360 protein-coding genes, 7 pseudogenes and 4 riboswitches (1 of these 371 only partly in view) are annotated in these 461,373 nt (G+C 70.7%); of the genes and pseudogenes, 173 read left to right on the top strand and 194 right to left on the bottom strand.

Annotation, left to right across the window (positions count from 1 at the left end; all coding sequences use genetic code 11):
* The 3 genes from ACN269_RS01835 to ACN269_RS01825 form a co-directional block, all read left to right on the top strand.
* On the top strand, positions 1-857 hold the end of the coding sequence (locus tag ACN269_RS01835; RefSeq protein ID WP_421470681.1) for a tetratricopeptide repeat protein. The gene continues 1,543 nt to the left of window position 1, outside the view; 857 of the gene's 2,400 nt are visible here — the last part of the coding sequence; the start codon falls outside the window, past its left edge; its stop codon occupies positions 855-857.
* 72 nt (positions 858-929) lie between these two features.
* Positions 930-1,553, top strand: a complete 624-nt coding sequence (locus tag ACN269_RS01830; RefSeq protein ID WP_421470680.1) for an ABC transporter ATP-binding protein — start codon at positions 930-932, stop codon at positions 1,551-1,553.
* Entirely contained in the window at positions 1,550-2,980 is a 1,431-nt protein-coding gene (locus ACN269_RS01825; RefSeq protein WP_421470679.1) for a DUF6297 family protein, read from the top strand. Before ACN269_RS01830 ends, ACN269_RS01825 begins: the two co-directional genes overlap by 4 nt.
* Before the next feature lie 12 nt (positions 2,981-2,992).
* Here the strand turns inward: ACN269_RS01825 and ACN269_RS01820 are convergent, their stop codons facing one another.
* From ACN269_RS01820 to ACN269_RS01810, 3 genes are all read right to left on the bottom strand, one after another.
* Complete coding sequence (locus ACN269_RS01820; protein ID WP_421470678.1) at positions 2,993-4,024, bottom strand: poly(3-hydroxybutyrate) depolymerase; 1,032 nt, start codon at positions 4,022-4,024, stop codon at positions 2,993-2,995.
* A gap of 140 nt (positions 4,025-4,164) precedes the next feature.
* Positions 4,165-4,767: an MBL fold metallo-hydrolase gene (locus tag ACN269_RS01815; protein ID WP_421470677.1), complete on the bottom strand. Its 603-nt coding sequence runs from the start codon at positions 4,765-4,767 to the stop codon at positions 4,165-4,167.
* Positions 4,768-4,786: 19 nt separating this feature from the next.
* Positions 4,787-5,419 (bottom strand): hypothetical protein, encoded by a 633-nt coding sequence (locus tag ACN269_RS01810; RefSeq protein ID WP_421470676.1) that lies wholly within the window; start codon positions 5,417-5,419, stop codon positions 4,787-4,789.
* A 158-nt stretch (positions 5,420-5,577) separates the two neighbouring features.
* Between ACN269_RS01810 and ACN269_RS01805 the strand changes: the two genes are divergently transcribed.
* The 3 genes from ACN269_RS01805 (at position 5,578) to ACN269_RS01795 (ending at position 8,023) form a co-directional block, all read left to right on the top strand.
* A complete protein-coding gene (locus ACN269_RS01805) occupies positions 5,578-6,681 on the top strand; it encodes a hypothetical protein (RefSeq protein WP_421470675.1) in 1,104 nt (367 codons plus the stop codon).
* 76 nt (positions 6,682-6,757) lie between these two features.
* Positions 6,758-7,621, top strand: coding sequence for a pentapeptide repeat-containing protein (locus tag ACN269_RS01800; protein ID WP_421470674.1), 864 nt, complete (start codon positions 6,758-6,760; stop codon positions 7,619-7,621).
* A 159-nt stretch (positions 7,622-7,780) separates the two neighbouring features.
* A complete protein-coding gene (locus ACN269_RS01795) occupies positions 7,781-8,023 on the top strand; it encodes a preprotein translocase YidC (RefSeq protein ID WP_421470673.1) in 243 nt (80 codons plus the stop codon).
* Here ACN269_RS01795 and rnhA read toward each other — a convergent pair.
* Complete coding sequence (gene rnhA, locus ACN269_RS01790) at positions 8,020-8,484, bottom strand: ribonuclease HI (RefSeq protein ID WP_421470672.1); 465 nt, start codon at positions 8,482-8,484, stop codon at positions 8,020-8,022. The two genes, ACN269_RS01795 and rnhA, sit on opposite strands and share 4 nt — an antisense overlap.
* Before the next feature lie 83 nt (positions 8,485-8,567).
* On the opposite strand from rnhA, the gene ACN269_RS01785 reads away from it, so the two are divergent.
* Together ACN269_RS01785 and ACN269_RS01780 are read left to right on the top strand one after the other, a co-directional pair.
* Positions 8,568-9,296, top strand: coding sequence for a tyrosine-protein phosphatase (locus ACN269_RS01785; protein WP_421470671.1), 729 nt, complete (start codon positions 8,568-8,570; stop codon positions 9,294-9,296).
* Positions 9,297-9,343: 47 nt separating this feature from the next.
* The gene (locus ACN269_RS01780) at positions 9,344-10,453 is read left to right on the top strand and encodes a serine hydrolase domain-containing protein (RefSeq protein ID WP_421470670.1); all 1,110 of its coding nucleotides are present in this window, start codon (positions 9,344-9,346) and stop codon (positions 10,451-10,453) included.
* A 13-nt stretch (positions 10,454-10,466) separates the two neighbouring features.
* Here ACN269_RS01780 and ACN269_RS01775 read toward each other — a convergent pair.
* Positions 10,467-11,730: pseudogene (locus ACN269_RS01775) on the bottom strand (lycopene cyclase family protein).
* A gap of 284 nt (positions 11,731-12,014) precedes the next feature.
* On the opposite strand from ACN269_RS01775, the gene ACN269_RS01770 reads away from it, so the two are divergent.
* Together ACN269_RS01770 and ACN269_RS01765 are read left to right on the top strand one after the other, a co-directional pair.
* A complete protein-coding gene (locus ACN269_RS01770; protein WP_421470669.1) occupies positions 12,015-12,509 on the top strand; it encodes a hypothetical protein in 495 nt (164 codons plus the stop codon).
* A gap of 88 nt (positions 12,510-12,597) precedes the next feature.
* Positions 12,598-13,212 carry a class F sortase gene (locus ACN269_RS01765; RefSeq protein WP_421470668.1) on the top strand — a complete coding sequence of 205 codons (615 nt, stop codon included), beginning with the start codon at positions 12,598-12,600 and terminating at the stop codon, positions 13,210-13,212.
* Between the two features lie 28 nt (positions 13,213-13,240).
* On the opposite strand, the gene ACN269_RS01760 is transcribed toward ACN269_RS01765, so the two are convergent.
* Positions 13,241-13,948: an MBL fold metallo-hydrolase gene (locus ACN269_RS01760; RefSeq protein WP_421470667.1), complete on the bottom strand. Its 708-nt coding sequence runs from the start codon at positions 13,946-13,948 to the stop codon at positions 13,241-13,243.
* A 96-nt stretch (positions 13,949-14,044) separates the two neighbouring features.
* On the opposite strand from ACN269_RS01760, the gene ACN269_RS01755 reads away from it, so the two are divergent.
* The 3 genes from ACN269_RS01755 to ACN269_RS01745 all read left to right on the top strand — a co-directional run bounded on the left by ACN269_RS01755 (position 14,045) and on the right by ACN269_RS01745 (position 15,786).
* On the top strand, positions 14,045-14,464 hold the full coding sequence (locus ACN269_RS01755; RefSeq protein WP_421470666.1) for a YchJ family protein: 420 nt from the start codon (positions 14,045-14,047) through the stop codon (positions 14,462-14,464).
* 201 nt (positions 14,465-14,665) lie between these two features.
* Positions 14,666-15,403 carry a hypothetical protein gene (locus ACN269_RS01750; RefSeq protein WP_421470665.1) on the top strand — a complete coding sequence of 246 codons (738 nt, stop codon included), beginning with the start codon at positions 14,666-14,668 and terminating at the stop codon, positions 15,401-15,403.
* Positions 15,400-15,786, top strand: a complete 387-nt coding sequence (locus ACN269_RS01745) for a VOC family protein (RefSeq protein ID WP_421470664.1) — start codon at positions 15,400-15,402, stop codon at positions 15,784-15,786. The genes ACN269_RS01750 and ACN269_RS01745 overlap by 4 nt, the downstream gene beginning before the upstream one ends.
* Before the next feature lie 50 nt (positions 15,787-15,836).
* Here ACN269_RS01745 and ACN269_RS01740 read toward each other — a convergent pair whose 3' ends face one another.
* Together ACN269_RS01740 and ACN269_RS01735 are read right to left on the bottom strand one after the other, a co-directional pair.
* Positions 15,837-17,168 (bottom strand): MFS transporter, encoded by a 1,332-nt coding sequence (locus tag ACN269_RS01740; protein ID WP_421470663.1) that lies wholly within the window; start codon positions 17,166-17,168, stop codon positions 15,837-15,839.
* A 239-nt stretch (positions 17,169-17,407) separates the two neighbouring features.
* The gene (locus ACN269_RS01735) at positions 17,408-18,535 is read right to left on the bottom strand and encodes a mechanosensitive ion channel family protein (RefSeq protein WP_421470662.1); all 1,128 of its coding nucleotides are present in this window, start codon (positions 18,533-18,535) and stop codon (positions 17,408-17,410) included.
* Between the two features lie 172 nt (positions 18,536-18,707).
* Here ACN269_RS01735 and ACN269_RS01730 point away from each other — a divergent pair, with 172 nt between their 5' ends.
* The 6 genes from ACN269_RS01730 (at position 18,708) to ACN269_RS01705 (ending at position 24,521) form a co-directional block, all read left to right on the top strand.
* The gene (locus tag ACN269_RS01730) at positions 18,708-19,838 is read left to right on the top strand and encodes a peptidoglycan-binding protein (protein ID WP_421470661.1); all 1,131 of its coding nucleotides are present in this window, start codon (positions 18,708-18,710) and stop codon (positions 19,836-19,838) included.
* A 78-nt stretch (positions 19,839-19,916) separates the two neighbouring features.
* A complete protein-coding gene (locus ACN269_RS01725) occupies positions 19,917-21,491 on the top strand; it encodes a glutamate synthase-related protein (protein WP_421470660.1) in 1,575 nt (524 codons plus the stop codon).
* A 395-nt stretch (positions 21,492-21,886) separates the two neighbouring features.
* On the top strand, positions 21,887-22,597 hold the full coding sequence (locus ACN269_RS01720; protein ID WP_421470659.1) for a GNAT family N-acetyltransferase: 711 nt from the start codon (positions 21,887-21,889) through the stop codon (positions 22,595-22,597).
* A gap of 69 nt (positions 22,598-22,666) precedes the next feature.
* Positions 22,667-23,104, top strand: a complete 438-nt coding sequence (locus ACN269_RS01715) for a VOC family protein (RefSeq protein WP_421476162.1) — start codon at positions 22,667-22,669, stop codon at positions 23,102-23,104.
* A 57-nt stretch (positions 23,105-23,161) separates the two neighbouring features.
* Positions 23,162-24,061: a DNA polymerase IV gene (locus ACN269_RS01710; RefSeq protein WP_421470658.1), complete on the top strand. Its 900-nt coding sequence runs from the start codon at positions 23,162-23,164 to the stop codon at positions 24,059-24,061.
* A 103-nt stretch (positions 24,062-24,164) separates the two neighbouring features.
* Positions 24,165-24,521 (top strand): hypothetical protein, encoded by a 357-nt coding sequence (locus ACN269_RS01705; protein WP_421470657.1) that lies wholly within the window; start codon positions 24,165-24,167, stop codon positions 24,519-24,521.
* Between the two features lie 75 nt (positions 24,522-24,596).
* Here ACN269_RS01705 and ACN269_RS01700 read toward each other — a convergent pair whose 3' ends face one another.
* Positions 24,597-25,262 carry a transglycosylase family protein gene (locus ACN269_RS01700; protein ID WP_421470656.1) on the bottom strand — a complete coding sequence of 222 codons (666 nt, stop codon included), beginning with the start codon at positions 25,260-25,262 and terminating at the stop codon, positions 24,597-24,599.
* Positions 25,262-25,429, bottom strand: a riboswitch (cyclic di-AMP (ydaO/yuaA leader). It overlaps the preceding gene by 1 nt.
* 270 nt (positions 25,430-25,699) lie before the next feature.
* Between ACN269_RS01700 and ACN269_RS01695 the strand changes: the two genes are divergently transcribed.
* Positions 25,700-26,188, top strand: coding sequence for a peptidoglycan-binding domain-containing protein (locus tag ACN269_RS01695; RefSeq protein WP_421470655.1), 489 nt, complete (start codon positions 25,700-25,702; stop codon positions 26,186-26,188).
* A 105-nt stretch (positions 26,189-26,293) separates the two neighbouring features.
* Here ACN269_RS01695 and ACN269_RS01690 read toward each other — a convergent pair whose 3' ends face one another.
* On the bottom strand, positions 26,294-26,695 hold the full coding sequence (locus ACN269_RS01690; protein ID WP_421470654.1) for a peptidase inhibitor family I36 protein: 402 nt from the start codon (positions 26,693-26,695) through the stop codon (positions 26,294-26,296).
* 185 nt (positions 26,696-26,880) lie between these two features.
* Here ACN269_RS01690 and ACN269_RS01685 point away from each other — a divergent pair, with 185 nt between their 5' ends.
* Positions 26,881-29,718, top strand: coding sequence for an AfsR/SARP family transcriptional regulator (locus ACN269_RS01685; RefSeq protein WP_421470653.1), 2,838 nt, complete (start codon positions 26,881-26,883; stop codon positions 29,716-29,718).
* A gap of 33 nt (positions 29,719-29,751) precedes the next feature.
* On the opposite strand, the gene htpG is transcribed toward ACN269_RS01685, so the two are convergent.
* Entirely contained in the window at positions 29,752-31,668 is a 1,917-nt protein-coding gene (gene htpG, locus ACN269_RS01680) for a molecular chaperone HtpG (RefSeq protein WP_421470652.1), read from the bottom strand.
* A gap of 190 nt (positions 31,669-31,858) precedes the next feature.
* Here htpG and ACN269_RS01675 point away from each other — a divergent pair, with 190 nt between their 5' ends.
* Positions 31,859-32,557, top strand: coding sequence for an SDR family oxidoreductase (locus ACN269_RS01675; protein WP_421470651.1), 699 nt, complete (start codon positions 31,859-31,861; stop codon positions 32,555-32,557).
* A gap of 72 nt (positions 32,558-32,629) precedes the next feature.
* Here the strand turns inward: ACN269_RS01675 and ACN269_RS01670 are convergent, their stop codons facing one another.
* Positions 32,630-34,387 (bottom strand): M28 family peptidase, encoded by a 1,758-nt coding sequence (locus tag ACN269_RS01670; RefSeq protein ID WP_421470650.1) that lies wholly within the window; start codon positions 34,385-34,387, stop codon positions 32,630-32,632.
* 205 nt (positions 34,388-34,592) lie between these two features.
* On the opposite strand from ACN269_RS01670, the gene ACN269_RS01665 reads away from it, so the two are divergent.
* Positions 34,593-37,373, top strand: coding sequence for an ATP-binding protein (locus ACN269_RS01665; protein WP_421470649.1), 2,781 nt, complete (start codon positions 34,593-34,595; stop codon positions 37,371-37,373).
* 311 nt (positions 37,374-37,684) lie between these two features.
* A complete protein-coding gene (locus tag ACN269_RS01660) occupies positions 37,685-37,828 on the top strand; it encodes a hypothetical protein (protein WP_421470648.1) in 144 nt (47 codons plus the stop codon).
* A 329-nt stretch (positions 37,829-38,157) separates the two neighbouring features.
* On the opposite strand, the gene ACN269_RS01655 is transcribed toward ACN269_RS01660, so the two are convergent.
* Positions 38,158-38,358 carry a hypothetical protein gene (locus ACN269_RS01655; protein WP_421470647.1) on the bottom strand — a complete coding sequence of 67 codons (201 nt, stop codon included), beginning with the start codon at positions 38,356-38,358 and terminating at the stop codon, positions 38,158-38,160.
* Positions 38,359-39,283: 925 nt separating this feature from the next.
* On the opposite strand from ACN269_RS01655, the gene ACN269_RS01650 reads away from it, so the two are divergent.
* The 3 genes from ACN269_RS01650 to ACN269_RS01640 all read left to right on the top strand — a co-directional run bounded on the left by ACN269_RS01650 (position 39,284) and on the right by ACN269_RS01640 (position 41,675).
* Entirely contained in the window at positions 39,284-39,589 is a 306-nt protein-coding gene (locus tag ACN269_RS01650; protein ID WP_421470646.1) for a hypothetical protein, read from the top strand.
* A gap of 1,567 nt (positions 39,590-41,156) precedes the next feature.
* Positions 41,157-41,282, top strand: a complete 126-nt coding sequence (locus ACN269_RS01645) for a hypothetical protein (RefSeq protein WP_421470645.1) — start codon at positions 41,157-41,159, stop codon at positions 41,280-41,282.
* Between the two features lie 132 nt (positions 41,283-41,414).
* Entirely contained in the window at positions 41,415-41,675 is a 261-nt protein-coding gene (locus ACN269_RS01640; RefSeq protein ID WP_421470644.1) for a hypothetical protein, read from the top strand.
* A 64-nt stretch (positions 41,676-41,739) separates the two neighbouring features.
* Here the strand turns inward: ACN269_RS01640 and ACN269_RS01635 are convergent, their stop codons facing one another.
* Together ACN269_RS01635 and ACN269_RS01630 are read right to left on the bottom strand one after the other, a co-directional pair.
* Entirely contained in the window at positions 41,740-41,964 is a 225-nt protein-coding gene (locus ACN269_RS01635; RefSeq protein WP_421470643.1) for a helix-turn-helix transcriptional regulator, read from the bottom strand.
* A 635-nt stretch (positions 41,965-42,599) separates the two neighbouring features.
* A complete protein-coding gene (locus tag ACN269_RS01630; protein ID WP_421470642.1) occupies positions 42,600-42,737 on the bottom strand; it encodes a hypothetical protein in 138 nt (45 codons plus the stop codon).
* Between the two features lie 139 nt (positions 42,738-42,876).
* Here ACN269_RS01630 and ACN269_RS01625 point away from each other — a divergent pair, with 139 nt between their 5' ends.
* A complete protein-coding gene (locus ACN269_RS01625) occupies positions 42,877-43,200 on the top strand; it encodes a hypothetical protein (RefSeq protein WP_421470641.1) in 324 nt (107 codons plus the stop codon).
* 1 nt (position 43,201) lies between these two features.
* Here the strand turns inward: ACN269_RS01625 and ACN269_RS01620 are convergent.
* From ACN269_RS01620 to ACN269_RS01610, 3 genes and pseudogenes are all read right to left on the bottom strand, one after another.
* Positions 43,202-43,608: pseudogene (locus tag ACN269_RS01620) on the bottom strand (transposase); the annotation flags it as partial.
* Between the two features lie 105 nt (positions 43,609-43,713).
* The gene (locus ACN269_RS01615; RefSeq protein WP_421470640.1) at positions 43,714-44,475 is read right to left on the bottom strand and encodes a hypothetical protein; all 762 of its coding nucleotides are present in this window, start codon (positions 44,473-44,475) and stop codon (positions 43,714-43,716) included.
* Positions 44,472-44,972: a SigE family RNA polymerase sigma factor gene (locus tag ACN269_RS01610; RefSeq protein WP_421470639.1), complete on the bottom strand. Its 501-nt coding sequence runs from the start codon at positions 44,970-44,972 to the stop codon at positions 44,472-44,474. Before ACN269_RS01610 ends, ACN269_RS01615 begins: the two co-directional genes overlap by 4 nt.
* A 140-nt stretch (positions 44,973-45,112) precedes the next feature.
* On the opposite strand from ACN269_RS01610, the gene ACN269_RS01605 reads away from it, so the two are divergent.
* Positions 45,113-45,931, top strand: coding sequence for a DUF3152 domain-containing protein (locus ACN269_RS01605; protein WP_421470638.1), 819 nt, complete (start codon positions 45,113-45,115; stop codon positions 45,929-45,931).
* Positions 45,932-45,940: 9 nt separating this feature from the next.
* Here ACN269_RS01605 and ACN269_RS01600 read toward each other — a convergent pair whose 3' ends face one another.
* Positions 45,941-46,594 (bottom strand): hypothetical protein, encoded by a 654-nt coding sequence (locus ACN269_RS01600; RefSeq protein WP_421470637.1) that lies wholly within the window; start codon positions 46,592-46,594, stop codon positions 45,941-45,943.
* A 229-nt stretch (positions 46,595-46,823) separates the two neighbouring features.
* Here ACN269_RS01600 and ACN269_RS01595 point away from each other — a divergent pair, with 229 nt between their 5' ends.
* Positions 46,824-47,417: an AMIN-like domain-containing (lipo)protein gene (locus tag ACN269_RS01595; protein ID WP_421470636.1), complete on the top strand. Its 594-nt coding sequence runs from the start codon at positions 46,824-46,826 to the stop codon at positions 47,415-47,417.
* A 27-nt stretch (positions 47,418-47,444) separates the two neighbouring features.
* Here the strand turns inward: ACN269_RS01595 and ACN269_RS01590 are convergent, their stop codons facing one another.
* Positions 47,445-48,467, bottom strand: coding sequence for a GlxA family transcriptional regulator (locus ACN269_RS01590; RefSeq protein ID WP_421470635.1), 1,023 nt, complete (start codon positions 48,465-48,467; stop codon positions 47,445-47,447).
* A 178-nt stretch (positions 48,468-48,645) separates the two neighbouring features.
* On the opposite strand from ACN269_RS01590, the gene ACN269_RS01585 reads away from it, so the two are divergent.
* Together ACN269_RS01585 and ACN269_RS01580 are read left to right on the top strand one after the other, a co-directional pair.
* Positions 48,646-49,284: an HD domain-containing protein gene (locus ACN269_RS01585; RefSeq protein WP_421470634.1), complete on the top strand. Its 639-nt coding sequence runs from the start codon at positions 48,646-48,648 to the stop codon at positions 49,282-49,284.
* Positions 49,285-49,296: 12 nt separating this feature from the next.
* Entirely contained in the window at positions 49,297-50,214 is a 918-nt protein-coding gene (locus ACN269_RS01580) for an NADP-dependent oxidoreductase (RefSeq protein WP_421470633.1), read from the top strand.
* Between the two features lie 45 nt (positions 50,215-50,259).
* Here ACN269_RS01580 and ACN269_RS01575 read toward each other — a convergent pair whose 3' ends face one another.
* Positions 50,260-50,592 (bottom strand): L-rhamnose mutarotase, encoded by a 333-nt coding sequence (locus ACN269_RS01575; RefSeq protein WP_421470632.1) that lies wholly within the window; start codon positions 50,590-50,592, stop codon positions 50,260-50,262.
* Positions 50,593-50,753: 161 nt separating this feature from the next.
* Here ACN269_RS01575 and ACN269_RS01570 point away from each other — a divergent pair, with 161 nt between their 5' ends.
* From ACN269_RS01570 to ACN269_RS01545, 6 genes are all read left to right on the top strand, one after another.
* Positions 50,754-51,434 carry a response regulator gene (locus ACN269_RS01570; protein ID WP_421470631.1) on the top strand — a complete coding sequence of 227 codons (681 nt, stop codon included), beginning with the start codon at positions 50,754-50,756 and terminating at the stop codon, positions 51,432-51,434.
* A 13-nt stretch (positions 51,435-51,447) separates the two neighbouring features.
* Positions 51,448-52,866, top strand: coding sequence for a sensor histidine kinase (locus tag ACN269_RS01565; RefSeq protein ID WP_421470630.1), 1,419 nt, complete (start codon positions 51,448-51,450; stop codon positions 52,864-52,866).
* Positions 52,853-53,767: a Gmad2 immunoglobulin-like domain-containing protein gene (locus ACN269_RS01560; RefSeq protein WP_421470629.1), complete on the top strand. Its 915-nt coding sequence runs from the start codon at positions 52,853-52,855 to the stop codon at positions 53,765-53,767. The genes ACN269_RS01565 and ACN269_RS01560 overlap by 14 nt, the downstream gene beginning before the upstream one ends.
* Before the next feature lie 129 nt (positions 53,768-53,896).
* Positions 53,897-54,508: a TetR/AcrR family transcriptional regulator gene (locus tag ACN269_RS01555; RefSeq protein WP_421470628.1), complete on the top strand. Its 612-nt coding sequence runs from the start codon at positions 53,897-53,899 to the stop codon at positions 54,506-54,508.
* 33 nt (positions 54,509-54,541) lie between these two features.
* The gene (locus ACN269_RS01550; protein ID WP_421470627.1) at positions 54,542-56,035 is read left to right on the top strand and encodes an MFS transporter; all 1,494 of its coding nucleotides are present in this window, start codon (positions 54,542-54,544) and stop codon (positions 56,033-56,035) included.
* Positions 56,036-56,082: 47 nt separating this feature from the next.
* The gene (locus ACN269_RS01545) at positions 56,083-56,874 is read left to right on the top strand and encodes a maleylpyruvate isomerase family mycothiol-dependent enzyme (RefSeq protein WP_421470626.1); all 792 of its coding nucleotides are present in this window, start codon (positions 56,083-56,085) and stop codon (positions 56,872-56,874) included.
* Between the two features lie 43 nt (positions 56,875-56,917).
* Here the strand turns inward: ACN269_RS01545 and ACN269_RS01540 are convergent, their stop codons facing one another.
* A complete protein-coding gene (locus ACN269_RS01540) occupies positions 56,918-58,117 on the bottom strand; it encodes an RtcB family protein (RefSeq protein ID WP_421470625.1) in 1,200 nt (399 codons plus the stop codon).
* 760 nt (positions 58,118-58,877) lie between these two features.
* Positions 58,878-60,152, bottom strand: a complete 1,275-nt coding sequence (locus ACN269_RS01535; RefSeq protein ID WP_421470624.1) for an RICIN domain-containing protein — start codon at positions 60,150-60,152, stop codon at positions 58,878-58,880.
* A 199-nt stretch (positions 60,153-60,351) separates the two neighbouring features.
* Between ACN269_RS01535 and ACN269_RS01530 the strand changes: the two genes are divergently transcribed.
* Positions 60,352-61,539 (top strand): spore photoproduct lyase family protein, encoded by a 1,188-nt coding sequence (locus ACN269_RS01530; RefSeq protein WP_421470623.1) that lies wholly within the window; start codon positions 60,352-60,354, stop codon positions 61,537-61,539.
* Between the two features lie 10 nt (positions 61,540-61,549).
* Here the strand turns inward: ACN269_RS01530 and ACN269_RS01525 are convergent, their stop codons facing one another.
* Both ACN269_RS01525 and ACN269_RS01520 read right to left on the bottom strand, forming a co-directional pair.
* Complete coding sequence (locus ACN269_RS01525) at positions 61,550-62,398, bottom strand: M15 family metallopeptidase (RefSeq protein WP_421470622.1); 849 nt, start codon at positions 62,396-62,398, stop codon at positions 61,550-61,552.
* Between the two features lie 72 nt (positions 62,399-62,470).
* Positions 62,471-63,490 (bottom strand): acetylxylan esterase, encoded by a 1,020-nt coding sequence (locus ACN269_RS01520; RefSeq protein ID WP_421470621.1) that lies wholly within the window; start codon positions 63,488-63,490, stop codon positions 62,471-62,473.
* Between the two features lie 214 nt (positions 63,491-63,704).
* Between ACN269_RS01520 and ACN269_RS01515 the strand changes: the two genes are divergently transcribed.
* Positions 63,705-64,727 carry a LacI family DNA-binding transcriptional regulator gene (locus ACN269_RS01515; RefSeq protein WP_421470620.1) on the top strand — a complete coding sequence of 341 codons (1,023 nt, stop codon included), beginning with the start codon at positions 63,705-63,707 and terminating at the stop codon, positions 64,725-64,727.
* A 125-nt stretch (positions 64,728-64,852) separates the two neighbouring features.
* On the opposite strand, the gene ACN269_RS01510 is transcribed toward ACN269_RS01515, so the two are convergent.
* The 7 genes from ACN269_RS01510 to ACN269_RS01480 all read right to left on the bottom strand — a co-directional run bounded on the left by ACN269_RS01510 (position 64,853) and on the right by ACN269_RS01480 (position 71,543).
* Complete coding sequence (locus ACN269_RS01510) at positions 64,853-65,632, bottom strand: peptidylprolyl isomerase (RefSeq protein WP_421476160.1); 780 nt, start codon at positions 65,630-65,632, stop codon at positions 64,853-64,855.
* 151 nt (positions 65,633-65,783) lie between these two features.
* On the bottom strand, positions 65,784-67,064 hold the full coding sequence (locus ACN269_RS01505; RefSeq protein WP_421470619.1) for a D-alanyl-D-alanine carboxypeptidase family protein: 1,281 nt from the start codon (positions 67,062-67,064) through the stop codon (positions 65,784-65,786).
* A gap of 105 nt (positions 67,065-67,169) precedes the next feature.
* Complete coding sequence (locus ACN269_RS01500) at positions 67,170-67,589, bottom strand: protein-tyrosine phosphatase family protein (protein WP_421470618.1); 420 nt, start codon at positions 67,587-67,589, stop codon at positions 67,170-67,172.
* A gap of 303 nt (positions 67,590-67,892) precedes the next feature.
* Positions 67,893-68,477, bottom strand: coding sequence for a hypothetical protein (locus ACN269_RS01495; RefSeq protein WP_421470617.1), 585 nt, complete (start codon positions 68,475-68,477; stop codon positions 67,893-67,895).
* A gap of 429 nt (positions 68,478-68,906) precedes the next feature.
* A complete protein-coding gene (locus ACN269_RS01490) occupies positions 68,907-69,554 on the bottom strand; it encodes a response regulator transcription factor (RefSeq protein WP_421470616.1) in 648 nt (215 codons plus the stop codon).
* A complete protein-coding gene (locus ACN269_RS01485; RefSeq protein ID WP_421470615.1) occupies positions 69,545-70,699 on the bottom strand; it encodes a sensor histidine kinase in 1,155 nt (384 codons plus the stop codon). The genes ACN269_RS01490 and ACN269_RS01485 overlap by 10 nt, the downstream gene beginning before the upstream one ends.
* Positions 70,700-70,751: 52 nt before the next feature.
* Positions 70,752-71,543 (bottom strand): DedA family protein, encoded by a 792-nt coding sequence (locus tag ACN269_RS01480; protein WP_421470614.1) that lies wholly within the window; start codon positions 71,541-71,543, stop codon positions 70,752-70,754.
* Here ACN269_RS01480 and ACN269_RS01475 point away from each other — a divergent pair.
* The 3 genes from ACN269_RS01475 to ACN269_RS01465 are packed head-to-tail and all read left to right on the top strand — an operon-like array spanning position 71,542 to position 73,372.
* Positions 71,542-72,324, top strand: a complete 783-nt coding sequence (locus tag ACN269_RS01475; RefSeq protein WP_421470613.1) for a carbon-nitrogen hydrolase family protein — start codon at positions 71,542-71,544, stop codon at positions 72,322-72,324. The genes ACN269_RS01480 and ACN269_RS01475 overlap by 2 nt on opposite strands.
* A 44-nt stretch (positions 72,325-72,368) precedes the next feature.
* Positions 72,369-72,812 (top strand): VOC family protein, encoded by a 444-nt coding sequence (locus ACN269_RS01470; protein WP_421470612.1) that lies wholly within the window; start codon positions 72,369-72,371, stop codon positions 72,810-72,812.
* 44 nt (positions 72,813-72,856) lie between these two features.
* The gene (locus ACN269_RS01465; protein WP_421470611.1) at positions 72,857-73,372 is read left to right on the top strand and encodes a DinB family protein; all 516 of its coding nucleotides are present in this window, start codon (positions 72,857-72,859) and stop codon (positions 73,370-73,372) included.
* Here the strand turns inward: ACN269_RS01465 and ACN269_RS01460 are convergent.
* From ACN269_RS01460 to ACN269_RS01430, 7 genes are all read right to left on the bottom strand, one after another.
* On the bottom strand, positions 73,369-74,004 hold the full coding sequence (locus ACN269_RS01460; RefSeq protein ID WP_421470610.1) for a histidine phosphatase family protein: 636 nt from the start codon (positions 74,002-74,004) through the stop codon (positions 73,369-73,371). The genes ACN269_RS01465 and ACN269_RS01460 overlap by 4 nt on opposite strands.
* Positions 74,005-74,062: 58 nt before the next feature.
* The gene (locus ACN269_RS01455; RefSeq protein WP_421470609.1) at positions 74,063-74,938 is read right to left on the bottom strand and encodes an alpha/beta fold hydrolase; all 876 of its coding nucleotides are present in this window, start codon (positions 74,936-74,938) and stop codon (positions 74,063-74,065) included.
* A 14-nt stretch (positions 74,939-74,952) separates the two neighbouring features.
* Entirely contained in the window at positions 74,953-76,413 is a 1,461-nt protein-coding gene (locus ACN269_RS01450; RefSeq protein WP_421470608.1) for a serine/threonine-protein kinase, read from the bottom strand.
* A gap of 93 nt (positions 76,414-76,506) precedes the next feature.
* Complete coding sequence (locus ACN269_RS01445; RefSeq protein WP_421470607.1) at positions 76,507-76,701, bottom strand: hypothetical protein; 195 nt, start codon at positions 76,699-76,701, stop codon at positions 76,507-76,509.
* 2 nt (positions 76,702-76,703) lie between these two features.
* Positions 76,704-77,747, bottom strand: a complete 1,044-nt coding sequence (locus ACN269_RS01440; RefSeq protein ID WP_421470606.1) for a substrate-binding domain-containing protein — start codon at positions 77,745-77,747, stop codon at positions 76,704-76,706.
* Positions 77,748-77,870: 123 nt separating this feature from the next.
* On the bottom strand, positions 77,871-78,758 hold the full coding sequence (locus ACN269_RS01435; protein WP_421470605.1) for a helix-turn-helix domain-containing protein: 888 nt from the start codon (positions 78,756-78,758) through the stop codon (positions 77,871-77,873).
* 138 nt (positions 78,759-78,896) lie between these two features.
* The gene (locus ACN269_RS01430; protein WP_421470604.1) at positions 78,897-79,136 is read right to left on the bottom strand and encodes a DUF397 domain-containing protein; all 240 of its coding nucleotides are present in this window, start codon (positions 79,134-79,136) and stop codon (positions 78,897-78,899) included.
* 269 nt (positions 79,137-79,405) lie between these two features.
* Between ACN269_RS01430 and ACN269_RS01425 the strand changes: the two genes are divergently transcribed.
* Positions 79,406-80,053, top strand: a complete 648-nt coding sequence (locus ACN269_RS01425) for a GGDEF domain-containing protein (protein ID WP_421476158.1) — start codon at positions 79,406-79,408, stop codon at positions 80,051-80,053.
* On the opposite strand, the gene rox is transcribed toward ACN269_RS01425, so the two are convergent.
* Positions 80,050-81,471 carry a rifampin monooxygenase gene (gene rox, locus ACN269_RS01420; RefSeq protein ID WP_421470603.1) on the bottom strand — a complete coding sequence of 474 codons (1,422 nt, stop codon included), beginning with the start codon at positions 81,469-81,471 and terminating at the stop codon, positions 80,050-80,052. The two genes, ACN269_RS01425 and rox, sit on opposite strands and share 4 nt — an antisense overlap.
* 142 nt (positions 81,472-81,613) lie before the next feature.
* A complete protein-coding gene (locus ACN269_RS01415; RefSeq protein WP_421470602.1) occupies positions 81,614-82,603 on the bottom strand; it encodes a phosphotransferase enzyme family protein in 990 nt (329 codons plus the stop codon).
* Between the two features lie 167 nt (positions 82,604-82,770).
* Between ACN269_RS01415 and ACN269_RS01410 the strand changes: the two genes are divergently transcribed.
* Positions 82,771-83,421: a flavodoxin family protein gene (locus ACN269_RS01410; protein ID WP_421470601.1), complete on the top strand. Its 651-nt coding sequence runs from the start codon at positions 82,771-82,773 to the stop codon at positions 83,419-83,421.
* 36 nt (positions 83,422-83,457) lie between these two features.
* On the opposite strand, the gene ACN269_RS01405 is transcribed toward ACN269_RS01410, so the two are convergent.
* Positions 83,458-83,949 carry a type II toxin-antitoxin system PemK/MazF family toxin gene (locus tag ACN269_RS01405; protein ID WP_421470600.1) on the bottom strand — a complete coding sequence of 164 codons (492 nt, stop codon included), beginning with the start codon at positions 83,947-83,949 and terminating at the stop codon, positions 83,458-83,460.
* 64 nt (positions 83,950-84,013) lie between these two features.
* Between ACN269_RS01405 and ACN269_RS01400 the strand changes: the two genes are divergently transcribed.
* Positions 84,014-84,529, top strand: a complete 516-nt coding sequence (locus ACN269_RS01400; RefSeq protein ID WP_421470599.1) for an NUDIX hydrolase — start codon at positions 84,014-84,016, stop codon at positions 84,527-84,529.
* A 49-nt stretch (positions 84,530-84,578) separates the two neighbouring features.
* A complete protein-coding gene (locus tag ACN269_RS01395; RefSeq protein WP_421470598.1) occupies positions 84,579-85,865 on the top strand; it encodes a hypothetical protein in 1,287 nt (428 codons plus the stop codon).
* Positions 85,866-85,912: 47 nt separating this feature from the next.
* Here the strand turns inward: ACN269_RS01395 and ACN269_RS01390 are convergent, their stop codons facing one another.
* From ACN269_RS01390 to ACN269_RS01365, 6 genes are all read right to left on the bottom strand, one after another.
* The gene (locus ACN269_RS01390) at positions 85,913-90,373 is read right to left on the bottom strand and encodes a fibronectin type III domain-containing protein (RefSeq protein ID WP_421470597.1); all 4,461 of its coding nucleotides are present in this window, start codon (positions 90,371-90,373) and stop codon (positions 85,913-85,915) included.
* 266 nt (positions 90,374-90,639) lie between these two features.
* Positions 90,640-91,137 (bottom strand): DUF2267 domain-containing protein, encoded by a 498-nt coding sequence (locus tag ACN269_RS01385; RefSeq protein WP_421470596.1) that lies wholly within the window; start codon positions 91,135-91,137, stop codon positions 90,640-90,642.
* Positions 91,138-91,186: 49 nt separating this feature from the next.
* Positions 91,187-91,585, bottom strand: coding sequence for an NUDIX hydrolase (locus ACN269_RS01380; RefSeq protein WP_421470595.1), 399 nt, complete (start codon positions 91,583-91,585; stop codon positions 91,187-91,189).
* Between the two features lie 53 nt (positions 91,586-91,638).
* Positions 91,639-92,982 (bottom strand): MGH1-like glycoside hydrolase domain-containing protein, encoded by a 1,344-nt coding sequence (locus ACN269_RS01375; protein WP_421470594.1) that lies wholly within the window; start codon positions 92,980-92,982, stop codon positions 91,639-91,641.
* Positions 92,979-93,800 (bottom strand): TIM barrel protein, encoded by an 822-nt coding sequence (locus tag ACN269_RS01370; protein WP_421470593.1) that lies wholly within the window; start codon positions 93,798-93,800, stop codon positions 92,979-92,981. The genes ACN269_RS01375 and ACN269_RS01370 overlap by 4 nt, the downstream gene beginning before the upstream one ends.
* Complete coding sequence (locus tag ACN269_RS01365) at positions 93,801-94,838, bottom strand: zinc-dependent alcohol dehydrogenase (RefSeq protein ID WP_421470592.1); 1,038 nt, start codon at positions 94,836-94,838, stop codon at positions 93,801-93,803.
* A gap of 116 nt (positions 94,839-94,954) precedes the next feature.
* Between ACN269_RS01365 and ACN269_RS01360 the strand changes: the two genes are divergently transcribed.
* From ACN269_RS01360 to ACN269_RS01345, 4 genes are all read left to right on the top strand, one after another.
* Positions 94,955-96,349 carry an ABC transporter substrate-binding protein gene (locus ACN269_RS01360; RefSeq protein ID WP_421470591.1) on the top strand — a complete coding sequence of 465 codons (1,395 nt, stop codon included), beginning with the start codon at positions 94,955-94,957 and terminating at the stop codon, positions 96,347-96,349.
* Entirely contained in the window at positions 96,346-97,296 is a 951-nt protein-coding gene (locus tag ACN269_RS01355) for a carbohydrate ABC transporter permease (protein WP_421470590.1), read from the top strand. Before ACN269_RS01360 ends, ACN269_RS01355 begins: the two co-directional genes overlap by 4 nt.
* The gene (locus ACN269_RS01350) at positions 97,296-98,162 is read left to right on the top strand and encodes a carbohydrate ABC transporter permease (RefSeq protein ID WP_421470589.1); all 867 of its coding nucleotides are present in this window, start codon (positions 97,296-97,298) and stop codon (positions 98,160-98,162) included. The genes ACN269_RS01355 and ACN269_RS01350 overlap by 1 nt, the downstream gene beginning before the upstream one ends.
* Before the next feature lie 120 nt (positions 98,163-98,282).
* Positions 98,283-98,888, top strand: coding sequence for a class I SAM-dependent methyltransferase (locus ACN269_RS01345; RefSeq protein WP_421470588.1), 606 nt, complete (start codon positions 98,283-98,285; stop codon positions 98,886-98,888).
* Positions 98,889-98,948: 60 nt separating this feature from the next.
* Here ACN269_RS01345 and eccB read toward each other — a convergent pair whose 3' ends face one another.
* On the bottom strand, positions 98,949-100,319 hold the full coding sequence (gene eccB, locus ACN269_RS01340) for a type VII secretion protein EccB (protein ID WP_421470587.1): 1,371 nt from the start codon (positions 100,317-100,319) through the stop codon (positions 98,949-98,951).
* Between the two features lie 126 nt (positions 100,320-100,445).
* Here eccB and ACN269_RS01335 point away from each other — a divergent pair, with 126 nt between their 5' ends.
* Together ACN269_RS01335 and ACN269_RS01330 are read left to right on the top strand one after the other, a co-directional pair.
* Positions 100,446-101,159, top strand: coding sequence for a spermidine synthase (locus tag ACN269_RS01335; protein WP_421470586.1), 714 nt, complete (start codon positions 100,446-100,448; stop codon positions 101,157-101,159).
* A 206-nt stretch (positions 101,160-101,365) separates the two neighbouring features.
* Positions 101,366-101,542, top strand: a complete 177-nt coding sequence (locus ACN269_RS01330; protein WP_421470585.1) for a hypothetical protein — start codon at positions 101,366-101,368, stop codon at positions 101,540-101,542.
* A gap of 3 nt (positions 101,543-101,545) precedes the next feature.
* Here the strand turns inward: ACN269_RS01330 and ACN269_RS01325 are convergent, their stop codons facing one another.
* Positions 101,546-103,348 (bottom strand): acyl-CoA dehydrogenase, encoded by a 1,803-nt coding sequence (locus ACN269_RS01325; protein ID WP_421470584.1) that lies wholly within the window; start codon positions 103,346-103,348, stop codon positions 101,546-101,548.
* 148 nt (positions 103,349-103,496) lie between these two features.
* Between ACN269_RS01325 and ACN269_RS01320 the strand changes: the two genes are divergently transcribed.
* From ACN269_RS01320 to ACN269_RS01285, 8 genes are all read left to right on the top strand, one after another.
* Complete coding sequence (locus tag ACN269_RS01320) at positions 103,497-103,907, top strand: MmcQ/YjbR family DNA-binding protein (RefSeq protein WP_421470583.1); 411 nt, start codon at positions 103,497-103,499, stop codon at positions 103,905-103,907.
* A gap of 100 nt (positions 103,908-104,007) precedes the next feature.
* The gene (locus tag ACN269_RS01315; protein ID WP_421470582.1) at positions 104,008-104,574 is read left to right on the top strand and encodes a hypothetical protein; all 567 of its coding nucleotides are present in this window, start codon (positions 104,008-104,010) and stop codon (positions 104,572-104,574) included.
* A 216-nt stretch (positions 104,575-104,790) separates the two neighbouring features.
* The gene (locus ACN269_RS01310; RefSeq protein ID WP_421470581.1) at positions 104,791-105,426 is read left to right on the top strand and encodes a SipW-dependent-type signal peptide-containing protein; all 636 of its coding nucleotides are present in this window, start codon (positions 104,791-104,793) and stop codon (positions 105,424-105,426) included.
* A gap of 9 nt (positions 105,427-105,435) precedes the next feature.
* Entirely contained in the window at positions 105,436-106,068 is a 633-nt protein-coding gene (locus tag ACN269_RS01305; RefSeq protein WP_421470580.1) for a SipW-dependent-type signal peptide-containing protein, read from the top strand.
* A gap of 11 nt (positions 106,069-106,079) precedes the next feature.
* The gene (locus ACN269_RS01300) at positions 106,080-107,357 is read left to right on the top strand and encodes a signal peptidase I (protein WP_421470579.1); all 1,278 of its coding nucleotides are present in this window, start codon (positions 106,080-106,082) and stop codon (positions 107,355-107,357) included.
* On the top strand, positions 107,354-107,842 hold the full coding sequence (locus ACN269_RS01295) for a hypothetical protein (RefSeq protein ID WP_421470578.1): 489 nt from the start codon (positions 107,354-107,356) through the stop codon (positions 107,840-107,842). The genes ACN269_RS01300 and ACN269_RS01295 overlap by 4 nt, the downstream gene beginning before the upstream one ends.
* 102 nt (positions 107,843-107,944) lie before the next feature.
* Positions 107,945-108,325 carry a VOC family protein gene (locus ACN269_RS01290; protein WP_421470577.1) on the top strand — a complete coding sequence of 127 codons (381 nt, stop codon included), beginning with the start codon at positions 107,945-107,947 and terminating at the stop codon, positions 108,323-108,325.
* Positions 108,326-108,363: 38 nt separating this feature from the next.
* A complete protein-coding gene (locus ACN269_RS01285; RefSeq protein WP_421470576.1) occupies positions 108,364-109,059 on the top strand; it encodes an alpha/beta fold hydrolase in 696 nt (231 codons plus the stop codon).
* A gap of 189 nt (positions 109,060-109,248) precedes the next feature.
* Here ACN269_RS01285 and ACN269_RS01280 read toward each other — a convergent pair whose 3' ends face one another.
* Genes ACN269_RS01280 through ACN269_RS01270 form a run of 3 tightly spaced genes read right to left on the bottom strand, consistent with a single transcriptional unit; the run spans position 109,249 to position 112,730 of the window.
* A complete protein-coding gene (locus ACN269_RS01280; RefSeq protein ID WP_421470575.1) occupies positions 109,249-110,505 on the bottom strand; it encodes an MFS transporter in 1,257 nt (418 codons plus the stop codon).
* Complete coding sequence (locus ACN269_RS01275) at positions 110,502-111,098, bottom strand: helix-turn-helix domain-containing protein (RefSeq protein WP_421470574.1); 597 nt, start codon at positions 111,096-111,098, stop codon at positions 110,502-110,504. Before ACN269_RS01275 ends, ACN269_RS01280 begins: the two co-directional genes overlap by 4 nt.
* A 39-nt stretch (positions 111,099-111,137) precedes the next feature.
* A complete protein-coding gene (locus tag ACN269_RS01270) occupies positions 111,138-112,730 on the bottom strand; it encodes an LLM class flavin-dependent oxidoreductase (protein WP_421470573.1) in 1,593 nt (530 codons plus the stop codon).
* A 113-nt stretch (positions 112,731-112,843) separates the two neighbouring features.
* Between ACN269_RS01270 and ACN269_RS01265 the strand changes: the two genes are divergently transcribed.
* Positions 112,844-113,368 (top strand): MarR family winged helix-turn-helix transcriptional regulator, encoded by a 525-nt coding sequence (locus ACN269_RS01265; RefSeq protein WP_421470572.1) that lies wholly within the window; start codon positions 112,844-112,846, stop codon positions 113,366-113,368.
* Between the two features lie 73 nt (positions 113,369-113,441).
* Here ACN269_RS01265 and ACN269_RS01260 read toward each other — a convergent pair whose 3' ends face one another.
* The 3 genes from ACN269_RS01260 to ACN269_RS01250 all read right to left on the bottom strand — a co-directional run bounded on the left by ACN269_RS01260 (position 113,442) and on the right by ACN269_RS01250 (position 117,821).
* Positions 113,442-114,950, bottom strand: coding sequence for a phosphoesterase (locus tag ACN269_RS01260; RefSeq protein WP_421470571.1), 1,509 nt, complete (start codon positions 114,948-114,950; stop codon positions 113,442-113,444).
* A 171-nt stretch (positions 114,951-115,121) separates the two neighbouring features.
* Positions 115,122-117,074, bottom strand: coding sequence for a Xaa-Pro dipeptidyl-peptidase (locus ACN269_RS01255; RefSeq protein WP_421470570.1), 1,953 nt, complete (start codon positions 117,072-117,074; stop codon positions 115,122-115,124).
* An 84-nt stretch (positions 117,075-117,158) separates the two neighbouring features.
* Positions 117,159-117,821 (bottom strand): hypothetical protein, encoded by a 663-nt coding sequence (locus tag ACN269_RS01250; RefSeq protein ID WP_421470569.1) that lies wholly within the window; start codon positions 117,819-117,821, stop codon positions 117,159-117,161.
* A 398-nt stretch (positions 117,822-118,219) separates the two neighbouring features.
* Here ACN269_RS01250 and ACN269_RS01245 point away from each other — a divergent pair, with 398 nt between their 5' ends.
* On the top strand, positions 118,220-119,182 hold the full coding sequence (locus ACN269_RS01245; protein ID WP_421470568.1) for an AraC family transcriptional regulator: 963 nt from the start codon (positions 118,220-118,222) through the stop codon (positions 119,180-119,182).
* Between the two features lie 31 nt (positions 119,183-119,213).
* On the opposite strand, the gene ACN269_RS01240 is transcribed toward ACN269_RS01245, so the two are convergent.
* The gene (locus ACN269_RS01240) at positions 119,214-119,594 is read right to left on the bottom strand and encodes a winged helix-turn-helix transcriptional regulator (protein ID WP_421476156.1); all 381 of its coding nucleotides are present in this window, start codon (positions 119,592-119,594) and stop codon (positions 119,214-119,216) included.
* A 96-nt stretch (positions 119,595-119,690) separates the two neighbouring features.
* On the opposite strand from ACN269_RS01240, the gene ACN269_RS01235 reads away from it, so the two are divergent.
* Entirely contained in the window at positions 119,691-120,548 is an 858-nt protein-coding gene (locus ACN269_RS01235) for an SDR family oxidoreductase (protein ID WP_421470567.1), read from the top strand.
* 61 nt (positions 120,549-120,609) lie between these two features.
* Here the strand turns inward: ACN269_RS01235 and ACN269_RS01230 are convergent, their stop codons facing one another.
* Positions 120,610-121,302 carry a TetR/AcrR family transcriptional regulator gene (locus ACN269_RS01230; protein WP_421470566.1) on the bottom strand — a complete coding sequence of 231 codons (693 nt, stop codon included), beginning with the start codon at positions 121,300-121,302 and terminating at the stop codon, positions 120,610-120,612.
* A 230-nt stretch (positions 121,303-121,532) separates the two neighbouring features.
* Here ACN269_RS01230 and ACN269_RS01225 point away from each other — a divergent pair, with 230 nt between their 5' ends.
* Both ACN269_RS01225 and ACN269_RS01220 read left to right on the top strand, forming a co-directional pair.
* On the top strand, positions 121,533-122,414 hold the full coding sequence (locus ACN269_RS01225) for an ion transporter (RefSeq protein WP_421470565.1): 882 nt from the start codon (positions 121,533-121,535) through the stop codon (positions 122,412-122,414).
* Between the two features lie 37 nt (positions 122,415-122,451).
* Positions 122,452-122,805: a TraR/DksA family transcriptional regulator gene (locus ACN269_RS01220; protein ID WP_421470564.1), complete on the top strand. Its 354-nt coding sequence runs from the start codon at positions 122,452-122,454 to the stop codon at positions 122,803-122,805.
* 70 nt (positions 122,806-122,875) lie between these two features.
* Here ACN269_RS01220 and ACN269_RS01215 read toward each other — a convergent pair whose 3' ends face one another.
* Positions 122,876-123,370 (bottom strand): GNAT family N-acetyltransferase, encoded by a 495-nt coding sequence (locus ACN269_RS01215; protein WP_355050043.1) that lies wholly within the window; start codon positions 123,368-123,370, stop codon positions 122,876-122,878.
* Between the two features lie 422 nt (positions 123,371-123,792).
* Here ACN269_RS01215 and ACN269_RS01210 point away from each other — a divergent pair, with 422 nt between their 5' ends.
* Both ACN269_RS01210 and ACN269_RS01205 read left to right on the top strand, forming a co-directional pair.
* On the top strand, positions 123,793-125,187 hold the full coding sequence (locus ACN269_RS01210; protein ID WP_421470563.1) for an enolase C-terminal domain-like protein: 1,395 nt from the start codon (positions 123,793-123,795) through the stop codon (positions 125,185-125,187).
* A gap of 8 nt (positions 125,188-125,195) precedes the next feature.
* Positions 125,196-125,891, top strand: a complete 696-nt coding sequence (locus tag ACN269_RS01205; protein WP_421470562.1) for a FadR/GntR family transcriptional regulator — start codon at positions 125,196-125,198, stop codon at positions 125,889-125,891.
* An 87-nt stretch (positions 125,892-125,978) separates the two neighbouring features.
* Here the strand turns inward: ACN269_RS01205 and ACN269_RS01200 are convergent, their stop codons facing one another.
* The 4 genes from ACN269_RS01200 to ACN269_RS01185 all read right to left on the bottom strand — a co-directional run bounded on the left by ACN269_RS01200 (position 125,979) and on the right by ACN269_RS01185 (position 129,228).
* Positions 125,979-126,797: an ATP-binding cassette domain-containing protein gene (locus ACN269_RS01200; protein WP_421470561.1), complete on the bottom strand. Its 819-nt coding sequence runs from the start codon at positions 126,795-126,797 to the stop codon at positions 125,979-125,981.
* Positions 126,797-127,849: an ABC transporter substrate-binding protein gene (locus ACN269_RS01195; protein ID WP_421470560.1), complete on the bottom strand. Its 1,053-nt coding sequence runs from the start codon at positions 127,847-127,849 to the stop codon at positions 126,797-126,799. Before ACN269_RS01195 ends, ACN269_RS01200 begins: the two co-directional genes overlap by 1 nt.
* A gap of 40 nt (positions 127,850-127,889) precedes the next feature.
* Entirely contained in the window at positions 127,890-128,897 is a 1,008-nt protein-coding gene (locus ACN269_RS01190) for an ABC transporter permease (protein ID WP_421470559.1), read from the bottom strand.
* Positions 128,898-129,072: 175 nt separating this feature from the next.
* Complete coding sequence (locus tag ACN269_RS01185; RefSeq protein WP_421470558.1) at positions 129,073-129,228, bottom strand: hypothetical protein; 156 nt, start codon at positions 129,226-129,228, stop codon at positions 129,073-129,075.
* Positions 129,229-129,553: 325 nt separating this feature from the next.
* On the opposite strand from ACN269_RS01185, the gene ACN269_RS01180 reads away from it, so the two are divergent.
* Positions 129,554-130,981, top strand: a complete 1,428-nt coding sequence (locus ACN269_RS01180) for an endo-1,4-beta-xylanase (RefSeq protein WP_421470557.1) — start codon at positions 129,554-129,556, stop codon at positions 130,979-130,981.
* Between the two features lie 98 nt (positions 130,982-131,079).
* Here ACN269_RS01180 and ACN269_RS01175 read toward each other — a convergent pair whose 3' ends face one another.
* From ACN269_RS01175 to ACN269_RS01160, 4 genes are read right to left on the bottom strand one after another with little or no spacing between them, the layout of a single operon-like run.
* Complete coding sequence (locus tag ACN269_RS01175) at positions 131,080-132,234, bottom strand: serine hydrolase domain-containing protein (protein WP_421470556.1); 1,155 nt, start codon at positions 132,232-132,234, stop codon at positions 131,080-131,082.
* 3 nt (positions 132,235-132,237) lie between these two features.
* On the bottom strand, positions 132,238-133,062 hold the full coding sequence (locus tag ACN269_RS01170; protein ID WP_421470555.1) for a carbohydrate ABC transporter permease: 825 nt from the start codon (positions 133,060-133,062) through the stop codon (positions 132,238-132,240).
* Complete coding sequence (locus ACN269_RS01165) at positions 133,059-134,030, bottom strand: carbohydrate ABC transporter permease (protein WP_421470554.1); 972 nt, start codon at positions 134,028-134,030, stop codon at positions 133,059-133,061. The genes ACN269_RS01170 and ACN269_RS01165 overlap by 4 nt, the downstream gene beginning before the upstream one ends.
* Positions 134,027-135,382: an ABC transporter substrate-binding protein gene (locus tag ACN269_RS01160; protein WP_421470553.1), complete on the bottom strand. Its 1,356-nt coding sequence runs from the start codon at positions 135,380-135,382 to the stop codon at positions 134,027-134,029. The genes ACN269_RS01165 and ACN269_RS01160 overlap by 4 nt, the downstream gene beginning before the upstream one ends.
* 361 nt (positions 135,383-135,743) lie before the next feature.
* On the opposite strand from ACN269_RS01160, the gene ACN269_RS01155 reads away from it, so the two are divergent.
* Positions 135,744-136,769 (top strand): LacI family DNA-binding transcriptional regulator, encoded by a 1,026-nt coding sequence (locus ACN269_RS01155; protein ID WP_421470552.1) that lies wholly within the window; start codon positions 135,744-135,746, stop codon positions 136,767-136,769.
* A gap of 56 nt (positions 136,770-136,825) precedes the next feature.
* Positions 136,826-137,779: a family 43 glycosylhydrolase gene (locus ACN269_RS01150; RefSeq protein ID WP_421470551.1), complete on the top strand. Its 954-nt coding sequence runs from the start codon at positions 136,826-136,828 to the stop codon at positions 137,777-137,779.
* Positions 137,780-137,885: 106 nt separating this feature from the next.
* Here the strand turns inward: ACN269_RS01150 and ACN269_RS01145 are convergent, their stop codons facing one another.
* The 7 genes from ACN269_RS01145 to ACN269_RS01115 all read right to left on the bottom strand — a co-directional run bounded on the left by ACN269_RS01145 (position 137,886) and on the right by ACN269_RS01115 (position 147,938).
* On the bottom strand, positions 137,886-139,562 hold the full coding sequence (locus ACN269_RS01145; RefSeq protein WP_421470550.1) for a glycoside hydrolase family 27 protein: 1,677 nt from the start codon (positions 139,560-139,562) through the stop codon (positions 137,886-137,888).
* Between the two features lie 389 nt (positions 139,563-139,951).
* Entirely contained in the window at positions 139,952-142,348 is a 2,397-nt protein-coding gene (locus ACN269_RS01140) for a ricin-type beta-trefoil lectin domain protein (protein WP_421470549.1), read from the bottom strand.
* 65 nt (positions 142,349-142,413) lie between these two features.
* Positions 142,414-143,265 carry a sugar phosphate isomerase/epimerase family protein gene (locus tag ACN269_RS01135; RefSeq protein WP_421470548.1) on the bottom strand — a complete coding sequence of 284 codons (852 nt, stop codon included), beginning with the start codon at positions 143,263-143,265 and terminating at the stop codon, positions 142,414-142,416.
* Between the two features lie 6 nt (positions 143,266-143,271).
* Positions 143,272-144,462 (bottom strand): substrate-binding domain-containing protein, encoded by a 1,191-nt coding sequence (locus tag ACN269_RS01130; protein ID WP_421470547.1) that lies wholly within the window; start codon positions 144,460-144,462, stop codon positions 143,272-143,274.
* Between the two features lie 10 nt (positions 144,463-144,472).
* A complete protein-coding gene (locus ACN269_RS01125) occupies positions 144,473-145,450 on the bottom strand; it encodes an ABC transporter permease (protein ID WP_421470546.1) in 978 nt (325 codons plus the stop codon).
* Positions 145,451-145,452: 2 nt separating this feature from the next.
* Positions 145,453-146,427, bottom strand: a complete 975-nt coding sequence (locus ACN269_RS01120) for an ABC transporter permease (RefSeq protein ID WP_421470545.1) — start codon at positions 146,425-146,427, stop codon at positions 145,453-145,455.
* The gene (locus tag ACN269_RS01115; RefSeq protein ID WP_421470544.1) at positions 146,424-147,938 is read right to left on the bottom strand and encodes a sugar ABC transporter ATP-binding protein; all 1,515 of its coding nucleotides are present in this window, start codon (positions 147,936-147,938) and stop codon (positions 146,424-146,426) included. The genes ACN269_RS01120 and ACN269_RS01115 overlap by 4 nt, the downstream gene beginning before the upstream one ends.
* A 523-nt stretch (positions 147,939-148,461) precedes the next feature.
* Here ACN269_RS01115 and ACN269_RS01110 point away from each other — a divergent pair.
* On the top strand, positions 148,462-152,022 hold the full coding sequence (locus tag ACN269_RS01110; protein ID WP_421470543.1) for a ThuA domain-containing protein: 3,561 nt from the start codon (positions 148,462-148,464) through the stop codon (positions 152,020-152,022).
* A gap of 72 nt (positions 152,023-152,094) precedes the next feature.
* On the opposite strand, the gene ACN269_RS01105 is transcribed toward ACN269_RS01110, so the two are convergent.
* From ACN269_RS01105 to ACN269_RS01070, 8 genes are all read right to left on the bottom strand, one after another.
* Complete coding sequence (locus ACN269_RS01105) at positions 152,095-153,066, bottom strand: aldo/keto reductase (RefSeq protein WP_421470542.1); 972 nt, start codon at positions 153,064-153,066, stop codon at positions 152,095-152,097.
* A complete protein-coding gene (locus ACN269_RS01100; RefSeq protein ID WP_421470541.1) occupies positions 153,063-153,941 on the bottom strand; it encodes an amidohydrolase family protein in 879 nt (292 codons plus the stop codon). The genes ACN269_RS01105 and ACN269_RS01100 overlap by 4 nt, the downstream gene beginning before the upstream one ends.
* Positions 153,938-154,699, bottom strand: coding sequence for an SDR family NAD(P)-dependent oxidoreductase (locus ACN269_RS01095; RefSeq protein WP_421470540.1), 762 nt, complete (start codon positions 154,697-154,699; stop codon positions 153,938-153,940). Before ACN269_RS01095 ends, ACN269_RS01100 begins: the two co-directional genes overlap by 4 nt.
* Positions 154,696-155,724 (bottom strand): zinc-dependent alcohol dehydrogenase, encoded by a 1,029-nt coding sequence (locus ACN269_RS01090; protein ID WP_421470539.1) that lies wholly within the window; start codon positions 155,722-155,724, stop codon positions 154,696-154,698. Before ACN269_RS01090 ends, ACN269_RS01095 begins: the two co-directional genes overlap by 4 nt.
* A gap of 137 nt (positions 155,725-155,861) precedes the next feature.
* Positions 155,862-157,097: a mandelate racemase/muconate lactonizing enzyme family protein gene (locus ACN269_RS01085; RefSeq protein ID WP_421470538.1), complete on the bottom strand. Its 1,236-nt coding sequence runs from the start codon at positions 157,095-157,097 to the stop codon at positions 155,862-155,864.
* Position 157,098: 1 nt separating this feature from the next.
* A complete protein-coding gene (locus ACN269_RS01080; protein ID WP_421470537.1) occupies positions 157,099-157,926 on the bottom strand; it encodes a carbohydrate ABC transporter permease in 828 nt (275 codons plus the stop codon).
* On the bottom strand, positions 157,926-158,906 hold the full coding sequence (locus ACN269_RS01075) for a carbohydrate ABC transporter permease (protein ID WP_421470536.1): 981 nt from the start codon (positions 158,904-158,906) through the stop codon (positions 157,926-157,928). The genes ACN269_RS01080 and ACN269_RS01075 overlap by 1 nt, the downstream gene beginning before the upstream one ends.
* A 4-nt stretch (positions 158,907-158,910) precedes the next feature.
* Complete coding sequence (locus ACN269_RS01070; protein ID WP_421470535.1) at positions 158,911-160,179, bottom strand: ABC transporter substrate-binding protein; 1,269 nt, start codon at positions 160,177-160,179, stop codon at positions 158,911-158,913.
* A 72-nt stretch (positions 160,180-160,251) separates the two neighbouring features.
* Between ACN269_RS01070 and ACN269_RS01065 the strand changes: the two genes are divergently transcribed.
* A complete protein-coding gene (locus tag ACN269_RS01065; protein WP_421470534.1) occupies positions 160,252-161,100 on the top strand; it encodes a FadR/GntR family transcriptional regulator in 849 nt (282 codons plus the stop codon).
* A 408-nt stretch (positions 161,101-161,508) separates the two neighbouring features.
* On the top strand, positions 161,509-163,317 hold the full coding sequence (locus tag ACN269_RS01060) for a family 43 glycosylhydrolase (protein WP_421470533.1): 1,809 nt from the start codon (positions 161,509-161,511) through the stop codon (positions 163,315-163,317).
* A 152-nt stretch (positions 163,318-163,469) separates the two neighbouring features.
* Here ACN269_RS01060 and ACN269_RS01055 read toward each other — a convergent pair whose 3' ends face one another.
* Positions 163,470-164,465, bottom strand: a complete 996-nt coding sequence (locus tag ACN269_RS01055) for a ribonucleotide-diphosphate reductase subunit beta (protein WP_421476155.1) — start codon at positions 164,463-164,465, stop codon at positions 163,470-163,472.
* A gap of 38 nt (positions 164,466-164,503) precedes the next feature.
* The gene (locus ACN269_RS01050; protein ID WP_421476153.1) at positions 164,504-166,831 is read right to left on the bottom strand and encodes a ribonucleoside-diphosphate reductase subunit alpha; all 2,328 of its coding nucleotides are present in this window, start codon (positions 166,829-166,831) and stop codon (positions 164,504-164,506) included.
* 195 nt (positions 166,832-167,026) lie between these two features.
* Positions 167,027-167,240, bottom strand: a riboswitch (cobalamin riboswitch).
* A gap of 141 nt (positions 167,241-167,381) precedes the next feature.
* Positions 167,382-167,521, top strand: a riboswitch (cobalamin riboswitch).
* Positions 167,522-167,556: 35 nt separating this feature from the next.
* Here ACN269_RS01050 and ACN269_RS01045 point away from each other — a divergent pair.
* From ACN269_RS01045 to ACN269_RS01035, 3 genes are read left to right on the top strand one after another with little or no spacing between them, the layout of a single operon-like run.
* Positions 167,557-167,760 carry a CbtB domain-containing protein gene (locus tag ACN269_RS01045; RefSeq protein WP_421470532.1) on the top strand — a complete coding sequence of 68 codons (204 nt, stop codon included), beginning with the start codon at positions 167,557-167,559 and terminating at the stop codon, positions 167,758-167,760.
* Complete coding sequence (locus tag ACN269_RS01040) at positions 167,751-168,521, top strand: CbtA family protein (RefSeq protein ID WP_421470531.1); 771 nt, start codon at positions 167,751-167,753, stop codon at positions 168,519-168,521. Before ACN269_RS01045 ends, ACN269_RS01040 begins: the two co-directional genes overlap by 10 nt.
* Entirely contained in the window at positions 168,518-169,108 is a 591-nt protein-coding gene (locus tag ACN269_RS01035) for a histidine phosphatase family protein (RefSeq protein WP_421470530.1), read from the top strand. The genes ACN269_RS01040 and ACN269_RS01035 overlap by 4 nt, the downstream gene beginning before the upstream one ends.
* A gap of 189 nt (positions 169,109-169,297) precedes the next feature.
* On the opposite strand, the gene ACN269_RS01030 is transcribed toward ACN269_RS01035, so the two are convergent.
* From ACN269_RS01030 to ACN269_RS01015, 4 genes are all read right to left on the bottom strand, one after another.
* Complete coding sequence (locus tag ACN269_RS01030) at positions 169,298-174,922, bottom strand: GH92 family glycosyl hydrolase (RefSeq protein ID WP_421470529.1); 5,625 nt, start codon at positions 174,920-174,922, stop codon at positions 169,298-169,300.
* Positions 174,923-175,153: 231 nt separating this feature from the next.
* Entirely contained in the window at positions 175,154-176,614 is a 1,461-nt protein-coding gene (locus tag ACN269_RS01025; protein WP_421470528.1) for a GTP-binding protein, read from the bottom strand.
* Positions 176,611-178,467 carry a dynamin family protein gene (locus ACN269_RS01020; protein WP_421470527.1) on the bottom strand — a complete coding sequence of 619 codons (1,857 nt, stop codon included), beginning with the start codon at positions 178,465-178,467 and terminating at the stop codon, positions 176,611-176,613. The genes ACN269_RS01025 and ACN269_RS01020 overlap by 4 nt, the downstream gene beginning before the upstream one ends.
* 116 nt (positions 178,468-178,583) lie before the next feature.
* Complete coding sequence (locus ACN269_RS01015) at positions 178,584-179,471, bottom strand: IniB N-terminal domain-containing protein (RefSeq protein ID WP_421470526.1); 888 nt, start codon at positions 179,469-179,471, stop codon at positions 178,584-178,586.
* A gap of 296 nt (positions 179,472-179,767) precedes the next feature.
* On the opposite strand from ACN269_RS01015, the gene ACN269_RS01010 reads away from it, so the two are divergent.
* From ACN269_RS01010 to ACN269_RS00975, 8 genes are all read left to right on the top strand, one after another.
* Positions 179,768-181,039: an Hsp70 family protein gene (locus ACN269_RS01010; RefSeq protein WP_421470525.1), complete on the top strand. Its 1,272-nt coding sequence runs from the start codon at positions 179,768-179,770 to the stop codon at positions 181,037-181,039.
* A 5-nt stretch (positions 181,040-181,044) separates the two neighbouring features.
* Positions 181,045-183,612, top strand: a complete 2,568-nt coding sequence (locus ACN269_RS01005; RefSeq protein ID WP_421470524.1) for a LuxR C-terminal-related transcriptional regulator — start codon at positions 181,045-181,047, stop codon at positions 183,610-183,612.
* A 25-nt stretch (positions 183,613-183,637) separates the two neighbouring features.
* A complete protein-coding gene (locus tag ACN269_RS01000; RefSeq protein WP_421470523.1) occupies positions 183,638-185,602 on the top strand; it encodes a nitrate- and nitrite sensing domain-containing protein in 1,965 nt (654 codons plus the stop codon).
* On the top strand, positions 185,599-186,048 hold the full coding sequence (locus tag ACN269_RS00995; protein WP_421470522.1) for a roadblock/LC7 domain-containing protein: 450 nt from the start codon (positions 185,599-185,601) through the stop codon (positions 186,046-186,048). The genes ACN269_RS01000 and ACN269_RS00995 overlap by 4 nt, the downstream gene beginning before the upstream one ends.
* A complete protein-coding gene (locus tag ACN269_RS00990; protein WP_421470521.1) occupies positions 186,026-186,406 on the top strand; it encodes a DUF742 domain-containing protein in 381 nt (126 codons plus the stop codon). Before ACN269_RS00995 ends, ACN269_RS00990 begins: the two co-directional genes overlap by 23 nt.
* Positions 186,407-186,504: 98 nt before the next feature.
* Positions 186,505-187,206: a cellulose binding domain-containing protein gene (locus ACN269_RS00985; RefSeq protein WP_421470520.1), complete on the top strand. Its 702-nt coding sequence runs from the start codon at positions 186,505-186,507 to the stop codon at positions 187,204-187,206.
* A 41-nt stretch (positions 187,207-187,247) separates the two neighbouring features.
* Positions 187,248-187,628, top strand: a complete 381-nt coding sequence (locus ACN269_RS00980; RefSeq protein ID WP_421470519.1) for a YccF domain-containing protein — start codon at positions 187,248-187,250, stop codon at positions 187,626-187,628.
* A 107-nt stretch (positions 187,629-187,735) separates the two neighbouring features.
* Positions 187,736-188,533: an SAM-dependent methyltransferase gene (locus ACN269_RS00975; protein ID WP_421470518.1), complete on the top strand. Its 798-nt coding sequence runs from the start codon at positions 187,736-187,738 to the stop codon at positions 188,531-188,533.
* Between the two features lie 32 nt (positions 188,534-188,565).
* Here ACN269_RS00975 and ACN269_RS00970 read toward each other — a convergent pair whose 3' ends face one another.
* The gene (locus ACN269_RS00970) at positions 188,566-189,330 is read right to left on the bottom strand and encodes a cellulose binding domain-containing protein (protein WP_421470517.1); all 765 of its coding nucleotides are present in this window, start codon (positions 189,328-189,330) and stop codon (positions 188,566-188,568) included.
* Between the two features lie 340 nt (positions 189,331-189,670).
* On the opposite strand from ACN269_RS00970, the gene ACN269_RS00965 reads away from it, so the two are divergent.
* Positions 189,671-190,597 carry an acetamidase/formamidase family protein gene (locus ACN269_RS00965; protein ID WP_421470516.1) on the top strand — a complete coding sequence of 309 codons (927 nt, stop codon included), beginning with the start codon at positions 189,671-189,673 and terminating at the stop codon, positions 190,595-190,597.
* Between the two features lie 24 nt (positions 190,598-190,621).
* Here the strand turns inward: ACN269_RS00965 and pdxY are convergent, their stop codons facing one another.
* The 3 genes from pdxY to ACN269_RS00950 all read right to left on the bottom strand — a co-directional run bounded on the left by pdxY (position 190,622) and on the right by ACN269_RS00950 (position 193,516).
* Positions 190,622-191,473, bottom strand: coding sequence for a pyridoxal kinase PdxY (pdxY, locus tag ACN269_RS00960; RefSeq protein WP_421470515.1), 852 nt, complete (start codon positions 191,471-191,473; stop codon positions 190,622-190,624).
* A gap of 158 nt (positions 191,474-191,631) precedes the next feature.
* Positions 191,632-192,417 carry a S1 family peptidase gene (locus ACN269_RS00955; protein ID WP_421470514.1) on the bottom strand — a complete coding sequence of 262 codons (786 nt, stop codon included), beginning with the start codon at positions 192,415-192,417 and terminating at the stop codon, positions 191,632-191,634.
* 157 nt (positions 192,418-192,574) lie between these two features.
* On the bottom strand, positions 192,575-193,516 hold the full coding sequence (locus tag ACN269_RS00950; protein WP_421470513.1) for a hypothetical protein: 942 nt from the start codon (positions 193,514-193,516) through the stop codon (positions 192,575-192,577).
* A 279-nt stretch (positions 193,517-193,795) separates the two neighbouring features.
* On the opposite strand from ACN269_RS00950, the gene ACN269_RS00945 reads away from it, so the two are divergent.
* Both ACN269_RS00945 and ACN269_RS00940 read left to right on the top strand, forming a co-directional pair.
* Positions 193,796-194,776 carry an ATP-binding cassette domain-containing protein gene (locus ACN269_RS00945; RefSeq protein WP_421470512.1) on the top strand — a complete coding sequence of 327 codons (981 nt, stop codon included), beginning with the start codon at positions 193,796-193,798 and terminating at the stop codon, positions 194,774-194,776.
* Complete coding sequence (locus ACN269_RS00940; RefSeq protein WP_421470511.1) at positions 194,773-195,600, top strand: ABC transporter permease; 828 nt, start codon at positions 194,773-194,775, stop codon at positions 195,598-195,600. Before ACN269_RS00945 ends, ACN269_RS00940 begins: the two co-directional genes overlap by 4 nt.
* Here ACN269_RS00940 and ACN269_RS00935 read toward each other — a convergent pair whose 3' ends face one another.
* Positions 195,601-198,777: a BTAD domain-containing putative transcriptional regulator gene (locus tag ACN269_RS00935; RefSeq protein WP_421470510.1), complete on the bottom strand. Its 3,177-nt coding sequence runs from the start codon at positions 198,775-198,777 to the stop codon at positions 195,601-195,603.
* 150 nt (positions 198,778-198,927) lie between these two features.
* Here ACN269_RS00935 and ACN269_RS00930 point away from each other — a divergent pair, with 150 nt between their 5' ends.
* Positions 198,928-200,379: an SDR family NAD(P)-dependent oxidoreductase gene (locus ACN269_RS00930; RefSeq protein WP_421470509.1), complete on the top strand. Its 1,452-nt coding sequence runs from the start codon at positions 198,928-198,930 to the stop codon at positions 200,377-200,379.
* Positions 200,380-200,396: 17 nt separating this feature from the next.
* Complete coding sequence (locus ACN269_RS00925; protein ID WP_421470508.1) at positions 200,397-200,873, top strand: heme-degrading domain-containing protein; 477 nt, start codon at positions 200,397-200,399, stop codon at positions 200,871-200,873.
* Between the two features lie 53 nt (positions 200,874-200,926).
* On the opposite strand, the gene ACN269_RS00920 is transcribed toward ACN269_RS00925, so the two are convergent.
* Positions 200,927-202,303 (bottom strand): FAD-dependent oxidoreductase, encoded by a 1,377-nt coding sequence (locus ACN269_RS00920; protein ID WP_421470507.1) that lies wholly within the window; start codon positions 202,301-202,303, stop codon positions 200,927-200,929.
* Between the two features lie 228 nt (positions 202,304-202,531).
* On the opposite strand from ACN269_RS00920, the gene ACN269_RS00915 reads away from it, so the two are divergent.
* Complete coding sequence (locus tag ACN269_RS00915) at positions 202,532-203,263, top strand: serine hydrolase domain-containing protein (protein WP_421470506.1); 732 nt, start codon at positions 202,532-202,534, stop codon at positions 203,261-203,263.
* Between the two features lie 16 nt (positions 203,264-203,279).
* Here the strand turns inward: ACN269_RS00915 and ACN269_RS00910 are convergent, their stop codons facing one another.
* Positions 203,280-204,500, bottom strand: coding sequence for an MFS transporter (locus tag ACN269_RS00910; RefSeq protein WP_421470505.1), 1,221 nt, complete (start codon positions 204,498-204,500; stop codon positions 203,280-203,282).
* A 41-nt stretch (positions 204,501-204,541) separates the two neighbouring features.
* On the opposite strand from ACN269_RS00910, the gene ACN269_RS00905 reads away from it, so the two are divergent.
* A complete protein-coding gene (locus ACN269_RS00905) occupies positions 204,542-205,699 on the top strand; it encodes an ROK family protein (protein WP_421470504.1) in 1,158 nt (385 codons plus the stop codon).
* Here ACN269_RS00905 and ACN269_RS00900 read toward each other — a convergent pair.
* Entirely contained in the window at positions 205,675-206,052 is a 378-nt protein-coding gene (locus ACN269_RS00900; protein ID WP_421470503.1) for a MerR family transcriptional regulator, read from the bottom strand. The two genes, ACN269_RS00905 and ACN269_RS00900, sit on opposite strands and share 25 nt — an antisense overlap.
* Positions 206,053-206,170: 118 nt before the next feature.
* On the opposite strand from ACN269_RS00900, the gene ACN269_RS00895 reads away from it, so the two are divergent.
* Complete coding sequence (locus tag ACN269_RS00895) at positions 206,171-206,875, top strand: SDR family oxidoreductase (protein ID WP_421470502.1); 705 nt, start codon at positions 206,171-206,173, stop codon at positions 206,873-206,875.
* A 22-nt stretch (positions 206,876-206,897) separates the two neighbouring features.
* Here ACN269_RS00895 and ACN269_RS00890 read toward each other — a convergent pair whose 3' ends face one another.
* Complete coding sequence (locus ACN269_RS00890) at positions 206,898-207,269, bottom strand: hypothetical protein (RefSeq protein ID WP_421470501.1); 372 nt, start codon at positions 207,267-207,269, stop codon at positions 206,898-206,900.
* 394 nt (positions 207,270-207,663) lie between these two features.
* On the opposite strand from ACN269_RS00890, the gene ACN269_RS00885 reads away from it, so the two are divergent.
* Entirely contained in the window at positions 207,664-208,791 is a 1,128-nt protein-coding gene (locus ACN269_RS00885; RefSeq protein ID WP_421470500.1) for a DUF1996 domain-containing protein, read from the top strand.
* Between the two features lie 79 nt (positions 208,792-208,870).
* On the opposite strand, the gene ACN269_RS00880 is transcribed toward ACN269_RS00885, so the two are convergent.
* Together ACN269_RS00880 and ACN269_RS00875 are read right to left on the bottom strand one after the other, a co-directional pair.
* Positions 208,871-209,743, bottom strand: coding sequence for a hypothetical protein (locus ACN269_RS00880; protein ID WP_421470499.1), 873 nt, complete (start codon positions 209,741-209,743; stop codon positions 208,871-208,873).
* A gap of 53 nt (positions 209,744-209,796) precedes the next feature.
* A complete protein-coding gene (locus ACN269_RS00875) occupies positions 209,797-211,008 on the bottom strand; it encodes a helix-turn-helix domain-containing protein (protein WP_421470498.1) in 1,212 nt (403 codons plus the stop codon).
* Positions 211,009-211,233: 225 nt separating this feature from the next.
* Here ACN269_RS00875 and ACN269_RS00870 point away from each other — a divergent pair, with 225 nt between their 5' ends.
* Positions 211,234-211,848 (top strand): HD domain-containing protein, encoded by a 615-nt coding sequence (locus ACN269_RS00870; RefSeq protein WP_421470497.1) that lies wholly within the window; start codon positions 211,234-211,236, stop codon positions 211,846-211,848.
* Positions 211,849-212,082: 234 nt separating this feature from the next.
* Here the strand turns inward: ACN269_RS00870 and ACN269_RS00865 are convergent, their stop codons facing one another.
* From ACN269_RS00865 to ACN269_RS00835, 7 genes are all read right to left on the bottom strand, one after another.
* Positions 212,083-213,060: a hypothetical protein gene (locus ACN269_RS00865; RefSeq protein WP_421470496.1), complete on the bottom strand. Its 978-nt coding sequence runs from the start codon at positions 213,058-213,060 to the stop codon at positions 212,083-212,085.
* A 32-nt stretch (positions 213,061-213,092) separates the two neighbouring features.
* Entirely contained in the window at positions 213,093-214,622 is a 1,530-nt protein-coding gene (locus tag ACN269_RS00860; RefSeq protein ID WP_421470495.1) for an OmpL47-type beta-barrel domain-containing protein, read from the bottom strand.
* A gap of 8 nt (positions 214,623-214,630) precedes the next feature.
* Positions 214,631-218,575: a ThuA domain-containing protein gene (locus tag ACN269_RS00855; RefSeq protein WP_421470494.1), complete on the bottom strand. Its 3,945-nt coding sequence runs from the start codon at positions 218,573-218,575 to the stop codon at positions 214,631-214,633.
* A 19-nt stretch (positions 218,576-218,594) separates the two neighbouring features.
* On the bottom strand, positions 218,595-219,599 hold the full coding sequence (locus ACN269_RS00850) for a multicopper oxidase domain-containing protein (RefSeq protein WP_421470493.1): 1,005 nt from the start codon (positions 219,597-219,599) through the stop codon (positions 218,595-218,597).
* Between the two features lie 233 nt (positions 219,600-219,832).
* Positions 219,833-220,669 carry an amino acid ABC transporter ATP-binding protein gene (locus tag ACN269_RS00845; RefSeq protein ID WP_421470492.1) on the bottom strand — a complete coding sequence of 279 codons (837 nt, stop codon included), beginning with the start codon at positions 220,667-220,669 and terminating at the stop codon, positions 219,833-219,835.
* A gap of 5 nt (positions 220,670-220,674) precedes the next feature.
* The gene (locus tag ACN269_RS00840; protein WP_396799691.1) at positions 220,675-221,469 is read right to left on the bottom strand and encodes an amino acid ABC transporter permease; all 795 of its coding nucleotides are present in this window, start codon (positions 221,467-221,469) and stop codon (positions 220,675-220,677) included.
* 79 nt (positions 221,470-221,548) lie between these two features.
* Positions 221,549-222,367: a basic amino acid ABC transporter substrate-binding protein gene (locus ACN269_RS00835; protein WP_421470491.1), complete on the bottom strand. Its 819-nt coding sequence runs from the start codon at positions 222,365-222,367 to the stop codon at positions 221,549-221,551.
* Between the two features lie 392 nt (positions 222,368-222,759).
* Between ACN269_RS00835 and ACN269_RS00830 the strand changes: the two are divergent.
* A pseudogene (locus ACN269_RS00830) lies at positions 222,760-223,152 on the top strand (helix-turn-helix domain-containing protein); the annotation flags it as partial.
* A 112-nt stretch (positions 223,153-223,264) separates the two neighbouring features.
* On the opposite strand, the gene ACN269_RS00825 reads toward ACN269_RS00830, so the two are convergent.
* The 3 genes from ACN269_RS00825 to ACN269_RS00815 form a co-directional block, all read right to left on the bottom strand.
* A complete protein-coding gene (locus ACN269_RS00825) occupies positions 223,265-224,173 on the bottom strand; it encodes a hypothetical protein (RefSeq protein ID WP_421470490.1) in 909 nt (302 codons plus the stop codon).
* 72 nt (positions 224,174-224,245) lie between these two features.
* The gene (locus ACN269_RS00820) at positions 224,246-224,908 is read right to left on the bottom strand and encodes a response regulator (RefSeq protein WP_421470489.1); all 663 of its coding nucleotides are present in this window, start codon (positions 224,906-224,908) and stop codon (positions 224,246-224,248) included.
* Positions 224,905-226,023: a sensor histidine kinase gene (locus tag ACN269_RS00815; protein WP_421470488.1), complete on the bottom strand. Its 1,119-nt coding sequence runs from the start codon at positions 226,021-226,023 to the stop codon at positions 224,905-224,907. Before ACN269_RS00815 ends, ACN269_RS00820 begins: the two co-directional genes overlap by 4 nt.
* A 215-nt stretch (positions 226,024-226,238) precedes the next feature.
* On the opposite strand from ACN269_RS00815, the gene ACN269_RS00810 reads away from it, so the two are divergent.
* Entirely contained in the window at positions 226,239-226,622 is a 384-nt protein-coding gene (locus tag ACN269_RS00810; RefSeq protein ID WP_421470487.1) for a DUF6223 family protein, read from the top strand.
* A 57-nt stretch (positions 226,623-226,679) separates the two neighbouring features.
* Here the strand turns inward: ACN269_RS00810 and ACN269_RS00805 are convergent, their stop codons facing one another.
* Positions 226,680-227,102, bottom strand: coding sequence for a DUF6069 family protein (locus tag ACN269_RS00805; protein WP_421470486.1), 423 nt, complete (start codon positions 227,100-227,102; stop codon positions 226,680-226,682).
* Positions 227,103-227,255: 153 nt separating this feature from the next.
* Between ACN269_RS00805 and ACN269_RS00800 the strand changes: the two genes are divergently transcribed.
* Both ACN269_RS00800 and ACN269_RS00795 read left to right on the top strand, forming a co-directional pair.
* The gene (locus ACN269_RS00800; protein ID WP_421470485.1) at positions 227,256-227,750 is read left to right on the top strand and encodes a MarR family winged helix-turn-helix transcriptional regulator; all 495 of its coding nucleotides are present in this window, start codon (positions 227,256-227,258) and stop codon (positions 227,748-227,750) included.
* Positions 227,751-227,773: 23 nt separating this feature from the next.
* A complete protein-coding gene (locus ACN269_RS00795) occupies positions 227,774-229,285 on the top strand; it encodes a PLP-dependent aminotransferase family protein (RefSeq protein WP_421470484.1) in 1,512 nt (503 codons plus the stop codon).
* Here the strand turns inward: ACN269_RS00795 and ACN269_RS00790 are convergent.
* From ACN269_RS00790 to ACN269_RS00745, 10 genes are all read right to left on the bottom strand, one after another.
* Entirely contained in the window at positions 229,230-230,690 is a 1,461-nt protein-coding gene (locus tag ACN269_RS00790) for a UbiD family decarboxylase (protein WP_421470483.1), read from the bottom strand. The two genes, ACN269_RS00795 and ACN269_RS00790, sit on opposite strands and share 56 nt — an antisense overlap.
* Positions 230,687-231,052 (bottom strand): chorismate mutase, encoded by a 366-nt coding sequence (locus ACN269_RS00785; protein ID WP_421470482.1) that lies wholly within the window; start codon positions 231,050-231,052, stop codon positions 230,687-230,689. The genes ACN269_RS00790 and ACN269_RS00785 overlap by 4 nt, the downstream gene beginning before the upstream one ends.
* The gene (locus ACN269_RS00780) at positions 231,049-231,396 is read right to left on the bottom strand and encodes a cupin domain-containing protein (RefSeq protein ID WP_357121097.1); all 348 of its coding nucleotides are present in this window, start codon (positions 231,394-231,396) and stop codon (positions 231,049-231,051) included. Before ACN269_RS00780 ends, ACN269_RS00785 begins: the two co-directional genes overlap by 4 nt.
* Positions 231,386-232,069, bottom strand: a complete 684-nt coding sequence (locus ACN269_RS00775) for a flavodoxin family protein (protein WP_421470481.1) — start codon at positions 232,067-232,069, stop codon at positions 231,386-231,388. The genes ACN269_RS00780 and ACN269_RS00775 overlap by 11 nt, the downstream gene beginning before the upstream one ends.
* Before the next feature lie 72 nt (positions 232,070-232,141).
* The gene (locus ACN269_RS00770) at positions 232,142-233,446 is read right to left on the bottom strand and encodes a TrpB-like pyridoxal phosphate-dependent enzyme (protein WP_421470480.1); all 1,305 of its coding nucleotides are present in this window, start codon (positions 233,444-233,446) and stop codon (positions 232,142-232,144) included.
* A 29-nt stretch (positions 233,447-233,475) separates the two neighbouring features.
* Complete coding sequence (locus tag ACN269_RS00765; protein ID WP_421470479.1) at positions 233,476-234,696, bottom strand: MFS transporter; 1,221 nt, start codon at positions 234,694-234,696, stop codon at positions 233,476-233,478.
* Positions 234,696-235,922 carry an ATP-grasp domain-containing protein gene (locus tag ACN269_RS00760; protein ID WP_421470478.1) on the bottom strand — a complete coding sequence of 409 codons (1,227 nt, stop codon included), beginning with the start codon at positions 235,920-235,922 and terminating at the stop codon, positions 234,696-234,698. Before ACN269_RS00760 ends, ACN269_RS00765 begins: the two co-directional genes overlap by 1 nt.
* Positions 235,919-236,707 carry a B3/4 domain-containing protein gene (locus tag ACN269_RS00755; RefSeq protein ID WP_421470477.1) on the bottom strand — a complete coding sequence of 263 codons (789 nt, stop codon included), beginning with the start codon at positions 236,705-236,707 and terminating at the stop codon, positions 235,919-235,921. Before ACN269_RS00755 ends, ACN269_RS00760 begins: the two co-directional genes overlap by 4 nt.
* Entirely contained in the window at positions 236,704-237,396 is a 693-nt protein-coding gene (locus ACN269_RS00750; RefSeq protein WP_421470476.1) for an anthranilate synthase component II, read from the bottom strand. Before ACN269_RS00750 ends, ACN269_RS00755 begins: the two co-directional genes overlap by 4 nt.
* Positions 237,393-238,853, bottom strand: a complete 1,461-nt coding sequence (locus ACN269_RS00745; protein WP_421470475.1) for an anthranilate synthase component I family protein — start codon at positions 238,851-238,853, stop codon at positions 237,393-237,395. The genes ACN269_RS00750 and ACN269_RS00745 overlap by 4 nt, the downstream gene beginning before the upstream one ends.
* 406 nt (positions 238,854-239,259) lie before the next feature.
* Between ACN269_RS00745 and ACN269_RS00740 the strand changes: the two genes are divergently transcribed.
* Positions 239,260-240,606: a PLP-dependent aminotransferase family protein gene (locus ACN269_RS00740; protein ID WP_421470474.1), complete on the top strand. Its 1,347-nt coding sequence runs from the start codon at positions 239,260-239,262 to the stop codon at positions 240,604-240,606.
* Positions 240,607-240,748: 142 nt separating this feature from the next.
* Here ACN269_RS00740 and ACN269_RS00735 read toward each other — a convergent pair whose 3' ends face one another.
* Positions 240,749-241,465, bottom strand: a complete 717-nt coding sequence (locus ACN269_RS00735) for an alpha/beta fold hydrolase (RefSeq protein ID WP_421470473.1) — start codon at positions 241,463-241,465, stop codon at positions 240,749-240,751.
* Positions 241,466-241,771: 306 nt separating this feature from the next.
* On the opposite strand from ACN269_RS00735, the gene ACN269_RS00730 reads away from it, so the two are divergent.
* The 7 genes from ACN269_RS00730 (at position 241,772) to ACN269_RS00700 (ending at position 248,493) form a co-directional block, all read left to right on the top strand.
* A complete protein-coding gene (locus tag ACN269_RS00730) occupies positions 241,772-243,253 on the top strand; it encodes a family 43 glycosylhydrolase (RefSeq protein WP_421470472.1) in 1,482 nt (493 codons plus the stop codon).
* 89 nt (positions 243,254-243,342) lie between these two features.
* Positions 243,343-244,392 (top strand): SMP-30/gluconolactonase/LRE family protein, encoded by a 1,050-nt coding sequence (locus ACN269_RS00725; protein WP_421470471.1) that lies wholly within the window; start codon positions 243,343-243,345, stop codon positions 244,390-244,392.
* 296 nt (positions 244,393-244,688) lie between these two features.
* Positions 244,689-245,198 carry a hypothetical protein gene (locus ACN269_RS00720; protein WP_421470470.1) on the top strand — a complete coding sequence of 170 codons (510 nt, stop codon included), beginning with the start codon at positions 244,689-244,691 and terminating at the stop codon, positions 245,196-245,198.
* 3 nt (positions 245,199-245,201) lie between these two features.
* Positions 245,202-245,780: a hypothetical protein gene (locus tag ACN269_RS00715; RefSeq protein WP_421470469.1), complete on the top strand. Its 579-nt coding sequence runs from the start codon at positions 245,202-245,204 to the stop codon at positions 245,778-245,780.
* Positions 245,781-245,787: 7 nt separating this feature from the next.
* Positions 245,788-247,005, top strand: coding sequence for an MAB_1171c family putative transporter (locus tag ACN269_RS00710; RefSeq protein ID WP_421470468.1), 1,218 nt, complete (start codon positions 245,788-245,790; stop codon positions 247,003-247,005).
* Entirely contained in the window at positions 247,002-247,844 is an 843-nt protein-coding gene (locus ACN269_RS00705; protein WP_421470467.1) for an oxygenase MpaB family protein, read from the top strand. Before ACN269_RS00710 ends, ACN269_RS00705 begins: the two co-directional genes overlap by 4 nt.
* Before the next feature lie 100 nt (positions 247,845-247,944).
* A complete protein-coding gene (locus tag ACN269_RS00700; protein ID WP_421470466.1) occupies positions 247,945-248,493 on the top strand; it encodes a hypothetical protein in 549 nt (182 codons plus the stop codon).
* A gap of 94 nt (positions 248,494-248,587) precedes the next feature.
* Here ACN269_RS00700 and ACN269_RS00695 read toward each other — a convergent pair whose 3' ends face one another.
* Positions 248,588-249,823: a low temperature requirement protein A gene (locus ACN269_RS00695; RefSeq protein ID WP_421470465.1), complete on the bottom strand. Its 1,236-nt coding sequence runs from the start codon at positions 249,821-249,823 to the stop codon at positions 248,588-248,590.
* A gap of 158 nt (positions 249,824-249,981) precedes the next feature.
* Between ACN269_RS00695 and ACN269_RS00690 the strand changes: the two genes are divergently transcribed.
* Complete coding sequence (locus ACN269_RS00690) at positions 249,982-251,829, top strand: glycoside hydrolase family 15 protein (protein WP_421470464.1); 1,848 nt, start codon at positions 249,982-249,984, stop codon at positions 251,827-251,829.
* 15 nt (positions 251,830-251,844) lie between these two features.
* Here ACN269_RS00690 and ACN269_RS00685 read toward each other — a convergent pair whose 3' ends face one another.
* Positions 251,845-252,732: a LysR family transcriptional regulator gene (locus tag ACN269_RS00685; protein ID WP_421470463.1), complete on the bottom strand. Its 888-nt coding sequence runs from the start codon at positions 252,730-252,732 to the stop codon at positions 251,845-251,847.
* Between the two features lie 69 nt (positions 252,733-252,801).
* Here ACN269_RS00685 and ACN269_RS00680 point away from each other — a divergent pair, with 69 nt between their 5' ends.
* The 4 genes from ACN269_RS00680 to ACN269_RS00665 all read left to right on the top strand — a co-directional run bounded on the left by ACN269_RS00680 (position 252,802) and on the right by ACN269_RS00665 (position 256,070).
* Complete coding sequence (locus ACN269_RS00680) at positions 252,802-253,692, top strand: NAD(P)H-binding protein (RefSeq protein ID WP_421470462.1); 891 nt, start codon at positions 252,802-252,804, stop codon at positions 253,690-253,692.
* A 118-nt stretch (positions 253,693-253,810) separates the two neighbouring features.
* A complete protein-coding gene (locus ACN269_RS00675) occupies positions 253,811-254,206 on the top strand; it encodes a GntR family transcriptional regulator (protein ID WP_421470461.1) in 396 nt (131 codons plus the stop codon).
* Complete coding sequence (locus tag ACN269_RS00670) at positions 254,203-255,102, top strand: ABC transporter ATP-binding protein (RefSeq protein WP_421470460.1); 900 nt, start codon at positions 254,203-254,205, stop codon at positions 255,100-255,102. The genes ACN269_RS00675 and ACN269_RS00670 overlap by 4 nt, the downstream gene beginning before the upstream one ends.
* Positions 255,099-256,070 (top strand): ABC transporter permease subunit, encoded by a 972-nt coding sequence (locus ACN269_RS00665; protein ID WP_421470459.1) that lies wholly within the window; start codon positions 255,099-255,101, stop codon positions 256,068-256,070. Before ACN269_RS00670 ends, ACN269_RS00665 begins: the two co-directional genes overlap by 4 nt.
* 29 nt (positions 256,071-256,099) lie before the next feature.
* Here ACN269_RS00665 and ACN269_RS00660 read toward each other — a convergent pair whose 3' ends face one another.
* The 3 genes from ACN269_RS00660 to ACN269_RS00650 form a co-directional block, all read right to left on the bottom strand.
* Positions 256,100-256,531, bottom strand: coding sequence for a DUF2000 family protein (locus ACN269_RS00660; protein ID WP_421470458.1), 432 nt, complete (start codon positions 256,529-256,531; stop codon positions 256,100-256,102).
* Positions 256,532-256,606: 75 nt separating this feature from the next.
* Positions 256,607-257,371 carry a helix-turn-helix domain-containing protein gene (locus ACN269_RS00655; RefSeq protein WP_421476151.1) on the bottom strand — a complete coding sequence of 255 codons (765 nt, stop codon included), beginning with the start codon at positions 257,369-257,371 and terminating at the stop codon, positions 256,607-256,609.
* 234 nt (positions 257,372-257,605) lie between these two features.
* A complete protein-coding gene (locus tag ACN269_RS00650; RefSeq protein WP_421470457.1) occupies positions 257,606-259,249 on the bottom strand; it encodes a lectin in 1,644 nt (547 codons plus the stop codon).
* 518 nt (positions 259,250-259,767) lie between these two features.
* Here ACN269_RS00650 and ACN269_RS00645 point away from each other — a divergent pair.
* From ACN269_RS00645 to ACN269_RS00615, 7 genes are all read left to right on the top strand, one after another.
* Complete coding sequence (locus tag ACN269_RS00645; protein ID WP_421470456.1) at positions 259,768-260,832, top strand: ABC transporter substrate-binding protein; 1,065 nt, start codon at positions 259,768-259,770, stop codon at positions 260,830-260,832.
* Positions 260,829-261,665 carry an ABC transporter permease gene (locus tag ACN269_RS00640; RefSeq protein ID WP_421470455.1) on the top strand — a complete coding sequence of 279 codons (837 nt, stop codon included), beginning with the start codon at positions 260,829-260,831 and terminating at the stop codon, positions 261,663-261,665. The genes ACN269_RS00645 and ACN269_RS00640 overlap by 4 nt, the downstream gene beginning before the upstream one ends.
* Positions 261,641-262,378, top strand: coding sequence for an ABC transporter ATP-binding protein (locus tag ACN269_RS00635; protein WP_421470454.1), 738 nt, complete (start codon positions 261,641-261,643; stop codon positions 262,376-262,378). Before ACN269_RS00640 ends, ACN269_RS00635 begins: the two co-directional genes overlap by 25 nt.
* A gap of 2 nt (positions 262,379-262,380) precedes the next feature.
* Complete coding sequence (locus tag ACN269_RS00630; protein WP_421470453.1) at positions 262,381-263,712, top strand: LLM class flavin-dependent oxidoreductase; 1,332 nt, start codon at positions 262,381-262,383, stop codon at positions 263,710-263,712.
* Positions 263,713-263,731: 19 nt separating this feature from the next.
* A complete protein-coding gene (locus ACN269_RS00625) occupies positions 263,732-264,796 on the top strand; it encodes an aldo/keto reductase (protein WP_421470452.1) in 1,065 nt (354 codons plus the stop codon).
* A 61-nt stretch (positions 264,797-264,857) separates the two neighbouring features.
* On the top strand, positions 264,858-266,093 hold the full coding sequence (locus ACN269_RS00620; protein WP_421470451.1) for a vanadium-dependent haloperoxidase: 1,236 nt from the start codon (positions 264,858-264,860) through the stop codon (positions 266,091-266,093).
* 66 nt (positions 266,094-266,159) lie between these two features.
* Positions 266,160-267,221 carry an LLM class flavin-dependent oxidoreductase gene (locus ACN269_RS00615; protein WP_421470450.1) on the top strand — a complete coding sequence of 354 codons (1,062 nt, stop codon included), beginning with the start codon at positions 266,160-266,162 and terminating at the stop codon, positions 267,219-267,221.
* A 132-nt stretch (positions 267,222-267,353) separates the two neighbouring features.
* On the opposite strand, the gene ACN269_RS00610 is transcribed toward ACN269_RS00615, so the two are convergent.
* Entirely contained in the window at positions 267,354-267,731 is a 378-nt protein-coding gene (locus ACN269_RS00610; RefSeq protein WP_421470449.1) for a hypothetical protein, read from the bottom strand.
* A 370-nt stretch (positions 267,732-268,101) separates the two neighbouring features.
* Here ACN269_RS00610 and ACN269_RS00605 point away from each other — a divergent pair, with 370 nt between their 5' ends.
* Positions 268,102-269,367, top strand: coding sequence for an alpha/beta fold hydrolase (locus ACN269_RS00605; RefSeq protein WP_421470448.1), 1,266 nt, complete (start codon positions 268,102-268,104; stop codon positions 269,365-269,367).
* Positions 269,368-269,413: 46 nt separating this feature from the next.
* On the opposite strand, the gene ACN269_RS00600 is transcribed toward ACN269_RS00605, so the two are convergent.
* Entirely contained in the window at positions 269,414-269,971 is a 558-nt protein-coding gene (locus ACN269_RS00600) for a hypothetical protein (protein WP_421470447.1), read from the bottom strand.
* Between the two features lie 416 nt (positions 269,972-270,387).
* On the opposite strand from ACN269_RS00600, the gene ACN269_RS00595 reads away from it, so the two are divergent.
* The 5 genes from ACN269_RS00595 (at position 270,388) to ACN269_RS00575 (ending at position 277,327) form a co-directional block, all read left to right on the top strand.
* Positions 270,388-270,927, top strand: coding sequence for a hypothetical protein (locus ACN269_RS00595; RefSeq protein WP_421470446.1), 540 nt, complete (start codon positions 270,388-270,390; stop codon positions 270,925-270,927).
* Between the two features lie 481 nt (positions 270,928-271,408).
* Positions 271,409-271,846: a hypothetical protein gene (locus tag ACN269_RS00590; protein WP_421470445.1), complete on the top strand. Its 438-nt coding sequence runs from the start codon at positions 271,409-271,411 to the stop codon at positions 271,844-271,846.
* Complete coding sequence (locus ACN269_RS00585) at positions 271,843-275,199, top strand: tetratricopeptide repeat protein (protein ID WP_421470444.1); 3,357 nt, start codon at positions 271,843-271,845, stop codon at positions 275,197-275,199. Before ACN269_RS00590 ends, ACN269_RS00585 begins: the two co-directional genes overlap by 4 nt.
* Positions 275,196-275,993: a hypothetical protein gene (locus ACN269_RS00580; RefSeq protein ID WP_421470443.1), complete on the top strand. Its 798-nt coding sequence runs from the start codon at positions 275,196-275,198 to the stop codon at positions 275,991-275,993. The genes ACN269_RS00585 and ACN269_RS00580 overlap by 4 nt, the downstream gene beginning before the upstream one ends.
* Positions 275,990-277,327: a DUF6585 family protein gene (locus ACN269_RS00575; RefSeq protein ID WP_421470442.1), complete on the top strand. Its 1,338-nt coding sequence runs from the start codon at positions 275,990-275,992 to the stop codon at positions 277,325-277,327. The genes ACN269_RS00580 and ACN269_RS00575 overlap by 4 nt, the downstream gene beginning before the upstream one ends.
* 90 nt (positions 277,328-277,417) lie before the next feature.
* On the opposite strand, the gene ACN269_RS00570 is transcribed toward ACN269_RS00575, so the two are convergent.
* The 4 genes and pseudogenes from ACN269_RS00570 to ACN269_RS00555 all read right to left on the bottom strand — a co-directional run bounded on the left by ACN269_RS00570 (position 277,418) and on the right by ACN269_RS00555 (position 294,268).
* On the bottom strand, positions 277,418-278,419 hold the full coding sequence (locus tag ACN269_RS00570; protein WP_421470441.1) for a 3-oxoacyl-ACP synthase III family protein: 1,002 nt from the start codon (positions 278,417-278,419) through the stop codon (positions 277,418-277,420).
* Complete coding sequence (gene ccrA / locus ACN269_RS00565) at positions 278,416-279,762, bottom strand: crotonyl-CoA carboxylase/reductase (protein WP_421470440.1); 1,347 nt, start codon at positions 279,760-279,762, stop codon at positions 278,416-278,418. Before ccrA ends, ACN269_RS00570 begins: the two co-directional genes overlap by 4 nt.
* A gap of 94 nt (positions 279,763-279,856) precedes the next feature.
* Positions 279,857-288,652 (bottom strand): annotated as a pseudogene (locus ACN269_RS00560) (amino acid adenylation domain-containing protein); the annotation flags it as partial.
* 51 nt (positions 288,653-288,703) lie between these two features.
* Positions 288,704-294,268 carry an SDR family NAD(P)-dependent oxidoreductase gene (locus ACN269_RS00555; protein ID WP_421470439.1) on the bottom strand — a complete coding sequence of 1,855 codons (5,565 nt, stop codon included), beginning with the start codon at positions 294,266-294,268 and terminating at the stop codon, positions 288,704-288,706.
* 479 nt (positions 294,269-294,747) lie between these two features.
* Here ACN269_RS00555 and ACN269_RS00550 point away from each other — a divergent pair, with 479 nt between their 5' ends.
* Both ACN269_RS00550 and ACN269_RS00545 read left to right on the top strand, forming a co-directional pair.
* Positions 294,748-295,953, top strand: a complete 1,206-nt coding sequence (locus tag ACN269_RS00550) for an aromatic ring-hydroxylating oxygenase subunit alpha (protein ID WP_421470438.1) — start codon at positions 294,748-294,750, stop codon at positions 295,951-295,953.
* Between the two features lie 51 nt (positions 295,954-296,004).
* On the top strand, positions 296,005-296,211 hold the full coding sequence (locus tag ACN269_RS00545) for a hypothetical protein (RefSeq protein WP_421470437.1): 207 nt from the start codon (positions 296,005-296,007) through the stop codon (positions 296,209-296,211).
* Between the two features lie 15 nt (positions 296,212-296,226).
* Here the strand turns inward: ACN269_RS00545 and ACN269_RS00540 are convergent, their stop codons facing one another.
* The 13 genes and pseudogenes from ACN269_RS00540 to ACN269_RS00480 form a co-directional block, all read right to left on the bottom strand.
* Entirely contained in the window at positions 296,227-296,898 is a 672-nt protein-coding gene (locus tag ACN269_RS00540) for a 4'-phosphopantetheinyl transferase family protein (RefSeq protein ID WP_421470436.1), read from the bottom strand.
* Positions 296,895-297,650: a thioesterase II family protein gene (locus tag ACN269_RS00535; RefSeq protein ID WP_421470435.1), complete on the bottom strand. Its 756-nt coding sequence runs from the start codon at positions 297,648-297,650 to the stop codon at positions 296,895-296,897. Before ACN269_RS00535 ends, ACN269_RS00540 begins: the two co-directional genes overlap by 4 nt.
* A gap of 46 nt (positions 297,651-297,696) precedes the next feature.
* Positions 297,697-298,542, bottom strand: a complete 846-nt coding sequence (locus ACN269_RS00530) for a metallophosphoesterase family protein (RefSeq protein WP_421470434.1) — start codon at positions 298,540-298,542, stop codon at positions 297,697-297,699.
* A 22-nt stretch (positions 298,543-298,564) separates the two neighbouring features.
* On the bottom strand, positions 298,565-299,791 hold the full coding sequence (locus ACN269_RS00525) for a cysteine desulfurase-like protein (protein WP_421470433.1): 1,227 nt from the start codon (positions 299,789-299,791) through the stop codon (positions 298,565-298,567).
* Positions 299,792-299,827: 36 nt separating this feature from the next.
* Positions 299,828-300,676 (bottom strand): glycosyltransferase family 8 protein, encoded by an 849-nt coding sequence (locus ACN269_RS00520; RefSeq protein WP_421470432.1) that lies wholly within the window; start codon positions 300,674-300,676, stop codon positions 299,828-299,830.
* A 298-nt stretch (positions 300,677-300,974) separates the two neighbouring features.
* Entirely contained in the window at positions 300,975-302,195 is a 1,221-nt protein-coding gene (locus ACN269_RS00515; protein ID WP_421470431.1) for an FAD-dependent oxidoreductase, read from the bottom strand.
* Between the two features lie 25 nt (positions 302,196-302,220).
* Positions 302,221-303,081, bottom strand: coding sequence for a 3-hydroxybutyryl-CoA dehydrogenase (locus ACN269_RS00510; protein ID WP_421470430.1), 861 nt, complete (start codon positions 303,079-303,081; stop codon positions 302,221-302,223).
* Between the two features lie 24 nt (positions 303,082-303,105).
* The gene (locus ACN269_RS00505; protein WP_421470429.1) at positions 303,106-304,326 is read right to left on the bottom strand and encodes a glycosyltransferase; all 1,221 of its coding nucleotides are present in this window, start codon (positions 304,324-304,326) and stop codon (positions 303,106-303,108) included.
* Between the two features lie 31 nt (positions 304,327-304,357).
* The gene (locus ACN269_RS00500) at positions 304,358-305,629 is read right to left on the bottom strand and encodes an activator-dependent family glycosyltransferase (RefSeq protein WP_421470428.1); all 1,272 of its coding nucleotides are present in this window, start codon (positions 305,627-305,629) and stop codon (positions 304,358-304,360) included.
* Between the two features lie 41 nt (positions 305,630-305,670).
* Positions 305,671-310,956, bottom strand: a pseudogene (locus ACN269_RS00495) (SDR family NAD(P)-dependent oxidoreductase); the annotation flags it as partial.
* 113 nt (positions 310,957-311,069) lie between these two features.
* Positions 311,070-337,202: an SDR family NAD(P)-dependent oxidoreductase gene (locus ACN269_RS00490; protein WP_421470427.1), complete on the bottom strand. Its 26,133-nt coding sequence runs from the start codon at positions 337,200-337,202 to the stop codon at positions 311,070-311,072.
* A 74-nt stretch (positions 337,203-337,276) separates the two neighbouring features.
* The gene (locus tag ACN269_RS00485) at positions 337,277-342,841 is read right to left on the bottom strand and encodes a type I polyketide synthase (protein ID WP_421470426.1); all 5,565 of its coding nucleotides are present in this window, start codon (positions 342,839-342,841) and stop codon (positions 337,277-337,279) included.
* A gap of 88 nt (positions 342,842-342,929) precedes the next feature.
* Positions 342,930-343,799, bottom strand: a complete 870-nt coding sequence (locus ACN269_RS00480) for a helix-turn-helix domain-containing protein (RefSeq protein WP_421470425.1) — start codon at positions 343,797-343,799, stop codon at positions 342,930-342,932.
* 1,097 nt (positions 343,800-344,896) lie between these two features.
* Here ACN269_RS00480 and ACN269_RS00475 point away from each other — a divergent pair.
* From ACN269_RS00475 to ACN269_RS00460, 4 genes are all read left to right on the top strand, one after another.
* Entirely contained in the window at positions 344,897-346,030 is a 1,134-nt protein-coding gene (locus ACN269_RS00475; protein WP_421470424.1) for a glycosyltransferase family 4 protein, read from the top strand.
* Between the two features lie 67 nt (positions 346,031-346,097).
* A complete protein-coding gene (locus ACN269_RS00470) occupies positions 346,098-347,825 on the top strand; it encodes an ABC transporter ATP-binding protein (protein ID WP_421470423.1) in 1,728 nt (575 codons plus the stop codon).
* Positions 347,822-349,837 carry an ABC transporter ATP-binding protein gene (locus ACN269_RS00465; RefSeq protein ID WP_421470422.1) on the top strand — a complete coding sequence of 672 codons (2,016 nt, stop codon included), beginning with the start codon at positions 347,822-347,824 and terminating at the stop codon, positions 349,835-349,837. The genes ACN269_RS00470 and ACN269_RS00465 overlap by 4 nt, the downstream gene beginning before the upstream one ends.
* Positions 349,838-349,946: 109 nt before the next feature.
* Complete coding sequence (locus ACN269_RS00460) at positions 349,947-351,404, top strand: FAD-dependent oxidoreductase (protein ID WP_421470421.1); 1,458 nt, start codon at positions 349,947-349,949, stop codon at positions 351,402-351,404.
* Between the two features lie 485 nt (positions 351,405-351,889).
* Here the strand turns inward: ACN269_RS00460 and ACN269_RS00455 are convergent, their stop codons facing one another.
* On the bottom strand, positions 351,890-352,132 hold the full coding sequence (locus ACN269_RS00455; RefSeq protein WP_421470420.1) for a hypothetical protein: 243 nt from the start codon (positions 352,130-352,132) through the stop codon (positions 351,890-351,892).
* A 325-nt stretch (positions 352,133-352,457) separates the two neighbouring features.
* Here ACN269_RS00455 and ACN269_RS00450 point away from each other — a divergent pair, with 325 nt between their 5' ends.
* From ACN269_RS00450 to ACN269_RS00420, 7 genes are all read left to right on the top strand, one after another.
* Positions 352,458-352,721, top strand: coding sequence for a hypothetical protein (locus ACN269_RS00450; RefSeq protein WP_421470419.1), 264 nt, complete (start codon positions 352,458-352,460; stop codon positions 352,719-352,721).
* Positions 352,722-352,786: 65 nt separating this feature from the next.
* Positions 352,787-352,981 carry a hypothetical protein gene (locus tag ACN269_RS00445; protein WP_421470418.1) on the top strand — a complete coding sequence of 65 codons (195 nt, stop codon included), beginning with the start codon at positions 352,787-352,789 and terminating at the stop codon, positions 352,979-352,981.
* Entirely contained in the window at positions 352,978-354,003 is a 1,026-nt protein-coding gene (locus tag ACN269_RS00440) for an HNH endonuclease (protein ID WP_421470417.1), read from the top strand. The genes ACN269_RS00445 and ACN269_RS00440 overlap by 4 nt, the downstream gene beginning before the upstream one ends.
* Positions 353,910-356,474, top strand: coding sequence for an argonaute/piwi family protein (locus tag ACN269_RS00435; RefSeq protein WP_421470416.1), 2,565 nt, complete (start codon positions 353,910-353,912; stop codon positions 356,472-356,474). Before ACN269_RS00440 ends, ACN269_RS00435 begins: the two co-directional genes overlap by 94 nt.
* On the top strand, positions 356,471-357,760 hold the full coding sequence (locus tag ACN269_RS00430; RefSeq protein WP_421470415.1) for a hypothetical protein: 1,290 nt from the start codon (positions 356,471-356,473) through the stop codon (positions 357,758-357,760). Before ACN269_RS00435 ends, ACN269_RS00430 begins: the two co-directional genes overlap by 4 nt.
* Positions 357,761-358,031: 271 nt before the next feature.
* Positions 358,032-358,757 carry a Hachiman antiphage defense system protein HamA gene (locus tag ACN269_RS00425; RefSeq protein WP_421470414.1) on the top strand — a complete coding sequence of 242 codons (726 nt, stop codon included), beginning with the start codon at positions 358,032-358,034 and terminating at the stop codon, positions 358,755-358,757.
* A 112-nt stretch (positions 358,758-358,869) separates the two neighbouring features.
* Entirely contained in the window at positions 358,870-362,280 is a 3,411-nt protein-coding gene (locus tag ACN269_RS00420) for a DEAD/DEAH box helicase (protein WP_421470413.1), read from the top strand.
* A 645-nt stretch (positions 362,281-362,925) separates the two neighbouring features.
* Here the strand turns inward: ACN269_RS00420 and ACN269_RS00415 are convergent.
* A complete protein-coding gene (locus tag ACN269_RS00415; protein ID WP_421470412.1) occupies positions 362,926-363,249 on the bottom strand; it encodes a hypothetical protein in 324 nt (107 codons plus the stop codon).
* A gap of 202 nt (positions 363,250-363,451) precedes the next feature.
* Here ACN269_RS00415 and ACN269_RS00410 point away from each other — a divergent pair, with 202 nt between their 5' ends.
* From ACN269_RS00410 to ACN269_RS00400, 3 genes are all read left to right on the top strand, one after another.
* Positions 363,452-363,904 (top strand): hypothetical protein, encoded by a 453-nt coding sequence (locus ACN269_RS00410; protein ID WP_421470411.1) that lies wholly within the window; start codon positions 363,452-363,454, stop codon positions 363,902-363,904.
* A 116-nt stretch (positions 363,905-364,020) separates the two neighbouring features.
* A complete protein-coding gene (locus ACN269_RS00405) occupies positions 364,021-365,694 on the top strand; it encodes a DUF262 domain-containing protein (RefSeq protein ID WP_421470410.1) in 1,674 nt (557 codons plus the stop codon).
* Positions 365,694-367,946, top strand: coding sequence for a DUF262 domain-containing protein (locus tag ACN269_RS00400; RefSeq protein WP_421470409.1), 2,253 nt, complete (start codon positions 365,694-365,696; stop codon positions 367,944-367,946). Before ACN269_RS00405 ends, ACN269_RS00400 begins: the two co-directional genes overlap by 1 nt.
* Positions 367,947-368,260: 314 nt before the next feature.
* Here the strand turns inward: ACN269_RS00400 and ACN269_RS00395 are convergent, their stop codons facing one another.
* Positions 368,261-368,743 carry a hypothetical protein gene (locus tag ACN269_RS00395; RefSeq protein WP_421470408.1) on the bottom strand — a complete coding sequence of 161 codons (483 nt, stop codon included), beginning with the start codon at positions 368,741-368,743 and terminating at the stop codon, positions 368,261-368,263.
* A 708-nt stretch (positions 368,744-369,451) separates the two neighbouring features.
* Here ACN269_RS00395 and ACN269_RS00390 point away from each other — a divergent pair.
* Positions 369,452-373,651, top strand: a complete 4,200-nt coding sequence (locus ACN269_RS00390) for a response regulator (RefSeq protein ID WP_421470407.1) — start codon at positions 369,452-369,454, stop codon at positions 373,649-373,651.
* 275 nt (positions 373,652-373,926) lie between these two features.
* Here the strand turns inward: ACN269_RS00390 and ACN269_RS00385 are convergent, their stop codons facing one another.
* The 4 genes from ACN269_RS00385 to ACN269_RS00370 all read right to left on the bottom strand — a co-directional run bounded on the left by ACN269_RS00385 (position 373,927) and on the right by ACN269_RS00370 (position 385,286).
* A complete protein-coding gene (locus ACN269_RS00385; protein ID WP_421470406.1) occupies positions 373,927-378,855 on the bottom strand; it encodes a DEAD/DEAH box helicase in 4,929 nt (1,642 codons plus the stop codon).
* On the bottom strand, positions 378,852-382,163 hold the full coding sequence (locus tag ACN269_RS00380) for a hypothetical protein (RefSeq protein ID WP_421470405.1): 3,312 nt from the start codon (positions 382,161-382,163) through the stop codon (positions 378,852-378,854). Before ACN269_RS00380 ends, ACN269_RS00385 begins: the two co-directional genes overlap by 4 nt.
* Positions 382,164-382,419: 256 nt before the next feature.
* Positions 382,420-382,824, bottom strand: coding sequence for a hypothetical protein (locus tag ACN269_RS00375; RefSeq protein ID WP_421470404.1), 405 nt, complete (start codon positions 382,822-382,824; stop codon positions 382,420-382,422).
* On the bottom strand, positions 382,821-385,286 hold the full coding sequence (locus ACN269_RS00370) for an AAA family ATPase (RefSeq protein ID WP_421470403.1): 2,466 nt from the start codon (positions 385,284-385,286) through the stop codon (positions 382,821-382,823). Before ACN269_RS00370 ends, ACN269_RS00375 begins: the two co-directional genes overlap by 4 nt.
* A 298-nt stretch (positions 385,287-385,584) precedes the next feature.
* Here ACN269_RS00370 and ACN269_RS00365 point away from each other — a divergent pair, with 298 nt between their 5' ends.
* The 8 genes from ACN269_RS00365 (at position 385,585) to ACN269_RS00330 (ending at position 400,310) form a co-directional block, all read left to right on the top strand.
* Positions 385,585-387,714, top strand: coding sequence for an N-6 DNA methylase (locus tag ACN269_RS00365; RefSeq protein WP_421470402.1), 2,130 nt, complete (start codon positions 385,585-385,587; stop codon positions 387,712-387,714).
* Between the two features lie 53 nt (positions 387,715-387,767).
* Positions 387,768-389,813 carry a type I restriction-modification system subunit M gene (locus ACN269_RS00360; protein WP_421470401.1) on the top strand — a complete coding sequence of 682 codons (2,046 nt, stop codon included), beginning with the start codon at positions 387,768-387,770 and terminating at the stop codon, positions 389,811-389,813.
* Positions 389,810-391,114: a hypothetical protein gene (locus ACN269_RS00355; RefSeq protein ID WP_421470400.1), complete on the top strand. Its 1,305-nt coding sequence runs from the start codon at positions 389,810-389,812 to the stop codon at positions 391,112-391,114. Before ACN269_RS00360 ends, ACN269_RS00355 begins: the two co-directional genes overlap by 4 nt.
* Positions 391,115-391,164: 50 nt before the next feature.
* The gene (locus ACN269_RS00350; RefSeq protein ID WP_421470399.1) at positions 391,165-393,384 is read left to right on the top strand and encodes an AIPR family protein; all 2,220 of its coding nucleotides are present in this window, start codon (positions 391,165-391,167) and stop codon (positions 393,382-393,384) included.
* 75 nt (positions 393,385-393,459) lie between these two features.
* Positions 393,460-396,639 carry a type I restriction endonuclease subunit R gene (locus tag ACN269_RS00345; RefSeq protein WP_421470398.1) on the top strand — a complete coding sequence of 1,060 codons (3,180 nt, stop codon included), beginning with the start codon at positions 393,460-393,462 and terminating at the stop codon, positions 396,637-396,639.
* A 116-nt stretch (positions 396,640-396,755) separates the two neighbouring features.
* Positions 396,756-398,333: a protein kinase domain-containing protein gene (locus tag ACN269_RS00340; RefSeq protein ID WP_421470397.1), complete on the top strand. Its 1,578-nt coding sequence runs from the start codon at positions 396,756-396,758 to the stop codon at positions 398,331-398,333.
* A 74-nt stretch (positions 398,334-398,407) separates the two neighbouring features.
* Positions 398,408-398,528, top strand: a riboswitch (SAM riboswitch).
* 4 nt (positions 398,529-398,532) lie between these two features.
* Positions 398,533-399,159, top strand: coding sequence for a hypothetical protein (locus ACN269_RS00335; protein WP_421470396.1), 627 nt, complete (start codon positions 398,533-398,535; stop codon positions 399,157-399,159).
* Between the two features lie 173 nt (positions 399,160-399,332).
* Entirely contained in the window at positions 399,333-400,310 is a 978-nt protein-coding gene (locus ACN269_RS00330; RefSeq protein ID WP_421470395.1) for a hypothetical protein, read from the top strand.
* On the opposite strand, the gene ACN269_RS00325 is transcribed toward ACN269_RS00330, so the two are convergent.
* Positions 400,270-401,016 (bottom strand): GIY-YIG nuclease family protein, encoded by a 747-nt coding sequence (locus ACN269_RS00325; RefSeq protein WP_421470394.1) that lies wholly within the window; start codon positions 401,014-401,016, stop codon positions 400,270-400,272. The two genes, ACN269_RS00330 and ACN269_RS00325, sit on opposite strands and share 41 nt — an antisense overlap.
* Positions 401,017-401,298: 282 nt before the next feature.
* On the opposite strand from ACN269_RS00325, the gene ACN269_RS00320 reads away from it, so the two are divergent.
* Positions 401,299-403,146 (top strand): S9 family peptidase, encoded by a 1,848-nt coding sequence (locus tag ACN269_RS00320; protein ID WP_421470393.1) that lies wholly within the window; start codon positions 401,299-401,301, stop codon positions 403,144-403,146.
* Between the two features lie 3 nt (positions 403,147-403,149).
* Here the strand turns inward: ACN269_RS00320 and ACN269_RS00315 are convergent.
* From ACN269_RS00315 to ACN269_RS00230, 18 genes and pseudogenes are all read right to left on the bottom strand, one after another.
* Positions 403,150-404,187: pseudogene (locus tag ACN269_RS00315) on the bottom strand (XRE family transcriptional regulator); the annotation flags it as partial.
* A gap of 93 nt (positions 404,188-404,280) precedes the next feature.
* A pseudogene (locus ACN269_RS00310) lies at positions 404,281-404,524 on the bottom strand (helix-turn-helix domain-containing protein); the annotation flags it as partial.
* A gap of 155 nt (positions 404,525-404,679) precedes the next feature.
* Positions 404,680-405,300, bottom strand: a complete 621-nt coding sequence (locus tag ACN269_RS00305; RefSeq protein WP_421470392.1) for a PIG-L deacetylase family protein — start codon at positions 405,298-405,300, stop codon at positions 404,680-404,682.
* On the bottom strand, positions 405,294-406,166 hold the full coding sequence (locus ACN269_RS00300) for a 5'-3' exonuclease (protein WP_421470391.1): 873 nt from the start codon (positions 406,164-406,166) through the stop codon (positions 405,294-405,296). The genes ACN269_RS00305 and ACN269_RS00300 overlap by 7 nt, the downstream gene beginning before the upstream one ends.
* The gene (locus ACN269_RS00295; protein ID WP_421470390.1) at positions 406,166-407,263 is read right to left on the bottom strand and encodes a glycosyltransferase family 4 protein; all 1,098 of its coding nucleotides are present in this window, start codon (positions 407,261-407,263) and stop codon (positions 406,166-406,168) included. The genes ACN269_RS00300 and ACN269_RS00295 overlap by 1 nt, the downstream gene beginning before the upstream one ends.
* Entirely contained in the window at positions 407,260-407,847 is a 588-nt protein-coding gene (locus tag ACN269_RS00290; protein ID WP_421470389.1) for a phosphoribosyltransferase, read from the bottom strand. The genes ACN269_RS00295 and ACN269_RS00290 overlap by 4 nt, the downstream gene beginning before the upstream one ends.
* Positions 407,844-408,722, bottom strand: a complete 879-nt coding sequence (locus tag ACN269_RS00285; RefSeq protein ID WP_421476149.1) for a radical SAM protein — start codon at positions 408,720-408,722, stop codon at positions 407,844-407,846. The genes ACN269_RS00290 and ACN269_RS00285 overlap by 4 nt, the downstream gene beginning before the upstream one ends.
* 50 nt (positions 408,723-408,772) lie before the next feature.
* Positions 408,773-409,807 (bottom strand): glycosyltransferase family 2 protein, encoded by a 1,035-nt coding sequence (locus tag ACN269_RS00280; RefSeq protein WP_421470388.1) that lies wholly within the window; start codon positions 409,805-409,807, stop codon positions 408,773-408,775.
* 2 nt (positions 409,808-409,809) lie between these two features.
* The gene (locus tag ACN269_RS00275; RefSeq protein ID WP_421470387.1) at positions 409,810-410,295 is read right to left on the bottom strand and encodes a DUF6884 domain-containing protein; all 486 of its coding nucleotides are present in this window, start codon (positions 410,293-410,295) and stop codon (positions 409,810-409,812) included.
* A complete protein-coding gene (locus ACN269_RS00270) occupies positions 410,292-410,774 on the bottom strand; it encodes a formylglycine-generating enzyme family protein (RefSeq protein WP_421470386.1) in 483 nt (160 codons plus the stop codon). Before ACN269_RS00270 ends, ACN269_RS00275 begins: the two co-directional genes overlap by 4 nt.
* Before the next feature lie 115 nt (positions 410,775-410,889).
* Entirely contained in the window at positions 410,890-411,678 is a 789-nt protein-coding gene (locus tag ACN269_RS00265; protein ID WP_421470385.1) for an RNA-directed DNA polymerase (Reverse transcriptase), read from the bottom strand.
* Positions 411,679-411,856: 178 nt separating this feature from the next.
* Positions 411,857-412,597: a 7-carboxy-7-deazaguanine synthase QueE gene (locus tag ACN269_RS00260; protein WP_421476147.1), complete on the bottom strand. Its 741-nt coding sequence runs from the start codon at positions 412,595-412,597 to the stop codon at positions 411,857-411,859.
* An 11-nt stretch (positions 412,598-412,608) separates the two neighbouring features.
* On the bottom strand, positions 412,609-412,989 hold the full coding sequence (locus ACN269_RS00255; protein WP_421470384.1) for a 6-pyruvoyl trahydropterin synthase family protein: 381 nt from the start codon (positions 412,987-412,989) through the stop codon (positions 412,609-412,611).
* Positions 412,990-413,712, bottom strand: a complete 723-nt coding sequence (gene queC, locus ACN269_RS00250) for a 7-cyano-7-deazaguanine synthase QueC (RefSeq protein ID WP_421470383.1) — start codon at positions 413,710-413,712, stop codon at positions 412,990-412,992.
* Positions 413,709-414,317: a GTP cyclohydrolase I gene (gene folE, locus ACN269_RS00245; RefSeq protein ID WP_421470382.1), complete on the bottom strand. Its 609-nt coding sequence runs from the start codon at positions 414,315-414,317 to the stop codon at positions 413,709-413,711. The genes queC and folE overlap by 4 nt, the downstream gene beginning before the upstream one ends.
* A gap of 225 nt (positions 414,318-414,542) precedes the next feature.
* Positions 414,543-414,920 carry an NUDIX hydrolase gene (locus tag ACN269_RS00240; RefSeq protein ID WP_421470381.1) on the bottom strand — a complete coding sequence of 126 codons (378 nt, stop codon included), beginning with the start codon at positions 414,918-414,920 and terminating at the stop codon, positions 414,543-414,545.
* Between the two features lie 269 nt (positions 414,921-415,189).
* Complete coding sequence (locus ACN269_RS00235) at positions 415,190-415,906, bottom strand: creatininase family protein (RefSeq protein WP_421470380.1); 717 nt, start codon at positions 415,904-415,906, stop codon at positions 415,190-415,192.
* A gap of 3 nt (positions 415,907-415,909) precedes the next feature.
* A complete protein-coding gene (locus ACN269_RS00230) occupies positions 415,910-417,142 on the bottom strand; it encodes a helix-turn-helix domain-containing protein (RefSeq protein ID WP_421470379.1) in 1,233 nt (410 codons plus the stop codon).
* Positions 417,143-417,410: 268 nt separating this feature from the next.
* Here ACN269_RS00230 and ACN269_RS00225 point away from each other — a divergent pair, with 268 nt between their 5' ends.
* The 4 genes from ACN269_RS00225 to ACN269_RS00210 all read left to right on the top strand — a co-directional run bounded on the left by ACN269_RS00225 (position 417,411) and on the right by ACN269_RS00210 (position 421,515).
* On the top strand, positions 417,411-418,817 hold the full coding sequence (locus ACN269_RS00225; protein WP_421470378.1) for an APC family permease: 1,407 nt from the start codon (positions 417,411-417,413) through the stop codon (positions 418,815-418,817).
* Entirely contained in the window at positions 418,814-419,827 is a 1,014-nt protein-coding gene (locus ACN269_RS00220) for an acetamidase/formamidase family protein (RefSeq protein WP_421470377.1), read from the top strand. The genes ACN269_RS00225 and ACN269_RS00220 overlap by 4 nt, the downstream gene beginning before the upstream one ends.
* Positions 419,828-419,838: 11 nt before the next feature.
* Positions 419,839-420,516: a GOLPH3/VPS74 family protein gene (locus ACN269_RS00215; RefSeq protein ID WP_421470376.1), complete on the top strand. Its 678-nt coding sequence runs from the start codon at positions 419,839-419,841 to the stop codon at positions 420,514-420,516.
* Between the two features lie 225 nt (positions 420,517-420,741).
* Positions 420,742-421,515: a hypothetical protein gene (locus ACN269_RS00210; RefSeq protein WP_421470375.1), complete on the top strand. Its 774-nt coding sequence runs from the start codon at positions 420,742-420,744 to the stop codon at positions 421,513-421,515.
* Positions 421,516-421,900: 385 nt separating this feature from the next.
* Here the strand turns inward: ACN269_RS00210 and ACN269_RS00205 are convergent, their stop codons facing one another.
* Positions 421,901-422,200: a hypothetical protein gene (locus ACN269_RS00205; RefSeq protein ID WP_421470374.1), complete on the bottom strand. Its 300-nt coding sequence runs from the start codon at positions 422,198-422,200 to the stop codon at positions 421,901-421,903.
* Positions 422,201-422,647: 447 nt separating this feature from the next.
* On the opposite strand from ACN269_RS00205, the gene ACN269_RS00200 reads away from it, so the two are divergent.
* The 7 genes from ACN269_RS00200 (at position 422,648) to ACN269_RS00170 (ending at position 428,630) form a co-directional block, all read left to right on the top strand.
* Complete coding sequence (locus ACN269_RS00200) at positions 422,648-423,178, top strand: hypothetical protein (protein ID WP_421470373.1); 531 nt, start codon at positions 422,648-422,650, stop codon at positions 423,176-423,178.
* Between the two features lie 359 nt (positions 423,179-423,537).
* Positions 423,538-424,044 (top strand): hypothetical protein, encoded by a 507-nt coding sequence (locus ACN269_RS00195; protein WP_421470372.1) that lies wholly within the window; start codon positions 423,538-423,540, stop codon positions 424,042-424,044.
* 102 nt (positions 424,045-424,146) lie between these two features.
* Positions 424,147-424,707, top strand: coding sequence for an SAF domain-containing protein (locus ACN269_RS00190; protein ID WP_421470371.1), 561 nt, complete (start codon positions 424,147-424,149; stop codon positions 424,705-424,707).
* A gap of 5 nt (positions 424,708-424,712) precedes the next feature.
* The gene (locus ACN269_RS00185; RefSeq protein ID WP_421470370.1) at positions 424,713-425,573 is read left to right on the top strand and encodes a hypothetical protein; all 861 of its coding nucleotides are present in this window, start codon (positions 424,713-424,715) and stop codon (positions 425,571-425,573) included.
* A gap of 29 nt (positions 425,574-425,602) precedes the next feature.
* The gene (locus ACN269_RS00180) at positions 425,603-426,898 is read left to right on the top strand and encodes a CpaF family protein (protein WP_421470369.1); all 1,296 of its coding nucleotides are present in this window, start codon (positions 425,603-425,605) and stop codon (positions 426,896-426,898) included.
* A gap of 164 nt (positions 426,899-427,062) precedes the next feature.
* Positions 427,063-427,773, top strand: a complete 711-nt coding sequence (locus ACN269_RS00175; RefSeq protein ID WP_421470368.1) for a type II secretion system F family protein — start codon at positions 427,063-427,065, stop codon at positions 427,771-427,773.
* Entirely contained in the window at positions 427,770-428,630 is an 861-nt protein-coding gene (locus ACN269_RS00170; RefSeq protein WP_421470367.1) for a type II secretion system F family protein, read from the top strand. The genes ACN269_RS00175 and ACN269_RS00170 overlap by 4 nt, the downstream gene beginning before the upstream one ends.
* Before the next feature lie 163 nt (positions 428,631-428,793).
* On the opposite strand, the gene ACN269_RS00165 is transcribed toward ACN269_RS00170, so the two are convergent.
* The gene (locus ACN269_RS00165; protein WP_421470366.1) at positions 428,794-429,315 is read right to left on the bottom strand and encodes a DUF6985 domain-containing protein; all 522 of its coding nucleotides are present in this window, start codon (positions 429,313-429,315) and stop codon (positions 428,794-428,796) included.
* 9 nt (positions 429,316-429,324) lie between these two features.
* Complete coding sequence (locus ACN269_RS00160; protein WP_421470365.1) at positions 429,325-429,681, bottom strand: hypothetical protein; 357 nt, start codon at positions 429,679-429,681, stop codon at positions 429,325-429,327.
* Between the two features lie 287 nt (positions 429,682-429,968).
* Between ACN269_RS00160 and ACN269_RS00155 the strand changes: the two genes are divergently transcribed.
* From ACN269_RS00155 to ACN269_RS00130, 6 genes are all read left to right on the top strand, one after another.
* Positions 429,969-430,163, top strand: coding sequence for a hypothetical protein (locus ACN269_RS00155; protein ID WP_167944775.1), 195 nt, complete (start codon positions 429,969-429,971; stop codon positions 430,161-430,163).
* A gap of 11 nt (positions 430,164-430,174) precedes the next feature.
* On the top strand, positions 430,175-430,597 hold the full coding sequence (locus tag ACN269_RS00150) for a TadE/TadG family type IV pilus assembly protein (protein ID WP_421470364.1): 423 nt from the start codon (positions 430,175-430,177) through the stop codon (positions 430,595-430,597).
* An 86-nt stretch (positions 430,598-430,683) separates the two neighbouring features.
* Positions 430,684-431,076 (top strand): TadE family protein, encoded by a 393-nt coding sequence (locus ACN269_RS00145; RefSeq protein WP_358126958.1) that lies wholly within the window; start codon positions 430,684-430,686, stop codon positions 431,074-431,076.
* Complete coding sequence (locus tag ACN269_RS00140) at positions 431,073-431,501, top strand: pilus assembly protein TadG-related protein (RefSeq protein ID WP_421470363.1); 429 nt, start codon at positions 431,073-431,075, stop codon at positions 431,499-431,501. The genes ACN269_RS00145 and ACN269_RS00140 overlap by 4 nt, the downstream gene beginning before the upstream one ends.
* A 20-nt stretch (positions 431,502-431,521) precedes the next feature.
* Positions 431,522-434,347 carry a BTAD domain-containing putative transcriptional regulator gene (locus tag ACN269_RS00135; RefSeq protein WP_421470362.1) on the top strand — a complete coding sequence of 942 codons (2,826 nt, stop codon included), beginning with the start codon at positions 431,522-431,524 and terminating at the stop codon, positions 434,345-434,347.
* Between the two features lie 263 nt (positions 434,348-434,610).
* On the top strand, positions 434,611-436,662 hold the full coding sequence (locus tag ACN269_RS00130; protein WP_421470361.1) for a hypothetical protein: 2,052 nt from the start codon (positions 434,611-434,613) through the stop codon (positions 436,660-436,662).
* A gap of 264 nt (positions 436,663-436,926) precedes the next feature.
* On the opposite strand, the gene ACN269_RS00125 is transcribed toward ACN269_RS00130, so the two are convergent.
* Complete coding sequence (locus ACN269_RS00125; RefSeq protein ID WP_421470360.1) at positions 436,927-437,559, bottom strand: DUF7002 family protein; 633 nt, start codon at positions 437,557-437,559, stop codon at positions 436,927-436,929.
* A 277-nt stretch (positions 437,560-437,836) separates the two neighbouring features.
* Between ACN269_RS00125 and ACN269_RS00120 the strand changes: the two genes are divergently transcribed.
* Both ACN269_RS00120 and ACN269_RS00115 read left to right on the top strand, forming a co-directional pair.
* Entirely contained in the window at positions 437,837-438,424 is a 588-nt protein-coding gene (locus ACN269_RS00120) for a hypothetical protein (RefSeq protein WP_421476145.1), read from the top strand.
* A gap of 273 nt (positions 438,425-438,697) precedes the next feature.
* A complete protein-coding gene (locus ACN269_RS00115; RefSeq protein ID WP_421470359.1) occupies positions 438,698-439,324 on the top strand; it encodes a hypothetical protein in 627 nt (208 codons plus the stop codon).
* Positions 439,325-439,328: 4 nt separating this feature from the next.
* Here ACN269_RS00115 and ACN269_RS00110 read toward each other — a convergent pair whose 3' ends face one another.
* Both ACN269_RS00110 and ACN269_RS00105 read right to left on the bottom strand, forming a co-directional pair.
* On the bottom strand, positions 439,329-440,072 hold the full coding sequence (locus ACN269_RS00110; RefSeq protein WP_421470358.1) for a hypothetical protein: 744 nt from the start codon (positions 440,070-440,072) through the stop codon (positions 439,329-439,331).
* Positions 440,069-440,890, bottom strand: a complete 822-nt coding sequence (locus ACN269_RS00105; protein ID WP_421470357.1) for a glycosyltransferase family 2 protein — start codon at positions 440,888-440,890, stop codon at positions 440,069-440,071. The genes ACN269_RS00110 and ACN269_RS00105 overlap by 4 nt, the downstream gene beginning before the upstream one ends.
* Positions 440,891-441,058: 168 nt before the next feature.
* On the opposite strand from ACN269_RS00105, the gene ACN269_RS00100 reads away from it, so the two are divergent.
* Entirely contained in the window at positions 441,059-441,970 is a 912-nt protein-coding gene (locus ACN269_RS00100; RefSeq protein WP_421470356.1) for a phosphatase PAP2 family protein, read from the top strand.
* Complete coding sequence (locus tag ACN269_RS00095) at positions 441,967-443,379, top strand: cytochrome P450 (RefSeq protein ID WP_421470355.1); 1,413 nt, start codon at positions 441,967-441,969, stop codon at positions 443,377-443,379. Before ACN269_RS00100 ends, ACN269_RS00095 begins: the two co-directional genes overlap by 4 nt.
* Before the next feature lie 24 nt (positions 443,380-443,403).
* Here ACN269_RS00095 and ACN269_RS00090 read toward each other — a convergent pair whose 3' ends face one another.
* Both ACN269_RS00090 and ACN269_RS00085 read right to left on the bottom strand, forming a co-directional pair.
* The gene (locus ACN269_RS00090) at positions 443,404-445,656 is read right to left on the bottom strand and encodes a hypothetical protein (protein ID WP_421470354.1); all 2,253 of its coding nucleotides are present in this window, start codon (positions 445,654-445,656) and stop codon (positions 443,404-443,406) included.
* 450 nt (positions 445,657-446,106) lie between these two features.
* Positions 446,107-446,262 (bottom strand): hypothetical protein, encoded by a 156-nt coding sequence (locus ACN269_RS00085; protein ID WP_421470353.1) that lies wholly within the window; start codon positions 446,260-446,262, stop codon positions 446,107-446,109.
* 4 nt (positions 446,263-446,266) lie between these two features.
* Here ACN269_RS00085 and ACN269_RS00080 point away from each other — a divergent pair, with 4 nt between their 5' ends.
* Positions 446,267-447,412, top strand: coding sequence for an IS110 family transposase (locus ACN269_RS00080; RefSeq protein WP_421470352.1), 1,146 nt, complete (start codon positions 446,267-446,269; stop codon positions 447,410-447,412).
* 261 nt (positions 447,413-447,673) lie between these two features.
* Here ACN269_RS00080 and ACN269_RS00075 read toward each other — a convergent pair whose 3' ends face one another.
* The 15 genes from ACN269_RS00075 to ACN269_RS00005 form a co-directional block, all read right to left on the bottom strand.
* A complete protein-coding gene (locus tag ACN269_RS00075) occupies positions 447,674-448,738 on the bottom strand; it encodes a M23 family metallopeptidase (protein WP_421470351.1) in 1,065 nt (354 codons plus the stop codon).
* Positions 448,739-449,208: 470 nt separating this feature from the next.
* Positions 449,209-450,165 (bottom strand): DUF2637 domain-containing protein, encoded by a 957-nt coding sequence (locus ACN269_RS00070; protein ID WP_421470350.1) that lies wholly within the window; start codon positions 450,163-450,165, stop codon positions 449,209-449,211.
* A gap of 403 nt (positions 450,166-450,568) precedes the next feature.
* On the bottom strand, positions 450,569-451,405 hold the full coding sequence (locus tag ACN269_RS00065; protein ID WP_421470349.1) for a hypothetical protein: 837 nt from the start codon (positions 451,403-451,405) through the stop codon (positions 450,569-450,571).
* Positions 451,402-452,385 (bottom strand): DUF4192 domain-containing protein, encoded by a 984-nt coding sequence (locus tag ACN269_RS00060; protein WP_421470348.1) that lies wholly within the window; start codon positions 452,383-452,385, stop codon positions 451,402-451,404. Before ACN269_RS00060 ends, ACN269_RS00065 begins: the two co-directional genes overlap by 4 nt.
* A 254-nt stretch (positions 452,386-452,639) precedes the next feature.
* Entirely contained in the window at positions 452,640-453,053 is a 414-nt protein-coding gene (locus ACN269_RS00055) for a hypothetical protein (RefSeq protein WP_421470347.1), read from the bottom strand.
* Between the two features lie 231 nt (positions 453,054-453,284).
* Positions 453,285-453,788 carry a hypothetical protein gene (locus ACN269_RS00050; protein WP_421470346.1) on the bottom strand — a complete coding sequence of 168 codons (504 nt, stop codon included), beginning with the start codon at positions 453,786-453,788 and terminating at the stop codon, positions 453,285-453,287.
* On the bottom strand, positions 453,781-454,323 hold the full coding sequence (locus ACN269_RS00045; RefSeq protein WP_421470345.1) for an MBL fold metallo-hydrolase: 543 nt from the start codon (positions 454,321-454,323) through the stop codon (positions 453,781-453,783). Before ACN269_RS00045 ends, ACN269_RS00050 begins: the two co-directional genes overlap by 8 nt.
* Positions 454,320-455,264, bottom strand: coding sequence for a DNA-processing protein DprA (locus ACN269_RS00040; protein ID WP_421470344.1), 945 nt, complete (start codon positions 455,262-455,264; stop codon positions 454,320-454,322). Before ACN269_RS00040 ends, ACN269_RS00045 begins: the two co-directional genes overlap by 4 nt.
* Positions 455,265-455,586: 322 nt before the next feature.
* Entirely contained in the window at positions 455,587-455,748 is a 162-nt protein-coding gene (locus ACN269_RS00035; protein ID WP_421470343.1) for a hypothetical protein, read from the bottom strand.
* 187 nt (positions 455,749-455,935) lie between these two features.
* Positions 455,936-457,075, bottom strand: coding sequence for a GGDEF domain-containing protein (locus ACN269_RS00030; protein WP_421470342.1), 1,140 nt, complete (start codon positions 457,073-457,075; stop codon positions 455,936-455,938).
* A gap of 225 nt (positions 457,076-457,300) precedes the next feature.
* Positions 457,301-457,942 (bottom strand): hypothetical protein, encoded by a 642-nt coding sequence (locus ACN269_RS00025; RefSeq protein ID WP_421470341.1) that lies wholly within the window; start codon positions 457,940-457,942, stop codon positions 457,301-457,303.
* A gap of 90 nt (positions 457,943-458,032) precedes the next feature.
* On the bottom strand, positions 458,033-458,602 hold the full coding sequence (locus ACN269_RS00020; protein ID WP_421470340.1) for a hypothetical protein: 570 nt from the start codon (positions 458,600-458,602) through the stop codon (positions 458,033-458,035).
* Positions 458,599-459,489, bottom strand: coding sequence for a hypothetical protein (locus tag ACN269_RS00015; RefSeq protein ID WP_421470339.1), 891 nt, complete (start codon positions 459,487-459,489; stop codon positions 458,599-458,601). Before ACN269_RS00015 ends, ACN269_RS00020 begins: the two co-directional genes overlap by 4 nt.
* 274 nt (positions 459,490-459,763) lie before the next feature.
* Positions 459,764-460,189, bottom strand: coding sequence for a hypothetical protein (locus tag ACN269_RS00010; protein ID WP_421470338.1), 426 nt, complete (start codon positions 460,187-460,189; stop codon positions 459,764-459,766).
* A 224-nt stretch (positions 460,190-460,413) separates the two neighbouring features.
* On the bottom strand, positions 460,414-461,088 hold the full coding sequence (locus ACN269_RS00005) for a hypothetical protein (RefSeq protein WP_421470337.1): 675 nt from the start codon (positions 461,086-461,088) through the stop codon (positions 460,414-460,416).
* Between the last annotated feature and the right edge of the window lie 285 nt (positions 461,089-461,373).

The raw sequence follows: 461,373 nt of genomic DNA, 5'->3' as shown, positions 1-461,373 counted from the left end.
TCGCGCACGTCGAGCGGCTCGACGAGTGGGAGCAGGTGTGCCGCACGGTCCTGGCCACCCCGACGGCCGACGACCGACCGGAGATCGCCGGCTGGGCGCACAACGAGCTGGGCGTGCTGCGCCGACGCCGGCACGACCCGCAGGGCGCGGCGGCGGCGCTCACCCTCGCGGTGGCCGAACGCGGCCGGCGGGGCACCGCCCAGGCGCGGATGAACCTCGGCCTCGCCCTGCTCGACCTGGGGCAGCTCGACGACGCGGTGGAGCACCTGGAGCTGTCCCGCCGGCACCGCTCGTCCGCGGACCGGGCCGGGCACGCCCTCACCCACCTGGGCCTCGGCGCGGCGCAGCTGGCCCGGGGCGAGCTGGACGCCGCACACCACCATCTGGTGCGGGCGGCGAACACGTTCCGGTCGGTGGGCGACGCGCGCGGTTACGCCGCCGCGCTCACCAACCTGGTGCTGCTGCACGCCAGCCTCGGCGAGCACCTGGACGCGGCGCAGGCCTGGCGGGCGGCACTGCGCGAGTACGAGTCGGTCAACGACCCGACCAGCCGTGCCGCGGCGCTGCTCAACGCGGGCGCGACGCTGCTGACCAGCGCGCCGGGGCAGGCGCGGACGGCGTACGAGCTGCTGGCCGAGAGTCGACGGCTGCGCGCGGACGTCCGGCCCACAGCGGGACTGGGGCGTACCCTGCTCTACCTGGGCGACGCCGCCGCCGCGCTGGGCGACCAGGCCGACGCGCACCGGCTGTGGGCGGACGCGGCGACGGTGGCCGAGGAGGTCGGCGACGACCGGGCGCTGGCCGCCGCCGACGAACGCCTGGTACGCGACGTCGAAGCGCCACCGGCCACCCCCTGAGCGGTGTGTCCCCCGAGGTCGGCGTGATGTCGATCGCTCGTCGTGGTCGGTGGCGCGGGTCTGGGAGAGTGTGTGACCGTGGACGCTCTCTCGGTGCGGGGACTCAGCCGCAACTTCGGCAACCTGGTCGTGCTCGACGACGTGACCTTCACGCTGCCGCCCGGCCGGATCGCGGTGGTGCTGGGCCCCAACGGCAGCGGCAAGACCACCCTGCTGCGCTGCGTGGTGGGCGCCGACCGGCCGGACGCGGGTGAGGTCCGGGTGCACGGGTACCGGGCCGACGAGACCGACCCGCAGGTGCGTTCGCTGGTGGCCGCCGCCCTGGACGACATCGACTTCTTCCCCGACCTGTCCGTGGTCGAGCACCTGGAGCTGGTCGCGTACGCCCACGGGGGCAGCGCCGAGCCGGTCGAGGAGGTGCTCACCGAGCTGGGCCTGGAAGCGGCCCGTGACCAACTCCCGGTCACCCTGTCCAGCGGGCAACGCCGCCGGCTCGCGCTGGCGTCCTGCTTCGTCCGGCCGCGCCGGGTGCTGATCCTCGACGAGCCGGAGCAGCGCCTCGACGTCGCCGGACGGCAGTGGCTCGCCGACCGGCTGCGACGCGAACGCGACGCCGGCACCACCGTGCTGATGGCCTCGCACGACCCGGAGCTGATCGATGCCGTCGTCGACGAGCGGATCGAGATCGGGCGGTGACGGCCGCGCCGACCACGATCGCCGAAGCGCCCCCTGGGCTGCCCACGGCCCGCCAGGTCCGTACGCACCTGCGCCGCGCCCGTCGCCGGCACCACGACCATTCCCTGGGCGACGTGTTGGGCAGCGCGTACGTCGTGGTGCTGTTCGTGGGCATGTACGGCTGGTTCGCGATCAGCGCCAGCCGCGACCTGCTGGACTCCCCCTCCGTGGGGCAGGCCGAGCCGGGCGTGCGGTGGTGGCTGGCCCTCGCCGCGCTGCTCGCCGGCGCCGGGCTGGTCTGGCGCGGCCTGCGTGCGTTCGGCCCGCTGCTGGTCACCCCGGCCACGCAGAGCTGGGTGACCAGCGCGCCGATCGACCGGCGGGCCTGGTTGGCGCCGCGCCTCGCGGTCCTGCTGACCGGCGCCGCGGTGGGCACGGCCGCGCTCGGGGTGGCCGTGGCGGCACTCGGCGGGGTCACCGATGCGGCGGCCCTGGGCTGGGCGGCCGCCGCCGGCGCGGGATGGGGTGTCGCCGCGTTGGCGCTCAGCGTCGTCGCCCAGGGCAGCCAGGCGGGACGGCGGTGGCCGACGCTGGCCGGCGCGGTCCCGATGGTGGCCGCGGCCGTCGTCACCGCCGTCGTGGTGCTCACCGGCCGCCTCGGCGACGGATTGCCCCGACCGTCGGCGACGCCGACGATCGCGCTGGTCGCCGTCGCCGTGCCGCTCGCGCTCGTCGCGACGGTGCTGGCGGTACGCGCGCTGCCCCGGGTGGACCGGGCCACCCTGACCACCGGCGCGCAGTTCGCCAACGCCGCCGCCACGGCCACCGTCCTGCTCGACCCGAGCCTGCTGGCCGGCCTGGTGGAGAGCCGTCGTTGGCGGCGCGTCGGTCGGGTCCGCAGCAGCCGGTTCCTGCCCGGTGCGGGCTGGTGGGCGCTGCTCCAGGCGGACGTGCGACGGCTGCGCCGCCACCCCAGCGCCGTGCTGATCTGGGCGGGGCTCGTCGGCGTCCAGTACGCGGCCGCGCTCGCGCTGCCCGGTCTGGCCGGGGTCGCACAGGTGGTGTTCGCGTACCTGGCCGTCAGCCGGCTCACCGGTGGGCTGCGCGCGGTCAGCCGGTCGGCCGGGCTACGCCGGACGCTCGGTGGCAGCGACGCCCTGCTGCGCGGCGTGCACGTGGTGGTGCCGGCGGTCGGCGCGGGCCTGTGGTGGCTGCTGACCCTGCCGAGCCTGCCCGGCGTCGACACCGGCCCGACCTGGCTCGCGCCGACGCTGGCACTCGGGGTGGTGGCCGCCGCCTTCCGGGCCGGCACCCGCCCACCGCTCGACTACGGCGGCGCGACGGTCAACACGCCGTTCGGAATGGTCCCGGTCGACCTGCTGCGGCAGGGTGCCCGGGGGCCGGCGCTGCTCGCCGTGGTCGTCCTGCTCCAGCTGTTCCTGGGCTGAGGACCGGCGTGGTCAGCCGCCCAGGCGCCGGACCATGTTCATGATCGTTTCGAGCTGGGCGCCGCCCTTGATCGGGAAGTTGGTCGCGCCCAGGTAGCCCCACCAGTCCCAGCAGCCGTTGGGGTTGGTCAGCGCCGTCCCGGCCTGCGGATAGAGCACGACCAGGTTGTTGGTGTCCGCGTACTGGTTGAGGTTGGCCCGGTCGACGAACGCCGTGCCCACCGACCCGGCCCCCTGCACACAGCCGTGCAGCGCGACGAGCAGCCGGCACGACTGGCCGGCCGCGCACGCCGACGGGACGTAGGCGTAGCCGTTGGCGTCCATGCTCAGTCCGTTGGCCCACCCGTTGACGGCGAACGTGTTCTGGTCGAAGCGCACCAGCGTGCCGCCCAACGCACCCGTGTTGCGCGCGTTGACCCCGCCGAGCAGTTTGCGCAGCAGGGCGTTCTGCGGGTCGGTGCCGCAGTCGTTCAGGTAGGGCGACGCGGTCGCCGTACATCCCAGCGTGCCGTACGGGGTGACCCACGCGTGGCCGGCGGCCGAGCCGCTGTCGTACTGCACGCTGGCACCGAAGCGCTGGTAGTAGCGGACCAGGTCGTCGGTGACGGACTTCTTGACGGCGGTGTCGTTGGTGCCGTGGAACACGTACACCGGATCACCGGAGAGGTTGCCGACCGGGTCGACCCAGCCGTACGACGCCCAGGTGCGGGTGTACGTCTCCAGCGTCGACACGTTCGTCGGGTAGATGTTGTCACCGCAGCCGTACAGCGCCTGGGCGACGGTGTTCTGGGAGCAGTAGTACGGGCCGGCGGCGAAGACGGCCGCGCCCCGGATCCGGGACGAGTAGGCGACGTGCAGCTGGGTGGCCATGTAGCCACCGGAGGACACTCCGGCGACGTACACCCCGGAGATGTTGTAGGTGCCCAGCGCCCCGGCCACCGGCGGTCTGGTGGCGGGGGTGGCGGCCCGGGCGGGGGCCGCGACGGTCAGGATCAGCAGCAGGACGGCGGTCAGGGCGGTGGTGGCTCTACGCGGTGTGGTCATGGACGCTCTCCTCGGCAGCGCCGGTGGGGGCGTCGGCGCGCGCCGAAGCTACCGTGACGTGGACCACACCCGACATGAGCGCGATCGACACGCTTGTCGATGCCGTTGTGTGCCCCGACCACCCACGACCGCAGCGTCGCTCAGGCGGTGTCGCCCGGGGCGAGGTGGCGGTAGCCGGGGATGGTCTCGGCGAACCAGCCGGCCACACTGGCCAGACCACGATCATTGAGCTGCGCGTCGTGGATGGGGTACGTGGCCTCGGCGCCCACCGCGCGGGCGAAGCGGATCGCCTCGTCGAGGCGGAGCCACGACCCGTGGGCGGGCACGAGCAGGGTGCGCACCGGCTCGTCCGGCACGTGCACCGAGTCGCCCGGGTGGTAGAGCCCGTTACCGATCAGGTAACCGAGGTTGGCACAGTCGGGCTGACCCTCGTGGATCACGGCGTGCCGGCCACCGTGGGCGCTGACCGGAATGCCGGCGGCGGTGAAGCGCTGCCCTGGGCGTACCCGGGTGACCGGCAGCGGGGCGAGGTCGGGCAGCAGGGCGTCCTCGGGGGCGTACACCGGCACGCCGAGCCCGGCGAGGCGCAGCACGTCGACGTGGTCGGTGTGCTCGTGGGTGACCAGGACGGCGTCCGCGCCGGCCAGCGCGCGCGGTTCGCTCCAGGTGCCCGGGTCGATCACCAGCACCGCGCCGTCGTGCTCGAGTCGGACGCAGGAGTGCGTGAACCGGGTGATCCGCATCCGGTGACGGTACCCTCGCTCACCGGCGACGACCGGCGCCGGATCTGGTGTTACGGCCCCTCGACATGCCGACGATGTAGAGGAACTGCGCTCCGAACGCCGCGAGCGCGACCGCCACCCCGGCGACGACCATCAGCCAGTGCCAGCCGCCGACCATGCCGAGCACCAGAGCGACGGCCGACCCGACCAGCGCCGCGTTGACCGCGCCCACGAGCGCGGCCGTGGTGAGCAGGAACTCCCAGCGCCCCGACCGGATGCCCACCAGCATCCGGGCCGCCTCCGCGCTGTCCTCGGACGCCACCGCGTCGGCGAAGAAGTCGTGCTCGCTGGCGAGACGGTGGTGGTAGTAGGCACGGATGCGCTGGATCCGCTTCATGTCCAGCGAGTTCTCCACGGTGGTCTCCACCAGCCGCAGGAAGGTCAGCAACCCGATGATCACCAGGATCGGCAGCACCGCGCCCAGATAGGGCCGGACCACCCGGTCGTTGCCGGCGGCGAAGCCGAGACCGATCAGGGCCGCCGACAGCACGGACAGGAAGATGGTGGCGCGGCCGGTGGCCTCGTCGATCGTGCCGGCTCGGGACGTCTGCAGCGCGTAGTGCTCGGTGTTCAGGACACTCAACAGCGCCTTCTCGCGTTCCGCGTCGTCCACCCCGTCACCTTCCGCGCTCGCCTGACTCCGATACCGTCACCCTACGAGTGGCACGACGGCCCCGACCGACGAAACCGGACGGTCACGAACGGGACAGCGAGCGGCAAAGCCGGCCCGTATCCTCCGCATCTCGGTGGGCCATGACGGAAGGGGACCGGATGCCCGAGTGGGCGGGGCGGAGCGGAGGTCGCGGCCGACAGCGACGCGCCGTCGTGGTCGGTGGGCCGTTGCTCGGTATCGCGCTCGTGATGCTGCTGGCCGCCTGGCGCAGCACCGGCTTCCTCAGCGACCTGCTGCTCAACCTCGGCTCCAGCGTCGTGCTCGCGGCGATCTCGTACGTCATTTTCGACCCGCTGTTCGAAGAGGCCCGCAGGGCCCGGGTGCAGGAACACCTGAGCTTCGACCAGGCGGCGTTCGTGACCCGGCTGCGCCGCTGCACGCGGCGGGTCCGCATTCTCGACACCTGGACGATCCTGCTGGAGCAGCGGCACCGCGAGGAGACCTTCGACGCCGTACGCGCGGCGCTCGGCAACGGCGCCCACGTCCAGCTGCTCCTGCTCGACCCCGACTGCACCGCCGCGCAGCAACGCTCCGAGGAGTTGGAACGGCAGCGGGTGGACGTGCCGCGCCAGATCCGTACCAACCTGCGGCACCTGGCCGCGTTCGCCGACACCCTCGATCCGGCGGTGCGGCACCGGTTGCAGGTACGGCTCTACGACGCGTCCCCGTCGATCCAGCTCTACCAGTGGGACAGCCGGGCGCTGATCTCGTTCTTCCCGATCGGGAAGCTGTCGTTCAACGTGCCCCAGCTGGAGGTGGACATGGACAGCCCGTGGGGCGGTTTCGTACACGCCCGGTTCGAGGAGTTGTGGGAGCACCAGCGGGAGACCTCGAACCTGGACCAGTACTGGTCGGTGACCGTGACGCTGCGCCACGAGGACTCCGACGTGGTCGAGGTGCAGGTGCCCTACGTGACGGTCCAGGGGCAGCACTACGTCGACTGCCGGGCGTTCCGGGTGACCGGCCCGCTGACCGTACGCGCCGTACTGCCGCCCCGCCCGGGCGCGACGCCCGCGGTGTTCGCGCTGGCCGAGCCGGCCGAAGGGGACCCCACGCCGGCTACCGTCGTGGCCCGGCACTTCGACCAGAAGTACGGGCACGGCGACGGGCAGCGGGCGGTACGCCGGCTGGTGCCCGCGCCGGACGGTCCGCGTACCCCCGTTCCGCGCGCCGCGGCGGCCGGCGACCCGCACGGAGGGTGACCCCGCGTCGGCCCCTCGGGGTGCCGCGCGGGACACTGGTGACCACCGCGTACCACGACCAGAGGGAGTACCGGCCGTGCCGCCCAGCCCCGGGCCGACGCCGCTGCGCGCCGACTGTGCGCGCTGCTTCGGGTTGTGCTGCGTGGTTCCGGCCTTCGCCGCGTCGGCGGACTTCGCCATCGACAAGCCCGCCGGCCGCGCCTGCCCGAACCTGCGCCCGGACCACCGCTGCGGCATCCACACCGAGCTGCGGGAGCGCGGGTTCGCGGGCTGCACCGTCTTCGACTGCTTCGGCGCCGGCCAGCAGGTCGCGCAGGTCACCTTCGGTGGGCGGGACTGGCGGGACGCCCCGGAGACCCTGCCGGCGATGGCCGAGGCGTTCCGGGTGCTGCGCCCGTTGCACGAACTGCTCTGGTACCTCACCGAGGCGCTGTCGCTGGGCCCGTCGGCCGAGCTGCGCGCCGAGCTGGACCGCGCCCGCGACGAGGTCACCGGGCTCACCGAGGGAGAGCTGACGCGTCTGCGGACCGTGGACGTCGACGCGCACCGGGCCCGGGTCAACCCGCTGCTGTCGCGCGCCAGCGACGCGGCGCGCGCTCCCGGAGGCCTCGACCGGCGGGGCGTTCACCTCCTCGGCGTCGACATGCGCCGGACGGACCTGCGCCGGGCCAACCTGCGCGGCGCGCTGCTGATCGGCGCCGACCTGCGCGGCGTGGACCTCGCCCTGGCCGACGTCACGGGTGCGGACCTGCGCGGCGCCGACCTGCGTGGGGCCGACCTACGCGAGACGCTGTTCCTGCACCAGGCGCAGCTCGACGCCGCGCGCGGCGACGCTCGCACGGTCCTGCCGGCGACGCTGACCAGGCCGGCGCACTGGACGACGCTCGCGCTCACACCGGTGCGCGCCCCCGCCGCGGGCCGCCGGGGTCGGCGACGCTGACGACGGTACGGGTCCGGCGTCGACCGGCGGACCACGCGGCTGCCGAACGCCACGGTCGGCCCGGTCGCCCGACCGGCGGCTGCCGCCGGACGAGGTTTCGCAGGTGACGACGCCGGGTAGCCACCGCCGACGCGGACCGGCAGCGACGGGAGGCACGGCGTGGGCTACCGAAAGCGCGACGGTGAGCTGCCGGGCGACCCGCAGCACAGCGAGGACGAGGCCGGCCAGGTGCCGTTGGTACAGGTCGAGGCGGACACCGAGGTTCCCGCGCCGGCCGACACCGACGAACGGCCGGACATCGTGACCGAGGGCGACAACTCGGGTGTCGCCGGCGGGTCGTCCGGCAGCAGTGGCGGCGGGTCGAGCCTGCCGGGGCACCCCGACGCGACCCGCCGGGGCTAGCGGGTCGTCAGCGCCGCGCGGGCCTCGGTCATGCCCTTGTTGGCCAGACCGTCCGCGCGCTCGTTCTCGGGGTGACCGTTGTGCCCCTTGACCCACAGCCAGGTGACCTCGTGGCGCTCGCAGGCGGCCTCCAACCGCTGCCACAGGTCGGCGTTCTTCACCGGCTGCTTGGCGGCGGTACGCCAGCCGTTGCGCTTCCACGACGCCAGCCAGCTCGTGATGCCGTTGCGCACGTACGTGCTGTCGGTGTGCAACTCGACGGTGACCGGCCGGTTCAGGCTCTCCAACGCCTGGATGGCCGCCATCAGCTCCATCCGGTTGTTGGTCGTCGGCGTGGCCTCCCCGCCGCACAACTCGCGCTCGTGGTCGCCGTAACGCAGCAACGCCCCCCAGCCGCCCGGCCCGGGGTTGCCGCTGCACGCCCCGTCGGTCCAGATCTGCACGCCCCTGCCCTCCGCCATGGCAGGCAACCTACCGGGCGACGACCACGCGACGAGCTGTCGGGGGCCGCCACGCCGGGACCGGAGGCGCTAGGGTCTGCCGGATGGACCGGCACGTCGCGTTCGACCGTCTGCACAACTTCCGCGACCTCGGTGGTTACCGCGCCGACGACGGGCGTACGGTCCGCTGGCGGCTGCTCTACCGCTCGGACTCGCTCGGCAAGCTGGCGGGCGCCGACCTGGACCGGTTCCACACCCTCGGTGTCGGCACCGTGATCGACCTGCGGTATCCGTGGGAGATCGCCGCACGGGGGCGAGCGCCCCAGATCGACGGCCTGGCCTGGCACAACCTGAGCATCGAGCACCGCCCCTACGACCAGGCGACGATCGACCCGGAGCTCGATCCGTGGCGCTACCTCGCCGACCGGTACGCCGAGGTGGCCGAGGACGGGGTCGTCGAGCTGCGGCAGGCGTTGGAGGTGATCGCCGCCGCCGACGCTCCGCTGCTCTTCCACTGCGCGTCCGGCAAGGACCGCACCGGCCTGCTGGCCGCGCTGTTGCTGGCCCTGCTGGGCGTCGACGAGGACCAGATCGCCGCCGACTTCGCACGCACCGAGCTGGCCACCGAGCGTCTCATCGCCGACTGGCGGGCCCTCAATCCGGACCGTGAGCTGCTCTGGCCCGGGTACGGTCGCGCGCCCGAGGCCGTCATCCGGCACGTCCTGGCCGACCTGAGCGCCGCGTACGGGTCGGTGGTCGGCTACGCCACCGACCGGCTCGGGGTGGACGAGGCGTTGACCGACCGGCTGCGTGAGCGCCTCCTCACCCACTGAGGAAAATCGCGCGCCCTGCGCGGTCCGATCTGTCAGAGTCGTTCGCCGTGAACGGCAACTGGGAGGGCCTGCGGGCCGACGTACGGCGCACGACCGAAGGCCTGATCGCCAGCGGGCGGGAATCCGGGGTGCAGGTCGCCGCGTACCTGCACGGGTCGCCGATCCTGGACGTGCACGTGGGGAGCGCCGACCGGGCCACCGGCCGGGCACTCGGCGGTGACACGCCGATCTGGAGCGTCTCCACCGGCAAGGCCCTCACCGCGACCGTGGTGCACGTGCTGGCCGAGCGGGGCGAGCTGACCTACGACCTGCGGATCGCCGAGGTGTGGCCGGAGTTCGGCGCGCACGGCAAGGAGCGGATCACCCTGCGGCACGCGCTCACCCACACCGCCGGTGTCCCCGTCCTACCGGCGGACGTGACACCGGAGGACTTCGCCGACTGGGACCGGATGTGCGCGATCGTGGCCGACGCCGAGCCGATCGCTCCGCCCGGCGCGGTGAAGGCGTACCACGCGTGGACCTTCGGTTGGCTCGTGGGTGAGGTGGTCCGTCGGGTGACCGGCCGGCACGTTTCGCAGGTGCTCGCCGAGGACGTGGCCGGGCCCCTCGGGGTGGCCGACGAGCTGTACCTCGCCGTGCCGGCCGCCGACCTGGACCGGCTGGCCCGGGTCGAGGACCGCAACCTGGCGGCGCTGTTCGACTACGCGAGCGCCAACCTGCCGCACTTCGACCGGGTCGCCCCGCCCGGGGTCCGGCCGGGCGCGCAGGTCGGCAGCCGGGCCGACGTCCTCACCGCCGAGGTGCCGGCGACCGGCACCATGACCGCCCGCGCGGCGGCGCGGATGCTCGCCGCGCTGATCGGCGAGGTGGACGGCGTACGGCTCATCTCGCCGGCACGGGTGCGGGAGGCGACGACGCCGGACGGGCCGCCGGGGCCGGAGTGGGTGTTCGGGCAGGAGACGACGTGGGGCCTCGGGTACTCGCTGGACGACGACGGCTCGTTCGGCGCGGCCGGCAGCGGCGGCAGCCTCGCCTACGCGTACCCGGAGCTGGGACTGACGGTCGCGGCGACGAAGACCCTGCTGGGGGCCGGTGACGGCGACCCGATGGAGGACCTGCGGGTGCTGATCCGCGACACGGTGTCGGCCCGGCGCTGACCGGGGGCCCGGCTCAGGTTTCGGGGTCGGCACAGGGCCGGGGCGGGCCGCCCACCACGGCCGCCGGGATGGTCGGCGCGGGTCGGGCGGGTCGCAGGCGGTCGCGGACGCGGTGCGCCGCGTCGCCGACGGTGGCCGCCATCATCGGCCCGAGCCGGGTCGAGTTCATGATCGCGATCTCCTCGGCCGGGGTGGTGACGCCGTCGAGGAACCGCAGCACCCGCTCGGCGGCGTTGCGGTCGAAGAGGCGGTCGAAGAAGTCGGGACCGCCGACGCCGCCGCTGTCCAGCGCCCGCAGCGCCACCGCGTCCATCCAGCGGTGCCGGGCCGGGTAGGCGGGCGCCGGAACGGGAGGACGGCCGGCGGCGAGCGCGCGGGCGACCTGGTCGGCCTGTCGGTGCATCGCCGAGAAGGTGAAGCCGGTCGAGGGTCGGGTCGCCCCGCCGGCCGTGCCGAGGCGGACGACGCGGGACGAGGGCCGGGCCGGGAACGGCGCGTCGGTCATCGGGATCACCCCGTTCTCGACCTCGCGGACGCGCAGCCCGTCCGGGTCGAGCCCGAGCAGGTCGCGGTAGCCGGCCAGTGCCGTGTCGTACCCGGCGTCGGTGAGCAGGTCGGGCGAGAACTCGGTGTACTCGACCAGGGCGTACCGGTCGCTCACCGGGAGCACGTAGCCGAAGGAGACGCCCCGGGCCGGCTGCCGGGTACGGAAGTCCATGAGGACCGCCCGGCGCGGGTCGAACACCGGCCGGTCGGCCTCCAGCCACCAGCCACGGAAGTGCTGCAACCAGGTCGTCCGCCCCGCGCGGGCCGGTGGCCGGGGGCGGGAGTCGAGCGCCCAGCCGGCCCGGATCTCGCGCCCGTCGCCGGTGCGCACGATCACCCCGGTCCCGTCGTCGCGGACCACGTGGGCGGGTGCCGCGATCCGCGTCGCGTCCAGCCGGCGCTCGGCCTCGGCAGCCCGGTCGTAGACCGGGCCGGAGCGGAGCATGGCGTACCGCAGGGGGGTCAGGTCCAGGACGCGACGCCGCGCGGGCGTGACCACCTCGACCTGGTGCCAGCTCGCGCTGAGCAGCGGGTCGAGGTCGCTGTCGGGGTGGCCCCAGAACGCCCAGGTGCGGTCCTGGCCGCGCCGACGAACCGGGTCGACGACGGCGATCCGCAGATCGCGGACGTCGTGCCGGTCGAGCGCGGCGAGCACCAACGAAGCAGCGCCCCCGCCCCCCACCAGCACAAGATCAACCTCGAGGTGGCTCACCCGCACCACGCTGCCACACCTCCCCGCCACGGCATCCCTCGCACCGCGATCTTGCAGTTGCTGCGGCGACATACAGGGCATGGCACACGTCTCGGCGACCGAAAGTGCAAGATCGGCGCAATCTTGTCGGCCCGCACCAGGACCCGCCTTCGGGTGGACACGTGACGGCAACGAAGGTTTCTCATTTTCACCTGATCGGGGTGCCAACCCACCTAGTGTTGGGCACACCGGTGCTAGTCACGGAGTTGGCCACCCGAACGACGTCCCACGCAGTCAGCGGACGAAAAGTGAGGGAAGACGCGTATGAAGGTCTCAACAGCACTCTGCTCGGCGGCGCTTGGCGTGGGTCTCGGCACGCTTCTGCTGCCGGGTGCCGCACTGGCCGACACCGTCGTGTCGCCGGCCACCACCCCGGTCGGAGGAACCGTCGTGCTCACCGCGACGACCTGCAACCCGAAGTCGGGTGACGTCATCTTCCGGGTCACCGGACCCAACCGCGACCAGAACGTCCGATCCACCACGGCCGCCGCGGGCGGCGGGCTCAGCGCCGAACTGTTCACCGCCGGGTTCACCCTGGGCACGTACACGGTGGCCGCGACCTGCGGCGACGGCAGCTCGGCGGGCAGCGCCACCTTCACCGTCACCCCGATCGGAGGTGCCCCGGCCGGCTCCGGCGGCGACAGCCGGAACGGACGCGACACGGGGGCGCTCGCCGCCGGGGGCACCCTGCTCGGCACGGCCGCTGCGGGCGCCGCGCTGCTGGTACGCCGACGCCGCCCGGTGTCGACCGTCGCCTGACCGGCGACCGCTCCATCCCTTGAGGACGGGTGCCCGTACCGGCGACACCGGCACGGGCACCCGACCATCGGCGTACGGAGGTGAACACGTGTGGTGGCGGCGGCGAACCCTGGTGGCGGTGGTCGCCCTGCTCGGCGTGTCCGGTCTCGGTCTGATCACCGTCGGCCTCACCGCCGACCCGGCACGGCCACCCGGGCCATCGGCTGACGCGCCGACCCGCACCCGGCCCGCGCCGGACCTGGCGCCGCTGCCCCGCGCCGCGCCCGTCCGGGTGCAGATACCCGCCATCGACGTACGCGCCGAGATCGTCCCCGTCGGCGCGGACACCGCCGGGGTGCTGGAGGTTCCCCCGCTGGACAAGCCCACCCTCGCCGGCTGGTACCGGCACGGGGTGAGCCCCGGCGAGACCGGCAACGCGGTCCTGGTGGGACACGTCGACTCCCCGGCCGGCCCGGCGGTCTTCTTCGACCTCGGACGCCTGCGCGCCGGCCAGGAGATCCGGGTCACCCGGGCCGACGCGCGGGTCGCCACGTTCACCGTGGACGGTGTCCACGCGTACCCCAAGGACCGCTTCCCCAGCGGCCTGGTCTACGGTCCGGCGAACGTCGCCGGGCTACGCCTGATCACCTGCGGCGGACGCTTCGACGACGCGACCGGCAACTACGTGGACAACATCGTCGTCTTCGCCACCCGCACCGCCTGAGGTGAGCCGACTGGAGAGGGGCAGCGGATCAACGGCGGGCCAGGAAGGCGCGGATCCGTTCGCGGGGACGTTCGGTCAGCTCCGGGCCGTGGGTGAACGCCGCGATGTCGTACTCCAGCTCCCCGAACACGTGGGCGGTCTGCCGCGTCATGCGGTAGTCGCTGCACAACAGCTTCGGGGCCCAGCGCACGCCGAGCACGTTGAACAGCGCGTCGCCGGTGATCAGCAGTCGGGTCGGCTCGTGCAGCAGCGACACGTGACCGGGCGAGTGCCCGGGGGTGTGCACCACCCGCAGGCCACCGCCGACGTCGAGCACGTCCCCGTCGGCGAGCGGTTGCGCCACCCGTACGGCCGGAAACTTACCGCCGGCCACCCGGGTGAAGAACCGGCCGCCGGTCACCGCCGGGTCGACGGGCGGGTTGTGGCCGCCCTCGGCGTACGGGACGTCGGCGGCGTGCGCGGCGACCGGCGCGCCGGTACGGCGGGACATCTCGGCCGCCCCGCCCGCGTGGTCGGGGTGCGCGTGGGTGAGCACGATGCGGGTGACGTCCGCCGGCGTCTTGCCCATCGCGGCCAGCCCGGCCACGATCCGGGCCGGGGCCTTGGCCAGCCCGCAGTCGACGAGCGTCACGCTGCCGTCGTCGTCCACGAAGGCGTACGAGTTGACGGCCGAGCGTCCCACGGTGGGGATGCGCCAGACGTTCGGGGCGAGCGACACCGCCGGGGAACGCGTCATGCCGGGGAGTCTAGGGACGGTCGTCAACCGTCACTACCCGTCGACGACCGGGCGGCCGCTCGCCGGGGCCGCCGGGTGGTGCGCAAGGATGACCTGATGGGCAAAGCGGGACGAGGCCGGCGGGCGAACGCGACGAGCGGCGGGCTCTGCCCGTGCGGCACCGGTCGGGCGTACGCCGACTGCTGCGCCCCGGTGCACGGCGGCACGACCGAGGCGTCGACCGCCGAGGCGTTGATGCGCTCCCGGTTCAGCGCCTTCGCGCGGGGCGACACCGCGTACCTGCTGCACAGTTGGCACTCGTCGACCCGGCCGGAGCGGCTGGAGCTGGACCCGACCCAACGGTGGACGCGGCTGGAGATCGTCGAGACCGAACGAGGCGGCCTGCTCGACGCCGCCGGCACCGTGACGTTCCACGCCCACTACCGGTCGGCCGGTCGACCGGGCACGCTGACCGAACGCAGCCGCTTCGTCCGCGAGGACGGCCGCTGGGTGTACGTCGACGGCGACCAGCTCTGACGACTGCGCGGACGGTCGATGGGGGCGTACGATGACGGTGGCGTAGTCCTACGCCGCACCTCCCTCCCGGCGCTCACGCCGCCGGCCAAGCGGAGGCAAAGGGGGCCCGGCGCCCTCGGGACGTGGTGCCACATGCCCCACTCCGGCGGGGTCGGCGGGAGCGTGAGTCCCGGTGACCGTGCCGTTGACCGGGAGCATGTGATGACCGAGCAGAAATCGTTCAAGACCCGGGTCCGCGCCCGGATGGCGAAGACCGGCGAGAGCTACACCACCGCCCGCCGGCACCTGATCGATCGGGCCGCCGCACCGGCCCCCTCTCCGGCGTCCGCCGCGGCACCGACCGAACGGGCTTCCGACGCACCTGCGTCGCCCGCCGCCACACAGACCGAGCGGATCGCCGACGATCTCCTTCGCGACCGGACCGGCCAGGGCTGGGCGGACTGGTTCGCCGTGCTCGACACCGCGTCCGCCGCCGAGCGGACCCACACCGAGATCGCCCGCCTGCTGGTAGCCGAGTACGAGGTGCCGGGATGGTGGGCGCAGACCATCACCGTCGGGTACGAGCAGGCCCGCGGCCTGCGTTCGCCAGGCCAACGGCGCGGCGGCGGCTTCGAGGCCAGCGCCAGCCGGACGGTGGCGGTGCCGGCGGCGCGGTTGTTCGAGGCTGTCGCCGACGAGACGGTACGCGCCCGTTGGCTACCCGACGTCGAGGTGCGCGTCCGCACCGCCACCGCGCCGCGCAGCTTCCGGGCCGACTGGGCCGGCGGACCCACCCGGATCGTCGTCGGCTTCGACGCGGTCGGCGAGTCGAAGACCCGGATCAACGTCGTGCACGAGAAATTGACCGGAGCCGAGCAGGCCGCCGAGTTCAAGGCGTACTGGCGCGAACGGCTCACCGCGTTGAAGGTGCTGCTCGAGTCGAACGGAGACGCCCGATGACCATCACGTTCGTCAACCTGCCGGTGCGCGACCTGAGCAGCGCCGCCGAGTTCTACCGGGCGCTCGGTTTCGGCACCGACCCGGCCGGGTCGGCCGGGGACAGCAGGACGCTCAGCGTCTCCGACGGCACCCGGCTCGTGCTGCACGCACGCGCGGCCTTCGAGGCGTACACCGGGGTCGCCGCAACGGACACGACGGCCAGCCGGGAGGTCATCGTGGGGTTGTCGGCGCAGAGCCGGGAGCAGGTCGACGACCTGGTCGACCGGGCGGTGGCCGCCGGGGGCGAGTCGCTGGGCCCGGGGTTCGCGAACGGCCCGATGTACATGCGCGGTTTCCGGGACCCGGACGGCCACCAGTGGTCGTTCCTGCACTTCGCGGATTGAGCGGACGCCTCGACGGCGGGAGCGCACCCACCCGCCGTCGGGCCGCGCCCTCAGCCCGGGCCGCGGGCGGCCGCCGCGGCGACACCACCACGCACGGCCGCGGCGCGCCGACGGCGGATCAGCAGCAGCGCCATGACGAGGTACGCCCCGCCGGCCACCGCGAACGCGACCGCGTTGCCGGCCACCGTGGCGACCAGCCCGTACCCGGCGTACGTCCCGATGATCAGCACGTCGGTGAGCATCCCGGCCAGCGAGGTGACGGTGGCCCGGCTGCCGCCGGTGATCCGGGCCTGTAGGCGCGCGTCGGCGAGCACGGTGGCCAGTTGCGCGGCGGCGAACGCCACCGCGAGCAGCACGAAACCGGCCGGATGCCGGACGAGTGCGCCCCCGGCCAGGGCTACCGCGACCAGCGCCAGCAGCGCGGCGTAGCCGCGACGGCCGAGCCGTTCGCCCACCGGGGCGAGCAGCCCACCCACGGTCACGCCGGCCCACAGCAGCAGGAGCAGCAGTGGCACCGCCCGCGCGCCGACGCCGGTGTCCAGGGCCAGCAGCGGCGTGTACTCGTCCAGCGCCCCCCAGTCGGCGGCCACCACGGCGACCAGCAGCACGGCGGCTCGCACCGGTGGCCGGGTGCGAACCTGCCGCACACCGGCCCGCAGTGTCTCTGACCAGGTCAGCTCGTCGTCGTGGTCGTGCTGATCGTCCTGGTCGTCCGGGCTGGACGGCGCGACAGGCGACGCGGCGTCGTCCGGCGACGCGGCGGACGGCGTGACGAGCGGTGGCGTGACGGGCGGCCGGCGGTGCTCGGGGAACCGGGTGGCGACGGTCGCGGCGAGCAGGCAGGCGAGTACGCTGCCCGCACCGACCGCCGGGTACCCACCCACGGCGAACACCGGGCCGGCGAGGACCCCGGTGACCACCACGCCGAGCACACCCGCCGTACGCGCGCGGCCGAGCACGCGGGCGTACCGGTCGCTGGCGTCGAGGCGGGCCAGCTCGGTCCAGACCAGCGCCTCCAGCGCGCCGGAGACCAACGCCCCACCCGCGCCCCAGAGCAGGAACCCGACCGCGAAGGCCGGGTATGACGGGAGCAGCACCCAGAGCGCGAAGCCGGCGGCGGTCACCAGTGGGGCGAGGCACAGCAGCAGCCGTCGGGACACCACGTCGGCCCACGCGCCGGACGGCACCTCGAACAGGATGCCGGCGGCCGACCAGAGAACGAACAGCGACGAGATCTGCCCCACCGACAGGCCGGTGTCGGCGAAGAGCACCACGTACAGCGGATAGAGCAGCACGAGGTCACTGAGGAACGCGTACCCGTAGAGGGTCGCCGAGAGGCGGCGCACCGCCGGGTCGGGCACGCGCGAGGCGAGATGGATCATGAGGCCTTCCCGTGGGAGTGGAGACGGACACCGGACGTGCGGTGCCCGTGGCGGCCCACGGATGCGGCCTACGGGGCGGGATCAATGTCGCCAGGTCATGTCGGCGATGCTAGACCGGCTGCGCCGATACCGGCCAGGCTTTTCGACGGCCGGGCCTCGCGACGGCCGGGCCTAATGCGGCGCGGGGCGGGATCCCGATCGATCCCGCCCCGCTGACCCGTCGCTCGGCCCGACCCGGCTCAGCGCCGCTCGGGGTCCACCGGCGGGATGACCGTCGTGGCCGCACTGTCGTCGCTGGTGCGCTGGCCGGGCACCGCGCCACCGCTGATCACCTGGGTCGTGTCGGCGTCCCGGTGGGGACCCACCACCTGCGTCGTGTCCGCGTCGGACGGCCGGGTGACCACCTGCGTCACCTCGGGGTCGGACTGGCGGGGGGTCACCTGCGTGACGTCCGCGTCGGACGGGCGGGTCACGACCTGCGTGGCGTCGGGGTCGGACTGGCGGGGGGTCACCTGCGTGGTGTCCGCATCCGACGAAAGGGTCGTCACCGACGTGTTACCCGACTCGAAGGGGTGGCCCACGGCCGACGTGCGGTCCGCGTCGGCGCGGGCGGCGGCCGACCGGGCCGCTTTGGCCTCAGCTCGGGCGGCTTCGGCTTCGGCCTCGGCGCGGGAGGCGCGGTAGGCACGGGCGTGGGTGGCGATCAGGTGCGACTCCTGCTCGGCGCGGGTCAGCCACGACTCCCAGCGGCTCTGCATCGGACGGATGAGGCCACCACCGACTCCGACCACGAGGATGCCGCCGACGGTGGCCAGCACGGCGATCAGCACCGGGGTGGTGACCGCGGTGGCCACGCCGATCTGGTTCAGCGCGGCGATGACGCCCAGGGCGAGGATGAACACCGAGGTGATACCGGCCAGCGCCCGACCGTACGACAGTCCACCGAGCGCGCCGCCGATGATGTCCTTGACGGCGTTGGCGATGGCGGCGGCGACCACGACGATGACGATCGCGACGAAGGCGCGGGGCAACCAGGCGACCACGGCGGTGATGAGGTCGGAGATCGGGTTGGGCCCCCAGATGCCGAAGGCGAGCTGGAGGGTGAGTAGCAGCACCGCGTAGTACACGAGCTTCGCGACGATGTCGCTGGCGTCGTACCGGGAGCGGTTGAGGGCCCGGCGGATGCCGCCGCGCTCGACGGCCCGGTCGAAGCCGACCCGTTCGAGGACCTTCTCCACGATCTTCAACACGGCCTTGGCGATGAGCCATCCGGCCACCAGGATCGCCACGAAGGCGACGGCCTTGGGCAGGAAGAGCATCACCGAGCGGAGGGCGTCACCCACCGCGTCGCTGACGTTGTCACTCATATGGTCATTCCTTATGGGGCAGCGGGATGTTCCGCCCCGACCTACCCCCACCAGCGGACACGGAAACGCGTCCGGCTCTGGCGCACGAGCAGTTCTGGCAATATTCTCCGTGATGCGTGCGGCCATTGGAGCTACTTTTCACCCCCCGCCGTCGGCCGCAGAGGGAGTTGTCATGCACGTCGAGCATTCCGAAGTGGACCGCCGGACACTGCTGCGCGCCGGTCTCGGCGCGGCCACGGTCGCCGTCGTCGGAAGCGAACTCGCCTTCTCGGGCGCGGCACAGGCCGCCCCCGGCACGGACCTGGACTGGATCATCAGCTGTGACGAGTGGGGTGCCCGCCCACCGGCGGACCCGCTGTCGGTCAGCGCCATCGCCACCAACAAGATCATCGTGCACCACATGGCGTTCCCGAACGTCACCGACTACTCCCGGGAGCAGGCGGTCAAGCTGGCCCACGACTGCCAGGACCTGCACATGGACGGCAACGGCTGGTCCGACACCGGCCAGCACTTCACGGTGAGCCGGGGCGGCTACGTGCTGGAGGGCCGCCGGGGCAGCCTGGACCGCCTCGAGGCCGGCGACCGGCAGATGACCGCGGCCCACTGCCCGGGTGAGAACGGTCGGGCCATCGGCATCGAGAACGAGGGCACCTACGTCACCGAGACCCCGCCGCAGGCGCTGACCGACTCGCTGGTCAAGCTCTGCGTGGCGATCTGCCGACAGTACGGCCTGCACGCGTACGACATCTTCGGCCACTGGGACTTCCGCACGACCGACTGCCCGGGCGCGGCCTTCTACCGGCAGTTCCCGGAGCTGCGGCGGCGCGTGCACGCCACCCTCGGCACCCCGCTCGGTGACGTGCCGGCCCGCCGCTGGCCCGACCTGTGGCGGTTCGTCAACTCGCCGTCGGTCCGGGTGGTGCAGCACCTGTTGGCCTTCCGCGGCTACGCCGTGACGGTCAGCGGCACGTTCGACGCCGCGACGGTGGCCGCCGTGCAGGACTGGCAGGCCCGCAACGGCATCGCCGTGGACGTGGACGCCACACTGACGACGCCCACCTGGGAGACCCTGGCGCCGGAGTTGGACCAGCACGCCGTCGGCGCGCCCGTCACGGCCGTCCAGGAGATCCTCGCGACCAAGGGGTACGCCGTCACCGCCACCGGGGCGTACGACCACGCCACCCGCCGGGCGGTGCAGGACGTACAGGCGCTGCACGGGCTGCCCCGCGACGGCAAGCTCAGCACGAGCACCTGGTGCGTGCTCGTCGGCGGCATGGTCCGCCAGTCGTTCAAACGCCACTGATGTGCGGCCCGGAGGCGGCCCGGGTCAGCCCGCGCCGCCTCCGGTTTGGCCGACCGTCCGTGCGGAAAGATTGCGGGCATGACCTGGGCCCGTCGAGCCGTACCCACCGTTGCCGCCGCTGTCGCGGCCCTCGCCGCGCGCGACCTGATCCAGCGCGACCACGCGCTGCTGCGCAACTTCCCGGTGCTGGGCCGCGCCCGGTACCTGCTGGAGGCGATCGGGCCGGAGTTGCGGCAGTACATCGTGGCGGGCAACAACGAGGAGCGCCCGTTCACCCGGGACCAGCGCCGCTGGGTGTACGCGTCCGCCAAGCAGGAGAACAATTACTTCGGCTTCGGTACGGACAACGACATCGAGTTCACGCCCGGGTACCCGATCATCAAGCACCGCACGTTCGGCCGGGCCGTGCCTCCGTCGTCGCCGACGGCCGGGCACGACGTCCGACTGCCGTGCGCGAAGGTGCTCGGCGCGGCCCGGGGTCGGGCACGCGCGTTCCGGCCGGGTTCGGTGGTCAACATCTCCGGGATGAGCTTCGGCTCGCTCTCCGGCAATGCCATCACCGCGTTGAACAAGGGCGCCGCCCTCGCCGGATGCCTGCAGAACACCGGCGAGGGAGGCCTGTCGCCGTACCACCGCAACGGCGGTGAGCTGGTCTTCCAGCTCGGTACGGCGTACTTCGGCTGCCGCGACGAACACGGCCGGTTCAGCCTCGACCGGCTCAAGGACCTCGTGGCCGGCGCTCCCGTGCGCGCCTTGGAGATCAAGCTGAGCCAGGGGGCGAAGCCGAGCCTCGGCGGCCTGCTCCCCGGAGCGAAGGTGTCCGCCGAGATCGCGGCGACCAGGGGCATCCCGGCCGGGCGGGACTGCGTGAGCCCTTCGCGGCATGCCGAGTTCTCCGACTGCGACAGCCTGCTGGACTGGGTGGAGCTGCTGGCCGCGGAGACGGGCCTGCCGGTGGGCATCAAGTCGGCGGTCGGCGACCTGGGCTTCTGGCAGGAGCTGGCCGGCCTGATGCGCGACACGGGCCGGGGCGTCGACTTCGTGACGGTCGACGGCGGCGAAGGCGGCACCGGCGCCGCGCCGCTGATCTTCACCGATTCGGTGTCGCTCCCCTTCCAACAGGGCTTCTCCCGGGTCTACAAGGTCTTCGCGGAGCACGACCTGCACGAGCGGGTGGTGTTCGTCGGCAGCGGCAAGCTCGGGCTGCCGGACAACGCCGTGGTGGCGTTCGCCCTCGGCTGCGACATGGTCAACGTGGGCCGGGAGGCGATGCTGTCGATCGGCTGCATCCAGGCGCAGAAGTGCCACACCGACACCTGTCCCACCGGTGTGGCGACACAGAACGCGTGGCTGGCCCGGGGCCTCGACCCGACGCTCAAGTCCGTCCGGGCGGCCAACTACCTGGCGACCCTGCGTCGCGACCTGACCAAGGTCGCCGAGGCCTGCGGCGTGGAACACCCCGGCCTGATCGGCACGGACGCCGTGGAGATCCTGGACGGCCGCACCGGCTCCACCCCACTGCACGAGGTGTACGGGTACCAGCCACACTGGGGCCTGCCCTCCCCCGCCGACCAGCAGGAGATCATCCGGCTGATGACCCCGGAGGCGCCCCAGGGCGGCAGCGCCCCGCCGTCACCCACCGCCGTCGGCTGATCCCGCCCACGACCCACCGCCCGCCGCCACGACCCACCGACGCGCGGCCCCACCGCCGCGCGGCCCCACCGCCGCGCGGCCCCACCGCCGCGCGGCCCCACCGCCCGCAGCCCGCAGCCCACCGCCACCGTCCAGGACCCACGGCCCGCCGCCAGCGCCACGGCCCACCCCCAAAGGGCCCACCGCCCCGCCGCCCGCCCGCACACAGCTCAAAGAGCTTGATGCCTGTGAGTCATCAAGATGACTCACAGGCATCAAGCTCTTCGTGGTGGGTCCGTCCCGAGCCCGCTGCGGTGCCGTCCGACGCCGCCCGGAGGAGCGGGTCCCCGCCCGGTCGTCCGCTGGCGTGCGAATAACTCGTGGAGCCACGCGCCCGACGTGCCTATGGTGTCGCGATGCTGATCAGACGCGAGACGTCCGCCGATGTCGACGCCATCCGTGCCGTGCACGCCGCGGCCTTCGCCGCCGCCGACCACGGCCCTGCCGACGAACCGGACCACGATCCGGGCCGCGATCCGGGCCGCGATCCGGGCCGCGATCCGGGCCGCGATCCGGACCACGAGACGGACCACGGGTCGGACCACGACCCCGGCGCCGAGACGGGCCACCGTTCGGAGCACGGGCCCCGCACCGACTCCGCCGAGAGCAGCGACGGCGGTCGCGACGGTCGCTTGCCGGTCGAGGCCACGCTGGTCGACGCGCTGCGTGCGGACGACGGGTGGCTGCCCGCGTACTCCCTGGTGGCGACCGATGCCGACGGCCTGGTGGTGGGTCATGTGGTGGCCACCCGCGCCCGCGTGGCGGGTGCGCCGGTGGCGTTGGGACTTGGGCCGCTCGGCGTGCTGCCCGGCTGGCAGCGGCGCGGCGTCGGCAGCGCCCTGATGCACGCGGTCCTCGGTGCCGCCGACGCCCGCGACGAACCGCTCGTGGTGTTGCTCGGGCATCCCGGGTACTACCCGCGTTTCGGGTTCCGGCCGGCGGTCGAACTGGGGGTCACCCCGCCGCAGCCGTGGGGCCCGCAGTACTTCATGGCCCGCCCGCTGACCGCGTGGCACGAGTCCATCCGGGGCGAGTTCCGCTACGCCCGCCCCTTCGACGACCTGTGACCCGATCCTGTCGGTCCATCGCGAGAGGATGGCGACATGACCGACCAGACCGGAAACGAGGAGACGGCCATGGCCCGTGAGGTGCAGATAACGTTCGACGCCGCCGACCCGGCCGCCCTGTCGGCGTTCTGGGCCGACACCCTCGGCTACGAGTTGCAGGGACCGCCGGGCGGCTTCGACTCGTGGGAGGCCGCGTTGGACGCGATGGGTGTGCCGCCGGAGCGCCGCAACGACGCGTCGGCGGTGGTCGACCCTGCCGGGGAGGGGCCACGTCTGTTCTTCCAGCGCGTGCCGGAGGGCAAGCAGGCGAAGAATCGCGTCCACCTCGACGTGCGGGCCGCGCCCGGGCTGACCGGCGACGACCGGATGGCGGCCCTGGAGGCGGAGGCCGACCGACTCGTCGCCCGGGGTGCCACGCGGCTCGCCCGACACGAGCCCGCTCCCCCGCTCGGCGCCGGCCACCTCGTGATGGCAGACCCGGAGGGCAACGAGTTCTGCCTCGACTGAGCGGGCGTTCTCCCAGCTCACTGCCGTTACGATCGGCCGCCATGCGAACATGTGTACGTGTCGTACGGCGCCCACATCCTGCACGCCGACCTGGACGCCTTCTACGCGTCGGTCGAGCAGCGTGACGACCCGCGCCTGCGCGGGCGGCCGGTGATCGTCGGCGGTGGCGTGGTGCTGGCCGCCAGCTACGAGGCGAAGGCGCGGGGTGTGCGCAGCGCCATGGGCGGTCAGCAGGCCCGACGGCTCTGCCCGGACGCCATCGTGGTGCCGCCCCGGATGTCGGCGTACACGCAGGCCAGCCGGCTCTGGGGGGTCGGTCCGGTCACCGCCGCGAAGCTGCGGGAACGCCGGATCCGTACCGTCGCGGACGTGGCCCGGCTCGGCGAGGCCGCGCTGGTGTCCCTGCTCGGAGCGGGCGCCGGCCGGCACCTGCACGCTCTCGCCCACAACCGCGATCCCCGGGCGGTGCAGGTGGGCCGTCGCCGGGGCTCGATGGGCGCGCAGCACGCGTTGGGGCGTACCCCCCATGCACCGGAGGAGTTGGACGCCATCCTGGCCAGCCTGGTCGACCGGGTCACCCGACGGATGCGGGCGGCCGGACGATCCGGACGCACCGTGGTGCTGCGGCTACGCTTCGGCGACTACACCCGCGTCACCCGCTCGCACACCGTACGCAAGGCGACCGCGGACACCACCGGGCTGCTCGCCGCCGCCCGGACGCTGCTGCGGGCCGCCCTGCCGGAGATCGAACGACGTGGTGTCACCCTGCTCGGCGTCTCGGTGGGCAACCTGGACGACAACCCGGTGCAGCCGGAGCTGCCGTTCCAGGCCGACACCGGGGCCGACCTGGACGCCGCCGTGGACGCGGTCCGCGACCGCTTCGGCTCGACGGCGCTGACCCGGGCGGTGCTGCTCGGCCGCGCTCCCGGGGTCGAGATGCCACTATTGCCGGACTAGAGCGTCCCGGTTGCTGCGACCGGAGACACATCACAGCAGGTCGGCGGTTTAGCCGACCGCACGCAGGTGAAGTCTTGAGGGGAAAGCCTGACGAGGGGGGCCCATGTCCGACGAGACCAGCAACCGACCGAGCCGTCGCGCCGAACGCCCGGACGACGTGACCGACCCGCTGCTCTGGCAGCTCGCGGTCGACGTGCTCGACGCCCACGAGGCCGACGACGAGGGTCGCTGCCGCAACCTCCAGTGTGCCGGCCAGTCCTGGCCGTGTGCGGCGCGTACGACCGCCGAGCAGTCGGTGCGACTGGCCCGCAGCACCCCCGACTCGGTCGAGATGACCATCGACGGTGGCGGGGCCGGCACCGGTTGGCCGGCCGAGGCGGCCGCGCCGGCGCAGCGCTGGGGCTGGAACAGCGACCCGATGGCCCGCCGCGAGGGGCGGACGGCCGCCTCGGCGGCGTGACCCGTCAGACGAGCACAGCGCCAGACGAACGAACGCTCGGCCGGTGACCCGGCCGAGCGTTCGTCTGTGCATCTGTCAGAGAGCGAGCCGCTGCCCCGGGAAGATCAGGCCCGGGTCCGCGCCAATCAGCTGACGGTTGCGCTCGTACAGGGCCTGCCAGCCGCCGCTGCGGGGGTGCCGCTCGGCGATCTCCGACAGGGTGTCCCCCGGCGCGACCACGTACGTGTCGCCGCTGGCTGCCGGGGTGGTCCGCTCATGACTGCGGGTAGCCGGCTGGTCGCCGTGCGACGACCGGTCCTTGCTGGAGGTGGACGTCGACTTGGAGCTCGACGTGGTCGACGACTTCCCGGTGGACTTCGTCGAGGAACCGCCCGACGACCCGCCCTTGCGGCCGCAGGTCGGCCATGCGCCGATGCCCTGCCCGTCGAGCACCTTCTCGGCGATCGCGATCTGCTCGCCACGGCTGGCCAGATCCGCGCGGGCGGCGTACTTCGTGCCGCCGTAGCCGGCCCAGGTGCCCTGGGAGAACTGCAACCCGCCGTAGTAGCCGTTCCCGGTGTTGATCTTCCAGTTGCCGCCGGACTCGCACTGGGCGATCGCGTCCCAGTTAACACCGGCCTGGGCCGGGGCAGCCGGGCCGAAGAGGGCGACGGCGCCGGTGACCGCGCCGACCGCCAGGGTGCCGACGGCGACGCGGCGGGTGGTGACCCGTCGATGACGGGGGGTGTACGCAGACGTCATGGATCGTTCCTCCACGCCGACGAGGTGAGCTGTCGGGTTCGGGCCGAGGAGCCCGGCCGCGCGTTGGCGGCTTCACCCCGAGGTGACATGCACCGAGGAACCTGGGTCCCCCGCTCCTGCCCGGGTTCTGTTTCCGACGACCGGGGGCAGGATTTGGCGTTGCCGGTCGCGGCGTCCACGGTGGCGGACCCGACCGACGGTAGGCACGGTCACGGACGGTCGCCCACCGCTTGTGAAGTTGTTCACCGGCTCACGCGGGGCGCTCCGACCAGCGGTTGCGGACGACGCCAACCTGTGCACCGACCATGATGGACCGTTTCCGATCAGGTCGGCCGCCACGGGTGGAATTGACGTTCGGGCAGGAAACCGTAGACAGCCGGTCGCGATGCTCTAGAGCGCATCGGGTCCATCCCGGACCCCGCACCCAGGAGGAACCCATGGCACTCCAGCAGAGTCGCACCGGCCGCCGCCGCGCCGCGGCCACCCTCGTCGCCGTACTGGCCGGCGTGGGCCTGACCCTGTCCACGCCGGCCGCCGCACAGGCGGCCAGCCCGTGCACCAGCCTGACCTTCTACCGGGTCGGCGGCTACCCGGGCGGGGCGGATATGCACGTGCCGACCGTCGGCTGGCAGACCGGGAACAAGAGCTGCTACCTCAGCTACGGCCACTCGAACTCGGCAGTGCTGGTGTTGCAGGAGGCGCTGAACAACTGCTACTCGCGGTCGCTCACCCTCGACGGCAACTACGGGTCGAAGACCCGCGAGGCCGTCCGGTACGCCCAGCACAAGATCAACGAAGACATCGTGTACGCGAACATCGCCGAGGACGGCGAGTACGGCCCGCAGACCCGCGCGTACATGGGCTTCGCGATCTTCGGGGTCAACGGCGGCCCGGTCATCCCCAACGTCTGCTACTACCCGGGCTGAACGCCAGCCACGGCGCCGGCCGGAGTCCCCGTGACTCCGGCCGGCGCCGCGGTGCCCCCACGGGTGCGGCTGCGCTGGTGAGCCCCGTCCAGCGCAGCCGACGGATCAGCAGACCCGGACCGCCTCGATCCGCTTGTTCCAGGTCCCCCCGATCGCGGCCGAGTCGTACGCCAGGTTCGCCCGGTAGCCGTAGGCGTGCTGGTAGCCGAGCAGGCCGGTGGCGTTGGCGTTGTCCCAGAAGGTGGAGACGGTGCCGGACGGCCGGTTGTTGATGATCGACTGAGTCTGGTTGCGGAAGTACGAGGGCAGCGTGACGTCCTTACACCAGTTGTACGGCCCGTCGAGCAGGAAGATGTCGCCGCTGAAGTTGGCCCCGGAGTACAGGCAGAGCAGACCCGACGGGCAGGCGTAGTTGGCTTGGGCCGGGCTCGGGGCGACGCCGAGTGTGGCGCCGACGGCGACCACGCCGAGCAGCGCCGACGTGAGCCTTCGCAGAGCAGTTCGCACGATGATGACCTCCGGTGTCGTCACGACCGGAACCGGCCGTGAGTCGAGTTGCTGACATCACGTTGATCGATGTCCTTGTGCCAACGATGATCTGCGCGGAAGGTCGACGAATTCCTGCCGGAACCTCAATCCGGCTGTCGCGGGGGTGCCGGTGGGGCGACCGGCGGTACAGCGGATGGCGGATCATGGAGATTCGGATCCTCGGGCCGGTCGAGGTCTGGGCGGACGGCCGTCCGGTCGAGGCCGGGGCGGCCCGCCAGCGCGCCGTCCTGGCCGCGCTGGCGGTCGACGTGGGCCGACCGGTGCACCTGGACGCTCTCGTGGACCGGGTCTGGGGCGACGCGTCGCCGCCGAGGGTTCGCCACAACCTGCACGTCTACCTCGCCCGGCTGCGCCGCGTGCTGGCCGATGCGGGCGCACCGGACGTGCTGGCGCGACGGTCGGGCGGCTACCTGCTGGACGTGCCACCGGAGACAGTGGACGGCCCGCACTTCGACGCGCTGCGGCAGCGTGCCGACGGGCTGCCCGATGGGAACCCGGAACGGGTGGAACTGCTACGCCGGGCGCTTGAGCTGTGGCGCGGCGAGCCGCTGGCCGGGCTGCCCGGCGAGTGGGCGGCCCGGGTCCGGCAGGACTGGCGCCGCCGGCACGTCGACACCACGGTGCAGTGGGCCCGTGGACTGTTGCGAGGGGGCGGGCCGGATGCGGCGATCGATCCGCTGACCCGGCTCGCCGAGGACCACCCGCTGGACGAACCGGTCGCCGCCGTGCTGCTGCACGCGCTGGCCGCGGCCGGTCGGGGCGCGCAGGCACTGACGTACTACGCCCAGCTGCGGGACCGGCTCGCCGACGCGCTCGGCGTGGACCCGGGCGTCGAGCTTCGCCAGCTGCACCAGGCCATCCTGCGCGGGGAGATCACCGTACCGAAGCCGGAGGTGTCCCCCGTCCCGGCCGTCGTGGGCATCGTCGCCCCGTCGCGGCCGGACCGCCCGATCCCCGCGCAGTTGCCGTCGGATGTCCGCGGCTTCGCCGGGCGACGTGTGGAGCTGGCCCGCCTGGACGCGTTGCGGGCGTCCGCCGAGGATCGGCCCGGGGCCGTCCCGCTGGCCGTGCTCTCCGGAGCGGGCGGGGTCGGCAAGACGGCCCTCGCCGTGCACTGGGCGCACCGGGTCGCCGGGCACTTCCCGGACGGGCAGCTCTACGCCAACCTGGAGGGCTACGGCCACAGCGGCGTCGTCCGAAGCGCCGAACAGGTCGTCCGGGGTTTCCTGGCCGCGCTCGGCGTGCCGCCGCGCGAGGTGCCGGCGGACGAGCAGGCGCAGACCGCGTTGTACCGCAGTCTGCTCGCCGGTCGGCGGGTGCTGGTGCTGCTCGACAACGCCCGGGACGCCGCGCAGGTACGGCCGCTGCTGCCGGGCACGGCGAGCTGCCTGGTGCTGGTGACCAGCCGGGACCGGCTCACCGGTCTGGTGGCCACCGAGGGCGCCGAAGCGGTCGTACTGGACCTGCTCAGCGCCGAGGACGCCCAGGCCCTGCTGTACGCGCGGATCGGGGCGCGGGCGAGGGCGGAGCTGGCCGCCGTCGACGAGCTGGTCCGACTCTGTGACCGGCTACCGCTGGCGCTGGTCGTGGTGGCGGCCCGGGCGGTGGTCCGGCCGCAGCTGCCGTTGGCCGAGTTGGGCGCGCAGCTCCGGGCCGGCGGTCGGCTGGACGGGCTCGACACGGGCGATCACGACAGCAGCGTGCGGGCGGCGCTGTCCTGGTCGTACCGGCTGCTGTCGGCGCCCACCGCGCGGCTGTTCCGGCTGGTCGGGGGCAGCACGGACGTGACGGTGAGTACGGCGGCCGGCGTCAGTCTCGTCGGTGCCGGCCGGCGGGCCGTCCAGGCGGCGTTCGCCGAGCTGGCGGACGCGCACCTGATGCTGGAGCGCGCCCCGGACCGGTACGCCATGCACGACCTGTTGCGGGCATTCGCGGCCGAGCTGTCCGCCGAACACGATCCGGCCGGCGACCGGGCCGAGGCGCGCGGCCGGCTCTTCGACCACTACCTGCACAGCGCGCACGCGGCGGCCGTGCTGCTGCATCCGCACTGGGATCCGATCACCCTCGCACCGGCCGTGGCGGGCGTACGGCCGGAGAAGTTCGGCGACCATGACGAGGCGGTGGCGTGGTTCACCCGCGAGCGCGACGTGCTGATCGCGCTCGTGGAACGGTGCGCCGCCAGCGGGGCCGACCGGCACGCCTGGCAGCTCGCCTGGAGCCTGACGAGTTTCCTGGACCGTCAGGGTGGCTGGCACGACCAGCTGGCGGTGCAGCGTACGGCGTTGGCGGCGGCGCGACGCGGCGGGGCGGTGGTCGGGCAGGCGCACGCCCACCGCAGCCTGGCGCGGGCGCAGGCCCGCCTGGGCCGGCTCGACGAGGCGCCCGGTCAGCTGGAGCGGGCGCTGGAGCTCTTCCGCGAGCTGGGCGACCTGGCCAACCAGGCGCACACCTGCCTCGACCTGGCCGAGGTGGCCGACCGGGAGGGCCGGCGTGCCGAGGTGGTCCAGCAGGCCGAGGCGGCGTTGGCGCTGTACCGCGAGGCGGGCCACCGCTACGGGCAGGCGATGGCGTTGAACGCGGTCGGCTGGTACCGGGCCCAACTCGGCGCGCACGACACCGCGGTCGAGGCGTGCCAGCAGGCGTTGGAGCTGCTGCGTGAGTTCGACGACCGGCAGGGCCAGGCGCCCACCTGGGACACCCTCGGCTACGCGCAGCACCGCGCCGGACGTCCCGCGGAGGCGGTCGTCGCCTACCGGCACGCGCTGGCGCTGTACCGGGAGTTCCAGGACCGCTACTACGAGGCCGACACGTTGGGGCATCTGGCCGAGGCGCAGGTCGACGCGGGCGAGCCGGCGGAAGCGGCGCGGAGTTGGCGGACCGCGCTGGGCATCCTGGAGGAGCTCGGCCACCCGGACGCCGCGGCGGTCCGCCGACGGCTGGCGGACGTCGACACACCCGGCCCGGCCGGCGGGGCCCGCTGAGCGGGCGGCCCGCCGGCCGGGAGGGTCGAGCGGTTACAGGGTGCGCGCCAGCCGGTCGGCCAGCGTACGGGTGAACTTGGCCGGGTCGGCCAGCTCGCCGCCCTCGGCGAGGACCGCCAGGCCGTACAGCAGCTCGGCGGTCTCGGTCAGGGCCGGACCGGAGTCGCCCTGCTCGTGGGCCTTGCGCAGCCCGGCGACCAGCGGGTGACCTGGATTGATCTCCAGGATCCGCTTGGTCGAGGGGACCTCGTGCCCCATCGCCCGGTACATCTTCTCCAGCGTCGGCGTGAGGTCGTGCGCGTCACCGACCACACAGGCCGGTGAGGTGGTCAGCCGCGACGACAGGCGGACCTCCCGGACGCTGTCGGCCAGGGTCGTGCCCAGCCAGTCGACAAGCGCGGCGAACTCCTGCCGCTGCTGCTCACGCTCGGCCTCGGCCTGCTGCTTCTCCTCGTCGGTGTCCAGGTCGACCTGACCCTTGGCGATCGAGCGCAACGGTCGGCCGTCGTACTCGCCGACGCGCTCGACCCACACCTCGTCGACCGGGTCGGTGAGCAGCAGCACCTCGTGCCCCTTGGCCCGGAACGCCTCCAGGTGCGGGGAGTTCTCGATGGTGGCCCGGGACTCGCCGGTGGCGTACCAGATGTCGCTCTGGCCGTCCTTCATCCGCGAGACGTAGCCGGCCAGGTCGGTGGGTTCCGCCGCGTCGTGGGTGGACGCGACCGACAGGATCTCCAGCAGGGTGTCGCGGTTGTCGGTGTCGTCGATCAGCCCTTCCTTGACCACCGCGCCGAACTCGGTCCAGAAGGTGCGGTAACGCTCGGCGTGGTTGGCCTTGAGGTCCTTGACGGTGGCGAGGATCTTCTTGACCAGGCGGCGGCGGACGATCTGGATCTGCCGGTCCTGCTGGAGGATCTCGCGGGAGATGTTCAGCGACAGGTCGTGGGCGTCGACGACGCCCTTGACGAAGCGCAGGTAGGTGGGGACCAGCGCCTCGCAGTCGTCCATGATGAACACGCGCTTGACGTAGAGCTGTACGCCGCGGCGGCCCTGCGGGGAGAACATGTCCAGCGGCGCGTGGCTGGGCAGGAAGAGCAGCGCCTCGTACTCGAAGGTGCCCTCGCCCTTCATGTGCACGACCTCGAGCGGGTCGGCCCAGTCGTGGCTGACGTGCTTGTAGAACTCGTTGTACTCGGCGGCGTCGACCTCGTCGCGGGGACGTGCCCAGAGCGCCTTCATCGAGTTGAGGGTCTGCACCTCGCTGGTGGGCGGCTCGCCCTCGGCACCCGAGCGCTCGACGGTCATCCGGATCGGCCACGCGATGAAGTCGGAGTAGCGCTTGACGATCTCGCGGATCGTCCACTCGGCGGTGTAGTCGTGCAGGTTGTCCTCGGTGTCGGCCGGCTTGAGGTGCAGGGTCACCGAGGTGCCCGCCGGTGCCTCCTCGACGGACTCGATCGAGTAGGTGCCCTCGCCGGTGGACTCCCAGCGGGTGCCGCCGGTCTCGCCGGCCTTGCGGGTCAGCAGGGTGACCCGGTCGGCGACCATGAACGCGGCGTAGAAGCCGACGCCGAACTGCCCGATCAGCTCCTGCGAGGCGCGGGCGTCGGCGGATTCGCGCAGCTGACGCAGCAGCTCGGCGGTGCCGGACTTGGCGATCGTGCCGATCAGCCGGACCACCTCGTCGCGGGTCATCCCGATGCCGTTGTCCCGGACGGTCAGCGTGCGGGCGTCCCGGTCGACCTCGATGGCGACGTGCAGGTCGTCGGTGTCGGCGACGAGATCCTTGTCGACGAGCGTCGCCAGCCGCAGCTTGTCCAGGGCGTCGGACGCGTTCGAGATCAGTTCCCGCAGGAAGACGTCCTTGTTCGAGTAGATCGAGTGGACGACCAGCTGCAGGAGCTGACGCGCCTCGGCCTGGAACTCCAACGTCTCGGCCTGGTTGCTCACACCGTCTCCCTTCTCGGCTCGTGGGGGTTCGCGCAAAGGATACGAGTCGTCACCGGTGGGGGTGTGTGCGCCTCCGGGTCGTATTCCCGATTCCCCTCCGCCCGTCGCGTGAGTTACCTGACTTTGCTTGACAGAAGTCAGCCGGATAGCGTTTCCGTCGACACGTCGCCACGACCCCTGGAGCAGTCCCATGAAGATCGCTGGAAGCACCGCCCTCGTCACCGGCGCCAACCGGGGCTTCGGCCGACACCTGGCCGCCGAGCTCGTCGCGCGTGGGGCGACGGTCTACGCCGGCGCGCGCAACCCGGACAGCGTCGACCTGCCCGGCGTGACGCCGGTCCGGCTGGACATCACCGACCCCGCCTCGGTGGCCGCCGCCGCGACGCTGGCCGGCGACGTGAACCTGCTGGTCAACAACGCCGGCATCGACAGCCGGGTGGACCTGCTGGAGGGTGATCTCGACCTGATCCGGCTGGAACTGGAGACCCACTACGTCGGCAACCTGTCGATGATCCGGTCCTTCGCGCCGGTCATCGCCGGCAACGGCGGCGGAACCATCCTCAACGTGCTCTCCGTGCTGTCCTGGGTGAATTTCCCCCTGCACGGCGCGTACGGCGCGGCGAAGTCGGCCGAGTGGGCGATGACCAACGCGCTGCGCCTCCAGCTCGCCGAGCGGGGCGTCCGGGTCGCCGGCCTGCACGTCGGCTACATGGACACCGACATGGCCGCGCAGGTCACCGGCCCGAAGTCCGACCCGGCGGAGATCGCCCGGATCGGCGTCGACGGCATCGAGGCCGACGCGTACGAGATCGTCACCGACGACATCAGCCGGAAGGTGCAGGCCGGGTTCGCGGGCGGCGTCGCCGCGCTCTACCCGCAGCTTCCCTGACCGCTCCCCCACCGCCGAACGCGACGGGCCGCCGCCGGAAACACCGGCGGCGGCCCCTGATCGGGTACGGTGTCAGCTGGCCTGCAACGTCACGTCGTCGATCACGAAGCTGGTCTGCAACGACGAGTCCTCGGTGCCGGTGAACTTCAGGGTCACCGTCTGCCCGGCGAACCCGGCCACGTTGAACGTGCGCTGGGTGTAGCCCGAGGCGGCGTTCAGGTTCGAGTACGTCGCCAGGGTGGTCGAGCCCACCTGCACGGTGAGCTTGTCGTACGCCGTGGAGCTGGTCGTCTCGGCGGTGTCGATGTGCAGCCAGAACGACAGCGTGTAGCTGGCGCAACCGGCCGGCACGGTCACCGACTGGGACAGGGTGTCGGTGTGGGTGCTGCCGTACCCGTCGAGCCACGCCTTGTACGACCCGGTCCGGGCCGGCTGTCCGCTGGAGTTGGTGATCACGCCGGAGGAGGCGGTCCACGGCGTAGTGCCGCTCTCGAAGCCGCCGTTGCCGACCACCTGCCCGCCGGCACAGCCCCCGGTACCGGTCACCGTCAGGGTGAGGCTGGCGGTCCGGGTGACCGAACCGGTGCCGGTCACCGTGACGGTGACGGTGCCGGTGGCGGCGCTGGACGAGGCGGTCAGCGTCACCGTGGCCGACCCGCCGGAGGTCACCGACGACGGGCTGAACGCCACGCTCACCCCGCTGGGCGCCCCGGACGCGCTGAGGCTGACCGTCTGCGCTGAGCCGGAGGTGGTCGCGGTGCTGACCGTGGCGCTGGCGCTGGCGCCGCGGGCCACGGTGATCGCGGTGGGGCTGACCGCGAGCGAGAAGTCGTTGGTCGGGGTGCCACCGCCCACGGCGAGCTGCCACAGCGCGTACGCGACGCCGTCCGCGGCCCGGTTCAGCACGGTGGCGCTGACGTTGGCGGTGGTGTCGCAGGACCGGTGGTAGCACGGGTCGTACGCCGCGTTGGCGGTGCCGCCCCACTTGGCCGCCTGGCTGCTGGTCTTGCGGGCGCTCGCGCCCGCCGCGTACCCGGAGGTGGGGATGCCGGCCTGCTGGAAGTAGTAGTCGTCGGAGCGGCCCTGACCCTCGACGTTCTCCTCCGGTTGCAGCCCCAGCGAGTCCCAGTACGCCTTCAGCGGCGCCGCCGTGGTGGAGCTGACCCGGTTGATGAAGTAGCCGCCGTTGGTGGAGCCGACCATGTCGAAGTTGTAGTAGCCCTTGATGTAGCCACGCTGGGTGGAGTTGAGCGAGTTGACGTAGAAGCGGGAGCCGTTGAGCCCCTGCTCCTCGTCGGTCCACCAGGCGAACCGGACCTTCTTCGTCATGGTCGGGTTCTGCGCGGCGAGGACCAGGGCGTTCTCCAACAGGGTGGCCGAGCCGGAGCCGTTGTCGTTGATGCCCGGACCGGCCGAGACGCCGTCCAGGTGGGCGCCGAACATGACCACCTGGTCGGTCGGACCGCCGGGCCACTCGGCGATCAGGTTGTTCGAGGGGTACGTGCAGCTGGAGCAGTACTGCTCGGTGACCGTGTAGCCGGCCGCCTGGAGCTTGCCCTTGACGTAGCTGAGCGAGGCGGTGTAGCCGGCCGATCCGGCCCGCCGGTTACCGCCGTTGCTGCTGGCGATGGAGTTGAACTGGGTCAGGTGCGCCTGGACGTTGCTGACGGAGATGTCCGGCGCCGCCAGGACGGCGGCGGACGCGGCGATCGGCCGGGCCGCTGTCGTCGCGGCGGACGGTGACGCGGTCGCCGGCTGGGCGGCCAGCGTCACCGTCATCCCGGTGAACACGGCGAGCGCGATTCCCGCGCTCAGCGTTCTGCCTCTCATGGGGGCTCCTCGGGGGTTGGAGAGATAACCGAGACACTTACAGAGATCTATGTCTGTGACATCGGTCGTTCGTCCCGAACCCCCGCCCGTTAGACGGTGGGTACCGGCGTCAGCACAGGTGAGTAGAGGTGCCAGGATGGGTAGGTAACGCCAGCAGGGGTCGTCGGGCCCGGAACGGGGGGCTAGCGATGAGGCCGGGTCGAGCGTGACACGACCCCGCACCGACCTGTTCGACAACGGCGGGGCCACCGGGCGGCTGATGGCGGAGCTGGACTGGGCCGACACACCGCTCGGCGCGGTGACCGACTGGCCACAGAGCCTGCGCTCCGCCGTACGGGTGGTGCTCTCCTCCCGCTACCCGATGCTGCTGCTCTGGGGCGACCGGTTCTCGCAGCTCTACAACGACGCGTACTCGGCGCTGATCGGCGACAAGCACCCCGGTGCGCTGGGCGACGACGTGCGGGTGACCCTGGCCGAGGGCTGGGACGTCCTCGCCCCCCTGATCGAGCAGGCCATGGCGACCGGGGTGGCCAGTTGGGTACCCGCCCTCCAGCTTCTGCTGGAGCGCGCCGGCTACCGCGAGGAGGCCTACTTCAGCGTCTCGCACGCCCCGGCCCGCGACGACGACGGCCGCACGGTCGGCGTACTGACGGTGTGCAGCGAGGTCACCGAACAGGTCGTCGGCGAACGGCGACTGCGGCTGCTGCGGGACCTGTCGCTGCGCGGCGACGGACGCACCGTCGACGTGGACGCGACCTGCGCGCGGCTGATCGACGCGATCGGCGGCCACTCGCTGGACGTGCCGTTCGCCGCGATCTACCTGCGCGACGGCGCGACCCTGCGGCGGATCGCCAGCGCGGGCGGCGACCCGGGCCAGACCACCGTCGCCGGGGCGCTGCCGGCCGTCGTCGACCTGGCCGACCCGGCCCCGACGGCCCGCGCGTGGGCGCTACCGGACGCGGCGTCGGGTCGACCCACCGACGTGACCGGCCTCGACGAGCGGCTGTCGCTGCCCGCCGGCCCGTGGGGTGACCCCGCCCGCGCCGCGCTGGCCCTGCCGTTGCCCTCGGTCGCCGAGGACCAGCCGCTCGGCGTCCTGCTGGTCGGCGTCAGCCCCAGCCGGGCGTTGGACGAGGCGTACCGCTCCTTCTACCAACTGCTGACGCAGCAGGTCTCGGCGGCGGTGCGCAACGCCCAGGAGTACGAGCGCGAGCGCCGCCGGGCCGAGACCCTGGCCGAGCTGGACCGGGTGAAGACCGCCTTCTTCACCAACGTCAGCCACGAGTTCCGTACGCCATTGACCCTGATGCTCGGACCGCTCGCCGACGCCCTCGCCGACACCGCCGCGCCGCTGGCGTCCCCGCAGCGGGAGCGGGTCGAGACTGCCTGGCGCAGCGCGACCCGCCTGTTGACGCTTGTCAACAGCCTGCTCACCTTCTCCAGCCTGGAGGCCGGCCGGGCTCGCAGCGACGCCCACGAGGTCGACCTGCCCGCGCTCACCGCCGAGCTGACCAGCGTCTTCCGGGCCGCCGTCGAGCGGGCCGGGCTGACCCTGGAGGTCGGCTGCCCGGCGCTGGCCCTCCCGGTCACCGTCGACCCGGTCAACTGGGAACGCATCGTCACCAACCTGCTGTCGAACGCCCTGAAGTACACGTTCATCGGTGGCATCCGTGTCGCCGTGGACGCCGACCACGACGAGGTACGCCTGACCGTCGCCGACACCGGCATCGGGATCGCAGAGGCGGACCTGCCGAAGCTCTTCGAGCGCTTCCACCGGGTGCAGGGCGCACGCTCGCGCAGCCACGAGGGCACCGGGATCGGCCTGGCCCTGGTGAACGAACTGGCCCGGCTGGAGGGCGGCGAGGTCCGGGTGGCGAGCCGGGTGGGCGTCGGCACCACCTTCACCGTGGCCCTGCCCTGGTCGGCGGCACGGCGCACGGCGACGACCGGTCCGTCCCCCGAGGGGCTGGGCGATTCGGCACGCGCCGCCGTCCAGGAGGCGGCGGGCTGGTTGACCGACCCGGGCGAGGGCGTCGCCGAGCCCGCCCCGGCGCCCGGCCCGGCCGCCGACGAGCTGGCCGGGGCACGGATCCTGCTGGCCGACGACAACAGCGACATGCGCGCGTACCTGAGCCGGCTGCTCGCCGCGCAGGGCTGGCGGGTGCGGTCGGTCACCGACGGCCGCCAGGCCCTCGACGCGATCCACCGGGAGCCGCCGGACCTGGTGCTCACCGACGTGATGATGCCCGGGCTGGACGGCTTCGACCTGGTCCGCCGTTTGCGCGCCGACCCCGCGACCCGGTCGCTTCCGGTGCTCGTGCTCTCCGCGCGGGCGGGCGAGGAGGCCAGCGTCGCCGGTCTGAGCCTGGGGGCCGACGACTACCTGGTGAAGCCGTTCGCCGCCGCCGAGCTGATCGCCCGGATCCGGACCGCCATCCGCCGCGCGCGCACCGAGGTCCCCGGCGACGACGGGCCCGCCCCTGCCCGGCCCACGGCGATCGAGGTCCAGCCCGGTCCGAGCGTGCCTCTCGTGGATCGCGTCGCCGAGCCCGTGACCGGCGATCCGGCCGGCACGTCGGCGGCCGACACGTCCGATGACGCCAGGCTCGGCGAACGGCTGGACGAGCAGTGGACGTACCCGTCGGTGCCCACCTCGGCGGCCGCCATGCGCAAGGACGTCCGGGTGGCGTTGGACGACCTGGACGTCGACGGGGAGGTGGCGGAGGATCTGCTGCTCGCCGCCTCCGAGGCGATGAACAACGCCGTCGAGCACGCGCAACGACCCAGCCGCCCCGAGGTGCGGGTCCGGCTCCAGGTGGGCGACGCGCTGGTCCGGATCTCGGTACGCGACTTCGGCACCTGGCGGGACCGTCGACCGGCCATGGACCGGGGGCGCGGCGCGCTGCTGATGAACGCCTACGGCGACGTACGACTCGTCTCCACCGGCGAGGGAACGACCGTGACCATCGAACGCCGACTGAGCTGAAACCGGGCGACCGGTTCGGCGTGTGTCACCACGCAACTAAGGCGGGTATAAATCTTCCGGCGCTGACCTGGGAAGACTGTCCAATCAGTCCATATGAGGACTGGATATGGGGCCTGAGCTGGGGAAACATAGATCATCAGACTAGCGGCTAGACCCAGAAGCGGCTAGGGTGAGACACGCGAGCGATGCTCGCCGGTCCCACGCAGAAAACCGGATGGCACCCGGGGGCCGGAGGCACTTTTGGCCCCATCCCGCGCGCCGGTTAGCCAGCCGGAGGCACGCGCAACACTCCAAGATCCTGGAGCGTTGTCGTGTCCACTGAGACCGCAGCCAAGCGCGCCGCGCGCACCCTCACCCAGCGCACCACGCCGGAATGGCGCAAGGAGCGCGCCCGCAAGGCCCACCTGGCGTCCTGCGTGGCCGCCGTGGTGGAGCAGGCCCCGGAGCTGACCTGAGCAGGCCGCAAAGCTGCGCGCCATCTTCGCTACCGCCGCCGGCTCCGCCGGCCAGCGGACCGCTGCCCTCCCTGGCCGCCATAGCTGAGCCAGCAGGAAGGAGCCCCCGCCGTAGCGGGGGCTCCTCGGTGTCAGACCTGGTTACCCCTGGTTGCCCCACGGGGCAACGGAATCCCCAGACCATGGGGCATCTTCGCCTGGTTGCCCCGGTTGCCCCCGGAGATAAGGCCAACGGACCCGGAGGAAGGATCTACAGGAAGTGGTGGTGTTGCAGGATGAAGTTGTGGGTGAAGCCGGGGCCGGAGATGAACTCCGGCCCCGGCTCCGTGCTAGCTGCGGCGCCGGGCGGGCCGCTTGCGGAGCACCACCGCGATGGCACTGATGGCCGCCAGGGCAACCCCGCCGATCGTGGTGATGGCCACCTGGGCAATGCCGCCCAAGTCCGGCCCGCTGAGCTGGACGATGTAAACCAGCGCGCCGATGGACAGCGCCGCGATCAGCACAAGCGCGCCGATCAGGACGTGTTCCACGCCGCCGCCGGTCTCCCCGGTCTGGCGCTGCCGGGACCCTCTCGTTACCGTGGTCACCTGGTGTCGTTCTCCTTCATGTAAGTCCCTGCCAGGACGTGGTGGATGCGACCGTTCAAGGCGGCCCCTGGGTTGCAGCCCAGGGGACCCGCCGCCTTGACCTGGGGCCCAGGCTGGTTGCTTTCGCAGGACTGTATATGTGCGACAGGACAATTCGGGACTGTGCGGCTCGTGCACTGTGGGCCCACGGACCTGCCCACAGCCATCCACAACCCCAGGCTGCCCAACTTGCTCAGTCCGGCTGTTCTCGGAGGACTGTATCGGCGGTAAATCGGCGGCTCCACCGTCCGCGCCGACCGTCGTTCCGCCTGGGCCGCCTCGATCGGTGCAGTTGGGCACCCGCCACAAGACATCCACCCTGCTCAACGGCGTGCGTTCTGGCTGCTCAGGCCGCTTGAAGTGCTTGCCGAGGATGTCGCGGTAGCTGGCGGACCCGCCTTCCCGGCGACCGGAACCGTGCCTCAGATCCACCGCTTCCGTGAGGGTGCCGAAGGTTGGTTTTTGTCGGAGACCTCCTTCTGCGCATACGCGTACGCGTTGTGTAGGCCGGGCCGCGCGAGTCCTCACAGAAGAGGTTGAACACGCTGGTCGGGCAGGAAGGCCACCCTGTGGCCCCGCCCGAAGACCTTCTTTTTCAGGTTCAGGTAGGTGCTCCGGTACGGGGCGACCCGCGACCAGGCGGCATCCATGCGGAGACGTCGTCGCCGTGCAGTGGCGCTACGCCCGAAGTTGCTGCCGGTCTGCACGGAGGGCAGCACTGACTCTCCCCGGCGGTCGTGTTGCGCGCCACATCGGTTCTTCAGTACCTGCCCGTTGTTCGCCAACGGTCTGCACAAAGTGCGTCTTGCCGGTGCCGTAGTCACCGACGATGACCACCCCCAGCCCGGCCGCACATAAGAGTCTCCAGCGCATCCCCGCCCAGGAGGCGGACACACTCCGCCGCCAGTCGGAAGCGCGCTTCAACGGCTGGATGCGCCGGGCCGATGTCCTCCTGTCGGCGGAGGACCTGTCCATCCAGGACACGGTGAAGGTCCTGGGTCTTCTCCTGTCCCTGGAGCGGGAGAGGGTCCAGCTTTACGGCCTCCGACTCCCCTCCGCCGTGGTGGTCCAGCATGAGCTGGGTCCTGGGACCCAGGACCTGATGGGTCCGGGTAGACCGGGGGTCCAGCGATGAGCCCTCTGAAGCTGGGACCTGGGTCCGGGGCCTCCCGCCTCCTGGGTCCGGGCCACGCCTAGGACCGCTGTAGGACCCGCCGGGTCCCGCTGGGTCCCGCTGGGTCCCTCCCGGGTCCAGGAGGTCCCCGGTGAGCGCGCGGCGGTCCTCCGTCTGGTCGAAGATGCCGCCGCCCGACTGGCTGAAGACCCACGGGGTCCTCAGGTCCTTTCCCGGGTCCGCCCGGTGACCGACCGGCAGGCCCGCTGTCCGGAGTGCGTCCAAGGGGCCGCCCTGGCCGCCATGGCCCGCCTCCGTGGAGAGGATGAGGCCTGGTGACCCGCAACGAAGAGGCCGCGAAGGCTGCCGCCGGCTGATGCTGACCGGCGGCCAGGAGGAGCCCACCCAGGAGCCGGAGGGCTTCGGCGCTGGCACCACTCAGGAGACCGGCCAGGAGGGGGCGGCATCCCTCCGCTCAATGAGGCACTGAGGGCCCTTGGTAACGATCTGTTCCCAACGCCCAGCGCACGCCGTCGGGCCATGCTCGGACTGAAGGAGAGCAACTGATGATCAAGGATGGGCGGGTCCGATACTCCCCGGAGCTGGGCGTCTGGACTGTGAACATGAGGGGATGACCGCCGTGTCCCCCGCTCAGGCGGAGAAAATCCTGGGCTGGTCCCTGTTCCAGGCCAGGGAGACAGGAAGCGGCCTGGAGGGTTGCACGTGGGACCCCGGGGACCAGTACTGGGACGGCCCTGAGCGCAGGGTCCCCACGTCGCCGCACGCCCACCCCGTGGCCCAGACCCGGGGCGCGGACATCCGGCTCATGGTCATTGGCACGGCGGGCAAGTGGCGGTGGCCCCCGGGACCGGCCAGGAGCACCAGGGCCGGACGTGTCCGCTCCGCAACGTGGACGGTAAGCACCGGGCGAAGGAGCTGGTGGAGCGCGGCGGCCTCACAGAGTTGTGGAATCTCACCGCGGCCTTCCCCGCCGGAGCCGGCCCGCTTCAGCCGCTGGCGGACGGTGAGAAGGCCCCGGAGGTCTGGGAGCCGGAGCCGGTCCGCTTCAGCGCGGCGGGCCTGCACGTCAGCGTCCCCGGTCGCCACGTTCACCCCGCCGTCCAGTCCGCCCTGGCCGCATACCGGGACCTGTCGCTAAAAGCGGTGGAGCTGGACCGGGAGGCCAGGGAGTCCCAGGACCGGGCCGCCAACGTTCCGCGTGATCTCCGCCGGGAAGCCGCTCAGGCCGCCATCTCTGGCCGCGCCACGGACGCCGCGAAGGCCGCCCAGTCCATCCGAGACCTGGAGCTTGAGGCGGAGGCCGCGAAGGCGGTACCCCAGGGCACGGAGGACTCCCTGGAGGCGACCCAGGCCGCGCTGATCCAGGCGGTGACCGCCAACCGGGCGGAGTGGCTGGCGTACCTGGGCGGCCAGGGGCGGGCCGCGCTGGGCCGGCTGGACGCCGCCCTGGCCGCACTGGACGCCGCACTGAGTGATCTGGTGGCCTTGGACACGATGCGGGCCAACGTGGAGCAGCCCTTCCACGCCCGACAGGTTCTTCGCCCAGGGCTCCACGCTCTCCGGTCAGGTGAACGCCTCGCGGGCCGCCACGCGGGCGGTCCGGGAAAAGGTGGCGGAGACGCTGGCTCCGCTGTCCCGCTACGCCACGGAGCCGGTGGCGAAGGCGGCCAGGAGGGTGAAGGCCGCCGCCTGAGCCCTGTACGGACTACGGCCCGCCCTCTGGTCTACAGGGTGGGCCGTTCCGCGTCGTCCACCCGACACTCCTCATGCGGCCCGCTCCTGGCCGGACAGGATCGCGTAACGGTCGCACTACGGAGGGACAGACATGCCGAAGGACTACACCAAGCTTGCTTCGGACTACCTAGACGCGGCAGTCCGGATGACTGAGAAGATCCGGGATCCCGATGCGGACTACTACCTCCGGTACGGGCAGGCTCTCGCCAACCTGGCCGTGGCATGGGAGCTGAGGAAGCTTCGGGAGGCCATCGGTGGGATCGAAGACGCGCTGGAGGACCAGGACGGGCACGGAGTCGGGACCCACGTAAGGCACGCGGCCGAGTACCTGGAGAAGATCGCCAAGCAGTGACCCCGTACGGACTACGGCCCGGACCAGGCGGTCCGGGCCGTTCCGTGTCTGCTTTCCTGGCCGCTCAGCTCTCCGGCGGCGGTGGTTCGTCCGCTCCCCTGGCTTTCCACGGCTGGTGATCGCTGATCCAGCGCTCCACGTCCTCCACCAGCCAGACGGTCCCGCCGGCTAGGTGATCGAAGGGCTCCGGGAAGTCGGGTCGGGTGGTGAGCTGGACTACGCGGACGCGCGAGACGCCCAGGCGCTCCTGAAGCTCCGCGCTCCCGTACAACCGCCGCTGCCAGGCCATCTCCTGAGCATCACCACGACACCCCCTTCCGAATGTGAAAGCCCCCGTTAGGTCACCTGTAAGCGCTGCTCAGTGCAGTCTTTAATACATAGACAGGCCACTTACATACTTGACAGGGGCAGCGGTATCGGGTCCCCTGGACGGGCAACACACCGGGTAGCGGTCCGGGTACGTGAGCGGGGCTCCGTGCCCGGACCTGCCATTTCAGGAGGTGGAGCCGTGCCGATGGACGAAGGCCCCGTGACCCCCGCGCTGGTCCTCTGGACCGCCAAACGGGTGATCACCCAGCACGCAGAGACGGCCAACCCTTACCGCGCCACCGGGACGTGCGCCCAGTGCTGGGACGCTGGTTGCGACATGCTGAGTTGGGCCATTGGTGTGGTGAAGGCCCACCGCCTGGCCGCCACCCCCAGACCGTGATGGAGCGGGAGGTCCCCCGGGAGGTCTGGGTTCCCCGGCTGGCCGCGTGGACCGTCGCTGAGCACCAGGAGGCCCGCTGTCCCCGGTGTCGGCCGAGCGGGTGCCGGTCGCTGGACTGGGCCCGGGACCGCCTGGAGCGGTACGCGACACCTACGCCCGGCCAGTCCTGATTACGGCTTGGAGCGTTGACAGACCTCACTGCGCGCCGGGAAAACTCACCCCTTGCCGGGCGTGAGCTTGAACGCCAACATGACCCGGCGTAGGACCACCTCTAGCTCTCTCCGGTCCTCAGCGGAAAGCTGGGAGGTGGTCTCCGTCAGCATCCGGTTGAGCTGGCTGGCGAGAGGATGCATCGGCGAGGGTGCCGCAGGTAAGGGCTTCCCGGAGTCAGGGAGCAGGCCCACCACCACGTAGAGCGCGGCTAGTGCCCTGACCACTAACGTTCACCGGCTGGGGACCGGTGGCTCGCTTGGGCTCGAGTAGCCTCGGCGCGTGGAGGATCGCGAACAGTACCTGCAATATCAGCAGGACCGAACCGTGCTTGCGGCGATCGGTGCTCGTCTCGATCCCGAAGTCAGTCGGCTCAGTGTGCGGTTGCCTCGGTCGCTGGCCGAGTCAGCCGTCGCCGCCTGGAATCGCGAAGAGCTGGGCGGGATCGGCGAGGAGAGCCGCGAAGAGTACGAACTGCGTGACGATGCCGCCGAACTGGCCTTGATCGGTCTGGCGATCGGTGAGCGCGGCGTACGCGATGGTGAGGACGTCGTCGTCGACCTGGATGTCGTCCAGGTCGCGGCCGCGTTGCGGGCCGCGCGATAGGTCAGGCCGCGGCAGCGAGGGGTCGTCCACCCCAGCGAATGCCCTTCTCACTCCGGATGCGGGCACGTTCACGCCGTTTCGCGGCCAGGACGTCGGGGTGGCGGGCGATGGCGTGCGCCACCGCAGGCAGGCCTGCAACCGTCGGGGCAGCGCCGGGTGGTTGGGGTGGTTCGAGCCGGCGATGACGAAGGTACGCAGCGGCCCGAACTGGGCCTCGATCGGGTTGGCCCAAGAGGCGTAGGTCGGGGTGAAGCACAGTTCGACCTTGTTCCGGGCCGCCCATGCTCGGATCTTGCGGCCTTTATGGGCGGACAGGTTGTCCAGGATGACGTAGATCGGCGCCCCGTCCGGGCGCGCAGCGCGGATCGACTTGAGCGCGGCGAGGCTATTCGCGGCGCTCTTACGCCGTCAGGAGGAGGCGGACTACCGTACGGCGCGCGTCGGGGCTCAAGGCATCCCACGCCTTCTCCACGTCAGCCGCGCTCACCAGCTCGTGTCACCGCTGTCCCGGGATTAGAGCCGGCGACCCGCGCCGTCGCGGGCGACGATGCCGTCCAACCGCTCCCCCGGCGCGAGGGTGGCCGGATCGAACCAGAAGATCACGACCTGCTTGTCGAGACTCCAGCGCGCCAGCGTGGCGTCGACCTGCCGACCGTCGACCGTGCCGGTGATCCGGGCCGCCGGGCCGACGAAGTAGCCGAAGGTGGGCACCGGGAAGACCGACTCGCTCTCGTCGTACCCGATCTGGTGGAAGCCGGGGCTACGGTCGGCGCCGTCGATGTCGTTGACCAGGATGTCCGTGCGCACCGTTCCGTCCGCGGCACGGCGACCGGCGGCCAACCCGATGGTCACCTTGGGCGCACCCGGGACCGTCACCGCGACCACGAAGTAGACCCGCCGGTCGGTGCCGCTCCCTGTTCCGGAGTCGATCACCTGACCCAGGGGCTTCGGATCCGGAACGCCACGAGCCTTCGTGGGCGGTGGCGTCGACTCGTCCGACATCACCGCCGTCGTCGGCGCGACACCGGCCGGGGGCGAGGCCACGGTGACCGGAGACGCGGGCTCGGCCGGCGCGGGATCGCGCGACCCGCTCGGGTCCACCGTCACCGCGGTGACGGCGACCAGCCCGGCCGCGAGCGTCGCCGCCGCGGCCCCGGTCACCCGCCGACGGGTCCGCAGCCGCCGGCCGTCCCGCATCACCCGGGCCAGGTCGATCACTGCGTCGGGGCGTTCGGTCGCCCGCATGGCGTCCCGGAGCCGATCCAGCTCGCTCATCGGCGCGCCCCCTCGTCGGTGGTACGCGGCGCGGCGGTGCGCAACTTCTCCAGAGCCCGTGAGCTTGTGCTCTTGACGGTGCCCACGGAAACGGCGAGTTCTCGGGCCACCTGCGCCTCCGGCAGGTCGAAGTAGTAACGCAGCACGACGATGGCCCGCTCCCGAGGGCTCAGCGCGCCGAGGATGGCGACCAACCAGCGCCGGGTGGCCACGTCGTCGGCCACGTCACCGTGTCGCTGCTCCGGCACCTCGTCGGTCGGGTACTCCCGCAGCGGCCGTCGCCACCGGTCCACCAGGTGGTTGACCAACGTGCGCCGCGCGTACCCGTAGGCGTCGTCGTCGTGGATCCGTGACCATGACGCGTACGTGCGGACCAGCGCGGTCTGCGCGGCATCCTCGGCCTGGTGGTGGTCGCCGGTCATCAGGAACGCGGCGTGCACCAGCCGCGCGGACGCCGCCCGCGCGAACTCGACGAACTCCGCGTCACCCCGCGCCACCGCGCACCCTCCCCCGTGTCACATCACCTCAGACGGGTACGACCGCCGAAAGGTTGAGATCCGGATCACTTCAACTTTTCGTCGCCAGGACCCGTCTTCTCCTGTGCGCGCGCCTCCAGGCGGTGCGCGAGGGGAGAGACATGTCGACGAAGGGTACCCGCCGGTGGCATCTGGCCTCGGCGGCGTCACTGTTGGCGGTGGCGCTGCTCACCGGGTGCACGGGACCAGCGGCCGGGCAGCCCGGCGGTGACCCCGCCACCGCGCGACCCGGTGGCCAGGCCTCGAGCCGGCCGACCGGCGTCGGCATCCTCGGCACCCGCAGCACGCCCGACCGCCCGGTCAGCTATCCCGCCACCGGCGGCAACAGTTGGACGACCGCCGCGGCCGAGACGACGCGTGGCGGCGCGGAAGGCGGCACGCTGCTGCGCTACCGGGTCGCCGTGGAACGCGACATCAGGGGTCTCGCGGCGGGTGACATCGCCACCGCGATCACCGCGACGTTGAACGACCCGCGCGGATGGACGGCGGGCGGGAACTGGCGGCTGCGGCGGGTGGGCGCCGACGATGCGGCGGATTTCACCATCTACCTGGCGACCCCCGGCACCCGCGACACCCTCTGCCAGGACGTGCCGGACGGCTACACGTCCTGCCGCAACGGCAACAAGGTGGTGCTGAACGTGGCGCGCTGGGTGTCGGGCGTGCCGAACTTCGGCGCGAGCCTGACCGTCTACCGGCAGTACATGGTCAACCACGAGGTGGGGCACCGGCTCGGGTTCGGCCACGAACGCTGCCCGGGAGCGGGCCGGCCGGCGCCGGTCATGCAGCAGCAGACGTTGGGCCTGCACGGCTGCCGTGCCAACGCGTGGCCGTACCCGAACGGCGGGACCCGCTACCACGGCCCGTCCGGGGCGTACGACGACGCGATCCCCCGGCGCGAGGGCGCGTACCCGAAGCACTGAGACCGCCGGTCAGGGTTGGCGACGGCGCTCCTGCTCGAGTCGCTCGTCCAGCCGACCCAGCTCGTAGATGGCGTTGAGGCTGGTCGGCAGGCGGCGGACGTTGTCCGGCCCAGGGTCGGGATCGGGAGTTGGCGTCGGGTCGGGAGTAGGTGCGGGAACGGCCGGAGGACCGGCACTGCCACGGCGGCGCAGCAGCAGCACCGCCAGCCCGACCAGGACCGCCGCCACCAGGAGGTAGGACACGGGCGGCCAGCCATCGCGGACGGGGTCGGCGATGGCTGGCGCGACGATCGGCGCCGGGGTGTCGCCGCCGCGCGGGGGCACGGCCGTGTCGCGTCCGTTGGTGCCGGCGCTCCCGTCGGGACGGTCGGGCTTGACCGTCGCCCGGTCACCGGCCGACGAGCCGGCGGGCGCGGATGTCGCGCCGGGCTTCGCCGGGCCGGACGGCACGGTCGCTGGTGGCCGGCTCGGCCCGGCGGTCGGGGCGCGGGTGCCGCTCGGCGTCGGGGTCGGTGTGGGCGTACCGCCGCCGCCCAGCAGGTCGCCCACGATCCGGCCGACACCGCCCACCAGTTCGCCGATCGGGCCCGGCGTAGGGGACACCGTGGGCGTGGGCGTGGGCGCGAGGGCGAGGGTCAGCGCGAGGACGACGACGGCAGGCATCCATCCACCTCCGATGTGCCGATGCGAGGCACCGTACCGCAATGTGGGACGCCGTGGGGTGCCACGCCACGCCACGGCGCAGCTGACGCCCATAGCGACGCGTCGACCGCTGTTACCCAGCGGTTACGCCACGGCGAGGTGCCCGTGTCGATGCGGGACGACGGTGGCGGCGAGGGTCACCGGCAGGGCCGCCGCGACGTGACCCCGGGACACCGAACGGAGAACCACGATGAGGATCAGGAGCGCGTCGACCGCGACGGCGGTCGTCCTCGCCGGAGTGCTCGCCACGGCGGGCAGCAGCGCGGCGGGCACCAGCAGCGCGACGGGCAACGGCCCGGCACGTGCCGCGACCGAGGCGGCGTACTGCGGGATCACCTGGGGCAGCGGGGAGAAGTCGGCCGGCGCGCTGAGCGACGCGCCCCTGGTCGACGTCCGGACGGGCCGGCACGACTGCTACGACCGGGTGGTGTTCGAGTTCGGCGGTCCGGTCGACGGGTACACGATCGGCTACGGCGAGACCTGGACCGAGGGCGAAGGGCTGGCGCTGTCGCCGTACACCGCCGGAGGCGCGCTGCTGCGGGTCTCCCTGCGGGCCCCGGCGTACGACGCCGACCACCTCGGTACGGTCCCGTACCCGGTCGGTGGCCACGTCACGAACCTGCTGCGCTACCCGACGCTGCGCGACGTGGTCTTCGGCGGCAGCTTCGAGGGCTACAGCACCTTCGCCGTCGGCGTGCGGGCCCGGTTGCCGTTCCGCGCCGTCGTGCTGGCCGGTCCGGGCACCCACAGCCGGATCGTGCTCGACGTCGCCCACCAGTGGTGACCAGCGCCGTACCCGGGCGGCCGGGCCTCAGGGTCGTGTCGGAGCCTCGTCCGCCTGGGCGCGACGGGTCGTCCGGAACCGCCGTTGGTAGGCGGCGGGGCTGATCGACAGCTTGCGGGCGAAGACCCGTCGCATGCTCTCGTAGCTGGGAAATCCGGCGAGCGTCGCGGCCTGCGTCGCGCTGTGGTTCTGGTCCAGCAGCGCCCGGGCCAGGTCGAATCGAATGTTCTCCACGTAGCGGGCGGGTGTCGTGGACAGCTCGTCGTGGAACAGCCGGGTCAGCTGTCGGGTGCTCACGTTGAGGTGTTTCGCGAGTTCGGTGAGCGAGTGGTCGGCGCCGGGGTTCGCCGCCACCAGGTCGGCGATCCGGCGCAGGGCCGGCGACCGGGGCGGGGGCCCCTGCAACGGCGCGGAGAACTGGGACTGACCGCCGGCGCGCTGCATGTACACCACCAGGGCGCGGGCCACCTCGCGCGCCAGGTCGGGCCCGTGGTCCTCCTCGATGAGGGCGAGCGCCAGGTCGATGCCGGCGGTCACGCCCGCCGAGGTGTAGGTCGTACCGTCGCGCACGTAGATCGCGTCGGGTTCGACGTGGCAGGTGGGACACCTGGTGGTCAGCTCGTGCGCGACCTGCCAGTGGGTGGTGGCGCGCTTGCCGTCGAGGAGGCCGGCGGCGGCGAGGACGAACGCTCCGGTGCAGATCGACGCGACCCGTGCGGCCGTGCCGGCCGGCGCGCGTACGGCGTCCGCCAGGTCGGCGGGGACGAGTGCGCGCGGATACCGGTCGGACCCGGCCACCAGCAGCGTGTCGACGTCGGGTGCGGCGGTGACGGCGCCGTCGACCGCCAGCCGGACGCCGAGGCTCGACGTGACGTCCGCACCGGTCGGCGAGAGCAGCACGATCCGGTAGTCCGCGCCGAAGCGGTTCGCCTCCTTGAACACCTCGGCCGGACCCGCGACGTCCAGCAGGGTCACCCCGTCGTACACGAGGACCGCGACGCGGTGCGGGGGTCGATGATCATCGGGGTGCTGGACGGGCGGCGTGGACACGATGCATTGGTAGCACGTCGCCAGCGGGAACGAACGAGGTCTCCATCACTCAGCGTAGCGGCCAGTCTCTGTCCGGATATGAGGGGTTCCTGGCTCGACGAGGGCGGCGGGCCACGACGGCCGGTGGGCACGATGGGGTCGTCGGCAGTCGGCTCACCTCGTCGGAAAGGCAATGGAAATGGCAGAGGTCATCGCGGGATTCGAGATTCCGCGAACAACGGCGGTCGCCGAGGCGACCCGGCACATTCAGGAGACGACCGGACCGCTCATCTACCACCATTCGCGGCGGGTCTTCCTCTTCGGCCTGATCCACGCCCGGCGGCTGGGCGTCGAGCCGGACCCGGAACTGCTCTACCTGGCGGCCATGTTCCACGACGCCGGGCTCGTGACGCCGTACTCGGACCTCCAGCAGCGCTTCGAGGTCGACGGCGCCGACCACGCCCGCAGGTTCCTGCTGGACCGGGGGTTTCCCGCGGCCGCCGCGGAGACCGTCTGGACGGCGATCGCCCTGCACACCACGCCGGGTATTCCCGATCGGATGGGCCCGGAGATCGCGACCACCTACCTCGGGGTGTTGACCGACGTCCTCGGCCTCGGCCTGGACGGGCTCGACACCGACCAGTTGGCGGAAATCCTCGCCGTCCATCCGCGCGGGGATTTCAAGAACGAATTCCTGCGCACCACCGTCGACGGGCTGAAGAATCGACCCGAGACCACGATCGGCACCGTCAACTCCGACTATCTCGAACACTTCGTTCCCGGCTTCCAGCGTGTGACGACGGTCGAGCGCATCGTCGGCTCACCCTGGCCGAGCTGAAAGGCCACGAACATGAGAGCCATCACCGTACGCGACCGGAACGCCGGGGTGCCGGGGCTCACCCTGACCGACATGCCGTACCCGCACGCCGCGGAGAACGACGTCATCGTGCGCGTCCACGCGGCCGGCTTCACGCCCGGGGAACTCGACTGGCCGACGACGTGGACCGACCGCGCGGGCCGGGACCGGACGCCCACCATCCCCGGCCACGAACTCTCGGGCGTGGTGGCCGAACTCGGCTACGGCACCACCGGCCTGACGGTGGGTCAGCGGGTGTTCGGCCTGACCGACTGGGCCCGCGACGGTTCCCTCGCCGAGTACACGGCGGTGGAGGCGCGGAACCTCGCCCCGCTGGCGGCCGACGTCGAGCACACCGTGGCTGCGGCGCTGCCGATCTCCGGACTGACGGCCTGGCAGGGGCTGTTCGACCACGCCCACCTCACGAGCGGCCAGACCGTCCTCGTGCACGGCGCGGCCGGCGGTGTCGGCTCGATCGCCGTCCAACTCGCGCGGGAGGTGGGCGCCCAGGTGATCGGCACCGGTCGCGCCGCCGACCGCGACCTCGCGCTCTCGCTCGGCGCGCAGACCTTCGTCGATCTGGACGCCGACGACCTGCGGCAGGTCGGCGAGGTGGACGTGGTGTTCGACGTCATCGGCGGCGACATCCTGCGCCGGTCGACCGAGCTGGTCCGCCCGGGCGGCACCGCGGTGACGATCACCGCGCCGCCCGACGTCCAGCCCAGGAACGGGCGAGCCGTCTTCTTCGTGGTCGAACCCGACCGGGCCCGGCTGGTCGACCTCGCCGAGCGCCTCCGCACCGGACGCCTCAGGCCCGTGGTGGGCGACGTGCGGCCGCTCGACGAGACGGCCTCGGCGTTCGCCCGTCACCGTCGTACGCCGGGAAAGACGATCATCAAGATCGCGGAGTGACCCGGAGCGTCGGCCGGCTCCCGGCGGGAGCCGGCCGACGTCGACCTAACCTCGGGAGTCCTGCGGGGCCTCGTCGGCCAGGTGCCAGACCTCGCGCATCGGCGCCCACCAGTCGCCCGAGCCGGGCTCGGCCAGCGACTCCTGGCACGGGTCGGTCAACTTCCACCACTCCTGGGTCTGCGGGTCCGCGGCGATCAACCGCAGGTCGGCCTCGTAGTCGTCGCCGACGTACTCGTAGTAGCCGAAGAGCAGGTCGTCGTGGAGGAAGATCGTGTAGTTGCGGAAGTTCGCCTCGCGCAGCGTCTGCTCGACGCTCGGCCAGACGGCGGCGTGTAACCGCAGGTAGGTCTCCCGCTGCTCGGGGCGGAGTCGGATCACGCAGCCATGACGTTGCACGTCGTGCCCTTTCGTGTGAGGGGGATGCCCGGAGGCACCTGACCGTAGCGGGTGGACGGTGCTCAGATGAGGACCCGACCGGCCGCCGATGACGGCCGTTCCGCCAGGGTTACGCACAGTGGTCACAGGTCTACCCTCGACTGATGGACGGCCGCGTACTGGTGGTCGAGGACGACGTCTTCATCCGGGAGGTCACCGCCCTCGGTCTGCGCCGTGCCGGCTTCCGGGTCGACACCGCCGCCGACGGACGAGCGGCACTGGTGACCTGGCGAGCGCACCCGGTCGACCTGATCGTGCTCGACGTCATGCTGCCCGAGCTGGACGGACTGGAGGTGTGCCGGGAGATCCGGCGGACGAGCCAGGTGCCGATCCTCATGCTGACCGCGCGCACCGACACCCTCGACGTGGTGGTCGGTCTGGAGTGCGGCGCGGACGACTACCTGCGCAAGCCCTTCGACCTGCCGGAGCTGGTGGCCCGGGTCCGCTCGGTGCTGCGGCGGGTGAGCGCGCCGACGCCGTCGCGCACCATCGCCGTCGGCGACCTGGAGATCGACCCGGGCGCCTTCGTGGTACGCCGCGACGGCCGGGAGGTGGAGCTGACCGCGACCGAGTTCCGGCTCCTGCTGGAGCTGGCCCGACGTCCCGGCCAGGTCTTCACCCGGGAACTGTTGCTGGACCTGGTCTGGAACCACCGCTTCCTGGGTGACTCACGGCTCGTCGACGTGGCGGTGCAGAGGCTGCGCGCGAAGGTCGAGGACGATCCGGCGCACCCCCGGCGCATCCGCACCGTACGCGGCGCGGGCTACAAACTCTCCGGCGGCTGACGGGAGGTCGGCGATGGCCGTACGCGCGGTGCCGCCCGGCCGGCTGCGTCGCCGACTGACGATCGCGTTCGTGCTGGTCGCCGGGGTGTCCGCCGGTCTGCTCGCCGGCGGGACCGGGCTGTTGCTGCGGCAGTCCTGGTGGGACGCGTCGCTGCGCCAGGCCGCCGCCGACGCCCGTTACCAGCTCGTGCTCGCCGGACAGTTCGTGCCGTTGACCGAGCAGCGCGACGCCGAGCTGCTCACCAGCTTCGAGGGCAGCGGCCGGCACGTCGTCCTCGTCGACGGCGTCACCCGCCCCTCTCACCCCGGGTACGCCCCCGCCCTGGGCGCGGCCCTGCGGGCGTCGGTCGCGGACGGGCAGCTCGCCTTCCAACGGTCGACGGCGGCGCAGCGACCCCGTCTGCTGGTGGTGGGTGGGCGGATTCCAGGTTCGACCGCGGAGCTGTACGTGATCACCGTGGAGGACGACGTCGCGGCCGGCCTGAACCAGGTGTACGCCGCGCTGCTGGCCGGCTGGGTGGTCGTCGTCCTCGTCGCCGCCGGGGTGGGCAACCTCCTGGCCCGCCGCACCCTGGAGCCGGTGGGCCGGGCCAGTCGCGCCGCCCGTGCGCTCACCGAAGGGCTGCTCGCCACCCGTCTGCCGGTACGCGGGCGGGACGAGTTCAGCGCGTGGGCGGCGTCGTTCAACGAGATGGCCGAGGCGCTGGAGGCGAAGATCGCCGCCCTGTCGGCCGCGCAGGCCCGGGAGCGGCGGTTCACCGCCGACGTCGCGCACGAGCTGCGTACCCCGGTGACCGCCCTGGTGGCGGCGGCCTCGCTGCTGCGCGAGCAGCTGGACCGGATGCCCGACGACGCCCGGCCGGCCGCACGGCTGCTGGTCGGGGACGTGGTCCGGCTGCGCCGCCTGGTCGAGGACCTGATGGAGATCTCGCGGCTGGACGCCGGGCAGGACCGCCCGAGCGCCGAACCGGTGGACGCGCTGGCGCTGTTACGCGCGATCGTCGCGGCGCGGGGCTGGTCGGACCGGGTGCTGGTCGCCGGCGATCCCGTCACGCTGCGCACGGACCCTCGCCACCTGGAACGTGTCCTGGCCAACCTGGTCGCCAACGCGGTCGAGCACGGCGGCGGCGAGATCTCCGCGAGCGTGCGCGAGGCGGGTGGCGGCGTCGTGTTCGAGGTGGCCGACCAGGGGCCGGGGATCCCGGTCGCGCACCTGCCGCTGGTGTTCGACCGGTTCCACAAGGTCGACGCCACGCGCTCGACCTCGGGCAGCGGCCTCGGTCTGGCGATTGCCCGGGAACACGCGGCGGTGGTGGGCGGTGTGATGACCGTGCGTAGCGCGCCGGGCGTCGGCACGCTGTTTCGTCTGGAGCTGCCCGCGCGGGGTCCCGACGGTGGCGCGCGGGAGGGGGTGCGGGATGAGCTGCCGTGACCTGGGGCGCGCGGCCGGCGTCGCGGCGCTCGTCGCCGCGCTCGCCGTCGGCGGCTGCGGCACCCCGCGCTCCGGCGACCTGGGCGCGGTGCCGACCGCACCTTCGCCCACCCCTGCCCCGTCGGCCGTCGCGCCGGCCACGACCCCACCGGCCGCTGCGGTGCCGCCGACGCCGCCGGCCACCGGCACCCCGCCGCGTCCGCCGACACCGACGGTCACCGGGACCCGCCGGCCGGACCTGGTGACGATCGAGCTGTGGTACGTCCGCTCCGGTCGGCTCGTGCCCACCCGGCGCACCCGACCGGCCACCGTCGCCACGTCCCGGCTCGCCCTCAGTGAGCTGACCGCCGGACCGACGCCGGCCGAGGCCGCCACGGGGATGGTGACCCTGCTGCCGGCCGGCGTCGAGGTCACCCGGATCGCCGACGGGTTGGCGACCCTCGGTCCGGTTCCGTCCGCCGACGACCCGGCGGACCGTCGGCTGCGCGAGGCGCAGGTGGTCTGGACGCTCACCCAGTTCCCCACCGTCCGGCGGGTCCGCTTTTCCGGTGGCGCACCGGTCGGTCGGGCCGACTATCCGGGCCTGCTCGCGCCGATCGTGGTCACCGGGCCGAGCGTCGGCGAGAGGGTCACCGCCCCGCGCGCCGTCACCGGCACGGCAGACGTGTTCGAGGCCACGGTGAGCGTCCGGGTGCTCGACGACGCCGGCCGCCAGGTGGCCACCGCCTTCGGCACGGCGAGCTGCGGCAGTGGCTGCCGGGGCGACTACCGGGTGGTGGTGACCTGGCGGACGACCAGGCAGCAGCACGGCACGATCGAGGTGTACGAGGTGTCGGCCCGGGACGGCACACGCCTCAACACCGTGGCCGTGCCGGTGCTCCTCGCGCCACCCGACGGCTGAGTGCGAAACGTGACCGTTTCGCTCGCTGGATGCGACGCACCTCATAAAAACCTGCACGAAGGCCCCCGAGCGAACTAGGGTCAGTACGACATCGTTTCACGGGGGGTGCGGGTGCGGGAGGGTCAGCAGGTGAGCACGGGCGTCGGCGTGCCGGCCGCGCGGTCGGCCCGGTGCACGGGCACCGACCTGTTCAGCGTCGTGATCGACCTGCTGCGCGAGGTCGGCTACGACCGGATGACCATCGACGCCGTGGCCGCGCGCGCCCACGTCAGCAAGGCCACCATCTACCGGCGGTGGGACGGTAAGGCCGAGCTGGTCGTCGCCGCCCTGAGCGACCGCCAGGTCGGCGTGCTCAACCCACCCGACACCGGCTCGTTGCGGGGTGACCTGCTCGAGCTGCTCCGCGCCACCGCCGCCATCTGCGTCGCCGACTGCGACCTGATGCAGGCGCTGACCTTCGCCATGCGCACCAGTCCAGAGCTGGAACGTCTGGTGCGCCACCAGGTGCTGCCCGCCGGCCGGGTGGCCAGCACCGCCGTCCTCGTCCGGGCCGCCGCCCGTGGGGAGATCCCCCCGGAGGCCGGCGAACGGGACCTGTTCCACGACCTGGCGCCCGCGCTCCTCATGTCCCGCCTGGTCGCGCACGGCCTGCCCGCCGACGACGCGTTCCTCACCCAGGTCGTCGACCAGGTGCTGATCCCGGTCCTGACCTACCGCCACGACCGCCCGTCCCAGGCCTGATCCATCAACATCCGCACCACGGAAGGCTTCACCATGCCCGGAACCACCTCGACCGCCCCCGGCGCACCTGGCGCCGGGACGTCGACAGGCGCCCCGCACCCGCGGCGCTGGATCGCCCTGGCGGTCATCGCGGTCTCGCAGCTGATGGTCGTCCTCGACGCCACCATCGTGAACATCGCGCTCCCGCAGGCCCAGGCCGACCTGGGCATCACCGACGCGAACCGGCAGTGGGTGATCACCGCCTACACGCTGGCCTTCGGCGGTCTGCTCCTGCTCGGCGGCCGGATCGCCGACTACTGGGGGCGCAAGCGCACCTTCCTGGTCGGCATGACCGGCTTCGCGCTGGCCTCCGCGCTGGGTGGTCTCGCCACCACCGGTGGGATGCTCTTCGCCGCCCGCGCGTTGCAGGGCGCGTTCGGCGCGCTCCTCGCGCCGGCCGCCCTGGCACTGCTCACGGTGCTGTTCACCGAGGCCACCGAGCGGGCCAAGGCGTTCGCCGTGTACGGCGCGATCGCCGGTGGCGGCTCCGCGGTCGGGCTGCTGCTCGGCGGGGTGCTGACCGAATACGCCGACTGGCGCTGGTGCCTACTGGTCAACATCCCGGTCGCCGCCGTGGCGATCGCCTTCGCCCTCCCGCTCGTGCCGGAGAGCCGGGCGCACGGCAATACCCGCTACGACGTGCCCGGCGCGGTCGTCGTCACCGCCGGTCTGGTCTCCCTCGTCTACGGCTTCACCAAGGCGGCCGAGGACGGCTGGGACGCGACCGCCACGCTCGGCTTCATCGCCGCCGGTGTGGTGCTGCTGGCCGCCTTCGTGGTGATCGAGCTGCGCACCAACCACCCGCTGCTGCCGCTGCGGATCATCCTGGACCGCAACCGGGGCGGGGCGTACCTCACCTCGACGCTGATCGGCGCGGGCCTGTTCGGGGCGTTCCTCTTCCTGACCTTCTACTTCCAGGTGGTTCTGCAGTACAAGCCGCTGGAGGCCGGCCTGGCGTCGCTGCCGGTCACCGCCGGTGTGCTGATCGCCGCGGGTGGCGCCAGCCAGCTCATGCCGCGACTGGGCGCCAAGCCGCTGATGGTCGCCGGTGCGGTGCTCGCCGCCGTGGGCATGCTGGTGCTGACCCAGATCGACGTCGACACCCCGTTCCTCACCCACCTGCTGCCCGCCCAGGTCATCCTGGGCCTGGGGCTCGGCTTCACCTTCGTCCCGCTGTCCAGCCTCGCGCTGGTCGGGGTGCCGGAGCACGACGCCGGCGCGGCCAGCGCGACGCTCAACGCCACCCAGCAGGTCGGCGGCTCGCTCGGCACGGCGCTGCTGAACACCTTCTACACCAGCGCGGTCACCGCGTACCTGGTCGGCAGGGCGCCGAACCCGGCGACGCAGGTGGAGGCGCTGGTGCACGGGTACCGCGTCGCGTTCGCCTGGGGCGCGGTGCTGATCGTGCTCGCCGGGCTGGTCACGCTGGTCCTGATAAAGGTGCGCAAGGAGGACATCCCGGCCGGCAATGCCGTGCACATGGGCTGAAACCGGGTAGCGTCCCGACCATCGTCGAAGATCCGTTGAGGAGACACATGTCCACGGCTGCCGACCAGATCATCCACGCGTTACGGGCGGGCCACGAGGAGCTCGCCGCGCTCGTGCGCGACCTGAAGGACGACGACCTGCGCCAGCCCTCCGGGGCCAGCGAATGGCAGGTCTCCCAGGTGCTCAGCCACCTGGGCAGCGGCGCCGAGATCGGCCTCGCGGGCCTGAACGCCTCCATCGAGGGCACACCCGCCCCGGACGGCGACTTCAACCGTGGCGTGTGGCAGCGCTGGGACGCCATGTCCCCCGAGGAGCACGCCGCCGGCTTCCTGGCGTCCAACGAGCGTCTGGTCGAGGCGTACGAGGCGCTGGACGCCGAGACCCGCCAGTCGCTGCGGATCAACCTCGGCTTCCTGCCCGAGCCGGTCGACGTGGCCACCGCCGCCCGGTTCCGGCTCAGCGAGTTCGCTCTGCACCAGTGGGACGCCGAGGTGGCGTTCAACCCGTTCGCGGCGGTGACGCCGGAGGCGGTGCCGCTGCTCCTCGACCAGATCGGCGGCATGCTGAGCTGGACCAGCCGGCCCACGGAGCTGGCCGGCCGCGAGGCGACCCTGCTGGTGCGGCTGCGGGACCCCGAGCGGACGTTCGGGCTGCGGCTGGGCGAGCCGATCATGCTCACCGACGCGCCGGAGCAGCCGGACGGCGAGCTGTCCCTGCCGGCCGAGGCGTGGCTGCGGCTGGTGGTCGGCCGGCTCGGGACCCGCTACACGCCGGACGGTGTGCAGGTGAACGGCCCGGTGACCCTGGAGGACCTGCGTCGGGTCTTCGTCGGCTTCTGAGGGCATCGCGCGGGCCGGTGCTCCCGGCCCGCGCGTACCCTCGTCAGCCCTTGACGCAGACGACCTGCTTGAGGTGCGCGACCACCTCCACCAGGTCGTCCTGCTGGGCCATCACGGCGGTGATGTCCTTGTACGCGCCGGGGATCTCGTCGACCACCCCGGCGTCCTTGCGGCACTCCACGCCCGCGGTCTGCGCCGCCAGGTCGGCGGTGCTGAACGTCCGCTTCGCCTGCGCCCGCGACATCCGCCGCCCGGCACCGTGCGACGCGGAGCAGTACGCGTCCGGGTTGCCCCGACCCCGCACGATGTACGACCCGGTGCCCATCGACCCCGGGATGATGCCCAGGTCACCCCGGCCGGCCCGGATCGCGCCCTTGCGGGTGACCAGCACCTCGACGCCGTCGTAGCTCTCCTCGGAGACGTAGTTGTGGTGGCAGGAGATGGGCTCGTCGTAGCCGACCTGCGGAAACTGCTCGCGCACCACGTTGCAGAGCAGTGCCAGCATGACGGCCCGGTTGCGCCGCGCGTACTCCTGCGCCCACCACAGGTCCCGCCGGTACGCGTCCATCTCCGGCGTGCCGGCGAGGAACACGGCCAGGTCCCGGTCGGGCAGGTCGGCGTTGTGCGGCAGCCGCCGGGCCACCCCGATGTGCCGCTCGGCCAGTTCCTTGCCGATGTTGCGGGACCCCGAGTGCAGCATCAGCCAGACCCGGCCCTCGTCGTCGCCGCCCTGCTCCAGGCAGACCTCGATGAAGTGGTTGCCGCCGCCGAGCGTCCCGAGCTGCCGCTGCGCCCGCGTCTCGAGCTGCGCCACCCGCCGGTCCAGCCCGGCGAAGCGAGCCCAGAAGTCGCCCCAGCCGCCCTGCTCCAGCCCGCGGACCCGACGCGGGTTGACCGCTTCGGTCCGCTGGGCGAAGCCGACCGGGATGGTGGCCTCGATCGCGGACCGCAGCCCGCCCAGGTCGTCCGGCAGGTCGGCGGCGGTCAGCGAGGTGCGCACCGCCGACATGCCGCAGCCGATGTCGACGCCGACCGCGGCCGGCGAGACGGCCTGCCGCATGGCGATCACCGAGCCGACCGTCGCGCCCTTGCCGAAGTGCACGTCGGGCATGACGGCGACACCCTGCACCCAGGGCAGCGCGCCGATGTTGCGCAGCTGCTTCGCGGCCTGCGGCTCGATGGCGTACGGGTCGGTCCAGACCCGGACCGGCGCCCGGGTGCCGGCGAGCGGAGTGAATCCCATGATGGTCTCCTTACGCGGATACGAAATGGCCGCCCGATCCCGGTGGGGAGGGCGGCCGGCGGACGCGTCAGCGTCAGTCGCGCCACCTCGGCCCGGTGCCCCGCAAAGGGTTACAGGTGATGGTCGTGGAAGGGCTGAGCAGATAACCGCCGGCAGGAGGCAGCCGCCGGGCGGCGTCGGTGCGGACGCGTCGCGACACGGCGTACTCCCCTCGTGGTTGCTCTCGACCTTGCACCGGTGACAGTAGGAGGGCTGCGGCGCGTCCGCAATGGATATCTCCGTCGGCGCGGCGCTGCCGGACCCGGAGGACCTGTCACCCACACGTCCTGTCGAGCTGCCCCAGATGTGGGGCGGCAGCGGGCGACCGGCCCCGCCACGCAGCGACCGGCGCGCACACGGAACAGGGTCCGCCACCCAGCGACCGGCGCGGACACCCAGAACAGGGCCTGCCACCGAGAGCGAGGCCCGCCCTCCAGGCCAGCGCCGGCCACCGAGGCGGGCGCCGCTCGACCGCGCCGAGCGCGCCCCATTCATGGGGCAGCTCGACAGGGGCACCGCACCGCTCGACCAGGTCGTCCAGACGCGCTCGCTGGTGCCGGCGAACCAGATGTCCGAGTCGGTGCGCGCGCCGTCGGCGTCGAACCGGTGCAGCACCGCGTACCACCGCTTGTGCCGGTACCAGTCGTCTTCGGCTCCGGCACCGTCGGTGAGGGTGGCGGTGACGGAGCCGAATCGCCATGACCGGCAGGCTAGAGCCGCCCTACGACACGGCCACCAGCCGGAACGACTGCGCCGCGGTGCCGTTGCAGGTGTACTGGATGAGCTGGACGCTGTCCGCCGTGGACGCTCCGGGCACGTCCAGGCACTTGCCACTGCTGCGGTTGACGATGCGGTAGTAGCCGCCGCCCTCGGACTCCGCGCGCCACTGCTGGTTGGTGCCGCCGCTGTAGGACCAGAGCTGGATGGGGGCCGAGTCGGCGGTCGACCGGTCGGTCACGTCGAGCACCTGGGCGCTGTTGTTGCGGTTGTTGACCCGCAGGTAGCCGTCGCTGGTCGGGGCGAACTGGTACTGCTGGGCGGTGCTGTTGTTGCAGGCGTACTGCTGGATGGCGGTGCCGTTCGCGCTGGCGGCGGCCCGCGCGTCCACGCACTTGCCGCTGCCCCGGTTGACCACGGTGTGCCAGGCGGTGGGCGAGATCGGGCCGGCGCTGCCGGTCGGCGTCGGCGTCGGGGTGGGTGCCGTGCCGATGCCCGCGAGCCAGTGCAGCCCGTCGATCAGCAGCTTGTTCTGCTGGGCGCTGTCGAAGGTGGACGACAGGCCGGTCTTGGTGCCGTAGTCCATCCGGTTGTGCCCGAAGTTGGCGTAGATCATCTTGTACTGGCGGTTGCTCCAGACCAGCGGGTAGTAGCCGCTGTACCAGGACTGGTTGGGGTCGGTGCCGACCGGGAAGCTCGACGGGTCGACCGAGGCCAGGATGTCGATGTTGGAGTTCTGCCGCAGGTCGTTGCTCCACGAGTACCACTCGCTGAACGACGACGAGAACGTCGCCGGGAGGTTCCGGGTGGCCGCGTGGGTGCGGTTGTCGACGCGCATGGTGACCCGGGTCGGCGACCAGGTGTTGGTCCGGAACGCGCCGGAGCCGAGGAACGTGTTGTAGTACCAGCTCCAGCTCGACGGGTTGTCGGTCCAGGCGCTCACGTGGAAGCCCATCCACGCCCCGCCGTTCTGCATGTACTGCTGGAACGCTGCCCGCTGGGCGGTCGGCGGGGCGTCGTCCAGGAACATGACGACCTTGTACTGGGCCAGGTTGGCGGTGTTCAGCAGGCTCCAGTTGTTGGTGGCCTCCCAGGAGAAGCCGTACTGGGCGGCCGCCTGCGGGAACCAGGCACGCGCGTCCTTGACGAAGTCGATGTGCGCGTCGTCCCAGGTGCCGTTGTAGAAGGCCAGGACCTTGAACGTGGGCGCGGCCTGCGCGCTGCGCGTGACGCCGAGGCCGACGCCGGCGCTCACGGCCACGACGAGGGCGACGAACACGGACAGGATCCTTCTGGTACGAGAGGAGAGTTCTGCGATCACCTGATCGTCCCTTCGGTCGGGACGCGCGCCGCCGCGTCGACGTAAATCTGTTCACAAGGTTTACAGATAGACGAAAGGTTATGCGTTTCCGACCTACGGCGTCAATCGCACAGCGGCAATCGGGTGGGATTCCTACGGCAGCGGGTAGTCCGACCCGATGACCAGCCCGGACGCCGTCGACGTCGACACGCCGCTGGCCGTGGACGTGCCCGCCGCGCCGCACGACGCCAGCGGCGAGTGGGTGCCGACCCGTGACCTTGCCGGCCTCGCCCCGGCGGCGCGACCCGCGCGTCGCTGGACCCCGAACCGGGTGGTGGTCACCCCCGCCGCCCTGGACCACCCGCACGGACAGCGGATCGTCGACCGGGTCCAGGCGCTCGGCATCGAGGTGGAACGGCTCCGGGCCAACCGGCTCACCGGGGTACGCGGGCAGACCGACCGCGAGACGTACGCGCGCGCCAAGGCGACCATGGCGATCGTGGTCAGCCCGCCATCCCGGCGCGACCTGCAACCCATCGCGCCGAGCGCCGACTGGCGCGTCGACCTCGCCGAGGGCTGCCCCGCGCACTGCCAGTACTGCTACCTGGCCGGCTCGCTCTCCGGACCGCCGGTGACCCGGGTGTACGCCGATCTCGACGACATCCTGGCCGGGCTGACTCCGTACGCCGGACGCGGCACGGTGACCAGCCGCGACGCGCGTCGCGCCGATGAGGGCACCACGTTCGAGGCGTCCTGCTACACCGACCCCCTGGCGCTGGAGCACCTGACCGGCAGTTGGCAACGGGCGGTGCGGCACTTCGCCGACTGGGACGCCCCCGTGCAGTTGCGCTGGACCACCAAGTACGCCGACGTGGACAGCTTCGTCGGCCTGCCCCACCACGGCCGCACCCGGGTCCGGTTCAGCGTCAACTGCGCACCGGTCAGCCAACGGTTCGAGGGCGGCACCGCCCGCGTACCGGACCGGCTCGCCGCCCTGCGCCGGCTCGCGCTCGACGGCTATCCCGTCGGGCTGACCATCGCGCCAATCATCGCGCTGCCCGACTGGCGCGAGGCGTACGGCGACCTGCTGGAGCAGGTCCGCGCGGCGGTCGACGGGGTACCGGAGCTGGACCTGACCGCCGAGCTGATCACGCACCGGTTCACGCCCGGCAGCCGGGAGGTGCTGCTCGGCTGGTACCCGCGCACCCGACTGGAGATGGACGTGTCGGCGCGCAGCCGCAAGCACGGCAAATTCGGCGCGGTGAAGTACGTCTACCCCCGGGACACGATGGCCGAGCTGCGACGGTGGTTCACCGACGAGTTGGCCGCGCGGATACCCGCCTGCCGCGTCCTCTACTGGACCTGAGCGCCGGTTCTCAGCCGACCGACGAACGGGCGACCGGCGCGGAGAAGAACGTGTCCGGGTACGGCTCGTCGCGTAGGCGGTAGTGCCACCACTCCCGGTCGTAGTTCACGAATCCGGCGTCGGTCATCAGCCGGCGCAGCAACCGCCGGTTGTCCCGGGCGGCCCCGGTGATCCGGGGGTCGTCGGTGTGCGCTCGGGCGTCGAAGCAGTCGAAGCCCGTACCCATGTCGATGCTGTTGTCCGGGAAGCGTTGCGCCCGGGGCGCGGTGCAGGCCACCAGCGACTGGCCGGGCCGGTACGGAGGTTGGCTGGCGGCGGGCTCGTCGACGAGGGTCAGGTCCATCGTGCTGCCCCGGCTGTGCGCGGTCGGCGCGCCGATGTAGCCGTCGGCGAAGAGCCGGTCCTTCGGCACGTCCGGGTAGAACTCGGCCTTGGTCTGCTGCTCACCGGGACGCTTCGACCAGGCGACGAAGTCGTCCACCGCCGGCTGCGGGCGGTAGCAGTCGTACACCTTGAGGCGGTGCCCCCCGGCGAGCGCGGCGTCCTGGACCCGGCGTAGCGCCTCGGCCGCCTGCCGGGTGAGCAGGCACAGCGGTTCGCGGTAGCCGGTGATCGGCCGGCCCACGAAGTTGTGTGCCGTGGCGTAGCGGATGTCGGCGTGGATGCGGGGGTCGACGTCGGTCAGCACCACGAAGCCCGGCAACCCGCCCGCGCCCGGCGGGGTCGCGCCCGGCCGTGCGGTGGGGCCGTCAGGCGTCGGTCGTGGGCTCGTCGAGGCCGGGGTGGCGACCGTCGGCGTGGGGCGTGGCGGCGAGGAGCAGCCGCCGAGCGCCACGGCGAGCGCGGTGATGGCAGCCAACCGTCCTGACCTGCGCACAGGTCCTGTCTACCAAAGGCCGTCGGCGGTGCGCGGCGGATCGGTCGGGCCCGCTCACGCGCCGGGCGTCAGCGGAACCGGCTGGGCGGCGGCCTTCGTCGCCCCGGGCTCCTCGGCCAGTTGCGCGCCGAGGAAGCGCAGGGCCGCCTCGTCGTCGTCGATCCCGCCGGCCTCGTGGCCGTTGTAGCGCCACACCGACAGCTCCGTCGGCCCGGCGTGGGAGTTGTGGGCGGCGTAGACACCCGAGGGCGGCACGATGTCGTCCATCAGCGCCACCGAGTACCGGGTGGGCCGGCGGCAGCGCCGCGCGAAGTTGACGCCGTCGACGTACGACAGGGTGGTCAGCGTCCGCTCCTCGGCGTCCCGGTGGATCGCCAGGTAGTCGCGGATTTCCCGGTACGGGTGGGCGTCGGTGACCACCACCGCGCGCGGAATGTCGCACAGGAACGGCACCAGGGCCACCACCGCCCGCACACCGGGCGCCAACGCGCCGGCCGCGAGCGCCATCGCCCCGCCCTGGCTGTGCCCCAGCACCGCCAGTCGGGTCGGGTCGACCATGGGCAGGGTACGGGCGGCGTCCACGGCCCGTACGGCGTCGGTGATCAGCCGTCGGTAGTAGTACGTGCGCGGATCGGCGATGCCCCGCGTCGCCACGCCGGGCGCCTGCGCGCCGGTCGCGCCCAGGTCCGCGGTGTCGCCCCGGCTCCAGCCCGAGCCCTGCCCCCGGGTGTCCATTTGCAGGTGGGTGAACCCGGCGGTGGCCCAGAGCAGGTTCTCCAGCGGGTGCCCGCGCCCGCCGCCGTAGCCCACGTACTGCACGACGGTCGGCAGCGCGGTGCCGGTGCCGTGCGGAACCCGGAGCCAGGCCCGTACGGGCTGTCCGGCGAAGCCGGGGAACGTCACGTCGTACACGTCGATGGCGGTCAGACCGGTCACCACGGGTTCGAGCCGGACCGGCCACGCGGCCTCGCGCGCCTGGGCCAGGGTGTGCGCCCAGAAGTCGTCGAAGTCGGCGGGCTCGCTCACCACGCCGCGGTACGCGCGCAGCTGTTCCTCGGGCAGGTCCGTGTACATGGCGTCCTTGTCTGGTGCGCGGGACGGTACGCCGAGCCGCATCCGACAAATTACCGGAACATTTCCGCAACTCTGCCGAACGCTATGACCGACCTGGCGTGTCGTCAACCCCCCTCGGTGAGGCAAGATGACCCGAGGAGCGGGCGCGCCGTTCCGGGACACGGGACGGGCGACGCATGCGGCGGCCCCTCCCGGAGCGGTGAAGGAGACACGGGTGGACGCGGACGACGGACGCAGGGTGACCATCACCGCGATCGCACGGGAGGCCGGCGTCTCGGTGCCGACCGTGTCACGGGTGCTCAACGGCCGGTCCGATGTGGCCCCCGACACCCGGGAACGCGTCGAGGAGCTGTTGCGCCACCACGGCTACCGACGCCGCAGCAGCCGCAGCGTCCGCCGCGCGGGCCTCGTCGACCTGGTCTTCAACGACCTGGACAGCCCCTGGGCCGTGGAGATCATCCGAGGCGTCGAGGACGTCGGGCACGGCGCGGGTGTCGGCACCGTCGTCTCCGCGATCCACCGGCAGCCCACCGCGGCCCGACAGTGGTTGCAGAACCTGCGCACCCGGGCCACCGACGGGGTCATCTTCGTGACGTCGCACCTGAGCCCGCCGCTGCACGCACAGCTACGCCGCCTCAACGTGCCGGTGGTGGTCGTCGACCCGGCCGGCGTGCCGGCCATGGACGTGCCGACCATCGGCGCCACCAACTGGGCGGGCGGGCTCGCCGCCACCGAGCACCTGCTGGCGGTCGGCCACCGCCGGATCGGCTTCGTGGCCGGCCCGACACATCTGCTGTGCAGTCGGGCCCGACTCGACGGCTACCGGGCCGGTTTGGAGGCCGCCGGGGTGCCGGTGGACGACGCGCTGATCTACCCGGGCGACTTCTACCACGCCTCCGGTTTCGCGGGCGGCACGGCGCTGCTCGACCTGGCCGATCCGCCGACCGGCATCTTCGCGGCCAGCGACCAGATGGCGTTCGGCGTCTACGAGGCCATCCGCCGCCGGGGGCTGCGGGTCCCCGACGACGTCAGCGTGGTGGGATTCGACGACCTGCCGGAGGCCCGCTGGGCGTCCCCGCCGCTGACCACCGTCCGCCAGCCCCTGGTCGAGATGGGCCGCCTCGCGGCGCGGACGGTACTGCGACTGGCCCAGGGTGAGGGCATCGACTCCCCCCGGGTGGAGCTGGCCACCGAACTGGTCGTCCGGGACAGCACCGCCGCGCGGTCGACCGGCTGACCCCCGTCGTTCCGACGGCCTGAACCGGGTCGGACACCTGGTCCCGTCAGTACCGGTCGGGCTCCCGGAAATTCCGGCGACCGGCGCGCGGTGAGCGGCCTCCGCCGCCCACCGCGCCCAGCGGATCAGTGGTGTGCGCGTACGGCCCGACAGATGGTCACCGGCAGGGCGGGCGTGCCGTCGACCGGCGCGGGGTCCTCGGCCGTCGGCGCGACGCCCCCGGCGGCGATCCGGTCCAGCGTGTCCAGCCCGGCAGCGTCGACCGTCCCGAAGATCGTGTAGTTGGGCCGCAGCGCCGAGTCGGCGTACACCAGGAAGAACTGGCTGCCGTTGGTGTCCGGCCCGGCGTTCGCCATCGCCAGCACGCCCCGCGCGTATAGCCGGCGTACGCCGGTCGGATCGGTGGGCGCGGGCGGCAGGTTGGTGGGCAGCTCGTCGCGGTACCGGTAGCCCGGTCCGCCCTCGCCGGTGCCGGACGGGTCGCCGCACTGCAACACGCTCAGCGTGGGGTACGCGGTGAGCCGGTGACACGGGGTGCGGTCGTAGAACCGCTTGCCGACCAGGTGCAGGAAGCTCTGCACCGTGCACGGCGCGGCCGCCCGGTCCAGCGTCAGCCCGATCGGGCCCTGGTTGGTGGAGAGCGTCACCCGGACGCTGCCCCGGTCCGGGGTCCGTCGTGGGTCGGGTGGCAGCGGGACCGGCCGAGCAGCCGGCTCGTCGGGCGTCTCGGTGTACGCGCACGGACCGTGCGTGGTGCGCGGCGGGCGGGGATCGGCGGGCGGGGCGGCCACCGCCCGGGCTCCGCCGGACGCGTCGACGGTCGTGCCCGGGGCGGCCACCGCGGTAGCCGACGCGCCGACGACCAGCGCCGCGGCGATCGCCGTCACGCCCGCGAGGCGGGTCAGCGCACGCACCGACGGGCGGGGTGCCGCCGCGCCGGAGGGCGTTTCGCGTTCACTCGACACAGGGATCCTCCTGGGACTCGCGCTGCCAGAAAGACCGGAGTCTATGGACGCCAAAGCCGGTTGTCGATCGCCGCGACCGGTTGCCGACCCGTCAGGACAACCGGCGGCGGCGGTGCCACAGCAGCCCGCCCAGCAGCACCAGCACCCCCGCGCCACTGAGCGCGACCACCGACCAGAGCCAGCCGGAACCGGTGTGCGCCGGACCGCTGGCCGCCGCCGGGCGGGCCGGGCCGGGCGCGGCCAGCACGGACGGGGTCGCCGACGGTGTGGCGGTCAGCTCGCCGGGCTCGACCAGGCGACCGACGCCGACGTCGCGGGGCAGCGAGAAACCCCAGTCCAACAGGGCCGCCCCCTGCTCCCAACCCCGCTTCGGCGTCGGCTCGGCACCCAGCAGCGTCACCACCAGCCGGCGACCGTCGCGCTGGGCCGCGCCGACGTACGTGTGCCGTGCCAGGTCGGTGAATCCCGTCTTGCCGCCCAGCGCGCCCGGGTACCGGTAGATGAGCTGGTTCTCGTTCTGGATCTGGAAACCCTTCGTCCGCTGCGCCGGCTGCGCGGGGATCGTCGCCAGATCGGTGCGCGCGTACCGGCGGAACGTCGGCTGCGCGAAGCAGGCCCGGGCGATCAGCGCCAGGTCGTACGCGCTGGTGAACTGGCCCTTGCCGTCTAGGCCGGACGGGGTGACGGCGTGCGTCTGGAGCGCGCCGAGGTGGTGCGCCTGCTCGTTCATGGCGCGCACTCCCCCAGCCGCCCCGTCCGGGCCGCCACCGAGGCGGGCAAGGGCGTTCGCCGCCTCGTTGCCGGAGTTCAGCAGCAGCCCCAGCCAGATCGTCTCGATCGTGTAGCGGCCACCCTCGACCAGGCCGACGGCGGACGAGCCGGGTTCGATGTTCATGTCCGCCGCAGTGACGGTCACCGTCTGGGCGGGGTCGAGTCGGGGCATCATCGTGGCCGCCAGCAACAGCTTCTGGACGCTGGCCGGGGTGCCGTACTCGTGCGGGCCGCAGCCGCCGAGCACCCGGCCGGAGTCGAGGTCCGCGACCAGCCACGACGTGGCCGTGATCGCCGGTGGCGCGTCCACGCCGGCCGGCACGACCAGGCCGCTGGTGGCCAGTTCGACGCCGCCGACCACCCGCTCCTGCGGCACGGCGGGCGGGGGCGACGGGCGCGGCGGCCGGGACACCGTCGGTGCCGACGCCCGCGGGCACCGCACGACCGGCGGGGCGGCGGTACCGGTGGCGACGGTCGGCGCGCTCGCCGCCGCCGCTGTGGCGGCGGTCAGCCTGCCGGTGGTCGCTCCCGGCGCGGCCATGACGGGCGCGGGTGCGAGCAGGACGGCGGACGCCGTGACCGCCAGCAGCGCAGCTCTCATGAGCCCGACCCTAGTCAACAAGATCGCCCTGCGCGGGCGGTTGACGCTCTGCCGCCGCCCGGCGCGGTAGGCGAGGTGCCGTCCGGGCGGCTCGCGGCGCCGTGGTCAGGCGACGCGGCGCAGCCAGCGCCGCTGCCAGGGCGTCTCGACCGCCTTCGGGTGGTAGCCCGCCCGAACCCAGGGCACCGCCCGCTCGGCCGGCAGGCCGTCGAGGATCGCCAGCGCGGCCAGGGCGGTGCCGGTGCGGCCGATCCCGCCCCGGCAGGCCACCTCGACGCGTTCGCCGTCGTGCGCCCGTCGCAGCGCCGCACGCAGCGCGTCGAGCGCGTCCGCGCGGTCGACCGGCACCCAGAAGTCGGGCCAGCGGATCCGGCGGTACGGCCAGGCCGGCTCCGGACCGGGTGCCAGCAGCAGCGCGAAGTCGGCCGGCGACGCGGTCGCGGCGAGGCGACGTCCGCGTACCCGCGCCCCGCTGGGCAGTACGAGCACACCGGGTTGCTCCGACCAGGTCTGCGCGGCGTCCACCGGCACATTGTGCCGGAAGAAAGCGCCGCCCCCGACCAGATGGTCGGGGGCGGCACCGGTGTCGGTGTGCAGGTCGCCTCTCGGCGAGTGGCGCGACGCGGCTCCAGCCAAACGGTATTCCGCGAGGGCTATGTAGGTGAGGCCCGGGGACACTGAGTCACACCGACACTGGTTCACAACCAGCCGACGCCGCCCGATGTTCCCGCTCCGGCGAGGTCGTCAGGGAGCGATGATCCGCCGGGCGGAGACACCGATGGCCGGCACCCCGGGGGGTGCCGGCCATCGATCGGGTCGTGCGGTGGGTCAGCTGTTCCAGTACTGGCCGACCAGGTCGGCGGCCTGCTGCTCCCACTGGGCGTACGCGTCCGGGTACGCCGAGACCTGCACGGTCTGCGCGGCCACGGTCAGCGGCATGTCCTGCCAACCGTCGACCTGACGCAGGCCCTTGAGGAACGCCGTCGTGGAGTACTCCGGATCGGTGATCTGCTCCGGCGTGCCCCAACCACTGGACGGGCGCTGCTGGAACAGACCCAGCGAGTCGTGGTCGTTCATGTCACCCAGGTGGCCCAGGTTCTCCAGCTTTGACTCCTGCAGGCTCGTCGCGATCGAGATGACCGCAGCGCGCTCCGGCAGGCCGGCCTTCTTCGTGGCCGCGATGATGGCCTTGGCGTTGCCGATCTGCTCGTCGTTCAGGTCGATGTGCGACTGCTCGCCCTGGGTGCCGTGCGGGATCAGCTTGCTGGTGTCGGGATTGTCGGCCTGCACCACGGCGACCGGCCGCGAGTCGGTGCTCGGGGCGGCGACATGGGCGATCGGGCCGGCGAAGACGCCACCGGCGAAGGCGAGACCCGCAACGGACAGCATGCTCTTACGGAAGATCGTGTTCATGAGGGTTGCTCCTTCGGGGGTAGGAAACACCCACACGCCACCATTTCGGGGGATCGGTGATGCGGGGTGTCAGCACCTCGTCCGGCGCTTGCAAAGTCTGGGGGGCGGCGGCCTACGAGCCGGGGGGCTCGGGCGCCGCGGACCGGGTACAACGACCCGGGGGCCGGGGCCATTCCCGCCAGCGGGCGGCACGTAGGGGTGTCTGACCCGTGCTCCTGCGATCGTCAGGGTGTGTAACGACCCCCGGCCCGCCACGATTCCAGCCCACGAGTGCAGCCGGTCATCACACGGGCCCCACAACCGGACATCGCGCCCACCCGAGCCGATCCGACCCGGTGATCGACTCGAGATCGCCGAACTCGGGGTATCCGGGACCGGTCGACACCCCCATATCGGTGAAGTCGTGTCGATCAAGCCCGAGCGACAGGCCTAGGGCGTACCCAGGTACCGCAGCACCGCGAGGATTCGGCGGCTGTAACCCGTCGTGTGGGCGAGGCCGAGCTTGTCGAAGATGGCGTTCACGTGCTTCTCCACCGCGCTCTGCGACACGTGCAGCCGCTGGGCGACCGCGGCGTTGGTGTGCCCCTGGGCCATCTCGTGCAGGACGTCCCGTTCGCGTGGGGTGAGTCGCCCGAACGGATCGGGTCGTTCCGATCCGGCCACCACCTGGCGAACCACCTCCGGGTCGAGCGCCGTGCCCCGGGCAGCGACCCGGTCGAGGGCGTCGAGGAAGTCGTCCACCTGGGCGACCCGGTCCTTGAGCAGGTAACCGACTCCCTCGGGACGGTCCGCGAGCAGCCGGGCGGCGTAGCGCCGCTCGACGTACTGCGAGAGCACGAGGACGCCGGTGTCGGGCCAGCGTTCGCGGATCTCCAACGCGGCACGCAACCCGTCGTCGGTGTGGGTGGGCGGCATCCGGACGTCCGTGACGACCACGTCGGGACGGCACCGGCCGACTGCCTCGACAAGCTCCTCGGCGGTGCCGACGGCAGCCGCCACCTCGTGGTCCTCCTCGGCGAGCAGCCGGGTGAGGCCCTCCCGGAGCAGGGTCGAGTCTTCGGCGAGAACTAGGCGCACGGCAGTTCCGCGAGCACGGTGGTCGGACCGCCAGCCGGGCTCGTCACGCCCAGGCGGCCGTCCAGCGCGGCGACCCGTCGGGCCAACCCGGACAGCCCGCGCCCGGTGAGATCCGCGCCGCCGACGCCGTCGTCGTGCACCCGCATGCGGATCCACCCTTCCCGTACCCCGATCTCGACCGTGACCAGGGTAGCGGCGGCGTGTTTCGCGGCGTTGGTGAGCGACTCGCAGGCCACGAAGTAGAGCACCGTCTCGATCTGTCGTGCGGGCCGCAGCGGCAGGTCGCAGCGGATCCGCACCGGCACCTCGGAGCCACGGGCGACCATGGCCAGCACCTCACCCAGATCGCTGGCGTCCAGCGCCGACGGATAGACCCGCCACGCCACCTCCCGCAACTCCGCGACGGCCCGCTGCACGTCCTCGTGCGCCTGGGCGACCAGAGCGCGGGCACGGTCGGCGTCCCGGGCGCGGCGGGCCCTGCCGAGCAGCATGCCGAGGGCGACCAGCCGCTGCTGGAGGCCGTCGTGCAGGTCGCGTTCGATGCGCTGCCGTTCGGCGTCGACCGCCGCGATGACCGCTGCCCGGCTGCTGGTCAGCTCCTGCACCCGCCGGCTCAGCTCCGCCCGACGCCCGGGGCGCAGCAGCCGCCGGGCCAGCCGGACGTCCAGCGCGGCGATGCTGGCGAGGGCCTGGACGTTGAGCAGGAGCAGCACCGCCCCCACGGCGACCTGGGACAGCGCGTCGAGCACGCTCAGCTCGCCGCGTACCGCCGCCCGCAGCACGATCGCCGCCAGCACCAGGCCGATGCCCAGCACGGCGTACGCCAGCAGGCCGAGCGCGCCGGGCAGGAGCCGGGCGGCCAGGTAGCCGACCTGCCGCCGGGTGGACACTCCAGGCGCCGCGGGCGGCTCGTCCGCGGCGAGCAGGCCGGCGAGGCGCCGACGTTCCAGGCGTACGAGCTGTCCGGCGTACCGTCTGGTCAGCTCCACGGTCCGGCGGCCGGGCACGAGCGCGGACGCGGCGAGCGCGACCGCCGCGACGGCCAGGAAGCCGAGCTCGACGACGGCGGTGGCGCTCCCGGCGGCGACGCCCACCGGCAACCGCAGGCGAGCCCACCACCGGCTGGTCCGCCGTTCCCCTCTCACCTGGCATCCCCTTCGTTCCGCTGCACCGGACACATGTCGCGGAGGCGACGGGCTAGCGCTCGTCCGAGGCCCAGGAGGCGCCCCGATAGAGGGTGCCCCGACCGTCGGGATCCGGCGTTCCCGACGAGGGTTCACCACGGCGAGAGAGAGCCGGGTCCGATTCGGGGTCTCGGGCGGCGCGGCGGGCCTTCAGCACCCGCGACCCGACGAACCAGGCGACAGCCGCGACGCAGGCGACGATCACCACATTCTGGAGCGTGCCGACGTAGCCCTCGACGAGGTGCCAGTTGTCCCCGAGCAGATAGCCGGCGAGCACGAAGGCGCTGTTCCAGATCAGGCTGCCCAGCGTGGTGTAGAGCAGGAAGGTCCGCACGGGCATCCGCTCGACCCCGGCCGGGATGGAGATCAGGCTCCGGAAGATCGGGATCATCCGGCCGAAGAACACCGCCTTCACGCCGTGCCGCAGGAACCACGCCTCGGTCCGGTCGACGTCGCTGAGCTTCACCAGCGGCAGTCGGGCCACGATGGCACGCATCCGGTCGCGGCCCAGGGAGGCGCCGATCAGGTAGAGCGCCAGTGCGCCGACCACCGAACCCAGGGTGGTCCAGAAGATCGCGCCGACCAGGCTGATCCGACCCTGCGCGGCCACGAAGCCGGCCAGCGGCAGGATGACCTCACTGGGGATCGGCGGGAACAGGTTCTCCAGCGCCACCGCCAGACCGGCGCCCGGCCCGCCGAGCCGTTCCACCAGATCGCTGACGTACCCGACGATCCCGCCCTGCGGCGGTTCGGCCGCGGCGGCGGGGGTTCCGGTGGCGAGGACGGCGTGCGACGTTCGAATCATGTCCCCACGCTACGAACCGATCCTGAGAATCGACCATGAGGCGGACCATCCGACGCCGCGGGTCACCCGCACCGGTGGGGGTGCGGAAAACCGCACCCCGCTGCGGCTCGCGGTGGCGCAGCCGCCGTGCGTACCCCTGGATGTCGCGGAGAACGCGCGGGCGCACGCCGACGCGGTCCGCGCGGCGCGCGCCCGGGTGGTGGTCTTTCCGGAGCTGTCCCTGACGGGGTACGAGTTGTCGGGGCCGACCGTGCCGATGGGCGACCGGCGGTTGACGCCACTTGTCGACGCCTGCGCCGAGGTGGACACGCTGGCGCTGGCCGGCGCGCCGATCGCCGGTGACCACATCGCCGTGCTGGCGGTGACCGGCGACGGGGTGAGCGTGGCGTACCGGAAGATGTGGCTGGGCGGCGCGGAGGCGCAGCGGTTCCGGCCGGGCGAGGCACCGGCCGTGCTCGACGTGGACGGATGGCGGATCGGGCTGGCCGTCTGCAAGGACACCGGCGTCGTCGCGCACGCGCAGGCGACGGCGGCGCTGGGGATCGACGTGTACGCGGCGGGCGTGCTGGAGTCGGTCCGGGACGCCGCCGTGCCGGACGAGCGGGCAGAACGGATCGTTGCGGCACACCGGGTCTGGGTGGCGATGGCGAGCTTCGCCGGGTCGACCGGCGGCGGTTACACCGAGGCCGCCGGCCGTTCGGCCATCTGGACGCCGCAGGGCGACGTGGCTGCCCGCGCCGGCACGACGCCGGGTGAGTGGGCGGGGGCCTCCATCCACTGAGGACGCCGAGGTGTCCTGTCGTACCGATGCGGCACGATCGGGCGATGAGCGCGATCCCCGCCCGACTGTCCGTGATCACCCTCGGCGCCCGTGACCTGGGCCGGCTGCGCTCCTTCTACCGGTCCCTGGGTTGGCCGGAACTGCCGGCCAGTGACGACGGCTGGTCGGCGTTCCTGCTCGGTGGCGTACTGCTCGCCCTCTACCCGCTGCCCGACCTGGCGGCCGAGGCGGCACCGGGTCTCGCCGATCCGGCCGGTGGCTGGTCCGGCGTGACGCTGGCCTGCAACGTCGACGACCGCGCCGAGGTCGACGCGGCCTTCGCGGCGGCTGCCGCGGCGGGGGCGACGGTTGTGGCAGCGCCGACCGACCGTTCGTGGGGTGGCCGCTCGGCGTACGTCGCCGACCCGGAGGGCAACCGGTGGGAGATCGCCTGGGCGGGTTCGGCGGTCTTCGACGAACGCGGCGCACTCGTCTCGTTCGGCGGGTGAGCCGTGGTTGATCCCGGGCCACGGCCTTTGACATGCTGCGGTCCATGACCATCTTCCCGCCCACCTTCGCCGACGACGTCATCGACCAGCCCGCGCAGACGCAGATCGAGACCTTCATCGACGAGCACCGCCGCGCGCTCAACGAGGCCCTGGACGGGCTGACCGAGGAGCAGGCACGACGCTCGCTGGTGCCGTCGCGGACGACCCTGCTGGGCCTGGTGAAGCACGCGGCCTTCGTGGAGAAGGTCTGGTTCGACGAGGCGGTCACCTGCCGGTCGCGGGCCGAGATCGGCATCCCGGCGACGCCTGACGAGTCGTTCATCCTCGACGAGGGCGACACCATCGCCAGCGTCCAGCAGGCCCACCGCGAGGCGTGCGAGGCGTCCCGCCGCGCGACGGCGTCGCTGGGTCTGGACGACGTGCTGCGCGGCAACCGGCGCGGTCCGCTGCCACTGCGCTGGGTGTACCTGCACGTCCTGCGGGAGCTGGCGCAGCACTGCGGGCACGCGGAGATCCTGCGCGAGCAGATCCGCAGCGAGGAGAGCGCCGCAGCGCGCTAGCCGACCTGGACGGTGTCCCCGAAGCGGCGCAGGGTCCAGCGGGCCGGCGGCCAGCCGCCGGTGTCGTGGTCGGTGACCCACTCGCTGATCGACGCCGGGGGCACGTCCAGGTCGAACGCCCGGAAGATCGGCTGCGCGGCGAGCGCGTGGAAGGCGCCCTCCACGGTCTCACTGTGGCCGGCCAGGACGACGGTGCCGCCCCGGTGCCGGTGGGCGATCTCCATGACGGCGCGGCTGACGCGGACCACCAACTCGGCCCAGCTCTCGTTACCGTCCTCGAACGGCCGGAACACTCCCCCGCCGGGCACCGCGTGCTCGGTACGGAAACGGGTGACCGGCAGCCCGTCGGCGTACGGCGGGGTGTGCCAGGTGCAGAGGCCGCAGTCGGCCAGCGGTCGGACGCCGAACGCCGCGGCGATGGGCTGCGCGGTCTCGACGGCGCGACGCAGCACCGACGAGTACACCGACACCGGCCCCTCGACGGCGTAGTCGTCGACGAGTCGCTGGGCCAGCCGGTGGGCCTGGTCGTGGCCGAGCGACGTCAGCCCGCGGCACCCGTGCGGGCCGCCCACGATCCCGTCGACCTGGTGGACCGACTCACCGTGACGCACGAAGATCAGCCGTGTTCGCATCGGCCCATCATGCCAGCGACGCCGGCGGATGGATCAGCCGTCCGGACCGACGACGGCGTCACTCGCCGTCCAGCACCTCGCGCAGCCGCGCGGCGAACTCCTCGGGCTTGCCCGCGTACCCGAACTCGCCGCCGAGGAAGCCGCCGTGGTGGCTCGGGAACACCGTCGCTTCCTGGCCGAGCAGCGCCGCCGTGCCGAGGGCGGTACGCGCGGTGTACGTGCCCGCCGACTCATCGCCGACCGCGATCACGATCCGGGTCGAGGCCGCCGTGAGGACGCTCGCGTCGGGGCGGTAGTCGGTGATCGCCCACGAGTCCTTCGACAGCAGCGGGTTGTCGCGGCCGCCGTCGTCCTCGGTGGGCATGCCGACCATCGCGGGGTCGGGCGCGGGCTGGGCGAAGTAGGCGTCGGTGAACTCGCCCTGCCACGACGTCATCGCGATGAACGCGGCCATGCCGGCGCCGAACCCCTTCGCCTGGTACGCCTCGTAGAAGGCGTTCCGGGCGCGCTCGGCCGCTGCGGCGTCGGGGAGCACCGCGTTGATCGGCGGCTCGTGCGCCACCAGCGTGCCGACGTCGCCGGAATGGGTCGCGACGAGTTCGAGCGCGGTCACCGCGCCGCCGCTGCTGGCGAAGACGTCCACCGGGCCGGCACCGAGCGCCGCGACGAGCAGGTGCAGGTCGGCCGCCTGCTGCTGGGGCGTGTTGTCGCGGCGACCGTCGCTGCGGGTGCTGCGACCGAGGCCGCGCGGGTCGTAGGTGACGACGGTCCGGTCGGTGAAGTGCGGGGCGAGGGCGTCGAAACCCTCCGCCGTCATCGGCTGGCCGATCATGAGCAACGGACGACGCCCGCCGGTCGGCGGCAGTGGTCCTCGGACGTCGTACACCAGGTCGGCGCCGGGCACGGCGAGGCGGTGCGTCTGCTTCGTCGGCATGCCGGTGAGACTACTCAGTCGGCGCGGCCGGCGGGCAGCTCACGGGTCTGGGCCAGCAGCGTGTCGAGCTGGACGGCGGTCTGCCGGGGCAGCCGGCCCCGGTCCACCAACTCGGCGATGGTGTCCCGCAGGTCGGCGATGCGCCGCTCGCGGTCCCGGGTCCGTCGGTTCACGTCGGCGAGGTCGTCGCGCAGCTCCTCGGCGGTCTTGCGGTCGACGTCGCCACGGGCCACGGCCACGGCGAGCACCTGCGCGAACTCGTCGCTGAGCTGGCGGAAGCTGACCGGTAGCTGCTGCCCGACGGTCGACGGCACGGCGCTGCTGGCCCGGGGCGACGGGGAGGCCGACGTCGTCGGCTTCGGCGACTGGGTCCGGGGCGAGGGTGCCGTGGTGACGGGCGACGACGGGGCGGCCACCGGTCCGGGGCCGGGCGTGCCGGACGTGCCGGGCGCGCCGAAACCCTGGGTGAGCAGCGCGCCGAGGCCGACCAGCACGGCGAGACCGGCCGCGACGGCGAGCGCCAGGGGCCGGCGCGACCGGCGTCGGACCGGCCGGGGTACGACCGGCGTGGGCCGGGCGGCCGAGCGGTCGATCAGGGTGGGCGGGTGCGCCGCCGGGACGATCCGGAGCAGCTCGGTGGGAGGCTCGACCGGCTGGCCGGCGCCGAACCGGCGGGCGAGCTGTGCGGCGCTGGGCCGACGGGCCGGGTCGGCGGCGAGGCAGGCCAGGGTCAGTGCGGCGATGTCGGCGGGTAGGCCGGGCACGCGCAGCGGCGGCACCGGTGTGCCGCGCCGGTGCACCTCGATGGCGTCCTCCCAGCTCTGCACGGGCAGGGGCGCCTCCCCGGTGAGCATGCGGTAGAGCAGCGCCCCGAGGGCATACACGTCACTGGCCGGGTCGGGAGGGCCGGCGGCGAGGCGTTCCGGGGCGAAGTACGCGGGTGTGCCCATCACCGGCTCGCCGGACTGGCTGTCGAGCCCACCGAGCGCGGCGATGCCGAAGTCGAGCACCTTGGCCCCGGTGTCGGTGAGCATGACGTTGCCCGGCTTCACGTCGCGGTGCACCACGCCGATGCGGTGCGCGGCGGCCAGCGCGGCGGCGATGTGCCCGGCCACCCGCACCGCCTCCGGCCAGGGCAGCGGGCCGGAGCGCAGCCGGTCGGCCAGGTTGTGGCCCTCGACCAGCTCCATCACCAGGTACGGGACGACGACGCCATCGGTCAGGGTCGCCTCGGCGTAGTCGTACACCTGGGTGACGTGCGGGTGGGTCAGCCGGGCGGCCGCGCGGGCCTCGCGCTGGATGGTGGCCCGCAGGTGCGGGTCGGCGGCGAGCTGGCCGGCGAGCACCTTGATCGCCACCGGCCGGCCGAGCACCTCGTCGTCGGCCCGCCACACCTCGGACATGCCGCCGAGCCCGATCCGCTCGTGCAGGACGTAGCGGTCGTGGAGGCGGAGGGTGGGCGTGAAGGGTGACATGGCCAGACCAGTCTGCCCGGCGAGTGCGCGATCGACCACCCTACGTGTCCGGACCGGCACTGTTCGTCCCCGGAGTGCCGCAATGGGCGGCGATCAGGAGCAGCGGGGCACCGGTCGGGGCTGGATCCGGTCGGCGAGCCGGCGCAGGGCGACGGCGGTCACCCGCCGGGTCGGGGCGAAGAGCGGCTGGCGGGCCCGCTCGACGACGACCGGCGCGTCCGGTCGGGCCGAGGTGACGTGGCGGTTCATCGCGTCGAGGGCGGTGACGTACCCGGTCGGGAATTCCATGGTCAACTCCTCAGGTGAGGTCCGGTGGAGGTCCGGACGACGAGTTCGGTGGGTAGCAGCACGTGGCCGGCGGCGGCGTCCGCGGGCGGGTCGAGCAGCAGTTCGGCGGCGATCCGGCCCTTCTCCTGCGCCGGCTGCCGGACGGTGGTGAGGCCGGCCGCCGCCGCCTCGGGGACGTCGTCGAACCCCGTCACCGAGACGGGCGGGTGGGTGCCGCCCGGCCGCCGGGTAAGGGCGTCGAGCACGCCGAGGGCGAGTACGTCGGAGCCGGCCAGCACTGCGGTGGGCGGCTCGGGCCGGTCGAACAGCCCGGCGACGGCGGCCGCCGCGGCGTGGCCGCTGTTGCCGGGGGCGTTGAGCAGTGTCAGCTCCGGCCAGGCGACGCCGACCTCGGCGAACGCGTCGGCGAAGCCGGCAAGCCGGCCACGGGTCGTGGGGTGCGGGGCCCGGTCGAACCCGGACAGGGTCACCGGGCCGGCGGGGGCGTCGGGCAGGACGGAGTCCACGAGCAGGGCGACCCGCCGGTGGCCGAGACCGGCCACGTGCGCGGCGACGCTGCGCGCGGCAGCCCGCTCGTCGATGCCGACGAACCGCTCGTCAGCGGCGGCGTCGTCGCGGACCGCCGTGCTGACGTACGGCAGGCCGCGTGCCCGGATGACGTCCAGCGCCCACTCCTCGTCGGCGACGCAGTACACGCAGAAGCCGTCGACGGCGGCGTTCTCCACGGCCCGCCGGGCGTCGGCCTGCGCCGGTGGCAGGGGCACGAGCAGCATGCTGGTGCCGTGTCGCTCGGTCGCGGCGCCCACCCCGGCGAGGAAGCGGACGGCGAAGGGGTCGGTGAAGGCGTACGACAGCTGGGAGGTGAACAGCACCCCGATCGAGCCGACGAAGCCACGGCGCAGGGAGCGGGCGGTCGGGTTGGGTCCCGGGTAGCCGAGCTGGCGCGCGGCGTCGAGGATCCGCTCGCGCAGGGCCGAGGAGAGCTGGTCGGGGCGACTGTAGGCATTGGACACGGTGCTGCGGGAGACACCGACGGCGTCCGCCACGGCTTGCAGTGTCGGCTTCACTCGACGCCCTTCTGTATCGATTCAGACTGGATCGATACAGAGACTAGCTCGACATGTTGGCAACGGTCAATGCGAGCGAACCCGCGCGCCCTCAGGGCACCGTCACTGCGGGTAGGTCTCCTCCAACAACCGGCCCAGGATCTCCGGCGTACGCTCCGGCGGCTCCGCCTCGACGCAGAGCCGCTCCATGGCCACGGCGTAGTAGTCGAGGTCGTCGCGCTTGTCCAGGTAGAGGGCGCTGGTCAACTGTTCGATGTAGACGATGTCGGGCAGCTCCTGGTCACCGAAGCGCAGGATGGTGAAGGCGCCACCGGCCGCCGCGTGACCACCCGCGGCGAAGGGGATGACCTGAAGTCGGACGGTGGGCGACTTGGTCGCCTCGATGAGCGCGGTGAGCTGGCCCCGCATCACCTCGGGACCGCCGATCGGGCGGCGCAGCGCCGCCTCGTCCACCACGGCCCAGAGCAGCGGCGGCTTGTCCCGGTGCAGCAGTTGCTGACGCTGCATCCGCAGATCGACCCGGCGGTCGATCTCGGCGACACCGGCGCCGCCGTGCCCGAGCAGCACGACCGCCCGGGCGTACTCCCGGGTCTGTAGCAGGCCGGGGACGAACTGCACCTCGTAGCTGCGGATCAGCGCCGCCGCCGCCTCCAGGCCCAGGTAGGACTGGAACCAACTCGGCAGCACGTCGCCGTAACGGTGCCACCAACCCGGGCTGTTGGCGTCCCGCGCGAGCTTGAGCAGCGCCTCGCGCTCCCCCTCGTCGCTGACGCCGTACAGGGTGAGCAGGTCGGAGACGTCACGTTCCTTGAAGCCGACCCGGCCCAGCTCCATCCGGCTGATCTTCGACTCGGAGGAGCGGATCTCCCACCCGGCACCCTCCCGGGTCACCCCGCTGGACTCCCGCAGCCGACGGAGCTGGGCGCCGAGCAGCATGCGCAGCACGGTTGGCCCGGTTGTCGGGCCACCCTCGGCGGGAACCATCGTCACGTGCGGACCTCCGGATACCGACCACGTGATCGGGCACCGAGCCCGACCGACGTGTAAGCATGCCATGGACCGACAGTGAGGTGAACTCCTCCGGACCGGCGATTCAGTCCCATCGCTGGGACCGCCCTGCGCGGCCGGTCAGTTGATCAGATGGTCGAAGTCCCCGTCGCGGGCACCGAGCACGAAGGCGGCGATCTCGTCCACTGTGTAGATCAGCGCCGGCCCCTCCGGATGACGCGAGTTGCGGACGGCGATGCCGGCCCCGCCGGGCAGTTCGGCGAGTTCGACGCAGTTGCCGCTCGGGTTGCTACGGCGGCTCTTCTGCCAGCTCAAAGGGGGCAACTGAGGGATCGGAACACCATTGGGTGGCTGCTGCATGAAAGGCGTCTTTCTGCTCACGAGCCCGCCGGTGCCCGTGGGAGGAGCGGTGACGCGGCGAGGTGCGGTATCGGGGTCGGGCCGTTATGCACGTGCATCTGCTATTGCATCTGCACCGGATGGCGAGCATGATAACGCACGTGATCGGTGCTTATCCGTTCACTTTGCGTTACCCCGAGCGGGGTGACGACCAGGCAAAACTGGCCCCGACGCGGCAGGTGCGCCGCGCAGACCGAAGGCGGGAGGCGGTCGCGGCGATGGGAGGTCTCCTGCCGGATCCGATGAGCGTTGCCTCCGGCGTCTGTGCGGCGGGTGCCCTGCTCTCCTCCTGGCAACTGCGCCGCCGCGCCGTACGCGCCGAGGCCGAGATCGAGCACCTCCAGGCCGAGCTGGCCGCCGAACGCCACGCCGCCAGCCACGACCCGCTGACCGGGCTGCCCAACCGCCGCGCCTTCTACCGTCTCGCGGCCGCCCTGCTCACCAACGCCGACGGCCAGCCACTGATCGCCATCGTCCTCGACCTCGACGACTTCAAGCAGATCAACGACCGGTTCGGACACGCCGCCGGCGACCAGGTGCTGATCAGCGTCGCGGAACGGCTGGCCGGGTTCGCGGGCGACAACCTCGTGGCGCGCCTCGGCGGCGACGAGTTCGCGGGGCTGCTCGCCAGCCCGACCGTCGACCGACGCTGGATCGAGCACGCCACCCGACGCCTCAGCGAGACCGTCGCCGCGCCGATCCGGCTGACCGGGTGCAGCGTCCGGGTCACCGCCTCGGTGGGGCTCGCCCCGGTGACCTGCCCGACCCAGCTCACCGACGCGCTCAGCCGCGCCGACGCGGCCATGTACCAGGCGAAGAGCCTCTCCGGCCCGCGGGCGCCGCGACAGCTCGTCGACAGCGCCCGCTTTCTGGACTAGCTCGCGCCGAACCAGCGACGCAACTCCCACACCAGGCTGGCCTGGTCGTCGCCGACCCACGCCACATGGCCGTCCGGACGCAACAGCACACCGGGTACGTCGAGCCCGTCTCCGACGTCGACGACGTGGTCGACCCGGTCCGCCCACCCGACGGCCGAGAGGCGACCCGTCGCGTCGAGCAGCAGCCCACGTCCGGCGCGCATCAGTTCGTAGAGACGCCCCCGGGTCAACCGGACGTCCCGCAGGTGTCGACCGAGCAACTCGTGACCCGCGCCGAAGTCGTAGCGGACCCCGATCGCGGTGACCTTCTCGATCAGGTACCGGTTCACCTCCTCGAAGTCCATCAGCTCCGCCAACAGGTGACGTACCGCCTGCGGCCCCGGGTCCGGTGACAGCAGGAACATCTGCGCACGGGTGTTGACGAGGACGTCGGCGGCCACCGGGTGCCGCTCGGCGTGGTAGCTGTCCAGCAGCCCGTCGGGCGCCCAGCCGGCGACCTCGGCGGCCAGTTTCCAACCGAGGTTGACCGCGTCCTGGATGCCGAGGTTGAGGCCCTGCCCGCCGGTCGGTGGGTGGATGTGCGCGGCGTCGCCGGCCAGCAGCACCCGGCCGATCCGGTAACGGTCGGCCAACCGGGTGGCGTCGCCGAAGCGGGACAGCCAGCGCGGCGAGTGCACGCCGAAGTCGGTGCCCGCGTACGCCCGCAGTTGTTGTTGGAACTCCTCGATGGTCGGCGGGACGTCGCGGTCCTCGGCCACTCCCTCGGCGGGCACGAGGACCCGGTACACGCCGTCGCCGAGTGGCCCGAGGCCGAAGCGGAGGTGGGTCCGGCGCACCTCGGCGACCACGTCCGCCACCGTCTGCGGGGGTACGCCCACCTCCATCTCGCCGAGCAGCGAGTCGACCCGGCTGGGTTCACCGGGGAAGCCGACGCCGAGCAGCCGACGGACGGTGCTCCGACCGCCGTCGCAGCCGACGACGAAGCGCGACCGCAATCGCGTCCCGTCGGCCAGCTCCACCGTCACCCCGTCGTCGTCCTGGTGCAACCCGACCACCGCGCTGCCGCGCCGGACCTCGACGCCGACCTCGACGGCGTGCTCTTCGAGCAGCCGGTCCGTGGTGGTCTGCGGGATGCCCAGGACGTACGCGTGGGCACTGTCGAGGCCGCTCGGCGGCGGCTTGGGGATCGCCGCGAAGTAGCCGCCGAGCGGATGCCGCGTGCCCACGGCGAGGAAACGCTCCAGCAGGCCGCGCTGGTCCATGATCTCGATACTGCGCGCGTGCAGACCGAGTGAACGGACGAAGCGGGTCGGCTCGGCATCCCTCTCCAGCACCACGACGCGTACGTCGTGCAGCCGCAACTCACTGGCGAGCATCAGACCGGTCGGTCCGCCGCCGGCAATGATGACATCGATCACGATTCCCCCGATTTTCCCAGGTTTGGGCTTCGGGTGACGATTCTGCGGCACGACGGGGGTCTTGCCGCAAGACCCCGGGTGCGATATACGTTAGAGGTGGCAGGGAGACGGATCTCCCTGCCGTTTCGCGTTTCCGGGCCGCTCAGCGACGCCCGTCGAGGTCACGCAGTGCGATGTCGGCGAGGGTGATCAGGCCGACCGGCGACACGAGCCCACGAACGATGCGGGCGGCCCGCGCGCGATCGTCGGGGCTGCCGGAGGGGTCCAACGCCTGGCGGGTCCAGTCGCTGAGGTCGTCGAGCGCGCGTACCGCGAGGAACCAGGCCAGCCGCACGGCGTCGATGTCGACCGTGCCGTACCCGGCGAGCGCGGCCTTCTCCTGTTCGGCAGTGATCGGCGCGAACGCGAGCACCCCGCCCACCACGAACATCAGGTCACACTCGCGCGGGGCGAGCACGGCGTCGTCCCAGTCGATCAACCAGACCTGGCCGTCCGGGCCGAGCAGCAGGTTGCCCAGGTGGGGATCACCGTGGCAGACCACCGCCGGCCCCGACCGGTCGGCGGCGAGTCGCTCGACCCCACCGAGCAGCGTGGACACCCGGTCGCCGTGCGCCGCCCAGGTCGCGACCAGTTCGGCGACCAGCGGATCGCCGTGGTCGGCCCGGTCGCGCAGCCGTCCGGCCACGTCGCGGGTGGCGGCCACGATCGAGGGGTACGCGTCACCGCCGCCCGGTAGCAGCCGTTCCAGCTCGTCGGTCACCGGCACCGCGTGCACGGCGGCCAGCAGTTCCCCGTAGGCACGCCAGTGCGCCTCGGTCATCGGGCCGTCCAGCGCCCGCCAGTCGGAGGCCCACGGCACGACGGAGAGGCGGTAGCCGTCCCGCTCGGCGAACAGCAGTCCGTCGCGGGTGCGCACCGGCGCCGCGATACCGGGCACGCCCCGCTCGGCCAGGTACGCGCTAACGATCAGGCCGGCCGGCGTACCGCCTCCGCTGAGCTTGACGGCATACCGAGCGCCGTCGCCCGTCGCACCCCGCCACAGCCGAGCCCGCAGATCAGCCCCGTACGGAACCTCGTCCACCTCGGACAACTCCAGCGCGAACTCGTCCCGAACCCACCCCACCACGTCCACCAACCCCACCCCACCCCCGCCAACTGGCGGTGATCAAGAAGTTCGCGTCACTGTCGGCCCGGATTCTGACGCAAACCTCTTGATCACGCGTGCCGGGTGGGGGCGTGGGCGGGGATGATTCGGGTACGCGCAGGGGTGGCCCAGTTCGTCGACGAGAGGAACCCCTCGTGCCGAGTATTCGTGCGCTCGTGCTCAACTGCACCCTCAAGCCGTCGCCCGCCCCCTCCAGCTCCGAGCAGCTGGGCCGGGAGGTGCTGGCCGAACTGGCCCGGCAGGGCGTGGACGGCGACATCGTCCGGGTGGTCGACCACAACGTGCGCTTCGGGGTGTCGACCGACGAGGGCGACGGCGACGGTTGGCCCGCCATCCGCGCCAAGCTGCTCGCCGCCCAGATCCTGATCATCGCCACCCCGATCTGGCTCGGCCAGCCCGCGAGCGTCACCAAGATGGTCCTCGAACGCCTCGACGCCGAGCTGTCCGAGACCGACGACGAGGGACGACTGCTCACCTACGGCAAGGTGGCCGGCGTCGCGGTCGTCGGCAACGAGGACGGCGCGCACCACACCATCGCCGAGGTGCAGGGGGCGCTCAACGAGGTGGGCTTCACCGTCGCCGCCGCCGGCGCGACCTACTGGGTCGGCGAGGCGCTGCACACGGTGGACTACCGCGACGCCGGCCCCAAGCCGGACACCACCGGCCGCACCACCAAGGCCCTCGCGCTCAACAGCGCCCACCTGGCGCGGCTGCTCGCCGAGCAGCCGTACCCGCCGCCGGAGGCGCAGGGCGCCGCGGTCGGTCCGAGCCGCGAGCCGGCCTGACGGTCCGTCCGGCCGTCGGCTGCCGAGGGGGTACGGTCAGCGCCAGCCGTAGCCGGCGCGCAGCGCCTGCCCGACCCGGTCGAACCGGGACCGATCCAGCACGGCGCCCTCACGGCGAATGCTGTCCTCGCGCATGGTGAGCACCCGGTCCAGCCGGACCCAGCTCGGCCGCTTGTCCCGGTCCCACTCGCCGGGGCCGAGCGCGAACCAGTGCCGTTGCCCGTCGCGCTCGCTCTGGCTGGACAGCATCAGCCCGAACAGCGTCCGGCTGTGTCGCCCGACCACCAGCACGGGCCGGTCCTTGCCCTGGCGGGGGTCGTCCTCGTACGGCACCCAGGTCCACACGATCTCACCCGGGTCGGCCTGGCCGTCGACCTCCGGCGCATAGCTCAGCTCGCGCCGCTGCAACGCGTTCACCTGGCGAGGGCGGGCCACCCGCGCCGGAGCGGGCCCGGTGCGTCGGGGCGACGGAATGACCGCGCCCACCCGGGAGATGCGTTGCGCCACGTTCCTCAACAGACCAGCCACGGCGGGCAGCCTACCGGCCCCCGGGCGGACCCCCCGAGCCGGAGCGCTGCGGCAGACTGGGCCGATGGACGAGGTGCCGGACGACCTGCCGATCCTCCAACGACGCGCGGTGCGTGTGGTCGTCACCGACGACTCCGACCGGGTGCTGCTGTTCCACACCCGCGACCCGGACCACCCCCGGCTGGGCACCTGGTGGGAGCTGCCCGGCGGCGGCATGGACCCGGGCGAGACGTACCGCGAGACCGCCGTGCGGGAGCTGCGCGAGGAGACCGGCATCATCGTCACCGCCGACCAGATGGGCGCGCCGACCTGGCGGCGACGGGCCAGCTTCCTGCACCGCCAGCTGCGGCACGTCCAGGACGAGGTGGTCGTCGCCGTACGACTGGCCGGTCCCGGCCCGGACGTGGACGAGACGGACCGGCTCGACTACGAGCGGGAGGACTACTTCGGCTTCCGCTGGTGGCCGCTGGCCGACGTGGTGGCCAGCGGCGAACGCTTCTACCCCGGTCAGCTGCCCCGGCTGATCGTGCCCTTCCTGGCCGGCGAGCGGATCGACGAGCCGTTCGAGCTGTGGTCGTGACCGGGCCGGTGCGGATGCCGTAGCGGGCCGCGCCGGGCAGAGTGGAGGCATGACGACCGACCTGCACGGCCCGCTGTCCGCGTACGCCGAAAGGCTGCACGCCACCATCGGCGATCGGCACCACGTCGCCTCCCCGCTCGGCGCCTGGCTGCTGCTGGCCCTCAGCGCCGCCACGACCGAAGCCGACCGGGCGACCGGCTCGGACACCGCCGCCCCCGACGCGACGGCCGGTCCGGACGCGACGGCTGCGGCCCTGGTGGCGGCGCTCGGCACCGACCTGGTGAGCGCGGCGGAGGTGGCCCGCACGCTGCTGGACGCGCCGCATCCGCTGGTCGCGTCCGCCACGGCGTTGTGGCTCCGAGCGGGTCGAGGAGTCGACGAGCCGGCCGGATGGCGGGCCACGTTGCCCGCGACGACCGAGGTCGGCGCGCTCCCCGACCAGGCCGGCCTGGACGCCTGGGCGCGCGAGCACACCGACGGCCTGATCGAGACGTTCCCCCTGAAGGTCAGCCAGGACGTGGTGTTCGCGCTGGCCAGCGCGCTGGCCACCCGGATCTCCTGGGCCGAGCCGTTCGACGTCACCGATGCCCGCGCGCTCGGCCCCGACAGCGCGTGGAGGGACGACCTGCGACAGGTGCTGCGCAGCCCGAGCCACGGGCACCGGGGCGCCATCGTCGCGACCGAGCGGGCCGGGGACGTGATCGTGCACGCCGCCCGCGCCCAGCCGAGCGAGGGCGCGGGGCTGGTGGTCCTCTCGGTGGCCGCCGCGCCGCACGTCCCGGCCGCCGACGTGCTCGCCGCAGCGTACCGGCTCAGCGTCGGCGCTGCCGACGGCGCGCAACCGGCGGGTCGGCGCTCACTGTTCGACCTGCCGCTCGGCGAGACGCCCCTCTGGACGCTGCGCGAGGAGCGGGTACGCACCCACGCCCGCGACGGCCGCGAGGAGCGGCACCAGGCGGTGCTCCCCTGCTGGTCGGCGCGGAACGAGCACGATCTCACCGCCGAGACGCTGGGCTTCGAGGCCGCCACCGTGACACTGGCCCGGGCACTCGACCAACCGGTCCAGGGTTTCGAGGCGCGACAGGTGGCGATGGCCCGGTACGGCCGGTACGGGTTCGAGGCGGCGGCGGTGACCGGGATGTTCGGCACGGTCAGCCTGCCCCCGGAGGGGGTCGCCCGGACCGCCGAGCTGCGCTTCGGCCACCCGTACGCCGTGGTGGCCGTCGCCACCGACAGCAGGGCCGACGGGACCACCGGGCCGTGGCACGGGGTGCCGGTCTGCTCCGCGTGGGTCGCCGAGCCGACGGACGTGGACGGGATCGACACCGGGCGCTGACGGATGCCGGCAGTCCAGCCGGCCGACACCCGTCAGCGCCCGGTCACTCAGTTGTTGGGGTCGAAGTCGCAACTATCGTCGTAGGGATCCCCATATCCGCCGTTGCGCAAATTGGCGGTTATCTCGAAGTAGTTGCCCTCCCACGGATTGTGGTAGTGCAGTTTGGAGTACCCTACCGCCGCGCCGTAATCCTTGAGGAAGAAGGCGGGCGCCCCGATCTTGTAGGTGGTCCACTGCTGAGCGTGGAACGCCTCGTGGCGCATGAGGTCCGGTCCACTGCTCTCGGCCACCGCCCGACCGTACTTGTCCTGGAGGCATACGCGACTCCTGGCTTCGTATCGAAGCCGCTCCTTGAACCTGTCGCGCCCCTTGAAGAAGAAATAGTCGCCGGTCGTCTGCGGCTGGTCGCCTATCGGCGGCGTTTCGCCGAAGCAGACCTTCTGCCACAGATCCTTGAAGCATGACGATCCATGAGCCGCCGCCCACGTCAATGCCGCAGCGTTACTCTGGTTCCAGGTATTCGCGGAGCGGACCACCGTCGAGGCCGACGGGACCCAGAACGGCACCTCGCTGGCCACCGCGCTGTACGACGAGGCGGACTCGTTGATCGCGACCACCCGGAACTCGTAGACGTCACGGCTGTTGTCGGTGTACCAGGTGAACGCCGTGTCCGTGGTGTTGTAGACGGCCGTCCAGTCCCGCCGCTCCCACTTGTTACGGAGCTGGACCTGGTAGTAGGGCACGCCACAATCGGTCGTGGTGGACCGTGACCACTTCAGGTCCACCCGAGCATCACCAGGGGTGGCATAGAACGACCGCGCCGGCCCTGGGGTCGGAGCCACCGGCTTGGCGCTGACGGTGTTGCTGAGCGGGCTCTCCCCGCTGATGTTGTCGGCCAACATCCGGAACTGGTAGGTGTGCGTGTTGATGAGGATGTCCATCTTGATGGCCGACACGCCGACGATGGGATAGATCCCGCGCGTCCAGTTCTGGCCGGACGTCGCGTCCCGGTACTCGATCCAGTGATAGACGTTCTTCGTGGCACTCGGCGTCCAGCTCAGCGTGACGCTGCCGCAGCCGACCGATGTCACCTTGAGGCCGGAGGGCGCCTGCGGTATGGGCGGCATCGGTCGTACGCTCACCACATTGGACGGGCTGCTCTCACCCGCGACGTTGCTGGCGCGGACGCGGTATTCGTAGACATGCCCGTTGCTCAGGAAGCCCATGGTGATGCTGGTGCCACCCGGGACGGGATACTCGGCCCGTCGCCAACTCTGTCCCGCGGTGACGTCCCGATACTCGATGAGGTAGTAGGCGTTGGGGAACGTGCTCGCGGTCCAACTGAGGGTGGCCTCGCCGTCACCCGCCCTCGCGGTCAGATTCGACGGGGGCGCGGGAAGCGGGGGTAGGGGCTTGGCCGAGACGGTGTTGGACGCCGGGCTTTGTCCGCCCGCATTCGTCGCCGTGACCCTGAAGTCGTACCAGTGCCCGTTCTCCAGGAACTGCATCGTGATCGAGTTGCCGTCGATCGGCAACGGGGTCCGCTGCCACGACTGCCCAGCGGTGGTGTCCCGGGAGTAGACGAAGTACTGGGCGTTGGGGGTCGCGGACCGGGACCAGGACAGGGTGACCTTGCCATCGCCCGCCTGGGCCGAGAGGTTCGACGGCGGCGACGGCAGACTGTAGTAGGCGGTGGCCTGGACCGACGACGACTTCGGCCCCTCGCCGGCAACGTTCATCGCGGCGACCCGGTACTCGTAGACGTGCGCGTGGAGGAGATACTCCATCGTGATCGAGGTCTCGCTGCTGAGGTACTCAAGCCGGGTGAAGGTGCTCTGACCAGCGGTGACGTCTCGCCAGTAGATGGCGGAGTACGCGCCGGCCACCGGCGTGTCCCAGTTCAGTTCGATCTTTCCTTCGCCCATCGCCGCGGCGCGAAGGTTGGTCGGAGCGCCCGGGAGCGCGTACGACGAGGTGGCGCTCGCGGCCGTACTGCTCGGTCCCTCGCCGGCCGCGTTCGTGGCCGCGACCTTGAACTCGTAGCGATGCCCGTGGGTCAGGTACTGGGCGGTCGCCGCGGTGCCCTCGGTGACCGGGTAGGGCCACGCCTTGAACGCGGACTCGCCCGCCGTCACGTCGCGTTGGTAGACGCGGTACCAGACGTTGGTGCTGACCGCCTGCCAGGAGAGCTGGATGGTCCCGTCGGACTTCGCCACGGCGGACAGGCTCGCTGGCGCGGCCGGCAGTGCCGGCGCGGGAGTCACCGCCGCGACGTTGCTCGCCGGTCCCTCACCGGCGCCGTTCGTCGCGGAGACCTTGAACTCGTACTGGTGTCCATTGGCGAGATAGAGCGCCTTCGCGGTGGTGCCTTCGGTCACCGGGTAGGGCCACGGCGTGAAAGCCGCCTCGTCGGCGGTCACGTCGCGTTGGTAGACGCGGTACCACACGTTCGGGCCGGGAGCCTGCCAGCTGAGAGTCGCCTGCCCGTCGCCGCGAGTGGCCGTCAGGGACGTCGGCGCACCGGGTAGGGGGAAAGTGGCGGTCGCGCGGGCGGTGTTGGAATGGGCCGACTCCCCGCCCTGGTTGGTGGCGGCCACCTTGAATTCGTACTCGTGACCGTGCAGCAGGTAGGTGGCTGTCGCGGTGGTCATGTCCACGACCGGCAGCGGCCAGGCCGTGAAGGTGGTCTCCCCCGCGGTGACGTCCCGTTGGTAGACCCGATGCCACACCCTGCCCGGCGGCGCGGTCCAGGAGAGTGCCACGTCCCCGTTCGATCGCGCTGTCGCCACGAGGCCGCTGGGCGCTGCCGGCACCGCGTAGCTGGCGGTGGCCCGAGCCGTCGACGACCACGGCCCCTCCCCGCCGCCGCCGACGGATCGTACGCGGAACTCGTATTCGGCTTGGTGGTCGAGCAGGCTGACGGTGAGGGTGGTGGCGGATCCGTCCGGGTGCGCGAGTGGCAGCCACTCGGTCTTGCCCGCAGTGATGTCCAGGCGTTCGACCTGGTAGTACCAGGCCCGTTCCGCCGGCTGCCAGTTCAGCACGATGTCCCCCGTTGTCTTCGGGGTGGCGGTCAGGCCGGTGGGTGCGGGAGGAGGCTCCACCCGAACCGTCGCCGACGCCGTATTCGAGGCCTGCCCTTCGCCGACCTCGTTCTCGGCGGTGACCTTGTACTCGTAGAGATGCTCGTCTCGCAGCAGGGTGAGGTCGATGCTGGTCGCACCCGTCGAGGCAGGAAGTCGGACCCACTGGATCTGTTCGGCGGTCGTGTCCCGCTGGTAGATCCAGTACTTGAGCCCCTGCCCGGTCGGCCCCTGCCAGGCGACATGGACGCCACCGACCGCGTCCGCGGTCGCGCTGAGGTTGGTGGGCGCCGCCGGCAGCCGCGTCGGGTCCGGCACCGCTCGGGGCCAATCGATTTCGATGAAGCGCGGCCGGTAGATGGAAACGTCGGCGATGGAGTCTTCCGTGTTGAGGGCGTTGACGTTATACGACAGAAGTAGCTTGCCGGGTCGCGCCAGAGCCTGGTGTACGGACGTGTCGTAGACGATGGTGGGAGGGGCATTTCCCGCCTCCGGCGCCCGCGCCAACTCCGTCGGCCCACTGAACGGCCCGGTGGGCGAGTCCGCGAAATAGGCGACAATCACGTTGTTGAAGACCAGATGGGTGTCCACCGTCGTCATGACGTAACGCCCGTCCAGCTTGCTCACCGTGAACGCCGTACCCACTCCACTGACGATTCGCGCCGAGGCGTTTTCGTCCGTGGACCAGGCAGCACCATTCCAAAACTGCCATTGCCCGGCCAATCCGCCGATCGGGACCCGGGCCACGTGAGCGAACTTGAAATCCGCGGTGTGTTCCGATCCGTACACGTAGGTGTATCCGTTGTCGTTCACCACCGACTGCCCCCAGGTGATCCGGGGGCTGTACGGCAGCTCTCGTACCTGGGTGACCGTGAGCGCCGGCAGGCTCAGTGTGACGAGCGCGTTTCCGGTCGGCGCGACGTCCAGGTTCCCCGGGCCGGTGGCCTCGTACCTGTTGACGAGAACCTCGAGGTTGTTGCCGGTGACGACGGCACCCGCGACCCAGCAACCGAGGCCGACGCTGTCGTCGCACATGAGAGACTTGGGAGCGCTCGACGTCCCGCCGTGCAGGGTCGCGGTGAGCGCGGATCCCTCCTGCACCACGAGCGTGTTGTGCACCATCGGAGAATTGACCGGGCGTGACCCGTCAGAATTCACCGAGCCGAGAAACGTGTCGGAGAAGAGCCACGCCAGTCTGCCGTCCGGCAGGAGGACGGAAAATGTCCGGTCACCGCCGGTCCAGTGACTCCCGGCGTTCCCGTACTGGGTGAACATGGCGTTCAACGCTGCGGCCGACATGCCCCCTGTGGGCAAAGCCGCCACTGCTTCCGCACGCGTTGGCATGGCAATTAGTGCGCCAACCGCCAGGGACAGGGCAATGGCGCCATTGACGGTGCGTCGAAGTCCTTGTTGGAACAGGGACAACGCAACCTCCTTTGCTGATGAGGCGTCGTCCCCTTCGGAAGGAGATCGAGGTGGCGCTGAAGCTAGCAGGTCTCGAACCCTTCAGCGACCCCGCTTTATTTAATGATCACGATTGCCCCGAAAGCAGCCATTATTGGCCAGATCGGCGAGGTGACGGACTCCGCACGCGCCGGTACGCCGGTGATGACGTCCTGAAGTCGGTCAGCAGGAAAAGCCCGCCACGCGGTGCCGACGCGGCGGGGCGGGAGGTCACGGACGGCTGTCGGTCACGCCGGATCGGGCGGGCTCGGGTCACGGGACAGTCGGGCCACCATCTCGTGGAACTCCCGGACGGTCACCGCCTCGCGCAGGGTGGCGAAGACGGCGCCCGTGCCGACCCGTGCGGTCGCCGCGTCCACTCCGGCACGCTGGCTCACCCGGCGCAGGAAGTCCACCGGTCCGGCGTCCATCGGCGGCGGCGTGGACGGCCCGACGTCGAGGCCCACACCGGTGTCGAGCCCGTCACCGCCGGTCGTCACGGCCGGGGCCGGGTCGATCGGGGCCGGGTCGGTCGGGTGGGCGTCCGGGGCGAAGTCGTACAGGTAGCCGTCGACCTGGTCGGGGAGGTGCCCGGCGGGGTCGGGCGCGGCACCGGTGACGCGTTCCGCCATCGTGGTGAGCACCGCCCGGGCGACAGCGGCAGCCTGCCCGGTCGGTAGGCCGGAGCGCCGGGACACCGCGTCGATGAACAGCGGAAACCCGTCGCCGCCCGCGCTGTCGGTCACGCCGGGGCGGTTACCCGCGCCCGACCGGGGCAAACAGCCCCGGCGACCGTCAGCGCAGCAGGTCGGCGGCCAGCAGGTGGTCGAAGATGAGCTGGTCGACCGGGGAGGTGCGGTGCCGGTCGACGTACCCGAGCCAGGCCATCTCGGCGATCTCGCTGGCCGGCCGCAACCGTCCCCGGTATCCGGCCTGGTAGCAGGTCATGCGCACGGCGACGCCGGCCGCGTGCCCGTGCGCCTGCGCGGTGAACGTGCCCAGGTGCCGCGCCCCGCGCAGGTCCACCTCGACGCTCAACTCCTCACCGATCTCCCGGCGCAGGGTCTCCAGGTCGCTCTCCCCGGGCTCGCGCTTGCCGCCGGGCAGATACCACACGTCCTTGCCCTGCGACCGGGTGCTCAGCACCCGCCCGTCCTCGATGAGGATCCACGCCACCTTGTCGATCTCGCGCACGCCGCCTCCCGCCCCGGTGAGAGCGGGCACGTTACCAGGCGGAGCCCGCGAGATCAGTCACGTGCGAGCAGGTCGAGCAGGAGCGCGGCGGTCCAACTGAACGCCGGTGAGCCCAACCCGGCGCCGGTGTCGGGGTGGAAGTACTCGTGGCAGCCCGCGCCGGCCACCAGATCGATCATCGAACGGCGTAGACCGGCGGCCAGCTCCAGGCGTCCGTGGGTGGTCAGGCCGCGCCGTACCAGCCAGCCGATGTTCAGCCAGCTCGGGCCGCGCCAGTAGCGCAGCGGTTCGAAGTCCGGCGCGGTGCGGTCGTAGCTGGGCAGCGGCCGATCCATCCGCCGGGCCACCCCGAAGCGCGGCGACGTCGCCTCGGCGACGAGCGCGTCGACCTGCCGGGCAGGCAGTTCGGGCAGGAGCAACGGCGCGAGCCCGAGCACGGTACGCGCGCCGACGAGCCGGCCGGTGCGCAGGTCGCGGGGCTGGAACGTGCCGGTGTGCGGGTCGTACAGCCGTCGTACCAACGCCTCGGTGACACGGTCCGCGCGGACCCGGTGTGGGCCCGGGTCCACGCCGATCAGCCTGGCGATGTCGGCCAGCGCGTGCTCGGCCGAGCCGAACGCGGCGTTGAACAGCGGGCACTCCACCAGGAACGGATGATCGTCGGCCAGGTCGCGGTCGGCGTAGCCGTGGTCGCGGTAGGCCGCGACGATCGCCAGGTAGCGCGCGTAGTCCAGGTCCGTGGGGCGGTGCGCGGCGTCGGCGTGCGTGGTGTCGTGCCGACGGTACGCGCGCATGACGGCCGCCTCGGCGTCGACCGCGGCCATCGGCTCGTCCCAGGCGGGGCTGTTGTCCAGACCGGACTCCCACGGGTGGACGACGCACACCAGCCCGTCGCCGGCCACATCGCGCCGCTCGGCCAGATAGCGCTGCTGGGCGACCAGCGCCGGGTAGAGCCGGCGCAGCGCGGCCAGGCCGCTCTGGTCGGGCGCGCGCCGATAGGCCAACAGCGCGGCGAGCGCGTGCACCGGCGGCTGGACCAGGCCGGAGGTGTCCACGCCGGGGGTACCCGGCACATCGGCCGAGCGCCACAGCTCCGGGCCGGGGAAGTACGCGCCGACCCGCAGCGCCGGGTTGAACACGATGTGCGGCACCCGTCCGTCGGCCCACTGCGCCCGGAACAGACTCGCCAGCTCCCGCCAGGCCCGCCCGGGCCGGACGTGGGCCAGCCCGATCGCGATGAACGCCGAGTCCCAGCTCCACTGGTGCGGGTACAGCGTGCGCGAGGGCACCGTGTGGTCGTGCTCCCAGTTCGCGTCGAGGGTGGCGATGGCCAGCCGGCTCAGCCCGGCCGGCTCGGCCGTACCACCGATGCGGGCCGGTACGGCGTCGGCGGTCATGCGGCGGCCCGGCGGGGCAGCGCGTGCCGCAGCACGGTGACGGCCGCACCGAGGGCGCGGACGGGATCGCCGCGTAGCCGGCACTCCAGGGCCAGCCAGCCCCGGTAGTCCAGCTCCAGCAGGGTCCGTACGAGCCCGGTCCAGTCGAGGTGCCCGGCGCCGGGCTGGTACCGGTTGGAGTCGCTGACCTGCACGTGTCCGAGGTAGGGCGCGGCGGCGCGCAGCGCCCGGTGCAGGTCGTCCTCCTCGATGTTCATGTGGAAGGTGTCGGCGACCACCCGGACCGAGGGCAGCCCGAGCGCGGCGCAGAGGGCGACCGCCTCGTCGAGGCGGTTGACCATGTGATCCTCGTACCGGTTGAGGGGTTCGAGGAACAGGGCGACCCCCTCGGCCCGGGCGTGTTCGCCCAACTCGCCGAGGGTGTCCAGGAGCACCTGCCGGTCGCCGGCCGGCGGGCGTGGCGGCTCGAACGGCGGCAGGCGCCGGGAGAACATCCCCCACGCGGCGGGGGTCAGCACCCCGATGCCGCCCAGTTCGGCGATGACCGAGAGTTGGGAGCGCAGGTTGGCCACGGCGTCGGCGGACCGGTCGGGGTCGAAGTCGCCGATAAAGTGGGTCATCTCGACGCAGACGGTGGGCATCACCACGCCGGCGGCGCGGGCCCGGCGCAGCTCGGGCAGGCGGCGGGCGAACGCGAGGTCACCGCGACCGCGCAGCTCGATGCCCTGGTAGCCGAGCGCGGTGGCGAGGGCGTACTTCTGGATCAGGTCGGTGCCCGGCAGGAGTTGTTCCTGGCAGGCGAGCGCGATGGTGGTCATCTAGAACCTCAGCACCACTTGGAGGACGTCACCGGCGCCGCGGTCGAGCAGCGCGAGGGCGTCGGCGACCGCGCTGGCGTCGACGATGTGGCTGACCAGCGGCAGCGGGTCGACGCTGCGGTCGGCCACCAGCTCCATGAAGGTCTGCGCCACCCGGTCACCGGTCCACCGGCCGGCCATGCCGGGCGCGGGGGTGGGCCCGGAGACCTGGGCGGCCACCAACTGGATGCGGTTGTGGTGGAACTCCTCGCCGAGGCCGAGCCCGTCGGCCTGGCCCTGGTAGAAGCCGGCGGCCACGACCCGGCCGGCGTGTGCGGTGGAGCGGATCGCCTCGTGCAGCGCCGGGTACGCCCCGGACAGCTCCAGGCAGACGTCCGCGCCCCGACCGCCGGTGGCCTCGCGCAGCACGCGGGCGGCGGACTGGACCTCGGCGTCCACCGTGGACCGCGCGCCGTAGCTGGTGGCGTGGGACAGCCGGCCGGGCACCCGGTCGACGGCCACCACGCGGGCGCCGGAGAGGGCCGCGAGGCGGGTGGCGAGCAGCCCGATGACGCCCTGCCCGAAGACACCGACCCAGTCCCCCAGGTGCAGGTCGCCGGCGAGCACGGCGGTCAGCGCGATGGCGCCGGGCCGGGCGAAGACCGCGGCGAGCGGGTCCAGCCCGACGGGCAGGGGACGGACGGCGTCGGCGGGGAGCACGGCCTCGGCGCGGTGCCCCCAGATGCCCCACACGAGCTGGCCCGGATGCCGGTCGGTGACCTCCGCGGCCACCTCGACGACCTCGCCGACCTCCTCGTAACCGAAGCCGACCAACGGGTACGGCACGGGGGCCTGGCGGGGGACGAACATCCGGGCGGTGTCGTCCCAGTCCTTGCGGAGCCGGGGATTGCTGCCCCGGTAGAGCGTCAGCTCGGTGCCGGCGGAGATGCCCGAGTAGCAGGTGCGGACCCGGACCTGGCCGGGACCGAGCGGATCTGGCGGGCAGGGCTCGAGACTGATCTGTCGAGGCCCGGCGAGGGAGACCACCCAGTTGCCCATGTGTCACATCCCGGTAGCACTGGGCTCCAGGATAGCCAAAAAATAGCCATATGTCTTGCTATTGATCAATCGAAGGTGTTGGATCCGTCTTGTACCCTTCGAGAGGAGTGCCACCGATGTCAGCACCTCCGAGGCGGATACTCGCCACCACCCTGGTCCTGGCCATGACCGCGTCGACCCTGCTGGCCTGCGGAGACGACGGGTCCGACAGCAACAGCAAGAAGATCACCGTGTGGAGCCTGGAGGACGTCGCCGACCGCGTCACCGCTACCAAGGCGATCATCGCGGACTTCACCGCCACGACCGGGATCCAGGTCGACCTCGTGACCGTCAACGAGGACCAGTTCCCCTCGCTGATCGCCGCAAACGCCGCCGCCGGCGAGCTGCCCGACGTGGTCGGGTCGGTCTCCCTGGCCGGCGTCCGTACGCTCGCGGGCAACGAACTGCTGCACGCCTCGGCGAACGCGGAGGTCGTCGACGAGCTGGGCCGGCAGACCTTCTCCCCCCGGGCGTTGGAACTCACCTCGGACGACGGCAAGCAGCTCTCCGTGCCCAGCGACGGGTGGGGGCAACTGCTCGTCTACCGCAAGGACCTGTTCGACGCCGCCGGCCTGCCCGCCCCCGACACGTACGAGCGGATCGCCACCGCCGCGGCGAAGCTGAACACCGGCGGGGTCGCCGGCATCACCGCCGCCACCTCGGCGAGCGACGTCTTCACCCAACAGACCTTCGAGCACCTGGCACTGGCCAACGGCTGCCAGCTCACCGACGACTCCGGCGCCGTCACCCTCGACTCGCCGCAGTGCGTCGAGGCGTTCCGCTTCTACGGCGACCTGATCCGCACCAGCTCCGTCAAGGGCGCGCAGGACGTCGACACCACCCGGGCCACCTACTTCGCGGGTAAGGCGGCCATGGTGATCTGGTCACCGTTCATCCTCGACGAGTTGGCCGGGCTGCGGGACGACGCCAAGCCCACCTGCCCGCAGTGCCAGGCCGACCCGGCGTTCCTCGCCAAGAACAGCGGCTTCGTCACCGCGATCAAGGGCCCCAACGGCACCGAGCCCGCCCAGTACGGCGAGATCAGCTCGTGGGCCGTGCTGGACGGCGCGGTGACCGAACCGGCCAAGTCCTTCGTGAAGTACCTGCTCGGCGACGGCTACCCGCGCTGGTTCGGCATGTCCCCCGAGGGCCGCTTCCCGGTGCGCACGGGCACCCCGACCGAGCCGGAGGCGTTCCTGACCGCCTGGACCACCAGCCCGGCCGGCGTGGACACCAAGAAGCCCCTCACCGACGTGTACGGCGACGACGTGCTCGCCACCCTGCGGCGCAGCCCGGACACGTTCGGCCGCTGGGGGCTCGGCCAGGGCCAGGGAAAGCTGGTCGGCGCGATGCTCGGTGAGCTTCCGGTACCCAAGGTGCTGGGCGACCTCACCACCGGCAAGTCCGACGCGGCGGGGGCCGCCGGCCGGGCCCGCAAGGACGTCGAGGCGATCAAGGCAGGCGTCAATTGACCACCACCGCGCCCGGCCGCTCCCCCACCGAAGGGCGGCCGGAGCGGGCGCGTCGTCGACCGCTGACGCTGCGCCGCCGAGAGTCCCGCGCCGGCCTGGCGTTGGTCGCGCCGACCCTGCTCGTCACCATCGTCATCATCGGCGTCCCGATCGTCTGGACCGTGGTGCTCGCCTTCCAGCGGGTCCGGCTCGCCACCCTGCGCAAGACCGGCCTCTTCGGCGAGTTCACCCTGGACAACATCGACCGGGTGCTGCACACCCCCGGCTTCGCCGACACCCTGTGGGTCACCCTGCTCTACAGCGTGGGTGGCACCGTCGGGTCGATCGTGCTCGGCCTGGTCGCCGCGCTCGTCGTCCGCCGGCCGTTCCGCGGTCGCACCCTGGTACGGGCCTCCATGCTGCTGCCGTACGTGGCGCCGGTGGTCGCGGTGACCTTCGTCTGGCAGGTGATGCTCGACCCGCAGCTCGGCATCGTGAACCACTGGGGGCAGCGCCTGTTGGGCTGGGACGCGCCGGTGCCGTTCCTCACCCAGGAGTCGACCGCGCTGGCCACGGTCGTCACCTTCGAGGCGTGGCGGTACTTCCCGTTCGCGTTCCTGTTCCTGCTGGCCCGTCTCCAGGCGGTGCCCGGCGAGTTGGAGGAGGCCGCCCGCGTCGACGGGGCCACTCCCACCCAGCGGTTCCGGCACATCCTGCTACCGCAACTCCTGCCGGTGATCGCCCTGCTGGGCGTGCTGCGCTTCATCATGACGTTCAACAAGTTCGACGACGTCTACCTGCTCACCGGCGGTGCCGCCGGCACGGAGGTGGTCAGCGTCCGGGTCTACGAGTTCCTCACCGCCCGTACCGACGTCGGGGCGGCCGCCGCGCAGGCCGTCGTGCTGGCCGTGGTGCTCATCGTGTTCGTGCTGATCTACCTGCGCTTCTTCGGACGGAGGGTCGGCTGATGGACCGGGACATGGTCGAGACGGTGAGCCTGCGCTGGCTGCGCCGCCTGGTGATCGCCGCGTTCCTGGTGGTCACCGTCTTCCCCTTCTACTACATGCTGGTGCTCTCGGTACGCCCCATCGAGCGGCTGCTGCTCGACCCGGGCTCGCTGGTGGTCGGCTTCGGTGAGCTGACCGTGGCCACGTACGCCGAGGTCCTCAAGGCCACCGACGACGGCGGCCAGGGATTCCTCACCTTCATCGGCAACAGTGCCCTGGTGGCGGTCGCGGCGACCGTCCTCACGCTGCTCGTCGCGATCCCCGGCGCGTACGCGGTGGCCCGGCTGCGGTTCTTCGGCCGGCGGCAGGTCGACTTCCTGTTCCTGGCGGTCTACCTGTTCCCCTCGATCGTCATCGCGATCCCGCTGTTCGTGGTGTTCAGCCTCGCCGGGCTGCGCGGTTCGCTGTTCGGGCTGGTGCTGGTCTACGTCTCGCAGACCCTGCCGGTGTCGGTCTACATGCTGAAGAACTACTTCGAGACCATCCCGGTCAGTCTGGAGGAGTCCGCCGCCATCGACGGCGCCGGTCGGCTCGGCATCATCCGCCGGGTCAGCCTGCCCCTCGCGATGCCGTCGATCATGGCGGTCGCGCTCTACGACTTCATGATCGCCTGGAACGAGTTCCTGTTCGCCCTGTTGTTCCTGGTCGACAAGCCCGACCGCTGGACGGTGTCGCTGGGGTTGTCCCTGCTCGCCGACGGCGTGGAGGTGCCCAAGACGGTGCTGATGGCCGGGTCGGTCGTCCTCACGCTGCCCATCGTGATCCTCTTCTTCGCCAGCGAACGGCTGCTGACCGAGGGTCTGACCAGCGGCGCGGAGAAGGGCTGAGCGAGCCGCGCGATCGGTGGCAGCCCAGCGGTACGACACGCCGACCCCGGCACCGCTGAACCGCCACCGATCGGCGCACCCGCCGGCCCGGCCCCGGCCGGCCCGGTTACCGTGAGGCGTATGGCCAACCCGACCCGCTGGGCAACCGACACCGGCCCGGAGCACTCGCAGTGGTACGTCGACCGGTTCCGCAAACTCGCCGCCGAGGGCGCCGACCTGGCCGGCGAGGCCCGGCTGGTGGACACCCTCGTCGAGCCCGGGTCACGGATCCTCGACGCCGGCAGTGGCACCGGTCGGGTCGGCGCGGCCCTGGCCGAGCGCGGGCACACCGTCGTCGGGGTGGACGCCGACCCCGTCCTCGTGGAGGCCGCCCGCGCCGATCATCCCGGTCCGCGCTGGCTGGTCGCCGACCTGGCCGACCTGGACCTGCCGGCGATGGGCGAGAGCGAGCCGTTCGACGCCGCCGTGCTCGCCGGCAACGTGCTCGCGTTCGTCGCCATCGGCACCGAGCCGGAGGTGCTGCGCCGGCTCGCCGGGCACCTGCGTCCGGACGGCGTCCTGGCAGTGGGTTTCGGCACCGAACGCGGTTACCCGCTGACCGCGTTCGACGCCGACGCGGTCGCCGCCGGGCTGCGCCTGGAACACCGCTTCGCCACCTGGGACCTGCGCCCGTGGCGTGACGACGCGCCCTTCGCGGTCAGCATCCTGCGCCGTCCGGCAACCTGACGCCCGGACGGCGTCGGAACGACGGCCGGGGAAGGACGACGCCGCGCCGGGCCGGGCGCGTCAGGACGGTGCCGCGACGGCCCGGGCCGCGGCCGGGTCGAGGGTCGCCCCCGCCGGCACGAGACTGACCAGACCGGCGGGCAGCCGCACCGGTCGCACGTCCCGGTAACCGAGCATCGGCAGCACCTCCCGGTCGGCCAGCACGTACCGCCGGCCCAGGTCGGTGACCACGGACACCGCCCCTCCGGACGCGCCGGGCGCCGCGGCGGCCTCGACAACCGCGCCGCCACCCGGCTGCACCACCACGTGGTCGGCCAGCGCCGTGCCACCGGACGGCGCGGTCCGCGGCACGGCCGCCAGGTCGGGCAGGCGTACGCCCCAGCGCACCTCCCCCGCGTCGTCGTCGCCGACCCGGGTGCAGATCGCCGCCTCGTCGGTGGCGGCGAGCCGGGGCGGGGCGGGCGGCGGAGCGGTCGGGCCGCTCGGGGCAAGATCGGGCATCGTGGGCAGCGCCGCGAACCGACCCAACGTCATCGGCTCCGACTCCCCCTGCCCGGTACGGGCCAACAGCAGTCCGGCCTGCAACTCGGTGATCCCGGCCAGCCCGTCGTCGAGCGCCACCGCGTACTGCCGACCGCCGCCGGAGTTGCGTATCAGGTAGACCTGCCCGATGGTGGCCCCCGGCACCCGGGCGGAGGGTCGACCTTCGCCGGGCAGCGTCGGCGGGGCCAGGTCGACACCGGCGGGGAGGGCGTTGAGCAGGGCTGGCGCGACGGGCACCGCCCGCGTCCGGGTGGTCGCCAGCGCGGCCAGCACCCGGTTGGGATCGCGGATCAGGTACCGACGCTGGTGCCACACGAGGTGCAGGTCGCCGTCCGGGTGGCGGAGCAGCAGCGCGTCGTCGCCGAGTGGTCGGCCGCCGTCGGGGTCGACGCCGATGAGCAGCGCCGAACGGGAGTCCACGCCGGCCGTCGTCGAGCAGACCGTCCAGGGCGACGTCGCGAGCCGACCCGGCGCGGGCAACGAATCCGGCGCGTCGGCGATGCCCAGTGGCAGCCCGCGCGGCACGCCATCGATCGAGCGTCGGGAGACCAGTACGGTCTTCGACCGGTCCGCGCCGACGATCAGCAACGCCGAGGCGTAGTTGAGCACCGGGTGCAGCTTCTGCTCGCGGTACACGAAACGGGCGCCGGACTCCTTCTCCACGATGACCGCGCCCGGGTCCCGCCAGCCCTTGCCACCACCGGCGAACAGGCCGTACAGCGCCGCACCCCCGAGCCCGATCACCGCGACCAGAACGCTGGCCAGGCCCGCGCCCGCCAGCCGCCGGAACGGCGACTGGGCCGGGTCGGTCTCCCGCATCACCAGCGCGGCGACCGCCCGCTGGACGCTGAACTGGTAGGAGTGCAGCTGATCCTGCCGCGACGGCATGGGGTCCCTTCCGCTGGTTCGACCGGGCACAGGATATGCGCTGCGTCGATGTCCCGTGGACCCTGCGTGGCGGGGCGGGACCCGGTCGGTACCATTCGGGGACGAATCCGGCGGCGAGAGGGCACCGTGGGCGCGCGTTTCGAGGAACTGGCCTGGCGGGAGACACCGATCGGCGCGATCAGCCTGCGGCGGCGTCGCGACCCGGCGCTCCAGGTCGAGGTGTACGAGGTCAAGCTCGACGACGAGTACCTGATGTCCAGCCTCTTCCCCGTCGCCGAGATCGAGCTGGCCCGTCTCGGCCTCGCCGAACTGGCCGGTGACACACTCGACGTGGTGGTCGGCGGCCTCGGACTGGGCTATACGGCGTGCACCGCGCTGGCCGATCCACGGGTACGGGCGCTGCTGGTGGTGGAGGCCATCGAGGACGTCATCGACTGGCACCGGCGAGGGCTGCTGCCCTTCGCGACCGGGCTGGCCGAGGACCCGCGGACCCGGTTCGTGCGGGCCGACTTCTTCGCCGCCGTGGCGGGCGACGACGGGTTCGACGTCGAAGCGCCCGGGCGGCTCTTCGACGCGGTCCTCCTCGACGTCGACCACTCGCCGCGCAACGTCCTGCACCCGAGCCACGCGCCGTTCTACACGCCGGACGGGCTCCGTCGGCTCGCCGCGCTGCTGCGTCCGGAGGGCGTCTTCGCGCTCTGGTCGGACGACCCACCGGACGACGGCTTCACCGCGACACTGGCGGAGGTCTTCACCACCGCCCGGGCGCACGTCGTGCCGTTCGCCAACCCGCTGACCGGCGCCCAGTCCGCCAACACCGTCTACGTAGCCCGCCGCTAACTCCCCCCACCCCCACCCCGCCCCCGCCCCGCCTCCACCCCGCCGATCTTGCAGATTCTGTTGGCGAATTCGGGGCTCAGGTCCCTTTTGCCCGGCACAGAAAGTGCAAGATCGTGCGGGGGTAGGCGTGTTTGGGTGTGGTGGGGGTGGGAAGGCGCGGCCCCGGGGTCGCCGCATCTCGCGTTGCGGCCGGTCGGGAGGTTGTGATGCGTGCCCTGCTCTGGGTCGTCGGCGTGGTCGCTGGCGTGCTGATTCTGCTCGGGCTGATCCTCGAGGCGGTCCGCTGGCTGATCATCATCGGTCTGATCGCGCTGGTGATCGTGATCGTCCTGGGCGTGGTCAAGGGCCGGCAGGCCATGCACCACCAGAGAAGTCGACGGTGACGGTCAGAACCAGTCGGCGCGCATGTCGAGCGCAGTGCGGTCGAGGCTGTCCAGCAGGTCGAACTGGGGTCCCGTGCGGGGCAGTTCGACGCTGAAGAAGTAGCGGGCCGCCTGTCGCTTACCGGCGTGGAAGGAATCGCCGCTCTCGGCGGGCGGCAGCGCCAGCACCTGTTCGAGCCACATCCAGGCGATCACCACGTGCCCGACCGCCTCGAGGTACGCGCTGGCGTTGGCCAGGGCGAGCACCGGATCGCCGCCGGCCCACAGCCGCCGGGTGACGGTGGTGATCCGTCGCACCGCCGGGTCCAGCCGGTCGGCCAGCTCGGCGGCCTCGCCGCCGGTCTCTCGCGCCCGCGTGACGGTGCCCCCCATCGTCTCGGTCAGCAGGAGCAGCCCCGCGCCGTCGTGCATGGTCATCTTGCGACCCAGCAGGTCCAACGCCTGGATCCCGTGAGTGCCCTCGTGGATCGGGTTGAGCCGGTTGTCGCGGTAGTGCTGCTCCACGTCGTGGTCGCGCGTGTAGCCGGCACCGCCGAGGACCTGGATGGCCAGGTCGTTCGCCGCCAGGCACCACTGCGACGGCCAGCTCTTGGCGATCGGGGTGAGCACGTCCAACAGCAGGTGCGCCCGTTCCCGGTCGGCATCGACCGGCGCGGTCTTCTCCTCGTCGAGCAGCCGGGCGCAGTAGAGCACCAGGGCGAGCGCCCCCTCCACGTAGCTCTTCTGCGCCAGCAGCATGCGTCGTACGTCGGGGTGGTCGATGATCGGCACCTGCGGCGTGGCCGGGTCCTTCGCGCCGACCGGGCGGCCCTGCGGCCGTTCCCGGGCGTACGCCAGGCTCTTGAGGTAGCCGGTGTAGCCCAGCGCGGTTGCGCCGGCTCCGACGCCGATCCGAGCCTCGTTCATCATGTGGAACATCTGGGCCAGCCCCTGGTGGGGCGCGCCGACCAGGTGGCCCACCGCGCCAGGTCGACCGTCCGGGGTGTGGCCGCCGTCGCCGAAGCTGAGCAGCGCGTTGGTGGTGCCTCGGAAGCCCATCTTGTGGTTGAGCCCGACCAGCGCCACGTCGTTGCGCTCGCCGAGCGTGCCGTCCGGGCCGACCAGCACCTTGGGTACGACGAACAGCGAGATGCCCTTCACTCCAGGCGGGCCGCCGGGGATCCGCGCCAGCACCAGGTGGACGATGTTCTCCGCCAGCTCGTGGTCACCCCCGGAGATCCACATCTTGGTGCCGAACAGCCGGTACGTGCCGTCCGGCTGCGGCTCGGCCCGGGTGACGATGTCGGCCAGTGAGCTGCCGGCGTGCGGCTCGGACAGGCACATGGTGCCGAAGAACCGCCCCTGGAGCATCGGCATCACGTAGGTGTCGACCTGCTCGGCGCTGCCGTGCGCCAGCAGCAGGTTGGCGTTGCCCAGGGTCAGCAGCGGGTACGCGGAGGTCGCCACGTTGGCCGCCTGGAACCAGGCGAAGCAGGCGGCGGCGACGGCGTGCGGCAGTTGCAGCCCGCCGACGGCGTCGTCCATCGCGGCGGTGAGCAGACCCGTGTCGGCGAAACTCCGCAACGCCGTCGCGATCTGCGGGATCGTCCGCACCCGGTCCCCGTCGACGGTGGGCTCGGCGAGGTCGGCGGCCCGGTTGTGCGGGGCGAACTGGTCGGTTGCCACCCGTTCGGCGAGGTCCAGGGCGTCGCCGAAGGTCTCCCGGGAGTGCTCGGCGTAGCGGGGACGCTCGACGAGGTGCGCCACCCGCAGCCAGTCGTGCAGCAGGAAGTCCAGGTCACGGCGGGAGAGCAGGGTGGAGGGCACGAAACTCCTCGGCGGGGCTCGGATGTGTCGGGTCTGATCGGGGCGGCCGGCGTCGGTCCCGCCCCATCCTGACCGATGTGCCGGGAGCGCACCACCGCCGCCCCTCGGCGGGCGTCGTTGTCGTACCCGCCGACTAGCGTCCCTGCCTGTGACCGCACCCGGCGACGTCGAGCCCGAGATCCTCGACAGGCTGCGCCCGATCTGCCGTGGATTGCCGGAGGCCTACGAGGAGCCGGCCTGGGTGGGCACCCGGTGGCGGATCCGCACGCGCACCTTCGCCCATGTGCTCACCGTCGATCCCGACCGTCAGGCGGTGCACGCGCGCGCCGCCGCGCTCGACCGTCCGGCCTGCCTGTTGGTGTTCCGCGCCCCGCTCGACGAGATCGCCGGTCTGCTGAGCGTCGGGCCTCCCTTCTACAAGCCGGACTGGAGCCCGACCGTTATGGGCATGGTGCTGGACGCGGACACCGACTGGGACGAGGTGGGTGAGCTGCTCACCGAGAGCTACTGCGTGCAGGCGCCCAAGCGGCTCGCCGCCCGGGTCGACCGGTCCGGCTGAGGCGGCCGGCGTTTCGCCGGGGCCGACACGGGGATACCGCGCCAGCGGTGGCGGACCATCGACGGGCACGGCGACGTCGGGCGCGCCCGGCCTGATCGTGGTGGACCTGGATTCGGGTCGGTGCCGGCGGGTGTTGGACGGCCACCCGAGCACGGTGGGCGGCCCGGTGATCGCCGACGGTCGGGCGCTGCGCGATCCCGGCGGGGCGCGGGTATGCCTGCACGCCGACCAGTTGGAGGTGTCACCGGACGGGCGGTGGCTGTACTACCAGCCGGCCTCGGGTGGGATGTCCCGGATCGGCACCCGGTGGCTGGACGACCCGACGCTGTCCGCCGAGGAGTTGGCCCGGCGGGTCGAGCCCTGGGCGGACACGCCGAGCACCGGTGGTACGGCCATCGACGCACTGGGCACCATCTACGTCAGCGACATCGAGCGCCGCCGCATCCTCGCGGTCGGACCGGACCGCAGCGTGCGTACGCTCGTCGCCGACCCCCGCTTGAACTGGGTGGACGCGATGTGTCTCGACACCGAGGGGCACCTCTGGCTGCCGGCGGCCCAGCTGCACCTGACGGCCGGGTTCAACGGCGGGCACCCGGCCGTCGCCTACCCGGTGCACGTCTACCGGATGCCGGTCGACGCCGGCCCGCCCTCGCCCGACCACGCCTGAACCACCGCCCGTGCACCCGGCTCACTGACCCACACTGCGGCGGCAATTCTCGCTTTTGCGCTTACTTGCCTGATTTCTTCCTTTACCGTCTCCTTGCGCGACAACCACCGTTTTGTCGCTTTTGTTCGGTTCGAGGATGGCGCAGCTGGTCTGATCACCGCTGCGCCCCTCCCGCCGGTCAAGACAACCAACCCGCGTTGTACCGAGGAGGACGAGTTGAGTGGACCGACAGGGATGGCGATGAGTGCGGTGCGCAGTCGAGGAGGCCGTCGCAAACTCAAGGCCATCCTGGCTGGAGGCATCGCCCTGGGCCTCGGGGCGACGATCACCCTCGCGGCCTGGAACGACTCCGAGTACGCCACGGGCACGTTCACGGCCGGTACGTTCAGCATGGAGGGCAGCACGAACGGCACCACCTACGCTGAGCACCCCACCGCCGGCACCGCGGCCGCGTTGACCTTCAGCACCGGCTTCGACAGCATGAGCCCGGGTTCCGTGGTCGCAGCGCCGTTCGCCGTACGCCTGACCGCCGCCACGACGTACGGCGCGACGGTCTCGGTGGCGTCGGCCACCCCCGCCCCGCCGGGCTTCGTCGGCCTCACCTACGGAATCGCGACCGTGCCAGCCTTCGCAAACTGCAGCGCGACGCCCACGAGCCCGACCTGGATCGTCCCGCAGGGCACGGCGCTCAACTCGGTGACCGGCGCGGTCTCGTTCAACCTGACGCAGGGCACCCCTCCCACGACACCCGGCGCTCCGGCCTTCCTGTGCTTCGTCGTGACGGCAGGGGGCACCCTGGTGCAGGGCACGTCGGTGACGCAGACCTGGCAACTCCTGGCGACGTCCGTATAGGTGGCGGCCGTGGTCAGCCGTCGGAACTCGACCGGACGACCACGGCTCCGTCGCACCCGTGCCGTACTCGCCGGCGCCCTCGTTCTCGGTCTGGGAGCGACGTCCACGCTCGCCGCGTGGACCGATGGCGAGTACGGCACCGGGTCGTTCGCCGCGAGCGTCTTCGGCACCGAATCGCAGACCGCGTCGAGCGCCTGGGCGAGTCACACTCCGGCGGCGAATGCCGCGACGCTGGTGTTCAACGCGACAGCGATGTCCCCGACGGTCTCCGTCTACGCCTTCGTCGACATCCGTACGACATCGACGACGACCGTCGGCGGTGCCGTCGCGCTGACGAGTTCGTCGAACGACGCGGGCGCCCTCCTGCCCGCGCTCGAGTACCGCGCTGTGCGGACCGCCACCACCAGCACCACCTGCGCTGCCGCCGCCTTCACCGGTACGCCGACGTGGATCGTCGGGCCCGGCTACCTGGCAGTCACCTCCGTGCCCGGCACGCCGGTCCCGTCCAGCATCACCGTCCCGAGCGGCGCAACCCCGCAGTTGCGGTTCTGCTTCGAGGTACGGATCCAGTCCGGTGCCAGCAACGCGTACCAGGGCACGAGCGGCGCCGTCACCTGGCTGTTCACTGCCACATCTACGTAAGGGGTCTGCACATGATGGGACGAGCGGGCCGACAGCAGAGTCTCCTCGCCCGGGTCGGTGACCTGGCGCTGACCGTGCTCGCCGCCGGCGGCACGGTGTGCGTCGTCCTCGTCCCGCTGGCGTTCTTCTTCGACATCTCCCTCATCCTGTTCAAGACCGGGTCGATGAGCCCGACCATTCCCGCGGGATCGCTGGCGGTGGTGCGGGAGATCCCCGCGTCGCAGGTACGGGTGGGCGACGTCGTCACCGTCGACCGCACGCCGCTGCCACCGATCACCCACCGGGTCGTCGACGTCGGCGACGGCGAGGGCGCGTCGCGGCTGCTCACCCTGCGCGGCGACGCGAACGAGTCGAACGACGCCGCGCCCTACCCGGTGACCAGAGTCCGGCTGGTCGAGTGGTCGGCGCCCCGGCTCGGGTACGCGGTGCGCGCGGTGTCGAACGTGTACGCGATGAGCGCGATCACGATCGGGACAGCCGTGATCGTGACCTGGGCGTTCTGGCCCCGTGATCCCGAACGGCGGACCCGCCGTCGGCGACCCGGACCGTCAGGTTCGGACCAGCCCGGGCCGGGCCCCGAGCTGCGCCTCCCGCCGAGTGGCGTGCCGCGCCGCGGTGAGGCGACCGCGCGGCGCCTGTTCCTCGTGCTGGCACTGCTGCCGGGCGTCGCTGCCGGCGCGGTGCTGGCGACTCCGGATCCGGCACGGGCGACCACCGCCGAGGACGTCACGCGTAGCCGGCATCTCACCCTGATCTCGATCGGCGACCGCGATCGCATGTCGAACATGACGCCGGAGGAGCCGGTGCCGTGGCAGGTGGGGGTCCTGGCGCAGACCAGGCAGCCCGGCACGGTGAGCATCTCGCTGTCGGCGCGGGGACCCCTCGCGGCCCGTCCGGACGGACTGCGGGTGATGGCCGCCATCTGCGCCATGCGGTGGGTCCGGGGCGCCTGCCCCGACGGCCGGCAGGAACAGGTTCTCGCCGACGGTCCCGCCACCAGGCTGTCCGCGCGCCCGATCACCCTCGGCTCGATGTCCGCCGACCAGCAGCGTTGGGTGCTCGTCACCGCGAGCCTGCTGGCCAACACCACCGCCTCGGGGTCGGCGGACCTGATCGTCACGGCAACCGGTTTCGGCGACCGGGCCTCGGCGGACGGCAGGGTCGGGCCGCTTCCACGGACCGGAACGAACCTGCGGACCCCGCTGCTCGCCGGCACCGGCGCGCTCCTGCTCGGCCTGCTGCTGATGCTCGTCGCGCGCAGACGCCGGATCAGGGTCTCGCGGCCGTGAGGGGCTCGTGGAGTCCAGCTCCGGCTCAGCGGAAGCGGACCGGCGTCGCCCGCAGGCGTTGGGTCGCGAGCCTCCTCGCCCTGCTGCTCGCCGGCACGGTCGTCGCGCTGGGACCGCCGTCGTCGACGTTGGCCTCATGGACCGACACCGAGTACGGCAGAGGCTCGCTCCAGGCCGGCACGGTCAACCCTCCGACCAATCTGCAATGCAGCGCGGGCGCGCTCACTCCGCCGACCTTCACGTGGACCCTGCCGGTCGGGGGTCTGACCCGCAACGGCTTCACGTGGTCGCTGACGGGCGGCTTCTCCGGCGGCGGAACCCTCGGCCCCACGGCCACGTCGGTCACCATCCCCGGTGCTCTGTTGGGCATCGGAAGCGGCACCTTCCGTCTGGTGGCGAACGGCCCCGGTGGCTGGACGTCGACACAGGTCAGCGGTTCGGTCGGCATGCTGACGGCGGTGCTCTACTTCTGCAGCGTGCCGTAGACGTCGACATCTCGCCGCGACGCCCTATCCGCTAGCGGACCGGATCGCCACTCGCCTTGGCGCGGCGGGCAGATAGCGGGAGCCCTCGATATCCTGCCTCGCATGCATCGAAGCCGTGTGTACGCGTTGCTCATCGACGCGCCCGAGGCGGAGGCCGCGCGGGCGGCGGAGTTCTGGTCGGCGGCCCTCGGCGTCGACACCCGGGCGCACCCGGACGAGCCGCAGTTCGTGGGTCTGCACCAGGCGCTGCCCGGCCTGGTCACCGCCGTCCAGGCCGTCGACGACGCGCCGCGCTACCACCTCGACATCGAGACCGACGACGTGGCGGCCGAGACCGCGCGGCTGGTCGGCCTGGGCGCGACCGAGGTGACGCGGTGGTTGGAGTGCCGCGTCCTGCGGGCGCCCGGTGGGCACCTGCTCTGCGTCCTGCCGGTCGAGAGCCCACCCGAGGTGTTCGACGCCCAGGCTCGGACCTGGCCGTGACGGCCGGGCCTGTCGCAGGGCCGCAGTAGGGTCCGGCCATGGCTGATCTGGTGTTGGTGGCAGGTGCGTGGCTGGGATCCTGGGCGTGGGACGAGGTGGTGCCGCACCTGCGGACGGCCGGGCACCGGCCCCTTCCGCTGACCCTCTCCGGTCTCGCCGAGCGCCACGGCGTGCCGGCCGGCCAGCAGACCCACGTACAGGACATCGTCGACGAGATCGAACGCCGCGACCTGCGCGAGGTGGTGCTGGTCGGGCACAGCTACTCGGGCATCCCGGTGGGGCAGGCCGCCGAGCGGATCGGCGACCGGTTGACCCGGGTGGTCTACCTCGACGCGGAGGTGCCGGTCGACGGCGGGTCGTTCGCCTCCGGTTGGTGGCAGGGTCAGGCGGCGTTCGAGTCCGTGCTCGCCGACAACGGCGGTGACTGGTCGCCGCTCGCCCCAACCGAGTTCGACGGTCAGGGCCTCACCGACGAGCAGATCGCGCGGCTGGTCAAGGGCGCTACGACGCATCCGGGGCGCACGCTGACCGAGCCGGCCGTACTGACCGGTTCCCTGGGCGAGTTGCCGACGACGTACGTCAAGTGCCTGCTCGACGGGCCCGAGCCCAACGACGTCGTGGCGACGCTGCTCGACAGCGAACGGTGGCGGCTCGTCACGATGGCCACCGGCCACTGGCCGATGTTCTCCCAGCCCGCCGAGCTGGCCGCGTTGCTCGCGACGGAGGCGGGCTGACCCGCGCCCGAGCCGACGGCACGAGATGTAGAGGGGCGGATGGTGCGACGAGCGTGGTGCCGGTGGGTCATCTTGATGACTCACCGGCATCACGCTTCACGGGGCAGGTGCCTCCGGCCGGGAGCGGCACGAGCGGCACGAGAGGCCAGGCCCAGCCAGGCCAGGCCAGGCCAGGCCAGGCCCAGCCGGTCACGGTGTGACGGTGTCGAGGTTCCTGATGTGGCGTACGGGGGACGCGAGCAGCCACAGCACGGCGAGGACACCGCCCAGTCCGGCGACGACCAGGGTCGGCCGTAGCCCGAGGGTGGTGCCGAGCGCGCCGCCGACCAGCGCGCCGAGCGGCCGGATGCCGTAGTTGACGGCGCTGTACGCGCCGGCTCGACGACCCCGTGCGTCGTCCGGGGTGACGGCGGTCAGCAGGGCGTTGAGGTTGACGTCCATCAGCATCACGCCGACGCTGGACACCAACTCGATGGCCGCCAGCATGGCGATCTTCGCCCAGGTCGGGCCGTCGATCAGCGCCGTCAGCGCCAGCGGGGCGGGGAACACCACCGCGCCGATCATCGCCGTCCGGCCGAGCCCGATGGCGCGCGAGATGCGGGGGGCCAGGGCCGCGCCGGCCAGGCCGCCGAGCGCGCCCACGCCGAACGCGAGGCCGATCGCGCCGGCCGACAGGCCAAGTTCACGGTTGGCGTAGAGCACCAGCAGCGCGGAGGCGATGAAGGTGAAGAAGTTGACGGTGCTGGTGCAGCCGAGCGCGGCGCGCAGCACCGGGTGGCGCAGCACCAGCGTCATGCCCTCGCGGACCATGCCGAGGGTGGACGTCCGCCGTGGCGGTGGCGGGGGTTCGGTAACCGGGATTCGACGCAGCAGCAGCGCGGAGAGAAGGAAGGACACCGCGTCGACGAGGATCGCCACCGGCGCGCTGAGCGCCTGGACGAGCCCGCCGCCGACGGCCGGACCGATGATGAACGACAGAGACCGGCTGACACTGAGCTTGCTGTTCGCGTCCACGTAGGCCGTGCGCGGCACCAGGGCGACGAAGAACGCCTGCTGCCCCAGGGCGAACAACACCGCCCCGGCGCCGGTGAGCAGCGCCACCAAGTAGAGCTGGGTCAGGGTGACGGCGTCGAACAGGTACGCCACCGGGAGGCTGAGCAGCACGACGGCGCGGACCAGGTCCGCGATGATCAGGAGGCGGCGTTTGTGGGTGCGTTGGTCCACCCACGCGCCGAGGAACAGGCCCAGCAGGTTGGGCAGCCAGATCAGTGCGGTGAGGACGCTGACCTGCCCGGGCGTGGCGGCCAGCAGGGCGACGGCGATCAGGGGCAGGGCCAGCTCGCTGATCCGGTCGCCGAACGCCGTGATCGTCTGACCGATCCAGAAGGTACGGAAGCGCCGGTCGCGGTGCGGGGCCGGTGCGGCCGGCGCGTCGACGGCGGTCATGACGCGGACGGATCGTCGGCGGCCTCGGGCAGCAGGTAACGCAGCATCCGTACGACCTGCGCGCCGGCCGGGGGTGTCTCGTCGACCTTGCGCCGCACGTACGGGGCGAGCAGTTCCTCGATCGCCTCTTCGAGCTGGCGCAGCTCGTCCGGGGTGGCGACGAACCGGGTATCGGACACCCCGGCGAGCCCGCGCCACGTGTCGTCCAGCCGGGACTCCGCCTGCAACAGCCACTGCTGGGGCGCGTCGGCGTACCGGGCGAACATCTCACCGCGGAGCTGCCGCGCCGCGGCCTGCCCCTCGGCGTCGTCCGACGGACTGAAGCGGAATCCCCGGGCGGTCGCCTGCCACCAGCGCTCCCGCTTGCTGGTGCTCCCGTCGGCGTCGGCGACCAGGCCGAACGTCGCGAGGTGGCGCAGGTGCCAGCTCACCACCGACGGCGTGGCCCCGACGTGCGGCGACAGGCCGGTGGCGGTGGACGGGCCGTGTCGTTGAAGCCGGTCGAGGATGGCCAGGCGGACGGGGTGCGCCAGCGCCCGCAGGGCCTGCGGCTCGGTGATCTCGAAATCCCCGTACGGGTTCTTGAGAGACATGTTTCGAAAGTAGTCTCTCAGGTCTCGTCGGGCAACCGGTCAGAGCACCCCCAGGCGAGCCAGCGGCTCGACCAGCTCGCGTTCCTCGTAGCTCAGGTGCGACAGCAGCGCGTCGGTCAGCAGGTTCACCGCGGCGCGCAGCTCGGCCAGCCCGTCCGGCGCGCCCACGTACGCCACCAGCGCCTTGTCGACGCCCTCCAACACCTCGTGGATCACGTGGTGCTCCTGCTCCAGCCGGTCGACCACCGGGCGCAGCCGGGGGTCGGCCTGCCGCAGACGCGGAAAGAGCGCCTGGTCCTCGATCGTGTGGTGGGTGGTGACGATGCGGCAGTAGGACTCGCAGTACGCGCCCAACGTCCACCGGTTCTGCCGCATGGTCATCGTGTTGATCTGCGACCGCGCCGCGCCGGCGTCGATCTCGCCGGCCGCCACCTGTTCGATCAGGTCGTGGATCTGCGCCAACTCGGCGCGCAGCCCGTCGTGCACCTGCACCAGGTGCTGGCCGGTGGCCTGCTCGTGCGCGGTGTAGGTGCGGCTGGGATCGGGCGTCGGCCCGGTGGGACGGGCCGCCTCGTCCCAGACCTGCCGGTCGCTGAGTCGGCGGCCGTCGTCGGGTGTCGGCACCACCGCGAAGGCGCCGGCGCTCACCCGCGCCCGAGCCGGCGGCGCGGTGGGCGCCACGACCGCCGCCGGCTGCGTGTCCGCAAGAACCTCGGCGGGGGTACGCACCGCCGCGGCACCCCGGTCACGCTCGGCCGCGACGAGTTCGCGGACGGCGGGTGCCACCTCACCGGCGAACCGGCGCAGGTCGTCGGGGTCGTCGCTGGCCAGGATGAACGTGCCGATCCCGTCCCCCAGCGCCAACTCGGTCAGCTCCCGTACCCACTGCTCGACGGGCCCGTGCAGCGGGCCACGGCCCACCGTGGAGAAGGTGCCGGAGATGTTGAGCAGCCGGCGGACGTCGGCGGGTGAGCGGCCGGCCTCCTGGGCGGCGTCGTCGATGATCGCGTTGCCCCGGGCCAGGTCACCGGGTTCGAGGTAGTCGAGCGACGGCAGCCAACCGTCGGCCCGACGACCGGTGAGCGCGAGCATGCGCGGCTTGTACGCCCCGAGCCAGATCGGTACCGGGTGGGCGGGGGCGGGGCCGCGTTTCGCGCCGACCACCCGGTGGAACTCGCCGTCGACGCGTACACCGCCGCGCGCCTCGGCGTCCCACATCTGCCGGAGGACGTCGATGCCCTCCGCCAACGCCCGGACGCCCTGCCCGGGGGTCAGCCGCCGCCCGCCCATGGCCTCGATGGCGTCCCAGAACGCGCCCGCGCCGAGGCCCAGCGCGACCCGGCCCCCGGTGAGCAGGTCCAGGCTGGCGACGCTGCGGGCGAGCACCGCGGGTGGGCGCAGCGGCAGGTTGGTGACGTTCGCGGACAGGTGCACCCGGTCGGTCCGGGCGGCGACGAAGCTCAGCAGCGTCCAGGTGTCCAGGAACCGTGGTTGGTAGGGGTGGTCCTGGAAGGTGACCAGGTCCAGGCCGACCTGCTCGGCCAGGACGGCGAGCCCGACGGCGCGGTCCGGATCGTCGTTGCCGGGCGTGGTGAACGAGCCGAAGACCAGGTCGTGGCCGTAGTCGCTCATGTGCGAGCCTCCTGTCGTACGCACCGCGTCGCGCGATGCGCGCAGACCTAGACCTTATGTCAGACAGAACATCTGCTGCCAACAAGATCTGTGACTTCGGCTATCGTCGGGGTATGACGGGTGCCACCGACCGGCCGGAACGGCCCGATCCACTCGACGACGATCTGGGCTGGATGCTGGGGATCGTCTTCCGGGGCTACGTCCGGGCGGCCGAGCACGTGCTGACCGATTTTCCCGGCGGCCCGCGCGGTTACCAGGTGCTCGCCGCCTCGCTCACCGGACCGGGTCGCAATCAGGGCGCGATCGCCGAGGAGTTGGGGATCGACCGCACGGTGCTGACGTACCTGATCGACGACCTCGAACGACCCGGGTTCGTGGCCCGGCGGGCCGACCCGTCCGACCGGCGCAGCCGACTGGTGGACGTCACCGACGCCGGACGGGCGGCCTGGGAGCAGCGGCGCGAGGCACTCCGACGGGTGGAGGCGCACCTACTGGGCTCGCTCACGCCACAGGAGTCGGCGACCCTACGGACCCTGCTGCAGAAGGCGGCCTGCTCCACCCAGGCCACCGACCCCCTGCGCAACCTCTGCGAGGCGGTGACCGAGGCACGACCCGATCCGCCCCGGGAACAGCGTTGATCAAGAGGTTCGCGTCACCGCAGGCCGGGATCCTGACGCGAACCTCTTGATCAACAGCGCGGGGCGGGCGGGGTCAGCGGACGTGGACGAAGACCGGGTTCGAGTAGAACCACAGGTCGTCCCACGGGCTCTCCAGCCCGTCCGCGAGGGGCTCGGCCTCGTCGGTGCTGGTGCCGCGAACCCGGGCGTACGTGTCGGCCTCGACGTTGCGCAGGGTGTGCCGGATGACGTAGTCGTGACCCTGGCGACGCCAGTCGCGCGGGCCGAACCGGGCCACCACCTTGGTACTGGGGTTGGTGTCGGCGTCCAGGTTGGCGCTCGGTCCGGTGATCTGGCCGACGATCAGGTCGACGCGCCGGACCTCGGGACGGTCACCGTTGGCGTTCACGCCGTCCAGCGGGCGGAACCGGATCTCGATCTCGACGTCGGTGCGGCTGCGACGGTTGACCGTGATGGTCTCGCCGACCTCGGCCGTGCGCCCCTGGGAGGTGGCGGTGACGTCGAGGCTGCGGATCAGGTCGCCGGTGGTCACCCAGATCCGGCCGTTGCGCAGACCGTCCATGATGTCGCCGTAGTCCTGGCGGGCGTACACGTAGGTCTTGCTGTACTCCCCCGGCCAGAAGTCCGAGCCGCCGCGCGTCCAGTGCACGTGCGAGTCGGACGTCGCGGTGATCCACCAGCGCCGCCCCTCGCCGAGGAGGGAGTCCCAGAGTCCGCCGACCCGCGCGGTCATCTGGTCGAAGCCGCCGTAGGTGGGGTGGTTGCCGTACCCGCCGCGCTTGCCGCCGTTGAGCGGACCGGCCTGGTGGCCGGGCGCGCCCTCGAACCCGATGTAGACGTCGGGCGCGGCGTTGTTGCCGTTGCGGAACTCGCGCGGGGTGTCCTGGCCGTAGACGCCGAGGCCGGGCGCCGAACGGGAGGCGTGGTGGGCGATCACCAGCGGCTTGTGCGGCATACCGCGGGCGACCTTGAGGAACTCCACCATCTTGGCCTCGGTGTCGCGGGCCGGGTCGGTGGGGAACGCGTCGTACTTGGCGAAGCGACTCTCCAGCTCGAAGAGCTGCTTAGCCTCGTCGTCGTGGCGCGGGATCATCAGCGTGTGGTGGTCCAGCGAGGGCGCGTCGAACTCCATGCCCCAGAACTGGAGCACCTCGGGGACGAGCTTGCGGGAGCGCAGCAGGTCGGGGTACGCCTGCTCGATGTTGACCTTCGAATGCGTCGGTCCACCGTGGTCGGTGCACATCGCCCAGGTCAGGCCGAAGTTCTTGGCCATGATGGCGTTGGTGACGATCGGGTAGACCGCGTCCGCGCCCTTGTGGAAGACGATCGGGCTCCGGGTGGTGTCGAACTCGCCGCTGTACTCGGAGTGGACGTGGTGGTCGCCCGCACGCCACGACCGGTTCTTGACGCCGCCCCGGTCGCCCTCGTCGTCGCCGGGCCGGCGCTCCTCGTCGGCCCACGCCGCGCCGCCGCCCACCAGGGGGCTCGCGGCGGCCAGCGTCGCGCCGACACCCGCGTACTTGACCAGCTTGCGTCGCGACAACTGCGCGCGCTCGACCTCTTCGGCTTGCTTGTCTCTCACGTCAGAGCCTCTCCTCGATCACGCGAATGCTCTTTGATCAAGGAGCCTCGGAGAGGTCGGTGAACGTCCGCCGTACGCCGGACGGGTACCCGGTGAACTCCCTGGCCGAGCCCGTTGAAGGGCGCGGCGGCGGGCGGCGGTGGGTGACGACCCGACAGCGGGGCGGCAGGATCAGGGTCGTTGGCGCCCCCGCTCGACGCGCGCCGGCCCGGCCGTCGACGGCGCGAGGGGCGCGGTGACCACCGTCGGCGCGACGTCGACGGCGGGCAACCCGACCCGACCGGCGATCGGCAGGACCAGTTCGCTGCGTCCGAGGTCGACGTGGACGGTCGCGTCCCGGTCGTCGGTCATCGTGAACTCCGGGTCGCTTTGACCGAGCACCAGGCCGAGGACGTGCCCGGCCGGCACCACCGCGTCGTACGCGTTCAGCGGCACGGTCACCGTGTACCACCGGTCCGCGCGCAGCGGCGTGGTGAACCGCAGCGAGCGATGGTGCGCGGCGTCGAGCCAGCCCCGGGCCAGCACGGCGTGGTCGGTGACCTCGGTGATCTCCTCGGTGTCGCGGTAGCAGGCGTCGTCGACCTCGATGGACTGTCCCCAGCACGACTCGGTGTCCAGCGTCCGCACCGCACCGAACCAGCTCCGCTCGGCGGTGCCGTAGTCGACCAGGCGGGCGCTCAGCTCGGTGGTCGGCCGGTCCACCTGGACGCGCAGTCGTACCGACGCACTGCCCGAGATCCGCAGCGCGGCGTCCAGCGGGCCGGAGAGGAAGACCAGCCGGCCGGCGGTCGCGCTGGTCGGCTCGGCCACCACCTCGTCCTCGGTCAGCGACCCGTCGACGTACGCCCGTTCCTGGCCCGGACGCGCACCGCGGCCGCCGAGGGTGCCGGTCACACCGTCGCCGAGCCCGAGGGGAACCCGCACGTCCCGGGTGCCGGGCGCGGGCCAGTCGCGCTGCGTCGTCCACCTGCCGGGCGCGGTCTCCAGGTCGACAGGTGGTTCGTCCATCACCCCGTTCGGCAGTCCCTGCAACCAGTGGTCGAACCAGCGGTGCAGGGCCGCCACCCACTCGGCGCGTCGCACGTCGAACGGATCCTGGTGGCCGGCCTGGGAGAGCCACAGCTTGCGGGGTACGCCCCGCTCGGCCAACTCCTGCCACCAGCGGGCGAACTGGTTCGTGGTGACGTTCAGGTCGTTGAGGCCGTGCACCATGAAGACGCTGGCCCGCACCCGGTCGGCTGACGGTCGGTAGTCGCGCTGCGCCCAGAACCCGTTGTAGTCGCCGGTCTGCTCCGCGCTGTCGGTCCGCAACCGGGCGAGCATCGTCGAGCAGGCGGCCTCGGGGCGGCTGCTGACGTCCGTGTGCAGCCAGCCGGGATAGTCGGTCGACACCAGCGTCCCCTGGTAGCGCATGTAGTCGTACCAGCTGGAGATGGCCGAGATGGGCACGATGGTGGCCAGGCCCGGGACGCCCGTGGCGGCGACCCCGTTCGCGACCGACCCGTCCCAGGACTTGCCGATCATGCCGACCCGGCCGGTGCTCCAGCCGGCGTCGACCGGCCGCCCGTCGGCCGTGTACGCCCGCGCCCGGCCGTTGAGCCAGTCCACTACCGCCCTGGCGCTGCCCACCTCCACCGGGCCTCCGACGTCCCCACACCCGGTCGAGCGGGCGGTGCCGGCGAGGTCCACGGCGAGGAAGGCGTACCCGCGCGGGACGAAGTAGTTGTCGTAGAAGAGGGGCACCGAGGCGATGACGCCGGACGCGTCGTACGCCTTGAACTCGCTCTCGTTGCCCCGGCCACAGCAGAGGTAGTACGGCGACGCCTCCATGATGACCGGTACCCGGATCCCCGCGGCGGCGGCCTCGCGGGGTCGGACGACGTCCACCGCGACCCGGTCGGGTGCGCCGTCGCCGTCGCTGTCGGTACGGGTCTCGACCCAGACGCTCTCCCGGATCGCCCTGGCGTAGGAGTAGGCGGGAACCGTACCGGTGCCGACGACGTGGGGTGGGGTCGGACGGTGCCGGTCGGTCGGAGCGGCGGTCGCGGGCGCGGCGGCGAGCGCCGCGACCAGCAGGCCGGCCAGGGCGGCGGCGATCCGTGCGCGGGTTCGGGCGGTCGGCATCGGTGTCCCTCCGGGTGCGACGCGTCCAGGACATTCCATCGCATCGATGTCTGTTTGCCCAGCGCCCACGGCGGCGCGTCGTCGTCAGATCCGGGCGCGCGGTAGCCAGCCCAGGAAACGGTGTCGTGCGTTGGGCAGGGGCAGCGTCGGCAGGTCCTGGGCGGCGGCGACGAGGCACGAGCCGAGGTAGACGGCCAGGGAGGCGCGCGCCCCGCCGAACTCGGCGAGCAGTTGGCTCTGTTTGGTCGCGCAGGGCCACTCCCGGCCGCACCCGGTGCACGTCCAGCTCGGTGGATTGGGCAGGTGCTCGGGCAGCTTGGCGCGTCGGTAACGGCCCACGACGCTGTTGTCCGCGCGGACGTCGCGTCGCCGGCGCTCGGGCCCCTCGTTGCGTGGCGCGGGCGGTCGGGCGGCGGGCAGGTAGCGCCGGACGGTGCCCAGCAGCGCCCCGACGCGGACCAGGGCGTCCGGCCCCACCTGGTGGGCCAGCAACGCCGTGAGCAGGTAGTGCCCCAGCAGGTCGAACGAGTCGCGATTCAGCCGCAGGTCGCGGCAGAGGTCGACGAATTCGGGCGTGGTCAGCGGGACGCGGTTGTCGAGCGCGCGGCGCAGCACCTCCCGCAGCGCGACGCCGAGGCTCATCAGCGCGTCACCCTCGCCCAGTCCCAGGCTGTCCTCGTCCGCCACCCGCGCCAACGCCTCGGCCACCGCCAGTCGTACGACGCGGTCCGGATCGGTACCGTCCAACGACTCACCCCCGCCTGTCGGCCGGATCTCCGGCTGTGGCCCGGACGCCGGGGACGCCCGGGAGATCATGAACAAGATTTCGCTGCCGCGCCGGGGGGCGACTAGGACAGCGGGCGCAGGATCGCCCCGGGCGATAGCCGGAAAGCGAAGTCGACGGGACAATGTCGCCGATCGACAGCGATGCGTGGCCGACTGCCGTATGGTGGAATTCCCATTAATGGATATCTGAGTTCACGGGAATTCTTCGCACCGCGCTTCACCAACGCTCCTGGATGCCATCACCGCAGAACCCGGTCGGCATCGCGCCGCGATCACCGGCGCGTGCGCCCAGCCACGTCCCGACACACCGCCGGCACTGGTCCCCACCCGGCGGTCTCCTTCCCGGACGGAGTCAGCGGATGACGTCACCAGTGCAGACCCGGAGATTCGACAGTCACGACCCCGAAGCCATCCACCGCTTCCTGGCCAGCACGTACACCGCCGGCCTGCGCATCCGCGCGGGCGAGAGCGGCTACCACCTCGTCCACCGACGCGTCGATGCCGGGCCGTTCGCCCTCGCCACGACCGGCCAGAGCGCCCATCTCGACATCGAGGTGGACGACATCGACGGGCTGGTCGTCTGTCGTACCCGCAGCGCCCGGATCAACCGCACCTCCCAGGGAGCGGCCCACCGACTGAGACCCGGTGACGTCTTTCTCACCAACCGACCGGGTGAGCCGTTCGCCCTGCGCTGGGAGCCCGGCGAGGTGGAGCTCTGCGTCCTGGACCTCGGGGTGCTCACCCAGGTGGCGACCGCCGCGCCGGCCCGGCGGCCCGGCCCGATCCGGTTCACCGACCTCGGCCCCGTCGACGCGGCCCTCGCCCGGCAGTGGCGGCGGACCACCAGGTACGTGAACGACGTCGTCCTGAACAATCCGACCACCAGCGTCCAGCCGCTGGTGATCGGCAGTGCCGCCCGCATGCTCGCCGCGGCGGCGCTCGCCACCTTTCCCAACACGGCGTTCACCGACGAGACCGCCGGGGACCGCCACGACGCCACCACCGCGACCGTGCGTCGCGCCGTCGCCTTCATGGAGGAGAACGCCGACCGGGACATCGGCGCCGCCGACATCGCCAACGCGGCGGCCGTCTCCCTGCGCGCGGTGCAGCTCGCGTTCCGCCGTCACCTCGGCACCACCCCGATGGCGTACCTGCGCCGGATCCGCCTCGACCGGGCGCACCACGACCTGATCCGGGCCGACCCGCGACGGGAGACCGTGTCGGCCATCGCCAGTCGCTGGGGGTTCGTCAGCCACAGCCGGTTCACCGCCCGGTACCACGCCAGTTACGGGGTGCCACCCCGCGAGACGCTCAACGCCTGAGTCCCTCAGCTGCGCCCGGACACCAACGGGCTCAGGCCCGCTCGCGGGCGGCCCGCACCTCGGGTACCGAGGCTTCCAGCAGGTCGGCGAGGCCACGGAGCTGCTCGGCGACCCGGGCACCGAGCGGGGTGAGCGTGTATTCGACGCGCGGTGGGATCGCGGTGAGCACCTCGCGGGTGAGCATCCCGTCGCGCTCCAGGGTCTGCAGGGTCTGGGAGAGCATCCGCTCGCTGACCCCCTCGATGCGCCGCCGCAGCGCGTTGAACCGGTAGCTGCCCTCGCCGAGCGCGAGCAGGGCGAGCGAGGCCCACTTCGAGGTGACGTCCTCGAAGGCGGCACGGGAGGTGCAGTCGCGCGCGAAGACATCGCTGACGAATTCCTGGGTAGGCCCCGCCGGGTCCTGGGCCGGCATGTCGGTCACGTCACCAGCCTACCCGACGCTTACTCAACGACTTGTGCTGTAGATTCGTAAGCGCTTACCAAAAGTAACCGCTCATCGGAGGTCGCCATGCCCACCTATGCCGTCACCGGCGCCACCGGCCGTCTCGGCCGGCTGGTGATCGGACACCTGCTCGACAGCGGCGTGCCCGCCGCCGAGATCGCCGCCGTCGTCCGTAGCCCACAGAAGGCCGCCGACCTGGCCGCGCGGGGCGTCGAGATCCGCCAGGCCGACTACGACGACCCGTCGACGCTGCCCGGCGCCGTGGCCGGCGTACGCCGCCTCCTGCTCATCTCCGGGGACACCCCGGGTCAGCGGGTGCCCCAGCACACCGCGGTCATCGACGCCGCCCGGCTCGCCGGAGTAGAGCGCCTGGTCTACACCAGCATCCTGAAGGCCGACACGACCACGAACCCGCTCGCCCCCGAGCACAAGGCCACCGAGGAGGTGCTGGCCGCGTCCGGCCTGTCGTACACGGTGCTGCGCAACGGCTGGTACACCGAGAACTACACCGACCAGCTCCCGCAGTACCTGTCGAGCGGCACCATCCTCGGCGCCACCGGCGGCAGCAAGGTCTCGGCCGCTCCCCGAACCGACTACGCGGCCGCCGCGGCGGCGGCGCTGACCCGGGACGAGGACGGCAACGCCGTCTACGAGCTGGGCGGCACCGCGTTCACCTTCGACGAGCTGGCCGACGCCGTCACCGAGGTCACCGGCACCACCGTCGTGCACCGGGACATGTCGACCGCCGACCTGGCCTCCGCGCTGCAGAACGTCGGGCTCGACGCCGGCACCGCCGGGTTCGTGGCCGCCCTCGACCACTCGATCGCCATCGGCGAGTTGGCCACCGACAGCGACGACCTCAGCCGGTTGATCGGTCGACCCACGACCGGGCTCCGCGACGCCATCCGCGCCGCCCGCGCCTGACTCGGGCCCGGGTTCGTGGTGCTGGCGGGCGACGGGGGCACCCCCTCCGCCGCCCGCCCGCTCAACCCGCGGACGGCGGTGTCAGCAGACCGGCCAGCAGGCTGCGCAGCGTCCGGTCGAAGAGGTCCGTCGGGGGCGTCGGCGGCCCGACCCGGCCGAGGGCCGCGACGAGATGGGGGTACGCCCCGAGGTCGATGCCCGCGAAGCTGGGTGACCCGGCCGCGGCCTCGCTGCGGGCGAACAGGATCACCACACCGGTCAGCACGGCGATCGCCTCGAACTTGGCGGTGACGGCACAGGGCACGGGTTCCAGGATCCGGATGCAGTTGTCGAACCAGGCCAGGCTCTCCGGGCCGACGCCCGACGGCCGTTGGATCACGTCCACCAGCCACGGATGGGCGCGGAACAGGGCCAACTGCTGGCGGGCCACCAGCAGCATCTCGTCCCGCCAGTCGTCCCGCTCCGGCGGGTACGGCCGCAGCTCTCCCACGACGCGGTCGGTCATCAGGTCGAGCAGGTCGTCGCGGGACGACAGGTACCGGTAGAGCGATCCGGCGCCGGTGCCGAGCGCGCCCGCGACGGCGCGCATCGACACCGCGGCGAGCCCTTCGGTGTCGGCAAGGGTGATCGCCGCCGCGACGATCGCCTCCCGGCTGTGCGTCGGCGCGGGGCCACGGGTGCCCCGTTCGGGTCGGGCCCAGATCGGCTGCCGGCCGGCCTCGCGGTCGCCGGACCTCCCCGCTGCGTCGGTCACCACGTCACTCTAGAGCCGGTGACGGGGTTGGCCGCTCAGGTGCCGCACGGCCGGTCGCTCCTTACCCGAGGCACTAGGGTGGTCGCCATGCTTGCGCGCCGCCACGACGACCGGAGGTGGGCCCGCGCGGCGACCTCGGCACACATCGACGGATCGATCGCCCGGTGAGCGGGACGTCCGCTCCCGCTCAGCGAGGGGGCCGGTCACGTCCCGAGGGTCGTCGACCCGGGGTGGCCGACGCGTGCGCACGGCTCGCCCGCTCGCGGCCCTTCGAGATCGGTATGGTCGTCGTCATCCTCGCCAACGGGATCGTCCTCGGTCTGGAGACGTACGAGGGGTCGTTCCCCGCGACCGGCGCGCTGCACGGGCTGGAGCTGTTCTTCCGCACCGTCTTCACCGTCGAGATCGGCATTCGGTTGGCCGCGTACGGCCGGCGTCCGCAGGACTTCTTCCGGCACGGCTGGAACGTCTTCGACTTCCTCGTGATCGCCGCCATCTTCGTCCCGGGCCTGCACGGCGACGCGGCGCTGCTGCGCGTGGTGCGGGTCGCCCGGATGGTCCGGCTGGTGCGGTTCTCGCCGGGCCTGCGGACCATCGTCTCCGCGCTGTGGCGCAGTCTGCCCGGCGTCACCGGATTCCTCGCGCTGGCCGTGGTGACGCTCTACGTGTACGGGATGGCCGGCTGGCTGATCTTCGGCGACCGGTATCCCGACGAGTACGGCGACATCGGCAGGTCGTTGCTGACGCTGTTCGTGCTGTTGTCGCTGGAGACGCTGCCGGACCTGATCGAGCAGGGGCTGGCCATCTCGCCGTGGACGCTGCTCTACTACGTCAGCTACGTGGTGATCACCGTCAACCTGCTGCTCAACATCCTCATCGCGGTCATCGTGAACTCCATGGAGGAGGCCCGTCGTCTGGAGATGACCGAGCGGTTGGCCCCCGGCTACGACGAGGACGGTGACGGCGTACCCGACGAGGTGGACCGCATCGCGCTCACCCAGCGGCTGGACGACCTGCGCGCGGTCATCGGCGAGTTGGAGCGGGAGCTGCGGATCGACCGGGATGACACGCACGGCCGGCCGCATCGCGCCCAGGTCCGCTCCGAACGCTGACCCCGCGATCGTTCCCCGCGCGTAGCGTGGAACCGCCATGGACACCGAACACACCGCGATCCGTGCGGATCTGCTACGGCGGCGCGACGAGACCACCGCCGAGATCACCGCGCTCGAAGCCGACCTGCGGAGCCTGTTCGAGGCGTCGCGGTCCTCGAACGCCGACGACGAACACGACCCCGAGGGCAGCACCATCGCGTTCGAGCGCGCACAGCTCAGCGCTGTCCTCGACGCCGCACGTCGCCGCCTCGCCGACCTGGACGAGGCGCTGAGCCGCGTCGCGGCGGGCACCTACGGCACCTGCGAACGGTGCTCCCGGCCGATCCCCGCCGAACGGCTCGCCGCCCGCCCGTCGGCGCGTACCTGCGTCGCCTGCGCCAGCCGACGGTGACGGTGGCGGCGCGCGCGGACCCGGTGCCCGGCGGACGCCGCGGGGGTGTCCGCACGCGGACGGGCTCGGGTCAGACGACGGTGGAACTGCGGCGTTCCAGCAGGACGACGTCACGCCAGCGGTCGTGGTGACGGCCGATCCGCTCGCGCACGCCGATGACCCGGAAGCCGGCCCGGCGGTGCAGGGCCAGGCTGGCGGTGTTCTCGGGGAAGATGCCGGACTGGATCGTCCAGATGCCGGCACCCTCGGTCGAGGTGATCAGCGCGTCGAGCAACAGCCGGCCGACTCCGCGCCCCTGAGCCGCCGGGTCGACGTAGACGGAGTGCTCGACGACGCCGGCGTAGACCGGTCGGCTCGACGTCGGCGTGACGGCGACCCAGCCGAGGACGAGGCCGTCGGCCACGGCCACGAACCGGTGCGCGGCGATCCGGCTGGCGTCGAACGCCGCCCAGGTGGGTGCGGTGACCTCGAAGCTGGCGTCCCCGCCGTCGAGGCCGAGCTGGTAGATCGCCAGGACGCGGTCCGCGTCGCCGGGGCTCATCGGTCGCAGGGTCGTCTCGGCCACGGTCAGGCTCCGATCTGTGTGTCGGGCACGTGCGCTCGACGGTGTCGCGGTTCTGTCGTCCCCGACAGTTGTACCGTGCGGGGGAACCGGCTCCACGCCGCGCTCACGGACATTCCGCACGTCCGGCGTCCGCTGCCTGAAAGATGTGATGTATCGATTCGACGGCGCTGACACGCCGGGTCGGCTCGACTGGCCGCGAATGGGAACGTCGAACCTTCCCCGCGACTCGCAGGTCTCCTTACCACAACCGGGCCGCAACGGCGTGAGCCGTCGTGAGTGACCATCGTCGTCCACTGCGGAGAGCGCGACGAAACGTTAGACGTCTATGCGTATCGGCGCCCTGGCGTCGTTGACGCAGCCAAAGCGCCCTCCGTATACTCCGAATGATCATCTGATCTTTAGCCGAGCCGGGCGAGGAGCGCATGCCGCAGATCACTGGCGTCACCGTCGAGGACGTCCGCTTTCCCACCTCGCTGACCGCTGACGGGTCCGACGCCATGAACAAGGACGGCGACTACTCGGCGGCCTACGTCATCCTGCACACCGACGGCGTCGACAGCGCCGGCGTACCGCTGGCCGGGCACGGCCTCACCTTCACCATCGGTCGGGGCAACGACATCGTGGTGGCGGCGGCGGCCCATCAGGCCCACCGCCTGGTGGGTCTGGACGTCGCCACGATGGCCGCCGACATGGGCGCGGTCTACCGCCTGCTCACCTCCGACACCCAGCTGCGCTGGCTCGGTCCGGAGAAGGGCGTCGTCCACCTGTCCCTGGCGGCCGTGCTGAACGCGGCCTGGGATCTGGTCGCGCGACTGGCCGACAAGCCGCTGTGGCGGCTGCTCACCGACATGTCTCCCGAAGAACTCGTCGACATCGCGGACCTGCGTTACCTGTCCGACGCGCTGACCCGGGACGAGGCGCTGGCCATCCTGCGGGCACAGCAGAGCACGAAGGCCGACCGCCTCGCCGAGCTGGCCCGCACCGGTTACCCGGCCTACACCACCTCGGCGGGCTGGCTCGGGTACGGCGACGACAAGCTGCGCCGACTGTGCCAGGAGGCCGTCGACTCCGGCTACGGGTACGTCAAGCTCAAGGTGGGCGCCGACCTCGACGACGACATCCGTCGGTGCACCATCGCCCGGGAGATCCTCGGTCCGGACCGCAACCTGATGCTCGACGCCAACCAGGTGTGGGACGTCGACCAGGCCATCGAGTGGGTCAACGCGCTGGCCCGTTTCGCGCCACTGTGGATCGAGGAGCCGACCAGCCCGGACGACATCCTGGGGCACGCGGCCGTGCGTCGCGCCGTGGCGCCCGTCGGCGTCGCGACCGGCGAGCACTGCCACAACCGGGTGATGTTCAAGCAGTTGTTCCAGGCCGAGGCCATCGACTTCTGCCAGTTGGACACCGGCCGGCTGGCCAGCATCAACGAGATCGTCGCGGTGCTGCTGCTCGCCGCGAAGTTCGGCGTCCCGGTATGCCCGCACGCCGGCGGCGTCGGGCTCTGCGAGATGGTCCAACACGTGTCGGTGCTCGACTACGTCGCGGTCTCGGGGGACCTCACCGGCCGCGTCACCGAGTTCGTCGACCACCTGCACGAGCACTTCACCGATCCGTGCGTCATCCGGGACACCGGTTGGGGCAGCGGATACGTGCTGCCCGACACGCCCGGCTACTCCACCCGCATGCACCCCGAGTCGATCGAACGGTACCGGTTCCCGGACGGCCGCTACTGGGCCTCGACCGAGACGGCTACCGTGTCATCTCCGGAGCCGTACGTGATCGCGGGTGGAACGGCCACCCCCGCCGGCCGCTAGGAGGTGTCATGTCCCGCACCGACGAGGTGGTGAACGGCATCAAGCGGATGATCCTGGAAGGGACGTTCAAGCCCGGGGACCGGCTGCCCATCGAGAAGGACCTCGCCGAATCCCTCGGCGTCTCACGGGGTTCGCTGCGCGAGGGCATGTCGGCGCTGTCGATCCTCGGCATCGTGAACATCCGCCAGGGTGACGGCACCTACGTCACCAACCTCGACGCGCCGCAACTGCTGGCCCCGATGGGCTTCGTGGTCGACTTCCAGGGGCAGGGCGACGGACGACACATCCACACCGTCCGCCGCCTGCTCGAGTGCGAGGCCGCCCGGTTGGCGGCGACCAGGATCACCGACGAGGCCCTCGCCCAGGCCGACGAACTGCTCGACGAGGCGGCCCGGATCGCCGGCCGGTCGCCGCAGGACCACGAACGCATCATGGAAATCGACATCGCGTTCCACCGGATCATCGCCGCGCACGCCGACAATCCGGTGCTCATCGGCTTGATCGAGGCGTTCGCCGGGCGCACCCTGCGCGGGCGGCTCTGGCGGAGCCTGCACGAGGAGGGCGCGGACCGGCGTACCCACGACGAGCACGTGGCGATCCTGAAGGCCCTGCGGGCGCGCGACCCCGAGCGGGCTCGCACCCGGATGGCCAACCATCTGATCGGTGTGGAGGAGTCGCTCCAAGGGCTGCCCGACGAGGGGTGACAGGCGTCGGCGTGTGATCGCCCGCCCGTGCGCGCCTCGGTGGCACCGTCGCCGGTCCACCGCGCGCTCACGGGCGGGCGATCGCCGTCACCGCTCGTCCCGCTCCGAGGCCTTGCTACCGGTCATCGCCGCGACCAGGTCGTCCGTGCTGACCTCGTCGGCGCGCAGCCGGGCGGCCCGCCGGCCGAGCCGCAGCACCTCGACCCGGTCCGCGATCTCCAACACCTGCGGCATGTTGTGGCTCACCAGCACCACCGACATGCCCGCCTCGCGGGCCCGCCGGACGACGTCGAGCACCCGCTCGGTCTGCACCACGCCCAGTGCCGCGGTGGGCTCGTCGAGGATGACCACGTTCGTCGCCCAGATGATCGCCCGCGCCACCGCGACGCACTGCCGCTGCCCGCCGGACAGCATCGCGATCGGCGTGGTGACCCGTGGGATCCGTACGCCCAATTCATCGAGGGCCGCGGCGGCGCCCTGGCGCATGGCCCGCTTGTCGAGCAGCCCCAGCCGACCGAGCGGCCCGGACCGCAGGATCTCGCGCCCGAGGTAGAGGTTGGCGGCGACGCTGAGATCGTCGGCCACCGCGAGATCCTGGTAGACGGTCTCCACCCCCGCGCGCCGGGCGTCCACCGGAGTCGCGAAGTGGACCAGGCGGCCACCGACCCGGATCTCGCCCTCGTCCGGCGCGTGCACGCCGGAGAGCGTCTTGACCAGCGTGCTCTTGCCGGCGCCGTTGTCACCGATGAGGGCGACGACCTCGCCCCGGTGGACCGTGAAGTCGGCGCCGCGCAGCGCCTCGACGTGGCCGAACCGCTTGACGATCCCCCGGGCTTCGAGCACCGGCGGCTCCTCGGGGGAGCGCCGCTGGTCGTTGTCGGTCGTCGGCGCGGAGGTGGTGGCCATCACTGCACCGGGGGGTTGGCGCAGCTGGGCTCGAGCACCGCCTTGATCTCCGGCGAGTCGATGTTCTTCTTGGTGACGAAGGTGACCCCGGTGTCCGCCGACGCCAACGGCGCCTTGTCCCGGAGGTGCTTGACCATCTTGTCGACGCCGAAGTAGCCCATCTTGAAGGGGTTCTGCACGACCAGCGCCGAGATCTGACCGTTGCGCAGTCCGGCGATCTCGTCCGGTGCGGCGTCCCAACCGATGATGACCACCTTGCCGGACTTGCCCGCCGCCTGGATGGCCTGCGCGGCGCCGAGCACGCTCGGCTCGTTGGCGGCGAAGATGCCCGCGAGGTTGGGGTTCGCGGTGAGGATGTTCTCGGTGACCCGCCGCGCCTCGTTGACGTCGCTGCGGCTGGGCTGCTGGCCGACGAGCTTGAGGTTCGGGAACTGCTTCAGGCCTTCCTTGAAGCCGTCGACCCGCTCGGTGTTGGTCTGCGAGCCGGGCTGGAACTCCACCAGCGCCACGTCGTGGTCGCCGGGGCCCAGCTCGGTGGCGAGCAGCTTCGCCGCCTCGACGGCCGACGCCTTGTTGTCGGTGGCGAAGAGCGGCACGCTCGACGGCTGTGGGCTGGTGCCCGAGTCGATCATCGCGACCGGGATGTTCGCGCCGATCGCCTGGTCGGTGGCCGGCGCCAACGCGCGGGAGTCGGTGGCCGCGTAGACGATGCCGTCGACCTTCTTGGTGACGAAGTTCTGGATCAGGTTGACCTGACCCTCGACGTCGGTCTCGGTGGTCACCCCGTCCCACTGGACCGTGACGTTGCCGGCGCGCTGCGCGGCGCACTCGGCACCCGCCTTCACCGTGTTCCAGTAGTCGGCCCCGACGGCCTTGGGCACGACGGCGAGCTTCAGCGGCCCGGACGCGTCCTTGGTCGCGCCGTCGCCCCCGTCCCGGACCTCGACTCCGCCGCAGGCGCTGAGCAGCGCGGTCGCCGCGGCGGCGGCGAGGATGGCCTGCGCGCGCAGGAGGCGACCTCGTGGACGTCGGCTGGTGGTGGTGTGTGCCATGGTGTTCGTCCTTCCTCTGGTGAGCTCAGGGAACGGCAGGTCAGCCCCGTGACTCCAGCCGCCGGCGGCGGTACTGGTCGAAGTAGACGGCAGCCCAGATGATCAGGCCGACGATCACCTGCTGGTAGTGGATGCTGATGTCGAGCAGGACGGCGCCGTTGCGGACCAGGGCGATGAGGAAGGCGCCGATGATGGTCCCGACGATGCGGCCCTGCCCGCCGAACAGGCTGGCGCCGCCGATGACCGCGGCGGCGATGACGTCGAGTTCCAGCGAGATGCCGTAGTTCGGCTGCCCCGAGTTGACCCGGGAGGCGGCGATCATGCCGCCGAGGCCGACCAGGACGCCCGCCAGGACGTACACGTAGGTCAGGTGACGGCCCACCGCGATGCCGGAGCGGCGGGCCGCCTCCAGGTTGGAGCCCATCGCGTAGGTGTACTGCCCGAAGCGGGTCTGCGAGAGCAGGAAGGCGACCCCGACGGCGACCACGGCGGTGATCACGACGGCGAACGGAATGCCGACGATCTCCCCGTTGCCGAGCAACTGGAACGACCGGGGCAGCCCGTAGACGCCGACCGCGCCGGTGATGATGAAGACCAGGCCCCGGCCGACCGACATCGTGCCCAGCGTCGCGATGAACGGGGGGATCCGGGCGACGGTGATCAGCAACCCGTTGAGGAGTCCCGCCAGCGCGCCGACGCCGATCGCGACCGCCGTCGCCGCCAGGAGCGGAAAGCCCAGGTCCCGAACGACCATCGCGCCCGCCACGCCGGCGAGAGCGGCGACCGAGCCGACCGACAGGTCGATGCCCTTGGTGATGATGACCATCGTCTGCGCGGTGGCGATGATGGCGATCACCGCGGTCTGCGCGCCGATGTTGAAGAGGTTGTCCGCCGTCAGGAAGTAGGGACTGGCGAAGCTCAGCGCGACGAACAGGACGATGAGCGCGGTCGCGGCGGTGAACTCGGACAGCGCGTGGGAGATCCGCTCGCGCAGCCAGTCGTTGAGCGCGCCGCCGTGGGCCTGATCGGTCGCCTCGACGGTACTCATCGCCGGACCCGACCGTCGTCCACTGTGTCTTTCCCGGCTCGGCACGCGCCGCCGTCGGTGATTGACGCTCTCGCTCGCAACCGGACCTCCCCAGGAAGTCACGCACGGGGAACCCCCCGCAGCGCCCGCACGATAGATCAGATGTTTGCAATGATCAGGCGTTACCTTGCCATGGTCACACTCGTGTTGCCAAGGTCTTACCGCCATGTTGTGGCATCGTTATTCGCGCTTCAGGCGCGATACGTCCGACCAAAAAACCGTTGATCCGCACGGCCGCCGACGTGGTCAGCGCGGCGGGGTCTGCCGCCCGGCCAGCGGTCACCTTGAGCATGTTATCGATAACATGCTATGTTCCGCCAAGGAGTCGAGGGCACGTCCCTCCCGTTCGGAACCACCGGCACCTCGAAGGGCATCGGGTCCCACGACCCGGTCGACGGCTGGTGAGTTGTCCGAGCCACACCTGTCTGGCGTACGTCATTCCCGCGTCCCCGTACGCGGCTGTCCACCGTGACGTTTGCCCCGCAGGCAGCACCGTTGTCGACCCGTCGGACCGTCCCGGGCACCGCCGAATCCCGCCCGTACGGCCCCCGGCACCCCTCGCCGGTCGGGCAGCCCGACCTCGACTCCGCCGCCACCATTTGTCGAAAGGCAGGACCATGGACAAGATCCCCGACGAACGCGCACGGCGACCCCGGTTCCGGGGCCGTCGGGTGCTGGTGCCGCTCGCGGCCACCCTCGCGGCGGTCGCCGCGACGGTGGCGGTGACCTCCACCGCCAACGCCGGCACCACGCTGGGCGCCTCGGCGGCCGAGAAGGGCCGCTACTACGGTGCCGCGGTACCCGCCTTCAAGCTGTCCGACAGCCAGTTCGCTGGCATCGTGAACCGGGAGTTCAACCAGCTCACTCCCGAGAACGAGATGAAGTGGGACGCCACCGAGCCGCAGCAGGGTCGGTTCAACTACAGCGGCGGCGACCAGATCGTCGCCCACGCCCAGTCGCACGGCATGATCGTCCGCGGCCACACGCTGCTCTGGTACCAGCAGCAGCCGGGTTGGGCGCAGGGCATGTCCGGCACCGCGCTGCGCAACGCCGCGATCAACCACGTCACCCAGGTCGCCACCCACTACCGGGGCAAGATCTACGCCTGGGACGTGGTGAACGAGGCGTTCGCCGACGGCGGCAGCGGCGGCCGGCGCGACTCGAACCTGCAGCGCACCGGCAACGACTGGATCGAAGCGGCGTTCCGCGCCGCCCGCGCCGCGGACCCGGGCGCCAAGCTCTGCTACAACGACTACAACACCGACGGCATCAACGCGAAGTCCACCGGCATCTACAACATGGTGCGCGACTTCAAGTCCCGCGGCGTACCCATCGACTGCGTCGGCTTCCAGTCCCACCTCGGCACCACGGTGCCGGGTGACTACCAGGCCAACCTGCAGCGCTTCGCCGACCTCGGCGTCGACGTCCAGATCACCGAACTGGACATCGCCCAGGGCTCCAACCAGGCCAACGCGTACGCCCAGGTCACCCGGGCCTGCATGGCCATCCCGCGCTGCACCGGCATCACGGTGTGGGGCGTACGGGACAGCGACTCGTGGCGCAGTAACGACAACCCGTTGCTGTTCGACCGGTCGGGCAACAAGAAGGCGGCGTACACCTCCGTGCTCAACGCCCTCAACGCGGGCACCGGCACGCCGACCACGCCGCCGCCCACCACGCCGCCGCCGACCACTCCCCCGCCCACGACGCCGCCGCCGACCACCCCTCCGCCGACCACCCCTCCGCCCACCGGTAGCGGTTGCACCGCCTCGGTGTCGCTGAACTCCTGGAACGGTGGCTTCGTCGCGACGGTCAAGGTCAACGCCGGCTCGACCGCCCTGCGCGGCTGGACGGTCCGGATCACCCTGCCCTCGGGCGCCGCCGTCACCAACACGTGGAGCGCGCAGGCCAGCGGCTCCTCGGGCGCGGTGGACTTCCGCAACGTCGACTACAACGGCCAGGTCGGCGCGGGCGGCAGCACCGAGTTCGGTTTCCAGGGCACCGGCAGCGGTCCCTCCGGCACCCCCACCTGCACCGCGAGCTGATCCGTCCCCGCTCAGCTCACCCCCTGGGCACCCCCGGGGCGTCGCGGACCACCGCGCTGCCCCGGGGGTGTTCGCCGTATCCGGGCTCGGGACCCGCGTCAGGCGTCGAGGCAGGCGCGGACGGCGGCGGTGAGCCGGTTGGCGCGCTCGTCGCCCGCGCCGTACATCTGGTTGACCACGTAGCCGAACCCCACCTCGTGGTCCGCGTCGGCGAAGGCGAGGTTGCCGCCGGCCCCGTCGTGACCGAAGCTGCGCTCCCCCAGCAACGGCCGGGCCGGCTCGGAGTGCAGCAGGAAACCGGTACCCCAGCGCTGGCCGGTGTCGGGCGGGCCGTGCCGTTGCTGGCCCCGCGAGCGGACGACCACCGCGTCGTCGACCGATGCCGCGGTGAGCAGGGGGCCACCGCCCACGTCGGACACGCAGGCCGCGTAGAGGCGCGCGAGGCCGTCCGCGGTGCTCACCGCGCCCGCGCCCGGGACACCGGCGGCCTGGATGGCCGGGTCGTTGAAGCTGACCAGACCGTCGCCGTCGGCGGGGAAGGCGAACGCGCCACCCATCGTGATCCCCCGCTCGGCGACCCGGTCGACGAACGGATCGGCGTCCGGCGGTGGGGCCAGGTCCCAGGCGACGGTGTCCCGCTCGGCGGCGGGCAGCCCGAGCCAGGTACGCAGCCCCAGCGGGCGGGCCAGGGTGTCGTGGAGGTACGCGCCGGGGAGCTGACCGGTGACGCGGTGGATGACCTCACCGACGAGCCACCCGTACGTCATCGAGTGGTAGCTGTGCGCCGTACCCGGCTCCCACAGTGGGGTCTGCGCCTCGATCGCCGCGACGACCGGGTCCCACGCGAGCACCTCGTCGAGGGTCAGCGGCCGGTCCAGCGCCGGTAGGCCGGACTGGTGCGTGAACAGCCATCGCACCGGGATGTCGGCCTTGCCGTGCTGACCGAACTCCGGCCAGTAGCGCGTCACGGGCGCGTCGAGGTCGAGGCGACCCTGCTGCACCAGCAGGTACGCGCAGATCGCCAGGATCCCCTTGGTGCACGAGAAGACGACGGCCGGCGTGTGCGCCGTCCAGGGCCGCCCGGTGCGGGTGTCGGCCAGGCCGCCGTACAGGTCGACGACCCTGCGGCCCCGGACGTAGAGGGTGACCGCGGCGCCGACCTCACCGCGGGAGGTGAAGTTGTCGCGGAACGCGTCGGCGACGCGCCCGTAGCGCTCGTCGACGTCGCCGTGGATCTGCGGCTGCGTGGCCACTGCCTATCCCTTCAGTGAGCCCTGGATCAGGGCCTTGATGAACTGTCGCTGGAAAATCAGGAACACGATGAGGGTAGGGGTGAGGATCAGCAGCGAGCCGGCGCACAGCAGCACCAGGTCGGTGCCCCACTGGCCCTGGAACGCGCCGAGCGCTCCGGCCATCGTGCGTTTGGTGGCGTCGTCGACGAGCACGATCGCGAGCAGGAACTGGTTCCACGTCCAGAGGAACATCAGGATCGTCAGCGAGGCGATGGCCGGACGGGCCAGCGGCACCTGGACCCGCCAGAACAGCTGCCAGGTGCTGCTGCCGTCCACCCGGGCGGCCTCGGAGAGCTCGACCGGCACGTTGGTGAAGTGGGCGCGCATCCAGAACACGGCGAACGGCATGTAGAGGCCGATCAGCGGCAGGATGATCGCCCACCGGGTGTTGAGCAGGCCGAGGTCCTGCATCTGGTAGTAGAGCGGGGTGACGACGGCCTCGAAGGGCAGCGTGAGGCCGAGCAGCAGCAGACCGAAGACGAGTCGCCCGCCGGGCACCCGCAACTGGCCCAGCCCGAAGCCGGCCATGGTGGCGATGAGTACGGACACCGGTACGACGCCGGCCACGATGAGCAGGCTGGAGCGCAGCAGGGCGCCCATGTTGGCGGCGGTGAAGGCGTCGGCGAAGTTCCCCCACTGCGGGTCCGACGGCCAGGCGAGACCGTCTGGCACGGTGCCGCGCGGTTGCAGGGCGGCCGAGAGCATGCTCACGAACGGCAGCAGGGTCACCAGGATCAGGGCGACCAGGAAGACCCGTCCGGTCAGTTGCTCACGTCGGCTCAGGTTCACGGCTTCTCCCCCCGGGTCAGTCGCTGGATCGGCAGCACGAACGCCAACACCAGGAGCATCAGCACGACGGCGAGCGCCGAGGCCAACCCCACCTGACGCTGCGAGAAGGCGAGCCGGTAGATCTCCAGGCCGGGGACGGTGGTCTGCAGGCCCGGACCACCACTGGTGGAGATGTAGACGATGTCGAAGCTGGCCAGCGCCGCGATGATGGTCACCGTGAGGCAGACCCCGATCTCCTGGCGCAGGCTGGGCAGGGTCACCGCGAGGAACTCGCGGACCGGTCCCGCGCCGTCCAGCCGGGCCGCCTCGTAGAGCGCGGGATCGATCTTGCTCATGCCGGTCACCAGCAGGATCGTGCAGAGGCCGAGCAGGACCCATGCCCCGATCACCCCGACGGCGGGCAGCGCGGTGTCGAAGTCGCCCAGCCACGCGCGGGCCAGGCCACCCAGCCCGATGGCGCGCAGCACCTGGTTGACCAGCCCGTTGGTGGACAGCAGCCAACTCCACGCGATGCCGGCCGCCACCAGGGGGATGACCTGGGGCAGGAACAGGACCGTCCGGACCACGGTGCCGAACGCACCGGTGGTGATCCGGCGGACCATGCTCGCCACCAGCAGCCCGAGCGCGACCGGGATGAGGCTGAAGAAGACGATCAGGATGATCGCGTTGGCGATGATCTTCAGTAGGTCGCTGTCGGTGAACACCGTGACGTAGTTGTCCAGACCCGCCCAGCGGGCGACCCCGATCCCGTTCCAGTCGTAGAGCGAGTACTGGACGGTCAGGGCGAGGGGGCGCAGGACGAAGACCGCGTACATCACGAAGGCGGGCAGGACGAACAACCAGCCGGTCCCGGCCGCGCGGGCCCACCGGCGTCGGTGGGCCCGCGCGGACGCGGGACGGGCGGGACGACCCACGGACGACGCCTGGCCGTCCCGCCCGGGTGGTGCGCTGCCGAGGGCAGACGTCATCGGGACAGTTCCTTCTCGTACTCGGCCTGGACCGCCTTGACGTACCCCTCGGGCGTCTGCTGGCCGGCGATCAGCTTCTGCATCTCGGGCGTGATCGCGGCGGCGAAGATGCCACCCGTCGCGTTCGCGGTGAAGTCGACCGCGCCGTTCTCGGCCCCGAGCTGCTGCGCCGCCTTGAGGGTCTCGGCCAGCACGGTGTTCGGGGCGGCGGCCGGCACCGGAAGGTCGCTCGGGCCGCCCGGGCTGGAGCCGCCGACCGTCACGGCGATCTCCCGCGCCTTGGCGTTGGTGTGGACCCAGTTCAGGAAGAACGCGGCGGCGTCCGGGTTCTTGGCCTTGGCGGAGACGCCGAAGGTGTTGGGCGCGGACATCGCGACGTGCTTGGCGTCGGCGGCCTCGCCGGGGAACAGGAAGAAGCCCACGTTGCCCGGCATCGACTTGTCGAGGTTCGCCGACTCCCAGTCGCCGTTGAACATGAACAGGCCGTTGCCCTTCTGGAACTGCCCGACCATGCCCGCGTAGTCCAGGGCGTTGGCGTCCTTGGTGAAGTAGCCGGCCTGGGCCCACTTCTGGATTGTCTGGGTGGCCTTGAGCGCGGCCGGCGTGTCGAAGGTGGCCCCCGGCTTCTGGAAGATCCAGTCGGCCACCTGGGCCGGGTCGCCGAACTGGTTCTGCAGCGCCTGGTGCGGGAAGTTGATGCCCGCGGTGTTCTTGTTGAACTGCATGATCGGCTGGATGCCGCTGCTCTTCGCCTTCGCCAGCAACTGCTCGAACTCCGCGACCGTGGCCGGCGGCTGGGTCATGCCGACCTGGCTGGCCAGCTTCTTGTTGTAGAAGACTCCGGTGACGCTGTAGCCGAGCCCCATGCCGTAGAGCGAACCGGCGCCCCGGGTGCCCTCGCCCACGCGCAACTGCACGAGCTGCGAGGCGGGGAACTTGTCCCAGCCGTACGCGGTGACGTACGGGTCGAGGTTCTTGAGCAGGTCGTCCTTCACGAGGTCGACCATCGTGGGGAGCCGGATGATGTCGGGTGCGTTGTCCGAGGCCATCACCCGCGGCGCGTTCTCCACGATGACCGTGAACTGGTCCTCGCGGATGTTGAACGTGACGTTCGGGTGCTGCTTGGAGAACTCGTCGGCCAGCGCCTTGGCCAGCGGGAAGCCGGTCTCCGCGTACATCTGGAGGGTGACCGGCTCGGTGCCCAGCTCGGTCTTGACGGCGGCGTCCGAGCCGCCGGTCGACGACCGGTCGGCGCCCGGCGCGCTGCACGCCGTGGCGGCGAGCCCGAGCGCCAGTAGCGGCGCGAGGACCAGCGCGCCGCGTCGCGGGAATGTCATCAGCGTTTGTGCCATGTCATGACTCCTATGTTCCTCCGCGCGTCCCACGACCCATGGCCGCGCGACGGCTCCACCGGGACCTTCGCCACGGGCGAGCGGCCACGACACGTACGCCGTGACCGCCGCGCGCCGTCGCGCTCGCGTACCGACTCAGCAGCGCGACCGGCGGCGTCTCCCGACGCGCCAAAAGTGGTCGCTAAACTGATTTAGCAGAGCATGCGCGTGACACGGAAAGCTGTCAAGGAGAAGCCGGCAACGGTCTGGAAACATCGGGTTCACACCGCGCCCGACCCCGACCGGGGGCGGACTCCGGGCACCGACGCATCATGATGGGCAGGAGTGGAGCCCGTAACGCCGCGCCTGATTCGGAGGACTGATGGGCCGCAACAGAGCAACCCTGGCCGACGTCGCGCGGCGAGCCGGGCTGTCCAAGACCGCCGCGTCGATGGTGCTCAACGGCAGGGAGGGCACCCGACTCTCGGCCGAGGCGCACCAGCGCGTGTTCGCCGCCGCCGAGGAACTGGGCTACCGACCCAACCTCGCGGCGCGCAGCCTGCGTACCCGCAAGACCGGGACCATCGCGTTCGTCTCCGACATCGTCGCCACCACCCGCTTCGCCGGCGGCCTCATCCGCGGCGCGCTCGACGCGGCCCGGGAACGCGACCACGTGCTGCTCATCACCGAGACGCAGGGCGACGCCACCTTCGAGCAGTACGCCATCGAGGCGATGCTCGATCGGCAGGTCGACGGGGTGATCTACGCGGCGATGGCCACCCGCCGACTGACGGTGCCCCCGGCCATCCTCGGTGGCCCGGTGGTGCTGCTCAACGCCACCAGCTCGGACAGCCTGCCCTGCGTGCTGCCCGACGACGACCGGGCCGGTCGCGCCGTCGCCACCGCCCTGCTGGAGTACGGCCACCGCGACGCCATCGCGCTCATCGGCCGCAACCGGCTCAAGGAGGGCGACCCGGAGATCTCCCTCGCCGCCCGGGCCCGGCTGCACGGGATCCGGCAGACGCTGGGCGACGCGGGCGTCTCCCTCCTCGCGGAGTCCTTCTGCACCGAGTGGCTGCCCGAGCACGGCTACGCCGCCACCCGCGCTCTGCTGAACCGGCCCCAACGGCCCAGCGCCATCATCTGCATGAACGACCGGCTGGCGTTCGGCGCCTACCAGGCACTCGGCGAGGCGGGCCTGACCGTGCCGGACGACATCTCGGTGATCTCGTTCGACGACGACCCGATCGCCGCCTGGCTCCGCCCCAGTCTCGCGACCACCGCGCTCCCGCACGAGCAGATGGGGCGGCGCGCGGTCGAACTGCTCCTCGACGGCGGGGCCGCCGAACCGTCGCTCGTCGCGATGCCGCTGCGCCGCCGACGGTCCCTCGCGCCGCCCGCCCACTGATCCGGTCGCGCCCCTGCCGGGGAACGCTAAACCGGTTTAGTGCTAGGTTCCCCCTCATGCTTCAGCTCGCCGACCACTGGGTGTGGGACAGCTGGTACGCCCGCGACGACGACGAGCGCTGGCACGCGTACTTCCTGCGCGCGTCCCGCGCCCTGCACGACCCGCACCGCCGGCACCGCCGCGCCAGCATCGGTCACGCCGTCTCGACCGACCTGCGCACCTGGCAACTGGTCGCCGACGCCGTCGTCCCCGCGGACGGACCGGCGTGGGACGACCTGGCGACCTGGACCGGGTGCACGGTGCGCGGCCCGGACGGGCGGTGGTACCTCTACTACACCGGGGTCTCCCGGGCCGAGGACGGGCTCGTCCAACGGATCGGCCTGGCCGTCTCCGACGACCTGACCACCTGGCACCGACACGGCGACCAGCCGGTGGTGCAGGCCGACCCGACGTGGTACGAGCTGCTCGACACCGACCTGTGGTACGAGCAGGCGTGGCGCGACCCGTGGGTGTTCCCGGACCCGGACGGCGACGGCTGGCACATGCTCGTCACCGCACGCGCCGCCACCGGTCCGGCGGGCACGCGGGGCGTGGTCGGCCATGCCACCTCCCCCGACCTGCTCACCTGGACCGTCCGGCCGCCGCTGTCGACGCCGGTCGACTTCGGCCACCTGGAGGTGCCCCAGGTCGCGGTCGTGGACGGGCAGCCGCTGCTGCTGTTCTGCACCGACGCGACCACCGGTGCCCGGCGCGGCGACCACCGCATCTGGGTGGCGACCGGGCCGGGCGTACGCGGCCCGTGGGACGTCGCCGACGCCCGACCGGTCAGCCACCCACACCTGTACGCGCCGCGGCTCGTCCCGGGACCGGCGGACGGCTGGTCCCTCATCGGCTTCCTCGACCATGTCGACGGGGTGTTCGTCGGCGCGCTCAGCGACCCGATTCCGGTGCGCTACCACCCGTCGACCGGGCTGACCCTGCACCCGACGGAGACGGACGCGGTGAGCTGACCGCCGGTACCCGTATGCGACCGGCTCGACGGGCCGGACGACGACAGGTCCGGTCCGGGGCCGTGCCGCCCCGGACCGGACCTGCCGAGCTGTCAGCGCGATGTGGTCAGCGCCGGGTCCAGCGTTGGTTGGAGGCACCGGTGCAGTTCCAGAGGATCACCGTGGTGCCGTTGGCGGTCGCGTTGTTGTTGACGTCGAGACAGAGGCCCGACGACGCGACGCTGATCGTGCCGTTCGAGTTGAACGTCCACCGTTGGTTGGCGCCGCCGTTGCAGTCCCAGATCTGGACCTTGCTGCCGGCGCTGGCGTTGGTGGGCGCGTCCAGGCACTTGCCGAGCGCCTGGAGGGTCTGCCCGTTGACCGTCCACCGCTGGTTGGCGGCCCCGTTGCAGTCCCAGATCACCGGCTGGGTGCCGTTGGTGGTGTTGCTCTGCGGGACGTCGAGGCAGCGGCCGGAGGCGACGCTCGCCAGCGCGAAGGAGGAGGTCGGCGGCGGCGTGGTGGTCGGCGGCGGCGTGGTCGGCGGCGGGGTGCTGGTGTCGCCGCCACTGACCCGGTACACCACCGTGCCGTGCGCCGGCACGCTGGCGGAGATGGTGCCGGTGCTCGTGCTGGTGGTGTTGTTCCACGCGTCCAGCAGGGTGAAGGAGCTGCCGGACTTGCCGACCGCGGCGGCCGTGGTGGAGATCGTCGTGGTCGAGCCGCCCTGGTTGAACAGCGCGACGGCGACGTCACCGTTGGCCAGCCGCTTGGCGAGCACGCGACGGGTGCCGTCGAACGACACCTGGCTCCCCTGCAACCCGAGGGCGTCCTGGTTGATGGCGATCAGATTGGCGTTCTTGAGGATCGTCTGCGTGGCCGCGTTCATGTTGCGGACGTCGTTGCCGGCGATCAACGGCGACGCCATGATGGCCCACATCGCGAAGTGGCTGCGCATCTCGGTGTCGTTCATACCGCCCCGGCCGACCTCCATCATGTCCGGGTCGTTGAAGCCACCGGGACGGGCGTACGAGGCCAGCGGCACGGTCACGTTGATGATGTTCTGGATGCCCATCGGGTAGCCGTTGGTCTGCCCGGTGTCCCACGCGTTGGTGATGTCCTCGGTGGTGCGCCACATGTTGGCCACGTCGCCCCAGTTGCGCTGCGGGCCGGTCTTGGCGTGGATGCTGTTCGAGTTGATGCTGTAGACGATCGGCCGGCCGGTGGCGGCCAGCGCGTCCCGCATCTTGGCGAACGTGGTGACCTGGTCGTTGATGCTGCCCTCCGGCGAGCACCAGTCGTACTTGAGGAAATCGACGCCCCAGGCGGCGAACTGCCGGGCGTCCTGCGCCTCGTGTCCCCGGCTGCCGGTCGCACCGGGGTAGCTGTTGAAGTACTGGGCGCAGGTCTTGTCCACCGGCACCTGGTAGAGACCGAACTTCAGCCCACGGTCGTGCAGGTAGTCACCGAGCGCCTTCATCCCGCTCGGGAAGCGGGTCGGGTCACCCTGGAGGTTCCCGGAGCTGTCGCGGTTCGGGTTGAACCAGCAGTCGTCGACGACGACGTACTGGTAGCCGAGATCGCGCATTCCGCTGCTGACGATCGCGTCCGCCGTCTGCCGGATCAGCCCTTCGTTGATGTTGCAACCGAAGGAGTTCCAACTGTTCCACCCCATCGGGGGTGTCCGGGCGACGCCGTTCTCCAGCGCCTGCGCCCCGGGGGCCCGCAGGCCCACGAGGGCGGCGGCGACGAGGAGCCCAGCCGCCGCTGCCCGCCCCCAGTTGCGGGCTCGGATTCGCTTCATTCGGGAGCGTCCTTTCGATAGTGCCATCCACGGGGGACGGCAACCCGGATGAGGCGGGCACCGTCGTGTGCGCGACCACTGTTAGCGTTAACAGCAGACGCCGGTCATATTACGGAGCCGTTTCAACGAATTCAACTACTTCCATGTCTTGGCGCAATCGCCGACCGTCGGGGAGCGGCCACGGGGCAGCCCCGCCGGTCACGGTCGACCGACGGGAGCGCCCGCCTGGAACTGCCCGATGAACCGCCGCACCTCGCCACGTCTACCGGCGAACGGCGGGCTGCTGCTCGACGGGCGGACGACCTGGCGCTGGTCGGAGCGCACCCCGATGGCGCGGTCGCCCGCTGGGAGCCCCGGCCGGCGTGCGGCCGGCCGGGGCGAGCCCAGGGTCAGCCGCGCAACTGCCACTGCTGGTTCGTGCCGCCGTTGCATGACCATAGGATGAGCTTCGTGCCGTTCGCCGTGGCGGCGCCGTTCGCGTCCAGGCAGAGGCCCGACTGCACGCCGGTGATGGTGCCGTTGGCGTTGATGTTCCACTGCTGGTTGGCCTGGCCGTTGCAGTCCCAGATCACCACCTTGGTGCCGTTGGCGGTGCCCGCGCCGGAAGCGTCCAGGCACTTGTTGCCGTAGACCATCAGCTGCCGGCTGGCGGTGACCGTCCACCGCTGGTTGGCGGCCCCGCTGATGCAGTCCCAGAGCTGGGCCTGGGTGCCGTTGGTCGTGACCGATCCGCCGATCTCCGCGCAGCGGCCCGACTGGACGCCCACGAGCTGCCCGCTCTGCGGGTTGGTACTGCCGCCGCTCTCCACGCCGGCCGTCGCGATCACGGACTGCGCGCCCGACGGCCAGTTCCCGTTGGAGACCGTGACGTTGCTGTTGACCACGTTGCCCCGGTCGCCGTTCGTCACGTTGGTGCTGCCATTGGTGGACCAGTTGTTGGTGACGGTGAAGTTGCCCATGTTCTCCGCGTAGTAGTAGTTCGCGGTGGCCCAGGTGCCGGTGGAGGAGAACACGTTGTTGCGGGCGGTGTAGTAGCGCGAGCCCTCGTCGAAGTAGAGCCCGAACCAGCCGTTGGTCCGCAGGCAGTAGTTCTGGTTGATGGTCCCGCCCGGGTTCGCCGAGAGCGTGTAGATGCACCCACCGTCGGTCATCTGCTGCATCACGTCGTGCACGTAGTTGCCGATGACCTGGTTGTTCGACGCGGTGGTGGCCGTGGAGTAGCGCGGCTGGTAGTTGTAGAGGCCCCGGTTGGCGTAGTGCTGGCTGCCACCGGCGTCGTTGGCGCCCCAGCCGTAGCCGACCGACAGTCCGGTGTACGGCATGTTGTAGACCTCGTTGTGCGAGACCAGCGAGGTGCTCACGTAGGTGGTCAGGATCGACACCACACCCCGGTACTCCATGCCCAGGTCGTGCACGCGGTTGTTGCTGATGGTGACGTTCCGGTTGACCATCCGCTGGTCAGCGGGGTGGTGGGCGTCGGCGCGTACGCCGCCGACCACGATGCCGCCGGCCGAGTTGCGGGCGATCTCGGAGCGGGTGACCGTGATGTTGCTGGTGCCCAGGCCGACGCCGCTGGCGTGGGCGTTGGCGTCGTTGCCGATGCCGATGGCCGTCTGACCCAGGTTGACGAACTGGGAGTCGCTGAACGAGATGGTGTTGGCGGCCGAGACCTGCACGGCCGCGGGCATCTGGGCCCAGCTCGGCCGGGTGGCCTCGAACAGCGGGCAGCCCTCCTGGCAGGAGGTCAAGGCGTCGGACGGGCGGGCCCAGGTGCCGACGATGTGCGCGCCGGTCTGCTGGTCGGCGAAGCCGTTGCTGCTGCTCGGGCCGAGCCAGCTCGTGCCGGTGAAGGTGATGCCGCTGAACGAGATGTGATGCGCGGGCGCGTCGTACGTGCCGCCCACGTTGACCAGGGACTGGAGCTGCGGCAGCTCCACGCTCACACTGTTCATGTTCTGCCCCGCGAGCGGGATGTAGTTGAGCTGCCCGCTGCCCGGGTTGAGATACCACTCCCCCGCCGAGTCGAGGAACTCGTACGCGTTGGCCAGGTAGAACGGGCCGGCCCGGTGCGGACGGGACAGGGTGTCGAAGCCGAACGTGTTGTTGTTCCAGGCCGGCTGCTGCATCGTCAGGAAGTTTCCGCTGATGCTCTGCACGGGCGAGTACCGGTCGGTGAACGAACCGACGCTCTCCACCTCGACCCGGTTCTGGTTACCGACGTTGTTCAGGTAGCTCAACGCGCTGTTGCTGAACCGCATGCCGCTGGTGGTGAAGGTGAAGTCGGCGCGATTGACGGCGGTACGCGCCCGGGTGGCGATGGCGCCGTTGACGTAGAGCTGCCGGCTGTCCAACCCGGCGGGCACGCTGGCCCGCCAGATGTTCTTCGCCGAGTCGACGAGCGACCAGCCGGTGACCGCCCGCGCACCGCTGATCGTCGGACGGGCCGAGGGGGCCGCCCGCCAGATCACCTGGTAGCCGCCTGAGCCGGAGTCGGCCGCGGTCAGCCGCAGCGGCGAGGTGAGCCGGTACACGCCGTCGGCCAACTCCACGACGATGTCCCCGGACATCGAGCTGTTGAGCGTGCGTACCGCCGCCTGGGCGCCGGCCAGGGAGCACGGCTGGCTGGCGGAGCAGGTGCTGCCGCCGCCGGACGGGGACGCGTAGAGGGTGGTGGTCGCCGCGGCGGCCGGGGTGGCCGAGGCGGTGACGGCGACCAGTGCGGTCAGTGCCGCCGTGGCGGCGCCGGCGAGGAGCCGACGCGCCACGGCGATGGATGAGACGGACACGGGACGGTCTCCTGGGGTGTGGGGGTGGTGGTTAGCGCTAACACGGTGGACCTGCCGACGCCCGGTCAGGCGACGACCTTGCGGAGGTGGTGCAGGCCGTCGACGGCGAGGCGGTCCTGTGAGGGGGCCAGGGGCCGCCAGATCGACGCCGCGGTGGCGATGGTCTCGTTCTCGGCAGTGAAGGACTCGATGCAGACCGCGCCCCGGTAGCCGGTACCCCGCAGGACGGCGAAGAAGCGGGGCCAGTCGAAGTGGTCAGCGCCGGGCGCACCCCGGTCGGTGCCGCTGACCTGGACGTGCTTGATGTGCGGGCCGGCCAGCGCGAGGGCCCCGTAGGGGTCGGCCTCCTCGATGTTCATGTGGTACGTATCGATCATGATGCCGACGCTCGGGGGCAGACCGTCGATCGCCGCTATCGTCTGCTCGATGGTGTTGACCACGCTCGTCTCGTAGCGGTTCAACGCCTCGACACCGATGCTCACGCCACACTCCCCGGCCCGGTCGGCGACCGGCGCGAGCGCCCGCCGGAAGTCGGCGTAGCAGGCCGCGCGGGCCGCCGCCGACATCCGCCAGGTGCGCCCGACGGACGCGTACACCGGTCCGCCGACGCAGGGCGCGCCGACCGCCGCCGCGCTCGCCACACACCCCATGAGGTACGCGACGGTCGCGTCGACGACGGCCGGCGTGGCATCCACCAGGTCCCGCCCGGGCGGGGTGACCGCGCAGACCCCGGCAGCGACGAGGCCGTGCTCGGCGAGCAGGTCCCGCGTGCGGACCGGATCCCAGTCGCCCGGCTGCTCGATCGGCAGTTCGACCGCGTCGAACCCGAACGCGGCGATCCGCGGGATCAACCGGGCGAGGGCCTCGTCGTCGACCGGCGAGGCCCACACCCAGGGGTTGACGCCAATGGCGTACACCGCAACCTACTTCCAGCGCTGGGGATAGCCGGGCAGGTCACGGCAGCCGCACATCGCGTAGTGCAGCGGCGGCATGCTCGCGTCGAGGTACTGGTCCAGGTTGTCCTGGGTGATCGTGGGCTGCGGCAGCTTCCACGGGTTGGAGACCTGGGTGCCGTCGAGAATGCTCAGCGCCGCGATGATCGGCGTCCGCCACTGGTACGTCGGGTAGGTCGGCGCGATGGCGGTGAGCTTCTTGTCCTTCCAGAGCTTGAGGAAGTCGAGCTGGTCCTCGCCGTTCATCGGCGGTACGGGCTTGCCGGCGTCCTGGAACGCCTCGACCGCCGCCACGGCGACCGCCCCGGCGTCCATCCAGACCCCGTCGATCGTGCCGTACCGCTGGATGTAGTCGTTCACGATCTTCTTGGTCTTGGCGGGGTCGCCGTCGGTGAACTCGACGCCGACGACGTCGACCTTCGCCTTGTCCAGCGCGATCTTCGCGGCCGACCAGCGGGTTTCCAGGACGTCGACGCCGGGCAGGATGCGCAGCGCCAGCAGCTTGCCGCCGGGCTTCATCTTCTGGCTGACGAACTCCGCGCCGACGTGGCCGAAACCGTAGCCACCCACCGGGTTGATGAACGTCACCGGGCACGTGGTGTTGACGCCCCGGTCGAAGACGACCACCGGCAGACCGGCCTTGCAGGCCGCCTCGACGGCCGGGGTGAGCGTGGCGGTGGTGTTCGGCGACACGATGAGCGCGTCGCAGCTCTTGCCGAGCAGATCGTTGATGTCGGCGATCTGCTTCTGGTCCTTGCCCTCGGCGTCGACGTGCACGAACTCGCTGATGCGGGACTTCTGCGCCTCGACCTCGGCCTGCATGGTCTTGAACCCGACCTGCCGCCACGGGTTGTTCAGCGCCGCGTTGGAGAAGCAGATCTTGTGCGGACCGGCCTTCTTGAACTTCGCGGTGTCCACCATCTTCGGGTTGAGCACCTGCTCCCACGGCTTGTCGGCCGGGCCCGTCGGGGCGGCGTCCAGCAGCGCGAGTTCATTGTCGTAATCGGCCTGCACGAAGAACTTGGACTGCTCGCCGGTGCCGGACCCGGCGGCGGCGGACGCGCTGCCGGACGGGGACGCGGTCGGCTCGTCCGTGGCGCACCCGGCGACTGCCAGCGTCAGCACACCGGCCGCGGCCAGGGCGGTCATGGATCTTCTCATCGAATCACCTTTATCTTGAGGAGGAGGAACGCGAAGCCGAGACCGCCACGGCGAGCAGGATGATCACGCCTTGGACGGTCGATCTGAGGGCACCGGAGACGCCGGTGAAGTTCATCAGCGCGAAGAGCGTCTCGAGGGTCAGCGCGCCGAGCATCGCCCCGACGACCGAACCGCGACCGCCGCCGAGGGCGACCCCGCCGAGCACGACCGCGGTGATCGCGGCGAACTCCAGGCCGACGCCGGCCTGGAAGGACACCCCGCTGTACCCGCCGAGCAGGATCGCCGCGACCGCCGCCGCGACACCGCTGAGCACGAACGCGAGCGTCTTGGTGAGACCGACGCGTACGCCGCTCAACTCGGCGGTGCGCGGATTGTCCCCGACGGCGACGAGCGTGCGGCCGAAGTCCGAGCGCGTCAGCACGACGGCGATCGCGGCGACGACCACCAGCACGAGCAGCGCGTACGGGATCCGGCCGAGCAGCGGCACGTCCTCGATGGCCCGTCGGCCGAACCGGCGGAACTCCTCCGAGAGGCCGCCCTTCGGCGCACCGTCGGACCACAGGTAGACGGCGCCGACGAGGATCAGGAACATGCCGAGGGTGGTGATGAAGGACGGCACCCGCAGCACGGTGGTGACCAGACCGTTGACCAGCCCGACGAACGCGCCGCCGACGAGCAGCAACGCGACCACCGGCCAGGTGCGCGACGGGTCACTGTCGATGAGGCGGGCGGCGACGACGACCTGCGCCGTGACCAGGGAGCCCACCGAGAGGTCGAACTCCCCGCTGACGATCACGAAGTACTGACCCGCGGCGAGCAGGATGATCGGCGCGGAGCGACCCAGGAACGACATCAGCGACCCGGGGGCCAGGAAGTCGGGTTGGACGAACGCGATGATGATCAGCAGCACCGCCAGGAGCGCGGCGATCGGCGCGATCCCGTCGGGGCGGATCCGGAGGGTGAGCGGACGGCGCTCGGCGACCCGCATGGTCAGGATCCCGCCTTTCGCATGGCCCGTCGGGCGTAGACGGCGACCGCGGCGATGATGATCACGCCACGGATCACCTGCTTGAAGAACGCGTCGACCTCGAGCTGGTTGAAGACCGCGTCGATGCTGGCGAGCAGCAGCACGCCGCCGATCGTGCCGAGCACGCCCCCGCGCCCGCCCGCGAGGGCGGTGCCGCCGAGGACCACCGCGGCGATGGACTCCAGGTCGTAGAGCCCCTCGGTGCCGACCCGTGGGGCGCCGGAGCCGAGTCGGCTGGCCAGGTAGACGCCGGCCAGCCCGGCACCGAGGGAGCACAGCACGTGGGCGGTGACGAGGACCCGGTCGTTGCGGACGCCGGAGAGCCGGGCGACCTCCGGATCACCGCCGACGGCGACCAGGTGGTGGCCGAACCGGGTACGCGAGAGCGCGAACCAGGCCGCCGCGGTCACGGCGAGCAGCAGCAGGAACGACACCGGCACCGGACCGACCCGCTGGTAGCCGAGGGTCTGGACGAGGGCGGGGGCGCTCTCGCCGGCCGGGCCGTCGTAGCCGTTGTCGAGGTATCCCTTGAGCAGCAGTCCGACACCGAGGGTCGCGATGAACGCGTTGATCCGCAGCTTGGTGACCAGCAGCCCGTTGAGCAGTCCCACGCCGGCGCTGACCGCGAGCGCCAGCCCGATCGCCGGAAGCAGGGCGCCGTCGCTGCCGTTCATCGCCTCGGCCGCCACCAGGGTGCTGAGGCTGATCACGTACGCCACGGAGAGGTCGAGGGACCCACCGAGGATGACCAGCGTCTGCCCGACGGCGACGAGCCCGAGGCCGGCGGCGACGTGCAGCAGACTGACCGTCGTCGACTGGTTGAAGAGCTGACCGCCGTCGAGCGTGACGATCAGCCAGCCGACGACGAGGGTGAGGGCGAGGGCCACGTACACGCCCGGCACGGCACGGCGGGCCGGACGCAGCGACAGGGCGGTCATGAGACGACCTCCGGGACGGCGGTGCCGACGGCCAGGGCGACGACGTCCTCTTCGCTCGCGGCGGCGGGCAGCTCGCCAGCGATCCGGCCGTCGCGCAGGACGACGATCCGGTCGCTCATGCCGAGCAGCTCGGGCAGCTCCGACGAGATCATCAGGACTGCCGCGCCGTCGCTGGCGAGGCGGCGGACGAGGTCGTGGATGGCGGACTTCGCCCCCACGTCGATGCCCCGGGTCGGCTCGTCGAAGATCAGGATCCGTGGTTTCAGCGCGAGCCACCGGGCCAGCACGACCTTCTGCTGGTTGCCGCCGGACAGGAAGCGGATCTCCTGATCGTCGCCGGCCGCGCGGACCTCCACGGCGGCGAGCAGCTCGCGTACCCGTGCGGTGCGGGCGGCCCGGCCGGACCGCGTCGCGAAGGCGGCCCGACTGGCCAGCAGCGCGTTGTCGAGCACCGACTGCCGTGCCACGATGCCCTCGCCCTTGCGGTCCTCGGTGACGTACGCGATGCCGGCCCGCATGGCGGCGCGCGGTGAGCGCAGCCGCACCGGTTCGCCGTCCAGCTCGACGACGCCGGTCGTGAACGGCGCCACGCCGAAGAGCGCCCGGGCGAGCGCGGATCGTCCGGAGCCCTGTAGGCCGCCGACGCCGAGCACCTCGCCGGCACGCAGCTCGAGGTCCACTCCCCGCAGCTTGCGGTTGCCCCCGCCGCGGACGGTGAGTCGTACCGGCCCACGGTCGTCGGGGCCGGCCCGGTCGGGGTAGTAGCTGGACAGTTCGCGGCCGACCATGTGCCGGACCAGCTCGTCGGCGGTCGTGCCCGCCGTGTCCACGGTGGTCACCCGGCGACCGTCCTTGAGGACCGTGATCCGGCTGGACAGGTCGAAGACCTCGGTGAGCCGGTGCGAGACGTACAGCAGTCCGATACCGCGTTCCTGGAGCCGACGTACCAGCCCGTAGAGCAGCTCGACCTCCTGGTCGGCCAGCGCCGCCGTCGGTTCGTCCATGATGAGCAGTCGCGCGTCCAGGGCGAGCGCCTTGGCGATCTCGACGACCTGCTGCTGGGCGACGCCGAGCCGCCCGACCCGGGCGTCGGCCGGCAGGGCGGTCTCGCCGATCGAGGTGAGGAGTTCGCGGGTGCGGTCGAGCATCGCGCGGCGGTCGACCAACCCACGCCGGAGGGGTTCGTGGCCCAGGTAGACGTTCTCCGCGACGGTGCGCTCGGGCAGGAGGTTGAACTCCTGGTGGATGATGCCGACGCCGGCGCGCTGCGCGTCGCGCGGGCCGTGGAACGTGCGCGGTTGACCGGCGAACTCGACGGTGCCCTCGTCCGGGGCGTACCCGCCCGAGACGATCTTCATGAGCGTCGACTTCCCGGCGCCGTTCTCGCCGACGACGGCGTGCACCTCACCCGGTGCGACGTCGAGGTCGACATCGCCGAGAACGCGCACGCCGAGGAAGGACTTACCGATGCCCCGCAGCGCCAGCAGCGGTGCCGGTGGTGGATCTGACATCCCGATAGCCCTTACAGATAGTAGTCAACGACGGGGTCGACACAACGGCTGGTAGGCCGGCCGACGCGCTGAGCGACGCACTTTCGCAGGCTGCTGCAGAACTTGCGTTTTTATGGTGCAAACATTTCCTTGACATCGAGGAAACATCACACGTATGAAGATAGATGTTTGGATGCGGGTCCGCAATCCTCGATCTGCGGCGACTGCCAGGCCCGGCACTCGATCGGCACGAGTGTCGTCCCGGACGAGTCAGACCCGACCGCCCCTACCGAGGGGTAACATCAGACGCTCGATGTTGCATTGACAGTCTTCGATTGATCCCCCATCCTGACCTCGCAGACCATGGACGAGATCACAGCCCACATCACGCTGTGTGACATCCAGCGGGGCTGACTGCCGTTTCGGCGGACGGCACGACGACCGCGACCAGCACACCCGTGGCTCTCGCGCGCCCAGGCACGACCTGGCGCGCTGTCGGCCCGTGCGCGCAATCGGAGTTGCCCGCCCAGACCAAGGAGACGGCATGCGTCGCCCCACAATGATCATCGGATTGATCGTCGGACTGTTGGTGGCCCTCGGCCTGGCCCCGCCAGCGTCGGCCGCCCCGGCGTTCCGCGCCCTGTTGTTCACCAAGACCGCCGGCTACCGGCACGACTCGATCCCCGCCGGCATCTCGATGTTCCAGCAGCAGGCCGCCGCGAACAACTTCGAGCTGGTGGCGACCGAGGACTCGAGCGTCTTCACGGCCGCCAACCTCGCCACCTTCGACGTCGTCATCATGTTCCAGACCTCCGGCATGGTCTGGACCTCGGCCGCCCAGCGCCAGGCCATCGAGGGCTACCTCGCCAGCGGCAAGGGCATCGTCGGCGTGCACAACGCCACCGACATGGGTATCGAAGCCGAGTACCCGTGGTGGGACCAGATGATGAACGGCGGCGCCCACATGCCCGAGCACTCCCCCGGAGTGCTCCCCGGCACCGCCATCGTCGCCGACAAGCAGCACCCGTCGACGGTCGGCCTGCCGGACCGCTGGAACCGCAGCGAGGAGTGGTACAACTTCGACTCCAACCCGCGCGGCAACGTGCACGTCCTGGTGACGGCCGACGAGCGCACGTACAACCCGGGTTCACGGGCGATGGGCCCGGACCACCCGATCTCGTGGTGCCGCAACACCGGCGGCGGCCGGGTGTGGGCCACCGCGATGGGCCACGCCATCGAGTCGTACAGCGAGACGAACTTCCGCAACCACGTCCTCGGCGGCGTCAAGTGGGCCGCCGGCAACGTGCCCGGCGACTGCGGCGGCACCGTCTGGGGCAACTTCGAGAAGCGCACCCTGGACGACAACACCGCCGACCCGATGGCGCTGGCCGTACTGCCCGACAAGCGGGTGCTCTACGTCCAGCGCGGCGGCCAGGTGAAGATCTTCAAGCCGAGCACCAACAGCACCGTCACCGCCGCCACGCTGAGCGTCTACACCGGCGGTGAGGACGGCCTCACCGGCGTCGCGATCGACCCGGCGTTCGCCAGCAACGGGTACGTCTACCTGTACCACTCACCGGCGAGCAGCTCGACCGACGTCAACCGGGTGTCCCGCTACACGCTCTCCGGTGACACCCTCAACCTGTCCACCGAGGCCCGGATCATCGACATCCCCGCGTACCGGGACCGGACCTTCGCCGAGCCCGGGCACACCGGCGGCTACATCGAGTTCGGCCCGGACGGCAACCTCTACATCGGAACCGGCGACGACACCCCGCCCAACCTCGACCCCAACTGGCAGGGTTACGCACCGCTGGACTGGCGGTCCGGCAAGTCCAACCTGGACGCCGCCCGCTCCGCCGGCAACACCAACGACCTGCGCGGCAAGCTGCTGCGCATCAAGCCCTCGGCCAGCGGCGGGTACACCATCCCGTCCGGCAACCTCTACCCCCAGGGCACCGCGCAGACCAAGCCCGAGGTGTACGCCATGGGCTTCCGCAACCCGTTCCGCTTCTCGATCGACCCGGCCACCGGCTGGGTCTACCTGGCGGACTACGGGCCGGACCGCAACCCGCCGACGACCAACCGCGGTCCGGAGGGTCTCGTCGAGCTGAACGTGATCAAGGCGGCCGGTAACTACGGCTGGCCGTTCTGCCACGGCAACAACCAGCCGTACGCGCCGTTCAACCCGGACACCGGCGTCGTCGGGGCGAAGTTCAACTGCAGCGCGCCGGTCAACAACTCGCCGAACAACACCGGCCTGGTCAACCTCAAGCCGGTCGTCTCGCCGAACATCTGGTACGGCTACCCGGCTTCGACGACCTTCCCCGAGCTGGGCTCCGGCGGGTCGGCCCCGATGGGCGGCCCGGTGTACCGGTACGACGCGAACAACCCGTCGGCGACGAAGTTCCCGCCGTACTACGACGGCGTGCACTTCTTCTACGAGTGGGCGCGCAACTACGTCAAGGAGGTCCACTTCGACTCCTCGACGGCGGTCACCCGGACGAACCCGTTCCTGCCCGGCGGCAACTTCAACAAGCCCATGGACATGGAGTTCGGCCCGGACGGTTCGCTGTACCTGCTGGAGTGGGGCTCGAACTTCGGCGGCGGCAACAACGACTCCGGGCTCTACCGGATCGACTACATCCAGGGCGGCCGGTCACCGATCGCGAAGGCCGTCGGCACGCCGACCAGTGGCACCGCCCCGCTGACCGTCCAGTTCAGCAGCGCCGGCACCATGGACCCCGACCCCGGCAACACGCTGAGCTACCAGTGGACGTTCGGTGACGGTGGCACGTCGACGTCCGCGAACCCGACGTACACCTACACGACCAACGGCAACTACACCGCGCAGCTGAAGGTCACCGACAACACCGGCAAGACCGGCTTCGCCAACGTGCAGATCACGGTCGGCAACACCGCCCCGGTGGTCACCATCACCGTGCCGCCCAACGGTGGCATGCTGAACTTCGGCGACAAGGTCTCGTACACGGTCAGTGTCTCCGACCCGGGCGGCGCGGCCATCGACTGCACCAAGGTGTTCGTCAACCCGGCCCTCGGCCACGACGACCACGCCCACGAGACCACCGAGTACCCGGGCTGTTCGGGCACCATCTCCACGGACCTGCTCGGTGGACACCCCGAGGGCGCGAACCTGTACTACGTGCTCAACGCCCGCTACACCGACAACGGTGGCTCGGGTGGCGCGGCGCCGCTGACCGGCTACGCGACGGCGATCCTGCAACCGAAGCACAAGCAGGCCGAGTACTTCAGCAGCCAGTCGGGCATCCGGGTCGTCGACCAGAGTGCCGCGGAGAGCGGTAAGCGCGTCGGCGACATCTCCAACAACGACTGGGTGGCGTTCAACCCGATGAGCCTGTCGGGCATCAGCACCGTCAGCTACCGGCTGTCGTCGCCCAGCGGCGGCGGAAGCATCGAGCTGCGGGCCGACTCGCCGACCGGCACCCTGCTGGCCACCACGGCCGTACCGAGCACCGGCGGCTGGGACAACTACCAGTCCACGGCGGCGACGAACGTCGCGGCCCTGTCCGGGACGCACACCCTCTACATGGTGTTCAAGGGCAGCTCGTCCAACTGGTTCGACCTCGACGCGTTCACTTTCGGCGGCAACGGCGTGGGGGTCCCCGGCAGCGATCCCGGCACCGGTACCGGCGTGGCCGGGAAGACCTGGACGCTCACGGCCCAGCACAGCGGCAAGCTGATGGACGTCAGCGGTGTCTCCACGGCCGACGGCGCCCAGGTGGTGCAGTGGGCGGCCACCGGCGGCAACAACCAGAAGTGGCAGGCGGTGGACGCCGGCAACGGCGCCGTCTACCTCAAGGCGGTGCACAGCGGTAAGTGCCTCGACGTCGTCGGAGGCTCGACCGCGCAGGGCGCCTTCCTGCAGCACACCACCTGCAACAACTCCAACCAACAGAAGTTCACCGTGACGGCGACCAGCACCACCGGTGTCTACACGGTCAAGAGCGCGCTGAGCGGGCTCTGCGTGGACGTCAACGGTGCCTCGACCGCCGACGGGGCCCGGCTGCTGCAGTGGGGCTGCCACAGCGCCGCCAACCAGCAGTGGCGGTTCACCCAGGTGTAGCGCAGAACGAAGCGCCGGCCACCCGCTCCTGACGACGGGTGGCCGGCGCTCCGGCTTTTCGGCGGCGTGCCGTCAGCGGAGCAGTCCGGCGTCGCGCAGCGCCACCCAGAGCTGCTCCGGGACGTCCGCGTCGACGCGACGCAGGGTCTCGGTCACCTGTGCCTCGTCCCGCAGGCCCACCACCGTCGAGACCACCACCGGGTGCCGGCGGACGAACGCCAGCGCCGCCTGGGGCAGCGTGACGCCGTACTCCTGGCAGACCGCCGCGATCCGCCGGGCCCGATCGATCAGCTCGGACGGCGCCTGCTGGTAGTTGTAGGTGGCGTCGGCGGGTGGCTGGTCGCGGGCCAGCAGTCCCGAGTTGTAGACCCCGGCGATCACCACGCCCACCCCGGCGGCCTGTGCCGCCGGCAACAGGTCGTCGAGCGCGCCCTGTTCGAGAAGGGTGTAGCGGCCGGCGCACATCACCACGTCGATGTCGGTCTCCCGCACGAACCGGGCCAGCATCGCCGACTGGTTCATGCCGGCGCCGATCGCCCCGACGACCCCCTGGTCACGCAGCTCGACCAGGGCCGGTACCGCCTCGGTCGCGGCCTGCTCCCAGTGCTCGTCCGGATCGTGCAGGTAGACGACGTCGACGCGGTCCAGGCCGGTGCGGTCCAGGCTGGCCTCCAACGACCGCAGGACACCGTCGCGGCTGAAGTCCCAGACCCGCCGGTGGTCGGCCGGCACGTCGAACCCCTCCGGGTCGCGGTCCCGCACGCCCTCGGGCGAGGGTACGAGCAGCCGCCCGACCTTCGTCGACACCACGTACTCGTCGCGGGGTCGGGACCGCAGCGCCGCCCCCAGCCGCCGCTCGGACAGGCCGAGGCCGTAGTGCGGCGCGGTGTCGAAGTACCGGATGCCGGCGTCCCAGGCGGCAGCGACGGCCGCGTCGAACTCCTCGTCCGACGTCGCCCGGTACAGGTTGCCACCCTGCGCCGCGCCGAAGCCCAGCGCGGTGAGGCGTACCCCTGGCCGCCGGGGCAGTTCCCGGCCGGTCACGACGTCCCCAACCCGTACGCGCGGGAGGCGGTCTCCCGCCAGATCGACGCCTGCTCCTCGTCGGCCAGCGGCTCCAGCAGGTCGGCGAGGACGGCGACCCACCGGGTGTAGGAGCTGGCGAGCAGGCACACCGGCCAGTCGGAGCCGAACATGAGCCGGTGCGGTCCGAACGCGTCGAGGGCGTGGTCGACGGCGGGGCGCAGGTCGGCCGCGGACCAGGACGAGCCGTCCACCTCGGTCACCAGGCCGGAGAGCTTCGCGGTGACGTTCGACTCGGCGGCGAGGGCCCGCAGGTTGGCGGGCCAGTCGCCCAGGTCTGCACTGCCGAGCGACGGCTTGGCGAGGTGGTCCAGGACGAACGACACCTCGGACAGGTCCCGGACGAGCCGGGTCGCCGCCGGCAGTTGGTGGTCGCGGACCAGCAGGTCGTAGGCGAGGCCGGCGGCGCCGACGGCCGCGATGCCCCGCCGGACGTCGGGCCGATCCAGGTACGCCGGGTCGGGCTCGGACTGGACCAGGTGGCGGATGGCGACCAGCCGCGACCCGCCGCGGGCGGTGCGCAACCGGTCGAGGCGCTCGTCGATGTCGTCGGCGGTGAGGTCGACCCAGCCGACGACACCGCCGATGAGGGGGTCGTCGGCCGCGATGCCCAGCAGGTGTTCGGTCTCCGCCACGGAGGCGATGGACTGCACGACGACGGTCTCGGTGACCCCGGCGGCCCGCGCCACCGGAGCGAGATCCGCCGGGGTGAAGTCGTTGTCGATCGCCGCCATCGTGTCCGGGTCGATCCACGGCTGCGGATGCCGGGCACGGACCCAGAGGTGGTGGTGCGCGTCGACGATGCCGGGACGCCCGGTCGGCGTGGGCCCGGTCATCGGCCCAACCATCCGCCGTCGACGGGCAGGACGGTGCCGTGCACGTAGTCCGACGCGCTGGCGGCCAGGAACACGGTGGCACCGGCCAGGTCGTCGGCGCGTCCCCACCGGCCGGCCGGGATCCGGCCCAGGATGGCGTCGTTGCGTACCGGATCGTCGCGCAGCGCCTGGGTGTTGTCGGTGGCGATGTACCCGGGCGCGATGGCGTTGACGTTCACCCTGTGGCCGGCCCACTCGTTGGACAGGGCCTTGGTCAGCCCGGCCAGGCCCGACTTGGCCGCCGTGTAGCTCGCCACGTTGATGCCGCCCTGGAAGCTCAGCAGCGAGGCGGTGAAGATGACCTTGCCGCGGCCCCGGTCGACCATCCGTCGTCCAATCTCCCGGGTCAGCACGAACTGGCTGGACAGGTTCACCTGCACCACCCGGTCCCACATCTCGTCGGGGTGCTCCGCGGCCGGTGCCCGGGCGATCGTGCCGCCGTTGTTCACCAGGATGTCCACCGGCGCCACCGCCTCGGCCTCGTCGGCCAGCCGGTACACCGCGGCCCGGTCGCCCAGGTCGGTCCGGATGCCGGTGAAGCGGCGACCGGCGGCCTCGACGCGCCGTTGGACCTCGCTGCCCTCCAGCTCCAACTGCGCCGACACCCCGATGATGTCCGCGCCGGCCAATGCCAGGGCCTCGGCCATCGCCAGGCCGATCCCCCGCCGGGCCCCGGTCACCAGGGCGGTCCGTCCGGTCAGGTCGAACAGGACGCTCATCGCTCCTCCTCCCGCCAGTCGAGCAGCACCTTCATGACACCGCCGCCGGACTCCAGGGCCTCGAACGCGTCCGTGACGCCGGCCACCGGGAGCACCCGGGAGATCAGCTCCTGGGCCGGGATGACGCCCGCCGCCACCAGCCGGATCGCCTCGACGACGTCCTCGCGCCGGTACAGCCGCGCGCCCAGCAACTCCAGCTCCCGCCAGAAGAAGCGGTGCAGGTTCACCGGACGCGGCTGCGGGTGGATGGCCACCATCACCAGCCGGCCCCGGGTGGTCAGCACGTCCACCGCCGTACCGACGCCGGCGGCCGAACCGGACACCTCGAACGCGACGTCCGCGCCCGCACCGTCGGTCCGTTCGTTGACCAGCCCCACCACGTCCGTCGGCCCCGGGTCGACGGCCTCGATGCCGATGCCCGCCGCGACTCCGCGCCGGAAACCGTCCGGTTCGACGAGCAGGACCTGGGCGCCCCGCTCACGGGCGACGGCAGCGATGAGGACGCCCACCGGACCCCCGCCGACGACGACCACGTGCTCACCGGACGCCACCTGCGCCCGGCCGACGTCGTGCACCGCCACGGCGACGGGCTCGACGAGCGCGGCCCGGTCCAACGGCAGGTCATCGGGGAGTGGCAGCACCAGATCGGCCGGCACCGTCCAGGACGACTGCATCGCGCCGGGTGAGTCGATGCCGAGGAAGTCCATCGCGTGACAGATGTGCGAGTGGCCACGACGGCACGCCGGGCACCGCCCGCAGGCGCGGGTCGGCATCACGGTGACGGGCTGTCCGACCCGCAGGTCGGTCACGCCGTCGCCGACCGCGGCGACGTGCCCCGACATCTCGTGCCCCAGGACCGCCGACGCGCCGACCCGGGCGTCCATGTCGCCGTGGAAGATGTGCAGGTCCGTACCGCAGATCCCGGTGTACGCCACCGCGATCCGTACCTGGCCTGGGCCCGGCGGTTCCGGCGCGCGGTCCTCGACCCCGAGGTGCCGTGCTCCCTTGTAGACAACTGCCTTCACTGCTGCTCCGTCTCGACGTGGTTGGTACGTACGGTGCGTGGGACAGGGCGGCCGCAGCCGCGTCCGCGGTGTCGGCGCCACGGACACGGTAATCATCCGACCAATTGTGGTCCAGTGCGGATACGGTGCGTACCGGCTCAGTGCCGCAGCGGCGCCACGTCGTTCGGGGCGGTGACCGCGTCGACGAGCAGGGCCTCGACCCCGGCCGGCACGGCGGCGACCGGGCGCTCGGCCACCGCCAGCAGACGCTTGCCCGCCCGTTCCGGACGGACGTTCGGGCTGTCGGCGGCCGGAGTGCCCGGACGGTGTCCGGCGGTCGCGATCGCCGCCTCGTCCACCCGGACGCCGAGGCCCGGTGCCTCGCCCAGGACGAACGCGCCGTCCTCGACGTGCAGGTCGAGGTCGATACCCGTCGGTGGCCGCAGATCCTGCAACTCGCTGACCAGGTGGTTGGGCACCGAGGTCGCGGCGTGCAGGAGCCCGACGGGGATGTTGCCGATGGGGCTGACCGGCAGGTCGTGGGCGTGCGCCAGGGCGGCCACCCGCAGGAAGTGGGTCACCCCCCAGACGGCGGCCGTCTGCACGATGTCGACCGCGCCCGCCGCGATCAGCGGCCGGTACTGCTCCAGTCCGGTGAGGTTCTCACCGGTGGCGATCGCTGCCCGTACGCCCCGACCCACGGCGGCCAGGCCCTCGGCGTCCCAGCGGCGGACCGGCTCCTCGATCCAGATCAGATCGAGGGTGCGTTCCAGCTCGGCCACGTGTCGGACGGCCTGCTTGCGCGACCACGCCTCGTTGACGTCGAGCATCAGGCCCGGCCGTCGGCCGTGCCCGGCCTCGGTCAGCACCTCCCGGACCAGGCCGAGCCGGTGCCGGTCGCGCTCGATGTCGAGGCCGCCCTTGAGCTTGGCGGCCCGCAGACCGTACCCGGCGTAGACCTCGTACTCGGCGACCAACTCGTCGTCGGTCAACCCGATGTCGAGACCGGACGCGTACGCGGGTACGCGCCGGTCCCGCCCGCCGAGCAGCCGCCACAGCGGCTCACCGGCCATCTTCGCCTTGATGTCCCACAGGGCGGTGTCCAGCGCGCCGATCGTCCCGAACACCAGGCCGGCGTGCCCGGCCTTGAACGTCTGCCGCAGCATCCGGTCGTACAGGGTGGACACCGCGCGGGGATCTTCCCCTTCGATGGCCGGGAAGATCTTGTCGATCTCCACGTGCGGCCCGAGGCCGATGCCGTCGATCCCCTCGTCCGTCTCGACGATGGTGATCGGCAACGTCGTGACGCCGTCGGGGAACACGCCGTTGGCGTCGCCGACGGGTCGGCCCCACTCCTGGACCGTCGTCAGGGTTCGATACCCGGTGATGCGCATGTCAGCCTTTCGTGGAACCAGCGGCGACGCCGTCGGCGATCTGGCGCTGAAGGAACAGGTAGATCGCCAGGACCGGGATCGCCGCGATGAGCACCCCGGAGGCGAAGGTGGGAATGTCCTCGGAGTACTGCCCCCGCAGCGAGGTCACCCCGACCATGAGGGTCCGGTGATCGGCCGAGGGCATCAGCAGCAGCGAGATGAGCACGTCGTTCCAGCAGAACAGCGTGTTGAGGATGCCCACGGACAGCAGCGCCGGAGCGCCCAGCGGCAGCATGATCCGGCGGTAGACGCCGTACACGGTGTTGCCGTCGATCCGGGCCGCGTCGACGATCTCCGCCGGGATGGTCCGGTAGTAGCTGGTCATGAGGAAGACCGTGAAGGGCAGGAACTGCGCGACGTACGCCAGGATCAGCCCCGGGTACGTGTCGACCAGACCGCTGTCGGCCATCACCCGGGCCAGCGGCACCATGATCACCTGGAAGGGGATGAAGAGTGCCGCGAGACAACCGATGAACAGCGCCGTCGAACCCCGGAAGCGCAGTTGGCTCAGCGCGAAGCCGGCCATCGACCCGAACAGCAGCAGCAGGAACACCGAGCAGCCGACGATGATGATCGAGTTGACGGTGTACCGGCCCATGCCGACGCTGGTCCACGCCGTGGTGATGTTCTCGAAGCGCAGCGAGTCGGCCAGCGTGAAGCGGTCGAGGATGTACTCCCGTCGGGTCTTCATGGCCACGTTGGCCGTGAACAGCAGCGGGTAGATCGTCGCGAGCGCCAGCAGCCCCATCGGGATGACGAGCAACCATCTACCGAGCCGGACGCGGGACATCAGTCCTCCCTTCCCGCGCGTCGCAGCAGCTTGAGCTGCACGAGCCCGACGACGAGCATGATGACGAACAGGACGGTGGAGGCGGCCGACGCGAGCGCCGGGCGGTTCATCCGCCCCTGCTGGATCCAGATGTAGTACTCGGGCAGGTAGGTCGAGCCCTCCGGACCACCACTGGTCATGACGTAGAGCAGGCCGAACATGGAGGTCAGCATCCCGATCATCGTGGTCACGAAGACGAACTGGATGGTGCGGGACAGGCTGGGAATGATCACGTGCCAGATCACCTGGGCCAGGGACGCGCCGTCCACCCGCGCGGCGTCCAGCAGGGCGGCGTCCAGGGTCGCGAAGCCGGCGAGGAACACGACCAGAGCCATCCCGAAGGTCGCCCACACGTGGACGCCGACGACCGCGAACATGGCGACGTCCGGATCACCGAGCCAGTCCACCGGCCCGATGCCGACCGTGGACAGGACAACGTTGACAGGACCGTCGAACGACAGCAGCAGGTTGAAGATCGCGCCGACGATGACCGGGGACAGCACGGCCGGGAAGAAGTAGACGCTGCGATAGAACCGGTGCCCGGGCACGCGCAGGTAGATGAACGTGGCCAGCAGACCCGGGATGGCCACCGCCACCGGCAGGAGCAGGACCAGCAGGCCCACGTTACGCAGCGCCTGCTGGAACAGCGGGTCGTGGAGCAGCTCGGTGTAGTTGTCGAAGCCGACCATCGCCCCGTCACGGTCGCCGTCGCCGGTGAACGAGAAGTTGACGCCCAGCGCCAACGGGTACAGCCGCAGCAGCACGAGGATCAGGACGGCCGGTGCGACCAGCACGAAGGGCGCCAGTTGTTCGGCACGACGGCCGCCGGCGGCGCGCCGGGAAGCGGCGCGGTCGCGCGGCGGCGGAGCGGAGGGCGGCACCCCGCCGGCCCGCCCGGCCGAGGCCGAGCGGACCGACGGGAGCGAGTTGCCGATCGTCACGAGATCAGCCCGCCGTGTCCGAGGCGGCCATCTGCTTCACGACCTCGTCCACGCTGATCGAGCCGCTGAGCAGCTGCTGCGAGAGGCGGCCCATCAGGTCGAGCGACTTCGAGGAGAGCGCCACGTGCGCCGCCGGCTTGCCGGTCTTGAGCGCGCCGACGATCGTGGTGACGGCCGGACCAGCCGCGGACACGTCGATGGTGGTGTCGGCGGTGATCGCGCCCGCGTTGGCGTAGAACGCCTTCAGCGCTTCGGTGGAGGTCAGCGAGCGCACCAGGTCGGCGGCCACCTTCGGGTCCTTGGTCCACTTGGCGACCGCGTAACCGATGCCACCGTCGTACGGCAGGCTGGGGGTCACGCCGCTGGTCACCGTCGGGGCCATCATCACGCCCAGCTTCTCCGGCGTGATGAACTCGTTGAAGTCCTTCCAGTGCCCGATGTCCGACATGAGGCCGATCATGTGGGCGGCCTTGCCGGACTGGAAGACGGCGAACGCGTCGTTGAACAGGGCGGTGGAGTTGGCGCCGTCGTTGTTCAGCTTGGTGGCGCCGGTCTCCTTCCACAGCTCGAAGAGGCGCTTGACGTTCGGCGAGTTCCAGTCACGCTTACCGGCGATCCAGTTGTCGTACTCCTGCGGCGTCAGGACGCCCGACGCCATGGCCGACATGAAGAACTGGATGCCGTAGCCCTCCTTGTTGCCGACGGAGAAGCACTTGGCGCCGGTCTGCTTGGTGATGACACCGCAGTTGGCGACGAACTCCTGCCACGTCGTCGCGGGCTTGGCCGGGTCGAGGCCGGCCTTCTCGTAGAGCGTCTTGTTGTAGTAGATCGGATGACCCTGGAGCGTCACCGGAGCGGCGTAGGTCTTGCCGTCCTTGGCGAACGCCTCCCAGCCGGCCAGCCGCTGCCGGTCCTCACCCACGTACTCGTCCAACGGCTGGAGCGAGGCCACCCGGTCGCGGATCTGGCCGCCACCGTTGAACAGGATGACGTCCGGCCCCTTGCCCGCCTGGATGGCCGCGCCGAGCAGCGTGTAGTACTCCTCGAATGGCTGGGCGACGAACTCGACCTCGACGTCCTTGTGCTTCTTGGCGAAGTCGGCCTTGGCCTTCTCCACGTACTGGGCGGAGCTGGCCTCGCCCGACTTCCAGTCCCAGACGACCAGCTTCTTGTCCGAGCCTCCGGACGACGAACCCGAACCTGTCGCGCTTCCACAGCCTGTCAGGGCCAGTCCCGCAACGAGGACCGCGGACCACACTGCTCGTTGCTTCATCGTTGCTCACCTTCATATGGGGAGTGGCCAGGGAACGGCCGTCGATGCAAGATTGACGAGAACGTAACTCGTATGACGTCTGACGTCAACGGTTGCCCGTACACTGGGGCGGACTCGTGGGCCCGCTCCCGCGGCTACGCGGAGGTGAACGTGACAACATCGAACCAGTCGGCCGTCAATGGCGCGGCGACACCGAACTGGACGCGTCGCCCGACGAATCTGGCTCAGGCGATCACGGCAGAGTTGGTGACCCGTATCGTCCAGGGAGCACATCCCTCGGGCACGCCACTACCCCCCGAGCCGGTGCTCTGCGAGGCCTTCTCGGTGAGCCGCACCGTCATCCGGGAAGCGGTGAAGATCCTTCAGGAGAAGGGGCTCGTGCAGGTCCGCCAGGGCAGCGGGACGCTCGTCACCCCGCCCTCGTCGTGGGACATGCTCGACGAACTCGTCCTCGCGGCGACCATCGCCGAGGACGACACCCTGGCGATCCTGGACGACCTGGTGGTCACCCGCCGGGTGCTGGAGTCCGACATGGCGAACGTGGCCGCCCGCCTCGCCGACGAGGCGACGATCGACCGGCTGCGCGCCCTGGTGGACCGCATGGACGAGCTGGTCGACGACCACGTCACCTACCAGGAGCACGACCGCGCCTTCCACGACACGATCATGCAGGCGTCCGGCAACCGCATCGCCCGGGGCGTCGTCCGGTCCCTGGAGAGTCAGGTCGTCAACACCGCCCGGTACATGGGCCAGCCCGAGCGGGCCATGTGCGTGGCGTCGAACCAGGGGCACCGGCGCATCTACGAGCGCATCGCCGCCCACGACCCCGACGGTGCCGCACAGGCGATGTTCACGCACATCACGGAGGCGTGGCTCGTGCGCCGCAGCGGGCCGGGAAACCCGACCCGACTACAGCGCTGAGCAGCTCGTCGACCGCTGCGTACGACCCTGCGCCGACCCGCCCGTGCCATCGCCGGTAAATCCATTTCCGTCCATCGCTTGAGAATGTTAGCGATAACAGACTACCCTCGGGCCGCAGAGGCGAAGGGCACGCTTCACCGCTCCACTCGATCCATCAAGATCGATGGAGCCGTGCATGACCAACGCCCACTGGCGGGTGACCGGGCCTCCCCTCAGGGACGTTGACCACCGCCGTCGACGTACGGCGGGCCGCCGCACGCGGGAGCCACGGGTGGACACCCGATCTCCTCCTGCCGTGCTCGCGGCACCGCCGCAGCCCCACCCGAGCGACCCGCGACGACACCCGCGACACGCCGCCAGCGCACGCGGCGGGCCGCCCGCCCGTCGTGACCCACCCTGGAGGTACCGATGCGCCACACACCGCCACCGCGGACCAAGACCCGGCTCCGGCGCGGCCTCGCCTGGCTCGCGAGCCTGCTACTCGTCTCGACGCTGATGCCGGCCACGGCCGCCCGCGCGGACAACCCCATCGTCCAGCACATCTACACGGCCGACCCGGCGCCCCTGGTCCACAACGGACGGGTCTACCTCTACACCGGCCACGACGAGGACGGCTCCACGTACTTCACCATGAAGGACTGGCGGGTGTGGTCGTCGGCCGACATGGTCAACTGGACCGACCACGGCTCACCGTTGAGCGTGGCCACCTTCAGTTGGGCCAGCGCCAACGCGTGGGCCGGTCAGGTCGTGGCCCGTAACGGCAAGTTCTACTGGTACGTGCCGGTCACCGCCCGGGCCACCAACTCGATGGCCATCGGCGTCGCGGTCTCCGACAGCCCCACCGGGCCGTTCCGGGACGCCATCGGCCGCCCCCTGGTGGGCAACGGCGAGATCGATCCCACGGTCTTCGTCGACGACGACGGTCAGGCGTACCTGTACTGGGGCAACCCGAACCTGTGGTACGTCCGGCTGAACGCCGACATGATCTCCTACAGCGGCAGCGCCACCAAGATCCCGCTCACCACCGCCGGTTTCGGCGCCCGCAGCGGCAACGCGAGCCGACCCACCCTCTACGAGGAAGGCCCCTGGGTCTACAAGCGCAACGGCATCTACTACAACGTGTTCGCGGCGGAGTGCTGCTCCGAGTTCATCGGATACTCGACCGCCACCGGGCCGACCGGCCCGTGGACCTACCGCGGCACGGTCATGCCCCGCCAGGGCGCGAGCTTCACCAACCACCCGGGAGTCATCGACTTCAACGGCGGCTCGTACTTCTTCTACCACAACGGGGCGCTGCCGGGCGGTGGCGGTTACACCCGTTCGGTGGCCGTGGAGAAGTTCACGTACAACACCAACGGCACCATCCCGACGATCAACATGACCACGACGGGCGCGCCACAGATCGGCACGCTGAACCCGTACGTGCGGCAGGAGGCCGAGACCATCGCCTGGGGCTCCGGCATCGAGACCGAGCCGGCCAGCGAGGGCGGGATGAACGTCGGGTGGATCGAGAACGGGGACTACATCAAGGTCAAGGGCGTCGGCTTCGGTACGGGCGCGACCTCCTTCTCCGCGCGGGTAGCCTCGGCGACGTCCGGCGGCACCGTCGAACTGCGCCTCGGCAGTCCCACCGGCACCCGGGTGGGCAGCTGCGCGGTACCCGGCACCGGTGGGTGGCAGACCTGGCAGACCGTCTCCTGCCCGGTCTCCGGCGCCACCGGTACCCAGGATCTGTACCTGCGGTTCACCGGCGGCAGCGGCACGCTGTTCAACCTCAACTGGTGGCAGTTCCAAGCCAACGGCACGACGCCCACCCCGACCCCGACGCCGAGCCCGCCCGTGGACGCGACGCCCACGCCCGTTCCGACGCCCACGACCACCCCCACGCCGACGCCGACAGGCCCGGCGGGGACGTCCTGCGCGGTCACCAACACCGTGGTGAACACCTGGCAGGGCGGGTTCGAGGGGCGGCTCACGGTCACCAACTCCGGATCGTCGGCGCTCAACGGCTGGCGGGTCACCTGGACGCTCGCCAGCGGGCAGACGGTGTCCCAGGTCTGGAACGGCACCCTCACCCAGTCGGGTAGTCAGGTCACCGTCGCGAACGCCGCGTACAACGGCCAACTCGCGCCGGGCGCGACGACCACCGCCGGCTACCTCAGCTCCATCACCTCGTCGAGTCCGCCCACCACCACCCCCACCTGCACCCCCGCCTGACTCCCCCGTCCCCCACCCCCAAGAACACCCCCACCCCATCCCCACACCCGTCCGCCGCCGACGTCGATCATGGAGTCAATGCCCCCGACACGCCGATAGGGGCGCAACGACTTCATGATCGACGGGGCGGGGCCGGGGGTGGGGTGGGGGTTCTAGAAGTCGTCGTCGAAGGCGACCGTGCCGGTCACCCCGACCTGGTACGCCGACACCCGCCGCTCGAAGAAGTTGGACAGCTCCTGCACGTCCTGCAGCTCCATGAAGGCGAACGGGTTGGCCGACCCGTAGTGCGGCGCGATCCCGAGCTGGGCGAGCCGGCGATCGGCGACGTGCTGGAGGTACTGGCGCATGTCGGTCAACGTGAGACCGGGCACCCCCTGGCCCACCAGGTCCTCGGCGAACTGGACCTCGCACTCGACCGCCTCGGTGAGCATCCGGCGGACCTGGTCGGCCAGGTCGTCGTCGAACAGATCGGGCTCCTCGGCGCGGACGGTGTCGACGACGTCGAACGCGAACGCCATGTGCATGGACTCGTCGCGGAACACCCAGTTGGTGCCGGAGGCGAGGCCGTGCAGCAGGCCACGGGAGCGCAGGAAGTAGACGTACGCGAACGCGCCGTAGAAGAACAACCCCTCGATGCAGGCGGCGAAGCAGATCAGGTTGAGCAGGAAGGCCCGCCGGTCCTCGCGGGTACGCAACTCCCGCAGGTCGCCCAGCGAGTCGATCCAGCGGAAGCAGAACTCGGCCTTGCGACGGATCGACGGAATGTTCTCGATGGCGGCGAAGGCCTCGAACCGCTCGGTCTCGTCGGGCACGTACGTGTCGAGCAGGTTCAGGTAGAACTGGACGTGCACGGCCTCCTCGAACAGTTGCCGCGACAGGTAGAGCCGGCCTTCGGGGCTGTTGACGTGCTGGTACAGGTTGAGCACGAGGTTGTTGGCGACGATCGTGTCGCCGGTGGCGAAGAACGCGACGAGGCGGCTGACCAGATGCCGCTCGGCCGGCGACAGCCGGTCCAGGTCGGCGAGGTCGGCGTGCAGGTCGACCTCCTCGACCGTCCACGTGTTGCGGATGGCGTCCCGGAAGCGGTCGAAGAAGTGCGGGTAGCGCATCGGGCGGAGAGTCAGGTCCATCCCGGGGTCGAGCAGCATGTGTGTGGTCCTCGCGTCGGTGGTGGTGTCGGCGGTGGTCACTGGCACGCCTCGCAGGACTCCGGGTTCTCCAGCGAGCAGGCCAGCGCGTCGGCGTCGACAGCGACGGGGACGACGGGCGTCACCGCGCTGACGGTGGCCTGCTGGATCCGGGTGGCCGGCCGGGACCGCAGGTAGTAGGTGGTCTTCAGACCGGTCTTCCAGGCGTACAGGTACATCGAGGAGAGCTTGCCGATGGTGGGCGAGGCCAGGAACAGGTTCAGCGACTGGGACTGGTCGATGAACGGCGCGCGGGCGGCGGCCAGGTCGATCAGCGCGCGCTGCGGCAGCTCCCACGCGGTGCGGAACAGCTCCCGCACGTCGGCCGGCAGCTCCGCGACGGACTGCACCGAGCCCTCGGCCCGCTTGATCGCCGACCGGATCTGCTCGGTCCACAGGCCGCGGGCCTTCAACTCGCGTACCAGAGCGGTGTTGACCTGGAGGAACTCCCCCGACAGCGTCTCGCGCTTGAACAGGTTGGACACCTGCGGCTCGACGCACTCGTAACAGCCGGCGATCGAGGCGATCGTCGCGGTGGGCGCGACCGCCACCAGCAGCGAGTTGCGCAGCCCGTGCGCGGCGACCCGCTCCCGCAGCGCGTCCCAGCGGGCGGTCTGCGTACCCTCGACGCCCCAGAGGTCGGGTTGAAGCTGGCCCCGGGCGGCCCGGGTCTGCGGGTACGTCGGGTGGGCGCCGAACTCCCGCGCCAGGTCGGCGGAGGTCTCCAGGGCGGTCAGGTACAGCTCCTCGCTGATCCGGGTGGACAGCTCCCGCGCGGCCGGCGCGTCGAACGGCAGCCGCAGCGCGAAGAACACGTCCTGCAACCCCATCAGCCCGAGCCCGACCGGCCGCCAACGAGGGTTGCTCGCCGCCGCCTGCGGGGTCGGGTAGTAGTTGATGTCGATGACCCGGTCGAGGAAGGTCACCGCCGTCCGGACCGTGGCGCGCAGTCGTTCCCAGTCGATGCCGTCGTCGGTCAGGTGGGCGGCGACGTTCACCGAGCCGAGGTTGCACACGGCGGTCTCGTCGTCGCTGGACACCTCGATGATCTCGGTGCAGAGGTTGGAGAGGTGGACCACGTTGCCCGGCTCGGCCGTCTGGTTGCAGAGCCGGTTGGCCGCGTCCTTGAAGGTCATCCAGCCGTTGCCGGTCTGGGCCAGGGCCCGCATCATCTTCCCGTACAGCTCGCGGGCGGGCAGCTGCCGCACGTAGCGGCCCTGCTCCTCGGCGGCCCGGTACGCGGCGTCGAACCGCTCCCCCCACAGGTCCGGCAGTTCGGGCACCTCGTCGGGGTCGAACAGCGACCACATCTCGTCGGCCTCGACCCGGCGCATGAACTCGTCCGGGATCCAGTTGGCCAGGTTGAGGTTGTGGGTACGCCGGGCGTCCTCGCCCGTGTTGTCCCGGAGCTGGAGGAACTCCTCGATGTCCGGGTGCCACGGCTCCAGGTAGACGCAGGCCGCACCCTTGCGCCGGCCGCCCTGGTTGACCGCCGCGACGCTCGCGTCCAACGTGCGCAGCCACGGCACGATCCCGTTGGACTGCCCGTTCGTACCCCGGATCAGCGCGCCGCGGGACCGGACCCGGGAGAACGCGATGCCGATGCCACCGGCGAACTTGGACAGGTTGGCGACCTGGGCGTAGCGCGCGTAGATCGAGTCCAGTTCGTCGCGCGGCGAGTCCACGAGATAGCACGAGGACATCTGGGTGTGTCGGGTGCCGGAGTTGAACAGGGTCGGTGAGCTGGGCAGATAGGCGAGGCTGGACATCAGCCGGTAGAAGTCGACCGCCTCGTCCGGCGTACGGGACAGGCCGCAGGCCACCCGCAGCAGCCAGTACTGCGGGGTCTCCAGCACCAGCCGGGTGGTGGGGTGACGCAGCAGGTACCGGTCGTAGACGGTGCGCAGGCCGAAGTACTCGAAGCGGCGGTCGCCGTCGGCGTCGACGGCGTTGTCGAACGTCTCCGCGTGCGCGGCGACGAACGCGGCGGTCTCGTCGCCGATCAGACCCTCGGCGTGGCCGGCCCGGATCGCCGCGCTGAACGAGGTGATGCCCTGACGCCGCACCTCCTTGTCGACGTAGCCGGCCAACAGCCGCGCGGCCAGGCGCGAGTACTGCGGCTCCGTGCCGATCATCTCGGCCGCCGTCTGGATGGACAGCCGGTCCAGCTCGGCCGTCGTCGCGCCGTCGTAGAGGCCGCTGATCGTACGGGTGGCCACCCGCATCGGGTCGACGTCGGTCAGGTCGTCGGCCCACCGCTCGACCGCCCGGACGATCTTGTTCACGTCCACGGCCTCGGTGCCGCCGTCGCGCTTGCGCACCTGCATCGGGGTCCGCCGCACGGCCTCACCGCTGACCGGGACCACCTCGGTGACTGTCACCACTCACTCCTCGGGAGTTCGAGACCTCAAGGGCCCTCGGACGCGAGGAGGCGGAGACCATCGGACGCCAAGCCCGCGCGGGCATGGGTCAGGTGGCGTCAGCCGTACCACGCGGCCTCGGACCGCCGCGCACCCGAGGTTCGGGTACGCGGCGCGCTGGCAGGTCTTCGGACTCGCGGGCGCGACCGGGCCTGCCCGGTCACCTACTGGCCGTCGCTTCCCAGGCCGATGGCCCAGTGCTGATGACGGCGGTCGTTCCCACTCACCGCTGCGGGACAGTCCCGGATTTCCACCGGGTTCCCTCTTGCCTCGACCAGTCACCAGGATTGGCCGAACCAGCTGCGGTCGACACCATATATAGGGGCGGGCACGTTTGTCACACCCCACATGTCGGTCTCGGGCGTGTCGCGGTCGACGTGACGGTCCTCGTCGATCGACCCGGGCCGGGTGGCGGGCGGCGGCACCCCGACAGTCGTCGTCGGCTTGACCGAGCGGAACCGGCACCGATACGGTCGACCCACTATCTGCGGCGACGCGAGGGAAGCCGGTGAGAATCCGGCGCGGTCGCGCCACTGTGAGCGGCCCCCAGCCCGGGGGTCGCGAGCCAGGACGCTCGGTCGTCCGCAGCCTTGCGATGGGGACGCGTCATCCCCGAGGAGGTTCGTTCACGCATGTCCAGCTCCACGTCCAGCCAGCCGCTGGCGCACCCCGCTGTCCCGATCCGTCTCCTGTGGACGGTCCTGGCCACCGTCGCCGTGCTCGCCCTGCTGGCCTACCTCGTCGCCTTCGACCAGGGGGCGGTCTCGCGCAGCGGGATGTACCTGCACGAGCTGATGCACGACGGCCGGCACCTGCTCGGTGTCCCGTGCCACTGAGCGGCACCGGAACCGCACCCACGTTCGTCACGGTCCTGCTGCGCGGGCTGCTCGCCGGCCTGGTGGCCGGCCTGCTCGCCGGGACGTTCGCCTACGTCGTCGGCGAACCACACGTCGAGGCGGCCATCGCCATCGAGGAGGCGGCCACGCACGCCGGGCCTACCGCCGACGGGCACCAGCACGGCGAGGAGGCCCTGATCGGCCGGGACGGCCAGCGCGGCGGCCTCTTCCTGGCCACCGGCCTGTTCGGTGTCGCCATGGGCGGCCTGTTGGCCAGCGCGTACGTCCTGCTGGCCCGTAGGCGGCAGACCGCCGACGACGGACGGTCCGGGCTGTTGCTCGCCGGCGGCGCGCTGCTCGGCGCGGTGCTCGTGCCGTTCCTCAAGTACCCGCCGAATCCGCCGGCCGTCGGCGACCCCGCCACCATCGACCAGCGCACGGTCACCTACCTGCTGATGGTGGTGCTCGGCCTGGTCGCGGTCTGGTCCGGTTCGCTGGGCTACCGGTCGGTGAGTGAACACGCGCCCGTGTGGCTGCGGGCCAGCGCCGCGGTCGGCGGCTTCCTGCTGGTCACCGTCGTGTCCTATGTGGTGCTGCCGTCGTTCCAGGAGGTCCCCGCCGACTTCCCCGCGACACTGCTGTGGAACTTCCGACTCGCCTCACTCGGCACCCAGACGGTGCTGTGGACCGGGATCGGCCTGCTCTTCGCCGCCCTGATGCACCGCCAGCGCGCGGCCGCCGACGCACCACTGGCCGGGTGAGCGCCACCAGCCTGCGGCTGGTCGCCCACGGTCACACCGCCGCCCTGCGGCAGGCCCGGTTCGGCGGAGACGACGGTCTGGACGAGGGCGGCCGACGTGCCGCCCTCGCCCTGTCCCCCGCCCTGCCTTGCCGGCGTCCGCCCGACGCCTGCCTGTCCAGCCCGGAGACGGCGGCCGTCGAGACCGCCGAGGTTCTCGGCCTCGCGCCCAGCGTCGAGGCAGGCCTGGCCGACTGCGATTACGGCGACTGGTCCGGCCGGGCCCTGGCCGAGATCGCGGCGGAACGGCCCGACGCGCTGCGCGAGTGGCTGTCCGATCCGGACGCCGCGCCGCACGGTGGTGAGTCGATCGTCGCCGTGCGCCGGCGCGTCGGTCGGTGGCTGGACGCGCAGCGCGGCGGCGGCCGACGGGTCACCGCCGTCACCCACCCGCTCGTGATCCGGGTCGCGCTCGTGCACGCCCTGGATCTGCCGTTGGCGACGTACCGGCTGTTCGACGTCGCGCCGCTGGCGGTCGTCCGGCTCACTGGCCACGGCCCACACTGGCAGCTCCGCCTGGACGCGGCACCAGCACCGGCGGAGGGGTGACGAGGGTCTACCACGACCCCTGTCGAGCTGCCCCAGATTCGGGGCAGCGAGGTCGGCTGGCAGGAGCGGCGATCGGTCGGGCGAGGCGAGCGGTCCCGCGACCCGCCGTTCGGGGCCGGGATCGGCGGACCCGCAACGGATGTCGGGCGGGCCGTGGAGTACGGCCCGCCCGACTGATGTGCTTCCGGCCTACTTCGTAGCGGTGATCGTGAACGGTCGGGACACCGTCGCCTTCGACCGGGACCCGGCCAGCGTCACGCTGGTGACTCCGGGCTCCATCGAATCCGGGACGCCGACGGTCCCACCGGCGACGATGCCGTCACCGTTCGCGCGCACCGTGCCGACCCGACGGCCGTCGCCGAGGCTGACCGTGATCGTCTCGTTCGGCGCGAAGCCGGTGCCGTCGACGGTGATCGCCGTGCCGCGCGGCGCGGTCGGCGTGGGCAACGACAGGCGCGGCTGGTAGGCCGGCTCCGCCGAACCCACGATCACCTGCACGGTCGCCGTCGCCGGGTTCGCCGAGGACGCGCCGGTGGCGCGGACGGCGTACCGACCCGGTGGCGTGTCCCCGGGGGTCGCGACGGTCGCACGGACCGTGCCCGTCGCGGACGCCGGGACCGTCACCTCGCGGGTCGTGCCGGCCGCGAGGCCCACCGTCACCCGCTCGCCGGCGGCGAACCCACTGCCGACGACCGTGACCGCGTCGCCAGCGGCGACCGACTGCGCGCCGGACACCGCGAGGGTGGTGGCCGCCCCAGCCGGCCGGACCGTCACGGTGAAGGTAGCGGTGCTGCTGGACACCGTGTCCCACACGGTGACGCGCACCGGGTAGGTGCCCACAGCGGCGTAGGTGTGCCGACCACTGAGCGCGCCGTCCGCGCCGACCGTGGCGTCGTCCGGAACCGTGCCGTCGCCCCACTGCACGCGGGCCCGGTAGCCGGTGGTGTCGGGGACACCGCCGGTCACCGACCCGAGGTCCGCCGTGAGAACCTGCCCGACGTCGACGCTCTGGTCGCCCGGGGCGGTGGTCACCAGGGCAGCAGCCGGAGTGCCGTCGTCGGCCACGGCGAACACGTGGATCCGGCCCGCCGAGCGCGGGTCGCCGGTCTGCGTCGGCAGGGTCACCGACACCAGCGTCTTGCCCGCCGGGATCTGGTACGGCGTGGTGGCGAACAGGAACGGCTGGGCACCGTCGCGGCTCGTGCCACTGAGCCGGTACGCGGACTTCGCGACCACGACGTTGCCGTACGACGGCGTGCCGTTGGCGTTGCCGCCCAGCGTCCAGTCACTGAACCGGATCGGAACGCTGTCGGTGCTGCCGTCGCTGAAGGTCACCGTTCCGGTGGTGTCCTGGTTGCCCTGCGTACCGGCGCCGATGAACGAGATGTTCCGGGCGTCGTCCGGCAGGCGCAGGGCGATCGTCGCGCCGTTACCGGTGGCGTTGTCCGGCTGCCCGGCCGGGACCTGCGGCAGGGTGAAGCCCAGCGCGGTGCCCGGCACCTGGTGCCGCTGCCCCTGGGTCACACCGGCCGCCGCCAGCGCGGCCCGCGAGTAGGCCCACGACTTCGCGTCACAGTCCGCCGCCAGGGTGCCCTCGTCGCCGACGCAGACCGTGTCGAACGCCGCGGTGAGGCTGGACTTCGCCGCGTACGCGACGTCGACGCCGACCGTCACCGAGCCCTGACCGGCGCCGTCGGTCACCGTGACGCTCGCCTGGTGGTAACCGGGCGTGGCGTAGGTGTGCTCGCCGCTGACCCGGTAGACCTCCCGGGAACTCAGCGTCAGGGTGCCCTCGGTGGCCGGTGAACCGTCGCCCCAGTCGATCGTGGCGCGGTAGTCGTCGGCGACGCCACCGGTGACCGTGGCCAGGGCCAGCGTGGCGGGCGCGCCGGAGCGGGCGTGCACGTCGTCGGTGGCGGTCACCGTGATGTCGCCGCCGCCCAGGTCGAGGTCGCCGCCGGCGAGCAGTTCGATCTCGGCCAGGTTCGGCTGCGCCGCGCCGACGGTCTTCGTCACGACCAGGCGGAACTGGGAGTACCGCCCGGGCTTGTCGATCCGGAACGGCCGGGTCTGGTTGCGCCAGCGGAACACCTCACCCGTCCGCGAGTCCAGGGTGTTCCAGGTGAGGCCGTCGGTGGAACCCTGCAACCGCCAGTCGGCCGGGTCACCCGCGGCCGCGCCGGAGGTGATGGTGTAGTACGTCGGCTGCTGCCGGCCGCCACGGGTCGTCCAGCCGATCTGCGGGGTACCCGACGACGCGGTCAACTGGGTGGTGGACGAGTCGTCGAAGAGCGTCGACGCGTCCTGACCCGTACCGATGGTGGCGGTGCCCAGGCCCGGCCCCGTGACGTCCTGCAACGGCTGCGGTACCGCGTTGCCCTTGGTCAGCGACGGGGGCGCGGCGTCCGGACCGGTGCCCCACGAGGACGGGTTCGGTCCCATCTGGAAGTCGATCGTGCCGCCCTTGGCGAGCGCGGACACGTCGACGGAGACGGTGCGTTGCTTCTTGCCGTTGACCTTCACGCTCTGCACGTACACGTTGCGGTTGTCGTTGTTCGCGGCGTTGACCACGATGTCGCCGGTCGGGCGGTGCACGGTCATCCGGGTGAACTGCGGCGAGCCGATCGCCCAGTGGGTCGAGCCCGCCTGCAACGGGTAGATGCCCAGCGAGCTGAGCACGTACCAGGCCGACATCTCGCCGTTGTCCTCGTCGCCCAGGTAGCCCTGGCCGATCTCGCTGCCCACGTAGAGACGCCGCAGGATCTCGCGCACCGCCGCCTGCGTCTTGGCGGGAGCACCGGCGACGTCGTACAGGTACGGGATGTGGTGCGACGGCTGGTTGCTCATGCCGAGCTGGCCCATCCGCACCGCGCGGGCCTCGACCATCTCGTGGATGATGCCGCCGTAGCCGCCGGGACGGTCGGCGTTCTCGGGCGTGGCGAAGAAGGTGTCGAGCTTGTCGCGCAACGCCTGCTGCCCGCCGTACAGGTTGATCAGGCCCCGGGGGTCCTGCTGCGCGGTGAACGCGAAGTTCCAGCCGTTGGTCTCGGTGTACACGCCACCCCAGTCCAGCGGGTCACCGGCGAGGAACGTGCCGGACGCGTCGCGGCCCTGGAAGAGCTTCGTCGTGGGGTCGAAGAGGTGGACGTAGTTGCGGGCCCGCTCCAGGAAGTACCGGGACTCCTCCTTGAGCTGGTCGCGCCGGGACTTCGGCGTCGCCGGGTCCTTGCCCAGCGCGGCGGCCATGTTGCCGATGCCGTAGTCGTTGATGTAGCCCTCCAGCGCCCACGACACCGACTCGCCGGTCGAGGTCGGCGTGTAGCCGAGGAACAGCGACGTCTCGATGCCCTTGCGGCCGACCGCGCCGCGCCCGGAGGCGACCGTCGCGTCCTTGACGGCCGCGTCGTACGCCGCCAGCGGATCGGGCAGCTTGACCCCGGTGAGGTACGCCTGCGCCAGGGCCACGTTCGCGCTGGTGCCGGTCATCAGGTCGGCATAGCCGGGCGACGACCAGCGGGCGATCCAGCCGCCGTCACGGTAGTGCTGGACGAACCCGTCCGAGATCTTCGCGGCGACGTCCGGGTAGAGCAGCGAGTACGCGGGCCACACCGTGCGGTAGGTGTCCCAGAACCCGTTGTTGACGTAGATCTGCCCGTCGACGACCTTCGCGCCGGTGCGGGTGGCGGTCGACGTGCCGGTCGGCGCGGACACCGGGCTGGCGTACTGCCAGTGGGGGGCGGCGGCGGTGCCGGTGTTCTCCGACTGCGAGTTCGGGTAGAGGTTCAGCCGGTACAGGTTGGAGTACATGGTGACCAGCTGCGTCTCGGTCGCGCCCCGCAGCTCGACCCGGCCGAGGCGGTCCTTCCAGGCGGCGGTGGCGGCGTCGCGGATCGCGTCGAAGCTGCGGCCGGTCACCTCCAGGTCGAGGTTGCGCCGGGCCTGGTCGACGGAGAGGAACGAGGTCGCGATCCGCATCGTGACCTGCCGGTTCGCGGCGACGTCGAAGGTCGCGGACGTCGCGGTCACCGCCGTCGGCGCCCGGTCGAACGTGCCGGACACGAACATCCGGCTACGCCCGGCCGAGAGACCGCTTCCGTTGTCGACCCAGCCGGTGAACGTGCCGTCGGTCCCGATGGTGAAGGTGCCCTTGGCGAAGACGAGACTTCCGGTGGACGGTCCCGGCCCGAAGGTGAACCGCATGATGCCGGCGTGGTCGGTCGGCGTCATCTCGGCGACCAGGCCGTTCTGCAGCGCGACCCGGTAGAGGTCCGGCCGTGCCGTCTCGTCCTCGTGGCGGAAGGCCAGCGCCCGGCTGGCGGGTGACCCGGTGAGCGGTCCGTCGCCGGCCACCGGCATCACCGACATCTGGTTACGGTCGCCCATCCACGGGCTGGGCTCGTGGGAGATCGCGAGGCCCTGCAGGGTGGGCAGGTTGGCGGCGTTGTTGGCGCGGTGGTAGTCGTACTCCCAGGAGTCCGAGGTCGCGTCGGTCACCGGGGTGAAAAAGTTGAACCCGTTGGGTACGGCGGTGATCGGCAGGTTGTTGCCGCGCGAGAACCCGCTGGTGGAGTTGGTGCCACGGCGGGTGTCGACGTAGTTCGTCAGCCGGGAGCCGTCGATCGTGGCCGGGCTACCGGTCAGCTCCACGTCGTCGAGCCACCCCTGGAACAGGGAATCCTCGGTGGCCTGCGGGTCGTCGTACGCGAGCAGGATGCGGTCGATCGTCTTGCCGCGCGCGACGGTGCCGATGTCGGCGCTGACCGCGTTCCACTGGTCGGCGAAGAGCACCTTGGACGCGCCCTGACCGGCCGGCGTCAGCGGGTTGCCGTGCTGGTCGACGGCCGAGCGTCCACTGAGGTAGCTGCCGTCGGTGAAGCGCAGGTCGACCGACGCGTAGGTGGACGGGTAGCGGGCGTCCTGGCCGGTGAACTCGGGGAAGATCCGGTACGACAGGCGGGTGTTCGGCCCGACCGGGATGTCGACGTCGAACAGCTTGTTCGTCGCGTACGAGCGGCCGCCGGCCTGGGCACCACCGCGGTAGCGCAGCGCGGCCAGCCCGGTGAAGCCGACGCCCGGCTTCGTGGTGTAGCCGCCGACCGGCCCGGGGCCGAGCTCGGTGACCATGGGGGTGGCCGGCGGTCGGACGTCCGAGCCGTCGCTGATGTCCCAGCCCGCGAGCTGGGTGAGGGATTCGCCGGAGTTCGCGGAGATCGCCAGCCGGTACCAGCCGTATGCCGTCGTGTTGGCGACGCCGTACCTGTTGGTGGCGAAGCGCTTGGCGAACCGCTGCTTCGTCTGGCGGTCCAGGTCGACCCAGGTGCTGCCGTCGGTGGACCCCTGCAGGGTGAAGTCGCGGGGGTCGCGGCCCGGCTCGTCGTCGGCCGAGGTGAGCGCGTACCGCTTGACGACCGCGGGCTTCGCCAGCTGGTACGTCAGCCAGGCGGTCGGTTCGAACGCCAGCCACTTGGTCGACGGGTTCCCGTCGGTGAGGTTCGCCGCAGTCTCGTTCGGCGGGTTCTGGGCGCTCGCGGTGGCGGCCTCGACCTGGCCGAGCAGGCTGCCGGGCAGGTTCGCGTCGCTCGACCCGCTGAGGTTGCCCTGGACGGGCCGACCCGAGCGGTCGACCTCGACGGTGCTGGCGGCGGGCTGCGGGTCGGCCGATTCGAACGAGGAACGGAATGCGCCCGGCGGCGGCGCGCTGGGTGCGGCGTTGGCCAGCGGCGCGGCGACGACCATCCCCAGGGGAAGCAGGGCGGCGGTTGTCGCGACGGCTATCCGCAGGGAGACGGTGCGCGCACGGGGGAGATACGGCATGGGGGTGGGACCTTTCGCCTCGATCCGGTCGAGTACGTCGAGCGTCTGAGCAAGGGGACGTGGGGGGGGTGGACGGTGGGCCGGGTCTGACATCGTTGTCATGGGGCGTGCCTGACAAGCGAGGGCAGATCCGGTGGATGTTGGGCAGATGCTGCCGGGCAACCACGGCCGTGTCAATGGGTTGATCGCCAGGAAACACCCTCGTAGCGTCCCAGGTGGACTCGCGGCCGCTCAGCGACCGCCCGCGGCCAGCTCGGCCAGCATCCCCTCGCAGCTGCGCACGACCACCTCCGCACCACGCCGCTGGGTCAGTGGGAGCAGTGGATCCTCCGCCCGGTCCCGCCACCGCCACTGGGCGTCCGCGGCGGTCTCCCAGAGCCGTTGGGCGGTCGCCCCGTGCTCGACGCCGAGCCGGGCGGCCAGGGAGACGCCGTCGCCGCCGACCAGCCGTTGCGCCTCGGCGGCCAACTCGGCGTCGAAACCGAGACGGGCGTTGCGCAGGGCCACCAGCAGGCGTAACTCACGGAACTCGTGCGCGCCCGCCAGGATCTGCTCGATGGCGCCGACCAACTCTTCGCTGCCCCGGACCGGCTCGGCCCGCACCAGGGACTCCACCGCGACCAGCGCCGAGCGGGCCTTGAGCGCGTCGCGCCGATCGACGAAACAGCGGGTCATCGACTCGCGCAGCTCGGTGAGTCCACTGCGCCGGATCAGCTCCGCCGACATCGCCACCCGGGTGTCGAAGCCACCGCGTACCAGGGTCGTCGCCAGCCGGATACCGAAGAGGCCGAGTCGGTCCAGCAGGCCCGCGCGCACCTCGGGATCGAGGCGTACCGGCAGGTCGCCACGGACGAAGCGGTCGGCGGAGAGCAGGTGGGGCTCCAACTCGCCGCGCGGAACCCCGGCCAGCGTCGCCAACGCGGCGAAGTCGGACTCGCTGAGCAGCCGACCCGCGAGGCCGACAGCTCCACTGCACGCCACCACGGTGACGGCCAACGCACCCACCCGGGGATCCCGGTGCTGCCGGCGGGCCAACTGTCGGGCCGTGAGCAGCCCGTCGATCCGGCCACCGCCGACCTCGTCCGCCCGGGACAACACCATGATCACGTTGACCGGGGCGGCCTGCCCGACGGCACTGTCCCGACCGGACTCCAGCACCCGCAGATCGCTGTCGCGACCGTCCCGGGTCAGGAACAACACCGCGTCCGCGTCGGCCAGCACGCGATCCAGCACCGGCGCGTGCCCCTGCTCGTCGACCGGGCCGAGCGCCGGGGTGTCGACGAGCGTCACCTGCCGCAGCGCCCGAGTCGGCCACCGCACCACGATGTCGCGTACCACCCCGGCCCGCCAGCCGAGATCCACCCGCATGCCCGTCGCCGACTTGACCACCGCCAACTCCTGCGCGGGTTGCCCCACCGGATAGGCGGTGGCCCCCGGGGACGCGCCGTCCTCGTACCAGGTGAACGCGCCGTCGGCGCCCTCGACCGGCGCGACCTCCTCCCCCATCAGCGCGTTGAGCACCGTCGACTTGCCCGCACGCCACGGCCCGACGACCGCGATCCGCAACGGCTCCTCCAACCGCGCGATCTGCCGGCGCAACCGTCCGACCGCCCGCGCGTCGTGCTGGTAGACCTCCAACGCCTGGTGCAGGAGCCCCCAGGCCGCCTCGTCCAGCCGCACCCCGACCGTCATGCCCCGGGCTCCAGCAGCACCGGCGTCGCCCGGGTGGCGGTGAGCTGCTGGGACTGCTCGTAGAGCGCGGCGAGGCGGGTCATCTTCGACCGGATCTCCCGCTGCCGTTGCTCGCGCAGGGCGACATCGGTGTCGGCCTCCTGCTTCGCGCTGCGGAACGACTGCACGATGGCCTCCTGCAACTCCTCGGTCAGGCCCGTGAAGTGGTCGCGCAGCATGCGTTGCACCTGTCGGGCGGCGTCCCGGCAGTCCCGGACCATCCGGACGAAGAACTCGTCGACGTGCCGCTGGATGGCCGTCTTCACGGTCGCCTGCCGGCGGCGCAGCATCTGCTTGCTCTCGTCGCGGATGCTCTTGCCGCCGAAGAGCGCGCCGATGCCGACCGAGACCGGGTTGATCATCGGCATCCCGGCCAGGGTGGTCGCGAGACCGAACATCAGCATCCCGCCGTACGAGCCCTTCATGCCGGTGAACAGCTTCTGCCCCGTCGTGAACCGGTCGACCCGCGGCCGTTCCAGGTCCGGCAGCCGGTCGCCGAGATCCTCCGGCATCGTCATCGACCAGGGCGGCAGCACGTCGTAGCCGTACCTGTTGAAGTGCGCGGCCACCCGACGGGCGATCCAGTCACAGCGCTGGACCAGCCACTCGTGGTTGGCCTCCGCGGCCTCGGTGAGACTGCGCGACAACCACTGTTCGAACGTGTCCCAGGCGACGAGCGGGTCGGCCTCGTCGAACGCCTCGTCCACCGCCCGCAGGATCTGACGGGTGCGGTCCCGCAGGTCGTACTCGATGTCGGAGAGCAGGTCGGCCATCTCGTCGGTGAGGGTGTTCTGCCAACGGGTCGAGCAGCGGCGCAGCTCGTCGACCTCCCGCTGGGCCGCGTGCAGCCGGGAGATCGGTCCGGACTGCTCCTCGGCCTCCTGCGTCGCCAACTCGGCGCGCAGCGGCGCGGCCAGTTGCTCCACCACCGTACGGGCCACCGCCTGCACCGACGCGCGCGCCAGGTGATCGGCCTTGCCGGTCAGATCCCGTTGTAGGCGGGCGATCAGCGCCGGAAAGCCCGACTCGGCGTTGAGACCACGATCGTCGGCCGCCGCCGCACGCAGCCGCAGCGTCGCCGACACCGGAATCAACGGCGCCGCGACGCCGGCCTCGGCGAGGTGTTGCCGGTTGCGCTCGGCGACCGTCCGCCACTGCGCCACCAGGTCGGTCTTGCTCTGCACCACGACCACGTTGGGTTGCGAGCGCATGACGTGCAGCAGCATGTTCAGCTCCGCCACCGACAGTTCCCGGGTGGAGTCGGAGACCAGCAGCACGGCGTCCGCGCGGGCGGATGCGGCCACCTCCGCGACCGCGCCGAGCGCGGCGACCTGGTCGGTGCCCGGGGTGTCCACCAGCACCAGTCCGGCGGCGAGCAGCGCGCGGGGCACGCCGACCTCGACGTACGCCGGACCGCCGCCCGGCCGACGCCCGACAGCGCCGGACACCCCGGCCGCGACCTGGTCGAGCGCCAACGGGGTGCGCTCGGCGAGCGTCGCCGCCGAGGCCGTCGCGGGCCGTCCGGCCGGTGGCGCCGGCGCCTGGACCATCGCGGCGCAGGCCGCGTCGGCGTGCTGCACCACGGTCGGCAGCACGGTGGTACGACCGTCACCGACCGGGCAGGCCGGCGCGTTGATGATCGCGTTGATGAGCTGGCTCTTGCCCTGGTTCGGCTCGCCGACGACCAGCACCCGCAACGTCGGGTCGAGCAGTTGGGCACGCTTCTGCCGGACCGTGTGCAGCAGATCGCCGCGGCCGTGTGTGGTGCACGTCCGGGCGATCTCGTCCAGTACGTCCAGCCAGATCCCCGCCATCACCGCACCAAGTGTGCTGATTTCGGTTCAATTAGCAAGAGGCACCGGACGGAAACCGGCAAAGGGCCGGGCCGCTCGACGCGACCCGACCCCCCCGCTCCCGACGGACGATCCCGTCAGAGCAGACCGCCGGTGATGCCCAGCAACCCGTGGTCCGACGAGGCGGGCCCCCCGTCGTGCGAGTCGCCGGTCACCCCGTCGGTGAGCCCACCCGTCACGTCACCGACCGTGCCGGTGACCCCGGGAAGGAGACTGTCCACGTGGTGCGTGACACCGCCCACCACGGAGGGCACGTCCACCGGCGGCACCACGCCGCCGACGTGGCCCCCACCGAGGCCCAGGCCACCCAGGGTGTCGTGGACACCGAGGCCGCCGACGATGCCGTCGACCTGACCGTGCACACCGGAGAGGACACCACCGGTCACGTCCCCGCCGAGCACCGGGTCGGTGACGCCGAGCACTCCGGTCGGGTCCCCGACCGTGCCGGTCGCGCCGCCGAGCACCGGGTCGGCGATGCCGTCGACCGGCTGCACCACGTCCGCGTCGAGCGTGTGCGCCACGTCGGCCACACCGGTCAGGTCGGTGTCGAGGCCGCTCGGGCCCACGCCCAGACCGACGCCCGGCAGCACGCTGACCCCGGCGGCGACGGTGGACGGGTCGACGGCGATGGCACCGAGCACACCGGCCTTGACGTCCACACCGGAGGGTGAACTGGCGACGCTGATCTGCTGCGCCACGCTCTGCAACTGGCCGACCACGTCGGTGGCATCGGTGACCAGCGGGTCGAACCCGAGCTGCCCGACCACCGGGGCCAGCGGCGCGAGGCCCTGCCCCGGCGCGTAGTCGACCACGAGCGGCACCACGTCCTGCACGTCGGCGGCGGTGATGTCACTGAGCCCCGCGGCGTGCAGCGCGCCCTCCGGATCGAGGTCGAACGCCGACCGCGCGTCGGGGTTGGTCAGCAGGTCGAGCACGAAGTCGTGGAGGGTCTGTTGCGAGTCCATGTGCCGGTTCTCCTCGGATTGGCAGCGGCGACCGTCGTTCGTCGAGAGGAACGCTAGGGCAGGGGTCGGCCCCGGACATCGGGGCTGCGCCCGCAATCGATCACGCCGCGTTAGGGCCTTCGCCGGCTCCTCCGTTAGGGGGACTGGGGGAAACCGTCCCGGTCAGATTAGGGTGCCGACCACGCAGTGATCTCTGGTACGAACGTAGGGGCCCGCGGGTTTCGCCGGGGGTGGGTCGCCGGACAGCGCCGACGCCATCGCCATCAGCCGGCCAGTCGCGGAAAGAGAAGAGACGGATGCCGTACGTCCTGGGGATAGACATCGGAAGCACCAACACCGCCGCCGCCGTCGCTCGGCGGGACGGCCGCACCTGGACGCGTCCGGAGGCTGTCCCCCTCAACGCCGGCTCGCCGCTCGTACCATCGGTGCTGCACCTGGCCGAGGACGGCGCGCTGCACATCGGCGGGCCCGCCACCGACGACGGCAGTCGCACCACCAGGGATTTCGTCCGCCGGATCGGTGACGACGTGCCCCTGCTGCTGGGCGGCGAGGCGTGCGCGCCGCAGACCCTCACGGCGGAGTTGGCGGCCTGGGTGGTGGAGCAGGTGCACGCCGCGGAGGGCGGCCCGGCCGAGGCGGTGGTACTCAGCCACCCGGCCAGCTGGCGACCGTACCGACGGGAGCTGCTCCGGCGGGCGCTCGTCGACCTCGGGCTGCGCCCGGTGACGCTGCTGCCCCGCACGGTAACGGTCGCGGAGAGTCACGCAGCGCGTGGCTTCGCGGGCACCACGGCGGCCGTCTACGCGCTGGGCGGCGCCAGTTTCGAGGCGGCCCTGGTGCGGCGCACCCCGCGCGGCACCTACGAGGGCTTCGGCACGCCACAGGGTCTCGACCCGATCGGCGGGGCCGACTTCGACGAGCTGTTGGCCAGCCACGTCCGTACCGTGCTGTCCCGGGAGCTGGCCGCCATCGGGCGGCGGGACCACCACGCCGCCCTGCGCGGCCTGCCGGCCGAGTGTGACCGGGTCAAGCGGGCGCTGACCGTCGAGCCGACCGCCGACGTGGTGTTGAACCTGCCGACCGGTCCGGCGCGGATACCGGTCACCCGCGCGCAGTTCGAGGCGATGATCCGCCCCACGGTGCAGGCCACCGTGGACCTCCTGCTGCGCACCGTGCACGGTGCCGGCCTGACGCCGACACAGCTCGACGGCGTCTTGTTGGCCGGCGGCTCGACCCGCATCCCGCTGGTCACCGAGCTGATCGGCACGGCGCTCGGTGTGCCGGTCGAGGTGGAGCCGGACGCGCAGCTCACCGCCGCCACCGGAGCGGCGAGCGCCGCCTGCCAGGTGGTGTCACCCCGGCCGCGCCCCCGGCCGCCGGCCCCGGTCCGCGATCCGGCGCCGGCAGCGGGTGGCAACCGGGCGAGCGTCCCGGCCCTGCGACGGCCCCGGGACCACGCCACCGATCCGGGCGACCCGCCACCCCGACCGCCGGTCCGGATCCTGCCCCTCGACCTGCCGAAGGCGTCCCGCCTGGCACTGACGCTCAGCCGGGGACGCGAAGGATGACCACAATGATCATGAACGACCTCGTCGACTCCCGACTGGTGTTGGGCCGCGCGCCCAGGGCCCTGCTGGACCGGATCGCCGACGATCCGGTCGCGCCGCTCACCGTCGGCCTGGCCGGCCCCGCCGGGCACGGCAAGACCGCCCTGCTCGCCGAGCTGACGCGCATCCAGCAGCGGGCCGGCGGCACCGTACGCACGGGCGTTCCCGGGCCCAACGAGCCTGTCGACCCGGACGACCTGCTCCTGGTCGACGACGCGCACCTGCTCGACGACGAGCGCATCGGCGTGCTGCTACGGCTGGTCGCCGCCCGCCGGCACCGGCTGGTCGTCGCCCACCGCCCCTGGCCCCGGTCGGCGGCCCTCACCGAGCTGGTCGACACGCTGCGCCGCGAAGGGCAGGCCGTGCTGCTCGGGCCGTTCACCCGCGAGCAGACCGGGGCCTGCGTCGCCGCCGTCCCCGAGTTGACCACGCGCGCCGAACTCGTCGACTTCGTGCACACGCAGACCGGTGGCGTCCCCCGCGACGTCGAGCGGCTCACCCGCGGCCTACGCGCGGCACCGAGTCTGCACACCGTGCCGACCGAGCCGCCCCGCTCCGTCGTGCTGGAATTCGCGCCGGAGCTGGAGATCCAGCCCGCCCCCGTACGACGGCTGCTGCTCGCGGTCGCGGCCGGTGTACCGCTGCCGGTGGCAATGCTCGGTCCGCTCCTGGATCAGCAGCCGGAGGCGGTCGACGTGCTGATCGCCACGACCCGGGCGGCCGGCCTGATCGGCGCGGACGGGCGGCTCACCCCGCTGGTCCGCCGGGCCGTCACCACGCTCAGCCCGGCCACCGAGCGCAGCGCCCTCTGGCGTCGCCTCACCGAGTTGCAGCTCGCCCGGGGCGGCCCGGTGCTGCCGCTGGTCCGTTCCCTGCTCGCGGTGGGCGTCCTCGGCGACTGTCCGGCCCCGACACTCGCCGCGGCGGCGCAGGAGGTGCTTGCCGACGAGCCGGCCTTCGCCGCCGACCTGTTCGCCGCCGCCACCACGGCCGGGCACCCGACAGGCGCCCGGCAGGCCCTCGCGGCCGCGCTCGCCGGCGACCTCGACGACGCGCTGCGCCTGGCGGACCGACTGCTGACCACCGGCGAACCGGCGGACCGCGCGGAGGCGGCGGTGGTGGCCGCGACCGCGCTGGCGCACCGGGGCCACGCCGGCCGCAGCGTCGAGCTGTACCGGTGGTCGGGCACCGCCTCGTCGGTGGCGTTCGCCGCCGTGGGCGCGCTCGCCATCGGCGACCTGACCGCCGCCGCACCGCCCGTGGACGAGCCCGGCGGCACGCCGCCCACCCTGCACGCCAGCGCCGCCCGGCTGATGGCCGACGGGGTACGCGAGAGCGTCACCGGCACGCCGAGCGCGGCGCTCTCCGCGCTCGTGCAATCCGCCGCCCTGCTGGAGCCGGACGGTCGGGCGGCCCTCCTGCCGGACAGCCCGGCCGCGCTGGCCGCGCTGACCGCCGTGCACTGTGGCGAGCTGGACATCGCCGAGCGGGTCCTGCACCGCGCGGAGGCCAGCGGGGTCGGGGGCCCGCTGATGGCCCGCCGGCACCGCCTGTTGCAGGCCTGGATCCTCATGGTCCGGGGTCAGGCGCTCGCGGCCGCTGAACGCCTGGCCACGGTCACCGCCGACGACCGGCCGTTGGAGTCCCGCGACCTGCTGTTCGCCGCCGCGCTGCGGATGGGCATCGCCCGCCGGACCAGCGACCTCGGCGCGCTCAAGCGGGGGTGGGGCCAGGCGCTGGAGGCGGTGGTCCGGCACGGGGTCGACCTGTTCACGCTGCTGCCGCTGGGCGAGCTCGCCATCGCGGGCGCGCGGCTCGGTGACGTGGCCCGGTTGACGCCGTACCTGCGCGAGGGCGCCGCGCTGCTCGACCGACTCGGCACACCGACCCTGTGGAGCGTGCCGCTGCACTGGAGCGGCCTGCACGCCGCCATCCTGACCGGGGAGCCGACGACCGCCGACGACCACGTCGCCGCCCTGCTCGCCGCCGCCGAGCACAGCCGCTACGCCGGTGTGGTCGCCGCGGCGGCCGAGAGCTGGGTCGAGGTGCTGCGGGGCGTCGTCGACCCGGTGCGGGTCGAGGCCGCTGCCCGGGGCCTGCACGACACCGGACTGTGCTGGGACGGCGCCCGCCTCGCCGGGCAGGCCGCGATCCGCACCGCGGACCGGCGGGCGATGACCACCCTGCTCGAATGCGCCCGGGTGCTACAGGGTCGGCCGGCCGGCGCGACCGGTGGGCAGCGCCCGAGCGACGGAGCGACCGCCACGCCGGTCGCCGCCGCCGGCCCCACCCAGCAGGGACTGAGCGACCGCGAGTACGAGGTCGCCGAGCTGGTGCTGGCCGGACTGACGTACCGGGAGATCGGTGACCGGCTCTTCATCTCGGCCAAGACCGTGGAGCACCACGTGGCGCGCATGCGCAACCGGCTGCACTGCGCCAACCGGGCGGAGCTGCTGGCGTTGCTGCGCACCATGGTCGCCGACCGGGCCAGCGACACCACCGGGCAGCCGTGGCCGCAGCGGTCGGCCCGATGAGCCGGCGCACCGGATGGAGCGCCACGTGACGCGCGCACCACGACTCGGGATGCGGCTCGTCGCGGCGGCGGCGGTGCTGCTCACGCTGTGGTCGTACGCGGCCTATCTGACCGGTCAGGACGCCGTCGACCTGCTGCGGGTGCGGGCCCTGGCCGACACCCTGGGTCAGCCCATCGACCGGCTGGTGCTGAGTCTGCAGACCGAGCGCCGGGCGACCGCCGAGACGCTGGCCGGCGCCGCGCCCGCGCGGGCCACGCTGGCCGGGGCGCGGGCGGCGACCGACGTGGCGGCGGCGCAGGTCCGGGCGTTCGGGGACGGACACGACCTGCGCCTGCTCAGCGCGGGGGCGGTCCGCGACCGGGCCGAGACGCTGATCCGGAGGTTGAACGGCCTGGGGGCGATCCGGTCCCGGGTGGACGACGGGCAGCTCGACCAGGCGGGCGTGCTCGACGGGTACGACCAGCTCGTCGACGCCGCCTTCGACGTGTACGGGCCGGAGTGGGGCGCGTATGAGAGCAGGCTGGCCGTCGACACCCGGGCGGTGATCGCGCTGGCCCGGGCCCGTGAGCTGCTGGCCCGGGAGGACACCATGGTCACGGCGGCCGTCCTGAGCGGCCGGCTGAGCGTCGAGGAGCGCCGCCGGTTGGTCGAGCTGGTGGCCGTGCAGCGGTACGCGCGGTCCGAGGCGACGGCCGACCTGCCGGCCGGCGGCCAGGGCGCGCACCAGCGGCTCGTGGCGGGCCCCGAGTTCGCGGGCCTGCTCGCCGTGGAGGACACGCTGCTGCGCACCGACCGGGCCGACGCGCTGCGCGGCGTCGACGCGCAGCAGTGGCGCGCGGCGGCCGACGCCGCTCTCGGCGCGCTGCACGAGCTGGTGACGAGCACCGCCCGTGCGAGCGTCGAACGGGCCACCCCCGGTGCCGCGGTGATCGTGGGGCGGACCGGAGTGGTGGTGGGCCTCGGGCTGATCGCCGTACTCGCGGTCCTGCTCGGCTGGGCCAGCGCCGTACGCCGCGCTTCGGCGCACGAAGCCGTGCCGGGCACCGACCCGCGGCAGTCGGAGCCGCCGGCCGCGCCCGTCGATGCCCTGCCGTTGGACGCCGAGAGCGGCGGCGCTGGCGATGGGCCGGATCGTCGTACCGGGGGGTTGTTCCTACGGATCACCCGGCGCAACCAGGTCCTGCTGCGCGACCAGCTCGACCTGCTCGACGCGATGCAGCGGCGGGAACACGACGCCGCGGCGGCCGACGAGATGTTCCAGCTCGACCATCTCACCACCCGCATCCGCCGCAACGTGGAGAAATTGATCACCCTCGCCGGGGCGCGGCCCGCGCGCCGCTGGCGACGCCCGGTCCCCCTGCTCGACGTGACACGCGGGGCGGTCGCCGAGGTGCCGGAGTACCACCGGGTCCTGGTGGCGCCACACTGGCCGTGGTCGCTCGCCGGCCCCGCCGTCACGGACGTCGTGCACCTGCTGGCCGAGCTGATCGAGAACGCCCTGGCCTTCTCGGCCACCGACACCACGGTCCGGGTCACCGGCGAGCACCGGCCGCACGGCTGCGCGATCGTGGTGGTCGACGACGGTCCCGGCCTCGACGCCACCGCCCTCGACGAGGCGAACCGCCTGCTCGCCAGCCCGCCGGACGACCCGCCGAGCGACGCCGGCGGGCTGTGGGCGGTCGCCCGGTTGGCCGCCCGGTGCGGTGCCCGGGTCATCCTGCGGCCCAGCCGGCGCGGCGGGACGGCCGCCATCGTGCACCTGCCGGCGGAGCTGGTCACCGTGACCGGCGGCCCGGCGGCGACGTCCCCGGTGTCCGCGTACCGGTCGATGCCCGGGGCGGTCGAGGTGCCCGACGCGGGGCCGACGGGCAGTGGCGACGGGCTGCCGATGCGGATCCGCCAATCCGGGCCGGCCGTGCCCGGCCCCGGCAACGCCGGCCCCGAGACCGTCGAGCTGCCGATCACGAAAACAACGAGGAGACATCGATGACGCACGCAGTGGTCACCGAGGACAGCCTGACCGGCGCGCTGGACCGCCTGGTCGACCGGGTACGCGGTGCGGAGTTCGCCGTGGTGCTCTCCCCGGACGGGCTACCGCTCGGCGGTTCCCGGCAGGTGCAGGCGAAGCTGGCCGAAGAGATCTCCGGGATCGTCGCCGGCCTGTTGGCGCTGGGACTGGCCGCCACCCGCACCTGCGACGCGGGCGGGCTGCGCCAGATCGTGGTGCAGATGTCGCGGGCGTTCCTGTTCGTCGCCACCATCTCGAACGGGACCATCCTGACCGTACGGATCTCCGGCGACGAGGTCGAGGTGGGCGACATGGCGTACGAGGTGGCGCTCTTCGTCGGGCAGGCCGAACGACACCTGCCGATCCGCCTGGCGACCGCCGCCGCGGCGAGGAGCGGAGATTCCGGTGCCCAGCGCCGACGCCGCTGACGAGGCGTGGTACGACGACGACGCCGGCCCGGTCGCCCGTCCGTACACGATGACCGGTGGACGTACGACGCCCGAGCGCGGCCGGTTCGACCTGATCTCACTGGTCGTCGCACGGCGGTCGGCGACGTCGCCCACGTCGCTCTTCCCCGAACAGGCGCGGATCGTCGAGCTGTGTCACCATCCAGTGTCGGTGGCTGAGGTCAGCGCCGAGCTGGATCTGCCCCTGGGCACCGTCCGGGTCCTCCTCGGTGACCTGTTCGGGGCGGGGTTGGTCGAGACGCACGAACCGCCGTCGCTGTCGGAGCTGCCGTCGCAGGCGCTGCTCGAGTCGATACTCGTCGGGCTGCGCGCCCTGTGACCGCTCGGGTGCCAGCGCGACCCAGCGGGCGGACGTCCGGTGACGAAGTGAAGGGGAGACAGGCAGTGCCGGCAACACCGCCGCAGCCACGGCGTACTGTGGCGATCATCCTGCTGGACCGGATCGTGGCCGCGGCCGCCGCCGTACGACGGGTGGTCACCGGTCGCGCCGACGTGTCGCGGGCCACCTGGGTCGCCGTGTTCGCGGCGCTCGGGGTGGTGGTGGCGACGGTGGTCTCGATCGTCGGCGTGGCGCGTACCCCGGAGCAGCTCGCGCCGGTGACCCTCGACGCGCCCCCGTCGGTGGAGCAGTTGGGCACGCCGGGCCCGGGTACGCCCCGGGGGCAGGCACGTCCGGCCGCCACCACCCCGACCACCGTGGGGTCGCCCTCGGCCAGCGCCGCGCCGCCACCCGTCGAGCCGCCGGCCAGCGCGCCGGCCACGACCCCCTCGTCGGCCCCGCCGAGCCCGGTCGCCCTCGCCGCCGACTTCGTCATCGAGGACAAGGCGCTGCTCAGCTACGGCGCGACCGTGACGATCAACAATCCGGGGTCGGTGCCGGCGACGCGATGGACGCTGACCATCACGCTGCCCCGGGAGTCGCTGCGGGTCAGCGCGGTCGAGGGCGCGCGGGCCACCCAGGACGGCGCGGTGTGGACGTTCGTGCCGGACGGCGACGCGGGGCAGGTGGCGGGCAGCGCCTCGACGCGGGTGAGCTTCCGGGTCAACGGCGCGGCGGTCGGCGCGACGCCGACGGCGTGCACGATCGACGGGGTCGCCTGCGGCGGCCTGACGGGCTGACCGCCGGGCCCCCGGTGGCGGGCGTCGCTCATGCTGGAAGGGTGATTCGCTTCGTCCTGAACGTCCTGTGGCTCATCTTCGGCGGTGGCCTCGTGCTGGCGATCGGCTACGGCTTCGCCGCGCTGATCTGCTTCCTGCTGGTCGTCACCATCCCGTTCGGCGTCGCCGCGCTGCGCCTCGCCGTCTACTCGCTGTGGCCCTTCGGCCGCACGCTGGTGCCCAAGCCGGGCGCGGGCGTCGGCTCCGGGCTGGCGAACGTGCTCTGGGTGGTGCTGGCCGGTTGGTGGCTCGCCCTGTCGCACATCCTCGCCGGCATCGCGCTCTGCGTGACGATCATCGGGATCCCCTTCGGCATCGCCAACTTCAAGCTCGTCCCGGCCGCCTTCTGGCCGCTGGGCCGGGAGGTCGTCGACGCGCCGTGACGGGTCGCCGGGTCGCCCGTCGTACGGCGGGCGACCCGATCGGGGCGCCCCAGGTCGATAGTGGACAATCCGGTTCACCCCGACGGACCCCTCGACAGGAGCCTGGCATGGCCGACCCGGATTCCGAACTCACCGCGACGCTTCAGCCCGACGTGCCGCACGCGGCGCGGATCTGGAACTACTGGATGGGCGGCAAGGACAACTTCCAGTCCGACCGGGCGGCCGGTGACGCGGTCACCGAGGTCTACCCCGAGATCGTCCTGATGGCGCAGCACTCCCGCCGCTTCCTGGTCCGGGCGGTCCGGTACCTGGCTGCCGAGGCCGGCATCCGACAGTTCCTGGACATCGGCACCGGCCTGCCGACCATGCAGAACACCCACGCGGTCGCCCAGGGCATCACGCCCGACGCGCGGATCGTCTACGTCGACAACGACCCGATGGTCCTCGTGCACGCCCGCGCGCTGCTGGCCAGCACGACCGTCCAGGGCGTCACGACGTACGTGCCGGCCGACTACCACGACCCGGAGACCATCCTCGCCGAGGCGGCGCGGACGCTCGACTTCGACCAGCCGATCGCCGTGATGTTCATGGGCGTGCTCGGGTACGAGCCGGACCTGGAGGTGCTGCGCTCGATCGTGGCACGGACGATGGACGCGACCGCGTCCGGCAGCTACCTGGTCCTGTGGGACGGCACCAACACCAGCCCGGAGGTGGTCTCCGGGGCGCAGCGGCTGGCCGAGAACGGCGGTGTGCCGTACATCCTGCGCAGCCCGGCCGATCTCGCCGGCTGCTTCTCCGGGCTGACGCTGGTGGAGCCCGGTCTCGTGCCGATCCCGCTGTGGCGTCCGGACGAGGTCGACGCCCGGGGTATCGACGCCTACGGCGCGGTGGCCCGCAAGCCCTGAGGCGGCGTCGACCCCCGGTACGTCGCCCGGTTTCAGCGCGCGCAGGCCAGGGTCAGCCCGGCCGGCGGCGCACTGGTCGTCACGAGCAGACCGAACGTCGTCACCCCGTCCGGCGCCAGCGTCCCGTTGTACGGTGCGTTGCGCACCACCACATCGGCGCCGGCCGGGTCGACGACGCCACCCCACACCGCCTGGATCCGCTCGTCGCCGGCCCAGCGCCACGAGACGCGCCACTGGTCCAACGGTTGTGTGTCGACGTTGCGGACGGTCACCGTGGCGACGAAGCCGCTACCCCAGCGGGAGTCGATGGTGGCGGTCGCCCGGCAGGACGCCAGCGGGGCGGTCCGGCCGGACCCACCGAAGTACGGCTCCCACCGGCCGTCGGAGTCACGGAACCCGTACCAGTACTCGGTGTCGGGCGTCAGCCGGTCGAAGGTGACGCTGCCGTTCTGCTCGGGGCCGGAGACCGCCTGCGCGACCGGGTTCCGCCACGCGTAGGCGTCCTCGCGGCTGGCGAAGAGTCCCACCGTGATCGGCGGCCGGTAGCCGCACGGGGGGCCCATCACGATGAAGTAGGCGACGGTCAGGCTGGTGGTGGTGGCCGCGGACACCCGACCGCCGATGGGCAGTGCCGGCGGGCAGGCGGGCGTGGGCGTGGGTGTGGGTGTGGGTGTCGGCGCTGCCGTGACCGACGCCGTGGGCGTCGACGCCGCCTGGGCGACGCCGGTCGTCGCCGCCCAGCCGGTCATGGCGATGGTCAGGGCGATGGTGGTGAGAGCCAGGAAGATGCGACGCATCGGTACCTCCGAGAAGCCGTCGCCGTCGCGGCCACGGGTGGGCGGCCGACCGTACGGGCCCGGACCTGCGCGGCGGCCGCCCGACGGCGATCGGCATGCGGCCGCTGACGGGGACTGCCCAGGCGCGGGTGGTGGGACCACCGCGCGCGTCCCCGACTCCGGAGCAGAGGTCGACCGCGCCGGCTCCCGAGCACGGCCGAACCACAGCATTACATTCGACGGATGTCGATACAAGCGCGGTGTCGCGAGCCTGTCGGACACTGCGGGGCCGACCCGTTCGGCCGCGCACCCACCCCCACCGGCGGACGCGCCACGCCGGGCCGACACGTAGCCTGCGCAGATGCGACACACCCTCGCACCTGACGACAGGACCCTGCACGGCCACTTCTCCCCCGACCTCGCGCCGGTGCTCACCATCGACTCCGGCGACACCGTCACCTACCGCACCCTGGACTGCTGGTGGTCGGCCGGCCCGTACCCCGGCGGCGCGAACCGGGACCGCCCCCGGGTCGCGCAGCGGCGGCCGGAGGACGGGCACGCGCTCGTCGGGCCGGTCGCGGTCCGCGGCGCTCGCGCCGGCCAGACCCTCGCGGTACGCATCGACGCGATCGTCCCGGGCAGCTGGGGTACGACGGTGGCGGGCGGGTGGCCGAGTGTCTTCAACGAGCGCTACGACGTCGAGTCGACACAGGTGGTACACGCCTGGGAGCTGGACCCGGCGACGATGACCGGTCGCAACCAGCATGGCCACACCGTGGCGTTGCGCCCCTTCATGGGGGTGCTCGGCATGCCGCCGGCCGAACCCGGACGGCACTCCACCACCCCGCCGCGCGAGTGCGGCGGCAACCTGGACTGCAAGGACCTGACCGCCGGCAGCACGCTGCTGCTGCCGATCCCGGTCGACGGAGCCTTGTTCTCGGTCGGGGACGGGCACGCGGCGCAGGGCGACGGCGAGGTGGGCGGCACGGCGATCGAGTGCCCGATGGACGAGGTGACGCTGACCTTCGACGTCCGCGACGACTTCCCGATCACCGGCCCGGTGGCCCGTACCGCCGACGCCTGGCTGACGCTGGGCGTGGGGGCGTCCCTCGACGAGGCGACGTTCCGGGCCCTGGCGGAGATGATGACCCTGCTGCAACGGTTGCACGGTCTCAGCCGGCCGGACGCGGTGGCGCTGGCCAGCGTCGTCGTCGACGTACGGGTGACCCAGATCGTCAACCAGACCGTCGGCGCGCACGCGGTGCTCCGCGACGACGCGTTGCGCTGAGACCGGGCGCGCCGCCGGTCGTCGTCAGCGCAGTCGGCGGGCCGTGAACCGGGCCGGTGGCTCGGCGATCGCGTCCTGCGCCGCGACCAGTTGGATCTCCCGGGTGCCCGCCGTCAGGGTCGCTTCCAGGACGGTGAAGACGGAGGAGACGGTACGCTCCAGCGCGGTGGCCGGTGATCCGGTGGTCGACAGGTGCGCCAGGTACAGCGCCGCGGTGATGTCGCCGCCGCCGTTCGGGTTGATCGGCAGCAGCGGGGTGGTCACCGCCCAGGCGCCCTCGTCGGAGACCGCCACCACCTCCAGCGAGCCGTCCGGCGCGTCGTCGTGCAGCACGCTGGTCACCAGGACGTGCCTCGGCCCGGTGGCCCGGACGACGTCGACCGCCGCCAGCACCTGCGCGAGGGTGGTGGTCGTCCGGCCGGCGAGGAAGTCCAGCTCGAAGTGGTTCGGGGTGATGATGTCGGCGCGCGGCACGACGGTGTCGCGCAGGTACTCCGGGATGCCGGGCCGGACGAACATCCCGCGCCCGACGTCACCCATCACGGGGTCGCAGCAGTAGACGGCGGCCGGGTTGGCGGCCTTCACCTGCGCCACCGCGTCCAGGATCACCGCGCCCATCGCCGGGTCGCCCTGGTAGCCGGAGAGCACCGCGTCGGCGCTGCCGAGAACGCCCCGGTCGGCGATGCCCGCGATCACCTCGGCCACGTCCTCGGCGGCCAGCAACGGGCCACGCCACGCGCCGTACCCGGTGTGGTTGGAGAAGTGGACCGTCAGTACCGGCCACACCTCGTGCCCGAGACGCTGCAGGGGGAACACGGCCGCGGAGTTGCCGACGTGGCCGTAGGCGACCGACGACTGGATGGACAGGATCTGCACGAAACCATCATGGCCGTCGGCGGCGGCACGGGACGCGCGGCCCACCGATTCTGTCGACTGGCCCACTGTCGCCGCCACGCCGACCGCGCCCGACGGTCGATCGGCACGGGCGGGCGGCCCGGACCGTCGTGGTCCGGGCCGCCCGAGGGGTCGTACGGTCAGCCGCCGAGGCTCGCCGCGGCCGAGGCGATCGACGAGGCGAAGTAGCTCACCTGGGTGTAGACGCCCGGGTAGTTGGGTCGCGCGCACCCGTTGCCCCAGCTGACGATGCCGACCTGGATCCAGGCGTTGGTGGCGTCGCGGCGGAACATCGGACCACCCGAGTCGCCCTGGCAGGTGTCGGTGCCGCCGCTGGCGTAGCCGGCGCAGATCTCCTCGGCCGGGATCAGGTCGCCACCGTAGTTGGCGTTGCAGATGGAGTCGCTGACGAACGGGACGGTCGCCTTGAGCAGGTACCGCTGCTGGCTGCCACCCTCGCGCGCCGCGCCCCAGCCGGCGACGGTGAAGGTGCCGTTGTCGTACGCGGTCGTGGTGGCGATCTTCAAGGTGCTCAGCCCGGTGACGGGGGTGGCCAACCGGATGAGCGCCCAGTCCTTGCCGTTGCCGTTGTAGCCGGGCGCCCGGTAGACGTAGTTGGACCGGACGGTGATCCGGCTGGACGACTGGAGGTCCACCACCCCGAGGGTCGCGGTGATGCTGGTGTTGGTGCCGGTCGCGCCCACGCAGTGGGCGGCGGTGAGCACCAGCCGGGAGCTGTAGAGGGCGCCGCCGCAGCCCATCGAGAGCCGCACCATGAACGGGAACTCGCCCTGGGCGGCGCGGGTGCCGCCGACCACGTTCGGCGTGACGGGGTTGTCGGCCGCGGCGGCGGGCGCCGTGAGGGTGAGGCTGGCCGCGGCCAGCGCGGCGGCCACCAGGCCGGTGAGGGTACGCCAGCGAACCATGCAATCCTCCGCTTCGGTACGGCACGCCTCGTGAGCGCACCTGATCGATAGCGGCCATCGTATTGATGAAAATGGATGTTGCGGCTCATCCTCTCTGGGTCGTACCCCTGGGTTATGGATCGCTGGACGTCGCCCGCGGGCCGTGGACCCGGTCGACTCACCGGGGCACCGACTCCTGCCCAGCCAGCACCACCAGGTCGTCGGCCGCAACGGACACGGACGCCGTCGCACCGTCGGGCCAGACCAGGTAACCCACCGGAGGACCCGCCGATCCCCACCGCGCCCCGACGATCGTGGCCAGTCCGGCGTCGTCCGCCCCGGCGACACGTCGTACCCGGGTGCCCGGAGCGTGCCCGTCGTCGGCGACGATGAGCAACGCGTCGAGGATCTGTCCCACGCCGACGGTCGGCAGTCCCGGCACGTACGGCTCGTCCGCGGACCCCAGGTGCGGCGTCATCATCGTGCGCAGCAGCGCGGCCTGGCGGACCGCCGCGTGGCGGAGCTGCCCGTCGACGCCGGCCCCGACGACGACCAACGCTTCCTCGATCGCCGACCAGAGCCGCGTCGGCGTCCGGTCGAGCAGCCGGCGGGCCTCCCGGTCGACGTCGGCGCAGGCCGTGTCGACCGCCGTGTCCTCGCCCAGCTCCGCGATCCAGGCGACGTCCCCCACCTCGGGCAGCAGCCCCGGCGACTCGGCGGCGACCACGAGGTACAGCATGGCGAGCAACTCCTGCCGACCCTCACCGTGGTAGAGCCGACCGACGCCGGAGCCGGCCGACCCGCGGCTGGGCGGGAAACGTCCGACGAGGTGCGCGGCGCGCCCTTCCGGCAGGGTCGCCGCGCGGCGCGTGTCCGCCACCCGTTCGCCGAACGAGCGCCGTTCGCGGTGGTCGACGAGGGCCTGACGGTACGGGTCGACGCCGGTCGGATAGATCGTCCGGCCGTACGTGGCGAGGGTCTCCCCGGGTGCCAGACCGACCGATTCCAGGTGCCGGGCGGCCGCCGAGTAGCTGACGCCACTGCGAGCCGCCTGCTCCCGGATGGCGCGCCTGCGGGCGCGGCCCGCAACGGGGGTACGGCGGGACGGGTGATCGGACATCGACGCCTCCGGTGCAGCCCCACGCGCTCCACGGAGCGGGCGGCGTGACCGGCACGCCGAGAATCGACACGACCGCGCGGAGTCGGCGACTCTTGGCCCCGGGCATGTGGTCGGGCGTGGGCCACCACATCGGGCGCGGGCAGGCGCTCTGCCGCACCCAGCATATCGCGACCGGCACGCACCCGGCCGCCCTCGCGACGGCACCGTGTCAGCGGACGTCGGCGGTGCTGTCGGCGGCGTGTCGGAGCCGTGTCAGGTGCGCCGCGCACGCTGGTCGGCATGACAACCGATCTGGTGATCGAGGCCGAGGGCCTCGTCAAGACCTTCGGGAAGACGAGGGCGCTGCAGGGCGTCGACCTCGCCGTACCCCGGGGGACGGTGCTCGGGGTGCTCGGCCCCAACGGCGCCGGCAAGACCACGGCCGTCCGCATCCTCTCGACCCTGCTGGCGCCGGACGCCGGAAGCGCCCGTATCGGCGGCTTCGACGTCGTCCGCGACGCCGGGCGGGTCCGGCAGCGGATCGGCCTCACCGGCCAGTACGCCTCGGTCGACGAGGACCTGACCGGGCGGCAGAACCTGGAGCTGTTCGGCACGCTGCTGGACCTCGGTCGCGTCGGGGCCCGGCGGCGGGCCACCGAACTGCTCGAATGGTTCGACCTGACCGACGCCGCCAACCGGCCCGCCAAGACGTACTCCGGGGGTATGCGGCGGCGGCTCGACCTGGCCGCCAGCCTGGTCGGCTCCCCCGAGGTGATCTTCCTGGACGAGCCGACGACCGGGCTGGACCCGGCCAAGCGCGAGGACATGTGGGACGTGGTCCGGTCGCTGGTGACGAACGGCTCGACGGTGCTGCTCACCACGCAGTACCTGGAGGAAGCCGACGCGCTGGCCGACGCGATCACGGTGATCGACCACGGCCGGGTCATCGCGCACGACACGCCCGACGGGCTGAAGCGGATCGTCGGCGGGCAGACCCTCGAGGTCCGGCCGTCCGACCCGGGGCAGCTGCCCCGGACCGCGGCGATCCTGACCGAGGTCGGCTCGGGCGGGCAGGCCGACGAGATCCGCAAGGGGGTCCTCGCCGTGCCGGTCGCCGACGACACGGCGCTGACCGAGAGCGTCGCGCGGCTGGCCTCCGCCGGCATCGCCGTCACCGAACTCTCCCTGCACCTGCCGAGCCTCGACGAGGTGTTCTTCACCCTCACCGGACGTACGGCAGCCGAGGACGACTCCACTTCCCGTACGGAGGTAGCGGCATGAGCACCCTGTTGGGCGCACCACCCACGACGGGCCCGGCGCTGTCGACGGCACCGGCACACCGGCGACCGTTCCCGCTGGTGCGGCACTCGCTGGCGCTCGCCAAGCGCAGCCTCATCAAGACCTGGCGTACGCCCGAGGCGCTGATCGACGTCACGCTGCAACCGGTGCTGTTCCTGGTCATCTTCGTCTACATCTTCGGTGGCGCGGTCGCCGGCTCCACCCATGACTACCTGCAGTTCCTGCTGCCCGGCATCCTGGCGCAGACCATCGCGACCGGGGCGATCGCGATCGGCGTGAACCTCAACACCGACATCGCCAAGGGCATCTTCGACCGGTTCCGATCCCTGCCGGTCCCCCGCTCCGCACCGCTGGTCGGCGCGGTCCTCGGCGACGTCGTCCGGTACGTCATCGTGACGGTCTCGACCCTGGCGATCGGCTACCTGATGGGCTTCCGGATCGAGACCGACCCGTTCCGGGCGATCGCCGGCTGCGCGCTCGCGGTGCTGTTCGCGCTCTGCCTGAGCTGGCTGCCGGTCTGGGTGTCGATGAAGGTGCGCACCCCGGGCGCCGTGCAGGGCCTGATGTTCGCCCTGATCATGCCGTTGAGCTTCGGGTCGAACGTGTTCGTGGGCACCGACACCCTGCCCGGCTGGATGCAGGCCTTCGTGAAGGTCAACCCGATGACCCACCTGGTGGCCTCGGTACGCGGCCTGTTCCTCGGCACGCCGCTCGACGCGCACGTGTGGTGGACCCTCGCCTGGTGCGCCGGCTTCGTCGCGGTGTTCATGCCGATGGCGCTGCGCGCCTACCGCAGGAAGGTCTAGCTAGAGCAGGTCGTCCATCAGTTCGCGGATGCGGGCGACCGCGACGGCGACCGGGCGCTCGCGCCACGCGGCCAGCAACGGCTCACGCCGACTCTCGTCCCCGAGAGCGGCGTTGAGCCGTTCGCCCTGACCGGTCGGCAGGAACATCTCCATGTGGGTGCCGATCCGCCGGGCGATCGCGGTCAGTTCCCGGGCGGTCTCCACGTCATCCCGGTGCGCGGCGAGTTCCGCCCCGCCCGACGCCCACGCGCCGATCACCGGCAGGTCCCGCGACGTGAGCGCGTCGTCGCGGGCGAACGACAGCAGCGCGGCGGCACGGGCATCGGCCTCGCCGCCGGTGTCCCCCCGGGCGTGGGCCACCCGCAGGTAGAGCACCGCCGCCGCGGTCCGCAGCATCACCCGCGGCTGCGGCGGCGGTCCGGTCCAGTCCACGAGGATGCGGCTCACCTCGTCGGCGCGGGCGAGCGCCTCGTCGTACCGCTCGCGCCGCCAGGCGAGCTGGGCCAGGCCGAGCAGCGCCTGCGCCACGTCCACCTGCTCGGCCTGACCCGAGCCGACCAACTCCGCCAGCCGCCGCTCCGCCTCCTCCTCGCCGGTGAGGGCGAGGTGCACGTCGAGGCGTACCCGCACCGACCGCGCGTCCTGCTGGGCGCCGACCATCTCCATGTGCCGGACGCTGCGCGTCAGCCACTCGGCCGAGCGTTCCTCCCGTCCGGGCAGCAGGAACTGCCCCACGGCGCCCGCCGCCATCGCCATGCCCCAGTGGTCACCGGCGGCCTCGAAGCGGTGGTACGCCTGCTCGGCGTCCTCGATCGACGACTCCGGCAGGCCGCCGTTCTCCCGTACCGCCGCGCGCGCGAACAGCCCGAGCCCCTGCACGTACGGGTCCGGGTGGGCGATCAGTTCGTCCGCGCTCTTCAGACTCTCCTCGACGTCGGACGTGTCGAAGCCGGGCAACGCCGACGCGAGCGCGGTCATCCTCGGGGAGACCTCGGCGGGCCGTTCGCCCAGGAGGGTGCGCAGGGCCCGCCGGGCGAGCACGGCCGGGCGGAAGTCGGCGCTGATGCCGGCGTTCACGCCGATCAGCAGGCACGTCCAGGCGAGCCGGTCACCGTCGGGCAGTGGTCGGCCGCTGACCCGGCCCCCGACGATCGCCGACCGGCGGCGCCGCCCCGGGTCGTCGGCGTGCAGCAGTGAGCGTGACCAGGCCAGCACTTCGAGGTGCAGGCCGCGCACCGTCCAGAGGTGCAGCAGCGCGGCGGCCACGTCCACGGCGGCCGGCTCGTCGTCCGCCGCGAGCGCCCATCGCAGGCCCGCCACCAGGTTCTCCTGCTCGGCGGCGCAGCGGTCGAGCGCCTCGACCTGGCCGGGCCCGATGAACCGGCCGGCGATCGTCACCGCCTCGCGCCGGGCCCAACCGGTGAGGCCGGTCATCGCCGCGTCCCGCTCGCCGGACGCGCCGAGCCGGGCCTCGCCGTACTCGCGGACGGTCTCCAGCATCCGGTAGCGCGGTGGCCCGTCGGCTTCGACCAGGGTCAGTAGAGACTGTTCGACGAGGGTGGCCAGGCCACGACGGACGTCCGGCGTCCCGGCGACCGCCGCGGCGAGGTCGGCGGTGAACGGCGCGGGGATGACCGCGACCCGTTCCAGCAGCGCCCGGTCGTCGGGGGCGAGCAGTTCGCGGCTCCAGTCGACCATCGCCCACAGGCTCGCGTGGCGTTCCGGCAGCCCACGCAGCGCGTCGTCGAGCAGGGCGAACCGGTCGGCCAGGCCGGCGAGCACGTCGTCGATCGGCATGTGCCGCAGCCGCGCGGCGGCCAGTTCGAGGGCCAACGGCAGGTTGTCCAGCCGGTTGCACAGCGCGAGAGCCCGCGCGGTGTCCCAGGTCGGCACCGCGCCACCGGCCCGGGCCCGGGACTCGACCAGCCCGAGCGCGTCGGGGTCCGGCAGGGCGGTCAGCCGGTGGACCCGCTCGCCCGCCAAGCCCAGCGGGGCGCGACTGGTGGCGAGCACCGCCACCTCCGGGGAGGCCACCGCGAGCAGGTCGGCGACGACGGTGGCGACCGCGTCGAGGACGTGCTCGCAGTTGTCCAGCACGACCAGCCCGTCGAGGTCCGGCGCGACGGCGCGCAACCGCTCCTCGGGGCTGAGCACCCGGCGTTCGAGGCCCAGGTTGCCGCCGGTGGAGGAGGTGTCCGCGCCGCCGAGCGCCGCGAGCACGGTGGGCAGCACCTCGTCGGGCGAGCGCAGGCCGGCCAGCTCGACCACCCGCACCGCCCGCCCGGACGCTGCCGTGCGCCGGGTCACCTCGGCCGCGAGGCGGGTCTTGCCCGCGCCGCCGGTCGCCACGATCGTCACGAGGGCCGACTCGTCGAGTGCCGACACCAGGGCCTCGACGTCCCGCTCGCGGCCCACGAGCGCGGTCATCGGCCGGCGCCACGCGGCCGGCAGGACGACCCGCGCCGGTGGTCGGGGTGGCGCGACGACGGTCGGCGCGGTCAGTTCGCCGCGCAGCAGCGCCAGGTGGGCCTGGGTGACCACCGGGGACGGGTCGGTGCCGTAGCGGTCGGCGAGGTCGTCACGGAGACGTTCGACCACCTCCAACGCCTCCGCCTCCCGTCCCTGGGCGGCGAGCACCCGTACCAGCAGGGCAGCGGACGGCTCGTCCGGCGGCGTCCGCGCGGCCAGCCGGCGCAGGTCGGCCTCGTCGTACGGGCCCACGCCGGCGAGCGCCGCCTCGGCGCGCAGCGCGGCGACGGCGGCGAACAGGCGCGCGTCGTCCGCGCCGACGATCTCCGGCACCTCGGGGAACAGGGCGCGGGCCCGGTCGGCCGCGTCACGGGCCGCGCGCGCGTCGCCGGCCCGCAGGGCGAGCCGACCGCCCTCGACGAGCGCCCGCGCCTCGACCGCGTCGACGGTGACCTCCTCGGCCGGCAGGCGGTATCCCCCCGGCACGGCCACCACGGGCAGCCCGAGACGGCGGACGCGGGACACGAGCGCCTGCACGGCTCCGGTCGCGTCGTCCGGCGGGGCGCCGTCCCACACCGCGTCCACGAGCAGGCTGGTGGAGACCGCCCGCCCGCGCGCGTCGACGAGCGTGCGGAGCACGGCGGCCAGCCGCTCGCCCCGGACCGGCCGGCCGTCGACGGCGAGGGGACCGAGGATCGTGATCTGCACGGGACCAGCATCCCCCACCCGCACCACCGGACCGAGCAGGGTGCCCGACGGCGTGGGGTGCGGTCCCCGCACCGTGGTGCGTACAGTTTCGGGTCGGACTTGGGGTGGGCCGGGCAAACCGGCACAGGAAACGGGACGAGACAACGACGCATGACGGTGGACAACATTCCCGACAACGCTCAGGACGGCATCGACCGGCACCGGCTGGAGACCTGCCTGAGCGTGTTCGAGGCGTTGGAGGCCCTTCCTCCCGACCACCCCGACGTGGTGCGGGTGCAGCGGGCCACCGCGAGGCTCTACAAGGTCATCAAGCAGCGGCGACGTGAGGAGCGGCGGGACGCCATCCTGGCGGCGGACCGCGCGGTGACGGAGGCCACGGCCACCGGCGCCCCGGGGCGGATCGACGACGAGACCCAGGGCATCCCGCTCGCCTCGCCCACCGCCGGTGCGACGGCGGGATTCCTGCACAATCCGCGCGGTTGCTACGTCTGCAAGCAGCGCTACCGCGAGGTGGACGCCTTCTACCACCAGCTCTGCCCGTCCTGCGCCAAGCTGAACCGGGAGCGGCGGGACGCCCGTACCGACCTGACCGGTCGGCGCGCGCTGCTCACCGGCGGGCGGGCGAAGATCGGCATGTACATCGCGCTGCGGCTGCTACGCGACGGCGCGCACACGACGGTGACGACCCGGTTCCCGCACGACGCGGTCCGCCGGTTCGCCGCGATGCCGGACAGCGCGGACTGGCTGCACCGGCTGCGGATCGTCGGCATCGACCTGCGCGACCCCGCGCAGGTGATCGCCCTGGCCGACTCGGTCAGCAGCCAGGGCCCCCTGGACATCCTGATCAACAACGCGGCGCAGACGGTCCGCCGCTCACCCGGTGCGTACGCCCAGCTCGTCGCCGCGGAGGCCGCGGCCCTGCCGGACGGTCCCCTGCCAGAGCTGATCACGTTCACCAAGCCGGCCGGCGCGGGCGGCGCGCTCACCAGCGGGTCCGAGTCGCCGGCCCTCACCCCGCACGCGCTCACCGCGCTGGCGTTGACCAGCGGATCGGCCTCGCCGGAGCGGATCGCGGCGTCCACCGCCATCGACGCCGGTGGCCTCGTGCCGGACCTCGACCCGGTCAACAGCTGGGTGCAGCGGGTGCAGGAGGTCGACCCGGTCGAGCTGCTGGAAGTGCAGTTGTGCAACGTGACCGCGCCGTTCGTGCTGGTCAGCCGGCTACGTCCGGCGATGGCCGCCGCGCCGGCACGCCGCAAGTACGTGGTGAACGTCTCGGCGATGGAGGGTCAGTTCGGTCGCGGCTACAAGGGGCCGGGGCACCCGCACACCAACATGGCCAAGGCCGCGTTGAACATGCTGACCCGCACCAGCGCCCAGGAGATGCTGACCGACGGCATCCTGATGACCAGCGTCGACACGGGTTGGATCACCGACGAGCGGCCGCACCCGACGAAGATGCGCCTGGCCGACGAGGGTTTCCACGCCCCGTTGGACCTGGTGGACGGCGCGGCCCGGGTGTACGACCCGATCGTCCGCGGCGAGCAGGGCGAGGACCTGTACGGCTGCTTCCTGAAGGACTACGCGCCGTGCGCCTGGTGAACGACGAGGAGACACCCATGCCATCCGACCACGATTCCTGGCCGACGCTGGACGAGTTGCTGCGCGAGGAGGCGGAGCTGGAGCGTACCGGTCTGTCCGAGATCGACGCGTACGAGCTGGGCATGCGCGCGGTGGCCGCCGCGCGCGAGCGGGCGCTGCCGGTGGCGGTGGGCGTGTGGCGGGCCGGGCGTCAGCTGTTCCACTGTGGCCTGCCCGGCTCGACGCAGGACAACGACGCCTGGCTGCGCCGCAAGGGCCGGGTGGTGATGCGGTTCGAGCACTCGTCGCTGTACGTGGCCCGGCTCTGCCGGGACAAGAACGTGACGCTGGCCGAGCGCTACGGCCTGCCGGCCGACCGGTACGCCGCCGCCGGGGGCGCGCTGCCGCTGCGGGTGCGCGGCACCGGCGTGGTGGGCTGGATGGGCGTCTCGGGACTTCCGCAGTTGGACGACCACCGCTTCGTCGTCGACATCCTGCGGTCAGCGGCGCAGTAGTCCGGCGAACCCGCCGCCCGTCCGACGTCGGACGGGCGGCGGGGTGTGTCCGTTCAGCCGGCCCGACGGTTGGCGCGCACGGCGCCCAGGATCACGCCGGGCTTGGCCAGCGACAGCGGGTGCGCGCGCATGGAGACGACCTCGTTGAACCGACGCGCGGTCGCCACGTCCGTGACGGTCGCCGTGAGGATCTGCCGGCTCACCCAGCTGGAGATCCGGTAGCCGCGCGGGTAGGGACCGTCGACGTGCGGCAACGCCAGATCGGCGGAGGTCGACGTCGACCACGCGGCGTCGACCACCACCTTCTGCAGGTCGAGGAAGTGGCGGGCCGGCACGCTCAGGTCCGGGCCGCCGCGTAGGTACGCCGACAGGCAGGCCGCGTGCAGGGCGGCGGCCGTCATCCCCTGCCCGTACACCGGGTTGAACGACGCGACGGCGTCGCCCACGCTGACGAGCCGGGCCGGGAAGCGCCGCAGCGCGTGGAAGTCCCGGCGCCGGCTGTCGGCGTGGTGGTAGGTCTGCACGTCACCGAGCATCTCCTGGTCGGCGACCTCGCCGAACTCGGGCGGGAACTGTTCGCGCAGCCGTCGGACGAAGTCCTGCGCGGTGCGTCCGGGCCGGTCGTCGCCGTAGCCGGCCATCATGGCCATCCACCGGCCGTCCTCGATGGCGAAGACGGCGGCACCGGCGACGTCCGTCATGGTCCCTGGGGTGTGCAGGGCCATGACGACGCGCGTCTGCGGGGTCTGTTCGGGGCGTCGGAACAGCGCGGTGGCGTAGTTGAGGTGCACCGGCATCCGGCGGGTGGCGGGCCGCTCCCAACCGGCCTGCTCCAGCCAGTCGGAGAGCCGGCTGGACCGGCCCATGGCGTCCACCACCAGGTCGCCGCCCTCGACGCCGGCCACCCCGTTGACCTCGCAGCGTACGCCGGTGACCGCGTCGCCCTCGACGACGAGCCCGGTGGCGCGGGCGGTGAGGGTCTTGACGTTGGGGAGCCGGAGCACCTGCTGGCGGATCAGCCCCTCCAGCAGCGGACGACTGCCGGCGAGGCTGTCGTCGTCGTCGGGTACGACGACCTTGCGTCGACCGTCGAGGTAGCTGCGTCGGGTGGCGGGTGGCGCCTCGACCGCGCCGTGGGCGAGCGCCTGCTGGCGGAACCCGGGGAACATCTGCTCCAGTTGCAGAAGGCCGCCGGGCAGCAGCGCGTGCAGTTGGGTGCCCTGGGGTACGCCGGGCCGTGCGCCGCTGACCTGCGGGTCGTCCCGATCGATGAGGATCACGCTCTCGGCGTGGTCGGACAGGACCCGGGCGGCCAGCAGGCCGGCGACGCTGCCGCCGACCACCACCGCCTTGCCCAGGACCGGGTTCGGCTGCTCGGGAGGTCGCACGGCGTTCAACGCGGCGAAGACCCGAACCGGGGAGAGGGACATGGTGCTCTCCAAAGGAGTACGAGGCAGGGCACCTCTCCCCCGGGTCTGTCGCACGGACAGACCGGCGGCGCCGGCCGTTCGACAGGATGCCTGACGATAGTTGCACAGGGAGTGTCGGATGCCCGTACGGCCCGCACGGGTGTCGGAAACCGGCCACATCGCGGGAGGGGTCCGCGTACGGCTGACGGGGCTTGGCGCACGCCGTCCGGATCTGTCAGCATCACCGGCATGCCCGTCGCCCGTCGTACCGTGCTCGGGGTTGACCTGGCCGCTGCGACCTCCGCCCTCACCGGCTGCGGCGACCGCGGCGGTGCGTCGGCGGGCGGCGCCGACCCGGGCGGCACGGTGACCGCCACCGACGCGGCGGGGAACAGGGTGGGATTCGGCGCGGCCGGTAAGCCCACAGCCCCTTCGTCGGGTACGCCGAGCACCTCCCCCACGGCCGGCGCGGGCGCGCCGGGCAACCAGGCCCGGTACGCGGCGGACGTGACGGCGTTGCTGCGGCGACACCTGCCCGCCTCCACCGGCTTCGCCCCCATGACGTGGCTGTCGGCCAGCGAGCGGGCGGCCCGAATGGTCGCCACCGATGCTCGCTCGTCGCGCGGTCTGCTTCGGGGCATCGTGCACGACGACGTCGCCAACCACCTCGCCGCCGATACCGTGCGCCGGATGCTGACCAACCACAACGCGGGCAAGCCGGCCGTCGACCCGGATCGTCCGCATCGTACGGCCGCCCACGGTCTCGGCGTCGTGCTCAACCAGCAGTGGTTGATGGGCCGGTTGGCGTCGAGCCGCACCTTCGGCCACACCGGGTTCGCCGGTCCCTCGCTGCTGGTCGACCCGGGCCGCAAGCTGGTCCTCGCCCTGCTCACGAACCGGGCTCACCCGAACTGGTCCTGGGCGAATCCCGATCCGGTCCGCGCGGCCGTCGGCGACCTGCTCGCGGCGTCGGTCGACTGACCGACGCCGGTGGCGGTCAGCCTGCCACGGTGGCCGGTTCCCGGTCCCGGCGACGCCCCGCGTAGCTGACGATGCCGAGGCCCAGCCCGACGACCGCCAGGACCAGGCCCACCCGGGCCGGTGCGAGGTAGCCGAGCCCGGCGGCGATGCCGACACTGCCCAGCGCCGCGCCCAGGCTGTTCGCGATGTTCATGGCGGACTGGTTGAGCGCCGCGCCCATCAACTGCGCGCCGGGGGCGACCGTGATGAGGCGTGCCTGCAGGACCGGACCGAGGTAGAGGCTCGTCGCGCCGACCAGGAACGCGCCGACGAAGAGACCGACGGGGTGCGACGCGACGAGACTGAACACGCCGATGCTGGCGATCATCGCCACGAAGCCGATCATCTGGCTGCGACGCAGGTCCCGGTCGGCGAGCCAGCCGCCCAGGGCGTTGCCGACGGTCATGCCGAGGCCCACCGCGACCAGCACCCACGGCACCGTCGCGGCGGAGAGTCCGGCGACGTCGGTGGTGACCGGCGCGATGTACGAGTCGACCGCGAAGAAACCGGCGAAGCCGATCGCCCCGGTGGCCGCGACCAGCCAGACCTGCGAGGTCCGCAGGGCCCGCAGCTCGGCGGCCGGCGAGCCGTCCGCCGCCGCGGCCACCTCCGGCACGACGGCCAGCACGGCCAGCAGCGTGAGCAGGAAGACACCGGCGATGACCAGGTACGCCGTCCGCCAGCCGGCCGCCTGCCCGAGCCGGGTGATCAGCGGTACGCCCACCACGTTGCTCACGGTCAGGCCACCGAGCACGGTGGCGAAGCCCCGGGCCTCGTTGCCGGGGCCCATCAGGGTCGCCGCGAGCAGGCCGGCCGCGCCGAAGTACGCGCCGTGCGGCAGCGCGGCGACGAACCGCGCGACGAGCACCAGCTCGAAGTTCGGGGCGGTCGCCGAGGCGACCGTGCCGGCGGCGAAGAGGACGAGCAGCCCGAGCACGAGCCGGCGGCGGGGCAGGCGGGCGCTGAGCGCGGCGATCAGTGGAGCGCCCACGACGACGCCCAGCGCGTACGCCGTGATCATCCAGCCGGCCCGGGCGACGGCGTCCGACGAGGAGCGTGCGTAGTCCTGGGCGAGCAGGTCGCGTGCCATCTCGGGCAGCAGGCCCATCGCCACGAACTCCGTCAGGCCGACCGCCACGCCGCCCAGTGCCAGGGCGACCAGCGCCGCGAGGCGCTGACCTCTGCTCAGTGCGTTCACCGAGCGAATTTAGCAACAGCGTTGCGTAATAGAGTGGCGAGATGACGCGGACCACAGCGGACGTGACGTTCCTGCGCGGGTACAACCAGGCGCAGGTGTTGGCCGTGGGACGTACGGCACCGACGTTCGAACGTTCGACGGTCGTCACCGCCACCGGCCTGACCCCGCAGGCCGTCTCCAAGGTCATCGCGCGCCTGAGCGCCGACGGCCTGATCCGCTCCGCCGGTGTCCGCCGCCCGAGCATCGGCAAACCCGCGGTCGTCTACGAGCTGGTCCCCGACAGCCGGTACGCGATCGGCGCGCACGTCGCCCGGCGCACGCTGCGGCTGGTCCTGGTCGACCTGGCCGGTGCCGTGCGTCACTCGACGGTCCGACCGCTGCCCGCCGACTTCACCCCGGAGCAGCTCCTCGACGCCCTGTGTGTCGGCATCGAGACGATCACCGCGGACCCCGCGCCGCGGGACCGGCTGACGGGCGTGGGCCTCGGCATGATCGGCCCCCTGGACCACGCCAACGGCCTCGTTCGGGACGCGCACGGCCTACGGCACTGGCACGACGTACCGCTGCGCGAGTTGGCCGAGACGCGCCTGGGCCTGCCGGTGCACCTGGACAAGGACGTGACCGCCGGGGTCACCGCCGAGGCGTGGCGGCACGGCACGACGTTCGGCGACGCGGCGCTCATCATGGTCGAATCCGGCATCGGGGCCGGTTTCTGGCTGGGCGGCGCGGCCCACCGGGGCGCGCACACCAACGCCGGCGAGTTCGGGCACACGGTCGTCGACCTGGACGGGCCCGCCTGCGTCTGCGGACGCCACGGCTGCCTGGAGGTCGTCCACCTGCGCGCCACCGAAGCCGGGGACATCCCGCGCGCCGCCCGGGTGCTGGCGATCGGGGTCGTCAACCTGCTCCAGACCCTCGACCTCGCCCACGTGGTCCTGGCCGGCGCGGACCTGCTGCGCCACGCGGAGGTCTACCGCGCCGCCGTCGAACGGGCCGTGCGTACCGACGTACGACGCGCGGACTGGCTGGTCCCGACCGTGACCCTGTCCAGCCTCGGCGCGGACGTGATCGCCGCCGGGGCCGCGATGCAGGTCCTCGACCAGCTCTACGGCATCCCGGACCTCACCACCGGCGTCCCACCCACGATGCTGCGACAGCACCGGCCCACGGGCGACTACCGCGGGGTCTCGTCGGCGTAGCCGCAGCCGCCGGCCGGGTCCTCGCTGGCGCTGATCACCGCGTCGAGCCGATCCCGGACCTGGACGAGCTGGTCGATCTGGTGCGTGATGCGGTCCCGTTCGGCGTTCAGCAGGGCACGGGACTGCGGGGTGTTGACCTGCGCGTCGACGCAGGGCAGCAGATCCAGGATCGTCCGGCTGGACAGGCCCGCCGCGTACAGCGTCTGGATGAGCTGGACCCGGTCTATCGCCCTCTCGCCGTAGTGGCGCTGACCACCGCCGCTGCGCTCGGGGATCAGCAGCGACTGCTCCTCGTAGTAGCGCAGGGCGCGCACCGACACGCCCGTGTGGGACGCCAGTTCCCCGATCCGCACGACCCCTCCCCCGTGGCCGGTGACGGTCGCCACACAGCCTTGTCTCTCACGTCAACGTCAGGTTTTAGCGTAGGCCGCGTTCACGTCACCGCCCAATCGGACTCCCACGGAGGACACCATGCGGATCTCAGGCTCGATAGCGCTGGTCACCGGCGCCAACCGGGGCATCGGCCGGGCCTTCGCCCGCCAGCTCGTCGAACGCGGCGCGGCCAGGGTGTACGCCACGGCCCGGCAGCCCGAAAAGATCGACATTCCCGGCGTCGAGCGGCTCCGCCTCGACATCACCGACCCGCAGTCGGTGCGGGCGGCCGCAGCGGCCGCCCCCGATGTGACCCTGCTGGTCAACAACGCCGGGATCACCACCGGAACCAACCTCGTCACCGGTGACCTGAGCACCATCAAGTTGGAGATGGACACCCACTTCTACGGCACCCTGGACATGGTGCGCGCGTTCGCGCCGATCCTGGGCGGCAACGGCGGGGGTGCCCTGCTCAACGTCCTGTCGGCGTTGTCGTGGTTCTCCACTGAGGGGGCGAACGCCTACGCCGCCGCCAAGGCCGCCGAGTGGAGCCTGACCAACGGCGTCCGGCTCGAACTGGCCGGGCAGGGCACGCTGGTGACCGGACTGCACCTGGGCGCCGCCGACACCGACATGATGGCCGGCTACGACGGCGACAAGATGGACCCGGCCGACGTCGTCCGCCTCGCGCTCGACAGCATCGAGGCCGGCCGGATCGAGGTCCTCGCCGACGGGTGGAGCCGCCACGTCAAGGCGTCCCTCGCGAACGACCCGAGCGCCTTCTACGGCATCGCCGCGACATAGCCGGCCGGACGCCTGGCGCCGCTCACTGGCAGACGCGCCACTCGTCGTCCTCCTTGACCAGGCCCATCGTCTGGGTGGCCTGAGCGCCGGTGGACTCCTGGACCATGGTGACGGTGGCGGTGGCGGTCAGCCGCCCGTTGTAGTTGTTGACGTACACGCCGGTGATCTCGTAACTGCTGATCTCCAGTTGCGCGGCCTGGACCCGGGAGAAGTCCTCCTGGGTCATGGCCGTGCGCACCCGCTCGCACAGCCGCCCGTACGCGCCCGGATAGTCGCCGGCCCGCACGTCATCGCCCACGACACAGCAGACCGCCAGCAGACCGGCGAGCACGAGCAACACCCGACGAGCCGTCCGGGGCGGCGAGGCGGGCACCATTATCGGCTCGTACGTCATGACCTGGACGGTAGAGCCGCCCCGCAAGCACACGCGCTCTTCGACAGGGACAGGACCCCGCCCGCACATTTGTCGCTCCCGCATGAGCGCGCGCGTCGGCTGGACCTCGCGCGGGTTCGGCAAGCACGAAGCAAATGATTGATGTCGACCGAGGCGGACGACTCCGTGCGATGCTGTGGACATGACCGCCACCAGCGAAGCAACGAGATAGACCGTCGACACAGCGGCCGATTACATTTTTTCGAGATTCGATACGCAATCGACACGGCCGATCGTCGCGCAGAGCCCACCGGGCAATCCCGGAGCGATACTTAAGGCATATTTAATCGGCGCAACCGATCGGCGAAGGGGGTCGACTCGTACTCTTTCTTCTCGGAAGAAAGGTGCACCCTCGTTGACATATCTGCGACCCACCCCTCGACACCGCCACGCCCTGACCGCCCTGCTGGTGGTGGGCCTGGCATTCACCGGCGGATGCAAGGAGTCTCCGGGTACGCCCGGCGCGTCCGGCCCGTCCAGCGACAGCGGCATCGGCTCGCCCAGCCCGGCGACGCCGACGACCACCCCGGCGACCACGCCGAGCGCCTCGGGCACCTCGACCAGCCCGCCCGCTCCGGCCAAGCCGGGCACCTCGTCCACCACGAGCGCCGCTGCGCCGACCACGTCGGGTGGTTGGATCACCGTCGACGCCGCCGCGCAGGCCGCCGCGACGAAGGCGTTCTTCGCGCGCAAGCCGAAGCCGGTGACCGGCAACCCGGTGAAGGTTCCGGAGTTCAACGTCGGCTGCACGGTCAGCCACCACAACAGTGACGACCCGATCGTCCTGCCCAAGCTGGTCGGCGCCTCGCACAACCACACCTTCTGGGGCAACAGGTCGACCGACGCCAACTCGACGGCGGATTCACTGCGGTCGGCGAAGGCGACCACCTGCAACTCGCCCGACGACCAGTCCGCCTACTGGGTGCCGACGATGTACCAGAATGGCAAGGTCGTCGACCCCACCGAGGTGACCGTCTACTACGGCTCCCGCCTGAAGGATCCGAGCAAGACCCAGCCCTTCCCGTTCGGCCTGCGGATGATCACCGGCAACGCCAAGAACCAGGTGGACACCCCGGACAAGCAGGGCAACCATTTCTGGTGCGCCGGCATCGGCGGCGAGATCGGCCGCAGCGCCGACAAGACCTTCCCGGTCTGCGCCAAGACCGCGCACGTCGTCCGGCAGATCACCTTCCCGGACTGCTGGGACGGCAAGCACCTGGACAGCCCCGACCACAAGGCGCACATGGCCAACGGTGACCACACCGGAGCCTGCCCGAAGAGTCACCCGGTGCCCGTCCCGTCGGTGTCCTTCGTGATCTCGTACCCGTTGAGCGCGAACACGGACGGCATCACGCTCGCGTCCGGCACCTCGTTCTCGATGCACGCGGACTTCTTCAACGCCTGGAAGGACGAGGCGCTGGCCGCACGGGTCCGCAACTGTCTCGACCAGGGCGTGAAGTGCAACTCCGCCGGCAACTTCTGAGCTGACCTGACCCGCGCGGTCTCCGGTGGACGGTTCGGCGACCGAGCCGAGCCCGATGCCGGAGACTGTGCGTCGTCACCTACTTGCGCAGCAGACCCCGGAAGTCGGCTGCCGTCGGGAACGCCCGGTCCGGGGCGAACTCGCCGATGTAGACGACGGCCTCCTCGTCCTGACCGTAGGAGTAACCGTCCAGGGCGGGACCAAGCACGATGATGGTGCCGCCCCGTCGCCAGGCGGCGTACCGCCAGGAGTAGTGACCGATGGCGAGGTACCTGCCCTCGGTCCGGACGTCACACTCCGGCGGGCCGAGCCGTTCGGAGAACCGGTCGATCGCCGCGTCAAGGTACGCCTCGAACTCCACGCGTCCGGCGCCCCGCTCGCTCGACCAACCGGGCTGCGAACCCCAGAAGTCATCCGGCCACAACTCCCCGCCCACCACGTAGTAGTGGACGAAGGGCAGGTAGAGGCCGTAGTCGGTGTAGACGGCGTGACCGGCCGGGGTGACGAAACGCGCCTCATCGGTCGGCATCCCGTCGGTGGACCAACCGAGGCTCCGCATCGCCCGACTGGTGACGGCCGGATCGTGCCAGGGCAGGTCGGCCAACCCGATGAGCTGACCGACCAACTCCCCGCCAATGGGGCAGCTGGCGACGTGTTCCTCGATGTCCGTCTCGTCCTCGCCGTGCTCCGGCTGATGATCTTCCGACATGGCCGGGAATTCTTCCGACGCCAGCAGCGGCGCGCAAGCGCGGACATCCCCGGTCCAACCGAGGAATCGGCGGTGCAGCGCACCGGCCAGCGTCCAGTGCATGTCCTCGGTCGCCTGCACGAGGTAGCACCCGAGATAGAGGGCCAACGACACCGGAGCATCCGCGTACTCCGCGCGCAACTCGCGCTTACGGGTCGTGCAGGGCCAGGGCAGGCCGCAGCCACCGCAGCTCCAGATCGGCATGATCGGTCCGTGGGCGGTCACCGTACACCCCGGGTTAAGTTCCTACCCCTGGATCACGAGATAAGCCCGACCTTGACTGCGAGGTCACGGGCGTCGTCACGAGTGGAACGTGGGCCGTCGAGCAGGTCCACGGTGATCTGGCGGGCGTACCCGTTGAAGCGGATGGTCTCCGGTGCCGACTCGTACGCCTGGCGGAGGATCGACACAGCCGCTTCCTTGTCGTTCTTGCCGTGGTGCGCCCGCGCGACCTCGATGAGATGGCGTGCCCGGCGCGGCCTCGACGGGATCGCCGCGAGGTCATGACGGCGCGCCTGTCTCACCGCCTCACCGGACTTCTGCAACTCCACCGCCACGGTTACCGCATGAGCGCCCATGATGACCTTCGAGAACGATGTCTGCGGCTGATAGAACCCCGCTGGCAGGCGCTGCGCCACGCGATCCGCACGATCCCAGTACCGCCAGGCCCTACCTTCCTCACCAGCACGGGCGGCGGTGTAGGCAGCCTCGAAGTTCAGTGCACCCCACAGCGCCAACAGATTCGTGTTCCCGTCGGCCGTGCGTGGCTCCAGCGCCGACAGGAGGTCCAGCGTCACCGCCATCGCGGTGTCCCAGTCCCCGGCATCCCGGTGCACCTGGCACAGGAACCATCCCGCGCAGGCCACCGCCTCCGGGTCGCCGGACTCCTGCGCCGCCACCATCGCGCGGTCCGCAACCCGCCACAACAACTCGGCCGCGGGCTGATAGGCGAGGAACATCTGCGTCAGCCCGAACGTCTCCGCCAACAGGGCCTGAGCCCGCCGACGCTCGGCACCCTCGTACGCCAACGCGGCGCGCTGCACGTCGCGCAGCAGTCCCGGCAACAACCCGCCCAGCACCGTGCGGTGATCCGACGCCTGATGGCGCGCCCGCCATGCCATCGCGAGCCGCTCTCGCAGGCTCGTCAACGACCCCAGGGATGCCTCGTGGGAAATTGCGAAGCGGTTCACCGCGTCCCGGACTGACGCCAGCGCCGGATGTTCCGGTCCGTTGACCACAGCAGAGCGTGTGCTCAGCTCCCCGGCCAAGGCAGACACCTCAACCTTGAGAGCACGTGCGATGCGATCCAGCATGTGAATGCGCGGCGGCAGGATGCGATCGGTCTCCACTGCCTTGACCCACTCAGCACTGCGGCCGACCAGCCCGCCAAGCACCGCGCGGGTCTTGCCGGACCGCTCGCGGTAGGCCTTCAGCCGCTGCCCGAAGGTCAGTTCCGGCAGGGAATCCATCCCGAACCTCCTCGTAGCGCGGACGTACCGTCGACACCCGGCCGCCGTGCCCACCCAACGCTACCGGCTTATACACCGCCTCATAACCCTCACACGCCGCGCACCGCCTCCCGCGCCGGCATCACAACCCTGGCCCCTCGCGTTCTCCGCGCAGTCGCGGCAGGAACTAACCTCAATCGTCTATCGCCTGCGGGCGGACGGACTCACCGGCACAGGGACGGGCAGATGACCGACGACCATGACGCCGCCGCAGCGATGCGCTTCATCTTCGAAGCCGGCGTTCTCAAACGCGCCGCGCGCACCGGCTGGTGGTTCGCAGGCGTCAAGCAACCCGAGTCCATCGCCGAACACTCGTTCCGGACCGCGCTCATCGGAATGATGCTCGCCGCCATGGAGAGCGCTGACCCAGGCCGCGTGTCGATGCTCTGCACCCTGCACGACACTCAGGAAACCCGAATCACCGACATTCCCCACATCGCCAAGCGCTACCTCACCGCCGTACCCAACACCGCCGTCACCGCCGACCAGGTTGCCGCCTGCCCACCGGCCGTCGCCGACGTCATCACCGCCGCAGTCGCCGAATACGAAGCCGGCGAGACACGTGAAGCCATCGTCGCCCGCGACGCCGACAAGTTGGAATGCCTCGTGCAAGCCGTCGAGTACCGCCACCAGGGCATCGACAACGTGCAGCGCTGGATCGACAGCTCACGAGCGGCGCTCAAGACCGCCAGCGCCCTTCGCCTCGCCGAAGCCGCTCTCGCCGGACAACCACTCGCCTGGCTCACACCCCCGCCACAGTCGGCGGACCAGCCGACACCGGCCGTCCGCACCAGGCTCTGAACGGCGACCTCTGACACGATCCGGGATGCTTCCGACGCCGCATCAACCACGCGGAGACCGCCGCCGCGGGCCCGACCCGGCACGACGGCGATGGCCGATCACCTAGAGTGACCGGCCCCCGTACGCGTCGATCATGGAGTTGTGGTGGGGACGAACCAGACGTCGTCCCCCACGTCGGGCACCACAACCCCATGATCGACGAGGTCGGGCCGCACGGCGGCCCCGGCTGTCGGGCTAGAGCTTCGCGGCGCCCGCCTCGGTGGCGTCCTGCACCGCCGAGGTACGCCGGACCTCGGCCCGCTGGTCGCCCGCCTCTTCGCGGTCCGGGGCGGTCATCCGGGCCGCCCGGTTGGCGGTCTGCGCGGCCTGGTCGCCCGTCACGCCGCCCCGGATCCGGTTGTTCGCCGCCACCTGGGCGGCCGGGTCGTTGCCCGTCACGGTCAACTGACCGTTGATGATGTTGTCGTCGACGGTGACGCCACCGGTGGTGTTGGTGACGCTGACGTCCGCGCCCCAGTAGCCGCCGGAGGCGCAACTGTCGAGGGTGCCGTTCGGGCCGAGCTGGACGCCGCCGAGGTTACCGGCGAAGGTGGCCCGGCCCCGGACGGCGCTGCCGCACACGACACTGCCGGTGGCGCTGTTGAGCACCGACAGGGTGCCGTCGACGAACGAGTCGTGCACGTCGGTGTAGTACGTGCCGGTGCTGCTGAGGTTGCGCGTCACCTGCGTGCCCCCGTCGAGCCGTACCTCACCGGCGCCGACGGTGACGTTCCCGCTGATCGTGGACGCCTCGGCGAACAGGAAGCTGTCGATGGTCGCCGAGCCCTTCGGCCGGACGGTCAACGCGCCCGTGGAGGCGTCGGACAGGTATACGCCGTACCCTCCGGCGGCCAGCACGACCTGGCCGTCCACGGTCGTCTCGGTGGCGTCGAGGTAGCCGTCGGCGGCGACCCGTACCTCGCCGCTGACCCGGCCGCCGGTGACCACCAGGTTGGCGCCGGCGGCGACGGTGACGTTGCCGGTGATGGTGGTGCCGGTCAACGCGCAGGACTCACCGGCCGGCACGAGCAGGTCGTTGGGCACGGTCACCGCACCGCCGGTGCCGATGCAGTGGGTGACCAGGTCGGCGTGGGCGGTGGGCGCCACGGCCAGCACCGAGGCGGCGATGACGGCGCTCACGGTGGCCAGCTTGGCGGCGGTACGTCCGGGCATCGTGGTTCTCCCTCTCGATGGGATGCGGGGGCTCATGCGCCGACGTCCGATCGGGCCGCGGCCCGGACGATGGCGCCCTGCTGGCGCTTGGTCAGCGTGCCGGCGGTCACCAGCGCGGTGGTGACCGCCTCGACGTGCCGGACGAAGTCGGCGTGACCGGGATAGTCGGCGTCCTCGTCGATCAGGTCGTTGATGGTGCAGCCGTTCCCGGTGTCGACGTTGGCCACGCCGGTGTCGACGCCGCCGACGATCACCGTGTCCCGCGTGTCGGAGGCGGGGCAGGCGTCGGTGCCGTCGGCCACGACGGTGAACGTGGCCGACTGCTCGGCGGCGGTGTTGCCGGCGGTGTCCGTCGCCCGGTAGCGCAGGGTGTGCGCCCCGACGGTACGGACGACGACCGGGGTGGCGTACGCGGTCCACGCGCCGGTGTCGAGGGCGTACTCGATCTTCGCGACGCCCGAGTCGGCGTCGGTGGCCGTGACGGTCACGGTCGCGCCGCCGACGTACGCGCCGTCGTCGTTCCGGTCACCGGCCACCGTGGCCGTCACGGTGGGTGGGGTGGTGTCCTCGGCCGGCGGCGCGACGACGGTGAAGTGGGCCATCTGCTCGGCCGAGGTGTTGCCCGCGACGTCGGTGGCCCGGTAGTGCAGCATGTGCATCCCGGTGGCGGTCACCACGACCGGGCTCGTGTACGCGGTGAACGCGGCCCCGTCGAGGGCGTACTCGATGGTGGCGACCCCCGACCCGGCGTCGGTGGCGGTCAGCGTGGCGGTGACCGTACCCACGTAGTTGCCGTCGCCGTCGCGGTCGCCGGCCAGCGCGGCCGTGACCACCGGCGCGGTGGTGTCCTCCTCGGTCGGTTCGACGACCCGGAACGACACCGAGCCGACCGCGCTGGTGTTGCCGGCCTGGTCGGTGGCGCGGAACTGCACCGAGTGGTCGCCGACCGCGCTGACCTGCACCGGCTGGCTGTACGGCTGGAAGCTGGTGTCGTCGACCTGGTACTCGACGGTGTCCACGCCGGAGTCGGCGTCGGTGGCCGTGACGGTCACCGTCGCCGCGCCGACGTAGTTGCCGTCGCCGTCGCGGTCACCGGACACGGCGGCGGTGACGGTCGGTGCCGTGGTGTCGCCGCCTCCCCCGCCGTCGGTGACCACCAGCTCGCCGACCATCTGGCTGTGGCCGGGAATGGCGCAGAAGTAGCGGTACCGGCCCGGGGTCAACGTGACGGTCGCCTCGTGGCGGCCGTTGGTGGCGTCGAACGGACTGGCCAGGATGTTGATGGTGACGTCGTGGTTGTAACCCTCGGTGGACGTGTCGAAGGTCAGCGTGTGCGGCATCCCGGTGGTGTTGCCGGTGGCCGCGCTGTTCTCCCAGACGATCGTCGTCGCGCCGGCCACCGCGGTGGTGGGTACGGACTTGTAGCGGGTGGTGTTGTCGTCGGCGGTCCAGGTCAGCACCTGGTCCGCGACGGCACGCGGTGCGGCGGAGGCCGGTGGCGCGGCCAATGGCGCGACCGTGAGCAGGACCGCCGCCAACGCGGCCGTGAGTCGTCGGATCATCGTCTCTCCTAGAGCTCGCGCACGCGGATGTTGCGGAACTCGGTCAGGTCGTTGTCACCGTGGTTCTGCAGGCCGATGAAGCCGCGCAGGAACTGCCGCAGGTCGGTCGGCGGGTCGCCGGCCCGGGAGGACTGCTTGCCCGGCGTGTTGTCGAACTCGTTGATCACCACGCCGTTGCGGATCATCGTGTAGTGCTGCCCGACCACCCGGATCTCGTAGTCGTTCCACTGGTTCTTCGGAGTGACGCCGGCCTGGGCGAGCGGCACCGGGTCGAAGTTGTAGACCGAGCCGGTCTTCTGCGGCTCGCCGCTCTCGCCGTCGTAGATCTGGATCTCGTGTCCGCAGTAGATCGCCATCCAGGCGGTCGAGGTTCGGGCCGACCCGATGGTGCCGCAGCTGCCCGCTGGCCGCTGCTCCAGCGGCACCCGCAGGTCCGGGAAGCGGATGAAGACACCGGTGTTGGCCCGGTTGGTGCCCGGCGCGATGTCCTTGAACTGCACCTTCAGCGAGAAGTCGCCCAACTCCCTGGTGTGCCAGAGCATGCCGAGACCACCGCTGGAGCGCAGCGCCCCGTCGGGCTGGATGCTGAACGAGCCCGTCGGCGCCTGTTCCCAGCCGCGCAGCGACTCGGCGGTGCCGTCGTAGAGCGGCTCGTACCCGGTGCGACCGTCCCGGCCGATGTCGGACGCGGCGGCCAGGCGGGTGAGCGTGCCCGCCTCACGGGCGTTGAGCAGGCCGTCGTCCTGCAACCCACGGGTCACCGCGGTGACGTGCCGGACGAAGGCGTTGTGGTCGGGCCAGGTGCTCTCGTCGTCGATCAGGTCGTTGATCGTGCAGCCCTGCCCGACCGTCCGACTGGGCACACCGGTGTCGGTGTCGCCGAGCCACACCGTCGCCCGGGCGTCCGGCACGGCGCACCCGACCGTCACGGTGGTCCGTACGGTGGCCGTCTCGCCGTCGGCGTACGTGACGGTGAGCTTCGCGGTGTAGGTGCCCACCTTGGCGTACGTGTGTCGGGGGTCCGCCTCGGTCGACGTGGCACCGTCGCCGAACTCCCACCGGTGGCTCACGCCGCCGGACTTCGAGCCGGTGAAGGCGATCGTCAGCGGCTTGTTCTGCACGGCCACCGAGGTCGCCGCGGGCACCGGGGTGGGAGCGCCACCGGTGTAGGTGACCCGGATCAGCTTCTGGTTGGGGTTGAGGCTGAAGAAGCCGCCTCCGTAGTCGAGCAGGTAGAGCGCGCCGTCCGGGCCGAACTTGGCGTCCATCCAGCTCTGCAACCGGTTGTCACCGTTGCCGCTGGGGATGATGGCCCGCAGCGACTCGGCGTACACCGGCGGGGCGGCCTGCGGCACGCCGGCCTCGTCGACGGTGACCGCGACCCGGTTGACCGGGTTCGACTGGTCGCCGATGAGCCACTTGCCGTCCCAGTGCTCCGGCCACGCGACGCCGCTGTCGGTGTCGACGAGGCTGCGGTGGTAGGTGGGGCCGGACATGATGGCCTGCCCGCCGCCGCGCAGGTACGGCTGCGTGTAGGTGGCGTCGGCCGCGACGTAGGTCGGCAGGCCGCTGCCGTCGGTCCGCTTCGGGAAGACCGGGCCGCCGCCGTCCGGCGAGTACCAGATCATGTTGTCCCGGGCGGCGGGGATGTCCACCAGGCCGGTGTTGCGCGGCGAGGTGTTCTTCAGGTTGTCGCAGTCGTACCAGCCGGTGAGCACGCTGGCGTCGGTGTTGCTGCGGTCCCGGTACGGCTGCCGGTTACCCATGCAGTACGGCCAGCCCTGGTTGCCGGCCGAGGTGATGATGGTGGCCGTCTCGTACTTGGCCGGGCCGAGGGTGGGGCTGGGCGACGAGGCGTCCGGGCCGACCCAGCCGGCGGTCAGCCACTGGTGCACCGGGTCGATCTGGAGTCGGGCGATGTTGCGCACGCCCATCACGTAGATCTCCGGCCGGGTCTTCTCGGTGCCCGGCGGGAAGAGGTTCCCCTCGGGAATGGTGTACGTGCCGTCCGCCTCCGGGTGGATCCGGATGATCTTTCCGGCGAGGTCATTGGTGTTACCCGACGTACGGCGGGCGTCCTGGAACGAGATGCCCTGGTACTCCTCGGTCCAGTTGTTGCCGGAGTAACCCTGCGACCCCTCGGAGGAGTTGTTGTCGCCCGAGCCGACGTAGAGGTTGCCCTTGGCGTCGAAGGCCATGCCGCCACCGGCGTGGCAGCAGCTGTGGATCTGCACCGGGAACTGCAACAGGTCCTTGCGGGTGCCCTGGTCGATGGTCTGGGTCGCCCGGTCGTAGGTGAAGCGGGAGATGGTCCGCTGCCCGACCCGCTTGACCCGGTCGATCGACTCGTGCGGCATCCAGTAGACGTAGAGCCAGCCGTTCTCGGCGAACTTCGGGTCCGGCACGATGCCGAGCAGACCCTCCTCGTTCTTCACCAACTCCGAGCCGCTGCCCCGGTTGCCCATCACCCGCAGGGTGGTGAGCAGTTTGACCTGCTTGCTGCGCGGGTCGAAGGAGTGGATGGTGCCGCAGCCCAGGCCGACGTTCGGATCGTTCCAGTCGGCGATCGGGCCGCTCGGGCAGGCCGCCTTGCCGACGTAGAAGACGGTGCCGTCGGGAGCGATGGTCAGCCCGTGCGGCTCGCCGATCTGGTCGAGCTGCCCGGTCTGGTTGGCGGCGGTGAGCCGCTCGATCTTGTAGTTCGCGGCGATGGTCGCCTGACAGTCACCGCGTACCCGGCCGGTGGTCCAGTTCAGCGCCCCGGTCAGGTGGGCGCGGAACGCCTCCTCGCCGTAGCTGCCCTCGGTGTGGCCCATGCCGGTGTAGAACGACCGGCCGCCGTCGTAGTCCCGGCACCAGGACACCGGGTGGAACGGCCCGTTGGCACCCGGGCCCGGGTCGTAGTGCCGCTCCTCGACCTGGGCGAGGGTGTGCACCGTGCCGATCGGGTTCGTCTCCCAGTTGTCCCAGCGGTCCGACCGGGTGAGGGTCAGCGGCAGCGACGCGGTTGCCGGGTGGTTGCGGTCCAGGATGTCGACCACCGCCCGGTTCACCGGGGTCGGCGGCGGCGCGGTGGCCGTGCCGGTGAACAGGCGCAGGTCGGCGAGTTGGATCAGCGGCTCCCCGCTGTTGGCGGTGATGTTCAGCCGATAGCGGCTGAACTCCTGCGGCGTGGCGATGTCGAACCGCCGGGTCTGGAACCGCTCGGCGAAGGTCTGGTTGGTGCGGGTGTCCAGGTCGGACCAGTTCTGGCCGTCCGTGGAGCCCTGCAGGGTCCAGTCCTTCGGGTCCCGCCCGACGAAGTCGTTGGCCGAGGTCAGCGCGTACCCGGTGATCCGCTTCGGCGCGGCCAGTTCGTAGCTCACCCAGGCCGTGGGGGTGCGGACCAGCCACTTGGTGTTGGCGTCGCCGTCGGTCAGCTTCTCCTTGGTCTCGCTGGGCGGGTTCTCGCCGCTGGCGGTCACCCGGGCCACCGGTTCGGCCACCGGGATCGCGCCGGCCGGGCGGGCGCCGATCAGGCCGGTGAACCAGGTCGAGTCGACCTGCGCGCGGGCGGCGTCGGCGATGCCGACGAAACCGCCGCCGGCCTTCAGGTAGGCCTGGAGCGCCGACTCCTGGTCGCGGTTCAGCGCGGCGCCCGTCGCGGAGAGGAACACCACGCTCCGGTACGCGGACAGCTTCGTCGGAGTGAAGACAGCCGGGTCGGTGGTAGCCATGACATCGATGTCATGACTGGCCGCAAGTTGTCGGATGGTGTCCACCGCGCGCGCCACCGGGTCCTGCTGCTGGGCGACCGGTCCGTGGAACACGAGCACGGCCGTGCCGCTCTGCTGGGTCTGCGCCGGTGCCGCGGTCACCGCTCGCGGCGCGGCGGCCGCCGCCGATGCCGTCGCCGGGATCAGCGTGGCGAAGGCCGCCATCGCGGCGAGGGCTCGTCGTACGTCTCTTCTCATCCCCGTCCCCACCTTTCGGTCAGCTTCCGTGCGTGTGGGTGTGGCCCTGGAACCGGTGGATCGCCTCCTCGGCGCCGGGGGGCATGCTGCCGTCGGCGTTGCGCACCAGGAAGATCCCGGCCATGCCGCCGTCGGAGTGGTTCTGCACGTGGCAGTGGTACATCCACGCGCCGGGCCCGACGCCCTCCCCGGCCAGCACCTGGAACCCGAACGAGCTGCCCGGGTTGAGGTCCTTGTTGTCGACGACCAGGCTCGGGTCGGCCGGCCCTTCGAGCATCCCGGTGCGGTTGTCCGCCCAGCGGTGGGCGTGCAGGTGGAAGGTGTGGAACAGGTTGCCGTGCCCGATGGCGAGCCACTCCACCCGCTGGCCGAGGTTCGCCTCGAAGATGGGCGTGTTCGGGGCCATCCGGTTGTTGATCGTCATGTCGTGGAACACGACCGTGAACTGCTTCTCCGGCAGGATGTCGCCCCGGCGACGGACGATCAGCGCGCCGTAGAGTCCCTTCGCGACGCCGGCGGTGCCGTGGTCGGTGCCCATGGCGTGGTCGTGGTAGTGCCAGTAGCCGGCGCTGCCCGGCATGTAGCGGCGACCCGACGCGGCGACCATCTCGTGCGAGCGCCACACGTACGTCCGGGTCTCGCCGGGATCGTTGAAGGAGTCGTTGAACGGACTGCCGTCCGAGTCGGTGCTGTAGTCCACCCCGTGCGGGTGGATCGACAGCCGTTGGTCGGTGGTGTTGACCAGGGTGATCTCCAGGGTGTCACCCTCGTAGATCTCCAGCACCGGCCCGGGCACGGTGGCCTGGCCGGGTGCGAGGCCGTAGCCGTACAGTCCGCCGGGCAACTGCTCGGCGTAGATGGTGACCTTCCTGGTCACCCCGGCGGCGGCCTGTGCGGGGCTGCCGCCGAACGCGCTCCCGAGCGTGGGGGCGGACGCGCCCAACGCTGAAGCGGCGAGCGCACCGGTGGCGATCAGTGATCGGCGGGACAGGTGGCGGTGGGAGCCAACGGCGTGATCGTCCATGGGTCTCCGTTCCCGACCGGGCGGGAACGCGACGAGGGCAGGGTGCGGCGACCGCCGAGCACGGGGGCGGCAGCACGACCGAGGTGAGGCTCGTCGCGAACTTTGCCCGGAAGACTCACAACTTTCGATGGATGGACCCAACTTATGTAATCCATCGACGAAAGTACAGGGTCTGATTGCAGGAAGATTACCGCTACATCACGACGGCCGTCGATCGGCCGGAACCGGTGGTGTCAGAGACCGTGCCGGTCGTCGGCCGGCAGGCTGGGGGTTTCCAGCGGCGCGGGCGACTGCTCGGGCTGATCGAGCCGCGCGTGGGTCGGGTCGAGGACCCGGGAGAGGAACGCGCGGGTCCGTTCGTGCTTCGGCGCGCCCAGCACCTCCTGCGGCGGCCCCTGCTCGACGACGACGCCACCGTCCATGAACACGACGCGGTCGGCGACGTCCCGGGCGAAGGCCATCTCGTGGGTGACCACCATCATCGTCATGCCGTCCTCGGCCAGCCCGCGCATGACGGTGAGCACGTCACCGACCAACTCCGGGTCGAGGGCCGAGGTCGGCTCGTCGAAGAGCATCAGCTTCGGGTCCATCGAGAGCGACCGGGCGATCGCCACCCGCTGCTGCTGGCCGCCGGAGAGCTGCGCGGGGAACGCGTCGGCCTTGTCGGTGAGGCCGACCCGCTCCAGGTTGGCCCGCGCGACCCGCTCGGCCTCGGCGCGGGAGCGCCGCAGCACCTTGCGCTGCGCGACGGTGAGGTTGCGGAGCACGGTCAGGTGCGGGAACAGGTTGAACGACTGGAACACCATGCCGATGCCCCGCCGGACGGCGTCGATCTCGACGTCCGGGTCGGTCATCTCGACGCCGTTCACCCAGATCGAGCCGGCGGTCGGCTCCTCCAACAGGTCGACACAGCGCAGCAGGGTCGACTTGCCGGACCCGGACGGCCCGATCACGCAGACGACCTCGCCCTGGCCGACCTCGAAGTCGATGCCCTTGAGCACCTCGATCGGCCCGAACGACTTGTGCAGGTCGCGGATCTGTACGGCGGGACGGGAAGCGCTGGTCGTCATGCGGGTCACCGGGCCTTGGCGTAGCGGAGTTCGAGGCGGCGTACCACCTGGGACAGCGGCAGGGTGATGACCAGGTAGGCGAGACCGGCCACCAGCAACGGGGTGGCGTTCACCCGGTCGTTGAGCATGTCCCGGCCGAACTTGGTGACCTCGATGGTCTGTGCCGTCACACCCAGCACGTACGCCAGCGACGAGTCCTTGGTGAGCAGGATGAGCTCGTTCGTCAGCGGCGGGATGACGATCCGGAACGCCTGCGGGATGACGATCGTGCGCATGGCCGTGAAGTGCGACATGCCGAGGGTACGGGCGGCCTCCATCTGCCCCTTCGGCACCGCCTGGATGCCGGCGCGGATGGTCTCGGCCATGTACGCCGCGGCGGTCAACCCGAGACCGATGGCGATCGAGCCGAACACGCCGCCGGGGATCTCCCGCTCCGGAAAGGCGATGGGGATGCCGTACCCGACGAGGAAGAGCACCAGCAGCGCCGGCAGCCCGCGGAACAGCTCGATGTACGCCGTCGCCAACCAGCGGTACGGCGCCACCCGGGACAGCCGCATGAGCGCGAGGACGGTGCCGAAGACGAGGCCGAAGGCGAACGCGCCCAACGTGTAGAGGATCGTGTTGCGCAGCGCCACGGTGATGATCGTCGGGAACATCGACTCGATGATGTCGACGCGGAAGAACGCGTCGGCCAGTCGACCCCAGTCTGCGGCGAGGAGCACCGCGGCGATGATCGCGACGAAGACCAGGTACTGGATACCGAGGGACAGTCGTTCCCGCTGGCGGCGGCGCAGCTTCACGTTGGCTCGTTGCCTTCCCGGATTGTGCCGACGGGGTAGGGCGCGCGGTCCGCGTGCCCTACCCCTTGAGGAGCGTCGATCAGGCGTTCGGCTTCTTGCCGATCCACTTTTCGTAGATCGTGTCGTACGAGCCGTCCTGCTTGGCCTTGGCCAACGTCTCGTTGATCTTCTTGAGGAGCTCCGGGTTGCCGTCCTTCTTCACCGAGAACCCGTACTGCTCGCCCGTGTCGAACTCGGCGGTCACCGCGAACCCACCCGGGTTCTTGCGCAGGTACTCGGACCACACCGGCAGGTCGTTGACGGCCGCCTCGACCTGACCGTTCGCGACGGCCTGCTGCAGGGCGGCGAGATCCTCGAACTCGACGAGCTGGAGGCCCTTCTCCTTCTCGAACTTGCGGGCGTAGTCACGACCGGTGGTGGCCGCCTGCACGCCGAGCTTCTTGCCCCGCAGGTCGTCGAGCGACTTGTACGGCTTCCCGGTCTTGACCAGCAGCGCCTGCGTGGCGTCGAAGTACGGGTCGGAGAAGTCCATCACCTTCTGCCGCTCGGCGGTGATGGTCATGCCGGCGGCGGCCGCGTCGCACTTGCCGGTGTTCAGGTCCTGGCCGGACTTGATGCCCTCGAAGGGGGTATCGATGATCGTCTGCTCGACGCCCAGCTCCTTGGCCACGAGGTCCATCACGTCGACGTCGAACCCGGTGACCTTGCCGCTGGCGTCCTTGGACTGGAACGGCGCGTACGGCAGGTGGGTGCAGACGGTCAGCTTGCCGCCCTCGACCAGCTTGACTCCGCTGGCCTGGACCTCGCTGTCGTCCTTCTTGGCACACCCTGCGGTCACCGCCAGAGCGGCGATCGCCACGACGAGGCCGGCCTGACGGACTGCGCTACGGACCCTCACGAGTGTGTCCCTCCGGTTCGACTCCCCCTTGTGAGGGGCAGTCAGATTGGTACGAAGTCGGTGTGACAGGGGACGGTACCTGACGCGAGGAACGGTAACTCAGGTCACGCGGTGTAGCCGCGGTGCTGCGGCGACCGTCACAGTCAGTGAACGGGACAGGCGGCCCGGAATGGGACGACGATCCGGCCAAGAAACACCCGTCTGCCCTGGCGGGCCGCGCGTCAGCGGCTGCCGGTCCGCCCCGACGGCCGGCATTTGAGTATCCGCAGCACCCCGAAGGAGTAGGCCAGCGCCCCGAGCGCCGCTGCGCCACCCCGGAAGCTGATGGACGATCAGTGGTACCGCCGTCACCGCAGGGCAGATCAACCCGGATCGGAGGGCAGGACCTGACGATGGACGCCTACCCCACGACACCTCAGATGGCCTTCGCGCAGTTCGTCCGCCAGGCCGTCGACGACGCCCGCGATGAGCATGGCTGGACCGTCGGCGACATCGCGCACCACACCGGGGTGAGCCGCTCGACGCTGTTTCGCTGGCTCGCCGGAGACTGGCAGCGCTACCCGGAGCTGGCCAAGGTCCGGAGTCTCTGCGCCACCCTCGGCCTCTCCATTGCCGCCGCGATCCGGCCGCTCGCGATGCCGAACGCGGCCGTGACGTCACGGGTGCTGGCAGAGGTCGAGGCGGACATGGGCACCATCCGCCGACGGTTGCTCGACGACACCGTGTCGGCCGCGGACAAGCGGCAGATCCGTGACCTCCTCCGTCGCCTCGCCGGCCGGGACCTGCCGGTCGGGGCGGCGTCAGCGGCCGGTGCCGGGATCACCCATCGGCCCCGTCGCGGGTGGGACCATCGCGCCGGTGAGCCGAGCGCGCGGACGCCGTAGGGGCCCGCCGACGTCAGGTGGCAGCGCGTCCCTGCCGGCGAGAGCCGCCGTCGGAGCGTCGGGACCCGATTCGGGGTGCCCGCACCACCGGCGAACTGCTGGGACCGGGGCGATAGTCGCGCGCCGCGGCGGCCACCATGTCGTCGGGGTCCTTCTCGAGCGCCTGCCGCACGTGCGACGGGGTGAGCTCGGACGTGGCCATGGCCAGGCGTACCTGCACGGCACGATCGTCGACCAGACCGGCCAGATCCTCCTCAGCCAGCTCCAACGCGCGGACCAGGGCCGCCCGCACGTCCACCGCCGGGTCCCTGGCCAGGGCGCTGCGCTGCGCGGCGGTGGTCCGCGGGTTGCGGGCGAGCCCCTTGCGGACGCGGACGGTGCGGTCGGCCAACAGGGCGACGACGACCTCGGGGTCGTGGGTGTGGGTGGCGAGCCGTTCGCGTACCTCGGGTGAGGCGTCCTCGACCAGCTGGGCGGCGAGGTCGGGCTCCAACTCGCGGCTCTCGGCGAGCAGGCCCCGAAGCTCCTTGTCGGGCGCGGCGACCATCGCCCGGCGGACCGACTCGTCGCAGGCCGGGTTGCCGGCGACGGCCCACCGGACCCACCGGTCGGCGTCCTTGACGAGACGCAGGAGGTTGCCGACCGACGTGGCGGCGTTGCGCGCCACCGCCTCCCGGACCTGACGATCGTGGTCGCGGGTCAACGTCCGCAGGGCCTGCGCGGGCGCGTCCGGCCGCGCCGCGACCGCCTTGCGCACCGTGACCGACGCATCCGACGCCAGGTCGATGAGGGTCATCTGCGACGTCGCGGGGTCCTGCGCGAGGGCGAGTCGCGCGTCCGACCCGCCGTCGGTCCGACGGTCGGCCGTGGTGTTCGACCCGCTGTGCCGGTCGGTCCCGCCGACGTGCTGCTGCTTGCCCATGGGCGCAATCATGGCACGGGTCGACCGGGGCGCCGCGCGGCGAGCCTGGACGCCGTCCCTGGTCCGCCGGCCTCAGTGCTGACGCGGGGCCACCAGCCCGGACTCGTACGCGACGACGACGAGTTGGGCGCGGTCGCGGACGCGTAACTTGGCCATGGCCCGGTTGACGTGGGTCTTGGCGGTCGACGGGCTGATCACCATGCGCGCCGCGACCTCGTCGTTGGACAGCCCCTGGGCGACCAGGGCCACGGCCTCGCGTTCGCGGCTGGTCAACTCGTCGAGGCCCGTCGGGGCGCGGAGGTGACGCGGCTCGGCGACGTACCGGTCGATGAGGCGACGGGTGATCGACGGCGCGAGCAGCGCGTCACCCCGGGCGGCGACGCGTACGGCGTGCAGGAAGTCCTCCGGCTCGATGTCCTTGACGAGGAAACCGGCGGCACCGGCGCGCAGGGCGTGAAAGACGTGTTCGTCGAGGCCGTAGTTGGTCAGGATGACGACGTGCACTCCGGCCAGCGCCGGGTCGGCGGCGATGAGCCGGGTCGCCTCGATGCCGTCCAGCACCGGCATCTGGATGTCGATCAGTGCGATGTCGGGCAGGTGCCGCCGGGCGAGGGCCACCCCCTCCCGCCCGTCGGCGGCCTCGGCCACCACCTCGATGTCGTCCTCGAGGTCGAGGAGCGCGCGGAAGCCGCTGCGCAGCAACGCCTGATCGTCGACCAACAGGACGCGGATCACGCGGACGGTCCGACGGGGAGCTCGGCGTGGACGGTGAAGCCGCCCTCGTCGCGGGGCGCGGCGTGCAGGTGTCCACCCAGGGCGGTGACCCGCTCACGCATGCCCAGCAGTCCGACCCCGGGCGGCGGGGCGGCGGCCGGCGTGGCGGCCCCGTCGTCGTCGACCCGGATCGCGAGAGCGTCCGGCCGGTAGTCGACGTGGACCGACGCGGTGGCCGCGGCGGCGTGCCGGGCGACGTTGGTGAGGGACTCCTGGACGATGCGGTAGGCGGTCCGGTCCACGGCCACCGGCACGGCCTGTCGCCGACCCCGCACCGTCAACGTCGCGTCCAGCCCGGCCATCCGGGCGCGCTGCACCAGCTCCGGCAGGTGGTCGAGACCCCGCGGCGGGTTCCTGCTGTCATCACGTAGCGCCTCCAGGGTCGCGCGCAACTCGCGGCTGGCCTCCCGGCCGGCCTCCCGGATCGCCAGCAACGTCTCCGGCACCGCCTCGCCACGCCGCTGGGCCACGTGGACGGCCACCTCGGCCTGCACCTTGATGATCGAGATCTGGTGGGTCAGCGAGTCGTGCAGCTCCCGCGCGATGTGCAGCCGCTCCTCGTCGGCCCGTCGGCGCGCGGTCTCCTCCCGGGTGCGCTCGGCCTCGTCGGCCCGCCGCTCGGCCTGCCGCAACGCCTCCCCCGCCGCGCCGGCCGCGATCAGCCACGCCACCTCCAGAGCGCCCCGGGCCCGGGCGAGCGCGTCGCCCAGCGACAGGTCCTGCGGTGGGGCGAGCGCGGTGAGTGGCAGCACGACGAGCATCAGCATCGCGGCGACGACCGTGACGACCCGGTGGCCCGCCCGCACACCGGTGTACACCGCGAACAGGAAGGCGACGGCCGGCACGTCGAAGCCGACCGCCTGGTAGCCCACCGCGCACAGCCCGGTGACGGCCAGGACGGCGATCGGCGCGCGGCGCCGCGCCGCCAACGCCAGACCACCGGCGGCCAGCAGCGCATAGCCCAGCGGGCCGAGATCGATCGTGGCGGGGTCCACGGACCAACCGGCGACCAGCAGCACCACCGCCACCCCGACGGCGATCACCCAGTCCCGGACAACGGCACGTCCTGTGCTCATGCGCGCACCCTAGCCCGGGGCGCACACCGGGCGACTCCTGCGCGCGGACGACCGGCGACTACCGCGTCCGCGGTAGTCGCCCGGCGCGCGCGTCGTACGCGGCAGCCGCCTGCGCCCGGCGCGGCAGGGCGAAGAGCCTCCTGCTGCCGGACGACCGGCGGCCGGCGCGGCGACACGATCGAACGACACACCAGACGTACGAGAAGGAGAAACACATGTCGGTGTTCACCGCTGCCACGTCCGCCCTGCTCGAGGGGTTCGCCGCCCCGGAACAGCCGTTGGCGGCCACCGTCACCACCATGAGCGCCGGTCGGCTCGGGGCGAGCGTGGGCGGCCTGCTGGGCCTGACGGGGGTGATCGTCGGCGCGCTGGCCCTGACCCGGCCCACCAGTCGCGTCGGCACCGGCCGAGGGCCGCTCGGCGCGACCGTGGCCCTGGCCGCCGGGCTGATCGGCGTCGCCCTCGGCGCGCTGGTGGTGGCCGCCTCCGACAGCGGGATCGGCACCGGCAACGGTCGGGGCGGGGCGTACGTGGCCCTGGTGGTGGGGTCCGCCGCGCTGGTCCTCGGTGGTCTGGCGCTGCGCCGCGTCCGCGCCTGAAACGGTGTCGCCTCTCCTGCTCCACGGGGGTGCAGGAGAGGCGACGGGCAGCGGCCGTCAGGCGCGCCGCGCGCCCCTGCGGAAGCCCACGATCACGACCGCGCCCACCACCAGGTGCATCAGGACGAGGGCGACCCGAGTGCCGACCGAGGCGCCGACCAGGGATGCCGGTACGAGTGACAGCACGAGGACGGCGAGAGCGATCCCCGTCCAGATCGTCGTGGCGCGCGCCGTGAAGCGCTCGAGCGCCGCGAGCAGGCCCCAGCCGAGCAGCGCCGCGATAGCGGCGTTCAGGACGACGGCGAGCACCGTGACCTCCCGCGGGCCGGCGCCCTGGTCGACGGTGAGCTGCGCGTCGGCGAGGGTCGCGACCGACCACACGGCCACGGCGGCGAGCACCGCGACCACGACGGCGATGGCGCGGTCGCGCGGTCGCGCGGTGCCGTCGACGGTACGGGGAACAGAGGCTTGCGCAGACATCAGAGGTGACTCCTCAGTGGAGGGGACGCGTTGTCGAGATCGAACCGTATCAGAAGGTTCCGTTCTTTACTATCTTGTCTTTAACTTGTTTGCCGTCGGCGATGCTCCGCTGCGAGATAGTTCGAATCACGAACCAGTTGCTAGGCTGCTGCCATGACCACCGGAACCTCCGGGCCCGATGCCGCGACACCAGACCTGATGTTCCTGATGTCCTGGGCCACCCACGCGCTGGCTCAGGAGCACGCCGCCGCCCTCTCCGGCCTGAGCATCTCGACGCGTGCCTACTGCGTGCTCGATCGCGGTCTCACCGGCGAGTTCACCCAGAGCCAGCTCGGCGAGATGTGCGGCATCGACAAGACGACCATGGTCGTCACCCTCGACGAGCTGGAACGTGCCGGCCTGGTCGGGCGTCGCACCTCGACGACCGACCGACGCGCCCGCATCGTCACCGTCACGCAGGACGGCGAGCGGCTGGTCGCCGAGGCGCGGCAGATCGTCGCGAAGCTACAGGGCGACATCCTCGCCACGGTCCCGTCGCGCGACCGCGCGATCTTCCTGGACGTGCTCGGTCGGCTGGTGAACGGCCGACTGGCGACCTTCGTGCAGACCGACCGTCCCGCCCGCAGGCGATCCTCCCGAGCAGCCTGACCTCGAACGGGGAGCATGCCCAGGTGAGTTCGGACCAGCTCCTCGTCACGCTGGACCGCGCCAGTGCGGTGCCGTTGCAGCAGCAACTCTGCGACCAGATCAGCTCCTCCGTACGCGCCGGCCGGCTCCGCCCCGGCGACGCGGTGCCGCCCAGCCGCGAACTGGCACACCAGCTCGGGGTCTCCCGGACGGTGGTGACCCGCGCCTACGAATTGCTGCGGGCCAACGGGGTGCTCACGTCACGACGTGGCTCCGGCACCCGGGTCAGCACTGCCGCACCCGCCGCACCACCGCGCGTCCCCCACGCCGCCCGCGCGCACCTGCGACCCGAACCCCCGCTGCCCACCGACGCCGGCAGTCCCCTCTGGAAGCCCTGGGAACCGGCGCCGATGCACCGACCGGACGGCACGTACGACTTCCGGCACGGCACCCCGGCGCTGGCCAGCTTCCCGGCCACCCGGTGGCGACAGTCGCTCGCCGACGCGGTGAGCCGGGCCGACGCGGTGGCGTTGGGCTACGGGCCGGCCGAGGGCTCCCCGTCGTTGCGTACCCAGATCACCGCGCTGCTGCGACGCAGCCGGGCGCTGGACGCCCGGCGCGAGAACACGGTCGTGACCAGCGGCGCGACCCAGGCCATGGACATCCTGGTCCGGCTGCTCGTCGGCCCGGACGACGTGGTGGTCATCGAGGATCCGAGCCACACCGTGCTGCGGCAGATCTTCGGGTACTCGCGGGCCGCGGTGGTGCCGGTCCCGGTCGACGAGGAGGGCCTGCGGGTCGACGAGATCGACTGCCGGGTCCGCGCGCACGGCCTCGACCCGGCCCGGGTACGCCTCGTCTACGTCACCCCGTCGCACCAGTTCCCGACCGGGTTCATCATGTCCGACCGGCGACGACGGGCGTTGCTGCGGTGGGCCCGCGACCACGCGGCGACGGTGCTGGAGGACGACTACCACAACGAGTTCACCTTCGCCGACCAGCGGCTCGCATCACTGGCCGCCGACCCGCAGGACGCGGACGTGGTCTACGTCGGCAGCTTCAGCAAGACCCTCTTCCCGTCGCTGCGCATCGGATACGCGGTGCTGCCGCCGCACCTCGTCCGGTCGTTCCTGGGCATCAAGTGGATCACCGACCGGCTGACCCCGACGGTGACCCAGGAGGCGTTGGCCGAGTTCATCTCCTCCGGCGCGTACGCCCGGCACATCGGCCGGATGGACCGCCTCTACCGCCAGCGTCGCGCCCGGCTCCTGGAGGCGCTGTACGAGCACTTCGGCGCGGGAGTCCGGATCTCCGGCACGGCGGCCGGGCTGCACGTGCTCGTGACCCTGGGCGGCGCGCACGACGTCGATGAGGCCGAGATCGTGCGCGCCGCCGCCGCCCGGGGCGTACGGGTCTACCCCGCCTCGGGCTACTTCGTCAGCCGGCCGCCGACCGAGCCGACCTTCCTGATCGGGTACGCGGCGTTACCCACCGCCCGGATCACCGAGGGAGTGGCGCTACTGGCCGCCGCGGTGCGGGACGTGACGGCTCGGTGAAGCGGGGCCGGCGGAACCGCGCGCTCTGCGCGTACGGGACGGTGCAGTCGAACACGGCCTTGGCGGTGCGCCCGTCGGCCGAGAGCGACGACGAGTAGCCGGTGTGCTGGCTCGGGTCGAGGGGAAAGCCCTCCCGGTCGGGCAGCACGACCAGGTCCTGGTCGGCCTGGAACCGGGTGACCATCGCCCACCACAGGTCCTGGTCGGACTCGATGTCGACGTCCTCGCCCACGCACAGCACCAGCTTGGCCATCCGGAACTGCTCCAGCACCGCCTCGGCGGCGGCCCGCACCGCGAGGTCGTCCTCGGGGCCACGCTTGGCCGGCCACTGGAGCACCACCATGAGCTGACCGCCGCCGGCGGTGTGGCAGTGCGCCGCGAGCGCCGGTGTCCCCCGCCGTCGCAGCACGTCCAGCACGGCGGCCTCCATCCCGAAGCCGAGCAGGATCGACTGCTCGTGCCCGGGCCCGGAGACCGCCTGCAGGATCGGACTCTCCCGGACGGTGATCGCCGTGGCCCGGATCAGCGGCAGCGACGGATGCGCGCGGCCCTGGTAGCCGAGGAACTCCGGGGTGGCGACCGTGCCGTGCGCGCTCTCCGGGGCGTGGTCGGCCAGCAGCTCACCCTCGATGACGTACTCGGCGTGGGCGATGAACTCGGCGTCCACCGTGGCGCAGGGCAGCAGCTCCACCGGCTGGCCGGCGAGCGCGCCGGCCACCGCCAGCTCGTCGAGGTCGGACGGGACCAGCGAGGTCGGGCAGCAGGACGAGAGCAGCACCGCCGGGCTCAGGCCGAGGTGGATCGCCACCGGCAGTGGGCGGTCCCGGCGCAGGGCGGCCTGGTACGCGAGTTCCAGGTCGCGCCCCGGCACCATCCAGATGGTCAACGTGTCGGGTCCCTGCACGCACATGCGGTGCACGGACAGGTTGCGGACCCCGGTGTCCGGGTCGGTGGCGAGCACCGCGCCGAGGGTCAGGTAGGGCCCGGCGTCCTCGTCGGTGAGGACCGGCACCGGCAGCGCGGTCAGGTCCAGCGGCAACGATTCGCGCGGCCAGCGGGACGCGTCGACGGCCGCCACCGCCGGGCGGGGGGCGGCCACCGCGTCGAGCAGCCGGTGCGGCAGCTCGGCGGGCGTGCAGCCGAGCAGGCCGGCGGCACGTCGACGGGTGCCGTAGAGACCCATCAGCACCGCCCGGGTGGGTCCGTCGTCGGGGCGTACCCGGTCGAAGAGCACCGCCGGGCCGGCGCCGGTGGGCGGCGCGGCCGGCGCGCCCGCCCACCGGGCGTAGTGGGCGGACACGCCGTAGCGGGCGGGCAGCTCGGTGGCGACCCGCACCAGCTCGCCCGGGAGCGGGTCGAGGCTGGCCAGGGCGTGCCGCAGGTCGACCGGCGGACGGTGACTCATCTGGTGTCCGCCGACGCGGCGGCGCGACGGGCCGCCAGCATGTCGAGCTGCATCAGGGTCAACTCCTCGATGAGGGCGCGGTACGTGCCGACGGCCACCTCGGGCGGCATGCCGTGCCCGACCGCCAGGCCGTGGACACGGTCGAGGACCTGCCGCACCCGCTCCGGGGAGCGGACGGTCGCCTCGTCCGTCTTGTGCACGGTCAACTCCTGCACCACCCGGGTGCGCTCGGCCAGCAGGGCGATGATCTGCCGGTCGAGCCCGTCGATGGCGACCCGCAGCTCGGCGATCCGGGCCGGCCCGTGGGCGTCGCCGGCCGACGCCGACCCGGCCGGCGACGCCACACTCTGCTGGTCGCTCACGGCTGCGGAACCTCGTCGACCACGAAGACGACGGTGGGTTCGGCGTCGCTGCCCTGGGACCGGTGCTCCTCGTCGTCGGGGATGACGAACCCCATGCCGGGGCGGCACGGCACCGACCGGTCCCGGAAGTGGATGGTGAACTCGCCCTGGAGCACGTAGCCGGTGTGCCCACGCAGGCACCAGTGGTGCTCGTCGAAGCCGGGGGGCAGCTCCAACAGGCGCAGCCGCTGACCGCCCACGTACGTCATCTTGACCCGGCCCTCGGCGCCCGGCTTGTCCCACCGCTCCCACTCGGTGGCCGGGAAGTCGATGCCGACCGGGGTGGCGACCTGCTCAGTGGACATTCTCGATATCTCCTCTGCTCTGGATGGTCTCGGCGCGGCGGGGCCGCGGGACGCGTTCGTTGCGGTCCCGGCGCGGCAGGACCGGGCCACCGTCGACCCGCTGGTGCCGCTTGAGCAGCTGCACCATGTCGAGCATCCGGTGCACCATCCGCTCGAGCGCGTCGACGCCCTCGGCGTCGGTCAGCCCGGGGCTGCCGGTGGTGTTGCGCAACAGGACGGGAAATCCGCTGCCCACCAGGATCATCCTGTTGAGCAGCAGGTTGTTGACGATCTGGTTGTGCACGGAGGAGTCGCTGTACCGACGCCCGGTGACGATGATGCCGCCGACCTTGTCGGCCAGCGGCCGGTTGAACCGCAGGTAGCCGACGCCTGCCCGCTCGATGAAGACCTGCATGAGGTGGGCGAGCCCGAAGCCGTGCACCGGGGCCGCGTAGATGAGTCCGTCGGCGGCGGCCATCTGCTCCACCAGGGCCGGCACGTCGTCGTCGAGAGCGCAGGGCAGGGTACGGCTGTTGCAGTCGCCGCACGGGCTGCACGGCGAGATGCGGTGCTCGCGGAGCACGATGGTGCGCAGGGTCGCGCCGCGCTCGGCGATCAACCGGCCCGCGTGCGCGATGGCGTGGTCGGTGTTGCCGCCGGCCCGTTCCGATCCGTTGATGGCGAGGATGGTCACTGCTTCGCTGTGCAAGGGCACCCCCGGTGCTCGGTACGGGGGCGGACGCCACGACGCCCACCCCCAGCGAGGTCAGTCCGTCAGCTTTCCGGCGAAGTAGTCGATGTAGGCCTGCATGTCGAAGTGGCCGTGCCCCGAGAGGGAGAAGACGATCGCCTGCGACTCGCCCGTCTCCCGGCAGCGCAGCGCCTCGTCGACCGCCACCCGGACGGCGTGGGTGGACTCCGGTGCCGGCACGATCCCCTCGCTGCGGGCGAAGAGCACGCCCGCCTCGAAGCAGGCGGTCTGCGGCACGGCACGCGCCTCGATCAGGTCGATGTCCCGCAGCGCACTGATGATCGGTGCCATGCCGTGGTAGCGCAGGCCGCCGGCGTGGATGGCCGGTGGGCGGAACTCGTGGCCCAGGGTGTGCATCTTGGTCAACGGGGTGAGACCGGCGGTGTCGCCGAAGTCGTAGTCGTAGGTGCCCTGGGTCAGCGACGGGCAGGAGGACGGCTCGACCGCGACGAACCGTACGGCCGGACCGCCGCCCAGTTGGCGGCGCAGGAACGGCAGGGCCAGCCCGGCGAAGTTGGAGCCACCACCGGCCGCGCCGACCACGACGTCCGGGTAGTCGTCGGCCATGGCGAGTTGGAGCAGCGCCTCCTGACCGATGATCGTCTGGTGCATCAGCACCAGGTTGAGCACCGAGCCGAGGGCGTACTTGGCGGCGCCGCCGCTGACCATCGCGGCCTCCACAGCCTCGGAGATGGCCAGGCCGAGGCTGCCGGTGGAGTTCGGGTCGGCGGCGAGCGCGGCCCGGCCCGCCTCGGTACGGTCGCTCGGACTCGCCGTGACCGACGCGCCGAACGTCTCCATCAGCCCCCGCCGGTACGGCTTCTGGTCGTAGCTGACCCGCACCATGAAGACCTCACAGTCGAGGCCGAAGTACGTACAGGCCATCGAGAGCGAGCTGCCCCACTGGCCGGCGCCGGTCTCCGTGGTGAGCCGCTGCACGCCGTCGAGCTTGCTGTAGTACGCCTGCGGCACGGCCGTGTTCGGCTTGTGGCTGCCGGACGGGCTGACCCCCTCGTACTTGAAGTAGATCCGGGCCGGGGTGTCGAGGGCCTTCTCCAGCCGGTGGGCGCGGACGAGCGGGCTGGGCCGCCACTGGCGGTAGATGTCCAGCACCGGTCCGGGGATGTCCACGTCCCGTTCGGTGCTGAATTCCTGCTCGATCATGCCGGTGGCGAAGAGCGGTTCGAGGTCCGCCGGGGTGAGGGGTTCCCGGGTGCCGGGGTGCAGCATCGGTGGCAGCCCCTTGGGCAGGTCGGGAACCACGTTGTACCAGGTCGTCGGGATGTCGCTCTCGGGCAGCACGAACTTCGACGTCGTCATGGCGCCTTCCGATGAGGGGTGGGTGGGTGTCAGGAACTGGTGGTGGCCGGTTCGGCGTACGCCGGCACGGGCCGGACGGCCGGTCGGATTCGCAGCGCCGCGAACGCGACCACACCGACCACCGGGGTCAGCAGGAGGATCAGGAGCACGGGCCCGTGCCCCTGGGTTTGCCAGACGAAGCCGAGACCCATCGGCACGACCAACCGGGCGGAGCTGAGCACGAAGGCGTTCAGGGCCATGAAACTGCTGACCCGCCGTTCCTCGACGTGGTCGGCGATGTAGGTGGGCACCACCACCGAAGCGATGATCTCCCCGAGGGTCCAGACCACCGTGGAGAGCAGCACGGCGGGCAGCGAGAAGGCGAAGACCAGGACGGCCATGCCGGCCGACCAGAGCAGGCCGGCCACGATCAGCAGCACCCGGGTCGAGTACGCCTTGATCCGCTTCTCGATCAGCAGGCTGGCGCTGACCACGACGATGCTGTTGATGGTGTAGACCGCGCCGACCACCGCCACCGAGGAGTGCAGCACGGTGGTGACCGCCAGGGGCAGCGTGTATTCCAGGCCGATCAGCGGCGCGACGTAACAGAAGGAGACCAGCACCAGCAGCGCCACGTCGATGTCCCGGCGCAGGCCGGCCCACCGGGTGGTGACGACCGGCGCGGCCGTCGGGGCACGGCGGGTCTCGGCGGGTACGAACAGCCAGATGGTGGCCGCCGCGAGCAGGCCGAGCAGGATGTTCCCGGCGAACATCAGCTGGTACGACAGGGCCGCCGCGAACCCGCCGAGCAGCGGGCCGACCCCCATGCCGAGGTTGTTGGCGAGGTAGCTGACGGTGTACGCGAAGGGCCGCTCGCCCGGCTCGGTCAGATCGGCGATCAACGTGTTCGCCGCCGGGGAGAACATGCCCATGCCGACCAGGGCGACGAACAGCAGCACCGCGTAGGTCCACACCGGACCGTCGACCAGGGCCAGGCCCAGGTAGCCGGCGGCGTTGAGCAGCAGGCTCGCCACCAGCGCGGCACGGCGGCCGGCGCGGGCGCAGACCGGCCCGCTGAGCAGGCTACCGGCGAGCAGACCGGTGCTGCCCACGGAGATCAGCACGCCCGCCTCGCCGGTGCTGAGGTGCCGGCTCTGCACCAGGTAGACCGCGAGCAGGGGGAAGACGAACATGCCGGCCCGGTTGATGAAGGACGCGTAGACCAGCATCCGCAGCGGTCGGGGCAGGGCCCGGAACCGGCTCAGCCACATCATGACTCCCCCACCGGTTCGGTGCGCACCTCGAAGGAGTCGCGGATGACTTTGAACCGGGCGCGGACGTCGTCGAAGTCGCGGCCCTCGCAGACGTACCAGCCGAGCACGTCGTTCGAGGCGGTCGGCACGGCGAGCACGTCACCGACGCTCTTCCACACGTCCGCGTCGCGTACCGCGTCGAGCGCCCGCAACTCCTGGGCCGAGGTGATCGCGGTGATCCGCCCGTACCGGTCGGAGCACAGGTACTCGGTGCCGATCTCCGGCCCGAGCGTGGTCGCCGGCACGTGCGCCGGGTCCAGTTCGAGGCGGCACCACTCCCCGGCCAGGTTGATCCCCCGCCCGGCCTCGATGGCGGGGACGATCGAGCCGCCGCCGGCCCGGGCGGCCGCCTCGCCGAAGACCACCTCGCCGTCGTCGCGGAGGAAGAACTCGACGTGCGCCACGCCGGTCCGCATCCCGAAGCCACGCAACACGGTGGCGCTGGCGGCCAGGATGCGCCGCTCGGCGTCGGTCAGGTCGTGTTTGCGGGAGACCGTGCCGCCGGGCTCGTCGCGGAACTCCAGGACGGAGTACGTGTAGCGGGACAGCTGCTCGAAGACCACCTCGCCGTCGCGCAGCAACGAGTCGACGTGGTATTCGGCCCCCCGGACGTACTCCTCCACCCGGTAGTCGTGCCGGTCGTCGGCGATCAGCGGCCACACCCGGGCCAGGTCCTCGGCGGAGTCCACCCGGTGCGTGTCGCCGCAGGCCCAGCCCGCGTACGGCTTGACGACCACCGGCCAGCCGACCTCGGCGGCGAACTCGGCGACGGCCCCGACGGTCTCGGGGCGACACGAACGGGCCACCGGCACCCCCAGCTCGACAGCCCGGCGGTGCATGACGTTTTTGTCCCGGAAGGTCAGCGCTCCCTCCGGGTCGAGCCCGTCGATGCCGTGGTCCCGTCGGCAGTGCGCGGCGGTCAGCACGTCGCCCTCGAAGAGCGGGAAGATGCGCCGCACCGGGTGCTCGGCGACGATCGTCGCGACGACCGCCCGGACGGCCTCGCGGTCGTCCAGGTCGGCGTGGTAGCACGGCAGGCCGGCGGTGTCGGCGGACGGCTGCCCGGTCGGCAGCAGCGCGACGGCCGCCACGCCCCGCTCGGCGGCGGCGGCGACCACGGCGCGGAACTGGGCGGCGTACCGACCGGCCGCCGGGCGGTAGATCACCAGGATCGCGCCGGTCACGACCGGCCCCGACCGTTGCTGCCCGCCGGGCTCAGCGGTCCCGCGGTACGCAGCACCGCGCTCGTCGCGTCGCGGTCGAGCACCGCCTCCTGCCGCGGGCTGGCGGACATGTCGGCGAGGACGTCGCCGAGGCGGGCCAACGCGTCCACCACCTCCGCGCGTCCGCCGGGGTGGGCCGACTCGACGGTGAGCAGCAACGCGTGCGGACCCAGGTCGGTACGGATCAGGTGGCCCTGCCGCCAGTTCCAGCGCCGCGAGTGGGCCCGCCCGTCGGCGTCGGCGTAGACGACCTCACCCGGCTCGGGATGCTCGGGCGCGTCGGGGACGCCCAGCGGCAGGTACGTCTCGGTGCCGTCGGCCGGCCGTACCGTGAGATCGGTGAGGCCGTCGACCGCGCAGGAGGCCACCGGCAGCGCCACGCCGAGCGAGACGGCGTTGCAGAGGTCGACCAGGGCGTTGATCCGGGGCAGCCGGTCACCCTTGGCCACCCGGCGGCTGATCGATTCGGCGGCGCAGGGGAACCGGTTCGGGTTCACCCCCACCGCCCGGTACGCCTCGCGCCAGGCCGCGATGCCGGGCAGGTCGGCCACGCCGGCCTTGTCCAGGCCCGCGCCGTGCAGCGCGTCCTCGGCGGCGGTCAGCAACGCCGACACGGCGGGCGGCGCCGGCACGACCTCGACCGGCGCCACGGCGAGCACGCCGAGCACGTAGTCCGGCACCGCGGTCAGCACCCGGTCGTCGATGCGGACGGTGAGAGTGGCCGCACCGTCGCTGAGCTGGGTCATCGTGGTCCTCGTGAGAGTCGGGTCCGATTGTCCGCCCGACCGTACGCAGCGGGACGACCACCGGTTGTGGCCAATCCGGGGTGATCCGGTGAGGCCAATCCGGGTGGCGGCGCCGAGGTCGCCGACGCGTGGCGCAGGAAGTTGTCGAACAACCGCAGGCCGGCCTCGGTGAGCACGCTCTCCGGGTGGAACTGCACCCCCTGCACCGCGAGCGTGTGGTGTCGTACCCCCATCACGTAGCCGTCGTCGGACGAGCGGGCGGTGACCCGCAGGGCCGGGGGCACCGGGTCCGCGACGATCAGCGAGTGGTAGCGGGTGACGGTGAGCGGCGCGGGCGTGCCCTCGAAGACGCCCCGGCCGTCGTGGGTGACCACGCTGGTCTTGCCGTGCATGAGGTGGCGGGCGACCGCGACCGTCCCGCCGTAGGCGAGGCCGATCGCCTGGTGGCCGAGGCAGACCCCGAGCAGCGGAACCCGACCGGCGAAGGCGTGCACCAGCTCCACGTGCCCGGACTCGGCGGGGTGGCCGGGCCCGGGGCCGAGCAGCACCGCGTCGGGCCGCAGGGCCACGAGCTGGTCGCTGGTCGCCGCCCGGGAGCGGACCACCACGGTCCGCGCGCCGAGGGTCCGCAGGTACTGGTCGATGATGTGGGTGAAGCTGTCGTACGCGTCGACGAGCAGGACCTTCACGACAGCAGCTCCCTACCGGTCAGGGCCCAGTAGGTGGCGTTCATCTTGGCCAGCGTCTCGCGCCACTCGTCACCCGGGGTGGAATCGGCCACGACCCCGGCCGACGCCTGGGTCCGGTAGTGCCGGCCGTCGTAGACGGCGGTACGGATGCAGAGGGCGAGCACCGCGTACCCGCGGACGTCGACCAGCCCGACGGCGCCGGCGTAGACGCCCCGGGGCTCGTCCTCCAGACCGTCGATGATCTCCATGGCCCGCAGTTTCGGGGCGCCGGTCATGGTGCCGGCCGGGAATGTCGCGCAGATCGCCGCCCAGACGTCGGCGTCGTCGGCGAGCTGACCCGATACGGTCGAGACCAGGTGGTGCACGTACGCGAACGGCTCGACGTCGAACATGCTGTCGACGCTGAGCGTCCCCGGCACGCAGACCCGGCCGATGTCGTTGCGGCACAGGTCGACGAGCATGACGTGCTCGGCCCGTTCCTTCTCGCTCGTCGCCAGCTCGGCCACCCGCCGTCGGTCGGCTTCGGGGTCGGCGGCGCGGCGGGCCGTTCCGGCGATCGGGCGCATCGAGAGCCGGCCGTCCTCGATGCGCAGGAACAGCTCCGGGCTCGCTCCGATGACGGTCCGGCCCGCCCATGGCGTGAGGTACATGTACGGCGACGGGTTGCGGTGACGCAGCCGCCGGTAGACCTCCAACGGTGTCAGTGTCGTCGCCACGTCGATCCGGTGGCCGATCTGGATCTGGTAGCTGTCCCCGATCTCGATGTGCCGCAGGCACTGCTTCACCCGGGCGGCGAACGTCTCCTCGTCGACGGTGTCCCGGATCGAGCGGGGCGGCGGGGCGGCCGGCACGTGCGGGTGATCGGTGCTCGGCCGTGCGGGCAGGTCCGGCAGTCGGGCGGCGTCGTCCGAGGGCAGGTGCGGGCCGCTGGCGTCGAGCCGCCGAACCGTGTCGGCGCGCAGATCCCACCAGACGGTGTGCTGGAACAGCGCGAGGGTGCAGCGGGGGATGTCGTCGACCACCCGGTCGGTCCCGAGCTCGTCCATGTCCCGCGCGGCCTCGTACGCCAGGGTGGTGAGGAAACCGAAGGCGAAGGTGTCGGTGGGGACGGTCGTGCGCACGGCGAACGCGCCCTGCGCCGCTCGGACGGCGGCCCACAGCTCGGTCGGACCGGCGACCGGCCAGACCCGCGCCGTGGCGCCCGGCTCGCCCAGGACGGCGGTGAACACGGCGGCCAGGGCGTCGCCGAGCGGACCGTCGGCGGTCAGCTCGAGGCGGTCGGCGATGAGTCGCACCTCGGCGAGAAGACCCCAACCGACGGCTGCGGCATACCGGTCCCGAACGGGACCGTCCAGGCTTTCGAACAGATACAGGTCGTCGTGGGAAAGACTGTCGGTGAGCGTCGTGTAGAGCGACAACGGATCGATCGACGGCAGTGTGACCGATGTCACTTTCACCGGAATTGAGTCCGTCAATGGTGTACGTGTATCGGTCGACGATTGTGTTCGGATCGACCAGGCGGCGCGTTCGGTTGACAATTGGGACACTTGCGGAACCCCCTCTGAACAGCCCGATTCCGCGCCACCGTTGGCACTGGCCCCGCCGACGACACGGCAGGTCGGACCCTTCCCCCAGGCGAAAGGACTTCGCACGACCACCCCGGCGCCGGCGACGGGGCGTCTGCATTGGACACGCTCGGAACGTACGCCCTGATTGACCGGCCACCGGGCGGTTGCGCACCCGACGAACACTTTCCACAGGCACGGATCACACTGTCCATACCACTTCGACTATCTCGGAGCGGACCACTTGTCCCTTGATCTAAGTCTGTCAATAGATGGTCAATCGCGTGGAACGCTGGCAGTGCAGCTCCGTAACGCAATCCGTACGCAGATCGAGGAGGGCGCGCTGCGCCCCGGCACCCGGGTGCCGTCGAGCCGGCAACTCGCCGCCGACCTCGGAGTGTCCCGCAGTGTGGTCGTCGAGGCGTACGAACAACTCTGCGCCGAGGGGTATCTCGTCTCCCACCACGGCTCGGGCACCTCGGTGGCGGCGACGGCGCGTGCGGACGTCTCCTCGGCGCTCACCCCGGACGACCACGCGTCCGAGCCGGCGGTCTGCGACCTGCGCACCGGCAGTCCGCACGACTCGACGTTCCCCCGCCAGGACTGGATCCGGGCGGTCAGCGCAGTGGTCACCTCGGCCGGCCGCCGCGAGCTGGGCTACGCCCCGCCGTCCGGCCTGCCGGTCGTGCGGCACACCCTCGCCGGCTACCTGGGCCGGGTGCGCGGGGTGCGAACCCGGCCCGAGCGCCTCATGGTGACGTCCGGCTTCGCGCAGGGGCTCGCGCTGCTCTGCCGCGTGCTGCGCGACCGTGGCCACGACTCGCTCGGGGTGGAGGACCCGGGGCACCCGGGCGAGTGGGAGTTCGTCGCCGAGGCGGGCCTGCGTCCGGTGGGCATCCCGGTGGACTCCGACGGCATCCGGGTGGACGCGCTGCACGCGAGCGGGGTCCGTGCCGTGTTGGTCACCCCGGCCAGCCAGTTCCCCACCGGGGTCACGCTGACCGCGCGACGCCGGGCACAGCTGGTGGCCTGGGCCAGAGAGGTCGATGGCTACGTCATCGAGGACGACTTCGACGCCGCCCTCGTCGCCCCCGCCCAGCGGATGCCCGCGGTGCAGAGCCTCGCACCCGACCGGGTGGTCTACGCCGGCAGCGCCAGCAAGGTCCTCACGCCGGCGGTGCGCCTCGGCTGGCTGGCCACCCCCGCCGACCTGACCGCCCCGGTCGAGCGGATCCGGGCCAGTTGGGACATCGGCTGCTCCGGTCTGGAACAGCTCGCCTTCGCCCGGCTGATCGACACCGGCGCCTTCGACCGGCACCTGCGCCGACTCGGGGCGGACGTACAGAAACGCCGTCAGACGGTCCGCGACTTCGTCGCCGGGCACCTGCCCGACCTCACCCTCTTCGGCGCGAACGGCGGACTCCAGGCGTACCTGCTGCTGCCGGCCCGGCACCCGGAGGAGTCCCTGGTGCACGCGGCCCGGCGTCGCTCGGTGCTGGTCCGCGGTGGACGCTTCTACGCCCTCCGGGCGGACGACCGTCCGCCGGCACTGGTCCTCGGCTACGCCGGGGTACGCGGCCCGGAACTGGGACGCGGCCTGGCCGGAATAGCCGCGGCGTACCGCGAGACGGCCGGCCGCGGTTGATCAGTCAGCCGGCCCGCCCCGGGTCGGTTCGCGCACCATGAAGACGTCCGCCGTCGACGCCGGCCGAAGCGCCCGGTCCCGCACGACCGCCAGGCTACGCGGGCGCGATCCGGCCCTTGCGTCGAGCTGCCGGCCTACGCGGTCAGGTGGCGCGGACGGCCTCGATGATCGTCTCGGCGACCTCGCTCGCGGCCTGCGGGGCCGCCGCCATCGCGTGCGACCCGCCCGTCACCTCGCGCTGGCCGCGCGGCGCGGCCCGCTCGGCCATGAACCGGTGCGCGGCGACCGGGATGTTCTTGTCGGCGTCACCGAAGACGAACCAGCTCGGCAGAGATCGCCAGGCAGGCTCACCGGTGAGACCGTCGCCCAGGGCCTGCTCGGTGATGGGTCGCTGGGTGCGGGCCATCAACGAGGCGAGGTCGTCCGAGACGTCGGCGCAGAACTGGGCGTGGTACGCATCCTGGCCGATCGCCACCTCGTTGCCGCCGGTCGACACCGGGTACTGCACGAGGGTGTCGGCGAGCGTGCTGCCGGGGAACTGTCCCGACAGCGACAGCGCCGACTCGCCGGTGTCGGGCGCGAACGCGTTGACGTACACGAGGGCCCGCACCGACGTGTCGCCCGCCGCGGCCTGCGTGATCACCATGCCGCCGTACGAGTGGCCGACGAGCACGACCGGCCCGCCGATCCCCCGTACCACGTCCCGCAGGTACGAGGCGTCGCCCGCCACGCTCCGCAGCGGGTTGGCGGCGGCCACGACGTTGTACGCGGCACCGAGCCGCTCGATCACGCCGTTCCAACTGGCCGACTCGGCGAACGCCCCGTGCACCAGGACGACGGTGGGCTCCGCATCGGGCATGACAGGCGCTCCCTCGCTCGTGACGCTGGTCCTGACCCGGCCGTGCCGGTGCGCCTGAGTACCCGTCCCACGAGGGCGAAACATCCGCCCCGACCGGTCGCCGCACACGTCTGGGCGCGTCGGCTCGACGCACGGCCAGCCCCGGGAGCTACCGGAAGACCTTGACACTCGTCGATGTTAGCGCCAACACTGAGCCCGTTACCGGGGCGCAACACTCCCGTCACACATCCTGCCCCTGGTGGGTGCTGCGGGAGGCCGGCGCAGCAGCGTCGACCAGCGCCCGTGCACACAGCTCACGGAGGACACATGCCGCTGCCACGTGACCAGAGGACCGCAGGTCCCGGCGTCCTGCGCCGCCGCCGGTCGATCCTGGCCGCGCTGCTGGCGGTGCTCGCCGTGTCGGCCGGGCTGCCCCCGGCGGGGCCCGCGCACGCCGCGCCCGCCGTGAACTACACCAACCCGCTGGTCAACCAACGGGCCGACCCGCACATCTTCCGGCACACCGACGGCTACTACTACCTGACCGCGACCGTGCCGCAGTACGACCGGATCGTCCTGCGCCGCGCGACCACCCTGCAGGGACTGGCCACGGCGGCGGAGACCACCATCTGGAGCCGGCACACCAGCGGCGAGATGGGCGCCCACATCTGGGCCCCGGAGATCCACTTCATCAACAACCGCTGGTACGTCTACTTCGCCGCCGGCCGGACCGACGACGTGTGGCGCATCCGGATGTACGTGCTGGAAACCGCCAACGCGAACCCGCTCACCGGAGGATGGACCGAACGCGGCCGGATCAGCACGCCCTGGGACACCTTCAGCCTGGACGCCTCGACCTTCGTCGCCAACGGGGTGCGCTACCTGACCTGGGCGCAGCAGGAGCCCGGCATCTCCACCAACTCGAACGTCTACCTCGCCCGGATGGGCGCCAACCCCTGGCGGATCACCGGCACCGTGACCCGGCTCGTCGTACCCACGTACGCCTGGGAGACCCGCGGCTACCGGGTCGCCGAGGGACCGGCGGTGATCCAGCGCAACGGCCGGCTCTTCCTGACCTACTCGGCCAGCGCCACCGACGCCAACTACTGCCTCGGGATGCTCAGCGCCTCCGCCACCGCGAACCTGCTCGACGCGGCCTCCTGGAGCAAGAGCCCCAACCCGGTCTTCGCCACCAGCGCGGCCACCGGCCAGTACGGCCCCGGCCACAACTCGTTCACCGTCTCCGAGGACGGCCAGAGCGACATCCTGGTCTACCACGACCGGAACTACCGCGACATCAGCGGCGACCCCCTCAACGATCCCAACCGGCGGACCCGCCTCCAGAAGGTGTACTGGAACGCCGACGGCACCCCCAACTTCGGCATCCCGGTGCCCGACGGCGTCACCCCGGTCCGGCTGCGGTCACACGACCTGACGACCAGCTACGTCCGGCACTACGACTACCGGGCGCGGGTCGAGCCGAACGTGACCAACCTGGCCGACTCCCAGTTCCGCATCGTCAACGGCCTGGCCGGCGGCGGGAGCGTGTCGTTGGAGTCGACGAACTTCCCGGGCTACTACCTGCGCCACTACGGTTTCGCCCTGTCCATCGCACCGAACGACGGGTCGTCGATCTTCGCCAGCGACGCGAGTTTCCAACGCCGGCCCGGCCTGGCCGACAGCGCCGGTGTCTCGCTGGAGTCCCAGAACTACCCGGGCCGCTACGTGCGCCACCGCGACGGCCTGCTGTACGTGGAAGCGGTCGCCACGAGCGCCGAGCGCAGCTCCGCCACCTTCCACCTGGAATAGCCCAGGCGGGCGGGCCGCCCCGCGCCCGCACGCGCCCTCGACACCGTCGGCCGGTCCGCGCGACCCGCCGACGCCGATTGGAGCACCCGATGAACCGGCGTCCCACCATCGCCCTCCTGGCCGGACTCTGCCTCGCGGTCAGCGCGGCACCCGTTCCCGCCGCCGCTCGACCGTCGGCGACCGCCCAGGCAGGCGCGTACGCCAGGCTCGCCGGCCCGCCCGGGACGCCGCCCGGCGCCTGCCCGACGGGGGCCAGCTACGGCTCGCCGCTGCCGGCCAGCTCCGTGACGGCGTCCCGCATCCAGGGCGGGTTCTCGTTCCTCGAAGGGCCGGTCTGGGTCGCCGACGGCGGCTACCTGCTCTTCTCCGACATGGCCGCCGGCACCGGGCCGTACAACGTGCAGCCGTCGACGATCCGCAGGTTCACGCCGCCGTCGACCTTCGACACGTTCATCTCCAACGCCGGCAGCAACGGTATCGCGCTCAGCGCGGACGGCCAGCAGCTCGTGGCGGCCACCCACGACCAGCGCAACGTGTCCGCGTACCGGCTGAGCGACCGGTCCCGCAGCACCGTCGCGGCGAACTACCAGGGTCGGGCGTTCAACTCGCCAAACGATGTGGCGGTCCGCTCGGACGGCGTCGTCTACTTCACCGACCCCAACTTCCAGCGCGGCAACCGCCCGGACCAGATGAACGGGCGCACCAGCGTCTTCCGGGTGGTCAACGGGCAGGTGTCGCTGGTGGACGACCAGCTGCGTCAGCCGAACGGCATCTCGCTGTCGCCGGACGGGAGCACGCTGTACGTGGGCGCCTACTCCGAGAACAAGATCTACAAGTACGCCGTCCAGCCCGATGGCAGCACCGGCGCGCGCAGCGTCTTCGTGAACTACATCGGCGGCCCGGACGGCGGCACCATCGACTGCGCCGGCAACGTGTACTGGACCTCGGGCGGGGACTCCCTCGTCCACGTCTACTCCCCCGCGGGCGTCCAGTTGGGCACGATCCGGTCCGGCTTCACCGGCACGACGAACGTCGCCTTCGGCGGGTCCGACCGGCAGACCCTGTTCGTCACCTCGGGTCCACGGAACGACTCCGGCCTGTACAGCGTCCGGCTCAACGTCCCGGGGTACCCGTACTGACGTCGGTGGTGGCGGGCTGACGAGAAGGCCGGCGCGACCCGGGCTGGCCGTGGGAGGAATCCCCCGTTGTGCTCCTCGCGGAGCGGATTCCTCCCCGCTCGCCCCCCAGGTTCGGCCCGGCCGGGCCTGATCGGACCCGTCGCGCAACATGCGTTGAGCGCGACGGGTTCACGCTCAACGCGTGTTGCTCCGAACAGGAGCGAGCTTACGCTCACGTTCCGTGCGCGTGTCAACGTCTGTTTCGCGGCGGGGCACATCTGCGACACTGTCGTTCAGGTCGCCGGAGGGTGAAGAGCATGGTGGACGTTCGGCGCGCGGAGCGGGAGTTGCCGCCCCTCGACACATTGGCAGCACGGCTGGAGTACCTGTTCGACAAGATCCGTCCCACTCCCGACGAACTCGGCGACTCCGACGAGCCCGGGCGCAGGTACACCAATCGGGAGATCGCCGACAAGATCAACGGCGCGGCGGCCGAGACGGGCGTGACGATCAGCGCCGCCTACATCGGCGAGCTGCGTCGTGGCGTGGCGCGCGATCCCCGCACCTCGCACGTACGCGCGCTGGCCACCGCCTTCGGGGTCAACTCGGGCTACTTCGTGGACGACGCGGCGGCCCGACGGATCCAGGACCAGATCACGTTGCTCGGCGAGCTGCGGCGGATGGACGTCACCCGGGTGGCGCTACGGCAGGTGCTCGCCGACAACGGCCTCTCCGCGACCGACACGCGGCTCGTCGAACAGATGGTGGCCCGGCTACGGGCCGTGGCAGAGGGCACCGGCACGACCCCGTCCGACGATCGTCGGTAGCCGATGGCCGTGCAGATCCTGCGGTGGGAACACACCGACGAGTGGGAGAACACCGACGTGAGGTTGCATCGCCTACGCCGACGCTGCGAACGCATCGTCGCCGAGCTGGAGATGCCGGACCCCTTCGACGTCCGGAAACTGTGCGACGTCCTCGGTGAGCGGCGCGGTCGGCCCATCCACCTGGTACCGATCGCGCTGCCGGCGCAGACGGTGTGCGGGATGTGCGTGCCGACAAACGACTTCGACGCGATCTTCTACGAGCAGGACACCTCGCCGCTGCACCAACTGCTGATCATCGGCCACGAGCTGGGTCACCTGCTCGCCGGGCACCAGGCCACCGAGGTGCTGGACGCGGACGCTTCCCGGCTGCTGCTGCCCGACCTCGACCCGCAACTCGTGCGGCGCAGTCTCGGCCGCAGCAACTACGCCGCGACCGAGGAGCGCGAGGCCGAGATGATCGGCTCACTGCTGCTACGTCGGGTCCGCAGCGGGCGGAGTGACGCGGACGGGGCGCCTGTCGACGGGCAGGACGCCGAGCTGTACGGCCGGCTGCGGCACTCCCTCGAACACCCCCACTGGTAGCGCAGCGATGGACACCGTCCTCTACGCCGTGTGCGCGGCATCCGGCTGGGTGGCGTTCGCCTACATGGTGCGGTTGCAGCGCCGGCATCCGAGCCGGGCCCGCCGCGCGATCTGCGCGGGCCTCGGGGCGTTCGCCGCCGGGATCACGGTCGCCATCCCGCCCGTCGCGAGCACGATCGACGAGGTGTCGGGCCTGCCCAACCTCGCGAAGGTGCTGGCGCACGCGGGCGCCCTGACCATCTCGGCGAACGCCGAGATCATGCTGCTGCACTTCGCGCTGCCACCGGCGACGGCCGCCATCCGTGCCCGCCGCTGGGTCTGGGCCACCGCGGGCGCGTTCCTCGTCATGGTCGGCCTGTTCGCCGTCACCCTCACGTACGACGAGCCGGTGCGCCTGACGGTCGAGTACGCGACCGACCCTGTCGTCACCGCCTACCTGCTGATCTTCCTGCTGCTCGGGTTCTTCGCCTACTGCGTCGACATCACCCGGCTGTGCTGGGGCTTCGCGAAGATCTGCGGACGCCCCTGGCTGCGCCGCGGCCTGCGGATCACCGCGGTGGGCGCCGCCTTCGCGCTGCTCTACAGCACCAACAAGATCGTCTACCTGGTCGCCTACTGGGCCGGCTACCGGCCGACCGGCGAGCGGCAGATCGCGGCGGTGCTGGTGACCATCGGCGCGTTGCTCATCACAATCGGCCTCACCATGCCGGCGTGGGGTCCCACGCTCAAGATCGGCCAACGGTGGGCGGACTTCCAGTCCTACCGGCGACTCGAACCGCTCTGGCGCGACCTCGTCGCGGCCCTGCCCGAACTGGAACTCGACCCCACCCTGCGCCGCCGGTTCGCGGCCCTGCGCGACACCGACTACGCGCTCACCCGTCGGGTCGCCGAGATCCGCGACGGCCGCCTGGCGCTGCGCCCGTACACCGATCTGGGTGTGACGGCGCTGGCCGACCGGTTCGCCGAGGGCGCCGGCCTCGGCGCCACCGAGCGGCAGGCGGCGATCGAGGCCGCGCACCTGGCCTGCGCGCTGCGGCGGCATCGGTCCGGCCAGCTGGCCGCGGCCCCGCAGCCCGCCGACGAGCTGCACCGCCCGGACGGTGGCTATGCCGGCGAGGTGACGTGGCTGACGCTCGTCACCGACGCCTACGCCCGATCGCCCGTGGTGGCCCGGACGCTCGCCGCCGCCACCGGGCAACCGACGGCGGGAGAGGCACGCCGATGAGGGGCCGCTACGACAACCTGAAGCGGATCCGCACGCTGGACCCGCAGCGCGACTACCTGGACATCTACCAGACGATGCTGCGCTACGAGTTCCCCTGGGACATGAAGCTGGGCCTCAACCTGGCGTTCAACAGGTCGTTCTCCGTCCCGGCCATCGCGGCCGTGCACACCGCCACCGGCGAGCTGACCGAGCGCACCCAGAAGCGCATCGACGACACCGGCCTGCTGATGTACGAGATGGTCCTCAACGGCTTCGACCAGCCCCGGGGCCGGGACGCCCTCCGGCGGGTCAACCAGATCCACCGTCCGTACGACATCGGCAACGACGACTTCCGCTACGTCCTGGGCTGCCTCGTCGTAATTCCCACCCGGTGGCTGCGCGCCTACGGCTGGCGTCCGCCCTGCTGCCACGAGCGGCGGGCCACCTACCTGTTCTACCGGGAGTTGGGCCGACGGATGGGCATCACCGACATCCCCGGGTCGTTCGAGGAGTTCGAGACCTGGTTCGAGGCCCACGACGCGACCCACCTGCTGCCCAACGACGACGCGGCGGCCATCGAGCGGGCCACCCGCACGCTGATGCTCGGCCGCCTTCCCCGCACGCTCGCGCCGCTGGGCAACGCGCTGGTCAGCGCCATGTACGACGAACCGCTGCGGCGCGCGACACGGGTCGACACGCCCCCCTGGCCGGTCCGGGCCGGGCTGCGCCTCGCGTTGCGGAGCCGCGCGCGGTGGCAGCGGTGGTTCGGCGCGCCCCGGGCCACGCCGCTGTTCGCCGACGGCATCCGGGCCCGGACCTACCCCCAGGGGTACGAGATCAGCCAACTCGGCCCGCACTGACCGGCGGCCGGCTGGCGCCGGGGTCGGGAACCGCTTGACGTGGCGGCCCCCGTCACGCAAGGTCAGATATCGGCAACCTTCGATTGTTCGAGGAGGACCGATGAAGGCAGTCGCCACCACCGCCGCAGCCCTGCTGCTCCTGCTCACGGGGGCCACCTCCCCCGCACCCCCGGCACCCGACGCGCCCTGCGCCGGGCAGATCCACCCCAACCCGTCGTTCGAGCGCGGAGCCACCGGCTGGACCGCCGGCCCGCGCATGGTCGTGCTCGGTGACGAGACCCGGCCCGCACACACCGGTCGCGCGTACGCCACGTTCGCCGGGCTGGACGTGACGCGTAGCGACCTGCTGCGCACCACCGTCACCGTGCCGGCCAACTGCGACCTGACGGTCCGCTTCTGGGTCCGTACCATCACCACGGAGACCACCCGGGGCGACTACCTGAACGTCGGGCTGGCGGTCACCGGCATCCCTCCGAAGACGAGGTTCTCGCTGGCCTTCGACGGCGGGGCGCAGTGGCGGCAGTACAGCATGGCGAGCGGAACGGCCGCGGTCGAGCGCACCGCGACGGCGAGCTTCCTGAGCAGCGAGACGGCCGGCAACGGCGTCACGGCCTTCGACGTCGACGACGTGACCTTCAGCTTGAGCTGACGACACCCGGCGGGCGGTCGAGCCGACCGCCCGCCTCCGGGTCACTCACCCTGGGTCGTCGTCGCGGTACGGGCCACGACCGTACGGCCTGCCGTCACGCCTCGAAGTCGCTGCCGCCGGGCGTCTCCCGCCCGGCTGGCGGGGTGGGCACCTGCGTCGCGTACCGCCGACTGCCGAGCGCGTCGAGGACCGCGACCAGGGTCAGCACTCCGGCCACCGCACACAGGCCGACCATCGGCGGCCACCGGATCAACACCGGCGTGACCAGCAGCAGGATCACCAGACCGACCAGTCGTGATCGGGAGATCCAGCCGAACACCTCGTGCTCCAGCCGCGACCGCGCGACGAGGAAGAGCGCCGGCCCACCCACCACGAACAGCAGCCACATCGGCCGTGGCGCGCCGAACGGATCGTCGATCACCAGTTCGTAACTGACCGACGTGAGGAGCACGCTGAGCACGATGAGCAGGTGCGTCCGCTCCGACGCCGTACCCAGGCGGGCGGGCTGGCCCGCCGCGCCCAGCACCTCGGGCAGCAGCAGACCCGCCCGGTGGAAGTAGATCCGCCAGATCAGCGCGCTGGTGACGAAGGCGACCGTGAAGGCGGCAGCGCGCTCCGCCGAGTAGTCCCGGCCACTGAACACGACGCCGATCACCAGGATCGACTCGCCGAGCGCGATGAGGAACATCTGCTGGTAGCGGTCCGCGAGGTGGGTACCGGCGATCCGCCAGCGCGCCACCGCCGCGGCCCCCAGCCGCGGCAGCGGCCACCCCAGAACCCAGGCGAGGTAGTCGACGCCGACGGCGACGGCCCACAGCGGCAGGCGCAGTCGCTCCGGGCCGAGCGCGCCGACCAGCCAGATCGGCGCGCTCAGTGCCGCCCACGCAAAGAGCCGGAACGCGACCAGCCGCCTCGGATGGCCCCGCAGCGCGACCGCGATCACCAGCGGCCGCACTACCATCACCAGCAGGTACGCGAGCACGAACGGTACCGCCCGCTCCTGGGTCGCCCGGGGCAGCGTGACCGCCATGACCAGGCCGGCGAACATCGTGCCGACCACGACGGCCTGGATGACCGCACTCTCCGGCTCGTAGCGACTGGTGATCCAGGTGGTGTGCGACCAGATGAGCCAGAGCGCCAGGAACAGCAGCAGGGTACGGCCGAGCCCACCGACGAGTTCCCATCCCGTGTCGCCGTTGAGCTCGACGAAGCGCTGCGAGACCCGCGTGAGTGCCACCACGAAGGCGAGGTCGAAGAAGAGCTCCAGGAACGTGGCGCGGCCCGCGCTCTCCGGAGGACGCAGGAGGTCCGCACCGCGCTTCCCCGACATCGTCCCCTCCGTCCACCCTCGTCGCACCAACGACCGGCTCGCCGAGGGGACGTGCCCGCCGGGGGTACGCGACAGGGTGGTTCACCGTGAATGTCCCCTAACTTCGACAAATCCCCCCTAAGTTCGATGCGCAGGACGCGGCCGAACCGGGGAGAAACGTGGACAGCTATCCGGCGATCGAAGATCACGGACTCATTGGCGACCTGCAGACCGCTGCGTTGGTGACCTGTGACGGCACCGTCGACTGGTTCTGTGCACCGCGCTTCGACTCGCCGAGCATCTTCGCCGCGCTGCTCGACAAGGAGAAGGGCGGCTACTTCCGGATCGCGCCCGACGACGTGCGGTACGTGACCAAACAGCTCTACCTCCCCGGCACACCCATCCTGATCACCCGGTTCATCAGCGCGGACGGGGTGGCCGAGGTCATGGACTTCATGCCGGTCACGGGCGAGCGGGCCACCGACGCGCACCGGTTGGTCCGCATCGTCACCATGGTCCGCGGCAGCATGCGCTTCCGGGTGGAGTGCCGGCCCCGCTTCGACTACGCCCGGGAAGAGCACCAACTGGAGCGCCACCCCAACGGCTACCTCTTCCGCGGCCGGTCCGCGACGCTGACGTTCAACCCCGTCGACCCCATCCGGCGGCTGATCCACGAACGCGGCGACGTCCGCATCGAGGACGGCGACCTCGTCGCGTACGGCACCCTGAACGAGGGCGACGTCGGCGGCGTGGTCCTGGAGACGGGCGACACCGAGCCACGGATCTTTCCGCCGGAGGAGATCCAGGGCATGTTCGAGTGGACGCGGGACTACTGGCGGCGCTGGCTGGAACGCTCCAGCTACACCGGCCGCTGGCGGGAGATGGTCGAGCGCTCCGCCATCACCCTGAAACTCATGACGTACGCGCCGACCGGCGCGATGATCGCCGCGCCCACCGCCGCGCTGCCCGAGCTGGTCGGCGGCACCCGCAACTGGGACTACCGCTACACCTGGGTACGCGACACGTCGTTCTCGGTGCACGCGCTGCTCGGCCTCGGCTTCACCGAGGAGGTCAGCCGCTACATGGACTGGCTGGACGAGCGCATCCGCACGGCCAGCGACCACCAGGACCCACTGAAGATCATGTACCGGGTGGACGGCTCCTCCGACCTGCACGAGGAGGTGCTCGACCACCTGGAGGGCTACCGCGGCTCCCGGCCCGTACGCATCGGCAACGGGGCCGCCGACCAGCTCCAGCTCGACATCCACGGCGAGGCGCTCTACGCCATGCACCTCGCCGACGAGCAGGGCATCCGTGTCTCACACCAGGTCTGGAAGAGCACCGTCCGGCTCGTCGACTGGCTCTGTCACAACTGGGACCAGCGCGACGCCGGCATCTGGGAGAGCCGGCACCACCCCCGCAACTACACGTTCGGGCGGGTGATGTCGTGGGTGGCGCTGGATCGGGCCATCCGCCTGGCCAACCGCACCGGCCGCCCGGGTGACCTGACCTGCTGGACCGAACAGCGGAACCGCATCTACAACCAGGTCATGGCCCGCGGATACCACCATGAACTCGGCAGTTTCGTGCAGGCGTACGACGAGAACGTGCTCGACGCCGCGCTGCTGGCCATGCCCGCGGTCGGTTTCGTCACGCCGAGCGACCCGCTGTGGCTGTCCACCCTGAACGCGATCGAACGCGAACTCGTCTCCGACAGCCTCGTCCACCGGTACGACCCGGTCCACTCCCCCGACGGCCTCCCGGGTCACGAGGGCACCTTCAACATGTGCACCTTCTGGTACGTCGAGGCGTTGGCCCGCTCCGGCCGCCTCGACGACGCCCGACTCACGTTCGAGAAGATGTTCACCTTCAGCAACCACCTCGGCCTCTACGCCGAGGAGATCGCCGCGACGGGTGAACAGATCGGCAACTACCCCCAGGCCTTCAGCCACCTGTCGCTGATCAACACGGCGCTGACCCTCAACAGCCTGCTCGACGCCGAGGCCGATGCCCGTCGCCGCCGCTAGGGCCGGTCAGCACCGTCAGGCGGTCTCGGCAGCGTCCGCCGGCCGGCTGCGGCGGGCCGAGATCGCGGTGGCGATCCGGACGAACGCGGCGACCGCGAGCGAGTGCGAGTTCTGCGGCCACGCCACCGAGAAGGCGGCCTCCGGCGCGTCGTCGACACCTCGCCAGGTGAGCTGTGGTCGGGCGTTGCGCGCGGCGAGCGAGGCCGGGAGCAGCGCGAGCATCCGCCCGAGTTCGATCTGACGCAGCATCTGCACCATGTCCCCGAACGGCGGCGCCTGCTCGCCGTGTCGTACGTAGACGTGCGCGCCGGGAACGACCTGCTGATGCCCGGCCTCGACGTCGGCCATCCGGAGTCGGGGCCGTCCGGCGAGCGGGTGCCCGGCCGGTAGCGCCAGCGCCTGCGGCTCGCGCAGCAGCGGCTCGACGTCCAGGCCATCGGCGTCGAACGGCTCGATGACGATCGCCACGTCGGCCTCGCCCGCGCGCAGCAGGGCCGGCTGCTCGCGCCAGCCGGTGAACAGGACCTCGATCGGTACGGCGGCGTGCTCCGCCTGGTACGCCGCGAGCACGTCCTCGAGCAGGCCACCCTCGACGTCGGCCTTCACCGCGACCACGAGCCTGCCTCCGGGCACACCCGCGGCCCGTCGGGCCCGCCGGGTGGCGGCGTCGAGCGCGACGAGCGCCGTCCGCGCGTCGGCGAGGAGCGCCGCGCCCGCCTCGGTGAGGGCGACGCTGCGGGTGGTGCGGTCGAGAAGACGGACACCGAGGTCCGCCTCGAGTCCGGAGATGGCGCGCGACAGGGCCGGTGACGCGATGCCGAGCCGCTCGGCGGCCCGGGTGAAGTTGAGTTCCTCGGCGACGGCCACGAAGTAACGCAGCGGCCGGGACTCCACGGGATTCATAACCTGAGGATAATAATGCCGCCCGAACTGGTCCTTCTGGCCCGCGATCCCCCGCGCCACGATGGGAGCATGATCGTCATCACGACTCCCACGGGCACGATCGGCGCCGCCGTCGCCGAGTCCCTGCGCGCCGCCGGAGCGCCGCTGCGCCTGATCGCCCGCGACCCCTCCCGCCTGCCCGAGACCCTTCGCGAGTACGCCGACGTCATCGTCGGCTCGCACGCCGACCCCGCCGTGCTCACCACCGCGCTGACCGACGCCACGGCGCTCTTCGTGCTCGTACCGCCGAACTTCGGTGCCCCGGACGTGACTGAGCACTACCTCGGCTTCGCGCGCCCCATCGCGGAGGCGGTGCGTGCGCACGCCGTACCCCGCGTCGTGGCCGTCTCCTCGCTGGGCCGCGGGTTCGACGGCCCGGCCGGGCTGCTCTCGGCGGCCTGGGCGATGGACGACACGCTGGAGTCCAGCGGCGCGGCCTACCGTTCGCTCCAGGCGGCGTTCTTCATGGAGAACCTGCTGCACCAGGTCGACCTGATCAAGAGCCAGGGGATGTTCGTGCTCACCGCCGACCCCGACGCGCCGCTCGCGGCGGTGGCCACCACCGACATCGCCCGCACGGCCACCGACCTGCTCACCGACACCACCTGGACCGGCCAGCAGGACGTGCCGGTGCGCGAACCCGTCGACCACACCCCGCGCGAGATGGCGCGGATCATCTCTGAGACCCTGGACCGGCCGGTCGCCTACCAGCAGGCCACCCTCGCCGACCACCGCGCCCGGTACGCGTCGTCCGGAGCGAGCCCGGCGGTCGTCGACGGCTTGATCGAGATGGCCGAGGCGCAGACGGCGGGCGTCTACCCGCCCGCCCGCGCCGGAGGCGTCGGGACGACCTTCCGCCAGTGGTGCGAATCGGTGCTCGCCCCCGCCGTGGTCGGCCGCAGCATGGCCGAACGACGCTAGGGCGCATGTCGAGGTCCTCGGTCCAGTGGAGGACCTCGACACCGTCCTAGCGGCCATGTGGCACGTCCGGCGGCCCGCTGCTTTACTATGGCACTAGTAAAGAAGTAAGGGGCTTTCCGTGTTCGTCTTCCGGCTCGACACCCACTCCGGCGTGCCGCCGTACCTGCAACTCGTCCAGCAGGTCCGCCAGGCGGTGCTGCTGGGATTCCTCCAACCCGGTGACCGCCTTCCGCTCATCCGCGAGGTGGTCGAGGACCTGGCGATCAATCCGAACACCGTCGCCAAGGCGTACCGGCAGATGGAGCAGGAGGACCTGGTCACCGGCCGACCCGGCCAGGGCACGTTCGTCACCGCACAGCAGTCGGCGGTGATGTCGGCATCGACGTACACGTCGCTGCGGCGCGGCCTGGCGACCTGGCTGCGCCGCGCCTACGCGGCCGGCCTCGACGAGCAGGCGGTCGACGCGCTGTTCACCTCCGTCCACCAGCAGACCAGGAACGAGGACGTGGCGTGACAGCGACCGAGTTCGCGCTCCGCACCGACGGTGTGGGCAAGCGGTACCGCAAGGGCTGGGCGCTGCGCGACTGCACGCTGACCCTGCCGGCCGGCGGCGTGATCGCCCTGGTCGGGCCGAACGGCGCGGGCAAGACCACCCTGCTGCGCCTGGCCGTCGGGTTGCTGGCACCGACCACCGGCACGGTGGATGTCCTCGGTCAGGACGTCACCGCCAGCACCCCGCAGACCCTGTCCCGGATCGGGTTCCTGGCCCAGGACCACCCGCTGTACAAGCGCTTCACCGTCGCCGAGATGCTCCGCTTCGGCCGGGCCTGCAACCTGCGGTTCGACCAGGGGCTGGCCGAGCGCCGGTTGGCGAAGCTGGGCATCCCGCTCGACCGCCGGGCCGGTTCGCTCTCCGGTGGGCAGCAGGCCCAGGTCGCGCTGGCACTGGCCCTGGCGAAGCGGCCCGACCTGCTCGTCCTCGACGAACCGGTGGCCAGCCTCGACCCGCTGGCCCGGCACGAGTTCCTCCAGATGCTGATGGGCGCGGTGGCCGACGGCGGAGTGACCGTGCTGTTCTCCTCCCACGTCGTGCACGAGCTGGAACGCGTCTGCGACCACCTGGTCGTCCTCAACCAGGGCCGGGTCACGCTGACCGGCGACATCGACACCCTCCTGGCCGAGCACCGGCTGCTCGTCGGCCCGCGCACGGCCACCGACCTCGACCGGGCCGGCACCGTCGTGGAGGCCGTCCACAGCGACCGGCACAGCACCCTGCTGGTACGCGACGGCGGGCTCCCGGCCGCGCCGGGATGGCAGGCCCAGCCGGTCGCTCTGGAGAACCTGGTGCTGGCGTACCTGCGCCGGCCATCCGCCCCGAGCGCCACGGTCACCCCGGGGGTGGCGGCGTGACGTGGTTGATCTGGCGGCAGCACCGGACCGAGGTCTGCGTCCTGGGCCTGCTCGTCGGCCTGTTCGGCATCACCCTGCTCGTGCTCGGGACGCAGGCCCACGACCTGTTCCCCGGCGGTCCCGCCCGCTGTGCGGGAGACGCCGGTCTCGACGAGGCATGCGTGGCGTCCTTCCGCCGGCTCGACGACGGGTACGGGTACGTCGAGAACCTGCTGGCGGCCTTCTACCTGGTCCCCGTCGTCATCGGCGCGTTCCTCGGCGCGCCGCTGCTCGCCCGCGAGCTGGAGGACGGCACCTGGCAGCTCGCCTGGACGCAGGCCGTGCCACGGATGCGCTGGCTGGCGGCCAAGCTCGTGGCACTGGCCGGCGTCACCGTCACGCTCACCGGGATGTTCACGGCGGTGCTCACCTGGTTCCGGCAGCCGTTCGACGCGTGGGAGGGGCGGTTCCAGTACGACGCCTTCGACCTGGAGGGGCTTGTCCCGGTGGCGTACGCGCTGTTCGCGTTCGGTGCCGCCACCGCCGCCGGGGCGATCCTGCGGCGCAGCCTGCCCGCGTTCGGCGTCGCGTTCGGGGCGTTCCTCGCCGCCCGGATGTCGGTGGCGCTGCTGGCCCGTCCCGCGTACGCCACCCCGCTCACCACCGTGACGCCGGTGCCCGTCGGCGGCTCGCAGGCGGGCCAACGGGCCGCGCCCGGCTTCGCCGACTGGGTGGTGGAACGCGGCTACGCGGACACCACCGGGCGCAGGCTCAGCTCGACCGAGTACTACGAACTGGAGGGCGCCGCCGACCGGGCCGGCACCAACCTCAACCAGTTCCTACACGCGCGGGGCATCCAGCAGTTCCGGGTCTACCACCCGGCCGACCGGTTCTGGACGTTCCAGCTCATCGAGGCGGCCCTCTTCGTCGCGGTCGCGGCGGTCCTGATCGGGGTGGTGGTATGGCGGGTACGGCGTCGCATGATCTAGCGCCTGACCCCTGCACCGACGAGCATCGCTCAGGGGTGCATGTCGGCGCCTTTCAGCACCCGGTCCACCGCGTTGCGCGGGCCGTAGACCGCCAACCCGACGAGGTCGAGCTTCTCGCTGGGTACCGCCCGCACGGCGGACCGGTTGTCCCGGTCGTTGGCCGTGCCGAACAGCTCGGACGTGAACACCGACATGGGCAGGCTCCGGCTGAGGGCCCGTTGGTGCGCCAGCCGCAGCACGTCCCGGTCGCCCCGGAACACCAGGACGGGCTGACGGAACATGGGCAGGTACCGCACGCCGTCGGCGTCCTCGTACGGCTCGCCGATCACCTCGGGCACCACCGTGCCCACTCCACTGACCAGGAACGCCGTGATGTTCAGGCGCTGCCAGGCAAGCACGTCGTCGCGGAGTAACACGGCGATCTTCGTGTCGAAGCGCACGGGCGCTGGTTGAGGTCGCATGGCTCGATCATGTGGCGCGGGCCTGTTCGCGGTCTTGTACGAAGTTGACCTGCCGGGAGCACGGCACCGCGGCGGTCACCGCGCGAAGACGCCCGGGCTGACGCCGAGGATCCGCTTGAAGTGGCGGGCCAGATGCGACTGGTCGTAGAAGCCGCTGCTCGTGGCGACCCGGTCCAGGGGGTGCCCGGCCAGGATCAGGCGTCGGGCCTCGTCGACCCGCCGGGAGGTCAGGTAGCGGTGCGGCGACATGCCGAACTCCCGGCTGAACACCCGGACCAGGTACGAGGGGTCGAAGTGCAGCAGCCGACCGGCCTCGTACAGCGAGAGCCCATCGGCAACGTGCTGCTCGATCAGGTCGCGCAGCAGGTAGGCCGCCGTGGGATCGGCGCGCGGCATCACGATCCGCTCCCCCAGGCGGGCGCGCACGCTGTCGGTGAGCAGCGTCAGCAGCGTCTCCGCCCGTAGTTCGTCACCGGGCCGCAGACACGCGCCGTGCAACGCCGACACCGCGCCGCGGAGCCACGGATCGGGGAAGCTGGAAATGCCGACCGATCGACCGGCGAGATCGGCCGACAGATGGCTCACGTCAAGATAGATCACCCGCTTCCGAAAACCCTCCGGACCGGCCGAGCGACCGTTGTGCGGGACGTGCGGAGGTAGGAGGGTCACCACCTCACCGAACGCGTAGCGCTCGTGCCGGTGCACGTCGTAGCGCACCGCGCCCTCGTCGACGATGAGGAGCGTCCAGGTGTCATGGGCGTGCATCGGGTAGGCATGATCGGTGAGGTGGGCGTGGAGCACCTCGGTGACGCCCGCCAGTCTCGGCCGCCACGCCTGCATCTCGGCTGCGGGGTGCACGCTTCGTGACACAGGAACATCCTTCCCGACGCGCCCGCTGACACGCACTTCGTGGGCGAGGTCGGCATGCCCCCTGGTGGACTACCTGAACTGGACCTTCCCGCACGGCGGCTTCCCCCGGCCCACCGGAGACGAAGCACAGTGGGACGTCATCCACCAGCTCAGAAGCGGTCTGCACCGACTCTGACGAGCACCGATCGACTGGCGGAGCCGGCCCTAGACGAGGTCGAAGGACTCCCACGGGCCGATCGCCGTACGGTTCGCGATCAGCGCCCCGGCGCCGGCGTCCTCGGCGCAGACGTACCTGCCGTTCGCCGCGCTGCGGAAGCTGACACTGCCGTCCGGGTTCGTCACCTTCGTGAACGTCTCCCAGCCGCCGATCGCGTCGCGGTCGGCCACCAGCGCCGCCGCGCCGGCCTGCTCCGCGCAGACGTACTTGCCGGTCCGGTTGGATCGGAGAGCCACCAGGCCGGCTCCGGCGTCGACGACGCTGAACGTCTCCGACGGCGAGGTCAGCGAGGCGACCAACGGGGAGCCCCCGACGAAACGGCCGTTGGCCCGGGACCGGATGCCGACGGCGGCGGGTGGGGTCGGAGTGGAGCCGAGCACCGGCGCGGTCGGCCGGGTGGCGGTCAACGCGATCTGGCCCTTGAGCATCCGACCACCGTCACCGCTGAGCCGCAGGTAGTAGTCCGCCGAACAGTTCGTGCCGTCCTCGTCCAACGCCAGGAACTTCGAGCCGGCCGGGACGAACGCGGCCGTCTCGGCCGTCTTGGCGATCTGGTTTCCCTCGTTGTACTCGTCGAACATGGAGATGTAGATCGCCGGTGCGCCGGCCCTGATCACGTTGTAGAACTGCCGCCACATGAAGTCGCCGTGCGCACGCTGGCGCTCCTGGAGGTCACCGGGCAGCACGCACGGTTGGTAGTCGATGCCGTGTGCCACACAGTCCTGCACGTCGGGGAGCGTGACGTTGGTGTAGAACCAGTCCGCTCCGGCCACGTCGCCGATCCGGCCCACCATCCACGGCGAGATCATGTCGTACGCGTGGTAGACGTCGGAGAAGCCGGGCCGCGAGTCGCCGTTGCTGTCGCCGCTGCGCCAGTGCGTCGGCGTACCGCCCATGACGTACACGCCCTGCGCCTTGAACCAGTTGATGACGTCCAGGCAGACCGGGGCGCTCCACGGATGGTTGCTGTCGTTGAAGCCGAATCCCCAGATGCCGACGACGGGCTTGCCGTTCTGCCTCGCGTACGCCGGGGACACCGTGTACGCCTTCATCTTGTTCGTCCAGTCGTCCTTGATCTGCTGCTGCATGTCCGTCCAGCCGCTGACGTCGTACATGATGTAGAACTTGCGGTCGAACGCCTCGGCCGCGTTGCGGACCTTGATCGTGACGGCGTCGCGGATGGGTCCCTCTCCGCCGACCGGGTTGAAGCGTTGCAGCGCGGCGGTGTCCAACCCGTTCTCCCGCATCCAGCGGAAGTGGGTGTCGACGGTCTGCTGGTCGTAGGACGAGAACAGTGAGGCGGGCTGCCCGTTGCCCAGGTTCTGGTATCCGGTCTTGTACACCCGTTCGTAGTCACGCACGTCCGGCCACGACTTGAGCGCCTCGTTGACCGGCGAGGGGGTCTTCTGCCAGTCCTGGCCGTAGTGCCACCAGCCCGACAACGGGCTTCCGTCGCCGGCCCCGGTGAACCACCCCTGGTAGCCGACGGTGATCTTTCCGACCACGTCGCCGGGCGGGCTGACCGCGGCAACGGCGGGACCGGCCGTAACGGCGTCGATCGAGACGCCGGTGACGGCGGCCGCGGTGCCGGCCATCGCGGAGCCGAGCAGGGTACGGCGGGAGAGCCTCATGACGGCAGCAACTTTCCTCAGGGGATGGTTCGCCCGGATCGTGAAGCTGAGGGTGATCCGGACGGCATGAGGCTAGTGAGCCGGTTTGCAGACAATCAAGCAGCGCGGAAGAACTTCAAAGAATCTTAAGAGTACGAGGACTCCCGGCACCGCCGCGCGTCCCAGGGCCTGAAATCCTACTTGACACATAGGAGATGTGGGTTAGCGTCGTATCCGTGACCAGCCAACACACCCTGCTCCAGGGCACCGCCATCGCGGTGTCGCGGGGATGCTGCCGTGGCTGGACCGCTGCCTGCGGCTGCTGCCGCTGAGCCCGCGATCCGCTCTGTTTCCACTCGCGCCGCCGGCTCGACGATGACCGGCAGCCGATTCCTCGTACCGGTCGGCGGTTGCTGTTAACCGCCCTCCGTCCTTGCGTACCCGTGGCAGCGCTGGTCACCAGCCACCGCGACGGCGCGCCGCTGCTCTCCCACCTGGGGCGCTACGCACCCCCGCAACCAGCGACGAAGGAGTTGCACGTGACCTCACCATCCCTCCTGGACCGTCGGGCGTTCCTGTCCGCGACCCTCGGCGCGGTCACCCTGAGCCTGACCGCCTGCGCCGGTGACGACACACCCCTCGCGGCATTGGCCGCGGGCGCTCCGCTGCCGCAGGCCGTACCGAAGGGCACCAAGCTCGTCGTCGGCGACAAGGAGCACCAGAAGGCGATCGAGTTCTCCGGCGAGGCCGACAGGTTCAGCTTCGAGGTGGAGTGGGCGAACATCAGCGGCGGCCCGCAGACCCTGGAGGCGTTCCGCGCCAAGGCGCTGGACGTCGGGGCGGTGGCGGACATCCCGCCGATCCACTCGCACTGGACGGGCATCCCCACGAAGATCGTGGCCTCGAAGTTCCGCCAGGACCCGCTCAACCACGCCATCTACCGGCTCGGCATCGCACCCGGTGTCACCGTCGCCACCCTCGCCGACCTGGGCGGGAAGAAGATCGCGTACAGCCCGGGACAGGCACAGGGAGCACTGGTCCTGCGGGTACTGCACAAGGCCGGCCTCACCAAGAAGGACGTCAAGCTGGTCGAGCTGCCCAGCACCGGTGATGTCTACGCGACGGCACTCGCCAGCCGCCAGGTCGAGGTCGCACCGATCGGCGGCGTGCAGATCAAACGGTACGAGACCAAGTACAGCCGCGACGGCGCGACGACGCTCGCGCACGGACTGCGCGACGACCCCGGTCACCTGTACGCGCCCGTCACCGTGCTCGGTGATCCGGCCAAGGCGGCCGCGATCCGCGAGTACGTGCAGGCGTGGGCGCGGGCCTGGCGGTGGCGCGAGGCCAACCCGGACGAGTGGATCGAGCGGTACTACGTCAAGGACCAGGGGCTGACCGCCGACGACGGCAGGTGGTTGGTCGAGAACGGCGGGGTGGCCGACATCCCGGCGAGTTGGTCCGAGGCCATATCCCGGCACCAGGAGACCATCGACCTGCTCGCGAAGGAGACCCGCAACAAGCCCCTGAAGGCGGAGGACCTGTACGACCGACGGTACGAGTCGGTGGGCGCGCAGGCCTTGACCGCCGGAGGTGCCCGGTGACCGCCTCGACCCTGACCAGACCCCGGTCGAACGCCACCGCTGCGGTCGGCCGGCCACGACGCCGGCTCACGCCGGGCCGCCCCATCCCGTTCGGGGCGGCGATCGGCCCGACCCTGCTGCTGGCGGTGTGGGCGGCCGGCTCGGCGGCCGGCTGGATCGACCCCCGTACCCTGTCGGCGCCCTGGACCGTGCTGACCACGGCGGGCGACCTCGTCGCCGACGGCCGGTTGCAGGACAACCTGGTCATCTCGGCGCAACGGGCCGGCCTGGGCCTGGCCATCGGCACCGCCGTCGGCACGGTGCTGGCCGTGTTCGCCGGTCTGAGCCGCTGGGGCGAGGCCATCCTCGACGGCCCGATCCAGATCAAGCGGGCCATCCCGGCCCTCGCGCTGATCCCGCTGCTCGTCCTCTGGTTCGGCATCGGCGAGCAGATGAAGGTCATCACCATCACGCTGGGCGTGTTCGTGCCCGTCTACATCCATACCCACAACGGGCTGCGCACCATCGACAGCCGGTACGTCGAGCTGGGCGAGTCGCTCCGGCTGCGGCGCACCGCCTTCATCCGCCGGATCGTGCTGCCCGGCGCCCTGCCCGGCTTCCTGCTCGGCATGCGGTTCGCGGTCGTCGGGGCGTGGCTGTCCCTGGTGGTGGTCGAGCAGATCAACTCCACCAGCGGCATCGGCTACATGATGGAGCTGGCCCGGGAGTACGGCCAGACCGACGTGATCATCGTCGGACTCGTGCTGTACGGACTGCTCGGGCTGCTGTCCGACGGCGTCGTCCGGCTCGCGCAGAGGAGGGCGTTGTCGTGGCGACGCACGCTGGCGGACTGACCGCGTCCCGCGCGGTGCGCGTGCACCGCCTGGCGCGGGGATTCGGGGATCGGGTGATCCTCGACGGATTCGACCTGGAGATCGCCGCAGGCGAGTTCGTCGCGCTACTGGGACGCAGCGGCTCGGGCAAGAGCACCATGCTGCGTGCGCTCGCCAGGCTGGACGGTGACGCCACCGGCTCAGGCCTGATCGACGTACCGGAAAGATCGTCCGTCGTCTTCCAGGATGCTCGGCTGCTGCCGTGGCAGCGCGTGCTGGACAACGTCGTCCTCGGCCTGCGCGGCTCGGACGCCACCGATCGCGGCCGGGCCGCGCTCGCCGAGGTCGGCCTGGCCGGCAGGGAACGGGCCTGGCCCAGCGAGCTGTCCGGCGGCGAGCAGCAACGCGTGGCGCTGGCCCGGGCGCTGGTGTCCGAACCGGACCTGCTGCTCGCCGACGAGCCGTTCGGCGCGCTGGACGCGCTGACCCGACTGCGCATGCACGGCCTCCTGCGCGTGCTGCACGCCCGGCACCGACCCACGGTGCTGCTCGTCACCCACGACGTCGACGAGGCCATCACGCTGGCCGATCGCGTGCTGCTGCTGGACAGCGGGCGAATCGCCGTCGACCTCGCCATCGACCTGCCCGCCCCGAGGTCGTACCGACAGCCGCAGTTCCTCGCGTACCGCGAGACCCTGCTGCGCGCGCTCGGCGTCGACCAGACCGAAGGATGACCATGCTGCACCTCAACGCGTTCCTGATGGGCGTCGGCCACCACGAGGCCGCCTGGCGCCTGCCCGACAGCGACCCGTTCGCGCAGACCGACGTCGCACACTTCACCCGCCTGGCCCGCATCGCCGAGCGCGGCAAGCTCGACTCGCTGTTCCTCGCCGACAGCCCGGTGCTGTGGAACAGCATCGGTCGACGGCCGGGTGGCACCCTGGAGCCCACCGTGCTGCTCACCGCCCTCGCGGGCGTGACGAGTCACATCGGGCTCATCGCGACCGCGTCGACGACGTACAACGAGCCGTTCAACCTGGCCCGCCGTTTCGCCTCGCTGGACCACGTCAGCGGCGGGCGGGCCGGCTGGAACATCGTCACCACCGCCGGCGAGAAGGCCGCCCGGAACTTCAACCTGGACGACCTGCCCGCGCACCGGGACCGGTACGAGCGGGCAGCCGAGTTCATCGAGGTGTCCCAGAAGCTCTGGGACAGCTGGGACGACGCCGCGCCACTCGGCGACAAGGACGCCGGGCGGTGGGGCGACGACGCGCTGCTCTATCCACCGGAGCACACCGGGCGGTACTTCAAGGTGGCCGGCCCACTCAACGTTCCCCGCTCACCCCAGGGCTACCCGCTGCTGGTGCAGGCCGGGTCGTCCGAGGACGGCAAGGACCTAGCCGCCCGCTACGCGGAGGCGGTCTTCACCGCCCAGCAGACGCTCGGCGAGGCGCAGGCGTTCTACCGCGACCTCAAGTGGCGTGCCGCGCAGGTCGGCCGCGACCCGGACACCATCAAGATCCTGCCGGGCATCGTGCCGGCCATCGGGTCCACCGAGGCCGAGGCCCGCGCGCTGGAGGAGGAGCTGGATCGGCTGATCAAACCGGAGTACGCCCGGCAACAGCTCGCCACGACGTTGCGGGTCGCCCCGGAAGACCTCGACCTGGACCGGGAACTCCCCGCCGACCTGCCGAGCGAGGACGAGATCGAGGGCGCCAAGAGCCGGTACACGCTGATCGTCACGCTGGCCCGGCGCGAACGCCTGACCGTACGCCAGCTCATCGGCCGGCTCGGCGGCGGTCGCGGGCACCGCACCTTCGCGGGTACGCCGGAGCAGGTCGCCGACGCCATCGAGCAGTGGTACCACAGCGGCGCGGCGGACGGCTTCAACATCATGCCTCCCGTGCTGCCGTCCGGGTTGGAGACGTTCGTCGACCACGTCGTGCCGATCCTGCAGCGCCGCAAGCTGTTCCGCACCGAGTACACCGGGACCACCCTGCGCGAGCACTACGGGCTGCCCCGACCGACCAACCAGTTCACGCGGCAACTCACCACCGCGTCCCGCTGACCCACCGCGAAGGAGAATCATGGTCGACCAACGGCCCTTCGGGCGCACCGGCGTCCGCATCAGCTCCCTGACCCTGGGCGCGATGAACTTCGGACGGCGGGGCAACCCGGACCACGAGGACGGCATCCGGATCATCCACCGGGCCCTCGACGAGGGCATCACCGCCATCGACACCGCGGACGTCTACTCCCACGGCGAGTCGGAGGAGATCGTCGGCAAGGCCCTCGCGGGCGGACGACGCGACGACGTCTTCCTGGCCACCAAGTTCCACGGCCAGGTCGGCGACAACCCGCAGCACCGCGGCAACTCCCGCCGCTGGATCGTCCGATCCGTGGAGAACAGCCTGCGCCGGCTGGGCACCGACTGGATCGACCTCTACCAGGCACACCGGCCGGAGCCGGAGACCGACTTCGACGAGACCCTCGGGGCGCTCACCGACCTGGTACGCCAGGGCAAGATCCGGTACATCGGCACGTCCACCTTCGAGCCGTCGGCGATCGTCGAGGGACAGTGGATCGCCGAGCGGCGCGGCCGGGAGCGGGTCGTCAGCGAGCAGCCGCCGTACTCGATCCTGGCCCGCGGCATCGAACGCGAGGTGCTACCGGTGGCCCAGCGGTACGGGCTGGCGGTCATCCCCTGGAGCCCGCTCGCCGGCGGCTGGCTCTCCGGCCGCTACCACTCCGGCCTGACAGCGCCGATCTCCGGACGCGCCGAGCGGCTCCCGGCCCGCTTCGATCCGACCCTGCCCGCGAACGCCGCCAAGCTGACCGCCGTCGACGAACTGGCCACGCTCGCCGACGAGGCCGGACTCTCCCTCATCCACCTCGCGATCGCCTTCGTCCTCGAACACCCCGCGGTCACGTCGGCGATCATCGGCCCACGCACCCTGGCGCACCTGGAGTCACAGCTCGGCGCCGCCAAGGTGACCCTGTCCGAGGACGTGCTGGACCGCATCGACGCCATCGTCCCGCCCGGCACCACCCTGAACCCCGCCGACACCGGCTACCAGCCACCGTCGCTGACCGATCCGGCCAACCGCCGACGCGGCGGGACGACGCCACGCGCCGCCGGACCGGTCCGATGAGCAGCCCCGGCACGCCGCCTTCCTCCCGCCGCACCCATCCCGCCCGAGGAGCCACCGCATCATGACCCTGTCGAGCCACCACGGCTGGCGCCGCGGTCTGGCGACGATCGCCGCCGCCGTCCTGGTCACCGGCCTGCCCGCCGTACCGGCCGCCGCCACCACCACGACCGACACCGCCCTTGAGTGGTACGACGCCACCGCTGCCGCCGTCGCGACCGGCACCCGTGCGCAGGTCACCAACAGCCGCGCGTGGGCGATCAGCTGGCTCGCCGCCGCCCGCGCCACCGGCACCACGTCCACCGGAAACCCCCGCCACTACCGGGACGCCGCACTCGCGTCCGCCGTCCACACCGCGCTGAGCACCCTGCTCCCCGACAGTGCTGCCGCGCTCGACACGGCGCTGCGGACCACCCTGGGCCGGATCCCGGACGGCCGGGCCAAGGACCGGGGCACGGCCACCGGCCGCGCCGAAGCACGCCGGCTGCTGACCCAGCGGACGGACGACGGGCTCGACCCGGCCTCCGTCAACCCGGCGTACCCCAACCCCGAACCGGGCCCGGGTCGCTGGCAGCCCACCCCACCAGACTTCTCCCCCGCCCAGCAGGCCGGCACCCGCTTCGCCCGGCCGTTCCTGCTCGACCGAGCGGACCGGTACCGGCCCGGTCCACCGCCCGCCCTGAACTCGGAGCGCTACCGGGCGGACCTCGCCGAGGTCCGGGCGTACGGGGCGGTGGACAGCGCCGTACGCACACCGGCGCAGACCGACACCGCGACCTTCTGGCTCGGCTCCTCACTGACCCTCTACACCGGGATCCTGCGCGCCGCGCTCGCGCAGTCCACCGGGTCGGTCGCCGGGCGGGCGAGCCTCGTGGCCATCTTCCACGTCGCGCTCGTCGACACCCAGATCGCGACCTCCGACGCCAAGTACGCCTACCTCAGCTGGCGACCGGTCACCGCCATCCGGGCCGACGCGGGCGGCGATCCGGCCTGGACACCGCTGCACACCACGCCGTCGCACCCGGACTACCCGAGCGGGCACAACACCTACTCCGGCGCCGCCGAGCAGGTGCTCACCGCCCTGCTGGGGCCGCAGGCCCGGGAGCCGTACACCATCACCAGCCCGAGCCAGCCCGGCGCCACCCGGACCTACCGCGACTGGCGGCGACCTACCAGGGAGAACGTCGACGCCCGGGTGTGGTCGGGCATCCACACCCGTACCGCCGACGAGGCCGGCGTCCGACTCGGCCGCGACGTGGCCGCGCACACGCTGCGCAACGCACCACAGCTGTTCCGCTGACCGACCGAACCCATCGGGGCGGGGCGGCCGTCGCCGCCCCGCCCCCGAAGCGCCGGAGACCCTCTGATGAGCCTCGAGTTCCTCTGGTACATCCCGAACCAGGTCCAGCCCGGCCACCGCGGCGACGACGTGACCGACAACCACAACAGCCTGGAGACCCTCACTCAGCATGCCAGGGCTCTTGAGGAGCACGGGTGGGGTGGAGCGCTCCTCGGGACCGGCTGGGGCCGGCCCGACACCTTCACCGTGGCCACCGCGCTCGCCGCCCGGACGACCACGTTCCAGCCGCTGATCGCGATCCGACCCGGTTACTGGCGGCCCGCCAACTTCGCCTCCGCCGCCGCGACCCTCGACCACCTCTGCCAGGGCCGCACACTGATCAACATCGTCTCGGGCAAGGACGACCTGGCCGCGTACGGCGACGGCGAGAGCGACCCGGCCCACCGCTACGCCCGTACCAAGGAATTCCTGCAGATCGTGCGCAAGCTGTGGACCCAGGAGAGCGTCACCTACCAGGGTGAGCACTTCACCGTCACCGGCTCCACCCTGGCACTGCGACCGGTCGCCCGGGGCGGGCGTGAACACCCCCGGCTCTACTTCGGTGGCGCATCCCCCGCCGCCGAAGAGGTGGCCGCCACCGAAGCCGACGTCCAGCTCTTCTGGGGCGAGCCACTCGACGGCGTGGCCGAGCGGATCGAGCGACTCAAGCAGCTCAGCGAGAAGCTGGGACGCGAACACGCTCCGCTGGAATTCGGCCTACGGGTCACCACACTGGTGCGCGACACCACCGAACAGGCCTGGGCCGACGCCGAAGCCAAGGTCGCCGCCATGGCCAAGGGCACCGGCGCCGCCCACGGCCACATCTGGCAAACGGCCGTCGGTCAACGCCGCCTGCTCGACCTCACCGCACGCGGCGAGGTCCTCGACGACAACCTCTACACCACCCCCGGCAGGTTCGGTGGCGGCGGAGCGGGCACCACCTGGCTCGTCGGCTCCGCCGAGGACGTGGCGAACTCGCTGCGCAAGTACCAGCGGCTCGGCGTCAGCCACTTCGTGCTCTCCGACACGCCCTACCTGGGCGAGATCAGGCGTCAGGGCGAGCAGCTGCTGCCGCTGTTGCGCACCTGAACGCTGCCCCGCCGGTGCTCCGCAATCAGCTCCTACCTGCGAAGAAGTACTCGGTGAACATCGCCCTGCACAGCACCACGGACTGCTGGCCTGTTCTGGTAGGACCCATGAAGGCCAACGGCCTCGCGACCACTAAGCGTCGAACTCAACCACGAAGGTCCAGATCCGGTGACTGCTGACCACTTCGTGGCAATGGGAAACTATTCGCCCCACTTGACCCTGTCGGCTCAACGCCTGAAGAAGATCGGGGTGCGACCCGGCGAGCGAGTCCGCCCGCAGGTCGAGCGTGAACACAGCGCCGTGGTCCAAGTCGTTGACGCGTCCCTCAGACTTACTTCCCCCGACATACTTGCCCGCGGGATTGCTTTCCCACGGGTAACCTTCCGTCCACTTCACGATACGCTGGAACAATTTCCCTCCGCGCTGGTGCAGCATGTCTCGGTGATCGCCAGCACCCGCATCGACCACCCGATGGCCGTCCCGGATCGCCGCCTGGGTCGCCTGGGGCAACGTTACCGGCTTCGATGCGAGCGTTTCGGTGGCAGCGTACGAGGCGCCGCCGAGAGCAACCGGACTCCGATCCCGTCGCCCACACCGATGATGACGCCGGCGCCGACGAGCCGCGTTGCGGTACGGGGACACGCGCCCTAGCGTGTGTGGGCACAGATACACGTAAGTCAATGGTTGGGGGACGTGGATGCGCGCGTTGGCCGCTGTCGTTGCCGTTTGCCTCACCATGGTCGTCGCCCCAGCCTCGGCGGCCAGCGGAGCGACACTCACGTGGCGGGCCTGCCCAGGCGTCGATGACACCCGCCTACGCTGCGCCACGGTCCAGGTGCCGCTCGACCATGCGCGCCCATCCGGCCCGACGATCGACATCATGATCTCCCGGCTCCCCGCGGCCGACCCGGCGCTGCGCCGCCGTGTGCTGTTCACCACGGGCGGCGGCCCGGGTGGTGCCGGTGTCCCCGAGCCGCTGAACCTCGCCGCCACCGTCGACCCCGCAGTGCTCGCCCGGTACGACATCGTCGGGTTCGACATGCGCTTCGTCGAACGCAGTACTCCGATCACCTGTGGCCAGCCGGAGGAGGAGCCGGGCGGCTACTGGGTGCGCACAGCCACCTATCAGTCCCTGCAGGACACCGCCGCCGAGGCCCGCGACTACGCGCACGCCTGCGCCCGGCACGCCGGCTGGGCGCTGCCGTTCGCCACGACCGCACAGGCCGCCCGCGACATGGACGTCATCCGGGCACGCCTGGGCGAGCGGAAGCTCTCCTTCCTCGGGGGCTCGTACGCGGCGATGCTCGGCGTCGCGTACGGCACGCTCTTTCCGCGTCGGGTGGACCGCTTCGTCCTGGACAGCCCGGTCAACTACGACTTCGCCTGGCGCCCCTACGAGCTGAAGCGGATCCCGGCCTTCGAGGAGAACTACGCCGCCTTCACCGGCTACCTTGCCGACAACAGCGCGGCGTTCGGGCTCGGTGCCACGCCGGCCCAGGTCGCGGAAACCCTGAGCCGAACGTTCGCAGCGGCGGCGATCGAGCCGATCGTGGCCGGGGACCACGCCTGGACCACCGGCGAGCTGGGCTCCCTGACGGTCATCGCGACGTACTTCGAGCAGTTGTGGCCGGTGGTCGCGACCAACCTGGCCGCCATCGTCGCCCGCACACCGCCGCCGATCCCCCTCGACCCGAGACCGGCCCCCCTGCCCGGAACCCCGGACGTGCCGGCGGACAACCACACCGCGGTCAACATGGCCTTCCGCTGCGGCGACAACGCGTGGCCGCGCGACCTGGCGACCTACCGCCACGATGTGGCTCGCCTCGGCACCCGCTATCCGGTCTTCGGCCCGTCGATCGCCAACCTCAACCCCTGCGCCTTCTGGCCGGTCAGCCAGGACAACACCCCGCCGCTCGCCAGTAACCGGGCACCGGCGGCGCTCGTCGTCGCCGCACTGCGCGACGCCTCGGTGCCGCTGGCCAACTCGATCGCGACCGCCCGGTCCATCACCGGCTCACGGCTGGTCACCGTGGACAAACAGACACACGTGCCCCTGCTCAGCGGCCAGGCCAACGCCTGCCTGACCGGCACGGTCACCGCGTACCTGGTGCACGGGCACCTGCCCGAGCACGACACGGCCTGCTAGCCCCGGACCCGCCGCCGACAGCGGCCCGGGGCTTCGTCGTGGTCGCTCACACGGCGGCTCCGCCGTTCATCCTGATCATGCTGGGACCGTCTGGCAGTCCGAGATACCACCAGGTACCAGGTGGCGGTAGTGGCAGCGTGCCGCGTAGCAGTTCGATCATCGCATTCGCCAGATCCACCATCGGGGCGGTGGGCATGGATGGGCCATGGAGGTCACGCCAGATCGCCGGCCATCCTTCGATTCGCCGTAGCTCAGCGTCCGCCTTCGTCACCGCCCGAAGCGCGCCCAGCCGGACGGCTGCCTCCGACGCGATCGCCGCGAACGGCTCCACCGCGTCGGCCTCGACCACTGGCTCAAGGTTCAGGCCCGCATCGCCGCCGACAGTCGCCACCGCGGCGAGTGAATCGGCCAGGTGGTCGAACCACGCCCCGGGAGCGCCCTCGCGACCCACCACAAGCATCTCGTACGCAAGGAAGGAGATGCTCACGTCGTAGGCCCAGAAGCTTCGCCCGTTCGCCGACACCGCCGCCGTTCTGGTCATGCAACCATGATCACGATGATGTCCGCTGCGTCGCAACGGGAATAGCGCCGAGCTGTGCTCCACGCGCGTTTGCGGTCCACGGCGCTTCAGCCGCACCCGAATTGGCGGCTACTGCGGCCGGGTTGAGCGCGCACTATCCGGGGTGGGGCCCTCGACTCGTCCGTCCTCCGTCGACAGCCGGTTGAGCCGCCTACGCGCATGGACGTCGTGGCGGCCGAGGGCCCTCAACTCGACATGACGTCCAGCCCGGGCAAGCAGGTCCATGTGCCAAAGGTGCGCGTTGTGGCGTTCGTAGTCGGCGCTGTAACACTCCGCAACAGCGCTGAGGACCACGATCGCCCCGTCATAGTCACCGCGCTCCTCGGCGAGGCGCACCCTCTCCGACCAGTGGGGCATGGACATCATCGTAGGACTACTACTGCTCAGCCGGATGTCATGGCGCCAGGCGTCGGCGGTTGAGCGACAGCGAAGGGGGTCTCATGAGCTACGAACTTGAGTGGGCTGATCTGCCCGAACCTGCTGCCACTGCCCGCTCGCGCTTCGAAGCGTGCTCTGATCTGGGGGACCGGTGCGTGCACGTTCCTCAATGCCTCAACGAGTACGAGACGCTCACGGCCGCCTATCGGTTCCACCTGAACATTGCTGGCATGGCCAACTGCCGCGACGGTATGCGCCGCACCGGCATGATCTACCACGCCGCCTCGCAGCCCTTTCCCGACTGGCCCTTCCAGGGCTTCAACGACTGGCAGTCTGCTGATCAGAGTCGGCGCGACGCGTACATCGCGGCCGAACGGGCGGCATCGGCCCAGACGATCCCCGGAATGCTCGGAATCCCAGAGTTCAAGCTGACGAGCAACGGCCCCTGGCTGGTGGGAGCGAGGGAAATCGACGAAGCGCTCGACTGCTATCAGGCTTCGTCGCCGAGCTTGCGCGCGGAGTTGGAGGAGAATGACCTGTGGGTGGCCTGGCTTGACTGGCTGAGACAGACCGTCCACCACGGGGGTTTCACCGTAGGCTGAGCTCCCACCTGCGGCGGCCGGCCACGACGCCGCTCGGCCTCCCGCAACACCACCAACGGATCCCGTGGGCCAATACACCGATGTTCGCTTGCACTCCAGGCACTCGGCCACGCCACGGGATATCTGCTCGCGATCCGCCACCGTCCGCATTGCACGCGACGGAACAACCGTCCCGCTGAACCAGCAAGATCAGAAGCTCTGATCAAGTGAACCTGCCCAGCGCTACCTCCGACCGGATCTGAGTCCGGACGCTGGAAGGTCAGAGCGCCGCCCGGAGGTCCCCATCAAGCGTGAGACTGGAGAGCGCGACACACAGCAGACCCGAACGTTCGATTGGCGTCGACACGAGAGGGACGGCTTTTTGACACCGGCAGGAACACGCCGATTTCTGAGGACCAGAAGACGCTAACCTTCAGTAAGCCTGATGTAACAGAGAATTACTTGGGCGCAGCTGGGGGAGGTCGGTTTGGAAGCAGAATGGTTGTTCAACCTGGCGACTTCGGGCAGCGCCGCTCTGGTGGGGGCAGCCGCCACGGACTTGTGGCTGAGCACTCGCGACGGCTTCCAGCGCGTGCTGAGCAGGGGTGACCCGGTCCGGGAGCAGGTGTTGGCCCGGCGGCTGGCAGCCACGGCCGCCGCCGTTGAGCAGGCCGCGCCGCAGGAGCGGGAGCAGGTCAGACAACAGCTGCAACGGCAATGGTGCACCAGGTTGACCGACCTGTTGGAGGAGGATCCGACGGTCGGCAAGCAATTGCAGGCCTTGACTGATGAGGTAGCCGGGCAATTGCCGGCGCTGCAGCAGCGGTGGGTGCAGCGGGTTACTGCGTCCGGCCCGAACTCGCGGGCGTACGTCTCGATGTTCGGCAATGTCGTCAACCACTTCGGGGCCCTCGACCCGCCAACCGGACCCCGGGAATGAGCATCGACCCCGGCGCCGTCCAGCGGGTCAGCGCTACAGCGGGCTTCGCGTACGGAGTGATCGGCGCTGACCTACACGTGTTCGGCGACGGCAGTCCCGTCTACCTACTGCAGCGTTGGCGGCCACCACCGAACCCCGACTCGACATGGCTGCGTGCCCTGCCCAGCCGGATGCTCAACGCCCGCCTGCAGGTCGTCGACTTCACCGGGCGCCACGCCGAGATCGAGCAGCTGCGGCGGTGGCGCGATGACGAGTCACCCATTGCCGTCCGCTGGTTGCACGGTGCCGGCGGGCAGGGCAAGAGCCGCCTGGCCGACCACCTGGCTGCCGACTCCGTAGCCCTGGGCTGGCGCTGCGTCATCGCCCGTCACGCCGCAGCGGCGGTCCTGCCGCTACCGGGAAGCGAGGACCTGCGGCTGGACGGTACTGCCGGAGTCCTGCTCGTGGTGGACTACGCCGACCAGTGGCCCCTGTCGCACCTGACCTGGCTGCTGAGCAACGCCCTCCTGCACCAGGTCGGCGTCGTGGCCCGGGTGCTGCTACTGGCCCGCAGCGCCGACAGCTGGCCGTCGGTGCGCGCCACCCTAGCGAACTCTCCGACCGCCGTGAGCAGCCAGTATCTGGCTCCTTTGCCGGAGCAGGGCGACGGTCGCGCCGAGATGTTTCGGGTCGCGCGCGATAGCTTCGCGAGCAGGTACGGGATCGCCAGGGCAGAGCACATCCGACCAACCGTGTCGCTCGTGGCCGCAGAGATGGGGCTGACGCTGTCCGTACACATGGCGGCTCTCGTGGCGGTAGACGCGTGGGCGATGGGCGGCCCCGATCGGCAGCCGCCACCCGCCGACGTCCAAGCCCTGACGATTTACCTGCTAGATCGGGAACACCTGCATTGGGCCCGGCTGTTCGCCTCCGGCGAACACCAGTTCCAGACCAAGCCTGCGGTGATGAACCGGACGGTGTTCACCGCCGCGCTGACCGGGCCGATCGTCCGCACAGATGCCGCCGCCGTCCTAGGCCTGCTCGCCCTCGCCGACGACGGTGAGCGGATAGTGTCCGACCACGCGTACTGCTATCCGGCCGCCGACCAGGTCTCTGAAACGGCTCTGGAGCCGCTCTACCCGGATCGGCTCGCCGAGGACTTCCTGGCCCTGACCCTGCCCGGACACACTGCCGACTACCCGGCCCAGGCGTGGGCGCCGGACACCGCCACCACCATCCTCACCGGCTGGCCAGACGAACATCGGTCGGCCCCAGCCCTCGCCCGAGCGCCCACCTTCCTCACCCGCGGGCTGACCTTCCTCGCCGCCGCCGCCGAGCGGTGGCCCCATGTACGCGAGGGCCACCTGTACCCGCTGCTGCGCGAGAGTCCTTGGCTCGCCGGGCAGGCCGGCAGCGCGGTGCTGCTGAAGATCGCCGCGATTCCGCAGGTCGACCCGGCCATCCTGGACCTCGTCGACGCGGCACTGCCACGGGAACGGCACCCCGACGTCGATGCCGGCGCCGCCGCGATCAGCACGGCGCTACTGCCGTACCGCCTCACCTCGGCCACAGAGCCCACTCTGCGGGCCGACGTCCTCAGGGTGCACGCCTGGCGGCTGAGTGGCGCAGGCCGCATCGAGGAGGCTGTTGGCCACATCCGGGAGATCATCACCACTCTGCGGAACCTGGCCCGCACCGCCCCGGACGAGTATCTGCCGGCGCTGCTGGTGGCACTCTCGAACCTCGCCGTCACCCTGAACAAGTCAGGTCGGCTGCCGGAGGCAGTCGTCGCCGCCGAGGAGTCGGTTGCCACCGGGCAAGCGGTGCCCAGTTCGAGCCGCGAGGACATCCTGCCCACTCTCGCGCACGCGGTGCACGTCCTGGCCCACTGTTACGGCGAGGTCGGACGCAGCGCGGATGCGGCTGCCCGCTCGCAGGAGGCGGTGGCCCTGTGGCGTCGGATGCTGACCGGGGGTGCCACCGAACACGAGGCCGGACTTGCCCAGACGCTGGTCAACTATGGCGTCCAACTGTCGGCGTTGGGCCGACACCAGGAGGCGTCAGCGTCCGTCGCCGAAGCGCTGGAAATCTACCGCCGGCTCGCCGCCGACCGGTCGGGAAGCCACCTGGCCAATCTGGCCGTGACGCTGCATGGGCAAGCCGTCGGGGCGTGGAACAACGACCGGCGCGACATCGCCCTCGCCTGCGCCCAGGAGGCCACCGCCGTATTCCGGCGCTTGGTCGCCGTCAACCCAGACGCGTACCTGCTGCACCTCGTTGCCTCGCTGAACAACCTCGGTAACCTGTTGTCGGTCTCATCAGAGCGGCCGGAGGCCATGGCCTGTCTGCATGAGGCGTTGGGAATCTTCCGGCGTCTCGCGCCGGCCAATCCGCGCCTGTACCAGTCCGGCCTAGCACAGACCCTGATCAACGTGGGTTCGTTGGCCAGTTCCATGGGAGATCCGGCGCGCGCGGTGGCGTACACCGACGAAGCCGTCCAGCTGTTCCGTCAGCTCGTCGCCGTGCTGCCCGACGTCCACCAGATCAACCTCGCCCACGCGCTCGACTGTCTCGCTACTCATCTGGGCGACCTCGGCCGGACCGATGAGGCCCTTAGCCACGCTGAGGAGGCCGTCGCCATCAACCGCCTGCTGGGTCCCCACACCCCGGCGGCCCGACCCGGCCTCAGCGGCTCGCTGGACACGCTGTCATCCCAGCAGGCCGCTCTCGGTCTCACTGCGCACGCCCTGCGCTCCGCCGAGGAGGCGGTGGTCATCGACCGCGCGTTGGTGCGACTGGAGCCGGACGCTTACCTGCCCAGGCTCTCCATCGCCCTCAACAACCTCAGCCTCCGGCAGGCCGCCTGCGGCGACCAGGAACGGGCCCTAGCCACGATGCGCGAGGTCGTCGAGATCCGTCGACAACTGGCCGGGCGCAGCCCGAAGACCCACCAGCCTTCCCTGGCCAAAGCGTTGCGGAACGTGGCCATACGGTCGGCGTCTCTGCGTCGCCCTTGGGAAGCGCTGCCCCCGGCCCTAGAGGCATTGGGGCTGGAACGGAAACTAGCGATCGCCATGCCTCCCGCCGAGCGCGTGTGTCTCGCGCAAAGCCTGCTGATCGTTGCCACCCTGCACGCCGAACAGGGGCAGGAGTCGGCAGCTATCGACGCCATCCGGGACGCCGTTGAGGTGTACGAGGCCGTCGCGGCGAACGGCAGTCCAGCCGCGGCAGAGGAATTGCGGCAGACGTACACGACGTATCACGAGATCCTCATCGCTTGCGGACGTCCGCTGGAGGCCGCCGATCTGCTGCACCAGCTCCGTGCCGTTGGCCCACAGCCCGTACCGAGCACGAGTCCGCCGGAGATGACATGAATCCTTCCTCAGACCTGACCGGCCCGCTGCCAGTCGCCAGCCCGCTGCCCGTAGCGGCCGACGGCGGTCGGGCGGTGGAGAGTCACAGCAATCGGCTGCCGACCCGACGAACCGGACCGGCGTCGTCGATCCGTCAGGTCGTCACCGGGCTCAGGTTCGGGCCTGGCCCGTCGCGCCAGGAGTGCTGGCGTCGCCTGCCCCGCCGCGTCGCCGACCGCATGATCGAGCTAGCCGGCGACCGGATCGAATGGTGGGCCTTCTGCAGGGGTACGGGCGACACCGGCGGACCGGATGACAACCGGCCGGCCGCGGTGCTGCTCGGCGCTGCGGGCGTCTGCTTCGCCGATCCCCGACTCGATGCCGCCTACAAGCCGGTCTACTCGGTGAGCTGCTACCAGCTCGACAGCGGTTCGTTGCGGCAGGTGGCCGTGGTGCACAGGCCCGAAGCCGCCGGTGTAGCTTTCCCCGGGGCCCGCCAGCCTGCCCCGCCGCCGCCACAGGTGGACGTCCCAGGGCTGGACGCGTGGACGGCCGACCGGTTGGGCAACCTTCCGCCCGAGGCCCAGCTGCTGCTGAGGGCCCCGTTCACCCGCGATCATCCGGTGCTACGTGGCACCTTCCACTACGAGGGCAGCGACCACCAACTCGACTTCTTCGCCATTGTCCTCGCCGGTGCCCGCCACGTCACAATGGCCACCGGCACCCGGGTCATCCCCGTGGGTCACAACGAACACACCGCACACTGGTCGCTGACCTGTGGGCGGGCCAGCGTCACCCGCCGCATCGGACGATGACCGGGGCACATCGGTTCGCCCTCCTCGACGGTCAGGATCCTTACAAGTTGCTCGGCGTACCTCCCGACGCGCCGCTCGAGCAGATCCGCCGGGCGTACCGAACCGCGATGCGCACCGCGCACCCCGACGTGGGCGGCGTCGAGGAGCACGCCAAGCTGCTCAGCTATGCGCTGCACGTCCTCACGACCTGCCGGGACGACTACGACCGGCACCGACAGGACGAAGGTCCGCCCCGATCCGACAGTCACAGCGGCCCGGCCCAAGAACCAGACAGCGCGCACACTCCGTCGACCACGCCTCACGAACCCACCACGGCTAGCGAACCGGCGTCAGAGCCGGATGCCGACCCCTGGGAGAGGGTCACCGCGGGGTGGGCCAATCACACCCGGGTCGAACGCCCTCCGGTCGCCGCCGACGGTCCGTCCCGCATTGACCACGGCGGCTCCTCGGTCGTTCATCACCTGGCGGCCTCCATTCTCGCCGGACTCAAGCCACCCCCGGGAGAGCCCGCCGAATCGTCTTCCAACGCGGACAACAGCGATCCGAGCCGATCCTCTGAACAAGTGGTGCGCTACGACGTCTACCTCTCGGCGGACCTCTGGGGTGCGCTGACCCTCTTCTTCCTCGCATGTGTGTTCTGCTTCTTCGCCTGGCTCGTCAGCGTCCCGACGCGAAGCGGCAGCCCGTACTTCACGGATGGACCGTGGGAGAGAGACGGGAACATCCTGGCCTTCACTCTGTTCGCCCTTGTGGGCGCGGTACTCACGTTGGCGGGCGTGCGCCTTCTCCTGCGCTGCGTGTCCCGAAGCTACGAATACGTCGTGGTGTATGAGGATTTCCTCATCATCGGCGGCCGTCGCGGTGCGTCCGCAACGGTCGCCTGGGGGGATATCACCGGCATTCGCATTTGCGACCGCACCCGGCACCGTCGGGACTCGCTGTCGAGGCACCGGTACGAGCTGCGGCTTGCCGACGGCTCGACTGCAACTCTGCCCCCGCACCTGCTCCAACTGGACCAGCTGGGCGCTGTCGTCGAGGAGGTGTTCACGACCCTGTGGCTGCCCGTGTGCCGGGCGATGGTCCGAGACGGGGCGAGATTGGATTTCGGTCCCGTCCAGATCGACAGCGAGCACCTCTGGCACGGAGCGACATCATCCGTTCCCTGGCGTGACATCGAGCGGCTGGCCGTCGTCAGCAACGCTCTACACCTCGTCATCGCCGTCGACGCTGTGGGCGACGACCAGACCTGGCCCACTAGCGAGATCGAAAATCTGCTTCTCCTGCTGCGGCTTAGCAGCCTGCTGATCGGCGAGATCCGCTTCTGGGAAGCGTGATTCAGGGCAGCGGTCCGGTGGCGGGCACACCGATCACAGTCGTCGCTCAGGCAGCGCATTGCGCCGTTACGGATTTTGCCTGCGGTGCGCTCACGTCGACACTGGACCCCATCGAAGCAGGCTCGCCCCGAGGCTCATTCCGCCACCGAAGCCCGCGAGCAGGACAAGGTCACCCGGGCGCAGCCGACCCGCGCGGTTGGCATCGTCCAGCGTCACCGGGACCGACGCGCTGCCCACGTTGCCGTACCGCTCCAGGGTCCGGCAGGTGTGCGCCCCGGCCAGGCCGCACCGCTGAACCAGTTCGCTGAGCAGGACCCCGTTCGGCTGATGCGGCACGAAGTGGTCGACGTCGTGCAGGCCGACGCCGGCCCGCTCGGCCAGGCCCCGCAGGGCGGGCGGGACATGCTCGAAGACGAAGTCGCGCACCCCGCGGCCATCCATCCGGAAGAAGTGGCCACCGTCGGCCACCGTCTCCGCCGACGCCGGCAGCCGGCTGCCGCCGGCCACCACCTTGATCAGGCCCTGTGCGGACCCGAAGCTGGACAGGTCGAACGCGAGGAAGCCGGTCCCCTCGGGTGCGGGACCCACCACCGCCGCGCCCGCCCCGTCACCGAGCAGGACGGCGGTACGGCGGTCGTCGAAGTCCAGCGACCGGGAGTACACGTCCGCCCCGATCACCAGCGCGTACCGGCCCCCGCCCGACGCCAGCAGGCTGTGCGCGAGCGCCAACGCGTAGACGAAGCCGCTGCACACCACGTTGACGTCGAAGCACGCGGCCCGCGTGGCGCCGAGCGCGTCCTGCACGATGTACGAGGTGGGCGGCTGGGGCGAGTCACCGGTCGAGGTGGAGACGATGACGTAGTCCACCCGGTCCGCCGACAACCCGCTCTGCGTCAGCGCCCGCTCGGCGGCCCGTACCGCCAGGTCCGAGGTGGCCTCGTCCGGGGCAGCGTATCGCCGCGAGCCGATCTGCGTCTTGCGCTCGATCCATTCCGGGTCGACCCCCACCCGCTCGGCCAGCTCGACGCTGGTCACCTCCTGCTTCGGCAGGTACGACCCCGTGCCGAGGATGCCCGTGCCGACGGCCTTCACGACGCCTCCGAGGTGGCCACGAGGCGCAGCGGGTTGAGCCGCTCGTCGCCGATCCGCTCCCGGGCCGCCCGGTCGGTGACACCGAGGCCCGGCTCGGGCGCGAGGCACAGCACGCCCACCTTGCCGAGGTGCGAGTTGGTCTGCACCAGCCGAGCAGCCTCTCCCACCTCGGAGAGGCGGTATGAGCGGGAGAGCGCCGGCGACAAATGACCCCGGTCGAACAGGCGGATGCACTCCGCGTTCTCTTGGAGGTTGGCCACGTGGCTGCCGATCACCCGTTTCAGGTTCATCCACAGGTAACGGTTGTCGTACTGGTGTTGATAGCCGGTGCTGGAGCCGCAGGTCACCACGACCCCGCCGCGACGGACCAGGAACACCGACAGGCCGAAGGTCGCTCTGCCCACGTAGTCGAACACGATGTGCGGGTCACCGCCCGCCCTCTCCCGGATGATCCGGCCGAGGCGCTTGCCGGCGGCAACCAACTCCGTCGGCCCGCTCTCCGCCCGGCCCAGGCCCAGCTCCTCGCGGTCGACGACGATGTCGCAGCCGAGCCGGCCGAGCAGCTCGGCCTTCGCCGGGGAACTGACCACTCCGACCGGAATGCCGCCGCCGTTCTTCACCATCTGCACCGCATATGCTCCGAGGCCGCCGGTGGCACCCCAGATCAGCACGATGTCGCCCTGCTTCATGGCCGCGCCCTGCCGGCTCACCAGCATCCGGTACGCGGTGCCGGCACACAACGTCACCGAGGCGGCTTCCTCCCAGGTGAGGTGGGCGGGCTTGGGCAGCAGCTGGGTGGCCCGGACGACGGTGTAGTGGGCGAGCCCTCCAAAGTTGGTCTCGAAGCCCCACGCCCGCTGTTCCGTGCCCATCATCCCGTCCGCGTGGGTGGCGGGTTCCTGGTCATCGACGTAGGCGGGGCTGATCACCACGTGGTCGCCGACCCGCCAGTGTCGTACCCCGACGCCGACGCGCACCACGACCCCGGCGCCGTCCGAGCCGACCACCTGGTACGGCTGGTCGTGGCGTTGGGCGAAGCCGCCGGTGGCGGCGAACCGCTTGAGGAAACCGAACGACGGCAGCGGCTCGAACATCGCCGACCACACGGTGTTGTAGTTGATCGAGCTGGCCAGCACGGCAACCAGCACCTCGTCCGGAGCCAACTCCGGCATCGGCACCTCGCCGACCCGCAGGGACTTGCGGACGTCCTTGTCCTCGACGCCGGTGAACATGTCGACGTCCTCGACGCGCAGGTGCGCGGCGAGATAGCGGTCCGGTACCGGCACCGCAGCCAACGTCTCCGGCGAGGCTCCGGCGATCACGGCTTCACCCAGTGGGTCCATCGGTCTACTCCTGCGGTTCGGCGAGGTTGGGAAGGAGGTCACCCACCGGGCGCTCCGGATCTGCGGCGATGGCCGCCAAGAGCCTCTCGAAGGCTCGGCTCCAGCGGGCGACCGCGCCCTGCGGGAAGAAACCCGACCGGTGGTTGATCGAGATGAAGATGTTGTCGTACGCCACCGCCGCCTCGACCCGCAGCGGGTGCTCGGTCTGGGCGAGGACCTGCACCGGCGCCGCACCCAGTACGGACATGAACCGACCCAGGTTGGTGCCGAAGCCCGGCAGCGTCTCGCTGACGAAGTAACTTTCGAAGAGCGGCTGCTCGACGGGAACACCGGTGATCTCGTGCAACGCGGCCGGTGTCACGTACTCGTGGTCGCTGAGGGTCGAGATCCGCTGGTGGAGATCGTTCAGCCAGGCCAGCAGCGGCATCGATCGCTCCACCCGGGCCCGCACCGGAAGAACGTTGAACATCAGGCCGACCGCCTGCTCGACGTCGACCGAGGTGGTGCTGCGGCCGGAGTAGACCGCGCCGCACACGACGTCCGCGGACGCCGTGATGACGCTGAGCATGAGCGTCCAGGCACCGTGCAGCACGGTGTTCAGGCTGATTCCGGATTCGGCGGCCAACCCGCTCAGCCGCTGCGACACCTCGGTGCTGACATGCACCGTGTCCTGTAGCAGCGTCGGCACCAGCTCGGTGTCCCGCTCGGCCGGAGGCAGCGTGGCGGGGGCCAGCGGGAACGGTACGGCAGCGAGTTCACGCCGCCAGAAGGCATCGACGGACGCGGTGTCCCGCTGCGCCTGCTCCGTGCAGAAGTCGCCGTACACCCGGGAGACGGGCAACGCGACAGGCTCGCGGCCCGCCAGTATCGCGCCGTACGCGTCCAACAGGTTGACGACCATGATCTGGTAGCTCCAGCCGTCCTGCGCCGGGAGGCTGAACATGTGGATGTGCTCCCAGACGTCGTCCTCGAGGCGGAACAGCGCCAGCCGCATCTGCGGGGGCGACCCGTCGAATCCACGCCGTCGCAGCGCCTCCACGTACGTCTCGATCCGCCGGTGCTGCTCGGTCTCGGAGATGCCGCGCAGGTCGAACCGTTCGATCGGCAGTCGGACGTCTCGATGGACTACCTGGATCCAGCGGCCGCTGTCGTGCCGCTCGTAACTGGCCCGCATCGACTGAAAACGGTCGATGGTGTGCTGCCAGGCCCGCTGCAGCGCGTCCGGGTCGAGGTTCGCGTCGCTGAACCGGAACCGCTGATGGGTGATGTTCAACCCGAGGTTCGGGTACCGCCGGGAGGTTTCCAGCATGCGCTGCTGCGTGCCGGTGGTCGGGTAGGCGTCCTCCGCGTCCGGGAAGTGGGCCTGGGCCCACTCGATCAGCGCCGGGTCCCGATCGACGACCGCCTCCGTCGGCACCGACTCACGGCGGCCGACGATCTCCGCCAACTCCGCGATGGTGGGGCTCTGGAACACGTCCTGCGGGCTGAGCGCCATCCCCCGGGCGTTGGCCCGGCTGACCATCTGGATTCCGAGCAGGGAATCGCCGCCAAGAGCGAAGAAACCGCTGTCGACACTCACCTCCTCCAGGCCGAGCACGTCGCCCCAGATCGCGGCGAGTTGCTGCTCCACCTCCGTACGCGGTCGCACCACCTCACCGGCGCCGTGCAGGGCCCGCACCGGCATCGGTAGCGCACGCCGGTCGAGTTTGCCGTTGGCGTCGGTCGGGAACTCCGCGACGGCGACGACGGCCGACGGCAGCATGTAGTCGGGCAGGCTGTCCCGGACGAAGCGCGGAATGTCGACGCTCAACCACCGGCTCAGTTCGAGCAGTCGGGGGTTGTTGGTGTAATGCCGCGACGTGCGTCCGGGCGCCACCGGGTCGGCCCAGTCAGCGACGTACGCCGACCCGGGCCGCCGGAACGTCACCCGGTAGCGGCCGTCGTCGGCACCGCCGACCCAGGCGATGTCGGCCAGGTAGCCCAGCTCGTCGGCGAGTGCCCACCACGTCTCGGGCTCCACCCCGTCGGCCGGCTCATGCCGCAGATCGGACACCAGCCGGTCGTCGGCAGCGTCCCGCACGGCCTCCCGGAGGCCGTTGATGTCGGCAAGCCGGGCGTTCGGGACGTCCTCCACCCGCAACGCCTCGGGCCTCTCCCCGGTGAGCAGCCGGCGGACCTGATCAACCGACGTCCACGTCGTACGTCGCGGCTCGACGGACCCTGCGGCCGGATCCCCGACGTGCAGGACCACGTCGTAGCGGTAACGGGTCAGCTCGTTGTGGTGATCGCCGCGCTTGAGCATCAGCTCGACCCTTGAGATGCCGGGCACCTCTTCTCGTAGCGCGGTGAAGTACTCGGGTGCCACCACGAGCTCTCGCTCGTGCTGGGTGCGCTGTTGCACCCGACCGCGAAGGCGGCCGAGGGTCAGACCCGGCTCGGCGCGCGCCAGCTCGACCTCGACGTGGAAGGCCTCCAGGGTCGGCAGGTGCCGCAGGTCCCCCAGGAAGACCGCCCCACCCGGGCGGACCCGGGTCACCGCCTGGCCGATCACCTCACGCAGATAGCCGGGGTCGGGAAAGTACTGGGCCACGGAGTTCACCACGACCACGTCGAACCGCTCGTCCGTCAGACCGGTGAAGTCGTTGGCGTCCCGCTGCAACAGCTGGATGTCGGCCCCTGCGGAAAGGCCGGGCACCAGATTCTGACGGACGTAGTCGAGCACGGTGCCCGAGATGTCAGTGCCTCGGTACGCCTCGGCGTGCGGCGCGATCCGGGCGAGCAGCATGCCCGTGCCGCAGCCGATCTCCAGGACCCGGCGCGGCGTCAGGGAGAGGATGCGGTCGATCGTCGAGTCCAGCCAGATCCGCATCTCCGCTTCGGGAATCGGTTCGTCCGTGTAGCTGCTGGTCCACCCGACGATGTTGAAGTCGGTTTCGGCGACGGCGGTGTCGCGTCCGTAGCTCTGGTCGAACAGGTTCTGCCACTGCGCCACCCGATCCTCGGCGGACGCCTCCGGCGCGGTGGCCCCCTCGGCCGGGATGACGTACGCCACGAGCTGCTTGTCCTCGGCGTCGTGTGGCAGCTCCCGGGCCAGCACCACCACTTCGTCGACGGCCGGGTGCCCGGCCAGCGCCGTCTCGATCTCCTCCAGCTCGATTCGCATTCCGCGTACCTTGACCTGGAAGTCCGTCCGGCCGAGGAACACCATCGTGCCGTCGGGCAGGAACCGGGCCAGATCGCCGGTCTTGTAGAGGGGGGTGGCGAGGTCAGGGCGGAACGGGTCCGGCAGGAAGCGCTGTTCGGTCAGTTCAGGCCGGCGGTAGTAGCCTCGGGCGACGCCGATGCCGCCGATGTACGCCTCGCCGGGTGTGCCGATCGGCACCGGGTTCAGGTGCCGGTCGAGAATGTAGGTCTGGGTGTTGGCGATCGGCGGCCCGAGCGACACCACGCTCGGATCGCGGGGGCACTCCCAACAGGTGCTGTCCACCGAGCACTCGGTGGCACCCCACAGATTATGGATGGTCGCGCCCGGCCAGCGCTGGTACAGCGCGCGGATCGACGCCGGGGGCAGAGCCTCGCCGCTGGCCATCACCCGCACGACGCTGGTGCACCGCTCGATGCCGGGATGCTGGAGGAACACCCGGAGCATCGACGGTACGAAGTGCAGCGTCGTGATGCCGTGCTCCTGGATCAGGTTGCTCAGGTATTCGGGGTCCTTGTGTCCCTCCGGCCGGGCCACCACCATCCGGGCACCGGTCAGCAGCGGCCAGAAGAACTCCCACACCGAGACGTCGAAGCTGAACGGGGTCTTCTGCAGGACCCGGTCGTCGAGGGTCAGGCCGAACGCGTCCTGCATCCACAGGAGCCGGTTCACCACACCACGATGTGTGATCATGGCGGCCTTCGGCCGGCCCGTCGACCCGGAGGTGTAGATCATGTAGGCGAGGTCGTCCATGCCGGCGACGTTGTCCGGACGGGTGTCCGGCTCGTCGTCGAACTCCCCCGGCCGGTCCAGCGGCAGCGTCACCGCGCCGTGTTCCGGCAACCGGTCGACGAGTCGTTCCTGGACCAGCAGCAGGCCCGGTGCCGCGTCGGCGAGCATGAAAGCCACCCGCTGCGCCGGATACGTCGGGTCGATCGGGACGTAGGCACCACCGGCCTTCAGGATGCCCAGCAGACCGACGACCATCTCCACCGAGCGTTCGACGCAGATGCCGACGGGCTGGTCCGGTCCGACGCCCATCCGGCGCAGTCGGTGCGCCACGCGGTTCGCCCGGCGATCCAGCTCGGCGTACGTCACCTCCGTACCCTCGAAGGTCACCGCGACCACGTCCGGCCACTGGTCGGTGGCGTCCTCGATCAGCGTGTGCAGAGCGCGGTCGAGCGGGTACGCCACATCGGTGTCGTTCCACTCCACCAGGAGCTGCCGCTCCATCGCTGGCGGCAGCACCGGCAGGTCCGAGACCCGGCGATCGAGCGGGCCGGCGAACGCCCCGAGCAGCGTCCGGTAGACGTCGAGCAGGCGCTCCACCGTTGCGTGGTCGAAGATCTCGCTGTTGTATTCGACGTCCACCAGCAGGGTGTCGGTCTGCTCGGTGACCGAGATCTCGATGTCGAACTTGCTGGTGTCGGTGTGCACCTCGACGACGTCCATGGCCGCACCATCGGGGCGGAGGTCACCGCTGTACCGCTTCATGTCGAAGACGACCTGGAACAGCGGGTTCGCCGTGGGCCCCCGATCGGGGGCCAGCTCGGCGAGCAGGGCCTCGAACGGAAGGTCCTGCTCGTCGTAGGCCCGCTTGACCGCTTGATCGACCCGGTCGAGCAGATCCGCGACGGTGGGGTTGTCGCCCAGCGCGGTCTTCAGCACCACCGTGTTGACGAAGAAACCGACGACGTTCTGCACCGCGTCGTGCTGCCGGTTGGCCATCGCGGTGCCGATCAGCACGTCGTCAGCGCCCTGCATGTCGCCTGCGTACCGGTAGAGCGCCGCCTTCAGCGCGGCCAGCAGCGTGGTGAACAGCGTCACGCCGCGCTCGGCGCTGAATCCGCGCAGCGCCGCCGAGGTGACGGCGTCGAGGTCGAAGCTGAGGCTGCCGCCGCTGAACTGCTGCACCGCGGGTCGGGGCCGGTCGGTCAGCAGCTCCACCCCGGCCGACCCGCCGAGCAGCTCACGCCACTGCGCCAGCCGGGCACCGAGCCGGTCACCGCCGAGCCGACGTCGTTCCCAGATCGCGTAGTCGGCGTACTGAACCGTCAGCTCCGGCAGCACCGGGCGGCGGCCGTCGACGAACGCGTCGTAGGCGATCGCCAGTTCCCGGGCGAATATGCCGCCGGACCACACGTCCACCACGATGTGGTGCACGGTGACGAGCATCCGGTGCTCGGTGGGGCCGAGCCGGTACAGGACGACCCGCAGGAGCGGCCCCTCGGCCAGGTCGAACGTCTTGCGCGACTCCACCCTGATCAGGCGCTCGCACTCGGTCTCCCGTTCGCCGGGCGGCAGGCCGGCGAGATCGACCACCGGCACCGGCACGGTGAGGTGCGGCGTGATGCGCTGCCAGGGTTGACCGTCCCGGCTGGGGAACGTGGTCCGCAGCACCTCGTGCCGCCGGACGATCTCGTTGACGGCCAGCTCGACGGCATCTGGCCGGATCGGACCGTCCAGCGTCAGTGCGAAGGCGGCGTTGTACGCGTGGCTGTCCGGTACCAGCTGGTCGAGCGTCCAGAGCCGCTGCTGGGCGAAGGAGAGGACGATCTGCTCGTCCGGGTCCGCCGCCTCCCGCCGTCGCCGGGCGATACGGAGCAGCTCCGCGCCCTCGTCGTCACCCCCGTCGGACGTGGCGAGCTGCGCGAGTACGAAGTCGGCGAGCGCGGCCGGCGTGGCCTGATCGAAGACCATGCTCACCGGCAGCGTGAGCCCGATCGCCCGGTTGAGCCGGTTGCGGACCTCCAGGGCGGTCAGCGAGTCGATCCCGAGGCCGAGGAAGCCGTCGTCCGGTCCGATCTCCTCCGGCGACCGGTAGCCGAGCACGCTGGCCACCACTCCGACGACCAGGCCCCTGGCCGCTGTTCGCCGGGCCTGTTCGTCGCCGGTGAGCAGGAGCTCGCGGGTGTCGGCGTTGGCCTCGTCCGCTGCCGGAAGGCCGGCGAACGGATCCTCGTCGCCGGGTGCGACGCCCGGCGCGACGGTGTCGATCCAGAACCTCTGCCGCTGGAAGGCGTACGTCGGTAGGTCGACGGCTGCGCCGTCACCGGCGGGCAGGACGCTTTCCCAGTCCAGCCGCACGCCCGCGACGAACGCTTCCCCCAATGACGTCAGCAACCGGTCACGGTCGCCCTGGCCGCGCCGGAGCGTGCCGAGCGCGGCGAACGGGTCACCGACCGCCTCCAGCGTCTCCTGCACCTCGGTGGCGAGCACCGGGTGGGGACTGACCTCGATGAACGTGTCGAAGCCCTGCTTGCGCAGGGCGGTCGCGGCCGACGTCAGCCGGACCGGGCCGCGCAGTACCCGGAACCAGTACTCGGCGTCCATGACGGTGGTGTCGAGCCACTCTCCGGTGACCGACGAGAAGACCGGCACCGTCGCCCGCCCAGGGCGGACCTCAGCCAGGTCGGCCAGGAGGGCGGCGCGGATGCCGTCCACGTGCGGCGAGTGCGGCGCGTACGCGGCAGCGACCCGGCGAACCCGTGGTCCGTCGACACCGTCGGCGGCGACCAGTTCGTCGATCGCATCGGCATCGCCCGACACCAGGATCGAGGACGGTCCGTTCACCGAGGCCACCACGAGCCGTCCGGACCAGCGGCCGAGAAGCTCGGTGACCGCCTCCTCGGTATCGGAGACCACGGCCATCCCACCGTGGCCCTCCATCACCCGGGCGATGGCCCGGCTACGCAGTGCCGCCACTCGAGCGGCGTCGGGGAGGCTGAGCGCGCCGGCCACGCAGGCGGCGGCGATCTCGCCCTGGCTGTGCCCCAGCACCGCGTCCGGCTCCACGCCGTACGAGCGCCACAGGGCGGCGAGCGACACCATCACGGCGAAGAGCGCCGGCTGAACGACGTCCACCCCGGCGAGCTCCGGGGCGCCGGGTGCCTCACCCAACACGTCGATGACCGACCAGTCCAGGTGCTCCCGCAGGGCCGCGTCACAGGCGGCCATCTGGCGCGCGAAGACCGGCTCGGTGGCCAGCAGGTCCACGGCCATCCGCGCCCACTGTGACCCGTGTCCGGGGAAGACGAAGACCACCCGACGGCCGGCCCGGCCGGTGCCCCGGGCCACGCCGGCCGCATCCACCCCCCGGGCCACCGCCTGCAACCCGGCGATGAGGTCGTCCGGCCGACGGCCGACGACCACCGCGCGGTGCTCGAAGGGTGTGCGCCTGACCAAGGCGCGGGCCAGGTCCGGGGTGCGTAGCTCCGGGTCCGACGCCACGTACGACAGCAGCCGGGCTGCCTGGGCGCGCAGCGCGACGGCCGACCGAGCGGAAACCACCCACGGCGTCGCCACCCCCGGCACGGCCGGCGGCTGCTCGACCGCCGGCGGCTCGGGTGCCTGTTCGAGGATGACGTGAGCGTTGGTGCCGCTCAGGCCGAACGAGGAGACGGCAGCCCGGCGCGGACGGTCGGTGTCTGGCCACGGTCGGGTCTTCGTCACCAACTCGACGGCGCCCGCCGTCCAGTCGACCTGTGGGCTCGGGGCGTCCAGGTGCAGGGTGCTCGGCACGATGCCACGGCGCATGGCCAGCACCATCTTGATCAGACCGGCGATGCCCGCCGCGGCCTGGGTGTGCCCGATGTTGGACTTCAGCGCGCCGAGCAACAGCGGCCGATCGGTCGGCCGGTCCGCGCCATACGTGGCGAGCAACGCCTGCGCCTCGATCGGGTCGCCGAGGGTGGTACCGGTGCCGTGTCCCTCCACCACGTCCACGTCGGCCGTCGTGAGGCCCGCGTTGGCCAGCGCCTGGCGGATCAGCCGCTGTTGTGCGGGGCCGTTCGGCGCGGTCAGTCCGCTGCTCGCCCCGTCCTGGTTGATCGCCGACCCGCGGATCACGCCGAGTACCCGGTGCCCCAGCCGCCGCGCCTCGGAGAGTCGCTCCACGACCACCACGCCCGCGCCCTCGGCCCAGCCGACCCCGTCGGCCGCTGCCGCGTACGACTTGCAGCGACCGTCGGGCGCCAGCATCCGCTGTTGCGAGGTCTCGACGAAGACCTGCGGAGTGGCCATCACCGTCGCGCCACCGACCAGCGCCAACGCGCATTCGCCCTGGCGCAACGCCGTCCCCGCCGCGTGCAGGGCCACCAGCGAGGACGAGCACGCGGTGTCGACCGTCATCGCCGGGCCTTCCAGGCCCAGGGTGTACGAGATCCGGCCCGAGGCGACGCTGCCGGAGCTGGTGTTGCCCAGGTAGTCGTGGTACATCAGCCCGACGAAGACGCCGGTACGGCTCCCGGCCAGGGATTTGGGATCGATTCCGGCGCGTTCCAGCGCCTCCCAGGAACACTCCAGCAGCAGCCGCTGCTGAGGATCCATGGTCAGCGCCTCGCGCGGGGATATGCCGAAGAAGGCGGCGTCGAAATCCGCGGCGTCGTGGAGGAACCCACCCTCTCGCACGTAGGAGCGGCGTGGCCGACCCGGCTCCGGGTCGTAGATCGCGTCGATGTCCCACCCCCGGTCGGCGGGGAACGGTCCGACCGCGTCCTCGCCGTCGGTGACGAGTCGCCACAGATCCTCGGGGGTGCTGACGTCACCGGGCAGTCGACAGGCCATGCCCACGACGGCCAGGGGCTCGCGGGCTGCGTCCGCCATCTCCTGGGTCTGCCGCCGCAGCCGCTCGTTCTCGATCAGAGACGCGCGGAGCGCCTCGACCAACGAATCGGAAGTGTTCTCCATTACTGGTACCCCTAGCTGGATGTGTCGGGTGACAGCTGGCGGTCGGCCCGGTCAGAAGGTTTCGAATTGCTCGTCCAAGAGATCGAAGAGCTCGTCGGCCGATGCGGACTCCACTTCGACCGTCGGCTCCTGCGGGCCCGCGTCCAGCTCACGCACCAGGTCCCTGAGGCGGGCGGTCAGGCCTGCCCGGCCCGGGTCGCCCGGCGGCTGTGCGGCGACCACGGCGCGCAGGTGCTCGACGGCGGCGGTCACCGGATCGATCCCCTCGGCCCGGTCGGGCTCGTCGCCCACCAGCTGGGCGCGGAGGAACGTCGCCAGCGCGGACGGGGTGGGATGATCGAAGACCAGCGTCGCGGGCAGCCGGAGCCCGGTCGCCACGCCAAGCCGGTTGCGAAGTTCCACGGCGGTGAGCGAGTCGAACCCGAGCTCCTTGAAGGCACGGTCCGCGTCGATCGTGGCGGCGGCGGCCGGCGGATGCCCGAGGACCGTGGCCACCCGGGATCGGACCAGATCGGTCAGCCGGACGAGTTGTTCCTCCGTCGGCAGCGCCACCAGTTCCCGCCGCCACGTCGCGGCGTCCCCGGCCGACGTTTCCGCCGCGCCGTCCGGCCGGTACGTGGCTGCCGGGGCGCGCACCAGGGACGTCAACACCGACGGCAGTAGGCCGGCTCCCGCTGCCCTGCGTAACGCGGCCAGGTCCAGCCGCGCGGGGACCACGGCGGACTCGTCGGACGCCCGACCGGCGTCGAGGAGCGCCAACGCCTCCTCCGACGGCATCGGCACGATTCCGGCCGCGGCGAGCCGGCGCAGATCCTTCTCGGCCAACTCGCCGGTGAGTCCACTGGTCTGCGCCCAGTGCCCCCAGGCCAACGACAGGCCGGGGAGCCCGAGGTGACGGCGGTGCTGGGCGAGGGCGTCCAGGAAGGCGTTCGCCGCGGCGTAGTTGGCCTGCCCCGCGCCACCCAGCACACCGGCGAGCGACGAGAAGAGGATGAACTCGCCGAGGTTGTCACTCCGGGTCAGTTCGTGCAGGTTGATGGCCGCGTCCACCTTGGGCCGCAGCACCCGCTCCAACCGGTCGGGGGTGAGCGCGTCGACCAGACCGTCGTCGACCACGCCGGCGGCGTGCACGACGGTGGTCAGGGGATGCTCCGCCGGGAGCGAGGCCAACAGCCGCGCGGCAGCGGCCCGGTCCGCCACGTCGCAACGGGCCACCGTGACCGACGCGCCGAGCGCGGTCAACTCTGCCACGAGCCGGTCCGCCCCGGGGGTGTCCGCGCCCCGGCGTCCCACCAGGAGCAGGTGCCGGGCGCCCCGCTCGGCCACCAGGTGCCGGGCCACCACCGCACCCACCGTGCCCAGGCCGCCGGTGATGAGCACCGTTCCGTCGGCGACCGGCCCCGGCTCGGCGGTGGGGGCGAGGGCCCGGACGAGACGGGCCACCCGCACCGACCCGGCCCGCAGCACGCACTGCGGCTCCTGCCCGGCGAACACGGTGGGAACGACCGCGCCGGAGGTCGGGGTGCCGTCGGTATCGATGAGCAGGAAGCGCCCCGGGTGCTCGGACTGAGCCGAGCGCACGAGACCCCACACCGCCGCACCGTCGAGGCGGGGCGCCTCGTCACCGTCCACGGCCACCGCGCCCCGGGTGACGATCGCCAGCCTGGTCGCCTGCAACCGGTCGTCGGCGAGCCAGGCTCGCAGCAGCGCGAGCGTGCTGTCGAGCGCCGCTCGCACCGCCTGCGCCGTGGCGGACCCCGGCACGGCCGGCGGGGCGGCCGTGACGACCACGTCGGGCGCGGGCTCGCCCGCGTCCAGAGCCGCGGCCAGTGCCTTCAGGTCGGCGTACCGGGACGCGGCCGGGACGCCTGCGACGTCGCCGAGTAGCGCGAACTCCGGCGGAACGGACGCCCCTGCGGTCTGCGTGGCGAGCGGCCAGTCCACGCGGAACCAGGCGTCGCGCAGGGCTCCTCGGGCAGCCCGTAGTTGTTCGAGCGTCACCGGGCGCGTGGCCAACGAGCCGACCGAGACCACCGGTGCGCCGCTGGGGTCGACCGCCGCCATGGTGACGTCGTCCTCATCGCGGTACGCGAGCCGGACCCGCAGGGCGTCCGCACCACCACGGTGGACCGTCACATCGTGCCAGGCGAACGGAAGGCTCAGCCGCCCTTCACCGGGTGCGCCGTCGGCACGGTCGACCAGAACGGCGTGCATCGCCGCGTCGAACAGCGCTGGATGCAGCCCGAATCCCGCAGGCGTTACGCCGTCGGGCAGCGCCACCTCGGCGAAGAGTTCCCCGTCACGCCGCCACACCCCGCGCAGGCCCTGGAAGGCGGGACCGTACTGGTAACCGAGGCCCGCGAGCCGGTCGTACACCCCGGACACGTCGACCGGTTCGGCGCCGACGGGCGGCCACGCGCCGCGCAGGGCGGACCAGGCCGCCGGGTCCGCCTCAGGCAGGTCGGCCCGCAGGACACCACCGGCATGCCGAGCCCACGGCGCGTCGACCGCCACGCCGGCCGGTCGGGAGTACAGGGCGAACGGCCGCCGGCCGCTCTCGTCCGGGTCGCCCGCGGTCACCTGGAGGGCCAGTTCACCCTCGTCGGGCACGACCATCGGCACCTCGATGGTCAACTCCTCGACGCTGCCCAGGCCGGCTCGCGCCGCCACCTGGCCGGCTAGTTCGACGCAGACCGTGCCGGGTACGAGCAGGGTGCCGCCGGCAGCGTGGTCGGTGACCCAGCCGTGTTCGGCCATGGACAGCCGGCCGGTGAAGACGGCCCCGGCACCGCCAGCCAGCTCGACCGCCGCGCCGAGGAGAGGGTGATCCATCGGGATCAGGCCGGCGGCGCGGACGTCCCCCTTCGCGCGGGCCGGCTTGTCCAGCCAGAATCGGCGGTGCTGGAAGGCGTACGTCGGCAGCGGTACCCGCTTGGCGCCAGTGCCGGCGAAGATGCCGTCCCACTCGACCCGGCCGCCTTGGACGTGCAACTGGGCCAGAGAGGTCAGGAACCGCGCGGGGCCGCCGTCGTCGCGTCGCAGTGATCCAGCCACGACCACTTCGAAGCCCCGCTGCTCGGCCAGTTCCTCGATGCCGAGTGCCAGCACCGGATGCGGGCTGCACTCGACGAAGGTGCGGTGGCCGTCGGTCAGGAGCGCGTCGACCGCGCCGACGAAGTTCACCCGACGGCGCAGGTTCACGAACCAGTAGTCGCCGGTCAACTCGGCACCCTCGAGTGGGCCAGCGGTGACGGCGGAGTAGAAGGGCAGCCGGGTGTCACTGGGCCGGATGCCGGCCAGCACCGCCCGCAGCTCGGTCTCGACGGCGTCGACCTGGGGTGAGTGCGAGGAGTAGTCGACCAGGACCCGCTGGGCGCGGACGCCGTCGGACGCGCAGGAGTCGAGAAGCGCGGTGAGTGCCTGCGGGTCTCCGGACACCACGGTCGAGCCGGGACCGTTGACAGCGGCGACGAAGAGCCGGCTGTGGTCGAGTAGCTGCTCCACCCTGGCCACCGGCAGCGCGACCGACACCATCCCACCGTGGCCGGCCAGGGTGCTACGGATGGCGCGGCAGCGCAGGGCCACGGCGCGGGCGGCGTCCGGCAACGTCAGCGCGCCGGCCACCACGGCGGCGGCAAGTTCGCCCTGGCTGTGCCCGACCACTGCGACCGGCCGGACCCCGCGGGCCTCCCAGAGCGCGGCCAGCGACACCATCACCGTGAACAGGCTGGTCTGCACGACCTCGACATCGTCGAGGCCGCGCGCCCCGGGCGCGCCCCGCAACACGTCGGTCAGGGACCAGTCGAGGTACGGGGCGAAGGCCTCAACGCATTCCTGGGCGCGGCCGGCGAACACCGGCTCCGCGTCGATCAGCTCGCGGGCCATCCCGACCCACTGTGAGCCCTGCCCGGGGAAGACGAACACCGCGCCCGGGGCGGAAGCTCCGGTCGCTGCACCCTGGACCAGGTTCTCCGCCGGCTCGCTCGCGGCCAGCGCGGCGAGCCCGGCCCGCATGGCGTGCCGGTCGTGGCCGATGACCACCGCCCGATGGCGCAGGACGGTCCGGCCCGCGGCGAGCGACAGACCGATGTCGGCGTCCGACGTCGCGCGTTCGGCATCGAGGTGGGCGAGCAGCCGTCCGGCCTGTGCTCGCAGTGCTGGCGCGGTCTTCGCCGACAGCACCCACGGCAGGGCGGGCAGCGTCCGTACCGGCTCCTCGGTGGGGACCTCCTGCGCGACCGGGGCCTGTTCGAGGATCACGTGGGCGTTGGTGCCGCTGAAGCTGAACGAGGAGATCCCCGCTCGCCGGGGCTCGCCGGTACGCGGCCACGGAGTCGCCGTGGTCAGGAGCTGGATCTGACCGGCCGACCAGTCGATGTGCGGGGTGGGCTCGTCGATGTGCAGGCTCGCCGGCAGCACCCCGTGCCGCATCGACAGCACCATCTTGATCACGCCGGCCAGGCCGGCGGCGGCCTGGGTGTGCCCCAGGTTCGACTTGACCGAGCCGAGCAGCAGGGGCCGTCCCCCGGCGCGTCTGCTGCCGTAGGTGGCGAGCAGCGCCTTGCCCTCGATGGGGTCACCGAGGGTGGTGCCGGTCCCATGCGCCTCCACGGCGTCCACCTGGTCCGGAGTGAGCCCGGCGTTGGCGAGCGCCTGCCGGATCACCTGCTGCTGGGCCATGCCGTTCGGGGCGGTCAATCCGTTGGACGCCCCATCCTGATTGAGCGCCGAGCCGCGGACGACGGCCAGCACCTCGTGCCCGCTGCGCTCGGCGTCCGAGAGCCGCTCCAGGACGAGCATGGCGACGCCCTCGGAGAAGGAGGTTCCGTCCGCTGCCGCGGCGAACGGCTTGCAGCGCCCGTCCGGGGCGAGGCCACCCTGGCGGCTGAACTCCACCAGCAACCTCGGCGTGGTCATCACCGCCGCCCCGCCGACCAGGGCCGTGGAACAGTCACCCTGGCGCAGCGCGTGGCAGGCGTCGTGGATCGCCACCAGCGCCGACGAGCACGCGGTGTCGATGGTGACGGCCGGCCCGTGCAGACCGAGCGCGTACGCGATCCGACCAGAAGCCACCGCGCTGCTGTTGCCGTTGAGGAAGAAGCCGCCGAAGGCAGATGTGGCCTGCGCCGATCCGGTGAGCCAGGTGCCGTAGTCGTTGTGGATCATGCCGACGTAGACACCGGTGGGTGTGCCGCGCAGTGCGTCCGCCGGGATGCCCGCCCGTTCCAGGCTCTCCCAGGCGAGCTCCAGCAGCAGGCGGTGCTGCGGGTCCATCGCCACCGCCTCGCGGGGCGAGATCTCGAACAGGTCAGCGTCGAAATCGGCGGCGTCGTGCAGGAAACCACCCGCACGGGGGGTGGGCGGCTGCGTCTCGTCGGTGTCGAACTCGGTCAGATCCCAGTCCCGGTTGTCGGGCAGGGCGCCGATACCGCTGCCGCCGCTCTCCATCAGCCGCCACAAGTCCTCCGGTGACCGCACGCCACCCGGGAACCGGCAGGCCATGCCGACGATCGCGATCGGCTCGGTGCCGCTCGCCGCCGCCAGTCGCTGCCGGGCCTCCAGCAGTTCGGCGGTGACCCGCCTCAGGTAACCGCGGAGCTTCTCCTCACCGCTCACCGGACATCTCCCCCCTGTCGCCGACCGTGACGGTCGACGTCCGGACGCGGCGGCCGGCGGGTCGGACGCCAGCGGCTCGACGGTTGTCGGCCGGGACTCGCAACCACGTCTCCACCTGCGAATGATTGGTAGAGACGACGCACCCGGTCCAGGCAGAATCGGCGGCAGATCGCCGGCCGGGCATCGAACCCTGGGGTGCTCCCAGAACCATGGTCGGGCCACGATGACTGGTCAGAGGCGATACCCGGCGCCGTCGGCGCTTCCCGGCACGCCGCCCGTGATGCCGGTGCGGGTGATCCAAGACCACCTGAACGGCCGCTTACCTAAGTCGCCGCCGGTTCTGCCTGGACCCGGTGCCCGCCCCGCACCGATTATTCGCTCGCCAGGGCGGTAGCTCGCGCCGATCGCCCGGGCCCGCTTTCCGCCAGTCAGGCCCGCGTCAGCGGTCTACGGCGCGCGCCGAAACCCGGAGGTCGATCGTGGTTTTCAATCCCACCCGTGGTGAACTGCCCGTACGCTTCGGGCACAACGTGCCCGCAGTACCGCCGATCGGGCCCTCGACACTCGACGCCGAGGTCTACCGCGACCCGGAGAGGTACGAGCGGGAGCGGGTGCGCATCCTCAACCGGAGCTGGCAGATCATCTGCCGCTCGGAGCAGATCCCCAACCCTGGCGATCACCACGTCTGGGAGGGGCACGGCGAGAGCGTCGTCATCACTCGCCGCGCGGACGGTGGTCTGGCCGGCTTCCACAACGTCTGCCAGCACCGGGGCGCACGCATCGTGACGGCGAGCGGCACCGGCGCCCGGCGCTTCACCTGCCGGTGGCACAACTGGTCGTACGACATCGAGGGCAGGGTGACCGACGTCCTCGATCGCCAGGACTTCGACCAGAACGTACTCGCAGGTCTCTGCTCCCCGGCTCTGGACCTGGACGAGTGGGGTGGCTGGGTGTGGGCGGTGCTGGCCGGGCCCGGAGTCGCCGGCCCACTGCTCGACTGGATCGGCTCGGAGATCGCCGCTGACCTCGGCGCGTACCGCATGCAGGACATGAAGCTGGTCGAGAAGCTCGAGTGGGAGGTCGACGTCAACTGGAAGGTGTGCGTCGACGCTTTCAGCGAGTACTACCACGCCCAGGCGCTGCACAACATCCCGCCCAAGGAGGCCCGGGACGCCCGGCACAGCACGATGGACGTCTTCGGGCGCAACGGCATGATGGTGGTGCCACTGATGGGGGTGCTCGACGAGTTGCAGCGCACCCTCGATCACACCAACCTGGCGATCTGCAACTACCTGCTCTTCCCGACCGTGGTGGTCAACGCCAACCGCATGCACACCCAGATCTTCCGCGCGGTACCGCTCACCGTCGACAAGACCCGCTTCGAGGCGTGGGAACTTCAGTACCACTCCGACAACGAGGAGTACCAGGAGACGGTCGATCTGTTCTGGGCCCTCTTCAAGGGCGTCATCCAGGAGGACGTCGACCAGTGGACCGAGGTCTCCGCCACGCGCCGGTCGTCGGCGTACCGGCGCAACGTGCTCAGCGACCGGGAGTGTCTGCTCACCCACTTCCACCGGGTCTGCAACGACATGCTCGCCGGAGGCAACGGGCTCGGACTCGAACCGGGGCGCGGCGCGGACGCGCCCGCGGCGGAGGTGATCCCCAACCCGCCGTCGGTGCCGTGATCCCGGTCCCGGCCCGGCGCGCTTGACGGGCGGCTGCCGGCGTTGCGAGCGATGGCGGTCGGTGGCTCGGTCACCCCGCCCCGGATATCCGATGACGGCACCGTCGCGCTGGTCGCGGTCCCCCTGGCCGCCGCCGACGACGACATCGCCGCACAGGTACCGGATCAGGGGCGGAACGACAGCCGTCCCGCCGCAGCGAAGCAGCCGGATCCGAACGCGGGGGCACGGGGTCAGGCCGACGCGGTGACCGGGGGCTGAACAGACCCCGGCCGCTCAACTGGGTACGGCGATGGCGGTCCCGGCGTAACCAGCCCGGATCCGCCATCGCCCGTCCAGGTGAGCTAGCGGTACGTCGATGCCGGTCGGCACCGGCCTGAGGAGGGCGGCGGTGAAGGTGCCCGAGGGGTCCAGGTCGATCCGCGCCTCGTGGAAGTCCAGCCACAGACCGGTCACTGGGAACCACGTCTTGTACACCGCTTCCTTGGCACTGAACAGCAGCCGGTCCCAGGGAATCTCCGGATGGGCGACGGCGAGCCGCCGCAAGGCCAGTTCCTCCTCGGGCAGGGCGACGGCCTCCAACACCCCCGCGGGCAGCGGAGCGGCCGGCTCGGCATCGATGCCGAGTGCGGCCACCTCCCGGCGCAGGGCCACCCCGCTTGCGCAGTAGCCCGCACAGTGGGTGATGCTGCCGACCACCCCGCCGGGCCACACTGGCGCGCCCCGCGGGCCGGGGAGGATCGGCACCGGATCGATGCCGAGGCGACCCAGTGCCGATCGTGCGCAGAACCGCGCGGTGGCGAACTCACGGCGCCGCTTGTCCACGGCATGGGCGATCGCCGTCTCCTCCTCGGGCAGGAGCGCGAAGTCGTCTCGGTGCCCGAACGCCTCGACCAGGACCACGCCGCCCGGTACCAACCCGTCCAGTGGGCCGGCAGGCGTGGTCACGCCGGGGTGAGCAGCTGGCGGACGACCAGGTCGGCGACGGCGCGTCGCTGCTCGGCGAGATAGAAGTGGCCGCCGGGGAAGACGTGCAGGCGGAAGCCACCGGTGGTGTGGTCGGCCCAGGACCGAGCCTCGTCGAGGTCGACCTTGTCGTCGTCCTCGCCGACAAGGGTCGTGATCGGGCAGGTCAGCGGCGGCCCAGGCCGGTACCGGTAGCTCTCCACCGCGCGATAGTCGCTCCGCATCGAGGGCAGGATCATCCGTAGCACGTCCTCATCGTCGAGGATCCGGCTGTCGGTGCCGCTGAGGTTCTTCAGCTCGGCCACCAGGCCGGCGTCGTCGCGCAGGTGGACGCTCTCGTCACGGAACCGGGAGGGGGCCCGGCGGCCGGAGACGAAGAGAGTGGCGGGCGCCGCGTCCAGCCGTTCCCGCATCAGGTTCGCCACCTCGAAGGCGATCATCGCCCCCATGCTGTGGCCGAAGAACGCCACTGGTCGGTCCAGCAGTGGCCGCAGCGCCGCGTACGACTCCTCGGCCAACTCGAAGATGCTGCTGAGGCAGCGGTCGCGGAGCCGGTCCTGCCGGCCGGGGTACTGCACGGCGAGCACCTGGACGGCCGAGCGCAGCTCGTACGAGAACGAGGTGAAGTAGCTCGCCGACCCACCGGCGTGTGGGAAGCAGACGAGCGTCGGCCCGCCCTCCGGGCCGGGGTGAAAGCGACGGATCCACGCTCCGTCCACCATGGACTTGGTCATCACGGACTCCATTCGTCGAGGATGGGTCCGGCACGAGTGCCGGGGCTCAGGTGGGGACGGCGGCAGATTCGGTCAGCACCGGGCGGAGCCGCCCCGGAACTCCGGGGCGCTGCCGCCACTCCCGCGGGTAGCCCACCGAGACCTCCTCGAAGCGGACGCCGTCGTGCCAGGTCGTACGCGGAATGTGCAGGTGCCCGTAGACCACCGCGGTTGCCCGGAACCGCTGGTGCCAATCCCCGGTGAGCACCGTTCCGCACCACTGGGCGAAATCCTGGTAGCGCAGCAGACGGGTGGGCTGGCGGATCAGCGGCCAGTGGTTGACCAGCACGGTCGGGATCTCCGGGTCGCACTCGACGAGACGCCGTTCGGTCGCTGTCACTCGGCTGCGGCACCACGCGTCGCGGGACGGGTGGGGATCGGGGTGCAGCAGGTACTCGTCGGAGCAGACCACCCCCGACTCGTGTGCGCGGGCCAACGCCGCCTCCTTGCTGTCCACCCCGGGTACCCGGAACGTGTAGTCGTAGAGCAGGAACAGCGGAGCGACCGTGACGGGACCCCCAGCCCCCCGCCAGACCGGGTACGGATCCTCCGGAGTGACGACCCCGAGCCGCCGGCACATCGCGATCAGCTCGCGGTACCGGTGCTCACCCCGGCTCTGCACCGGGTCCTGGCGCGGCGTCCACAACTCGTGGTTGCCGGGCACCCACACCACCCGGGCGAACCGGCCGGCGAGCAGCGTCAGCGCCCACTCGATGTCGGCGAAGACCTCGCCCACGTCACCGGCGACGATCAGCCAGTCGTCCGGATGGTGCGGTGTGAGGCCCGCCACCAATTGCCGGTTCTCCGCGTAACCGACGTGCAGGTCGCTGATCGCGAGCAGCCGGCCGCTCATCGCCGCCGCACCTCGGACCGGGTCACCGGCTCCCACCCAGATAGTCGGCCAGGCCCTCCAGGAGGCGGTCGATGTCCTCCGCCGTCGTGTAGGGCGCCAGCCCCACCCGGACGCCGCCGACCTCGCCCAGGCCGAGCCGCCGGGACGCCTCGACCGCGTAGAACGTGCCGGAGCCCACGTCGATGCCCTGGCCGGCGAGGTGGCGGTGCACGTCGCGAGGGTGGTGGGCGGTGAAACTCAGGAGCAGGGTCGGCGTACGCCGGGCGGCCCGGGAGTGCACGGTGACCCCCGGCAGCTCGGCCAGCCCACGTTCGGCCCGTGCCCGTAGCGAGTCCTCGTGCTCCTCGATGGCATCGAACGCCGAGGCGAGCCGCGCCCGCCGGTCACCGTCGCGCAACGGGCCCAGCCCGGCGAGGAAGTCCACGGTTGCTCGGGCACCCGCGAGCACCTCGTACGGCAGGATGCCCAGCTCGAACCGCTCCGGCACGTCGTCGGTGGCGGACACCAGCTTGTCCGGCTGCAGGCCGTGCAGTAGGTCAGGGCGGGCAGCGAGGACGCCCAGGTGCGGACCGAGGAACTTGTAGCAGGAGCAGGAGAGCAGGTCCGCGCCGAAGGCGTCCAGGTCGACGCTGGCGTGGGCGCTGTAGTGGGCCGCGTCCACGTAGAACAGGGCGCCCACCTGATGGACCAGGCGGGAGAGCGCGGCGACGTCCGGTCGCGTACCGATCAGGTTCGACGCGGCGGTAACGGCGACCAGGCGCGTTCGATCGGACAGCTCGGCGGCGAGGTGCTCGGACGTCAGCTCGCCGGTGTCGGGGTCGAAGTCCGCCCAGCGGACCGTGGCGCCGGAGCGCTCCGCCGCAAGCACCCAGGGTCGGACGTTGGCCTCGTGGTCGAGCCGGGTGACCACCACCTCGTCGCCAGGCCCCCAGCTCCGGGACAGCGCCCGGGAGATGTCGTAGGTGACCTGGGTGGCACTGCGACCGAAGACGATCCCCTCCGGCGTCGCACCGAGCAGGTCGGCGAGAGCACGGCGAGCCTGCACGACGATGGCATCGGCATTACGTTCGCCTGCCGTGTGGGCGCCGCGGTTCGAGACCGGGTTGGACATCGCCTCGGCCATCGCGTCGATGACCGGCTGCGGAATCTGCGTCCCGCCCGGCCCGTCGAAGTGGGCGGACCCGGCCTTGAGGGCGGGAAACTGTGCCCGGAGGGCGTCGACGTCGTAGTACCAGGTTGCTCTGTTCACTGGTCTCTCCGGGTGTCAGGGCGGAGCGCGGCTCTGCTACCGGGCTGCGGTCAGGTCCGTTGTCCGCGGGAGGTAGGTCAGGTAGAGGTCCTTGAGGGGACCCTCCGGGAAGGAGTCCTGCCACGGCTTCTTCTTGCCGGCGAAGTGGACGATCCGGGTCGAGTCGATCGCGCTGAGATCCTGCTCGAAGCGGGTGAAGTCCATGTCGTTCCACCGCTCGTCGAGGCGCAGCCAACGGTCGTCCACGGCGATGTTCATCGCATCCTGGACCGCGAACCGGAGCTTGCCGGAGTTCGCCCGGATGTAGTCCAACGACCGCGTGGACAGCTCTGCCTGGCGACACCGGGGCAGGTCCATCAGGAGCACCCCGGAGTTGAAGTAGTCGCTGCGCTTCGTGAGCCGGCCAGCATTCGGGTCGAAGCCGGGAACGCCGGTCGCCGCGCCGATGGTCGGGGAGCCGATGTCGATCGCGGCACCGAGCAGCGCGCCCTGCAGATCCGCGTGCCACAGCTCGGTCAGGTCGCCCGTGCACATCACGTCGGAATCCAGCCACAGCATCCGGTCCACGACGTCGGGCACCAGATCGGGCAGGAGCAGCCGGTAGTAGGCGGCGTTGGAGATCCGCGACGACATCATCCGCCACGACGACAGCGGCAGATCGTCCAGTTCGCTGGGGACCCGCAGCACCTGGGATTCGCCCGAGCGCCCAGCCTCCTCGACGACGGCAGCGAGCGCGGCCGCAGGGACGTCGGCGCCCGGCATCAGCCACCAGGTCACGACGCCGCCCGGCGGGATCCCGGTCGCCGCGACCGATTTCATCGTCGCCACCGTCCACCGGACGAAGGCGAGGTCGAAGGCCACCGCGACGTGCATGGGTCCACTCATGTCTCTCCGCTCACTGGTCGACGGTCAAGCCGGTCGCGGCATCGGCATCCGGTCGCACTGCGGCCGTTCGCCACCGGCCGCGCCGGCGGAACCCGGTTCTGCCGGATTCCGCCGGTTCGGCGCGTTGGGGTTCGTGACTCCGACGCGGACGCCCGGCAGTCGCCGGGCGTCTCCCGGCGCGCCCGGGACTCGTGGTCGGCGGACGCGCGGTTCTTCCAAAATCATCGGCACCGGCTGGGGGAAGAACCAGGCAGAACCGGCGGTGGAAACGGCTTCCGTGCTGCCGCCTTCCCGGCGGTCAGGCCGCGACCGGCTGGTTCCAGTCGATGTGATGCCCCCACAGGCGGGCCATCTCGCCGTCGGACAGTTGGCCCTTGCGCCGGATGGTTCGACCCTCGTGCCAGAGCGCGACCGAAACTGCCAGGTTGCGGACGAACGCCTCCGTGCGGCTGCCTGCACGCATCCGCGTGTCCATCTCGGTGCCGATCTTGATCACCCGCTCGATCCGCTCGCGCCGGATGCGGTCGTACCGTTCGAACGCGCCGCGTAGGTCCGGGATGTCACGCAGGCAACGTGCCAGGGTGGCCGCGTCCTCCAGGGCCATCGACGCGCCCTGACCGACCGATGGGCGCACCAGGTGAGCGGAGTCCCCGATCAGCACGACGCGGTCGGTGAACCACGGCCGTCCGTCCGGCAACGCGTGGGCAACGCTCGGGGGGTAGGAATTGACCGTGGCCGCCACGATCCGCGAAGCCGGGGTCCGGTCGACCTCCAGCATCCGACACAGCTCCGCGCGCCACTGCTCGGCGGGCAGGGCGGCCAGTTCCACGGCGGCCTCCGGGGTGTCGATATCCGGCGTGGCCAGCCACTGGACCGTACCGTCAGGCTGCCGGACGTAGCCGAAGAAGGCCTTCGAACCGAAGAACGTCTGGAAGTCGCCCGGCGCTCCCGGCACGTCGAGCCGGCCGGTTCGGCCACCGACCCCGACGATGGCGGTCGGCTCCAACGCAGGGCCGTCCGGGTCGACCGCCGCCCGGACCTTCGACCAGAGCCCGTCGGCACCGATGACGAGATCCCCCTCGGCCGAGCCGCCGTCGTCGAAGAAGACGCGTACGCCGTCGTCGGTTTCCTCGAGGCCGACGAACCGCTTGCCGTGCTCGATCGGCACGCCCTGCCGCTCCGCCTCCTCCAGCAGGGCGCCGTACAGGTCCGAACGGTCGATCATCTGCGTGGGTGTCGCATCGGCGCGGTGCCGCCCGAAGGGCGACGAGCCGAGCCGACGGCCGGTGTGCGAGTGCGCCACGACCGACCTCATGTCCAGGCCGCGCCGCAGGATCGCCGCCTTCATCCCGAAGGAGTCCAGCGCGTCGAGCCCGTTCGAGGCGATGAAGAGGTAGGCGCCCACGTCGTGAGCCGTCCTCCGGTACGCCTCGAATACGACCGGATCCCAGCCGATCCTCCGCAGGGTGATGGCCGCAGCGGCGCCCGCCACCCCGCCACCGACGATCAGTGCCCGCATGGATTCTCCTCGTTGTCTCGTAGGCTCAGCGTGGGTAGGTGTGGAAGCCGCGCCCTGTCTTGCGACCGACCGCCCCCTCCGCCACCAGGCGCCGCAGCAGGTCCGGCGGGGCGTACAGGGGCTCGCGGAACTCCTGGTACAGCGCCTCGGCGGTCGAGGCCACGACATCCAGCCCGATCAGGTCGGCCAGCTCCAGCGGCCCGAGCGGATGACTGCACCCGAGCTTCATGGCGCGGTCCACCGACTCCGCCGTGGACAGCCCGGACTCGACCATCCGGACAGCACTCAACAGGTACGGGATGAGCAGCCCGTTGACCGTGAACCCGACCCGGTCCGGCGACCAGACCACCTGCTTGCCGAGTTGCTCCGCGGCGAACTCGTGCACGGTGCGGCGGGCGTGCTCGCCGGTGGCCTCGGCGGCCACCAGCTCCACCAAGGGCAGTATCTGCACGGGGTTGAAGAAATGGATGCCGGCGACCCGCTCGGGCCGGCTGGTTACCTCTGCCAGCCGGTGGATCGGGATGGACGAGGTGTTGGAGGCGATGACCGCGTCCGGCTGCGGCAGCGCCCGGTCCAGCTCCTTGAAGAGGGCAAGCTTGACCGACTCGTCCTCGGTGATGCTCTCGATCACGAGTTGCCGGTCGGCGAGCGCGTCGAGGTCGGTCACGAAGCTGATCCGTCCGAGCGTCGCGTCGCGGTCCGCCTCGGTCAACCGGCCCTTGGCGACCAGACGGCCCAGCGAACCGAGGAGCCGAGCGCGTCCCCGGTCGGCGGAGGTCTGGCGGGAGACGACCACCCGGACGTCGACACCGGCCCGGGCGCTGATCTCGGCAATACCAGCACCCATGGTGCCGCAGCCGACAATTCCCACTCGTGCCACGTACATGCGCGGTCCTTTCGGTCTCGGGTCTCAGGGCAGTCGGTGGAGCCGGTCCAGAGCGGCGAGCACGTTCCCGGCGCCGTCCTCGGTGGCGATGCGGTCCCGCAACCCGGCGGCCGCCACCCGGTACGACGGGTCACCGAGCGCGGCCGAAACGGCCTTGGTGAGACGGTCGACGGAGAGCTTGGCGTAGGGCACCGGGGCCGGTCCGGCACCCAGCGCGGCCACCCGCCCGGCCCAGAAGGGCTGGTCACCGAGGATCGGCACGCCGACGGTCGGCACGCCCGCCCGCAGCCCGGCGGCGGTGGTGCCGGCACCGCAGTGATGCACCACGGCGGCCATCTGCGGAAAGAGCCACTCGTGCGGGGTCTCCCCGATCGTGATCGTGCTGTCCGAGCGACCGGCCAGCTCGCCCCACCCGGCGTGGATCACCCCACGCGCGCCGGCCCGACGCAACGCCTCGTCCACGAGCTCGGCGATACGCGCCGCATCGGAGACCTTTCGGCTGCCGAAGCCCACGTACACCGGTGGCGGTCCGGCGTCGAGGAAGTCGACGAGTTCCGCCGACGGTTCCCAACCCGCCGGGACAGTCGGCCAGAGGTAGCCGGACACCTCCAGCTCTGGACGCCAGTCCGCTGGTCGGGGCAGCACGCTGGGGCTGTAGCCGTGCAGGACCGGCCAGGCATCCATCTGCGCGCCCAGTTCCCGGCGACTCAGGGCCCGCAGGCCCAGCCGTGAACGCAGCTCCCGGGTGGCGCCCGAGACGAGACGTCCCATCACGCCAAGCACCAGGTGCCCGCTGGCCCGGTTGCCCCAGCGGCCCAGCGAGCCGCCGGTACCGATGAATGACGGCGGGTGCTCGGCGGTCGGAAAGACCGGCTGGAGGAACAGACCCATGCTGGGGATGCCCAGGCTCTCGGCGACGTGTACGCCCTGCTGGGCCGGCATCGACAGCAACAGGACGTCGGCGCCGCCCTTGGCCGCGGCAAGAATCGACTCACCGAGCTCCAGAGTCTTCGCCGTGATCCCGCGCAGCGCCTGCGACGAGTTCTCCGCCTGTGTCCACTCGCCCACCACCGCCGGATCGCCGGGGATCTCCCGGAACTCGGCCCCGGCGGCCCGGACCAGTGCGGCGAAGCGCGGGTACGCGGCAATGGCCACCTCGTGACCCGCCTCGCGCAACCGGGGCAACAACCCTGTGTAGGGGGCGACATCCCCCATCGTTCCCAGTGCGACAACGAGCACTCTCATGGCATCTCCCCGTTCAGGTGAAGCACAGCTGTCAGGCGTCGAGATCCCGGTGCTGGAGCGTCAGCTTCTCCAGTACGGGGACCACGTCGTTCGGTGTCGGATCACTCATCGACTCGTTGCGGAGCCGGTCGGCCCCCTCGGCGAAGCGCGACTCGGTCAGCACTCGCAGCAGGCCGGCCCGCAACGCCTGCGGTGTCAGCTCCGACTGCGGGATCACCAGCGCCGCGCCCACCTCGGCGGTGCGCCGCGCCCGGTACGAGTTCTCGAAGACCATTGGCGAGATCAGCTGCGGCACTCCGTGGTACGCCGCGGTGGACCAGGTGCCGGCGCCGCAGTGATGGGCCACGGCCGCGCAGGTCGGCAGCAGCGCGTGCATCGGTACGAAGTCCACGACCCGCACGTTGTCGGGGAGCCGGGAGACCTGCTCCCGCTGCGCCGCGTCGAGGGTGGCGACGATTTCGACATCCAGGTCGCCCACCGCGTCGAAGAGCCCGTCGAGGGGGCCGAGCAGATAGTCGGCACCGGCGCCGCGTGCGGTGAGTCCGAGGGTCAGGCAGACGCGGGTACGCGTCGGGGGCACCCGGAGCCAGTCGGGCACCACCGCCGTCCCGTTGTACGGCACGTACCGCATCGGCACGGTCGGCTCACCCAACGACATCCGGATGCTCGCCGGAAGCGTGTCGATCGTCCACTGTCCCCGGACGATCGTCTCGTCGAAGGTGAGGTCGTACCGGCCGAGGAGTCCGCCGAGCCAGCCGGCGAGAACGTCGTCGGCAGCGCCGGACGGCCGTTCGGCACGTTGGCTCAGAAACCGCGCCCGCAGATCGACCAGTAGGTCGGCCCCCCACAGCAGCCGGGCGTGGGCCGCGCCGACGGCTCGCGCCGCGATCGCACCCGCCACCGTGAACGGCTCCCACACCACCAGGTCCGGACGCCACGACCGGGCGAACTCGACGATCCCGTCGACCATCGAGTCGTTGTTCGCCTGAGCGAAGAAGCGTTCCGGCAGGATGTCGTTGATCGCCTTGAGGAATGTCCAGCTGTGCGCCTCGGGCCGGGCCGGGTCGAGGTCGACGGAGTTCCAACTGCCGTCGGCCCCGTCACTGACGCCGGCCACCACGTCGAGCAAGCTGTGGTCTTCGCCGACCGGCACGGCGGTCAGCCCCGCGGCGGTGATGGCCCGGGTCAGCCCCGGCTGGCTCGCCACCCGCACCTCGTGCCCGGCGGTACGCATGGCCCAGGCCAACGGCACCATGCTGAGGAAGTGGGTCTCCATGGCGAACGATGTGAAAAGGACACGCAAGGGGGATCAGTCTCCTCGGGCCGGCAGGTGGTCGGGGCGGGTCATCCGACGCCGATCTCGCGGTCGATGAGCGCGAACATCTCGTCGTCGGTGGCGGTCACGAGCCCCTCCTGCCGGGGACCGTCGCCGCTGTGCCGGGCCAGGAGGGTGCGCAGCCTGGTGACGAGCGCGGACCGGTCGGCGTCGGGCGCGTCGAGCGCGCCGAGCGCCTCGTCCAACCGGTCCAGCTCGGCGTGCAGCCGCTCGGCCGGCGTCGGTTCGGCGCCGATCAGTTCACCGCGCAGGAAGGCCAGCAGTTCGGCCGGAGTGGGGTGGTCGAACACCATGGTCGCGGAGAGCCGCAGCCCGGTGGCGGCGCTGAGCCGGTTGCGCAGCTCCACCGCGGTCAGCGAGTCGATGCCCAAGTCGCGGAACGGCCGGACCGGGTCGAGCGTCTCCCCCGACTGGTGACCGAGCACCGTGGCAACCTGGGTGTACACGAGGTCGGCCAGGCTCTGCTCGCGGCGCGCCGCCGGCATCGCCGCGAGCCGTTCGGCCAGCGTCCCGCCGTCACCGGCTGCGGCGGCAGTCCGTCGGCGGGTGCCGGACAGGCCGCGCAGCAGCGCGGACGACATCCTCTCCAGGTCCAGCCGGACCGGCAGGAGGACCGGCTCGTCGCGCAGCATCGCCGCATCGAACAACGCGAGCCCCTCTGCGGCGGAGAACGGGCGGATGCCGCTGCGGGCCATCTGGCGGCGCCGCTCCTCCGGGTCGAGGTGCTCGGCCATGTCGCTGTGCTCCCCCCACAGACCCCAGACCAGCGAGGTTGCCGGGAGCCCGGCGGCCCTCCGCCGGACGGCAAGGGCGTCGAGGAAGGCGTTTGCCGCACCGTAGTTGGCCTGACCCGGGGCTCCGAACGTGCCCGATGCCGAAGAGAAGAGCACGAAGGCGCTCAGGTCGGCGTCGCGGGTCAGCTCGTCGAGGTACGTCGCCGCGTCCGCCTTCGGGCCGAAGACGGTGTCGAACCGCTCCGGGGTCTGCGCGGCCAGCAGACCGTCATCCAGCACTCCGGCGGCGTGCACCACGGCGGTCAGCGGCCGATCGAGCCGCGCCAGCAGGCCGGCCAGCGCGTCCCGATCGGACACGTCGCAAGCCTCGAACCGCACGTTCGCGCCAGCCCGCCCGAGTTCCTCGACGAGTTCCGTCGCACCCGGGGTGTCCGCACCCCGGCGGCAGGCCAGCACCAGGTGACGCATGCCGTGCTCGGTGACCAGGTGCCGGGTCAGCAGCTGACCGATCCCACCGCCCCCGCCGGTGATCAGCACCGTTCCCTCCGGGTCGGGAATCCGGCCGGACGCGGGAGCGGCGGTGGCGCGGGAGAGCCGGGGCGCGTACAGCCGCCCGTCGCGGACGGCCACCTCAGGCTCGTGGGTCGCCAGGGCCGCGCCGAGGAGCGCGGTGTCGCCCGGCACGTCCAGATCGACCAGGACGAACCGGTCCGGATGCTCCGCCTGCGCCGCCCGGACCACACCGCGCAGGGCCGACTGAGCGGGGTCCGCGTCCGCGCGGCTGGTGACCACCGCGAGCATGGACGCTTCGGTCTGTTCGTTGGCCAACCAGCCGGTGAGCAGGGCGAGCACCCAAGCGGCGTACGCCCGGGCGGCCTCGTGTGGCGGTCGGGCGTCCAGCGCGGGCAGGGCCATCGCGACGACGTCCGGCAGGTCGGCCGGCAGGTCGGCCAGGTCGTCGACGATCAGCACCTCCGTGGCCGGCTGATCCGGCAGCGGCACCCACTCCAGTGCGAACAGCGACCTGTCGACGACGTCCTGGGTGGTGTCGAGGTGGGTGGCGACGAGTTGGTCGCCGGTCAACGGCCGGGCAACGATGGCGGCCACCGATGCGACCGGTGCGCCATCGGCGTCGTACACGTCGACCCGACGCCCGTCCGGGCCGGCCGGAGCGATCCGAACCCGCAGGGCCGACGCCCGCACCGCGTGCAGGGCGACCCGGTTCCAGGAGAACGGCAGAGCGAGCGATCCCGACCCGGCGGCCAGGTCGGCCACCACCGCCGCCTGGAGTGCCGCGTCGAACAGGGCGGGGTGCAGGCCGTAGCCGTCCGGGTCGAGTCCCTCCGACAGGGCCACCTCGGCGTAGACCTCACCGTCGGCACGCCAGAGCCGGCGCAGACCCCGGAACGCGGGGCCGTACTGGAATCCACTCTCCGCCAACCGGTCGTACGCGTCGTCGAGGTCCACCTCGGTCGCGGGCGGGGGCCAGCGGGTCAGCGAGACGGCGTCGGATCCGGCAGCACGGACCAGGGTGCCGACGGCGTGCGGTGTCCACCCGGCGCCCGCGGGCGCGGTGTCGGGCTGGCCGTACACGGTCAGCGGGCGGCGACCGTCCTCCTCCGGCGGTCCGACGACCAGTTGGAGCCGCACCCCACCCTGGGCGGGCAGGGGAAGCAGCGCCTGGATGGTCAGCTCCTCGACCAGATCGCAGCCGACCTGGTCGCCGGCGTGCAGCGCCAGCTCCACGAAGGCCGTGCCGGGCAGGATCGCGACGTCGTTCACCGCGTGGTCGGCCAGCCACGGGTGGGTGCGCAGGGACAGCCGCGTGGTGAACAGGAAGCCGTCGGAGTCGGGCAGCGCCACGGCTGCACCGAGCAGCGGGTGCCCGGGTGCGGCCAGCCCGAGGGCCGCGGCATCCTGCTCCGGAGGCCCGACCACCTCGAGCCAGAAGCGGCGCCGCTGGAACGCGTACGTCGGCAACTCCACCCGCTGGCGGGCACCGCCGTACACGGCCGTCCAGTCGAGGTCGACGCCCCGGACGTACGCCTCAGCCAGCGAGATCGGGAAGCGGTCCCCCTCGTCGCGGCGTAGTGAGCCGAGCACCGCGGCGTCAACGCCCGCCTCGTCCACGATGCCCTGCAGCGCCATGGTGAGCACCGGGTGCGGGCTGCACTCCACGAAGATGCGGAAGCCGTCGGCGAGCAGGGCCTCGACGCCACCGGCGAAGTCCACCGGTTGCCGACAGTTGTCGAACCAGTACTCGGCATCGAGCTCGGCGGTATCACGCTGCCGCGCGGTGACCGTCGAGTAGAACGGGACCTCGGACGAACCTGGGGAGAGCCGGTCGAGCCGCTCGATCAGGGCATCGCGGATGCCGTCGACCTCCGCGCAGTGCGTCGCCGCCGTCGCGGAGACCACCCGGGCGCGTATGTCGTCGGCCACGCACGAGGCGACGAACTCCTCCACGGTGGCGAGGTCGCCCGCGACGGTGGTGGCCTTCGGTCCGTTCATCCCGGCCACCGTGAGCGCCTCGCCCCAGCGCGCGATCCGCCCCCTCACCTGCTCGACGGGGAGCATCACGGAGGCCATCGCGCCCTTCAGCTCGGCGACGATCAACTGGCTGCGCAGGGCGACCACCCGGGCGGCGTCAGCGAGCGGCAGGCCGCCGGCCACGTGTGCGGCGGCCAACTCGCCCTGCGAGTGGCCGATGACGCCGGCCGGGTGCACCCCGTACGACCGCCAGAGCGCCGCGAGCGACACCATGACGGTGAACAGCGCCGGCTGAGCCACCTCCAGGTCGTCCAGACTCCGGGCTCCCGGTCGGTCGAGCAGCACGTCGAGGAGAGAGAAGTCGAGGTACGGCGCGAACGCCGCGGCACACTCCTGTGCCTTCGCCAGGAAGACCGGATGCCGCATCAGGCTCTCCGCCATGCCGGTCCACTGCGAGCCGTGGCCGGGGAAGACGAAGACCACCCCGCCGTCGACCACACCGCCCTGCACGACGAAGGGATCCGGCGTCCCCTCGGCCAACGCGGTGAGGCCGGCGAGGAGTTCGTCCCGATCGACGCCGAGCACCACGGCGCGATGGTCCAGAGCAGCCCGGGTGGTGGCCAGTGACCAGCCGAGGTCGGCCGGCGCGGCGTCGGAGCCGGCCAGGAACGCGTTCAGCCCTTCGGCCTGGCCGCGCAGCCCGGTCTCGTCGCGGGCCGAGACCGGCCAGGGGACCATGGCCGGGGCTGGTGCGTCGGTCGGCCGGGCGACCGGCTCTTCCTCAGGGGCCTGCTCCACCACGACGTGTGCGTTGGTGCCGCTGAGCCCGAAGGAGGAGACGCCGGCGCGGCGGGGCCGGCCCACCTCGGGCCACGGCATCTGCTCGGTGAGCAACTCGACCGACCCCGCGGACCAATCCACCTCAGGAGTCGGCTCATCAATGTGCAAGGTGCGCGGCAACACCCCATGACGCATCGCCTGCACCATCTTGATCACACCACCCACACCAGCCGCAGCCTGCGTGTGACCAACATTCGACTTCAACGACCCCAGATAAAGCGGCCGCTCGCGGTCCTGCCCATACGCCGCGATCAGCGCCTGCGCCTCGATCGGATCACCCAACCGCGTCCCCGTACCATGCGCCTCCACCGCGTCCACATCCACCGCGGCCACACCCGCATCAGCCAACGCCGCCCGAATCACCCGCTGCTGCGCCGGACCATTCGGCGCCGTCAAACCATTCGACGCCCCGTCCTGATTCACCGCCGAACCCCGCACCACCGCAAGCACCTGATGCCCATTACGCCGCGCATCCGACAACCGCTCCAACAACAGCAGCCCGACACCCTCTGCCCCGGCGGTGCCGTCAGCGTCGGCACTGAACGGCTTGACCCGCCCGTCCGGTGCGAGGCCACGCTGCCGGCTGAACTCGATGAAGAACGACGGGCTCGACATGACGGTCACGCCGCCGGCCAGCGCCAGCGAACACTCGCCACGACGCAGCGCCTGCACCGCCAGGTGGATCGCCACCAGCGACGACGAACACGCCGTGTCCACCGTCATCGCCGGGCCCTCCAGGCCGAAGGTGTACGCCACCCGTCCGGCCGCGACAGCCACCGCGTTGCCGTTGGCCAGGTAGCCCTCGTACTCCCCCGCCGCGCCGGGCGACAACATCTGCCGGACGCCGTACCCGCCGGCCATGACGCCGGTGAAGACCCCGGTCTGGCTGCCGCGCACCGACACCGGATCGACACCGGCACGCTCGAACGCCTCCCAGGCGGTCTCCAGTAGCAGCCGCTGCTGCGGGTCGATGGTCACCGCCTCGCGCGGCGAGATACCGAAGAAACCCGCGTCGAACTCGGCGACCCGCGGCAGCAACCCGGCCTGTCGTACGTAGCTGCGACCCGTACGCTCCGGGTCGTCGTCGAAGAGGTTGTGCAGGTCCCAGCCCCGGTCGTCGGGGAAGTCGCCGATGGCGTCCGTACCCGCCGACACGAGCTGCCACAGGTCCTCGGGTGAGCTGACGCCGCCCGGGTAACGGCAGCTCATCGCCACGATGGCGATCGGCTCCCGGCTGGCTTCGACCTGCCGCCGCAGCCGTTCCGTCTCCTTCAGCGACACCCTGAGGGCCTCGAGAACCCGGTTGTCCGGATCGGTCATTGTGTTCCTCCGCTGGGGCGTCGTCAGGAATCGGTGCCGAGCGCCATCGCGACCAGGGCGTCCGCATCCATCGAGTCGATGTTGTCGTCGGATTGCTGCTCGTCGCCCGCCTGGCGACCGGCGAGCTTCAGCAACTGGTTGAGCAGCCCGCTGTCGCGCAGCGCCTGCAGGGGGATGCTGGCCAGCGTCGCCCGAACGTCGGTGTCGCCGTCGGCCTGCGCCGCCGGCGTTGCCGGCGCCAGTTCGGCAAGCAGGTGCTCGGCCAGCGCCCGCGGGTTCGGGTAGTCGAAGACCAGGCTGGCCGGCAGCCGCAGGCCGGTGACCCCGTTCAACCGGTTGCGCAACTCCAACGCGGTGAGCGAGTCGAAGCCCAGTTCCTTGAAGTCGCGCCCGGCCTTGACCGTGTCACCCGGATGGTGCCCGAGTACCGCCGCGGTCTCCGCGAGCACCGCCGAGACGAGCACCTGGTGCCGCTGGGCGGCCGGCAGCCGCTCGATCCGCTGCACCAGGCTGTGCCGGGCTGCCTCCGCGGTTGCGGCTCGCCGAGCGCTGACCTGCACCAGCGCTCGCAACGGGGCCGGCAGTGCGCCGGCCTGGGCCCGGTTACGCAACGCGGCGCGGTCCAGGTGGACCGGCACCAGGGCCGGTTCGTCGAGTGCCACCGCGGCGTCGAGCAGGGCGAGGCCCTGCGTCGAGGTCATGGCGACCACTCCCGCCCCGGCGAGCCGGTTGCGGTCCCGGTCGGCGAGGCCACCCGTCAGGTCGCTGGTCTCCTGCCACAGCCCCCACGCCAGCGAGGTCGCCGGCAGGCCCTCGGCCCGGCGGTGCGCCGCCAGCGCGTCGAGGAAGGTGTTCGCCGCGGCGTAGTTGCCTTGCCCCGCCGTGCCGAAGACCCCGGCCGCCGAGGAGAAGAGTACGAACGCCCGCAGGTCCCGCTCCCGGGTCAGCTCGTGCAGGTGCACGGCGGCGTCCACCTTGGGACGGAAGACGCCGTCGATCCGGTCCTGGTCGAGCGAGCCGATGAGGCCGTCGTCGAGCACGCCGGCGGTGTGCACCACCACGTCGACCGGGTACGCGTCGAGCAGCGCCGCCACCGCGTCCCGGTCACCGAGGTCGGCGGCCACCACCACCGCCTCGGCGCCCTGCGCCGCCAGCTCCGCCACCAGGTCGTGCGCACCGGGAGCGGCGGGTCCGCGCCGGCTGGCCAGCACGAATCGGCGTACGCCGTGGACTCCGGCCAGGTGCCGAGCGACCACACCACCCAACGTGCCGGTGCCGCCGGTGACCAGCACCGTCGCGTCCGGTTGCCAGGCCGGGCCCTCGCCGTTGGCCGGGAGAGTCGCCCGAAGCAGCCGTGGCGCGTACGTCACCCCACCTCGCAGGGCCAGTTGCGGCTCGTCGTGACCGGCCACCGAGTCGGCGAGTTGGTCGTACGGGTGGTCGGCGTCGATGTCCATCAGGACGAAACGCCCGGGGTGTTCCGACTGTGCCGCCCGGACCAGACCCCACGCGGCGGCCGCCGCCGGGTCCGCTATCCGCTCACCGGTGGCGCCCCTGGTGAGCACGACCAGGCGAGCGTCGGAGAAGCGATCCTCGGCGAGCCAGCCCTGGACCAGGTCGAGGGCCAGTCCGGCGGTGTGCCGGGCGATGCGGGCCAGGTCCGGCCCGGCCCCGCCGACGAGCGGGGCGAACACCAACGCCGGTACCGGAACGCCCGCGTCGAGCGCTGCGACCAGCTCCGTCAGGTCGGCGACGTTGCCCGGACCGCTTCCTCCGATCGACACCCAGGAGGGCGCGGAGGTCGCGGCAACCTCCGGCAACTGCGACCACGTCAGCCGGTAGAGATGCTCGTCCGGACTGTCCACCGGAACGGTCATCGTGCGCACCAGCAGCGCGTCGACCGTGGCGACCGGCGCGCCGAGCGCGTCGGCGGCAAGAATGGCGAACGAGTCCTCACCGACCGGTGTGATCCGCACCCGCAAGGTGGTGGCGCCGGTGGAGTGCAGAGCAGCGCCGCTCCAGGTGAAGGGCAGTTTCGGCTCGCCCAGCTCCGCACCGAGCGCCGCGGCGTGCACCGCCGCGTCGAGCAGCGCCGGGTGCAGGCCGTAGCCGCCCACCGTCAGTTCGCCCGCCGGCGCGATCTCGGCGAAGACCTCGCCGTCGCGCCGCCACGCCGCCCGTACGCCCTGGAAGGTGGGTCCGTAGTCGAGCCCGGAGGCGGCGAGACGGTCGTACAGGTCGGTGACGTCCACCGGTTCGGCACCGACCGGCGGCCACTCGGTGAGCGCGTCACTCGGCGTCTCGGCCAGCGGCGCGAGGGTGCCGGTGGCGTGCAGGACCCAGTCGTCGCCGCCCCCCAACCGGGCGTGGGCGGTCAGAGACCGGCGGCCGGACGGATCGGCGGCCGCGACCGCGACCTGCACCTGCGCCGTCCCCGACCCGGTCAGCGCCAACGGCGCCACGATCGTCAGCTCCTCCACCAGCGGGCATCCGGTCTCATCGCCGGCCCGGACCGCCCACTCGACGAACGCGGTACCGGGCACCAGGACCGTGTCGCGCACCCTGTGGTCGGCGAGCCACGGGTGACTCCGGGTGGAGATCCGTGCGGTGAACACGTGACCGTCGGAGCCGGCCAGCGGGACAGCCGCACCCAGCATGGCGTGCTCCACGGCGTCCAGGCCCGCGGTGGAGACGTCGAGGGAATCCCCGGCGTCGAGCCAGTAGCGGCGGCGTTGGAAGGCGTACGTCGGTAGTTCCACTCGCCGGCCCCGCACCACCGTGTGCCAGTCCACACCAACACCCGCGACCCATGCCTCCGCCAGCGAATGACGGAACCGGATCAGACCGCCCTCACCTCGACGCAACGAACCCACCGCCGGCCCGTCCAACCCCGGAACAAGCACCGGATGCGGACTGCACTCGACAAACACATTCCCATCGAAGGCACTGACCGCCTCATCGAATCGGACCGGCCGACGCAGGTTCTCGTACCAATACTCGGCACCCAGACCGGTGCCATCGACAAACTCACCAGTCACCGTGGAGAAGAAGGGCACTCCGGCAGCCCGCGGCACGATATCCACCAACGCCGCCACCAGATCGTCACGCAGCGACTCCACCTGGGCGGAATGCGAAGCGTAATCAACCGGAATCCGCTTGGCCCGCTCCCACCACGCCAAAACCTCATCCAACGCCCGCGCATCACCGGACACCACCGTCGACGCCGGCCCATTCACCGCCGCTACCGACACCCGACCATTCCACCGGCCCACCACCGCGTCGACCTCGGCCACCGGCAAGGGCACCGACACCATGCCGCCATGCCCGGCCAACACCTCACCGATCAACCGGCTCCGCAGAACCACCACCCGCGTCGCGTCACCCAGCGACAACACACCCGCCACACATGCCGCGGCGATCTCACCCTGCGAATGCCCCACGACACCCGCCGGCTCGACACCGCGCGCACGCCACACCGCCGCCAACGACACCATCACCGCGAACAAGACGGGCTGCACGACGTCCACCCGCCGCAGCGCCGCCTCATCGCTGAGAACTTCGAACAGATCCCACTCGACCAACCCGCTCAACGCCGCGGCGCACTCCGCCATCCGCGCTGCGAAAACCGCATCACCCTCCAGCAACTCCTGGGTCATTCCCACCCACTGCGACCCCTGTCCAGGAAAGACGAACACCGCACGAACCGGCCGCGCCGCACCGACGACCAGCCCGACCGACGGGGTCTGCCCCACCAGCGCCGCAAGCCCATCCATCAACTCGTCACGATCAGCACCCAGCACCACGGCCCGGTGCTCCATCGCGGAGCGGCCGACAAGCGAGTGCGCGACATCGCCCAGGTTGGCCTCCGGCCGCGCGGTGAGGTGTGACAGCAGCCGTTCCGCCTGTCCGCGCAACGCCTCGGCGTCGCGCCCGGAGAGCACCAGCGGGACCGGCCCGGTGGCGTCGGGCACCGGCTCCGACGCCGGCTCCTCGACGACCTCCTCGAGGATCACGTGGGCGTTGGTGCCGCTGACTCCGAAGGAGGAGACGCCGGCGCGGCGGGGCCGGCCCACCTCGGGCCACGGCATCTGCTCGGTGAGCAACTCGACCGACCCCGCGGACCAATCCACCTCAGGAGTCGGCTCATCAATGTGCAAGGTGCGCGGCAACACCCCATGACGCATCGCCTGCACCATCTTGATCACACCACCCACACCAGCCGCAGCCTGCGTGTGACCAACATTCGACTTCAACGACCCCAGATAAAGCGGCCGCTCCCGACCCTGCCCATACGCCGCGATCAGCGCCTGCGCCTCGATCGGATCACCCAACCGCGTCCCCGTACCATGCGCCTCCACCACGTCCACATCCACCGCGGCCACACCCGCATCAGCCAACGCCGCCCGAATCACCCGCTGCTGCGCCGGACCATTCGGCGCCGTCAAACCATTCGACGCCCCGTCCTGATTCACCGCCGAACCCCGCACCACCGCAAGCACCTGATGCCCATTACGCCGCGCATCCGACAACCGCTCCAACAACACGATGCCGACACCCTCAGACCAGCCGGCCCCGTCCGCGTTCGCCGAGAAGGACTTGCAGCGGCCGTCCGCCGCGACGGCCCGCTGGCGGCTGAATTCGACGAAGACCTGCGGGGTGGCCAGCACGGTCACGCCACCGGCCAATGCCAGCGAGCACTCGCCGCGACGTAGCGCCTGTGCCGCCAGGTGGATGGCCACCAGCGACGACGAACACGCCGTGTCCACCGTCATCGCCGGACCCTCGAACCCGAAGGTGTACGACACCCGGCCCGAGGCGACGCTGCCCGCGCTGCCGTTGCCCAGGTAACCCTCCACGTCACGAGGCACCTGCCGGACGCGGGATCCGTAGTCGTTGTACATCACGCCCGTGAAGACACCGGTCTGGCTGCCGCGCAGACTGGCCGGATCCAGGCCCGCCCGCTCGACCGCCTCCCAACTGGCCTCCAACAGCAGCCGCTGCTGCGGGTCGATGGTCAGCGCCTCCCGGGGCGAGATACCGAAGAACCCGGCGTCGAAATCGCCCACCCGGTCGAGGAATCCACCGCTGGTGCTGTACGTCGTACCCGGGTGGGCCGGGTCCGGGTGGTACAGCGCCTCGACGTCCCAGCCACGGTCGTCGGGGAACGGCTTGATGCCGTCCCGCCCCTCAGCCAGCAGCCGCCACAGCTCCTCTGGCGAACTGACCCCGCCCGGGTAACGGCAGCTCATTCCGACGATGGCGATCGGCTCGTCGGCGCGCACGGCCCTCGGCTCGGTGGCATCGACGCTCTCGTCGGTGCCGAACAACTCGGTCGTCAGCATGCCGACCAGCTCGTCCGGGGTCGGGTAGTCGAAGATCAGCGTCGCTGGCAGCCGCAGCCCCAACACGCCGTTGAGCTTGTTGCGCAGCTCGACGGCCGTGAGCGAATCGAAGCCGAGGTCCCTGAAGGCGCGCTCGGCCCCGACCGTACGGGTCGACTCGTGACCGAGGACTTCGGCCACCTGTTCCAGCACGACCTGCGTGACCGCGTCGCGCCGCTCGGCGGCGGGCAGTGCGGCCAGCCGCGCGGCGAACGTCCGATCGGCATCGACGGCAGCCTGCACAGCCGCCCGTCGAACCGGTACGCGCACCAGGTCACGCAGCACCGGGTGGAGGGTTCCAGCGGTGGCCCGCTCCTTCAGTGCCGCGGCGTCCAGAGCAACCGCCACCACGGCGGGGGCGTCGACGCAGGTTGCGGCGTCGAGCATGGTGAGAGCGTCGGACGTGTCCAACACCGCCAACCCCGAACGAGACAACCGCGCCACATCCCGCTGCGACAACGACCGCGTCATCCCCGACGACTCAGCCCACAACCCCCACGCCACCGACACCGCCGGGAAACCCGCCGCCCGACGCGCCCGCACCACCGCGTCCAACCCCGCGTTCGCCGCCGCATACGCACCCTGACCCGCCGTCCCCAGCACCCCCGCCACCGACGAGAACACCACAAACGCCGACAACCCCCGCTCACGCGTCAACTCATCCAACACCTGCGCACCAACCACCTTCGGCCCCCACACCGAAGCCAACCGATCCGCCGACAACCCCTGCACCACACCGTCATCCAGCACCCCCGCGGCATGCACCACCGCCGACACCGGGAACCGCGACAACAACCCCCGCACCACCACCGGATCCGTCACATCACCCGCAACCACCGACACCCGATCCGCACCCAACTGCCCCACCACATCCGCCGCACCATCAGCACCCACACCCCGACGCGACACCAACACCACCCGCGACACCCCATGCGTCAACACCAAATGCCGCGCCACCACCGCACCCAACGCACCCGTACCACCAGTGACCAACACACAGTCACCCGCCGACCACACCGCAGCACCCACCGCAGCACCCACCGGCCTCAACCGCGGAACACACACCCGCCCACCACGAACCCAAAACTCCGACTCACCCAACGACACCAAACCCGGCGCCAACGAACCCACATCCACCGAACCCGCATCCGCGTCCGCATCCACATCCACCAACACGAACCGACCCGGATGCTCCGACACCGCCGAACGCACCAAACCCGCAACCGCACCCTGACCCGCCACCACAGACGCACCCCGCGTCACCACCACCAAACGCGAACCCACACACCGCTCATCAACCAACCAACCCCGCAACACCCCCAACACACCCGACACATCAACCGCCCACACCACCACCACATCCGGCACCACACCCCCCGGCACCGGCCACACACCCACCGACACACCACCCACCACCGGCACCACCACCGACACCGGCACCACCTCATGCAGGGCGGCGGTACGCGTGGTGGACGGCGGTTGCGGCACCGGCCGCAGGACGAGTTCACCGACGGTGAGCACGGGTTGCCCCTCGGCGTCGGTCACCTCCATGGAGAAGGTGTCCGTGCCGGCCGGGGACAGCCGGACCCGGACGGTGCTCGCGCCGGTCGCGTGCAGGGTCACGTCGGACCAGGTGAACGGCACCTTCGGAGCGGTCACGTCCGTGGTGAAGGCGGCGGTGTGTAGCGCCGCGTCGAGCAGCGCGGGGTGGATGCCGTAGCCGTCCCCCGACGCCTCCTCGGCGAGCACGACCTCGGCCAGGACGTCGGCACCGTCCCGCCAGGCCCGCCGTACGCCATGGAAGGCGGGGCCGTAGTGGAGCCCGACGCCGGCCAACCGGTCGTACAGGTCGGTGACGTCGACTTCGGCGGAGTCGGCCGGCTGCCACGGCCGTGCGACGGCGCTGCCCACCGGGGCGTCCGGGCGCAAGGTGCCGCTGGCGTGCAGGACCGACGCCGCCTCGCCGGACATCTGTTCCTCGACGGAGTAGACGGCGACCCGGCGGGCGCCGGAGCTGTCGGCCTCGCTCACGGTGACCCGCGTCCGCACACCGCCGGTGGCCGGTACGACCAGCGGCGCCTCCAGGGTGAGGTCGGCGAGCAGGCCACATCCGACGTCGTCACCAGCGCGGATCGCCAACTCGACGAGGGCTGCGCCGGGCAGCAGGACATCTCCGCCAACGGCGTGGTCGGCCAGCCACGGGTGCGCCGTCAGCGAGAGGCGCGAGGTGTAGAGCAGCCCACCGGTGTCGGGAAGGGCCACCGCCGCACCGAGCATCGGGTGCTCGGTCGAGGTGAGGCCGAACCCGGCCGCGTCGCTGGCGGCGGGCGCTCCCGCGTCGAGCCAGTAGTGGTGGCGTTGGAACGCGTACGTCGGCAGATCCACCCGCGGCGCGTCAGGGAACATCACCGACCAGTCCGGCGACACCCCGTGCACATGCAACGCCGCGACCGCCGCCAACAACGACTGCACCTCCGGACGATCCCGACGCAACGTCGGCACCGACACCGCCGCCGACACCAACGCCGACAACACCCCGTCCGGACCCACCTCCACAAACGCCGACACACCCTCATCCACCAGCCACGACACCGCGTCGGCAAACCGCACCGTCTCCCGCACCTGCCGCACCCAGTACTCCGGCGCACACACCTCCGAACCCGACACCAACCGCCCCAACACCGTCGACACCAACGGAATCACCGGCGCCCGGAACTCAAGACCCCCCACCACCTCACCGAACCCGACCAACATCGGATCCATCCGCGACGAATGAAACGCATGCGACGCCCGCACCCGACGCCACCGACCACACCGCTGCGCCACCGCCAACACCGCAGCCTCATCACCGGAAATCACCACCGACTCCGGCCCATTCACCGCCGCGACATCCACACCCTCGGACAACAGCGGCACCACCTGCTCCACCGACGCCCGCACCGCCACCATCAACCCACCCGACGGCAGGTCCTGCATCAACCCCGCACGCGCCGCCACCAACAACACCGCATCACGCAACGACAACACCCCAGCCACATGCGCCGCCGCCACCTCACCAATCGAATGCCCCACCACAAAATCCGGCCGCAACCCCCACGACTCCAACAACCGGAACAACGCCACCTCAACCGCGAACAACGCCGGCTGCGCGAACCCCGTCCGATCCAACGCCTCCGCATCCCCCGCGATCACCTCACCCAACACACCCGGCAACAACCCATCAAACTGCGCCACCACCTCCTCAAAAACCCGCGCGAACACCGGGAAAGCAGCCACCAACTGCAAACCCATCCCCACCCGCTGAGAACCCTGACCCGTAAACACCATCGCCCAACGCGACCCCACAACCGCCGCACCAGAGACCACCTCAAACCCCGAACCACCCGAGGCCACCACACCCAAACCCCGCAACAAACCCGCACGCCCACCCGCCAACACCACCGCCCGGTCCTCCAGCGCTGCCCGGTACCGGGCAGCCGCGCCGGCGAGGTCGGTGAGGGACAGGTCGGGGTGCGACTCCACGAAGGACCGCAGGCGCGCGGCCTGGTCTGCCAGCGCGGCGGGCCCTCGGGCGGAGAGCACCACCGGGACGGTGTCCGGCCAGTCGGCGGCACCGACCGGTTCCGGCTCCGGTGCCTGCTCCACCACGACGTGTGCGTTGGTGCCGCTGACTCCGAAGGAGGAGACGCCGGCGCGGCGGGGCCGGCCCACCTCGGGCCACGGCATCTGCTCGGTGAGCAACTCGACCGACCCCGCGGACCAATCCACCTCAGGAGTCGGCTCATCAATGTGCAAGGTGCGCGGCAACACCCCATGACGCATCGCCTGCACCATCTTGATCACACCACCCACACCAGCCGCAGCCTGCGTGTGACCAACATTCGACTTCAACGACCCCAGATAAAGCGGCCGCTCCCGACCCTGCCCATACGCCGCGATCAGCGCCTGCGCCTCGATCGGATCACCCAACCGCGTCCCCGTACCATGCGCCTCCACCACGTCCACATCCACCGCGGCCACACCCGCATCAGCCAACGCCGCCCGAATCACCCGCTGCTGCGCCGGACCATTCGGCGCCGTCAAACCATTCGACGCCCCGTCCTGATTCACCGCCGAACCCCGCACCACCGCAAGCACCTGATGCCCATTACGCCGCGCATCCGACAACCGCTCCAACAACACGATGCCGACACCCTCGCCCCAACTGGTGCCGTCAGCGGCGGCGGCGAAGGACTTGCACCGGCCGTCGGTGGCCAGGCCGCGCTGCCGGCTGAACTCGACGAACACCGCTGGCGTCGGCATCACGGTCACACCGCCGGCCAGCGCCAGCGAGCACTCGCCGCGACGTAGCGCCTGTGCCGCCAGGTGGATGGCCACCAGCGACGACGAACACGCCGTGTCCACCGTCATCGCCGGACCCTCGAACCCGAAGGTGTACGACACCCGGCCCGAGGCGACGCTGCCCGCGCTGCCATTGCCCAGGTAACCCTCCACGTCACGAGGCACCTGCCGGACACGCGATCCGTAGTCGCCGTACATCACGCCCGTGAAGACACCGGTCTGGCTGCCACGCAGAGCGGCCGGATCCAGGCCCGCCCGCTCGACCGCCTCCCAACTCGCCTCCAACAGCAGCCGCTGCTGCGGGTCGATCGCCAACGCCTCCCGAGGCGAGATACCGAAGAACCCGGCGTCGAACCAGCCGGCGTCGTGCAGGAAGCCGCCCGTACGCGCGTAGCTGTGTCCGTGGCTTCCCGGGTCGTCGTCGAAGAGGTTGGCCAGATCCCAGCCCCGGTCGTCCGGGAAGGGAGTGATGCCCTCGCGGCCCTCGGTCAGCAGCTGCCACAGCTCCTCCGGCGAACTGACGCCACCCGGGTAGCGGCAGGCCATGCCCACGATCGCGATCGGCTCATCAGTACGGGTGGCGGGCACCGCCGGCCCGGTCGTCGGCCGGCCCTGGCCGGAGAGTTCGGTCAGGAGAAAATCGGCGAGCGCAACAGGCGTGGGGTAGTCGAAGATCAGCGTCGCTGGCAGCCGCAGCTCCAACACGCCGTTGAGCTTGTTGCGCAGCTCGACGGCGGTGAGCGAATCGAAGCCGAGATCCTGGAATGCCTTGGTGACATCGACGGCCCGTACGTCCTCGTGCCCGAGCACGTAGGCCACCTGCTCGCGGACGAGCCGCAGTACCGTCTCCGCCAGCTCGTCGGCCGGCAGCCCGATGAACCGACCGACGGCGGCCCCGTCGGTGGAGGCAGGTGTGCTCACGGCGCGCCGTACCGGCGTACGAACCAGGTCGCGCAGGATCGGCGGAACCTCCCGGTCCCGCAGCGCGGTGGGGTCCACACGGGCACCGACGAAGACACCACCCGGACCCGCCACGGCGGCGTCGAGCATGGTGAGAGCGTCGGACGTGTCCAACACCGCCAACCCCGAACGAGACAACCGCGCCACATCCCGCTGCGACAACGACCGCGTCATCCCCGACGACTCAGCCCACAACCCCCACGCCACCGACACCGCCGGGAAACCCGCCGCCCGACGCGCCCGCACCACCGCGTCCAACCCCGCGTTCGCCGCCGCATACGCACCCTGACCCGCCGTCCCCAGCACCCCCGCCACCGACGAGAACACCACAAACGCCGACAACCCCCGCTCACGCGTCAACTCATCCAACACCTGCGCACCAACCACCTTCGGCCCCCACACCGAAGCCAACCGATCCGCCGACAACCCCTGCACCACACCGTCATCCAGCACCCCCGCGGCATGCACCACCGCCGACACCGGGAACCGCGACAACAACCCCCGCACCACCACCGGATCCGTCACATCACCCGCAACCACCGACACCCGATCCGCACCCAACTGCCCCACCACATCCGCCGCACCATCAGCACCCACACCCCGACGCGACACCAACACCACCCGCGACACCCCATGCGTCAACACCAAATGCCGCGCCACCACCGCACCCAACGCACCCGTACCACCAGTGACCAACACACAGTCACCCGCCGACCACACCGCAGCACCCACCGCAGCACCCACCGGCCTCAACCGCGGAACACACACCCGCCCACCACGAACCCAAAACTCCGACTCACCCAACGACACCAAACCCGGCGCCAACGAACCCACATCCACCGAACCCGCATCCGCGTCCGCATCCACATCCACCAACACGAACCGACCCGGATGCTCCGACACCGCCGAACGCACCAAACCCGCAACCGCACCCTGACCCGCCACCACAGACGCACCCCGCGTCACCACCACCAAACGCGAACCCACACACCGCTCATCAACCAACCAACCCCGCAACACCCCCAACACACCCGACACATCAACCGCCCACACCACCACCACATCCGGCACCACACCCCCCGGCACCGGCCACACACCCACCGACACACCACCCACCACCGGCACCACCACCGACACCGGCACCACCTCATGCAGCGGATTGGCCGATCCAAGGTGTTCGGGTAGCGGCCGCATGATCACCGACTCGGCCGTCAGCACCGACTGCCCGTTGCCATCGGCGACCTCGACTGAGAAGACGCCGTCCTCGCCGTGGACGAGTCGGGCCCGCAACGTGGTGGCGCCCGCCGTCCGGACGGACACGCGCTGCCAGGCGAAGGGCAACCGCGCACGACCGGTCATGTCGAGCACCAGCGGCTGGAGCGCGGTGTCCAGCAGGGCGGGGTGCAGCACGTAACCGTCCGCCGTGACGCCAGCGGGAAGGCTCACCTCGGCGTACCACTCGTCACCTCGGCGCCAGGCCGCCTCAAGGCCGTCGAAGGCTGGGCCGTACTCGTAGCCGCGGGCGGTGAGGGTCGCCTGTATCTCCGTCAGATCGAGCGCGGTGGCGTCCACCGGCGGCCAGGGCATCGGCTCGGCAGGCGTGCGGTCGTCGTCGGCGAGCACGCCGGTGGCGTGCCGGGTCCAACCGGTCGCGTCCTTGGTTCGGGAGTGGACGGCGAGGACGCGGCGACCGGAGGCATCTGGAGCACCTGCGGTGACCTGGACCTCGATGGTTCCGGAGCCCGGGAAGACGAGCGGAGCCTCGAGCATCAACTCCTCGACCAGGGTGCAGCCGACCTCGTCGGCCGCCCGTACGGCCAGCTCGACGAAGGCAGTGCCGGGCAGCAGGACCGCCCCGGCCACCCGGTGGTCGGCGATCCACGGCAGACGACGAGTCGAGAGCCGGCCGGTGAAGACCACACCGTCGGAGTCGGCCAGCCGGGTGGGAGCTTCGAGCATTCCCTGCCCGGTCCAGCTGCCGTCGAGCCAGTAGTGGTGGCGTTGGAACGCGTACGTCGGCAGATCCACCCGCGGCGCGTCAGGGAACATCACCGACCAGTCCGGCGACACCCCGTGCACATGCAACGCCGCGACCGCCGCCAACAACGACTGCACCTCCGGACGATCCCGACGCAACGTCGGCACCGACACCGCCGCCGACACCAACGCCGACAACACCCCGTCCGGACCCACCTCCACAAACGCCGACACACCCTCATCCACCAGCCACGACACCGCGTCGGCAAACCGCACCGTCTCCCGCACCTGCCGCACCCAGTACTCCGGCGCACACACCTCCGAACCCGACACCAACCGCCCCAACACCGTCGACACCAACGGAATCACCGGCGCCCGGAACTCAAGACCCCCCACCACCTCACCGAACCCGACCAACATCGGATCCATCCGCGACGAATGAAACGCATGCGACGCCCGCACCCGACGCCACCGACCACACCGCTGCGCCACCGCCAACACCGCAGCCTCATCACCGGAAATCACCACCGACTCCGGCCCATTCACCGCCGCGACATCCACACCCTCGGACAACAGCGGCACCACCTGCTCCACCGACGCCCGCACCGCCACCATCAACCCACCCGACGGCAGGTCCTGCATCAACCCCGCACGCGCCGCCACCAACAACACCGCATCACGCAACGACAACACCCCAGCCACATGCGCCGCCGCCACCTCACCAATCGAATGCCCCACCACAAAATCCGGCCGCAACCCCCACGACTCCAACAACCGGAACAACGCCACCTCAACCGCGAACAACGCCGGCTGCGCGAACCCCGTCCGATCCAACGCCTCCGCATCCCCCGCGATCACCTCACCCAACACACCCGGCAACAACCCATCAAACTGCGCCACCACCTCCTCAAAAACCCGCGCGAACACCGGGAAAGCAGCCACCAACTGCAAACCCATCCCCACCCGCTGAGAACCCTGACCCGTAAACACCATCGCCCAACGCGACCCCACAACCGCCGCACCAGAGACCACCTCAAACCCCGAACCACCCGAGGCCACCACACCCAAACCCCGCAACAAACCCGCACGCCCACCCGCCAACACCACCGCCCGGTCCTCCAGGCCGGAGCGGCCGAGACCGAGGGAGAGTGCGAGCGACGACAGGGACACGTCGGGGTTTCCGGTGACGAAGTCGTGCAGCTGCGCGGCCTGGGCGCGAAGGCCCTTCTCGCCACGGGCGGAGATCGGCACCGGCACCAGCTCGGGCTCCGGCTCGTCGGTGACGGGTGCGGCCGGTACGTCGACCGGGACGTGTTCGAGGATCACGTGGGCGTTGGTGCCGCTGACACCGAACGCGGACACGCCAGCCCGGCGCGGGCCCTCCCGCTCCGGCCAGTCCACGCGTTCGGTCAGCAGGGAGACGGCCCCGGCGGACCAGTCCACGTGCGGGGTGGGCTCGTCGACGTGCAGGGTGCGCGGCAACACCCCATGGCGCATCGCCTGCACCATCTTGATTACACCACCAACGCCGGACGCCGCCTGGGCGTGGCCGATGTTGGACTTGAGTGACCCGAGCAGTAGCGGCCGCTCGCGGTCCTGCCCGTACGTGGCGATCAGCGCCTGCGCCTCGATCGGATCACCCAACCGCGTCCCCGTACCATGCGCCTCCACCGCGTCCACATCCACCGCGGCCACACCCGCATCAGCCAACGCCGCCCGAATCACCCGCTGCTGCGCCGGACCATTCGGCGCCGTCAAACCATTCGACGCCCCGTCCTGATTCACCGCCGAACCCCGCACCACCGCAAGCACCTGATGCCCATTACGCCGCGCATCCGACAACCGCTCAAGGACGACCATGCCCGCGCCTTCGGCCCAGCCCGTGCCGGCAGCGGAGGCGGCGAACGACCGGCAACGGCCGTCCTCGGACAGCCCGCGCTGGCGGCTGAACTCCAGGAAGACACCCGGAGTGGAGAGCACCGCCACGCCACCGGCCAGTGCAAGCGAGCACTCGCCCCGGTGCAGCGCCTGCACCGCCAGGTGCAACGCCACCAGCGACGACGAACACGCCGTGTCGATGGTCATGGCGGGTCCCTCCAGACCCAGCTCGTACGCCACCCGCCCGGAGATCACGGCGTCGAGGCTGCCGGTGAGGAAGTGCCCCTCGAGCCCGGCGGGCGCCTCGTGCAGCCGGGGACCGTAGTCCTGACTGCTCGATCCGATGAACACACCGGTGTCGGTGCCGCGCAGCCTGGTCGGGTCCAGGCCGGCCCGCTCGAACGCCTCCCACGAGGTTTCCAGGACCAGCCGCTGCTGCGGGTCCATGGCCAGCGCCTCGCGCGGCGAGATCCGGAAGAAGGCGGCGTCGAAGTCGGCCACGTCGGCGAGGAAGCCACCCTGGCGGGTGTAGGTGGTGCCGGGGTGGTCCGGATCCGGGTGGTACAGCGCCTCGACGTCCCAACCACGGTCGCTCGGGAAGTCGACTACGGCGTCGACCTCCTGCTCCACCAGCCGCCACAGGTCCTCGGGGGAGCTGACGCCACCCGGGTAGCGGCAGCTCATGCCGACGATCGCGATCGGCTCGTCGACCTGCCAGGTACGGGCCGCCGGCAGCACCGCGGAGCGGGCCGAGGTGCCGTAGACCCGTTCGAGTAGGTGCGTGGTGAGCGCCTCCGGAGTGGGGTGGTCGAAGATCAGGCTGCTCGGCAGTTTCAGCCCGGTCGCCGTCGAGAGCCGGGTACGGATGTCGACCGCGGTCAGCGAGTCGAAGCCCATGTCCTTGAACGTCCGCCCGGCGATGTCGGTGGACCGGTCGTGCCCGAGGACCCCGGCCACCGCCGTGCGCACCAGATCGCGCATCGTCCTGCCCCGGTCGGCTTCGGCCACGGCGGCCAGCCCGCTCGGGGCGGCGGGTGCCGCGGCCAGCGCCCGGCGCACCTCGGGCAGCTCCGAGATCAACGCGCTGGGCCGTGCCACGGTGAAGGTGGCGGCGAACCGCCCCCAGTCGACGTCTGCCACGGCGACGAAGGTCTCGTCGTCGGTGAGGGCCCCTTCCAGGGCGCTCAGGGCGTCCTCGGGACGCATCAGCCGCAACCCCAGCCGGGCGAACCGCGAACCCGTTTCGCCCGCCGCCATCCCGTCGCCTGCCCAGGATCCCCAGGCAATCGAGAGGGCGCGCCGGCCGCGGGCGCGACGACGTACGGCGAGTGCGTCGAGCATGGCGTTGCCGGCGCCGTACGCGCCCTGGCCGCTGCCGCCCCAGACACCGGCGTTGGACGACATCAGGACGAACGCGTCCAGATCGCGGTCGAAGAGCGCGTCCAGGTTGGCCGCGCCGACCGCCTTTCCGGCCACCGCCTCGGCCACCTCGGCCGGGGTCAGGTCCCGCAGGTCACCCCAGTGCGGAACGCCGGCCGCGTGAATCACGGTGCCGATCGGGCCGTCCGCCTCGACGGAGGCGACCAGGGCGGCCAGGGACTCGGCGTCCGCGACGTCGCAGGCCACGATCGTCACCCGGGTGCCCAGGGCAGTCAACTCTTCGGCCAATGCGGCGGCGCCGGGTGCGTCCGGGCCGCGTCGGCCGGTCAACACCAGGTGTTCTGCGCCACGGGCCGCGAAACGGCGGGCCACGTGCGCGCCGATCGCCCCGGTACCGCCGGTGATCAGGACGGTGCCGGCGGGCCGCCAGCTCTCCTCTCCCCGAACGGCGGGCGGGGCGTGCACGAGCCGCCGGCCGAACACCCGGTGGTCGCGCAGCGCCACCTGGTCCTCGGCGCCGCCTGCGGCGAGTACTCCGGCGAGCTGCCGGTACGACTCCTCGTTGGTCTCCGTGGGCAGGTCGACCAGGCCACCCCAGCGGGTCGGCGCCTCCAGCGCGGCCGCTCGGCCAAGGCCCCACACGGCCGCCTGGTCGGCCACCGGCTCGGCGCAGTGCACCGCTTCGCGCGTCGCCACCCACAGCGGCGCCGGGAGGTCAGCCTGGATCAGAGCGAGCGTCGCCGCGACCGGGTCCGGGGCGGTGAGGGCGACCAGGGACAGCACCCCGGCAATGTCCGGGATCGCGGCCGCGGTCTCGGCGAGGGATTCGACGCTCACCGCGACCGGCGACGCGCCGACCGCGGTGAGCGCGGCGGCTACCGACGCCGCGGCGACCGCGTCGGCGTGGACGATCAGCCAGGTGCCGGACAGCATCGGCGTGGGAGTCGCCGGGATGGGCCGCCAGTCGATCCGGTAGCGCCAGGTGTCCGGCCCGGACCTGCCGGCGGGTGGCTCCGGAGCGTCGAGCCAGAGGTGGGTGCGTTGGAACGCGTACGTGGGTAGGTCGACCCGGTGGGCACGCGCGGGGAACGCGTCGTCCCACCGCACCGGCACGCCCTGGGTGTACGCCTCGGCGACCGAACGCAGGAAGCGGCGCAGTCCGCCCTCGTCGCGGCGCAGCGAGCCGAGTACCACGACGTCCTGCTCGCCGGCCTCTGCGGTGCCCGCCACCGCGGCGGTGAGCACGGGATGGGTGCTGGTCTCGATGAAGGCGGTGATCCCCTGGTCGAGCAGGCTGCGGGTGGCGAGGTCGAAGCGGACCGGCTGGCGCAGGTTGCGGTACCAGTAGCCGGCGTCGAGGGTGGTGGTGTCCAGTCGGGCGCCGGTGACCGCCGAGTGGAACGGGACGGTCGACGGGCGCGGAGTGATCGGGGCGAGGAGTTCGCGCAGGTCGTCCTCGATGGCTTGGACGTGCGCCGAGTGCGACGCGTAGTCGACCGGGATGACCCGGCCCTCGTTGTGCGCCAGGAACTCGCGCAGCACGTCGGCGTCTCCCGAGACGACGGTCGCGGTAGGACCGTTGACGGCGGCGATGTCGATACGGCCGGCGAATGGTGCGACCAGCTCGCGGGCCGTCTCCACGGGCAGCGCCACGGAAACCATGCCGCCGTGACCGGCGAGCGAGCGCCGGATCGCGCGACTGCGCAGCGCCACCACCCGGGCGGCGTCGGCCAGGCTGAGTGCCCCCGCCACGCAGGCGGCAGCGATCTCGCCCTGCGAATGGCCGACCACGGCGGCCGGCTCGACCCCGTACGACTGCCACAGGGCGGCCAGGGACACCATCGCGGCAAAGAGGACGGGCTGCACGACGTCGACCCGCCCCAGGGCCTCCTCGTCGTCGAGCACCTCGAACAGGTCCCAGTCGACGTGTTCGCCGAGGGCGTCGGCGCATTCCGCCATCCGGGCGGCGAAGACCGGCGAGGTGTCGACCAGTTCACGGGCCATCCCCACCCATTGCGAGCCTTGGCCGGGGAAGACGAAGGCCACCCGCCGCTGTGCGCCGCCGTCGCCGCGTACGACGTCGACGCCAGCGAGCAGCTCGGCCCGGTCGGCGCCGAGCACCACCGCCCGGTGCGGCATCCGCGCCCGGCTGGTGACCAGGGAGTATCCGACGTCGGCCGGGTCCAGGGCGGGGTGCGCCGCGACGAACCGGGTGAGCTGGTCCAGCTGCGCGGCGAGCGCCGGGGCGGTTCGGGCGGAGAGCACCCACGGCACGACCGACGGCGGGTTCCGGTCCGTTTCCGGGGCGCTCTCCAGCTCCGGCTCGGCCTGCTCGATCACCACGTGGGCGTTGGTCCCGCTGACCCCGAAGGAGGAGACACCGGCCCGGCGCGGCCGGCCGACGTCGGGCCAGTCCACCTGCTCGGTGAGCAGGGACACGGCACCTGAGGACCAGTCGACCCGTGGCGTCGGCTCGTCGACGTGCAGCGTTCGCGGCAGGACGCCGTGCCGCATCGCCTCGATCATCTTGATCACGCCACCGACACCGGCGGCCGCCTGGGCGTGACCGATGTTCGACTTGAGCGAACCGAGCAGCAGCGGACGCTCCCGGTCCTTTCCGTACGTGGCGATCAGGGCCTGCGCCTCGATCGGATCACCCAGCGTGGTCCCCGTGCCGTGCGCCTCCACCGCGTCCACGTCCACCGGTGCCAGACCGGCGTCGGCGAGCGCCGCCCGGATGACCCGCTGTTGTGCCGGGCCGTTCGGGGAGGTGAGCCCGTTCGAGGCACCGTCCTGGTTGACGGCGGTGCCACGGACCAGGGCGAGCACACGGTGGCCGTTGCGCCGGGCGTCGGAGAGTCGCTCCAGCAGCAGCATTCCAGCACCCTCGGCCCAGCCGGTGCCGCCGGCGGCGTTGGCGAACGACCGGCACCGGCCGTCGGGTGCCAGGCCGCGCTGCCGGCTGAATTCCACGAACAGCGACGGGGAGGACATCACGGTGACGCCGCCGGCGAGCGCCATCGTGCACTCGCCGCGACGCAGCGCCTGGGCGGCCAGGTGCAGCGCCACCAACGACGAGGAGCAGGCGGTGTCGACGGTCAGGGCCGGCCCCTGCAGGCCCAGCGTGTACGCGACGCGACCGGAGGCGACGCTCACGGCGGTGCCGCTGGCCAGGTAGCCCTCGAACTCGCCGGAGCCTTCCGGCGCGGCCATCTGCTGCGCGCCGTACCCGCCGTTCATCACCCCGGCGAACACCCCGACCGGTTCCCCCTGGACGGTGTCCGGGGCGATTCCGGCCCGCTCGAACGCCTCCCAGGAGATTTCCAACAGCAGCCGCTGCTGGGGGTCCATGGCGGTGGCCTCCCGGTGGGAGATCCCGAAGAAGACCGGATCGAACTCGCCCGCGTCCAGAAGGAAGCCGCCCTGCCGGACGTAACTGCGACCTGAGCGCTCCGGGTCTGCGTCGAACAGGTTGGTCAGATCCCAGCCTCGGTCGGTCGGGAAGTCACCGATGGCATCCCCGCCGGACTCGACCAGCCGCCACAGCTCCTCCGGCGAGCGGACCCCGCCCGGGTAACGGCAGCTCATGCCGACCACGGCGATGGGCTCGTCGGCGCGGTCGCGGATCGCCATCGGGGCCGCCGCGGCCGGCTGGGCGCCAGCCAACTCGGCGATCAGGAAGGTGGCCACCGCCCGCGGCGTCGGGTGGTCGAAGACCAGCGTGGCCGGCAGCCGTGCGTCGAGCACAGCGTTCATCCGGTTGCGGAGCTCGACGGCGGTCAGCGAGTCGAACCCCATCTCCTTGAATGCCCGCTCCGCGTCGACGGCGTCACCGGAGCCGTGCCCCAGCACGGCCGCGACCTGATCACGTACCAGCTGGAGAACGACGTCGAAGCGCTCCTGGGCCGGCAGCGCCGCGAGGTCCGGCCGGCCGCCGGCGACCTCGCCCACGACGGCCCGCCGCACCGGCACCCGGACCAGGCCGCGCAGCGCCGCGGGGAGGGTTCCCGCGGCCGCCTGCGAGCGCAGCATGGCGTGGTCCAGTCGCACGGCGGTCGCCGTGGCCGAGGAACCGGCGACGGCGGCGTCGAAGAGCGCGAGGGCGTCCACTGTCGGCATGCCGAGGATTCCGGAGCGCGCCAGTCGCGCCCGGTCGGTGGCGGTCAGCTCGCCGGTCATGGTGCTGGTCTCGTCCCACAGTCCCCAGGCGACCGAAGTCGCCGGCAACCCCGCGGCCCGCCGTGCGGCGGCGAGCGCGTCGACGGCCGCGTTCGCCGCCGCGTAGTTGCCCTGGCCAGCGGTGCCCAGCACGCCGGCGATCGAGGAGAACAGCACGAACGCGGTGAGGTCGTGGTCACGCGTCAGCTCGTGCAGGTGGACGGCGGCAGCGACCTTCGGCCCGTGCACGGCTGCCAGCCGCTGTGGGGTCAGCGACTCCACCACTGCGTCGTCGAGGACCGCGGCGGCGTGCACCACCGCGGTGACGGGGTGCGCGGCGAGGACCGCGCCGAGGGCCTCCCGGTCGGTCACGTCGCACGCCACGGCGATGGCACCGGACCCCAGTTCCGCGCAGAGCTCCGCCGCGCCGGGAGCGGCGGGCCCCTGCCGCGACAGCAGGACAAAGCCGCCTACGCCGTGCGTCTGCGACAGGTGGCGGGCCACCGCCGCCCCGATCGTGCCGGTGCCGCCGGTGATCAGGACGCGGTCGTCCGAGCGCCAGGGGGCAGGACCGACCGTGCCGGTGACGGCACGTAGACGGGGTGCGGTGAGCACACCCGCCCGCAGCCACACCTCGGGCTCGCCAGCGGCCAGGATCTCCGGGACATGCGACGGGACGGTCTCCGGGTCGTCGACGTCGACCAGGACGATCCGGTCGGGGTGCTCGGAGATCGCCGAGCGCACCAGGCCGCGCACGGCCGCCTGGCCGAGGTCGCTGTCGGCCTCCCGGGTAACCACCAACAGCCGCGCCCCTGTGGGCCGTTCCTCGCCGATCCACGTCTGGACGACCCGCAGTACCCGCTCGACCGGGGCCTGGCGCAGCAGCACGGCGCCGGCGGAGGAGGGGACGCCGGCGAGGTCGGGGACGTCGTCGACGAGGGTCACCGGCACCGGCGCCGCGTCGGACGCACGCGGCACGGCGACCGGCGCCATCTCGAGGAGCACCCCGGTGCGCCGCTGCACCAACCCCTCGGGTACCGGTCGCAGCACCATCGCGGCGGCGGTGAGCACCGGTCGGCCGTCCTCGGCGGCCACGTGCACGGAGAGCCCGACCGGGGTTGGCGCAAGCCGGACCCGCAGGGCCGTCGCACCGGTCCGGTGCAGCGTGACGTCGTGCCAGCTGAACGGGAGGCCGTCGGCATCGAGCACCGCCGCGTGCAGGGCCGCGTCGAGCAGTGCGGGGTGGATGCCGAAGCCCTCGGCGGTGTGCGCCTCGGACAGGCTCACCTCGGCGTGGATCTCGCTGCCGTGCCGCCAGACACGGCGCAGCCCCTGGAACACCGGTCCGTACTGGTAGCCCTTGTCGTGCAGCGTCTCGTACGCGCTGGTCAGGTCGACCTCGTCGCCGGCCGGCGGCCACGACATCGCCGCGACGGCCGCCGGCCGCCCGGGGGCCAGCACGGCGGTGGCGTGCAGCGCCCAGTCGGCGTCCTCGCCCTCCCGCCCCTCCTGCGAGTGCACGGTGAGCCGGCGGCGGCCGGCGTCGTCCGCGGTTCCGACCGTCACCTGCAGCCGCAGGCCGGCACCATCGGCGGGAAGCACGAGGGGCGCTGCCAGCACCAGCTCTTCGACCGACTCGGCGTCAACCCGCGCTCCGGCCCGCAGGGCGATGTCCAGGAAGGCGGTGCCGGGCAGCAGAACCGCATCGTGTACGGCGTGGTCGGCCAGCCATGGGTGGGTGATCAGGGATATCCGTGAGGTGAAGAGGTACCCGCCGGACTCGGGCAGTGCCACGGCGGCGCCGAGCAACGGGTGCTCGGCGGCGAACAGCCCCAGGCCGGTCGCGTCGAGCGTGGCCGAGACGGTGGAGTCCAACCAGTACCGCTGCCGCTGGAAGGCGTACGTGGGCAGGTCCACCGGACCGCCCTGGACCACGGTGTGCCAGTCCACCGCCACACCCGCGACGTGCGCCTCGGCGACCGAGTGGCGGAACCGGGCGAGGTCGCCCTCGCCGCGGCGCAGCGAGCCCACCGCCGGTCCTTCCAGGCCCTGAACGAGCACCGGATGTGGGCTGCACTCGACGAAGACGTGCCCGTCGAGGGCCCGCGTCGCCTCGTCGAACCGTACGGTGCCACGCAGGTTCTCGTACCAGTACGTCGCGTCCAGCTCCGGGCCCTCGACGAACTCGCCGGTCACCGTCGAGCGGAAGGGCACCCGCACGGGCTGCGGGTCGAGGCCGTTCAGCGCAGTCAGCAGGTCGTCCCGAATCGCCTCCACCTGGGCGGAGTGGGACGCGTAGTCGACCGGGATCCGCTTGGCCCGGTCCCACCGCGCCAGCACCTCGTCCAGCGACTCCGGATCACCCGACACCACGGTCGACGTGGGGCCGTTCACGGCCGCCACCGATATCCGCCCGTGCCATCCGGCCAGCGCCGGGCGAACCTCGGCCACCGGCAGCGGCACCGACACCATCCCACCGTGACCGGCCAGCACCTCACGGATCAGGCGGCTGCGCAGCACCGTCACCCGCGCCGCCTCGTCGAGGGAGAGCGCCCCCGCGACGCAGGCCGCGGCGATCTCGCCCTGGGAGTGACCGATGACCGCGGTCGGCTCGACGCCGTACGCGCGCCACAGCTGCGCCAGCGACACCATCACCGCGAACAGGGTCGGTTGGACGACGTCCACCCGGCGAAGTGCGTCGTCGTCGTCGAGGACGTCCAGTAGGTTCCAGTCGGCGTACGCGGCCAGTGCGGTGGCACACTCCCGCATCCGGGCGGCGAAGACGGGGGCGCTCTCCATCAGTTCCAGGGCCATTCCGGTCCACTGCGAACCCTGCCCGGGAAAGACGAAGACCGCACCGGCGGGACGGGCCACGCCGGTCACCACGCCAGGTGCCGGGGCCTGCCCGACCAGCGCGGTGAGCCCGGTGAGCAGCTCGTCCCGACCGGCGCCGAGCACGACCGCGCGGTGTTCCATCAGGGTCCGTCCGGCCAGGGTGGCGGCCACGTCCGGCAATGCCGCGGCGGGCCGGGCGGTGAGGTACGCGTGCAGCCGACCGGCCTGCCCGCGCAGCGCCGCGGCGTCGCGCGCCGACAGTACGACTGGTACGGGTCCTACCACGGTGGCGGTCGGCACGGGTGCCGGGTCGACCTCCGGGGCCTGCTCCAGCACGACGTGCGCGTTGGTGCCGCTGACGCCGAACGAGGAGACACCGGCGCGCCGGGGCCGATCCACCTCGGGCCACGGCGTCTCCTCGGTGAGCAGCGATACCGCCCCCGCCGACCAGTCCACGTGCGTGGTGGGCCGGGTCACGTGCAGGGTGCGGGGCAGCACGCCGTGCCGAATCGCCTCGATCATCTTGATCACGCCGCCGACGCCGGCGGCGGCCTGGGCGTGGCCGATGTTCGACTTCAACGAGCCGAGCAGCAGCGGACGCTCCCGGTCCTGCCCATACGTCGCCAGCAGCGCCTGCGCCTCTATCGGATCACCCAGGCGGGTTCCCGTACCGTGTGCCTCCACCGCGTCCACGTCGGCCGGGGTGAGGCCCGCGTCCGCGAGGGCCGCCCGGATCACCCGCCGCTGCGCGCGGCCGCTCGGCGCGGTCATGCCGTTGGACGCGCCGTCCTGATTGACCGCCGTGCCTCGAACGACGGCCAGCACCTGGTGTCCGTGCCGTCGGGCCGCCGAGAGGCGCTCCACGAGCAGGACGCCCACGCCCTCGGCCAACCCGAAGCCATCGGCGCTGTCGGAGAACGCCTTGCTCCGCCCGTCGGAAGCCAGCCCACCCTGCCGGGAGAACTCGACGAACATGCCGGTACCCGACATCACCGTCACCCCTGCGGCCACCGCGAGATCGCACTCGCCCCGGCGGACGGACTGCACGGCCAGGTGCAGGGCCACCAGCGACGACGAGCAGGCGGTGTCGACGGTCACCGCTGGCCCCTCGAACCCGTAGAGGTAAGCCAGCCGGCCGGACATCACGCTGCCCGTGTTGCCGGTGAAGACGTAGCCCTCGACGTCGGAGCCCTCGTCCATCCGGGGCCCGTAGTCCATCGTCATCGCGCCGACGAAGACGCCCGTGCGGCTGTTCCGCAGCGTGCCCGGGACGATTCCGGCCCGCTCGAACGCCTCCCACGAGGTTTCCAACAGCAACCGCTGCTGCGGGTCCATCGCCGCGGCCTCACGAGGGCTGATGCCGAAGAAGCCCGGGTCGAACAGGTCGGCGTCGTGCAGGAAGCCGGCCTCGCTCTGGTAGAACGTGCCAGCGGGACGGGAGTCACCGTCGTACGACGCGGCGAAGTCGTAACCCCGGTTGTCGGGAAACGCGGAGACCGCGTCGCCACCGGCGGCGAGCAGGCGCCACAGCTCCGCCGGCCCCGTCACGCCTCCCGGGTAGCGGCAGCCGACGCCCACGATCACCACCGGGTCGCCGTCGTCCGCAGACGCTGCGGGCAGGGCGTCGTCGTCCGTCGACGCGTCGCCGGTAAGCGTCACCCGGAGTTGCTCGGCCAGCTCGGCTGGAGTGGGGTGGTCGAAGACGACGGTCGCGGGCAGCGTGGTGCCTGCCGCCGCGCCGATCCGCGCCCGGATCTCCAGGGCGGTGACCGAGTCGAAACCCAGCTCGCGGAACGCCAGGTGCGGCGCAACCGGCTCGGTGGTGCCGAGCAGCGCGGCGATCTCCTGGCAGACCAGATCGATCAGGAGGGCCCGCTGTTGCGGCACATCCAGGCCGACCAACCGGGCACGCAGCGGGGACTCCGGCCGGGCCTGGACGCCGTCGGACGCGTCGGGTAGTGCCACCGCTACCGGGTGGTGGCCGGCGAAGACGGCGGTCCAGTCAGGGGCGACGCCGTCGACGTAGAGCTCACCCAGGGTACGAACGAACTTCCCGAGGCCCGCCTGCCCGCGCCGGACTGTGGCGCGGACGCTCGCCCGCACCCCGGCCGCCTCGACGGTGGACTGGAGGGCCGCGGTGAGGACGGGGTGTGGGCTGACTTCCAGCAGCACGCCCGCGCCGTCGGCGAGAGCGGACCGTGTGGCCCGCTCGAACTCGATGGTGCTGCGCAGGTTGCGGCACCAGTACTCCGCGTCGAGCGGCACGTCGTCGGGGAGGACATGCCCGTCCACTGAGGAGTAGAAGGGCATTCGGGGTGGGCGCGGGCGCAGCGGGGCCAGAACCTTCCGCAGTCGGGGCACGATGCGGTCGATGTGCGCGGAATGGGCAGCCAGGTCGACACCGATCGGACGCGCCTTCACCCCGTCCGCGACCAGCGCGTCGAGCAGCGTCGCGGCAGCGTCGGCGTCACCGGAGACGATCACCGCCCCTGGCCCGTTGACCGCCGCCACGTCCAGCCGCCCCCGGTATCCGGCGAGCCACCGGCGCGCCTCGTCGAGCGGCAGCGGCACGGCGACCATCGCCCCGTCGCCGGCCAGGGTGGCCTGTGCCTGGCTCCACAGTGCGGCGACCCGCGCACCGTCCTCGAGCGACAGCGCATCCGCGACCACCGCGCTGACCACCTCGCCCAGGCTGTGGCCGAGCACAGCCGACGGTTCGACCCCGTACGACTGCCAGAGGGCGGCGAGCGACACCATCACGGCGAAGAGCACCGGCTGCACCACGTCGGTCCGCTCCAGCGACGGCGCACCGGGCACCTCGCCGACGACGTCCAGCAGCGACCAGTCGAGGAACGGCGCGAAGGCGTCGGCGCACTCCCGCATCCGGGCCTCGAACACGGGGGCGGTGGCCATCAGGCCGGCGGCCATCCCCGGCCACTGCGAGCCCTGGCCGGGGAACACGAACACCACCCCGCCGGGACGCGGCGCGCCTTCGGTCAGCCCGGGCGCACCGCGCCCCTGGGCGAGGGCGCGCAGCGCCCGGCGGAATCCGTCGGTGTCCTGCGCCGTCACGGCGGCCCGCCAGTCGTCGGCGGTGATCTGGCGGGACAGCGACCAGCCGACGTCCGCCGGCCGCCAGTCGGGCCGGCGGTCCAGTTCGTCGAGCAGCAGCCCGGCCTGCGCTTGCAGCGAACCAGCGCTGGCTCCGGACAGTCCCCACAACAGCGGCTCGGCGTCGCTCCGCACGATGGCATCGCCCCTTCGGTACCCCGGTCCCCCGTGACGGCGGCCGGGAAAGGTGGTTCTCGGTCAGTCGTGTGTCAGGTGTCGACGCGGCCGAGCGCGAGGTGGATCAGTTCCTGGGCGTCCATGCCCCTGATCGCGTTCTCGGGTGGTGCGGCGTCGCTGGGTCGGGTGCCGGTCTCGGCGGTGCCGTCACCGACGGCGGCGAGTGCGAGCACCTGGTCGAGGAGGCCGGCGGCGCGCAGCCGGGCCACCGGAACAGACGCGACGCGTCGCTGGATGGTGCGGTCGTCGGCCACGGCGGGCGTAACGTCCGCGTCGTCGGGCAGCAACCTCGACAGGAGGTGCTCGGCGAGCGCCTGCGGATTCGGATAGTCGAAGCTCACGGTCGAGGGCAGCCGCAGCCCGGTGACCGCGTCGAGGCGCTTGCGCAGTTCGACCGCCATCAGCGAGTCGAAGCCCATGTCGAGGAAGCCCTGGCCGGTGTCCACCGCGGCGGGTGTCGCGTGGCCCACGACGGCGGCCACCTGCTCAGACACCAGGTTCAGGAGTTCGCGTGACCGGCCGGCGGCGGGCAGGTCGACCAGCCGGGCCCGCAGCGCCTCGGTCTGTCCACCGGCGACGGCGGACCGTGGGCGGGGCAGTCGGACCAGGCCGCGCAGCACCGGCGGCACCCGGTCGTACGTGCCGAAGGCCTGCCGCATGACCGGGATGTCCAGCCGCGCGGCGACCACCAGCGCGGTGTCCGCTCCGACGGCCCGGTCGAAGAGCGCCAGACCGTCCTGCGGGCGCATCGGGGCCATTCCCATCCGGGTACCCCGGTCCATGTCGGCGCTCCGCCCGGCCATGCCGTCACCAGCCCAGCTGCCCCAGGCCACCGAGACCGCGGGCAGACCCGCGGCCGTCCGGTGCGCGGCGAGGGCGTCGAGGAAGGCGTTGGCCGCCGCGTAGTTCGCCTGGCCCGCTCCGCCGAGCGTCCCGGAAAGGGACGAGAACAGGACGAACGCGGTCAGCTTCGCGTCCTGGGTCAGCTCGTGCAGGTGCCAGGCGGCGTCGACCTTTGGCCGGAACACCGCGGCCAGCCGCTGGGGGGTCATCGTCTCGAGTACCCCGTCGTCGACCACGCCGGCCGCGTGCACGACTCCGGTCAGGGGATGTTCGGCCGGCACCTCCGCGAGCACGCGGGCCAGCGCTTGCCGGTCAGCAGCGTCGCAGGCGACCGTGGTGACCTTCGCACCGAGCGCGGTCAGCTCGGCGTCCAGGTCGGCGTCGGCCTGGCCGGTACGGCTCAGCAGGACGAGGTGCCGGACACCATGGATCGCGACCAGGTGCCGGGCGACCTCGCGGCCGAGCGCGCCCGTGCCACCGGTGACCAGCACCGTACCGTCCGGACCGAACGGCACGACGGCCGGCGGCGACGCCGGGCGGCGGGCCAGCCGGGGCGCCCGCAGGTCACCGTCGCGTACCGCGATCTGCGGCTCGGTCAGGCCGACGACCGCCGGAAACACTCGCGCGGAGGCGTCGGCATCGTCGAGATCGACTACGAGAAACCGGCCGGGGTGTTCGGTCTGCGCGGCGCGCAGCAGCCCCCAGACGGCCGCGCCGGCCAGGCCGTCCCGGCCTGCGCCGGGTGCGGCGTCACGGGTCACGACGACCAGCCGGGAGGAGGCCAGCCGGGCGTCGGCGAGCCAGGCGCGTACGGCGGTGAGGGTCCGGGCGGTCACGTCGAGGACGCCCCCCGGCACATCGCCGGGGGGCGGCCCCCCGCAGTAGAGCACCCCGACGGCGGGTGCCGGGACGCCAGCGTCGAGGGCTGCCGTGAGCGAATCCAGGTTCGCGTGCCAGTATCCGTCGCCCCAGGAGGGGCGCAGCGCCGCGGAGAGCCGGACGTCGTCCGGACCTACCACCGTCCAGCCGCTGGTCAGCTCGGCGGAGCGGTCGCTCGGTGGCTCCTCGACGGGCACCCAGTCGATGTGGAACAGGCTGTCGTCGGCCACCTCCCGGGCGACGAGTTGGTCGACCGCCACGCTCCGCAGGCCGAGGCTGGCGACGCTGATCACCGCGGCGCCGGCGGGATCGGCTGCGGCGAGCGTGACCTCGTCGTCGCCGACCGGTACCACTGCGACCCGCAGGGTACGGGCGCCGGTGGCGTGCACCGTGACGTCGCGCCAGCTGTACGGCAGCCGGGCCTGCGTCATGTCCCCGTCGTCGCCGAACCCTGCGGCGGCCAGCGCCTGCACCGCCGCGTCGAGCAACGCGGGATGCAGCAGGAAGCGGTCGGCGTCGACGTGCCCGGCGTCGGGAAGTCCCACCTCGGCGAAGACCTCGTCGCCGCGGCGCCACACCGCGCGCAGCCCGCGGAACGTCTCGCCGTAGTCGTGCCCGTGCAGCGCCAGCCGCTCGTACGTGTCGGTGATGTCCACCGCGGCGGCCCCCATGGGTGGCCACTCGGCGGGCACCTGGGGCGTCACCTCCGCCGAGTCGGCGGTGAGCACACCGCTGGCGTGCCGCTGCCACGGCTCGTCGAGGTCGCCGCCCTCTGGCCGCGAGTACACCCCGAGGGCGCGGTCGCCGTGCTCCTGTCGCGCCTCGACCACGACCCGCAGGTGCACGGCCGTGCGGTCGCCGATGATCAGGGGTGCGTGCAGCACCAGCTCGCGCACGCCGGGTAGGCCGACGAGCCCACCCGCAGTGGCAGCCAGCTCGACGAAGGCCGTACCGGGCAGCAGGGGTGTGTTCCACACGGCGTGCTCGGCCAGCCAGCGGTCGCTGTCCAGGCAGAGCCGCCCGGTCAGCACCACCTCACCACCCGGCACGTCGGCCACCGCCCCCAGCACCGGGTGGTCGAGCGGCCGCAGGCCGGCCCGGCCCACGTCGGCGGACGCGGCGACCGGGTCGAGCCGGTACCGCTGCCGCTGAAAGGCGTAGGTGGGCAGGTCCATGGCTCGTGCGGGACGCTGCGCGTAGACGGCGGACCAGTCGACCGGCTCGCCGGCCGTGTGCAACCGGGCCATCGCCTCGGTGATCGTCGTGAGTTCGGGGCGGCCTCGCCGGAGCAGGGCGGCGAAGACCTCGACCCCGGTACCGGGCAGCTCGGCCAGGACGTCCTGGGCGGCGACGGTCAGCGCGCCGTCCGGACCCACCTCGACGAAGCGGGTCACGTCCGCGCCGCGCAGCCACCGGACACCGTCGGCGAAGCGGACTGTCTCCCGCACGTGTGCCGTCCAGTAGTCGACCGAGCAGGCCTGCGTGTCGGTGAGCAACGCGCCCGTCACGTTCGACACCACGGGGATCTGCGGCGGGCGGAACGCCACCGTGGCGAGCACCTCGGCGAAGTCGGCCAGCATGGGCTCCATGCGGGACGAGTGGAAGGCATGTGACACCCGTAGCGGCCGGGTGCGGACGCCCTCCGCACGGCACTCGGCAGCGATCTTCCGGACCGCAGGCTCGTCACCGGAGATGACGACCGCGCGGGGACCGTTCACCGCCGCAAGACCGACATCGGCGTCGAACTCGACGAGCCGGCCGCGCATCCACTCCTCGGTGGTGGCGACGGCGACCATCGCGCCACCGCCGGGCAGCTCACGCATCAACCGGCCGCGATGGGCCACGATCCGGGCGGCATCGGTCAGATCGAACACCCCGGCCACGTGTGCGGCGGCCAGTTCGCCCACGGAGTGGCCGATCAGGTGCGACGGTCGTACGCCCCAGCTCTCCAGGAGCCGGTACAGCGCCACCTCCAAGGCGAACGTCGCCACCTGGGTGTAGTCGGTACGGTCGAGCAGCTGCGCCTCGGCGGTGTCCGGCCGGGCGAAGACAACGGTACGCAGCGGACGGTCGAGGTGAGGGTCCACTTCGGCGCAGACCTGGTCGAAGGCGGCGGCGAACGCCGGGAACGCGGCATGCAGCTCACGTCCCATCTGGGCCCGCTGGGAGCCCTGGCCGGTGAACACGACGGCGAGCCGACCCCGGTCTGCCTTCCCCCGTACCAGCTGGGATTCGGACGTGCCGGCGGCAAGCGCGTCCAGGCAGCGCAGCAGGTCGGACCGGTCAGCCGCGAGCACGGCCGCCCGGTGGGCCATGGCCGGACGCCGGGTCAGCGCCACCGCCACCTCGGCCGCGTCGAGATCGGGCCGTTCCTGGACGTACGCCCGCAGCCGCGCCGCCTGATCCCGCAGCGTCTGCTCACTGCGCGCGGACAGCAGCCACGGCAACGGCCCGGCGAGCGGCGGCGCGTCGGCCGGCTCGGGCGCCTGTTCGAGGACGACGTGGGCGTTGGTGCCGCTGAGCCCGAACGACGACACGGCGGCCCGCCGGGGACGGTCGACCACCGGCCAGGACACCGGCCCGCTCACCAGCTCGACCGCGCCCTCGCTCCAGTCAACCTGGGGCGACGGCTCGTCCACGTGCAGGGTGGGCGGCACGACGCCGCGCCGCATCGCCTCGACCATCTTGATCACTCCGGCCACCCCGGCGGCTGCCTGGGTGTGCCCGATGTTCGACTTGATCGAGCCGAGCAGCAGCGGCCGGTCCGCCGGACGGTCCTGACCGTAGGTGGCAATCAGTGCCTGCGCCTCGATCGGGTCGCCGAGGGTGGTCCCCGTTCCGTGCGCCTCGACGACGTCGACCTCCGACGCGGATACGCGTGCCTTGGCCAACGCCTGGCGGATCACCCGACGCTGGGACGGTCCGTTGGGCGCGGTCAGCCCGTTCGACCTACCGTCCTGGTTGACGGCGGTGCCCCGCACCAGCGCCAGCACGGGATGCCCGAGACGGACGGCGTCCGCGAGCCGTTCCAGCAGCAGAACCCCAGCTCCCTCGGCGAACCCGGTTCCGTCGGCTCCTCGGGCGAAGGACCGGCACCGGCCGTCGACCGACAGTCCGCGCTGCCGGCTGAAGTCGACGAACAGGTCAGGGGCGGTCATCACCGTGGCGCCTCCGGCCAGCGCCAGGGTGCACTCATTGGCGGCGAGGGCCTGGCACGCCAGGTGGAGGGCGACCAGAGACGAGGAGCAGGCGGTGTCGACCGTGACGGCCGGCCCTTCCAGACCGAAGGCGTACGCGACGCGCCCGGAGGCAAGGCTGCCCGTCTGGCCGGACGAGGAGTTCGGCATCACCCCGCTGAACACGCCGGTCCGCGTGCCCCGCAGGTCCTCGGCCGCCAACCCGGCCTGCTCGAACGCCTCAGCGGAGCACTCCAGCAGCAGGCGGTGCTGGGGGTCCATGGCGGCCGCCTCGCGCGGGCTGATGCCGAAGTGGTCGGCGTCGAACAGGGCGGCGTCCAGCAGGAAACCGCCCTGCCGGGTGTAGCTCTTGCCGGCGGCCTCCGGATCGGGGTCGTACAGGGCGGATACGTCCCAGCCACGGTCGCGGGGGAACTCGGTCACCGCGTCGCGGCCCTCGGCGACCAGCCGCCACAGCCCCTCGGGCGACTCGACACCCCCGGGGTACCGGCACGCCATTCCGACGATCGCGACGGGCTCCTGGCCGCGGCTCTCCGCTTCGTGGAGTCTCCGCCGCAGGTCCTGGATCTCGGCAGTGGCCCGCCGCAGGTAGCCGAGATACTTCTGGTCGTCCGTCATCGCGCGGTCCCCCCATGATCTTCCGGGCGGCGATCTATCCGATGGATCAACCGAAATCATCTAGACCGGCACCGGCAGGGTCCAGGCGATTTAGGCGGCGGTTTTACATGCAGAAACGGCATGCAGAAACGCCCTACCTGCGCATTTGTCAGACCGGCATGAGTGACGGAGCGGATAATCCATGCCCGGCGTGCACAGGTGCGCTCGGAGGAATGTCGATGGTCCAGACGCCCTCGAATGCGGCGAGTGTCCGAGGCGCTGTGACAATGATCGCGCTCAGGCCGCCACTGGGCAGCAGCGGACGAATGTGGGTGGCATCGGTCACATTCTCCAGAACCAGCAACGCCCGCCGTGAGCGGAGTGCCAGCCGCACCCGTCGAGCCTTCTCATCCGGCGTGTCGCCATCGCTCGGATCGATGCCCAGGAGCCAGGAAATGCGATTGGTCAATACCGCCCTGTCAAGTTGGCGCGTGTCCGCACTGAGGTAGAACTGACCGTCCGGAAAATGGCGCCGGAACCGTGCCGCAGCCTGAACGACGACCGCCGTCTTGGCGGGCCCCTGCGCGCCGACGAGTTCCACCAGTCGCACCGCGTCGCGGCCGACCGTTCCCGCCTGGTGCCGCCCGGCCGGTTCCTCCACGAGCACCTGACGCATCCACTCGATCAGCGCGGACAGCCCTCCGCACTGCTGCTGAGCAGCTGGAACAGGAGTCGGTGGCACCGGCCTTCCCGCACCGGACGGCACCGCGGCCGGGCGGGTGCCCGGCCGTTGCCGAGCGGACCGGCGGAAGTGCTCGAGAAGGTGCTCCTCCACCCGAAGCGCCTGCGCCAGGAGCGTCACCGAGCGGCGGTGCGGATTGTTGGTCCGCCCGCGCTCGAGGTCGGAAATCGCCCGAATGCTCAGTCCCGAGCGCTCCGCCAATTCCTCCTGGGTCAGGCAGGCCCGCGTCCGCAAAGTTCGTAGCAACAGTGGAAAATCCACCTCGGCAGCATTGTCCAAAACCTTCGGTGCTTCCAATTTTATTTCTTTCCCCCCGCTATCGTTAGACCACCTGAGGGAGACGCGCAATTCGCCATTCTTCACACTTGTAAATGCGAAATCGTCCACGTTGTGGGCGCACCGCCCAGGCAAGGACATTACCGAAGATGGCGATCGGTTAAAGATCAGCAGAACTTGGTCGAGTCTCTTGTACTTCGCCGAAAATTGTCAAGCGTCGGCCATCCCCCAGGCTACCGCGCGCCTCCCGTGTCTCGCGGCATCTATGGTGATCTTTATATCCGAACGCACGAAGGCATGGCAACCCGAAGGCCGCAGCGAGTTTAAAAAGTTCATCAGCGGTCCCGTCTTGGACGGTAATGCCGAATTACACGAGATTTCCGGAGTGTCGGCGTTCTATGGGTTCCCACGGAAGTAGCGTTGGGTCCGGTTAGATTCAACTCTGACCTTTTTGTACAGGTGGCCGATCGTCGCCGCAGGCCGGGTCTCCCGTGCTCAACGGTCTGCGCTCGCGGGCGAGGCGGCCGTCACGCTGGGCGGTGGGGCACGTTGCGGGCATTGGCCCGCGGACGAGGGGCCGGGACCTGACGGCCGGGCCCGGAAGCGCCGGCCGCCGGCAGACATGGATCCGGTGGTGCCGGATCCACCACGACGAGGAACCGCACCGCCGACCCCCGAAGCGCGCGTGCGGCTCCGGCCTGCCGGGCGGGCTGGGACGTGGCGCCGCGTGGGCGTGACCACCGGGCGAGGCACCGACCGACACGAATCAGTCCCAGCGGAGCGTCCTCGGGGGCGCTGGTCGAAACCGGTCCCCGCTGCGGCAGCCGGCCACGCTCTGTCGGAGCATCTTCCGTTACTGGACATGGTCGATCTCGGACGCCTCCGAGACCAGGCAGAAACAGTGGTACGAGTGGCGAGGGCACCGGCAGATGCGGATGCGCTTTCCGTCGTTCGCCCTGACGGGCGGTCCGCCCGACCGAGCCCGCACTCGCTGTCTGCCGCCCGCACGCGGCGGCCGTGGTACCCCACACCGAGGGGACGGCACCAGGCGGAAACGTCGGCGAGATCGGCAGCGCACGGGGTCCGCAGGAGCCGCGACTCTGGCTACCATGCCGCTCGTGACTTCGCGCACCCTGCTCATCACCACCGACTTCCCGCCACGGATCGGCGGCATCCAGTCGTTCCTGCACAACCTCGCGATCCGTCAGCCAGCCGACTCCGTCGTCGTCTACACCGTCACCGCACCCGACGCGAAGACCTTTGACGCGCAGCAGCCGTTCGAGGTGATCCGCGAGAACACGCGCCTGTTGCTGCCCGTGCCCGCTGTGCGCCGCCGCGCGGTGGACATCGCGCGGTCCAACAGCTGCGACCAGGTATGGTTCGGCACCGCGGCGCCGCTCGGACTACTGGCGGCCGACCTGCGGAGGCAGGCCGGTGTCCGCCGGATTCTCGGGCAGACCCACGGGCACGACATCGCCTGGGCCACCCTGCCCGGAGCGCGGTCGGCACTGCGCCGCATCGGCCGCGACGTCGATGTCGTGACCTACCTCGGGGAGTACACGCGGCGCCGCCTGGCCAGGGCGCTGTCCAATCTGAGGCAGCTCGCGCCGGGTGTCGACACCGAGCGGTACCACCCAGGCGTTGACGGCTCCCCGGTGCGCGACCGGTACGGCCTGACCGGACGTCCCGTCGTGGTGTGCGTTTCCCGGCTGGTCCCCCGCAAGGGCCAGGACGTACTGCTGCGCTCGCTGCCGCTGGTACGCCGTTCCGTGCCCGACGCCAGCCTGCTGATCGTCGGCGACGGCCCGGACCGCGTACGTCTGGAGAAGCAGGCGAACGAGGCGGGCCTGGGCGACGCCGTGGTGTTCACCGGCGCGGTCGAGTCTGAGCAGCTGCCTGCTCACTACGCCGCCGGCGACGTGTTCGCGATGCCGTGCCGGACACGACGCGCCGGGCAGGACATCGAGGGCCTCGGAATCGTCTATCTCGAGGCATCCGCGACCGGTCTGCCCGTGGTGGCCGGCAACTCGGGTGGCGCACCGGATGCGGTACGCGAGGGAGAGACCGGTTACGTGGTGGACGGCCGTGACCCGAACGCGGTCGCCGAGCGCCTGGTCACTCTCCTGACCGACCGTTCGCTCGCCAAGCGGCTCGGTGACGCCGGCCGTCGCTGGGTCGAGGCCGAGTGGCACTGGGACCGCCAGGCAGCCCGCCTCGCGGATCTGCTGCGGGGCGGGCACGCACCCGCCTGACGCCGACGCCGTTTCTGCCAGCGAAACCGCATTCTGGAACGTGCCCACCCCCGGATAGCCTCGCGCTGTGTTGATCCGGCTACTGCTCAGGTTCCTGCCCGCTTACCGGCGGCAGGTGACGTACGTGGTGCTGTGGCAACTGGTCGGCACGCTGGCAGCGCTCTACCTGCCCAGCCTGTACGCCGACATCGTCGACCGGGGCATCGCGACCGGCGACACCGGCTTCATCCTGCGGACCGGGCTCCGCATGCTGGGCGTCACGGCGGTTCAGGTCGGTTGCCTGATCGCGGTGGCGTACCTGAGCGCCCAAACGGCGATGGGTGTGGGCCGGGACCTACGGCGAGCCATCTTCGAGCAGGTCGGCGAATTCTCCAGTCGCGAGATCGCCCGCTTCGGGCCGTCGTCGCTGACCGTCCGGTGCACGAACGACGTACAGCATCTCCAGCTGCTGCTCATGCTGTCACTGACCATGCTGGTCACCGCGCCCATCATGTGCGGCGGCGGACTGGTCATGGCGATCCGCGAGGACTCGGGCCTGTCCTGGCTGATGATCCTGAGCGTGCCGGTGCTGGCGGTGGCCATCGGCCTGATGGCACGCCGGTTGGTGCCGCAGTACCGGTCGATGCAGACGAGGATCGACATCATCAACGCGATGCTGCGCGAGCAGATCGCCGGCGTACGCGTGGTGCGGGCGTTCGTCCGGGAGGCGCACGAGACGTCCCGCTTCGACCGCGCCAACACCGACCTCACCGCCACCGCCATCCGGGCGGGCCGGCTGCTGGCCCTCGTGTTGCCCACGGTGACGCTGGTGAGCAACCTGACGGGCGTGGCCGTGCTGTGGTACGGCGGCCGGCGGGCCGACGCGGGTCTGGTGGAGATCGGTTCGCTCACCGCCCTGTTGAGCTACCTGATGCTGATCCTCATCTCGGTGCTGATGGCGACCTTCATCCTGATGATGGTTCCCCGGGCCACGGTGGGCGCCGGGCGGGTCCTGGACGTGCTGAACACCGCTTCCTCGGTGGTTGCCGCCGCCCATCCGGTCGCTCCGCCGCTCGCGCACGCTGACCTGGAGTTGGACGCGGTCCGGTTTCGGTACCCGGGCGCCGCCGAGCCGGTGCTGTCCGAGGTCAGCTTCCGGGCCTCGGCGGGGCATACCATCGCCGTCGTCGGCAGCATCGGGGCTGGCAAGACGACGCTGCTGTCGCTGGCGTCGAGGCTGCTCGATCCGACCGCTGGTGCGGTGCGGATCGGCGGAGTCGACGTCCGCGAGTTGGATGTCGAGGAGGTGTGGCACCGGGTTGCGCTGGTACCGCAGAGGCCCTACCTGTTCTCCGGCACCGTCGCGAGCAACCTGCGCTACGGTGACCCGGCCGCCACGGACGAGGAGTTGTGGGCCGCCCTCGACATCGCCCAGGCTCGGGACTTCGTGGCGCGGATGCCCGGGGGCCTCGACGCTGCGGTCACGCAGGGCGGCACCAACCTCTCCGGGGGGCAGCGGCAACGGCTGTCCATCGCGCGGGCGTTGGTCAAACGGCCCGACGTGCTGCTGCTGGACGATCCGTTCTCCGCGCTCGACCTGGGTACGGAGAGCCGGCTCCGCGCCGCCCTGCGCGCCGCCACCCGGCGGATGGCGGTCGTCGTCGTGGCGCAACGCGTGTCTGCCATTGTCGAGGCCGACCTGATCGTGGTCCTCGACGGCGGCCGGACGGTGGGCCTCGGGACGCACACCGACCTGTTGCGGACCTGCCCCACGTACGTCGAGATCGCCGAGTCGCAGTCGATGGCCGTCGCATGAGCGGCACGCAAGGTACGGCCGGCACGTCGTCGGCGGCCACGCCGACGGCCAAGCCGAGAGCGTTCGGGCCGTCCGCCGCCCGGCTCCTCCGGCGGTTGGCGGGCGAGCGCCTGCGGCTGCTGTCGCTCGTCGGGCTCGCCGTGGTCAGCGTGGTGCTGTATGTCCTCGGCCCGAAGGTCCTCGGGCACGCCACCGACATCATCTTCGCCGGTGTGGTGGGCCGGCGCCTCGACGCCGGGCAGAGCCTCGACCAGATCGTCGCCGACGCGCGGTCGGACGGCGACCAGGGTCTGGCCGACATGCTGCAACGCGTGCAGCCGGTGCCCGGCGTCGGTGTCGACTTCACCCGGCTGGGTCAGGTGCTACTGCTGGCCCTGTGCCTGTTCGTGGGCGCCGGCGTGCTCAGCTGGCTACAGGGGTACCTGCTCGCCGGGGTCGTGCAACGCGCGGTGCGGCAACTACGTAGCGAGGTCGAGGCGAAGCTCAACCGGCTGCCGCTGTCGTACTTCGACAAGCAACCCCGGGGTGAGCTGCTCAGCCGGGCCACCAGCGATGTCGAGAACATCGCGCAGAGCCTGCAACAGACACTCAGCCAACTGCTGACCTCACTGCTCACGGTCATCGGCGTGCTCGTCATGATGCTCGTGGTGTCGCCGCTGCTGGCCGTCATCGCGCTTGTCGCGTTACCGCTGTCCGCGCTGGTCACCCGCCAGATCGCGAAGCGGTCGCGGCGACACTTCACCGCGCAGTGGGCTCACAACGGCACGCTCACCGGCAAGATCGAAGAGGCGTTCAGCGGACACGAGCTGGTCCGGGTGTTCGGCCGCCGGCGCGAGGTGCAGGCGTCGCTCGCGGCGACGAACGACCAGTTGTACGAGGCCAACTTCCATGCCCAGTTCATGTCCGGGATCATCCTGCCCCTGATGATCCTCATCGGAAACCTGAGCTACGTCGGCATCGCGGTGGTCGGCGCGATCAGGGTGGCGACGGGTGCCATCTCGCTCGGTGACGTGCAGGCGTTCATCCACTACTCGCAGCAGTTCAGCCAGCCGCTGGCCCAGGTGGCGTCGACGGCGACCCTGGTGCAGTCCGGCGTAGCCTGCGCCGAGCGGGTGTTCGACCTCCTCGACGCCGAGGAGGAGTGCCCGGAGCCGGCCATGGTGGGCACGACCGTCCGACCGGCCCCGTCGGGTGCCGGTAGGGTGGTCTTCGATCAGGTCACCTTCGGCTACGCCGCCGGCGTGCCGTTGATGAAAGACCTGTCCCTCGTGGTCGAGCCAGGCCAGACCGTGGCCATCGTCGGTCCCACGGGTGCCGGAAAGACCACCCTGGTCAACCTCGTCATGCGGTTCTACGAGCTGGACGGCGGGCGGATCACCCTCGACGGCGTGGACATCGCCCAGCTGCCCCGGGCGCAGCTGCGCGGCATGATCGGTATGGTCCTCCAGGACGCCTGGCTGTTCGGCGGCACGATTCGAGACAACATCGCCTACGGCCGGTTGGGCGCGACCGAGGACGAGATCCTCGCGGCGGCGCGCGCGACCTACGTCGACCGTTTCGTACGCGGCCTTCCGCACGGATACGAAACCGGCATCGACGAGATCGGTGGCAACATCAGCGCCGGCGAGAAACAGCTGGTCACCATCGCCCGGGCGTTTCTCGCCGACCCGCCCCTGCTGATCCTGGACGAGGCGACCACCTCGGTCGACTCACGTACCGAAGTGCTGGTCCAACGCGCGATGGCGGCGCTACGGACGGGACGGACGACCTTCGTCATCGCCCACCGCCTGTCGACCATCCGCGACGCCGATCTGATCCTCGTGATGGAGGACGGATGCGTCGTCGAGCAGGGCACCGAGCCCGAGCTGCTCGCCGCCGACGGCGCGTACTGCCGCCTCTACCACGCGTTGGCCGGTGCGGCCAGCGACGAGGCGACGGCGCGCGCCGGCCGCGGACCGGTCCCGGCAGTCTCCACGAGCTCCGGCACGGTCCGCGCGCCGCATCCCCGCTAGGTCGACTTTCTACTGTGGAAGGACGTCCCATGACAGACACCGCCTACCCCACCGCCCACGCGGTCCGATACGCGCCCGGCGTGGTGGCCGCGAAACCACAGGGGACGATGTGAGGGCCGGGCGGCGACGTGCCGTCGTCCTCGGCGGTGGACTCGTCGGCATGCTCACGGCGCACGTGCTGGCGCGGCACTTCAGCGCCGTCGACGTCGTGGACCGGGACGAGCTGCACACGCCCGGTCCACAACGACGCACCGGGCTCCCACAGGCCCGGCACCTGCATCAGCTGTGGTCGAGCGGCGCTCGAGTGCTCGACGCCCTGCTCCCCGGCCTGACGCAACAGCTACTCCAGGCCGGGGCGCAGCGCGTCGGTATCCCCACCGGCAACGTGCTGCTCAGCGCGTACGGTTGGCAGCACCGCTTTCCCGAAGCGCAGTTCATGCTCTCGTGCAGTCGTGACCTGTTGGACTGGACAGTTCGCGAGCGGGTGCTGGCTAACCCGAGGATCACCGTACGAAGTAACACGGAGGCGGTCGGCCTGCTCGGCTCGGCCGAGGCGGTCACCGGCGCCGCCGTACGTCCGGTGGTCGACGGCGAGACCACCGAGCTGGCCGCCGACCTGGTCGTCGACGCCACCGGTCGCGCATCCGCGAGCCGGCGATGGCTCGCGGAGTTGGGGATGCCGCCGGTCGAGGAGGACGTTGTCGACAGCGGCATCACGTACGCCACCCGGCTGTTCCGGGTGCCCGACTGGGTGGACGGCGGCTTCCCCGGAGTGAGCGTGCAGGCGGACCATCACGCACGGCGGCCCGGTCAGACCGGGTATCTCCTGCCAATCGAGGGTGATCGGTGGATCGTCACCCTGTCCGGCACGCGCGGCGGCGAGCCGTCGGCAGACGACGATGCCTTCACCGAGTTCGCCGGCAACCTGCGCCACCCGATCATCGCGGAGCTGATCGCCGGCGCGGAGGCACTCACCCGGGTCCACCGGTCGCGGAGCACCGCCAACCGCCGCCTGTACCTCGAGCGCGCCGATGACTGGCCGGCCGGCCTGCTCGTGCTGGGCGACGCGATGGCCTCGTTCAATCCGGCATACGGGCACGGCATGGTGACGGCTGCCCGCAGCGCAGCGGTCCTGGACCGCGAACTGGAAGCGGGCGACGCCGGTCCGGCCACGATCCGACGGGTCATGCGAGGCCTCGCCGACGTCGTCGACGACGCATGGGCTTTCGCCACCTCGCAGGACATCTGCTATCCCAACTGCCGTGTGACCAGTCGCGACATCCGCCTCGCCCCGCAGCAGGCCGCCGCGCGGAGGGAGATGACGGACGCGATCGGGATGACAGCCGCCCGGCAACCGACGCTCGCGTCGGCGCTCTTCGACGTCGCCACGCTGGCGGCCCCGGCGAGCAGCCTGCTGGAACCGCGCGTGCTCAATGCGCTGCGCACCGGGCCCACCCACCCGCCGCTGGACGCACCTCCGTTCACCCCCGACGAACTCGCCATGCTGCGGCGAGCCAACCGCCGCACGGCAACCGTCACGTCGCCGGCTGTCGGCCAATGGTCGTAGGGCCGAACATGTGACCGAGCGCAGGTCACCGGGCTGCCGCAGGCCGACCGCCCAGCGATCCCGGACGTCACAGCGACAGCGCTCACGCATCTCGGCCACGGAGCGCTTCAGGTGCACGTGACTGCGGCGGTCCCGGCCTGTGGCTGACCACCGCACACCTCAAGCAAGCTGTTCACCTACGCGCGCGCAGGACGCTACCCGCACAACGAGGTCGAGCGCGCTCGCGGCGCCGGTTACACCTGCCGCGCCGCACCCGTTGTCAGCTGACGAGACGACGCGGCTTGTCCCGTGGTCCCGGATGCTGTCGATGATGCGGGTCCAGTTGTCACCACCGTGCCCATTGCCGATCGACTCAGCCGGGTCAACGTCATGCCGCGCACCACCGCGCAGGCCGTGTGGTCCCCACTTGGTCCCCGGGACGCTGACACGGGTGGGGGCCGCCAGCGTACGGACCAGGAAGTGTGGACACGGCGGAAGTCCCATCGTCATGAACCCTCATCCCGCAACCGGGCTCGTGCCTGCTCGACCAGCTCGACGTACTGCGGCGAGAACGGCTCGACCAGCTCCCGTTCCAGCAGGCAGGTGAGATTCCACAGCGCCCGTTGCTCCGCCTGATCCTCGACAAGGTCAGCGAAGTCGTTGGTGGTCTCGTCGGTGCGATACAGCCACTCGAACAGAACCAGCGCCTCGTCGCGGCTGAGCCGCAAGACCACCTCGTCCTCTGCCACGCAAGCAAGCGTACGGACACCTTCAGTTCCAGCGGACGAAGATCATGCAGGCAAGGGCCCGGTGGGTCAGGCAGAGGCAGAAAGCTCGGCCAAGCAGCGCCAGGCCAGCTCCAACGTGACTGACGTTGGTCCCCAAAACGGCGAAAGGGCCGACCCGATATTCGGATCAGCCCTCTGACCTGCGTCGGGACGGCCGGATTCGAACCGACGACCCCTTGACCCCCAGTAGTCCGGTGGTCCAGCGGCGTGCTCAGGCACGTTCTCCCAGGTCGCGTGAAGTGTAAACCAGCCGAGTAAAGGAGTCATCGCACCACTCCCCCGCCTCATGCCTGGGCGCCGAGCACCGCATCAGCGGACGTCCTGGCCGTTGCGGCTGCACGACGCCGACGGTGAGGTAAAGACCCTGAGCTGGGGTAGGCTGGCCAATCTGACCGCGTATCAGCAGGAAGCCGCCGCCCGCGAACGCGGTCTGGAGACGGTAATCGCGGCCCTTTGTACGAAGAACACCGACCTCAACACCCGGCTCGGCGAAGCCCGGATCAGTGCCGCGGCGGCCGACGCCCGCGCCGACAGCGTCGAGGCCCGTTAGACCCAGCTACTCATCGTCCTGTCCGTCCCGGCGCACTGCGGCGCCGCAGTGAAAGGCCCCGACGCATGACCTCGACGGCACCCACCTCGTCGTTCCGGCCGCTGTGGCTGGCCGTCTTCGTCCTCGCCGCCGCGGCGGTCGGCGCGGTGGCCGGGCTGCTCGCCGTCGCCGGCGGCACCGACATGCCCACCGCCATCCTTACCGGCACCGTCGCGCTGCTACTCGCCTTGGCGCATTACCTGTCCGGCAGCGCACGGTGACCGTGGGCACCGCCCCGGTGCGGTATCAGCCGAACGCCGACAACACGGTGCTGCGCGACGTGCTGCACCGGCTGTGGGGTTACCGGTGCTACGCCTGCGGAAAACCCAAAGATTTCACCGACGTCCAGATCGACCACCTCATCGCGCGGAACCTGACCCCCGCCAACCGCGCCACCGTGCTGCACGGCTACGGACTGCCGCCCAAGTTCGACCTCGACCGGTCGGCGAACCTGGCCCCGATCTGCGGCGACTGCAACCGTAAGAAGAGCAACCACCACGCCCCGACGATCACGCTGATCCTCGGCATGCATTTGGGCAAGGCCCGCAAGCTCGAGCCCCGGGTGGACGCCGCCGTCCGCGGCTTCGCCGCCGGCAACCGGATTGGCAGCTACCTGCGCCGCGTCAACGCCGACAGCCTGCACGACAGCTCGGCCCGGACCGCCTTCCTGCGCCATGCGCCAGCGATCGTGCAGAAACTGGCCCTCACCGACCCGGTCGGCGTCGACTTCTTCACCGCTGACCACCTGCACGTCGACCTGGAGTACCTTGCGGTCCCGGTCGCGCTGACCCTCAACCAGCGGGGCCGCACTGCCATGACGGTGCTGACCGAGATCATCGGGTGCCCATTGGTCGACGCCCTGCGCAGCGGGGTGCACGCTTTGGTTGGCGCGGTCGCCGAGCAGGCCCGTGGTTCCATCGAGGGCGTGGATCTGCCGAACGGTCCGGTGAACGCCGAAGAACCGCAGTGCGACGACCTCGACCTGACCATCGACGAGATCGACTTCAGCCGTGCGAACGACGAGCTGACGATCGCCTTCGACGGTGCGTTCTCCGGTCACTTCTCCGGCTCCGTGGTCTTCGATGCCCCGGGCGGTGACGGTCTGATGGTTTCCTCGGCGGACAGTGAGGTCGCTGGCCGGTTTGCATTGTGGGCCAGCTGGCGGCTCGGTGCCGCGGGCGGGCCACCGGCCGAGTCGTCCGCGGAAGTCACACACTGGGCGCGCAGCAGCGTGCTGATCTGATCCGAGTCGGCGGCGCCCAAGGCACCGGCGACTCGAATAGTCGCCCGAGACGCTGGGCGGCCGGTTCCTGCCGCCGGCACCGCGGCGTTTTTGTCGTACCTCGATGCGACGATGGGTGGTCGTCGGCGCGACGGTCGACGGCACACCCCACGGCCCTGTCCTTCGACGAGGTGTTGCTCTTGAGTCCGCGGCCCGGCCCGCCACAGCTGGCATTCAACTTCCTACCCGTCACTTTCACCGCGGCCACGTTCGACGGCGGCGAGGTGCCCTATACCTCACCCGAGCAATTGTCCGCACTGCGCGTCAAGCTCGTCGACAGTCACGTCGTCACCAGGATCCGGGACTCGATCAAGTGCATCCCGATCGTTGACGGCGCTGACCCGTACGGCACCCCGACGACGTATCACCTGCGGGAGCACAAGCCGCTGACGATGCGGCTGGCGGAGCAGGCGCTGCTGCGTGCGGTCCGCGGCTGGGGGTACCAGCTGCGCAAACGGCAGCCAGTCACGTTCGTGTCCCGGTTCGCCGGTAAGGATCTGCTCGAGCCGCTCGTGGGTGAGCACCGCCCGCAGGCGCTCGGCCGGTTGCACGTCTACCCCCAGTTCATCTTGGATGCCCGGACGATGGGCCCGTCCGACCGGCCGGGTGTGATCGTCGGCGTCAAGACCCGCCGCGAGATCGACCTGACCGTCGCGGAGCTGCTCGAGCTGGGGGTCGGTGTGCTCGGTCAATACGTGCTCGCCGATCCTGGCAAGATGGTCACGGAGCCGGACATGGATCCGTGGGCGTACCGGCGCGCGGCCGGGGCGGTGGAGCGGGTGCACGGCAGCGACCTGATCCTGCGCGACGCCCCCGGTGCGGACACCGTGGACGCGAGCCAGGCGTGGCTCGAGAGCAGGCTGGAGACCTTCCAGGACGTCCTGCGCACGCTGGCCGGCGCCGACGGCGCCCGCATCCAGCGGGAACTCGACCAGGCGGCCTTCGAGTTGCTAGGCGCCTTTGGCCGCTACGAGAAGACGATCGACATCGCCACCCGACTCGGTAAGCACGGGCCGCTGCTGCTGGCCAACGGGCTGGCCGCCACCATCGAGCAGCCGGTCGGTTCGAGCAACGGGCGCTCGGTACACAGTGTGCGGTACCAGTCGCCGACGTTCCGGTTCGACCAGGCCGGCGACAAAACCGACTACAAGCTGGAGCGTGGCCTGACCACGAATGGACCGTTCGACGTCGAATTCTTCGCGAACAAACGACCCCGGATCGCGGTGATCACACCGCGCGAGCACAAGGGCGTCGTCGAGAACTTCATCAACCAGCTGCTGCACGGCGTACCCGGGCAGAACCCGTTCAGCCAGGGTTTCATCCGCAAGTACCACCTGGCCAGCTGCGACGTCTCAGTGCACCCTTTCGATGGCGGCCCGCTAGACGCCGGCGCCTACCGGCACGCCTGCCGGGCAGCGCTGCAGGCCGGCGCCGTCGACCTGGCCATCGTGATCACCAGCGAGGCGCAGACCCACCTGGCCGGCGACGACAGTCCGTACCTGGTGGCGAAGTCCACCTTCATGGGGCACGGCGTGCCGGTCCAGGAGGTCAAGATCGAGACGGTGCGGCTGCCGAAGCTCGCCGTCCCGCTCAACAGCATCGCGCTGGCCTGCTACGCCAAGCTGGGCGGGATCCCGTTCGTGATCGCCGCGCCCCGCGCGCTGGCGCAGGAGCTGGTCATCGGAATCGGCAGCGCCCACGTGAAGGCCAGCCGGCTCACCGAGCCGGAGCGGGTCGTGGGTATCACCACCGTTTTCTCCGCCGACGGCACCTACCTGCTGTCGAACGCCTCCCGAGAGGCCGACTACGCCGACTACCCGCGAGAGCTGCTGCGCTCGCTCACCGAGTGCATCGAGGACATCAAGAACCGCAACGCCTGGCAGCGCGGCGACGGCCTGCGCCTGATCTTCCACGTGTTCAAGCCACTCAAGGATGTCGAGGCGATCGCGGTCAAGCAGTTGGTGGAACGGCTCACCCGCGACTACGCGTCGGTCGAGTTCGCGTTCGTCCACGTCAGCAACGATCACGAGCTGGTGATGTTCGACCGGGTGAGCGCCGGCATCGCCACCCATGGCGGCTCGGTTAAGGGCCGGTTCGTCCCGGAGCGCGGGCACGCCGTCGCGATCGGACGGCGCGAGATGCTGCTGGCCGTCGGTGGCCCCTACGATCTCAAGAGCGCCACCCACGCGATCCCCAAGCCGCTGCTGCTCAAGCTGCACGCCGAGTCGACGTTCACCGACATCGAATACCTCGCCCGGCAGGCCTACCGGTTCACCAGCATGTCATGGCGCACGATGTACCCCTCGCGGCTGCCGGTGACCATCCAATACTCCGATCTGATCGCCGAGCTGCTCGGCCAGTTGCGGCACGTGAAGAACTGGAACGCTGACGCGATCGTCACCCGCCTGCGCGGCAGCCGGTGGTTCCTGTGACCGCCCCGGACCCCGGCGCGCTTGTGCCGGTGGGCTCCCTGCTCGGCGATCAGCTCCGGGCCCTGCAGGAGCCGCTGCTGCGGGCCAACCTGCCCGGCAACCTCGACGGACTGCTCGCCCATCACCTGCTGGGCGGGCGTCACCTCGGATTCCGCTGGAACGTCGATCCGCTGACGCCGGCGTGGCTGCGCGATAACACGCACCGGTTCATCCAAGCCGCGGGTCTGGCCGTGCTCGGCTACGGCCTGACTGCGTTCCCGGGCGAGCAGAGCCCGGCGGCCCAGGAACTGCTGATCGACGGCATCGCCGAAGTGATGCGCCGCAGCCCCTTCCAGAGCGATGGGGTGACCTTCATCAACGACCCCGGCCAGCTCGTCGGCCTGGCCCTGGCGGCCAACGCCGTGGCCGGCGAGGCACCCCAGGTCCGCACCTGGCTGAGAACAGTGCTGCAGGACGCCCGGCTACGCCCGCCGACCCTGCTGCTCCAGCTGTTCCAGGAGTACGCTCGCCATCTGCTCGACCTGGACCCGGCGGCCCGGCCGGCCCTGGACGGCATCGACGACCCGGTCGAGCTGGCCGCGCTGCACTGGGTCCTGACCCTGCCGCCCCGCCCCGCGGCCGGCGACCCCAACCAGCTGCGCCTGCTGCATTCCCGTCTGATCAACGCGATCCTGCTCGGCGGGCCGCGTCCGGTCGCCGCGTGGCGGTCAGCGCTGTTGATCGAGGCCACCACTCGCATCGTCGCCAGTAGCATCGATGATCAGCTACTCAGCCTCAACTACGTCGGCGTGCTGCTGAGCCGGTTCGAGGACGCGATGCGCCACTGGCGCTACGACACCACCGGCGAGCGACCCATCCGATGGCCGATCACCTCCGAACGCGAGGTCCAGGACATCCTCTGGATGATGCTGCGGCCGGTCTTCCCCGACCTCGTCGACGAGGAGACCCTCCGCAAGATCGGGCACAGCACGTACCGGGCCGACTTCGGCATCCCGTCGCTCGGCCTGCTGATCGAGGTCAAGTACGCCCGGAAGGCCGGCGACTTCAAGGAGTTCGAGCAGCAGATCTTCATTGACTACGTCGCCTACCTGACCGGCAACGGCCCCTACCGCAAGCTGGCCGTGTTCATTTACGACGAGTCCGGCTCCGTCCAGGAGTACGGCACCACCCGCCGTGCACTATTGGAACGGCCTAACATCACCGACGTCGTCATCGTGTCCCGGCCGAGCCACGTGCCGGTCCCCACCCGTCAGTCCCGCTCACGCCGGTCCGGCTCCCGACCCTGACGGCCGTCCGGTAATCCGCTGCGCAGCGCAATCCGCGCGGTCGGCACGTTTTCAACCGACCGGCCGGTGGAGTCATCCCATGATGGCCCTACGCCTGTCTCGACCGAATGGGTGCAGGGGAGTATCCACGGCCGGGCTCATCGCCGTCGACAGGGACCCAGCCTGGTTCCTGACTCGGTACAGTTCCTCCACCGAAAATGTTGCCCACGGAAGGACACGTGCGCGGTTGGACACCGTTGACTTCCGGAACTGGTGCACCCTGGGTGCACTCGTGTCCATCGGCACCCACCACGCTGGCGTCATCGAGTCATTCGACGACGCCACTGGCATCGCTACCCTCGCCGCTGCGCTGCCCGGCGCGTACGCCGACTCCGGGTCCCTCGCCCTCATCGCCCGCCGGCTTGGCAAGGACGGGGTGGCCAAGTTCCTCAGCAACAAGCTGCCGACCAAGGCATCTGCACGGTCCGGGGACATGGGCGAGATCCTTGCGACGGCGTACCTGCACGAAGAGCACGGATGGGTGGTCGGACCGAGTCGGCTCATCCAACGCGACCATCAGCAGTGGGCGATGCGCGGCGACGACGTGCTGGGCGCGAAGCTCGACACCGCGGGCAAGGCGGTGATCATCAAGGCGGAGGCCAAGAGCCGCGTCACCCTCGCCAAAGCCACCGTCACGGAGGCCCGCAACGGTCTGGCGCGGGAAATGGAGATGCCCTCGGCACACTCGCTCACCCAGTTCGCTGAGCGGCTGCTGTCGACAGCCGATGCCGAGGTCGGCGAAGCCGTGCTGATGCTGCAGCTACTCGACGAGGTCCGTGCCAACCGGGTGAGGCACCTGATGTTCCTATTCACTAGCAACGACCCCGGCAAACACGTGACCGCTGACCTGCAGGGGTACACAGGCGCCGTCGCGCAGCTAACCATCACGCTGCGGGTACACGGCCACAAGAAGTTCATCACCGACGCCTACGAGCTGGTGGTCACCGATGGCTCGTGAAGCGCAGCGCCTGGCACAGCTGCTGACGGTGGCCACTGACGCCGGCTTCCGCGGCCGGCTCCTGGCCCGTGGGCAGGCCCAATCGATGATTCGCCGCGAAGGGGTCCTGCCTGTGGGTGCACCCACGTTCAGCGCCTTCCTCGACGCCGACCTGCTCAACTACGGATACGCTTTGCTGTCGACCAGCCTCGGCTTGCTGGAGGCGGCCGAGGACAACACGACGGACCAGCTGACCCTCACCCGGGAAGGCTTCATCCAGAGCTCGTACGCCATCGAGGCTGCCACCCGCAACGCAGCCCCCAGACCCGATCTGGCGTTTCATAACCTCGTCGCCGGGGCGGCCAGCCACCTCGCCGGCTACGCCGCCCGCGCGTACTCGCTGATACAGGCGAGCCGCGGGTCGGGCCGGCTCACGCCGATGGAGCACACCCTCGCGGACTTGCTCATGCGCGACTTGTCCGCTATCGACCAGCGGACCCTGCGGCTGCGGTCGTCACCTGAGGTCTCCGACGAGGCCATGCTGTCCGCCTTCACCGCACCCGACGTCGACCCGGACGACCCGGATGTCCTGAACGACCTGGAATACGCAGCTGATCAGGTCGGGCCCGTCATGCTGCTGCTCAGCGAGAACTACCTCTCCGCGGTTTCGGCCGCCCTGTTCGCCATCGAGATTGGCAGCCGCGCCCTGCTCGACGCCGCGCTGCAAGACCTGCAGCTCGGGGAACAGGCTTCTTCGGACGTCAACGCGCCCGGGCCATGGTGGGTGTACCGCCTGACCCGGCACCTGCTCGGCGAGCTGTTCGACACCAGCCTGCAGACGACGATTCCGCAGCCCCCACCGCTCGGAGCCGCAGCTGACCGTGCCGGCCGGTGGCGCGAACTTCGGGAGACCTTCGTCGCGTCGCTCCTGGCCCGCGAGCGCGCCGAGATTGACCTGTGGCCGTCACAGTTGCATGTCGTCTACCGGATCTTCCAGGACTCGCGGGATCTCGTCGTCGCGCTGCCGACCAGCGCCGGCAAGACCCGCATCGCCGAACTGGCGATCCTGGCGTGCCTCGCCCTAGGCCGCCGGACGGTGTACGTCACCCCGTTACGGGCCCTGTCCGCGCAGACCGAGCACGTTCTAACCCGGACCTTCGCCCCGCTGGGCATCCGGGTCTCGTCGTTGTACGGCAGCATGGGCACCAGCGACGTGGACGAGGACACCCTGCGCTCCGGTGAGGTCGTCGTCGCCACCCCGGAAAAGCTGGACTTCGCGCTGCGCTCCGATCCGTCCGTGCTCGACGACGTCGGCCTGATCGTGCTCGACGAGGGACACATGATCGGCGCCTCCGAGCGGGAGGTCCGCTACGAAGCCCAGATCCAGCGCCTGCTGCGCCGCTCCGACGCCGCGACCCGGCGCATCCTGTGCCTCTCGGCGGTGTTTCCCTCCGGCGATGACCTTGACGACTTCGTCGCATGGATCACCGACGATGAGCCGGACGGCCTGCATCGCGAAGGCTGGCGCCCGACCGGGCAGCGGTTCGGGCTAGTCGAGTGGCGCGACGACCACGCCCGGCTGACGATCACGCTCGGACCGGAACAGTCGTTCATTCCCCGCTACTTCGAGGCCAAGAAACCCAGCGGGCGGCGCCGCAAGCTGTTCCCGGCCGACCAGCGCGAGCACGTCATCGCCACCGGGTGGCGGCTGGTCGAGGAGGGCCAAACCGTCCTTGTGTTCTGCCCGCAACGCAACTCGGTCGAGCCCTACGCCCGGAAGATCATCGACCTGCACGGCCGCGGACTGGTCCCGTCCGTGCTGCCGGACGGCGTCGATCTCAGCGACGCGCTGACCGTCGGAGCGGAGTGGTTCGGTGCCGACCACCCCATCCTGCGCTGTCTTGAGCTCGGCGTGGCCATCCACCACGGAGCGCTGCCGGGACCGTTCCGCCGCGAGGTGGAACGGCTGCTGCAACGCGGGAGTCTGAAGGTCACCATCGCCTCGCCGACACTGGCCCAGGGGCTTAACCTGTCCGCCTCGGCCGTGCTCTTTCACGGGCTGCGCCGCAGCGGGGAACTGCTCAAGGGATCCGAGTTCGCTAACGTGATCGGGCGGGCCGGCCGGGCGTTCGTCGACACCGAAGGTCTCGTCCTCTATCCGATCTTCGAGACCGGTGCCTGGCGGCGCCAGGAATGGCTCAAGCTGACTCAGGGCGACGGTGGTCGCCCGCTGCAGTCCGGACTCATCGGCGTCGGCGTCGCTCTGGTCCGGCAGCTGCTCACCGCCTACGGGCTGACCTCGGTCGAACCGGTGCTCGCCTATCTCACCGGCGGCCTGGACTGGTCGCTGCCCGTGCTGTCCGCCGGCACCGCTGACGAACAGGCCGCCGCAGCGGCGGGCTGGCGGTCGAACCTCGCGCTGCTCGACATCGGCATCCTGAGCATCGTCGGTGACGGCGACCAGGACCTCGTCACGGACGCGGCGACGCAGTTCCTCACCGATGCGCTGCGCGACTCATTGTTCGAGCGTCAGCTGCGCCGTTATAACGACACCGCCCAGGCCGTCCTGCGCGAAGTCGTCTTCAGCCGGACCCGGCACCTGTGGCGCACGTCGACGGCCTCGCAGCGCCGCGGCTGGTATCTGGCCGGACTGGGCGCGCAAGCAGGATCCGAACTCGCGCAGGTCTCGGGGCACATCGTCGCGTTGGCCGGCCAGGCCGAAACGGCACTCCTCGGCGACGACCACGAGCAAGCCGGCGACCTGATCATCCAGATCGCCGACGTCGTGTTCGCAGTGCCGGCGTTCGCACCGGAGAACCCGGTCGACAACCGCGACACGGTGCTGCGGCACTGGGTTCATGGGCTGGCCCTCAGCGAGGTGCCGGGCGACAGGGTCCAGATCGCGCAGTTCATCGAAGCCGACGTCATCTACCGGCTGGTGTGGGGAATCGAGGCAGCCCGTGTCTATGAGACCGCCCAGGACGACGCCGACGCCACCGCCCTGCTGGGCACTGCGGTCGCCGCGATCGAGACGGGCACCTTTCACCTGCCGGCCTCGGTCCTCATCCGCTCCGGATTCGACTATCGCCTCGCCGCCATTTCGGCGGTGACCAGCACTGGCGCCGCCTTCGAGACGGTGGCCGGTATGCATCACTGGATCGACAACCTCGACCCCGCCCACACGCTGAGCCCTCAGTGGCCGACACCCGAGTCGCGGTCGGCGTGGGAGGCGTTCACGAACCCCGCACGGACCCGCCGCACACGCCGGTGGCGCCGGCAGACCGTGGTCGTCCCCGATGTCGTCTGGCACGCGGCGGCACCGGATCCCGAAACGTGGCTACGGGTGACCGACACGGACCCAGGAAAGATCGACATCTGGTCGACGGGTTTCGACCTGCTGGGCGAGGCGACAGTTCGCCTCGCCCAGCAGCGGCACGGGGTGCTGCGTGCCCGGCGCATGCCCGTCGGTACTGGGATCGTGCTGCACTATCAGGGCCCCGAGGAGGTGTCGCCCTCGCCGGCGGGCGCACCGCTGCCCTCGTGAGACAGGCGGCTGCGCTGCCTGCGGCCGTACGGTCCCTGCCGGCCCCGAATGATTTGGTGCCGGCAGCGCCTGTCGTATCCGACGGAGCTAATGCCTCGTCATGCAGCCTTGAACGGGTAATCCGGGTGGCGGATCTTGGAGTTGATCGCGAACTCGGATTTGGCCGGGCGTGCTGGTTGCGCCATCGGATGTAGTCACCGAGGTTCGCATCCCAGATCTGACCCACGACCTCCTGTTCGAACGCGTCCTCGCCGGCTGCCGCTATCACCCACGCATCGATGAAGGCTTCCGGGCCGTCGCCATACCGGCGGGTGACGTGATCGTAGTAGTGGAGCGACCATGCGGTCGTTAGCTGCCGCCGCGGTGCCAGCGTGTAGAGCGCCAGCTAGGCGCCAAGCATGACACTGACGCTGGCGACGAGCGGTGTGCCTTGGCCCAAGAGCCGTGGGCCGACGGTCGTTGTCCGGCCAGGATCCCGGCGTCAGCCAGGGCGGCAGCCGTCTTCACATCGGCGAAGCCGATCATCATCCGCGTCGCGCAGGCCGCCGGCAAACTCGTCACGCCACCCGCACGAGTGCTGGCACGGCCGTCCGGCGCCCTGCGCTGAGGGGGACGGACCGAATCGTGGGCGGCGGCGAGTTCGGCCTATTGCTCTGGAAAGGCGGAGTCGAGAACCATCGACGCGACGTGCAGGGCGTACTCCAATTCAGCGGGGCCACCGATGCGGGCAATGCAGTCAACCACCCGGTGAAGGAGGAGCGGGTCCTCGCGGTAGTCATCAACCATGTCCATGATGATCCGGAGGTAGTCAGAGCGGCCCTGGACTCGGACGGCCCACACCAGTTCCTGCGGGTAGTCTTCGCAGATCGCTGCAACCGTCGCCGGCGACAACATGCGCATCGCGGCCTCAATCGCCTCCTTCCGCAACTGAGTCGTCGGCGCAACCGCGAGCACAGCCGCCCAGCTCATTCACCAGGGTGCAATACTTCGAAATCAGTGCCCCCGGGGAGTACGTGTGTGGCGCGTTCGCCGGTTCCTCGAGGTCTCCCTCAGTGGCTCGCAGAGCCAGCAGCCGTCTTGCCTGGTCGTCGAGCCCATTCTCGCTGTAGAACTTGTACGCCGCCCAGCGCCGGAGCGTCCGCTCGCTGCAGACACATGCAAAGGCGAGGTCGTGAGCACCGGAGACGGTCAACAAAAACAGCATGCGTTGCAGCGCGTGATCGACCTCAAGACGACACCAGCCGGGCACCTTTCGCTGGTGGACGTCATACAGCGCGTCGACGAGTCGCTCGATGTCGTCGGATGCGAGCATGGCAAGGCGATCGATGATCTCCCCTACCAGGAGGGTCGGACCGTCACGCCGTTGCTCGTCAAGCCGGCGAACAGCATCCAACAACCCATCGAACGAGAATCCGGCGTAGCCGTACCGGCACCGAGCCACTGTGGCCCCGAGGTCCTTCAGGCCCTTTTCCCGGCGGTGGTCCAGCCCCCCAAGGATTGGGGTAGCGGCGAAGGTAAGCGGGAAGATCCCCAGGCTGCGCAACAGATTCGGTCACCGCGACAGTATGTGGCGACGGTACGACGCGCAGGCCCGGCGGCATCGCCGAAGCGGATGCGGCGGTAGTTGGCTGCCGATCGCTGTCCTCCGGGTACGGTTCCACGCATGGCATGGTGCCCCACTGCCACAACCGCCCCGTACGACGCCCGCCAGACCCTGCGGCCAGAAAGTAGTATCAGCCGGTGACGGATGAGGAGATCATGACCGATCTGCGGCCGGTGCTGGTAGGGAACATCGCCGGCGAGTTCTTCGTACCGAGCTACCAGCGCGGCTATCGCTGGGGGCGCGATGAGGTTGTCCGGCTTCTCAATGACGTCCACGAGAGCGCGGGCAAAAAGTACTTCTTGCAGCCGGTGGTGGTGAAGCGTAGGCACGACGGGAAGTGGGAACTCGTTGACGGCCAGCAACGCTTAACGACCTTGTTGCTGATTCTCCTATACATCCGACAGCACCTCCCGACGGCGACGCTGAAGTACGAGCTGGAGTATGAGACTCGACCGGCCAGCGCCAAGTACCTGCAACATCCGACGTTCGAGGAGAGTCGGGACAACATCGACTTCTTCCACATCTTCGGTGCCTTCGAGTGCATCCGGGAGTGGTTCGACGCGCGGGGCAACCCGACGCTCGAAGCGATCAACTTCTACAAGTACTTCTCCGAATCGGTGTACGTCATCTGGTACGAAGCGCCGCCGAAAGTCGAGTCGACGACGCTTTTCACCCGACTCAACATCGGGCGGATTCCGCTCACCGACGCCGAACTCGTCAAGGCGCTTGTCCTGGCCCGCAGCCGCACGCTCAAGCGCGATCACGAGATCGCCGCGCAGTGGGACAGCATCGAGCGCGACCTGCGCATCCCCGAGGTCTGGGCGTTCGTCACCGGCCGGTCCAGCCTGGAGGCGACGCACATCACGCTTCTGCTCGACACGCTCGCCGGTGAGCCGAAATCAGGCCCGCGTCCGCTGTTTCACACCTTCGAGACGCTCCGCGCACAGATCGAGGTCAACGATGCTCAGGACCTCTGGGACCAGGTGATCGACCTCCACTCACTGGTCATGGGCTGGTACGACAGCCGCGACCTGTTCCACAAGATCGGCTATCTCATAGCCCGCGGTCGGCGCTTCGCCGATCTGGTGACGCTGTCGCAGGACTGCACCAAGCACGAGTTCGAGGCGAGGCTCGACGCGCGGATCCGTGACGACCTGAATCTGCGTCCATCCGACATCGCCGAACTCCGCTACGGCAACCGGAAGGCGGAGGCGGTCCTGCTGCTGATGAACGTCGAGACCGTACGGCGTATGCAGTTGTCCTCCGAGCGCTTCTCCTTCCGCGAGCACGCGGCGCGGAGGTGGAGCATCGAGCACATTCACGCGCAGAACGCCGAGCAGCTAAACCGCGCGGTGCAGTGGCGGGAGTGGCTTCGCCTGCACCGCGACGCTCTGGCGAGCCTTCCCACGATCGAGGAGATGCAGCGGGCCGATCTCACCACACGGATTGACGCCGCCATGGCCAACGTTTCCGCCGAGGTGTTCGTGCCTCTTGAACAGGAGGTCAGCGCGCTCTTCAGCCGCGCCGGCGAGGGCGAGGATATCAATGTGATCTCCAACCTCGCCCTGTTATCGAACGGGGACAACAGCGCGCTCAGCAATTCGGTCTTCGAGGTCAAACGACGACACGTCCTGGAGCGGGACCGGGCCGGCTCCTACATTCCGGTCTGCACCCGCAACGTCTTCCTCAAGTACTACACGGAGGCGGAGGGGCAGCAGATCCACTTCTGGGGCACGCACGATCGAGAGGGCTATCTCGCGGCCATGACGGAGCACATCGCGCCGTACCTGCTGAAGGAGGACGCGCTCTGATGGCGGGCTACCTGACCTCCTATGTCGGGCTGTTCGCCCCGCACGACGCGGACGTCCCGCCGGTAACAAGTATCGAGATCCCCCTCATCCAACGGGACTATGCCCAAGGACGTACCGACGGTCGCGTGCCTGACATCCGGGCGCGCTTTCTCGACGTCCTTCACGACGCGCTCACCAGCGGCACGAAGGTAGGGTTGGACTTCGTCTACGGCGATGTCGAGGGTGGGACGCTGCGCCCACTGGACGGCCAGCAGCGACTGACCACCCTGTTCCTGCTGCACTGGTATCTGGGGCACCGGGCCGAGCAGATCAACGACCGGCAACCTTGGATGAGCTTCTCGTACGCCACCAGGCCCAGCGCACGCCTGTTCTGCCGACGGCTCGCGATGGCGGCCCCGCCGCCCGACGTGACGGATCCCGCCGAATGGATCGTCGATCAGTCCTGGTACCTGTACGTATGGAACCACGACCCGACCATCCAGGCGATGCTCGTCATGATTAACGCGATCCATGAGCGTTTTCGCGACTGCAACGCGCTTGTCGCCTGGGAGCGTCTTGTCTCGGCCGACGACCCGGCCATCTCCTTCCAGCTCCTGCCGATCGATGAGATGGGCTCCGGGGAAGAGCTCTACATCAAGATGAACTCGCGGGGTAAACCGCTCACCGCGTTCGAGAACTTCAAGGCGCGCTTCGAGCGCGAGATCTCGTGGGCCGGCGAGCAGGCCACCGCCTTCGACCACCGGGTCGACGGGCCGTGGTCGGACATCCTCTGGCGCTACCGTGGCAACGACAACATCGTCGATGACGCGTTCATGCGATACCTCGCCTTCATCACCGACGTCTGCGAATGGCGTCTGGGCCGGATACCGAACGCCGACTCCTCCGAGAACCGCGCGCTGCGGCTGTTCGGAGCTGAGGGCGCCGATGCGACCGCGAGCCTGTCCTTCCTCTTCCACGCGTTCGACACCTGGGCCGATGCCGACATCAACGAGGAATTCCGCAGGCTCTTCACATTCACGCACACCGCCGCAGCCGCTGAGGATCAACCCCTGCTTCTCTTCGGCACCGACAGGAACGTGGACCTCTTCGACGCGTGTTGCCGCAACTACGACACCAACTCGAAGGCCCGCTTCAACTATGGTCGAACGCTGTTCCTGCTGGCGATACTGCTCAACCGGGCCAACCCGGCGGACGGGTTCCCTCGTCGCCTCCGGGTTCTGCGCAACCTGATCGAGGCATCGGAGAGCGAGTTCCGCCCGAATCGACTACCCGCGCTCGTCGCGGACGTGCAGCGCATCATTGTCGACGGATCACTTGACGAGATCAAGGGATTCAACCGAGCGCAAGCCGAGGATGAGCAGGTCAAATGGGCCTTCCTGGACCGGCATCCCGCGCTGGCGACGGCACTCTTTCGGCTTGAGGACCACTACCTGCTCCGTGGCTCGCTGCAGGCCTTCGAACTCGACGCGGAAACGTTCGAGCACCGTGCAGCCGCGTTCGAGACGCTCATGGCCTCGTCGGCTCACTGGCGCGACCTCACCGGGTCACTCCTCGCCGCAGGCGATTACGCGAGGCATCGCAACGATCGCGATCTCCAGTTCGGCTCTCCATCGAACGGAGAGCCATGGCGGAACCTGCTCACTGGGACGACCCGCGCGAACCTCGCGAACACCGCCAAGGCCCTCGGCACCGTCCTGGACGCCGTCGCCGCCGGGACTTCGGTGGACGTCTCGCTAAGAGAGATCCGTGAGGCATTCGTGGAAGCCAGAGCGCAGGAGGAGAACTTCGACTGGCGTTACCACCTCGTGCGGTACGCCGCAATGCGCGAGGGCCCGTCAGGCATCTACGCAAGCGTCGGCGGCGCGATGGGCTACCAGATTTGCATGCTCAACAAGACCCAGATGAACGGCCGCCACCGCGACCCATATCTCACCGCTCTGGTACGGGAGGCCCAGGCTTTCGGTGTTTCGGAGCCCGTCTTCATTGGCGGCTACCCCGAGAGCTACCGATGGCTGACTCTGCCCAAGAGCGGCACCGCGCTGCGAAACGCACCGCACGGTTTCATCCTGAGGCCTCCACCGCAGGAGGAGTTCCTCGATGCTTTTCGACGGTTCTGCACGGACTTCGGCGTCGATGAGCGGCTGAACCTGGCGATCCCGCAACGGCTCCGCGGCGGCCGCAAGGTGGACACCGAAGATCGCGTTCGGGCCGGAGCGCGGTTGCTGCGCAGTCTGTTGGCGGCGGGTCTCTAGTACGCGGCGTCGTTGAGATCGTCGGCTCACACTCGAAGCTGCTGGCTGGGCTGTCCGGGAACGAGCGTGCCCGACTGCGGTGGCATCCGTGCGTCGCGGACGCGGATGGCTATCGGCACGGGGTTGAGTGATCGGGGAATCGCGCGCACACAGGGCGGTGAGCCCGGCCACCAACGCAGCGGCGACGTGTGCCCAGTCGGTGGCTTGAGGACCGATGTCCAATGACGACCCTGGGCGTCGACCTCCGACATCATCCGCACGACCGAGTACCGATTGCCGCGGTGCTCAATTTGCCGATGCCCGAAGTTCCGGCGTCACCGATCGGCATAGGGCGGCCGGCGCTCGGATGAGGCGTGACCGTCCCGCATCATCTGTCGCACGGCGGCTACGAACTCCTCGCTCTGGCCGAGCGCCATCCGCCGGAACATCGCGGCACGGCGTACACGCCGCAGCCGCGAAAGCCGGTGGGTACGATCCCATCGCGAGTGGGTGCGGAACCGTTCCCAGGCGGACTGGCGACTGACCCCGAGGGCATCGGCAACCTGTTCCCAGGTCATGCCATGGTGGCGGGCCAACTCGACCTCCAACTCAAGTAACCGCTCGGCCGCAGCCGAAACTTCGGCTGCGGTAGCGATCCAGTCGGCGAAATCGCTGTCTCCCCGTGGGCCCTGTGACGGCTGCCGCTCCATCGCACTCGCAGCGACTCGGTGCTCGTGAGCAAGATCGGTCAACGCTCCACCGAGGCAGGACAGCGCATACGCGTGCGCCTTCAAGGTATTTCTGTACGTTCGCGCCATGCTCTGATGTTGTCAGGTTTTCCCTGACTGGGAAATCTCGAGTTCTCGCTGGTCAGCCGCTCGGACGCGATATGGGGCCGAAACACGTCCACCAACGTTGCCCCATCGCTTGAGATCGGTAAACGTTGGCCGTGTGTCGAGTAAAACAACCTCGCCCCGGCCGACTCAGGCATTTCCAGTCGTCTCTACGCCGCCCACACAGCGGTCCGGGCCTCCCGACCCGTCGCGCGCCATCTGGACCGCCATCATCCTGCTCGCCGCGATACCCGTCGGCTCCGCCACCGGTTTGTTGTCAGTCGCCGGCGGGATGTCGGTGCCCCTAGCGATCATCGCTGGCGGCGGTGCCTTCGGCGGCACTGTCGCGCTATTGCTGGCCCTAGCGCAATTCCTCGGCGGAGATCAAACTCGATGACTTTTCTGGATCCCACATCAGGCAGGGCTTGGCCTGACAGTGAGCCGCTGACACGAGCGGAGCACACGTCGCCGATCGTCCACCCTCCGACCCATCTTGCTGTGAGCCGGAAACCACGTGGTCGGTTTTCAGCGGAGCCGGCAGGAGAGCTCTTTCACCGGCCGGAAGCCTTAAGGCACCTCGGGCCTACGCCGTCCGGCAGTGGCCAAAGGGGCCGCAAGATCGCGGAACGGGTCGGCCGGAGCAAACGGGGTAAAGTTGCCCGACCCTTGCGATACCTGGAGGACACCGCAGGCATGTCCCGAACCGCCCTCGTCTCTCTTCCCGACCCGGCCCTGGCGGCGGATGATGTGCCGCTCAGTGACTCCCTAGTCGCCGAACTCGGCAAACAGGGTTGGCGGGCCGGCGACGACCCGCTGCGGATGCGCTGGTTGAGGCTCGCGGCGTGTCACTCCACATTCTTGTACGAGTTTGGCCGGGCGCCGATCTCAGCCGCTGCGCTGGCGGCACTGGGCAAGGTGGGCGCCACCCATCTGACGCTCGCGGTGGCCGACCTGGTCGTGGGGCGCACCCGTCCGGACAAGGTCAGCAAGCAGAATCAGCTCATTGCACACATGCCCGGACGCGTCGCTCGGCGGGTCGCGGGCAACCTGACCGTCGTCGAGTCAATGAACCTGGGCAAGGGTGAGGAGCCAAACCGGCGGAGTACGTCGCGCTTGGCTGAGGACGTCATGCACCAGGTCCTTGGTGTGGTGGTACTCCTCGGTGGTTACTCCACTGTCAAGCGGCTGGTGGCGGATGTCTACGAGCAGACACTCCAGCAGGTGCTCATGGACGGCGTCAATTGGTGGGCTGAACTGACTCGCTCCGTCCCGATTCAGCAGCTCAGTTGTCAGGACCATGCAACGGGCCCTGACCATCAGCGGACCTTCATTTGGGAGATCGTTGACGACCGGGGACGGCGGGGGCACGGTGAGTCCCCGAAACGATCCGGCGCAAAGGATCTGGCGGCCCTCGACTACCTACGCAACGCTGGCCTCTACCGTGAGGTCGTTACGCGCCTCGGCGGACGCTCGCTCTCGCGGCTCACGGCGGAGCCCCTCAGCTACCCACCGGGGCATGGCGCGGCAGACCGCACAGTCGCCGAACTCGCCGCAGCGCTCCGGATCACTCAAGATCGCCGGGCTTATCTGCAGCAAGCTCTCACCCACAAGTCATGGGCTTACGAGAACCAGTCGCTGGTCCGCCAGGCCAGACAAGACGACCATGAACTACTGGCGAACCACGGGTCGTACACCATCAGGGCGGTGTCGGCGGCGGAGTTCACCCGCGACCTGCTATCCCGGACGCTCAAGCCCGAAGCCGAGGAGGCGGCGATCCATTCGCTGCCAGAGCGCTGTTACGTCGACATGTTCGACAGGCTCGTGCCGGAGTCGGCCGTGCTCCGCGGTCAGGGTGAGGCCGAGTGCAAGCCTCGCATGAAGGCTGATGTCTTAAAGGCGATCGTCTCGGTTGCGTGGCAGTTCGGCGAAGCCGGCCTGCCGGCGACGCTGCGAGGCTGGATACTTCGGGAGACCCTTGCACAGGGGCTCGACGAGTTGAGCCGGCTGGAGCGCCTTTGTGCGACCTTCGGTGGCGAGGCGTCCTCTACCTCTACCTCTACCGGGCCTGCGCACGATTCCCGTTCCACGGCCACCCTTACCGTCCGTATCGGCGAGCTTGAACTCGTGCGGACCGGCCCTCCAACGCGGGGGAAGAAGGAGAGCACCCGACTGGCCGCAGAGCGGTTGTACCAACTCTTCACCCTGGGACCGGAATTCCGGGCCGCCGTCGGGACAGCCGCAGAGCGGGAAGAGAGCATGCTGCTCCTGCGGTGCCTGGCTCGGCGTCTGCCGGTGCTGCGCGGCCGCGATCTCCGGCGTTGTATCGAGGACGGGGTTCTAGGGCTGGGTCTGCTGGCCACCTCGGGTGACGAGCCCGACGACTTCCTCGCGTGGGCGGAGGAGGTTGACTCGCTGACCGGCCCGCTGGACGACGACCTCTTCGACCATCTGGTGACCGCCTACGGCAACGCTGTGAAGGCGCGGCCGCGGCCGAAGCTGGAGCAGGCGTTGAGGGATCTGGCGGCCTGGGTGCGGGCTATCGACCCGGAAGGCAGCGTCGTAGTTCGGAAGGCACCCCACTGGCACCTCCTTTTGGCGGTAGCCGGCGCATTACGGGCCGGCGCCGCCAGAGAACAGAAGGCGGTGGACGAGCTCGCCAACTCCTGGCCGGTCTCAGGCCCCGATTCGACGTCACTCCTCTTCGCCGTCGACGCCGCCGCCATCGGTGAATTGCTCCGGGAAATGCCTGTCCGGTCCGCCAGAACGGTCCGTTTCCGACGGCTTCCCAGCGGGGTCCGGGTTGAATGCACCAGCACGGCCACGGGCACAGCCGATCGCCTTCGCACCCTGATCGACCTGCTCGCGGAGATTGCACCGGGCCTTGGGGTCTTCGCCGGAGCGGGGGGCACGCAGACACTGAGCGCCCCCTACTCCCCCGACCTTGCCGACCGATCCTTTACTGCGGCCGGCCGGCTCGCATTTCACGGCCCCCGGGACCAGGACGGCTTCGAGATCTTGGCGAACGTCCTACACCGGCTCAAGAACGAGTTGATCGGCATGGAGGACGTCGCGCAGAAGGCGGCGCTGGCCCGCGACCGGGTGACGCGCTTACACCGGCTCGCCGATGCCGCCCGGCACCACGAGGCGGCAGTCCGTCTGGCCGACCATCTGGACCACACCAACCGCGGGCTGGCGGATGCCGACAAAGAGGCGGTCCAGTTCGGCCGCTGGATCGATGAGTACTGCGCCGCCAAGGTCCTAGAGATCAAAGAGATGGAGAACATACGCCTGATCGCGCCCGCCGATTCCGGCCATTGTGAGGTCACCCTCTCGCCGTCGCTGCTGCGGGGAGTTCTGGACAACCTCATCAAGAACGCTGTCGAGGCGATGCCGAACGGCGGCCGGATCATCGTCGACTGGTACACCGAGCCAGGCCATCTGTTCCTCGTCGTGCACGACGACGGCCCAGGGCTGTCCGACGATATTCGCGAGAGGTTCTGGCGGGACGAGACTGTGACGAGCACCAAGGTGCATGGCTCGGGCATGGGGTTGTGGCTGGTACGCACGGACCTGCGCCGGCTGGGTGCCACGATCTCCGATGACCCTGGAGCGGACGGCCAGCGCTGGATCATCGACCTGCCTTGCGAGGACGTGACAGATTCCGATGCGCCCGACCGCAAACCGACCCCGGTGTCACTGGTGGGGACGGGTCCCCGACGCAAAGTCCGGGTGTTGCTCGTGGACGACCAAGACAACGTCGCCCGTACGATGGCCGGACACCTCGAGCCGATTACCGCCCAGATCGAGATCGCTCACGACGGCGAGGGCGCGCTGACCAGGCTTGGTACCGGACATTACGACGTCGTGGTCACCGATCTACAGATGCCGCCCGAGCCCTGGGGTGGGCTGTGGCTGCTGAGGCGCATGCGGGAGGAGGGTCACCGGGTGCCGGTGGTAGTGCTCTCCGGCGAGGGAGGTTTTGACCAAGCGAGAGTGGCTTTCAACGCGGGCGACGTCAAGTACGTGACCAAGGCGGACGCCGCCGAGGAACTGGTCACTACTGTCGAGAAGGTTCTGGCTGATCTGAGCCGGCGAAGCCGTCGTGATCTGCAGGATCTACCACTGCCGGTGGCGCTCGGCCTGCAGCGTTACGAGTCGGAGATGGTCGCCAACCTGCGAGTGCGGGCCGGCCATGCTGCCTTGGAAGACGCCCTCCGGTTCATCGGCGCGGTCGGGCTCGGCGAACTCTTGCGCGGCGACCCGGAGGCGCGGGTGCCTCGGCCGGTGCTGGCGCCACACATGATGCTGGGTAAGTGGGTTGATCTGCTGAAGGCGCTCGGCACCCGGCTAACGCAGGACTCGTATGCGGGACAGGTCATCCGCAGTCTCGACCTGGACGCGCTCGCCGTGGTGAAGACAAGCCGTAACGTGGTCAGTCACCGCTCTGAGCGCCCCAACAAAGAGGTGACTCGCATGCTCGACGAGGTCGACCCACTGTTGGAGCAGTTCGCCGCAGCCCTGCGTCACATCCCGGGCCGCACCGTGATGATCGCTGAGACCCTGCGATTCGATTCGAAGCGATATACGGTTTCCGCGTTCCGGATGACCGGCACTGGTCCGGTTCTGCCAAGTGCCGAGTTGGCCAGCAGCATTCCTCTCGCGGAGAACTCGGTCGGCCTACACCGGGCCGGCCTCGACTCCTGGATCCCGATCGGCCCGTGGATGACGGCCCGACCCGGCAAGGGCCGGGGCGAGTGGCAGGTCTCGGTCATCGACGGTGTCACCCAGGGGTCCCGGGGCCGGCCGGCGAAGCTGGCCTACCAACCCTTCGGTGACGGCGAGAAATGGGAGACGGAAGCTGACGAGGACACCGACCAACTGATCCGTCGCTAGACGGCCTGATGGGGATATCGCAATCGAAACCGAGCCCTTGACGGAGCGCGCGATCAGGCCTCGCAGTCACGACCACACCAGACACCATCCGACGAGAGGGGCAACCAGCCGACCTACCAACCATGTGCTTGACAGCTACCCAACGCCGCCCGGACTCGGCCACTTCTTCGAACGGAGATAGACGGATGCCGACTATCGAAGTCATCATGCTCAACCTGTGTCACTGCCCATGGCGGCGACCATAAAGGGCATGTGAGACCGAGGTCAGCTCGACATCACCACACGGCAACACCAATCAGCATGAGATCGTCTGCACCGTCATCCAGCGGCGCCCCGGCTATCGGCTGCAGGCCCGCCCCGACCACACCGTCGGCATCGCGCCGAAGCCATAGCCGCCCCACCGCGGCGTCGCCGTCACGGCGGGCGAGGACGACACGGCCTTCGTAGAGGTCGAGTTGTCCGGAGGTTACGGGCTCGAAGACCTCGCCGGGCGCCTCCGTCACCAGGAATCGGCGAGTCGCGGTAAGAGCGGGCCCGACGTCCGAGAGCGAGACCCGCAGCGCCCCGACGGGCGCCTGGTCGTGCTTGCCGAGGAGGCGGCTGAGCACGTCCGCCGCCACGCCACGACGTAGCTGCTCGTGGTAGCGCTCGTTGCGGAACACCCGCAGGCAGCGGTAGCAGCTGGTCTCTGGGCCGCACTCACAGTCGCGGACCCGCTGTAGCGCCTGGTCGAGTACGTCCCGCAGTCGCTCAGCGATGCGCCGGACGTGGCCAGCTCCTCCGGGCACGGTGTCGTAGAGCATGATCACGCTGCGGCCGGCTTCGGTTCGGTAGACCGTCGCATCGATGTCGTCGCGGGAGATCTCAAGCGCGCGTACCGCACCCTCGACCAGCGCGTACGCGACCGATCGCCAGGCGTTGTCCTCCACTCCGACCACGACCGCACCATCGAAGCTCAGGTCCAGGACGTCCGTCTGATATTTGTGGGCCAGCGACAGGTTCTCCATGCGGCCACGGCACTCTCGGCCGCTGAGTGGACTCTGGTGGTCGACCCGACCGTCGATGGCCCGGCCGGCGAAGCCACAGGTCGCGCAGACCAGGAAGCCGCGTCCCATCGCGCCGTCGCTGATTGCCACCAGCTCGCCCCGTGCACCGGCCCGGACGGTGATCGCGCCTCCGGCGAGGTCCAACTTGTCCGCGTAGAGCTCGGCACCGGGCGACACGACGTGGGTTGCGCCGTGCCAGGCCCGGCGGGGCGCACTGGTGGGTCGCCGGCCGGTACCGCGTGCTGCGACAAATCCGAAGACGGGAATGGCGTACTGACGGGGTACGCCGACGAGGGCGGCGCCGCAGGCCGGGCACTCCTGGTCGAGGCGGTCGATCGAGTCGCGGTAGTGGCCGCATCCGTCGCACACCGCGTAGTAGCGTCGCTCAAGGTCGCGTCCGGGCAGTCGGTACAGGCCGGCCGACTGCCAAACCAGTCCCCCGGCGACGACCTCCGCACCGGGTGCGTACTCGTAGATGGCCGACGATAGGTCTCGGGAAAGCTCCAGTTGCTTGGCGACGGGGGCGTCCGCGAACGCCAGTCGCAGCTCGACGGTGTCGACGGGAAATCCGTACTTTGGCAGGACGTTTCGGTTGGCGAGCAACCCGAGCAGTTCGCGGCGAGTGATCGTGTTCATCACCCGGCCGTACCGCGCGGCCTTGTCGTCCTGGCGGGCGGTGAAGGCCTCCTGCCGCTTTTGCTCGTACGTGTCGACATCCTGCTGCAGCTCGGCCCGGACCGACTCCAGCAGGTCAACCAGGTGCTCGACCCACTCTTCGGAGTCGACGCCGATGATGTCGAGCACCTCGGCCGGCAGCACCTGCCGCAGCGATTCGCTGACCCGCCCAGGAACCGGGTTAAGGAAGTCGCGGACCAACGTGACCGGGGCGATCCCGTTGTCACCTGGCAGGAAGAACTCCCCTGCCGTACGCCAGATGGTGCCGCGGAGCCGAAACTGCTCCCGAAAGAATGCAGCGAGCGCGACGGAGTAGGCGTGCCGCCGATCGATGCGCACGTTGGTCAGGGGCACGTACGGCGCCCGGACCTCCCCGGCGATCATCCGGTCGGGCTCGGCGAAACGGGACAGGTCATGCGAGCGGCGCTGGGCATAGGTGAGCACGAGCGCGGCTGAATCGGTTCGGCGGCCGGCCCGACCCGCTCGCTGGACGTAGTTCGCGGTGGTCGGAGGCATGTTGCGCAGCATGACGGCTTGTAGCTCGCCGACGTCGACGCCGAGTTCGAATGTGGTGGAGCAGGAGAGGGCGTTGACTTCGCCGCGGACGAACTGCTGCTGGATTTCAGCGGCTCGCTCGCTGGTCCACTGGGCGGTGTGTTCGAGAACGCGCAGCGGCACTGGGTTCATGTCCCGGTAGACGTTGCGGTAGTGGTCCGGGTCGGTGTCCGCAGCAGGGGGCGTCCATGGTTCGAGGTCACCGGTGCAGGCCATGGTGGGGCATGTGGCGCGCACGTTGAAGGGGGTGAGCTTTCGGCACCTGCTGCACTGCCACATGGTCAGGCCGCCGGCCGTCGGCGTGCAGGTGATCAGGGCGGAGTCGAGCTGGTGGACCTGGCCGATGCCAGCTTCGGTGCCGGCGATCAGCCACTCGGCCTGTGGCCCCTTGGTCAGCAGGCGCCACACGCCCTCCAGCAGCTGGATCGGGTCCGCCTGCCGGTCGAGCCGAGCAAGCACGCGGGTCACGAAGTCGGCCCGCCGGTTGGTCCCCTTGGTCGGCAGCCAGCTGAGGACCTTGCGGCGCGCGTCGGAGCCGGTGCCGCGTACGTAGATCGGGCCGAGCCGCGGCTGGAACGCCTCGTCGCGGGGGTCCACTCCGTCGAGGGCACCGACGGCGCCCTGGAGCCGAATCGATCGGATCAACTCGGAGAGCAACGCCCAGGCCTCTGCGTCGCTGAGGCCGAGGGCGAGTAGCGGCTGGGGTGTTTGCCAGGCGGGGTCGCGGGACATGTCCCAGGCGATCAGTCCCCTGCCCTCCAGGGAGTTGCGTTCGTCGACGCCGACGGCCTCGATTTGTGCCCAGAGGGCGACCTGCCTCTCCCGGGCCTGTCGGCTCTGCCGCCGTTCGAAGATGCCGTACCGGTCGGCTACTCGGGAGGTGTGGTAGACGACGTCAGTGAGGCGAACCTCGTCGTCGGCGGCCGCAGCGGCGACGGCACCCTCGTGGAGCAGCCGCCGGCGCTGCACCCGCTCGTAGGAGTCTTCGAGGTACGGCGCGAAGTACGCCGCCGACTGCCGGCTGTCGCTGAACAGCAACAGCTTGCGCCCGCCGCCTCGTAGGCCCCGCTGAATGGGATCGGAGGCCACTGGCAGCTTCTGATAGAGGGCGGTAGCCAGGACCGAGGCGGAGGCTTCGTTGCCACTGGCGAAGAGTCGGATCAGGCCCGCTCCGCGTCCTCCGCACGAGAGGCATGCCGTGAGCTCGTCGCTGCGCTGTCGTAGGAAACGTACGGCGCGCATGGCGCCGTCCGGACAGCGCGGGCAATTTGCCGCCTTACCGATCTGGAACACCCCGCACCGGGTGCACAGAGCGCCCAGCTCGCCGGCCACCTGGGCAGCACCGCTGAACATCTCCTCGTCCTCGTCGGTCGCCACGTCGTCCACCAGCGCCATCCACACCTGCTGCTCGTCGCGGGAGCGGCGGGACCGGAACACGGTGAAGGTGCCGACCCGCTCCAGCGTGCCCATCAGGTAGACGGTGCCGCAGCGGCGGCAGGTGCCGAACTCGAAGGCGGCGTCGCCGCACCGTCCGCAGCGCTCGTGCCGGGTCAGACTGACGTGCGGCCCGTTGGCTCCGAGGCAGGCGAAAGCCCCTTCCGTCGCGCGGGCGAAGAGGTGGTAGCGGGCGGAGAGCACCGGGGTGCCGGCCTCATCGTGGATGCTGTTGGCGAGAGCGACCATCGACGCGGTCTCGGACGCGCCGCTACCGGGGAACAGGGCCTGGGCGACCTCGTGCAGCGGTATCGGCCCGTGGGCGAGCAGCGCCTTGAGCCGGCGAACGCGCTGCTCGTACGCCAGCGCCTCGGCGGGGTCGTCCCCGGCGTACCCGTGCTCGCGGGCGAGGGCCACGACGGCGCCGGCGGGGTCCGGCGTGTTGAGCAGCTTTTCGTACGCCGTGGCGGGCAGGGGTCCCCACTCGGGCCCGGGTGGCAGCTGGACCCGGTCGGCGGTGATGACGTCCTGCCTCGCCTCATCGGCGGGGTCGTACTCGAAGGGGACGGGGAAGAGGGAGGCAGCGAAGTCGACCACGGCGGACATGTCGCTGCCGACGGTCGCGCTCGTCGCGATGCACTGCACCGGTCGGCCCGAATCCACTCGGTCGGCGAGTCGGCGCAGCAGCATCGCGAGCTCGGCCCCGCGAGCCCCGTCGTAGACGTGCGCCTCGTCGACGACGATGAACTGCCAGTGCCCGGCGTGTTCCCCCTCGAAGAGGTCCATGTCCAAGGGCCGCAGCAGCAGGTATTCGAGCATGGCGTAGTTGGTCAGCAGGAGGTGCGGCGGTCGCTGCTGCATCTCCTCCCGGCTGAGCAGTTCGTTGGGCAGCGGCTGCTCGCCAGGGTTCTGCTGCTCGAAGACCTCCACGGCCTCCCGGCGACTGCGGCGGGTCTCACCTGTGTAGCGGCCAAAGGTGATGTCCGGTGCCTCGGCCAGCAGGCCCCGCAGCCGCTTCATCTGATCGTTGGCCAGTGCGTTCATCGGGTACAGCAGCAGCGCCCGCACGCCGGGCCCGAGGGTGCCCGCCGCGCGTTCGGCCATCAGCCGGTTCAGGATGGGGATGAGGAAGCTCTCGGTCTTGCCGGATCCGGTGCCGGTGGCGACGACGATGTTGCGCCCTGCGGTGGCCTTCCGGATCGCCCGCTCCTGGTGTTGGTAGAGCGGACGGTCCATGGCCAGCCCGGCGCCCAGGCTGGCGATGCCGGGATCGAGCACGCCCGCGTCGATGAGCTGCCGGGGTGTGGCGCTGGTGACGTAGGGCGGGGTCGCCTCGAGCAGGGGTCCCTTGGTGATCTCCTGGTTGATCGCGTCGCCGATCGCGGCTTCGAGCGCGCTCGCGAGCCGGGGATCCTTCGGCTCCACGAGGGAACGAAGGTAGCGCCGGTAGGTGGAGACGATCGCGTCGCTGGTGGCGAGGGGGTCGAGGATCATTCGGCTGCTCCGGCTCCGGTCAGGAGGAACTCCGCGAGGAGAAGGTCGATGGCGACGAGACGCGGCGCGCTGCGGGCGAGCGTCGCGTGCAGGGGAAGGATTCGTGGCAGTAGCTCGGCCGGGGCCGCGTGCCCTCGGGCGGCCAACCGCGCCACAAAGGCGAACGCCAGCGACAGCGCGGGGAGAGCGAGCCACCCTCGAGTCGGGTTGCGGGCCTGCAGCGCCGACACGGCCCGCGGCCCACCGCACTCGGCCAAGGGCTTCTGCAGAGCGCGCAGCAGACCCTCCGCGTTACTGGAGAGCCGTCCCAGGCCGGGCCGCACCCGTACCTCGAACAGGTGGCGGGCCGCAACCATCCGTTCGTCGGCGTCGAGCAGGCCGCCGGGAACGACGCGCATCGCCCGCCACACCCGGTCGCGTTCCGCAGCCGGCAGCAACGCGAACACCTCGGCCGACTGGTCGAACCTGCCGACCGTCTCGTACGGATCGGGACCGCCGGCGAGCAGGTGCGTTGCCACCTCACCGCACACGGCGGCGATCTGTTCGCCCAGGTCGGCGTGCGAGGCGATGTCAGGCAGCCGGTGGGCTGAGGCGAGCATTGCGGCCAGCGGGCTCGCCGTCCAGAGCCGCGCCTCGTCGGTCGCACTGACGTACCTGTCGGGAGGCAGGGCGATCAGACCGGAGTGCACCAAGGGTGCGACCACCTGGTCAGCCGAGGCGCGGTGCTTGGTGAGCGCGGCCAGCGCGGCGGCGGGATGCGGGCGCAGGAGCGCTGCGGCGCCCCGGATGTTGGCCGTGACACCTCGCGTACGGAGGTCGTCCGCGCGCGGGTAAATGTCGAACAGCAGCGGCGCGATGTCCGGTAGGTCGGGCAGGGCAGCTGCTCCGGCCAGGTACGCCGAGACCGCCTCACCCGCCGGGTCCTGGCCGGTCGGTTGCCACGTCAGCTCGGCGAGGTCGAAGGCGTTGTCGCGGCCGGGCCACTCCGGCCAATCCGACGGCAACCACGGATCCTCGATGCGCAACAGCGCCACGAGGGGCCCCGCCGTGGTGACCCGCGTGGGGAGCGGGTCGCTGACCAGGTCCGCGCTGAGGCGCGCGAGGTATGGCGGTTCCCACGGCGCGTACACCTGGTACAGCGCGGCCGTCAGCCCTTCGGCCCGCACGCCGTCGACCAGCACCAGCCGGTCGTCATCGAGGTGCACCGCGCTGGCGAGGCGTCGGGGTACGCAGCGCGCTGCCGGGAAGTCCTGCCCGTCAAAGCGGACGTCGAGCTGGGCGAGCCCGTGGGCGCCGACCGTGTCGGCGATGGCCGCGAGCCCAAACCGGGCCATCGGCTGCCCGTAGGTTTCTCCGGACGGAACGGTTTGCAGCTCGCGACCCCCGGAGCGGACGATCAGCCGTGCGTCCACCGCCCGTGGCAGCCGCACCAGCAGTTCACCCTCGCCGATCGTTTCGGTGTCCAGACGCAGTGGCTGCAGGGACCACTCGCCGCGGCTGCCGCCGCCCAGCCGTTGGAGCGCCATGTGGGCGGGCGTGACCCGTACCGTGGTCGCGCCGCCCGGGCTGTGGAGCTGCAGTTCGACAGCGGTGTCGGCGGGGCCCAGGTGGGTCATTGGGGGCGTGACCGACAGGTCGGGCAGGGTGGGGTGGGCTCCTACGGTGGCCGGTTCCAGCCCGTCCGCCGTGATCTCTCGCCAGGCGGGGTGGGAGATGACGGACAACCCTTCGGCGAACTCCAGCGTGCGGGCCAGGCCGCGGCCGAGCGGACCTCGAACGGTGATCTCGTAGGCGCCGACCAAGGGGCGGGCAAGGTCCCGCCACGGGTCAACCGTTGTGTCGTGGTTGGAGGAGAGGCTCTCAGTGTGCAGGAGCTGACCGGAGTCGGGTCGGCGGATCCGGATCGACCAGTCGGTGCTCACGCCGGGCTCGGTCGGCAGGGTCAGTCGTGGGGCCGTCGCGAGCACCGGTGCGCCGGAGAGGCTGCTCACTCCGGGCAGTGGCTGGGCGAGTTGCAGTTGGGCGCGGCGGGCACCCTTGACACGGCGCGGTGTTCCGCCACCAAGCCGAAGCTGCGACACCTGGCGAAGGTCGGCGCGGCGCAGCGTCCAGCCGAGCCAGCCGTACGGGGCCGGCACGTCGTACGTGTCGACCAGGTCGCCGTCCACCTGCAGTTCGAGCGGCCCGCCGCCGTCGCTCTCGTGCGGGTACAGCAGCCAAACCGGCTCGGGCGGAAGGCCGCTGGTTGCCGGCACCCGTCGGCCGTCCTCGGTGAAGACCAACAGAGGATCCCGCGGGTCGACAACATCCAGCTCGTACTCCTGGTCGTAGCCGCCCAACTCCACCGTCACCTGGCGGGCAGGGCGGGCGATGGCTACGACCGATGCGGGTGCCGTCTCGCTGGTGCCAGGCCAGCGTGATTGGCTGACGACCGACTGGGCCTCGCCGTCGAAGCGCAACTGCCACATGACGCGACCGTCCGGTGCGTCGTGCACCGGTGGCAACCACACCATCAGGCCTCGGCCGAACGGCTCCAACTCCAGGTGAGGGCGCTGCGGCGCCGCCTGGGCGGCCGACCCGCCGCGCTCTGAACTGCCTGTCCAGTCGAGCTGCTTCGTCTCCGCGAGCGCCTGAGCTTTCTCGATCAGGTGTGGGGAGAGTCCGAGTCCGTCGGCGGTAAACCCCGGCTGCCGTAGCCGCTCCAACAGGTCAAGGCAGCGGTCGACAAAGTCCGCGGCGTAGTCCTCGCCGCGCTGGATGAACCGCTGCACCGGCTTGTCCGTCCCCTTCAGGCGCGACTCGCGGCCGGGCGCGAGCGCCCAGGCGAGGAAGTTCTCGCCGGTGAGTCCGGGCTCGCGGGCCTGGCGCTGCAGCAGGAGATTCAACAGGTCGCCGAGGCAGTACGCGGGAACACCGGCATGCATGAGGATCTCACCGACGTAGACCTGCGGCAGACCAGGGAACCGGGCCAGCCGGAAGTGGTCGAGGTTGAGGCGGAAGGCCCTCCCCCAGAACGTTTGGTCAACCTGGCCCGGCGCCTCGTTGTGAACGGCGCTCCAGTAGTCGCCGTGCTCGTACCCCACGGCACCGATCCCGGCCAGGCCGACGACCAAACACGCGGGGTAATGACGGGTGAGCAGCCGCTGCCGGTCGAGGGGAGAACTGAGCCAAAAGACTCGTCCCAGGGCGCGGACGACCTCTTTGGCGTGGTCCTCCGGTGTGTCAATCTCGGCGACCAGCGACACCGCGCGCAGGGCTGGCGCCCACTCGGCTTCCCGGAGCCGAAGTACCTCGGATGCGTGTGACACGGTCTCCCTCTTGTGGATTGGGGTGGTCAGCGCGGTAGGGCGACTATGCAAGCAAGCCAAGGCTTGATCAAGACCAAAGCATCGCCTCGGCGTCCGCCGTGCCCGATCGGTCACTGAGGTGAAACCAGTCGGCTGCAGCGGTGGACAGGTCGGATAGGACGCCGCCCCACTCAGGGGAGTGCGAAGTGGCGGCGTTGACTTCGTCCGACTGGCGGGCCGGTCACCTGGCGGGCAGGTGGCCGGCCCGGCACTCGGATCACTGGATGGCAGGCGCGTCAGGCCGTGACGCCTTCGGGTCGGCGGGGCCCGCCAGCTCGAGTTGGGGTAGCAGCGCGGTGACGTCCTGGTGCCAACCGCGGAGCTCCGCGACCGTGGGTGCGAGTTCGTAGCTGTGGTGGTGCATCGCGCGCGACAGGCCGTGCCAGGCGGTGCGCGCCGTCGAGGCTGCCTCGGCACCGGCGAAGGTGGGCAGGACGAGCAGTTGGTTGCGCATGGGTCGGTCGACGACGGACGGGGCGACCCGGTCCCAGTAGTGCCGCAGCCCTTGTTCGAGGGCGAGGCGGGTCAGGCAGGCGGATCCGCGTTGCCAGCAGCGGCGCATGCTGGACGGCGGGTGCAGCAGCAGCACGCTGGCAGCGTTCAGATACGTGTGTGGGCTCACGGCTGGCTCAACCTCCCCACCACCGCACGCGCGGCGGACACGAGCCCGGCCAGGTCGCCGGAGCCCTCGCCGTGCGCGCCACGGTTGGCGAAGGCGACCACCCGGCGGGCTGCGGGGTGCAGCCGATCCAGCGGCTGGTTCAACTCTTTGCCGGCCCGCCGGTGATCCGACAGGAGCGTCAGCGCCAGGGTCGGTCGCAGACCGTGCGCCTCGCTGATCGCCGCCTCGGTCTCCGCGATCGGCCGCCCGGCCCGGAAGTCACGGGTACGGATCCGCTCGTGGCAGGTGAATTCGAGGGCGTCGCGGATCAGGTTGCAGACGACCGGGCGGCGCACCTCGTCGGCCATGTCGTTGTCGCGAACGATGGCCGTCGCGTCGTCGAGGTAGCGCCGGGCGGGGTCGCCGTGCGCGTCACCGGTGACGGTGACCTGGGACTGCGCCAGCCTGCTGACGATCCGAATCCGGGCGTCGAGCTGCAGGTGCCGCACCGCGGCCGGAAGGCGGTCGTCGTGGGTGAACACGATGACCTGCCGGTGCTTCGCCACCTGGTCCAGGACCCTGGCCAGCCCGTAGACCTTGGCCGGGTCCATGGACTGCACCGGGTCGTCGATGACGAGAAACCGGAACGGGCTCTCGGGCATCGTGGCGCGGGGCAGGAAGAGCGCCAGGGCGAGCGAGTGCAGTTCCCCCTGGCTCATCACCCCCAGTGCCGCGCCGGGTACGCCGTCGACGTTGACCTTCAGATCCACTCGCCGGCTCGTGCCGGTGCCCGCGAGTTGGATCGCGCCGAGATCGACGTTGCTCTCCTGCCGCAGCGTGTTCCAGATCCCGGTCGCTTCCGCGGCCACCGGTGCGAGCTTGTCGTTACGGATGCTCCCGCTGACCGTCTGCAGCCAGGTGACGGCGGCCTTCAGCGCCGTGAACATCTGGACGGACTGACGGCTGGCCTGCTCGGTGTCGATCCAGGCGCGGATCTGGTCGGCGAGCGGCTGCCAGGCGGCCTGCCGGCGTTCGAGCGCCTGCCGTGCTGCCGCCTTGACCGGCTGCAGGACGGTGGTGAGCGCGTCGAAGGTAGCGAGCGCCGATTCGGCGATCTTGTGCGAGTCGGCCGACCCGATCAGCTCGTCCCAGTGCTGCCATGCGGCCCGGGCGTCGTCGGTGTCCACCCCCTCGGCGGTGAGGTCGACGGCAAGTACGGGCGGGAGCTGGGGCAGCCAGCTCCCAAGCGTGCGACGCGAACCCCGCTCGATGTCGTGGGCTTCGTCGAGGCGCTCGGCCTGCTCGGTGAGTCGTCGCAGCTGCGCCTGAGCCAGCTCGGCCCACGCCTCGTCCAGGGTGCGACCCCCGCACACTGGACAGGGCTGGCCCGGGTGGCTGTGGTGATGGCGCAGGGCATCGCTCAGCAGCTTGGCGAGCGCCCGAGCTTCCTCCACGGGGCTGCCGGCCAGGTCGTCGATCTGTTGCAGCGCCCCGCGGAGTCGCTCCAGCTCGCGTACCAGGGCGTCTCGTTCGGGCAGGTCGAGTACGTCGAGCTGGCGCAGCGGCACGACGGTCGTGTCACTGGTCGGCTCATCAGCGGTGGCCAACGCCGCAAGGGCGTCGAGGTCGGCGGCCTTGCCGGTGAGCGCCTGCTCGGCACGGCGGGCACGCGGGTCGGGGTGGGCGGCGAGCGCGGTCCGCAGCTGCGGCAGCTGGGTGCCGGCCAGCTTGCGCCGGTCGTCCATCTCCTTACGCGCGGTCTTGAGCATGGTCTCGATCTCGACGAGGCGACCGAGGCCGAGGATGCGGTGCAGCGAGTCGTGCATCTCGCTGGGGCGGCCGCTGAGCAGCCCACCGAGTTCGGCGTAGGAGAGGAACGGACGGTACAGCTCCAACGGCTGCGCCCATCCGAGGTCGGCAACCGACTGCCGGGGCTTACCAGCGATCTGCAGGAACGTCTTGCCATCGCTGAGCCCTGCCTCAGGCTCCCAGTCGCATTCAACGGTGGCACCATTGCGGTGGCCTTCGACCCCGAGTCGTACGTGGATGCGAGGGCTTTCGGTGGCGTGCAGGTTGCGCCAGCCCTCCTGCCAGACCGAGCTGCGGCCAGCCCACCGCTTGTTCTCACCGGTCATGGCGAACTCGGCGGCCTCGGCGAAGCTGGACTTACCCGAGCCGTTGCGACCGGTCACGATGGTCAGCCCCGGTCCCGGCACGAGGTTGAGCGTGGCAGTGGGTCCGATGCCGCGGAACCCGGTCACCTCGATGCTGGCGAGGTAGGTCCCGATCGGTTCCGGGCTTGCGGTGTCGGGCGACGGGGGTGCCGGTCGGCGCGGCGCCGCACCGCCGAGTACCGAGGCGAGCTCGTCGCCGCCGAGCAGGGCGGCGATGACGAGGTCCTTGGCGGTCTCGGTCAGGTCGGAGTGGTCGAGGTGGTCGAGGATGAGCTGGTCAACGGTGTCGGCTTGAGGGTCGATGCTCATGTGGTGCCTCCTCTCATGGGAGGGGGGCGAGTGGCCGCGCCGGAAGGCGGGGCAATTCGCTGCGTCGGCATGAGGAATCTGACCGGCCAGAAGGGCTGGGCCGGACATGAGGGTGGTGCGCCCGGGCGTCGACACCCGGACAGGAAGCATCGGCGGCAGCCGAGGCAAACCTCGGCCCGCTCACTGAAAACGACACTAGCACACTCGGCACTGAAAGCGGTGTCAAACCGTTTACACGCCCCAGGGGTCGTGTAGAGTGATCCGCGAGCAGGACGATGCATGAAGTGACAGGACACCGATGCCCAGACATGCCCAGGTGACCGCCGCCGAGATCTCCCGGCTGGCCGGGGTCACGCGCGCCACCGTCAGCAACTGGCGTCGGCGTCATCCAGACTTCCCGGCCCCGACCGGCGGCACGGACACCAGCCCGGCCTACGACCTGGACGCGGTCCAGGGCTGGCTTGCCGCGCGGGGTCAACTCCCAGCCACCTCGCCCGCCGACGACCTACGCACCGCTATCCGGTCCACCCAGTCGGGTGCCGGCACGCCGACCAGACTGCTACCGCTGGTCCTGGCCGCGGGCCAGATGTCCGACAGCGACCTGAAGCAACTCGTCGACCTCCCGGACGGCCAACTGCCCGAGCGAGCGTTACAGGCGGTCCAGCCACACGTCGCCGATATCCCCGGGATTGCCGACCTGACCTACGACGCGGAGGACGTGGCGCTGCTGCGGGCGCTGCTGCGGTGCGTCGCGGACGAGGGAGCATTGCGGGCCGCGGACGTGCTCGCGGAAGGCGACCTGGACGCCACCAACGCTGGCGGCATGTACGACACCCCCGCTCCGGTGGCCGCGTTGATGGCCGACCTGCTCGCGGAGCCGGGCGAGCCGTACCCGGAGGCTGTCTTCGACCCCGCCTGCGGTGCCGGCGGCCTTCTTCTCGCGGCCGCAGCCTGCGGGGCAGGGAAGCTGTACGGCCAGGACATCGTCCCCGCGCAGGCCGCGCAGGCCGCCGTACGCCTCGCCCTTCAACCTGCGGAGAGCAGCGCTCAGGTGAGCGTGCGTGCCGGCGACAGCATCCGTGCCGACGCCTTCCCTGCCCTGACCGCCGAGGCCGTGCTCTGCGCCCCGCCCTACGGTGACCGCGAGTGGGGTCACGAGGAGTTGGCGTATGACGCACGGTGGGAGTTCGGCCTACCGGCGAAGAGCGAGTCCGAGCTCGCCTGGCTCCAGCACTGCTTCGCACACCTGGCAGAGGGTGGACGCGCCGTTCTCCTCATGCCGCCAGCCACCGCCGAGCGAGGATCGGGCCGCCGGATCAGAGCCGAGATCCTTCGCACCGGCGTGCTTCGGGCCCTCATCGCCCTACCACCAGGGGTCGCGCAACCCCTACACATCGGCCTGCACCTGTGGGTGATCGAACGCCCACACCCGCAGGCGACGTTGCCGCTGAACATCCTCATGGTGGACACCAACACCGACGTCTCCCGGCCTGACCAGACATCAAGCAAGCGCCAATCGGTGGACTGGCCCGCGCTGCGCGACGACGTGCTCAAAGCCTGGAACGACTACGACCGGCATCCAGACAACTTCGATCCCGTTCCGGGCGTCGCTCAAGCCGTGCCCATCATCGACCTGCTCGACGCGACGGTCGACCTCACGCCCGCCCGCCACGTCCGGGCCACTCCGGTGCCGACGATGCCCGACGAGTTCGCCGCGATCGGCCACGAGCTACGTGCCAGGCTACGGCGGGCAGCCACGGGGTTGATCACTTTGAGCGGCGGGGAGGCATGGCCGCCCGTCGGCGCCGCTCCTCTGTCGTGGCGCACTGCCAGCATCGCCGACCTCCTGCGCGGCGACGCGCTGGAGCTCCTGCGGATGCCAGCGGCGATCCGCAGTTCAACCTCCGTCGCAACAGACCCGTCCGCGCCGCCCACCCTGACCGCCCGAGACGTGATGTCGCACCGCCCCGCCTCCGGCCCTGCGGAGGAGGAGCCCTCAGGCACCGAGATCGAGATCCGGGAGGGTGACGTCATCCTTCCGGAACTGCTGCAGAACGGCGCTGGAACCGCCCGGGTCGCCGACGCCCGCGACGCCGGCCTGCGCCTCGGCCGTCACCTGCATCTGCTGCGACCCGATCCCACCCGCCTCGACCCGTGGTTCCTGGCCGGCTTCCTGGCCGCCGAGGAGAATCTGAGCGCCGCGTCGTCCGGCTCCACCGTGATCCGCCTCGACCCGCGCCGCCTGCGGGTGCCGCTGCTGCCCCTCCTCGAGCAGCAGCGATATGGCAGGGCATTCCGCCAATTGAACGCCTTGCGCACCGCGGCCGACATCGCCAGCCGCCTCGCGGACGAGACAGCCCGCACCCTTGCGGCAGGGCTCGCCGGCGGTGCGCTCCAACCACCCGGCGCCGATCAGACGCCATCCTGAAACTGACCCAACTCCCCCAGCCGCCACAGCACCGGCACTTCGGAAGGACCCCGTTGAACAGCAGCAAGCACACCGAACTGGCGAACCACGCCTGGTCGGTCGCCGATCTCCTACGCGGCGACTACAAGCAGTCGGACTACGGCAAGGTGATCCTGCCCTTCACCGTGCTGCGCCGGCTGGAGTGCGTCTTGGAGCCGACGCGGGAGAAGGTACGGGAGACAAACGAGAAGTTCGGCGGCCAGGACGTCGATGTCGCCCGCTTCCTGCGCCGCGCCTCCGGCCACAGCTTCTACAACACCAGCCGCTACACCCTGAAGTCGATCGCGAACGACTCCAGCCAGGCCGCCAAGCACCTCCTCGCGTACATCGGGGCGTTCTCCGAGAACGCGCAGGAGGTGCTGCACCGCTACGAGTTCCCGCAGCAGATCCGACGACTCGACGCCGCGAACCTGCTCTACCAGGTGGTTGGCCGCTTCGCAGACCTAGACCTGCGGCCGGTCGAGCTTGACGAGCACGGCCAAGTAGACATGGACGAGCGCGGACAGCCCAAGGTCGTCGTCTCCAACCACCAGATGGGGTACGTCTTCGAGGAACTGATCCGCCGCTTCGCGGAACAATCCAACGAGACCGCCGGTGAGCACTTCACCCCGCGCGAAGTCATCGAGCTGATGGTGAACCTGCTGGTCGCCCCCGACGACGACGCGCTCAGCATCCCCGGCGTGGTACGGACCGTGATGGACCCAGCCTGCGGCACCGGCGGCATGTTGAGCGCGGCCGAGGAGCACATCACCAAGCTGAACCCATCGGCGACGGTTGAGGTCTTCGGGCAGGAGTTGAACCCCGAGTCCTGGGCGATCTGCCGCTCCGACATGATGATCAAGGGCCAGGACCCGGAGAACATCAAGTTCGGCAACTCGTTCAGCGACGACGGCCACCGCGGCGGGCACTTCGACTACCTGCTCGCCAACCCGCCGTTCGGGGTGGAGTGGAAGAAGGTCAAGGACGAGATCGAGGCCGAGTACGAGAAGCTCGGCGAGAGCGGCCGGTTCGGCGCTGGCCTGCCCCGGATCAACGACGGCTCGCTGCTCTTCCTCCAGCACATGATCTCGAAGATGAAGCCGGTCACCGCCGACGGCAAGGGCGGCAGCCGGATCGCCATCGTCTTCAACGGCTCGCCGCTGTTCACCGGGGCGGCCGAGTCCGGCGAGTCGCGGATCCGCCAGTGGATCATCAAGAACGACTGGCTGGAGGGAATCGTCGCCCTGCCCGACCAGCTCTTCTACAACACCGGCATCTCCACGTACTTCTGGATCCTGACCAACCGCAAGTCGCCCGACCACGCAGGGAAAGTGGTGCTGCTCGACGCTCGCGACCAGTTCGCCAAGATGCGCAAGTCACTCGGCGACAAGCGCAAGTACCTGACCAGCGAGCAGATCGGCGAGATCACCCGCCTCTACACCGAGGCACTGCACGTCGCCGACGACCCCGAGCACCCGCTGCACCAGAAGGTCAAGGTCTTCGCCAACGAGGACTTCGGCTACCGACGGATCACCGTCGAACGGCCGCTCAAGCTCCGCTTCGAGGTTACCGAGGAAACCCTGACTCAGCTGCGCGAGTCGAAGCCGATCCAGAAGGCCCTTGACGTGGACGCCTTCGAAGCCGCGCTCAAGCCACTGGTCGGCCGCTCGTGGAACACCAAACGGGCGGCCTGGGACGCGGTCCGCTCGGCGATGGCCGAGGGCGGCGTGCTTTGGCCGACCGGTGCTCCCTTCCAGAAAGGGCTACGTGAACTGATCGGTGCGCGCGACCCGGAGGGCGAGGTGCAGCTCGTCAAGGGCGAGCCCGAGCCCGACCCGGACCTACGCGACTACGAGAACGTCCCGTTACACGAGGACGTCGAAGAGTATGTGCGCCGCGAAGTCCTCCCCCATGTTCCCGACGCCTGGATCGACCACACCAAGACCAAGATCGGGTACGAGATCCCGTTCACTCGACACTTCTACGTCTACAAACCCCCGAGGCCCCTCGCCGAAATCGACGCCGAACTCAAGGTCCTCGAAGACGAGATTCGAATGCTCCTGGGCGAGGTCACGAAGTGACCGCCGGAGCTTTGCAAGCAGTTTCAGCCCCAGGAAATTGGTCATGGAAGTCGCTATGGTCGGTGGCGCCCCGAGTTAAAGAAGTTGGGCAACCCGAAGGCCGCCCACTCTCAGTATTCTTGCAGGCAGGAGTTGTTCCGCGAGACAGCCGAAGCGACAACCACAATCAGCTTGGGGAAGATCTTTCACGATATTTGGTTGTTCGAGCCGGGGATATTGTCTTCAACAAGTTGCGAACATGGCAGGGCGGTCTCGGCGTTTCCAATTACTCGGGAATTGTCAGTCCTGCATACTTCGTATGCCGCCCAACTGCTGCGGTCGAGCCACGCTTCCTGCACTATCTTCTGCGTTCTACTCCATACCTGGCGGAATTGACACGCATTTCGAAGTGGATGCCGCCATCTCAGTTCGATACACCATGGGAGACGCTGCGCCTGCTCCCGATACTTATGCCTCCGAAGTCGGAGCAGCGGCAGATCGCCGACTTCCTCGACGCCGAAACCGCCCGGATTGATCAGCTGGCTGCGAAACGCTTGCGCCAGCGCGCTGCTCTCGATGAGCGCCTCTACGCAGATATATCCGAGACGTTAATGCCCGGTATAACGCATCGTCGTGCAGGCACCTGGCCTTGGACGTGGCTGCCAGCGACGGCGAGAGACATGGGCCTGGTACGGCTTGGCTACGTGTGCGGGCTACAGGGCGGCATCACTGTGGACGGTGGACGCGACATGAGTGGCGATGTCGTCACTCACCCTTACCTACGAGTCGCCAACGTCCAGGCCGGCCATGTTGATCTGTCGTCGGTGGCTGAGATTACCGTGCCGAGGTCCATGGCAGCTCGGAGCACCCTGCTGCCCGGCGATGTCCTCATGACGGAAGGCGGAGACCTCGACAAGCTGGGACGCGGCACGGTGTGGCATGGACAGCTTCCCAATTGCCTGCATCAAAACCATGTATTCGCGCTTCGGCCCGATCCCAACCAGCTAGATCCCGACTACCTCGCGTTCATGACACAAACCGTGCACGGCCGCTGCTATTTCGAAAGCACGGGGTCGAAGACGACAAATCTCGCCTCCACCAGCAGCAGCAAGATTCTGAGCTTCCCGATTCCGCTACCGGCCGTATCTCGCCAGCGCGAACTAGCTCGCGAGCTGCGCCAACGGCTGGCCACCGTGGCACGAGCACAAAAGGAGGTTGACCGGCAACTGGAGGTTCTTGCCGAGCGGCGGCAGGCCTTGATTTCGGCGATAGCGACCGGACAGATTGATGTGTCAACGGCTAGCACGCGGGGCGATGCATAGCTTCATCTTCGTGGGACTCTTAAACGGGACCGGGTGAAGGGATCAAGAGGTTGAACGACCAAGAGACCGCGAGGCAAAAGGCATCAGACCCGTCACGGGACGCAGCCACGCTACGTCTACAAATCCGGCACGTACGGGATGCGCTCCAGCGCGAGTTCGACAGCTTGATCGACGTCGATGATCTCGCCAGGATGCCGCAAACCGCCCGTGAACAGGCATTCCTGTCACGAGCGCTAGCTGCGTTGGTGGTACGGGACCTGACCGGCTGCGACAGCAAGACGGCAGCGGCCGCCGTCATCGACGGCAGAGACGACATCGGGATCGATGCCGTGGCTACGGACGAGAGTGCATCGCACATATGGCTGATCCAGTCCAAGTGGAGCGATTCGGGAAGGGCCGGATTTGGTGTTGCGGAAGCGCTGAAGTTCATTGACGGGCTGCGCCATATCGACACTCGGCAGTTCGACCGATTCAACATCAAGTTCCGAAATCTCGCGGATCAGGTCGCTGCCGTTCTGACGAATCCACACTCGCAGATCACCCTGGTGCCCGCTCTAATAAGAACCGACGGCCTGTCGGACGATGTCGTGCGTCGGCTCACCGACGCGCAAGACGAGTTCAACCAACTGGGCACCATGCTGTACCACCGCATCTACCTCGCCCGTGATATATGGGAGGTGGTACGTAACGACTTCCGGGAACCCCCAATTGGACTCACTGCCAAGATGCAAGACTGGATTCGGATAACGGAGCCGTACGAGGCTTTCCAGGGGACCATTTCCGTGGCCGAGGTTGCGGATTGGTACAGCGCTCATGGCGATCGCTTGTTCGATCGCAACATCCGTAAGCCACTAGGTCTCACTCAGGTAAATCAAGGACTCATCGACACTCTGACCGTTGAGCCACACAACTTCTGGTACTTCAACAACGGGATCACCGTCCTCTGCGAAGAGGTGGATCCCGTGTACTTCAGCCGTTCCGCACGGACACCCGTAGAGCTTCGCCTTACCGGCGCCAGCGTGGTCAACGGCGCCCAGACTGTTCACGCGATCCACCGAGCATCTGACAGCAGCATCGAATTCGCCGACGGCTACGTGAGCGTCCGGGTGATCTCCCTGAAGAATTGCCAACCGGGGTTCGCGGACGCTGTCACGACCGCCACGAACACCCAGAACAGAGTCGAGCGACGTGACTTCGTCGCCTTGGATCCGGTGCAGACGACGATAAAGGAGGACTTCACGCTATCGCTGCAAAAGACATACGTCGTCAAGCGCGGGGAACTGGAGCCACCACCGGACAGTGGCTGCTCGGTGGTCAGCGCGGCCATCGCACTTGCCTGCGCCCACAGAAACCCCGAGCTTGCAATCCGCGCCAAGCGCGGCACCGATCTGCTGTGGGAGGATGGCCCGCAGGGCGCGTACCAACTCCTGTTCAACTCTCAAGATCCGCCGTCGGCATACCAGGTGTGGCGCTCAGTCCTCGTGCTGCGTGCGATTGATGACGCGCTCAGCCGGACGGCGAAGGATCGCCAAGCACGGGCGGAAGCGATTGCGGAGCGCGGCAATCGGCTGATCGCGCATTTCGTCTTCCAGCACCTTGACGTCGATGGCATCGACGACCCCGACGCCGACTGGGATGCCGTGCTGGGACAGATACCAGAGGCGGTCGAGCGTGCCACAGCGTGGCTGATCCACCATCTGGACTCCGAGTACGGGCAGGCTTCCATCGTGGCGAGCACCTTGGCCAACACCGTTCGCTGCCGAACCCTGGCGAGGCTCGTGCTGGCGGACCTGCAAGGCGGTAACCCAGTGCCGACCCTCCTGGACGACTACCGTCCCACACGACGGGCTCCGAAGCAGCGTAGGCCGAATGCCGTCCCCACGCTCATCGACGCTGGGCGATTGGCTGACGGAACACCGCTGCAATACCACACCCGAACTCGACCCGAGCGAGAGGCAATGGCCGAATGGTTGGCCGAGGACCCCCGCCGGAGCGCCGCAACATGGGTCAACCAGCGAGTACGACCGGTCCTCTGGGCCGTTGATGGGAAATACTACTCGCCGACCGCGCTCGTGCAGCGGATGTGGCAGTTGGCTGGTTGGAGCACTGCACCGGTCTCGGTCCAGGGACCTTCTCGTTGGTTCGTCGAAGGTGAAGGTTCGCTGTGGAAGCTTGCGCAGGAGACCCTGGCAGCATCCGAGGACGACATTGACGAGAACGAGGACGGGAACGGGAACGGGAACGGGAACGGGGGAGAACGTGAGTTCTAGCTCTTGCTTTCTCACCACAGCAGGTGTCGAAACCACAGCACCGGCCGTCAACCGGATTCGGGAGGCCTGATCCTGATGGCAATTCACCACGAGTCTGCGTTCGGTGATGGGATCGTCGCCGCTCTCCTCGCCAACGGTTGGACGGAGGGCGACAAGGCTGACTACCGCCCCGAGCTCGGCCTCGACACCGGCCAGCTCTTCACCTTCATCGGAGCGACCCAGGCCGAGGATTGGGAAGAACTGGTAACTCGTTACGGCGGGGACCCAACCGAAGCCCAGCGAGGGTTCGCCAAGCGGCTCGACCAGGCAATTGCCACCGACGGGCTGCTCGACGTGCTCCGGAAGGGGTTCAAGGACCACGGGGTGCGAATCCGGCTCGCTTACTTCAAGCCGTCCTTCGTGGAGTCTGAGGCGATCCTAGCCGACTACCGCCAGAACCGACTCACCGTGGTCCGGGAGTTGGCGTACGCGACCAAGCAGGCCGACCGGGGCCACCGGCTCGACCTGACCCTCTTCCTCAACGGCATCCCGGTCGCCACTGCCGAGCTGAAGAACCCGATCACCGGCTCCGGGGTGGAGCACGCCAAGGAGCAGTACCGGACCGACCGCGACCCCACCGAGCTGATCTTCTCCCGCCGGGTGGTCGCGAACTTCGCCGTCGATCCCGACCTGGTCTTCGTTACCACCCAACTGCGGGGGGCGCAGACCCGATTCCTGCCCTTCAACACCGGCAGCGAGGGTCCGGGGCGTCCCGGCGGCAAGGGCAACCCGCCGGCCACCGAGTACGGGAAGTACGCCACGTCCTACCTGTGGGATGAGATCTGGCAGCGGGACAACTGGCTCGACCTGCTGGAACGCTTCGTCCACCTGCATCAGGAGAAGGTTGCGGGTGGACGTACCCGAAAGACCTTGGTCTTCCCGCGCTATCACCAGTGGCATGCGGTAAAGCAGCTGACCGCGCACGCAGCCCGGCACGGTGCCGGGCACAACTACCTGCTGATGGCGTCGGCCGGCTCCGGCAAGTCGAACGCCATCGCCTGGCTCGCCCACCGGCTTTCGTCGCTGCACACCTTGAGCGACCAGGACGCGCTCGACCCGGACGCGCTTGCGGCCGGCGTCAAGCCGGGCAGCGCGGTCTTCGACAAGGTCATCATCATCACCGACCGGCGGAACCTGGACTCTCAGCTCCGGGACACGGTCGGCAGCTTCGAGCAGACCGCCGGGCTCGTCGTGAAGATTGACGAGAAGCACGGCGCAAAGTCCGAGCAGCTTGCCAAGGCGCTCTCCCAGGAGACTGGCAAGATCGTCACTGTCACCCTGGCCACGTTCCCGGCCCTGAAGGATTACCTCCAGCGCAATCCGGCCGAGATCCGCGGTAGCCGTTTCGCGATCATCGTCGATGAGGCGCACTCCTCGCAGGCGGGTGAGGCGGCCACCGATGTGCGGCGGGTGCTACGCGACCTCGGCCTGGACGCCGACTCCGACGACGCGGGCGCGACCAGCGCCGTCGGGCCGCGCACCACCGAGGAAAAGCTGGCGGCGAGCGTCCGCAAGCGGCAGCGCAGCTCGAACCTCTCCTACTTTGCCTTCACCGCCACGCCGAAGCACAAGACCTTGGAGCTCTTTGGCACCCTCGGCGAGGACGGCAAGTACCACCCGTTCCACGTCTATTCCATGCGGCAGGCGATCGAGGAGGGCTTCATCCTCGACCCGCTGCGCAACTACGTCACCTACGACACCTACTGGAAGCTGGTCAACGCGAACCCGGACGAGCGGGAAGTCGACTCGTCCAAGGCGAACAAGGAACTCGCCCGGTACGCGCTGACCCACGACTCCACCGTCGCCCAGCACGCGCAGATCATCGTCGAGCACTTCCGGGCACACACCGCCGGACGGCTCGGTGGCCGGGCCAAGGCGATGGTCGTCACCGGATCCCGGCTGAGCGCCGTACAGATGTCCCGGGCCATCAAGCGGTACCTCGCCGACCGCGACTACCCCGACCCGGGCGTCCTGGTGGCTTTCTCAAACTCCCTCATCTACGAGGGCGAGGAGACCAGTGAGGTCAAGGAAAACGGCGGACTGGCGGAGCTTGCATTGCCAAAGGTGTTCGCGTACACCCGGGCCGACGACAAGACCGCCCGCGCCGGCACCGCCGCCGGCCAGCGCGAATACCGCATTCTGGTGGTCGCGGAGAAGTATCAGACCGGCTTCGACCAACCGCTGCTGACCACGATGTACGTCAACAAGAAGCTTCACGGTGTCTCTGCCGTGCAGACGCTGTCCCGGCTCAACCGCACCGCCGACCGCAAGAGCCAGGGCGACCTGGCGGTGCTGGACTTCGTCAACGACGCCGAGGAGATCAAGGAGGCATTCCGGCCGTATTTCGAAGAGGCCGAGACCCTCCCCTCGGACCCCAACCTGCTCTACACCGCGCAGAGCCGGGTGATGTCCGCGCAGCTACTGGTCGAGGCGGAGATGCAGGAGTTCGTCGAGGCGTACCTGGCGGCCGAGGAGCAGGCCGCCGGTAACGGGGCGAAGTGGGAAAAGCTGCACGCCGAGCTCTACCGGCACCTCCAGCCCGCCGTCGACCGCTTCGACGTGCTACTCAATCACGAGGACGAATCGGACTGGGAGGCTGCTGAGACGTTCCGCGGCGACCTCACCGACTACGTCCGCAAGTACGGCTTCCTCGCACAGATCGTCCCCTACGCCGACCCGGAGCTGGAACGGCTCTACCTCTACGGCCGACATCTGCTCAACCGGCTGGGTCGGCGGGGCGACGGGGGCGTTGACGTCGGCGAGGTCGACCTCAGTCACCTGCGGGTGGAGAAGACCGGCGAGCACGACGTCAGCCTCAACCCGGAGGGCGCCGCTGAGATGAAGGGGTTCGGCGACGGCTCCGGCGGGGCGAAGGAACCGGAGAAGTCCCTGCTCTCCGAGCTGGTCGACCGGTTCAACGAGCGGTTCGGCACCAGCTTCACCGACGATGACGTGGTCAAGCCGTTGAACGAGGCGATGGCCGACCCGAAGGTCCGCCAGGCCGCAGTCGCCAACGACGAGGAGAACTTCGGCCACGTCTTCGGGCCGGTCTTCGAGGAGAAGATGATGGACCACTTCGAGACCGCCGCCGACCTCGGTCGCCGCTACTTTGGTCCGGAGACCGACTTCCGTAGCTCGCTCAACCGCAGCGCCCGCAGCGCCGCCTGGCGACTGATCCGCCGGCAGGAGGGGGTCGTCGACGACGAGGCGGCCTGACCCACTGATGCCGTCGCGGCGCCAACGTGACACGCCGCGGCGGCATCCCTGGACGGTGATCGGTTCGACCGCAACACTGACCATCTGGCTGGGACAGTCGCAGGGGTGGGGGCAACGTGCGGGCAGAGCCGATCGGCGGTCGATACGAGCGGGTCGAGGAAATCGGCTCCGGCGGCATGGGGCACGTCTGGCGCGGCTACGACAGCGTCCTCGACCGTGAGGTCGCCATCAAGCTGATCCGCGTCGAGGCCGTGCAAACCCCGCAGCAGGCGGAAGAGTTCGCCAAGCGATTCCGCCGCGAGGCCCGCGTCACCGCACGCATCCAACACCACGGCGTGCCCCAGGTGTACGACGCGGTCCTCGATCGCTCATACGACCGGCTCTACCTGGTGATGGAGTTCGTTCGCGGCACCGCCCTGCGGGCCTTCATCGACCCACAGCATCCGCTGCCGGTTACCTGGGCAGCCGCTATCGCCGCGCAGATCTGCACCGTCCTCTCCCACGCCCACGCCATCCCCGTCGTGCACCGCGACCTCAAACCCGACAACGTCCTGGTCACGGCGGATGGGGCGATCAAGCTCCTCGACTTCGGCATCGCCGCCATCCTGCGCACCGACGTCACCCGCCTCACCGCAACCGGCAGCGCCCTCGGCACTCACCACTACATGCCGCCCGAGCAGATCCAGAACGCACAGGTCACGCCGCAGAGCGACCTGTACGCCCTGGGCTGCGTCCTGCACGAACTCCTCGCCGGGCAGCGGGTCTTCGCCGGCGGCAGCGACTTCAAACTGTGGCACCAGCACGTCACCGAGCCGCCACCACCGCTACGGACGCTCCGACACGACGTACCTGCAGCGATCGAGGAGCTGGTCCTCGATCTGCTGGCCAAGGCCCCCGAGGACCGGCCGGCGGACGCCTACGACGTCTACGAGCGGCTGCTGCCTTTCCTGCCCCTGCCTGGATCGGCACCGCCCGCCTCCGAGCACGCGAGCAGCACGATGCCCGACCCGACGCTGGTGTACCGCCGACCCAACGCGCCCCGGCACCGGCCGGCACCCGACCCCGTGGTCCCGGCGCCTCGCAGCGGCACGTCGGGCGCCGATCCGGCGGCGATCCTGAAGACCGAGGTTCGAGACGCGATCAAGGCTGCCGTTACCCAATCCGACGAGCTGCTGGACGACGAGCGGTTCGCCCAAGCCGCGGATGTGCTCGAGAGCGTCATCGGCCCCGCCAGCGACGCGCTCGGTGCTGAGAGTCCCCGCGTACTGGGCCTGCGATCACGGCGAGCCGCCATCCTCATCATCGGCGGGGACTTCCGGCGCGCGCTGCCGGAGTTCGACGCCCTCGCCGCCGCGTACACCCGTACCGCTGGCCCCACCAGCGAGGACGCGTTGGAATGCCTGCGGCAGGCAGCGCACTGCCGGGCGGAACTCGGCCAGGCCACCACAGCCCTGCGCCAGTTCCGGCAGGTGCTGACGCACGTGCGCGCCGCCTCCGGCGACGTCTCCCCCACGGCTCTCGACCTACGTTTCAACATCGGCATACTGCTGGTCTCCGAAGACAAGGCCGCCGAGGCCGCAGACGAGCTGCAACCGCTGCACGACGACCTCTGCGTTGTCTACGGCCCAGACCATGAACTGACCCGGGAGGTCGCCGACCTGCTTGCCCGGCTCCGACTCGCCGCCGACGGATAGTTCCGCCACCAGCGTGGGCTCAAGTCTCCCCCGCGGAGTTGCTCCCGGCCTCGATGATCTCTATGCTTCCTGGGCGTCAAGAGTGGTCAGCGTCAAGCCTCCCGGCTTGCTGACCCGGCAACCGCGCCACCCGCGCACGGTGCCTCCGGGGGAAGACCAGGCCGACCGCAAGCTGCGGTACGGCAAGAGCGGGTGCCTCATGGCACCGGAGAGCGAGTTCACCGTGCCGTTCGACGAGCTGGACCTGGCCGCCTTCGCGGTCTGCCTGACCTGCGGGCACCTCCGCGACGGTGCCCCGCGCGAACAGCGGTGCCGCTGCCAGCCCCGTACGCCGGAGTGGGAGCAGCAGTGGCAGGGCCAGGACATTCCCGGTGACCTCGACCTGTGTGTGTTGTGCGTCCGGGACACGGTGACCACCCGAACCCGGTGGTCGTGGCTGGCCTGCGAGACCTGCCGACACGTCTCGCAGGTCGTCGGAGAACGGTACGGCCACCGCGCCGCACTGCCGCTGGGCCGACACTCGATCATGAACGGCGACGTGGTCCAACCGCAGACGGCCACGACCACCGAGGTCGCCGCCTCGCTGATGGCCTCCGCACGGCGTGGTAACGAGCTGCGCGAGTGGCAGCAGGTGGAGTTCGACCGGCTCGCCGAGCCACTACGCCTGACTGCTTCGAGCGTGCCGCTGGCCGAGTGGCAACGGCACTCGCCGCTGTCGCTTGGGGCAAGCGTCGACGCTTTCGACCGCTACGGCGTCCTGCCCGTGCCCAACGACCTCAGCGGCCTCCGGCAGGCCCAGACCGAATTCCTGTCCACCGCTCGTTGATCGCCAGTCCAGCCGGCTGCTGTTGGGTACCCGACATCGCCAACAGCGGCCGCGCCGGACATCGTCCATCCTCGGTCCGGTGATGACGGGCAGCTCGAATGCCGCGGCGTTCGATAGCATCCGGCCATGATGGACAGTGGCGGGCAGCGACGTCGGCGCCTGGTGGTCGAAGCATGACCATCATTAGTGGTTGGCCGGCGCTGACCGTGGCAATGAGCGACAGAGCCTCGCCAGCGAGGTTGTTCATTCAGAAGCGGTTCGGCCGCTGGCAGGACCTGCAGGCACGGTATCGGGAATCCGTGGGCTCCCTTGTCGTGCCTGGGAGCCAGGCGAACCCTGGCACCATCGGCTCAGCCTTCGACTGGATGGTGCGCTTCATGGTGCATCCCAGACCGGATCTGCGCTTGGCACTGCTCGGCGCGCGCATTCCCCCACTCCGGCACGCGGTCCACGAACTGGCGCGCACGCTGAATTACTCCCGAAGCGGCGACAGCGTGGGGACCTCCCGGTTCACCGGGCCGGCCGCAGGCAGCGAAGCCGACCATCAACTCGTTGCCCGGGCCTGCTGGGCGCTGGCGCTCCTCACCGACCTGTACCGGGCCGGTCCCACACCCGGATCCCCGTTGATGGCCCTGGCCCCAAGGTCCATCACCGCTGAGAAGCTACTTGATCTCGCTCCACCTGCGGCTCTCGACGAGCTCCAGGCATTGCGCGCCTTCGCCGAGCGGAGCCTCCTGCCGTCCCTGTCGGCGCGGCATGGTGCTTGGACCCTCGGGCCGACCTTCGCCGGATCATCGCTGATGAACGCCGACGCCGACCTGATCGCCGCAGGCCTGCTGCTCGAACTCAAGACGGGCCTCGGCAGCAAGCGCCGCGACGGGACGCGGCGGTCATCATTGGAAGCGCCGACCATCATGCAGCTGCTCGGCTACGTACTGCTGGACTTTCCTGACGAGTTCGCCATCGAAGCCGTCGGCGTTTACAACGCCCGCTACGCACACCTGACGACGTGGCACCTACCGGAACTCCTGGCCGAGTTGGCGGGCCGGCCCGTCGACCTGATTGAAGAACGTGTCGCCTTCCATCAGCTGCTCGCCACGGGCGATCACGCTAGTCCTCGCGTCGGAGACCATCTATGTAGCCCTGGATGAGGGCGGACGCGTCGCGGAAGTCGAGGTCGAAGAACTCGCGATCCTTGCGCACCCGGTAAGGCGCCAATCGATCGTGCAGCTCAGCCTCTACTGACGGAGCGTCCGCGACCACCCATAAAGCGCGCACGCCATACGGGATAACGACGCCGGTCGCCCGGTTGATCTCCCTCACCCGCTCCTCGACGGTCCGCTCGGTGTAGCCAATCTTGAGCATCCGGGGCAGCTCGCGAGTCGACAGCATGTAGATGTAGCCAGCTCCTCGCGGTTCAAGCAGCTGTTCCCCGACGAATCCGGCCAGATGGACCTGCACGTCCGCGTCAGTCAGTAGCGTGAGCTGCTTCGCAGCGGTGACATCGTCGCCATCCCTGATTGCGGTGCGTAGGCGACCGAGCGCATCACCAGCTTGTAGGCAGCGCTTACGCCCGGGGCGGCCCAGCTGTTGCCACACGGTGAACCAGTCCCACTGGTCCTGCTTGTGACAGCGCGAGTAGAGCCCCTTGACTTCCGACAGGGCCTCCAGCAGTGACGGGCTGGACTCAATCGGGCCGTTCTGCAGGTAGCTCAGCACGGCCGCTACCGACCGACGTCGTTTCTGCTGGACCTCGGGCTTGACGGGGGCCATCCCGAAGCCCCACTTCTGCACGACCTGCACGCGATGGTCTCGAACTGGAGATGCCACGACCGCCTCCTCCTCCCGTAGCTTCATGCGCCGTCGGATGCGGCGATCCCGGCCACCTCAGCAGCGGCCGGAATGAGCGGGAAGAGTATCCAACACGACTCGCTGGCCGCCGAGCCGGAGCCCGTGCGGAAGGCCGCCCGCTTGCGAAGGAACACGCGACTACAGGCCGGGAGAGCGGAGCGGGCAAGATGACCCTCTGCGTGGTCTCCGGCCCTACTCGCGAGGAGACTCGGGCGGTCGCCCACGTGCTGGCCCGCGTCCGGCCCGCCGGGCCGGAAGTGGGTGACAATGGCATCCTGTTTCACCGCCATGAATCATCACGACGGATCGCTGGCGGCGTCGCCCGAGGAGGAGTCCGTGGAGTTGGCACCAGAATCTGATGCCGTCTCTGCAGCCAGCGCCGTTCGCGCGTCAATCGGCTTCGACCAGCTACGCAGGGTCGGGGATGCGCTGTACTGGCTGGAGTCCCGTCCGAGCTGCGCGAGCGGCCCGACCCTCGTGCGGTGGTCGGCAGACGACGGCGTGGCCGACGTAACTCCAACGCGTTTCGCCGTGACCAGCAATGTGCACGCCTACGGCGGTGGTACGTACGCCCCGAGCAGCGACGAGGTGTGGTGCGCCGGCGCGAACGGCCTCTACCGGGTAGCCGGAGGCAACGTCAGCCTGATAGTGGAGGACTCGTCGTCGTTCGGTGACCTGACGATCGGCAATGGCGAGCTACTCGCCGTACGGGAAACCGACGACGGTGACGCCCTGGTGGCGGTTCCACTCGTCGGTGCCCCGGCGATGCGGGTGCTTGCCGAGACTTCGGGCTTCTTCGGGGCCCCGCAACCCGGGCCGGGGATGCTGGCCTGGTTGCGGTGGAGTGAGCGGGACATGCCGTGGGACTCGAGCGAGTTGTGGGTGGCGCCCTATGGTGCCGACGGGTTGCTCGGCGATCCGGTTAAGCTCGCAGGCGGGCCGACGGAGTCCGTGGTGGAGCCGCGGTGGGGGCCAGACGGCGCCCTGTACTTCGCGTCGGATCGCAGCGGCTGGTGGAACCTCTATCGCTGGGATGGAGAATCGGTCTCGCCGGTGGCGCCGTTGGCGGCCGAGTGCGCGGCAGAGCCTTGGGAGCTGGGCTACTCCTCGTACGGCTTCCTCGTTGATGGCCGGATTGTGATGGTGGTGCAGGAAGGGCCCCGCCACTGCCTGGCCGTCGTTGATCGATCGGGAGCGGTCACGCCGGTGAAGCTGCCCTACACGTCGATCAAGCCGTACCTCGCGGTGGGCGGCGCGTCGGTGGCCTTGGTGGGATCGTCACCGGCGGTGGCCCCTCAGGTGGCGCTGGTGCACCTGGGCGACGAACCGCGTGTCGAGGTGTTGGCTCGGGCCGAGCATCCGGGGCTTGACGGGCTGACGGTGTCGACGCCGGTGGAGCTGCGCGTCCCGGTTGAGGGCAGCCGGGAGGTGGTGGCGCTGGTATATCCGCCAACCGGGGCGGCGCCGGACTGGTGTGCGCCCGTCATCGTACGGGCGCACCCTGGGCCGACGGCTTCCTGCCTGGTACGGCTGGACTGGCAGGCGCAGTTTTTCACCAGCCGCGGGTTCGCCGTCGCCGACGTCGACTACACCGGAAGCACCGGGTACGGGCGGGCATTTCGGCAGGCTCTCTACGGCCGTTGGGGCATCGACGACGTAAAGGACTGCGGGGCTGTCGCCGAATATCTGCTGACCGAGGGCCGGGCGGTCCCGGGTGAGGTGTTCATTCGCGGAGCCAGCGCAGGCGGGTATACCGCGTTACATGCGGTGGCACAGGACGGTCCATTCGCCGCGGCGACCGCGGTTTCGGCGATCGTCAATCCCGAGCGTTGGGCGGAAACCGTGCCTCGATTCCAGCGCGCACACGCGGCCCGGCTGCGCGGTGGCGCCGGGCGAGTTCGTGCAGAGGACATCCGACGACCCGTCCTGATGATCCATGGCACCGCCGACGACGTAGCGACCGCCGACGACGTGCGGGAACTCGCCGACGAGTTGCAAGGTCGGGGCGTGCCGCACGAGCTGATGCTGCTCGACGGTGTTGGGCATTATGTCGCCACCTCAGCTCATGCTGCCCGGGCGTTGGAAGCAGAGCTTGCCCACTACCGCTCGGCGATGGCCGCAGTGGCGTCCGGCTGACGGCTATACCACTGCGGACGGTAGCCGGTGCCGCACGTACTCGCCGAGTTCCTGTACTTCCGGCTCGCCTCGGTAGGGATCGAGGTCGACCTGGACGTCGACGATGCGTTGCACGCAGCGGTGGGACAGGGTAGCGGCGGCGTGGTCGACCGCAGTGCGCGCTGTGGCACAGGCTTCGTCGATCCGCCCGGCCGTTGCCAATGACGAAGCGAGGAGCGCGGTGTCGATCGCGAGCCGGCGCACGTGCGACGGACGAAGCCCGGCGAGGGCTGTGCCGAGGTGCCGTTGCGCCTGCCGGGGCTGGCCGAGATCGTGAAAGCAGTGGGCGAGTTCGTCGGCCAGGTAGGCGACAGTGAAGTAACGAATCCACGGCGGCTCCTCGCCCGCCCGGCTACGCGCAAGCTGCCGTTCCGCGACGCCGAGGTGGACGGCGCACGCCGCCTCGCGCCCGAGGCGGGCCTGGGCGCGGGCGGCCACCGCGTGCAACGCGGCCCGCACGGCCGGGGTGGCGTGACTCTCGCTGCCCGTCAACGCCGCGAGCGCCATCCGCAGCGCAGGCTCGGGGTGGTTGCAATGCAGGGACAGATGAGCGATGTTGACCGCGAGCAGATATCCGCCGTACACGCGGTCACCGGCGGACTGGGCCAGCTGGAGGGCGCGTAGATAGCGGCGTTGGGCCAGACCGTAGGCGCCGGTGTCGACCGCCTGGTACCCGCACAGCTCAAAGAATCCCGCCGCGAGCCCTTGCAGGTGGACACGGACGGCCTCGTTCGCGGGCGAGGCCGCCAGCAGCTGGTTGAGTTCGCCCTCGATGTAGTGCTGCACCTGGGCGTGGACTCGGCCGGCCCCGAAGGTGTGGTCCAGCTCGCGAAACATCGCCAGCGAGGTCTCCGCAGCCTGGAGATCTTCTTCCGACACCCACCCCGAACGGGCCGGAGCGTCGACCCTCTGCGTCAGCGAGCCGACTTCAGCGGTCAGCCATTCCAATGCGGCGCGATCGAGGACGCCGGGCTGAAAAGGTACCCGCCTGACCAGCTCGGCGCGTTCGCCAACCTGCGTGTGGCGGGGGGGTACCGCCCGCAGAAGGCCTGGCCGTTTCTGGAATCGTTCGGGTCCTGCGACGCTCTTCCTCGATCAGCGGCCACATCCGCGTGAGAGCGCCGCCAGCCGAGAGTGCCGCGTCGCACGCCTCAGCGAACTTGCGGGATGGGAACCGGTCCGCTGTTTCCACCCGGCGCACCAGGTCCGCGCTGAAGCAGATCATCGCCCCGAGCTTCGCCTGCGAGCACTGCGCCGCTTCGCGCAGGCGACGGAGCTCGGCGCCGAAGAAGTGGCGCTGCGACGCGAACGCCTCCAATGCCCGCGGCGTCTGCCCCATGGCGCATCCCCTTCGAGTGCGTCGCAGCTACTGCATCCAGGTGCAGAGGCGGCAGAGGTCGACGAACGCTGATGTTACTACGATTTGTCACCGGCAAGGGGCGCGGCCATTGCCTAAAGAGGCTGGTCGTGGGCGTTGAGCGAAGAATCGCGCAGTCAAAGCCCGGTGGCCGCTGGTAAGCGGCCGAGTATTGGCACTGCGCGGAACGCCTCCGCGTACGCTGCGTTGATTCGCCTGCCGTGCAGCTTCCCGAGCGCCTCGGCCATCGGCCCGAAGTGATCGAGGATCGGCTGGGATGTGTGGGACCGAAGGGCGTCGAGCTTGGTGGGCCATTGGTCACCGACGTCGACGATGATCGGCAGGTCGATTGGGCGGCCGTGCTGGTCGAGGTTGTTGTAGCCGTCGCAGTGGTAGACCCGCGTTGGGTGCCCGGTAGTGATGACGACGTCGGGCAGGGCGCTGAGGACCGCCTCGGCGCATCGGCGGTGTTCGGGGTGGATGTCGTTCGTCGGGTGGGTGATCAGTACGTCGGGGCGGACTTCCCTCAGCACGTTGGCGACGGTCGAGACAGAGAGCTGGTCCATGAGGTAGAGATCAGCCCCGAGCAGGCGTGCGCCGACTGTGGCCTCGGCATCGCGGACTGCATCGTGGTGGGGAACGGCGATGACGGCCGTGCCTCCGTGGCGGACCTGGCGGGCGATGGTTCCGCCCGCCCAGAGTTCGGCGTCGTCCGGATGCGCCATGAGGGTGAGCAGGATGCAGTCGGGCGTCACCACAGGCCCAGCCCCTCAACGATTTCGGCCGGTGCGGGCAGGAGTTGACTCCGCTGGCCGGCGGGGATGACGGGAACGTCCAGCTCGTGGTTGAGGCGGATCATGTCCCGCCATTTGCGGGCCAGGCCGAGCTGTTCGCGGACGAGGCGGCCCCGTCCGGTGTCCAGACGGTCGGAGGAAGCCAGGTCGTCGAGGGTGAGGCCGCCTGCGAGGAGGGTGGCGGCGGTCTTGGCGCCGATGCCGGGGATGCCGGGGATGTTGTCGGCGGGGTCGCCGGTGAGCGCGCGAAAGTCTGCCCACTGCGCGGGTGTGACCTGGTGGCGGGCGAAAACGTCGGCGGGACCGATGTGGCGCTTGCCAGGGTGCATCTTGGTGTTGAGGACGTGGACGCGGTCGGTGATGAGCTGGTAGTAGTCGCGGTCGCGGGACATGATCACGACCTTGCGGGGTGGCGCGGTGGTGCGGACGAGTGTGGCGATGACATCGTCGGCTTCGGCGTGGTCGAGTTCGGTCCAGACGATGCCGTGCTGGTCGAGGCCGCGCTTGACGTCCGGGAGGAACTGGATCGGGGCCAGTGCGGCCGGATCGGTGGGCCGTTGGGCCTTGTAGGTGGGATCGACTTCTTTGCGGTCACTGCCGCCGTACTGTCCGTCGAACACGACGATGACCTCGGGTTGGTCGCTGAGGTCTTCGCGGATGGCGACGCGGAGCAGGGCGAAGAACGCGAATACGCCGGTGAGAAGGCGTGTCTTGTCACGGGAGCGGATTTCGGCGGGGAAGCCGAAGGTGGCGCCCCAGAGCAGGTTGTGTCCGTCGACGAGCAGGAGTGGACAGGGTTCGGGTGCGGATGGCAGGACAGAGCCGCCCATCAGCTCACCACCTTCAAGAGTTGGTTAGCGACAAGGGCGGGCCAATAGTCCCGCGAGCGGTAGTACGCGGCCCGTGATGCTGCGGCGTAGTTTATCGGGTCGGCCAGCAGGTGCTGGGCGGCGCGCCACAGGCTGTCGGGACGGGACCGGTGCGACACGATGACCCCACCGTCGCCGATCAGGTGGGGCAGGTTCCCGACGTCGTAGGCAACGACCGGAGTGCTGACGGCCATGGCTTCCAACGCGACGAGGCCGAACGTTTCGGCCCGGGACGGGACGATGACGACGCTGGCGTCGGCGAGCCAGGACGGGACCTCGTGCCAGGCGAGGCCGGGCAGCAGGGTCACGCCGGGTGTCTGTGCGACCAGGGCGCGGCACCTGAGGCGTACCTGTTCCTGGCTGCCAGCGGCCAGCTCGAATGGTGCGTCGGCGAGCGCAACCTCGATGGGCCGGTCGAGGACGCTGATCGGTTCGAGCAGTTCAGCGACGCCCTTCTCCGGTCCGAGCCGGGCAAGGACGCGCACGGGAGCGCGGGCCCGGAGATGCTCGCGGTCACTGCCAGGTCGGGGCTCGGGCACGGTGAGCAGGGTGTTCGGCACCACGCTCCAACTGCTGCTGTCGTAGCCGCGGGCTGCCGCTTCGGTCAGCACTGTGGCTGAGGGCGCGATGACGGCATCAGGGCGACGGGCCAGTGCTGCTTGAAGGTCCACGTCGTGGCCGATGACGTGTGCGGCGAGGACGGTGCGGATGCCGGGGTGGGTCGGCATGATCCGGCCGAGTCCCCACAGGGCGTCGACGTAGACGGCGGCGCGTACCTGACGTCGCCGGAACAGCCGCTCGAGCTCCTCGCCGATGGCGGTGGCGGATTCGTCGATCGCCGTGCGCAGGGTGGCGTCGTCGCAGGGGAACTGTACGTCGAGGCTGCGCAGCCGCTCGATGGGTACGTTGCGGTAGGTCGGTGGCGCCGCCGGGTCGGCGGTCACGATGATGGTTTCAGCGTTGATCTGCTGAAGCCCTGCGGCGTGCGCGATGACCGATCGTTCCATCCCGGCCGGGACATCGGGCCGCCAAGAGGCGAGGACGAACGCGATGGTCATGCGCTCCGCACCTGGCTCGGGATAGGCAGGTCCTCGATCGTTGTTTCGGCGGCGAGTGTTGGTTCCCACGGGAACCAGACCCAGTCGTCGACAGTCCAGATCCACAGGTCGGGGGCGATGGTGCTGCCGGCGTTGCGGCACAACGCCACCGTGCGTAGGGCTACGTCAGGGCCGAGGTACACGGCGAGTTCGGGCAGCAGCGTGGCGAAGGTGGCACCCGTGCCGCAGATGTCATCGACGACCAGGACGGTGCCGCCAAGGCTGCGCCTAGCCGGTCGGGTGGTGAGAGGGCTGAGGTCGTAGGTGACGGTGCCCGTCGCTTCGGTGTAGGTGGCGTCGGTCGGGTTGTGCTTGGCATCGACGTGGAAGCTCGGGACGTGCAGGAGTTCGCTGATGCCCCGTGCTGGGGCGAGGCCGCCGTTGGCGATGCCGATGGTGGCGGTGATGGGCCACTGTCGCTGCCGGACGGCTTCGGCCAGCGCCTCGATCGCCCGGTCGTATGCGTCGAGCTGGATGCGGAGGATCCGTTGGTGGCGGAACGTGCGCGAGCGGGCAGGTGGTTGGTGCGCCGGTGGGGTGTTCACGGGGTGCCTTCCCGAGGTCTGAGGACGAGGTCGGTGGCGCTGCGAAGGGGGTGCAGGCCGCCGATGTTCAGGGCGGTGCTGTCGTTGCGCCAAACTCGGCCATCGGCGCGGACGACGGTGAAGTTGCCGGCGACGTCGCGGGTACGCAGCCGCATGTTGAGCCGCTCGGGGACGTCCAGTGCGGTGAACAGGGCCAGGGCTTCGTCGTCGCTGAGCAGTTCGTCGGGCAGAGCGGCGCCGGCACCGATGGGCAGCATCTGCAGGGCGCTGAACCCGCAGGCCCCGAGTCCGGCCGCGAGGTCCACCATGTCTTGCAGGTAGCCAGCGGTACGGCGCATGAGCACGGTCTGGATCTGTACGGGGATGCGCAGCGCGACCGCGGTCTGGATGCCTTCGATGGCTCTGGCGAAGCTCAGCGATCCCCGGATGGCGTCATGGCGGGCCACGTCGGGGCCGTCGAGGCTGACCCGGATGGCGTCGGTGTGCTCGGCCAGCTCGGCGGCGCGTCGGGCCAGGTGCCAGCCGTTGGTGGTGATGGAGACCGCGCTGCGGCGCCCGCCCCGGACGATGTCCAGCAGCTTCGGCAGATCTCGCAGTAGCAGCGGCTCACCGCCTGAAATGTCGACCCCCAGGACGTTGGCATCGGCGAGGACGTGGGCAACCCGGTGCCGTTCAGCGGTGTCCGCCTCTCGCACCGTGGTGTCGTCGAGGCACTGCGGGCAGTGCAGGTTGCATCGAACGATCGGCGACCAGCAGATGCTGTCCGGGGTAGACCGCCCGAGGTCACCGGGCGCAACGGGTGGCCAGCCGGTCACCGTTGCCTGGGCGAGGGTGACTCGGCCGCTCCCGATGGGGGTGGGAGCGCGGTGTGTCATCCCTGATGCGGGATCGTGGATGAGGTCGCCGTGGGCGGCGAAAGTTCGCATCATCGCAGGGTCTCTGCCTTCCGCAGCAGATTGCCGGCGCGCTCGGCCAGGTCCGCGGCGCGGCCGGTGGGCTTCGGCTGCGCGCAAAGCTGGCGGTAGAGGGCGATTCGGGGTGCGACACCGGCGAGCTTGGCCTTCCAAGCAGCAGCGGGATCGGGTGGATCGATGTGCCAACCTCGGGCTTGCCGCAGCGGGATGACGAAGCAGCCGTGGCCGATGAGGGCCGCACCGAAGTAGGTGTCTTCGGCGCCCCAGCCCTCGGCACCGAACGCGGGGTGAAAGCCGCCGACGTCCAGCACCACCCGGCGGGGCACCGCGACGAGGGCGGTCACAGCCATGCGCGGCAGGTCCCAGTCGTAGTAGGTGCGACCGTTACCGAGGTCGATGAAATCGCGGGTGCCCTGTAGTGGCCTGCCGACGAACGGCGTCGGGTAGACCTGGCCGGTGTACAACATTGGCACATTTGCCGGTGGGGACCATCGCACTCGATGGTCCGCGTCGAGGTCGGGCTCACCGGGCGGCACGACCGGGTAGCCGTTGGCGTCGGGCAGGTAGGGGATGTTGTTCCGGAAGCCGACGAGGACGGTGTGATGCCGGGCGCGGGCGGCGACGTCGGCCAGAACGTGGTCCCGCAGGACCATGTCGGCGTCGAGGAACACGATCGTGTCGCCGGTGGCGAGGTGGACTCCGACGTTGCGGGCCGCTCCCGCGCCCGAGCGGGCGTGAAGGCGGACGGCCCGGTCGACGCGCGGGTGCGCGGCGAGCACCTCGGTGGTGGCATCGGTGGACGCGTCGTCGACCGCGATCACCTCGACGGTCGCCGCAGTGTGCTGCTCAGCGAGCGCGTCGAGAACCGCCGCCAGACTATGGGCGGTGTCGCAGGCGGGAATGACGACGCTGAGCCGGGCGCCGGCTCCGAGCTGCGGCGGAGTCGGGGCATGCCAGTCCAGGCCGGTGCGGCGGGTGAACGTCGCGGTGATGTGGCGGTAATCGTTGGCGGTGACGGCTAGCACCTCGCTGAGGGTGGTGGGCACGCTCACCACCCCCACGCGTCGAGGACCTTGGCTGCCTCGGGCCAACCGGCGTCGTGGTCAGCGATCCAGTGGATACGCGGCCGGTGGGGATCGGCGAGGAGTTCGGCGAGGAGCACCAGGTAGAGCGGTTCGGCTATGACGAGGATGTCGTCGGGGATGTGGTCTGTGAGCAGGTCGGCTTGCAGCTGAGCCCTGACGCGCGGGCGCAGCGCGACGGCGCGGGCCGGGTCGAGGGGCCGGTCGTAGGTGTGCAGGTGGGTGTCGGCGGTGACGAGGCCGTGCTCGGCAGACAGGAATCGGATCCGGCTGCGCTGGTGCGGCAGGTGACCGAGCCGGGCACGCAGGTGCGGCACACAACCACCGTCGTAGAGGTCGAGGGCAGGCAGCGGCGTGGTCGCGGGCGTCTTCTCCGCCGAGCAGCCGACGATGACCAGCTCTGCCCGCTCGGCGTGGGCGGTATGGGCGAGTCGCAGGCGTGGGAGGTTCATGGGGTGCGCACCGGCCTGACGGAGATGCCGGGGCTGCGGCGTTCGACGGGGGCAGCGTTGAGGAAGGTGGTGTGTGCATACAGCGGTGGGGAGGCGTACGAGCCGCCTCGGATGATCTTTCCCAGGCCCATCGCGGTGCTGGCGGTCCATTCCCAGACGTTGCCTGCCAGATCCAGCACGCCCTGCGGCGTGGCGCCTGATGGGTACCGGCCGACCGGCTGGGCGGAACGTGGGGACTGTCCGGCTCCCGTGAGTAGGGCGCGGTCGGGGGTCCACGGTTCGTCGCCCCACGGGTAGAGGCGGCGACTCGGTCCGGCGGCGATCCATTCCCACTCCACCGATGTGGGCAGCCGCCCGCCTGCTTCGGCGGCGAGGCCGACGGCGTCGCCAAAGCTGATACCGGTGATCGGCAGGTCAGTGTCGCCGGCACCGCTTTGGGCGGCGGTCAGTGGCGTCTCCGCGACGAGGAGGTCAGGCACGGGACGGGGTTTGCGGGCGTCGCCGTAGAGGCAGGTACCAGCAGGTACATGTATCCAGCGGACGCTACGGGGGCGTACGAGCGGTCCGGTGTGCGTGATGGTCATCGGTCGGCTCCTATCCGTCGATGAGGAAGAGGTCTTCGGTGTTGGCCTGGTGCGGTGCCCGGACGCGGCTCTTGCGCGGGTGCGGCTCCATCTGCCAGTTGGCGAGGGCGGCGGTGAGGGCGTCGATCGCGGCGACCGCGCGGGCCTCGTCCGTCGCGAAGATCAGGTAGTTGTCCGCGAACCGCACGACCGGCCAGCCGGCCAGCATGGCGTCGACCTGGGACAGGCGCAGGTGAAACAGCACCGGCCACAGGCCGCTGCCCGGGACGAGCGGCGTCGGCAGCGCCTCGACGACGCGGCGGAACAGCCGCAGGAACGAGCCGTCGGCCACGTGGACGGCGAGCCAGTCCACGAACTGGTCGGCGCTGCCGCCCGCCGAGGCACCAGCCACGTCGACATCGGCGACCCACTGCCGGCCCGCCGCAAGGTGTTGCTCGGCCTGGCGCAGGGCGGTGATCCGGTTACGGCGCGGCCGGTACGCCGATACCCAGTCCGCCAGGACGTGGTGCTCGATGACCGGCTCGACTGCGCGACGCATCGCCCGCTGCACGATGCGGTCCTCCACCGTCGGGATCACCGCCGGGAAGACCTTGCCCGTGTAGGAGGTGATCTCCACGTGCCGTAACGGGCCCGGCTCCCACGTCCCTGTCCGCAGCCGGTCGGACAGCTCACCAAGGCGCGGTCGTAGCCCGCTGCGGTAGCCGGCCCAGGTAACGCCGTCAGCACCCGGCGCGCCGGCACGGCGCATGCACAGCCGAGCCGCCGCCACCAGATGCGGCAGGTCCACCAGGTACGGCATGAGGGAGTGCGCCGGGGACTGCACAGGTGGGGCGGGTTGGGCTATCGTGGGCTTCGCTTGGACGGCAGGAACGATCCCGCCACCGACGATCGCAGGGCCGCTCCCCCACACGCGCGGCCCGTCGCGGCGGGAACGACGGCCCCGTCCAAGCCCATCTGACCTGCGTGAGTCCGGTGATTCAGCGGCCACGGGTGTCCTCCCACAGCAACACGTGCAGGCGGCTGCTCAGGTGCCAGCCTCTGGCTAGGACCGCGTCCGCGAGGTCCCGCATTCCGGTCAGGACCGCATCACTGGTGGTGCCTTCGGGCATCACCCAGACCGGGTCCAGCCCGAACTGCTCCTGAAGCCGAGCGATCTCGTCCAACTTCGCTGTGTCGGCGGCCACGAACTTGAACACGGCCCGGCCCGAGCCGGCCAGTGCCAACAGCGCGTCCGGGTTGATCCGCCGCCGACCGTCCCTCGGTCCGGCGAAGCCGGACAACTTCGGAGACACGTTGAACGCGCCCACCGATGCGACAAGTGCCGGCAGGGGAACGACCGTGCCGTTGGTCTCGATCTCTACCCGTCGCCCCGCGTCGGTGACCGCGTCCACCACGGGCAGCAGCCTGTCCTGCTGCAACAGCGGCTCACCGCCGGTGATGACCAGCAGCCGTGTCGGCTGCGTCAACACCCACCGAATGATCTCCTCGGCCGAGCGGGAGGCCGTGTGCGCGCGGAGATCGAACCGGGAGGTATCCCACGTGTATGGGGTGTCGCAGCGTGGGCAGGAGAGGTTGCACCGCGACAGCCGTAGGAACAACGCCTGCTGGCCGGTACTCGGTCCTTCGCCCTGCAGGGTCGGGCCGAATGTCTCCGCGACCAGCAACGGCCGCGCCGGCACCGCAGGCGAGCTGGCTGGAAATGGCGGTACGGCGGGCATGGACGGGGCGGTCATGGCAGGTCTGGCCCGTAATCGGCGAACGTGGACGCCGTTTCCGACACCCGGACCTTCTCCACCCGAACCGGTTCCGGTAGTCGCAGATGGTTGCGGCACCACTGGTAGAAGTAGGCGGCCAGGTGCTCGCTCGTCGGTGGTGCGTCCAGCACGGTGTTGAGGTCGCGGTGGTCGAAGTGGTCGCGGATGTGCGCGCTGAACGGGCCGAGTTCGGCGAAGTCCACGACGAACCCGGGTCGGGTCAGCTCGCCGTCAGAGACGAGGTACACCTCGACGGTGTAGCTGTGGCCATGGACGCGCGCGCACTGGTGGCCCTCGGGCAGGTCGGGCAGCGAGTGCGCGGCCTCGAACCGGAACTGCTTGCCGATGCGGAACACCTAGCTCACCCCCGAGGCGGTGGCGTACTCGGTCGGGTCCGTCACGCCCGCCATCGCGAACGCCTCGCGCCGCTCGACGCACGTGCCGCAGGTCCCGCAATGCCGCTCGCCGCCCTTGTAGCAGGACCAGGTGTCGGCGAACCGCACGCCAATGGTGTCCCCGAGCCGGGCGATGTCGGCCTTCGAGCAGTCGATGAACGGCGCGACGACCCGAAAGCCAGCGGGCAGGAAGCCCTCGTTCGCCAGCCGGACAGCCGACTCGTACGCGGTAAGAAAGGCTGGTCGGCAGTCCGGGTAGATCGGGTGGTCACCGGCGTGGGCACCGAACGCCACCGCGTCCGCACCAGCGGAGACCGCGCGGGCGACGGCAACATCGAGCATGATCGCGTTACGGTTCGGTACGACCGTGGCGCGCATCGAAGCATCGGTGTAGTGCCCGTCCGGCACATCGACCTGGGCATCGGTAAGAGCCGAGCCCGTCAGCACACCGACGATGCCGGTCAGGTCGACCACCACGTGAGGCACGTGCAAGGCCTCGGCGGTCCGTGCCGCATAGTCCAACTCACGGCGGTGCCGCTGCCCGTAGTCGCACGACAGCAGCGTCACCGCCGACCCGGCCCGGTGCAGGGCGTACGCCAACACGGTGCTGTCCATGCCACCGGAGACGATGACAACGACGTGCGCGGGTACCGGAGCGACCACCGGCAGCACGGCAGCTTTCACGGCCGCCACCCCCGTCCCGCCAGGCTGAGGAACTCCGACCGCACCGAGACATCGCGTTCCAGCGCGCCGCGCCACGCCGAGGTCACCGTCGAGGCGCCGCGTGCCTTCGCCCCCCGCAGCGTCATGCACAGGTGCTCCGCCTCGACGATCACCCCCATGCCGCCGTTATCCGGGACAACCTTTTGCAGTCCGTCGGCGATCTGTTGCGTGACGTTCTCCTGGACCTGCAACCCTCGCGTGGCGTGCTCAACCAGCCGCGTCAGCTTCGACAGCCCCAACAACCGCGCACCCGGGAGATATCCCACGGTCGCCGAGCCGACGAACGGCAGCAGGTGATGGGCGCAGATCGCGGCGAACGCCACGTCCCGCACGATCACGAAGCCCTGATGCTTCGCGTCGTTGACGAAGTCCGTCGCCTCGAACGGCGCCGGCGTCAGGACCTCGCCGTACGACAGCACCATCCGTTCCGCGGTGCGCCGAAGGTGCTCGACCTGTGTGTCGACGCCGAGCGCGGCCAGCATCCGCTCAGCGGCGGCCACCGCTGCGGCGACGTCTGCCCCTGCCACCTCAACGGGCGCAGCGGATCGTGTTTCGATCACCGTCATGCCAACTCCTTTGTGAAGGTCCGAGCGCCCAGCGCTACGGAGTCCAGACGGGTTCACATTCGAGGCTTGCTGCGCCGGCTCGAAGCTGACGCTGGCGCTGAATCGAGCAGGGATCACGGCGTCCTGCTCGGAGTTGGCAGGCACTCCGAGCGCCGAGGCAGATCCGTCAGTCGAAGATCCGGCCCAGGAGCGCGCCCTGGCCGGATTGCAGGATGTGCCCCGCCGTCAACGGCACCCCCAGAAGCACTCGAACCGGGTCGGCAGTTGGGTGCCGTCGTGGTCTTCCTGGCTCGACCAGCGCATGGGCGTGGGCTCGAAGAGCTCCAGGAGGAAGATGTGTCGGTGCTGGATCTCGAACCGCAGCGGACTGATGTCGTACTTGGACTCACCCAGCTTGCGGACGACCGTGAGGTCCGTGAGCCCGGTCTCCTCGCGGGCTTCGCGCAGCGCGGCATCCTCCGGAGCCTCACCGGGGCGGATGGTGCCACCCGGCACCTGGATGCCCACCTCTTCGTAGCTGTAATTCGTGTGCCGGAAGACGAGCAGCAGCCCATTCCGCACGATGTAGCAGAGCGCCTTGTGTGTGAGGACCTTTTCGGGCATGACGACCTTTCGCTCGACGTCGAACCTCGATATCGGTCCGCGCCCTACAGCGCTGATGCGGGGCACCACTGCCCTCTCGAACGACGATGGATCTGTCGTCAGCGCCTCCCGTCGACCATTAGACAGCCATCGACGTCACCATTGATGTGACCCGGATGCGGACAACAGCACTTGTCCGCATGACGGTCTCGATCGGAGTGACGATGCCAGCCGTCGTCCGGTCAGTGATCCGGAAACGCAGCGCCCGGACCGCCAGCGTCAATTCCTGGTCATGCCTTGGGCCCCGGCAGGAGGCCGTAGTGATCGGCGAAGGAGCGGACAAGGTCCTCGAGTACGGCTTTGCCCTTGGCGGCGGTGGCGTGAGACGGCAGACCGATGACGCCGCTGGTGGTGTAGCCACCCATGCCCCGCGTGAGGAGGTGACGTCGGTCGTCCGCGACGTGGTCGGCATGCTGGAAGCCATCACGCACGACCTCCGGCGCGACGTGCAGGAGGAGTGAAACCTCAATCTCGCCAGCGTGCATGTCCTGGTGGGCGGTGCTGTGCAGGCCGGCGGCCAGTCGAGCCTCGTCCCAGTCGGCCCGAGCGGGGAACAGAGTCATCCGCGGTCCGGCGACATTGGCTTCCTGAACGACGTTGGCAAGCGCATAGTTCCCGCCGTGTCCGTTGATCACGGCGAGCTGATCGATGCCCGATTCACGCAGGGAGGTGGCGATGTCGACGACTACGTCGGCGAGGGTGGTGGCGCTGATACTGACCGTTCCACGCCACGCCGCGTGCTCGTGGGAGCAGGAGATCGTCACGGGCGGTAGCAGAAAGAGGTCGTAGCGCTCAGCAACCGCCTTCGCAATCGCGCATGCCACGATGGTGTCCGTCAGCAACGGCAGGTGGGCGCCGTGCTGTTCGAAACTCCCGACTGGGAGGACCGCGACGGACGCCGCCCGCTCGGACTCGTCGGTGCTCGTTGCCGTGGTGATCAGGTCCACGGGCTAATGGTTACACGCTTCGAGAGTCGCCTGCCGATAGGCGAGCACGAAGGCCACCGCCTCAGGAACGCCTGGCTGCTGTCGAAGGGCAACCGCCGTGGGGTTCAACCAGCGCAGGGCCCGCCCGGAGGAGGTACCAGCGGCCAAGGTCAGGGCGTTGGTGGCCTCGGTCGCGGCGCGTTCGACGTTGCCACTGTTGACGTAGGCGGTGGACAGGGCCGATCGCCAGAGGGCCTCGTCGACACGCCACTGACTTGGCCAGTCCTGAAGTAGCTGCTCGTAGAGATCCGCTGCCGCCGCCGGCTGGCCGAGGAGTAGACGGCACTGCGCTTCATGGGCAGTCACGTACACCGGGTTGCAGTGGACGCCAACATCGATCGGCAGTTCCGAGTCCCAGTCGGCGCTGCCGGCGACCCTATGCGCCTCGTCGATGCTGGCAACGCAGGAGACCTGGTCGCCGCCCATCGCGAAAGCCTGAGCCTGACGAACCAGCAGCAGAGCGCGAATGCGGCCCGGTAACCGGACCTCGTCCAGAGCCTGCTGCGCCAAGGCAGCGGCCTGACGCGGGTCGAATCGCTCGAGAGCGCGTTGGCTCTGCCTCATCAGGACGTAGCTTGCCAGCGCCGGCGCATTGGCCTCGACGGCGTGCTGCTGGGCGCGTCGCAGCCATGCGTCCGCCTCGGCGGCATCGCTCTGCTCGTCGATCCAACTGAGGAACTCGGCCCACATGGCCTGGGCGATGAGCACGCTTCGACGGTCGGTTGAGCTGCTCCGTCGCCCGATGGTGGCTGCGGCACTGATCTGCGCATGGGCGGTGGACGCCATCCCCGCATATCCGGTGCGGTTTCCGGCTGTGGCGAGACTGGCGAGCTGCTCGTGCCACGAGCGGAGCAGGTCAGTCTCCTCGGAATGATTCATGACGACCCCGAGCTGGCCGTCCGCGCCGCCGGCGAGGCGGTAGCCGACGCCGGTCAATCGACGCTCACGTTCAAGGTCCGACAGGAAGGCGACCAGCTCACCACCCGTCTGTAGCGCGGCCTCGCACGACTCGACCAGGCGGGCGGACGGCCAACGTTCGGCCTTTTCCACCTTGCCGATGAGGTCCCCGCTGACGTGCACCAGCCTGCCTAGAGCGCGCTGGGACAGCCCGCGGCACTCGCGCCACTGTCGCAGCGCGGCGCCATACCCGTGCAGCACTGATCGATGCGGGGTCAGTCGTCGCGGAACCTGCGCCACCGGTACTCCTGGATGCCGTTTGCCCACCGCTGCCGCAGTCGGACGGACCTCACCGTACGTGCTCGAACGCTACGCGGACAGTCGCATGCGGACAACACCGCCTGTCCGCATCACCGCTATCGACTCATCTGGCTCGGTACGCAATTCTCGTCGTTGAAATACCCCCGGCATGCCAGGCAAATCATCAGCAGCGGTTTTCGGGCCAACGAGTAGTTGTCATGGCTGACGGACCAGCTACGAACCAGGATTCAGATACCTGAGGAGTCTAATGAGTCTCCAGAATGACCTGTCGCGATATGGATATCGGCAGGAGCTGAGCCGCCAACTGCGGTTCAGGGATCTACTTGCCTACGGGCTGGTGTACATGGTGCCGATCGCGCCGATGGCGATCTTCGGCAGCGTTTACGCCGGCTCGGGCGGGATGGTGGCCCTGGCGTACGCGGTCGGTGTGGTGGCGTTGGTGTTTACGGCGTTCTCGTACGCGCAGATGGTGAAGGCGTTCCCGATGTCGGGCAGCGTCTACAACTACGCAGGGCGCGGCGTCAGCCCGCCGGTCGGGTTCCTCGCCGGCTGGGTGATCCTTCTCGACTATGTCCTCGTGCCGGGGCTGTTGTACCTGGTGGCGTCGGTGGCGATGCACGCCACCGGCCCGGCGGTGCCGGTGTGGCTGTGGCTCCTCGGTTTCGTCGCGGTCAACACGATCGTCAACTCGGTGGGGATCCGCATGACGGCGGCCGTCACCCGGGTGATGTTGATCGGCGAGCTGATCGTGCTGGCGGTATTCCTGGCCATCGCCGGCTGGGCCCTCGCCTCGGGTAGGGGCCGGTTCAGCTGGGCGGCGTTCTACAACGCCGACACGTTCACCTGGTCGGTGGTGGCGGGGGCGGTGTCGATCGCGGTGCTGTCCTTCCTGGGTTTCGACGGCATCTCGATGTTGGCCGAGGAGACCAAGGGCGGCTCCCGTCAGATCGGCCGCGCCATGGCCGCCGTGCTCATCCTGGCCGGCGTGCTGTTCATCGCCCAGACCTGGCTGGCCGCGATGCTCATCCCCGACCCCGGCACCCTCCTCGCGGCGGGCGACGTGAACGGCACCGCCTTCTACGACGCTGCGGCCGTAGCCGGCGGGGGATGGCTGGCCACCCTGTGCGCGGTAGCGACCGCGATCGCGTGGGGTCTGCCGAACTCGATGGTTGCCCAGGTCGCCACGTCCCGGCTGCTGTATGCGATGGCTCGCGACCGGCAGCTTCCGGCGTTTTTGGCGAAGGTGTCGATCCGGCGCAACGTGCCGATCAACGCGACGCTGCTCACCGGCGCCGTGTCTCTGGTGCTCGGCTTGTACATGGCGACCCGTGCGGATGGGATCACTCTGCTGTCGTCGCTGATCAACTTCGGGGCGATGGTCGCCTTCCTGGTCCTGCACGTCTCCGTGATCGTGCACCACCTCATCCGCCAGCGCAGCGGGAACTGGTGGGCTCACCTGGTCATGCCCGCTATCGGGTACGCGATCCTCGCCTACGTGGTGGTCAACGCCAACATCGCCGCCCAGCGCCTCGGCCTGGCCTGGCTCGCCCTCGGGATGGTCGTTCTGGCTGGCCTGTACCTGTCTGGCCGCCGGCCAGCGCTGTCGGGGTTGGCACCCGCGCAGCCGCAGGCGCGTCACGTGGAGCGGGTGTGACCGGCATGGACACGTTCACCTACCGGCCCGCCCGAGACGAGCTGGCCTACACCTTCGGCGGTCGGATGCCGGTCGCGCACGTGCGCGGCGGTGACATGTTCACCGTCATGACGGAGGACTGCTTCGGTGGTCTCGTGAGAGGGCCGGCCGACCTGCCGTCGCAGGTGTGCCACATGCCCTACCTCAATCCGGTGTCCGGGCCGTTCTTCGTCGAGGACGCCGAGCCCGGCGACACCCTCGCCGTGCACCTCGCCGCCATCGTCCCGGCCCGGGACTGGGGTGTGTCCTCGACCTTTCCGCACTTCGGGGCACTGACGTCCACCTCCCACACCGCCACCCTGCAGCCTCCGCTGGAGGAGCGGGTATGGGTGTACGGCATCGACCGGCAGGCCGGGACCGTACGGTTCGAGGCCACCCGCAGCGACCACAGCGTTGACCTGCCGCTGGACCCGATGATCGGCACGATCGGTGTCGCCCCCGGCGGGTTCGAAGCCCGTTCCACACTCGTGCCCGACACCCACGGCGGGAATCTCGACACCCCGCACCTGCGCGCCGGCACCACCCTCTACCTCGGAGTGAACGTCTACGGGGCGATGCTGGCCCTCGGCGACGGGCACGCCCGCCAGGGCGAGGGTGAGGCTTGCGGCGTCGGCGTGGAGATCGCCACGACCACCACCCTCGCCATCGACGTCATCAAAGGCGTCAGCACCCGGTGGCCGCGGTTGGAGACCGACCGGGACATCCTGACGATCGGGTGCGCGAGGCCCCTGGAGGACGCCTACCGCATCGCCCAGCATGACCTCGTCGGCTGGGCCTGCGCCCTGACGGGCCTGGAAACCCTGGACGCCTACCAGCTCTTGTCGCAGGCGGGGCGGGCGCCGATCGGCAACGTGTGCGACCCCAACTACACCGTCCTCGCCGCCATCGACAAAACGATGCTGCCCGCCCCCGGACCCGCGTACGGCGGGGCACACGAGCGGCTGCGGCGGCTCACCGCCGGGCTGCGGTAGGAGCCCTGACGATGACCGCGTCGATCCCGCGCCTGCCGCTGCGCGACGAGCTGTTCCTCCTCGGCCACGACGACGACACCGGACACCCCCACGTGCACCGGCAGACCCTCGCCCTCGGGCTCGCGGGCGCGGTCCTGATCGACCTGTACCTGGCCGGGCGCGTGACCCTCGACCCGAACGACGACACCCGCCCGGCCAGCCACCAACGGATCCACCCGCACATCGACCGCCCGGTCGGGGACCTGATCGCCGACGCCGCGACCGCGACCATCCGCCACACCCACCCACCCCTGCGGGGGTGGCTGCGCGGGTTCTCCGACGACCTCTATGACCGCACCCGCGCCGGCCTCGTCGCCGGCGGGATCCTGCGCCACCACACCCGACGGCGCCTCGGCGGCCTCATACGCGCCGACACCTACCTGCCCACCGACAGTAGATGGGCGGTCATCGCCCGCTCGCGCCTGCGCTACCTCGCCTCCGGCCGCGAAGAACCCGACAACCACACCGCCGCTCTCGCCGGCCTCGTCGCCGACCTCGGCCTAGCCAGCCACCTCTATCTCGACGACGACATCACCACCCTGACGGCTCGCTTGAAGGCCATCGCCGGGCAGCACTACCGGCCGGTTCGCGACATCACCGCCGCCGTGGACGCCGCCGTCGGGGACCTTGCCACCGCCGCCTACCGCTAGCCCAATCCACCTCACCTCGAGAAAGCTGACCGTGAACAACCTGCCCTACGTGCGACCCACGACCGATACGCCCCATCCGGTTGGCCGCCGAGCCGGAAAAGTCACTGCCGCCGCCTGCGCGCTCGGCCTCCTCGCACCGCTACAGCTATCCCGCACTGGACGGGCGCCGCCGGGCCGGCTCAATCCCAATCCTCGCCTTCCCCCACCGCCGCGTCCCGGCTTTCCGTGTCGCCGTGTCCGTCACCAGCCGCCCTCACCGCGGCACAGCTCAAGACACGCGCACAGCAGAAAATCGACCCATCGCCGACGCATCTGCCGGCGTCGACCCCGGCGCAGCAGGCCCTGGAAGCGGTCACGGTTGGGCCGTCCGGCTGCGACGCCATCCCGGGCCGGTTCGCCTATGTCCACCTACTCCAGTGGGCCACGGACACCACCATCGCCGGCAACAGCACCACCACGCGGATCGCGCTGTTCGAAGAGCAACGCCGGCGCGCCGACGACGCCTCCGGCCGCGTCATTCGCAGCCGCTACCCCACCGGTCAGCGGCCCACCGATGACAGCGCCTACCGCCCCGGCGAGTTGGACGGTTCCGTCGGGCCGATCTCCACCGACCCGGCGGCGCTCACCGCGCACATTGACGCCACCCAGCCCCGATTCCTCGGACCCACCGCCGTCATTCGCGGCCTCGTCAGCCTGCTCGGCTGGCGTACCCCCAACCAAGCCGCCCGCACCGCGGTCCTCACCGTCCTGAGCGACACCCCCGGCATCACGTACCACGGCTCGGTGACCGACCGGGCGGGCCGAACCGGCATCGGCGTCAGCGCCACCGCCGACGACATCCGCTTCCTGCTGATCCTCAACCCCACCACCGGCGAACTACTCGCCTACGAAAGAGCCGCACTCACACCACCACCCGGGAGCGACCGAACCGGCCCCTTGGTCGACGACTACCACCTGTTCCTCGTCCATACCCATGCCGCCAGCAGCGACAACTCCTGACCCCACTAACGACCAACTCACGGACAGCCCGCCATATGGACATCGTCCCGAGCATCCGCGCATCTGCGGGAGGTCACGCCGCACCGCTCGTCCGCATCGCCGCCGGGTCACTCCGCGGCCTATTAGGATCTGACTTCAGTCGTGGATGAAACGATTTGTTCACATGGACGCGAGGCCTGACTCATCGAGAGCGAGTCGTGCTTGAGACGCTCCTGGCGGCCCCTGAGGCTCGCCCATCCTGCATCGAGGCTGGCTTCGAACCTGCGACGCCGTATTTGGTGAGCCGGCCGGTGGAGTCTTCGATCGTGACCGTAGCTGCCGTGGACCTTCTGCTCGGACCGGCGGACGATCGAGCCGGATAGGTCAGACGGAAGACGTGTCCGTATCAGTTCCTCTCGTTGTTGATGTGGCCTTCTTCGAGGGCCTTCTCGATCATTGCCAGCATCTCGGCCATTTCGTGCGCCTCAGCTGTCAGCGTCCAGGTCAGGTACCCGCGTCCGTCGTCGATCTGGTCGACGAGCCCAGCCTGGCGCATCTGCCTGAGCGCCTTGGACAGGTGGCCGTCGCCGGGTCTCGCTCCCCAGCGCTCAACGAGGGCGGCAGCGAGCTCCGTGTATCGCAGTTGTCGGTCGGCGAGCGTCAGCAAAATCGAAGCCCACCAGCTGTGTCCGAAAACCTGCTCCAAGATCCGAAAGTGGATCAATGCCACAGTTCACCGTCTCCCCCGCACAGGTGCCCAACGCCTGACCCGAGACGTCAGCTGTCGTGAATCTGACATTGCGCGAAGGACTCACTTCACCGAGTAGTCGCAGCGGTGTCAAGGCCTCTCGTTTATCGACCTGACGGAGAGCTGGCGGTTAGAGCCGCTTTGGGTGAAAACGAAATCCAGCTGTAACGAGCAGTGGTTGTCGATGGCTCCGCTCTGTTCAGCCCCTGCGCGGCGCTGAACAGTCCGTCGCGGTGGCGCGAGGCGGCCCTACCAGCGGTGCGCACGATTGGGACGCACGATTGGCGCGCGCGGTTGTAGCGCACTCACGTGCCGTAGCGGCAGGCTCTGATCCTGGGATAGGACAGAACATGTTGACCGTGTTGGAGGCAACTGGTGGCACACCGTAGGGGGAGGGTGGTGGCCGTGCTCGCGCTCATCGGCCTGGTGGGAATCGGGGCAGGTTGCACACGTGGTGACGGTGGCAATGAAGGCTCAGCAACGCCGACGCCCGGCAATCAATCCACCTCGACCGCCGAACCGGTTACGCCTGAGGATCTCGCGCTGGCTGCGTACCGGGGTATGTGGGCCGCCTACGACGACGCCGGGCTTACGTCCGACCCGGACAATCCTGAGCTGGCCAAGTTCGCGGCCGGCGATGCGTTGAAGGTCTTGAGAAGCGGCCTGGAGTCCGATCGTCGCGAGGGGCTGGTCGGGCAGGGCAAAGTCGTTGTGAACCCGTCGATCCAGTCCCTCACGCCTGCGGCCGCGCCGACCCAGGCGAAGGTCCGAGACTGCGCCGATACCTCCGGCGCGACCAGGGTGAGAGCGACTCCGAATGGCACTCCGTTCGCCGACTCACCCGGCGGGCGCCGGCTGGTCAACGCCACTGTGAGCATGGTCGGCAGAAGCTGGAAGGTGACGTCCTTCGGGGTCCAGGGGGTCGGCTCGTGCTGAGGCTCCGCCTCCTGGCAGCGGCCGGTGTCATGCCTGCGGCCTGTTGCCTGGTTCTGCTGTTGCCTGCGTCCCCCGCCAAGGCCGACAAGTGGAAGCCGGTGGACTGCGGCCTTACTCCTGGCGTACCTGAGTGTTCCGTCGAGGTGGGTACACCGCCCTCGGCCGGCGACGGGAACTCCGGGGACGAACACAGCGGCGGGTCGAACACCGGTGGCGGGTCCGGAGGTGAGCACGAGGGTGCGGACGGTTGCCGCTACATCGTGATCGGCCGGGACGATCCGCCGGCGGGTGCCCCTCAGCCTGGAGCGTGGTATTCACGCCACTGCATCAACGATGGCGCGGGCTCGGAGAGGTTGCCCGTGTGGATCGCGGATGCGCAGTCGCCGGATCCGACGGTTTTGGCGCGGTCCGCGATTTCCCGGCTGGATCTGCCTGTACCGGCGATCCGGGCCAATCCCGCTCCGCCGGCGGCTCAGCTGCTGAACGTGCCGACCTGGCTGTGGTTGGACGGCTCTTCTTATCGCGCACGGTCAGCGACGGCTTCGGTGCCCGGCCTGAGCGTCACGGCGACGGCCTCGCCGACCAAGGTGCGGTGGTCGACTGGTGACGGCGCGTCCTTCACCTGCTCGGGCGCGGGAATGCCGTGGCGCGCGGGCATGGATCCGGCAGCAGCGTCGAACTGCAGCCACACCTACAAGGTGCCGTCGAGTGGCCAACCGGGCGGGGTGTACGAGGTGCGAGCAACGGTGACCTGGGAGATCGGCTGGGTCGGCGGTGGCACGTCGGGGTCGGTCGATCCAGTGACGACGACCGCCACGGTGCCGCTTCGGGTGCAGCGCTCGTCCGCGCTCAACGGGGCGGGCTGACCGATGGCTGTGTCATTGACGAGGTCACCGGCCGCAGCGGCGAACGGGCGGTCGCCATCCACACCTCCGCCAGTTGGTGTGCGCCGACGCTCACCGCGCAACGTGGTGCTGGGGCTGGTCCTTACAATCGCGTGCTCGCTGCTCTTCGCCGGCACAACGTTGCGGACCGATCCGGCGACTCCGGTCCTTGCATTGGCCCGCGACGTGGGAGCCGGCCAGACGATCCGGGACCCAGACCTGAAGGTCGTACGGATCGTGCCCGGCGACGCCGTGCAGGTGGTAGGCGAGTCGCAGCGCGAGACGGTGGTCGGTCGGACGGCGGCGGTGCCGCTGGTGGCCGGGAGCCTGTTGTCGCCCGGCCAGATGGGTGGTTCGGCGTTTCCGCCAGTGGGCCAATCGGTCATCGCCGTCGGCGTCAAGGCGGGCAAGGCGCCCGCCGGCATGACTGTGGGTTCGCGGGTGACCGTCCTGGTGGTGCCCCCGACAGCCAACGGATCTCCAGCTGGGCAGGCGGTCCGGGCGTCCGCATCGGTGTCAGCGATCGAGGTCCCCGACGCTGCTGGACTGACCGCCGTGTCGCTCCTGCTGTCGTCAGACGCGGCACTACAGGTCAGCCTAGCTTCGGGAGACGTATCCCTGATTCTTCAGGGCTCGGGCGGCTGAGCACCGTGTTGATCGGGGTGACGAGCGCGAAGGGCTCGCCGGGCGCAACGACGCTCGCCCTGGGGCTGGCACTGCGGTGGCCCGAGCCAGGCGCCATTGTCGTGGAAGCGGATCCGGCGGGCGGCGACCTGATGGCACGGTTCGGTCGCACCTACCACGATGACGGGCGGGAGCCAGGGCTGGCGTCGATGGCCGCCGATGCCCGATCCGGGGCCGGCGTCCGGATGGATCCGTCTCGGTGGGTACAACCGCTGCCGTCCGGGGTGGACGTGGTCCTGGCGGAGCCTGGCGCCGCGGCGGCGAGCCTGCGGGCGTTAGCTGCGCGAGGACCTCGAATGCTGCGAATGCTGGCCGCCAGCCGGCCAGCGGTCGTGCTCGACGTGGGCCGGTGGGAGCCAGCTTCGCCGACGTCCGCGCTGCTATCGGCAGTGGACGTCCTACTGGTGGTGCTGAGGCCCGTACAGGATGAGGTTCGGGTTGCGGATGTGCGACTGAACGGCCCGACGGGCCGACCAATCCCATCAGCAAAAGGTAGAGACCTTACCCAGGGACACGAACACGTCGAGCAGCTGACCGGATTGGTCCGGGACGTACAGCTGGTGACCGTAGGTGGCGACGGGTGGCCGGCAGTGGAGGTGGCCGGCAGCCTTGGGCTGCCGCTGGCCGCGACCATCCCGAACGACCGTCGCGGCGCCGGGATTCTGGCCGGACGGATGGTGCCGCGGCGCGGTTGGCAGTCGACCGGCTGGACGCGGCTGCCACTGCTGCGGGCCTGTCGTGGCCTTGCACTGGACCTCGATCGGCACGCCGGTACCGGGACGTCCATCGCGCCGGTGACGGAGCACGCCGGGGTGAGCGGCCGATGAACGCTCGACATTCCGCTCCGGGGAACAGCATGGGCGTGGGGGGCGCCCACGCGCTGACCACTGGTGAGCGAGAGGTTCTCGATGCGTTACGAGCCACTGTCGCCGTCCGGCTACAGGTGTCGGTCGTCGGCGGAGCAGACAACGCGGGCGACGTCGACCTGTTGATATCCAACGCTCTCGACGAGTACGCGCGCGAGGCGTTGCACCGCGGGCAACCCCCGCTGAGTGAGATGGCCGAGAATCGGATTCGGCAAGCGTTGCGCAACTCCTTCGTCGGCGCCGGCGGGCTGCAACCGCTCCTCGACGACGAGGCGATCGAGACCATCAACATCAACGGCTGCGACAACGTGCAGGTGCAGTACCGCGATGGCCGACGCGCCCGGGTGGCCGCGGTCGCAAACTCCGATACCGAACTGATCGAGCAGTTGCGCGACATGGGCGCCCGGCTCGGAGCCCATGAGCGCCGATTCGACCCGGACGCCCCCGAACTCGCCATGCAGTTGCCTGGCGGAGCGCGTCTACACGCGATGCAGGTGATCAGCGATCGAGTCGCGGTGTCGATCCGCCGGCACCCGATGGTGAAGGTGAGCCTGGATGACCTGGTGGGGATGGGCGAGCTGACGCCGACAATGGCGGATCTGTTCACCGGCCTGGTGTTGGCCCGCCGGAACATCGTCATCAGCGGCGGCCCCGCCGCGGGAAAAACAACATTCCTGCGAGCCCTCGCCTCTGCGATTCCCACGCAGGAACGCCTGATCGTGATCGAGGACTCTCGCGAGCTGTCGCTGGACCCGCAGGTCCACCCGGACATGGTCTCGATGCAGGCACGGCAGGCAAACATCGAGGGCGTGGGCGAGTTCAGCCTGGATCAGTGCGTCCGTGCCGCCCTGCGGTTGACGCCGGATCGGGTCATCCTCGGCGAGGTTCGCGGGGCTGAGGTCGTGCAGATGGCCAAGGCGATGTCGATCGGGGTGGACGGGTCGATGGCGACGGTGCATGCCTCGTCGAGTTCGCAGGCACTGCTGCGGATGACCACCTATGCGATGGAGCCGCCGGCATCCTATCCACGAAGTGCCGCGACGTCACTGCTGGGCGAAGCCGTGCACATCGTCGTGCACTTGGACCGCACTCCCAATGGCCTTCGAGTGGTTTCCTCCGTTCGCGAGATCGTCGGCACCGACGGGGACCAGATCATGTCCAACGAGGTATACCGGCCTGGTCCGGGTCGCCAGGCAGTGCCGGCGACCCGGCTGCGGGACGAGACCATGGACCGGCTCGTCGATGTTGGCCTGGATCCTGCTGCCCTCGACCGTGACGGGTGGTGACACGGATGGCCATGCCGGTCGTGCTGCTTGTCGGACTACTCAGCGGCCTTGGCCTGTGGCTGGTCGTTGACGGATTCCGGCGGCGCGACCGTGACAGCCCTGCACGAGTGGACGGCTTGCTACGACGAGCTCGTGCGGCCGTAACTCCCGTGCGGACCGTAACGGTGATCATCGCGGCGGTGGTCTCGGGGCTGGTAACCGGCTGGCTGGTCGGCGCGATCTTGGCTGGCCTGGCAGCGTGGAGCCTACCCACCGTGCTGATCGGGAACCGGACTCAGCAGCGTGAGCAGGAGCAGTTGGAGGCGATCGCGGGCTGGACGGAGAGCTTGCGCGACACGCTGGCCGCGGCAGCTGGGCTGGAGGAGGCGATCGCCGCGACGGCCGGCACGGCGCCAGCGGCTATCCGACCGCAGGTCATCGCGCTGGCGGAGGCGATCGACGCTGGGGTCCGCCTGCCGGTCGCGCTGCGCGCGTTCGCCGCTGATCTCAATCATCCGACCGGGGACATGGTCGTGGCGTCGTTGCTGCTGGCGGCCACCAGGCAGGCTCGCAACCTCGCCGAGCAGCTCGGTGCGCTCGCGGCAACCGCACGGGAGCAGGCCGCAGCCCGGATGCGGATCCAGACCGAGTGGGCGACCACCCGCACGTCGGTGCGGATCATCATCGCGATCACCCTGGTCATGGCCGTCGGACAGGTACTGCTCAACCGCACGTTCCTCGCTCCCTACGACACTCTGGCCGGGCAGGTCGTACTCGCCATCGTGGGTGCGATGTTCGCCGTCGGATTCATCTGGCTCAGCCGGATGTCCCGGATAGCCCGTGAGGAGCGGGTGCTGACCGGCGCCAACTCCCAACCCCAGGTGGTGACACGGTGATCCGGGAGGCGCTGCTGCTGGGGGCCGGTACCGGAACCGGCCTTGCGCTGGTCCTGCTGGGGTTGCGTCCCAACCGACCTGCCCTGGTCGACGTGCTCGATGGCCTACGTCGTCCGGCGCCGCCGCCGATGACCGCCCGACAACGCCGCTATCAGGTGCTGGGGGCGCCCCTCGTACGCCTGGGCCTGCCTACCGCTCGCACCCGCAGCGACCTGGCAGTGCTGCAGAAGGACGTTCCCACGTTCCTTGCCGAGCAGGCCGCAGCCATCGGCCTGGGGGTACTGGCGATGCCCGTCCTGGCCGCACTGTGGGGTGTCGGCGGGCTGGTGCCGCTGTGGCTCGCCGGCCTGGGCGGACTGATCGGCTACCGATGGGCGGTCACCCGGGCCTGCGCTCAGGCGAAGAGGCGGCGTGCCCATCTGCGCCACACCCTGTCGGTGATGCTCGACCTGGTCACCATCAGCCTGGCCGGCGGCGCCGGCGTCGAACAGGCCCTCGACGATGCGGCAAGCGTCTGCACCGGCTGGGCCGCCGACCAACTGCGTGCCGCGCTACGCACCGCCCGGCTGACTCGGCAGCCCCCGTGGCGGCCCCTTGGCCAACTGGGCCACGATACGGGAGTGAACGAGTTGGCCGAGTTGGCCGCCACGATGCAGTTGGCCGGCGCGGAAGGCGCCCGGGTCCGTGCTTCCCTCGCTGCCCGGGCCTCGGGGATGCGCGCTCGCACAACCGCCGCAATGGAATCCGCCGCCCGCTCGGCCGGCGTCCGGATGTCCCTGCCCGTCATGCTCATCGCCCTCGGCTACGGCCTGTTCCTGCTATACCCGGCCATCGCGGCCATCCGCGCCGGTCTCTGAAGGGTCCGAGAGCTCACGAATTTCGAAGTGTCGTTACGCCGGAGCTGAAGGGAGGTACGCAGCTATGCGGCTATCCGAGTCCGTCGGTTCACGAACTGCCTGCAGGGTGATCGCCGTTCATCGATCGAAGGCGGTAGATGCCGGACGACCACAGCCGGTTGCGCTACCTCAGCCGGTGGTAGACGACGCCTTCGAGGTCGTCGCGGTTGAAGGCAGCTGCGTTGGTGAGGTGGCCGTCGTATGGGCCAACCTTGGTCACTGCTCGGCCGTCTCGCAGAACGATCTGGAGTCCGTGTTCGGGCTCCCAGTCGCAGTTGCATTCCACGGTGACGTACACATGCTGGTCGCGGAAGCTGTCGCGCTCGACGGCAGCCTCGACGGGGTGGATGTGTGCCCAGACTTCGTCAGGATTAGAGATCGTTACGGGCACGGCGCCGTCGGTGGCCTCGGATACGACGTCCTGGTAGTAGTCGAAGATCGCTGGTGCGGCGGCCTTGAGGACGGAGTCGTCGACGTCGAGGAACGCCGCGATGGCCGTGTGGAACTCTTCCTTGGCCGGGTCGTCGTCGTATCCGTTAACCATCACGTTGAGTACGCGGTCGCCCAAGGCTGGCACGTGGACGGGCTCGCTGCGGTACCACCCGTCGAGGTCCTCGAAGACCGTCCCAAGGCCGGGGATGTCCATGCGGGCACCCTACGGCAGCGGCGGTCTGGTACGTGGTTCGGCAGGTTCGATGCCGCCGGACGCGTACCGCTCGGCGGTGGGAACGGACACGCCGAACATGTCAGTCAGTCGGCGCACGTCTCCGGGGGACGTGATGGCTTCGTGCACGATGCGGCCCATCCGCAACGCTTGGGCCGAGAAGCCGATCGTCTTGGTGATCCAGTGGGTGCTGGGCAGGGCGGTGCGGGTGGCGTTGTAGTGGTTGAGGAACAGGTGCGGGTTGGCGGTGTTCGGCCAGCGCCGCTGTCGTTCGTCGAGCCACGCGGTGAGTCGCTGCCTGACCGGGGCGGCGAGCGCCATGGTGCAGGCGGCTGTCAGGGATCTCATGCAGCTGCATGGCGACGACCTGGTGGGATCGCAGCGCGTGGAACGCGATCAGGGCAGCGAGTGCGGCGCCGCCGCGTTACTCACCGACCCGCCACCTTGAGAGTCTCGATCACTCGCCCCGAATCAGAGAAGCGTCGGGAATCTCGACAAGCAGTCAACGGTGGCTCCACGAGGCGACCGGCGCTGCCACCTCGACCTCGATCGGCATCCCGCAAGTAAGCCATGGAACAACCCACGGTGTTACCGACTAACCGCATCCTTACGGCTACTCGAAGGAGTTGATCACCATGATCCGCCGTCTACGCGCCAACTTCGCCTATGGGCTCAGGGCCATCCGTGAGAATCCCGAACACGGAGCCGAGACCGTCGACACGATCATGTGGATCGCCATCTTCATCGTCGTCGTCGGCGGCATCGGCATGCTCTTCCGGGACACCGTGACGCAGTACTGGAACTCCCTGGTCATCACCATCGGCTTCTGACCGTCACGATCATGGGGAGTCCGAGCAGGACCAGGCAGCACCTCCGCAGCAGACTCCACGGCGACCGCGGCTCAGTCACGACCGAGACCGTCGGCTACACCGTCATCTTCCTGCTCGCTCTGACCGTGATCGTGCAAGCCGCCGTCTGGTCGTTGGCCGATCAGTCGGCTCGGCACGCCGCCAAGGAGGCACTTCAGGCGGCGCGGGTCTATGGGGCGACGGCCGAATCCGGCCGCAGCGAAGCCGCTGAAGTCCTGGCCGAGACCAACCCGGCCGGCATCGACGACGTCCAGATCACCGTGGAGCGTGGGCCAGTCACCACAACCGTCACGATCACCGGCACGGCGAACCGTGTCGTTCCCGTGCCAGGGCTCACCGTGCCCATCGAGGTCCAGGTCCAGGCACCCACCGAAGATGTCCCACCCGTCAGCTGAGACCAGGCGGAAGGAGCGAGGCGTCGATGAGAGAGCCCAGTAGAGCATCACTGCGTCGGCGGTGTCCGTCCGGCGATTGCGGCTCGGTGTCGGTCGAGGTAGTCGGGCTCGTCCTGCCGGTCATGGTGATCGTGGCGATGCTGATCGTCGGCGCATGGCGGTTGTCGGCCACTCGCCTCGACGTACACGCCGCCGCCGCGTCCGCCGCGCGCGCCGCATCCCAACAGCGAACCGCCGCTGCCGCGCAGTCCGCCGCCGAGGAAGCCGCCCGCGGCGACCTCGCCGGCCGGGCCCGCGGATGCACCCCGTTGACCGTTGTCACGGACCTCGATGACTTCGGCCGTGGCGGCTCGGTCACCGTCACCATCACGTGCCACGTCTCCACCGATGACCTGATCGGCGTCAGCGCCCCGGGCGGCGCCGACACGACCGCGGCCGCCAGGGCCCCACTGGACACCTACTCGGAGGTCGTCCCGTGAGCCGCCCAAGGTTGGAGGCGGTTCGCCGCCAGCTGCGCGAAGACCGCGGCTCGGGCACCGGCTGGGCAACCGGAATGTTCCTCGTCGGCATGCTCGCAGCCGCACTGATCATCGACGGCGGCGCCGCGATGACGATGCGCGTCGACGCTCGCCACGTCGCCCAACAGGCCGCGCGGGCCGGAGCAGACCGGATCGATCTACTCCTGCTCCGCACGGCCGGCACCGTACAACTCGACCCGGTCCTGGCCGAAGCCGCGGCGACCGAGTACCTCGCCCAGGTCGGAGCAACCGGCACCGTCTCCGCCACCACGACGTTGGTCACGGTCACCGTCACCAAGACCGGGCCCACGCCGCTACTCGCCGCCGTCGGAATCACCACCGTCACCGTCTCGACCACCGAACGCGCCGAACCCGTGACCAGCTAGACCACCGTGAAGGGGGTGCCATGAACGTCACCGCGGCGCTCGGCCGGCTCCTCACCCGCCTCGCCAGCGCCACCGCGCTGCTCTCCATCACCGTCGGCATCCCCTACGGTCTCGCCGCCCACATCGGTTGGCCCCTCCCCCGCGCCGTCCCGCAGGACACCGCCGGCTGGCAGGCATGGCTCACCGCCGGCTTCACCGACACGATGGCGGTCAACCTGCTGGCCATCGCCCTGTGGCTGCTCTGGGCCGTGTTCACCGCCAGCCTCCTCGCCGAGGCGATCGCCGGGATTCGCGGCCTGCCCATGCCGAGACTGCGCGGCTTTACGTCCGTACAGACTCTGGCAGGTTGGCTGCTCTCCGGACTCACGGCCGGGGTCGTCGCCACCGCCACCGTCGCGCCGGCTACGGCGACTCCTCCGCCATTGCCCGCGGTCGTGCCGGCCGCGGCGCACGCCACCCCGGTGGTGCTTGTCGGCAACGCTGCGACGGGCCCAGCCAAGGTCGGTATCGAGCAGCAACCGCCGATCCTCTGCGCTGGCGAACACAACGTTCTCATCAAAGGCAACAGCTATGTGTACGTCGTCCAACGCAACGAGAGCCTCTGGGTCATCGCCGAGAAGTGCCTCGACGACGGCAACCGTTGGCCCGAGATCTGGCAGCTCAACCGCGGCCGACATTTCGAGGTCGGCGGCACGTTGCGGGCCCCCCGCCTGATCCAACCCGGCTGGGACCTACGGATGCCAGATGACGCTGTCCCGCCACCAGCCACCGATCCGACACCCGCCAAACCCGCCCGACCGCCGGGTGCCGGCCCGGTGCCCACTTCACCGGGCCCGGCAACGTCGACAGCCCCGCCCATATCGACACCGTCTTCCTCAACCGCTGAGGATCCGGACGGTGTGGTCGAGCCGGCACCGCGCATGCCGGCGTCATCGGGTCCGGCCTCGACCCCAAGCAGCACCAGCGCGGCAACGCCCGACCAAAGCGATGCCGTTCGGCCGCCCGGTGAGGATCGCGGCGTGGGCGTACCGGGCGGATGGGTGAGCATCGGACTGGCCGCTGCACTGGCCGCCGCCTCGTCGATCGTGTGGCTACGCCGACGCACCCGTTACAACCCCATCGCCGACATCGACCCGGCCACCGATCCCACCCTGCAGCCCCTGCCGGCCGTGGTCAGCCGGCTACGCCGGGCCGTCCGTGAGCAGGCACCCGAACTCTTGGCACCCCCGCCGCCACAACCCACAGTCCGTAACCCCGCGGGCGCCGAACGGCCGCCGCTGGCACCGATCGGGCCGTCCGGACCGCAACTGGCCGGACTACCCGACCAACCACGCGGAGGCCTCGGCCTTACCGGACCAGGCGGTGCCGACGCCGTCCGCGCGATGCTCGTGGCGACGCTCTCCTCCGGCGGTGTCCACGACCCGGACGCCCGCGGGCAGGTGGTGATCCCCGCGACGGTCCTCGCCGATCTGCTCGGCGGCACCGCAATCACCGACCTGGTCGGTGCCATACCTCGGCTGCGAGTCACCGCCGGACTCGACCATGCCCTGACCTACGTCGAAGAACAGATCATCCACCGCACACGTGCCGTCACCGACGCCGACGTCACCGACGTCGCCGCGCTCCACGACGCCGACCCGCACCACGATCCACTTCCGCCGATCACACTGATCGCCGACATCCCCGACACCGCGATCCGGGCTCGGCTATCCACCGCGCTACACCTGGGCCATCCCCTGGCCATCAGCGCAGTCATCGCCGGCGACTGGCCGCGCGGCACCACCCTCACTGTTGCGAGCGACGGCACCACCACAAGCAACGAGCCGGGACAGACCCCCAAGCTGTCGGTCCTAGACGCCGACACCACCCTGCAGCTGCTCACCGTCATTCGCGAAGCTCACACCGGGGAGCCGCCATCTCCCCCGCCCAACGACCCGACGCCCGAAGGGCCGGGCTCCACGAGCAATGGCGGAAACACATCTACCGCAGAGACCACCGCGAGCCCAGCACCGCCAGTCAGGCCTACCCCACCCGCCGAACCTCCCCGAGCGAGCGAGAAGCGGCAGTCACGGGTACGCGTCCAGGTCCTCGGCCGGCCGATCATCTTCGGCGCCGACGGCAACCCCGTCCCCGGCGTCCGCCGAGCAAGTTACGAACTCCTCACCTACCTCGCCGTCCACCGCCAAGGTGCGGACATCGCCGACATCGAGGTAGCGATGACACCGGATGCCACCCCACGCCGCGCCCGCGACCGCCTGTCCACCAACGTCGCCAACCTCCGCAATCGGCTGACCCACGCCACCGGACTCGACCCCAGCGCGATCAGCGATACCTTCAAACCGGTCGTCAACCCTGGTGGGCGCTACTACCTCGACCCGACCCTGCTCGATGTCGACTGGTGGCGCGTCCTCGACGCCGTCAGCCGCGCCGGCGCGACGACCGACCGAGACGCCCAGCGAGCGGCGCTCGACGAAGCAGTCAGCAACTGGAACGGCCTACTCTACGACGACAGCTTCGAATGGATGGACGGGCCACAGCACAGGTGCAGGCAGGTCGGCGTCAACATCCACGCCCGACTCGCGGTTCTGCTCGCCGACACCGACCCCGGTCGAGCTCGGACTCTCCTCGACGCTGCCTGCGACATCGACCCGATCAACGAGGAGGTCGCTCGCCTCGCCATGAACGCTCATGCCGCCACTGATGACACCGCAGCCATCAACGCGCGGCTGGCAGCACTCAGGTCAGCGCTTCAGGAAATCGACGAGGACGTCTCCGACGAAACCCATCGACTCGCACGTCGACTATTCCAAAAGTCCCTACCGCATACCGATGGCCCGTCGGACTGAGAGGACCGTTTAGCGCTCTCGAGCAGACCGGGCGTGCGACTGAGCAGGTTGCGCATCCATCGCCGGATAGGCTGATAGCCGGCCAGTGGCGATTGAGTTCAGCCGCCTCGCCGAGGTCTGCCGCAGTCAGGCCCCACCTCGATCTGACCGCCGTCGATCAACGGCTGGCACCGTTTTGGTGGACTCGGGTGCACCGGATGCCCGGTTGAGTGGGTAGACGGTGGGTCTCTCGGTAGCGTCGATCGGGGACGTATGCTGCGGCCGTGCTGGAGGGACTGGACGAGGTCGGCTGGAATGAGCTGAGCCACGCGTACGGAGAGGCTCTCGACACGCCGAACCTGTTACGGCAGGCGGCCTCGCCGGACGAGGAAGCTGCTCAGGGGGCGGTCTCCGAGCTAAACGGCAGCATCTTCCACCAGGGCACCGTCTACCTGGCAACGGTGGCGGCCGTACCGTTCCTGGCCGAGCTGGCCCTGGCCGCGCCGCACGGCCGGGCCGACCTTGCCTGGATGCTCGGACAACTGGCCGATCGACGGCACGCGTACGGCGACGACTTCCCGGACGTGCGTGCAGCAGTCGTCGGGCACCTTCCGGCCCTCCTAGCGCTGCTTGCAGACGGTGATCCCAAGGTACGGGAGGCTGCGGCCTACGCGGCGGCTCAGGCCGGGACAGTCCCCGAACCGCTTTGGCAAGCTTGGCGGGTCGAAGCCACTGAGCCGGTTCAGGCATCGCTCGCTCTGGCGCTGGGCCTGATCGATCCGGCCGCCGCCGAACCGGTGCTCGCCGACTTGGTCTTGCACGCAGCGCCGCTGGTACGGGTGGCCGCGGCGGTGGCGCTGCTGCGGGCCGGGGTGCCCTGGCCGGACGGTACGATCGCCGCGGTGGTCGCAGCGATCGACGACGGCGCTTCGGTCACCTACTGCTGGGCGCACGGCGGTGACTGGTCCGATGAGCTGATGGTGGCGCAGCCCGCGCCGGTCGCACTGGATCTACTCAGCCACCTACTGCAGGCCCGCGAGCCGAAGACCCGGGAGCTCGGCCTGTGGGCGGCGTCGGAACGGTGCGACGCCAGTCGTTCGGCACCGCCGCAGATCGTTCCGCTGGTCGCGACTGCGTTGCACGACCCGGATCCCGGTGTGCGGAATCGTGCTCTCGACACGCTCAGCCGGGCTGGCGAGGCGGCCGGGCGATTCGCGGACCTGCTGGCGAGCGTCGCCGCCGGGTTCGCGGAGGAGGCCGGGGCGCCCGGGTTCACCGCCGAGTATCGGGCGGTCAGTGCCCTCGCCCGGCTCGGTGATCCCCGTTGGATCGAACCGGTGTGTGCGGCGGCAGCCGCTGGGCACCGTGCGCAGCGGTTGCTCGACGGCGCCCGCTTCGAGCCTGCGGTGCTGGCTGCGGTCCGCCAGCGCCTGGCCGACGAACCGGCCCGTGCGGACGTGCTGGCCGGGGTGCTCGGCGCGTGGCGCGCCGCAGCGGCGGCGCCGGAGCTGCTTGCCGCCCTGCCGTACGAGGGACCACAGGTGGCGTGGGCGCTCCTGGAGATCGGACACGATGACGCCGCCGCCGTACCGCACCTACGTACAAGGGCGACGCAGGCCGGCGATCCGGTGGCGGCCCTGGCCATTCGACGGATCTCCGGCGACGTGCAGCCGCTCTTCGGCATCCTCGACACTGCCTTGTCCGGTGAGCGGCGACTGTGGCCGGGACCGCAAATGTTCGTCGATGAGTTGGGCGAGGAACTGCGCCCACTGCTGCCTAGGGCGCGCGACCAGCTCACCGGTGCGGCGGCCGGGACGCACCCGCAGCGGGAGGCCCAGATCCTCGCTGCTCGGATAGTCGCGGTCATCGACGGCGTACAGCCCATTTTGACAACCGTGCGCGCGGTGCTTGCCGGTGGGCACACCCCGGCTCGCGCCGCCGCAGACCTCGTTGCAGACCTGGCCCCGGCCCACCGCGACGCCCTGACCGACCTCGATCCGCTACTGCGCAACCGGCTCGACGACAGGTGGAGCCGAGTGGCGGCGTCCCGCGCCCTTGCTCGGCTTGGCGTACCGACCGTAGACCTGACCGAGCCGCTGCTTCACGGCGTCACCGACTACGCCGGCCGGTATGGCCTGGCAACGATCCTGGAGCTACGCGCAGTCGAGACGATCCCCGGTCTCGAGAAACTCGCCGCAGGCGACAACCGCCTCGGTGCCACCAGCTTCGCCGACGACATCGTCTGGGCTGACGAACTGTTGACCGGTCGTATCCGTACGACCATCGCCGCCCTGCGCCGACTGACCACAAACCCTCCGCGGGGCTGCCAGCAGTAGCCACCCACCGGTCACCCGCGTCAAGACCGATCGAGGACTCTAGCTCAGTCTGTCCGCGCCGTGGCGGCCGGGCTTGTAGAACTGATGAAACGCCCGTCCTGCCGGTCCTCGGTCCCGACGTTGGTAGGCCACGGGGGTCGTCGAGGACGAGGAAGCCGCGGGAAGGACCGGCGGGTTGGCGAAGGCTGATCCCGGCCGCGTGTTCGTGCATCGGCCTGTCGGATGGAGTGCAATGCAGTCCCATGGCCGCAAAGGGTGTGGAACTCAGTCGGTGGCACCTTCGATCTTGTCGATCAGGTCGAGGATGTCAGGGACGGCGTCCAAAACGGTGACCTCGACCAAGGCACCATCGCGGCCAAACCGGCGGCGGTACTCCTCGTAGGAGTAGTCGGCGATCGGAACCCAGGATCGATGTCCTCGCAAGGGGTGGTTCTTCTGCGTCACCGCCCCAGAGTTGAGCCGGCAGAGTTCGATACGTGGGCCGTATCGCTCGACAAGGGCGCGAGTGTCGACGTGCAGGACGACCTGGCCCTCGGTGCGATACTCCTTCGCTTGACGCAACCGGTCCAGTCGCTCAGCACTGGCCCAGAAGAAGACCCGAGAGTTGATGGCGACGAGGTACTCGGCCAGCGAGGAGTCAGGATCAATTTTCTCCGCGACAAATTTCATCGGCTTCTGATCGCGGATCACGGCCGGCGGCAGGCCGGACGCGCGCAGAACGGTGGCCTGCTTGCGAGGTGCATTCAGGAGTCGCTCACGCTCGCCGACGTCGAGGCCGAACAGATCGACCAGTTGCTGCGTGGACAGCAAGCCGTGCCGTTGCACCGACGGCCAAGCGACCGCCGACATCGTGTGGAAGACTCGCGGATGGCGCGCGATCAGTTCCTCGACGTCCATGCCGGTCATGATGCCGGACATCCGCGATTACGGGCCATGAGCGATCCGGCCGACATCCTCCCATCATATGGTCGACGGGTGGTCAGCAGCGCCGGCGGTCCTCGGCGCTACGCCTACGCCGCCCGAGACAAGCGCTACCCGTAGCGACCGGATCGCGGCTATGAGCGGGCATCCAATAGCTCGATACCATGCGCATGTGTTGGGATTGCGTCGGCCGCGGACGGGTTTGAGCAGACGGGCCCGCTCGTTCGTCAGCGTTCACGGAGTTTGGCTCGACGTGCCGCCGGTGAGTCAGTTTCGAGGCGCGTGGCAGGAGGCGCAGATTCCTGACGAGGTCATCGACCGCGCCGAGGCGTATCGGGCCCGGTGGGGTGGCCTTGTCCTGCCGTCCGCGCCGGGCATGCCCGAGGATGCCGCAGGCCCGCGGATGCTCAGCGTGGACACGCCGGAGTGGGAAGACACGTTTGCTCCCCAGGGTTGGTTTTTCGAGGCCGGGCCGCAACGCACCGCTGTGCCGTATGCGTTCCTGATCGGTCCGGACGGCACATTCGGTATCGCCGGTGGCGACGATGGGCAGTGGGTCCCGTTGCATCGCAGCATCGACGGCTGGGTTGAGGCCCTGGCTCTGGCGTATGCGGCGATGGACGTCGCGGATTCGGTCACCAGGCTGACCGGCTCGGCCGTCGACCAGATCGACCTGACCGCCATGCAACCGGTCCCAGAGGTTGCTGGCATCACGAACGGCTGGTGGTACCGGCCGGGCCTGCTCGCTGCCGTGTACTCGGGTGAGTCGGAGCTGTTCGCGCGGCCGGCCTACCGCACCGCCTACCTGTACGCCGGCAACATTGATGAGCAGTGGTTGTAACGCCGCTACGCCGCTACCACATCGGCAAGTGGGTGGGGATCTGGTGAGCACCATCAGCGGCAGATCCGAGCAGATGATCAAAGGGCCGAGGCGATCGGAGTCCAGCTTGATCGCCGAACATCGACCATCCCTGGTGGGCGGGCGCCGACAGCGATCAACCGGTTCGCACTTCGCCGGGCTGCCCAGTTGTTGGGTCATCGGCTAGCGTGCCCGCGAAGGATCGGACGTCCCTGCGTCCTATGTGCCGCCGACGCATTGCGAGGTGCGAGCGACATGGCAGATGATTCACCTTCGACGCAGCGGCGACGCTGGATCTGGCTGATCCTGCTGGGCGTCCAGACGACCCTGTCCTACGCGGGGCTCGCGCTCTCGTCGATCCTTCTCGAGAGTCGGCCGGAGGTGGTTCTGTTCCTCAGAACCTCGCCCGACATGGTGATCCTTGTAGCACCTCTGGTGGGAGCCTCGCTCACCTTCGCGATCATCTACCCGATCCGGTGTCTGATCCACTATGCGTACTTCGAACTCGGCCGGAACTTCGGCGCCCGTCCGGTTCGATGGCTCACCGGACGTGCGCCAAAGGCGCAGCATCTGCGATCATCAGCTCTGCTGGTCGGTACGTGTCTCTACCCTGTCTCGGTCGTCGATGTGACGCTCGGCGCGGCAAGCACTGCGCCCCGCGTGTACCTGCCATTGCTGTTCGCGGGAAGCGCTGTCTCCTCTGCCGCGATCATCGCGCTGGCGATGCGCACCGCGGGGATGCTCACACCCGTTTTGTCATGGATTGTCGCGCACCAGACCGGCATGGTCGTCGTGGTCGCCGTGCTCATCGTGGTCAAGGTTCTAGTGCGGCTGAGACGGCTCCGCCCCGGTAGCCATGCGCCGAAAGGTCGAAGCCGGTGAACAGTCACGCGTGGATGCGATGTGCGTTCCAGCGACCGTTGCGGTTCTTGACCAGCAAGAGTCCCTTGACCACGAGTCGCGGAAAGAGGCCTGGGCAGTAGCGGAGACATTTCACCGACTCCCATGCCGCGACCGTCGCCAGGGTCACCCGTGCATGCCGAACGCGCAGCTGGACAGCCCCTTCGGCCCTGTCGACGTCCAGATCGACCACGCTGTCGATGAACTGCGCGGCGATCGTGATCTGGGCGAGCGCGGCGCTCAACCGACGGCGGCGTTCCGTCGAGTAAGGGACGACGGCGGTCATCAGAGCCGCGAGATGGCGACTCTCCTGGCGACGTAGCGCGAGGAAGGTTCTTAGCGATGTGGTCCGTCGAAGAGCGGCAGTGTATGCTGCCCAGCCCCGGACGTGCCCGGCGAGCTCCTGGGCGGCTCGTTCGGCCTGCGCGCCGGTAGTAGGCAGACAGTCGCGCAGGTTGAGCAACGAGGTGCGCTGTCGAGGGCTGAGCGAGGCGATGGCCTCAGTAGATCCGCCACGTTCCAGGAATACCGCGCAACGCTCGACCTCGCCGGCGCTCGACGCGTTGTCGTCGAACCAGTCGTCGAGATGACACATGAAATCGGTGACCGCCTGCCAGTTGTGGTAGAGGCTGTCGTCCACAGGCAGCCCGCAGTCGATTGCGAGCACTCGGGTCAGCGACGGAATGGAAAAGCCGGGTCTGATCGAGCCGGTCGCGTCGCGTTGTGTCACCGTGTCGATCCCTCGAGCTTATGGCGGTCGCGGCATTCGATGACGAAGGCGTAGATCAGGCATACAGGTAGTCGAAGGTGGCCGATCCCCAACGCGTTCGTCAGCCGCCATACCGCGATCAGGACATGTGCCGCATAGGTCGGGACAGACACAATTAGCCGACTTCTTCCGAAGCTGCGGGGGAGAAAACTGATCGGCATGAAGCTGACTACATATCCTAGATGGGCGGCCCGAATGACCTGCTCCTGCGTGTACGTGTAGGTGCCGGAGATCAGACAGGTGTCCGCGAGCTCCCGGGTGAAGACGCGATAACCGCTCTGGGCATCGAGGATGGGAATCCCGATCAGGCACGCAACCGCCCGAGAGAACAAGCGGTTCGCGAAGTATCGCGGCCGTGACATGCACGCCGGCCGGTTCCAGAGTCGGCTTCCGATCGCCAGATCGGCACCGTTGAGGACGATGTCAAGCAGCCCCAAGGCGTCCGCAGGTGAGTACTGGCCGTCGGCGTCGACGTGGAGAATGTGCGTCACGTCGTAGGTCAATGCTGTGATCACGCCCGTTCGGAATGCCTGTGCCAGACCTCCGGTGCCACCAGACGGGATGACGACATCAGCACCGGCATCTCGCGCGCGAACCGCAGTGTCGTCGGACGAGCGATCGTCGACCACCACCACAAGTGCCACGATTCCGGCGCTCATCAATATTGCCCGAAATGAAGAGACGACCTCGGCCACAGTCGCACTTTCGTTGCGAGCCGGAATAACCACGGCAACAACAGGATCATCACGGAATGTTAGTCCATCGAAATCGGTAGTCAAGTGGTCCTCACTGTTGACTCCTAGGCAAGAGCTTGACATACTGATGGCCAACGATACCGCCTGCATTATTGCTCGCGCAAGAGGCCAGACTCCGTCACCTGAGTTACCTGTGGGGTGGTCGTGGAATCCGTTGAACAGAACTCGGCCGGAGCGCCGAGCTGGTGCCCCGTGCGGCCCGAGGACTGCTTGGCCTTTGTTCTCTTGATTGGGGTGATTACCCTCAGCGTCCTCTCGCGCGAAGTCCCGTCCCTGCTTGACTCCCTTCTCGGGCTGTGGCCGGTGGTTGTCGTCTTGGGATCGGCCTCCGTGCCGGTGTACTGGTATGGATGCCGACATGGCGGCGGGCGACCGCACGGACGGCGGCTGGTCCGCAAGACGGCACGAGAGGTGGCTCCGGCCGTCTTCTGTCTGTCCTTCTACCTGATGCTGCATCATCTGACGCCCGATCTGGACCGGCCGCTGCTGGACCCGCGGCTCTCAAGCCTTGACCGGAGCATCTTCGGAGGCGACGCGGGGGTGTGGCTGCAGCGGAGGGTGGGCAGCGATATGACGACAGCAATTCTCACGGGTTGCTATCTCAGCGTGGCTATCGTGCCAGCCGCATATACGGCGCTTCTTTACCTACGCTCGCATTACCAGCATTTTCGTGAGGTCGTCCTTGCTGTTACAACATGCATGTTATCGAGTTATGCCGTCTATCTTGTCTCGCCCGCGGTCGGGCCACATGTGTACCGTGGCCCAGTAGGCGTAAATCTGGTTTCGAATGAATCTCACGCGCCGGCACTGAGGATGATAGCGGTGATTCAGGGCGACGCCAGAGACGCTTTCCCGAGCGTCCATGCCGCAGTAGTTTTCGTGATTCTTTGGTACATGTTCAGGACCTATCGGAAGCTTTTCTGGAGTTTCCTTCCGGTGGGGATCGGAGTCGTGCTCGCCACCGTTTATCTAGAGGTTCATTACTTCATCGATGTCGTGGCCGGCGCGGCCGCCGCGGCCGCCGGTATCCTGAGCGCGACAGTCTACGCCCGCATTCAAGGGTTCGAACCTGCACGGCTCGCGCCAGAAAGGGCACGCCGTTGATTCCAAGGCTACTGTCCAAGCGTCCTCTGCTGCCGATTCCAAACATACCAACGTGCGGTGACCGGCCTCTGACACAGCTTCTTGAGTTCATCCACGATGCCCCCGGTTACCTGCGGACGCTCGCCATCCGACATGGCCCGCTCGTACAGCTGAATGTCAGTCGAGGCCGTGTCGTATTCGTGTCCGGAGCTGCTCCGACCCTCCAGGTGCTCGCCGACGAGCGTCATTTCGGGAAGGGCTTCCACCAATCCATGGGACACGCATGGAGGGAGGAGGTGCCCCTCCGAAGCATTCTCGGCGACGGGCTGCTGACCAGTCGCGGATCGGACCATCGCCGGCAGCGTCGTCTGCTGCGGCCGGCGTTCGCGCGGGAACGCCTGCCCGCGTATGCCGACATTGTCCATCACGAGGTCGATACGGTTACGAGCGGCTGGACGAATGGAGCGGCGGTAGACCTAGCGGACGTTTTCGCGTCCATCACACTGCGGGTGATGGCCAGGTCACTGCTCGGCGTGCCACTGTCAGCTGCGGATACAGACCGGATCAAGGGCGTTTTGAAACGTTTGATGGAAGGGCTCGTTCTCGACGCGACGACAATGCTTCTGTTGAAGCGTGTCGGCCGGCTGCGAGTAGATCGGCGGCGCAGGGTCCTCGACGAGCTTGACGATGTCGTGGTGCAAGCCGTCGAACGTATTTCTCTCGATGAGCAGGACGCGGACACGGCGCTCCATCGACTGGTCCGGGCGAATGGGGGCCGAGCGACTGAGGGAAGCCTCGCCACGCCGGAGGTGCGGTCCCAGATCCGGACGTTGCTGGTGACCGGCTTCGAGACGGTAACCACGGCGCTGACATGGGTGTACCACCTACTTTCCCTGCATCCTGATATCGAGGGTCACCTGTATGAACGGGTTCGCGATGCTGGCGTGGTCCGCTTGGACGCTTCGTGCCCCGTCATGCAGCCGACAGACTTCGTGAATGCAGTGGTTGCCGAAGCGCTGCGGCTGTTTCCGCCCATCTGGTTACTCGTCCGTCAGGCGCAAGACGACGCCGTGCTTGCCGGAACCCGGATTCCCGGGGGTACGACGCTACTTGTGAGTCCGTACGTCGTGCAGCGTGACCCAGCCATCTGGACGGATCCGGATAGGTTCCTGCCGCAACGGTGGCTCAAGTTCGACGGCAGTGAAGACCAGCGTCTTTGGACTACCGCTCCGGGTAGCTACTATCCGTTCGGTGGAGGAGCACGAGTCTGCATCGGTGCTGACTTCGCGTTCTACGAGATCGGATTGATCGTCGAACGCATCTCGCGTTCGTGGAGGCTTGTGGCAGCTCGGTCGGCGACGCTCCCCACCAGGGCGTCGGTGACGCTTCGTCCGCGGGGTGACCTCTCGTATGTGACTGTCCGCCGATAGCGATCGGGCAGGATCATCTCGTCGTCAAGGCAGCCGGTCCGGCTGGGGAGTGCGGGCCAGCATGTACTGGAGGCTGATGTGCCTGAACTGGTACACGCTTCCAACACGCCTGAGAACGCCGCGGTCCTCCGCATCCGCGAGGAAGTCCATCAAGTTAAACGGCAGGCGCCGGCGAATGCCTGCCCAGGCGAGCATCAAGCGATACCAGACCGATGCGTTCCATGCGAATGCGCCCACCGTCCCGAAGAACAGACCGAAAAGGGCGCCGGTAGACACCGTCGAAGGACCTTCGAGGATCGGACCGGGCAGCAGCACGCCGACCACGACACCTACACTGCCGGCGAGAAGCGCCCCACCGACAAGGCCCGCAGCGGATCGAGCCGTGACGGCGAGCAGTCGGTTGTGGACCTCGTTGGCGGACCTGTTGATGTGGCCGCCAGCGAACCCGCCGGCGAGAATGCCAGTTAATCCGCCTGCCACCCATGTTGGCGTCGTGGTGGCTGTGCTGATGGTGGACATGGCGCCGAGAGCCCCGATGACCATCCCCAAGCCGGTAATCCCGAGTCCCGCATAGCCATCGATGGCCAGCTGCCGACGAGGGCTCGACTCGCGAAGAGGGTACGGTCTGCCGACGAATGTGAATCCCACCCCGAGCAGCGCGCCCAGGCTGAGCACAGAAACAGCGAACCTGGTGCCGAAGAGGGGCAGCATCGCGATGCCAACGGCACCACCGGCAGCGAGACCGAGAATCGCTCTGCGGAGCGTGGGCCACGGATCGGTGAAGATCCTCCAACTGAGATGCATCGGGGACGTGGGCAGGTCGGCGTGTGCGAACGCGGTTCCGATCGTGACCGCGGTCACGAGGGTCAACATGGTGACGAACGCGACGGCCTTCGTCGCTCCGAATGCCAGCCCTCCGAGGAGCCCGAAGACCATGCACAGCAAGACACCGGCGGCGAACCGAACCCGCCGCGGCAGATCTCCGGCAAGGTGGAACCACGCGAGGTCGCGGCCGCCACGCCGTTCGATGTGCCGCGCGAGGTAACGCAGCCAACGGTCGGCTTCTTCGAACGAGTACCGTGACCGCGGCGGCCGCCGGTCATCGTCGGCCATCGGGTACACCGAACGAAGATGCTGGCTCAGGAGATAGTTCGCGATGGCCGACGCCGTCGCGAATCGCCGCTTGTCGAGCAGGTCACGGGGATTTGTCGCCGGATCCTGGTAGTGCACGAAGGCGAGCCAGATCATCAGTGGCTTCGACAGTGCTTCGGAAAGCTCACTGGAGCTTTTTCGGAGATCATCGAAGACGGGTAACCAGCGATGGTCGATGGTGCGGAGTCTGTCGTTAATGTAACGGATCGCGTCGCCCGGTTGAACCGCTCGAAGTTCGATGACGTAGGCGGCTGGTAGGACAGTCGCTTCGCGTTCCGCCGTACGCGCGAAAGACTCCGTACGGCTGGTGAGCACGAACGGCTGACCGTTCGCGGTGGCTCGCTTGAGCTCACGGATCGCCGCTGACTGCAACTGTTCAGGCATCTCGTCCAGTCCGTCCAGGAACGGAGTGATGAGCCCATGTGTGATGAGCTTCCGCGCGACGTCCTTGCCGTACTTGCCCTTGTTTTTCAGGCCGGGATAGTCACGAACGAGGCGATCGCTCAGCCACGACCGGAAGTCAACCACCGTTGGATCCCATTCAGCGAGCGAGGTCAAGTAGGGAACGGTGCAGGCCTCCTCGAACCGTCTGCAGAGGCCTTCAAAAAGGACGATCGCCGTCGCGGTCTTGCCAGATCCGGGCGGCCCGAGCACGATGAGCTGCCGCGCCGGGATTCGAAGAAAGAGATCATCGATAGAGAGGATCGTGCCGACGGTGGGGATCTTCGTGGCGCGTTTGTTCCTTCCGTTGACGGTCCTGCGCGGGTTCCAACCGAAGTTCTCCAGTCTCGGCCCGAATCGGTCCGTCGCGGTCCAGGAGATGACGATCGGGCCCGGCACCTCTAGCGGACGGGCGCGGTGGTCGTCGATGGCACGTTCCCATGTATCGGTCAGCAATTCCCGCGACAAGACTCGCAGATATTCATCCGTCGTGCCCTGGTCCGTGGACTGCGAGCCGGTGAGCGCGATCGTGACGACGAGCAGGAGGATCGCCGGGATGGCGGTCCACGTGTAACCCTTCCAGGCTTCCGGCAGAACGCTGGTTGCGATATTGACCGCAGCTGCCAAGAGGGTGGCAAGCAGCAGTGAATAGGTTGCAGTCGTCGCAACCTTCCGCCGGCTCATGCGTCGCCTCCTCTTGCGGTTACGGTCGCCTGTTCCACGGATGTTGCGACACGGAGAGGATCGGTTGATTGCGACTGACCGTGGATCTCAGCGGGTTTCGCTGTGGTGGTCGTGCCCGGCCGACGTGGTCGGGATCGGCGCTTTCGCATGCGTGATCCACAGTAGCGACATCCGTACCGGATTGGAACAGCCCCCGGTTCCGTAGCGACTTGCGGGGGCGCCGCACGCTTCGGGCATGAGGCACGGCGGAGCGTCCACCCCGGAGCCGACCTACGCTCAGCCGGTTTATCGCCGCGCATTGGGCTCTCCGTCGTCATGATTCCGGCGAAGTCAGGTGCGCGCATATCGGCTACTTGTTTCATTGACCTGCGACCGTGGCCCGGCCAGGCTTCGGTCGAGGCGCCCGGGCTGTCGCTCTCATTTCGGCTGCCCGCGCTGGTCTTGTGGCTCTCATTTGGCCTGCGCGGCCCGGGCGTCGCCCCAGAGCGGGGAGAGGCTCAACAGGGGTTTGCTCGGCTCGAAGTAGCGTTGCCCTCCCGGCTCGACAACCCAGGTGGATCGAGCATCGGAGGACGCGGTGAGTGGCACGTCAGATCGTGTGGTCATCGGGATGGACCCGCACAAGCGCTCTGCCACGATCGAGGTCACGGCCGGCGACGAGACCATCGTCGGCGGCGGCCGGTTCGACACCGACCGCGACGGCTACACCGTAATGAGGAAGTACGCCAAGCAGTGGCCGGACCGGGTCTGGGCGATCGAGGGCTGCCAGGGCATCCGCCGGCACATCGCCACCCGGCTACTCGCCGACGGCGAACAGGTCGTCGACGTCCCGCCGAAGCTGTCCGCCAGGGCGCGGGTGTTCGCCACCGGGCAGGGCCGCAAGACCGACGCCACCGACGCCCACTCCATCGCGCTGGTCGGCACCCGCATGGCCGGACTGCGCCCGGTCGTCAACGACGAACAGCTCGCCCTGCTGCGGATCCTGGTCGACCGGCGCCGCTCCCTCGGTGAGGACCACACCCGGATGGTGTCCCAGCTACACCAACTGCTGCTGGAACTCATTCCGGGTGGCGCGAAGAAGAGCCTGTCCGCCGCCCAGGCCAAGGCACTGCTGGCCACGGTCCGACCCCGCGACACGGTCGGCAAAGCCCGGTGCCGGGTCGCCGCGGAGCTGATCGGTGACCTCGAACGCGTCTACCGGCGCTCCAAGGAAGCCGACAAGGAACTGAAAGAAATGATCGCGTCCACCGGCACCACGCTGATGGACCTGCACGGCATCGGACCCTCCGGCGCCGCCCGACTCCTGGTCGAGGTCGGCGACATCACCCGATTCCCCAACCGGGCCCACTTCGCCTCCTGGAACGGCACCGCCCCCATCGACGCATCCTCCGGCGAACGGGTCCGCCACCGGCTCTCCCGCACAGGCGACCGGCAGATCAACCGGCTGCTGCACATCATGGCCACCGTCCAGCTCCGCAACCCCACCGAAGGCCGCGCCTACTTCGACCGCAAAAAAGCTACCGGGAAAACATCGATGGAAGCGATGCGTGCGCTGAAACGACGCCTGTCCGACATCGTCTACCGACAGATGACCGACCACGCCACGACGGCCACGGCGACGGGCCCGGGAGGACAACGGGAGACGACTACTGACTCCAGTGTGACCAGCTCACATCCCCATGCCAGCTCTTCGGAGAAGTCACTTCCCGGACCCGCCACACCCCAGCCTAGAACAACCCTCGCCGCAGCCTCTTGACACAGAGGGGAGCCAGATCCGCGCAGGCGCACGCAACAGTGCAGTTCACGCCTCCCGTCGATACGTAACGTCACAATCAGCGGTCGACACGTCAACCCGGCACCCATACGGCCGCCACACCGGACAAACATGCGGATCGTCGAGAAACAGCCAGCTTCGTCTGGGGGCGAAAGGGTTCCTCGTGGAGTTGGGCGAGACGTCAACCCGGTTGCCACGTCCATGAGAGGACCGACCAATGATGGGGGCCGACATAGTGCCCAGCTACCCCAACGGTGCGCCTAGGTTGATCATGAAAAGGACCGGATCTATGGCCGCTTCCGCACTGGCATCACCGTTGGCGTGGACCTCGAAGTGGAGGTGCGGCCCGGACGAGTGGCCGGTCGACCCGACGACACCGATGGGTTGGCCGACCACGACGTGGTCGCCGACGTCGACCTGCGGTGGTTCGTTCATATGGCAGTACCGGGTGATGATCCCGCCGTCATGATCGATGTCTACGTACCAGCCGCAGCCGCTGGTGAGGCCTGGGTCTCCGTCGCGGTCGCAGCCCCAGTTGCTGCCGTCGCGATTGTCGATGGCGTTGCAGCGTACCCGGCTGACAATGCCGGCGGATGCGGCTCGGATCACGGTGCCGCGTGCGGCGCTGAGGTCCACGCCGTCATGACCGGGCCGGCCTGCGGTGCGGAAGCCCGAGCCGACAGCCGCGAGAACTGGCTGGGTCCAGGGCCCGCTGGCGCCGCCGCAGCTGGCCAGCCGCCCAGTTGGCAATGAACTCCCCCCGCTGGTGATCGTGCCGACAAGTTGAGTGGCTTCCGGCTCCCACTTGGCGTACGCGTCGGGATAGGCGCTGACTTGCACACGTTGGGCTGCCTCGGTAAGCGCCATCGTCTGCCAGCCGGGGATCGTCATCAACTTGGCGTAGAACCTACCGGCGGCGTAGGCCGGGTCGAGAAGTTGCGCGACGGTTCCCCATCCCTGGCTGGGTCGTTGCTGGAACAGTCCGACGGAATCCCGGTCGCCGCCGGGAAGGTTCCGTAGCGTTGATTCCTGCATCGCGGTGGCGACGGCGATCACCCACCCCCGAGTGGGCACGCCCTTGCTGGCTCCGACGGCGGCGATGACGGCAGCGTTGGCTACCTGATTGCGATCCCACCGGCCGACAGCTGGCCATCCTCCGGTCGGCGCTGGGGCGAGCGATCGACCGGGTGTCGCACCAGAGCCGCAGCCGGCGGCAGAGCCTCCCAGCAGGAGGCCGGTACCCGCGAGGCAGACGAATACCACAGTGACGACGGCGGCGAGCAGGGTGGCGAGCGATTGACGACTCACCGCCGACTCCAGCACTCAGGTCGATTGGTGGTGCGGAGACGTGGCTTGATGGTCATGTTTCCTCCACTGGTGAGCAATCGCAGCGGCGCCCAGGAGCTGATCCCGGCGCGTACGGCGAGTCGAAGGGGTCTGACGCTGAGACAGGCAGGTCTACAAACGCAAAAAGGGCCGCATATGCGGCACCAGGAGGTGCGAATCGGGTTCGAGCGGGCGGGCATCGACCGCGAGAGGACAGGCCGGACGCGGATCCCGGGCAGGGTGAACAGGATTGGTTCGGCGGATCAGGATCGGGCGGGAGCCCATTGGCGCGAGGACCAGGCGCGGGTCGCTCTTCGACCTCGAGAATTGGGTCCGCCCAGGTGCGGCCCGGGCCGGCCCCCTCTGCCCTCTACGCAAGTAGGGATGACCCCACCACCGGGACAGAGGGGTACCGACCGGGATAGTCAGGCGGAGCCGGCCCTCCTAGGCACTCAGTGCCCAGAAATCGAGGGTGCCGTCGGCACTTCGGGCGGGTTCTTATGGCTCCCGTTGTCGGAGGACAGCTCGGCTAACCGGCGGGCGATTGGGACGGGGTGGTCGAGCATGCCGACTTGGCCAGCGCGCCGGATCGCCTGGACTGAGCGCACATCGAAGTTGTGTCGCTGCCCGAGGGCACGCATGTCGGTCTCGCCGTCCTTCATGTCCGCCCAGACGGCCTGCCAGCGACGGTAGCGGTCGGCATTCACGGGGATGCGGCGGATCAGGTCGACTGGCCACGGCTGCTCGAGGTCTTCGCCGGGCCCCTGGTCATCGCCGTCGGGCCGCGACACGTCAGGGTCATCCCGCGACACGTCGGGATCGTGTCGCGAAACGTCGTCCGGCCTGTTGTCGTCGTGGTCCGGTGCTCGTCCGGCGATCTCCGGCTCGGAGTGGTGTCGCTTGTCGCTCGTCTGCGGCTCAGTCGGGTCCTCACGTCGCAACGAGTCGGCGGGGTGTTCGAGCATCCGCGACAGCATTTTGATCGCGGCGATGAGCGCGACCGCGGGCCAGCCGGCGATGATCCGAGCGATGACGTCGTCCTCAGCGATGAGGATGTTCGCGCCGAGGCTGACGACACCGCCGGCGGCGAGAGCGATCCACGGGAACGCGCCCGAGGGGCGGCCGGCCCGCCGGTCGGCGAGGATCGCCAAGGTGGCGACGACCTCGATGCCGTCAACCGTAAGCGGGAAGGCGTGCGCTTTCCAGCCGTGCTCACCGCGCGATTCGGCGAGTTCGCGGAGGTGGTCGTAGCTGACCGCGCCGGCGACACCGGCCAGTCCAAGGGTGGTGAGGGTCGCTGCAGTGGTGATGACGATGTCGGTCAGGGATCGTCCCGGTCCGACCGGGCGGGCGGTTCGCCGAAGTACGACGTCAATTGCCGTGACGGCGACGGCGACGGCGATGCCCACGAGGACGAGTCGGATGTCCATCAGCGGCCCGCCCGTCGTAGCGACGGTGGGAACCTGGTTTCACGGGTAGGTCGGACGCCGCGGCGCGGAGTGTCGGGTGTCGTGACACATCCTTGCCAGGGCATCGTCCACCCCCCGGCGCCGGCTGCGGGGCCGCTGTCCTCCGGGCGGTCCGGGGTCGGACCGGCGACGTGTCGACACGGGGTCGCGGCGCTAGGCAGGCGGGGCACGGTGGCGACGAGCTGGCCGCGCGTTCGGGTGTTCAATCGCATCAGGTTGCGCCTTCCAGAAGGGCGGTGCCGGCGCCTCCAGGGGCGCCGGCACCGCACATCGGTGTGATCCGGCGCCCAGGGGCGCACCCGGTGGTGCGTCACCCCGGGTGCGGGCGTGGAGAACGCGGTCGTCAGTCGGTGCCGAAGTCGTACTCGCGGTGGTGGACGGGCACCACGTCGACCGCGCGGATCTTGTCGGTGTGGGCGCGTGCGACCTCGAGGCGGTCCAAGTCGGTCGCTACGACATCGACCGCGACGGAGATGGCACCTCGTGGATCGAGGGCCTTGACTTCGACGACGAGTGGCACCACGAAGACGATCCGATAACGGGAACCTCGCTCGCCGCTGACGTTGCTGGTCGGCGGCGTCTCATCGAGCGCGCGCAGCCGTAACTGCCACTGTTTGGTCGGGTGGACGGATGCGTCCCGTAGGCAACGAAGTTCGACGCGGAGGAGACGCTCCGCCGCAGCTACGGCCTCGTCGCTGTTGTCCGCGTCGGTCTCGATGGCAAGCGGGGTGTGAACAGTGGCTTCGAAGTGGGTCCGCAGTGGCGGCGGCATGGTCAGGTAGCGCAGAGCATCGTTCGCGTCCGGAACGATAAGTGCTCCGGTGTTGACCGCGAAGATGATCCAGCGCCGCACCAGGTCGACGAACTGCCGGTAGCGTTCCTCGATGGCCGCACCGCTGTCGCGGATCTCGTGATCGGCCAGGGTGAGTGCGCCACGAAGCGCGGCGATCAGATCGGTGTCAGCTTGCCGGACGAGGACCATCTGCTGGGCGACGAGGTCGGCGGCGGCGCGGACTGCGTCCACATCGGGGGCGACGGTGCGGGAGTGCTGGAAGCCGGCATACAGCAGGTCGAGGATCTCCTCGGCGCCCCAACGGTGTTGCTGCATGACGGTGGCAGCGGCCGAGTCAGTCGGTGGGTTGATCACGGTGCTGCTCCCCTCCTGATCGCGGCGGATCATGGGTGGTCCGTGTGCTGGGCAGCCCAGGTCTGCCAGTCCTCGAGGACGGACGGGGGGATGCCCGCGCGGAGACCGTCGAGGACGAGCAGTGCCATCCCGTAGCTCGGATCCGCCGTCAGAGCGCGATGCGCCGCAATGTCGGCCAGCGCACCATTCCCCTGCAGCCAGGCGGTGAAGGCCAGCAGACTGGCTGGCGCCGCAACCAGGTCCGGGTCGGCCCGCCGGGTGAGGTCCCGCCACAGTTCGAGGTGCCACTCCTCGCGGCTGGCGGTCAGCCAGGCATGGTCCCGAACGGCGATGGTGCTGAGTAGCGTGGTGAGCCAGGCGACCTCGTCATCAGTGCACCGCTGGCCGCTCCGGTACCGGTTGGCCGCCTCCGTCAACGCTGCCTGTCCTTCGGCCTCGACGGCGCTGAGACTGGCCGGTAGGTCCACCAGCCGTCGGCGGGCACGGTCGGTTGCTTCGGTCATGGCGGCACGGAGGGCACCGCCTACGGGTGCGATGGAGGCCGCGAGGCTCGCGCGGTCCGCGAACGGGCTGGATCCGGATACCACAGCCCGTACCGACAGCGGGCTGGCGACCGCGTCGAACGGCGTGCCCTCGGGTGAGCAGCACGTCGGGTTGTCGCACAGGTAGGACCAGTACCGGTCATCGGTGACGCGTAGGGCGTCGTACACCTGCAGGCCGGCGACGGTGAGTACCGCACGGGCAGCATCGACCGCCGGCGTCGCGAGATCTTCCGGCCCGTAGGCGGCAATCACCACATGGGTCGCGTGGACCTGGTCGAGGGCCGGCAACGCCTGGGCGATGTCGTCCACTCCAGCGGGCAGATCTCCCCGGGTGACAAGGGCGACCTTCGTCCCGGCGATCGCGATCAGGACGATGCTGTTCGTCGGGTGGAATCCGACCAGGTGCGGCACGGCAGCGAGCATCTCTGCGGCCGAACGCACCGGCAGGATGGAGTTATCGGGGCTGGTCATCATGTTTCCTTCCGATTCGGATCCACCGCGCGAGAGCGGGTGGACTGGTGTGGGATTGCGCGGCCTGATCGAGTTCGGTCAGGTGTTGGCGTGCGCGTATGGCTCCGCCGGGAGCGCGCGCGAGCGCGGGCGTGTGTTCAGGTCCGGGTACGGACAAAGGTGCGCGGTGACGGCTGCGCGCAGAGAGATGTCTTTTCGCCGGACGAAGCCAGGTGCGCACGCCTGCGGCGCGCCGCCCGTCGGCACGAGCGGAATCACGGCCGGGGCGGAATGATTTCCACGTGCAGGTCACCGGTGAAGCCGGTGGCGAAGGTCATCCGGAGTCGGTTCATGTCCAGGCGCTGAATTTCTCGAAGTCCGTTGCGGTCGGTCATCCAGCGTGAGCAGCGCATCGCATTGCCGATCTCCGCGACGACCAGATCGAGGTCGGGCGCGATCGGCGGAATCGGGTCCAGACCCAGGTGGCGACGGCTGTCGGCGGCCCAGATTTCGTCGGTGGTGATCCAGTGACCGTCGCGGTGTCGGAACTCCACAGCGTCGGCGGGCGCGTTCTGTGCCCGGGCCAGGTCGAGCAGGTAGGCCAGGTAGTCGGGGGCAGAGCCGCGCAGGCGGCCCCAGGCACGGATGTACGGGTAGTCCTCGTTACCGCCAGAGGCTTCGTCAGTCATCGAGGTTGGTCCTTTCAGAGCGAGCGGCCCGGGACCGCGAGCGGCGATCCCGGGCTGCGAGGTCGGCTAGTTGTGCTGGCCAGCACCGCCCCTGGCCGGATGGCAGCGCCTGGTAGTGCGATGGCGCAACCGGGGCGGCATTCGGTTGAGCCAGTGGGGGGGGGTTTCGCGAGGTGCTCAGTAGGTCTTGGGTGTTCGGCTCGCGGCGCCTGCTGCGGGTGTTTCAGGCCGTCAACGACGCCTGACTTCCTTGGCGCTCTCTAGGCGGAGCGCTTCCACGGCGGCGGTGACTGCCGCCTCGAGCGTGTCGAACGATGCAGCGCGCGCCCCGCCGTCGATGTAGAGCGGGAAGTCGACCCCGGTGATGCGGTTGTGGACGCGTACGTACCAGCCGAATTTGCCGTTGGGTGGGGACAGGTAGCTGGTGGCGTTGACAGCCGGTGCATCGATGGCGACGACGCACCGGGCACTGTCGGTCTGATGGCGGCGGGCGGCCCACCCTTCGGGAACGAGCCGTTGCGCCTCTGGCAGATGCTCGTTGACGAGGTCGACGGACTGGGCAATGTCCCGCTCGTTCTCCGCCGCGCGCCGACGATGTTCGTGATCGGCGAAGCTGACCCGGGTGCCCGACTCGGCATCGATGACGAGGTACGTCTCGCAGGCTTCGCACCACGGCAGGCCGTGGCGCCGCAATCTGCTGAGGGTCTGGCACCGCGAGCAGGCGATGTCAGTCATGAAGGTGACCCCGCCCTTCGGCGACCTGCTCGATGACCGCGACGATCAGGGCGGCGACCTCCGTCGGGCTGGTGTGGTCCGGCACCGCGATGGTCCAGGCGTCGTCGTCCGGTCCAATCTGGAACTCGCTCGTGTCGGCGACCGGCTCCCGGTGATCGGGTTTTGCGAACCAGCCGGGGCCGGCGGTGACCGCCCAGCGGGCATCCCCGTTCTGGTCGGTGTGTTGGCTTCCGGCGTAGATGGTGGCGGTATTGCCGCCCGAGTGGTCGATGTGTGCGTGATGGCCGTGCCTTGCGATCTCGACGACCACGGCCTGCATGTCGAAGCGGGTGGGCTGCTGCCCGTCATTGAAGGCGTCGCGTAGTTCGGGGAGCAGGCCGTTGTCGACTTGCTCCGGCAGCACGACCCTCTGGCTACGTCGGGCGGCCGCCCACAGTTCGTCGTCGGAGGGCAGCGGGGTGCCGTTCCTGGCATTGATCTCGCCCGCTTCCCTGACGAACTCGAGCAGGTCGAGCCAGTTCGGGAAGGCGTTCATGTCGTCGTTCGCTCGGGTGAGCGTCGCTCGGCCAGGTGTCCGACGACGTCGGTGATGTCACGGACCAGACGCACCCGAGGCGTCTCGCGCAGCGCCTCGTGACAGCCGACGGAAAGGGCGGAGGTCACCGGACCAGGCACCGCCATCACAGGTCGGCCGAGGGCATCGGCCTGCGCAAGAACGGTCCGGGCGCCGCGGCGGAGGGCGGCCTCCACGAGCACGCAACCGCCGGACATCGCCGCCAGATAGGCCCCGTTGACGGCGACGCGGCTTCGGTACGGTGCGCTGCCGGGCGGCCAGGCGCTGATGAGAAAGACCCGCTCGAATAGCGCTGAATTACCCTGCGGGTGGGGACGGTCGAGTCCAGCGGGATTGATCGCGACGGCCAGGTGGCCAGCCGTCAGTGCGCCGCGAAGCGCTGCGGCGTCGACGCCGTACCCACCGGTGTTGAAGATGGTCCAACCGTTCTCGGCGAGGCCGTGGCCGAGTTCTGCGGCGACATGCTGCCCGTAGCTGGTGGCCGCGCGGGCTCCGATTACCGCAACAGACCGGTGCAGCGTTTCTACGAGGGGCTGTGCGCCGCGAACCCACAGACACGGCGGTGGGGCGGGCAGCCGGACATCGTCGTCGGTGGCGTCGCGATGCTGGTTCAGGTCCTCCAGCGCCGTGGGCCACTCTGCGTCCTGCGGGATGACGATCCGCGCACCGATCCGTTCGGTGTCGACAACGATCCTGGTGGCGACCTGCCGCAGACCGGCTGCACCCAACTGTTCGGCAGCTGCGGAACGTGCCTCAGCCTGCGGCAGGTGGCCGGCGATCAACCGGTGGAGGACCGCTTCCGGGCCCTCATCGTGAATCATGGTGTAGACGAGTCGGTCACCGACAATGGTCAGCCGGGCCAGGACAGCGCGGGCGATTCTTGGGTCGTCGATGGTGCTCATGTCAGCTTCTGTCTCCTTCCGGGTCAGGGGATGCGTGGGCTGGCGATGCCAGGCCACGCGTTCCGGATGGAAGTTGTTGGGCCTGGGCGCGGCACTTCGCCGCGCCCAGGCGCGGTCATGTCGGGACCGCCGGAGGTACGGCCGGCGGGAGGTCTGGGTCGAGGTGAGCAGCATCGTCAGAGGCGGCAGGCGGAATCAGCGCGAGCTCAACCTGCGGAAGTGGCTGCCCTTCGAGGGCGCTCGGTCGCGGGAGTGTGGCGGCGAGGCCCCTGTACGGCTATCGGCGCGAGTGGCACGGTCGCCCTGCGCGAAGCGGTCGGTGTCAGTGGCCCCCGAGCGAGCCGAGACCGGTCGCGGAGATGACGACCAGGGCAACGACGTGGAGGCTGACCAGGGCAAGGACGTGGACTGCGGGATGCAATCCACGGCGCAGACAACGCCGCAGGAAGCCGCTCTTGGTCTCGGGGGCGATGTGCTTGGGCATCAGCAGATTCCTCTCAGCTGGCCGCGCTTGCGGACGAAACGCGACTGGGAAGGTCTGGGTCACGGACACCTACGTCCGAAGCGGGACGGTCCGTAGTTCGGTTCGTTGACGGGCGGGCGGCGATCCAGCTCCGGAGCTGGCTCCCGTGGCACTCGGAGCCACGGGAGTGCCCGGCTCTCCTGTCCGTTCACGACTGCTCGCTGGCGGCGTCGATGGCTGCTGATATGCGCCGAGCCAGTTCCGCGTACTTGGCCATCTCTGCTTCCGCGAAAGCAGCCGTACGGTCGAGTCCTTCGGCGGTGGGTGTGACGTCGATCGTCTCGGCGGGTGCAGTGGATGCCGCGGAATCGCTCGGCTCGGCCTGAAGCACGGCCGCCCACCGGTCGTAGGCGAGCCAGAGGGCGTTCGCGATGGTGGCCGCCTCGTCGAGCGAGCAGACCAGCCTCGTCGTCGGGGCGGTGCCGTCGGTCGCCCGGGCCGCCGTGTCGCGGTCGGGCTCGACATCCCGGCGGCGCACCTGAGGTCGGGTGCCGTCCAACCCCGGCACGCCGTCGCGGTCGGCGTTGTAGATGAGCGTCTGGTTGCCCGCGCGCTTGGCGGTGAACATGGCGGCGTCGGCCTGGGCCAGGGCATACCGGGCGTTACCACCGCCGCTAAGGGCGATGCCGACGCTGACCCGAAGTTGCATCCGCCGTCCTGCGACGACCACTGGTCTAACAAGGGCCACGCGGATCGCGTCGCGCAGCGCCGTGGCGTCCCCGCGAGGCACGAGGATCATGAATTCGTCGCCTCCGGTACGAGAAACCTGCGCTCCAGCGCTGACGGAGGCGGCGGCGTGGAGCAGGCGGACGGCGATGGCCTTCAGGTATTGGTCGCCGGCGGCGTGCCCGCCGTTGGCGTTGACTGTGTGGAGGCCGTCGGCGTCGGCGAAGGCGATGGTCAGCGGTGCCGCCACCGCGGTGGCGGCGGCGATGGCCCGCTCGGCGAGGGCCCGGTTGGGTAGTCCCGTGAGCGGGTCGGTTTGGGCCGCGAGGAGTTCTCGCCGCAGCTGCTCCTCAAGAGCGGCACCAGCGGCAATTCGGCCTTCCAGTTCTTCCTCGCGGGCTTGGGCCGCAGCGAGTCTCCGATGTTGCCGGATGAGCCGGGTCGTCGCGATGATGCCAACCGGAATCCAGCTCTGCATGGCGATGAGCACCGCCAGCGCGAGATGGCCGTACGCCGCCAGGACGGCAACTGGCGCGGTCGCGAGGATCGCGACGATGGTGATCGTGGCCGTCGTGCGAAGCAGATCACCTCTGTCGGTGGATCCCGCATCGGATTTAGACATAGATTGGCTCCTTCATCGAGGAGCTCCGGGGGCGGGCCGCTGTCGTAGGCGAGGCCCGCCCCCGGGCCTTTGGGGTGGGTACCAGCCCTTGGTGGGCCTTGCCTGACGGAGGCCAGCTCGGAAGATCCGCCGCTCAGGGTGCCGCGCGGCGTGCCCGCACCTGCGACCGCTGCTGCAGGTGCGAGAGCATTGGGCAGTCTCGTGACCGGATGTCGGCCGCCGCTGTCAGTCGAGGTCGTCGAGGTCGATGTCCTCGTCGCTGACCTGGGCACCTTCGCGGCGCAGGTCGTACTCGTCGAAGTCCAGGTCCCCGCCACACAGGTTGGCGCGCAGCTCGTCCTCAGCACGGTCGTAGGCGTCTTCCTCGCCGGTCGCGCGTACCCGGACGGTGACCGGGACGAGTAGCTCGACGCTGTACTCCACGGGAAGGGTGGTGATCCCCAGCCGTTCCAGGGCGTAGTTCGTGCCCGACAGGCAGATCTCACGGTTGTTGACGGCACGGGCCGCCCTACGGCGTACGTCATTGCTGAACTCGTCGCGAGCGTGTTGCCTGGCGATGGCCTCGGCCGCGGCGGCCTCGGCAGTCGTCCTGGCGGTGGCGACCGCCGCGGTGAGTAGGTGGTGGGCCGTCTCGTCGGTGGGCGTGGCGGGCATCGGCCCGTAGCCGGCGGCGAGGAGGGCCGCGACCCTGCTCAGCCACGCCGGTGTGTCGGCAGACCCATTCGTTGCTTGCCAGGCCGCAGCGAGCATCTCCTCGATGACGGCGGTGTGGATCATCAGGTCGGTGGCGGCCGGCCCGCTCTCCGGATCTGCAGCAGCCGAGGTTGCGGGGTTCTGGGCGTCGAGCAGCTCGACGGTGTCGGTCATGATCGTGTTACCTCCTCTGGCTGAGACAAAGAACGCCGCCCCTGTTGGGACGGCGACGAATCGTTCGGTTGGTCGGGACGGCGATCGCGGTCACTCATTGGTGACGGAGACGACCTCCACCTCGTCAGCGCTGAAGAGTGGCCGGCGGGGCAGCCGGGGCAACTCCTCGCTGAGTTCGCTGACGGCCAGGCGGACTGCCTCGTCGTCGTCGACCGCGGAGATGCAGAAGGTGATCGGCACGCGAAGGGTGACCACGTGGTCCGAGGGGATCGGCGGCAGGCCCCAGTCGGCCAACGCCTCGCTGAGGCTCTCCTCGAAGTCGGGGTTCTCGCCGAGAGTGCCGAGCCCGGCTGTACGTACGCCGAGTTGCAGCCGACGCAGGCCGGTGCGGTGCTCGACCGCCTCGTGGCGTGCGCGGTCGGCCCGTGCTCGGGCCTGAAGCAGATCCTCGATCAACCGGGCGTGACAGACGCTGCGGTCATCGCCGTTGGTGTGGTCGTGCTTGCAAGCGGCGACGGATCCGTCGCTGGCGGGGCTGCTGGCCGCAGCGAGGAAGGCGGTCAGCAGGTCATCGGGCATCGACTCGCCGGTAACCTCCCGCCATGCCTGGGCAGCCGTGCAGCTGAGCCGCCCGATGTCCCCGGAGAACGCTTCGGTCATGGGTGCCTTCCCTTCGTCGACGCCCGCGCTGAGGTAGGGGCAGGAATGGAGATAGAGGTCGGTGTCTGAGGCCAGGACGGCAACGGACGACGGAACACAGCGACAGCCTGGCCACCGGTCGCATCGGTGGTAGCGACGGCCCGGACGTCGTTGTCGAACAGATCCCGCTCCAGGGCTTCGAGGTCGATGTAGCGCCGGGGCATTCCGAGACGTTCCAGCGCCGCGGCCCAGCCGCGATCGACCAGGTGCTTCTCGGCGTAGTCCGAGCGGTGCGGGAAGAGGCCGACGAAGTCGGCGGTGAAAATCGCCGGTAGTTCCTCACCGGGTACGTCTGCGTCGACGCCGCCACTCGACGCGAGCCAGTCGCCGACCGCAGCCAACGGCAGCTGATGGGTTGAGGCGATCCGACGCATCGCGCACAGCACCGGAAGCGGCAGCCGGTGTGAGTCGCGGCCGTACCGGCCAAAGCCGTGCGCGTCGAGGACTACCACCTCCGCTGCGGCATTGACCGGAAGCACCTTCGCGATGCTGGCCCGGGCTACGGTGAGGTCGCCGTCGAGGAGGACGGCTGCGGACGAGGTCAGATCGTCGGCGGGCGCGATACGGACGGCCCCCACCTGGCTCATCACCGACTGGACGACGGCGTCCTCGCTCTCCGCCCGGGCATCGGCGAGCGCGACCAGCACCCATCGGGCAAGGTTGGACAATGCCTGCACCGCCAACCGCTGGTGCCGGGCCGGCGTTCCGTCGAGTACGAGATCAGGAGTGACGACGCTGGCGCGGACCGTGCACCACGCCACCGGAAGATCGCCGGAGTAGACCAGGTACACAGGGGTTTCCCCGTCTATGACCCCAGCGGTCCGAGCCCTTATCGAGGCGCCCAGCACCGCAGCCTGCGCCGGTGGCAGTGTGTCGACCTTTAGTGGTGGTGAGGTGCGGTACCTGTCCGCCAGGGCGACCCCAACCAGACTTCCGGCGTTGACGCTACGCAGTCGTTGAAATGCTCGGACAGCGTCCGCAACGGTGCTTCGCCTCATGCTCTCCCCCGTCCGACGGGGGTGCCGAGGTGGCTGTCGGCAGCCAGACTGACGCCAGGTCGTGGTGAGAGATCCCTGGACCGACGTGCAGTGAACTCGTCGAAGAGCGCCGTCGTTGACCTCATCAACACAGCTCCGTTGCGGCGTGGGCGTCCACGAGCAGCGCGAACTGCCGGTCGGTGAGCCCGATCGGTTCCGCGTGACGACCGGCGCCGGTGAAGATGACCGGCCCGCACAGGTAGGGCGCGTCCCACGGGCCGAGGTATGGACGGCCGGTGGTCTCGAGGGCCATCTGGGTGGCCGTCCAGTTGGGGACTCCCCTGCCCTGCTGGTCGTCCTCGAGCCACATGACGGTGCATTCATCGAGCTGGACTCGGTAGGCGGCGCCGGTGGTGATACGTCGGCCGAGCCGAAGCCCGCCGTCATCGGCAGGGGCCTCAAGGACGGTCAGCCGTCCGGACGGACCGACCATCAGGTAGGTGGCCTGTTGTGCCGGCGCGGGCACCGACTTGCGGATGTCGAGTGGCGGCCGCATCGCGGTGATGGTCATCTTCTTCTCCTCTGCTGTCGTGGGGTCGGGGACCCCCTGGGCACGCAAACGGCCGGTCAGGCGAGTGCCTGATCCGGCCGGGAGGTACGGCGGTTGGCAAGTCAGCCGGGCCAGTTGGCAGGGCGGGGTCTCCCGTCGCTGCACTGGTCCGAGTCGATTGCGGCTTGTCGTGGGCGTTGCTGGTACGCCCGGCCCGGAATGTTGCGCCGCAGGCTGGGCGGTTTCTAGGCGAGGGGCCAAGCGGCCATCGCGAGCAGTTGCTCGTTCGGGCGCAGCCGGTCGATGTGGTCGTTGGCGGCGTACAGATAGTCCAGCTGGTCGGCCAGCCGGCCCGATCTGGGCGTGAGCCAGTTGGCGGCGTCGGCGGCCAGGGCATCGCCGGGCACGGCCGCGAGTGCCGCGAGTGTTCGGTAGCTGTTGAGGCCGGCTTGAAGGGCCTCGATGTCCGCGATGGGAATAGGTTGCTGCCGGTAGGCGGCGTTGTAGGTGGTCATCGCGAGCACCCGAGGTTGGGCGAGGTATGCCTGTTGGGCCCGGCTGAGCGGCCAGCGTTCCGGGTCGTCGCGATGGCGGTCGACGAAGACCGACAACGGTTGGGCGTCGCGCGTGCCGTCGACGACGTCTCGCCATCGTTGCCAGAGCCAGACAGCGCTGGTGGCGGCGCGGGCACGCATGCCGGCCAGGTCAAGGTGACGGACCGGGCCGCCGGCGGCGTAGCCCTGGTAGCGGTGCAGCAGTTGTCGGGTATGACGGTGGCGGGCGGCGAAGTGGCCAACAGGGCCGGCGGGACGGAGCTGTTGCGCGACGAGGCGGGTTGCCGCGAGGGCTGGCATGGACTGGGGTGTGGCGTCGGTGGGCAGGCAAACCACGATGGTGTGCACGACAGGACGTGCGGACATGGGCTCCTCCAGGAAGGGTGCGGAGACACGGCCGAGGTGCGATCGCGCGAGAGCGCGCGGGCAGGCGACAGCGTCGACGGACAGAGTGGTGAGGTGCGGGATCGCGGGACTGACGCCGGTGAAAGCTGCGGCGGGCGGGGATCCCGAGCGCGGTGACGCGAGCGCGTCGAGGCGATGCTGCCTGTGTGGCAGGGCTGGCGCAGTGGCGCCGGGGTGGTGCAGGTGGGACGTGGGTGCCGGGGAGGATGTGTCGCGGCCGACCGGCCGAAGTGGCGGGTGGGCGGG

Origin of the sequence: Micromonospora sp. WMMD736 (assembly GCF_049179015.1) — a bacterium.
GTDB lineage: Bacteria > Actinomycetota > Actinomycetes > Mycobacteriales > Micromonosporaceae > Micromonospora.
The sequence above is the reverse complement of the archived record's forward strand: the minus strand, read 5'-3'. Positions and strand labels throughout refer to the sequence as shown.

What these genes read in the sequence shown, in the direction of transcription:
- ACN269_RS01820 (WP_421470678.1), bottom strand. Translation starts at nt 4,024, where the DNA reads ATGACCACACCGCGTAGAGCCACCACCGCCCTGACCGCCGTCCTGCTG.
- ACN269_RS01815 (WP_421470677.1), bottom strand. Translation starts at nt 4,767, where the DNA reads ATGCGGATCACCCGGTTCACGCACTCCTGCGTCCGACTCGAGCACGAC.
- ACN269_RS01805 (WP_421470675.1), top strand. Translation starts at nt 5,578, where the DNA reads ATGCCCGAGTGGGCGGGGCGGAGCGGAGGTCGCGGCCGACAGCGACGC.
- rnhA (WP_421470672.1), bottom strand. Translation starts at nt 8,484, where the DNA reads ATGGCGGAGGGCAGGGGCGTGCAGATCTGGACCGACGGGGCGTGCAGC.
- ACN269_RS01785 (WP_421470671.1), top strand. Translation starts at nt 8,568, where the DNA reads ATGGACCGGCACGTCGCGTTCGACCGTCTGCACAACTTCCGCGACCTC.
- ACN269_RS01770 (WP_421470669.1), top strand. Translation starts at nt 12,015, where the DNA reads ATGAAGGTCTCAACAGCACTCTGCTCGGCGGCGCTTGGCGTGGGTCTC.
- ACN269_RS01760 (WP_421470667.1), bottom strand. Translation starts at nt 13,948, where the DNA reads ATGACGCGTTCCCCGGCGGTGTCGCTCGCCCCGAACGTCTGGCGCATC.
- ACN269_RS01755 (WP_421470666.1), top strand. Translation starts at nt 14,045, where the DNA reads ATGGGCAAAGCGGGACGAGGCCGGCGGGCGAACGCGACGAGCGGCGGG.
- ACN269_RS01750 (WP_421470665.1), top strand. Translation starts at nt 14,666, where the DNA reads ATGACCGAGCAGAAATCGTTCAAGACCCGGGTCCGCGCCCGGATGGCG.
- ACN269_RS01745 (WP_421470664.1), top strand. Translation starts at nt 15,400, where the DNA reads ATGACCATCACGTTCGTCAACCTGCCGGTGCGCGACCTGAGCAGCGCC.
- ACN269_RS01740 (WP_421470663.1), bottom strand. Translation starts at nt 17,168, where the DNA reads ATGATCCATCTCGCCTCGCGCGTGCCCGACCCGGCGGTGCGCCGCCTC.
- ACN269_RS01735 (WP_421470662.1), bottom strand. Translation starts at nt 18,535, where the DNA reads ATGAGTGACAACGTCAGCGACGCGGTGGGTGACGCCCTCCGCTCGGTG.
- ACN269_RS01730 (WP_421470661.1), top strand. Translation starts at nt 18,708, where the DNA reads ATGCACGTCGAGCATTCCGAAGTGGACCGCCGGACACTGCTGCGCGCC.
- ACN269_RS01725 (WP_421470660.1), top strand. Translation starts at nt 19,917, where the DNA reads ATGACCTGGGCCCGTCGAGCCGTACCCACCGTTGCCGCCGCTGTCGCG.
- ACN269_RS01720 (WP_421470659.1), top strand. Translation starts at nt 21,887, where the DNA reads ATGCTGATCAGACGCGAGACGTCCGCCGATGTCGACGCCATCCGTGCC.
- ACN269_RS01715 (WP_421476162.1), top strand. Translation starts at nt 22,667, where the DNA reads ATGGCCCGTGAGGTGCAGATAACGTTCGACGCCGCCGACCCGGCCGCC.
- ACN269_RS01705 (WP_421470657.1), top strand. Translation starts at nt 24,165, where the DNA reads ATGTCCGACGAGACCAGCAACCGACCGAGCCGTCGCGCCGAACGCCCG.
- ACN269_RS01700 (WP_421470656.1), bottom strand. Translation starts at nt 25,262, where the DNA reads ATGACGTCTGCGTACACCCCCCGTCATCGACGGGTCACCACCCGCCGC.
- ACN269_RS01695 (WP_421470655.1), top strand. Translation starts at nt 25,700, where the DNA reads ATGGCACTCCAGCAGAGTCGCACCGGCCGCCGCCGCGCCGCGGCCACC.
- ACN269_RS01685 (WP_421470653.1), top strand. Translation starts at nt 26,881, where the DNA reads ATGGAGATTCGGATCCTCGGGCCGGTCGAGGTCTGGGCGGACGGCCGT.
- ACN269_RS01675 (WP_421470651.1), top strand. Translation starts at nt 31,859, where the DNA reads ATGAAGATCGCTGGAAGCACCGCCCTCGTCACCGGCGCCAACCGGGGC.
- ACN269_RS01670 (WP_421470650.1), bottom strand. Translation starts at nt 34,387, where the DNA reads ATGAGAGGCAGAACGCTGAGCGCGGGAATCGCGCTCGCCGTGTTCACC.
- ACN269_RS01650 (WP_421470646.1), top strand. Translation starts at nt 39,284, where the DNA reads ATGACCACCCCCAGCCCGGCCGCACATAAGAGTCTCCAGCGCATCCCC.
- ACN269_RS01640 (WP_421470644.1), top strand. Translation starts at nt 41,415, where the DNA reads ATGCCGAAGGACTACACCAAGCTTGCTTCGGACTACCTAGACGCGGCA.
- ACN269_RS01635 (WP_421470643.1), bottom strand. Translation starts at nt 41,964, where the DNA reads ATGGCCTGGCAGCGGCGGTTGTACGGGAGCGCGGAGCTTCAGGAGCGC.
- ACN269_RS01630 (WP_421470642.1), bottom strand. Translation starts at nt 42,737, where the DNA reads ATGCATCCTCTCGCCAGCCAGCTCAACCGGATGCTGACGGAGACCACC.
- ACN269_RS01615 (WP_421470640.1), bottom strand. Translation starts at nt 44,475, where the DNA reads ATGAGCGAGCTGGATCGGCTCCGGGACGCCATGCGGGCGACCGAACGC.
- ACN269_RS01605 (WP_421470638.1), top strand. Translation starts at nt 45,113, where the DNA reads ATGTCGACGAAGGGTACCCGCCGGTGGCATCTGGCCTCGGCGGCGTCA.
- ACN269_RS01600 (WP_421470637.1), bottom strand. Translation starts at nt 46,594, where the DNA reads ATGCCTGCCGTCGTCGTCCTCGCGCTGACCCTCGCCCTCGCGCCCACG.
- ACN269_RS01595 (WP_421470636.1), top strand. Translation starts at nt 46,824, where the DNA reads ATGAGGATCAGGAGCGCGTCGACCGCGACGGCGGTCGTCCTCGCCGGA.
- ACN269_RS01585 (WP_421470634.1), top strand. Translation starts at nt 48,646, where the DNA reads ATGGCAGAGGTCATCGCGGGATTCGAGATTCCGCGAACAACGGCGGTC.
- ACN269_RS01580 (WP_421470633.1), top strand. Translation starts at nt 49,297, where the DNA reads ATGAGAGCCATCACCGTACGCGACCGGAACGCCGGGGTGCCGGGGCTC.
- ACN269_RS01570 (WP_421470631.1), top strand. Translation starts at nt 50,754, where the DNA reads ATGGACGGCCGCGTACTGGTGGTCGAGGACGACGTCTTCATCCGGGAG.
- ACN269_RS01565 (WP_421470630.1), top strand. Translation starts at nt 51,448, where the DNA reads ATGGCCGTACGCGCGGTGCCGCCCGGCCGGCTGCGTCGCCGACTGACG.
- ACN269_RS01560 (WP_421470629.1), top strand. Translation starts at nt 52,853, where the DNA reads ATGAGCTGCCGTGACCTGGGGCGCGCGGCCGGCGTCGCGGCGCTCGTC.
- ACN269_RS01550 (WP_421470627.1), top strand. Translation starts at nt 54,542, where the DNA reads ATGCCCGGAACCACCTCGACCGCCCCCGGCGCACCTGGCGCCGGGACG.
- ACN269_RS01545 (WP_421470626.1), top strand. Translation starts at nt 56,083, where the DNA reads ATGTCCACGGCTGCCGACCAGATCATCCACGCGTTACGGGCGGGCCAC.
- ACN269_RS01540 (WP_421470625.1), bottom strand. Translation starts at nt 58,117, where the DNA reads ATGGGATTCACTCCGCTCGCCGGCACCCGGGCGCCGGTCCGGGTCTGG.
- ACN269_RS01530 (WP_421470623.1), top strand. Translation starts at nt 60,352, where the DNA reads ATGACCAGCCCGGACGCCGTCGACGTCGACACGCCGCTGGCCGTGGAC.
- ACN269_RS01520 (WP_421470621.1), bottom strand. Translation starts at nt 63,490, where the DNA reads ATGTACACGGACCTGCCCGAGGAACAGCTGCGCGCGTACCGCGGCGTG.
- ACN269_RS01505 (WP_421470619.1), bottom strand. Translation starts at nt 67,064, where the DNA reads ATGAGAGCTGCGCTGCTGGCGGTCACGGCGTCCGCCGTCCTGCTCGCA.
- ACN269_RS01495 (WP_421470617.1), bottom strand. Translation starts at nt 68,477, where the DNA reads ATGAACACGATCTTCCGTAAGAGCATGCTGTCCGTTGCGGGTCTCGCC.
- ACN269_RS01475 (WP_421470613.1), top strand. Translation starts at nt 71,542, where the DNA reads ATGTCCCCACGCTACGAACCGATCCTGAGAATCGACCATGAGGCGGAC.
- ACN269_RS01480 (WP_421470614.1), bottom strand. Translation starts at nt 71,543, where the DNA reads ATGATTCGAACGTCGCACGCCGTCCTCGCCACCGGAACCCCCGCCGCC.
- ACN269_RS01470 (WP_421470612.1), top strand. Translation starts at nt 72,369, where the DNA reads ATGAGCGCGATCCCCGCCCGACTGTCCGTGATCACCCTCGGCGCCCGT.
- ACN269_RS01465 (WP_421470611.1), top strand. Translation starts at nt 72,857, where the DNA reads ATGACCATCTTCCCGCCCACCTTCGCCGACGACGTCATCGACCAGCCC.
- ACN269_RS01460 (WP_421470610.1), bottom strand. Translation starts at nt 74,004, where the DNA reads ATGCGAACACGGCTGATCTTCGTGCGTCACGGTGAGTCGGTCCACCAG.
- ACN269_RS01455 (WP_421470609.1), bottom strand. Translation starts at nt 74,938, where the DNA reads ATGCCGACGAAGCAGACGCACCGCCTCGCCGTGCCCGGCGCCGACCTG.
- ACN269_RS01450 (WP_421470608.1), bottom strand. Translation starts at nt 76,413, where the DNA reads ATGTCACCCTTCACGCCCACCCTCCGCCTCCACGACCGCTACGTCCTG.
- ACN269_RS01445 (WP_421470607.1), bottom strand. Translation starts at nt 76,701, where the DNA reads ATGGAATTCCCGACCGGGTACGTCACCGCCCTCGACGCGATGAACCGC.
- ACN269_RS01430 (WP_421470604.1), bottom strand. Translation starts at nt 79,136, where the DNA reads ATGCAGCAGCCACCCAATGGTGTTCCGATCCCTCAGTTGCCCCCTTTG.
- ACN269_RS01400 (WP_421470599.1), top strand. Translation starts at nt 84,014, where the DNA reads ATGGACGAGGTGCCGGACGACCTGCCGATCCTCCAACGACGCGCGGTG.
- ACN269_RS01395 (WP_421470598.1), top strand. Translation starts at nt 84,579, where the DNA reads ATGACGACCGACCTGCACGGCCCGCTGTCCGCGTACGCCGAAAGGCTG.
- ACN269_RS01375 (WP_421470594.1), bottom strand. Translation starts at nt 92,982, where the DNA reads ATGACCGCCGACGCCGTACCGGCCCGCATCGGTGGTACGGCCGAGCCG.
- ACN269_RS01370 (WP_421470593.1), bottom strand. Translation starts at nt 93,800, where the DNA reads ATGACCACCATCGCGCTCGCCTGCCAGGAACAACTCCTGCCGGGCACC.
- ACN269_RS01365 (WP_421470592.1), bottom strand. Translation starts at nt 94,838, where the DNA reads ATGGGCAACTGGGTGGTCTCCCTCGCCGGGCCTCGACAGATCAGTCTC.
- ACN269_RS01360 (WP_421470591.1), top strand. Translation starts at nt 94,955, where the DNA reads ATGTCAGCACCTCCGAGGCGGATACTCGCCACCACCCTGGTCCTGGCC.
- ACN269_RS01350 (WP_421470589.1), top strand. Translation starts at nt 97,296, where the DNA reads ATGGACCGGGACATGGTCGAGACGGTGAGCCTGCGCTGGCTGCGCCGC.
- ACN269_RS01345 (WP_421470588.1), top strand. Translation starts at nt 98,283, where the DNA reads ATGGCCAACCCGACCCGCTGGGCAACCGACACCGGCCCGGAGCACTCG.
- eccB (WP_421470587.1), bottom strand. Translation starts at nt 100,319, where the DNA reads ATGCCGTCGCGGCAGGATCAGCTGCACTCCTACCAGTTCAGCGTCCAG.
- ACN269_RS01330 (WP_421470585.1), top strand. Translation starts at nt 101,366, where the DNA reads ATGCGTGCCCTGCTCTGGGTCGTCGGCGTGGTCGCTGGCGTGCTGATT.
- ACN269_RS01300 (WP_421470579.1), top strand. Translation starts at nt 106,080, where the DNA reads ATGATGGGACGAGCGGGCCGACAGCAGAGTCTCCTCGCCCGGGTCGGT.
- ACN269_RS01290 (WP_421470577.1), top strand. Translation starts at nt 107,945, where the DNA reads ATGCATCGAAGCCGTGTGTACGCGTTGCTCATCGACGCGCCCGAGGCG.
- ACN269_RS01285 (WP_421470576.1), top strand. Translation starts at nt 108,364, where the DNA reads ATGGCTGATCTGGTGTTGGTGGCAGGTGCGTGGCTGGGATCCTGGGCG.
- ACN269_RS01280 (WP_421470575.1), bottom strand. Translation starts at nt 110,505, where the DNA reads ATGACCGCCGTCGACGCGCCGGCCGCACCGGCCCCGCACCGCGACCGG.
- ACN269_RS01275 (WP_421470574.1), bottom strand. Translation starts at nt 111,098, where the DNA reads ATGTCTCTCAAGAACCCGTACGGGGATTTCGAGATCACCGAGCCGCAG.
- ACN269_RS01270 (WP_421470573.1), bottom strand. Translation starts at nt 112,730, where the DNA reads ATGAGCGACTACGGCCACGACCTGGTCTTCGGCTCGTTCACCACGCCC.
- ACN269_RS01265 (WP_421470572.1), top strand. Translation starts at nt 112,844, where the DNA reads ATGACGGGTGCCACCGACCGGCCGGAACGGCCCGATCCACTCGACGAC.
- ACN269_RS01255 (WP_421470570.1), bottom strand. Translation starts at nt 117,074, where the DNA reads ATGCCGACCGCCCGAACCCGCGCACGGATCGCCGCCGCCCTGGCCGGC.
- ACN269_RS01245 (WP_421470568.1), top strand. Translation starts at nt 118,220, where the DNA reads ATGACGTCACCAGTGCAGACCCGGAGATTCGACAGTCACGACCCCGAA.
- ACN269_RS01240 (WP_421476156.1), bottom strand. Translation starts at nt 119,594, where the DNA reads ATGCCGGCCCAGGACCCGGCGGGGCCTACCCAGGAATTCGTCAGCGAT.
- ACN269_RS01235 (WP_421470567.1), top strand. Translation starts at nt 119,691, where the DNA reads ATGCCCACCTATGCCGTCACCGGCGCCACCGGCCGTCTCGGCCGGCTG.
- ACN269_RS01220 (WP_421470564.1), top strand. Translation starts at nt 122,452, where the DNA reads ATGGACACCGAACACACCGCGATCCGTGCGGATCTGCTACGGCGGCGC.
- ACN269_RS01210 (WP_421470563.1), top strand. Translation starts at nt 123,793, where the DNA reads ATGCCGCAGATCACTGGCGTCACCGTCGAGGACGTCCGCTTTCCCACC.
- ACN269_RS01205 (WP_421470562.1), top strand. Translation starts at nt 125,196, where the DNA reads ATGTCCCGCACCGACGAGGTGGTGAACGGCATCAAGCGGATGATCCTG.
- ACN269_RS01200 (WP_421470561.1), bottom strand. Translation starts at nt 126,797, where the DNA reads ATGGCCACCACCTCCGCGCCGACGACCGACAACGACCAGCGGCGCTCC.
- ACN269_RS01195 (WP_421470560.1), bottom strand. Translation starts at nt 127,849, where the DNA reads ATGGCACACACCACCACCAGCCGACGTCCACGAGGTCGCCTCCTGCGC.
- ACN269_RS01190 (WP_421470559.1), bottom strand. Translation starts at nt 128,897, where the DNA reads ATGAGTACCGTCGAGGCGACCGATCAGGCCCACGGCGGCGCGCTCAAC.
- ACN269_RS01185 (WP_421470558.1), bottom strand. Translation starts at nt 129,228, where the DNA reads ATGCTCAAGGTGACCGCTGGCCGGGCGGCAGACCCCGCCGCGCTGACC.
- ACN269_RS01180 (WP_421470557.1), top strand. Translation starts at nt 129,554, where the DNA reads ATGGACAAGATCCCCGACGAACGCGCACGGCGACCCCGGTTCCGGGGC.
- ACN269_RS01165 (WP_421470554.1), bottom strand. Translation starts at nt 134,030, where the DNA reads ATGACGTCTGCCCTCGGCAGCGCACCACCCGGGCGGGACGGCCAGGCG.
- ACN269_RS01160 (WP_421470553.1), bottom strand. Translation starts at nt 135,382, where the DNA reads ATGGCACAAACGCTGATGACATTCCCGCGACGCGGCGCGCTGGTCCTC.
- ACN269_RS01155 (WP_421470552.1), top strand. Translation starts at nt 135,744, where the DNA reads ATGGGCCGCAACAGAGCAACCCTGGCCGACGTCGCGCGGCGAGCCGGG.
- ACN269_RS01150 (WP_421470551.1), top strand. Translation starts at nt 136,826, where the DNA reads ATGCTTCAGCTCGCCGACCACTGGGTGTGGGACAGCTGGTACGCCCGC.
- ACN269_RS01145 (WP_421470550.1), bottom strand. Translation starts at nt 139,562, where the DNA reads ATGAAGCGAATCCGAGCCCGCAACTGGGGGCGGGCAGCGGCGGCTGGG.
- ACN269_RS01130 (WP_421470547.1), bottom strand. Translation starts at nt 144,462, where the DNA reads ATGAGAAGATCCATGACCGCCCTGGCCGCGGCCGGTGTGCTGACGCTG.
- ACN269_RS01125 (WP_421470546.1), bottom strand. Translation starts at nt 145,450, where the DNA reads ATGCGGGTCGCCGAGCGCCGTCCGCTCACCCTCCGGATCCGCCCCGAC.
- ACN269_RS01120 (WP_421470545.1), bottom strand. Translation starts at nt 146,427, where the DNA reads ATGACCGCCCTGTCGCTGCGTCCGGCCCGCCGTGCCGTGCCGGGCGTG.
- ACN269_RS01115 (WP_421470544.1), bottom strand. Translation starts at nt 147,938, where the DNA reads ATGTCAGATCCACCACCGGCACCGCTGCTGGCGCTGCGGGGCATCGGT.
- ACN269_RS01110 (WP_421470543.1), top strand. Translation starts at nt 148,462, where the DNA reads ATGCGTCGCCCCACAATGATCATCGGATTGATCGTCGGACTGTTGGTG.
- ACN269_RS01100 (WP_421470541.1), bottom strand. Translation starts at nt 153,941, where the DNA reads ATGACCGGGCCCACGCCGACCGGGCGTCCCGGCATCGTCGACGCGCAC.
- ACN269_RS01095 (WP_421470540.1), bottom strand. Translation starts at nt 154,699, where the DNA reads ATGAGCGTCCTGTTCGACCTGACCGGACGGACCGCCCTGGTGACCGGG.
- ACN269_RS01085 (WP_421470538.1), bottom strand. Translation starts at nt 157,097, where the DNA reads ATGCGCATCACCGGGTATCGAACCCTGACGACGGTCCAGGAGTGGGGC.
- ACN269_RS01080 (WP_421470537.1), bottom strand. Translation starts at nt 157,926, where the DNA reads ATGTCCCGCGTCCGGCTCGGTAGATGGTTGCTCGTCATCCCGATGGGG.
- ACN269_RS01070 (WP_421470535.1), bottom strand. Translation starts at nt 160,179, where the DNA reads ATGAAGCAACGAGCAGTGTGGTCCGCGGTCCTCGTTGCGGGACTGGCC.
- ACN269_RS01065 (WP_421470534.1), top strand. Translation starts at nt 160,252, where the DNA reads ATGACGTCTGACGTCAACGGTTGCCCGTACACTGGGGCGGACTCGTGG.
- ACN269_RS01060 (WP_421470533.1), top strand. Translation starts at nt 161,509, where the DNA reads ATGCGCCACACACCGCCACCGCGGACCAAGACCCGGCTCCGGCGCGGC.
- ACN269_RS01055 (WP_421476155.1), bottom strand. Translation starts at nt 164,465, where the DNA reads ATGCTGCTCGACCCCGGGATGGACCTGACTCTCCGCCCGATGCGCTAC.
- ACN269_RS01050 (WP_421476153.1), bottom strand. Translation starts at nt 166,831, where the DNA reads ATGCAGGTGCGCAAGCGCGACGGCGGCACCGAGGCCGTGGACGTGAAC.
- ACN269_RS01045 (WP_421470532.1), top strand. Translation starts at nt 167,557, where the DNA reads ATGTCCAGCTCCACGTCCAGCCAGCCGCTGGCGCACCCCGCTGTCCCG.
- ACN269_RS01030 (WP_421470529.1), bottom strand. Translation starts at nt 174,922, where the DNA reads ATGCCGTATCTCCCCCGTGCGCGCACCGTCTCCCTGCGGATAGCCGTC.
- ACN269_RS01025 (WP_421470528.1), bottom strand. Translation starts at nt 176,614, where the DNA reads ATGACGGTCGGGGTGCGGCTGGACGAGGCGGCCTGGGGGCTCCTGCAC.
- ACN269_RS01020 (WP_421470527.1), bottom strand. Translation starts at nt 178,467, where the DNA reads ATGGCGGGGATCTGGCTGGACGTACTGGACGAGATCGCCCGGACGTGC.
- ACN269_RS01015 (WP_421470526.1), bottom strand. Translation starts at nt 179,471, where the DNA reads ATGGACTCGCAACAGACCCTCCACGACTTCGTGCTCGACCTGCTGACC.
- ACN269_RS01010 (WP_421470525.1), top strand. Translation starts at nt 179,768, where the DNA reads ATGCCGTACGTCCTGGGGATAGACATCGGAAGCACCAACACCGCCGCC.
- ACN269_RS01005 (WP_421470524.1), top strand. Translation starts at nt 181,045, where the DNA reads ATGATCATGAACGACCTCGTCGACTCCCGACTGGTGTTGGGCCGCGCG.
- ACN269_RS00995 (WP_421470522.1), top strand. Translation starts at nt 185,599, where the DNA reads ATGACGCACGCAGTGGTCACCGAGGACAGCCTGACCGGCGCGCTGGAC.
- ACN269_RS00975 (WP_421470518.1), top strand. Translation starts at nt 187,736, where the DNA reads ATGGCCGACCCGGATTCCGAACTCACCGCGACGCTTCAGCCCGACGTG.
- ACN269_RS00970 (WP_421470517.1), bottom strand. Translation starts at nt 189,330, where the DNA reads ATGCGTCGCATCTTCCTGGCTCTCACCACCATCGCCCTGACCATCGCC.
- ACN269_RS00965 (WP_421470516.1), top strand. Translation starts at nt 189,671, where the DNA reads ATGCGACACACCCTCGCACCTGACGACAGGACCCTGCACGGCCACTTC.
- ACN269_RS00955 (WP_421470514.1), bottom strand. Translation starts at nt 192,417, where the DNA reads ATGGTTCGCTGGCGTACCCTCACCGGCCTGGTGGCCGCCGCGCTGGCC.
- ACN269_RS00950 (WP_421470513.1), bottom strand. Translation starts at nt 193,516, where the DNA reads ATGTCCGATCACCCGTCCCGCCGTACCCCCGTTGCGGGCCGCGCCCGC.
- ACN269_RS00945 (WP_421470512.1), top strand. Translation starts at nt 193,796, where the DNA reads ATGACAACCGATCTGGTGATCGAGGCCGAGGGCCTCGTCAAGACCTTC.
- ACN269_RS00940 (WP_421470511.1), top strand. Translation starts at nt 194,773, where the DNA reads ATGAGCACCCTGTTGGGCGCACCACCCACGACGGGCCCGGCGCTGTCG.
- ACN269_RS00930 (WP_421470509.1), top strand. Translation starts at nt 198,928, where the DNA reads ATGACGGTGGACAACATTCCCGACAACGCTCAGGACGGCATCGACCGG.
- ACN269_RS00925 (WP_421470508.1), top strand. Translation starts at nt 200,397, where the DNA reads ATGCCATCCGACCACGATTCCTGGCCGACGCTGGACGAGTTGCTGCGC.
- ACN269_RS00920 (WP_421470507.1), bottom strand. Translation starts at nt 202,303, where the DNA reads ATGTCCCTCTCCCCGGTTCGGGTCTTCGCCGCGTTGAACGCCGTGCGA.
- ACN269_RS00915 (WP_421470506.1), top strand. Translation starts at nt 202,532, where the DNA reads ATGCCCGTCGCCCGTCGTACCGTGCTCGGGGTTGACCTGGCCGCTGCG.
- ACN269_RS00905 (WP_421470504.1), top strand. Translation starts at nt 204,542, where the DNA reads ATGACGCGGACCACAGCGGACGTGACGTTCCTGCGCGGGTACAACCAG.
- ACN269_RS00895 (WP_421470502.1), top strand. Translation starts at nt 206,171, where the DNA reads ATGCGGATCTCAGGCTCGATAGCGCTGGTCACCGGCGCCAACCGGGGC.
- ACN269_RS00890 (WP_421470501.1), bottom strand. Translation starts at nt 207,269, where the DNA reads ATGACGTACGAGCCGATAATGGTGCCCGCCTCGCCGCCCCGGACGGCT.
- ACN269_RS00880 (WP_421470499.1), bottom strand. Translation starts at nt 209,743, where the DNA reads ATGCCGATCTGGAGCTGCGGTGGCTGCGGCCTGCCCTGGCCCTGCACG.
- ACN269_RS00875 (WP_421470498.1), bottom strand. Translation starts at nt 211,008, where the DNA reads ATGGATTCCCTGCCGGAACTGACCTTCGGGCAGCGGCTGAAGGCCTAC.
- ACN269_RS00870 (WP_421470497.1), top strand. Translation starts at nt 211,234, where the DNA reads ATGACCGACGACCATGACGCCGCCGCAGCGATGCGCTTCATCTTCGAA.
- ACN269_RS00865 (WP_421470496.1), bottom strand. Translation starts at nt 213,060, where the DNA reads ATGCCCGGACGTACCGCCGCCAAGCTGGCCACCGTGAGCGCCGTCATC.
- ACN269_RS00860 (WP_421470495.1), bottom strand. Translation starts at nt 214,622, where the DNA reads ATGATCCGACGACTCACGGCCGCGTTGGCGGCGGTCCTGCTCACGGTC.
- ACN269_RS00855 (WP_421470494.1), bottom strand. Translation starts at nt 218,575, where the DNA reads ATGAGAAGAGACGTACGACGAGCCCTCGCCGCGATGGCGGCCTTCGCC.
- ACN269_RS00850 (WP_421470493.1), bottom strand. Translation starts at nt 219,599, where the DNA reads ATGGACGATCACGCCGTTGGCTCCCACCGCCACCTGTCCCGCCGATCA.
- ACN269_RS00845 (WP_421470492.1), bottom strand. Translation starts at nt 220,669, where the DNA reads ATGACGACCAGCGCTTCCCGTCCCGCCGTACAGATCCGCGACCTGCAC.
- ACN269_RS00825 (WP_421470490.1), bottom strand. Translation starts at nt 224,173, where the DNA reads ATGGGCAAGCAGCAGCACGTCGGCGGGACCGACCGGCACAGCGGGTCG.
- ACN269_RS00815 (WP_421470488.1), bottom strand. Translation starts at nt 226,023, where the DNA reads ATGAGCACAGGACGTGCCGTTGTCCGGGACTGGGTGATCGCCGTCGGG.
- ACN269_RS00810 (WP_421470487.1), top strand. Translation starts at nt 226,239, where the DNA reads ATGTCGGTGTTCACCGCTGCCACGTCCGCCCTGCTCGAGGGGTTCGCC.
- ACN269_RS00805 (WP_421470486.1), bottom strand. Translation starts at nt 227,102, where the DNA reads ATGTCTGCGCAAGCCTCTGTTCCCCGTACCGTCGACGGCACCGCGCGA.
- ACN269_RS00800 (WP_421470485.1), top strand. Translation starts at nt 227,256, where the DNA reads ATGACCACCGGAACCTCCGGGCCCGATGCCGCGACACCAGACCTGATG.
- ACN269_RS00790 (WP_421470483.1), bottom strand. Translation starts at nt 230,690, where the DNA reads ATGAGTCACCGTCCGCCGGTCGACCTGCGGCACGCCCTGGCCAGCCTC.
- ACN269_RS00780 (WP_357121097.1), bottom strand. Translation starts at nt 231,396, where the DNA reads ATGTCCACTGAGCAGGTCGCCACCCCGGTCGGCATCGACTTCCCGGCC.
- ACN269_RS00770 (WP_421470480.1), bottom strand. Translation starts at nt 233,446, where the DNA reads ATGACGACGTCGAAGTTCGTGCTGCCCGAGAGCGACATCCCGACGACC.
- ACN269_RS00765 (WP_421470479.1), bottom strand. Translation starts at nt 234,696, where the DNA reads ATGTGGCTGAGCCGGTTCCGGGCCCTGCCCCGACCGCTGCGGATGCTG.
- ACN269_RS00755 (WP_421470477.1), bottom strand. Translation starts at nt 236,707, where the DNA reads ATGACCCAGCTCAGCGACGGTGCGGCCACTCTCACCGTCCGCATCGAC.
- ACN269_RS00735 (WP_421470473.1), bottom strand. Translation starts at nt 241,465, where the DNA reads ATGCCCGATGCGGAGCCCACCGTCGTCCTGGTGCACGGGGCGTTCGCC.
- ACN269_RS00730 (WP_421470472.1), top strand. Translation starts at nt 241,772, where the DNA reads ATGCCGCTGCCACGTGACCAGAGGACCGCAGGTCCCGGCGTCCTGCGC.
- ACN269_RS00725 (WP_421470471.1), top strand. Translation starts at nt 243,343, where the DNA reads ATGAACCGGCGTCCCACCATCGCCCTCCTGGCCGGACTCTGCCTCGCG.
- ACN269_RS00720 (WP_421470470.1), top strand. Translation starts at nt 244,689, where the DNA reads ATGGTGGACGTTCGGCGCGCGGAGCGGGAGTTGCCGCCCCTCGACACA.
- ACN269_RS00715 (WP_421470469.1), top strand. Translation starts at nt 245,202, where the DNA reads ATGGCCGTGCAGATCCTGCGGTGGGAACACACCGACGAGTGGGAGAAC.
- ACN269_RS00710 (WP_421470468.1), top strand. Translation starts at nt 245,788, where the DNA reads ATGGACACCGTCCTCTACGCCGTGTGCGCGGCATCCGGCTGGGTGGCG.
- ACN269_RS00705 (WP_421470467.1), top strand. Translation starts at nt 247,002, where the DNA reads ATGAGGGGCCGCTACGACAACCTGAAGCGGATCCGCACGCTGGACCCG.
- ACN269_RS00700 (WP_421470466.1), top strand. Translation starts at nt 247,945, where the DNA reads ATGAAGGCAGTCGCCACCACCGCCGCAGCCCTGCTGCTCCTGCTCACG.
- ACN269_RS00695 (WP_421470465.1), bottom strand. Translation starts at nt 249,823, where the DNA reads ATGTCGGGGAAGCGCGGTGCGGACCTCCTGCGTCCTCCGGAGAGCGCG.
- ACN269_RS00685 (WP_421470463.1), bottom strand. Translation starts at nt 252,732, where the DNA reads ATGAATCCCGTGGAGTCCCGGCCGCTGCGTTACTTCGTGGCCGTCGCC.
- ACN269_RS00680 (WP_421470462.1), top strand. Translation starts at nt 252,802, where the DNA reads ATGATCGTCATCACGACTCCCACGGGCACGATCGGCGCCGCCGTCGCC.
- ACN269_RS00660 (WP_421470458.1), bottom strand. Translation starts at nt 256,531, where the DNA reads ATGCGACCTCAACCAGCGCCCGTGCGCTTCGACACGAAGATCGCCGTG.
- ACN269_RS00655 (WP_421476151.1), bottom strand. Translation starts at nt 257,371, where the DNA reads ATGCAGGCGTGGCGGCCGAGACTGGCGGGCGTCACCGAGGTGCTCCAC.
- ACN269_RS00650 (WP_421470457.1), bottom strand. Translation starts at nt 259,249, where the DNA reads ATGAGGCTCTCCCGCCGTACCCTGCTCGGCTCCGCGATGGCCGGCACC.
- ACN269_RS00630 (WP_421470453.1), top strand. Translation starts at nt 262,381, where the DNA reads ATGCTGCACCTCAACGCGTTCCTGATGGGCGTCGGCCACCACGAGGCC.
- ACN269_RS00625 (WP_421470452.1), top strand. Translation starts at nt 263,732, where the DNA reads ATGGTCGACCAACGGCCCTTCGGGCGCACCGGCGTCCGCATCAGCTCC.
- ACN269_RS00620 (WP_421470451.1), top strand. Translation starts at nt 264,858, where the DNA reads ATGACCCTGTCGAGCCACCACGGCTGGCGCCGCGGTCTGGCGACGATC.
- ACN269_RS00615 (WP_421470450.1), top strand. Translation starts at nt 266,160, where the DNA reads ATGAGCCTCGAGTTCCTCTGGTACATCCCGAACCAGGTCCAGCCCGGC.
- ACN269_RS00605 (WP_421470448.1), top strand. Translation starts at nt 268,102, where the DNA reads ATGATCTCCCGGCTCCCCGCGGCCGACCCGGCGCTGCGCCGCCGTGTG.
- ACN269_RS00595 (WP_421470446.1), top strand. Translation starts at nt 270,388, where the DNA reads ATGAGCTACGAACTTGAGTGGGCTGATCTGCCCGAACCTGCTGCCACT.
- ACN269_RS00585 (WP_421470444.1), top strand. Translation starts at nt 271,843, where the DNA reads ATGAGCATCGACCCCGGCGCCGTCCAGCGGGTCAGCGCTACAGCGGGC.
- ACN269_RS00580 (WP_421470443.1), top strand. Translation starts at nt 275,196, where the DNA reads ATGAATCCTTCCTCAGACCTGACCGGCCCGCTGCCAGTCGCCAGCCCG.
- ACN269_RS00575 (WP_421470442.1), top strand. Translation starts at nt 275,990, where the DNA reads ATGACCGGGGCACATCGGTTCGCCCTCCTCGACGGTCAGGATCCTTAC.
- ccrA (WP_421470440.1), bottom strand. Translation starts at nt 279,762, where the DNA reads ATGGACCCACTGGGTGAAGCCGTGATCGCCGGAGCCTCGCCGGAGACG.
- ACN269_RS00545 (WP_421470437.1), top strand. Translation starts at nt 296,005, where the DNA reads ATGGCGGTCGGTGGCTCGGTCACCCCGCCCCGGATATCCGATGACGGC.
- ACN269_RS00535 (WP_421470435.1), bottom strand. Translation starts at nt 297,650, where the DNA reads ATGACCAAGTCCATGGTGGACGGAGCGTGGATCCGTCGCTTTCACCCC.
- ACN269_RS00530 (WP_421470434.1), bottom strand. Translation starts at nt 298,542, where the DNA reads ATGAGCGGCCGGCTGCTCGCGATCAGCGACCTGCACGTCGGTTACGCG.
- ACN269_RS00520 (WP_421470432.1), bottom strand. Translation starts at nt 300,676, where the DNA reads ATGAGTGGACCCATGCACGTCGCGGTGGCCTTCGACCTCGCCTTCGTC.
- ACN269_RS00515 (WP_421470431.1), bottom strand. Translation starts at nt 302,195, where the DNA reads ATGCGGGCACTGATCGTCGGTGGCGGGGTGGCGGGCGCCGCTGCGGCC.
- ACN269_RS00510 (WP_421470430.1), bottom strand. Translation starts at nt 303,081, where the DNA reads ATGTACGTGGCACGAGTGGGAATTGTCGGCTGCGGCACCATGGGTGCT.
- ACN269_RS00505 (WP_421470429.1), bottom strand. Translation starts at nt 304,326, where the DNA reads ATGAGAGTGCTCGTTGTCGCACTGGGAACGATGGGGGATGTCGCCCCC.
- ACN269_RS00485 (WP_421470426.1), bottom strand. Translation starts at nt 342,841, where the DNA reads ATGATTTCGGTTGATCCATCGGATAGATCGCCGCCCGGAAGATCATGG.
- ACN269_RS00465 (WP_421470422.1), top strand. Translation starts at nt 347,822, where the DNA reads ATGAGCGGCACGCAAGGTACGGCCGGCACGTCGTCGGCGGCCACGCCG.
- ACN269_RS00450 (WP_421470419.1), top strand. Translation starts at nt 352,458, where the DNA reads ATGCCTGGGCGCCGAGCACCGCATCAGCGGACGTCCTGGCCGTTGCGG.
- ACN269_RS00445 (WP_421470418.1), top strand. Translation starts at nt 352,787, where the DNA reads ATGACCTCGACGGCACCCACCTCGTCGTTCCGGCCGCTGTGGCTGGCC.
- ACN269_RS00415 (WP_421470412.1), bottom strand. Translation starts at nt 363,249, where the DNA reads ATGAGCTGGGCGGCTGTGCTCGCGGTTGCGCCGACGACTCAGTTGCGG.
- ACN269_RS00400 (WP_421470409.1), top strand. Translation starts at nt 365,694, where the DNA reads ATGGCGGGCTACCTGACCTCCTATGTCGGGCTGTTCGCCCCGCACGAC.
- ACN269_RS00395 (WP_421470408.1), bottom strand. Translation starts at nt 368,743, where the DNA reads ATGGCGCGAACGTACAGAAATACCTTGAAGGCGCACGCGTATGCGCTG.
- ACN269_RS00390 (WP_421470407.1), top strand. Translation starts at nt 369,452, where the DNA reads ATGTCCCGAACCGCCCTCGTCTCTCTTCCCGACCCGGCCCTGGCGGCG.
- ACN269_RS00385 (WP_421470406.1), bottom strand. Translation starts at nt 378,855, where the DNA reads ATGATCCTCGACCCCCTCGCCACCAGCGACGCGATCGTCTCCACCTAC.
- ACN269_RS00370 (WP_421470403.1), bottom strand. Translation starts at nt 385,286, where the DNA reads ATGAGCATCGACCCTCAAGCCGACACCGTTGACCAGCTCATCCTCGAC.
- ACN269_RS00365 (WP_421470402.1), top strand. Translation starts at nt 385,585, where the DNA reads ATGCCCAGACATGCCCAGGTGACCGCCGCCGAGATCTCCCGGCTGGCC.
- ACN269_RS00345 (WP_421470398.1), top strand. Translation starts at nt 393,460, where the DNA reads ATGGCAATTCACCACGAGTCTGCGTTCGGTGATGGGATCGTCGCCGCT.
- ACN269_RS00335 (WP_421470396.1), top strand. Translation starts at nt 398,533, where the DNA reads ATGGCACCGGAGAGCGAGTTCACCGTGCCGTTCGACGAGCTGGACCTG.
- ACN269_RS00330 (WP_421470395.1), top strand. Translation starts at nt 399,333, where the DNA reads ATGACCATCATTAGTGGTTGGCCGGCGCTGACCGTGGCAATGAGCGAC.
- ACN269_RS00325 (WP_421470394.1), bottom strand. Translation starts at nt 401,016, where the DNA reads ATGAAGCTACGGGAGGAGGAGGCGGTCGTGGCATCTCCAGTTCGAGAC.
- ACN269_RS00320 (WP_421470393.1), top strand. Translation starts at nt 401,299, where the DNA reads ATGAATCATCACGACGGATCGCTGGCGGCGTCGCCCGAGGAGGAGTCC.
- ACN269_RS00300 (WP_421470391.1), bottom strand. Translation starts at nt 406,166, where the DNA reads ATGGGCGGCTCTGTCCTGCCATCCGCACCCGAACCCTGTCCACTCCTG.
- ACN269_RS00295 (WP_421470390.1), bottom strand. Translation starts at nt 407,263, where the DNA reads ATGACCATCGCGTTCGTCCTCGCCTCTTGGCGGCCCGATGTCCCGGCC.
- ACN269_RS00285 (WP_421476149.1), bottom strand. Translation starts at nt 408,722, where the DNA reads ATGACACACCGCGCTCCCACCCCCATCGGGAGCGGCCGAGTCACCCTC.
- ACN269_RS00275 (WP_421470387.1), bottom strand. Translation starts at nt 410,295, where the DNA reads ATGAACCTCCCACGCCTGCGACTCGCCCATACCGCCCACGCCGAGCGG.
- ACN269_RS00265 (WP_421470385.1), bottom strand. Translation starts at nt 411,678, where the DNA reads ATGCCGTACCTGGTGGACCTGCCGCATCTGGTGGCGGCGGCTCGGCTG.
- ACN269_RS00260 (WP_421476147.1), bottom strand. Translation starts at nt 412,597, where the DNA reads ATGCCCGCCGTACCGCCATTTCCAGCCAGCTCGCCTGCGGTGCCGGCG.
- folE (WP_421470382.1), bottom strand. Translation starts at nt 414,317, where the DNA reads ATGACGGTGATCGAAACACGATCCGCTGCGCCCGTTGAGGTGGCAGGG.
- ACN269_RS00240 (WP_421470381.1), bottom strand. Translation starts at nt 414,920, where the DNA reads ATGCCCGAAAAGGTCCTCACACACAAGGCGCTCTGCTACATCGTGCGG.
- ACN269_RS00225 (WP_421470378.1), top strand. Translation starts at nt 417,411, where the DNA reads ATGAGTCTCCAGAATGACCTGTCGCGATATGGATATCGGCAGGAGCTG.
- ACN269_RS00215 (WP_421470376.1), top strand. Translation starts at nt 419,839, where the DNA reads ATGACCGCGTCGATCCCGCGCCTGCCGCTGCGCGACGAGCTGTTCCTC.
- ACN269_RS00180 (WP_421470369.1), top strand. Translation starts at nt 425,603, where the DNA reads ATGGGCGTGGGGGGCGCCCACGCGCTGACCACTGGTGAGCGAGAGGTT.
- ACN269_RS00165 (WP_421470366.1), bottom strand. Translation starts at nt 429,315, where the DNA reads ATGGACATCCCCGGCCTTGGGACGGTCTTCGAGGACCTCGACGGGTGG.
- ACN269_RS00160 (WP_421470365.1), bottom strand. Translation starts at nt 429,681, where the DNA reads ATGAGATCCCTGACAGCCGCCTGCACCATGGCGCTCGCCGCCCCGGTC.
- ACN269_RS00155 (WP_167944775.1), top strand. Translation starts at nt 429,969, where the DNA reads ATGATCCGCCGTCTACGCGCCAACTTCGCCTATGGGCTCAGGGCCATC.
- ACN269_RS00150 (WP_421470364.1), top strand. Translation starts at nt 430,175, where the DNA reads ATGGGGAGTCCGAGCAGGACCAGGCAGCACCTCCGCAGCAGACTCCAC.
- ACN269_RS00135 (WP_421470362.1), top strand. Translation starts at nt 431,522, where the DNA reads ATGAACGTCACCGCGGCGCTCGGCCGGCTCCTCACCCGCCTCGCCAGC.
- ACN269_RS00125 (WP_421470360.1), bottom strand. Translation starts at nt 437,559, where the DNA reads ATGGACGTCGAGGAACTGATCGCGCGCCATCCGCGAGTCTTCCACACG.
- ACN269_RS00115 (WP_421470359.1), top strand. Translation starts at nt 438,698, where the DNA reads ATGGCAGATGATTCACCTTCGACGCAGCGGCGACGCTGGATCTGGCTG.
- ACN269_RS00090 (WP_421470354.1), bottom strand. Translation starts at nt 445,656, where the DNA reads ATGAGCCGGCGGAAGGTTGCGACGACTGCAACCTATTCACTGCTGCTT.
- ACN269_RS00085 (WP_421470353.1), bottom strand. Translation starts at nt 446,262, where the DNA reads ATGACCACACGATCTGACGTGCCACTCACCGCGTCCTCCGATGCTCGA.
- ACN269_RS00080 (WP_421470352.1), top strand. Translation starts at nt 446,267, where the DNA reads ATGGACCCGCACAAGCGCTCTGCCACGATCGAGGTCACGGCCGGCGAC.
- ACN269_RS00065 (WP_421470349.1), bottom strand. Translation starts at nt 451,405, where the DNA reads ATGATCCGCCGCGATCAGGAGGGGAGCAGCACCGTGATCAACCCACCG.
- ACN269_RS00060 (WP_421470348.1), bottom strand. Translation starts at nt 452,385, where the DNA reads ATGACCAGCCCCGATAACTCCATCCTGCCGGTGCGTTCGGCCGCAGAG.
- ACN269_RS00055 (WP_421470347.1), bottom strand. Translation starts at nt 453,053, where the DNA reads ATGACTGACGAAGCCTCTGGCGGTAACGAGGACTACCCGTACATCCGT.
- ACN269_RS00050 (WP_421470346.1), bottom strand. Translation starts at nt 453,788, where the DNA reads ATGACTGACATCGCCTGCTCGCGGTGCCAGACCCTCAGCAGATTGCGG.
- ACN269_RS00045 (WP_421470345.1), bottom strand. Translation starts at nt 454,323, where the DNA reads ATGAACGCCTTCCCGAACTGGCTCGACCTGCTCGAGTTCGTCAGGGAA.
- ACN269_RS00040 (WP_421470344.1), bottom strand. Translation starts at nt 455,264, where the DNA reads ATGAGCACCATCGACGACCCAAGAATCGCCCGCGCTGTCCTGGCCCGG.
- ACN269_RS00035 (WP_421470343.1), bottom strand. Translation starts at nt 455,748, where the DNA reads ATGCCCAAGCACATCGCCCCCGAGACCAAGAGCGGCTTCCTGCGGCGT.
- ACN269_RS00030 (WP_421470342.1), bottom strand. Translation starts at nt 457,075, where the DNA reads ATGTCTAAATCCGATGCGGGATCCACCGACAGAGGTGATCTGCTTCGC.
- ACN269_RS00025 (WP_421470341.1), bottom strand. Translation starts at nt 457,942, where the DNA reads ATGACCGACACCGTCGAGCTGCTCGACGCCCAGAACCCCGCAACCTCG.
- ACN269_RS00020 (WP_421470340.1), bottom strand. Translation starts at nt 458,602, where the DNA reads ATGACCGAAGCGTTCTCCGGGGACATCGGGCGGCTCAGCTGCACGGCT.
- ACN269_RS00010 (WP_421470338.1), bottom strand. Translation starts at nt 460,189, where the DNA reads ATGACCATCACCGCGATGCGGCCGCCACTCGACATCCGCAAGTCGGTG.
- ACN269_RS00005 (WP_421470337.1), bottom strand. Translation starts at nt 461,088, where the DNA reads ATGTCCGCACGTCCTGTCGTGCACACCATCGTGGTTTGCCTGCCCACC.